Genomic DNA, 459748 nt, shown 5'->3' on the forward strand with positions numbered 1-459748 from the left:
TTCCTGAGCGCGACGGTGACCCCGCAGCTGTTCCTGAAGTCGCTCGGTGATCATCTCGCGGCGCTGGTGGGCCAGGACAGCACGGTGAAGCTGCTGATCGACGCCTACACCGGTGGGCGCACCGCCTACGACAACGAGTTCTGGCAGGATCGCCGGTTCGAGACGGGGCTGCGCAATCTGGTCGACAACGGCATCGCCATGTATCAGGTCGACGGGTGGTGGGATCTGTATCAGGAAGGCGCGGTGCGCAATTACGCGCAATTGCAGAACCTGGCCGCCGGGCGCGACCAGTTCGGGCCGATGGCCGCCGATCAGAAAGCCGACGGCCGCTACCAATTGCTCATGGGCCCTTGGTATCACGTCGGCCTGGGGGTGGGGCCGGGGTCGCGGATGGACACCGATCAGATCACCCTGGCCTGGTTCGACCGGTGGCTCAAGGACATCGACAACGGCGTGGACCGGACCGACAAGCCGCTGCACGTCATCGATGCCGGCAATCATGCCGCCGATACCGCCCGCTACCCGTTCGAGCAGGCCGCCGTACAGCAGCGCTGGTTCGACGGCGACCGCCTGACCGCGGCCCCGCCCGCCGCCGCGGACGCCTCGGATCACTTGGCGTACACCGGAATCGACAATATCTGCAATCGTGAGACGCTCGGCCAGTACACGGCGGGCCTGCTGGACTTCGTGTTCCGGGTCTTCACCGTCTCCAACCCGTGCACCGAATGGGTGCAGGGGCCGACCGCCGGGCTGAAGTACACCATGGATCCGGTGACCGAGCCGACCATGCTGGCCGGGCCGTCGAGCGTCTCGCTCTACACCTCCTCCACCGGCACCGATGCCGCCTTCCAGGTGTGGCTCGACGATGTGGCTCCCGACGGGACGGCCGTGAACATCACCGGCGGTGCGCAATTGGCGAGCCAGCGCACGCTGAACGAGCAGAAGACCTGGCGCAGCGCCGACGGCGCCATCTACGCGCCCGAGCACACGGTGCTGAAGGAGAACGAGCAGCTGCTCGTTCCCGGTGACGTGGTGAAGCTGGACATCAAGCTGCGGCCCACCTTCTACCGTCTCGAGCCGGGCCACGCGCTGCGGCTGCGCATCACCAGCGGCACGTTCCCCTCGACCATTCCCAATCCCGCGGATCTGGGCCGCCTGCTGGGCACTTCGCAGCAGATCCAGCGGAATGCGGTGTACCCGTCCAGTCTGGTGGTCCCCCTCGCACCGGCGGGCGAGTTCACCCACTGACCCCCGGGGAACCGGGAACCGGTGGCACGGCCGGTCGCCGCGGCCGTGCCACCACCCCCGGGAAATTGTCTCAGACAATTCATTGACACCCGGGCGCGCGACGGCACAAGCTGGACTCGACCCGATGGTCCGAGACAGGGAGTGCCGCAGTGTCGCCGCAGATTTCCGAACCCATCCAGCGCACCGTCCGCAATGGCGAGGTCGAGCTCGCCGTCTACGAATACGGGGTGTTCGACGGCCCGACGCTGGTGCTGGTGCACGGCTGGCCCGATACGCACCGGCTGTGGGACAACCTGCTCCCCCGCCTCACCGATCGCTTCCATGTGGTCGGCTACGACGTGCGCGGGCACGGCGGCAGCACCGATCCGGGCGATCACCGCGGGTTCCGGATTCCGGAGCTGGCCAAGGATTTCCGCGCGGTCATCGATGCGGTGAGCCCGGATGAGCCGGTGCACGTGCTGGCCCACGACTGGGGTTCGGTGACGGTGTGGGATGCGGTGTGCGAACCGGACGCGGAACTGCGGGTGGCCTCGTTCACCTCGGTGTCCGGACCGAATCTCGATCACGCGGGCCTCTGGGCGCGGCGGCGGTTCGCGCGGCCGACGCCGGGCAATCTGGCCGGACCGCTGTCGCAATTGGCTTCGGTCGCTTATCAATTCGCGTTCATGACGCCGGTGGTGCCGGGTGCGGTCATGCGGCTCGGTGGCGAGCGGATGTTCCGGCTCGGGTTGCGGCTGGCGCAGGGCACGCCCATGGACCGGGTGACGCTGGCCGAGACCTTCCCCGACGATGCCGCCAACGGTTTGCAGATCTATCGCGCCAATCTGGTGGTGGGCAAGGTGCTTTCGGCGCGGGAACGGCGCACGAAAGTGCCGGTGCAGTTGATCGTGCCCGCATACGATCCGGCGGTGCGGCCCGCGGTGTTCGACGACGAAGCCGAATGGACCGAGCGGCTGTGGCGGCGGGATCTCAAAGCCGGTCACTGGGTGCCGTATTCGCATCCCGAGGCCCTCGCCGGCGCGGCGATCCAGCTCATCGACGCGGTGTCCGGCCAGGAACCCGCGCGTGAGCTGCGGCGCGCCGAAGTGGGCCGTCCACGAGGCCGGGCATTCGAAGATCACCTGGTGGTGGTGACCGGAGCCGGATCGGGCATCGGCCGCGAAACCGCCCTCGCCTTCGCCCGCCTCGGCGCGGAGGTCGTGGTCTCCGATATCGATCCCGCCGCCGCACGCGAAACCGCCTCGCTCATCGCCGAATTCGACGGTCTCGCCTACCCGTACGCGCTCGACGTGGCGAACGAAGCCGCGGTCGAAGCCCACGCCGAGGAGATCGCGGCCGTGCACGGCGTGCCCGATGTGGTGGTGAACAATGCCGGTGTCGCGCAGGCGGCCCCGTTCCTGCGGACGCCCAGCGCCAGTTTCAAACGCGTCATCGACATCAACTTCTTCGGTGTCGTCCACGGCTCGCGCGCCTTCGGCAAGTTGATGGCCGAGCGTGGATGGGGCGGGCACATCGTGAACGTGTCCAGCATGGCCGCCTACACCCCACAGCAGGGCTTCAGCGCGTATTCGACCAGTAAGTCGGCGGTCTTCACCTTCTCCGATTGCCTGCGCGCGGAATTGGCGGCCGACGGCATCGGCGTGACCACCGTGTGCCCGGGGATCGTGCACACCAATATCGTGCGCACCACCGAGTTCTCCGGGGTGTCGGCCGAACAGCAGGACCGGCGGCAGCGGATCTTCGACCGGCTCTACCGGATGCGCAGCTATCCGCCGTCGAAGGTCGCCGGAGCGATAGTCGCCGCGGTGCAACACAATCGAGCGGTGGTACCGGTCACGCCGGAAGCCTGGGCCGCGTACTACGGCACCCGGCTGACCCCGCCCAGCCTGCTGCGGTTCGGCATCGCCCGAGCCCGCCTGGCCTGAGCTGAGTGAACGCCGCGCAGGCCCCCTGCACCCACGCGGCGTCCCATCACACCGGATCGGTCAAAGATCCGGAGGTATCGGATGATTCACATCCAGCACCAGGCGCTCGCCGCGCGCCGCCCGCGAGACGCAGAGCAGCATGTCGCCCTGCGCGCGCTGGGCGGCATTGAGCACCGTGTCGCGATGCTCGACGGTGCCCGACAGCACACGCACCTTGCAGGTGGTGCAGAAGCCTTGGCGGCAGGAGTAGGACACCGCCGGTTGCTCCTCCGCCACCACCGACAGGGCCGTGCGATCGGCAGGGACGTCGAGAACTCTTCCGCCCCTGCCCAATTGGACGGTGAACGGCGCACCGTCGACGATCGGCGGCGGCGCGAAGCGCTCGCAGTGCAACTCCACACCCGGTGCGCCGGCGACGCGGGCCGCCACCACCTCGAGCAGAGCCGGTGGGCCGCACACGTATACGGCCGTCGGCCCATCGATATCCGGCACCAGCTCGGTACCCGTGGGCAGGCCCGCGCGGTCGTCGGTACGCACGGTGACCCGCGACCCGTAGCCGCTGATCTCATCCAGGAACGGCAGCGAACTCCGGTGCCGCCCGGTATAGATCAGCGACCAGTCCAGCCCGGCCCGCTCCGCCGCGCGCATCATCCCGAGGATCGGCGTGATCCCGATACCTCCGGCGATAAACCGCAACCGGCTTCGCGCCCCACCCGGCCGCGCCCCACCCGGCCGCGCCTCACCCGACTGCGCCACGCCCGACCGCGCCACGCCCGACCGCGCCTCACCCGACCGCGCCACGCCCGACCGCGCCTCACCCGACCGCGCCACGCCCGACCGCACCCCACGTCGCAGCGCCCCGCCCGACCGAACCCCACCGGCCGGCGTCCGGTCCGGGCGTGCTGCGCCCGATCGATTCGCGCGCGGGCACGCATCGCCGGGCTCGGCCGGTGCCGAGTTCGGCGCAGACGCCTCAGCCGCCGGTTGCGGCGGCCGGATCACGCTGAACGGGAAGGCGTTTCGCGGGCCGCGCACCCCCACTCGGGTGCCGACCGCCAGCGCGTCGTGCAGTTCCACCGATCCGCTCCCGCCCGGGATCCGCCGAACGGCGATGCGATAGTGGAACGGGTCGTCGAGGTCCCCGCACAGCGAGTACTGCCGGACCAGTCCCGACGGCAGCACCAGATCCACGTGGGCGCCCGGCCGCCAGGGGCGCAGGGCCGCTCCGCGCGGGTGCGCGAAGACGAGGCTGACGACCTCTTCGTCCGCGGCCACGATCTCCCGGTCCACGAGCACGAGTTCGCGGATTCCGGTTCCGCCCGGTGCGAGTGGCGGCCGCCCGCGCGGCGACAGCCACGCCAGCACCCGCGCTCCGGGCGCGATGAGTTTGTCCGCGACCATGAGCACCGGATCGCGGCGCAGCGGCGCCCAGAACGCGGGCGGCACACCGCGCCTGCGCATTTCGGCGATCCGGCCCTCGATGGTCTGCGGCTGCGGCGCCCGGGTCATGAAGCGTGCGCGATCTTGGCCGCGGGCGATTGCGCCAGATACGCGACGGCCTGCGCGGTATCGCCGGTGTCCTGCGGGTCGTAATCGGCCCGAACGAACGACGCGAAACCCCGCCCGATCAACCGCCAGCGTGGCAGCACACCCCGCCGCATACCACTGTTGACCTCCCGGACCACCCGCACCGGACCCATATTCGGCAGCGTCGGATCCTGCCGTACCAGCCACCAGGCGATAGCGAGCAGCCCGACCGGCAACCCCACACTGACCCCGAGATAGATGGTCACCAAACGCGGTCGCCGCGCCCCGAAATACCGCGCCACATTCCACGCCACACTGCGATGCTCGACCTCCTCCGCCCCGTGCCAGCGGAACAGATCGGTCAGCGCCGGGTCCGCGCCGAGCGCTTCGAAGTCCTGATTGAGCAACCAGTCCCCGCCGATCGCGGTGAAATGCTCGATCCCGGCGATGGCCGCCAGCATCTGCACCACCACCCGGTGCCGCAGCGGTTCCGGCAGCGTATCGAGGCGGATGATGGCCCGGTCGAAGAGGTATTCGACCTCGGTCAGGATGGGTTCCGGGTCGATCCCGTGCCGCCGCAGGAATTCCCAGATCGCCTGATTGTGCGATTCGGCGTGCACGGCTTCCTGCCCCATGAAGCCGATCATCTGCTCGCGCAGTTCGTCATCGGCGACATACGGCAGCGCCCGCCGGAACATCTCCACGAATCCCCGCTCCCCCAGCGGCAGGATCAGGTTCAGCCCGGAAATGGCATGGGAGGCAACGGGTTCGCCCGGGATCCAGTGCAGCGGCGCCCGCCGGAAGTCGAATCGCACCGCGCGCGGGCGCAGCGCCACCGCGCCTGCCTTGTCGTTCATGGTCCTCACCCCTTCGCCGCGGCCGCCGGACGGCCCCGTTGCCGCCCGCGTCCGCCACGGCGGATCGAGTCCCCTCCAGAGTATTACTGTCCCAGACAATTTCGCTACCATGGTCATCCACGGCATGACACACTGGGACGGTCGATCTTCCGGAGGTCACGAATGCCCGAACCGCGCCAGGGTGGATTGCGACGATTGCGCCGTCGCAGCGCGTCCGAGAACACCGGACAACCGCCGACTTCGCCGATCCTGCGAAACGCCAAGATGGCCACCCTGCCGGTGGCATACGCCGCGCGCAAAGCCGGGGGTCTGGGCCGGCGCGCGACCGGAACCTCCAAAGCCCAGGTGGATCTGGACATCCAGGCGCGCACCGCCCAGCACATGTTCGAGGTGCTCGGCGAGCTCAAGGGTTGCGCGGCCAAGTTCGGGCAGTTGCTGGCGCTCTACGAACTCGCGCTGCCGCCCGAGCTGGGCGCGCCCTACCGGGAAGCGCTGAGCCAGCTGCAGGATTCGGCCCCGGCCATGCTGCCCGCCGCCGTCGATCAAGCCATGGCCGCCCAGCTCGGCCCGGACTGGCGGGAGCTGTTCGCCGACTTCGATTTCCGGGCCACCGCCGCCGCCTCGGTCGGGCAGGTGCATCGCGCGACCTGGCACGACGGGCGCACGGTGGCGGTCAAGCTGATGTACCCGGGAGCGCGGGAATCGGTGCGCTCGGATCTGGCGCAAATCCGGCGCATGGCGCCGCTGGCGACCATCTTCATGCCGGGCGCGGACGTTAACTCGGTGGCCGAAGCCTTCGTCGCCTGCATCGACGACGAACTCGACTACACCCGGGAAGCCGAAACCCAGCGCGTCTTCGCCGACGCCTTCGCCGACGATCCGGACTTCGTGGTGCCGCGCGTGGTGCATCAGCAGGGCGATGTGGTGATCAGCGAATGGCTGGACGGGATTCCGCTGAGCCGGGTGATCGCCACCGGCGCGCAGGCCGAACGCGATCGGGTCGGCATGCTGGTGCTGCGGTTCGTCATGAGCTCGTTCACCCGCACCGGGCTCATCTACACCGACACCCATCCCGGGAATTTCCGGATCATGCGGGACGGGCGGCTGGGCATCGTGGACTACGGGGCATGCTCACCCTTCCCCGAACACTTCCCGCACCTGTTCGCCGAGCTGGCCGATTGCCTGTTCAACGGCACGCACGCCGAACTGGACGCGGCGCTGCGGCGGCACGGCTTCCTGGAGGCGGACCGGGAATTCGATATCGAGGCGTTCGTCGCGCTGCTGGAACCGATCAGCGCGCTCATGTTCCCGCGCACCGTGCACCTGACCACGCCGTGGTTGCGCGAGCAAGTCAAGCGCGCCACCTCGCTGCGACTGTCCAATGTGGCGCGGCAGCTCACCACGCCCGCCGAATTCACCGCGCTCGGGCGCACGCTGCTCACCACCATCGGGGTGCTGTGCCAGCTGAACGCCGAGGGGGCGTTCCGGGACGAATTGTTCGTCTACTGCCCCGAATTGGCGGGGGTGTACGAGCGTTTCCTGCTGCGTGAGGGCGCCGCTACAGGTGCATCCACTTCGGCCACAGCTGCTCCCACGCTTGTTTCCGTCCCGTGCACTTCCAGATGGTGACGTCCTGGGTATTGCCGGGGAATCCGATGCGGGTGTTCACCTTGCCGACCGGATCCACGTGCTCGAACTGGGTGCGCAGCACGGCTTCGTAGCCGCCGACGGCGAGCACGGCGGTGGCGTCGTCGGGCGGGGTGCCGAAGTAGCCGAAGCCGCGGCTGGGACTGTAGATGGGCGGGAGCTCGTCGCGGCCCATCTGGTCGAGAGCGGCTGCCTGCCAATAGGTGTCGGTGAGGATGATCGCGTGATCCTTCTCCGCGGGCGGTAGCGCGTCGTACACGCGGACGACCTCGTCGGTGAGGTCGTGCCAGCCGAAAGAGCCGTAGACGCCGATATTGATGGCGGCCTCGGCGTCGTCCTTGTAGGGCTGGATCGAATCGGCCGAGCGCCAAGGCGTGGCGTAGAGCACGAAACCCGTTGCGCCGAGGGCCAATACGGCGGTGGCGGCGATCAGTGTGCGGCGCCAGATCGGTTGCAGGCGTTCGGCGGTGGTGACCAGGCCGACCGCGCCGGCGGCGATCATGACCGCGTACATGCCGGCCGCATAGTAGATGCGGCCGCCGGTGACCAGGAACGCCACGTACAGCAGGATCAGGGTCGCGCCCAGGAATCGGTACGGGCGCAACGAATCCCACAACAGCAGCACCCACAGGCCCCACAGCAGCAGGAGGGCGCCGAGGTAACCGGCGAGGCTGACCGACATGGGCACGAACAGCAGGCGACCGCCCAGGATGTCCTGTTCGGCGCCGATCACCTTGCCCATCTCCAGCTGTGGCCAGTCATTGTGCGCTTGCCACAGCAGTTCCGGGATGGTCGCCAGCAACACCACGACCCCGCCCGCCCACAGCAGCGGGCGGCGCACCAGCTCCCGGGGACCGAATATCAGGCTGCTCACCGCGACCGCGATCCAGAAGAACGGGATCAGCCATTTCACCTGCATGTCCACCGCGGTGACCAGGGCGGCCAGCAACAACAGGCGGTCGTCACGGGTGCGCACCCAGCGCACCACCAGCCAGGTGATGATCACCCACAGGGCGGTGTCGACGGCATTGGTGGTGAGCATGGTGCCCTGCAGCAGCAGGAACGGGGAACTGGCGTAGCCGAGCGCGGCCAGGGTCTGCGCCCAGCGGCCGCCGCCGAATTCGCGGGCGAGCATGGCGCACAGCACGATCGCGAGGACGGTCAGCAGGACCGAGGGCAGGCGCAGTACGAAGAACGAGCCCGGGGCGATGAGGTCCATGAACCGCGACAGCAGGGGCAGCACCGGTCCCTGATCGGCGTAGCCCCACGACGGCCGCCGGCCCGCTGCCAGGAAGTACAGCTCGTCGCCGAAGTATCCGTATCGGGTCGCGGACAGCAGCAACACCACAGCAGCCGGTATCGCGACCGCGGCCACCGCACGCCACGACATGGGCGGGCGATCCTCGGGGGCGGCGTGACGCCCGGATGATCGGGGCTGGGGCGGGCGATCGACCACGTCGGTCAACGATTCTGCTCCTCGACTGCGGGTACTGATCCGGTTACCAGCGAATCTACAGCGCGCGACCGTACCTCCAGGTCCGCGAAACGCCTCCGGGCGCGCGCCCGCCGCCGGGCCGTACCAACCGGCCTATACTCGATGCCGTATCAGCCTGCCGTGCAACGCATTTCCGCGAAGGAGACCGGCATGTCCGAGCAAACCCCCGAAACCAACCCGTACGGCACGCCCACCACCAGCGGTCCCGAGCCCATCCGCTCCTATCAGGGCACCGTCAACAAGATCGTCCGCACGCTGTTGCGCGTGCCCATACTGGGCCGCCAGGTCGGCAAACGCCTGGTCGTTCTGTACGTGACCGGCCGCAAGTCCGGCAAGGTCTACGACGTGCCCGTCGCCTACACCCGGCACGAGGGCGCCCTGCTGGTCGGCACCGCCAAGCATCCGTGGGTGCGCAATATCCGCAAGGATGTGCCGATCCAGATCTCGATGGGCGGCCCGAAGATCACCGCCGACGCCGAGGTGTTCGAGGACGCCGAATCGGTGGTGCGGCTGTCGACGGTGATCGCCCTGGACAACAAGCAGTGGGCCAAATTCAACGGCATCGGCTTCGATGCGGCCGGTCAGCCCAATAAGGCCGACGCCTACCAGAGCTGGCAGCAGGGCGCGGTCGTCATCAGCATCACCCCGCGCTGATCACGCGGACTTGCGCGCCTGCACGTAGTACTCGACCTTCAACGCGACCAGGAACTGCCGCACCAGCGGCGGCGCCCAGGACACCGAGGCATCCTGCCCGACGACGGGGTCGGTCAGGGTGACCGTCTTGCCGCGGGTCTCGAATTCGAACTTGCCCGCGGCCCGAATGTTCTTCACCCAGTCCACATCCCGCCCGTAGGTGAGCGCGATCCGGTATCCCCCGTCCCGCGCGAACACCGCCACCGGCACCCGATACACCTTCCCCGACTTGCGCCCCGTATGGATCACGATCCCGAATCCCGGCAGTACCCGCGCCGCCACCCCCAGCACCGGATTCGTCACCCGCTTGTTGATCCTGGCCAGCGCCTGCGGAAATGGCATGAGCTCGTCCTCTCCGACGAAAACTGTTGCGCCCCAGACGCTACGCCCCCGCACCCCGATCCGCCCGCTATCGCGCCGCGCCTCCCGCATAAGGTTCATCACAACGGGAAGGAGCCGTGAAGATGCCGGAATTGATCGCCGTCTACAACGCCGCGGGCAAAGAAATAGGCGCCGCGGACCGTGCCGACGTCTACGCCCAGGGCCTCTGGCACGCCAGCGCCGGCGTCCTGGTCCGCTCCACCGACGGCAAACGCGTCTACGTCCACCGCCGCACCGACACCAAATCCGTCTTCGCCGGCATGCACGACTGCCTCGCCGGCGGCGTCCTGTCCCCCCACGAAGACCCCGCCGAAGCCGCGATCCGAGAACTCTCCGAAGAACTCGGCATCCACCTCCCACCGCACGCCGACCGCCCCCTCCCGGTCGCCGGCGCCTCCTGGGACGGCGAATGGCAAGGCCGCCCCATGCGCTGCCACCTCTTCGCCTACGAACTCCGCCACGACGGCCCCTTCACCCACCAGCCCGAAGAAATAGCCGACGGCTGGTGGTGGACCGACGAAGAACTCCGCTCCCACCTCGAAAACCCCACCTGGCCCTTCGTCCCCGACACCCGAACCCTCATCCCCGACCTGCTGCGCTGACCGGCGGCCGAGACGGTGGGCAATTGGGTAGCCAGGTAATCGCCTGATCCCACTCAATTACATTGGCTTACAAACGATCCCGTGCTCGAACAGTTGAAACAGCGATACACCATCGAACGATTCGGTTAGTACATCGCTGTTGTGTCGATGCAAAAAAGAGGGGGATCAACGTGATCGAGGTACCGGCAATCGTCGCCTATCTTGCGGGCGCGGCGGGACTTGCAGGGGGACGCTGGATAGACCGCAATTTCGATCGGGCGCTCGAGGCGCTCACCGATGCGGTCATCCGAAAGATCGGCGGGCAGCCCGTCTCGCAACTGCGAGACAACCCGGACAGCGTCCGGGCCCGCAACCAAGTCGCCGACGCGATCACCCGCGAGGCAGCAACCGACGAGAAGTTCGCCCAGGAACTGGCCGAAATCCAGCGAAAACTCGACAACCTCGACGGACGAGCCTGGATCGCCCGATTCGACAACTCCACCCACATCGTGACCCAGTCCGTAGGAACCGGCCTCGCGGTCGGCAACGACTACACCCACAACGTCAACACCACCGTCGACGTCCCCGGCTCAGACGACCTCTCCAGAGCCCCAGCCTGGACCCGAACCCTCCTCTGGATCGGTTACGCCATCGCCTTCTTCGGCTTCTTCGTCATGATCGCCGCAATGAACCACGGCCCCTCCGACACCAGCGCCCAAACCGGTTTCGCCATCTTCGCCACCGGCGGCGTCCTCATCGCCTTCGCCCAACTCGGCGCCCAAACCTCCAAACCACGCCGCAGAGACCGAATATAACCACGCCGAAAACCCAATTGACACAGAGATATTCCACTGTGAGCATCGCGTGGTGGAGACGCTGCGAATTATCAAGGGGGATGCGACGTGTCCTCAGGCCAAGGGGCCGAAGGTCATTGCGCATGTTTGTAATGATCTAGGTGGATGGGGGAAGGGGTTCGTGCTGGCGGTGTCGAAGCGATGGGCGGAGCCGGAGCGGGCTTATCGCGAGTGGCATCGTGGGCGGGCGGGGAACGATTTCGGGCTCGGTGCCACGCAACTGGTGCAGGTTCGCGAGGACATCTGGGTGGCCAATATGGTTGCGCAGCGCGGGATTCGAAGGGGTAGTGGCGGGGTGCCCATTCGGTATGACGCTGTCGCGCAATGCCTTTCCGCAGTCGCCGAGCATGCGGTGCGCCTCGGGGCGAGTGTGCACATGCCGCGCATCGGCTGTGGGTTGGCGGGCGGCAAGTGGGAGCGGATCGAACCGATCATCGCCGATACACTGTCGGCTCGGCAGGTCGCGGTCACGGTGTACGACTTCGACTGACCGCTCGCGCGATTCTGCACTGCATCCGCTTCGGAGTACTTGCGGATCAATCTGCCTACCGTCGATTCGCGCCGCTACGAGGCCGCGCGCGTCAGCTGTTCGACAATGATGCGGGCGAAGTTCGTTTCGCCCAGGCCGGTCGGGTGCAAGGGGACCACGCCGTCTTGTGGCCGACGGGCGACGATGCCGTTGACCCAGTTCTCGGTCGGATCACAGCTGTCGTGTCCGGCGGCGGGGCCGATCAGGTCGACGAATTCGGCGTGGTTTTCGGTCGCTGCTTTGCGGGTGAGGTCGGCCAGGCGGTCGACTAAGTCCTGGAGGTAGGTGGCGTCTCGGGGCCAGACCGGTTGCGAGGCGCAGCCGCCGTCTCGGGTGTAGAGGCCGTAGCTGGTGATCAGGATGCGCGCTTTGGGTGCCTTGGCGTGAATGGCGTTCAGTACGGCCACGATCGACGGTCCGACGGCGTCTACCGCTTGTGCGCCGCGGTCGATGCCGTCGGCGGTGAGGGTGTCGTGGCAGGAGGTGCCGCCGGGTTCGGGCTGGTGGTTGACGCATTGGTTGGCGATGGTGAGCAGGCCGGTGTCGTTGCCGCCGATGGTGAGGGTGACGAGCGTTGTGTCCGCAGACAGGGCGTCGAGTTGGATCGGGACGGTCGATTCGGCTGTTCTGCCGGTTTGCGGGGTGGTGAGGATGTTCTCGGTGCGGGCGCCGGTGCAGGTCACGTCGCGGAAGACCTTGACGCCCAGCTGGTTTGCCACCAGTTGCGGGTAGTTGACGGCGCTGCGGTAGCAGGGCTCGCCCTTGGCCGATGGGGAGATCCCGGGGCCGGCGGCGAAGGAATCGCCGAGTGCCACGTATTCGGCCAGGAGTGCGCTGTCCGCCTTGTGCTCGTCACCGGAGGGCGACTCGGCGGAACACCCGCTCACGACCGCCACGCCGATGGTCAGCGCCGCGACTGCGGCACGTACCGGGGTGCGCGGGGAACTCGGCAACCACATACCGACCACCATAGGTGCCCGGGCCGGGGCTTCGAACTGCCCGAGGGCCGGGAAACGCAGTGAGCCCACCGGATCCCGCGCGATCCGGTGGGCTCGGGTACTACGGTGCTTACTTGCCCGCAGTTCCGGTGAACAGACCCTGGATGGTCTTGATCAGAACTTCGGACAGGAAATCCGCTGCGGATCCGGACACGTGGTACTCCTCATCTATCTACTGACATGTCAGACGTGTGAAGCATGCATGATTCACATTCTCCGGGGTGGCGTTTTCGCGAAGAAAGTCAGGAAGACTGCCGCCGGTCCGCACGAGGATTCCAGATAGAACATGTTTCAGCTGGAGTTATGTTCGGTGAGTGGGACTATGGGGTGGGTCACAGGGTTAACCGCTGGAGGCGGCGGAGCCGGCCCAGGCGGCGAAAGCGCCCGGGTTACGGGTTTGCAGCAGGACGCGGCCGGGGCCGACGAAGTCGAAGACGAAGCCTTCGCCGGATTTCAGGGACTGCAGGGAGCGGCCGGAGACGGCGCGGCGGATGGTGAAGTTCATGGCGAGGTCGTAGGCGACGACATGGCCGGTGTCGATGGTGACCGGTTCGCCGGGGGCCAGGTCGATGACGTCGATGGCCCCGAAGACGCCGAGAACCACCTCGCCTTGGCCGTGCGCGCGCAGGCCGAAGCCGCCTTCGCCGCCGAAGAGGTTGGACAGGCCGCCCCATTTGGCTTCGACCGCGACGCCGTGCGAGTTGGCGATCCAGCCGCCGCGGCTGATGAAGAAGGGGCGGTCGGGGGTGATGGCGAGGGCGAGCATATCGCCGGGCAGCGCGGGGGCCACGTCCACCCAGCCGCCCTGGGGTGGTGCGGTGAACGTGGAGACGAAGAACGATTCGCCCGCCAGGACCGAACGCTTGAGGCCGGCGAGGATGCCGCCTTCGGCCTTGGCGGCCAAGGTGACTCCGGCCGAATGCGCGACCATGGCCCCGCTCTCGACCCGCATGGGTTCGCCGCCGGCAAGGAAGCAGCGGGCAATGGTCGAGGAGGGATTGTGCCGCAGTTCTACCTTCATGACCGCGACACTAACAGCGTGGACCGACTACCGTGCAGGGTCGAACAACCTGCTCGCGGTACCTATTTGCCGCCCTCGGCGAGCGTCACCGGCTGCGGTGCGTAGCTCGCGCCGTTCACGTCCACGCCTTGGGTTTTCAGCAGATCCAGGGCTTTGGTGACGTACTCGGTGGAGTAGGCGGCCGCGTCGGGATCCTTGGTCAGCACCGTCGCGCCTTCCTGGTTGCGGGCGGTCTTGGCGATGGACACGGTGCGATCCCAGGCCGCTTTGTCGATCATGCCGATTCCGTTGGGAGACGGCCAGATCAGCTTGTTCACCTCGGTGATCTGCCATTGCTGATGGCTCGCGCCCAGCGTCGACCCGGCCGCCACCGTGATATCGCGGCACTTCTCCACATTGTCCCGGCAGAAGGCCCAGCCCTTCAGCGACGCCGCGATGAACTTCACCGTCCGATCGGCGTAGTCCTTGTCCTGCAGCTTCTCGGTATTGGCCCAGATGGCGTCCTGCAACATGGCCACGCCCTGATCGTTCCAGTCCAGCGCCGTGAAATCGGCTGCGGTGTACAGCTTTCCGGTGGCCGGGTTCTTGGTCTCGAGCAACTGCGCGTACTCGTTGTAGGACATGGCCTGCGCGGCGTCGATGTCGCGGGCCAGGAAGGCGTTCATATCGAACTGCTGCTGCACGAGCTTCACATCCGTGGACGGATTCAGCCCGGCCTTGGTCATGCCCGCGAAGAGCTCGAATTCATTGCCGTAGCCCCAGTTTCCGACCTTCTTGCCGCGCAGATCGGCCGCGCCGTTGATGTTCGCGGACTTGAACGAGACCTGCTTGGTGCCCGAGCGCTGGAAGATCTGCGCCACATCGGTGATCCCGGCCCCGGCCTCCCGGGAGGCGAGCGCCTTGGGCACCCAGGCGATGGCGTAATCGGCCTGCCCCTGCGCGAGCACGGTCTGCGGCACGATATCGGTTCCACCGTCGAGGATTTCGACGTCCAGGCCCTGTTCTTTGTAGAACCCCTGGTCCACGGCGGCCAGATACCCCGCGAACTGCCCCTGCTTGAACCACTGCAATTGCAGCTTGATCTTGGTCAAGCCGTCGGCGGTGGTCCCGCTGTCGGAGGCGCTGCATCCGGTCAGGGCGGCAAGGCCCAGTGCGGCGGCGGCCAGGACGGCTCGAAACCGGTATTGCTTTACGGTACTTCTCATTTGGATCTCCCAGGGATGGTGCGGGGTCTGCGGGTGAGCTGCTCGAGCAGCAGCACGGCAGCCAGGAACACCAGGCCGAGCGCCATGGCGGCGACGACGTAGGCCCAGGCGCGCGGGTAGGCGGTATTGGCGGCGGCCGAGGTGATGCGGCTGCCGAGCCCGTGCTGCAGCCCGCCGAAGTATTCGGCGATGATGGCGGCGATCACCGCGCCCGGGGCGGCGATGCGCAGCCCGGTGAACAGGTGAGGCAGCGCGGCGGGCAGCCGGACGGTGCGGGTGATCTGCCAGCCGGTGGCGGCATAGGCGGTCATGAGGTCGGCGTGCACGCGCGGGACTTGACGCAATCCCTTTGCGGCGCTGACGAACACGGGAAAGAACACCACGATGGTGGCGACCAGGCGGCGCGGGGTGTCGGTGGTGGTGGAGTACATGGAGTTCAGCAGCGGCGCGAGCGCGACGATGGGCACCGCCGCCGCGCCGGCCGCGAGCGCGCCCAGAATGCCGTCGGCGACGGTGAACCGCACCGCCAGCACCGCGGCCGCGATCCCGAGCACCGCGCCGACGATCAGCCCGATCAGCGCATTGGATCCGGTGGCGACGGCCGCTTTGAGGATCGCGTCGAAGTTGTCCCCGAAGGCTTCCGCGATCGCTGACGGTGCGGGCAGCAGGAACGACGGCACCCCGGCGGCGACGGTGAGCACCTGCCACAGCAGCAGGATCCCCACCCCGAACACCACCGGCGGCAGCCAGGTCGAGAGCACTCGTGTCATCGAATATCCCGTCCCGCAACGCTTTCGGCATCCGCGTGCCCATCCCGCAACGCCGCGCGCACGGCCGCCACGGCGGTGAAGAACTCGTCGCTCGAGCGCACGTCCCCGTCGCTGTCGCGCCCCCACCCGCCGGTGTCCAGCACCGCGGTGATCCGCCCCGGCCGCGGCGACATGACGACCACCCGGTCCGACAGGAACACCGCTTCGGGAATCGAGTGCGTCACGAAAACCACTGCGGCCCCGGTCTCTTCGGCAATCCGCAGGAGTTCGCCCTGCATCCGTTCCCGGGTCATCTCGTCCAGGGCCCCGAACGGTTCGTCCATCAGCAACAGCGGCGGTTTCCGGGCCAGCGCCCGCGCGATGGCGACGCGCTGCTGCATCCCGCCCGACAGTTCGGCCGGATAGCGCGCCGCGAAGTCGGACAGCCCGGTGATCTCGAGCAATTCCGCACTGCGCGCGCGTCTTTCGCGCTTCCCCACCCCGTGCAATTGCAGCGGCAGTTCCACGTTCTCGGCGACGGTGCGCCAATCCAGCAGTCCGGCCTGCTGGAACGCGATCCCGTACTCCTGATCGAGCCGGGCCTGCCGCGCGGTCTTGCCGTGCACCACCACGGTTCCCGTACTGGGCTGCTCCAGGTCCGCGATGATCCGCAACAGCGTGGACTTCCCGCACCCGGACGGCCCGATGAGCGAGACGAACTCCCCCGCCGCCACGGTCAAGCTGATATCGCTGAGCGCGGTGACCTGCCCCGCCGCGAAGATCTTCCCCACCGCGCCCAATTCGACGGCGGGCGTCGAATCCGGTCTGGACGTATCGCTTTCGGCGAGGGGTGTGCCGACGGTCAACGCGAACCTCCTGAAGAATCACCGGACCCGGCGGGCCGGTTGTACCGGCGCAGTGCGAGTTCGATGAGCGAAACGATCCCGGTCAGCACCACGCCGAGCAGGGCGGCGGCGATGACCGCCGCGTACAGCCGGGCGGCATTGCCGGTGGACTGCTGGGAGAAGACGATGATCTGCCGCCCGATCCCGCCCGCGGTGCCGGTGGAGATCTCCGCGACCACCGCGCCGATCACCGCCGCGGCCGCGCCCAGCCGCAGCGCGGGCAGCAGATGCGGGACGGCGGCGGGTAACCGCAGGTGCAGCAGCGTGGCCCACCAGCCTGCGGCACAGCTGTGCAGCAGCTCCACCGCGGCCTTGGACGGCGATTGCAGCCCGCGCAGCATGCCGATGGCGACCGGGAAGAACACCAGGTAGGCGGCGATGACCACGATGCTCATCCACGGCTTCCAGGGCTGCCCGGCGAGATGGATCTTGCCGCCCCACCCGGCGACCAGCGGCGCGAGGGCGATGAGCGGAACGGTCTGGGAGACGATCACATACGGCAGCAGGCCGCGCTCGACCCACCCGAACCGCTGCATGAGCACGGCCAGCGCGATCCCCACCACGGTGCCGAGCACCAGCGCCAGCAGGGCCAGTTCGAGGGTGAATCCGGCGGTGCGCAACAGGGTGCCGCCGACGGTGGACTTACCGTCCTTCTCCCCCAGGACGGTCACCACCGCCCACACGTGCGGCAGCGCGCCGTCGGTGGTGCGCGGCAGGATCCGCTGTTCGCCGATGCTGACCCCATTGGCCGGCACCAGGTATTTGATCAGCTCCCACACCGCGATCAGCAACCCGAACGCGGCGATCGGATAGAGCAGCCCGCGTACCCCGGGCCGGACGCCGCGCCGCCTGGGCAGCACCGCAACCGGGTCCGGGGCAAGCGTTTCCGATAGGTCGGACAGTGCGGTCACGAGATGTTCTCCGTCGCCGTCACCGGATGCGCCAGCCGCGGCAGCACCGATTCGCCGTACGCCTCCAGCGTCGAGGTCTTGGCATCGTGCTGGAGGTAGACGGCGAACTGGTCGACGCCGAGCGCCTCCAGCTCCCGCAACCGCGCGAGATGATCATCAGGCGTGCCGAGCAGGCAGAACCGGTCCACGATGGCATCGGGCACGAAGGCGGCGTGGGTGTTGCCCGCGCGCCCGTGCTCGTTGTAGTCGTAGCCCTGCCGTCCGGCGATGTAGTCGGTGAGCGCCTGCGGCACGTCACTGTCGGTGCCGTATTTGGTGACGATATCGGCCACGTGATTGCCGACCATGCCGCCGAACCAACGGCATTGCTCCCGAGCGTGTTTCAGGCTCGCGGCGGTGCCGTCGGTGATGTACGCCGGCGCCGCCACGCAGATGGTGACCGCGTCCGGATCGCGTCCGGCGCGTTCGGCGGCGGCCCGTACCCGGGCGATGGTCCATGCGGTGATGTCCGGGTCGGCGAGCTGGAGAATGAACCCGTCGGCCACCTCTCCGGTCAGATCCAGGACGCGCGGCCCGTATCCGGCCACCCACACCGGCAGCGCCGACGCCGCCGCCCACGGGAACCGCACTTCGACCTCGCCGATCCGCGCGGCCCGCCCATTGCCCAATTCCCTGATCACGCCGATGGATTCGCGCAGCTCGGCCACCGTCGCCGGTTTCCCGCCGAGGGTGCGCACCGCCGAATCCCCGCGACCGATCCCGCACACGGTGCGATTGCCGAACATTTCGTTCAAGGTCGCGAAGGTGGAGGCGGTGACCGTCCAGTCCCGGGTGGACGGATTAGTCACCATCGGCCCGACCACGACTTTCCGTGTGGCGGCGAGGATCTGGCTGTAGATGACGTACGGCTCCTGCCACAGCAGATGCGAGTCGAACGTCCAGACATGCGAGAAGCCGTGCGTTTCGGCGATTCTGGCCAGTTCCACGACGCGTGAGGCGGGCGGCGTGCATTGCAGCACCACTCCGATATCCATGCGGCACCCTCCTTTTCGTGCGCTGGGGTCGGTCAGATCAAGTTCTGCGAGAGTCCGCGTTTGACGAACCGCCCGTGCCCGGTACTGCCCAGGTACGCTCCGTCGTCGATGATCACGCGCCCGCGCGAGAGCACCGTGTCCACGTGCCCGTCGATCTCCACGCCCTCGTAGGCGGAGTGATCCATGTTCATGTGATGGGTCTTGCCGAGCCCGATGCTGGTGTGCCCGTTCGGGTCGTAGATCACCACGTCGGCGTCCGCGCCCGGGCTGATCACGCCCTTGCGCGGGTACATGCCGAACATGCGCGCGGGCGCGGTGCAGCAGACCTCGACCCATTTCTCCAGCGAGATGCGACCGTCCTTGACGCCCTGGAACATCAGGTCCATCCGGTGTTCGACGCCGCCGATGCCATTGGGGATCTTGCTGAAATCGCCCAGCCCCAGCTCTTTCTGGCCTTTCATGCAGAACGGGCAGTGATCGGTGGCGACGCTGGTGACGTCCCCGGTGCGGATGTAGCGCCACAGCTCGTCCTGATGCCCTTCGGCGCGCGCACGCAGCGGCGTCGAGCACACCCATTTCGCGCCCTCGAAACCCGGTGCGCCCAGCTGTTCTTCGAGCGAGAGGTACAGGTACTGCGGACAGGTCTCGCCGAAGACGTTCTGTCCCCGGCCGCGCGCCTGCGCGATCTGCTCGAGCGCCTGCTTGGCCGAGACGTGCACGACATACAGCGGCGCGCCGGTCACCTTGGCCAGCATGATGGCGCGGTGGGTGGCCTCCTCCTCGAGCTCCCACGGGCGTGAGGTGCCGTGGAAATACGGTGCGGTATCGCCCCGCCCGAGCGCCTGCTCGATGAGCACGTCGATGGCGATGCCGTTCTCGGCGTGCATCATCAGCAGCGCCCCCAGCTCCGCGCTGGTCTGCATCGCCCGCAGGATCTGCCCGTCATCGGAGTAGAAGACGCCCGGATAGGCCATGAACAGCTTGAAGCTGGTCACCCCTTCGGATACCAATTCCGCCATGCCCTTGAGGGATTCGGCGTTGACGTCCCCGACGATCTGATGGAATCCGTAGTCGACCGCGCACTGCCCCTCGGCCTTGCGATGCCACAGCGCCAGGGTGTCCTGCACCCGCTCCCCCGGCTTCTGCACGGCGAAGTCCACGATGGTGGTGGTGCCGCCCCAGGCCGCGGCCCGGGTGCCGGTTTCGAAGGTGTCGGAGGCTTCGGTCCCGCCGAACGGCAACTGCATGTGGGTGTGCGCGTCCACGCCGCCCGGGATGACGTATTTCCCGGTGGCGTCGATGACGGTGTCGGCGGTGGCGGCCAAGTCATGGCCGAGCGCGGTGGATCCCGGCTGGATCACCGCCGCGATGGTCTCGCCGTCGATCAGTACGTCCAGGGGCTGGGATCCCGTGGCCGACACCACGATTCCGCCGTGGATGAAGACCTTGCTCACGGCTCCACCAGCTTCCCGTAGGCATCCGGGCGCCGGTCGCGATAGAACGCCCACCGATCCCGAACCACCTTGATCAGATCCATATCGAGGTCCCGCACGACCAGCTCCGGGCTGGTGTCGGAGGCGACCTCGCCGACGAACTTGCCCTCGGGATCGACGAAGTAGCTGGTCCCGTAGAAGTCGTCGTCGCCGAGGTCCTCGATGCCCACCCGGTTGATGGCCCCGATGTAGTACTCGTTGGCCACCGCCGAGGCCGGCTGCTCGAGCTTCCACAGGTAGCTCGACAGCCCGCGCGAGGTGGCCGAGGGATTGAAGACGATCTGCGCCCCGGCCAGCCCGAGGGCGCGCCAGCCTTCCGGGAAGTGCCGGTCGTAGCAGATGTAGACGCCGACCTTGCCGACCGCGGTGTCGAACACCGGCCAGCCCAGATTCCCGGGCCGGAAGTAGAACTTCTCCCAGAACCCGTACACCTGCGGAATATGGTGCTTGCGGTATTTGCCGAGGTAGCTGCCGTCGGCGTCGACGACCGCCGCGGTGTTGTAGAGGAACCCGTCCTGTTCCTTCTCGTACACCGGCAGCACCATCACCATGCCGAGTTCCCGGGCCAGCGCCTGGAAGCGCTCCACCGTCGGCCCCGGCACCGATTCCGCGTAGTCGTAGAACTTCGCGTCCTGCACCTGGCAGAAGTACGGCCCGTAGAACAACTCCTGGAAGCAGATCACCTTGGCCCCCGCCGCCGCGGCCTGCCGCGCGTACTCCTCGTGGGCCTTGATCATGGACTCTTTGTCACCGGTCCAGTTCGTCTGGACCAGCGCCGCTCGAACGATTGCCATGCTTTGTGATACTGCACCTGAAACGGATTTGCTTGTGTTACAAGATGAAGGAAACAGTTTCGTGACCGTAAATTGTGTGGGCCGGTGCTCGGCCCCCTCCGTCTCCGCACGCAGAATCACACTGTGACAACCGAACTCGACCCCCAGCAGCTGGATCCGGCGACCGCCCGGCAATCCGGCGCTGCGGGCGGTCGGCGTGTCGCTGCCGGCGGCGCCGCGTTCGATGCCGCCGAATTGCGGGCCGACGTGCACGACCGCACGGCCGCGGGCATCGCCGGGGCGGTCGGGCGGCGGATCCGCTCGGGCGCGCTCGCCCCCGGCACGAGGCTGCCCACCGTGCGCGAGGTGGCGCGCGAGCTCAAGGTCTCCCCCGCCACCGTCACCCAGGCCTGGCGCGCGCTCGCCGCCGCGGGGGTGATCGTGGCGCGCGGGCGGGCGGGCACCTTCGTGAACGCGGACCCGCATCCCGCCGGGCCGCCCGCCGCCGGGGGCCGCTACCGGCGGCTGCACCCGCACTCCGACAGCACTTTTCGCATCGACCTCTCGCGCGGGGTCCCCGATCCGGCACTGCTGCCCGATCTCACCGCCGCGCTGCGGGCGCTCGGCGGGGACGACAGCATCGACGATCTGTCGGCCACCTATCTCGGCGACGCGGTGCTGCCGGAGCTCGAGCGCCTGGTGCGCGCCGACTGGCCGGGCCGGGCCGAACGCCTGACCGTGCTGGACGGCGCGCTCGATGCCGTCGACCGGCTGCTGTCCGCGCATGTCCGGCTGGGCGATACCGTCGTGGTCGAGAATCCGTGCTTTCCGCCGTTTCTGGATCTGCTCGGCCGCCTCGGCGCGCGCCCGGTGCCCGTCGCCATGGACGGCTGCGGCCTGCTGCCGCACGAGCTGGCGATCGCGCTCGCCACCGCCACCCCGGCCGCCGTACTCCTGCAGCCGCGCGCCCAGAACCCCACCGGCGCTTCACTTTCCGCGCAACGCGTGCGCGAACTGGCCGATGTGCTGGCCGATGCGGCCGTCACCGCCGGGTCCAGTCCGCCGATCATCGAGGACGACCACAGCTCCGGCATCGCCCACGCCCCGCTGCGGTCGCTGGCGGCCCGCCTGCCCGGGCGCACCGTGCACATCCGGTCCTATTCCAAATCCCACGGCGCGGATCTGCGCCTGGCGGTCGTCGGCGGTCCGGCCGCGCTGCTCGATCCCGTCGTCGAACGCCGCATGCTCGGCCCGGGCTGGTCCAGCCGCCTGCTGCAACGCGTCCTGGTGCACATGCTCACCGACAGCGCGGCGCGCGATACCGTCGCCGGCGCGCGCACCGCCTACCGCGCCCGGTCCGAAGCCTTGCGCAAAGCCCTGTCCCAGCACGGCATTCCGGTCGCTCGCGCGGACGGCATCAATCTCTGGGTTCCCGTCGCCGACGAGAACGCGGCGATGATCTCGCTCGCGGCCGCGGGCATCAAGGCCGCCCCGGGTGGCCCTTTCGAGGTCACCGAGCATCCCGAGACCGATCATCTGCGCCTGACCGTCGCCGCACTGCACCGCGCGGACGTGGACGAACTCGCGGCGCATTTGGCCACGGCCGCCGCGGCCCTGCCCACCTACCGGCGGGCCCGCCGCGCCTGAGCGGATTCGAATTCACACCCCGCCGGGTTCGAACCCGCACCGAATGGTTATCACGCACTGTGAGATGGATCATCGAAACCCGTCGGTTCGTCAGAGCGATGAGCTCTACGATGCCGATCAGCTATCGACCAGCAGCATGACGGAGGGAAACGCAATGATCGCACGTACCACCGGCCGGGCGGCCGCACTCGCAGCGACCGCCGGAATCGCGCTCGCACTGGGCACCGGCGCGGCGCACGCCGACGAATGGCCCGAACAGCAGCCCAACAGCCCGATCTCGGTCTTCGAGACCAAGAACTTCCTCACCCCCGACAACCCCGCCTACTGGAACCCCTTCGATTTCGGCAACCGCCTCACCTCCCCCTACGGCACCAGCACCCGCATCGTGTGCAACAGCTTCCACGGCGTGACCATGTCCTGCTGGCAGGCCGACCAGGACGGCAACCCCCACCAGCTCCAGAAGCTGCCCTTCAACTTCCCCGCCCTCCCGGGCTACGGGCGGCTCGACGGCGGCAGCAATTTCGTCTACCCGGGCTACATCCCCGGCGTCAGCTGAGCGGCAAGCGGTTCGGCCCGGACGCACGAAAGCGGCGCATCTCCGAAAGAGGAGATGCGCCGCTTCGTATTCCGGCTTACAGGTACTGGCCGGTGTTCGACTCGGTGTCGATGGCGCGGGAAGCACTCGCGTTCTTGCCCGTGACCAGGGTGCGGATGTAGACGATCCGCTCGCCCTTCTTGCCCGAGATGCGCGCCCAGTCATCGGGATTCGTGGTGTTGGGCAGGTCCTCGTTCTCGGAGAACTCGTCCACGATCGAATCGTAGAGATGCTGGATGCTCAGGCCCGGATTGCCGGTTTCCAGGACGGACTTGATGGCGTACTTCTTGGCCCGGTCCACGATGTTCTGGATCATGGCGCCGGAGTTGAAGTCCTTGAAGTACAGGACTTCCTTGTCACCGTTGGCGTAGGTGACCTCCAGGAAGCGGTTGTCCTCGCTCTCGGCGTACATGCGATCCACCACGCGTTCGATGGTGGCCTGTACGCACTTGCCGCGATCGCCGTCGAATTCCTGCAGGTCGTCGGCGCGCAGCGGCAGGGTCTCGGTCAGGTACTTGGAGAAGATGTCCTGGGCCGCTTCGGCATCCGGACGCTCGATCTTGATCTTCACATCGAGACGGCCGGGACGCAGGATGGCCGGGTCGATCATGTCCTCGCGGTTGGAGGCGCCGATCACGATGACGTTCTCCAAGCCCTCGACGCCGTCGATCTCCGAGAGCAGCTGCGGCACAACGGTGGTCTCGACATCGGACGAGACGCCCGAACCGCGGGTGCGGAAGATGGAATCCATCTCGTCGAAGAACACGATGACCGGGGTGCCCTCGGACGCCTTCTCACGCGCCCGCTGGAAGATGATCCGGATATGCCGCTCGGTCTCGCCGACGAACTTGTTCAAGAGCTCGGGGCCCTTGATGTTCAAGAAGAACGACTTGGCTTCCTTGGCATCCTCACCGCGCGCCTCGGCGATCTTCTTGGCGAGCGAGTTGGCGACGGCCTTGGCGATCAGCGTCTTACCGCAGCCGGGCGGGCCGTAGAGCAGCACGCCCTTGGGCGGCCGCAGCGCGTACTCGCGGAACAGATCCTTGTGCAGGAACGGCAGTTCCACCGCATCGCGAATCTGCTCGATCTGGCGCGAGAGGCCACCGATGTCGTGGTAGTCGACATCCGGCACCTCCTCCAGGACCAGATCCTCGACCTCGGCCTTGGGGATGCGCTCGAAGGCGAAGCCGGCCTTGGTGTCGACCAGCAGCGAATCGCCCGGGCGCAGTTTGCGAATCGGGCGATCCGGATCTTCCAGATCGTCTACGTCCACCAGCGCGCTCAGCGGCCCGGACAGCCAGACCACGCGCTCCTCGTCGGCATGCCCGACGACCAGGGCGCGACGCCCGTCGTCGAGAATCTCACGCAGCGTGCCGATTTCACCGATCTGATCGAACAGCCCCGCTTCCACCACGGTCAGCGCCTCGTTGAGACGCACGGTCTGACCGTAAGTGAGAGTGGAGGTATCGATATTCGGCGAACACGTCAGCCGCATCTTGCGCCCGGAGGTGAAAACGTCGACCGTCTGATCGTCGTACGTACCAAGCAGGACACCGTAGCCGGACGGTGGCTGACCGAGCCGGTCGACTTCCTCACGGAGAGCGACCAGTTGCTGGCGCGCTTCCTTGAGGGTGTCCATCAGTTTGGTGTTGCGAATCGTCAGCGAATCGACGCGCGCTTCCAATTCCCGTGTGCGATCCGGCGAGTCGGCGAGTTGCCTCCGGAGTGCAGCCGCCTCGGCACGCACGGCCTCGAGTTCCCTCCAGGCGGCCGAATCGGAATGTTCCATGGGGCTCATGATGCTGCTCCTCCCAGTCCCGGTCTATCAACGCTACCGGGCGATAACCGTTCCCGCTTTCCGACATGGTTTCGTCGTGATCACATCTAGGCTGCGGCGGACCTTTGCGGCAGGCATGTTAGCCTGCCCTAACCTGTTTCCGGCGAGTTAATCGCCGGCCGAGCCGAAAGGGTGCCCGTCGATGCTCCTTCCCGAGAGTCGTACCCGTATATCGGGCAACGTCACGCGGACGCTTCGTGTTTCCGTGGCTACCGTCGCGGCGGCGCTAGCCGTTACCGCAACTTTGGCTGGCTGCGGCTCCGACGACAAGGGTTCCGCGCAAAGCGGCACGAGCGTGTCGGCCTCGGCGTCCGTCGCGTCCGCCGCGCCGGCCCCCACCGCGGCCGAGTTGCAGGGCGTGCTGACGGCCTTCGCCGATCCCGCGAAACCGGCCGCTGACAAGGCAAAACTCGTCGTGGACGGGGACAAGCGGGTGGCCCTGATCGAGACCATGAACAAGGGCTTGGCCAACTATCAGGTGAGTTTCACGGTCGGCGAAATCAAGACCGAGGGAAACAAGGCCGACGCCAAGGTGGCGGTGGTTTCCCCGCACGGCACCATGCCGGACGTGCCGATGGCCTTCACCTACGCCGACGGCGCGTGGAAGCTGTCCGACGCCGGGGCGTGCACCATCCTGGGCATGGCGCGCGCCGCCTGCCAGCCGTAATTCGTTCCGCTTCAGTCGAAAGGCACGTTCGCACATGCTCGCTCGCACCGCCCGCCTCTCGTTCGCCGCGTTCGGTATCGCCGCCGCGCTGACCTCGGCCACCGGCCTGGCCGGGGCCGCCGACGCGCCCGCCGCGGCGGAATTGCAGTCCCAGCTGGAACGCTTCACCGACCCGTCGGTACCGACCGCGGACAAGGCGAATCTCATGGTCGGCGGGGCGAACCGGACCGCCAATATCGAGAAGATGAGCCAGGGACTGGCCAACTACGGCACGATCGGCTGGGGCGTGTCGGGCGTGCAGGCGAACGGCGACACCGCCAACGCGACCGTCGCGATCTCCTCGCCGCACGGCACCATGCCCGGCGTGCCCATGACCTGGACGCACACCGAGGCCGGCTGGCAGCTCTCGGAGAGCACCGCGTGCACCATCCTCGCCATGGGCAAGGCACCCTGCTGACTCGGGCCGCACCCGCGTAGGAACGACAGGAATCCCCCGCCACCGGAAGGTGGCGGGGGATTCGTCTCAGAGTGGGTGACAACTGATTTCGCGACCCGAGGGTAACTCGCCGGGCACGCCCGAAATCGGAGTCGCACCTGACCGCAGGCACGCGTGCGGGTCCGGCGACGGCTCTAAGCCGTGCGCTGAAGTCCCGGAGAGGCGGACTAGCCCTTGGAGGGGCGGCGCTGCGGCTTGGGGGCGACGACGCCGTCGGCGAGGCGGCGGGCCTTCACCAGGAACGCGGTGTGGCCCTGCATGCGGTGTTCGGGGCGTACCGCGAGACCGACCACGTGCCAGGGACGCACCATGGATTCCCAGGCGAGCGGCTCGGTCCAGCACTGCTGGCGGCGCAGGTGCTCGACGACCTCGGACAGCTGCGTGGTGGTCGCCACGTAGACCAGCAGGACGCCGCCGGGGATGAGCGCCTTGGCGACCGCGTCCAGCGTGTCCCAGGGCTTGAGCATGTCCAGGATCACGCGGTCGACCTGCTCGCCGGAGTATTCGGCGACATCGCCCAGGGTGACATCCCAGTTCGCGGGACGTTCGCCGAAGAAGCGCTCGACATTCTTGACGGCGTGCTCGAGGTGATCGTCGCGGATCTCGTAGGAGATGACCTTGCCCTCGGGGCCGACCGCGCGCAGCAGCGAGCAGGTCAGTGCGCCCGAACCGGCGCCGGCTTCCAGCACGCGCGCGCCGGGGAACATATCGCCCTCGTGCACGATCTGGGCGGCGTCCTTGGGGTAGATGACCGCCGCGCCGCGCGGCATGGACAGCACGTAGTCGGTGAGCAGCGGGCGCAGCGCCAGGTACTGGGTGTTCTTGGCCGAGGTCACCACGCAGCCCTCGTCCGCGCCGATCAGATCGTCGTGCTCGATGTGCCCGGCGTGGGTGTGGAACTGCTTGCCCGCCTCCAGGATCACCGTGAACTTGCGCCCCTTGGCGTCGGTCAGCTGTACCCGGTCACCGATCTGGAAAGGGCCGGTTCGTCTGGCCGTCATGAAACTCCGTTCGCTGTTGGTCTGGGCGGGGTCGCCGCGATTTCGCTGCTCGATGAGCACCGCACCTTGTCGGTGCCTGCGTCTAGCCTGCCAGGTATGTCGGTACCCGCTATCACTACCCCGGAGACGGCGGGTTTCGCCCCGCGTGGTCCGGCGCTGTCCCCTTCGCGGGCAATCGATTTCAAGCAGTGCCCGTTGAAGTACCGGCTGCGCGCCATCGATCAGATTCCGGAGCCGCCCTCGCGCGCGGCGGTGCGCGGAACGCTCGTGCATTCGGTGCTGGAAGCCCTGTTCGACCTGCCCGCCGGGGATCGGGATCTGCCGGGCGCGACGACGCTCATCGAACCCGCGTGGAACGCGATGCTCGAGGCCCGGCCCGAGGTGGCCGAGCTGATCGCCGAGGACGACCGGGCGGTCTTCCTCGCGGAAGTGCGCGGGCTGGTGGACGTGTACTTCCGGCTGGAGGATCCGTCCGGCTTCGAACCGGAGTCCCGCGAGACCTTCATCGAAACCGAACTGGCCGACGGCACCCCGCTGCGCGGCATCGTGGACCGGATCGACCGCACGCCCGCCGGTGCGCTGAAGGTCGTCGACTACAAGACCGGCCGGGCTCCGGGGATCGATTACGAGACCAGGGCGCTGTTCCAGCTGAAGTTCTACGCCCTGGTGCTCATGCGCATGTTCGGGACGGCTCCCGGGCAGCTCGAGCTGATGTACCTGGCCGACGGCCAGACCCTCACCTACGAGCCGGATGCCGAGGAGCTGTCGCGGTTCGAGAAGATCCTGTCGGCGCTGTGGTCGGCGATCGTCACCGCCGCCGAAACCGGGGACTTCCCGCCCAATCGCAGCTGGATGTGCCAGTTCTGCGATTTCAAAGCCCTGTGCCCCGAATTCGGCGGCACCACACCGCCTTTCCCCTCCGGCTCCTGACCCGCGCGCCCCGCCCGCCGTGCGTCGGCACGGCGGGCGGGCCCGCTCTCAGAACGCCCGGCAGGACCGGATGTCCGTGGCCAGGATCGCCTTGGCGCCGAGTTCGGCGAGCTGATCCATCAGCTCGTTGCCGTTCTTGCGCGGCACCAGCGCACGCACCGCGACCCAGTTCGGATCGGTGAGCGGCGACACGGTCGGCGATTCCAGACCGGGCGTGATCTGCACGGCCGCGTCGAGGAGTTCCTTCGGGCAGTCGTAATCCAGCATCAGATACTGCTGGGCGAACACCACGCCCTGGATGCGGGCGACGAGCTGATTGCGCGCCTTGTCCTGCTGGTCCGCGCCCTTGGCCTCGATCAGCACGCTCTCGGAATCGCACAGCGACTCACCGAAGGCGACCAGGTTGTGCTGGCGCAGGGTGCGGCCCGAGCCCACCACGTCGGCGATGGCATCGGCCACGCCGAGCTGGATGGAGATCTCGACCGCGCCGTCGAGGCGAATCACCTCGGCCTCGATCCCGCGCCGCGCCAGGTCGGCGAGCACCAGGTTCGGGTAGGAGGTGGCGATGCGCTTGTCGTAGAGGTCCTCGACCTTCCATTCCCGGCCCGCGGGCGCGGCGTAGCGGAAGGTGGAGCGGCCGAAGCCCATGGCGAGGCGTTCCTGCACGGGCGCACCGGAATCCAGCGCCAGATCGCGGCCGGTGATGCCGAGATCCAGTTCGCCGGAGCCGACGTAGATGGCAATGTCCTTGGGCCGCAGGAAGAAGAACTCGACCTGGTTGGCCGGATCGAGCACGCTCAGATCGCGGGCGTCGGAACGCTTGCGGTAGCCGGCCTCGGCGAGGATGGCGACGGCGGATTCGGAGAGCGCGCCCTTGTTGGGTACGGCGACGCGAAGCATGGGGTGTCCTTTCGGGACGGTGGATGGGAGGAGACGACTACGGACCAGCGAGCGCCGCGCCCGTGAGCGCGGCGATATCAGCCGTCACAGATGTCGGTAGACGTCTTCCAGCCGCAGGCCGCGGCCCACCATCAGCACCTGCACCCAATACAGCAGCTGCGAGATCTCCTCGGAGAGCGATTCGTCGCTCTCGTGCTCCGCGGCCAGCCACACTTCACCGGCCTCTTCCAGTACCTTCTTGCCCTGCGCATGCACGCCGGCGTCCAGGGCGGCGACGGTCCCGGACCCCTCGGGGCGGTTGACGGCACGATCCTGCAGCTCGGCGAACAGGGCCTCGAAAGTTTTCACGGTCGAACATTCTTTCAGATCGCCGCACACTCCCTGCAACGCACTCCCGCCTCCCGATCTCCGCCGTCAGGACGGCGTCGCCGCGGCGGCCCGCTGCCGCGCCCGATACACCGAAGGGGCGACACCGAATTGCGCGGCGAAGGCTTGGCGCAGCGTCTCGGCGGAGGCGAATCCGCATTGCGCGGCAATATCGTCGAGCCGCAATCCGGTGCCCGCCAGCAATCGCGCGGCGGCGTCCACGCGCATGCGCCGCACATAGCGGGCCGGGGTCTCCCCCAGTTCGGCCACGAACAAGCGCGTCAGCTGCCGTTCGCTGAGTCCGGCCGTCGCACCGAGCGCCTCGACGCCGAGGTTCCCGTCCAGGTGTCCCGCGATGTGCTCCACCAGCCGGTGCACCAGCCGATGCGCCGGTTCCGGATTGCCCACGAACACGCTGACCTGCGCTTGATCGCCCGGCCGCCGCAAATAGGTGACCAGGCCCATGGAGACCCGCCGGGCCAGCTCCGCGCCGTGGTCCTCTTCGATGAACGCCAGGGTCAGATCCAGCGCGGAGGTCACCCCGCCGGAGGTGGCGATAGCGCCGTGCCGCACGAAGATCGGCTCGGGATCCACCTCCACCTCGGGATAGGCGGCGGCCAGCTGCGCGGCGTAGAACCAGTGGGTGGTGGCGCGGCGGCCGTCGAGCAGTCCGGTGGCCGCCAGCACGCTGGCTCCGGTGCACACCGACGCGACCCGGCGCGCCTGCCGGGCCAGCCGCCGGATGTGCCCGACGAACCGGTGGTCGGCGGCGGCGTCCAGATGGCCGAGCCCGCCGGAGACGACGAGGGTGTCGATGGCGGCGTTGAACTGTTCGACGGCGCCGTGGGCGCTGAGCGTCAGTCCCGAATCGCATTCCACCGCAAGCCCGCCCGGGGTCACGATCGCCATCCGGTAGGGCGGCGTGGCCCCCATGCGATTGGCCATGTCCAGGGTGGAGGTCACCGATGCGATGTCGAGCAGCTCCACCCCCGGGTAGCCGACCACGACGACCAGCCGTTCCGCCATACCGCCGATCCTAGTGAATCCGCCACGAATCCCAGCGATTCGGTCATTCGCGGCAGCCCGTCTGGTCCGGCCCCGGGCTGCGGCGCGACGGTGATTGTCATGCACGACACACCGATTCGGCCCCGCGCCGTCACCGTCTGGCCCGCCGTGGCCGCCCTGCTGCTGGCCACGGCCACCGCTTTCGATCTGAGCACCGGCGTGGATCTGGCGCAGATCGTCGCCGCCTCCGCCATCGTCTATCTGGGCAGCGCCGCGCTGGCCGACCCGCGCGCCGCCTGGCCGGTCTTCCTCGTCACCTTCGTCGTCATCGGCGCGGCGAAAGCGACCGGTTTCGACGGCACCTGGGTGCTGCTGGCGCTCGCGGTTCCGCTCGCCGGATACGGCCTGCTGCGCCGCCGGGACATCACGCTGCAAGCCGTGGCCATGCTCGCCTTCGGCGCGGTGGCCGTGGCGGCACTGCTCATCGACGAGCGGGCCGGCGCCTACCTGGTGGCCGCCGGCCTGCTCGCCCACACCGCGTGGGACATCCACCATTTCCGCACCGACCGCGTGGTGGTCCGGTCCATGTCCGAGTTCTGCATGGTGCTGGACACGCTGCTGGCGCTCGCCATCATCGCGCTCGAAATCGCTTGAGCGCGTGCGGCTATGCCATGGCGAAGCGCAGCAGGGCCTGCATATCACCCTGCTTGATCTTGCCCTTGCGGTCCAGGACCTCCAGCTGCCAGTTCGGGCCGTTGCGGAAGGCCCGGGCGATGGCATTGGCATTGTCGGTGCCCAGCAGGGACGGCCAGATATCGGCCACCTGCTGGGTGGACCCGCCGGAGGCGTCGTAGATCTTGAAGGAGATGTTGTTGGCCTTCTCGAAGCTCGAGCCCTTCTTGAAGGCCGAGGCCACGAAGATGATCGAGTCGATGGCCGTCGGGACATTGGCGAAGGTGACGTGCACCGTCTCGTCGTCGCCGGAGGCCGCGCCGGTCTGCTCGTCACCGGTGTGCTGGACCGAGCCGTTGCCCAGCGGGTCCAGCGAGTCCAGCCCGGCGAACCGCACCGGCTCCGCGCCCTGCATGAGAATCGCGACCAGATCCAGGTCGACGCCCTTCTTGCGTTTGGCGATGCCGAGCAGTCCACCGCTGACGCCGCCCGAGGGATCCCAGCTCACCCCGACGCTCATCTTCGTGATCCCCGCGAGATCCGCTGCACCATCTTCTTTTCGAAGCGTAATCACAGCACACACCCTACCGACGAAATCGGACATGGGTGTGGCGCAGCGGAATCCCCGGGGTGACGAACATCAGACTTCCAGCAACTCCGCGAGTTCGGCTACTGCGGTGCGCAATTCATCGGCGAAGCCGAACATTTGCTGGGAGACCGATTTCGGGGTGGCGAGGTAGAGGTTCCAGCGGTCGGGCAGCAGCACGTACGCGATCCCGATGCAGGTGGGACTGGTGGAACCGAACCCGAAGTACCGGATGTTCACCGAGGGTGCGGAACTGGTGCTGAGGTAGTCGTCGCGGGTGATGCGCCAGCCGGGGCTGTCGTAGAACGCCATGGGCGCGGTGGCGCCCAGCTGCTCCCCGCGCCGGCGCTGGATCATCTGGAGTTCCCACAGGTGCTGTTCGGGCGCTTCGCCGCGCTGGCATTCCTGCGCCCGCCGCACGTGTGCCTGCGCGGCGGCGCGCGCGGCGGACCGCTTGCCGTCGGCATCCACCTCCGGATCGAGCATGGCCGCGACGAATTCGAGGATCTCGGGTGTCACCACGCGCATGGCCTCGGTGCGGCCGTTGCGGAACTGGCGGGTCGCGATGGACTCGTAGGTGGCTCCCGTCAGCCCCTTGCTGCGCCGGTGTGCCAGCTGATAGCTGAGCTGTGCGAAGGCATCCGGGGAGATGCCGAGGCTCTTGGCCTTCGCGGTGCCGAAGTCGAAGGACACGGTGGTGGTGGCGGTGTCGGCGGCGTATTGCGCGAAGGCCGCGGCCGCGGTGGCCACCGTCGTCTTCTGCTCGGCGTCGAGGACGAATTCGATCGGCTCGACCGCGGGCAGGCCCTGCGGTTGCGCTCCCGCCGCCGTGGCGTGTTCGGTCACCGCCGTTTCCAGCAGGGTGTCCACGAAGGACAGGATGGTGGTGCCGTCCAGTCCGCAGTGCTCGACATTGATGCCGGCCTGCCCGTCGGAGAAGACGATGAACGACACCGCCTTGTCGAACCAGCGGTTGCCGCTGTCGCCGTGCAGCAGTTGATCGCAGGCGTGCAGTTCGTCGCGCGGGGCGAAATCTTCCAGGCACACGCAGAACAGCGCGGTCTCGATGGTCTCGAACGCGGCGGAATTGGCGGGCTGCAAGGCATTTCGCACCGGCGCCCACTCCACCCGGGCCATGGTGGTCAGATGCCCGGCCGAGGCGCTGATCGGCGGGCGGCGGGTGCCGGCCTTCATGACCGCGCGCAGCCCGTCGGCCAGGTCCTCGGGCGTGTACGGCGCGCCCGCCGGCCCGAGCACGTCCATCCGGAACATATTGCCGCGGTAGAACACCACGATGTGCCGGGCCTGCGACGGCCCCGGCCATTCCTCGGTGTAGGGCACCCGCACGGTGTCCTGCGGATCGTCCGGAATGCGCGTCTCGGAGAACAGGAATTTGTTCTGCGCCATGTTCAAACGCGTACCGCGCTGGGTGACCGGCGGGATCTCCTCCTTGTCCAAGCGCAGCTTGTAGTCGACCGCGGCGGTCACCAGGGCCGCCGCCCGCTCGGCCTGATCGGCGGTGGTGGAGGTCGCCAGCACCGTGTCGTCGCGGAACAGGAAGAAGAAGTTGGCGTTCAGGGCGATGCGGTCGCGCCGCCCGAGGTAGCGGTTGGGCCAGAATTCGTCCAGCCAGCTGCCCACGCCCGGGGTCGCGTCGAACCGTTGCAGGTCGGCGTGCAGGGTGCGGGCGGGGCTGTCGGGCCGCAGCAGATCTTCGACGGCGGCCGCGGTGGCGGCGTATTCGTCGTCGCCGAGCAGCGGCGCGGACCAGTGCAGGAACCGGGTGCAGCTCTCCTCCAGGGTGGGGAGCGGCACGCGGGGCAGCTGATCGTCGTGGGCGAAGGTCCGTTCGCTCAAGAGAGTTCCTCGGGGTCGATGGATAGGTTCACGGACGGTCTGGACAGGTAGAGCTGGGCGTACAGCCAGCCGTCGGATTCGAGACCGGCGGCGTCGATCCCGTTGTCCTCCAGCGTATTCAACACTCCGGCCTGTTCGTCTGCCGAGGCGAATCTGCGCTGCCGGAACGCTCCGGGCATGCGCTGGGTGCGGTACCCGAGCGCGCCCAGCCGGGCGGCGATGGGATCGAAGGCGAACATGCGTAGCACGAAATGCGCCATCCAGGGGAGCTTTCCGCCATGTGCGGTGGCCACCCGCACCAGGGTGCGGTCGGTGATGTAGCCGACGCAGCCGGTGGAGATGACCAGGTCGGCGGTGGCCAGGATCTGCCGCTGCGGTTCGGTGGGGTCGCCGGCCTCCAGGTCCGCGTGCACGGTGTCGTCGAGGAAACCGGCCTCGTGCGCGTATTTCAGGGCGGGGCCGGAGGCGTCCATGCCGATGAAGCGCACCCCGGGCAGCCGGTCGCCGGTGCCGAGCAGTTCCCGGTCGGCCGCGATCAGGTCGTCGCCGTCGTGTTCGGAATAGTGCCCGGCCAGTTCGCTCATGCCCAGATCCAGGCGCAGCAGGGCCGCGTTCACCCCGTACGAGCAGCCCAGGTCCAGCACGGTGGGCGAGCCGATGCCGGTGGCGGCGCGATGGTCGGCGATGAACTGCCGGAAGTGCGGCGCCGCCAATTCCGGTATGCGGTAATCCAATTCGGCCATGCGGGCGTAGTAGGCGCGGGGATCGGGCCGCTCGTAGATGTCGTCGAACGAGGCTTTTCCGGTGTTGTGCAACGAAACCGGCATGCGGTCCCCTCTCAGTCGAGCAGTCCGTCGCCACGGACGGTGGCGGCGGCGAGATGATCAGGCAGCACCCGGCCGAAGAGCTGGCGGGTGCGTTCCACGGTGCCGATGACGCCGGGGCTGTCGCTGTAGGCGAAGATCGCCGAATGTCGTTGCACCGTACCGCCTACCGGCGCGACGCGGTGTAGCGAGAACCGGCCTTGGAACAGCTGCAGATCGCCGGGGCGCAATTCCAGCCGCCGGATCAGATGCTCGCCCCGGTCGGTGAGGACGTCATTGACGTCGCCGAGGTTCTCGGCCGTACGCGAGCGAATGTTCGGGCAATATTCGAACACCCCACCGCATTCCGGCTCCTGGGTGAGCATGCTGACGGTGAACTCGTTGGTGTCGAAGTGCCACGGGTGCGACATGCCCGGCGCGACCACGTTCAAGCAGAGCCCGGCCAGCGGATCGGTGTATTCGTGCAGCTCATCGAGGCCGAAACAGTCCGCGACGAAACGCTGGAAGGTGCGGCTGGTGTAGAGGCGGTGGATCAGCGCGTCGGCGGGGATCAAATCCCTTGCCACGAAGGCGTTTCCGCGCCGCAGCACGATCCGCCCCGGATGGTCGGCCGGCAGGTCGGCATCGAGCGGAATGTTGTAGGCATTGACCTGCTCGACGGTGTAATACGCCTGCGGCGCCATGGCCACGCCCTCGGAGCGCAGCGTCCGGATCCGCTCCGGGGTGATGAACCCGCGCAGCACGCAACACCCGTCCGCCGCCAGCTCCGCCCGCGCGGCGCGCACCACGGCTGCCCAGCGTTCACTGCCCGGTGCGTCCAACGGATAACGAACGAAATCCACGCCGGGTACATCGCACGCGTCTACCCAGCCCCCGGTCCCAACCATGACGACCATTCTGGACGCAGCAACCGCCGACACGCCCGGAATGTCCATCGATTGTGGATTGCCACTTTTTCTGTGTGCCAATAATTTTCATGCGATCGTGACGTGACACAAATCCCGTCGCTTCGCCGCGCCGGGTGGCCGGCCGTGTCCGCTGAACGACCCCCGAGATGCCGAATGCTCGCAGATAGCCGAGGATGCCTGATATGTCCTTTGTCAATGGTTCGGTGTCGTATTGGTTCCGCGAGCTCGGGGAGGTGCGGGCGGGGGCGCCGCTGTCCGGGCACGTGCAGGCGGATGTGTGCATCGTCGGGGCCGGGTACACCGGGCTGTGGACCGCCTACTACTTGAAGAAGGCGCAGCCGGATCTGCGGATCGTGGTGCTGGAGAAGGAGTTCGCGGGGTTCGGGGCGTCGGGGCGCAACGGCGGGTGGGTGGTCGGGGAGATCGCCGGATCGGCGGAAGTGTACGCGCGGCGGCACGGGCGCGATGCGGCGGTGCGGTTGCAGCGGGCCATGTTCGAGACGGTCGAGGAGATCGTGACGGTCGCGGCGGGCGAGGGTATCGACGCCGATATCGTCAAGAGCGGGCAGACCACGGTGGCACGGAACGCGGCGCAGCAGCGGCGGCTGAGCGAGACGCTCGCGCATGCGCGGGACTGGGGTTGGGGTGCGGACGATCTCATGATCGTCGAGCCCGAGCAGCGGATCCGGGTCGCGCAGGCGACGGGAGCGTTGTGGACGCCGCATTGCGCCCGGGTGCAGCCGGCCAAGCTGGCGCGCGGGCTGGCCGAGGTGGTGCGGGGGCTCGGCGTGGTGATCCACGAAGGCACCGAGGTCGAATCGGTCCGGGCCCGAACGGGTTCCGCGCCGGCGGCGGCCGTCACGGCGCGCGGGACGGTGACCGCGGACTACGTCATCCGGGCCACCGAGGGCTTCTCCGCGGCGTTCGGGGCGAGCCATCGCGATTGGCTGCCGATGAACAGTTCCATGATCGTCACCGAGCCGTTGCCGGCGGCGGTGTGGGACGAGATCGGCTGGGCGGGAGCCGAATTGCTGGGCGATATGGCGCACTACTACATGTACGCCCAGCGCACCGCGGACGGGCGGATCGCGTTCGGCGGGCGGGGCAAGCCGTACCGTTACGGCAGCCGGATCGACGACGCGGGCCGCACCCAGGAGTGGACGGTCGAGGTGCTGCACGGCATGCTCGCCGACTTCTTTCCCGCCGCCGCCGACGTCCCCTTGGAGCATGCGTGGTCGGGGGTGCTGGCCGTGCCGCGCGATTGGTGTTCGACCGTGGCGCTCGATCACGCCACCGGCCTGGCCTATGCGGGCGGATACACCGGCCACGGCGTCGCCGCCACCAATCTCGCCGCGCGCACCCTGCGGGACCTGCTGCTGCGCCGCGATACCGAATTGACGAGTTTGCCGTGGGTGAACTGGCCGGTGCGGCGGTGGGAGCCGGAACCGCTGCGCTGGATCGGCGTGCAGCTCATGTACTCGCTGTACCGGGCCGCCGACCATCGCGAATCGCGACTGGGCCGGACCTCGCGCATCGCCAAGGCGGCCGATCTCCTCTCCGGGCGTTGACCCCACACCGGTGCGCGCACCCGCGCGCACCGGTGCAAGCGCACCCGTACGCACCGCATTTCCGCTGCGTAACAATGCTTTTGGTGCCGTTTGACAGTTCTCCGGATCCGGGTACACCGGAAGGGAGAGGACTTTCGCCATGGGTATCGACGGCTCCTGGAACACCATCACTCACGCATTGAACGAGGTCAGCGGCCCCGGGCGGCGCGGCACGGAATGGACCACCTACCTGTGCCCGGTCCACGAGGCCGACGGCCGCCGCCATCATCCTTCGCTCGGCGTCGTCTACAACCATCAGCGGCAGCGCACGGTGGTCCGCTGCTTCGCGGGGTGCTCCGATACGGACGTGCTCGAGCGGCTCGGCCTGCACGTGCGCGATCTGTTCGATCGCCCGCCCGATCCACTGGTCCCCCGCCGCACCGGACCGCCCCCGGCGCTCGCCGTCGCGGACCGCGCGATCCTGGCCGCGGGCCTGCCGTTGTCGGTGCACAAGCCGAACCCGGGCCCGCGCCTGCGCCGCCCGATCCGGGTCGCCGCCTACATCTATCGCCGCCCGGACGGCAGCGCCGCCGGCCGGGTCATCCGCTTGCGCACCCTGCACGCGCGCGGCTTCGCCAAGTCCTTCTATCAGGAGCGGCGCACCGAATCAGGGTGGGAGCCGGGCGGTTTCCCGCGTTTTCCGTTCCAGCTCCCGCAGCTGCTGGCCGCCGTGCGCACCGGCCGCGATATCTACGTCTGCGAAGGTGAAGCCGATGTGCTGACCGCCACGCACGCCGGGCGCACCGCGACCTGCAATGCGGGCGGCGCGAACGCCTGGCATCCGGAGCACGCGGCCTGGTTCCGCGGCGCGCACCGGGTCTGGATCGTCGCCGATCGCGATGCGCCCGGCTACCGGCACGCGGCGCGGGTGGCCGAATCCCTGCGCGACCTGGTGGGCGAGCTGCGGGTGGTGCAGGCCCGCGACGGCAAGGACCTCACCGATCACTGCGATGCCGGGCACCAGATCAGCGAGCTGGATCCGGTGCCGATCCTGGATCAGCACTATCGCGCGCTGTGACCGGTGCCGAATCCAGCTGGGCCACCAGTGTTTTCGGCGCGACCATCCGGTAGGCGTCCTCGACGATCTCGGCGATCTCAGCCCAGTCCACCGCGACGTCCAACCCGACGCCCAGCCACCCGCGATGCCCCACATAGGGCGGCCGGAAGAACCGTTCCGGCACGCTGCCCACCAGTTCCTCCTGCACGCCCGGCGGTGCGGCGCACCAGAATCCGAGCCGGCCGCCGTGATGTTCGTTCGAGAACATGACGAACGTCTTCTTGCCGCGTACGAACCAGGTCGGTTCACCGTGGCTGAGCCGTTCGGTCACCTCGGGCAGCGCCAGGCACAGCGCGCGCAGCGGCTCCAGGACATCGGTCATGGTCGAAGGCTAGGCGGTCGCGGCGGGCCGGCGCTTGGAGAAATGGGAACCGCGATGGTCTCAGGCGTGGCGGGCCCGCACCAGATCGTGCAGATGGTCGGCGGTCAGCCCGATGAGCGAATCACGAAAGATACGACCGGGCGCGTCGGGGACGGCGATCTCGCACGGAATCACGATCACCGTGCAGCCCGCGGTCTCCGCCGACACCGCACCGGTCGGCGAATCCTCGATGGCGATGGCCCGCTGCGGCGCCACACCCAGCAGTTCGGCCGCCCGCAGATACAGATCCGGCGCCGGTTTGCCCTGCGCGACCTCGTCCGCGCAGACGGTAGCGACGAAGTTCTCCCGGCCGAGCGTATCGAGCCCGTACTCGGTGAGCGAGCGTTTGGTATTGGTCACCAGGGCCATCGGCACACCCGCCTCCCGGAACGCGGCGAGCGCGTCCTGCGCGCCCGGCCGCCACGGAATCGGATCATGGAACAGCTCGACGACCCGCCGCTCCAGCCACTCCCCGGCCTCCCGCACCGCATCCGGCGTGGGATCCAGGCCCAGGCTGTTGAACAGGATCCGCAACGCGTTCGGCCCGGAAGCGCCGATCAGGGCATGCCGGATCTCCTCGGTCATCTCGCGCCCGAGCTCCACCGACAGCTCGCGCACCGCGATATCCCACAGCTTTTCCGAATCCAGCAGCGTGCCGTCCATATCCCACAGCACCGCGTCCGCCCGCGTCACCGAACCACCCGTCCCTTCCACTGCCCTGACCCGCACACCACCTGACAACGGCCCGCACGCGGCGGGCCGTTGTCCAGCCTAACCAGGGACGACCGTCGCCGCTTACCCGCGCTGTGAGTCGGCGATCACCAGACGGCCGCCGTCACCGGTCACCCGGAACCAGCGGCGTTCGGATTCGGAGTAGCCGTTCTTGTGGGTGTAGGTGACGGTGCCGACGACGGTATCGCCCTGCTGGGTGAGCCCGGACACGCTCACCGCGCTGAACTGGCCGAAGAACGCGGAGTAGGAATTGAATCCGCCCGCCGCGGCCTGATATCCGGGCGAGAGCATGGCCCACGCACCGTTCACGTTGCCGGGGAGCTGACCGTAGTAGCTCTGTACGAACGCGGTCTGCGCGGCCGCGTTCGGCGGGCCGAACGGCGTGGTGGTCGGCGGGGGTGTGGTCGTGGTGGTCGGTTTGCCCGAGCTGGACGGCGGCGGGGTCGAGGACGGGGGCACCGTGCTGGACTGCTGCGGAACCTGCCCGGCGGCGCTGGTGCGCGGGGGCTGTTGTCCCGCACCGCCGTCCGACGCGCCGCTGCCCGCCGAACCGCCGGTGCCGCCGCCCGTGCCGGAGTCGCCGCCGGTGTTCGGGTCGGCCTGCGCCGACACCGACGCGCCGCCGGTGGCGATCGGCGGATTGTCGCCGCCGCCACCGCGATTGAGCGAGGTCGCGATCACCACGGCGATGAGCACCGCGGCCGCGACGCCCAGGGCGATCAGGGCCAGGCGACGCCGATTCCCGTCGGCCGCACCGGAATTCGAGGTGAACGGCACCGGCGGCACCGGAACGCCGGGCGCGGTGCCCCGGCCTGCGCCTTGGCTCGTGCCGATGAACTCGGTCGCGTCGCCGGAGTTCGCGGTGGAACCCCCCGTACGGGAACCGGGCAGGACGGTGGTGGCGTCCGAACCCGCCCCCGCCGCAACGGCTCCGGCTCGTCCCGCGTCTCCCCCGGTGCGACCTGTTTCACCGGGACGCCCCGGATCGGTGCCGGTGCGACCGGAGCCCGTACGGCTGGCCGCGGCGGCCATGCCCGCGGCTCCGGCGGCGATCCCGCCCCCGGTGCCGCCATTGCGGCCCTTGCCGCCGGTGCGCCCGCCACGACCGCCGGTCCCGGTGGGACGCGGCCCGAAACCGCCTGTCCCCGGACCGGATTCGTTCTCCCCGGCCACCGGCAGCACCTTGGTGGCGTGCAGCGGCGCCACGGCCCGCCCATCGGCGACGGCCTGTAGTCGCTCGGCCGCCTGCTCCATGGTCGGCCGGTCGTCGGCCTCGGCGGCCAGCAGATCGATCAGCACCGGCCACAGCGCGGCGGCGTGCGCGGCCACCGGAACCTGCGCCCGCGCCACCGAATGCAGCACGGCGAGGGGGTTGTCGCCCTCACCGAACGGCGGCGCACCCTCCACCGCCGCGTAAAGCGTTGAGCCCAAAGCGAATACGTCGGACGCCGGTTCCGGATTCTCCCCGCGCGCCACCTCCGGCGACAGGTACGCCGGTGTCCCGGCGAGGAATCCGGTGGAGGTGACGGTGACGTCGCCGGTGGCGCGGGAGATCCCGAAGTCGGTGATCTTCACCGTGCCGTCGTCCGCGACGAGAATGTTCGCGGGTTTCACATCGCGATGCACGATCCCGGCCTTGTGCGCCGCGGCCAGCGCCGCGGCCACTTTCGCCCCGATCCGCGCCACCTCGGCGGGTTCCAGGCGCCCCTTCTCCCGCATCAGCGCGGCCAGGCTGACCGCGTTCACGTATTCCATGACCAGCCAGGGCTGGCCGTCCTCCTCGGCGACGTCGAACACGGTCACCGCATTGGGATGATGCAGCCGCGCCGCGATCCGCCCCTCGCGCATGGCCCGCATCTTGGCCTCGATGGCCGCCGACCGGGTCAGGCCCGGTCCGAGCAACAGCTGTTTGACGGCGACCGTTCTCCGCAATCGCACGTCGGTCGCACGCCACACGACCCCCATCGCACCGGTGCCGATCGGATCCGTTAGTCGGTACCGCCCCGCAATCAACCGGTCAGAACTCATGTGGTTGGACCCCTCCTGCTGGCTATCGCGCCGAGCAACCCCTGCAACTCTGCGCGATAGCCCGGAAACCTCTTGAAAATCTTAGGCGTTGAAGTACTTCGCTTCCGGGTGCAACAGGACGAAAGCATCCGTCGACTGCTCCGGATGCAGCTGCAACTCCTCCGACAGCATCACTCCGATCCGTCCCGCGTCGAGCAGGTCGACGAGCTTGGCGCGATCCTCCAGGTCGGGGCAGGCGCCGTAACCGAACGAGTACCGCGCGCCACGGTATCCGAGTTTGAAGTAATCCAGCACATCGGACGGATCCTCATCGGCGACGGAATGTCCCTCCAGGGTCAGTTCTTCCCGGATCCGCCGGTGCCAAAACTCGGCGAGGGCTTCGGTGAGCTGAACGCCGATGCCGTGCACCTCGAGGTAGTCGCGATAGTTGTTGTCCGCGAACAGCTCATTGGCGAAGTCGGCGATGGGCTGACCCATGGTGACCAGCTGGAACGGCAGGACGTCCACCTGGCCGGTCCGCTCCGCGTCTTCCCGCGAGCGAATGAAATCCGCGATGCAGAGGAACCGGTCGCGTTGCTGACGCGGGAAAGTGAAGCGATACCGTTCCGGCGCATCGGGTTTCGGCTCGGTGAGAACGATCACATCACCGCCCTCGGAGACCGCCGGGAAGTAGCCGTAGACGAGCGCGGCATGCTGCAGCACGCCCGAGGAGGTGAGCCGGTCCAGCCAATACCGCAGCCGCGGACGGCCTTCGGTCTCCACCAGTTCCTCATAGGACGGCCCGTCGCCGCCGCGCTGGCCGCGCAGGCCCCATTGACCCAGGAACAGGGCGCGCTCGTCGAGCAGACCGGAGTACTCGTTCACCGAGAGCCCCTTGACGATGCGGGTGCCCCAGAACGGCGGCACCGGCACCGGCAGGCCGGCGGCCACGTCCGAGCGCGCCGGCACCTGCACCGGCACCTCGGCGGCCTTGCGCTGCTCCGCGATTCGCTTGGAGCGCTCATGCCGGGCTTTACGTTCGGCGGCCTTCTCGCGTTCGGCGATGGCCTCCGGCGAATTGCGGTCGATGCCCCCGCCGCGCTTGACGGTCATGATCTCGTCCATCAGCCGCAGGCCCTCGAACGCGTCGCGCGCGTAGTGCACATCGCCCTCGAACACCTCGGTCAGATCCTGCTCCACATAGGCGCGGGTGAGCGCCGCACCGCCCAGCAGCACCGGGAACTGTTCGGAGACACCGCGGGAGTTCATCTCCTCGAGGTTCTCCTTCATGATCACCGTGGACTTCACCAGCAGCCCGGACATGCCGATGACGTCGGCCTTCTTGTCCACCGCGGCATCGAGGATCGCCGAGATCGGCTGCTTGATACCGAGATTCACGACCTCGTAGCCGTTGTTGGACAGGATGATGTCGACCAGGTTCTTGCCGATGTCGTGCACGTCGCCCTTGACGGTGGCGAGCACGATGCGGCCCTTGCCCGAGTCGTCGGTGGCCTCCATATGCGGTTCCAGATGCGCCACCGCGGTTTTCATCACCTCGGCGGACTGCAGCACGAACGGCAGCTGCATCTGACCCGAGCCGAACAGCTCACCGACCGTCTTCATACCGGACAGCAGCGTTTCGTTGATGATCTGGAGCGGCGGAACCTCTTTCATGGCCTCGTCGAGGTCGGCCTCGAGGCCGCCTCGCTCGCCGTCCACGATGCGCCGGGCCAGCCGGTCGAACAGCGGCAGCGCCGCCAGCTCCTCGGCGCGCGAGGCCTTGGAGGAAGCCGTGGACACGCCCTCGAACAGCGCCATCAGCTTCTGCAGCGGGTCGTAGTCCTCGGTGCGCCGGTCGTAGACCAGGTCCAGGGCGGTCTGGCGCTGCTCCTCGGGAATCCGCGCCATGGGCAGGATCTTGGAGGCGTGCACGATGGCCGAATCCAGTCCGGCCTCCACGCACTCGTGCATGAACACCGAGTTGAGCACCTGCCGGGCCGCGGGGTTCAGGCCGAAGGAGATATTCGAAAGACCCAGCGTGGTCTGCACATTCGGGTGCCGCCGCTTGAGTTCCCGGATGGCCTCGATGGTTTCGATGCCGTCCCGCCGCGACTCCTCCTGGCCGGTGCCCAGGGTGAAGGTCAGCGTGTCGATGATGATGTCGGACTCGTCCAGACCCCAGTTGCCGGTGATATCGGCGATCAGCCGCTCGGCGATGGCCACCTTGTGCTCGGCGGTGCGCGCCTGGCCCTCTTCGTCGATGGTCAGCGCCACCACGGCCGCACCGTGTTCGGCGACCAGCGCCATGGTCTGCTGATACCGCGACTCCGGTCCGTCACCGTCCTCGAAGTTGACCGAGTTGACCGCGCAGCGCCCGCCCAGATGCTCCAGACCGGCCTTCAGCACCGGGGTTTCGGTGGAGTCCAGCATGATCGGCAGCGTGGACGCGGTGGCCAGCCGGGAAGCCAGCTCGGTCATGTCCTTGGTGCCGTCGCGGCCCACGTAGTCGACGCACAGGTCGAGCATGTGCGCGCCGTCGCGGGTCTGGTCCTTGGCGATGTCCAGGCACTTCTGCCAGTCCTCGGCCAGCATGGCCTCGCGGAATGCCTTGGAGCCGTTGGCATTCGTGCGCTCGCCGATCATCAGGATGCTGGCGTCCTGCTCGAACGGCACCTGGGTGTACATCGAGGACACGCTGGGCTCGTGCACCGGCTTGCGCACCGCCGGCGTCACCTCGCGCACCGCCTCGGCCACCTGCCGGATGTGCTCGGGGGTGGTGCCGCAGCAGCCGCCGACCATGGCCAGCCCGAACTCGGACACGAACTGGGTCATGGCGACCGCGAGTTCCTCGGCGGTGAGCGGATATTCGGCCCCGTTCGCGCCCAGGATCGGCAGGCCGGCGTTCGGCATCACCGACACCGGCAGCTGGGCGTGCTTGGACAGATGCCGCAGGTGCTCGCTCATCTCGTCCGGGCCGGTGGCGCAGTTCAGCCCGATCATGTCGATGCCGAGCTTCTCGAGCGCGGTGAGCGCCGCGCCGATCTCCGAACCGACCAGCATGGTGCCGGTGGTCTCCACGGTCACGTGGGTGATGATCGGAATCCGGCGCCCGGCCTGCAGCATGGCGTTGTGGCTGCCGGTGACGGCGGCCTTGACCTGCAACAGGTCCTGGCAGGTCTCGATCAGGATGGCGTCCGCGCCGCCGTCGAGCATGCCGAGCGCGGCCTCGGTGTAGGCGTCGCGGAGCGTGACGTAGGGCGCGTGACCCAGGGTCGGCAGCTTGGTGCCCGGGCCCATCGAGCCGAGCACATAGCGCGGGGTGCCGTAGCTGGTGGGGCCCATCTCGTCGGCGACCTCACGGGCGAGGCGGGTGCCGCGCTCGGACAGATCGCGGATCCGGTCCGCGATGTCGTAGTCGGCGAGGTTGGGGAGATTGCATCCGAAGGTATTGGTCTCGACGGCGTCGGCACCGGCCTCGAAGTACGCGCGGTGAATGTGTCGCAGCACGTCGGGGCGGGTTTCGTTGAGAATCTCGTTGCAGCCCTCGAGGCCACGGAAATCATCGAGCGTGAGATCCGCGGCCTGCAGCATGGTGCCCATCGCACCGTCCCCGATCACAACACGTTGTTTCAACGTGTCCAGTAGGGTGGTGTCGAATTCGGCGCGGCTGCGTACAGACATGTACTCAAGAGTAGTGGGCACCCCGGCTGTGTTCTATTTGCCCTCCGCTGCGCTCCGGGCGGGTCCGCGGCCCTTTATGTCGCGTTCTTCCCTCCCTCCGCTCCTCCGCTTCGCTCCCCCGCTCCACTCGGTCCAGAACGCGACGGGCCGCGAACCTCGGTGCGCACCTTCGACGGTGGTCAGGGGTTCTGCGATTGCGCGTCGCTGATACGTGCGAGGACCGTACGCACTAGGCTGACCGGGTGAACGCCAGTGAATCCCCGGTGCCAGCCGAATCGGACCTGCCTACGCTGCGGGATCCGGTCCTCGTCGCTGCTTTCGAAGGGTGGAACGACGCCGCCGATGCCGCCAGTGGGGCGGTCGAACATCTGGAGCTGATCTGGGACGCGCAACCCCTGGCGGAACTCGACTCCGAGGATTACTACGACTATCAGGTGAACCGGCCGACGGTACGCCAGGTGGACGGTGTGACGCGGGCCATCCAGTGGCCGTCGGCCATGCTCTCGGTGTGCTCGCCGCCCGGTAGTGATCGCGATGTGGTTCTGCTGCGCGGGGTGGAACCGAATATGCGGTGGCGCTCCTTCTGTAATGACATTCTCGAATTCGTGGAGCAGCTGGGCGTCTCCACCGTGGTGATCCTCGGCGCGCTGCTGGCCGATACCCCGCACACCCGGCCGGTGCCGGTCACCGGCACCGCGTACAGCAAGGAAGCGGCCGAGCGGTTCAACCTGGAACAGACCCGCTACGAGGGCCCGACCGGTATCACCGGGGTGCTGCAGGACGCCTGCGTGCGCGCGGGCGTACCCGCCATTTCGTTCTGGGCCGCCGTACCGCACTACGTCTCGCAGCCGCCGAACCCGAAGGCGGTCATCGCACTGCTGCACCGGGTCGAGGACGTGCTGGATGTGGAGGTCCCGCTGGGCGGACTGCCCGAGCAGGCCGAGGAGTGGGAGGCCGCGGTCAATGAAATGACCACCGGCGATGAGGAAATCGCGGAGTACGTGCGCTCGCTCGAGGAACGCGGCGACGCCGACGTGGATCTGAACGAGGCCATGGCCAAGATCGACGGGGACGCCATCGCCGCCGAGTTCGAGAAATACCTGCGGCGACGTGGCCGCGGCGGCTTCGGTCTCTAGCGGAATTCATTCGCGCGTCACTTGGGTGTGGTTGCCCTAACCTAAAAAGGTTGTCGCTACACTCCTCGCAATGACCTCGCCTCGGATCGTCGCGCACCTGAACGCATTCGGCGACCGGTCGGCAGTAGTCGGTGACGGGGTCGGCGAGCTGACATATGCGCAGCTCGCGGCCCTGGTCGCCGAGTTCGCGGACCGGCTGGGCGGCGAACGTCGGCTGGTCGCGCTATCGGCCCGCAACGACATCGGTTCACTGGTGGCGTATCTCGGCGCGCTGCACGCCGGATGCGCGGTGTTGCTGACCGGTTCGATCACCGATGAGCTGCTGCGCGTCTACGATCCGGATGTCGTGGTCGAATCCGGTGATACGGACGGGATTCCGCAGGCGCGGGCGCGCCGGACCGGCTCGGCGCACGTCCTGCATCCGGATCTGGCGCTGCTGCTGAGCACTTCGGGGTCGACGGGGTCGCCCAAGCTGGTGCGGCTGTCCTATGCCAACCTGCTGTCCAATGCCGCGGCCATTGTCGAGTACCTGGATATCGGGGAAACCGACCGCGCGGCAACCACACTGCCCTTCTATTACTGCTACGGGCTCTCGGTCGTGCATTCGTATCTACTGCGCGGCGCGAGCCTGCTGATGACCAACCGGTCGGTCCTGGAGCCGGAGTTCTGGGACGCGTTCCGATGTCACCGCGCGACCTCCTTCGCCGCCGTCCCCTACACCTTCGACCTCCTCGAACGCGTCGGCTTCGAGCGAATGACGCTGCCGCACCTGCGCTATGTGACGCAGGCGGGCGGCAAACTGGCCGCCGATCGGGTGCGGCACTACGCCGGCCTGGGCGAGTCCCGAGGCTGGCGTTTCTTCGTCATGTACGGGCAGACCGAGGCCACCGCGCGCATGGCGTACCTGCCGCCGGAGCTGGCCGCCGCGCATCCGGACTGCATCGGAATCCCGGTCCCGGGCGGGTCTTTCACGCTCGAGCCCCTGGCGGAGGGCGGCGACGAGCTGGTCTATCACGGCCCCAACATCATGATGGGCTACGCCGAATCGACCGCCGAACTGGCGCTCGGACCGGCGCTGACCGGCTTGCGCACCGGCGATCTGGCCTGCCGCACCCCCGAGGGCCTGTACCGGGTGATCGGGCGCCGGTCGCGGTTCGCCAAGATCTTCGGACTCCGGATCGACCTGCAACGCATCGAATCCGGGCTGAGCGCAGCCGGATACACCGCCCTGTGCACCGATGACGCCGAAACCCTGGTGGTGGCGGTCGCGGGCCGCAATGCCGCCGCGGCCACCCAACTCGCGGCGCAATTGTCTGGATTACCGGTTTCGGCGGTACGGGTGTGCCTGGTCGAGACCATCCCCCGCCTGCCCAATGGCAAACCGGATTATCAAGCCATAAGGGAACTTCCGGGCATTGCGCCTATTCCGCGCGCCGATGTGCGCACCCTGTTCGCCGATGCGCTGGGCCTGGACACCGCCCAGGTCACGGCCGAATCCACCTTCGCCGATCTGGGCGGCGACTCGCTCACCTACGTCGCGCTCTCGGTGAAACTCGATCACGCCCTGGGCCAGCTGCCGGTCAACTGGCAGACCATGACGGTCGCCGAATTGGAAGCGCTCCCCCACCGCCGTCGTCGCTTCGGCCGCTCCCTCGACACCTCTACGCTACTGCGCGCGCTGGGCATCATCGCCGTAGTCGGTTCGCACATCAAGGTTTTCGAGCTCTGGGGTGGCGCGCACGTGCTGCTCGCGGTCGCCGGGTTCAATTTCGCGCGCTTCGCGGTGACCGCCGCGCCCGCCCCGGCCCGGTTGCGTCGTTCCCTGCGCACCGTAGCGCTCATCGCCGCGCCGACCGCGGCCTGGGTGGCAGGCACGATGGTCTTCAGTGATTACTACGGCTGGCAGAACATGCTGCTGCTCAACAAGATCCTGGGCCCGCACGACAGCCCGACCGCCGGTCACCTGTGGTTCGTCGAGGTGGCGGTGTATTTCATGCTGGCCGCCGCGCTCCTGGTGCGGATCCCGTTCGCCGATCAGCTCGAGCGCCGCGCGCCGTTCTGGTTCGCCTTGGGACTGTTGGGCATCGCGCTCGTGGTGCGTTACGAACCGATGCGTTTCTATACGCCGCACGATATTCCGTTCTCGCCGCTCACCTTCTGGTTCTTCGTGCTCGGCTGGGCCGCCGCCAAGGCAACCACGGCGCCGCAGCGGGTGCTGCTCAGCGGCGTGGCCTTGCTCACGGTGCCGGGCTATTTCGGTGAGCCGGAACGGGAACGGCTGATCCTGGCCGGTCTGCTCCTGCTGGCGTGGCTGCCGTCGGTGCGAGTGCCCGCACTGGTCGCCGGGGTGGCGGCGGTGCTGGCGGACGCGTCACTGTTCGCGTATCTGCTGCACTGGCAGGTGTATCCGCTGTTCGGCGAACGGCATTGGCTCGCGCTGGCCGCCGGGGTGGCGGCCGCGCGACTCATGGCCTGGGCGCGGAGCGTGGCGGCCGCGCACCGGCCGAGCGGGTCAGTGTTCCGACGGCCCAGACCTGGGCCGCCGCCTCATGAGCCAGTTTCGCGATCAGGATGTCTCGCGGAATCGTCTGGCCGGCAAGGTGATCGAGTGACGGCACCACCACGTGGTGGGCATCTGCGCGCTTGAGTTCGGCGGTCAGTTCCGCGAACGCGGTGCCGTCGCCAGGGGTCGATTCATGGAAGGTGGCGGCGAAGCACATTCCGGCCGACTGAGCGAGGCCGCACATGGCGTCCTCCAGCTCATCGGTCCGGCCGTCGGCCAGATCGTCACGCACGTACCCATAGATCAACGCTTCCACCCGAACCTCCGTTGGATTGGGGATCGCTGTTCTGAAGTGTGCCCGTCTCAAGCTTGGCGTACTCGAAAATGCAATTGCAGATGTCAACCCACTGACATCCAGATGCCCTATCCGGGTCCATCCGGCGTTAACTGGTGAGATACTACAGAGCGTGTCCGCAGGTGACGATCGACCCGTCTGGGCTGTCCGAATGCGTGCCGAACGCGATGCTCGGGGGTGGTCACAGGCCGACGCGGTACGCGCCATGAGAGGTAAGTCGACCCACAATCTGCCAACCGACAGCACACTCTTGCGCAACTGGCGGCGGTGGGAGTCCGGGGAGTCCCGGCCCGACGATTTCTACGCCCCCATCATCGCCGCCGCCTTCGATACCGTGACGGCGGCGTTCTTCCCCAAGGCGCGGCCGAACCGCGACGACGAGCTGCTCTCGGCCACCGGAATGGACACCCTGGAGTTCATCGGCCGGCTGCGCATGTCCGATGTCTCTTCCGCGACACTGGATGCCATTCGCATTACCGCCGACCGGCTGTGCTCGGAGTACCCGTGCTGCGACCCGCACGAACTGCACGCCGAGGGTACAGCCTGGCTGCGGCGCATCACGTCGCTACTGGACGGTCGTCTCACTCTGGCCCAGCACCGCGAGGTGCTCGTACTGGCCGGTTGGGTTGCCCTACTGGTCGGTTGTGTCGACTACGACCTGGGCTGGCGCACCGCCGCCGAGGCCACCCGCCGGGCAGCGCTCTCCCTGGGCCAGGAGGCCGAGCACGCCGAAATCATCGGCTGGGGTGCGGAAATGGCCGCTTGGTTCGCACTCACCCAGGGCAACTACCGCGGGGCCATCGAAACCGCCGAGGCCGCGCACGGGGCCACCGAACGGCTCGGGGTGGGCGTGCAGCTGGCCGCCCAGCGCGCCAAGGCCTGGGCCCGGCTCGGCGACCGCAAAGAGGTGGAAATCGCGCTGGGACAGGGCCGTTCGATCTTGGACCGGCTCGACAATCCCGCCAATCTGGAGAATCACTTCGTCGTCGACCCGCTCAAGTTCGACTTCTACGCCATGGACTGCTGCCGGGTAGCCGGTGACAATCGCCTGGCCGAAAGCTATGCCCGCCAGGTCATCTCGAACTCCACCCGGCCCGACGGCAGCATTCGCAAACCCATGCGGGTATCGGAGGCGCATCTGACCCTGGCGGTGGTGGCGGTGCGCGAACGCAATCTGGAGCTCGCCCTGGACGAGGGCATCCGGGCCTTCGCGGGCAAGCGGCGCTCGCTGCCCTCGCTCATGTGGATCGCGGGCGAGGCGGCGCGGGAGATGATCGAGTACTTCCCCGGGGATCCGCGCACCCGCTCCTACCTCGAGCAGTTGCGCGCGCTGGCCGCGAGTTAGGCGGGCAGGCCCAGGCCCTTGGCCAGCACCGGCCAGGAGGCGAAGAACTCTTCCCGGAACAGGCCCCAGGCGTGCATGCCGACCGGGGCGAGGTGCACGGTGACCGGAATGTCCAGGCTCGCCAGGCGGTCGGCGAAACTGCGTGTGCAGTAGGAGGTTCCGGCTTCGGTGGGGCCGTCGACCACGAAATGCTCCGCCAGATCGGACAATTCGGAGTATTCGCCGCCGATGTCGTAGGGGCCGGGCAGACCGGTGCCGCTGGCGATGAACAGCTCCATGCCGCGCAGCTGTTCGGCGTGCACATAGGGATCATTGGCGACCCAAGCCGGGTCACCGACCGGTCCGTACATATTGTCGGCATTGCCGCCGTACACGCCGACCACCAGGCGCACGAAGGCATTGCCGACCGGATCGCTGATCTGACTGCACCCGCTGTAGGCCGCCGCCGCGCGAAACCGGCCCGGCGCGGCGATGGGCAGCGCGAAAACGGCGGTGGCGGAACCGGACACGCCCGCGACGGCGTTCACGCCATTGGTGCCGAGCAGGCTGTCGATCAGCGGCGGCAGCTCCCACAGCAGGAAGGTCTGCCATTTGTTCACGCCCAGCTTCGGGTCCGGCGCACGCCAATCGGCGTAGTAGGCCGCCCGGCCGCCCACCGGCTGCACCAGATTCACGTCCCGCGCGGCCAGGAAGTCCAGCACCTCGGGCGCGCGGGCCCGCCAGCTCTTGTCGGTGAGCCCGGCGTCGGCGCCGTTGAACAGATACAGCGTGGGCCGCGGCCGGGAATCGTCGGCCGGGCGCTGCACGTCGACGCGGATGTCCTTGTCCATGGCCGCGGAGTACACCCACAGCGTCCAGTGCTTGGCATCGGACCGCTCGAGCTTCGAGATCCGGGAGCCGTCGGCGGCCACGACGGTCTCGCCGGCGGGTTGCGCGTGCGCCGCGACCGGCCACAAGGCGCTCGCGATCACGAACCATCCGGCTGCCCAAGCTGTTCCGATCCGGCGCATGCTGTCCCCTGCCCGCTCGTCCCGCGCGGTGATCTTATCTCCGATTAGGCTGCTGTTCATGGACTTCAGTCTGTGGACCTGCGCCTTCCGAGGGCATGAGACCTACGCCCCCACCGAGCCCGACCTGGCGGTCCGCCTGCATGTCACCACCCCGGCCGGGGAGGCCTGGCGTTGTCTGCGCTGCGGCGATTTCGTTCCCGGCGAGCCGCGCCGGACGGGCCCGGCCGACGACGCGCCGGAGGTGCCGCGCGGGCGGCTGCTGCGCGATCGCATCATCATGCGGCTGCTGGCGGCCGAGCGGGTGGGGCGGGCGCTGGTGCTGATCCTGCTCGGGGTCGGCGTGCTGAAGCTGCGCAGCTCCCAGGAATCCTGGAAGGCGGCCTGGGACAAGGAACTTCCGCTGCTGCGCCAGCTGGCCGATCAGGTCGGCTGGGATCCGGACCATTCCAAGCTCGTGCACTGGATCGACGAGGCGTTCAGCTTCTCCCCCACCACGCTGGCCTGGGTGGCGGTGGGCATCTTCGCCTACGCGGGCATCCAGATCCTCGAAGGCGTCGGGCTCTGGCTGGTCAAGCGCTGGGGCGAGTACTTCGCGGTGATCGCGACCTCGATCTTCCTGCCGCTGGAGATCTACGAGCTCACCGAGAAGATCACCTTCCTGCGGGTGGCGGCATTACTGGTCAATCTGGCCGCCATCATCTGGCTGCTGTGGTCCAAACGACTCTTCGGGCTCAATGGCGGCGCGACGAAGTACTACGCCGAACATCACACCGAAAGCCTGCTGACGGTGGAACGTTCGGCCGCGGCCGCCCAATAGCGGCCTATCGCAAAGGGACCCGGTACATTGCGCGTGTACCGGGTCCCTGCGCGTCGGCGGCTCAGCCCAGCGGCTGGGAGAAGCGCAGGTGGTTGCCCCACGGATCGGCGAAACCGCAGTCGCGCACGCCGTACGGCTGGTCGACGAGCGGCTGCTCGACCGGCACCCCGGCCTCCGACAGGCGGGCGAAGGTGGCGTCGACATCCTCGGTGCTGAAGATGAGGGTGCCCATGGCGCGGCTGGCCAGGCGGGCCAGGGTGGCTTCCTTGGCGGCCTCGTTCGGCACCATGTCGGGGCATTCGAGCAGCAGCTCGAGGCCGGGCTGGGCGGCGGGGCCGACGGTCAGCCAGCGCACATTGCCGAAGAACGGCATGTCCTGGCGGACCTCGAAGCCGACGACGTCGCGGTAGAACTCGAGCGCCTGGTCCTGGTCACCGACCAGCACGGCGACGTGGGTGAGGTTGAGGTCTTTGCCGATGGTCATTGCTGTCCTTCTCTCTTGCGGGGTGGTGCGGAACCGTGTCGTGGATGCAGACGGAGCCGCATGGCAAAACTAATCGCCCGCACCGACGAATCGGGGTAGCCGAACCGAACGAATCGGGCGGTGGGCGCGCCGACACCCACGGCAATTCGGGACCGGTCGGTGCGCGGTATTAACCTTCTCCGGTGACCGAGTCCGCTGACGGATTGCTGCCCGACCCGAGAGGGGTCGGTGCCGTGGAGTTCGCGCATGCCGACCGGCTCCGGTTGTTCTCCTTCGCCACGGCCGAGAAGCGGGGGGACTACCTGTGGGTTTTGCGTGCTTTCGATACCGCGCGGGCCGCCTACATCGTGTTGCTGCACGCCTCCGACGTGGTCGAGACGCTCAATCGTTGCCCGGGCGCACCGGGATTCACCGCCACCGAGGTGGGGCCGCTGCTCGAGCAGTTGCACCAATGGGGCGTCCTGGAACGCAGCTACGACGGGACGCGCGCGGCCACGCTGGCCGAGTACCGGAACCGGCATTTCGTGTACCAGTTCTCCCAGGCCGGATATCAGGCATATCGGGCGGTGTCGGATGTGCTGGAGGCGCGACTGGACGAAGCGTCGCTCTCGCGGCTGGTGCTGCCGGAACTGCTGACCGATCTGCACACGCTCGCCGAAGCCAACCGGACCGGTGACGCACCGCGCGTGTACCGCCTGCTCAATCGGCTGGACCGGGCGCTGACCGATCTCGCCGAACGCGCGGCCCACTTCTATCTCACCCTCGGTGATCTGGTGCGCACCACCGAGGCGACCCCGGAGGCGTTCCTCGCCCACAAGGACGCCCTGCTCGCCCACATGCGCGAATTCTCGATGGACCTGGCCCGTTTCGCGCCGCGCTTGGCGGGCGCGATCCTCGAGGTCGAGGCGACCGGCGTGGACGAACTCATCGAACGCGCCGCCCGCATCGACGAACGGGTGCTGCTGAATTTCGAAGAGCGCGAAGCGGATTGGCGCGCCCGCTGGTCCGGCCTGCGCGGCTGGTTCCTCGCCGACGGCGAAGGCGGCGTCACCGAATGCGAACGCCTGCGCGAGGCCACCATGAGCGCCATCGCCGCCGTGCTGTCGCTGCTGCGCCGGGTCACCGAAACCCGCAAGGGCGGCGTGAGCCGCGAATCGGCCCTGCGCCATCTAGCCGGCTGGTTCACCGCCGCCCCCTCCGCCGAAGCCGCCCACGCCCTGTTCGACGTCGTCTTCGGCCTCGGCAGACCCCGCCACCTCGCCATGCAGCATCCCGACGCGGACGTCATCCCCGCCATCCGATCCTGGTGGGACGCACCACCTTTGGAGATCGCCCGCACCCTCGCCGAAACCGGCCGGCCCCCGACGCCCGGCGCCCCGGCGCGCCTGCAACGCAATGACGCGAGCATCCGCCGCCTCCGCGAAGCGCAGTTGGACGCACAACGCGCCCGCGCCGCCGCGGCACGCTCCCTCGCCGCTTCCGACGTCTACGAACGCGAACTCGACGAGGGCGAGACCGAGGTGCTGCTCAAGCTGCTCGATGCCGCCTCCACCGCATGGGTCCCGGTCAGCGGCAAGGTCGGCACCACCGGCTCCGACAATGGCGTCACCCTCACCGTGTCCCCGCACGAAGGCTCCACCGCGATCCGCACCTCTCGCGGCCTGCTGCACCTCAACGGCCGCAAGCTCGAGGTCCGCGAAACCGCCGCACTGCGCAAAGCCAAGGCGGCTCGAGGAGTCTCCGGCCGCGGCCGCACCGGTCGCGACAGCGGCCCTGCGACGAGCGAAGGCGGGGCGATGCCGGAGGTCGTGAGCGGCTCGGCGGCAACGCCCGATACCGCCGCCGCGGCTGCCGAGCGAGAGGACGTGGGCTGATGCATGCGCGGTCCATCGATTCGCTGGCGCTGGACAGCTATCAGCGGGCGGCGCGGGTGGTGCTGGCCAATCATCTGATCACGCGGTCGTATCCGGATCGGATTGCGCTGCCGTTGATTCGGCGGTGGGCGACCGAGTTGCGGGAGGATCTGGCCGAGCTGTTCGGGTATCGGCTGGAGGTCACCGAGACGACGGCGCGGCTGTTTCCGGTGCTGGATCAGCTGGAGTCGGGGCGGCCGGCGCGCACGCCTGCCGAGCGGGTGTTCGATCGGCGGCGGTACGCGTATCTGGCGCTGGCCCTCGCCGCGCTGGGGCGGGCGGGCGATCAGATCACCTTGTCGGAGTTGGCCGATCAGGTGGCCGCGTATACCGAACGGGTCGAGGGGCTCGAGCTGGCGCCGGACCGGGCGGCCGATCGGGACGCGTTCGTGGACGCGGTGGGATGGTTGTCCGCGCGCGGTGCGGTCACCCTCGCCGATGGCGACGCGGGCGGCTGGGCGAGCGATCCCGAAGCGGGAGAGGCGCTCTACGACATCGACCGGGCCGTGGTGTTCGCGCTGTTCCGGCCGCCGCGCGCGGTGCAGCATCTCAACAGCGTGACCGGGCTGCTCGGTGAGGAGGCCGGGGGCGGCGATACCCGCGCTCCCGCACAGGCTCTCGCGGCGCGCAAGGTGCGACGGGCGCTGGTGGAGCAGCCGGTGGTGTACGCCGACGAACTCGATCCGCCGGGCCGGGAGCTGCTGGCCCAGGAAAAGCTGGTCCGCGAGGTCGAGCTGGTCACCGGGTTGCGGGCGGAACAGCGGGCCGAGGGGGTGGCCTTGATCGACAGTTCGGGGCGGCTGTCGGATGTGCGGTTCCCGAGCACCGGCACGCTCGCGCAGGTGGCGCTGCTGCTGGCCGGTGAGATCGCGGACCTGGTGCTGGATCTGGACGATCCGGTGGCGCGGCGGCCGCGGCCGGAGACGCCGTTCACCGATCTGGCCGAGCAGCTCGACGGGGCGATTCCGTTCACCACCGTGTTCGCGCCGCTCGCCGATCCGGTGGAAATGTTCGTGCCGGAAGAGGATTCCGGCGACGAGGAACAGGAACCGGAGATTCCGGACTACCCGTTCGTCGAAGCGTCGTGGATTCGCGACACCGTGCAGATGCTCACCGGCCGCTACGGCAATACCTTCTCCGCGCAATGGCAGGCCGACGTGCCGGGGCTGACCGCCGAGGCGGTCGGGCTGCTGGAGCGGCTGCGGCTGGTCGAACCGGTGGACGGCGGGCTGCTGATCCTGCCGGCACTGGCCCGGTATCGCGGCGCCATCGTCACCATCCGCACGCGCGCGGAAACCGAATTGTTCATCTCGCCGACGCAAGTCGGCACCGAGGACGACACCGCCTCGATCGAGAAGGGATCCCGGAACTGATGTCCGACCTCATTCACGGTGGCGTCCGCTTCGTCCCCACTCGCGCGGGCATCGTCAACCTGTGGGACTACCGCGATCAGGAGTTCTGCTTCGCCGACGGGCGCCTGGTGCTGCGCGGGCCGAACGGGTCCGGCAAGACCAAGGCCCTGGAAGTGCTGTTCCCGTTCGTGTTCGACGGGCGCATCGAACCCCGGCGGTTGAATCCGTTCGCCGGTGAAGAGCGCACCATGAAGTCGAACCTGTTGTACCGCAAGCAGGAATCGGCGTACTCGTACGTGTGGATGGAGTTCGCGCGCGGCGACTGGGCCGAGCCGGAGGTCGTGACCATCGGCATCGGCATGCGGGCCACCCGCTCGCAGGACAAGGTGACGCGCTGGTATTTCGTCGCCGACGGCCGGGTGGGCGTGGACTTCTCGCTGCTCGGGCCGGACGATCGGCCGCTTACGCGGAAGCAGCTGGCCGAGCAGATCGGCTCCGACGCCATCGTGGACCGCCCGGTCGAATACCGCGCCGCCATCGACGCCCGCATGTTCGGTCTCGGCCAGCAGCGCTACGACCAGCTCATCAATCTCATTCTCACCCTGCGCCGCCCGCAGCTGGCCAAGAACCTGGACCCGCGCGGCCTGTCGCAGGCGCTGACCGACGGCCTGCGTCCGCTCGACGAGCAACTCATCCTCGATGCCGCCCGCTCCTTCAGCGATATGGAAGAGGTCGGCCGCACCCTCGAGGGCCTGGTCCAGGCCGACAGCGCCACCCGCGCCTTCGTCGGCGTCTACCGCAAATACCTTGCCGTCCAAGCGAAAACCGATATCGACCAGGTCCGCACCCGCCTCGACGCGGTCACCCACGCCGGCACCGCCCTGCACGCCGCCGCGGCCCTGCGCCAGCGCCGCGACGCCGACCGGGCCGCCGCCGAAACCCGCGCCGAGGACGCCGACCGCGCCTACGAACAGGCTCTTTCCGACCGCGAAACCTTGCAGCGCTCCAGCGCTTACGAAGGCAAACAGCAACTCGACGACCTCGCCGACGCCGTCCGCCGCCTGGAAACCTCTTCCGCGGTCCACCGCGACAAGGCGTTGAAGGCGGGCCAGACCGTCGATCAGCGCGCCGAGGAATCCGAACGCGCCCGCGCCGCCGTCACCCACGCCGCCTCCGCCCTCGCCCGCGGTGAGGACGAACTGCGTTCCGCCGCCGAGGAAGCCGGCATCAACTGGACCGCCCTCCCCGAACAGGCCCGAGCCGACCACCTCACCACCACCGTCCGCTCCCACGCCGAAGAACGCGACGCCGACGTCCGCGCCGTCCGCCGCGCCCTCACCCTCGTCGACCAGGCCGCCAACGAACGCACCCGAGCCGAACGCGCCGTCCAGCGCGCCGCCGAGCTGAAGGACTCCGCCGCCGCCGAACTCGCCGAAGCCGAAGCCTCGGTAGCCCTGGCCCGCTCCAATACCGCCCTCGCCCTCCGCGATTGGTGGGACACCCACCGCGACGTCTACTCCCCCATCCGCACCGGACTGTACGAGGCGATCAGCGACGCCCTCGCCCAGACCGGAACCGAACCCGCCACCGGCGACCTGCCCGCGACGCCCGCCGAGGTGCTGGCCGAGCGCACCGAGCCGCTCACCGAGGAGATTCGTACCCGGCGGCAGGAGGCGCGCGGCCGGGCGGCCCAGGCCACCGAACTCGCCGGGCGGTTGCGCACGGAACGCGAGCAGGTCGCGGCCGAACGCGATGACGCCCCACCGGCTTTCGCGGGGCGCACCGATGCGCGTACCGAGAGGTCCGGCGCGCCGCTGTGGCGGCTGGTGCGTTTCGCCGATCATGTCGAGGCTGGTGACGCCGCCGGTATCGAAGCGGCTTTGCAGGCGGCGAACCTGCTCGATGCCTGGGTGTGCGCGCAGGACGAGTTGCCCGCGCATGCTTCCGAGCAGTTCCTGGTTCCGCTTCCGGCCGCCGAACGACCGGCCGGTCCGACGCTGGCGGACGTGCTGGTCGTGGAGGACGACAGCGAGACGTTGACCGTCCCGCGTGACATCGTGGCGGGCGTGCTCGCTTCGATTGCGTTGCACCGCGTCGCGGCGAACGGGACGAAGGACACGAAACCGGCAGCCGCGCCCCGGAGTTCGGCATCGGTCGCGGCGCTCGAGAACGACGGCGCAGCCTCCGGGACCAGCACGACCGGCGACGGTGCGGCGAGTTCCGGAAGTTCTCGTGCGAAGGCGGAGCCCGCTGCGGCCTCGTCCACCGGAGGCGCTGCCGAATCCGGTAGCGGCCCGCACACGGTGTCGGGGGTCGAGGCGCAGCCGGTGAGTCTCGGTGGCGGGGCGGTTGTCTCGGCGGATGGGCGGTATCGGTTCGGGGTGCTGGTGGGGCGGCATTTCAAGGGGGATGCGGAGTTCATCGGGACTACCGCGCGGGCGCGGCGGCGGGAATTACGGTTGGTGGAGTTGGCCGCGGCCATCTCGACGGCCGAGCAGGACGCGCTGGATGCCGCGAGCGAGGAGCGCACGGCCACCGAGGACCTCGGGCGGATTTCGGCTGCGGCCAAGGCATTGCCGCGGACCACCGCCATCACCGCGGCGCTGCGGATGGTGTCCGAGGCGGCGGGTGTGCTGCGCACCCGGGCCGAGGGGACGGCGCAGGCGGAGCGGGAGCTGGATCAGGCTGTGGCCGAATACGCTGCCGCGGACAAGAAGGTGCGCGGGATCGCGGCCGATCACAAGGTGCCCCGGGATCCGGCGGAACTGGACGCATTGGCCGCCGCCGTCCGGCATTTCGAGAACGCGGGCACCGCGCTGCTGCGATTGCGCGGGGACCATCAGCGCGAGCACGAGCGGTCCCGGGAAGCCGGGGACCGGCTCGAGGAGGCCAAGGATCTCGCGGAGGCGTTCGCGGAGGAGGCCGAGGCGGCGCGGTCGGGATACGAAGAGCAGCAACGGAAACTGGAGACGCTGCGGGAGGCGCTCGGAGCCGGGGCCGCCGATATCGATCGGGAACTGGAGCTGGCGCGGGAGAAGATCGACGCGGCGCGGGCGGAGCAGAAGGCGGCCCGTAAGGCGGCGCACGAGGCCATCGAGGGGGTCGGTGCCGCCGAGGGGGCGCATCGGGCCGCACACGCGGCGCTGGGGACCGCTTTGACCGAATTGCTGGCGGACGTACGGCATCTCGCGCCGTACGCGCGCCCGGATCTGCTGAGCCTGCTCGGCGCGCCCGCGGACAGCCGGTGGCCGAGCAGCGACGCGGCGTGGTCGACGCCGGAACAGTTGCTGTACCGGATCGAGAACAGTGATCCGGAACAGGAGCCGAAGGTGCTCCCCGACGAGGTGGCGGCGCTGTTCGAGAACCTGGCTACCGCAACGGCTTCGGTGCGGGCCGGGGACGCGGCGCGCAAATCGACGCGCAGTGCCGTCACCACCGCTTTGCAGGAATTCGACGCGGCGCTCACCGCGGCCCGCCAGGATTACCGCCTGAATTGGGATGCGGCGGACGGGCTCACCGTGGTGCAGGTGCACGACGATCACGGTTTGTCGTCATTGGCGGATTTCGCCGAACGCATCAATGCCGCGCGCCGCGATCAGGAACTGCTGCTCACCGACGCCGAACGCCGGATCCTGGAGGACGCCCTGCTCACGGGGCTCGCCCAGCAGATTCACGAACGCACTTCCGACGCACGCGATCTCATCTCCCGAATGGGCGCGGAGATGAAACAGCGGCGCATGTCCTCGGGCAATACCATCGGCGTGCACTGGGTGCTGGCCGACAATCTCCCCGAAGCCGCGCGCGCGGTGTGCAAGCTCCTGGATCGCGACTCCGCCGACCTCACCCCGGACGATTTGTCGGCTATTCGCGCACATTTCGCCGCCGAGATCCGTTCGGCCCGCGCGGCGCATCCGGAACGCTCGTATCCGGAGATTCTGGCTACCACCCTGGATTACCGTACGTGGCGGGTGTTCTCGTTCACCATTGTCACCGCGGACGGCTCCGAGGACCGGCTCACCGTCGCCCGGCACTCCACGCTGTCCGGCGGCGAACAGTCGGTGTCGCTGCACCTGCCGCTCTTCGCCGCCGCGCACGTGATGCTGGATTCGGCCGATCCGCAGGCCCCGCGCCTGCTCGCCCTCGACGAGGCGTTCGCCGGCGTCGATGACAACGGACGAAGCGAACTTCTCGGTCTCTCCGTGCAATTCGACCTGGATCTGTTCATGACCGGCTACGACCTGTGGATCACCTACCCGCACGTACCGGCCTGCGCGCACTACGATCTGGCGCACTCGGCGGCCGAGAACACCGTCAGCGCAACACTGCTGGTGTGGGATTCCGACGATTTGCTGGCCGAGCACGACGGGTCCGATTTGACGGCTGCTCTGGGTTCGCCGAACCGTCGCCGCCTGCCGCACGGCCTGGAGGGTGCAATGCCCCTGGACACCGAGCTGGTACCCACGTCGTAAACGGGTCGCGCGACGGCACATTCAGCGTGTCGGAGCGCGGCGCGCCGTAAGGATTGGACCATTGGCAAATCAACAGTTTCGCCAATGGCGGTTCATCGACTAAAAATATCTCCCGTGCCACTCCCTACCGGAATCACCTGTCAGCCATCGACGCTCCGCGTGCAGGAGGCCCGATGACGATCGAACAGCCGCGCGAGGACGAGGTCACCCAGCTGGCTCGACGGGTAGAGAAAGCCCGTGGGCGGCTGGCCTACCAATACGATCCCGCTCTCACCGACGCGCTGTCGGAGAACGAGCTCGTCGCGGAGCGCGAGCTAGCCGAGCGCATGCGCGAGCAGGAACGTGCTCAACGCTGGAAGCAGGCCGAGGCGGCGGCCGGTGCTGCCGACCGGGCTCGGCAGACCACCGAAGAAATCGAGAAGGCCGACATTCGCGATTTGCTGCTCGCCCGCAAGGCGATCGCCGCCCAGCGGCGTGAATCCAGCCCGCACGCCAAACTGGCGTCGCTGTACAAACACCGGGCCTGGAGCCAGCGCGCGCTCGCCGGTGTGGTCGCGGCCGGCATGCTCTGGTCCGCGGTCAACGTGCAGCACAATATCGCTCCCGGCGGTCCGAGCGATCCCCTCTACTGGTTCAGCTATCTGCTCGAAGGCATGATCTCGGTCTGCCTCGTGATCATCATGATCGGCACCAACAAGGTCGCCGAATGGGGTGTGATCGACAGCCGCCGCCAGGTCGTGGTCGCCGAGATGGCGCTGCTGAGCCTGACCGTCATCCTCAACACGTATCCGTATCTGCGCGACGGCAGCTGGTACGACGTGGCCGTGCACGCCATCGCCCCGGTGATGATCGGCGTCGCGCTGCTCATCCACAATGCCGCGGCCTCGCGCTACGGTCTCGCCATCGTGCGCGCGACCGACCAGATCCGGGACTTACCGGATCCGGGTGAGCAGATCCGGCGCTCAGTGAACACCATGGTGTCCTGGCCCAGCCGCCCCACGCCGCCCCAGGCACCAGTCCCTACGCCGGCCCTGACGGCGGGCACCGGTGACTCCGAAAAGGCCGTCAAGGACGAACCCGCGGTAGTGGACGCCGACGAACCCATCGTCAAGACCACCCCCAAGGAAACCGTCAAACCCGCCGAAAAAGACACTCGCACTTCGGCGACCGGCAAGTCTCGTCCGTCCGCGGACGACGAGAAGTCACCCCTGGCGGATCTGACCGATCCGGGCCCGCCGCTGAATGTCTACGACACCGGCCAGTTCCGGATCGCGGAAACCCTCGAACAGGAACTCGCCGAACTCCAGGCGGCCCGCCGCCGCGCCCGCGCCGCCTCGCGCTCGCGCAACGGTTCCGGCATCCTCGACGACTGATTCCGGCGAATCCGGCAGGGCGGCAGTAGCACCCGCGCCGCGGTCTCGGTGCCCCGACAGCACCGAGGCCGCGGCGATCCCCTCCGCCACCGCGGCCTCGTGATCGAAACGTTAGGCCCGGTGCCGGTCTCCCGGTCCGTCAGGCGGCGCCGCGGCGGACATCGGTCGTGGTCACGGGCTCGAGCGGGTTTTCCGGACCGGAACCGGAACCCTCATTCCGGGGATTCGGAACGCGGATCGGCAAGCGAGTCCAGAAGGGTCGCGGCCGAATCGGTTTCGGCCATCTCCAGGCGGCGATAGCGCTCGACCGCGCCGCGCAGCGCCGTCACGGCGCCCGCGCGGTCACCCGACGCCGCCCGGCAACGTCCGATGCCGTCCAGCGCGGCGGCATCCCAGAGCACGTTGCCGATCACCCGCGCGAGTTCCAGGGCTTCCTCGTGCAGCGCCAGACCGGCTTCCGGATCGCCCGCCAGGCGCCGCACGGCCCCCAGACGATTCAAGGTCTCGGTGACGCCGGAAAAGTGCCTGAGTTCGCGATAGGAGGCGAGTGCGGCCCGCAGCAGTTCCTCGGCGGCCGCCGCGTCCGCCGGCTGCCGCACCCAGCCCAGGTTCGCGAGCGAATCGGCCACGCCCACCCGGTTTCCGGTGATCCGGTAGGTCTCGAGGGCCTCGGTGATCGCGGCGACGGCGCACTCCGCTTCGCCGGCGCGCGCCCGGACCCGGCCCACGATATTGAGAGCCGACGCCACCCCATCCGAATTGTCCAGCTCCCGGTAGATGGCTTGCGCGCGTTCGGCTTCCGTGAGCGCGCCCTCGTGCCGCCCGCGCACATATTCGCAGTAGGCGAGATTGGCGGAGGTGAACGCCTCCCCGGACCGATTCCCGGCCGCGCGGAACAGGCTCCGGGCTTCCCGCAGCAGTTCGATCCCCGCGAGGTAGTCGCCGTCCAGGTGCTGCGCCCAGGCCAGGGCGCTCACATTGACCGCCGCCGCGCCCGGCTGCCCGAGCGCGCGATTGAGCCGCGCGGCCTCCCGCAGCATGTCGTGGGCGGACCCGCGATCACCGGTCAGCAGCCGGATCCAGGACAAACCGTTGAGCACCACGGCGATTCCCTCCTGATCACCGATCTCGCGCTGCAATGCCAGCGCTTGTTCCAGCGCCTCGGCCGCGCCCGCGTAGTCGCCCTGCAGATGCCGCGCCCAGCCGAGATCGCTCAGCGCCCGGCCTTCTCGATGGCGGTCGCCCAGCGCCCGGTACCGCGCCAGGACGTCGGTGAGCAGCCGTTCCCCCGTGGCGAATTCGCCGTCCAGCAGCCACAGCGCCGCGCGCAGCTGTTCGGCCGCCGCGGTGACTTCGGGTTCGGCCGTGTGGACGGCGAGCGCGTCTCCGAGTAGTTCGGCGACCACCCCGTAGTCGTCGGCCAGGTACGCCACGGCCCCCAGGTCTTTCAGGGCGAACGCCTCCGATCCGCGCGGGTCGATGCTGTCGGCGGCGACCGCCATCCGGCGCTGCACCGCCATCGCGTGCGACCGCCAGTTGCCGTGCAGATACAGTTCGGCGACAAGCGCTTTCGCCATCGCCATCGCCTGGGACAGCGGCCCGGCCGCCGCGGCGTGGCGCAGGCAGGCGAGCATGTTCGCCCGCTCCACGCGCAGCCACGACGACGCCGAGCGGAAGCTGGCGAAGTGCGGCTGCGCGGGGGCCGCGTCCGTCCGCGCCGGCGGGCGCGCGGCTGCCGAGCGCGTCCGGGCGCCCGCACCGGTGTCGGGATGGCTCGCGGTCCCGGTGTGCCGGGTTTGCGTGGCCGCGTGCGCGGTGTGCAGGTAGTAGGCGAGGACCCGGGCGCCCGCGTCGGCCCGCTCGGCCGGATCCGTGAGAAGGCCCTGCGCGTATTCGCGCAGCAGATCGTGCAGCCGGTAGCGGCCGGGTGCGGTCTCGTCGATCAGATGCTCGACGTACAGCTCCTCCAAGGCTTTTCGCGCCTCGTCCACCGTGGTGTCGTCCAGCGCCGCGACGGCGTACCGGTCGAAGTCCGGGCCGGGGTGCGCGCCCAGACGCCGGAACAGGCGGCGGCGGTCGGCGCTCAGCAGTCCGTAGGAGGTGGTGAAGGCGGCGCGCACGGCGCGCGGTCCGGCTTCGAGTTCGGCCAGCCGGTCGTGTGCGCGCCGGAATTCGGCGGCCAGGTCCGCGACGCTCCAGCGCGGGCGATGGGCCAGCCGGCCGGCCAGCAGCACGATCGCCAGCGGGAGATAGCCGCACAGGTGCACGATCTCGGCGGCGCCGGAAGTGTTCTCGGAGGTCGCGGGCCGATCGGCCAAGCGGCAGAACAGCTCCACGGCGGCATCGCGCTCGAGGGGGTCCAGGGTGATCGGGGCGGCGCCGTCGAGGGCGAGCAGCCGGCGGCGGCTGGTGATCAGCGTCAGGCAGCCCTCGGCCGCGGGCAGCAGTTCCTCGATCTGCGCGTGATCGCGCGCGTCGTCCAGGACCAGCAGGATCCGTTTGCCGTTGACCCGGTCGCGCCACAGATCACGGCGCGCGGCAATCGTTTCCGGCAGATTGCGCGGATCCACGCCCACATCGGTGAGCAGCGTGCCGAGCACGTCCGCCGGGTCGGCCGGATCCCGCCCCGGGGTGTGGGCGTTCAGCTCCACGAAATACCGTCCGTCCGGGAACCGGCTCGCCAGCAGATGCGCGGCCCGCGTCACCAGCGCTGTCTTCCCGACCCCCGCCATCCCGTCCACGGTGTGAATGTTCACCACCCGCCGCGCCCCGGCCGCGTCCACGATCCGCCGCAGTTCCGCCTCGCGCCCGACGATGGTCCCCACATCCCGGCGCAGCGCATTGACCACGACCGGCGTGCGCCGCAGCGTCGGTTCCCGCTGCGCCGCACTCCACACCCGCTCCCATTCGACCAGGTCCACCAGCTCCGCCCCCGCGCCGTCGGCCCGCATCCGAGTCAGCTCGAACAACGTCAACAGCACCGGAACCAGCGTGTCGAAGCGCGAGGGCACATTCCGCCCACTGCGCCAATCGCTCACCCGCTGAACGGTTCCCGACCCCCGCTCCCCCATCGGCCGCGCCGCCCGCATCCGCTCCTCGGCGGCCCGCGCCACCCGCTGCAACGTCGGATTCCCCGCCGCCTGGAACAATTCGGTCAACCGTGCCGCGAACACCAACCGAGCCGGAGCCCCCGACTCGGCCTCTACCTCGAACCTCACCCCAAGATCTTCTCCCGAGCGCGCAACCCTGCCCACCCGACCCCGCTGCGACCTCAGTGACCGCCGGGGTGCGCCGCTTCGGCGGGGACGACGACGGCGGGGCGGGGCTGGTCCGGGCTGCCGAAGTGCTGGGCGTAGCCGAGCCAGCCGGTGCCGACGAAGACGGCGAGGAGGACGGCGGTGGGGAGTTCGAGGAGCATCCAGGCGATCGAGTAGGACGGGTCCTGGGGGGTGGGGCGGGTGATGCGAACGGGCGGGCGTTGGTGGCCCATATGGCTGAACCTCGATCGTTGCTGCCTGCCTTGCCTGCCCACCCATGCCTCCATAGCTAGAAATGTGCCACGATCAAGGATGCCGAACCGGCAACACGCGCACAGCGGCGAATGAGCGGACATTGAGATGTCCGGTGCCATCCGGATTTTCGGGTGGTGCGATGTGCGTGGCGGCCGGAGCGTCCGGCGGTGCGGCTACGGCCGGACCGGGTACAAAGTATGCACAAAGTGCGGGGCTACGGGGGCACAATCATCGGACATTCCGGTGGACACGCCCGAAATGTCAGCAACCGGTCAGGCCGGAGAAGTCGCGCGGTACAACGTGATTGCGGTCGGCGCAGCTGCCGAGGGCGTGGTCGGGGTGCAGGCCGAGGTATTGGCTGCGGGTGCGGGTGCTCCAGCGGCGGGCGGCGGCGGAGCGGGTCTTGTAGAAGTTGATCATGTAGCCGCCCTCGTAGACGCGCAGCAGGGTGTAGCCGCCGGGGTATTCCTTGACCGCGGCGACCTCGAGGAATTCCACGTTCACCTGGGAATCGGCGCGGGTCACCCGGTTTCGATGGGTGTGGCCGCTGTGGTGCAGGAACACGCCGGGCGATGCGCGGTAGATCTCGTGCAGCGCGGCGGCATTGGGGCGGTCCAGTACGAATCCGGGTCCGCCCGGATTACTCACGGCCGCATGCCTGGTCACCGGATGATGTCCGAAAACCAATGTCGGACGGTCCGGGTCGGCGGCCAGCAGCTCGCGTAACCGGTCCAGTTGCGCGGCGTCCAGGGTTCCGCCCGAACCCCGCGGGCGGGTGGTGTCCAGGCCGATGAGTCGCATTCCGCCGACGAAGTATTCGACCAGCTGCCGATGCGGGTGGAACACCGCACCGAAGTGGTCGGCCTCGCCCTTGGGCGGCATATCGTGATTTCCCCGGCAGACGAAGTAGTCCCGGCCGTGTACGCCCCACGTATCGAGCTGCGCTCGCACCGCACAGGTCTGCTCCCGCGTCCCGGAATCGGTCAAATCACCTGCCACCACAAGGTGATCCGCGCCCCGGTCCGCTCCGCGTAGCTCGTCCAGCACGGCCTGGAACATGAATTCCGGATAGTGAGCGGTGGCATGCCGCAAGCCCTCCGCCAGCCCCGAAACCAGCAGCCCACTGCTGTCCTCACCGAAGTGCAGGTCATTGGCCAGCGCAAAAGTGCGCAGCAAGCGCCCCGGCGGCGGCGTCAAGGTGCGGAAAACACCCGTGGATTCCGGGGTTCCGGCGCGCCGGGTCACCAGGGTGCGCGCCGACCGCGCCCGGTTCCCATCCGAGTACGCCTCGAACCGGTACTGCCGCCCCGGCTCCAGCCCATCGATCTCGACCCAGTGGAACGGTGTGCGCCGCGCATCGAAATGCCTCACGCGCAGCACCCCGTCGACCGGACCCACCCGCACCTCGGTATCGGCCCCCACCGGCCGCAATCGCCCCGCCCGATTGCGTGTCCGGGTGGTCCAGGTCAAAATCACCGACCGGTCGGTAATCGTCACGACCTCCAGATCGGACGCCACCACCGCATCCCGCCGCACCCGCCCCGGCTCCCCCATCAGCACCGGTCCCGGCACCCGGACCGCCACCGCCGCGGCCCCCGACGCCGCATTGGCCAGCCACATCGTTCGAAGAATCGGGTCCATGGTGGCTCTCCCTCCGCCGTCCGGCCGCCCTCAGAACGCTACGGACCCCAGTTGAACGCCCGCCCGCACCGACATGACCGGTCAGCTTCCGGCACCGGACATTTCACCCCCGGGTGCGACGGCGCCCGATGAACGCGGAGCGGGTTTCCGAGTGCCCCCGGCGCATCCGGAAACCCGCTCGCGAACGCTGGACGATCCCCTCGCACCGCCCAGAGTCGTGTGCTCACACCGCGACGCGGTGCAGCGGTTCTCGCGACACGATGTTTCCCGACAGCGCCGCCACCACGGTGAGGACGCGGGCGCGCATATCGGGGCGGACGCCGGCGGCGTCCAGGGCATCGCCGAGATGTGTTGCGGTGCGCTCGAAGTGGTCGCGGGTGATGCCGCGCGTGTGGTGCACGCGGTGCAGCGGCAAACCCGTGTAGGCGATCGGGCCGCCCAGCACGGCGGCGAAGAACTCGACTTGCAGACGCTTCATCCGCGGCAGGTCGGTGCGGGCGAAATAGGCGGCCAGGTCGGGTTCGGCCAGTACCCGGCGGTAGAAATCGTCGACCACGGCCGTGAGTGCGGGGTGGCCGCCGATCTGGTCGTAGATACTCGTCATCGTCTCCCTCTCGTGCGGGGTACCGGGTGAGACGATCGAAAGGGTGTGTGTCTCAGCCCGATACGGTGACCACGCTAGGGAGAGCGGAGTTCCGGAGGCAGCAGGATGCCCGGTCCGGACGGCATAACACCAGGTCAGCGGGTTGTGCCGGTTTTCCGGACCGGAAGCGGAGCAAGCGGGGGCGTCCGGACCGGACGCCGGAAGGTCAGCGCGCGCTGGCGTCGGGCAGGCGCGCGGGGCAGGGCACGCCCGGGACGGTGGCGAGCTCGAAATGCCACCACTCGTTGTCGAACGTGCGGCACAGCCCCCAGCGGCTGCCGTTGTCCTCGAGCCATTGCGCGCCTTCGCGCGGGCCGACGTCGATGGCCTGGCCGGAGACGTGGGTGGACTCCTCCGGCGGCAGCACCCAGCGGCGGGCGGCATCGGGGCTGCCGTAGGTGCGAATCCCGTCCTCCCACAACCACTGTTGCTGACCGGGCGTCCGGTATCCGGAGGTGATGGAGAGCGTGACGCCCTGCGCCGCGGCCTCGGCGGCGGCGCGATCGTAGGCGGTGGCCAGCAGCGGGTCCAGGCCCTCGGTATCGCCGGAAACGGCGGTGGCCGAGGGCAATTCGCCCGCGCGGGCGGCCGGTGCGGCGTGCGCCGAGGGCAGTACACCGCCGACCAGACCCGCTCCGGCCAGTACGGCTCCCGCAACTACCCGGCGGTGCACCCGCATTCGTCGCCTCCTACGGCTCAGACTCGTTCCTTGGACCGGGTGCGCACGCGCAACGCGATCGGCTTCTGGGTTTCGGCGAAGAAGTCGTTGCCCTTGTCGTCGACGACGATGAACGCCGGGAAGTCCTCGACCTCGATCTTCCACACCGCTTCCATGCCGAGCTCAGGGTATTCCAGAACCTCGACGGATTTGATGCAGTCCAGCGCCAGTCGCGCGGCGGGGCCGCCGATGGAACCGAGATAGAAGCCGCCGTGCTCCTGGCACGCCTTGGTGACCTGGGCGGAACGATTGCCCTTGGCCAGCATGACGTAGGAACCGCCCGCGGCCTGGAACTCGTTCACGTAGGAGTCCATGCGGCCGGCGGTGGTGGGGCCGAAGGAACCGGAGGCGTAACCGTCGGGGGTCTTGGCCGGGCCGGCGTAGTAGACGGCCATATCGCGCATGTACTCGGGCATGGGCTCGCCCGCGTCGAGGCGTTCCTTGATCTTGGCGTGTGCGATGTCGCGGGCCACCACCAGCGGGCCGCTCAGCGAAAGCCGGGTCTTCACCGGGTATTTCGACAGTTCGGCGCGGATCTCGGACATGGGGCGGTTCAGGTCGATGCGGACCACGTCGCCGCCGAGGATCTCGTCGGTCTGTTCCGGCAGGTACTGGGCGGGCTCGCGTTCGAGCTGCTCCAGGAACACGCCCTCGGCGGTGATCTTGGCGCGCGCCTGGCGGTCCGCCGAGCAGGACACGGCGATGGCCACCGGCAGCGAGGCGCCGTGCCGCGGCAGGCGGATCACGCGCACGTCGTGGCAGAAGTACTTGCCGCCGAACTGCGCGCCGATGCCGAACTCCTGGGTCAGCTTGAACACCTGCTCCTCGAGCTCCAGATCGCGGAACCCGTGGGCGGCCATCGAACCCTCGGTGGGCATATTGTCCAGGTAGTGCGCGGAGGCGTACTTCGCCGTCTTCAAAGCGAATTCGGCGCTGGTGCCGCCGATCACGACCGCCAGGTGGTACGGCGGGCAGGCCGCGGTGCCGAGCGAGCGGATCTTCTCGTCCAGGAACTCCAGCAGCCGATCCGGGTTCAGGATCGCCTTGGTCTCCTGGTAGAGGAAGGACTTGTTGGCCGAGCCGCCGCCCTTGGCCATGAACAGGAACTTGTACGCCGGATGGGTGGGATCGCCCGCGTCCGAATACAACTCGACCTGCGCCGGCAGATTGCTCCCGGTGTTCTTCTCGTCCCACATGGTGATGGGCGCCAGCTGCGAGTACCGCAGGTTCAGCTTGGTGTAGGCGTCGAACACGCCGCGCGAAATCCACTCCGCGTCATCGGCTCCGGTGAGCACGCCCTCGGACTTCTTGCCCATCACGATGGCGGTGCCGGTGTCCTGGCACATGGGCAGGATTCCGCCCGCGCTGATGTTGACGTTCTTCAGCAGATCCAGCGCCACGAACCGGTCGTTGCCGCTCGACTCCGGATCGTCGATGATCTTCCGCAGCTGCGCCAGATGCGCCGGCCGCAGGTAATGGCTGATGTCGTGCATCGCCTCCGCGGTCAGCATCCGCAGCACCTCGGGCTCGACCTGCAGGAAGCTCCGCCCACCCGCCTCGAACGTGCTCACACCCTCGGTGGTGAGCAACCGATACGGGGTGTCGTCGACACCGATCGGCAACAGATCCGAGTACAGGAAATCAGGCGCGCTCACGCGAATCGCACTCCTCGAGCAGGGCTGGGGGCTGTCAGCCAACGGTTCAAGCAGAGTGACTCTATCCACCGCCCCCGCCCACCCCGCCCTCACCCCCGCACCGCGTGCCCCCGATCACACCCGTCCTCCCCCACCCCGCAACCACCGCCGCGCCCCCACCCACCCCAACCCCGTATGCAATTGCATTTGCACACACAAAGTTTGCTGAGAACCACACCGAGGTAGCCGAAAAGCGTGTCAAACTCGGCGTGTGGCAGTAGTTCACAACGCCCGGCCCAGCCGCCCGAACCTGACCCGCAGATCCCAGAACATCACCAAGACAAGACCATTGCAGGCGATCCTCGGCGCCACCTTCAGCCGCCTGCGCGTCGCCCGGCACATCACCCAGCAACGCGCCGCCCAGGCCCTGCACTACGACCCGTCCCGCATCAGCAAACTCGAATCCGGCGAATGCCTCTGGAACGAGGACATCGCCGGCGGCCTGCTGAACCTGTACCAGGTAGACCCGGCCGAATCCTCGAAGTACCTCGCCTGGGCCCGCCAGGTCCGCGACCCCTGGTGGCCGGACGCCTGCGACGACGGCGACACCGGCCTGGACGACCTCCTCGACCAAGAACCCATGCGGCGCATCCGCGGTTACGGCCTCACCACCGTCCCGGAGCTGCTGCAGACCGCGGACTACGCCCGCGCGGCACTCGAACTCACCCTCCCGAACGCGCCCGCCGACCAGATCGAGCAGCTGGTCGCCGCCCGGCTGCGCCGCCAAACCGTACTCCGGCGCGCCGAGCCGCCGATCGTCTGGCTGGTCGTGGAGGAGACCGCGCTAAGGCGGCGCATCGGCGGAGAAGCGGTGTGGCACAGGCAGATCGAGCATCTCATCGCATTGCTGGACGAATTGCCATGGTTGCGAGTGCAAATCATCGACGAGGCCGAACAGGGCCCGCTGCTGGCGCACCACGAGTATTCGCTGCTGCGCTTCGTCGACGCCGCCCTGCCGGACCTGGTCTGCGTGCGGGAGCTGACCGGCACCATGTGCTTCGACCTACCCGGCGACACCAAGCGCTATCTGGAGACCTCCGATGCGCCGGCGGCGCGGGCCGCGCCGCCGCGGGAGACGGTCGATCGGCTCAGTGCGCTGCGATGATTCGCTGGTTGCGAACAGGTACAGGTTGCACCTTCAACCGGGGCGGTGTTACCTGTCAGGATGCGTTTGTCTGCGGCGGGGAGGCTTTAGCATGGCATCAGAGACCGGGAGTGGAATCGTGACCGAGACCCGTTGGCTCGATGATGTCGAGATGCGCGCGTGGCTGGGGTATGTGTTCACGCGGGATCTGATCGCGGCGGCGGTGGGGCGGGACTCTCTGCGGGAGTCCAATTTGACGTATGTGGAGTACACGGTGCTGGCGCGACTGGCGGACGCACCGGATCATCGGCGGAGTTTCGCGGAATTGGCGGGGGTGCTGGAGTGGTCGCAGAGCCGGCTTTCGCATCAGATCACCCGGATGGAGAAACGCGGACTGGTTGCCAGGGAGTCGATTCCCGATGACGCGCGGCGGACCGCGGCGGTGCTGACGGCCAAGGGGGCGCAGGTGCTCGACGGGGCGGCGCCGTCGCATGTGGACAGTGTGCGGCGTCACATGGTGGACGTACTCGACCGAGGTCAGCTGGCCGCTCTGGCCGATATCTACGACACGCTGCTGGCCCATCATCGAAGACCGGCGACCGGGAACGATCATTCTTCCTAGCGAGATACTCGCTGTTTGGTTTGGCACACACCGGGTACTGGGTAAGACTAGGCTCGGCACCGGCTTCCGACGGCGGTCGGCACCGAGCGCACGGCCGGCAACCCGGCCACCGTTGTGAGCATCCGACCTGGCCTTAGCGAAAGGGGCAGGAATTTCCATGTCCGACGTGTCCATCGGCCTCTCGCCGGATTCACTGCCGGCGAGTTCCGTCGAGAATCTGCTTCCGCAGCTGGTCGAGCACCTGCGGCAGAACCGCACCGAACTGCGTGAAGAGTGGGCGCGTCGCATTACCGATGCCCAGCTGTTGACCGCCATGACCCCGGAGGAAATCTTCTCCGAAGCCACCTCGGTCTACGACAACTACGTCGAGGTACTCGAGACCGGTAGCGTCGAAGCCCTGCAGGCCTACGCGCGCGACCTGTCCGAGCGCATCATTCCGCGAGGCGTCGAGACGGACGAAGTCGTCGGCATCGTGCTGCTGCTGCGAGATGTGCTGGCGCGCAGCTTGTTCGAGAAGTACCAATCGGACTTCGAATTGCTCAAGCGAGTGCTGGACGCCTACGAGCCGGCCGCCAACCGCATCGCCAATACCGTGGCCGTGTCCTTCGTGCAGGAACGCGAACGCGTCATCCGCCAGCAGCAGGAAGCCATTCGCGAACTCTCCACCCCCGTGCTCCAGGTCCGCGAACAGCTGCTCATCCTCCCCATCATCGGCGTGCTGGACTCGCAACGCGCCCGCCAGCTCACCGAACAGCTGCTACGCGCCATCCGCGCCAACCGCGCCAAGGTCGTCGTCATCGACATCACCGGTGTGCCCGCCATCGACTCCACGGTGGCCAACCACCTGGTGCAGACCGTGGACGCTTCCGGCCTGATGGGCGCCAACGTCATCATCACCGGCCTGTCCTCGGAGATCGCCCTCACCCTGGTCACCATCGGTCTCGACCTGTCCAAGATGAACGCGGTCGGCGACCTGCAGGGTGGTATCGAAGAAGCGGAGCGGCTGCTCGGTTACGAGGTTTCTCGTGTGACCGATCGCGACGGACGGTAACCGGGGCTCCCCCATGCCGGTACCCATTCTGAAACAGGGCACCTATCTCATCGCGTCGGTGCAGAGCGCACTCACCGACGCCGATACCGAACGCTTGCAGGACGACTTGATGAAGTACGTCAGCAAGTATCGAGCACAGGGCATCATCGTCGATGTCACCGCAATCGACGTAATGGACTCCTTCGCAGCCAGATCGCTGCGTACCATCGCCCACATGACCAAGCTGCGCGGCGCGGAAACGGTCATTGTCGGGCTGCAGCCCGAAGTCGCTTTCGCCATGGTGCAATTGGGCTTGACCTTCGAGGGCATGCACACCGCGCTCGACCTCGAGGAAGGGCTCGCCTGGCTGAACACCAAGGTGGCCAGCCGAACTCAGCCGGTGAGCGCGCGGGCGCAACAGCAGGCCAACCGCTCGCAGCAGCAGATGAGCAACCGCTCGCAACAAGACGGTCGTGATCGTGGCCGCTGAAAACGTGGTGATCGCGGTAAAGGTGTCCAATGACATCGTCACCGCTCGGCAAGCGGGACTGGAGCTGGCAAGCAGGCTCGGGTTCTCGCTCTCCGATCGCACCATGATCGCCACCGCTATCTCGGAGGTGGCGCGCAACATCACCAGTTACGCCGGTACCGGGGAGATCCGGCTCACCGTGCAGGATCGCGAAGGCCGCCGGTCCATGGTGGTCCAGGCCTCCGATCAGGGCCCGGGCATTCTCGATATCGACCGCGCCATGGAGGACGGCTATTCCACCGGACGCGGTCTGGGCCTGGGTCTTCCGGGCGCGCGCCGCCTGATGGACGGCATGCTCATCACCTCCGATCCGGGCCAGGGCACCCTCGTCGAAATGTGGAAGTGGGTGCCCAGCGGTGCGTGAGGACGGGTTCATCGGCGCGATCGAATGGGCTGTCGCGGGACGCGCACTACCCGGGCAGCGGGTGTCCGGGGACCGATCCGTGGTACTCGATGCCGGTGGCGGCTCGGTGCTTTTCGCGGTGCTGGACGGGCTCGGGCACGGAGCGGCCGCCGCCGATGCCTCCGATCGCGCCGCGCAGGTGCTGGCGGAGAACCGCGCCGAACCCCTGGACGTATTGATGCTGCTGTGCCATCGCGCCATGTCCGACACCCGCGGCGCGGCGGTCTCCCTCGCCGTGTTCGACACCAGTGACAAAGTGACCTGGCTGGGTGTCGGCAATGTCGAATCCCGCATCGTGGCAGCGGCTCCCGGCAAACCCGCCGTGCGCGCCACCGCTCTGCTGACCGGCGGCATCGTCGGCTATCTGCTGCCGCCGAATCTGCAACCGCAGACGGTGGCGGTGCGGCCGGGCGATCTGCTGCTCATGTCCACCGACGGGATCACCACCGATTACGCGGACGGAATCGATTTGGGGAAGCCGACTTCCGAACTGACCGCCGGGATTCTGGCGCGCCACGCCAAGGACACCGATGACGCGCTGGTGCTGGCCGCGCGGCATCGCGGACACACCGGGCCGAAGAGCCGCACATGAGTACGGTGCTGGCGGCATTCCGCGAGGCGTACACGAGTGCGCTGCGTTTGCACCTGCGGGCGCCGAATCAGAACACCCTGGCCGAGGGGTACGAACTCGGGCGACGGGCGCTGGTCGAGGGGGTGAGCATTCTCGACCTGACCGAGCATCACTTCCGGATTCTGGAGCAGGAGGGGCTGCTGCCCGGACCGGACACGACCGACCGGTCGGAAGCCGCGCTGGAGTTCCTGCTGCAGACCATGGCCGCGCTCGACGTCGCCACCCGCGGCTTCCTCGACGGCACCCGGCGCTACGAGCAGGAGCGTTCGCGCGCAGACGATCTCGCCGGGCGCGATGCCTTCCGCACGGCGCTGGTGGAGTCGTTGCAGGACGGGTTCTTCGTGGTGGACGCGCAGGGCACGCTGATCGAGGTGAACTCGGCGTTCGGCGCGCTCACCGGATACGGCCCCGACGATGCGCCGTATCCACTCCCCCATCCCTGGACCATTCCCGAATCGCCGCGCTATCCCGATCTCGGCACCGATGCCGCGCGGTTCGTCATGCCCATCCGCCATCGCGACGGCCGGCAGCTGTGGCTGGCGGTCAGCACCAGTTCGCTGGTGAAACCCGAGAACGGCGAACGGATCTTCGTCGGCACGCTGCGGGACGTCACCGCCGAGCACGATGCCCAGGCGCGCGACCAAGCGGTCTCTCGCCTCGCCACCGCGGTGGGCGCGGCCACCAGCGTGGTCGAGGTGCTCACGGTCGGGCTGGAGGAATTGCGCCGGGCGGTCGGGGCGGAATCGGCCGTGGTCTCGGTGTGGCCCAACCGGCACACCGGGCCGGAACTGTATGTGTCCGAGGATGTTCCGCCGGTCGCCGAGTACGGGCCGCGCAATGCGGCGTGGGCGGGCGGCACCCGTGAGGACGAATCCGGCCATGCCAACGGCACCCGGCCGAGTGTGAACCCGCCCGACGGCCGGGAATCGCGGCAGGTCCTCGACGCGCGAGCGCGCGCACTGCTGGACCGCGCCCGATTGCGGCCGGGCCGAACCCTGTTCGCGATTCCGGAGGGCTCGTCCAGCTCGGAGGGCATCGTCGCGCCGCTGGGCGAAATGGCGGATTCGGCGCTGTGGCTGCGGTTCCCGGCGCCCCGGGTGATCACGCCCGGCGATTGGGCGCTGTTCTCGTTGCTGATCGGGCACCTGAGCCTGGCCGTGCAGCGCGCCCGTAACTTCGATCAGGCCCGCTCCACCTCGCTCACCCTGCAACGCGCCATGCTCGGCCCCATCGAACTGCCGCCGCGCTTCTCGGTGCATTACGAACCGGCCTTGCCGCCCTTGGAGATCGGCGGCGACTGGTACGACGTGGTGCGGCTCGAGGACGGCACCATCGGCGTGGTGGTCGGCGATTGCGTCGGCCGTGGCCTGTCCGCGGCCGTCGTCATGGGCCAATTGCGCACCGCCGCACGGGCTCTGCTGCTGCGCGGCGCGGGCCCGGCCCAGCTGCTCGCCGAACTCGACACGGTCGCGGGCCGCATTCCGGGCGCCATGTGCACGACGGTGTGCGCGGCCATCCTGGACCCGGTGCGCGGGCTCGTGCGCTATTCCAGCGCCGGTCACATGCCGCCCGTGCTGGCCGAACCCGGTACGCGCGGAAGGCTTCTGGAAGGCGGCCGCGCCGTCCCGCTCGCCACTTTCGATCCGGCGCGGCGGCCGGAGGCGACCACCGCCATGGCCCCCGGCTCCACGCTGGTGCTGTTCACCGACGGCCTGGTCGAGCAGCGCGGGGTCGATATCGACGACCGCTTCACCGAGCTGGCGCACGAATTGACCGATGCCGCCGGGTTGTTGCCGCGCGAGGTCGCCGACGCCGTGCTCTCGCGACTGCGCCCCACCGGCGGCTACGACGACGACGTGGCCATGGTGGTGTACCGGCAGCCGCCCAAACCGCTGCACCTGGATCTGCCCGCCGCCGCACACGAATTGTCCGGTATCCGTAGGGCGCTCAAGTCCTGGCTGGCCGCGGCGGCCATTCCCGCCGATGTCGCCACGGATCTCATCGCGGCCGCCAACGAAGCGGTCAGCAACAGCATCGAACACGCCTACCGGGACGGCGAACCCGGCCGGGTGGAGCTGATCGCCGAATCGGGCATCGACACCGTCACCCTGGTGGTCACCGATACCGGCAATTGGCGTCCGCTGCCCGCCGATCCGGGACACCGGGGGCGCGGGATCGCCATGATGCGCGCGCTCACCGACCAATTGGATATCGATCACACCGGACCGGGCACGCGGGTCCGCATGCTCTTGAAACTCCCGGCGGTCGCTTTCTCCGCCGGGCGTGTCTGACGACACGAAGGCACAAAAGAGACATCGCCGACGTGTCCGTTACGGAAACTACGCGGTAACCGGGCTTTTCGCGCAACCGCCCAGTTTCTCGTCGACCGTAAAGTGGTAGAGGATGCAGCACGAACGGACGGATCATGGCAGATTGTTCTAACGTGACGAACGCAACCGGAGACGGATACCCCATGGGCGACACAATGACCACTGCGGTCTCCGACGCCGGCGACGAAGGCGTCCAGGTGCTCACCGTGACCGGTGAGGTCGATCTGGCCACCGCGCCGGCGCTCGAGAACGCGATCGATTCGATTCTGGGCGGCAAGCCGCGCGGCCTCGTCATCGACCTGTCCGATGTCGGCTTCCTCGCCTCGGCGGGGATGGCGGTGCTGGTGGCGGCGCATCAGCGGGCCGGGTCCACCCGGATCGCGGTGGTCGCCGACGGCCCGGCCACCAGCCGGCAACTCAAGATGACCAGCCTCGATCAGGTGTTCGCGCTGCACACCACCCTGGGTGACGCGCTGACCTCCCTGCGCGGGCAGCAGAACTGAGGCGACGCCGGGCGTGCGCGCCCGGGCAGCCGAAACGAAACGGTCCCGGCCCCAACGTAATTCGTGGGGCCGGGACCGTTCGCGTAGGCCGGGTCGCGCCGGCGGCCGGGACGACGCGGCGGATCAGACGAGGTCGCGCAGCTGCTCGATGAGCTTCACGCGCTCGGCGGGGGTGCCCGCCAGCGGGACCACGTTCAGCACGGTGACCCCGGCCTCGGCGAAGGCGGCGACGCGTTCCTTCACGAAACCGGCCGAACCGATCAGGCAGGTGTCGCGCACCAGATCGTCCGGCACCGCCTTGGCGGCCTCGTCCTTCTTGCCGGCCAGGTACAGCTCCTGGATGCGATCGGCTTCCGCGCCGTAGCCGTACTTGGTGGCCAGCGCGTGGTAGAAGTTCTTGCCCTTGGCGCCCATGCCGCCGATGTACAGCGCCAGATGCGGTTTCACGAATTCGCGCAGCGGTTCCACATTGTCGCCGATGGCCAGCGCCGGGCCGGCGTAGATCTCGAGCTTGCCGCGCGCCGGATCACGCTTGGCCAGACCGGCTTTCACCGATTCGCCCCACACCAGATCGGCCTTCTCCGGCAGGTAGAAGATCGGCTGCCAGCCCTCGGCGAGTTCGGCGGCCAGTTCCACGTTCTTCGGGCCGAGCGCGGCCAGCAGCACCGGAATGTCCTCGCGGACAGGGTGATTGATGAGCTTGAGCGGCTTGCCGAGCCCGGTGCCCTGGCCCTCGGGCAGCGGCACGGTGTAGTACTTGCCCTGGTATTCCAGACGCTCGCGCTTCCACACCTTGCGGCAGATCTCCAGGACCTCGCGGGTGCGGCCGATCGGCGCGTCGTAGGGCACGCCGTGGAAGCCCTCGATCACCTGCGGGCCGGAGGCGCCCAGGCCCAGGATGAAACGCCCGTCGGAGACGTAGTCCAGACCGGCCGCGGTCATGGCGGTCAGCGTGGGCGTGCGGGTGTAGAGCTGCATGATGCCCGAGGCCAGCTGCACCCGCTCGGTCTTGGCCGCCAGGTAGCCGATCGCGCTCGGGGCGTCGAAGGAGTACGCCTCCGGCACGAAGACGATATCGAGACCGGCCCGTTCCAGGTCGGCGACCTCGGCGGCCACCTCTTTGAAGCCGTCGGTGTAGTTGATCGACAATCCGATACGCATGACCGGGACCTTACCCACTATTGGCGGCCCGACAGCGTCCGGGGCACGGCCGGACGGGTACCGGCGCCCGCGGCCGCAGGGGGTGAGCGCGGTACGGTGGGAGCGGAACAGCTGGGCGGTAACCGGGCAGCGCGCGATGACCAGCTGAGCGGTGACGGGCGCAGCGCGGCAGCGCACAGCCGGGCGGTTGCCGGGGCAGCGCGGGAACCGCGGGCGCCGACCGGTAGCGTGGTCGGCGAAATCGCTCGAATCGCACGCTATCCCAAGGGAGGCCACCCCTCATGACTCAGGACACCGCGCAGGAAATCACCACGTTCGGTGACGCGACACTGCAGGGGTACCTGGATGAGCTGGCCGCGAAGGTGCCCGCGCCCGGCGGCGGCGCGGTGGCCGCCCTGCACGCGGCCCAGGGCGCGGCGCTGGTCGCCATGGTCGCGCGCTACACCACCCGCGCCAAGGATGCCGACAATCGCGAGGTCGTCGACCGCATCATCGCCGCGGCCGATATCGCCCGCGAGCGCGCCCTGGCGCTGGCCGACGCCGACGCCACCGCCTTCACCGCGGTCGGCAACGCCTACAAGCTCCCCAAGGACACCGAGGAGCAGCAGGCCGCCCGCACCGAGGCCATCACCGCCGCCCTGCTCGGCGCGGCCCGAGTCCCCGCCGCCGTGGTCGCCGAGGCCGACGAAATCGTCTCCCTCGCAACCGAACTCCTCCCCATCGGCAACCCGAACGTGGTCACCGACATCGGCGCCGCGGCCGACTGCGCCCGCGCCGCCGCCGCCAGCTCCCAGCTGAACATCGCCATCAACGTCGCTTCCCTCGGCACCGGCTCCGAACCCGAGTTCGCCCCCGTCCTGACCCAGATTGACGAGGTCATCGCCCGCGCCGACGCCCTTCACGCCGACGTGGTAGCCGCCATCACCCGCTGATCAGCGCCCGCACCCCGCCCCGCGCCCGGTTCCGATTGGAGCCGGGCGCGTCGCGTCGACATGGCCGGCCCGCCGTCCGGCAGGTCCACTCGAGCCGGTGGGATCGGCCGCTACTCGCCCTTCAGCGCTTCTGGCCTGCGGAGCTCGGGCGATCAGGCCGCCGACCGCACCGTCCGCTACTCGGCCCGGGGTGTGGCCAACGCGGGGGCTCGGCTGGGCGTGGCTGCTCCCCCAATCGGGGTTCGGGCAGGTAATCCCCGAGAAATTTTCCCCCTTCCGACCGGGAGGTTCTTTACCCGACACGCGGCGAACGGCATAAGCCCCACGCCGTTGGGTAGGTCACGAAGCGAGAACATTTCCGGTTGGTACGGATCATCCGGTCATAGGCTGAGGATCCAGAACCACACCCTGGCGGAGGGATGGACCATGCGGAACGCGATTCGCATTCTGATCGTGGGGACCGTGCTCGCGGCGGTGACCGCGTTCGGATCGGGAGCCGCGGGTGCGGTTCTAGTGACATCGGATCTCCCGGCGGTGCAGGCGATTTCGCCGGGGCCGGGGCAGACGGTCGGAATCGCCGCACCGGTGAGCGTGCGATTCTCCGAGCCGGTGACGGACAGGGCTCGTGCCGAGCGCTCCGTGACCGTGAGCTCCGAAACCAGTCTGGCCGGGCACTTCTCCTGGGTAGACGACCGGAATCTGAGGTGGAGTCCGGCCGGCTTCCTGCCCGCCTCCTCACCCATCACGGTGTCGGCGGGTCGCCTGCACACTCAATTCCAAACCAATGGCGGGGTTTCCGCCGACGGTGACATGTCCAATCACACGTTCACCGTGTACATCGGCGGTGCTCCGGTGCGCACCATGCCCGCGTCCTACGGCAAGTCCGGCTGGGAGTCGCCGAGCGGGACTTTCCCGGTGCTGGAACGCTTCCGGTCGGTGACCTTCGATTCGCGCACCATCGGCATCCCGCTCAGTTCGCCCGAGGGTTATCTGATTCAGGGCGAGTTCGCCGAACGGCTCACGTGGGGCGGCGTTTTCGTGCACTCCGCGCCGTGGTCGGTCGACTCCCAGGGCAATTCGAACGTCAGCCACGGCTGCGTGAATCTCGCTCCCGCCGACGCGGAATGGTTCTACGACAATGTGGGAATCGGCGATCCGGTGACACTGCACTGGTGAGTAGAAGATCCCGGGAGCCGGGCTCCCGGGACCTTTCCGTGCGGTAGGTCGCGGCGGATCAGCGCTGGGTCTCGGCGGCCTGCACCACGTGACGCATGAGCAGCGCGGTGGTGACGGGGCCGACGCCACCGGGCACCGGGCTCAGCGCGGACGCCTTGCCGGTCACGGACGCGGCATTCACATCACCGGTGATACTGCCGTTCTCGTCCTCGTTGGTGCCCACGTCGATGACCACCGCACCTTCGCGCACATGCTCACCGGTGATCAGCCCGGCCCGCCCCACCGCGGCCACGACCACATCGGCGGCCGAGGTCACCGACGGCAGGTCGGTGGTGCGCGAATGGCACACCGTCACGGTCGCGTTCTCGGCCAGCAGCAGCTGGGCCAGGGGCTTGCCGACGATATTGGAGCGCCCCACCACCGCCACGTGCCGCCCTTCGAGCGGAACCTGATGGAACTTGGCCAGTTCCACCACGGCCTCGGCGGTCGCGGGCGGGAAGCCGGGCAGTCCGGAGGACAGCAGGCCCAGCGACAGCGGGCTCACCCCGTCCACGTCCTTGGCGGCCGCGATGGCCGGGCTGACGTCGTCCAGGCCGATGCCCTTGGGCAGCGGGGTCTGCAGCATGATGGCGTCCACCGACGCGTCGGCCGACAGTTCGGTCAGCTTGGCGCGGATCTCCTCGGCGGTGGCGTCCACGCCGAGATCCACGTTCTCGCAAGCGATTCCATTGCGTTCGGCGGCGCGATTGAGCGACTTCACGTACCAGGCGCTGGCCGGATCGTCATTGGCGATCACCAGCGCCAGCCGCGGGGCGGACCCGGCCTCGGTGAGCGCGGCGGCGCGCGCCTTGGTGTCGGCGTTGATGGCGGCGGCGAGATCCTTGCCGATGAGCGAAGTCGTATCCACGGGGTCACAGCCTATCGGGCCGTCTGCAGCGGCCCGCATTCGACGCGGGGCGGCACGCCTGCGACACGCCTCCGCGCGCGTCCCCGGCCGAGATCGCGCCCAAACCTTCGAAAATCACGTCGGCAAATACCCGACAACCGCGCTGGGCAGTCGTATCGTGTCCCCATTCGGTACCGAGCCAATTGCCAGCAAAGCGAGCAGATAGCCAGCAACAAGCGTGCGTGACCCCTCCGAAAGGTCGACAGCAGTGCAGATCGCCAGGCGTTTACCCACTTTCCTCGTGGCCACCGCGGCCGCCCTGACCCTGTTCGCGCCGGGCGCCGCCCACGCCGATCCGGGACCGCTCTACAACTCGGCACAGGAGAACTTCACCGAAGGCGACGAGGCCGCGGGGCTCGCGGACCTGCGCCAGCTGCTCGCCGAATCGCCCGATGACACGCACGCGCTGTCGTTGCAGGCGATCTGGTCGGATTTCACCGGCGATTTCATCACCCGCGAGATCGCGCTCAACCGGTTGCAGGGCCTGGATCCGAAGCTGGCCGACGGCACCCGCACCGTGTTCCGGGCCGTGGGCGCCGGCGTCGGCACCCTGCCCAATCCGATTCCGGCCATTGCCGGTCCGCAAACCGGTATCGCCGTGTGCGGGTACGGGCTGCTGCCCGACGGTTCCATGCGCCCCGAACTGGTGAACCGCCTGCAGGCGGCCTGGTTGCAGGCCATCGCCTCGCCCATGTCCCCCATCCTGGTGTCCGGCGGCAATCCGCAGAACGGGATCACCGAGGCCGCGGCCATGCAGGGCTGGCTGATCGGGCACGGCATCCCGGCGAGCCGCATCGTCGCCGATCACCGCGCCGGGTCCACGGTCCAGAACGCCCTGTTCGGCACGGCCCTCCTGCGTGAGGCGGGCGCGACCAGCGCGATCGTGGTGACCTCCCCCAATCACATCCGCCGCGCGGTCTCGGACTTCATCGTCGCGGGTATGCCGGTCGTCGGCGCGACCACCTCGCTCGAACAGCTCGTCTCCCAGCTGCCGCCGCCCGCGCGCCAGCACCAGCGCGGCATCTACCTCGATGCCACCCGCACGCTCCGCCTCCCCACCGAACGCTGATCTCCGCAGCGAAGCCCGGCCCGCCACCCCGTGTGGCGGGCCGGTCTTTTCGTGTGGATGCCCCGGCCTGCGCCGCACCGGCACCGGCCGTGCACAATGGCTCGGTGAACCCGCCCGAGATCGACACCCGTGACACCGACGCGTTGGTGGCCAGGCTGCGCGCGGCGGGCTGCGTGTTCGCCGAGGACGAGGCGGCGCTGCTGCGCTCGGCGACGACCGATCCGGTGCGGCTCGAAGAGCTTGTCGCACAGCGCATCGCGGGCTTCCCGCTGGAACATCTGCTGGGCTGGGCCGAGTTCCGCGGCCGCCGATATGCGGTGGCGCGCGACGTGTTCGTCCCGCGCCAGCGCACCGGATTCCTCGTCGAGCAGGCGATAACGCTCGGCCGCACCAGGTTTCGGCCGGCGGCCTCCGAGGATGTCGCGGGAGTTCGGCCCGCCGACCCCCGCTTGGTCGTGCTCGATATGTGTTGCGGTTGCGGGGCGCTGGGTGCGGCGCTGGCGAGCGAGCTGGGCGCCGAGGGGATCGGGGTCGAGTTGACCGCGGCGGATATCGAACCCGCCGCTGTGGCGTGCGCCCGGCGCAATGTCGAGGCGGTCGGCGGCCGGGTGGTCGAGGGTGATCTTTTCGCTCCGGTACCGGCTGAGCTGGCGGGGCGGGTGGATGTGCTGCTCGCGAACACGCCGTATGTGCCGTCGGCCGAGATCGCTTGGATGCCACCGGAAGCGCGTGATCACGAGCCGCGGCGGGCTTTGGACGGCGGGGCGGACGGGCTCGATGTGCTGCGCCGGATCGCCGCGGTGGCGACGCAGTGGCTCGCGCCGGGTGGGCATCTGCTGGTCGAGGAGAGCGAGGAGCAGGCTCCGCACGCGGCGGCGGTGATGCGCGAATACGGGCTCGTGGCGACCGTCGCGGAGGATGACGGGCTGGGTGCGACCGTGGTGATCGGTACGCGGGCATGACGATTCGCGGGATTCTGTTCGATATCGACGACACGCTCATCGACTATTCGGCCACCGCCCGGATCGGGATCCTGCGGCATCTGGCCGCGGAGGGGTTGCTCGAGCGGTTCGACTCCCCCGATGCCGCCGTCGCGCTGTGGCGGGAGCTGGAAGAGGAAGAGTATCCGCGCTACCTGGCCGGGGAGCTGACCTTCACGGGGCAGCAGCTGGTGCGCACGGAGCGGTTTCTGGCGTATCTCGGTGTGGCCGTGCCGGATCCGGTCGAATGGTTCGCGCGCTACGCCGCGTGCCGGGACACCGCGTGGAGCGCGTTCCCCGATGTCGCGCCCGCCTTGCTCGAGCTGGCGGAGACCAGTGCGCTGGGGATCGTGTCGAATTCCTCGCTCGACTATCAGCTGGGGAAGCTACGGGCCGTCGGCATCGACGCACACTTCGGTGCGGCAGTGCTGTGCTCCTCGGAATTCGGTGCGGCCAAACCGGATCCGAGCATCTTCCACGCGGGCTGTGAGCTGCTGGGGCTGCCACCCGAGCACGTCGCCTATGTCGGCGATCGTTTCGACGTGGACGGTATCGGCGCGAGAGACGCGGGCCTGCAAGCGTTCTGGCTGAACCGGGCCGCCGATCACGTCGATGTGCTCGACGGCGTGACCGTCATTCCTTCACTGGCTCAGCTGCGTTCCGCTTACGCTGCCGGTTCCCGGCCAGCGTGACGGTCACGATGGCCGCCACCACCGGCGCCACCACCACGATCAACAGTCCGATCATCGCTCACACCCTTCTCCGTTGTCGTGATACCTATCGCGAGCAACGAAACGGGCGTTAATGCACGACGGGCCCGCACGGAGCGTTCTCCGCACGGGCCCGCGCCGCGAATCCCTATTTGCGACCGGTGAATTCGTCCATCGAGTGGTAGACGCCGACCGTGTTCAGGTAGAAGTCGCGCACCTTCAACGGCAGCAATCCGGAGATGGCCCGGTTGAGCTTGGAGGTCCACGGCAGCACCACCAGCGCCGAGCCCTTCTTCATCTCGTTCCAGGAGGTGTCGACGACCTCTTCCTGCTCCAGGATCGGGGTGAACCAGAATCCCTTGGCGCCGTCGAACATTCCGGTATTGATGTAGGTCGGGCACACGGTGGTGAACTTGACGTGCTCGTTGCCGGACTGCTCCAGCTCCAGGCGCACCGAATCCGACCAGCCCAGCGCCGCCCACTTGGAGGCCGCGTACACGCTCATGCGCGGGTTGGCGACCAGGCCGGCCGAGGAGGCGATATTCAGCACCCGGCCCTCGACGCCCTTGTTGGCCACCATCCCGGGCAGGAACTCCAGGGCGATGTACATCGGCGCCAGGGAATTGATGGCCATGGTCTTGTCGATGTCGGCCTTGTTGCTGGTCTCCCAGAAGTAGCCGTTGCCGCGCACGATGCCGGCATTGTTGACCAGCACGTCGATGCCGCCGACCGCGTCGCGCACGGTCGCGCCCGCCTCGGCGATGGCCTCGCGATCGGACACGTCGACCACGTAGTGGTGGATCCGGCTGCCGCCGAGCGCGGCCAGCTCGGCCGCGGTCTCCTTGAGCGCCTCCTCATTGATGTCCCACAGCACCACATCGCTCGCGCGCTCACGCACCGCCCGCAGCGCGAAGGACTTGCCCAGTCCCATGGCGGCACCGGTGACCAGGACCTTCTTGCCCTCGACCGTCTTCATACCCTGGAGTACCCCTGTCTCGTGTTCAGCAGATCACTTCTGCCGCAACGTCTTCATCACGCCCAGGTAGAGCGTCATCGTCTTGGCCCACAACTGCTCGGACATCCCGGGGAGCGGCGCGATGGGCAGTACCCGCTGCACCGCGATGGTCTGGGTGTCGATGTATTTCAGCAGGCCCTCGGGACCGTGCCGGCGGCCGGTGCCGGAAATCCCGAGTCCGCCCGACGGTGCGGCGACCGAACCCCAGGCGGCGATGAAGCCTTCGTTCACGTTCACCGAGCCGGCGTTGACGCGCGCGGCGATCTCGCGGCCGTGGTCGGTGTCGCGGCTCCACACGCTGGCATTGAGGCCGTAGGCGGTGTCGTTGGCCTGTTCGACGGCCTCGTCGTCGGTGCGCACCCGGTAGACCGAGACGACCGGTCCGAAGGTTTCCTCGCGGTACACGGTCATGCCCTCGCGCACGCCCTCGAGGATGGTGGGCTCGTAGAAGTACGGGCCCAGGTCCGGGCGCGCCTTGCCGCCCGCGAGCACCGTCGCACCCTTGGCCACGGCATCGTCGACGTGCTTGCTGACGGTGTCGAGCTGGCGCGGGAAAGTGAGCGAGCCGATCTCGTAACCGAAGTCGAGGGTCTTGCCCAGGCCGAGATTCTCGGTGTGCTGGACGAACTCGGTGACGAACTGGTCATAGACCTTGTCGTGCACATAGATTCGCTCGATCGATTCGCACAGCTGCCCCGCGGAGGCGAAGCAGGCCCGCACCGCGATCTTGGCGGCCGCGGACACGTCGGCGTCGGCCAGCACCAGCAGCGGGTTCTTGCCGCCCAGTTCCAGGGAGTAGCCGATCAGCCGCTCGCCCGCCTGCTGGGCGATGGTGCGGCCGGTGGCGCTGGACCCGGTGTAGTCGACGTAGTCGGCGCGCTTGATGGCCTCGGTGCCGACCACCGCACCGCGCCCCAGCACCGCCTGCCACAGCCCCTTGGGCAGGCCCGCGCGCTCGGCGATATCGATGGCCCACAGCAGCGTCAGCGCGGTCTGATTGTCCGGCCGCCCGATCACCGCGTTTCCGGCGAGGAGAGCGGGCAGCGCGTCCGAAGCGCCCAGTGCCAGCGGGTAATTCCACGGCGAGATGACCGCGACCACGCCCTTGGGCCGGTTGCGCACCTCCACCTGGGTGAGCACCGGCATCACGCCGCGCGGTTTACGGTGCGCCAGAATGCGTTTGCCCTCGGCCGCGTAGTAGCGGGTATTGACCGCCACGTCCGACACCTCGTCGAAGGCGTGCACCCGCGACTTGCCGGTCTCGAGCTGGATGATGTCGAGGATCGTGTCCTGCTCGGCCAGCACCAGATCGTGAATGCGGCGCAGCAGCGCGGCGCGCTCGGCGACCGGGACCTGCGCCCACTGCCGCTGGGCGGCCCGCGCGGTGGCGAACGCGGTCTCGACATCGGCGACCGAGGACTGCGGCAGGTCGACGATCTTGGCTCCGGTGGCGGGCGCGAACACCTCCACGGCGGGCGCGCCGCCCGCGACGGCATGGCCGAGCAGGCGCTGCACCAGGTCGAAAGGCAGCGCATCGGCAGCTGCGAGCTGCGGGGCAGTCGTCATTGGTCGCCCTCTCGAGGGTTCGGAAACCATTTACTGAACATCGGTGTTACATGAACACCAGTGTTAGATTAATGGGCGTGACGCACCCCATGTCAACCCTCCCGGTGATCCCTGTGAGGGTTCCCAACCCGGCACCCACCGGCCGCCGATGACCAGCGCACCCGTCACCCCGGCCCGGCGCGGCCGACCCCCGCAGACCGAGGCGCAGGCCGATCAGGTCCGCGCCCGCATCGTCCTGGCCACCTCGGAGGTGTTCGCCGAGCACGGCTCGCGCGGCCTGTCGGTGGCCCGCATCATCGAGAAGGCCGGCCTGGCGCGCCCGACCTTCTACCGCTATTTCGCCAATGCCACCGAGCCCCTGCACGCCCTGCTCGCGCTCTCCAACGAGGACCTGGTCGGCGGCATCGGCAATGCGGTGGCCGACAGCGAGGAGCCGGTGCAGCTCGGCATCAACATGATCGAGGCCTATCTGTATTGGGCCAACGGTCACGGGCGCATGCTCGGCCCCCTCTTCGCCGAACTGCACGACCCGGGCTCCCCCGTTTCGGCCTACCGCGAGCAGGCGTTCGAAGACCTGCGCGCCCTCATCCGCACCAAATTCGACGCCTTGGGCCGCCCCGCCCCGGTCGATCTGAACCTCGAAACCGCCTTGCAGATCTGCGAATTCGCGGTCTTCCGGATTTCGGCCGCGGCGCCGCACGGGGAGCCCGATCCGGCCACCGTGGCGGCCGCGCGGGTCACCATGATCCGGGGCGTGCTGGCCATGCTCGGCACGCGTGAGGACGTGGAGTACGCCCTCACGGTGCCGGGACTGTTCAGTCCGGAAGGGCAGTCCGGCTAGCCAGGATCACCCCCAGCGCGGCGGTTGCGAGAGCGGCGCTGCACCAGAACGCCGCGGCGGGACTGCCGGTGTGGTCGACGACCGGTCCGGCGGTGAGCGGGCCGACTACCGCGCCGATATTGAACGCGGTGGTGGCCAGGGCCCCGGCGAGGCGCGGCGCGACGGGGGCGGCGGTCTGCACGATCGTCGCGATCAGCGTGGAACCGATGCCGAACGCCGCCGCCCCGGACAGAATCGACATGACCAGGACCCCGGTCAGCGAGTGCGCGACGAGCGCGGCCAGCAGCCAAACCCCCACGAGCGCAAGCGTTCCGGCGATGGTGATCGATCTGCGGTGACTGTCGCTGAAGCGGCCGGTGAGGGTGACGCCGGCGAACGATCCGATGCCGAACAAGGCCAGTGCGAGCGGCACCCATCGATGGTCGCCTCCGGACGCCTCGGCGGTGACGGTGCCGAGGTAGGTGAATCCGGCGAAGGTGGCGGCATTGACGAGAACGCCCGCCGCGACGGCGATCCGCACCGGCCGCAGGCACACCGCCGACCATTCGTGCCGGATCGAGAAAGCCGCACCGTCCCCGTCGCGATCGTCACTGCCGAGCATCAGCCACACCGGAACCAGCACTGCCGCGCTGAGCACCGCCACGGCCCAGAACGCGGCCCGCCACCCCCACAGCTGCCCGAGCAGGGTGCCCGCGGGCACACCGGCGATGCAGGCCACCGTCACCCCGGACACCACCACCGAGGTCGCCCGGCCGAGCAGCGCCGGGCCGGCCAGCCCGGGCAATGCGGCCAGCGCGACGGCCAGGAACCCGGCATTGGCCACCGCCGCGACCACGCGGGTGGCGAGCAAGAGCCCGAACCCCTCGGCGAGCGCGCCCACAAGGTGTGCGGCACAGAACAATCCGAGGAACGCCGTCGCCGAATACCTGATCGGCAGGCGGCTCACGGTCATCGCCATCACCGGCGCGCCGAGCACCATGCCGGCCGCGTACAACGAGGTCAGCAGTCCGGCCGCGCCGAGCGACACCCCGACATCGCCGGGAATCTGCTCCAGCAGCCCCGACACCATGAATTCCGATGTGCCCTGCGCGAATACCGCGACAGCCAGCACGAACACCACAATGGGCATGAGTGAACTCCCCTGAGCAAGGACGGCACTCCGTACCAGTGGCCGCCCGAGATGAATTGCGGCACAGGACGAATCAGGCCCGGGCCGCAAGAATCGGCATCATCCGGCATTGCGCGATGACCGCACGCCACCGGCCGCTCGGCGACCCGTGGGAATCATGCTCGCAACGCCGCCCGGCACGTCAGGCCGAGCGGCTACCTTCTGGATGCCTCCGGAGAATTCACGCCGCCACCTTAACAACCCACCCGTCTCGCTTCGATCGGCCGCCCGCTCCGGACCCGCGTCCGCAGCCCCCGATCCCCTCCGTGCGACCATTGGGCAATGCCGACGGCGTGCGAGGTCGCAGCCCAGCCGCTCACCGCGAATTGCGCTCGGATCTTCGCGGCTCGCGATCACCTCTTGCTGGGGATCAGCCCGTTCAACAGCTATTTCAGCCGCGAGCGCATTGCCGAGGCGACCGGGTGGGCGGCCCGCGAGTTCGCCGGGCGCCTGCAATTCCATCTGCCGGATACGCCGAGCGAGTTCACTTTGCGGGCGCTCGGCATGCCCGAGGAAAAGGCCCGCAAACGCGCGCACGAGAACGGCTTGAAGATGCGGAACCGGATCCGGGACGGGCTCGGCGCGGCCGGTCTGGGCGGTATCGATGATCGGGTGATCGGCTGGGATCGACTCGAATCCAGCCCGGCGTTCCAGGCCCTGCACGGCCGGGTGTGCGCACTCTTCGACTCCCACCACGGTTTCCGCGAACTGTGCCTGGAGACTTCGCGGAATGTGCTGCGGCACCGCCTGCCCGGTGACTCCGAGCCCTCGCTCGCGCAATGTCTTGTGGCCACACGGTATTTCCTGGCCGAGATTCCCCTGCTGCTCGACACTCCCGCCATCGTGAACTGTGCGAGTTCCCTGTACGCCTACCATCGTCGAATCCCGTTCGTGGACGCGCTCTTCCACGGCGAACTGCCGCTGCGGCCGAGTCCGGCGCAGGGCTATCTGCTCCTCACCCTGAACTAGAACGCGTTCCTGATATGGTCGGGCGGAGGGCCGCTGCGATATCCGCGACGCACCCGAAAGCCACTGGGAGGGAACACCTATGCCGTTCGTCACCACCGATGACGGGGCCGAGATCCACTACCTCGACACCGGCGGCGACGGTCCCGCAGTGCTCTTGATCCACGGCTATTTCCTCGATGCCACCCAATGGCAGCCCCAATTGGCCTCGCTCAGCCCTGATTTCCGCGTCATCGCCATCGATACCCGAGGGCACGGCGAGACCCGCGATCCCGGAACCGAATTCGATTACGCGCGCCTGGCGGCCGACGCCTGGGCCGTGGCGGACGCGCTCGGCGTCGATCAGGTGGTCCTGGGCGGCCTCTTCCACGGCGGCATCGTCGCCCTGTGGGCCGCGCTGCGATCCCCCGAGCGGGTCCGCGGCCTGATCCTGATCGGCACCCGCGCCGACGCCTACAACCCCGCCGAATACGCCGGCTACAAATCGATCATCCTCAAACAGTGGGTGCGCGGCGACCGCCCCCTCGAGGAGGTCTCGCTGCCGATCGCCGCGCAGATGATCGGCGGCGACCCCGAAATCCACCGTGCCCCTTGGCTAGAGAAGTGGCATGCCGCCGATCGGCGACGGCTGGAACACGCCACCAACGCCCTGCTGGAGCGGAAAGGCATCGAGGACCGCATCCACGAAATCACCGCCCCGGCACTGCTGATGCACGGCTCACACGACGCGGTCTACAGCGAGTCCGCGATGCGCCGGCTGGCCGGGCAGCTCGGCGGTCCCACCCGGCTGGAGACCATCGATGCCGAGAACGCCACCCACGCGGTCACCTGGACGCACCCGCACCTGACGGACCCGCTCATCCGCGACTTCCTTGATTCGCTCCGTCCACCGGACGTCCTCGAGCAGGCACACTGAACCGATGGGGCTGGACTACACCTTCCAGGTTTTCGTGCACCGCGACCGCGCGGTTCCGCTACTGCGCACGATCGCCGAGAACATGGCCGCCCGCAACCGGCCCGACCGGACCGTGGTCGAGATAGCGGGAGAGCGGATCACCATGCCCTGCACCACGAATTTCCGCTCCGGCACCACGGTCCGGCTGGACCCGGACGCCGGCCGGAACTACCTCGAGCTGTCGCTGGAATTCGAACCCGACGACGAGCTGCGCACCTACCACCGAACCAGCGGCGGCGGCCCGTGCGTGATCGGCGTCATCTACCTCCTGGTTCAGGACGCGTCGTGGCTCGCACCGGACCATCTGGAATTCGGTTTCACCGCCGCCACCACCGGGATGAGCATCCTGTTCCAGATGTCCGGCTCGGTGCGGAACTGGTTCGCCGACCTGACCATCGACAACGGCGGGCCCCTGTGCCTGATGGACCAGGAACAAGGCCCGGAACTGGGATATTCACCCGGTTACTTCGACGTCGTCTCGGCGGGCACACGCCGGGTGCACAAACACGTCAACGGCTCTCGCCGCGAGATCGCCATGCACTTCGGCCTGCTGCCGGATTGACGGATACTCCTACACCGGCGGCGCGCTGTGACGGGTCACCAGGCGGTGGATGAGGCGGGCAGCGGTGCGGGCCGTGCGGTTATCGATATCGTATTCGGGGTTGAGTTCGGCGATGTCGACGGCCGCGAGTTTGCCACTGGCGGTGACCTTGTCGCAGACGCGCTGGATGATTTCGAGGGGGACGCCGTAGGCCGCGGGGGCGCTGACGCCCGGGGCCACGGCGGCGGGGAGGACATCCAGGTCGATGGTGAGGTAGAGGATGTCCACGCGGTCGAGGAGGGCATCGACGAAGACGTCCACGGTGTCGGAATCCGTAGTGCCACAGTGATCGTCGAGGAGGTACCGGACGTCGTAGCGGCGCGCGGTGTCGAAGAGCGCGGCGGTGTTGGCGGGCTGGCTGATGCCGAGGACGCGATAGACGCAGTCGGCGCCGGCAGCATGTTCGGCCTCGAGGATCTGGCGGAAGGGTGTGCCGGAGCTCGGGATCGGGTCGGCGCGCAGGTCGAAATGGGCGTCGAGATTGAGGATTCCGAGGCGGGGACGGTCGCGGCGCAGGGCCGAGGCGGCGACGCCCGAGTAGGTGCCGAACGCCACTTCGTGTCCGCCGCCGAGCACAATGGGCAGATCACCGCGGTCCAGGACGGCGCTGACGGCGGCGGCCAGGCGTTGCTGACCGCCTTCCAGATCGCCGTCGGTGACCGCGATATCGCCCGCGTCGAACAGCGAAAGTGGTTGCGCCAGAGCCATGGAGGACAGCGCGGTGCGCAGTGCGGCCGGTCCACCGGCAGCACCGAGGCGGCCACGGTTGCGGCGAACGCCCTCGTCGCTGGCGAAACCGATGAGAGCCGAACCGGTTTCGGCCCCCTCGGGGCGATAGGGCTGGATCGCGCGATGCCAGCGCAGATGCTCGGCACCTGGGCCGTCGTCGCGGCCGGTCCAAGGTGCGGGCGGGATATCGACCCGCACAATCGGATCCGCATGGTTGCTTGCGGGATCAGCCATGTCGTCCCTCCTGGCGATTCTCGGTGGGCTTGCGCTGTGCGGGTACTGCTTCGGAGTTCAGCGCTCCGCCGGTCACGCGGCGACTCCCGGCACGGCGAACACGGTTTTCATCGATTGCCTCCCGCGACCAGGTCGCCGTCTTTCCACACCTCGCGAATGAGGGGAACGCCGGGGCGGTAGGCGAGGTGAATGTAGGACGGTGCGTCCAGGGCGAACGCGTCGGCGCGGGCGCCGATGCTCAAGCGCCCGATGTCGGTGCGGCGCAGCGCCGCCGCGCCGCCCGCGGTCGCCGCCCACACCGCTTCGGCGGGAGTCATGCGCATGTCGCGAACGGCCAGCGCGATACAGAACGGCAGGCTGGTCGTGTACGACGTGCCGGGGTTGCAGTCCGCGCCGAGCGCCACGATGACACCGGCATCCAAGAGCGCCCGGGCATTCGGGTAGGGGTGGCGGGTGCTGAATTCGGCGCCGGGGAGCAGGGTCGCCACGGTGGAACTGTTCGCGAGCGCGTCGATATCGGCGGCGCTGGTGTAGGTGACATGGTCGACCGACGCCGCCCCGAGCTCGACGGCCAGCCGCACACCGGGCCCTTCACCGAGCTGATTTCCGTGCACGCGCGGGACGAGCCCCTGTGCCATACCGGCTTTCAGCACCGTGCGGGACTGATCCTCGTCGAAGGCCCCGCGTTCACAGAACACGTCGATCCATTTGGCGTGTGGCGCACAGGCCGGGATCATGTCCGCGACCACCATCGACACGTAATCGTCGGCGCGCCCGGCATATTCGGGCGGCGGCACATGCGCGGCCAGTAGCGTGACCTCCTCGCTGACCTCGCCCGCGATACGCACCCCGCGTAGCTCATCATGGGCGGTCTGGCCGTAGCCGGTCTTGCATTCCATGGTGGTGCTGCCGGACCGCAGCGCCTCCTCGACCAGCCGCCGCGCATTGGCGGCCAGCTGATCGTCGGCAGCCGCGCGGGTCGCGGCGATCGTGGTCCGAATTCCCCCGGCGGAGTAGGGAATTCCTTCCATCCGGGCCGCGAATTCCTCGGCCCGCTCCCCGGCGAACACCGGATGCGAATGACTTTCCACGAACCCGGGCAGCAACGCCCTCCCGCCCAGCGCCACCGCACGATCCGCGGCGGGCGCGCCGGCGCTGTCGCCGACCCACACCACCTTCCCGTCGGCGAAGGCGATGGCCGCGTCCCGGCGCAGGCCGAGCGGCCCCTCCCCCAGTTCGGGGTCATTGGTGACCAGGGTTCCGATATCGGTGACCAGGGTGACGGGGCCGCCCACGGTGTATTCCTCTCAGACTCGCGCCATGTCGGCGTCCGGCGGATAGATCATGGCGGCGGGCGGATTGGCGGTGCGCCGCGCCAGCGGGTAGTACAAAGCGGCCGTGACCACGATGCCCACGATCCAGGAGATGTCCGCGCCGCCGAGCTTGTCGGTGAGCGGCCCGGTGTAGAACTTGGTCGCCAGGAACGGGATCTGCACCGCCACGCCCACCACGTAGCAGGCCAGCGCGGGCACGTTCCACGCCCCGTACCGGCCCTTCGGGTCGTACAGCGCGGGAATGTCGATGCGCTCCTTGGAGATCAGGTAGTAGTCGATCAGGTTGATCGCACTCCACGGCGTGAACACCATGAGCAACGCCAGCACGAAGTTCTTGAAGTTGGCCAGGAAGTCGGCGCTGGCGGCGACGGCGATCAGGGTCGCGGTGGCGGTGAATCCGACGATGTAGAGCGTGCGGGCCAGGCTCGAAATCTTGCTGCGCCCTTCGAAAGCCGTCACCGTGGTCAGGATCGACATGAACCCGCCGTAAGCATTGAGCACATTGACTGTCAGCTTGCCGACGACGATCACCAGGTAGATGAGCACGGCCACCGCCGCCGGCCCGGCCAGATCGCCGATGAAGCCGACCTGATCCTTCATGAAGCTCTTGCCCGCCACCGCGGCGATCAGCGCACCGAAGGTCATCGACCACTGCGAGCCGATCACGGTGCCCAGGAAGGTGGACCAGAAGGTGGTGCGGTCACTCGTCGAGCGCGGCAGATACCGGGAGTAGTCCGCCACGTACGGGCCGAAGGTGAGCTGCCAGCTGGCGCCCAGCGAAATCGCCAGCAGGAAGGTCGAGACCGCGAACGGCTTGGTGCCGAGGTGATCGGCCACGTCGTATTCGGACACCAATCGGATTGCCAGATAGGTGAATCCGACGATGCCGACCACGGTGGCGATACGCCCGACCACATGGATCAGGTTGTAGCCGGTGACCGCGATGATCGCGGTCAGCGTCCCGAAGATCACCATGCCCAGCACGGGACTGTCGATGTGCAGCACCTTGGCCACCGCCTGCCCCGCCAGCACGGTGCCGGTGGCGGCGAAGCCCAGATACATCAGGATGGCCAGCAGCAGCGGCACCACCGCGCCCCGCACCCCGAACTGGGCGCGGCTGGAAATCATCTGCGGCAGACCGAGTTTCGGGCCCTGCGCGGAATGCAAGGCCATCACCGCGCCACCGGCAACGTTGCCGATCAGCAGGCCGATGATCGCCCACAGCGCGTCGGCGCCGAAGATGACCGCCAGCGCGCCATCGACAATGGCGGTGATCTGCATGTTCGCCCCGAACCACAGCGTGAACTGGCTGCGCGGACTGCCGTGGCGTTCGGCGTCGGGAATGACGTCGATGGTGTGCCGTTCCGGGGTGAGAACGACCTCGGCGGGACCGTCTTGCGTCATGGTCTCTGCCTTCTTTCTGACTGCGACCGCGGTGGATCTAGTGCTGCTCGGACATCGGAATGCGGACGCCGCGCTCGGCGGCGGTCGCGATGGCGTGGTCGTAGCCGGCGTCGGCGTGCCGGATGACGCCCATGCCGGGGTCATTGGTGAGAACGGCCTCGATCTTGCGGGCCGCCAGTTCGGTGCCATCGGCGATGCACACCTGGCCGGCGTGGATCGACCGTCCCATACCGACGCCGCCGCCATGGTGAATGGACACCCACGACGCGCCGGAAGCGGTGTTGACCAGGGCGTTCAGCAGCGGCCAGTCGGCGATGGCGTCGGAGCCGTCCTTCATGGATTCGGTTTCGCGGTAGGGGGAGGCGACCGAACCGGAGTCCAGGTGGTCGCGGCCGATGGCGACGGGGGCGGACAGTTCGCCGCTGGCGACCATCTCGTTGAACTTCAGGCCCGCGAGATGGCGTTCGCCGTAGCCGAGCCAGCAGATGCGCGCGGGCAGGCCCTCGAACGCGACCTTCTCCCCCGCCATGGTGATCCAGCGGCGCAGGTGCTCGTTCTCGGGGAACAGTTCGAGAATGGCCTTGTCGGTGGCGGCGATATCGGCGGGGTCGCCGGACAGCGCGGCCCAGCGGAACGGGCCCAGGCCCTCCTCGAAGAGCGGGCGAATGTAGGCGGGCACGAAACCGGGGAAGTCGAAGGCGCGATCGAAGCCGCCCTTGCGGGCTTCGTCGCGAATGCTGTTGCCGTAGTCGAAGACTTCCGCGCCCTTGTCCTGGAAGCCGACCATGGCGGCCACATGCTTGGCCATGGAGTCCTGGGCCTGTTCGGTGAACCAGACGGGGTCCTTCTCCGACATGGTCTTCATGTCCGAGAAGTCCACGCCGATCGGCAGATACGCCAGGGGGTCGTGCGCCGAGGTCTGGTCGGTGACGATGTCGATCGGGGCGTCGGCGGCCAGCAGCGCCGGAAACACCTCGGCCGCATTGCCTTCCACGCCGATGGACAGCGGGCGGCGCTCGTCGCGGGCCGCTACCGCCAGTTCCAGGGCGTGCTCGATATTGTCGGCTTTCACGTCCAGGTACTTGTGCGCGATGCGGCGGTCGATGCGCGTGACATCGCAATCCACGCAGATGGCCACGCCCTCGTTCATGGTGACCGCGAGCGGCTGCGCGCCGCCCATGCCGCCCAATCCTGCGGTGAGCGTGATGGTTCCGGCCAGCGTGCCGCCGAAGCGCTTGCGGGCCACCGCGCCGAAGGTTTCGTAGGTGCCCTGCAGGATGCCCTGGGTGCCGATGTAGATCCACGAACCGGCGGTCATCTGCCCGTACATGGTGAGACCGAGTTCCTCCAGCCGCCGGAACTCCTCCCAATTCGCCCAGTCGCCAACCAGATTCGAGTTGGCCAGCAGTACGCGCGGGGCCCATTCGTTCGTGCGGAAGACGCCGACCGGCTTACCGGACTGCACCAGCATGGTCTCGTCGTTCTTCAACGTCTTCAGCGTCGCGACCATGGCGTCGAACGCCGCCCAGCTGCGCGCCGCCCGCCCGGTCCCGCCGTAGACCACCAGGTGATCGGGATGCTCGGCGACCTCCGGATCGAGATTGTTCATGAGCATGCGCAGCGCGCCCTCCTGCTGCCAGCCCAGGGTGGTGAGCTCGCTGCCGCGGGGCGCGCGCACGGTCCTGGCCTCGTGGCCGGGCGAACTGATGTCCATGGTGGTGTCCTCGAATCTCGACTGGTTGCCGCGGCGGTCCCCTGTGACGCCTCCCGCGCCGGGCCCGTGCTGTGTGCTGGGTCGCACCCTGCACCAAGTTGTATAGTCCTGTCTATACAACTGTCAAGCCGGGGGTTTCCGGGCCGGTAGGCTGCGGGATCGAAGCGGATCGTGGGCGAGGAGCGGGTGCGGGCATGACGACGGGCGACGGCGAACGGGAACTCGCCGCACTGTTCGCGGAATCGGGCGGCGGCACCATGCCCGCCTACGAGCGGGTCAAGCAGCTGGTGACGGCGCAGATCCGGGCCGATCGCTGGGTGGAGGGCGATCTGCTGCCGTCGGAGCATCAGTTCGTTGCGGCGCTGGGGCTTTCGCGGATGACGATCAACCGGGCCTTGCGGGAGTTGACCGCGGACGGTTTGATCGTCCGGCAGGCCGGGGTGGGGACGTTCGTGGCCGCCACGAAGAAGCCGTCACCGCTGTTCGAGGTGCGCAATATCGCCGATGAGATCACCCGCCGTGGCCATCGACATCGCACCGAGGTGGTGCTGATGCGCGCCGAAACCATCGACCCGACCCACACCTTCCTCCGGGAGTCACTGGGCCCGAAAGCATTTCATTCGGTCATCGTGCATTTCGAAGACGACGACCCCATCCAGGTCGAGGACCGCTACGTCAGCCCCGCCCAAGCCCCCGGCTACCTCGACCAGGACTTCGCCACCACCACCCCCAACGACTACCTCAGCCGCGTAGCCCCCCTCACCCGCGGCGAACACGTAGTAGAAGCAGTCCTCGGCAGCGCCGAAGAATGCCGCCTACTACGCATCGACCGCACCGAACCCTGCCTCCTCATCCGCCGCCGCACCTGGTCCGAACAGGGCCCGGTAAGCGTCGCCCGCCTGGTCCACCCAGGCTCACGCAACCGCCTCGAAGGGGTCTTCGAACGCTGACCCGGCCTCGCCCCGCCCGAACCGCCGCCACGGCAACAGAACCGCACTACCCAGCAGCACCACCGCCGCGACACCGAGCGCAACCCGCGTGCTCGCCGCACCGGCGAGGAACTCACGAGGAAGCCGCTCGACGCCCACCACACCTATTCTTCGGCCCGAGATGCCGTCGAAGTGTTTGCGGCGTGCGACGATGCTCGCCGTGGATTTACCGATACTCGTTGAACATGGGGAGCCCTGGGTTGTCGTGACCGGTGTCACCGACTCCTGGTTCGTCAGTGAACTCGCCGTGCTGCGTGCGCGGGGCGGGGTCGAGATTCGCTTGGACGCACGGGATTTGATGGAGCCTGCCACGCTGTTTCGGACATTTGCCAGGGTGTTCGATTTCCCCGGTTACTTCGGCCATAACTGGGATGCGTTGGCCGACTGTCTCACGGATCTCCATGGGATCCGGCATGGTGAACACAGCATCGCGGTCCTGATCGAGAATGCCGAATTCCTGCTGTCGGCCGAGCATCTGGGTTTGTTCCTCGACGTGCTCTGCCAGGCAGCGTGGCAGGTGAATCTGCGCCTGGACGCGGACGGCATGCCGCAGGACGAACCGCCTTCGGCCCTGCATTTCGTGCTGCTGACCGACAAGATTCCCGCCGACACGTTCATCACCCCACTCGGTGACCGGCCCGGCCTGGCGATCACGCGCGCCGGTGAGCGGGTCCTGATCACCTTGCCCGACGACTTCTGGCTTCCGACCGCGTACTGACCCGCGGCGAACCGTGCCTGCCGATCCGCCGCCGCACCTGGTCGAAGCCGGGGCCGGTGAGCGGAGCCCGGCTGACGCGTCCGGGCCCCGCAATCGCCTCGACGGTCCTCGGACACTGACTCCGACGACCCGTCCTGTCCGCGTCAGATCAGGGATACAACGGCTTTGACGCCTGCCGCTGCTGCCTCGGCCACCAGGTCTTCGATGGCCTTCTGCAGGAGGTCCGATACCTGTTTGGCGAGTAGGTCCTGGGCCACGATGTGCCACTTCAGCTGGGCACGTGAGACTTCGGGCCAGTTGTCGCGGATCGACGGGTTGTTGCCCGAGGTGGTCCAGTCGCTGTCGCGGTTGGGGCCGAACGGGTTCGCACTCGTGCCCTGGGTGTGTCCCTGCTGCGACAGGGTGTAGGCGATGCCGGATGGCGTCATGATCGCGACGGCCAGGGTGTAGTCGTAGCTGTCGAATCCGCTGTCGTGCAGGTGGCCGGTGAATGTCCAGTCGCCGTGATCGTTCATGACCACGCTGATCGAGCCGCCCAGCGCGGTGCCGTCATCGAAGGTCACGTTGATCGGGTGTGGCGCTCTACCCCAGGTCTTGGTGTGCGGCAGCAGCACGAACGACGCGTCGTCGTCGCCCACCGGGAACCAGCCGTTCCAATTCGGTGACCCCGCGGCCGGCCAGAAGTTCGACCACACCTTGCCGTCGAGGCCGGCGACGTACAGGCTGACCGAACCTTCGTCCGAGCGCGGATGGATCGCGGTGACCGGCGTACCCGGTGTGAATACGTTGTCCCCGAGCGGGAACCAGTTCGACCACTGCGGTTGGCCGGGCCGTTCGGGCCAGAATGCCGACCACACTTTCCCGTCTTCGGCGACGCCGTACAAACTCACCGCGCCCTCGTCCGAGCGCGGATGAACCACGCTCACCGTCGCCGACTGCGGGAATCCAACCGGATTCCCCAGCGGGAACCACCCATTCCAGTTCCCCCCAGCCGCCGGCCAGAAATTCGACCACACCTTGCCATCCAGCCCGACCACATACAGACTCACCGCCCCTTCGTCCGACCGGGGGTGAATCGCCGCGACCGGGGACCCCGGCGTAAAAGTATTGTCGCCCAGTGTGAACCAATCCGACCATTGGGGTTGGCCTCCGCCGCCCTGCGCGGGCCAGAAAGCGGACCACACTTTCCCGTCTTCGGCGACGCCGTACAAACTCACCGCACCCTCGTCCGAGCGCGGATGAACCACCCTCACCGTCGCCGACTGCGGGAACCGAACCGGATTCCCCAGCGGGAACCACCCATTCCAGTTCCCCCCAGCCGCCGGCCAGAAATTCGACCACACCTTGCCATCCAGCCCGACCACATACAGACTCACCGCCCCTTCATCCGACCGCGGATGAACCGCCGCGACCGGAGACCCCGGCGTAAAGATGTTCTCGCCCAAGGCAAACCAATCCGACCAGCGACCAGAACCGTTGACTGCAGGCCAGAACGCCGACCACACCCTCCCGTCGTTCGCGACACCGTACAAACTCACAGCCCCCTCGTCCGACCGCGGATGAACCACACTGATCGCACTGCCTTCCGGGAATCCAACCGGATTCCCGCCAATACCGAACCACCCGTTCCAATTCGGCGCCGACGGTGTAGGCCAGAAATTCGACCACACCTGCCCATCCCGCCCAGCCACATACAAACTGACGGCCCCCTCATCCTTACGCGGATGAATCCCCGCCACACTGAACCCAGCCATTACGTTCCTCCCCCGGACTGCGCTGGCGAATCTCACCACCGCACTTGATGATTGCCACCCCATCGAATCCCACCCGGCCTCCCCCGTCCCGCGTACCCCACTACCCGAATCCCGCGATCTCATTACGCTGGTCCGAGCCCGCCGGACCGACGAAACTCTGGGCCACGATGGTGTGTCGGGCCGGGTTCAGGTGCGTTCGAAGCGCATGGCGGGGTCGGTTAGGCGGCCGTAGCGGAGGGCGGGGAGGTCGCGGAGGTAGTTCATGTGGAGTTTCCAGGGGGCGCGGTCGCCTTGTTTGGGGAGGGTGGCGAGGGCGCGGAGGACGTAGCCGGGTTCGAAGTCGAGGAAGGGGGCGGTGGGGACCGAAGGGTCGCGGATGGGGGTGGCTTTGATGTAGCCGTGGGTGTCCATGTGGCGGAGGAGGCGGGTTACGTATTCGCAGACCAGGTCGGCTTTGAGGGTCCAGGAGGCGTTGGTGTAGCCGATGATGAAGGCGTAGTTGGGGACGTCGGAGAGCATCATCGCCTTTGTAGGCCATGGCTTCCGGGAGGGCTACTTTGCGGCCGTCGACGATCAGGTCTATGCCGCCGAAGGGGATGAGGTTCAGGCCCGTTGCGGTGATGACGATGTCGGCTTGCAGGTCGCGGCCGGAGGTCAGGTGCAGGCCGGTTTCGGTGAAGGTGTCGATGTGGTCGGTGACCATTTCGAGTTCGCCGTGGCGGATGGCGCGGAACAGGTCGCCGTTGGGGACCAGGCACAGGCGCTGGTCCCAGGGGTTGTAGCGCGGGTTGAAGTGGGTGTCGATGTCGTAGCCGGGTGGGAGCCAGCGGGTTTGCAGGCGGTGGATCCAGGAGCGCATGCGCTTCGGATAGCGTTGCGAGACTTGATACATCAGGGTGCTCAGGCCGACATTCTTGGCGCGGGCCAGGGTGTAGGCGAGCTTGGCGGGCAGGAAGCGGCGGGCCCGGTCGGCGAAGGCGTCGCGGGCGGGCATGGAGATGATGTAGGACGGGGAACGCTGCAGCATGGTGATGTGGGCGCCCTGTGCGGCCAGCGCGGGGCCGAGGGTGACCGCGGTGGCGCCGGAACCGACGATGACGACGCGCTTGCCGGCGACATCGAGGTCCGACGGCCAGTGCTGGGGGTGCACGATCGGGCCGCGGAAGCGTTCCGTGCCCGCGAAATCCGGGGTGTAGCCCTGGTCGTAGCGGTAGTAGCCGGAGCAGGAGAACAGGAAGTTCGCGGTGATGGCGACCTCTTCGCCGTCGTGTTCGGCGATCACCGTCCAGCGATTGTCCGCCGAGGACCATTCGGCGCGGATCACCTTGTGCCGGTAGCGGATAGCCATGTCGATGCCGTTGTCGGCGGCGGTGTCGCGCACGTATTGCAGGATCGAATCACCGTCGGCGATGGCCTTGTCGCCCAGCCACGGCCGGAACCGGTAGCCGAGGGTGAACATATCGGAATCGGAGCGAATCCCGGGGTAGCGGAACAGATCCCAGGTGCCGCCGCTGGCGTCGCGCATCTCCAGAATGACGTAGGTCCGCCACGGGAACGCGCGCTGCAGGTGGTAGGCGGCGTCGATCCCGGACAGTCCGGCGCCGACGATGAGCACATCGACGTGCTCGGGCGAGCTGGTCATGCACTCAGAGTATCGACTCAGACAGTGCCGGTGGGCTGGAGCGGACTACGAACGGGAGAAGAAATCGGCGATGGTGGCGGCCACCCGCTCGGGTGCGACCTTGTCGATGCCGAAGTGGTCCAGGCCCGGGAACGTGTGGCGTTCACAGCGCGGAATGGTTTGCGCAAGCAGAGAATGATCGGGATCGGTGCGAGGATGCCGGTCCTTATCGCCGTCGAGCAGCAGTACAGCAGCAATGATCTCGGCGTAGTTCGGGTAGGTGTCGTCCAAGCGGACGATCTCGCGATGCTCGCGCAGGTTCTCCGCGAGCAGTCCGATGACCATGTCCTTCTCGGGGGCTTTCATGAACATGGGCATCATGCGGCGGAACATGAAGCGCGGAATCTTGCGGATCTGTTCCGGACCGAGCGCACGCACGAATTCGATGAACGCGTCGAAAGGCTTGTTCTGCGAGAGGTATTTCTCGTAGGCGGGCATCCAGTCCGCAGGCAGGTCACCTTCGACCGAAATACCGGGTTCATAGAGCGCGAGCTTGGTGATCCCCGGATTCCCGCGCGCGGCTTCGAGGGCGACCAGTCCGCCATAGCTGTGACCCACCACCAAGCTAGCGCCCGTTTTGTCCTGTAGCGCGCGCAGATCCGCACAATCGTCGGCGACGCTGTAGCCCGGCCCTTGCGGCCCACTGGCCCCGCGCCCGCGTCTTTCCATGGTGTGCACGGTGAACCGCTCCCCCAGCGCCTGCGCGAACCGGCCGTACACGAACGCCCGCGTCAAGGTGCCCGGCAGCACGATCACGGCCGGACCCGACCCGATGCTCAGGTACGCGATCCGCGTCCCGTCCGCCGACACCACGAAATCCTCGGCCTGCTCGACCTCAGGTTCCAGCTCGGACATGCGCGCCCTCCAGCGTTCCGCGCCGGCGCACCCGAATGCCCCGCACACCAACGCCTTTCCCCGCCCGAGCCTACGCCGCCGCACCCGGGCACGGCGCGCCTATTGCGCGCGCAGGCCGCTGGCACGCAGGACACGCCGGGCGATCCCGGCCCGGATCGCCTCCTCGGTCCCCAGCACCCGCACGTGCTTGCGGGCCCGAGTGATGGCCGTGTACAGCAGCTCCCGCGTCAGCAGCGTCGATTCGGGCCCGGGCAGTACGACCGACACATTGTCGTACTGGCTGCCCTGACTGCGGTGAATGGTCATGGCATACACGGTCGTAACGCCGGGGAACTGCGTCGGATGCACCAGGTACGGCTCGGTGCCGCGTTGCAGTGCCGCGCGCAGACTGCCGTCGGGGCCGCGGACGATGACGCCGGTGTCGCCGTTGTAGATGCGCGCCTCGTGATCGTTGGCGGTGACCAGCAGCGGCTGCCCGGGATACCAGTGCCCCGCACCGGGATCGGAGCTGATGCCGGCGGCGGTGACCCACCCGGCGGCCAGCCGGTCCCAGCGATCCACGCCATACACGCCCTGCCGGTGCGCGCACAGCAGGCGGTGCGATTCGAGCGCGGTCAGGGCGGCGATGGCGTCGCCCGCGAGCGCGGCCTCGGTGGCGGCCTGCGAGGCGCGCAGGACATTGGCGCGCACCTCGGTGATGTCGTCGGGATGGTGCAGGGCCAGTTCGTCCCCGCCCGCCGCCAGCAGTTCCAGCGCCGTGTCGGCGTCACCGGCGCGGACCGCGACGGCGAGATCGGCGATGCGTCCGCCGAAGCGCCGCCCACGCGTGAGCCGGACGATGCCGCCGCGCAACCGTTCCCGCTCACGCGGTGACAAGGCGTCGGCCACCGGGCCACCGGCGGAACCCGAGACCGTGCGCGCGTCACCCGACCCGGTGGTGGCGTGCTGGATTCCCGGGTCCGGCCCCGTGACCTCCGGTCCGCCACCCGCGAGGATCTCGTCGAGCACCGGATTGTCCTGTCCGGGAACGGGTCCCGCGACGAGGTCGGCGAGCACCGCGCCCGCATCGACGGAGGCCAGCTGATCCGGGTCACCGACCAGCACCAGGCGCGCGTCCGGGCGTACGGCCGGGAGCAATCGGCTCATCATGGTCAGCGACACCATGGAGGTCTCGTCCACCACGATGACGTCGTAGGGCAGCCGGTTGAACTCGTTGTGCTTGAAACGCCCCGCCCCGCCCCGCTGCCAGCCCAGCAACCGGTGCAGCGTCGCGGCGGTCAACTCGGGCAAGCCGATGTCACCGGCCTGTTCACGGACCGATTCCTGAAGGCGCGCAGCGGCTTTGCCGGTCGGCGCGGCCAAGGCGATGCGCAGGGCGGGTGCGTTCGGCAGGGCCTGCTGATGGGCGACGAGCAACGCCAGCACGCGGGCGATGGTGTGCGTCTTGCCGGTACCCGGTCCGCCCGCGATCACGGTGGTCCAGCGCGTGGTGGCCAAGGCGGCAGCCAGCCGCTGCCGGTCGAACTCCCCGGAACCGGGCTGCGGCGGGAACAGCCGATCCAGTTCGCGGCGAATCAGTCCCGCGTCCACCATCGGTCGCGAGGCCGCGCGCTCGATCAAGGCGGCCCGGATCGTCTCCTCCTGCCGGAAGTATCGATCCAGGTACAGCAGCGGGCTCGCCTCCGACCCGGCGGCGGGTTCGACCAGCCGCAACGGCCGCAGCGGACCCGCCGGGCTCCCGCAGACCAGAGGACTCACCCGCAGCGCCGCGATCACCGCGTCCACATCCGGCCACGGCAAGGTCGAGGGATCGATGGTCGATTCCTCGGTACCTTCGGCATCCACACCGATCTCGTGCATGCGCCGCACTTCCAGGCACACCGAACCGGAGCGCACCGCGCGCACCGCCAGCGCCGTCGCGAACAGCACCAGTTCCGACTGTTCCCGGCCGAGCCGTCCCAATCGCAGGGCAACGTGCAGGTCGGCGGCGGACAGCACTCCGGCGGCATTGAACACCTGCAATGGCCCGGTTCCGCGCTGCGCCAACTGAATCGAGGTCATGCGGTCACCTCACCGGCGAGCAGCAGAGAGAGTTCGACCACCATCTGCGGCGGCGGCATCCAGTCGAAAACGCCCGCGCCGTCCGGGGTGCGGGGACCGACCATGCCGCGGACGAAGAGATACCGAATGCCGCCCAGATGGACGGCCGGGTCGTAGGTGGGCAGCCGCCAGCGCAGGAAGCGGTGCAGGGCAACCGAATACAGGATCGCCTGCAGCGGGTAGTGCGAGCGCATCATCTCCGCGGCCATGCGTTCGCGGGTGTAGTGGGCGACGGTGAGATCACCGGTACCGAGCCGGTTCGTCTTGTAGTCGACCACGACGAAAGACGGTTCCCCGGACGCGGATCGGACACGCAGGACGGCGTCGATACTGCCGGTGAGGTAGCCCCGCAGCGGGGTGGCGTCCAGGTGCGCCAGTTGGTCGGCGTACGGGGCGAAGATGTCGTCGGCGGGCAGATGACGGCGCAGCAGATCACCGATGTCGGGCACGGTGACCCGCGTGGTCACGGCATCGTCGCCGCCGGTGAGCGGCAGCTCGAAGTCGAGTTCGCTCAAACGATCCCGGGTCGGAATGCCCGCGAGCGTGCCGATATTGCGGTCCGGTCCGGCGCCGAAATCGATGGGCGTGTGCATGACGGCCAGCAGCGCGGCGGACAGCACGTCGGGATCGGCATCGAACATCTGCTCGGTGACGGCGTGCTCGGTGCGGGCGCGGATTTCGGCGGCCAGGTCGGCGGCGTCCGTATCCACGTATTCGAGCACCTCGTGCACGAGCGTGCCGAACTCCGCGCCGTAGGGCAGCGTGTTCATCAACGACGGTGCGGCGCCGGCGAATTCGTCGACGGCCTCGGCGAGCACCGTGGGCGTCGCGGGTTCGTCGGCGATACCGCGCCCGTCCGGGACGTCACCGGCGGGCATGGCATCGTGGGCGCCGGCGGTGAGCGCCGAGTAGGAGGTGCGCCGCCAGTCCTGATCCAGGGTGCGGTCGAAAGTGGCGACCGCGAGGTTTTCGGTGGCGGTGGCGGTGTGATCGCGGCGCAGGCGGGCCGGGACGGCCTGGCTCACCGGTTCGACGGCGATCACGCCCGGCTCCGCCCCCGCCGCCCATTCCGAGAAACGGGACAGCACCACCGAATCGGCGGGCACCGGGGCTTTGTCGGCCACGGCGGGGCTGCCGGGTTCACGCCCCAGCAGCATGCGATGCAGCGGCGAGGTCTGGGTATCGAACGCCGGAGCCCACCAGGCGACCACCTGCGCGCCCGCACGGGTCAGCGCCACATACAGCAGGCGCAGTTCCTCGGCGGCTTCCTCGGCTTCGGCGTACAGGCGGCGATTGTTGTATCCGGCGGCGTCGGGGCCGCCGACATCGAGTACCCGGCGGCCCTGCTCGTCGTGGAAGAGCAGGGTGGGCGGGTTGCGCATCTTGGCGGCGTCCCAGGCGAAAGGCAGGTAGACGATCGGGAATTCGAGGCCTTTGCTCGCGTGCACGGTGGCGATCTGCACGGAGGCGGCGTCCCGGTCCAGGCGGCGGCTGCGCCCGGCGACGCTGCCCGATGCCGGATCGCGGACGCGGTCGGCGAGCCAGCGGGTCAGCGCGGTCAGGCCGAGGCCCTCGTGCATGGCGGCTTCATCGAGCAATTGCGCGAGATGCCGCAGGTCGGTGAGCTGCCGTTCACCGCCGTCGAGCGCGAGCAGGCGAGGAGCCAATCGGGTTTCGGCACTGAGCTTTTCGAAGACGGCCGCGAAACCGATACGGGTGAACAGGCGTGCCGATTCGCGCAGCTGGGCGCTGAGCCGGCCGACCAGATCGGCTCCGCCGGCATCGATTTCGGTGGCGGACAAGCCGAGCAATGCGGTGCCCGCCGCGAGACGCACCCGGTCGCCGCGGTGCGGCTGCTCCAACGCGTGCAACACCCACAGCCATTCGACGGCGGCGGGCGTACCGAACACGCTCGCGCCACCGGCCAGCACCGAGGGCACCCCGGCCCGTTCGAGTTCCTTGCGCACCAGATCCGAGTGATTGTGATTGCGCACCAGCACCGCGATATCGCCCGGCCCGATCGGCCTTTCAGCGGCGGTGCCGGCGTCGATGCGCATTCCGGATTCGAGCAGCCGCACGATATCGGCCGCCACATCCACCGCGATGCGTTCGCGCTGCCGCCCGACCGTCGGATACCCGGATCGGTTCAACGCACCCGCGCCGGTGCGCGGAAAACACCGCAGCCGCAATGGCACAACCTGCTCCGGCGCGCCCGCCAGCCGCGAGAACGGCCGGGTGGCGGCCACCTTGTGCACGGTGATTTCCTTGTGCCCCAGCGCCGCTCCGCCTTGCAGGTGGTGCAGCGCCGCCAGCAGCCCGGCGTCACTGCGCCGGTTGGTGGTCAGTTCGAGGCGATTGTCCGCGTGCGCCACCGCATCCAGGTAGCTCAGCACTTCCGCGCCCCGGAAGGCGTAGATTGCCTGCTTCGGATCCCCCACCAGTACCAGGGTCGAATGCCCGTGGAAGGCCCGCCGCAAGATATCCCACTGCAGCGGATCGGTGTCCTGGAATTCGTCGACCAGCGCCACCCGGAAACGCTCCCGGATCCGCCCGCACGCCCGCGGCCCGTGTTCGGGATCGGCCAGCACATCGTGCAGCAGCACCAGCAGATCGTCGTAGTCGCGTAATCCCGAAAGCCGTTTGCGCCGAGCCGTTTCCGCGCGCGCCGCCGCCGCGAACGCCACCCGCTCCCCCGCCGGATCGTCCTCGAGTTCCCCTTCCGGCACCAGGATCGCGTGCCCGTCGCCCACGGCCGCACGGGCCAGCCGCTGCGCGTCGGCGGGGCCGAACGGCGCTTGCCCGCGCGCGTACCGGCTCAGGTAGAGGTCATCCGCGACCGTGGAAACCACGTCCTCGATGCTCTCCACCAGCCGCACCCCGGGGTCGTGCTCGCCCGCCAGCCCCAGCTCGTCCAGCATCCGCTGACAGAAGCTGTGCGTGGTCGCGATGGTCCCGGAATCGAAATCCGACAGCGCCGCCAGCAATCGCTCCCGCCGCGCCGCCACCTCCGACGGCGTGGCCTGCGCCAGGTGCCGCACCAGCTCATCGCCTTCGGCCCGGGCCCGCTCCGGCTCGGCCAGCGCCGCGGCGACACCGACGAACCGATCCCGCGTCCGTTCCCGAAGCTCCTGCGTGGCAGCGCGACTGAACGTCACCAGCAGCAGCTCGGAGATATCCACCCCCAGCTCGGCGACGAACCGCACCGCCAACCCCACGATGGCGTACGTCTTCCCCGTCCCGGCACTGGCCTCCAGCACGGTCGTACCCACCGGCAACGCACCGGTCAGCACGAACCGCCCTTCGGCCTCCGCGGCCGGATCCACGTCCCGCACTACCTCCGCCACACCGCCGAGCGCGCCACCGAACAAATCCGTCTCCCCCTCCGAGCCCTCGCCACCGTCCGGCAACGGTTCAGCCGCAGCGGACGCATCACCCCGTCCATCATCGTCTCCGGCGACGGCGGCATCCGAAGCGGCGGCGATCTGCTCCGATTCGACCGGAATGCCCGCCGGCTCGTCGGCCGGGGCGGGATCGGCGGCGAACAGGTCGGCGTACTCCGGTTCCGGACGACGGTGGCGGCCTTCGCCCCCGGCGCTGTCACCCCGCCGGCGCGCGCGGGCGGCGGCCGGGCGGTCGATGTCCAGGTCGGTGCGGGAGAAGAGGTCGTCGGTCATCCGCGGCTTTCGGAGTGTGGGTTCACGGTTGGCCTTGATTCTCGTTGGTGAGCAAGGGATTCCAGAGGCGGCGCGCCAGTTCGCCGAAGCGGGTGGTCTCGGCGTCGGAGTGCAGCAGCGTGGTTTCGGGGTCGCCGGTGAGGTGATGGAAGCGCGGGGCGGGACCGTGGATGTAGCGCAGGTAGCGGTCGGTGTGTTCGCCGAAACGGCCGGGACCGTCCTTGCCGCCGTCGAATTCCTGTTCCGCGGCTTGCAGGGCTTCTTCGTAGGTGGCGCCGGCGAGGCGGCGTTCGGCGTAGACCGAGGAGGCCGCGGGGGCGATGGGCAGGGGTTCGGTGAGGCCGAGGTCGCGCAGGTCCACCAGATCGCGCAGCAGGGTGCGGGCGGTGGCGGCGTTGGGGGCGGTGAGGGTGGATTGCCAGGCGGGGCGCGACATCTTGCCTCGGCCGATGGTGATGGCGCGCCAGCTCTGGTGCGAGCCCGCGGCGGCGAGGGCGAGCAGCCGCACCCAGGCGGCCATGCGGTGCTTGGGCGCCAGGCGCGAATAGGTGGTGCGGAGCAGGGCGTCGTCGTGGACGTCGGGGACGGTGCCGGTGAGGCGGCGGCCGTCGCCGAGATCGACCGCGATATCGATGGTGCGGGCCGGGATTTCGTGCAGCGGCTGCGCGACCCGGACCAGGCGGTCGACGGTGGATTCGACTTCATCGAGCACCGCGCCGCCGAGCGCGAACGGCGGCAGCGTGCCGCGCCGCCATTCGGCCGCGCGCAGGATGTTCGGGTCGACGCCGGTGAGGCGGGCGGACAGCATGCGTTCGCCCATGCTCCATTTGGTGAGGCCGTCGAGTTCGATGGGCAGGCGGTCGCCGATCTCCTCTTCTTCCTCCGGGACGCGAATCCCCAAGCGCTGCCACAGGAATGCGCGCACCGGATGTTCGGCGAAGGCCACCAGGTCGGCCAGTTCCACATCGCCGGGTTCGGGGACCACCAGGGGCGCGGCCAGGAAGGCGGGGCGGTTGACCGGCGGGCGGCCCGCGGCGCGAGCGCCCGCCAGGGCGACGGTGTCGAAGCTGAAGGGGGCGTCGGCGCGGAAGTTGCGGCGATCGAAGGGCTGCAAGGGATGTCGCGTGACGACCTGATCCATGGCGGGCGCGCCGACGTGGGCGCGCACGGTGTCGAGCACCTCGGCCAGGGGGATGGCGGGCGGGCGGTGCGCGCCGGTGACCGGGTCGGATCCGGTGTGCAGCAACACGAGTCGCTCCCCCGCCGCCATGATGGCGTCCAGCAGCAGCTGCCGGTCCTCGCTGCGCGGATCCCGGTCGCCGGGGCAGCGATGGCGGGCCAGCACATCGTCGCCGTCGACGCCGCCCGAGCGCGGGAACACCTCGTCGTCGAGTCCGAGCAGCACCACCACACGATGCGGCACCGACCGCATCGGCACCATGGTGCACACGGTCAGCTCGCCGGTGCGGAAGTTGGCGCGCGAGGCCCGGCCGGAGAGCCGGGCGCGCAGCAGGGCGCTGATATCGCTGAGCCGCAAGGGGGTTCGCCCCGCGAATTCCAGGGCGGCGGCCAATTCTCGCCGGGCCTGCACGCCCATCCAGGTCTGCGTGTACGACACATCGGTCAGCAGATCGAGGGCCCGCCCCAGTACGGCGGCCCAGTCCTCCGCCGGGCGCGCGGTGCCCGCCGGTTCCTCCAGGGTCGGGCCGCGCAGATCCCGCAGGCATACCGCGAGCCGGTCCACGAACTCCGCGAACCGGCCGGCCAGATCGATGTCATTGGAATCCACATCGTCCAGCGGCAGCACCAGATCCAGCCAGTCCTCGGTGGACTCCCCGGCCGCGACGCCCAGCAGGATCCGGTCCACGGCCGCGTTCAGGGTGTTCTGCGCGAAGTCCCCGAGCCCGAACGCCTGCCGCTGCCGCTGCCCGATCCCCCAGCGCGCCCCGGTCTCGGCGGCCCAGTCGCGCAATCGCTCGATATCGTCGTCGTCGAAGCCGCAGCGCAGCCGGACCGGTTCCGCCGCGGCCAGATCCAGCACCTCGGTGACGGTGACCCGGCCGTCGGCCAGTTCCAGCAGCGTGCCGATCACCCCGAGCACCGGGTTCACCGCGCGTTGCGCGCGATCGGCCAGCCGCACCCGCAGCCCGTGCGCCGGATGCCCGGGTTCCGCGCCCTCGAGGGACCACTGCCCGAAGGCGGCGCGCACCAGCGGCGCGTAGCTTTCCACATCCGGGCACATGACGATCACGTCGCGCGGTTGCAGCGTGTGGTCGGCGGCGAAAATGCCGAGCAGGCTATCGCGCAGCACCTCCACCTGCCGGGCCGCGCCGTGACAGGAGTGCACGGTCACGCTGCCGTCGGCGAGCGCGGGTTCGGGCATGAGCGACCAGCGGTCCTGCCGGATGGCGGCCTGCAATTCGCTCAGCAGCGTGCGCGGCGCGACGGTCTCCGGCCGCGGGTGATAGGTGTCGATGTGGTCGTATCCGGCGAGCCGCTCCTGCAACTCGCGCACGTCCCGCCCCAGCGCCGCCAGCAGCGGATGCCGCACCCGCACACCGGAATTCGGCGTGATCTCGGCATCGGCCAGCTTGGTCCACAGCGCGGGCGAGGGATGCACCAGCCACAGATGCACCTGCCGTCCCACCGACAATGCCGACAACACTTCCAACTGGTCCGTAGTCAACCGCGTCACGCCGAACAGCGAAATCCGCTCCGGCAGTGACACACTCGACGGCTCCGCCCGCAACCGCGCACACGCCGCCGCCAGCCGCTCGGCCGGACCCGGCACGCCCACCGCCGCCCGCAGCCGCCGCCACAATTCAGGCTGCCAGCGCAGGTCTGCGGGCAACAGACCGCCCGCACCCGCACCATCGCTGTCGATACCGGCCGCCCAGTCCAGGATCATGGCGGGGCGTTGCGCCGCGTAGGTATCGAACAGGCCCGCGATCCGCGCTGCGGTGGCGTAGCGCCGGCCCACCCGGTAACCGTTCGCGTCACCGTGTCCGAGGTGACGGGCGAGCACGCCCGCCCAGGGTTCGTTCAGCACTTCGTCGAGGACCGGGAGCAGTGCCCATACCAACCGGTCGGGCGCCCATGGGTCCTGGTCCGGGTCGATGCCGGTGGCCTCGGCCAGGACCGCGCCGACCAATCCCGCCGGGTCCGCGAAGTCGATATTCGCCGAAATCCCGTCGGCGAACGACCCGCTACCGAGAACCGTGGCCAGCCGCTGATTCAGCCAGCGCTCGATCCCCTTGGCCGGCACCGCGACCACTTCGGGGGTGAAGGGGTCGCCGAGCGGATCGGCGAGCAGCTCGGCCAGCGCGTCGGCGAGCGTGTCCGCACGCTCGGCCCGATGAATGTGCACGAGCTGTGTTTATACAGTCGGCGAACGACATGCAAACACCCGGCATCGCGGCTCGCCGGGTGACACCCGCCACACGCCTCGCATTTGCTAGGGCGCGTCACTCTGAAATTCGACTGTGGTATGCGACAGTGCCTTTCGGGTGGAGGCCGGAAAGTGGTAGTGAAAGGCTGGTTCGCGTCGATGTCTGCGTCGGTGATTCCCCTGGTTCCCAGAACCGGATTCACGGTCCGCCGAGTCGGTGATCGCTGGGAGCTCGTCAACTCGCGTCACTACGGGCGCGGCGTCGTACTGGCGGCATGGCCGCGCGATCATCACACCGAGGCATTCGAGCACTGCTATCGGCTCAACGGCCGCAGCATCGAAGAACTACGCGCGGCGTTCCGCTAGTTCACCGAAAGCCCGTGCGCGAGCGTCGATTCGATAACACACGGGGCGACTGAGCTCAAGACGTGCAAAGCGCCCTTTGTGATGGCTATTGTGTCTCTTCGTGCGTTCTCCGATGGCCCGGCGCGTGGCCACCTCGACCTGTGTCCTCGCCGCAGCGGTATTGATTCCGGCTGCCCCGGTATTCGCCCCGAACGCGGAAGCCCTTCCGGTGGCCACTCAGGGCTGCCTGCCGGGCTTCGATTGCGATATGTCCAATCGCATCAGCGCCGCCGACGCCTATCTGAGCTCGCGGCCCGGCGTCACCGGATATGTACTGCGCGATCGGGTCAGCGGCGGCATTTACCGGAATGGCAACGCGGACACCATGTTCTGGACCGCGTCCACCATCAAACTGGCGATCGCGGAGGATCTGCTGAATCGCGCCCGGATCGGGGCCATCAATCTCGACGGCGGGGACCGGGCGCTGCTCGAGTCCATGCTGGCAACCTCCAACGACCACGCCGCCGACGTGCTGTGGAACAAGTACGCGGGCGTGGATCGCATGTCGTTCAACAACGCCTTCCGCGCCAACGGCATGTCCGGACTGGTCCCGCTGCCGCCCACCACCACCATCGAGCAGACGAAGCTGTTCCCCGACTGGGGTTTCCAGCAGTGCAGCCCGGCCGACCTGGATCGGCTGATGGACAACGTGCTCACCCGCATGCACCCCGACGACCGCGCCTACCTGGTCGATCGCATGCGCCGGGTGGACACCAACCAGCACTGGGGCGTGTGGGGCGCGGGCGCGTCGATGAACCCCGGCCTGAAGAACGGCTGGTCCAACGAGGTCGGCGGCTGGGTGGTCAATTCGGTCGGCTTCGCGGGCCCGAACGAGCGCTACACCCTGGCCGTCATGACCGAGCAGGGCAACGAGGGCGGCTACATCGAAGGTTCCGAAACCACCACGCAGCTCGCGAAACTCCTGCTCGCGGGACGCTGAACAGGTCTCGTTCCAGACACGACCGGACGCGGCGGTCACGACAATCCCCCTGAGCTACCGCTCGTATTGTATTTTCGGGGTGAGTGTCGTGATCGTCCGTTTCCCGATTGGTCCTGATTGGTCCTCGTGCCTCACGCCGTACTACCGTTGAGCGTGAAGTGTCGTAGTTTCACCGTCTGGCTAGGAGCAGGGACTAGATGAACGCCGATAATTCCGTCGCACAGCGCCATCGGGTGGTGGTGATCGGGTCCGGGTTCGGTGGCCTCTTCGCCTGTAAGCACCTGCGCAAGGCCGACGTGGACATCACCCTCATCTCCAAGACCTCCACGCACCTGTTCCAGCCGCTGCTTTACCAGGTCGCGACCGGCATCCTGTCCGTCGGCGAGATCGCCCCCGCCACCCGCATCGTGCTGCGCAAGCAGGAGAACGTGCGGGTCATCATGGGCGAGGTCGACGATATCGATCTCGAGGGCGGCACCGTCACCTCGCGACTGCTCAACTCCGACACCGTCACCCCCTTCGACTCGCTCATCGTCGCCACCGGCGCGCAGCAGTCCTACTTCGGCAACGACCACTTCGCCACCTACGCGCCCGGCATGAAGACCATCGACGACGCGCTCGAACTACGCGCGCGCATCCTGGGCTCCTTCGAAGAGGCCGAACTGGCCACCGACCAGGAGACGCGCGACCGCTTCATGACCTTCGTGGTCGTGGGCGCGGGCCCCACCGGCGTCGAATTGGCCGGGCAGATCGCCGAACTCGCCGACCGCACCCTGGACGGCACCTTCCGCAATATCGACACCCGCGACGCGCGCGTCATCCTGGTCGAGGGCGCGGGCGCGGTGCTCGCGCCGATGGGCCCCAAGCTCGGCGGCAAGGCGGCCAAGCGGCTGGAGAAGATGGGCGTGGAGATCCAGCTCAACGCCATGGTCACCAATGTGGACGCGCGCGGGGTGACCATCAAGGAGAAGGACGGCTCCGAGCGGCGCATCGAATCCGCCTGCAAGGTGTGGTCGGCCGGCGTGCAGGCCAGCGAACTGGGCAAGATCCTGGCCGAGAAGTCCAAGGGCACCGAGATCGACCGGGCCGGGCGGGTCGTGGTCGAACCGGACCTGACCATCAAGGGCTATCCGAACGTCTTCGTGGTCGGCGACCTGATGTCGGTGCCGGGCGTGCCCGGGCAGGCGCAGGGCGCGATCCAGGGCGGCACCTACGCGGCCAAGAACATCAAGGCCGAGGTGCGCGGGGATCAGAAGCCCGAGGAGCGCAAGCCTTTCAAGTACTTCGACAAGGGTTCGATGGCCACCGTGTCGCGTTTCAACGCGGTGTGCCAGGTCGGCAAGCTCGAGTTCAGCGGATTCTTCGCCTGGCTGGCGTGGCTGGGCCTGCACCTGTGGTACCTGGTCGGCTTCCGCAGCCGGTTCGTCACCGTGCTCGAATGGTTCGTCTCGTTCCTGGGCCGCCACCGCGGGCAGATGGCCGCCACCGAGCAGTGGGTGTTCGCACGCCTGGCCCTGGAGGCGCTCGACGATCCGGACGAGGCGCGGGAGCTGCACAAGCAGATCGGCGGCGAATCCGCCACGGGCAACGGCAAATCCGTAGCGAACAGTCCGACCGGTCAGCCCGCGGAGAAATCCGCGAGCTGACACGCCGACCTCACCGGGCGGAGAGTCCCGACCAATCCGGCGCACCGACCGGATCCGAATGTCGAACATCCATCGACATTCGTGAGAAAGGTCATCCATGGGCAAACGCCAACCGGTTGATCAGATTTCGCCGCGCAAGCGGCGTATAGGTTCCCTCGCCATCGCGGGCGCGCTGCCGCTGGTCGCGGCCTTCGGCAATACCGGAAACGCTGCGGCGGAAACGGTTTCGCCGGACGAGAGCCAGCCCGCCATGGTGGAGAACCAGGTTCCGCAGGCCGGCGCGCAGCCGGGTGTCACCCTCGACACCCCGTTCGGGCAGGTCACCGTGCCGGTGCCGCAGGCACTCGCCGACGGTGCGCAGAACTATCTCGAGAACACCACCCCCACCGCGCTCGGCGTGGAGGGCAAGGCCCGCGAGGCCATGGCCGCCGAACCCGGCATCATGGCCGATCCGGCCGCCGCGCCGGTGCTGCGGGTGGGCCGCAATTCCTCCACCGGCGTGCGGGACATCCCCAACGCGCCGCTGGCGCCGGTCGATACGCAGAACCTGCGCTCGCCCGACCCGCTGCGGGCCGCCGAGGTGGCGCCCATCGCGGCGCCGGAGGGCAAGCTGCGCTTCGGTGACACCCAGGTCGACATCCCGACCTGGCTCACGGCCGAACAGGCCGCACAGGTCAATGCCGTGGCCGCGGCCGCGGAAGCCGAACTGGCCCAGACCCTGGACTCGGCGGGCTTCGAGCCCAGCCGCTCGGACCGCATCGCGGCCCAGACCGTCGGCACCGCCGCCGTCGGCGCGGCCGTGGGCGTGGGCGTGGCCGCACCGGTCGAGGTCGCCGGGATGGTCATGGGCGGCTTCGTGGGCGCCATGGTCGGCACGCCGTTCGCGCCCGCCGGCTGGGTCTTCGGCCCGGCCATCGGGGCCACCGCGGGCGCGTCGCTGATCGCGATCCCGGCCGCCACCGTGGGCGCGACCATCGGCGCCGCCGTGGGCGCGGCCAACGGCTTCATGGCTCCCGCTACCGAGGGCGCTCCGGTCACGGAGGCCGCTCCGGCCGCAGACGAGACCGTCGCTTCCTGACAGCTGTCGTTCCGGCATGCGTCCAGCCGGAATCCACGACGGTCACCGTGTGGATCCCGACCGAAAACGTGCCGGGATGACGAGGCCGAGTTACCCAGGGCCGGAACCCCTTACCAGGGGTTCCGGCCCTTTGCCACTGAAAGCCCATACCTTTGGCTACTTTTCGGCAAAAACAAACCTTTCGGGTCTTCCGGGCAGGCACCAATCCAGGTGACCGACGGGTCCGAATGTCGGGCGTCGATGTTCCCCGGAAGAAAGGTCGTGCATGGCCGCAGGTAAGCACCGAGCCCTCAACCCGCATCGCAACAAGGTCGGCAATGTGGTGGCGGCGGGAGCGGTTCCGCTAGTCATGGCGATCGTCGGAACCGGAGCCGCCAACGCCGCACCCGCTGCGCCGCAAGCGGTCACGGCTCACGACGACGCACCCCAGCAGTGGCCGGCGGCCGACGCGCCGAATGTCATGCCGTACGAGGGCCTGCAGATCCCCAACGACACCAAGAGCTCCATCCAGTGGTCGCGTGCGATCCCGGACAAGAGCTACCTGGCGCCCGTCGGAGTACTGCATCCGCCGGTCCCGGTGGCGCCCGTGCCACCCATCGCCCCGCCCCCGGGCAAGTTCCGCTTCGGCGACGTGCAGGTCGACGCGCCGAATTGGATCGACTCCGAGCAGGCGATCCAGATCAACGACAATGCCGCCCAGGCGGAGGCGAATCTCGCCACCTTCCTGGACTCGATCGGCATGGAGCGCAGCCGTTCCGACCGCATCGCCGGACAGACCGTCGGCACCGCGGCCATGGGTGCGCTGGCCGGAGCGAGTTCGGCGGTGCCGTTCGCGCTCACCTCCGCCACCGTCGGCGCGGCCGTCGGCCTGGTGGTCGGTCTGCCGTTGTTCCCCGTGGGCCTGGTCGCCGGTCCGGCGCTCGGCGCCGCGGCGGGCGCGGCGATGATCGCGGTGCCCGCGGCCGTCGCCGGTGCGGCGGTCGGCGGTGTGGTCGGTGCGGTGAACGCGTTCAACGCGCCACCGCGAGTCGTCGGCAACTGAATTCGGTCCGACGACCGTCGTTCATTGCAGCGGATAGACGCGCGGCGGGAACCGGGGGTGAGGTCCGGTTCCCGCCGCGTGGCGGTTTTCGGCTGTCGCCGCCGTGAACGTCAGACGCGCAACAGGCGCGCGGTGCGGGTGTAGAGCGAACCACCCGCCGCGAGGGGCAGCAGGGCGGCGTCCAGGCCCGCGGTTTCGGCCGGGCGATCGTCCGGATAGGTGAGCACGCTCTCGAGCGCACGCGGGGCCGACAACGCGTCATCGGTCGCGGCATCCGCACCCAGATCCAGGCGATGCCGCAGCATCGGAACAGCACCGAGATCGGCTTCGAGAGCGCCGCACCAGTAGCCGTGATCCTCACCGGTGCGGCCGATCTGGACCCGCTCGCGCAACCTCAAGCGCGCGCCCTCGGCCAGCCGGACCGAGGTCAGGGTCTCGTGTTCGGCCCCGCCCGCGACCACCGTGGGCTCCGGATCGAAATCCAGGACGCCGCCCGCCGCCACCTCGAAATGCCAGCGCGCCAGGGACTTGCGGGTCTCCCGGCCCGGCAGCGCGATGGTCGCGGCCACCGAACGCACCCGCAAGGTCGCGCCCGGACCGACGGTCACGGAGATATCAAGCACATCGCCGCCCAGCGGGGTCGCGGCCGTGCCGATGAAATGCACGGTGTCCACGCCGGTGCGCCGCGCCGACAGGCCGCCCACCGCTTCGATATGCGGCAGGGCTCCGGCCGACGCGGCGATCCGCAGCTCAGTGCGCACCGCATGCCTCGATGCAGTCGATGCAAAGACGCACCGGATGCTCAGTGCGAATGCGCAACGCCCGCATCCTGTTCGGCGGCCAGCCGCAGCTGCTCGCGCACCCACTCCAGCACCGGCGTGGCGGCCGGGTCCTCGGTCAGCGAGGTGAACACGAACGGGCGGCCCTCGCGGACCTTCGTCGAATCGCGGTCCATCACACCCAGATCCGCGCCCACCATCGGGGCCAGATCGGTCTTGTTGATGACCAGCAGGTCCGACCAGGTGACGCCCGGGCCGCCCTTGCGCGGCACCTTGTCGCCGCCGGCCACGTCGACCACGAAGATCTGGGCGTCGATCAGGCCCGAGGAGAAGGTGGCGGTCAGATTGTCGCCGCCGGACTCCACCAGGATCAGATCCAGCGGCGGGTTGGCCTCGATCAGATCGTCGATGGCGTCCAGGTTCGCGGTGATGTCGTCGCGGATCGCGGTGTGCGGGCAGCCGCCGGTCTGCACCGCGGTGATGCGCTCGTCCGGGAGCACCGCATTGCGGCGCAGGAAGTCCGCGTCCTCGGTGGTGTAGATGTCATTGGTCAGCACCGCCAGCGAAAGCTCGTCCCGCAATTGCCGGCACAGAGCCGCCACCAGCGCCGTCTTCCCGGAGCCGACCGGCCCGCCGACCCCGATCCGCACCGGCTCCCCGGCCGTGCGCTCCCGCTTCGGGCGGTCGTGGTGATGGTCGTGCGGTTCTCCGTCGATGAAATGAGGTGGCATGGCACCCATCCTGGCGGACGCACGTAAACCGCGTGTTACCCACCCCGCCGACCAGCGCCGACCCATCGCACGGGGTGTGTGCGACACCGCAGACCAGGCATCATGGCAGCCCCTCGGGGACATCGCTAACGTAGAAAACGGGACGATTCACACCGCTCACCCATAGCTCGATCCGGGCCGGGCCGCTCCCCTCGTCACCCACGGCTGCGTGACGCACGTTCGAAAGGCAATGCACGACAAAGCGTTTGGAGCTCGATTGCTTATGACAACCTCACACCCCGCCCCCACCGCCGTCTTCCACCCGCAGCCCACCGCCCCCGCCGGAGCCCCCGCCACCCCCAGCAACTGGCATCAGGGCTCGCTGTGGTGGGACGCCAAATCGGTGCTGGTGACCCGCCCCATCGCCGAGAACTCCCTGGCCACCACCCCGCACCTGGTGGTCCCCGCCGAGTACGGCCGCCTCGCCTTCGTGCTGTCCTCGCACGGCGCCGAAGCCCAGCAGCTCGCCTACAACGGCCGGGTCCTGATCCAGGCCGGCGATTGGCGCGGCCGCCCCGCCCTCGGCTCCCGCCAGCACTACGGCACCGCCCGCATCGTCAACAACCCCTACCTGTCTGCCCAGATCCGCGACGGCCTGCGCATCAAATACGGCGCCCGCACCGCCTTCGCCCGCATGGCCCATCGCCTCGCGCACGGCGCGGTCCCCTACGGTGATCTGGTGGCGCTGGTGGAACTGCACCCGCACCGCCCGCTCATGATCGCGCCCTGATTCGGGTCATTCCCGCGCGAGCTCGGCGACGATCGCCGCCAGCGCGGCGGGTTCGAGCGGACCGGAAATCGTGATCTCCCGCCGATGGTCGACCATGTGCCCGGATATCAGGTCATAGGTTCGAACGACATCCGCCCGATTGATCGTCGGCCACCGTACGAAATCGCTCGCGGTGGCACGATCATCGGCGACGGCTTTGCTGCGAGCCGCCAGTACCCGCATCGCCAGCACCTTGCCCGATAGTCCGGAGCTATACGTCTCGGTACACGCGGTGATGCCGGTCGGCACATGGGTGAGGTAGACGTAATTGTTCGGTCCGCCCCAGCAGTTGTAGCGGCGGCACCAGGTGTCGACCCGGATTTCGGACTCGGGCAGCAATATTCGGTTCACGCGCGCGGGTTCGGGGTAAGCCAGGACCTCCGCGACCGCCTCCACCGGCCGGCCGCATGCCTCGTCGAGCGGAAACCGCCGCACACGGTGCAGACCGGTCTCGAACGCGAACGCCGGCCAGGTCCCACCCCGCCCGGTGATCAGCAAGGTCGCCGGGCGATCGGCGCTGCACATTTCCGACGGTGCGGTGGCGACCACCTCGACTCGCCAACCCCGCTCCCGCGCGTAGTCGCGGTACGTGCGAGCCAGTTCGCCGGCGAACGCCTCGGAGACCGGATCATTGCGCACCGCCCGAATGTCGAGCAGCGTGTTGTCGCGTGCACACGGATCGCGCGGCTGCAGCAGTTCGGCCAGCTCTCCCGCCAGTTCACCGACCCGCTCCCGCAAGGCCGGAACTTCGACCTCGAACGACCGCTCCTCCGCAGCCAATTCCAGACCCGCCGCCAGATCTTCCTCCGCCCGCCGCAGTCAGGTGTAAACGCCCATGGCCGGCCCCAACTCCCCCAGCCGCTCACACACCCGCCGCAACTCCCCCGGGTCCGCCCTCAGCGCGGGATCGGCCAGCCGAGCCTCCAATGCCCGATACTCCGCAAGGAACTCCCCGACAACCGCTTCGTTCGTATACATGAGCCCCCCCTCCCTCCACCCCGAACCTCCCACGCCCCAACCACATCCGTCAATCACAAAAGGCCCCCCATGATCGAACTCCAACTCCTCACCCCCGACGACTGGCCCCTCTGGCGCACCCTCCGCCACCAAGCCCTCACCGAATCCGCCGCCGCCTTCAGCTCCACCCTCGCCGACTGGTCCGGCCCCGGCGACACCGAACCCCGCTGGCGCGCCCGCCTCGCCCAGGTCCCCGTCAATATCGTGCTCCGCCTGGATGATTCGCCGGCCGGCATGGTGAGCGGAAACCTCACCGACGGTGGCGTGGCCGAACTCCTGTCGCTGTGGGTCGCCCCGTTCGCCCGCGGGCGCGGCGTAGGCGATGCTGCCGTGCACGCCGTCCTCGACTGGGCCGGACCACGCCCCGTCGAACTCTCGGTCAAGTCCGAGAACACGGCGGCCATCGCCCTGTACGTGCGCCACGGTTTCACCGACGCGGGCGTCTCCCCCGACGACCTCGGCGAACGCCTGATGCGCCGCCGGTAGGTTGCCCACCACCGGCGGACACGCCCTGAACATCGATGACCCCCTGGTGATTCGACGCACGGGCGCGAACTCGGGGGAGGCGAGCCCGGCACCACCCAGACCGGATCTTGGCCGGGCGGCCGGCACATCGGTGCGGTCAGGACGCGAACAAAGGCATGTCGCGGGTGAGGTGGCGTTCGGCGAGGACGTCTTGGAGTGGGTCGGAGAGGGCGGCGAGGGATTTCGTGGCTTCGCGGGCGGTGGCGTCGCAGAGGTCGGAGAGGCGGATGGTGCAGGTGGCGACGGCGGCGGGGTCTAGGGCGAGGAGGCGTTGGGCGGCGGTCGCGGCGCCGGTCATGGTGGTGTAGACGACTACGGCGGCGATTTCTTCGGGGGCGGAGCCGGAGACGGCGCCTACTACGCCGAAGACGGTGGAGAGGTGGGGGCGGGGGGCCAGGTCGCGCCAGTCGGATTGGGGCCAGACCTGTTTGGCGAGGCGGAGCAGGCCGCGGCCTTGGGCTCGGGAGGCGGTGCGGGCCGATGGGGAGGGGGTGCGGGCGTCGGCTTCCAGGTCGGCTCGGGTGGGGTCGAGGGTGCCGGCGGTGATGGCGGCGGCCAGGGAGGCGGCGACGAGGCCGGAGGTGCGGATGCGGCGGCGCAGGTAGAGCTCGACCGAGGCGACGTCACGCAATACGCCGGAGGTTATCGCTTCTTCCACGCCGCCGGAGTGGACGTGGCCGCCGATGGGGAGGCGGGAGTCGGCGAGGGTGAGCAGGGTTGCCAGGCTCATGGGCGCGCATCCGGGTAGAGCATCGGTCGATCGTAATACCGGGTGGCGGGCGTGGTCCGGGCGGTTGTGTGGTCATTCGCGGCACGGCGGGTGGTTGCGCCGTAGGTCAGCGGCGGAAGCTGCGCTCCATGAAGCGTTGCGCCGCGCCGCGGCGGAGTTCGGACCAGGCTTGGATCGGCCCGGCCCACCAGGGGGAGATTTCGAGGGGGCGGGAGACGACGGCGTGGCAGAGCAGGTCGGCGGCTTCGTCGGCGGTGAGGCCGGGGACGCCGGAGAAGTCGCTGGGGGCGCTCATGCGGGTGTGGACGAGGGGCAGATAGACCGAGGTGGTGGTGATACCGTCGGCGGCTATCTCGGTGGCCACGGTGCGAAGCCAGACGTCGAAGGCGGATTTGGACGCGCCGTAGGCGGCCCAGCGGGGAGCCGGGGGCATGCGCAGACCCCAGGTGGACACGTTGACGATGTGGCCTTCGCGGCGGTCGCACATGCTGGGTAGCAGGGTCAGGAGCAGGCGGACGGGGCCGAGGTAGTTGACGTCGATGGTGCGGGTGAAATCGTGGAAGCGGTCGTAGGATTCGCGCAGGGGGCGGCGAATCGACTTGCCCGCGTTATTGATCACGACGTCGATGTGGTCGTGTTCGGCGAGCAGGGTGCGGCCGAGTTCCTCGACGGCGGTCATATCGCTGATGTCGGCCTGATAGACGTGGGCGATGCCGTCGGCGGCGCGGATATCGGCGGCCACCTGTTCCAGATCGTCACGGGTGCGGGCCACCAGCAGCACGGTCGCGCCGGCCGCGCCGAGCTTCTTGGCCGTGGCCTTGCCGATGCCGTGCGAGGCCCCGGTGATCAGGATGACGCGCCCGGAAACGGCCTCGCGCAAGGATTTCTCGCGCGGCCGGGAGGTCGGATAGAACAGCCTGGTCGCCACCCGCTCGGCCAGTGGTCTGCCATTGGATTCCGGATTCGGGCCGCCATGGGCCGAATTCTCAGTCACGCTGACGACTGTATCGCCCGAGTCGTTCCCCGTTCACGAACTGAGTGGAAATACGCTGGGTGCGAAGCCCTTTCTCGATCAGGATGGATCCCGGTGCACGGGGAAGGGATACGAACATGGTGACACCGAATCCGGATCAGGCTACGCCGGAGCGGGTTTCGATAGCGGGCTGGATCGGCCGGGCGATCGCGATGGTGATCTTCGTGCCGCCGCGCCTGGTGTGGGAGGGGTTGAAGCTGCTAGGCCGCATGGTGCGGGCGGCGCTGCGGTACTTCGTCGAGGAGTTGCTGGCTCCGGCGGCGAAACTGTCCTGGTACTGGGTGATTCGGCCGGTCTGGACGTTCGTGAAGAACTATTTGTGGGGCTTGCTCATTCAGCAATTGCTGTGGGGCGCGGTGCTCACGCCACTGGGTGCGTTCCTGCTCGATTTCCTGCTGCGGCCGTTGAAGAAAGCCGTCGAGGAATGGGTGTGGCGGCGGCTGCTGCTCCCCGCGCTGCGCGGACTGGCCTGGGTATTCGTGCAGATCGCGAAAGGCCTGGCATTCCTGGGCTATTGGCTGATCGTGGTGCCGATGGTGTGGTTGTGGCGCAAGGTGCTGCGGCCCGCCCTCGAGGCCTTGGCCGTCGCCTTCGAATTCCTGGGCCGCTGGGTCATCGCCTGGCCGCTGCGCATGCTGTGGCGCTGGGTGCTGCGCCCGCTCCTGCTGGCCCTGATCGCCATCGTGGTCTTCGGCTGGCAGGTGGCCACCACCGTGGTGAACTTCCTGGTGGTGACCCCGTGCCGCTGGCTCTACCGCACCGTCGCGCACCCGTTGCTACGCCTGCTGGCCGTGGTCTGGGCGGCCTGCGTGACGCGGCCGATCCGCTGGGTGCACCAGCGGATCGTCACGCCCTTGAACAAATGGGCCGCCGAGATCATGGCCTCGGTATTCGGCAACTGACCTTCAGTGCACCAGCTGGGCGGGCGCTTCGGCGGGCTCGGTCCTGCCGGTCCGCGCGACCGCCGCGACGATCGCCATGGCCGCCAGCAGCACCGCGCCCGCGGTGGTCGCCACGTGCATGCCGTCGACGAACGAGGCCCGCGCCGCATCGATCAGCGCGGTGTCGCCGCCGGCGTGCGCGATGGTCTCCCCGAGCGTGGACCCGAAATCCCCGCCGTTGCGGAACACCAGCGCCGCGAGCGAACCCAGCAGCGCCAGCCCCAGACCGTTGCCGAGCTCGAAACTGGTCTCGGAGATCCCGACCGCCGACCCGGCCCGCTCGGCCGGCACCGACGACACCGCGACCTCGGACACCAGCGTGAACGCCGTGCCGAGCCCCGCGCCCGCGACCACGGAACCGGCGATGTACCAGCCGATTCCACCGTCCACGCCGACACCGAGCAGCAGCAGGTTACCGACCGCGGCCATACCCAGCGCCAGCACGAACGCGCCCCGGGTGCCCAGCAGCCGGCCGATCCGCGCCCCGCTCATGGAGGTCACGAACACCACCACCGCCATCGGAATGCCCAGCAGCGCCGCCTGCAAGGCGTCACGCCCGGTCACCGATTGCAGATAGGTACTGGTCAGGAAGCTCATCCCGGCCAATGCCAGCATGCCCACGGTGCTGGAACCGATTGCCACCGAGAACAATCCGCGCTTGAACAAGCTCAGATCCAGCAGCGGTTCGTCCAGCACCCGCTGCCGCCGTACGAACAGCACCAGCAGCAGCACGCCGATCAGCCCGATCCCGATCACCGGCAGATCGAATCCCTCCGCCGCGAAATGCTTGACCGCGTACACGATCGGCAGGATGCCGCCGATGGACAGCACCACGCTCAGCAGATCCAGCGGCCCGCGCCCCGCCGCCTTGTGCTCGGGCAGCAGGATCGGCCCGAAGACCAGCAGCACCAGCAGCACCGGCGTATTGATCAGGAACACCGAACCCCACCAGAAGTGGTGCAGCAGTACGCCGCCGATGATCGGCCCGACCGCCGAGCCGCCCGCGAAGAACGCCGTCCAGATGCCGATGGCGGTCGCTCGCGCCCGCGCCTCGGGGAACATGGTGGAGATCAAGGCCAGGCTGGAGGGCAGCAGCGTCGCGCCGCCCACGCCCATCAGCGCCCGCGCCGCGATCAGCACCGCCGCGTTGGGCGCGAAGGCCGCGAGGATCGAGGCCAGCCCGAACACCGTCGCACCGGCGAGCAGAATATTGCGCCGCCCGATCCGGTCACCCACATTGCCCATGGTGATGAGCAGCCCGGCGATCATGAACCCGTAGATGTCGAGGATCCACAACTGCTCGGTGGCGGACGGATCCAGGCTCCCGGTGAGCGTCGGCATGGCCAGATACAGCACCGACATGTCCATCGACACCAGCAGCACGGGCAGCAGCAGGACCGCCAGACCGAGCCAGGCGCGACGCGAGGTGGTGGTGTCTGGGCGTACGAGGGTGCTCGGCATCACTTATCCTTCCGGGCGAGCTTCGAAATGTGGAGGCCGCCCGATCCGAGCGACGCGTACGACGTACGCAACAGCGGGGTACAGTGTACGCATTCCCGGTACCGGAAGGAAACGAGTTATCCGATGAGCGAGGCCAAGCTCACCCGGGCCGCCATTGTCGACACCGCCATCTCGCTGGCCGACGAAGCCGGTCTCGACGCGCTGTCCATGCGCCGGATCGCCGATCGCCTCGGCGTCGGAGCCATGTCGCTGTATCGGCACGTGCCCAACAAGGACTCCCTGCTGGCCGCCATGACCGACGAGGTGTCGCGGCGCAATCCGTACCCGCCCGCCGAGGGGCAGGACTGGACCTGGCGGGACCGGGTGCGCATCGCCGCTGAGGTGGATTGGCGTCTCTATCAGGAACATCCGTGGGTGCTGTTCACCTTCGCGGTGCCGCGCTACAACTTCGGTGAACACAGTCTGATCGTGCTGGCCTGGCTGGTGGAGGGCTTCCATGAACTCGGCGTCGACACCCGCGAGGGCACCCGGATGGCGCTGTCGGTGTGGAGTTACATTGCGGGCGTGGCACTTCAGCAGGTGAGCGCGCTGCTGCTACCCAAACGCGACACCGATGCCGACGAGGAACGTTCCGGGCTGACCGCGCTGCTGGACGGCGTGCCGCGCTGGCCCACGCCGCCGGCGCTGACGGCATTGCACGGCACCGGCGGCTCGGATCTGCTGGATCCGGAGAGCCTGCTGGATTCCGGGCTGCGCGCGATGTGCGACGGATTCGAGTCGGCGGCGCGCGGTTAGTCGGTGATATCGCCGTCCAGGTACACCCACGCGCCTTGATCGCGGCGGAAGCGGCTGTTCTCGTGCAGGTCCCCGGGTGCGCCGTGGGCGCGGTAGTGGGCGCGGAATTCGACGGTGCCCTCGGTGTGGAACGGCCCGCCGCCGGTGGAGCCGAGGATCTCGAGGCGGTCCCAGCGCAGTCCGGGATCGAAATCGACGTCGGCGGGCCGGGTTTCGGGATCCCAGCTGCGCAGTAGATACGCCTCGTCGTGGACGGCGAAGGCGCTGAAGCGCGACCGCATCAACTGTTCGGCGGTGCTCGCCTTCACCTCACCGCGATGCAGCCGACCGCAGCAGTCCGCATAGGCGGCGGGCAGTCCGCACGGGCAATTCGCGGGCTCCGGGCGGGCATTGCGACGCTTCGACATGCCGCCTATTCAACCGTGTCAGGAGGATGCCGCGGGCACGGCGGTGGCCGTGGCGCTGACGATCGGCGGCACCTGGACTTCGCCGATGCGTGCCGAGGCCGGATGGTCGGCCTGCCACATGATGGCCACCAGCACGCCGACCACGACCGCCAAGGTGGCGACCGGGGCGGCCATCATCGCGAATCCGCCCAGCCCCTGGCGTTCCCCGGAATCGGGTCCGGGCTCCTGCGGCGCCATGAATGCGGGCGGAGGGAAGGTCGGCCCATACGGATCGCTCATGGCTAGAACCGTATTGACAAGCCCTTCAGCAAACAACCTGCAAACATTTGATGGTGCTCACATTCGGTGATCGGAGCCGGAAACGCCCAGGTCACCGAATGCGGGTGAGCTGCACCACCGTTCAGTCCTCGTCGAGCACCACGGCATAGGCGAACCCGTCCCAGCCCTTGCTGCCCACGGTCTGCAACACGGTCGCGTCCAATCGCGGTTCGGCGGCGAACAATTCGATCACCTCGCGGCTCGCCCGGACGGCGGCGTCCGTGGAGCCGGCATCGGCGATCCCGCCCTGCCGCACCACATTGTCGACGATGATCACCGACCCCGGCCGGGTGAGCTTCAGCGCCCAGCGCACATAGTTGGAGTTGTTGACCTTGTCGGCATCGATGAACACCAGGTCGAACGGCTCCGGCCGCTCCGCCTCGAGCACGGGCAGGCTGTCCAGGGCGGCCCCGACGCGGATCTCCACCCGCTCCCCCACGCCGGCCCGATCCAGGTTCTCGCGCGCGACCCGCGCGTGCTTGTCCTCGAACTCGAGCGTGACGACCTGCCCGGACTTCCCGGCGGCGCGCGCCAGCCAGGTGGTGCTGTAGCCGCCCAGCGTGCCGATCTCCAGAACCCGCTGCGCGCGAATCGATTTGGCGAGCAGATACAGGAACTTGCCCTGCGGCGGCGACACGTCGATGGCGGGCAATCCGGCCTCGGCGTTCGCCCGCAGGGTCGGCTCGTCCGCCTCCCCCACGAGGGTGTCCACGAGGTAGCGATCGACTGCGGCCCAATCGGATGACGTCATGACCGCAGTCTGCCCCGCCGCCCGGCGCGGTTCCAGCATTAAGCGCACCGGGAGAGAATTCGCACAGCGTCAGAAGAGGAAATACCGCTGCGCCATGGGCAATTCGCGTGCCGGTTCCTCCGCCCACACCTCGCCGTCGATGCGCACCGTGAAGGTGTCGGGATCGACCTCGATGCGGGGCATGGCCTCGTTCCGGGGCAGATCGGCCTTGCCGCGCTTGCGGACGTTCGCGACCGGCACCAGCTTGCGGTGCACGCGCAGGCGCGAGGCCAGACCGTCCTCGATGGCGGCCTCGGACACGAAATGCAGGGAGGTCCCGGCCGCCACCACCGGGGACGCGCCGAACATGGGGCGCGGCAGCACCGGCTGCGGGGTCGGGATGGAGGCGTTGGCATCGCCCATGGCGGCCCAGGCGATGGCGCCGCCCTTGATCACCGCGTGCGGGCGGACACCGAAGAAGGCGGGCTCCCACAGCACCAGGTCGGCCAGCTTGCCGACCTCGATCGAGCCGATCTCGGCGTCGAGACCGTGCGTAACCGCCGGGCAGATGGTGTATTTCGCGACATAGCGCTGCACGCGATTGTTGTCGGCCGCGCCGTCGCCGGGCAGGGCGCCACGGCGGCGCTTCATGACGTGCGCGGTCTGCCAGGTGCGCATCACCACCTCGCCGATACGGCCCATGGCCTGGGCGTCACTGCCGATCATGGAGATGGCGCCGAGATCGTGCAGCAGGTCCTCGGCGGCGATGGTCGAGGGCCGGATGCGGCTCTCGGCGAAGGCCAGATCCTCCGGGATCGACGGGCTCAGGTGATGGCACACCATGAGCATGTCCAGGTGCTCGTCGAGGGTGTTGACCGTGTGCGGCCGGGTCGGATTGGTGGAACTGGGCATCACGTTCGCGTACGAGGCGACGGTGATGATGTCGGGCGCGTGCCCGCCGCCGGCGCCTTCGGTGTGATACGAGTGGATGGCCCGCCCGCGAATCGCCGCGAGGGTATCCTCCACGAACCCGGCCTCGTTCAAAGTGTCCGAGTGCAGGGCCACCTGCACGCCGGAGGCGTCGGCCACGGTGAGGCAGGCGTCGATGGCCGCCGGGGTGGTGCCCCAGTCCTCGTGCAGTTTGAAACCGCCCGCGCCGCCGCGCAATTGCTCCCACATGGCCTCGGCGCGCACCGTATTGCCCTTGCCGAGCAGCAGGATGTTCACCGGCCAGGAGTCGGTGGCCTCGAGCATGCGGCCCAGATGCCACGCGCCGGGCGTGACGGTGGTGGCCTTGGAACCCTCCGCGGGCCCGGTGCCGCCGCCGACCAGGGTGGTGATGCCGCCCGCCATGGCCTCGTCCAGGATCTGCGGGCAGATGAAATGCACATGGCAGTCGATGGCGCCCGCGGTGACGATGCGGCCGTTGCCCGCGATGATCTCGGTCGAGGGGCCCACCACCAGATCCGGGTGCACCCCGGTCATGGTGTCGGGGTTACCGGCCTTGCCGATGGCGCAGATGCGGCCGTCGCGAATGCCGATGTCGGCCTTGATGATTCCCCAGTAGTCGACGATCACCACCCCGGTGATGACGGTGTCGGGGGTGCCCTCGGCCCGGGTGGCGCGCGCCTGGCCCATGGATTCGCGCAGCACCTTGCCGCCGCCGAACACCGCCTCGTCTCCGGCGAGTCCCGGTCCGCCGCTGCGGTCCTCGGTGATCTCGATGAGCAGATCGGTGTCGGCCAGCCGGATCCGGTCGCCGGTGGTGGGCCCGAAGAGCTCGGCGTATCGGGCGCGGGAGAGTTCCATCAGGCATCCAGCTTTCCGGGTGGCGTGAGGCTGATTCCGTGCACTTCGCGGGTGCCGCCCAGCGGGACCAGGGAAACCCGCTGTCCCAGACCGGGTTCGAACCGCACCGCGGTACCGGCGGGGATGTCGAGGCGGCGGCCGTGCGCGGCCTCGCGATCGAAGCGCAGCGCCGAATTGGCCTGCGGGAAGTGCACGTGCGAACCGACCTGGACCGGCCGGTCACCGGTATTGACCACATCCAGTTCGATGCGGTCCGCGCCCGGATTGAGCTCGATAGTGCCTTCGGCGCACAGATATTCGCCAGGCACGAGCGGAGCCTGCTTTGGATTCAGCATGTCGTCATCCGATCGGGTGGTGCACGGTGACGAGCTTGGTGCCGTCCGGGAAGGTGGCCTCCACCTGCACGTCGTGGATCATCTCGGGCACGCCGTCCATGACGTCCTCGCGCCGCAGCACGGTGCGACCGCTGGCCATCAACTCCGCGACGGTGCGCCCGTCCCGCGCGCCCTCCAGCACATGATCGGTGATCATCGCGATCGCCTCGGGGTGGTTCAGTTTCAACCCCCGGGCCTGCCGCCGCCGGGCCAGCTCGGCCGCATAACTCAGCAGCAGGCGTTCCTGCTCGTGCGGCGTCAGACGCATTCGGGCTCCTCACCGAGGTCGCGGGGCGGGTCGTCGGTCATTCTGGCACGCCCCGCGTTACCTCCATGTTTCGTCGCGACCCGCGCGCCGAAATCAGCTCTGAGCAGCCAGATTCTGCAACCGGACCTGCCCGCGCGCCACCGTGCGGCCCTGCTCGTCGGTGATCACCACGACCCACAGCTGCTGCGAGCGACCGCGATGAATCGGCGTCGCCTCCCCGCGCAGCACGCCCTCGCGCACCGCCCGCAGGAAGTCGGTGTTGTTGTTGACGCCCACCACGGTCCCGCGATTGCCGAACCAGCAGCTGCCCGCCACGCTCGCCAGGGTCTCGATGACGGTGCAGTACACCCCGCCGTTCACGATGCCCGCCGGCTGGAACAACTGCGGCGTGACGACCCATTCACCGGCCACCTTGTCCGGCCCCATCTCGGTGAACTTCAACCCGATGAGATCGGTGAAAGTGCCCTCGCTGAACTGGTTCATCAGCTCGGGTGTCACGTCGGCCATCGACTTGATCGACGAGAAATCTTGATCTGCCATGAGATCCACACTGGCACGCGCCCGCCACGCAAACGCGCCGGACCCCCGCAACACGCGAGCGCCGCCCCCGATCCGGCCCGCGCTATTGCAAGTTAGGTAAGCCTGACCTATACTAAATTCGGCGCTTGGATCGAGCGAGGCCCGGAGGGCTGCCGCGGCCTCGATCTCCTGCCGGGCGGTGGGTTCCCTGACTCAGTGGAACCCACCGCCTTTCACTATTCGCGCTCGGCGCGCGCCGGGCACAATCGATGAGACAATCACGGCGTGAACCCGATTCGCCGACTCAGCCGGGTTCTCGTGGCGTTCCTGCTCGTGATGGCGGCCGGCACCGAGGGTTATCGCCTGCTCGGGTTCGGCTATCTGGACGCGCTCTATCAGACCGTCACCACGATCACCACGGTCGGATTCCGCGAAGTACACCCACTGAGCGCGACCGGGCAAGTGTTCACCATGGCGCTCATCCTGTTCGGCGCCGGGACCGTCTTCTACATGTTCGGCGTCCTGCTCGAGGCGCTGATCGACGGCCACGTCCATCAACATTGGGAGCGACGCCGGATGAACAACCGGATACAGCGCATGCGCGGGCACGTCATCGTGTGCGGCTGGGGGCGGGTCGGCCGTTCGACCGCGCAGTACCTGGCCGGGCTCGGCAAAGAGATCGTGGTCGTCGATCGCGACCCGCAACGGCTGGCCGAGCTCGAATTCCCCGGAGTGCTGGGCGATGTCACCGATGACAGCGTGCTGGAGGCCGCCGGGATCCAGCACGCCGACGCGCTGATCGCCGCGCTCGACGGCGATGCCGACAATGTCTATGTGACCCTGTCGAGCCGCGCCATCCGCGCCGATCTGGTGATCATCGCCAGGGCACGGACCGAAGGCTCGAAATCGAAATTGCTTCGGGCGGGTGCGAATCGGGCGGTCAATCCGCAATTGATCGGCGGCCGGCGGATGGCGGCCTTCGCGCTGCAACCCAATGTCGCGGAATTCCTCGATGTCGTCATGCACGACGAGACACTGGAATTCCGTATCGAGGAGATCGGCATCGGGCCCGGTTCGGCGGCGCCGGACCGCACCGTCGCCGATGCGGAGCTGCGGCGGACCACCGGTGCGCTGGTACTGGCCCTGCGCACCGTCGACGCGCTTCATCGCGAATCCCAACGGGGGCATCCGATTGCAGGCCGGCATGGTCCTGATCGCGCTCGGCACGCCGCCGCAGCTCGAGGCCCTGCGCGCCGCCGTGGCCGTCACACCTCGAAGCTCTCCTCGGCATCCTTGAGGCGGTGCCGGGCCAAGGCGAGATTGCCCCGGGACCGGTCCAGCGCGAGATACAGGAACAGGCCCCGGGCGCCGCGCCCGCGCAGCGGCCGCACCAGATGGTATTGGGTCCCGAGGGTGATCAGCACGTCGTCGATGGTCTCGCCGAGGCCGAGCTGTTCGATGGTGCGCATCTTGGCGCGCACCACCTCGGTATTGCCCGCGGCGGCGATATCCAGATCCAGGGATCGCGAACCGCCGAGCGTGCCGAGCGCCATGCCGCTGTCGTAGTCCACGACGGCGGCGCCCAGCGCTCCGTCGAGGAGCATCAGTTCCTTCAGTACGACATCCATATTCGCCATGGGGGTTGTCCTCTCACTTGCCGTTCGGCTCGATGCCGCGAGGACGCTACCGAGCGGCCATACCCGGCTTTCATGGATTGCTGAAGAATTCTGGAAGGTATGCAATTTTCAATTTCTGCAATCAGTGAATAGCGTTGAACGCTTCGGCTGTCACCAGCGGCAACGGCGTGGCGAGCCGTACCCGGTGCTGTCAACCCCGATGAACGAAAGTGCAACGCGCAGAGCGAAATCGAACTGACCGGTAACAGCCGAACTAGGCGGTGTGCTCGAGCGCCTCGGCCTGGCCCGCCACCACGCCGGTGAGAATCGCCCGGGCCGCGGCCAGCAGCGACGCGACATCGGGGGTGGTGAGTTCGTAGACGACCGAAAGTCCCTCGCGCCGTGAGGTAACGAGCCCCGCCCGGCGCAGAATCGACAGCTGTTGCGAAAGATTCGCCGGTTCCACCCCGACCTCGGCGAGCATCTCCGAGACGGCATGCTCGCGCTGGCTGAGCAATTCGAGAATCCGAATCCGCACCGGATGCCCCAGCGTCTTGAAGAAATCCGCCTTCATTTGATAGAGCGGCCGTTGCGTTCCCGGCATGCGTGCCACTCCCTTCCGCGGACAGCCATCTCAGGCAATAGACGCTACCCCACCGGTCGCCACCGCCTCGGTGAACGAGCGAACAGACCAGCGGGTAGCGCCCGGGCCGGCCGCGCGTTCGGGAACCCGGCGGTTTCGCTCGCGCCCGGGGCATCGTTGGTAACGTGACCGATACCGGCTGAATCTCTTGTGTGACAGCGGTTTCCATCCGGCAGGCCGATCCCGGCCTGCCCCGCGAAAGGCCCGCCGATGCCGACGGAACAGACCCACCCGCCCGCCGTCTGCCCGATACCGACCGGTACGGCTGAGCGGTTGGAGATCGAACCCGAACTCGTCCGGCTGCGCGACGGCGACGGGCTGGCGCGAGTGTCCATGCTGTTCGGCGGCGATGCCTGGCTGGCGGCGCGGCACGCGGATGTGAAGGTGTCGCTGGCGGACCCCCGCTTCAGCCGGGCGGCCGCGCTCGGCGCCGATATCCCGCGCTCGATTCCCTTGCCGCCGAACGACACCAGCCTGGTGCTGATGGACGGCGCCGAGCACGCGCGGCTGCGGCGGCTGGCAGCCGGGGCGTTCACCAACCGGCGGATGGAGCAGCTGCGGCCCCGGGTACAGGAGGTGGTCGACGGGCTGCTGGATCGGATGATCGAGCGCGGACCCGACGGCGATCTGGTGCGTGATCTCGCGGTGCCGCTGCCGATCACGATGATCTGCGAGCTGCTGGGTGTGCCGTACGAGGATCGAGAGCGCTTCGGGGCGTGGACCGATGCGGCGCTCGCGCTGTCGGCCTACCCGCCGGAGGAGATCGTGCACGCGCGGGAGGCGCTCAAGGCTTACCTGGAGGGGTTGGTGGCGAAATGCCGGGAGCAGCCCACCGACGATGTGCTGGGTGCGCTGGTGCAGGCACGCGACGAACAGGACGCGCTCAGCGAGGACGAGCTGGTGCAGTTCGGGGTGACGTTGCTGATGGCGGGGTTCGAGACCACCGTCAATCAGATCGGCAATTTCGTCTACACCCTGCTGACCCACCCGCGGCAACTCGAGCTGCTCCGCGCGGACCCGGCGCTGCTCCCCCGCGCCATCGAGGAACTGCTGCGCTTCACCCCGGCCGCGATCAGCCCGCTGTTGAGCCGAATCGTGGTCGAGGACATCGAATTGGGCGGCACCTCGCTGCGTGCCGGTGATGCGGTGGTCGCACACAATCCCGCCGCGAACCGGGACCCGGCGGTATTCGACAATCCCGACCAACTCGACCTGACCCGCCTCGAAAACCCGCACCTGGCTTTCGGATACGGCCCGCACCATTGCCTCGGCGCTCATCTGGCCCGCATCGAACTCCAGGTCGCCATCGGCACGCTCTTCCAGCGCCTCCCTACCTTGGCGTTCGCCGTCCCCGTCGAGGAGATCCCGTTCCGGCAGGGGCGGATGTTCCGAGGCTTGGAGCGACTGCCGGTCACCTGGTAGCGCACCCGATATGCGGACCGGGACAAGACGACCCGGCCCGCACAACGGTCCATCCGGTTCGGGATCGCCTACCTGAGGCAGGCCCGGCGCACCGGCAGGCCACGATCGGCCAGCGCGGCCAGCATGTCCTGACCGCGCTTGGCGCCCTGCGCCGAGGAGGTATTGGCCAGGGCCGGAACATAAGTCGCGGCGCCGACCACCGACTCCGCGACCAGCGACCAGAACCGGCGCGCGCCCAGGCCCGCGCAGCGGCCCAGCGCTTCCTGGATCAGCACCAGGGCGGGTTCGCAGCGAGCGGCGAGCCAGACGTAGAGCGCGGCCTCGCACGGCAGCGCGACCACACCGGGTTCGCCGGTGAGCAGGTCGCCGTCGATCACGCGAATCGTGGTGTCCGCCAGACCGGCCCAATCGATGCCGCCGTCGTTGTCGGTGTGCAGCCAGAGGTTCTCCAGGCCCGGATCCCAGGCGCGGCCCTCGGAGACGACCATGGCCAGCACCCGGCCGACGACGGCGTGGATGAGCGCGGTGGCGACCACTTCGGCGGCGATATCGGCATTGCTCATCTCGGCGGCGTGCCGCCGGTACATCAACTCGATGCGTCCCTCACGTACGCCGTCGGCCAGCCGCCACCAACGGCGCTTGCCCTGTTCGGACATGGCCGCGACGGCATACACGCGGGGGTGCTCGGGTTGCAGTGCGCGCAGCCGGGTGCAGGCGCGGGCGAACGAGATCCGGGAATCGCGCGGCGGGCAAACGGTCACGGGTTCGGGCACACGAACCTCCTCAATCTGTGGCTATCCGGCCGAATCGGTAGATAAGGTTAGGCTTACTTATCTTTCTGGGCAATGTGCGAAGAACAACCTGGAGTGATTCGGTGCCGTACCGGCCGGGGGCTCAGTGTGAAGATTTCCGGGCTTCCGGAAGCTAGGTTAGGCTTACCAGACCTATTGGTTCAGGTCAGGAGTAGTTCGTCGCCGTGCCAGCCGCCCTCACCCCCAGACGGCGACGTCTGATCGGACTCCTCGTCTTGCTCGTGCTCCTGCTGGCAGCGGTCGCCGCCAGCATCGCGCTGGGGTCCCGGGCCATCCCGCTGCGCGGCGTGTACGACGCATTGACCTGCCCCGACGGGTGGCCGCTGACCTGTGCGGCGGACGGATCCACCGCGCAGATCGTGCGTGAATTGCGGCTGCCGCGAACCGGACTGGCGTTGGTGTGCGGGCTCGCGCTCGGCATGGCCGGGGCGCTCATCCAGGGGTATACCCGAAACCCGTTGGCGGATGCGGGCTTGCTGGGCATCAATGCCGGGGCGGCATTCCTGGCGGCGCTGAGCATCCATCTGCTCGCGCTCACCACGCCCGCGCAATACATCTGGTTCGCGTTCGCGGGCGCGCTACTGGCGGGCGTCGCAGTCTTCGGCGTCTCGTCCGTCGGCGGCGGGAAGGCGAGCCCGCTCAGCCTGGTCCTCGCGGGCGCGGCGATCACCGCGTTCCTGCAGGCCATGACCAATGTCGTGGTGCTGCTGGACGGTACCGCGCTCAATACCTACCGCTACTGGGTGGTCGGCGACGTGGCCGGACACGACCCCTCGGTCTTCCAGCAGGTCCTGCCCTTCCTGATCATCGGCCTGCTGCTGGCCCTGGCCGCCGGGCCCGGCCTGAACCTGCTGGGCCTCGGCGACGACGTGGCGCGCGGACTCGGCGTGAACATCGCCCGCAATCGCGCCCTGGGCCTGGCCGCCATCGTGCTACTGGCCGGCGCCGCCACCGCCGCCGTCGGCCCGATCGCCTTCCTGGGCTTGATAGTTCCCCACCTGGCCCGCGCCTGGACCGGTCCGGATTATCGCTGGCTGCTCCCCTATTCGGGCTTGGTCGGCGCGATCACTCTGCTGATCGCCGACACGCTCGGCCGCCTGATCGCCCGCCCCGGAGAACTCCAAGCCGGCGTCACCCTCGCCGCGATCGGCGCCCCCTTCTTCATCCTGCTGGTCCGCCGCCGGAAGCTGGTGAGCCTGTGAGCGATTCGAACACCCGCACCGAGACCCAGCCCGGCCCGCTCGGGCACGATCCGCAGGAAAAACGCACGGCGGCCAATGAATCGGACCGCGGTATTCCCGACGCGACAGGCGAATACGAGACCTCCGCCGGGCCACGCTCCCGGACTCCTGGCGGGCCGGATGGAAACACCGACTCCGGCGCAGCGGACTTGAAATCCGCCACGCTGACCAACGGCAAAGGCGGGCACAACGCTTCGCTGACCAATCGACGGGCAGTACGAATCGGCGGGCTTTCCGCCGTGCTGCGGGTGCGGGTGCTGGTGATCTCGCTCGTCCTCGCGGGGCTGCTGCTGGGGTTGTTCGCGCTCGATATCGCGGTGGGCGACTTCAATATTCCGATTGCGAAGGTGCTGGATGTGCTGGGCGGCGGGGGAACTCGGGCGCAGCGGTTCGTGATCATGGATTCGCGGTTGCCGCGGGCGATGACGGCGATTGTGGCGGGGGCGGCGCTCGGGCTGGCGGGGGCGGTGGCGCAGTCGATTCTGCACAATCCGCTGGCCAGTCCGGACATGCTCGGCATCACGTCCGGAGCCAGCTGCGGGGCGGTGGCGGTGATCGTCGGCGCGGGCGGGGCGGTGACGGGAACGGTTGCGTCGGTGGGTGTTCCGCTGGCGGCGCTGACCGGCGGGCTGGCGACCGCGGTGCTCATCTATGTGCTCACGTGGCGTCGGTCGGTGAGCGGCGATAGTGGAGTGATGGGATTCCGGTTGGTGCTCATCGGCATCGGCGTCAATGCGGCGCTGCTGTCGGTGGTGAGCTGGCTGCTCACCCGGGCGACGCTCACCGACGCGGCGCACGCGCAGCAGTGGCTGACCGGTTCGCTCAACAATGCCGACTGGTCCACTCTGGTGCCCGCCGCCGTCGGCCTCGCGGTCGCGCTCCTGGTGATCGCCGGGTCCGCTCGCGCCTTGGCGGCCATGCGATTCGGCGCCGACACCACCCGCGTGCTCGGCGTACGCATCCAGACCCAGCAGGCGATCCTGCTCGGCGCCGCCGTCACCTGCACCGCCCTCGCCACCGCCGCCGTCGGCCCGCTCGGCTTCGTCGGCCTGGCCGCCCCGCAGATCGCACGCCGCCTGCTGCGCACCCCCGGCGAACCGATCCTCGCCTCCGCCCTCACCGGCGCGATCGCCGTGGTGGGCGCGGATCTGGCTGCCCGCACCGTCTTTCCCGTCGACCTGCCCGTGGGCGTGGTGACCGCCGCGCTCGGCGGGCCGTTCCTGCTCTATCTGCTCGTTCGCGCCAATCGGAAGGCCACGCTATGACGATCTCCGCGGAGCACCCGGCCGACATTCACCGCCTCGCCGCCGAGAACGTCACGCTCGGCTACGGCGACCGCGTCATCGTCGACGGCCTGTCGATCGACATCGAACCCGGCTTGATCACCACCGTCATCGGCCCCAACGGCTGCGGCAAATCCACCCTGCTGCGCTCCCTCGGCCGCCTGCTGCGCCCCCGCGACGGCCGAATAGTCCTGGACGGCAAGGCGATCAGCACCCTCAAGACCCGCGACATCGCCCGCATCGTCGGAATGCTGCCCCAAACCCCCGTCGCCCCCGAAGGTCTCACCGTCGCCGACCTGGTCGCCCGCGGCCGCCACCCCCACCAATCCTGGCTCCGCCAATGGTCTTCCGACGACGAATCCGAAGTCCTGCGCGCCCTGGAACACACCGGCATCACCGACCTGGCCGACCGCACCCTCGACGAACTCTCCGGCGGCCAGCGCCAACGCGCCTGGATCTCCATGGCCCTGGCCCAAGGCACCGACATCCTCCTCCTGGACGAGCCCACCACCTACCTCGACCTCGCCCACTCCCTCGAAGTCCTCGACCTGGTCGACCGCCTGCACGACGACTTCGGCCGCACCGTGGTCATGGTCCTGCACGACCTCAACCTGGCCATCCGCTACAGCGACCGCCTCATCGTCATGAACTCCGGCCGCATCGTCGCCCAAGGCACCCCCGCCGACATCATCGACGCCGACCTCCTCCAAGAAGTCTTCAACCTCAAAGCCGAAGTCCAGGATTGCCCCGTCTCCGGCCGCCCCATGATCGTCCCCATCGGCACCCGCCACGTTCTCCCCTGACCACTCGAACCCCGAGAGTTCGAGCGCGGCCCCCGAGGTCCCGCGTTTTCACAGCGCAGACGCGCGATGCCCAAAGCTCACCCGCGCGAACGCTCGAAGCCCTGAAGCTCACCCGCGCGAAGCCTCAAATTTCGCGGACGCAAACTCGCGGAACCCTGTAGTTCGCCCACGGCGTACTCCCGAAGTCTCGAGAGTTCGTCGGCCACAGATCGCCCGGCAGACGAGGGGGTTCGGGGGCGAAGCCCCTGAGAGTCACGAGAGTTGTAACCAATCACACAGTAGCTAACCCCCGGTTACGACGACCTGTAGTACGCATTTCTGTCGGAGTCTCCGTAAGCTTATGGAATGGCAGGTCTTGGTGAACTCGAGAAAGCGGTCATGGACCAGTTGTGGTCGGCCGACGAACCTCAAACCGTCCGGCAGGTCCATGAAGCCCTCGCTGAGCGTCGCGAACTCGCGTACACCACGGTGATGACCGTTCTGCAGCGACTGGCGAAGAAGAACCTGGTGGTCCAGCAGCGCGACGACCGCGCACACCGCTACGCACCCGTGCACACCCGCGACGAACTCGTCGCCTCCCTCATGGTGGACGCGCTCCAGCAAGCCGACGAAGTCGGCAGCCGCCGCGCCGCGCTCGTGCACTTCGTCGAACAGGTGGGAGCCGATGAGGCTGCCGCATTGCGGGACGCACTCGCTAAGCTCGAAGCCACCGAGGCAGCGCGCAAGAAGTCCGGAGACTCCAAGCAGCCGTAGCCTCGCCCTGGCCGACACAACGCAGTGAGCTGAGGTATGGACGCAACAGCGCTGGTATTCGCCGGTCTCGCCTTGCTTTTGGCGGGACCGGTCCCGGCGCTGCTCAGCCGAGCCAAGTGGCCGTACCGCAGTCCGCGGGCGGCGCTGGTGCTGTGGCAGGCGGTGGCGCTGGCAGCGGTGCTGTCGGCGTTCGGTTCCGGGCTGGCCATCGCGAGCCGGCTGCTGGTGCCCGGCGAGGACGGGCGGCCCACCACCTCCCCCACCCGTGAGATCGATGCGCTCGGCCTGCCGTTGTGGCTGGCCTATGTCACCGTTTTCGCGCTCACCCTGCTCATCGGCGGGCGGTTGATCTGGTCGGTCGTGCGCGTGGGCATCCACACCCGCCGTCGCCGCGCCCGCCACCGCATGCTGGTCGACCTGCTCGATCAATCCGGTGTGCACCGCCAGGCCGCCGATATCCGGGTGCTCGCCGCCACCGAACCCATCGCCTACTGCCTGCCCGGCTTGCGACAGCGCGTGGTGCTGAGCCAGGGCACCGTCACCAGCCTGTCCGATGCGGAGCTCACCGCCATCGTCAGCCACGAACGCTCGCATCTGCGCGCGCGGCACGATCTCGTGCTGGAGGCGTTCACCGCCGCCCACGAGGCGTTCCCGCGGGTGGTGCGGTCGAAGTCGGCGCTGGATTCGGTGAAGCTGCTGATCGAACTGCTCGCCGACGATTCCGCGGTCAAGGTGACGGGGCCGACGCCGCTCGCTCGCGCCCTGGTGGCCTGCTCCAATTCGCCTGCCCCGCAAGGAGCCATGGCCGTCGGCGGACCGACCACGCTGATTCGTATTCAGCGGCTGGCGGGCCCGATCGGCGATTACAAGATCGCCACGGTCGCCTATCTCGCCTCCGCCGCGATCCTCATCGTGCCCACCATGGCCGTCGCCATTCCCTGGCTGCAAGAACTGAGCCGATTGCTCAGCCGTGCCTGATCCCTGCGGCCCTGCCCGCGAATCCGCCCCCGGCGGATCGGAATCCGCCATGCCCGCCGTCGGCATGCCCACCCCCAGCGAGGAATCCACCATCTCCGCATCTCCGCAGTCCGCCGGCCGTTCGACCGTCACCCGCGAGGGCGACCTCCGCTTCGCCGACCTCGGCCTGCCGCCGGTGCTGGTGCACGCGCTGCGCCGCGACGGCATCGACCGGCCGTTCCCCATCCAGGCCGCCGCAATCCCGGACATTATCGCGGGCCGGGATGTGCTGGGCCGCGCGGCAACCGGATCGGGCAAGACCCTGGCATTCGGATTGCCCCTGCTGGTGCGGCTTTTCGGCGCGCCCAGCACGCCGCGCCACCCGCGCGGGCTGATCCTCGCTCCCACCCGCGAACTCGCGATCCAGATCGAGACCGCCCTCGACGAGCCCGCGCTCTCCCTGGGCCTGCGCCTGGCCACGGCGGTCGGCGGCCTGCCGATCAAGAAGCAGGAAGAACGCCTGGCCCGCGGCGTGGACATCGTGATCGCCACCCCCGGCCGCCTCACCGACCTACTCGGCCGGAAAGCCGTGCGGCTCTCCGCGATTCAGGTCGTCACCGTCGACGAAGCCGACCACATGGCCGAACTCGGCTTCATGCCGCAGCTCACCGCCCTGCTGAACAAGGTGCCCGCAGCATCGCAGAAGCTGCTGTTCTCGGCGACCTTGGACGAGACCATCGACGGATTGGTGCAGAAGTACCTGCGCGATCCCGTCGAACACGCGGTGAGCGCGCCGGCTGGTCGAGACGCGGCCGAGGGGCGCTCAGACTCGACCTCTCGCGACACAGCGAACCTGGCCACGGTCGATGTGGCCAACTCCGGTGCGGGCGCAGCAACTGGCGCGAACTCGGCCACTAGCGGCACAGCGCACTCGGCCACCGGCGACACCGCGAACTCGACTGCCACTACCACTACCACTGCATCCGCAGGCGCGGCTGGCGCGAATTCGGACGCGACTACCACCAAATCCGCGGGCGCGGCCGGCGCAACCACCGCGAATTCGGACGCGACTACCACCACATCCACGGACTCGGCCGGCACGAGCACCGCGAATTCGGACGCGACTATCACCGCGTCTGCGGACGCGGCCGGCGAAAGCGGCGCGAATTCGGCTGCGGATCGGCCGGTTTCGGGCGCGACCCCCGCAGCCGTGCCCGATATCTCCCACTACGCCCTGCACATCCGCCGCACCGACAAGCGCGCGGTGGTCACCGAAATCGCTGCGCGCCAAGGCCGCACGCTGCTGTTCGTCCGCACCCAGCACGGTGCCGACAAACTGGCCCGCCGCCTACGCGAGGCCGGCATCGGCGCGGTCGCCCTGCACGGCGGCAAGCTCCAGAACCAGCGCTCGCGCACCCTCGCGGCCTTCGCCGACGGCACCGCCCCGGTCCTGGTCGCGACCGACGTCGCCGCCCGCGGCCTGCACATCGACGACGTCTCACTGGTCGTGCACGTGGACCCGCCCGAAGACCCCAAGGACTACCTGCACCGCACCGGCCGCACCGCCCGCGCCGGCGCATCCGGCACCGTGGTCACCATCGTCACCCCCGACGATCGCGACGCCGCCGAGCAACTGGCGCGCCGAGCGGGCGTCACGGTCACCGTCGTCGAAGTTCGCTCCGGCGACCGCCAGCTGGCCGAACTCACCGGCGCCCGCCGCCCCTCAGGACGCGCGGTCGCAGATCCTGCCGCCGGACCGGCCGCCCAGGCGAAGGAGATCGCTAGGGATCCACGCTGGGCCCCCAAGCGCGCTAAGGGCGAGAGCCGCCCGCACAACAAGAAGCGCAAGCCCGGCGCGGCCAAACGCTCGGCGCGCTGAGCCCAGCCGAATAAAGCGACGTCGGCAGACCCGTCGCACGTCGCCCCGCCGCTACGCCAGGGTCCGACCTGGCGGCCGTGGCAGCCCGCCGGCCGTAGCGACCCGGCACCCGTAGCGACCCGGCACCCGTAGCGACCCGGCGCCTGTCGCGACCCGGCGCCCGTAGCGGCCCGGCGGTAGCGACCCGGCGCCCGTAGTGGGCCTACGGCCGTAGCGGGCCGACGGTCGTGCGGTGCGCCGTTGGGGGTCGTCCTCGTCATCGACCGACTTGCCTACCGTCGGTTGCACAGTGCCACAGCCGGTTTCACACAAGGCGGGCTGGTATCACCGGGCCAACTCAGGGACGCGCGCGGGATTCGGCCGACACGCCGACCGGATCCACGCGCGAATCCGTGGTTGCAATTCTGTGGCTAACTCAGGTGAGGTCGGCGTTGCCGTCGATCAGTTTGAGTTGGTACTCGAAACGGTCGATGCGCCAACCCTTCTCGGTGCGCTGGAAGCCGAGGGCGTAGCTGCCGACGAACCAGCGGGTCTTGCCTTGGGTGGCGTCGTTCTTCAGGTGCACGGCGATGGCATCCGCGTGTGCCTGGGCGGTGTCGCCGGTGATCTCGATCAGGTGGTTTCCGGCCTGGTGGTGCACGGCGTCCAGGGCGCCGAGCCCTTCGGCCCAGTCGTTGGTGATATCGATGCCGGGGCGGGTGCCGACCGGTCCGCCGAAACCGTTGTCGAAGTAAACCTGCTCGGCGAGCACGCTTTCCGAGAGATCACCCCAGCGCGCCTGATCGCAGTAGACGAAGAGCTTGGTGATGAGATCACCGATTTCGAGCCGGTCGGCGAGTGCCGCAATGTCAGTCACGACGGCGAACCTAGGGCACACCGGCACCGCCGACAACCGCAAATACGGCCCGCTACCGACCGGCATCCGCACCGCATCCGGGCCGATGGCTATACTGGACAGCTGCATGTGTGACATCAGGTGTCGATGGGCTCGTCCCATCCGCCTGCCTCCGTAGCATGGCCACCACGAAAACCCCACGTCAATCCCATGAGGCGGCTAACCAACGTGCAGTTCCTTCCCGGGCAGCATCCCCCGTACGACCTGACCTACGACGATGTCTTCCTCGTCCCCAACCGGACGGATGTGGCGTCGCGTTTCGATGTCGACCTGTCCACCTCGGACGGCACCGGCACCACCATCCCGCTCGTCGTCGCGAACATGACCGCTGTCGCCGGTCGCCGCATGGCCGAGACCGTGGCGCGCCGCGGTGGCCTGGTGGTTCTCCCGCAGGACCTTCCGTTGAAGGCCGCGGCGGAGACCATCGCCTTCGTCAAGAGCCGGTCGCTGACCGCCGATACCCCGGTCACTCTCGATCCCGACCAGTCGGTGTCTGACGCGCTGGCGCTCATCCACAAGCGCGCGCACGGCGCGGTCGTCGTGGTCGAGAACGGCAAGCCGGTCGGCGTGGTCACCGAATCGTCCTGCGCGGACGTGGACCGCTTCGCGCGGCTGAGCACGGTCGCCGACACCGATTTCGTCACCGCCCCGGCCGACACCTCGCCGCGTGACATCTTCGATCTGCTCGAGGCCAAGCACCACAACATCGCGGTGCTGGTGAACGCCGACGGCACCCTCGCGGGCGTGATGACCCGCACCGGCGCCATCCGCGCGGGCATCTACCAGCCCGCCGTCGACGCGCGCGGCCAGCTGCGCATCGCCACCGCGGTCGGCATCAACGGCGACGTCCCGGCCAAGGCCAAGGCGCTCGTCGACGCCGGCGCCGACGTGCTGGTCATGGACACCGCGCACGGCCATCAGCAGAAGATGCTGGAAGCTCTGGCCTCCGTCGCCGCCCTGGATCTGGGCGTGCCGCTGGTCGCGGGCAATGTGGTCTCGGCCGCGGGCACCCGCGATCTGATCGAGGCCGGCGCGGACATCATCAAGGTCGGCGTGGGCCCCGGCGCCATGTGCACCACCCGCATGATGACCGGCGTGGGTCGCCCGCAGTTCTCCGCGGTCGCCGAATGCTCCGCCGCCGCAGCCGAATTCGGCAAGCACGTGTGGGCCGACGGTGGCGTGCGCCATCCGCGCGACGTGGCGCTGGCGCTGGCCGCCGGCGCCGCCAATGTGATGATCGGTTCCTGGTTCGCGGGCACCTACGAGTCGCCCGGCGACCTGCGCGCCGACCGCGACGGCAATCGCTACAAGGAATCCTTCGGCATGGCGTCCAAGCGCGCCGTGGCCGCCCGCACCGCCCAGGACTCCACCTTCGACCGCGCCCGCAAGGCGCTGTTCGAGGAGGGCATCTCGTCCTCGCGCATGCGCCTGGATCCCGAGCGCCCGGGCGTCGAGGACCTGATCGACCACATCACCTCCGGTGTGCGCAGCTCCTGCACCTACGCCGGCGCCCGCACCATCGCCGAGTTCCACGAGCGCGCCGTGCTGGGCGTGCAGTCGGCCGCCGGCTTCGCCGAAGGCCGCCCGCTGCCGTCCGGCTGGTGAGCCGCTAGCTCAGCAAACCCGGCGGGTCCCGCAGCGACCCGCCGGGTTTTTCCACTCCGCCATCCACTTACACCGGCAACGACGGCGTGTCGCCCGAGACCCGGCGGCGATCGTGTCGCGTGACGCGCGTCGCGAAATCGGGCGGACCCGTCGTGCGCGGCCGCACGGGTCTTGCCGGTACCATGGGCGCATGCCGGACCGCGACACCGCGTGTCGCCAGGTCCGGCCGGTGCTTATATATCGCGTCGTTGTCACCCTGCGAAAGGAACCAGTTGTCACCCGCGTCCAAGGGCGCTTCCCAGGAGGGCTCCTCTACCGAGCCGGGTGACAAACCCGGCGTCCCCATCTCCTTCCCAGCCGCAGCGACAGCCGGGTGGTGCTGACCGTGTCGGCCCTGCTCACCATTGCTTCGCTGCTCGGATTCATCGCATTGACCGCCGGTACCGCGTTGTTCGTGGCCGCGGAATTCTCGCTCACCGCCTTGGAACGCTCCACCGTGGAGGCGCACGCCCGTGAGGGCGACCGCCGCGCGCGGCAGGTGCGGCAGGCGCATCGCACACTCTCGTTCCAGCTTTCCGGCGCGCAGCTGGGAATCACCATCACCACGCTGATCACCGGCTATATCGCCGAGCCGGTGCTGGCCCGGCTGCTGGAGCCGATCTTCGACGCGTTCGGGGTGAGTTCCGGTACCTCCCACGGCATTTCGCTGGCGCTGGCGCTGATCCTGGCCACCTCGCTGTCGATGATCTACGGCGAGCTGGTGCCCAAGAACATCGCCATCGCGGCGCCGCTGTCCACCGCGCGCCTCACCGCCGGGCCGATGATCTGGTTCTCCACCATGTTCCGGTGGATGATCAATTTCCTGAACGGGACCGCCAACTGGGCGGTGCGGCGGCTGGGCGTGGAGCCCGCCGAGGAGCTGCGTTCGGCGCGTTCCCCGCAGGAACTCGGTTCGCTGGTGCGGACTTCCGCGCTGCACGGCGTGCTGGATCAGCGCACCGCGCAGGTGGTGGATCGGTCGCTGCAGTTCGGTGAGCGCAGCGCGGAGGAGCTCATGACCCCGCGCGTGAAGATCACGTCCCTGGACCGCGATTGCACCATCGCCGATCTCATCGACGCGGCCCGCGATACCGGGTATTCCCGGTTCCCGGTGATCGACGGCGATCTGGACAACACGCTCGGCGTCGTGCACATCAAGCAGGCGTTCCTGCATCCGGTGAAGGCGCGGCGCACGGTGAAGCTGGAGTCCATCGCGCAGCCGGTGCCGATCGTGCCCGCCAGTCTGGACGGTGACGAGGTCCTGGAGCGGGTGCGCGCCGACGGTATGCAGGTGGCGCTGGTCGTGGACGAATACGGCGGCACCGCGGGCATCGTCACCATGGAGGATCTGATCGAGGAGATCCTCGGTGACGTCCGCGACGAGCACGACGAGGAAGAGGCCGATGTCCGCCGGACCCCGGTGGGCTGGAACTGTTCCGGGCTCATGCGCGTCGACGAGGTTTCGCGCACCACCGGTTACGACGCGCCCGAAGGCGAATACGAGACGCTGGGCGGGCTGGTGCTGGAGCGGCTCGGCCGCATTCCGGTGACGGGTGATGAAGTGCTGCTGCCGCATCCGGGCAATGGGCACCATGCCGAACCGCATACCCGCGGCGGGTGGATCGCCAAGGTGGAGCGAATGGACGGCCGACGCATCGACCGGGTGCTGCTGCGCCCGGTGGACGCCGACGCCCTGGCGATCTGGGAGCACAGCCATGGGTGATTGGGGCGCCGTCCTACTGACATTGTTCCTGCTCTTGGGCAACGCGTTCTTCGTGGGCGCGGAGTTCGCGCTCATTTCCGCGCGTCGCGACCGGCTGGAAGCTCTTGCCGCACAAGGTAAACGGTCCGCCAATACGGTGATCGAAGCGGCCCAGAACCTGTCGATGATGCTGGCGGCCGCGCAGTTGGGCATCACCATCTGCTCGATTCTGCTGGGCCGCGTCGGCGAACCGGCCGTCGCGCATCTGATCGAGGCGCCGCTGGAGCTGATCGGCATTCCGGATCAGCTGCTGCATCCGATCGCGTTCGCGCTGGCTTTGACCATCGTGGTGATCCTGCACATTCTGCTCGGCGAGATGATCCCCAAGAACATCGCGCTGGCCGGGCCGGAACGTTCGGCGCTGCTGCTGGTTCCGGCGCATCTGATGTGGCTGCGGCTGGCTCGTCCGCTCATCTACGTCTACAACCTGGCGGCCAACCTCACGCTGCGCATGCTGCGGATCGAACCGAAAGACGAACTGGATTCCACGGTGTCGTCGGTGGAGCTCGCCGAGATGTTCGGCGAGTCCCGGTCCGAGGGTCTGCTCGACGAGGAGGAGCACCGCCGCCTCACCCAGGCGCTCGGCTCCAGCGATCTCATCGTCGCCGACGTCATGGTGCCCCTGGCGAAAACGCGTTCGGTCCCGTTGCGCGGCGACGGCACCACTCTCGGCGATATCGAAACCGCCGTCGCCGAAACCGGTTTCTCCCGCTACCCCGTCCGCGCCACCGACGGCTCCCTGGTCGGCTACCTGCACGTCAAGGACGTCCTCGACCTGGTGGCCGACGACGAAGCGGGCCCCGGCACCCCCATCCCGCGCACCGATATCCGCCCGCTGCCGACGGTCAGCATGGGCACCACCCTCTTCGAGGCTCTGGCCCGCCTGCGCCGCACCAACTCCCATCTCGGCCGCGTGGTCGACAGCCGCGGCAATACCGTCGGCATCGTCGCCCTCGAGGATCTGGTCGAGGAGTTCGTCGGCACCGTCCGCGACGCCACCCACCGCATCGCGGAGTAATCGTGAACGTGGTCGATCTCCAAGTGCTGTCCGGGTCCGAATGGCGGGCCCGGGCGAGCGCGCACCGCGACCGCGTCGACGCCCTCGTCGGCCCGTACCTGCGGGCCCGGGCCGACGGCACCAAACACCCGGTGATCGACTTCCTGTTCACCTACTACGGCCACAAACCCGCCCAGCTCAAACGCTGGCACCCCGGCTTCGGCGTCGCTCTAGCCGAAGCCGGGGACTACGCGGGATTCCGCGGCTACCACGAGGTTTCCGGCGTCCACACCGCCGACCCCGCCTTCCTGGCCAAACGCCGCGACACCATCGAATTCGTCGCCGGCCTGCTGGCCGCCACCGCCGCCCGCCCCGCCCAACTGTCCTGTTTCGGCCTGCACGAGTGGGCCATGGTGTACCGCACCGACGACGTCCGCCACCAGCAGGTCCCCCTCCGCCTCGGCAGCGCCGGCACCGACGCCGTCGTCGAATCCATGCAACTCCGCTGCACCCACTTCGACGCTTTCCGCTTCTTCACCCCCGCCGCCGTCCCCCTCAACATCGAACCCCTCACCCGCGAAAACCAGGTCCACCGCGAACAACCCGGCTGCCTCCACGCCAACATGGACCTCTACAAATGGGGCTTCAAACTCACCCCCCTCATCGACTCCGACCTCCTCTTCGCCTGCTTCGAACTCGCCTGCGCCGCCCGCGAACTCGACATGAAGGCCAGCCCCTACGACCTCCTGCACCTGGGCTACGAGCCGATCCGCATCGAAACCCCCTCCGGCCGAGCCGAATATGTCCGCGCGCAAGCCGATATAGCCACCCGCGCCGAAGCCCTCCGCACGCGACTACTGGCCGCCTGCCGAACCCTCCTCGACAACCGCTGAACCCGCACGGTATTCGATGGACCGAATACCTGGATGATTCGTAGGATGCGTGCGGAAGATGTTCTGGCGCAATGGGTAAGGAGACGCGTTGATGCGTGGGGTGGGGATCGCGGCGATGGCCGGGACGGTCGCGGCGGCCGCGATGGTCGGGGTGGCGGGGAATTCGGTTGCCAAGGGGGCGGATGGGGCGGCGGCGGATGGGTGTGTCGCCGAGCGGAGTGCGGTGGTGAGTTCGGGGACCGAACCGGGTGGTACTAGCAGTGGGCCGGATGCGATCTTTGCGTTCGAGTACGCCTATTACGTGTTGCGGTCGGGGGTGGCCGCGCGGGCGGTGGTGGCGGCGGATTCGGTGAATGTCGCTCCGGCCGAATGGATTCAGGATGGGATCGATCAGCATCCGAGTGGGAGTCGGTACTGTGTGCGGATCGCGCCCATCCGGAGTGGTGGCGGGTCCGAGGTGTGGGATGTGATGGTGACGCAGCAGTATCCGGATGGGCGTGTTACCGAGTACGCGCAGGAGATCACCACGCGGCGTGGGGAGACGGGGCATCTGATCACCCGGGTCGACAGCAAGTAACAGGGGCGAGTTGCTACTTTCGCCAGAGGAAGTGGTGTACGACTCCGCTCGGGCTGGGGATCTGTTCCAGGTGGTAGCGGTCGGTGACCTCTTCGGGGCCGGTCCACAGGCGTTCGCCGTGGCCGAATTCGACTGGGGCGACGGCGAAGTGCATGGTGTCGATGAGGTCGGCTTCGAGGAAGGCGCGGACGGTGGCCACGCCGCCGCCGATGCGCACGTCCTTGCCGTCGGCGGCTGACAGGGCCTGCTCGAGCGCCTCCTTGGGTGTGGCGTTCAGGAAGTGGAATGTGGTGGCGCCCCGGGTGATCGAGGGGCGGACGTGGTGGGTGAGTACGAACACCGGGGTGCCGAAGGGGGGTTCGTCGCCCCACCAGCCTTCCCATTCGTAGTTCTCCCACGGCCCGCGCTGCGGCCCGAACTTGTTGCGCCCCATGATCTCCGCGCCGATATTGCGATGCCATTCCCGGGTGCAGTAGTCGTCGAGTCCGTAACTGCCGCCGGGTTCGGTGCGGGTGGGCGCGTGCGCGGTAGCACCGGACCAGGAGAACAGCGCGGTGGCGTCGAGATCCCCGAATGGCCGCTCGAAACTCTGATTCGCACCGGCTCCGTAGCCGTCGCTGGACAGATTGAAGTTGTGAACCCGAACCAGTTGCGTCATCGACTACCCCTTCTGGTTGCACTTTGCAATCACTTTCGACCGTACTGAGACTGCCCCGGAAGCGCAACCCGCTGTTGTCCGAAAGTCCCGAATCCGCTAGCCGATCGATAGCGGTCCCCTGGGTAATGTTCTGGATGACAACAGGTCTCACAGGAAGGGGTTCGGCTCGGTGAGCAGGACTTGGTTCATTACGGGCGGGAATCGCGGGATGGGGCGGGCATTCGTGCTGGCCGCGCTGGAGACCGGGGATCGGGTGGTGGCGACGGCGCGGCAGCCGGAGACCATGGCGGACTTGGCCGATGAGCGGTTGCTGGTGTTGCCGCTGGATGTTCGCGATCGGGAGGCCGCGATCGCCGCGGTGGACAAGGCGTTCGCGGCGATGGGGACGATCGATGTGATCGTCAACAATGCCGGGTACGGCCTGGTCGGCGCGATCGAGGAGCTGACCGAGGCGCAGATCCGGGATCAGATGGATACGAACTTCTATGGCGCGCTGTGGGTTTCACAGGCCGCCGTACCGCATCTGCGGGCGCAGGGGTCGGGACACATCGTGCAGATCTCCACGGTCGGGGCCGTCGGGAGTTTGCCGTTGTTCGGGATGTACAACGCGAGCAAGTGGGCCCTGGAAGGCTTCAGCGCCTCCCTGGCGGATGAGCTGCGGCCGTTCGGCATTCACGTGACCATGGCGCAACTGGGCGGGTTCGACACCGATTGGGCCAAGTCGAGCATGAAGTTCGCGACCGGGCTGCCCGCCTATGCCGAACAGCGGTCGGCGATTCTGGGCATGCCGGAGTATCCGACGCCGGCCGATATCGAAGCCGTGTCGGCCGCCGCCGAGGCGACACCCGAGGGCGAGAACGAGTGGGCCGAACCGGCCCCGGAGGTGGGGGCGGCGGAGTTGCTGGCGCTGGTGAACCTGCCGAACCCGCCGGTGCGCAAGGTGATCGGTCCGGGCGCGGCCCAGATGGTGACCATGGCCCTCGACCAGCGTCGCCAGGACTATCTCACCGATCCGGAATTCACCTGGCCGTCCTGACCACTGCGCCGCCCGGCACCCGGTTCAGCAGAACTCCGGACCAACCCGCACGGGCACCGGCCCACAGCACGGTCCGCCAACCTTTCCAGACTCCCTACCGGTCGGTCAGTTCTTGAGTTAGCGTTCCCGAGATGTAACCGCGGCCACGGTCGGTGCCCGCATGTGGGCGCTGTCACGGCCTGACAGCTCGAACGGAACGGGGGTACCGCGGTGCGGCGGTTCTCTGGCATACGGCGGTCCAAACCCGCGGCGGCGGTGACCGCGGCCCTGCTGGCGGCGGCGATGCTGCCGATCGGCGGGGCCTCGGCGGATCTGCAATCCGATCTCACCGACGCGGTGCAGGAATTCTTCGAGGTGGGACGGACTTCCGTGCCCCGGGCCGAATGCGCGGGCGACGCGCTGCCGGAAAGCGGTATGCAGGGCGATGTTCCGGCCGACGATCGCAACAGCGGGCGCAGCACCCTCGGATACCGGTGCAATATCTCGTATGTCGGCGGCTACGTCGGACGCGGAGCCGGCATCACCTCGACCACCTTCGAGCACTGCTCGTACACCGGCACACTGTTCCCGGGCAGCGTGCTGGGACCGTCGCAGGGCGTGACGGTCCTCGATGTCTCGGATCCGGCGAACCCGGTACCCACCGCCACCCTCACCGAACCCGCCATGCTGGCCGGCACCTGGGAATCGCTGAAGGTCAATACCGCGCGAAAACTGCTGGTGGGCACCGGTGTCCCGGTCGGCGAGGGCGCGGGCTACCTGTCGGTCTACGACATCTCCGATTGCGCGCACCCGCGGCTGCTGAACACCGGCGCGGGCACCAACCTGCTGATGCCGCTGCCCATCACCACGCACGAGGGCGGGTTCTCCCCCGACGGCCGCACCTATTGGGCCTCGGGCATCGCGCCCGGTTTCGTGAGCGCGGTCGATCTCACCGATCCCGCCAACCCGCACGTCATCTGGCAGGGCCTGACCGGTATCGAAGCGCACGGCTTCGGCATCAGCCCGGACGGCAATCGCATGTACCTGTCGGCGCTGGGCGGTTTCACCGTCCTGGACATCAGCGCGGTGCAGCGCCGCGACCCGAATCCGCAAGTGCCGCATCTGGGCCGGACCTTCTGGATCGACGGCTTCGCCACCCAGCACAGCATCCCGGTCACCTATGCCGGCAAGCCGTACCTGTTCACCGCGGACGAGGGCGGCGCGGGCGGGGTGAAGCTGATCGATATCGCCGACGAGACCCGGCCCAAGGTGGTCAACAAGATCAAGCTGGAGATCAACCTGCTGGAGAACCAGGATTCGGCGCTGGCCTCGTCCATGGGCGGTTCGGTGTTCTCCTACGACGCCCACTACTGCGCCGCCGACCGCCCGAACGATCCGACCGCGCTGGCCTGCGGCTGGGAGGAATCGGGGATCCGGGTGTTCGACGTGCGGGATCCGTTCGACGTCAAGGAGATCGCCTACTTCAATCCCCCGGCACTCAAGGGCCGCAATCTGGAACTGTGGAACTCCCCGCACGCGCTGGCCTCGCTGATCGGCATCCCGGGCCTGGAGTTCACGTCGGTGGCGCGGGCGATCCTGGAGGGCAAATTCGATCCTTCGCAGGCGCTTTCCTCGCGCAGCGGCATGGTGGCGCTGGGCGATCTGTCCAGCGACTGGTGCTTCGCGCCGCCGGAATGGCACGGCAACCAGCTCTGGACCACCTGCAACGACAACGGATTCATGGTCCTGGAGCTGTCCGGCGAGGTCTACACCCCGCCGGCCGATCAACGCTCCGTGGTGGGTTCGTGACCCGGGCGCGCTGGGCCCGGGCGGCGGGCCTGACGACGCTCGCCGCGCTGCTGGTGCTCGCCGGATTCGTGCTGCGCCCGGCGCTGGTGCCCGAGAGTCACAGCGCGCCTTCGGTTCTCACACCGACCGAGATCGGCTTCGCGGAGGATATGACGGCGCACCACGAACAGGCGCTGCTCATGACGCAGCGCCTGGACGCCGGTGTGGATCCGGCGATCCGGCGGCTGGCCCAGCAGATCGCCGACACCCAGCGCTTGGAGATCGGCACCATGCTGGGCTGGCTGCGGCTGGCCAATGCCTCCCCCACCAACCCGCATCCGATGAACTGGATGCATACCGCGAGCACCACCCACGACCACGCGTCGATGACCACGGCCGCCGCCGAATCCACCCTCATGCCCGGCATGGCCACCCTCGCCGAACTCGACGCGCTGTCGGCGGCGCGGGGCGCGGACGCGGAAACCCAGTTCCTGCAGCTCATGCAACGCCATCATCGCGGCGGCGTCGCCATGGCGCAGGCGGTGGACAAGCTGGTCGAATCGGGCGCGGTGAAGGAAGCGGCGCGCGGCATGATCAGCGGGCAATCCCAGGAAGCGGGCATCATGACCTTGCTGCTGGCCCAGCGCGGTGTGCAGCCGCTGTCCTGAAGTGGGATATCCCACCGGCCCGGATCCGCGCCCGCTGGGTATCGTCGATTGATCGGACCGTGTGGGGAGAGGTTGACGCACAGCATGATCGCGACGGAATCGCTGACCATTCCGGATCACATCCACGGCTACCCGCAGGTGGCCTTCGGTGGTTATGTGGCCGGGGTGCTCGCCGCCCGCACCGGCGCCGAGGCGGTGCGTGTCGATTTCCGGCGCGCGGTCCCGGTCGAAACCCCGTTGCTGCTGTCCGGTTCCACGATCACCGCCGAAGACGGCACGCTCCTCACCGAGGCGGCCCCCGCGGTCCTCGATATCACCGCTCCGCCGCTGCCGTCCTGGTCGGATGCCAAGCGCGCCACCGAAACCGCGCTCTCCTCCCCCGACCGCCGGGTCACCGACTGCTACGGCTGCGGCGTGCGATGCGCACCCGGCCGCGGCCTGCGCCTGTTCCCGTGGCGGGTCCCGCACAGCGATCTCATGGCCGCCGCCTGGACCCCCGACGCGGGCCTGGCCGACGAGAACGGCGAACTCCCGCCCGGCGTGGTGTGGTCGGCGCTGGACTGCCCCGGCGGCATCGCGGCCTGGGCCTTCCAGGGCATGGGCCTCGGCGCGTTCACCGCCGCGCTGACGGCATCGCAATACCGCCCGGTCCTGGCCGGGGCCGAGCACATCGCACACGCCTGGCCGATTCGCCACGAGGGCCGCAAATACACCGTGGGCGTGGCGCTTTCGACCGCCGACGGCGAACTGTGCGCCCTCGCCGAAGCGCTGTGGATCGAACCACGCACCGCCTGAGCACAGCGCGGCGTTCAACGACGTCCTAGAACACCCACCCCGTCATCACTGATCGCGCGGTTGCAATCCCTGCGTCAGCCGGGTGACCGTCTCGTCGAGTAGTTCGTCGATCCCCTCGGGCGGGATCAGTCCCGCCGTGGCGAAGCTGGCGAGGCCCTGGAGTGCGACCGCGACGGTCCAGCCGATGCGCATCGGATCGCCCGCGACGATTTCGCCGCGCTCCTGGGCTTCGGCAGTGAGCCGCACCGGGACCGCGAAGGCTTCCGCCACCGCTGTCGCCATGGCCTCGCCGCCGGTGGGACTGTGCTTGCGCGCGAACATCAGGGTCAGCAGGGCCGAATTGTCCACGGCGAAGCGGAGATACACGCGCGCCAGCTCGCGGAAGCGATCTTCGAACGGCTGCTCGCCGGCGACCGCGCCCCGGAACGCTTCGCCGATCCGCTGGAAACCGTTCAGCGCCAACGCGTCCAGCAGCGCCTGTTTGTCCGGGAAATGGCGACTGGGCGCATTGTGGGTGACCCCGACCTCGCGCGCGAGTTTCCGCAGCGAGAGTTGCTCGACGCCCTGTTCGCGCAATGCCTGTTCGGCGCGTTCGAGGAGTTGTCCACGCAGGTCGCCGTGGTGGTAGGGGCGGTCGGCACACATAGTGCGATCAGCCTAGCAGCATGTGGGCATTGACCACTTTGTGGGCAGTGTCTACATTGGGGAGCATGACGAATTCCCGATGGACAGCACGAGATCTTCCCCGCATGGACGGCCAGACCGTCATCGTGACCGGCGCGAACAGCGGCCTCGGCCTGGTCACCACGCGTGAATTGGCTCGCGTCGGCGCGCACGTGGTGCTCGCGGTGCGGGATGTCCGGCGCGGCGAGGCGGCCGCGCGCGAGGTCGAGGGCAGTACCGAGGTGCGTGAGCTCGATCTGGCGGATCTGGCCTCGATCCGCGCCTTCGCCGAGGGCTGGACCGAGCCGGTCGCCGCGCTGGTCAACAACGCGGGCATCATGATGGTTCCGCACGGGCACACCGCCGATGGTTTCGAGCGCCAGTTCGGCACCAACCATCTCGGGCATTTCGCCCTGACCAATCTGCTGCTGCCGCGGATCACCGATCGGGTGGTCACGGTGTCGTCGCAGGCGCATCGGCGCGGGAGCATCGACCTGAACGACCTGAACTGGAAAGCGCGGCCGTACAACACGGTTGCCGCCTACGGTCAGTCCAAGCTGGCGAATCTGCTGTTCACCCTCGAACTGAGCCGCCGTCTCGAGGCCGCTGGTTCCAAGGTGCGCGCCACGGCCGCCCATCCCGGCTGGTCGGCCACGAATCTGCAGAGCCACACCGAGAATCGCGTGGCGGACCTGGCCATGCGGATCGGCAACCTGGTCCTCGCGCAGCGGCCCGAGGCGGGCGCGCGGCCGACGCTGTACGCGCTCAGCCGGGACATCCCGTCCGACAGCTATGTCGGACCGGACGGGTTCTACGAATACCGTGGACATCCCAAGCTGGTGGGCCGTTCCGCCGCCGCATCCGACGCCGCGACCGCCCGGAAACTGTGGGAGGCTTCCGAAGAACTGACCGGCATCCGGTTCCCGCTGCCCGCGAACTGATTTCGCCAGGCCGGGCCTAGGCGGCGCGCAGTTCCGCCGCCCCGAACGACACATTGAATCGATCGCACCAGATCGAAAGACTGTGCAGCGCTGTCAGATCGGTATCGACGGGAATATCGTAGTTCTGATTCCCCTTGTTGCCCTTGAGCTTCCCCAGATCCAGGTGCTGCCCGTCGTCGAAGACGCCCCACCCGTCCTTGCCCGCGAGCACCGCGGCATCGCTCAGAAACACGTGCAACGCCGGACCGTCCGAGGTGTCGAGGTTCTCGAGCCGCAGCACCCGGGTGCGGTCGGCGAGTTCCAGCACCGACACCGTTCCGGTCGTCTCGTGCTCATGCGAGATCAGGGTTCCCGTGTAGAGCGTCCGCGGGTAGCTGACCGCCGGCGCACCCGCGGGCGCGGCCGTCGTCGTGACCGCGACCGTCGGCAGCGCTTCATCGACCGTGGTGCTGGTGAACAACCGCCACGGCTGGAACAGCGCCAGCCCGATGACCACGGCGACCACCGCCAGCCCGGTCAGCGTCCACACGACCGGCTTGGGTGCGATCCTTCGGAGGGGAGCCATGCTCGAATATTCGCAGCTCCGAACCCCTCCGGCCAGGGGATCGCACCCATGGTCAGGCTTTCGTCAGAGGTTGCCGACGGTGTGTTCGAGCCGCTCGGCCACCAGTTCGCGCGCCTTCTCCCGCAGGAAGGGACGGAATCCGCTGGGGTACACCGGGTCGCCGGGCGCGTAGGTCTTGAGCACCTCCTTGGCGAGGGTGATCTTGTGGACCTCGGTGGGCCCATCCGCGATGGCCATGACCTGCGCGTAGTTCATCATGTCCACGAACGGCAGATCGGTACTGACGCCGATGGCGCCGTGCAGGTGCATGGCGCGCTGGGCGATATCGTGCATGACCTTCGGCATGGCCACCTTGATGGCGGCGATATCGTGGCGCACCTTGCGGTAGTCCTGTTCCTTGTCGATGCGCCAGGCGGTGCGCAGCACCAGCAGCCGGAACTGCTCCATCTCGATCCAGGCTTCGGCGATCTTCTCCTGGGTCATCTGCAGCCCGCCGAGCACGCCCTTGCGCATGGGCCGGGAGACGGCGCGCTCGCACATCATGTCGAAGGCCTTGCGCACCATGGCGACCGTGCGCATGGCGTGGTGCACGCGACCGCCGCCGAGGCGGGTCTGGGCGACGATGAACCCGAGACCCTCCGCGCCCAGCAGGGCATCGGCGGGTACGCGGACATCGGTGAAGCGCAGGTGCCCTTCGTTCTCGCTGAAGCCCGGAACGGTGAAGTTCCGGACGATCTCGAGACCGGGCGCGTCGGCGGGCACGATGAACATCGACAGCCGCTTGTGCGGTTCGGCGTCCGGGTCGGTGACCACCATGACGATGTGGAAGCTGGCGAACTCGGCCGCCGAGTTGAACCACTTCTCCCCGTTGATGACCCAGTCGTCGCCGTCGCGCACGGCCCGGGTCTTGAACGCGGTCGGATCGGAACCGCCGGTCGGCTCGGTCATGACGTAGCAGGAGCCGATCTCACCGTCGAGCAAGGGCTGCAGGTATTTCGCCTTCTGCTCCGGGGTGCCGAAGTGGGCGAGGATCTCGGCATTGCCGGAATCCGGCGCCTGACAGCCGAAGACGAGCGGCGCCCACTTGGAGGTGCCGATGACCTCGTTCAGCAGCGCCAGCTTGACCTGCCCGTATCCGGGACCTCCCAGTTCGGGGCCGAGGTGGCAGGCCCACAGCCCCTGCTCTTTCACCTTCTCCTGCAACGGCTTCATCAGCGCCCGGATCTCCGGGTTCTTGCGGTCGTAGGGTTCCGGGTAGAGCAGGTCCAGGGGTTCCACCTCGGTGCGGACGAACTCCGCGACCCAGTCCAGCTTCCGCTGGTATTCCGGATCGGTTTCGAAATCCCAAGCCATGGTCAGCCTTTCACTTGTTCGGGGTCGTGGCGACGCCGTCGAGGATGGTGGTGATGAGAATGCCGGCGATCTGTTCGGGGGTGTGCTCGCCGTCGGGGCGATACCAGCGGCTGACCATGTTCAGCATGGCCACGATGCTGTTGGTGACGACGTGATCGCCGGTGCGCAGCACGCCGGCGGCGACGCCCTCGTCGAAGACGCGCTGCCAGGTCCGCTGAATGCCGTCGCGCAGCACCTGCAGATCGGCTTCGCGTTCGGCGGTGAGCGCCCCGGCGTCGCGCAGCGCGATGGTGACCTCGTGCTGATGCTCGAGAATCAGCCGGACGTGATCGCGAATCAGGGTGCGCAGCTTGGCCATCGGCTCGGCGTCGCTGTCGGCGACCGCGGCGGCGGCATCGAACATGATCTGCGTGTAGTTGCGCCGGATCTGGAAGAGCAGTTCTTCCTTGGAGCCGATGTGGTAGTACAGCGCGCCGCGCTGGATGCCCGCCCGGTCGCCGATGTCCGCGACGCTGGTGGCGTGAAATCCCTTCTCCGCGAACAGTTCCATGGCCGCGCGCACGATGCGTTCGCGGGTCTCCCCGGGATTCACCTCCGAGGCGGGCGGACGGCCGCGCCGCCGCACGGGTTGCGCGGTCACCGCCAGCCGCCGTCGAGGGCGAGGGTGGAGCCGGTGCAGAACGCGGAGGCGTCGGAGGCGAAGAACAGTGCGGCCCCGACGATGTCGGCGGGCTGGCCGATGCGCCGCAGCGCATTGCCGTTCGCGAGGAACTGCCGCATCTCCTCCGGCCAGGCCTTGGCGATATCGGTGTCGAAGGCCCCGCAGCGAATGGTGTTGACCCGCACCGCCGGCCCGTAGGTCTGCGCGAGCCCGCCGCTCAGCGTTTCCAGCGCCGCCTTGGCCGCCGCGTAGGGCACGGCGAGGGGTTCGGGCCGCACGGCTTCGATGGAGGAGATATTGATGATCGATCCGCCGCCGGCCGCCGCCATCCGGGCTCCGATGAGCGCCGAGAGCCGGAACGGTCCCTTCAGGTTGGTGGCGACGATCTTGTCGAACATGGACTCGGTGACCTGATCCAGGCTCGGGTACAGCAGCGACATCCCGGCATTGTTGACCAGCACGTCGACCCGCCCGAATTCCGTGTAAGCGGCCTCGGCCAGCTGATCGCACTGCTCCCAGACCCCGACATTGCAGGCCACCGGCAGCGCGCGCCGCCCGAACTTCTCCCGCACTTCCGCGGCCAGTTCCGCGCAGCTGTCCAGCTTGCGGCTGGCGATGACCACGTCCGCGCCGGAGGCCGCGAAGGCCAGGACCATCTCGCGCCCGAGCCCGCGACTGCCGCCGGTGACCACAACGACCTTGCCGGACAACACATCTGCCATGACTGGCTCCTCGCCACCGCTCCGCACGCTTAATGTTCCACGCAGTACATTAAATGTACCGCACGGAACATTCAAGGGTCCGAGCCCGAATGGCGTGGGTCACTCGAGCCGGGTGCCGTGACAGCCCACCTGGTACCCGCGAGTAACATGACAGGCGTACTTTTTCCACCCGGCTTCTCGAAATGAGGCATGTAGATGACAGAGCGGATCCAGGTCGGCGGGCTTCAGGTTGCCAAGGTGCTTCACGATTTCGTGGAGAACGAGGCCCTTCCCGGCACCGGCGTAGATTCCGCCGCGTTCTGGTCGGGTGCCGAGGCTGTTATCAACGACCTCGCCCCCCGCAACCGCGCACTGCTGGCGGAACGCGACGACATCCAGGCCAAGATCGACGAGTGGCACCGTGCCAACCCCGGCACCGGCTACGACAAGGCTGCCTACAAGCAGTTCCTGTCCGAGATCGGCTACCTGCGCCCCGAACCGGCCGACTTCCAGATCGGTACCGAGAACGTGGACGCCGAAATCGCCACCCAGGCCGGCCCGCAGCTGGTCGTGCCGGTCATGAACGCCCGCTTCGCGATCAATGCCGCGAACGCCCGCTGGGGTTCGCTGTACGACGCGCTGTACGGCACCGACGCCATCTCCGAGGCGGGCGGCGCCGAGAAGGGCAAGGGCTACAACAAGGTCCGCGGTGACAAGGTCATCGAATGGGCGCGCAACTTCCTCGACGACGCGGTGCCGCTGATCACCGGCTCGCACGTCGGCTCCACCAAGTACTCGATCGAGGACGGCGAGCTCGTGGTCGGGCTCGAGGACGGCACCGAGATCGGCCTGGCCGACAATGACGCGCTCGTCGGCTACCTGGGCGATCCGGCGAACCCGACCTCGATCCTGCTCAAGCACAACGGTCTTCACATCGAGATCCAGATCGATCCGTCCTCCCCCATCGGCTCCACCGACACCGCCGGCGTCAAGGACCTGGTGCTCGAGTCCGCGGTCACCACCATCATGGACTTCGAGGACTCGGTCGCGGCCGTGGACGCCGAGGACAAGGTGCTCTGCTACCACAACTGGCTGGGCCTGATGAAGGGCGATCTGGCCGAAGAGGTCGCCAAGGGCGGCAAGACCTTCACCCGCACCATGAACCCGGACCGCGTCTACACCGCGCTCGACGGTTCCGACCTGGTGCTGCACGGCCGTTCGCTGCTGTTCGTGCGCAATGTGGGTCACCTGATGACCTCCGACGCCATCATCGACGCCGAGGGCAACGAGGTGCCCGAGGGCATCATGGACGGCCTGATCACCGTCCTGATCGCCAAGCACGCGCTCAACGGCGACACCAAGCTCAAGAACACCCGCACCGGCTCCATCTACATCGTGAAGCCGAAGATGCACGGCCCCGACGAAGTCGCCTTCACCAACGAGCTGTTCGGCCGCATCGAGCAGGCGCTCGACCTGCCGGTCAACACGCTCAAGGTCGGCATCATGGACGAGGAGCGCCGCACCACCGTCAACCTGAAGGCGTCCATCCACGCCGCCAAGGACCGCGTGGTGTTCATCAACACCGGCTTCCTCGACCGCACCGGCGACGAGATCCACACCTCCATGGAGGCCGGGCCCATGGTCCGCAAGGCCGAGATGAAGTCGCAGCAGTGGATCAAGTCCTACGAGGACTTCAATGTCGACACCGGCATCGCCACCGGCCTGCCCGGCAAGGCGCAGATCGGCAAGGGCATGTGGGCCATGCCCGACCTGATGGCCGAGATGCTGGTCCAGAAGATCGGCCACCCCAAGGCCGGCGCCAACACCGCCTGGGTGCCCTCGCCCACCGCCGCCACCCTGCACGCCACCCACTACCACCTGGTGGACGTGTTCAAGCGGCAGGCCGAGATCGCCAAGGCCGGTCCCCGCGCCACCGTCGACGAGATCCTCGAGATCCCGCTGGCCCAGGACACAAACTGGACCGCCGAGGAGAAGCAGCAGGAGCTGGACAACAACTCCCAGGGCATCCTCGGCTACGTGGTGCGCTGGATCGACCAGGGCGTCGGCTGCTCCAAGGTGCCCGACATCAAGGACATCGGCCTGATGGAAGACCGTGCCACCCTGCGCATCTCGTCGCAGCTGGTCGCCAACTGGCTGCGCCACGGCGTCGTCACCGAGGACGAGGTCATCGCCTCGCTGCAGCGCATGGCCCCCGTGGTGGACCGCCAGAACGCCGGAGACGCGAGCTACTTCGCGATGGCTCCGAACTTCGACGCCTCCATCGCCTTCCAGGCCGCCAAGGAGCTGGTGCTCGAGGGCACCAAGCAGCCCAACGGTTACACCGAGCCGATCCTGCACCGCCGCCGCCGCGAGGCCAAGGCGCTCAAGTGCCTGTGAGGCACGCCGGATAGGTTGCGCTACACGGGAATCCCCGGTCGATATGAATTCGACCGGGGATTCCCCTTTCGGGGAGGATGACACACGTGAGTTACTACCCAGCGCCCGGCACACAGCCGGTCCGGCGGATTCCCAAGACCTGGCTGACGTTCATGATCGCGACCACCGGGCTGTTCGGGCTGTGCTGTCTCGGCGTGCTGTGGGGATTCGCGGCCAAGGGCGGCAACGACGTTCTGGTGCTCGTGTACAGCGGCGGCGGCATCGTGGTGCTCGGCATCGCCTGGCTGGCGCTGGCGATCACCGGGATCGCCGCCTATCGCCGTTTCGTGCTCGCGACCATCGTGCCCGCGATGCTGGTCATGGTGGGCGCGCTGGTGCTGCTGGGCATTCCCGGCAAGGTCGGCTGGGCGCTCACCAAACCGGCGTTGGAACGCGCGGCGGCGAGCTGCGCCAAGACCGACCACGCCGGGCGAATCGGGTTGTACACCTTCAACTATGTGCGACCCGAGGGCGACGGCGGCTGCTCGTTCACCCTCGACGGCGCACTGCTGGGCCCCGACGGTTACGCCCTGTTCCCCGGCACGCCGCCACAGAGTGCCAAAGCCGGCGCCGGGTCGGGCACCGACTACACCCGGTACGACGGCAACTGGTTCACCTTCGACAACTTCGTCGAATCCTGGGTGTGAAACGAACCTGCTCCGCTACTCTGCCGGGCGATAGCCACCCCGCAAGTGAGGATTTCCCATGGGTTCTACCGCCCTCGATGTCGTCAACCTGATCGTCGCCCGCGTCAACGCCGCCTGGTCCTGGGCGTCCACCGGATCGTCCGGGTCGATACCGCTCTGATCGGCACGCCGGACAGGTTGCCGGACAAGGGGATCCCCGGTCGAATAAGCACTCGACCGGGGATTCCCGTATCGGCAGGATGGCGGGGGTGAGCTATCGTCCGCCGCCTTATGCCGCCCCGGCTCGACGCCCGGCGCCACCGGGCTGGATTGCGGCGATGGCCGTCACCAGCGGGTTCATCGTGTTGTGCTGCCTGTGGTTGTTGTGGGCGTTCAGTTCGAACGACAATCGGGCGGGCGCGTTCTTCCTGGGTGGGTTCGGGGCGGTTGTATTGGGCGTGGGCTGGGTGGTGCTGGCCGCGATCGGCATCGACAGATACCGCGCGTTCATGCTCGCGGCAATCGTGCCCGGGGTGGTGGTGACGACGCTGATCCTGTTGCTCTCGGGTCTCGCGGGCAAGATCGGATGGGCGTTCAGCAAGCCGGCGATGGACCGGGCTGCCGTGCACTGCAGCGTCACCGCCGACGCCGGGCGGATCGGGCTGTTCGATATCGGTGCCGTGCACCCGGTCGGTGACGGCGGCTGCTCCTTTGCATTGAGGAATCAGGGATTCGGCCATGACGGCTACGCGTATTTCCCGCGGGCGGCTCCGGCGAATCCCGGTCGTGGCGAACCGGGTACCCGATACAAGCGCTACGACGGCAACTGGTTCACCTACGACGACACCTTCGAAAGCTGGGTGTGAAACCAGGTTCCGAATTGTCAGGAGACCGCGATGGCGATCTTGCCCTGCGGCCGGCCGGTGACCAGATAGTCGATGGCGGCGGCCGCGTCGGCCAGAGGGTAGGTGCGGTCGATGACCGGTAGCACCGCGCCCGCCTCCGCGACTTCAGCAAGCAGGGCGAGGATTTCGGGATCTGCCAGGGACAGCAGGGCGCGTAGATGCTGGCGGACAAAAGGATTCAGGAGTACCGCGCGTAGGGAGCGGTCGGTGCCGCCCATCCAGCGGCCGCCGTCCTCGCCGCCGCCCAGCACCAAGGTGCCGGTGGGGGTCAGCAGGGCGCGGACCTCGGACAGGGGGCGGTTGCCTGCCATATCGAGGACGAGATCGTAAGTGCCGGTGAGGGGTTCACGGGTGTAGTCGATGACGGTGTCCGCGCCTAGCTTCCGTACGAACTCCACTTTGCCGGTGCTGCAGACGCCGGTGACGTGCGCGCCGTAGTACTTGGCCAGTTGCACGGCGAGGTGGCCGACGCCGCCGCCCGCGCCGATGATCAGCACGCGCTGGCCGGCCTGGATTCGCCCGCTGTCGCGTAGCCCCGCCACCGCGGTCATGCCGGAGGTCGGTAAGGTCGCTGCCTGTTCGAAGCTCACGTTCTCCGGTTTCGCGTGCAGGTTCTTCTCTGCCGCACAGGCGAATTCGGCGAAAGAGCCGGGGACCGTGCCGAATACGGCATCGCCCGGCTGGAATCGGGTCACGCCCTCCCCTACCGCCTCGACGATGCCCGCCGCATCCCAGCCCCGAATTTTCAAGCGCGGCTTGCGAATACCGAGTGCCAGCCGTCCGACCAGCGGCAGACCGGTCATGAGATGCCAGACGCTGGGGTCCATCCCGGCGACTCGCACCCGCACCAGTACTTCGCCCTTGCCCGGCGCCGGAGTCGGCACCTCGGCATAGGACAGTGCGGCGGTAGTTCCGTACGCGGACTGCACGATAGCCTTCATCACTCTTCTACTTCCGGATACTCGAATACGTCATCCAGCGGCACACGGAACACCCGCGCGATCTGGAACGCCATCTCCAGCGACGGCGAATACTTGCCCTGTTCGATGGCGTTCACGGTCTGCCGGGTGACTCCGAGCCGATCGGCCAGCTCGGCCTGCGTCATCTCGCCGTGCGAGAACCGCAGCGCCCGAATGTTATTGGTGACATTCGTCGGTTTCACCACGGCCAGAACCCGCGCTGATATGCGGCGATCTTGGTCATCGCGGCGAACACGGCGGAGAGCGTGAAGCCCAGGTACAGCACGTTCGCGATCCAGAAACTGCCCCGATCGGCCAGGGCGAGCGCGAGCGCGCCCAGCGCCCCGATCACCACGAACGCGTTCCCGACCCGCTCGCCTTCCTTGTCGATCTGCCGATCCCGCTGATCCCGGCGATCGCCGTCCCGCGACGCGATCGACACCACGATGGCGCCCACGATCGACACCGCGATGGAGACCCCCACCGCCCACAACATCGGTGCCACATAGGCAACCTCGGTCAGCGCCGAATCTCGCGCCCGCACAAGCACTATCGCGATGTAGACGGCGTAGGACACCATCGCCACGATCCCGAGAATCCAGGTTCGCTTCTCCTCGTAGGACATGCCATCAGAGTAAAGAAAACAAGACATGAAGTAAATAATCTTTTACATCCAGCGGGTCCCCGATCCACTGATCCGCGGACAACGGGGACCGCGCACCCTTCCGGCTTCTACCTCCCCTGCAGCGGGGAGTTGATGGTGGTGAAGTACTGTGCCGCAGCCAGAATCGCTACCGGTGCGGTGATGAACAGCTGACCCGCGAGGGTGCCCAGGAACCCGATGACGCTGAGCCCGGCGATGCATCCGGCGATCGCGCCCGGCAGCGCGCCGAACATCGCGGAGAGCGCACCCGTCAGCACCGCCCCGGTCGCCCCGCCGAGCAGACAGCCGACGCCCGCACCGGTGATCCCGCCGACCAGGGTGCCGATGGTCGCACCGGTACTGATGGTGGTGGCCATGCGATTCCAGGCGGCCTGCTCACGCTCGTACTCGGACTTCCAGGGCGCTTGGTTCTCGTACGGCAGGGCGATGGGCCGGTACGTGGCGTGCGCCGGCTCGAACCGCGGGGTCAGGGTGGCGGTCCGGCCGGAGATATCGGCGGCGATCGGAAAGACGAAATCGTCCACCCGGAAAGACAATTCGGCGCCCGCGAGCACCGTCCCGTCGGCCGCCTCGATCCGGAACACACCGTCCCGCACCCGCAGGGCCCCGGCGTCGGTGTGGATGATCATCGAGCTCTCGGTATCGGTCGCGGTGTAGTGCACCGCTTCCGCGGCGGCCCCGGCCGGACCGGCGGTCGCCACGGCGCCGCCGAGCGCGGCGGCGAGCAGTACGGACGTCGCTGCAAGGTTCCTCATCGCGCTTCTCTCTCGTCGTGGCTCCGCGGTGGAGCCCCGGGAATCGACGCAGCAACCCTGGCCCGCCGGCCGCGCGCCGACGGCGAGCAGTGAAGAGTCGATTCGACCGATCGACACGGACTATCGCCCTGTGGCGTGCGTCAACCCGGGAACAATCCGGCGTGGTGGCTCGTTGTCACCTAGTCCCCGAAAAAAATGACCCGACAACGGCATGTCCGTTGTGTCACCATGAGTTTCGACGATGATCAACCGACCGTATCGGTCGTGACCAGCAGGAAGGAGGAGACGGCAGTGAATCCGGTGAACCCAGTACAGCATCCGATGTCGATGGGACGGCGCGCACTTCTCGCCAGCGGTATCGAGCGCGGCGAACGCGACTGCGACCGGTTCGACGACCGTCTCCAGGCGCTCGCGTAAGCCGCGCACCTTCTGTTCCTTTCTGCTTCTCTTCTCACGAAACATGGTGAATCCCATGCAGTTCCGTCATGCCGAAGACCCGGAGATACACAACGACAACTGGATGAACCTCGGGGTGCTGGTGCTCAACGCCTCCTACGAGGCGCTGACCGAGATCCGGGCCGAACGCGCGGTGGTGCTGCTGCTCAGCGGCGGGGCCGAGCCGGTCACCGATCGGCAGCCGTACTTCCCGATCCGTTCCAAGCGGCTCGAGCTGGCGCTGCCGGAAACCATTCGGCTCACCCGCTACGTATACCTCGAGCACCGGATCCTGACGCACGACGACAACAGTCGCGCCACCCTCGCCGCGGTGCTGCGGCGTGATCGATACCGCTGTGGGTATTGCAGCGGCTGGGCGCGCACCGTGGACCACATTCGGCCGCGTTCGCGGGGTGGGCCGAATACCTGGGCCAACCTGATCGCGGCCTGCGGGCCGTGCAATACCACCAAGGCGGACCGGACTCCCGAGGAGGCCGGGATGCGCCTGCTGTGGGAGCCCAAGGCGCCCAATGACAGAGAGAAGAAGCAGCGGCAGATCTGGAAGGAACTCGCCGCGTCCTGACACCCCTCCCATCACCTGCGTGATCGGACACGAAAGGAGTTAGATCCGATGACGAACATTGCACTGCGGGAGCCGACCCTGGCGGATCTGCTCCCCATCTCCGACTCGAAGGATTACTGGCAGCACGCCGCGTGCAAGGGCGATCCGAACCACGAGGCGTGGTTCCCGTACCCCTCGCAGGATTTCGACTACGCGCGAAACATCTGCGCCGGCTGCCCGATTCGCCGCGAATGCGGTGAATTCGCGACTCGGACCAGCCAGTCCGGCGTGTGGGGCGGGCACGAATACGACCGCGGCAAGCTGATCCGCGACTGAACAGAGCCGGCCGGTGGTGTCCGAGAGTTCGGACATCCCGGTCGGCTTTCGCGTTACTCCCTGGTACAGGTGGGTCGCACCGCCTCCCCATAAACTGGTCGATCGTGGGTACTCATCGCGCCGCGGGCGGGTCACGAGGTGTCAGCAAAGGACCGGTTATCGCGATTGTCGCGGTCATCGTCCTAGCGCTCGCCGTCGTCGGCTGGGCCTGGCTGCAAGAACGTTCGAAGGATCGTGACAACGCGGCCGCCGCGGCCTGCGTAGAAGGCACCGCCACCCTGAATGTCACCGTCGATCCCGATATCGCCGGCCCGGTGAAGTCAGCCGCCGACCGCTTCAACGACACCAAGCCGCACGTGCGCGATCATTGCGCCCAGGTCGTGGTGAACGCCCAGCCAACCGCCGCCATGATCACCACCTTCACCGCGAACAAGTGGGATCCGGCCCTGGGCGCCCAGCCCGGCCTCTGGATTCCGGAATCCTCGCGCTCGATCGAGCTCATGCGGGTGCCCGGTCTCATCGCCGGCACCCCGGCCCCGATCGCCTCCAGCCCGATCGCCCTGGCCGTCCCCGACGATCTGCGCCGCGCCCTCGAGGCCGCCCAGGTGCACTGGGCCGATCTGCCGAAATTCCAGCAGGGCTCGCTCGCCGACATCGGCCTGGCCCCCTGGGGCAAACTCCGCCTGGCCCTGCCCGCCGGCGATGCCACTCTCGCGGTGACGAGCGCGGTCGGCTCGGGCGTCTCGGGCACCGACCCCCTGGACGAGAACGCCGCCAAATCCGGCCAGGTCATCTCCGCGATCTCGAATCTCGCGGCGGGCGCGCCCGCGGTCAAGGACGCCGCCACCGCCCTGACCGATCTGGCCACCGCCGCCGACCAGGCCACCGCCCCGGTGCACGCGGTCCCCGACACCGAGCAGCAGATCCGTTCCCGCAACGGCCTGACCGCCTTCCGCCCGGCCGGCAACGGCCCGGTCGCCGATTTCCCGGCCGCCCAGCTCACCGGCTCCTGGGTCGACGCCACCCAGAACCTGGTCGCGGGCCTGTTCGCCGACTTCCTGCGCGCCCCGGAACAGTCGAAGTTGTTCACCGACAGCGGTTTCGGTGCCGCTCCCCCGGCCGCCGCCACCGTCCCCGGCAAGGCCGCGCTCACCCAGGTGCAGCAGGTGCTGAGCAATCCGGTGCTGGGCGTGAATTCCACGGTGCTGCTGGATATCTCGTCGTCGATGGGCACCCAGGACGGCATCATGACCCGCCTCGCCAATTCCCTCGCGGCCCTGCAATCCACCATGACGGTGATGCCGGCCGACTTCGGCATGGGCGTGTGGACGTATGCCAAGAACGTGGACGGCGCCAACCCCTACCGTGTGCTCGCCCCGACCGCGCCGCTCACCACCGACCAGCGCAATACTCTCGGCCAGGCGCTGTCCACGGTCACCCCGTCGCCGTCCAAGACCGACCGCACCTATCCGACGCTGGAGGCCGCCTACCAGGCAGCGGTCGCCGGTTACGCCTCGGCGCGCACCAATTCGGTGCTGCTCATCACCGACGGACCGGATGACGATTCCACCATCACCGGCGATCAGCTGCTCGCCGATATCGCCGCCGCGGGCGACCCGGCGCGCCCGGTGAAGGTGAACGTCATCGTGATCGGCGGCGGCGGCACCCAAACCCTGCAAACCCTGGCCCAGCGCACCGGCGGCACCTTCACCAAGGTCTCCACCACGGACGATCTGGCCTACGGCACCGCGGTCAACAAGGCGTTGACCACACCCTGACAACGGCTCGGCGACACGAGCATTACGGTGTCACCGCGAGTCAGCAAACTCGTGGCATATTCGGCGAATGGCACATTCAGGACCCGAATCCTCCGTCAAGCAAGGGTTCGCCGCCGGTACGTCGATCGCGGCGGCGATCATCCTGACCGTGATCGGCGTGCTGTCGATCCTGCAGGGCATCTCGGCCGTCGCCGCGGATGACCTGCTGGTCGTCGGATACGACTACATCTACAAGTTCAACACCACCACCTGGGGCTGGATCCACATCATCCTCGGCGTGATCGAACTGATCGTGGCCTTCGGCCTGTTCACCGGCTCCACCTGGGGCCGCACCGCGGCGATGGTGCTCGCCGCCATCTCCATCATCGAGAACTTCCTATCGATTCCCTACTACCCGGCCTGGTCCCTGCTCATCATCGCGCTGGACATCGTGGTGATCTGGGCCATCGCCACCTGGAAGCCCAGCAACGCCTGACCAGGCCTGCGGCACAACGGAAAGCGCCCCACCGGTTGCGAGAACCGGTGGGGCGCTTTCGGTATCGGATCAGTCCTGGTAGCTGTCCATGGGCGGGCAGGAGCAGACCAGGTTGCGGTCGCCGTAGGCGCCGTCGATGCGGCGCACGGACGGCCACACCTTGGCCCGGCCGCTCGCCAGACCCTGCGGGTAGACGGCGGTTTCGCGGCTGTAGGGGTGGTTCCAGTCGCCGACCAGGCACTGGGCGGTGTGCGGGGCGCCGCGCAGCGGATTGTCCTCCACCGGCCATACGCCCGCCTCGACCTGATCGATCTCACCCTTGATGGCGATCATGGCGTCGATGAAAGCGTCCAGCTCTTCCAGGTTCTCGCTCTCGGTGGGCTCCACCATGAGGGTGCCGGCGACCGGGAAGCTCATGGTCGGGGCGTGGAACCCGTAGTCCGCCAGGCGCTTGGCCACATCGTCGACGGTGACGCCGGTGCGCTTGGTGATCTCGCGCAGGTCCAGGATGCACTCGTGGGCGACCATGCCGTTGTCGCCGGTGTAGAGCACCGGGAAGTGCGGATCGAGCTTGCGCGCAATGTAATTGGCGGACGCGATGGCGGTCAGGGTGGCGCGGCGCAGGCCGTCGGCGCCCATCATGCGAATGTAGGACCAGGTGATCGGCAGGATCGACGCGGAGCCGTACTTGGCCGCCGACACCGCGTGCGAACCGGCTTCCAGGGGATCGCCCGGCAGGTACTTCGCCAGGTGCTCGCGCACCGCGACGGGACCCACGCCCGGACCGCCGCCGCCGTGCGGGATGCAGAAGGTCTTGTGCAGGTTCAGGTGGCTGACGTCACCGCCGAACTTGCCCGGACGGGCCAGTCCGACAAGGGCGTTCAGGTTCGCGCCGTCCACGTACACCTGGCCGCCGGCATCGTGCACCAGCCCGCACAGCTCGGCCACCTCGTGCTCGTACACGCCATGCGTGGACGGGTAGGTGATCATGATGCAGGCCAGCCGCTCGGCGTGGTCGGCGATCTTGGCGCGCAGGTCGTCCAGGTCGATGTCGCCGTTGGGGCGGGTCTTCACGACCTCCACCCGCATGCCCACCATGGCGGCCGAGGCGGCATTGGTGCCGTGCGCCGAGGACGGGATCAGGCAGGTGTCGCGGTGCGAGTCACCGCGATCCAGGTGGTACCGGCGAATCGCCAGCAAGCCCGCGTACTCGCCCTGCGATCCGGCATTGGGCTGCAAGGAGACCCGGTCGTAGCCGGTCACCGCGGACAGCCAGCCCTCGAGGTCCTGGACCAGCTGGATCAGGCCCGGCGCGTCGGCCTCGGGGGCGTACGGGTGCACCCGGTTGAAGCCCGGCCAGGTGATGGATTCCATCTCGGCCGCGGCATTGAGCTTCATGGTGCAGGAACCGAGCGGAATCATGCTGCGGTCCAAGGCGATGTCCTTGTCCGACAGCCCGCGCAGGTACCGCAGCATGGCGGTCTCGGTGCGGTAGCGGGTGAACGCCGGATGGGTCAGGAACTCCGAGGCGCGGACCTCGATGTGCGGGCGCGGCTTGCCGTGGAAGAGCGCGCCTTCCGGCCCGACCGGCACCTCCGCTCCGAAGCAGTCGAGGACCGCCACCACGTGCGCGTCGGTGGTGGCCTCGTCGCAGGCGATGCCCACATGGTCGGCGTCGACGAGCCGCAGGTTGATCCCCGCGCCCTTCGCCTTGGCCACAATGGCTTCCGCGCCGCCGGGCACGTTCACCAGCACGGTGTCGAAGAAGCTCTGGTGCACCACCGCGTCGCCGAGCCCGGCCGCCAGCCACTGCGCGTGCCCGTGCACTCGCCGCGCGATCGACTTGAGGCCGTCGGCACCGTGGTACGAGGCGTACATGGCGGCCACGATGGCCAGCAGCACCTGCGCGGTGCAGATGTTCGAGGTCGCCTTCTCGCGGCGAATGTGCTGCTCACGGGTCTGCAGCGCGAGCCGGTAGGCGGTATTGCCGTCCGCGTCCACGGACACGCCGACCAATCGGCCCGGCAGCTGCCGCGCATGCGGGGTGCGCACGGCCAGGTAACCGGCGTGCGGGCCGCCGAAGCCCAGCGGTACGCCGAAGCGCTGCGTGGTGCCGAAACAGCAGTCCGCGCCCTGTTCCCCAGGCGGCGTAATCAGTGTCATGGCAAGCAGATCCGCGCCGACGGCGACGAGCGCCTTACGCTCGTGCGCGGCCGCGATGACCGGCGTCCAGTCCACGATCTTGCCGGAGGCGCCCGGCTGCTGCACCAGCACGCCGAAGAAGTCGCCCTCGGGCAGTTCGCCGCCGGACAGATCCGCCTCGACGATCTCGATCCCGAGCGGCTCGGCGCGGGTGAACAGCACCGTGCGGGTCTGCGGGAACAGATCGGAGTCGATGAGCAGCCGGTTGGACTTGGATCCGCGATTGGCCCGCTGCAGCAAGGTCATCGCCTCGGCCGCGGCGGTCGCCTCGTCGAGCATGGAAGCGTTCGCCACGTCCATGCCGGTCAGATCGCTGACCATGGTCTGGAAGTTGAGCAGCGCCTCGAGACGCCCCTGGGAGATCTCCGGCTGGTACGGGGTGTACGCGGTGTACCAGGCCGGGTTCTCGATCAGATTGCGCACCAGCACCGGCGGGGTGAGGGTGTCGTAGTAGCCGAGCCCGATCATGGAGGTGGCGACGGTGTTCGAATTCGCCAGCGCCGCAAGCTCGGTCAGCACCTCGTGCTCGTTCACCGCGGCGGGCAGCACGCCCAGGCCATTGGTGTCGGGGGTGTCCAGAATGCTGGCGGGCACCGCACGCGCGGCCAGCTCGTCCAGCGATTCGACGCCCACGACGGCCAGGATGCGTTCGAGTTCGCCGCTGTCGGGTCCGATATGACGATCGGCGAAGGATCGAGTCCAAATCACGGAAGCTCTCCAAAGGGTGGGCGGGGGTCGATCGGGCGATCGACGGGTCGTGCCCTCCCCCTCTGTCCTTTGCGCCTGAGAGATTCGGACTCAGCCGGTGGCCGTGGTCCTTTCACCATGGGCGGATGGCTCGGGGGCCATCGCTTTCCAGAGGCGTCGAAACTCCGCACGGTCCCTTGTGCCTGAGAGATTGACGGGGAGGTGCTGCTCCTTCGGCGTCCGAGGATTTCCCGGAACTCTCCCGCACGGCTGCGACGCAACCCCAAGTCTAAAGGGGCCCAAGTTACGGCAATGTTGCCTGGGTTCCGTTTCACACCGGCAGGTCGGGAAATTCATGATCGGCTTCGGGCGCGCCCACCGGGAAAAGCCGAGAGCGCGCTGCCGGGGCAGCGCGCTCTCGCTCAGCTCTGGACCGGACTAACCGGTCTTGCTCATCCGGGCCTTGCGACGGAAGGCCAGTTCGTCCTCCGGGCGATCCGAGGCGGTCGCGACTTCGGCCCGCTCGGCCGGGAAGTTGGCGATGGCCCCGGTCAGCTCGCGCATGGCGCCGCTGACGGCGATGCCGAACACGCCCTGTCCGCCCTGCAGTAAATCGACCACCTCTTCCGGCGAGGAGCATTCGTAGACCGAAGTCCCGTCGGAGAAGAGCGTGATCCCGGCCAGATCCTCGACGCCCCGGCTGCGCAGATGATCCACGGCGATGCGGATGTTCTGCAACGAGATGCCGGCGTCGAGCAGCCGCTTGACGATCTTGAGAACCAGGATGTCCTTGAAGGAGTACAGACGCTGGCTGCCCGATCCGGACGCGGAGCGAATGGACGGGACGACAAGTCCGGTGCGTGCCCAGTAGTCCAGCTGACGGTAGGTGATGCCGGCCACCTGACAGGCGGAGGGCACCCGGTAACCGACTAGTTCGTCCGGCACCGTGTCATCGGGGAACAGCCCTGGCTGCACCACATCCTGCGGTTGCGGTTGATCTCCCACTGACTACTCCCTACTGCTGGCCTATCAAGGGCGGGGCTCGTGTCATCGACCTGGAGCGTGGCCTAACAATCGAGGCTACTCCCCTGATTGTCTCGGGAGTAAGGGCACCTACCAAGCCTGACGGACCGCGTGTTTCTCGACCTAAACCTCAGGTCGAGACACGATTCCGCATCGACGGCGGCGATCAGCTGTCGGTGGCCTTGAAGTCGTCGGGCGAGACCGACTCCAGGAATTCCTTGAACTTCTCGACTTCGTCTTCCTTCTCGTCCGGCATGACGAGTCCGGCTTCCTCGAGCACCGGTTCCTCGGCATAGATCGGACAGCCCACCCGCAGGGCGATGGCGACGGAATCCGACGGGCGCGCCGAAACGCGGAGATCGTTCTCGAAGACCAGATCGGCGTAGAAGGTGCCCTCCTGCAAATCCACGATGCGCACCTCTTTCAAGGTGTGACCGAGGTCCTTGATGAGGATCTTGATCAGATCGTGGGTCAGCGGCCGGATGGGCGTGACGCCCTCTTGCTCGAGCACGATCGCGGTGGCCTCGGCCTGCCCGATCCAAATGGGTAGATACCGGTCGCCCGACACCTCGCGGAGCAACAGCACGGGCTGATTCTGTGGCTGTTCGACACGGATGCCGATCACACGCATTTCGCTCATCGCCGTGCCTCGCTAGCGCTCGCCACGACGATGCGCGAACGCGCGCTGTGCTTGCTGATTCGCTCGCTTCGCTCACTCATGGCACTGCCTCCCGAATACTCGCCGGCCGCCCCGCGCGGGAACAGCGGGGCCGACCGTATTACCGAGTCTAGGCGAAGATTTCAGCCCCCGAGGGAAGCGCGCACAGAGGTCTTCACCAGGCATGTGTGCAGGGTCAGCGACAACGCCGCCAACTCGCGCACGGTCTCTTCGGCACGCGCGCGGGCATCCGCGTCACGGCTTTTCGCGATGGGTGCGGCGATCTGCGCGACCATCGCCGCCTCCCGGTCCGCGGCCAGTTTGAAGGCGCGCAAATGCCTTGCCTCCAAACCGAATTCACTCAACGCCTTGGCGGTGCGCGCCAGCGTGACGGCGTCGGCGTCGAAGTACCCGGCGGCGCCGGGGGTGATCAGGTTGGCCCGGATCAGTTCGGTCAGGAACTTCTCGTCGATGCCGGCCTTGTCGAGCAGATCCGCCCGGGTGATTCGGATTTCGTGATCGAACCGAAGCTCCTCGGGCGACACCTCACCGGGCACGACGCCCAGCCGGCGCAGCCGGCCGCCCCCGTTGGTCTCCATGGCTTCCGCTCCCACGGCTCCCACGGCCGAAGCCCGGCGCGCGCGAGCCTCGCGCACACCGAGCGTCGCCGCCCCGCTGTCGATCGCTTCGAGCTGTTCCTTGATGACCTTCAAGGGGAGGTACTGATCCCGCTGCGCCGTGAGCACGAACCGCAGGCGCTCCACATCGGCGATGTGGAACCTGCGGTACCCCGACGGGGTGCGCTCCGGCATGATCAGCCCCTCGGATTCGAGGAACCGGATCTTGGAGATGGTGATGTCCGGAAAATCCGGACGCAGCAAATCCAGCACGGAGCCGATCGACATGCCTCCGCGTGCCCACTGCGCTGCGCCTGTCATTCCGGTTCGCCCTATAGTGCGCCCGCCGCCGATTCACTCGACGCGGGGCGCGGACCGGTCAGGAATACCAGGCGGAACTTGCCGATCTGAACCTCGTCACCGTTCTGCAGTTCGGAGGAATCCACCGGCTCGCGGTTGACGTAGGTGCCGTTCAGGCTGCCCACATCGACCACCTGGAAGGTGTCGTCGTCCTGGCGGAATTCCGCGTGACGACGGCTGACGGTGACATCGTCCAGGAAGATGTCGCTGTCGGGATGGCGTCCCGCGGAGGTGGTGGGCTGGTCGAGCAGGAATCGCGACCCGGCATTCGGGCCACGCTTGACCACCAGCAGGGCCGCGCCCGCGGGCAGGCCCTCCACTCCCTGCACCGGCTGCTCGCCGGTCTGCTCGGTGCGCGACGTGTCGACCTCGTTCAGGAAATCAGCGCGGAACACCGAAGTGGTCTCTGCTGCCGTCTCCTGGTAACCCGGGTCCTTGTTCTCGCTCACCCTTGCTCTCCTCCTCGAACCGAATAATCCATGCAAGCAGTTGATGCCCTCAGCGTCGCGGCCGCCGGCCACTTCCCCACTGTCGGGTAGGTCCGAGAACCCGGGCACCGGCTGCCGCACAACTGTTGGCATTGACCGTACCCTGCCGGGGCTTCCCCGTGCAGGTAGAACTGTGAAGGCTGCTTCAGCCTCCGATAACTCCTTGATAACCTGCGGCGTCCAGCAGCTTTTCGAGCTCGGCGTCGAGGGCGGCGGCATCGGCCACCTCCAGCTCGAACAACCAGCCGTCACCGTAGGGATCGGAGTTGAGGGTTTCCGGCTCCGAGTCCAGAAGCTCGTTCACCGCAACGACTTTCGCGGCCAGCGGAGCGTAGATGTCGGAAACGCTCTTGGTGGACTCGACTTCGGCGATGCTCTCGCCCGCGGCGGCATCGGAATCGACGCCCGGCAACTGCACGAACACGACGTCACCGAGCTGTGACTGCGCGTAGTCGGTGATGCCCACCCGTACCCGGGTCGGCCCCAGCTTGCGCACCCATTCGTGTTCCTCGGTGTAGCGCAGGTCCTCGGGTAGTGCGGTCACAGGTGTCCTTTCACTGGGCGTCCTCTCGCGGCAAAGCACATCAAAGCAGCCGGGGCTGACATTCGATGCGTCGGGCACACCCTATCGGTTAGGGATTACGGTGCGGCGCGGCCGGTATGGCGCGTGCCACCGCGATGGCCTTACCGAGGTAGAGAATGCCGGTCCACACGTAGACCGCCGTGCCCCAGACCAAGAATGCCCCACCGAAGGCCCGGCTGAAACCCGCAGCGGCCCAGTCCATCTGCCCGGCGAGCCACCAGGGCAGCGCCGACATGAGTGCGAAGGTGGCGGCTTTGCCCAGGTAGATCACGTCGGGCGGGGGTAGTTCGCGGCGTTTGTAGATGCCCAGGGTGAGGGTCAGGATGGCGTCGCGGCCGACCAGGATGAGCACCAGCCACCAGGGCAGGATGCCGCGAATCAGGAAGCCGCCCAGGGTCGCGATCAGGTAGAGGCGGTCCACCAGCGGGTCCAGGATGGCCCCGAGCCTGGACGACTGATCAAGCAGGCGTGCGAGTTTGCCGTCCAGGAAGTCGGTGAAACCGCTGACCACCAGCAGGGCGAAGGCCCAGCCGTCGGCTTCCCGCACCAGCAGCAGCCACAGGAAGACCGGGACGCCGATCAGCCGGATCACGCTGAGCGCGTTGGGCACGGTGAGGATGCGGTCGCTGTACACCGGTTCGGCGTTCCGCTCGGTAGTCACAGACCGGTCTTACCGCAATCGCTCCCGAGTCACCATCCGGCCACGCCGCTTCGCCCCGGCCGCGACTAACCGATATGGTCTCCGCCATAGCCGATGGATGACAGAATGATATGACATCTTTCTCATCCATTGAGGCAAGTGGTCCGGGTGCACGGCGAGAGGAAACACCATGCCCGACTTCGACTACGACGTCGTTGTGATCGGCTCCGGGTTCGGGGGGAGCGTGAGCGCGCTGCGCCTGACCGAGAAGGGCTACCGGGTGGCCGTGCTGGAATCCGGCCGCCGCTGGAATGCCGAGGACATTCCCAAGACGAACTGGAATGTGCGCAAGGCGATCTGGGCTCCGCGCCTGGGCCTGACCGGCACGCAGCGGATCAGCGTGCTGGGCAAGTGCGCGGTGTTCTCCGCCTCCGGGGTGGGCGGCGGTTCGCTGATCTACGGGAACACGCTGTACGAGCCGCTGCCGGCCTTCTACACCGATAAGCAGTGGGCGCACATCACCGACTGGCGCAGCGAGCTCGCGCCCTACTACGACCAGGCCCAGCGCATGCTCGGGGTGGCGCAGAATCCGCGAATGACGCCCGCCGACGAGGTGATTCGCGCGGTCGCCGAGGACCTGGGCGTGGCCGACACCTTCCACGCCACCAATGTGGGCGTGTTCTTCAACGAGGCCGATCCGGGCACCGAGGTCGACGACCCGTACTTCGGCGGGGCGGGCCCGCGGCGCAGCGGCTGCATCCACTGCGCGCGCTGTTTCACCGGCTGCCCGCACAATGCCAAGAACACCACCCCGAAGAACTACCTGTACCTGGCCGAACAGGCCGGGGCGCAGGTGTTCGAGCTGACCACCGCGACCGAGGTGCGGCCGATCCTGGGCGGCGGGTACGCCATCGAGACGGTGCGCTCGGATCGCTGGGTTCGCAAGCAGCGCAAGGTCTTCACCGCCGAACAGGTGGTGTTCGCGGCGGCGGCATTGGGCACCCAGAAGCTGCTGCACAAGATGCGCGACGAGGGCGTGCTGCCGGAGCTGTCGCCGCGCCTCGGCGAGCTGACCCGGTCCAATTCCGAGGCCATCCTGAACGTGGTGAGCAAGGCGCGCGACGATTTCGCCGAGGGCATCGCCATCACCTCCTCGATCCATCCCGAACCCGATACGCACGTCGAGGTCTGCCACTACGGCAAGGGACAGAACGGCCTGTTCCCGCTCTCGGTGCCGCTGGTGGACGGCGGCGCGTTCCGGTTCCTGCGCTTCCTGCTGGCGATCCTGCTGCATCCGGTGGTGTTCGCGCGCAGCCTCAATGCCCACCGCGCCTCCGAGAAATCGGTGATCCTGCTGGTCATGCAGTCGCTGGACAATTCGCTGACCTCGTTCCGGCGCTGGGGGCAGCTCAAGACGAAACAGGGCACGGGCAAGCCGAATCCGACCTGGATTCCGCTCGCCCACGAGGTCGGGCGCAAGTTCGCGGGACATGTGGACGGCGATGTGCAGATGCTGGCCATGGATGTGTTCAATATCCCGGCGACCGCGCACTACATCGGCGGCTGCGTGATCGGCGAGGGGCCGGAATCCGGTGTGGTGGACCCATATCAGCGCGTCTACGGATACCCGGGACTGCACGTGGCGGACGGGTCGGCGGTGACCGCGAACCTGGGCGTGAACCCGTCGCTGACCATCACCGCGCAGGCCGAGCGGGCGATGGCGTTCTGGCCCAACCGGCACGAGGCCGATCCACGGCCCGAGCTGGGCGCGGCCTACCGGCGCATTCAGCCGGTCGCGCCCAAGGCGCCGACGGTGCCCGACTTCGCGCCCGGCGCACTGCGACTGCCGCTGTTCCCGGCGCACTGACCAGCGTCTTCCCGGTCCGTCCGGCGGGCCCGCGGGCTCGCTGAGCGGACCGGTGAGCGCGCCGGTAAGTTGGAATGTTGTGTGCTCCAATGTGATCGACTTCCGTACCCCCGTCTCGGCCGAGGAGGTACGGGCCCGGGGACGGGCGCTGCGGGAGAAGACCCCCGTGCAATCCCGGGATCGGGCGGCGCTGGGAGCATCCCGGCCCGAGGTGCTCGAATTCATCGAGGCCAGCAATCGCGGGCGGCTGGAGCGGCTGATCCCACTGCGGATCGGGCGGATGGCGGCCTCGCCGTACTCGTTCTTCCGGGGCGCGGCCGGTTTGATGGCGGCCGATCTGGCGCAGGGCCCGGTGAGCGGGCTGCGCGCCCAGCTGTGCGGTGACGCGCACGCCGCCAATTTCGGTCTCTACGGCTCGCCGCGCGGCGAAATCGTCATGGACATCAATGATTTCGACGAGACCGTGCGCGGGCCGTGGGAATGGGATGTGGAGCGGCTGGCGGCCAGCCTGGTGCTGGCGGGCCGTGAAGGCGGGGCTTCGGAGGAGGAGTGCCGGGCCGCGGCGCGTGATGCGGCGCGCTCCTACCGGCTCACCGTGGCCGGTCTGGCCGAGGAACCGTTCCTGTCGTCGTGGACCGCGCTGTCGGCCGAATCGATGATCGACAAGGTGAGTGCCGAACCTTTGCTGGACGCCTTCAAGAAGGCCGCGAAGAAGGCGCGCAAGAACACCAGCGCCAAGGTCGCCCGCAAGTGGACCGAGCATCTCGAAGATCACCAGACCGGTGTCGCCAAGCGGAAATTCGTCGCCGATCCGCCGATCTTGACACCGGTGGACGGCGGCGTCGCCGAGGCCGTCATCGACGGGCTCACCGAATACGTGGGGACGCTGCGCGAATCGCGCCGGCGGCTGATCACCCGATTCACGGTGTCGGATGTGGCATTCCGGATCGTCGGCACCGGCAGCGTGGGCCTGCACTCGTATATCGCGCTGCTGCACGGCAATGGTGACGAGCCGCTGGTGCTGCAGATCAAACAGGCCGCGCCGTCCGCGCTCACCCCCTACGTGACCGCCCAGCCGTCCCGGCACGAGGGCGAGCGAATCGTGCAGGGCGCGCGGGCGGTTCAGTCCGAGACCGACATCCTGCTGGGCTGGACCACGCTGCGCCTGGACGGGGCCGAACTGCCGTTCATCGTGCGGCAGTTCCGCAATCTCAAGGGCGGCATCGAAGTGGCGGAACTGGATTCCGCGCATCTCGACGACTACGGGCGGCTGGCGGGCGCGCTGCTGGGCCGGGCGCACACCCGGTCGGTGGATCCGCGGCTGGTCGCCGGATATCTCGAGGACGGCGAGGTCTTCGACGATGCCGTGGCCGCCTTCGCCGTCCGCTACGCCGACCGCACCGAAGGCGATCACGCCGAGCTGGTCGCCGCCGTCAAGGACGGGCGGCTGGCAGCGGAAACCGACTGATCGGCACCGACACACGACCGAGCCGTAAATCTGTGCCGTGACGACCACCCGTCCGTACCATTTCACCTATCTATCGACGAGAAAGGTGTGAGCGCCGATGCTCGTTCGAGTACAGAACCCCGCGGGCACGCATGCCGAGAGGGTCCTCATCGACTGGCTGCGCACCTGGAAGGGCAGCGGAGACCCGCACGGCGTCGCCACCGTCAATTGCAGTCTGTTCCACGGTGATCGGCTGTATCCCTTCGACGCGGTGGTGTGGACGCCGACCAGCTGCGTGGTGATCGAGGCCGAGGCGCTGTCCGAGCGGATGGACGGCGAACTGGAAGTGCCGATCAACGGGCCGTGGCGGGTGGCGGACCGCATCATCAACTTCGACGGCGGGGACAAGCGCACGCCGCTGGACAAATCCCGCGATCACACCTTCGCGCTGCAGACCTGGCTGGCCGAGCGCGGACTCGGGCAGCGCGTGGTGCACGGGGTGGTGCTGGTGGTGCCGCCCCCGGGTTCGCAACTGCAGGTGCAGCAGTTGTGGAGCGATCCGAGTTTCCAGGTGCTGCTGGGCGAGGACCCGAACCGGCTGCGCGAGTACTTCGCGCAACTGTCGTCGCGCGGGCGGCCGCAGTGGTCGGCCAATGACGTGGCGTGGGCCTTCCGCGGGCTGGGCATCCTGCCGTATCTGCCCGGGCCGCAGGATCTGATCAACGAGGGTTTCCTGGGGCCGGTGGACATCACGCTCTGGCACGGCGGGCCGCAGCAGGCCCAGGCCGAGGCCTATGCCGAGGAACAGGCGCAACTCGAGGCCGATGCGGCGCGGGCGGGCGGGCGGTTCGCGGTGCACGCGCCGTGGTTCGCGCCGAGCCGGTTGTATCCGCGCGAATCCAACGATATCGATCTCGGGCGCGGGGTCATGCGGGTGCTGCTGACCATCGGCATGGTGGTGGCGCTGCTGTGGGTGGTGTGGATCGTCATCGCGGGAGTGGTCGCGTACGGGTGATCCGGGGGCGGATCGGGAGGTAGAGCGCGGTCACCACGGCGATGGCGGCGGCCGCGCCGCCGATCACGTCGGTGGGGTGGTGGTAGCCCTTGCCGACCATCCCCACCAGTACGGCGGGCAGGACGACGGCCATGATCACCACGATGGTGACGCGGACGCGGGCCGATTCGCTGACCAGTGCGACCGCGGTGACGACGGCCACCAGGTGCACGGTGTGGCCGCTCGGATAGGCCAGGTAGTGGTGCAGGGGGCGGTCCCAAAGTGGTTTGAGCACCAGTGAATTCAGGGCGATGGTGAACTCCGGAGCCAGTAGCACGAACCAGGCCTGCCACCACAGGCGCTGATACGCGAACCAGCCGGCGGCGGCCAGCAGCAGCGGGATCACCACGTAGGCGTTGCTCGGGAAGACCAGTGCCGCATAGAGGCCGGGATGGCCGCCCAGCGAGGAATGGATGTGCTCGCCCAGGTTGCGGTCGAAGCCGGTGGGGCCGCCGTCGGCCGGAAAGGTCAGCGGTACAACGACGGTCACCAGCAGCGCCGCCACCACGACGGCGGGCAGTGCGGCCCGCCGCGCCCAGGTCTCGGCCGGCGTCCGCACCGGCGTACTGGTTGAACTCACGTCCACAACATAGCCGCGCCCAAGCCCGCGCCAAGCCCCCGGCAAGTGCCCGCAGGTGTGCTGAGCGCATGAACGCCCCCGATCTGCCGGCCTTCACGGTCGCGCACCGCGCCATGCGCACCGATATCCGCCGCCTCGCCGCCCTGGGGCCCGGACCGTTCCCGCCGTCGCGTGAAACCGCATTCCGCTATTACCTCGGCCGGGTGCTGACCGAGATCCACCATCACCACATGCTGCAGGAAGCCCTGCTGTGGCCGGTCATCGCCCGCTCCGCCGGGGCCGTCATCGACCTCGCGCCCCTCACCGACGACCATGCCGCCCTCGACGCCCTGCTGCTCGCCGTCCGCCTGCGCACCGGCAGCGCCCGCACCCGGCTCCTGACCCAGCTGGCCGACCTGCTGGAGGAGCATCTCCTCGAAGAGGAGAGCCTCGTCTTCCCGATCCTCGCCGACTATGTCCCCCGCGCCGATATCGAAGCGGCCGAACGCAAATTCCGCGGCGCACCCACCTGGTCCCGTCTCGGCTTCACCGCCCCCTGGCTCCTGTCCCACGCCGAGCCCGCCGAACGCGAATACCTCCTCGGCCACGCGGGCCTCACGACCCGCGTGATCGTCCACCTCGGCACGCCAGGTTTCATTCGCCTGTCCGACAAGGTATTCGCGTGAATGCGCGCGGACGCGGCACATCCTCGCGTCGTCCCGGGGTGTCCCTTCGCGATTCCCGGTGCGGCCGTCCTCTCCGTTGCACCAGCGCGACCGTCCTTGCGGCACTACGGCGCGACCTCCCTCGCGTCATTACGGCGCGGCCGGAGGGCGGGTGCCCGCGCGGACGACTATCGGTGCGGGGCGTCGGCGTGGGCAGGGAGTTGGCGGATGCGGCGCCGGGCCGTGGTTTCCCAGTGGGGTGCGCCTGCTCGGCGGGCGACGGTGGCGGCGTGGCGGTAGTGGGCGGCCGGGTCGTCGCGGCGCAAGAGGGCGGCGAGGTCGCCGAGTACGAGCGATACCGGGCACAGGGCGAGGGCGGCGGTCATGGTGCCGGCGAATCTGTCGGCGTACGGGAGGAGTTCGTCGTAGACCGGGCTCGCGAGGACGGGGTCGGCGAGGCCGGCGGCGACCAGGCCGCGCAGGGACAGGTGCAGGTCGCGGTGGAAGTCGGCGCGGACGCGGCCGGGGCCGTCGGGGCCGGTGACTTCGCGCATGGCGGCCGCGGCGTCGGCGGGGCGGCCGGCCTCCAGGAGGGCGAGGGCGTACATGTCGGCGGTGCCGGACAGGCGGCCCAGGGTTTCGTGCAGGCGCAGGGTGTCGTCGACCATTTCACCGAGGCGGCCCTGGGCGTAGCGGATGGTGTAGAGGCCGACCCAGGCGGTGGCGACCTCGCCGCCGAAGCTGCTGCCCTTGCGGATCTTGGCGGCGGTGTCGAGGTATTTGGCTTCGGCGGCTTCGAAACGGCCGGAGAGGGTGTGGCGCATGCACTCTCCCCAATCGCCGATCTTGCCGAGCAACGGGAGATCCATCTCAAGGGCCAGGCGCGTACCCGTGGACCAGTGGTCGGCGGCGGCGGGCAGGTCCAGCTGGGCCGAGGTGATCTGTTGCAGCAGCAGGTGTCCCAGGACTTGATAGAGACCGAGGCCGTGCACGGTGGCCAGGGCGAGGATCTCGTTGGCCACCCGCTGCTGAGCGGGCAGCAGGTCGGCGCTGTGATACAGGTTCAGGTATTGACCGTTGAGGGCGTGCACCAGCAGTTCGGGGCGACCCAAGGTGCGAGCCAAAGCCACTGCCTCCGCGGCGGTTTCGCGCCCGCGCGGGCCCGGCTCGCTGTCGAGTTGCATGGCCAGGCTGGTGAGCAGGCGGACCCGCAGTTCGGGGTCGGTGACGGCGGGCAGGGCGGCTTCGGCGGCATCGATGACGGCGCTCTCTCGGGTGCCGTACATGCGGTTCACCCACAGCGTCGGCACATCGAAGCCGGTGATGACGCGAGCGGACAGGATCGGGTCGCCGATGCGCAGGGCGGCGGACAGGGCACGGTCACGCAAGACCCTGGCCTTGATGATGTCCCCGGACAGGGCGCGGCTGCGAATGTGCGCTATTTCCAGCTCGATTCGCTGCCGAGCTTGGTCGGCGCGCCGTTCTGCCACACCGGTCTCGCTCTTGTCGAATGCGGCCAGTGCCTGCTCCCACAGTCCGGCGGCGGTGCGATGCGCGAACCGGGACTCGGCGAGTTCGGCTGCCCGGCAGGAGTATTCGACGACATCGGTGAGCCGCTCCACCTCCCCGGAAGCGACACAATGCTGCGCCAGCCGAGCCGGATCCGAGGCGGGTCGACGACCCAGCACATCGGCCACCCGGCCGTGGATGCGGGCGCGCCGCAACCGGGAAACACTGTCGTACAGAGTGTCCCGGATCAGCACATGCGTGAACCGAACACCCCACACCTGCCCGATCTCATCGGTGTCCTCGACCAGCAGCCCGGTCAGCACACCCGCCTCCAGGGCGTCCAGCACCGTGTCCTCGGACTCCCCGGTGATCGCGGCCACCAGATCCACATCCACGTCCCGCCCGGCCACCGCCGCATACTTCAACACGGTCTGCGCCACGGCGGGCAGCCGGGAGATCCTGCGCCGCAGCACATCCGCCACCCCACTCGGCACCGCTTGCAGCGCCGCTTCCGGTCCCGCGGCGGCGAGCAGCCGCGCCGTCTCCCGCACGAAGAACGGATTCCCGCCCGTCCGTTCACAAATCGCGGCCACGACGCTCTCCCCCACCTCGCCCGCGCAGCACGCACGCACCAGCTCCCCCACCGCCGTATCCGGCAGCCCGCCCAGTTCGACCCGCACCGGCTCCAAGGCCGCCAATTCCCCCAGCATCACCCCGAATGCCTCCGGCAGCTCCCCCGGCCGATACGTCCCCACCATCGCCACCCCCGGAACCCGTTGCGGCAGTGCCTTCAGCAACGCGATCGTCTCCTCATCGGCCCGATGCAGATCCTCCAGCACCAGTAACAGCGGCCCCTTCGCCGCCGCCCCCGCCAGATACCCCGCCAGCGCCCGATGCGTCCGGAATCGCGCCGAAGCCGGATCCCCACCGACCGCCTGCCCGCCCTCGCCCGCCAGCATGGCCCGCAACAACGGATCCGCCACCGGCCACCGACCATCCAGCTGCCGCAATATCTCCACCCACGCCCACCCTGCGGGCGCGGCCTCCGTCTCCGGCGTCAGCCCCCACACCCGCACCCACTCCGGCAGCTCCGCCGCCACCCGTTCGACCAGCGCGGTCTTCCCCATCCCCGGCTCCCCGGCGATCAACGCCACCCGGCCGCCCCGCCGGATCGCCCCGGCCACCGCCGCGACTTCGCTTTCCCGCCCGAAGAATTCGCCATCCCCGAACTTCGGCGAGGGCCACCGCACACCCGCACCACCCGAGTTCCCCCACCCGGCAGGCTTCCCACCGGATCCATTCCCCCGCCCACCCGAGGTCCCTGCCGCACCACTCACCGGCCTACCGGACGTACCTTCCGCACCGCTATTGCCACCGGCCGAGTCGTCTGCCGGTGCAGCACCACCACCGGCCAAGTCGCCTACCGCCCCAACACCGCCACGGGCCAAGTCGCCTACCGCTTCACCACCGGCCGAATCGCTTTCCGCACCCCCACCGTGCCCCGCCGAGATCGCTTTCACGCCACTTCCGCGCACCGGCGCGGGCTCAGAGCGGACGGCCTCAGCAGCCGGGAACACCGGTGGCGCACCGTCCGCCACGGCCGGCTCCGTATCCGTACGGGATACGCGGTGCTGCGGTCCGGACCCGATAACCGGGTCGTGATCCCCGAAGCTGGGCGCGGGACCGCCGGAGGCGGGCGGGCCGGCGGCCGGTGGTGCGTCCAAATGTGGTGCGTGCGCGAGGATGTCGGCTTCCAGGGCGCGCAGGGGCGGGCCGGGGTCGACGCCGAGTTCTTCGGCGAGGAGGTCGCGGATGCGGCGCAGGGCGGACAGGGCATCGGCTTGGCGGCCGGTGCGGTAGAGGGCCAACGCCAGGAGGCGCCAGGACTCCTCGCGTAACGGGTGGGCGGCTAGGTGGGCTTCGAGTTCGGCGACGATCGGTGTGGGCGTGCCGGTTTCGAGGCGGGCGGCGGCGCGGCGTTCGACGGCGGTCAGGCGCAGCTCGGTCAGGCGGGCGGCTTCCGTGGCGGCCCAGCGGAGTTCGCCGAATTCGGCGTAGGCGGGGCCGCGCCACAGGGACAGGGCGGTGTCGAGGAGGGCGGTGCGGTCGGTGGGTGCGGTGGTGCGGGCGGCACGGTCGAGGAGGTCTTCGAAGCGCCAGGCGTCGACGGCGTCGGCGGGCAGGCGCAGGGCGTATCCCGGTGCGGCGGTGACCAGGACGCGGGCGGGGGTGCGCGGGGCGCGGCCGGGTTCGACGGCGCGGCGAAGGTGGGAGATGAAGACCTGAACGCCGGCCAGGGCGCGCGGCGGGGGTTCGTCGGCCCACAGGTCGTCGATGAGCCGGTCCACCGGGACCATTTCGCCGCGCGCCGCCACCAGCCGCGCCAGCACGGCCCGCTGCCGGGTGCCCCCGAGATCCGCGGGAGTTCCCGCGACCGTCAGGCCGAACGCGCCCAGCACATTGATTTCCACCACGGCGCTGTTATCGCGCAGATCACCATGAAACGCAACCGTTGTATCCGCACGGCGAAACCGCCTGCACCGCAACCGGCCACGGACGCTGCTCGGACCCGTCGGCCGCACCGAGGCGGGTAGCGCCGCTCCCGCTGGCGCGAAAAGGGTTCTCGCGCACGGGAGCACGACCGTGGGCGGAGCTTGCCGACGCACCCCTGCTCGCGGCGGTCAGTTCGCCAGCTCACGCCCGTGCGCCGCGCCGGATAATTCGCCACCGCACGCCCCTTGCGCCGCGTCAGGCGAATCATTCGCGCACGGAGACCTTCTCCAGCAGCGGGCGGGTCCGGGCCGGAACCCACCAGTTGGCAGTGCCCATGGCGCGCATGAAGGCGGGCACCAGGATCATGCGGACCAGGGTGGCATCGACCAGCACGGCGACGGCACAACCCAAACCGAGCATCCGGTTCATGGTGACGGCGCTGACGCAGATACCGGCGAAGACCACGGCCATGAGCAGGGCCGCGGCGGTGACTATGGGGCCGGAGCGGGCGATGCCCAGGGCCACCGCATTGTCGTTGTCGGCGCGGGTCTTGCCGGAACTCTCCCATTCCTCGGTGAAACGGGCGAGCAGGAACACCTCGTAATCCATGGAGAGGCCGAAGGATACGCAGAACAGCAGCACCGGCAGCGTGGCGATGGTGTAGCCGGTGGCGAAGGTACCGAGGCCCGACAGGTGACCGTCCTGGAAGATCCACACCATCGCGCCGAAGGTGGCCGACAGGGACAAAACGTTGAGCACCAAGGCCTTCAACGGCAGCACCGCACTCCCGGTGAGCAGAAGCAGCAGCACGAAGGTGATGATCGCGATCCAGGCGGCCGCGTACGGGAAGCCCTGGGCGATACCGGAAGCCGAATCCGCCGTCTGCTGGGCGAGCCCGCCGAACAGCACCGGCGAGCCCGGTCCTGCCACGGCGCGCAGGGCTTCCAGCTGACGCTGACCGTCCTGCGAGTACGGATCCAGATGACTCACGATGGTCAGGTGCGCGCTCCCGGCGCGCTGCCCGTCCGGGTCCGCCACCCCGAGCGGCTGCCCCTTCGACCAGGTCCCCGCCGGTCCGGTGACCGCCTGCACCTCGGCCACATTCGACAGCGCCTGCTCATAACCGCTCAGATCGCCGACCGTATCGCTCCCCGCGCCGGGCAGCACGATCACGTGCACCTGCCCGGTGGCATTGTTGTCGAAGCGATCCCGCAGCAGATCCCCCACCTGCCGCGAATCCAGACTCGTCGGCAGCACCCGGTCATCGGGCAGCCCCATCTTCAACCCGAACACCGGTGCGCCCAGCACCAGCAGCAACGCCACCACCGGCAGCGCGCACAACGCCGGCCGCCGCTGCACGGTCCGCGCCACCCGGTACAGCAGGCTGTGCTGCACCGGTTTGGCTTCCCGCAACGGTTTCCGGTTGATCCGCTCCCCGAGCAGGGCCAGCAGCGCGGGCACCAGCGTCAGCGCCAGCACCACCGACAGCGCCACCACCGCGAGCCCGGCGAAGGCCAGCGAACGCAGGAAGGCCATCGGGAAGAACGACATTCCGATGAGCGCGATACCGACCGTGATGCCGGAGAACGCCACCGCCCGCCCGCCGCGCTTCATGGCCAGGGTGAGCGCGTCGGTGCGGTCGCGTCCGGCCGCGATCTCCTCCCGGTACCGCCCGATGATGAGCAGCGAGTAATCCACCGCCAGCGCCAGCCCGATCGCGGTGGTGATATTGAGCGCGAAGATCGACAGCTCCACCACGAAGGTGAGCAGATACAGCACCGCCGTCGTCCCGACAATGGCCACCACCCCGGTCACGAACGGAATCGCCGCCGCCACCAGGCTTCTCAGGAACCACACCAGCAGAATGAACGTCAACGGCAGCGCCACCGCCTCGGCCAGCCCGAGGTCCCGCTGCGTCTGCTGCGCCGTCTCGTTCCAGATGATGGCCTGCCCGCCCGCCAGCACCCGCACCCCGTCGCGTTCCCCGGCGTATTCGTCGGCGAGCTCGCGCGCCACCCCGGGCGCACTGTCCTCGTCGCCGCGCACGGTCGCGACCACCAGCCCGATCCCCCGATCCCGGCTGGTGAGCACCGAGCTCAATTGCGGATCGGTCCACGGCGAAACCGCCCGCGACACTCGCGAATCCGATTTCAGCGCCTGCGCGATCTCTTGCCCGCGCGCCTTGATCTCCCCGCCCCGCGATTCCACGGTCAGCACGAGCTGCATGCCCGACATCCCGTAGTCCCGCTCCAGGATCTCCCCGACCCGCGCGGATTCCGAACTGGTGGACACGAATCCGCCATTGGACAGCTTGCTCGCGACCTGCGACCCCATCGCCCCGCACAGCAGGAACGCGATGCCCACCACCACGAGCACCAATTTCGGTGCGCGCACGGCGATTCCGGCCAGTCGTGCGATCACGGCCTCCCCCTTACCGATCTGTTCTCCCCCGCCCTCCGGGGCGGTCGGAAGTCATCCTGAACTTCCGCCCGCCCCGGTGGTCCGGTGTGTGGTCAACCTCTCACGAACGCGTCCCTTCGGGCTCCTGCGCCAGCATCGCGGCGTGCAGTGATTTCTCGGGTACGCCGAGGCCCGCTATCAGCGTAAGGGCTTGCGGGCGTAGCCGGTCCACCAGTTCGTTGACTCCGCGCCGGACGGCCTTGGCGCGTTCCACCGACATGAACCGGTGCATGATGAACCAGGCCTGGTTCTCCTCGATGATCGTGTACACGAACAGGTCGCACACGGTGTCGGCGAGGGCGCGCGCCTCGGGGTCCTCGATATCGGCGATGGCGTCGATGAAGGCCTCCAGGGTGAGGCGTTCGATATGCGCGGTGCCGGCGGCGAGAATGTGGTCCTGGGCGTTGTTGAACGCTTCGAAGGGGCCGGTTTCCTTTGCGCGAGCGCGCAATCGGTGCGCGGCGGTGCGGGTGAGATAGTCCTCGCGGTCGGCGAAGAGCTGCAGTTGCACCGAGCGGCGGGACAGGTCGCCTTCGTCGACGGTTTCGTCGGAGCGGTCGCGCAGGCGCTGGATCATCTGGCGCACGCCGGAGCGTTCGCGGACCACATCGCGGGCCATGGTGGAGGCGAAGCGGACCCAGCCCAGGGCGTCGAGATCGCGGACCTCGTCGGAGTAGGCGGTCAGGAGTTCCTTGGCGACCAGCTGGGTGAGCACGACATTGTCGCCTTCGAAGGTGGTGAAGACGTCGGTGTCGGCTTTCAGGGTGACCAGGCGGTTCTCGGTGAGATAGCCCGCGCCGCCGCACGCTTCCCGGCATTCCTGGATGGCGCGGGTGGCGTGCCGGGACTGGGCGACCTTGAGGCCGGCGGCCCGCTTCTCCAGGGCGCGTTGCGCATTCGGGTCCAGGTCCTGGCCGGTCTGCACCAGGTGCATGCGGCGCACCAGGTCGTTCTGGGCGAAGGCCAGCGCGTAGGAGCGGGCGATCAAGGGCAGCAGCCGGCGTTGATGGCTGCGGTAGTCCATGAGGACGGTTTCCTCGCCGGTGTCGGGATCGGCGAACTGGCGGCGCTGTTCGGCGTATCGGACGGCGATGCTCAACGCCACCCGGGCCGCCGCGGCCGCCGCTCCGCCGACGCTGACCCGCCCGCGCACCAGGGTGCCGAGGGTGGTGAAGAAGCGCCGGCTCGGGTTCTCGATCTCGGAGCTGTAGGTGCCGTCCTCGGCCACGTCGGCGTACCGGTTGAGCAGGTTCTCGCGCGGAATTCGCACCTGGTCGAACATGATTCGGCCGTTGTCGACGCCGGGCAGGCCGCCCTTGAGCCCGCAGTCGGAGGTGGTGACGCCGGGCAGGTCGTTACCTTCCTCGTCGCGGATCGGCACCAGGAAGCAGTGCACGCCCTGCGACTGCCCGCCGGTGATCAACTGCGCGAAAACCGCTGCCATGCGGGCATGTTCGGCCGCGCCGCCGATGTAGTCCTTGCGCGCGGACGGAGTCGGGCTGTGCACCACGAACTCCCGGGTGCCCGGGTCGTAGGTCGCGGTGGTCTCGAGGTTCGCCACGTCACTGCCGTGACCGGTTTCGGTCATGGCGAAACAGCCCAGCAGGTCCAGGGAGATGAGCCGGGTGACGTATTCGCGATGCCGTTCGGTGCCCAGGTTCTCCACCGCGCCGCCGAAAAGTCCCCACTGCACACCGCTTTTCACCCACAGCGACAGGTCGGTGTAGGCCAGCATCTCGAGTGCCGTGACCGCGCCGCCGGGGTCACCCATACCCCCGTTCTCGTGCCGGAAACCTCTTTCCACCCAGCCGAATGAGGACACCAGTCGCATTTGTTCCAGCACGCGGGTGCGCGCCGCCTTGAAGTCGAGGTAGGGATCGCCGAAAAGGCGATCGTCGTCGAGGTGTTGCCGGGCTTGTTCGCGCACGTCACGCCAAGATCCGTCCAGTGCCGCGCGTAGGGTTTCCGCTATCGATTCGCCACCGCTTGCCATACTCCAAAACACTACTGCCCTCGGCACGCTCACCCCGGTGATCTATGGCACCCGTGTACGTTTCTCTTGTGAGCAATGAGCTGGCAACCGAGCAGTCAATCGGTGCGGCGAGCGCTCCCGGCCGGTGGCAGCGCTGGCTGAGCCGGGCCGTCGACCGGGTGCTGGGCGAGCGCCGCGCCACCGCGGACGCCGTGGTCGAGGCGCCCGCGCCGCTGCAGCCGATCGATCTGACCGACGATGCCGAAGTGACCCGCGTGCTGGATCTGGCCGAACGGGTCGGGGAGGTGGTGCTGGCCTCGGGCACCGCGGTCACCGACACCACCACCCAGATCGAATTCATCGCCGCCACCTACGGCTTGGCGCAGGTCGATATCGACGTCACCTACAACTCGATCCGCATCTCCGCCGATCGCGGTCCGCGACTACCGCCCGCCTCGACCATGCGGGTGGTGCATTATCGGTCCCTCGACTTCACCCGGCTGGCCGCCGTGGACCGGCTGACCCGCCGCATCCGCCGGGAATTGCCGCCGCCGGAAGAGGCTCTCGAAGCGCTCGACGAGACACCACGGCGCCGCACCCGTATCACCGCTGGGTGGCGACCTTCGGGTGGGCGCTGATGGCCGCGGCGGTGGCGCTGCTGCTGAACGGCGGCTGGTTGATCGCCCTGCTCAGTTTCGCGACCACCACCGCCATCGACCGCACCAATCGCCGCCTGAACCGGCGCGGCCTGCCGTTCTTCTTCCAGCACATGGCCGGTGGCGTCATCGCCGCCATTCCCGCGGTGCTGGTCAGTTCCTATGTCAGCACCCTGCACCTGGATCCGGCTTTGATCATCGCCGCCGGCATCGCGGTTCTGCTGGCCGGTCTGCAATTGGTCGGTGCGGTCGAGGACGCCATCACCGGCGCCCCCATCACCGCCGCCGCCCGCATGCTAGAGGTGATCATGATGACCGGCGGCATCATCGCCGGCATCGTCCTCACCCTCCGCGTAGCCGAACTCCTCAATCTCTCGGTCCCGTCGGTCGACATGGCCCCCGCCCGCGACCTCACCAACCTCCCCCTCAAACTTCTCGCCGGCGGCCTGACCTCCATGGCCTTCGCCCTGGCCTGCTACGCCGAACGCCGCGCCCTCGCCGTCGCCGCCTTCAGCGGCGCGGCCGCCATCATCGTGTACCTGCTGGCCGAACAACTCGGCTTCGGCCCCATCGTCTCCTCCGGCGTAGCCGCCGTAATCGTCGGCCTATCCGGCGGCCTCCTGGCCCGCCGAGCCCTCACTCCCCCGCTGGTCGTAGCCATCGCAGGCATCACCCCCCTGCTCCCCGGCCTCCGCGTCTACCGCGGCCTCTACGCCCTCCTCAACGACGAACAACTCATCGGCCTCAACCAACTCCTGAGCGCCTTCGCCGTCGGCCTGGCCCTCGCCGCCGGCGTAACCCTCGGCGAGTGGATAGCCCGAGACCTCCGCCGCCCCCGCATCCTCCAACGCTTCGGCACCCTCCGCCGCCCCCGCTTCACCGCCCGCTGACCGGCAGCCTCTCGGCCACCACCATCCGCTCCGGATCGAACGTCGTGGACAGCGGAGCGCGCCCCTCCCGCTCGGTAATGGCGATCGTGTTGCCCTCGGCGAATGCCACGCCCGCAGGACAATTCGCCTCGATCCGCTTCCACACCAGGGCCCGCCTGGCGAACAGCCCATCGCGCTCCCGCAGCCAGACCCGGCACGACGGATCGATCATATTGGTGAAGTACTCGGTCACCAGCTCATGCCGCCCATCCGCACTGACCCGCACGGCAACCACCTCGCTGTCATCCGAAATCAGCGCCGACGCGATCAGCATCAACACCCACAGCGAAACGGTCACCACCGCCAGCGGAACCGCCCCCACCACCCACACCCACGTCCGCCGCACGAGCTTCCCCGCGAACGCCCCATAAACCACCAGCCCCGCAGCCCAACACACCGGCCACAACCAAATCGAAACCACATCGAACCGGTAATACAGCTCCGACAACCCCTCCGCATACATCACCCCGAGCCCCGCCCCATACAGCCCAAGCACCCCGGCCACCCACCCGATCCGCCGCCACCGCAACGCCGTCCCGGCCACGGAACCGCGCTCCCACTCCTGTCCGGCCAATGCCCCGCCCTCCAACACAATTCGCTTCCGCCTCCGCCCATCCTGCACCCCTCCGGCGCCATCCGCAGGCTTCATCCACCCTTCGGTTGAGCGTCGAACGGGTGCTGAGGCGGCGTCAGCCGACCGGGCCGAGGCCGATGCTGCGGCCGATGTCGGCGAGGGTGGAGTCGAAGAGGGCGTCGGGGTTGGTGATGGGGATGGGGTAGTTGCCGAAGACTTCGAGGGTTACGTGGCCGTAGAGGCGGGCCCAGAATTGGATCATGACGTAGCTGACGCCGAGGTCGAGTTTTTCGGCGGGGAACTTCTGGCCGGATTCGGCCAGGACGCGCAGGAGGTCCGATTGGAAGCGGATCAGGTCGTCGCGGAGTTCGGGGGGGATGAGTTCGGTTGGGGGAGTTACGACGTCGTAGTCGGTGAGGAGGCGGCCGGCGGCGCCGAGGAAGAGGCGGCCGACCGGTTCACCGAATTGCTGCATGGCGCTGTTGATTCCGGAGGTCGTCGGGGAGGCGAAGACCAGGGTGAATTCGCGGGAGTGGGTCAGGGCCCACTGGCGGAAGCCGCGGCAGACGGCGAAGAAGTGCACGGCCGCGTCGTCGGGGAGATCGGCGAGGGCGGCGGCGAGATCGATGGCCAGGTCGGCGCAGACGTCCATGCGGACGGCGGTGACCAGATCGTCGCGGGATTCGTAATAGCGGTAGAGCGCGGGGGCGGTGATGCCGAGTTCGCGGGCGATGGCGCGCAGGGTGACCGCTTCGGGGCCCTGCGCCACCAAGAGCGACCTAGCGACGCGACGAATGTCGGCATCGCTTACCGCAGGCATCCGCCCGCGTCGCTTGGTCGTCTCTGTCATTCGTACTTGACCTGCCAGCTCTTGATGCCGTTCAGCCAGCCCGAGCGCAGCCGGACCGGGTCGGAAACCTGGCTCAGGTTCGGCATCACATCGGCGATGGCGTTGAACATGAGGTCGATCTCCAGGCGAGCGAGGTTGGCGCCCACGCAGAAGTGGGTGCCCGTGCCGCCGAAGCCTACATGGGGATTCGGGTTCCGGAGGACGTTGAACTCGAAAGGCTTGTCGAAGACTTCCTCGTCGAAGTTGGCGGCGGAGTAGAACATTCCGACCCGCTGCCCGGTCTTGAGCTCCTGGCCGCCGAGCACGGTGTCCTGCAGCACGGTGCGCTGGAAGGCGATGACCGGGGTGGCCCAGCGGACGATCTCGTCCGGAGCGGTGCGCGGACGCTGCTCGCGGTAGATCTCCCACTGCTCCGGATTGTCGACGAACGCCTTCATGCCGTGGGTGATGGCATTACGGGTGGTCTCGTTGCCGGCGACCGCCAAAAGGATGACGAACCAGGCGAATTCCTCGGAGTTCAGCGCTTCGCCGTCGACGTCGGCGTTCAGCAGCGTGGACATGATGTCCTCGGCCTGGCCGTGATCGACGGGGCAGCCGCGCTTCTGCTCGGCCAGATTCCACGAGTAGCCCATGACCTCGGCGGTGGCGACCTTGTGGTCGCCCTCGAAGTCGGGATCGTCGTAGGAGATCATCTGATTGGTCCAGTCGAAGATCTTGCCGCGATCTTCCTGCGGGACGCCGATCAGCTCGGCGATGGCCTGCAGCGGCAGCTCGCACGCGACGTCCTTGACGAAGTCGCCGGAGCCGTTCTTCTTGGCCTCGTGCACGATTCGCTCGGCGCGGTCGCGCAGCGCGTTGCGCAGCGACTCGACCGCGCGGGGGGTGAAGCCCTTGGAGACGATGCGGCGCAGCTTGGTGTGGCGCGGCGGATCCTGGTTCAGCAGCAGGAACCGCTGGACCTCGATCTCCTCGCGCATGATGTCGTCGTAGAAGCGGATGACCGCGGTGTTCTCCTCGGAGGAGTACACCTCCGGAGTCTTCGAGATCTCCTTGATGTCATCCATCTTGGTGACGGCCCAGTAGCCGTCGTCCTTGAACCCGCTGCCGGCCTGGGGAACCCAGGCGACGGGGGTGGTGCGGCGGAGCGCGGCGAATTCCTCGACGGGAAGACGCTGGGCGAGCAGGTCCGGATCGGTGAAATCGAACGGGGTGGGAATGGACGGCGCGGACACGGGTACCTCCTTTGGAACACGTTCGCCGACGAGTGAACCACACCACACCCCACTTTGTGAACACCTATTAGTAAATCCTGTTCACTTGATGCGTCAGCACCGCGGCAGGGCCCGCCGCGACACTGCGGCGGGCCCTGTTCTCCGAGGCGCAAAGCAGTCTCAGTAAGCCCCTTCACCCCTGGTCACGGCCCCGATCGTCTTGGCGATCAAGAGCAGATCGAGCACCATGGACCAGTTCTCGACATAGGACAGGTCCAGCCGCATCGCATCCTCCGGCGTCAGATCCGAACGGCCACTCACCTGCCACAGCCCCGTCACGCCCGGCTTCACCAGCAGCCGCCGCCGCATCACGCCGTCGTAGGAATCGACCTCCCGCTGCACCTGCGGGCGCGGCCCGACGATGCTCATCTCCCCGCGCAGCACATTGAAGAACTGCGGCAGTTCGTCGAGCGAGTACTTGCGGATCACCCGCCCCACCGGCGTCACCCGCGGATCGTCGCGCATCTTGAAGAACAGCGGGTTCCCGCCGTTGCTGTCGATGAGCGCGTTGATGTGCGCGTCGGCGTCGGCGAACATGCTGCGGAACTTGATCATCCGGAACGGCTGCCCGTCCCGTCCGATTCGTTCCGATCGATAGAACACCGGCCCCCGGCTGCTCACCTTCACCGCGAGGGCGATGGCGCACAGCACGGGCGCGATGGCCGCCACTGCGAAGAATGCGAAGCAGAAGTCGAAGAGCGCCTTCCGAATCGACTTGGCGCGGTCGTATTGCGGCTTTTCCACGTGCAGCATGGGCATATCGGCCAGCAGCCGGTGGGTCAGCCGGGTGCCGGCGATGTCCACCAGCCCGGGGGCGACGATGAGCTCCACCCCCAGCGGATCCAATTCCCAAGCCATGCGCCGGAAGTCGGCCGGCCCGAGATTGTCGGTGGCGGTGACCGCGACCGTATCGGCCCCGCTGCGCTGCACGGCCTCGATGACGCCGCGGTCGCTGCCCACGATGGGAATCACCTTCTCCCCCACCGCGAGACCGCGCTCGGCCAGCTCGCCCTCCTCACGGGTGCACACCCCGATGACCTGGTACCCGCCTTCGGGATCGCGGGAGAACGCGCCGACCATGGCGCGGGCCGCGTCCGGACTGCCGACCACCAGCACGGCCGTGCGGTATTCGCCGCGGGCGCGACGCTGCGCCACCCAGCCCCGCCACACGCGCCGTTCCAGCATCAGCCCCAGCATGCCCAGCGGCAGCGCGAAGGCCAGATAGCCGCGGGCGATGTCCACCCGCAGCAGCAGCGAGACGATGGCGATGCCGCCGAACAGCTTCAGCGACGCCGCCACGATCCGCCGGTATTCCTCTGTGCCACTGCCGATTACGCGAACGGAGCGGGTGCCGGCGAGCGCCAGGGCGAGCGCCCAGGCCACCGCCAGCACGGCCGACACCACGGTGTAGCGCACTTCCAGCGGCAGGGTGGAGGCCAATGGCGGATCGGCGGGTCCGCCGAAGCGGATCCATTGCGCCGAGCCGACCACCAGCACCACCACGAATAGGTCGCTGAAAAATAGCCTGCGCGCGTAATCCGCTTGCCAGCGCTCCCGATCCGACCGTGGTTCCGGTCGCGGCAGCCGATTCACGCGCACGGCGCGACCGGCTGAAACCTCGTAACTCATGAAACGAACGCACCTCCCCCACGGGAGAACTCGGTTCCGATCCCCACTGATCAGTTCCACAGAACTTGCAGATCGCCGGTCCCCAAGGGCTTTCCGGACCATGACAAAACCGATTGGGGCTGCCGACTTCTTCGGCGGCCCGCTGCCGAGTGTTACACACCCGGGGTGACGCGACGTGCCAATCTTGCGATGGGCCAGTGTATCCCGGAAATAGCGGGTTCCGTCACGACCGGTTTCGTTTTTGTTTCCCCCTATTTCCCCTATTCGCAAGTTCGCAGGTGCCGACCCCCTGGACAACCGGTCTGACCTGGGCGTAAGCCTTGGGTTGCAAGCCTCGGAGGTTAGCCGATCAAACGCCCAGTTCTGCGGGTCGCAGAAATCCGCTTCCCGAACCCGGGCCGGCCTCCGCCGGAGCACGGCGAGGCACGCCAATCCTGTTGTAACGTAAGGCCCGACCGAGCCGACCTGAAGTTCAGCCGGGCGTAATAGCCGGCGCCGGGTTCGGTGAAAGGTGGGGAATCTGCGTGCAATGCCGTCTATGTGACTCCAAGCAATTGATCAGCGTGCTCGATCTCGGGGCGACCCCGCCGTGCGAGAAATTCCTCACGGCCGCCGAACTCGATCTGCCCGAGCCGACCTACCCGCTCCACCTGCGCCTGTGCGAAAACTGTCTGCTGCTACAGATTCCGGCCTTGATCACCCCGGCGGACACCTTTTCGGAATACGCGTATTTCTCTTCATATTCCGACAGCTGGGTCCGGCACGCGAAACTCTTCGTGCACGATGCCATTGCCCGTTTCGGCCTGGATTCGGACTCCCTCGTCGTCGAAGTCGCCAGCAATGACGGCTATCTGCTGCAGCACGCGGTGGCCGCGGGCATCCCGTGCGTGGGCATCGAACCCTCGGTGAACGTCGGCGCGGCGGCCCGCGAGCAGGGCGTGCCGACCGTGACGGCGTTCCTCGACGAGGAGCTCGCGGCCCGGGTGCGCGCGGAACACGGACCGGCGAATCTGTTGGTGGCCAACAATGTCTACGCCCACATCCCGGATCTGCGCGGCTTCACCCGCGCCCTGCGCGGCCTGCTCGCCGACGACGGCTGGCTGTCCATCGAGGTGCATCACGCGCTGAACCTGGTCACCCTCGGCCAGTTCGACACCATCTATCACGAGCACTTCCAGTACTACACGGCGCTCTCCGCACAGCGTGCCCTCGCCACCGCGGGCCTCACCCTGGTGGACGTGGAACTGCTTGGCACACATGGTGGTTCACTGCGGCTGTGGGCGCAACCGGAGGCCGTGGCCGCACCGACCGAGCGGGTCGCCGAAGTGTTGCGGATGGAGGCCGAGGCGGGCCTGCACGAGGTCGGCGGCTACCTGCGACTGCGCCCGCGCACCGAACGCGTGCGCCAGGAACTGCTGCGATTCCTGTTGGACGCCAAGGCCGCCGGCAAACGCGTGGTCGGCTACGGGGCCCCCGGCAAGGGCAACACGCTGCTCAACTACTGCGGCATCCGCGCCGACCTGCTCGAGTACACCGTCGACCGGAACCCTTACAAGCACGGCCGTTTCACCCCGGGCGCCCGGATTCCAATCCATGCCCCGGACCGCATCGACGCGGACAAACCCGACGTGGTCGTGGTGCTGCCCTGGAATCTCGAAGCCGAGATCACCGCGCAGCTCGCGCCCGTCCTGGACCGGGGCGGCGAGATCGTCTATCCCCTACCCGCACTTCATCACGCGGAAAGGCAACCGAAGTGAAGGTCGTACTCTTCTGCGGCGGCTACGGCATGCGCATGCGCAACGGCACCGAGGACATGATCCCCAAGCCCATGCAGATGGTGGGCCCGCGCCCGCTCATCTGGCACGTCATGCGCTACTACGCCCATTTCGGCCACAAGGACTTCATCCTGTGCCTGGGCTACGGCGCGGCGCACATCAAGAACTTCTTCCTCACCTATCAGGAGTCGGTGTCCAACGACTTCGTGATCCGCGACGGCAAGGTCGAACTGCTGCAATCCGATATCAGCGACTGGACCATCACCTTCGTCGACACCGGCGTGGAATCCCCGATCGGGGAACGCCTGCGCCGGGTGCGCGGGCACCTCGAGGGCGAACGGTACTTCCTGGCCAATTACGCCGATGTGCTCACCGACGCCCCGCTCGACGAGATGATCTCGCGGTTCCGCGATTCCGGGGCCGCGGCCTCGATGATGATCGTGCCGCCGCAGTCCTCCTTCCACTGTGTGGACGTGAACTCCGCCGGTGAGGTCAAGAACATCACCCCGGTCTCGCAACTGCCCATCTGGGAGAACGGCGGCTATTTCGTGCTCACCCCGGAGGTGTTCGAGCATCTGCCGGCGGGCGGCGATCTGGTGGAGGACGCCTGCGGGGCGCTCGCGGCGCAGGGCCGGCTGTACGGCTATCAGCACCACGGATTCTGGAAGCCGGCCGACACCTTCAAGGAGCGCGCCGAACTCGACACCGGCTATCAGCAGGGCGATCGCCCGTGGATGGTGTGGGAGACAGCCGACGCATGATCCGACTCGATACCGGCGGGGTCCGCGAGCTCGCGCTGCTGGGCGCGCACTGCGACGACCTCGCCATCGGCCTGGGCGGCACGCTGCTGACATTGTCGAATGCCGTTCCGGGACTGCGTATCCGGGCGCTGGTGCTGTCCGGCGCGGGCACCGAGCGCGCGTTCGAGGAGCAGGCCGCGCTGGAGGCCTTCTGCCCCGGAGCCGATCTCGATCTGCGCATCCTGGACGTGCCGGACGGGTACGCGCCCGCGCATTGGGAACGGGTCAAGGACGCGGTCGGCGCATTGCGGCGCGGATCGCACGCCCAGGTGGTGTTCGCGCCGCAACGCCGTGACGCGCATCAGGACCATCGGCTGCTGGCCGAGCTGACGCCGACCGAGTTCCGCGATCACCTGGTGCTGGGCTACGAGATCCTCAAGTGGGAGAACGACACCCCGCAGCCCACCGTGTTCCATCCGCTGCCCGCCGCGCTGGCCGAGGCGAAGGCCGCGCTGCTGCTGAAACACTATCCCTCGCAACGCAATCGGGACTGGTTCGACGAGCAGTCCTTCCTGGCCCTGTCCCGGCTGCGCGGAGTGCAGTGCCGCGCCCCGCACGCCGAGGCCTTCCTGCTGGACAAGGCCACCATCACTTTCGGAGGTGCGTGATCATGCATGTGCTCGTCACCGGACATCAGGGTTATCTGGGCACCGTCATGGTGCCGGTGCTGGAGGCGGCCGGTCACCGGGTGACCGGTTTGGACAGCGGCTTCTTCGCCGAATGCGTACTGGGCGAGGCGCCGCCCGCCCCGCCGGCGCTGAGCGTGGATCTGCGCGAGGTGACGGCCGAACAGCTGGCCGGCTTCGACGCGGTGGTGCATCTGGCGGCGCTGTCGAACGATCCGCTCGGCGCGCTGGCCCCGCGCATCACCTACGACATCAATCATCACGCCTCGGTGCGGCTGGCCCGCCTCGCCAAGGAGGCGGGGGTGCGCCGATTCCTCTACGCCTCCACCTGTTCGGTGTACGGCGCGGCCGGGGACGGCCTGGTCACCGAGGACGCCCCGCTGCGGCCGCTCACCCCGTACGCGGAATCCAAGGTGCGGGTCGAGGACGATGTGGCCGCGCTCGCCGACTCCGGGTTCGTCCCGGTATTCCTGCGCAATGCCACCGCTTTCGGCTTCTCGCCGCGCCTGCGCGCCGATATCGTGCTCAACAATCTGGTCGGGTACGCGGTGCTCACCGGCGAGGTGAAGGTGCTCTCCGACGGCACCCCGTGGCGGCCGCTGGTGCACGCGCAGGACATCGCGCGCGCTTTCGCGGTCTGCCTGGACGCGCCCGCCGAGCTGATCTCCTGCCGGGCCTACAACGTCGGCACCGAGACCAACAACCTCACCGTGGCCGAGATCGCGCGCGCGGTGGTCAACGCCGTGCCGGATTCGACGCTGGTGATCACCGGGGAGAGCGGGGCCGACCCGCGTTCCTACCGGGTCGATTTCGCCCGCGCCCGAACGGAATTGGGGTTCGAGGCCGCTTGGACCATCCCCGCCGGCGCGGCCGAGCTGCATCGCGAGTACACCGCGCGCGGCCTCACCGCCGACGGCTTCTTCCAGCGCTTCACCCGGCTGGCCCACCTGAGGTCGCTGCAGGAATCCGGGGTGCTCGACGACGAGCTGCGCCGGATCAGGATCGAGGCTTGAGGTGCCCCAGCGCGGCCAGCAGCTGCCGCCACGAACCCGCCCCCGCATCGCGATCGGAGACCACGGTCACCGGCTGCGGCCAGGCGATGGCCAGGTCCGGATCGTCGTAGGCGACGCCCAGGTCCTCGGCCGCGTCGTGCGGGCGGTCGATGCGGTAGCAGACATCGGCGACCGGGCTCAGCGCCTGGAAGCCGTGCAGGAACCCGGGCGGCACGTACAGGTGCCGGAAGTCGTTGTCGTCCAGCAGGAATGCCCGCTGCTGCCCGAAGGTGGGCGAGGCGGGGCGGATATCGACGAGCACGTCGTGTACCGCGCCGTGCGCGCAGCGCACCAGCTTGGCCTCGCCGCGCCCGGAGCGGCCGTGCATGCCGCGCACCACGCCCCGATAGGAGCGGGACTGCGAATCCTGCACGAACGCCGCCGACAGTCCGGGTTTGCCGAAGTGGTCGTCGAATTCGGTGGCGTCGAAGGTGCGGGTGAACAGGCCCCGGCCGTCGCGGAACGGTTCCGGGGTCAGCACCAGTACGTCGGCCAGCTCGGTGGTTTCGATGCGCACGAGGTCATGGTGCCATGAGTATCGGACCGGCGCGGGGATGTCGAGGATGTGGTTCCGGATCGCTGATCCGGGTGCTGGATCTCGGGAAAATGCCTGCTGCAGACGACTTTCCGGAAGCGGGACCGGTCCGCCCGGGCGGGGACGCGGCCCATCCGCTCGCCATGGACCTATGCCGGGCCTGCGGGCTCGCGCAGCTGGCCGAGGACGATACCGTCACGGCCGAACCGCGCGGGGTGGAACCGCAGGCGCTGCGCGATCAGGCGGCGGACGCGCTCGCGCGGGTGGCCGCGGACGGCTGGCTGTCCGGGCGCACGGTGCGGGAATTCGGTTCGCCGCACGGCGGCAGCTGGCTACCCCTGCTGGCCGCACGCGGTTTCACCGAAGCCACCGAACCCGCCGACGTGGTCATCGACTGCTTCGGCATCATGCACGAACCCGATCAACGCGCCGCTTTCGCGGCCCGGGCCGCGGCCACCGCGCCCGGCGGCGTGCTGCTGCTGCAGTTCCATTCCCTGCACGCCATCCTCGCCCAGGGCCAATGGAATGCGCTGCGGCACGGGCATTTCGCCTACTACTCCCTCACCGCCCTGATCCGGCTCGTCACGGCCGCCGGGATGAGCGTGGCCACCGCCTGGGAATTCGACCTCTACGGCGGCACCGTCCTGATCGCCGCCGTCCATCCGCCGATGGCCGCCGACGCCGCGATCCAGCGCATACTCGCCGCGGAATCGGCTGCGACGGAACCGGATTCGGTGCGCGGCCTGCAACAGGAGGCCGACCGCCAGGCGCACGCGCTGCGCACCTGGCTGGAAGCGGAGGCCGCGGCCGGACGCCGGGTGTACGCCTACGGCGCGGCCTCGCGCGCGGTCGCGCTGTTCCATCTCGCCGGCGCGCACCGCGGCCTGCTGACGGCGGTGGCCGACGCCTCCCCCGCCAAGCACGGCCGTCGCATGCCCGGCACCGACATACCCATCATCGATCCGGCGGAACTGCTTGCCGCGCAACCGGATCGGGTGCTGCTGACCCTGCCGGACCTCCTTCCGGAGGTCGAACGCAGTCTGCCGGAGCTGCAGGGGAAGTGGGTGATCGACACAGTCGTGTGAAGTACGGGATGCCGAACATCCCGGTGATAGTGGGCAAATTCTCTACCCGCGTACTCATTACGCGCCGCAGCACCTGATGAGGGAATGGGGAAATCATGAACAGTTCGACCTCGCGCGCCACCGTGCGCACCGCGGCCGTCGCCGCCGCGCTGACCTTGGGCCTGGCCCTGAGCACCAGCATGTCGGCGGCCGCGATCGACAGCAGCAATTCGATCGTGGACCGGCAGAATCGCACGGTCGAGGCCATCCAATCCGATACCAAGATAAGTTTCGTCGCGCCGCTGGACGGCAATCCGCTGACCCGGGAGTGGTTCCACGACGGCCGGGCCTCCTTCAAGATCTCCGGCGCCAAGGCCGAGGACTGGTCCGGGAAGATCACCATGGGCTACCAGGTCGGCTACCCGGCCACCCTGGACGGCAAGATCCGCTTCCAGTGGTGGAGTCCGAGCATCGGCGTGGAAGTCGGCGAAGATCCGAAAATCACCCTCGGCAGCCTGATTCCGCAGCTCGGGCTGGAGATCGCGGTGGGATTCGGACCCGGCATCCAGACCATCGAGGCGGCCGGCGCGTCGATCTCGGGGGTGGACGGCTACATCCAGATGTCGGGGTTCCACGGCACGGTCACCGGTGTACTCGGGCAGGTCACCATCCGGCCGTGGGTCAGCATCGTCACCGGCAACGGCGACACCGTCGTCACCTACGGTCCGCTCTGGACCAATTGACCCCGGGCGAAAAGCACGGCGGTCCGGCCATTTCCGGCCGGGCCGCCGTTTCACTATCCGGCTCCGATGCTCAGTGCAACAGTTCGGGACGGCGCAACGCGGTGGCCGTGGCGCGCACCCGCACCCGGTCCGCGGCCGCCCGCGCCAGCCGCATATCCCCCGCCAGCACCGCGCTCTTGCCGACCAGTTGCGGATACTCCGAACCCAGCCGGTGATGAAAGCGCAGCATCTCGGTCAGCTTGCTGACGGTCGAGGTGTTGCTGCACAGGTTGAAACTCGAATTGCGCCAGGCGGCAAGGATATCGGGGAGGCCGTAGAACAATCCGAAGGCGCTGACCCGGGCGAACAGATCCACGTCCATGGGGAACACCAGGTCCCCGCGGAACCCGCCGACGCGGTCGAAATCGGCGCGGCGGAAGACGGCGGCGGCGGTGGGCCCGAAGTCGGCGGGACCGCGCCGCACGATGACGCGCATGAGGGTGCGGGCATCGCGCGGGCCGAGCAGGTCCGGCAGGCCGAGATCGGTTTCCTCGACCGCGCCGGTCTCGTCGATGACCTGGAATTTCGACGAGCAGATGGCGACGCCGTTGTCGCCCATCACCTCCAGCTGTTTGGCCAGGGCGCCCGGCAGCAGGATGTCGTCGGCGCACACCACCTTCACCAGGCGGCCGGTGGCGTGCCAGACCACCTTGTTCCAGTTCTCGCCGATCGGCAGCGTCTCCTCGTTGCGGAAGACCTTGACCCGGGGATCACCGAAGGATCTGGCGATGGCGCCGGTGTCGTCGACGCTGGCATTGTCCAGCACCACGACCTCGCAGTCGGTGTCCTGGTCCAGGATCGAGCGCATGGTGGTAGCCAGGGTGCGCCCGGAGTTGTAGGCCGGGACGCATACCGACAGTACTGTCATCATTCCCCCTGAGCTGGTACGACGGTGTCGGCGGGCCGGTCTCCTTCCCGTCCGCCCACGAGCCGGAATACCCGATCCAGGCCCGCACGACCGGCATCGATCTGCTCAACCGCCTTCTGCTGCAGCGTATCCCGCAGTTCCGGCGCCGACTCCCACAATTCCCGAACGGCACGTGTCAGTTCGGTGTCGAGGTCGCCGGTCGCCAGCGGCACCACCCGCAATCCGGCGCCGAACATATCGGCCAATCCATTGAATTTGTCGTCGTAGTACCGGGAGGCCGTTACAGCGACGGCCGGAATGCCCTGGGAGAGCGCGAAAACCGCCAGGTGGTAGGCGCTGGTGACGAGAATGCGGCAGCGCGAGACCTGCCGGGCGCAGTCCTGCGCGGAACCGGCCCGGCTCAGCACCGGCCGCACCTTGGGCGCGTGCGCCAGCAGCGGCAGCGTGAAACGCCGGTCCTCGTCGTCGTATTCGGAGATGATGAGCGGGGCCAGATGGGTGTCGAGCGCGACGGCCTGCGCGCGCATCACCTCGCCCAGGGTGTCGCGGGCGGTGTCGCTGACTTTCGAATAGTCCGAGATGCGCAGGCACAGGCCGAGATCGGTGCCGATCTCCGGGCGGCGCAGGCGATAGGAGAATTCGACCGCGTCGTCACCGGTGACCAGGACACGGTCGGCGGCGACGCCGAGGTCGGCCAGCAGCTTGGGGCCCTGCAGTCCCTCGCGCAGGCCGATGTAGTCCACGCCCGGCAGCACTTCGGCGCAGCGGCGCAGCAGTTCCGGATCGGTCATGGGTCCCAGGCCCTGGCCCAGCATGACGTTCGGAATGCCTTGGCGCTGAGCAGCTTCCAGCAGATTGAGGGTGCGGTGCGCCTGGTACAGGTCGACGTCGGTCATGTACCCGCCGCCCTGGGCGATGACCAGGTCCGCCTCCGGCAGCGCGGCCGGCACCGGCGGCAGCTCCGGAATGCCGCCGCTCGCCGGGGGTTCCGGCGGGGTGGCGCCACGCAGCGTGCGTACCTGGTCGCGCAGCTGGTTGCGCACCCCGCGCAGGTGATGCTTGGGCACTTCGGTGGCCGCGCGCCAGTGCAGGGCGGCGGGTCCGGTCACCCGGGCGCCGGTCTGCTGGTCCACCCAGCCCGCCAAACCGCTTCTGCCCCAATGCCCGCCGGCGGTGGCGAACAGCGGTTCGGCGTCCGGCAGCAGCGCCCGCATGACGAGCGGCTGATCGGTGAGCATGCCGACGCGCGCGCGGGGCCAGTGTTCGCGTATTCGGTTCACGGTTATGACCATCATGGCCAGATCACCGCGATTTCGTAACCAGTACTCGCCGTTGTCGACCAGTACTCGGAATTCCCCGGCACTTTCCCCCGCGCCAGACTTCCCCACCAGTGTTGTCCTTCCGGAGCCCGGCCCTGTTGTCCGCAGCGAATCTTACGCACAGAGCGCGGCATCCACCACCGCGTCCAGGTCGATATTCCGTGAGCGCGCGGCCAGGATGTCGGGAATCTGGTTCATGCTCACCGTGACCGAGCGGGTGGTGGTGGCGCCGCCGTAGACGAAGGTGCCGTGCATGGTGCCGCCGTGGCCCCAGGCGTCCAGGCCGCAGGAGGTGACCCAGTGGAAAAGGCCCAGGCCGAAGTCCTCCGAGCGGCGGAAATCGCCGCTCGGCACGGTGCGCCGCATCTCGGCGAGCTGGGCCGGAGCGACCACGCGACCGGCGAGCAGGGCGGCGAAGTACCGGTCCAGGTCCGCGCCGGTGGACACCATGGCGCCGTCGGGCAGGCCCCAGCCGGGGTCGATATCGGTGACATCGATTCGCTCGCCGCCGAATTCGTGGTATGCACGTGGATGAGGCTGGCGTATCACATTTTCTACGGGATACAACGGCCAGTAGGTGCCGCTGAGTCCCAGCGGTACGAGAATCCTTGTGGTGACTTCAATACCGACCGGCATCCCTGTTACTTGGCGGACGAGTTCGCCCGCGATCAGATAATTCGTATTGGAATATGTCGATTTCTCGCCGGGCGTGAATTCCGAGTTCTTGGCCATGCCCAAGCCGATCAGGTCGCCGATCGGGCGGGAGGACTGCAAGCCCGCCACCGAGTTCAGATCCAGCTCGGTGAGGTAGTCGGGGATCCCGCTGGTGTGCTGCAGCAGATTTCGCACGGTGATCAGATTGCCGTCGCCGCCGGGGGCGTGCACCACCCCGGGCAGGTAGCGCTCGATGGGGGCATCGAGTTCGATGCGGCCCTCCCCCACCAGTTGCAGCACCACGGCGGCCACGAACGACTTGGTATTGCTGGCGATCCGGACCTGAGCGCGATCGGGGAAGACCGCGCCGTTGCCGAGATCGCTTACGCCGCTATTGATCTGGATCTCGGTATCGCCGTCCAGGAGGATCAGCTGCGCGCCGGGCACATCGCTGCCGGCGACGGTGTCGTCCAGGCCGATCTGCAGACGCTGGGCCAGCGCTGAAGGCTGGGCGGTGGTGGCGGGAATGGAACCGGTCAGCACCGCGGCGGTGGCGGTGGCGAGGATCCCCAGGGTGAGGGCACGTCGACGCACCTGGGGCCATACGCGGCGTACCCGGTTCCGGTTCGACGGCTCCGGAATGGTTCAGGTCGGGAACAGCGGGCTGGACCACTTGCCGCACAGCCATTTACCGTCCACGTAGTCCATCGACATGGTGATGTTCTGCTGCTCGGTGGTGTCGGCCTTGCCCTTGGTCGAGTTGACCACGGTGATGTCGGCGGTCAGTTCGTAGTGGGTGGTGTTCCCCGAGGTGATGACGCATTTCGCGTCGGTGCCGCGGCTGTGCTCGGAATCGGCTTCCAGCAGTAGCCGGATGGCGGGCAGCAGCTGCTGCGATTGGGTCTTCCAGGTGCCGGTGGCGCCGGCCACGACCTTGGTCTGCCAGCCGTCGCCGTCGTTGTAGTCGTAGGTGGTCATGAGCAGGCCGTAATCGCAAGCCGCCTTGATGGCGGCGTCGCGGGACGGGTCGGTGGCGGTCAGGCCGGGCGCGCCGCCGGTGAAGGTGAAACGCAGTGCGCCGGAGCCGAATCCGACGCCGATGCCGCCCGCCAGCACGGCGGCGACGATCAGCCCGGCCAGGATGAGGCGTTTGCGGCCGCGTCGGGCCGGCGGCGTCTCGGGCTGGGTGGGGTGACCGAGCTGGGTCGCGATACCGGCCTGGGTGGTCGGTCCGGGTTGCGGCAGGTGGCCCGGCCCGGTGGTGGCCACCGGGGCGCGCCGCGGTCCGGTGGTCACCGGGGCCGGTGCGTCCTGCGGACGGGTGGTGACACCGGAGCCGTACACCGGCAGCGGGGCGAACGCCGGGCGCGGACCGAGGTCCTGCCACGGCGATCCGGTATGGGCCGGCGTGCCCAGCGCCTGTTCCGCGGCCGCCGCGAGTTCACCGCAGCTGCCGTACCGGTCGCCCGGTTGCTTGGCGAGCGCCCGCGCGATCACCTGGTCGAAAGCCGTTGGCACACCGGGCCGCCGCACGCTGGGGTGCGGAATCTCACCGTGCAGATGCCCGGCGACCAGCTGCGCGGTGGTCTGGCCGGGGAAGGGCAGTTCGCCGGTGAGCATGTGGAAGAGCGTGCAGCCCAGCGCGTACACGTCGGCGCGCTGATCGAGGTCCGCGCGCAGTTCGAACTGTTCGGGCGAGGCGTACTGGAAGCTCGCGTACATCTCCCCGGTGCGGGTGAGCGCGCCGGTCTGATCGAGAGCCTTGGCGATGCCGAAGTCCGCCAGGAACACGCGCTGCTCCGGACCCCAGGCCAGCAGGATATTGGCGGGCTTCACATCCCGGTGCAGGACGCCCGCGCGATGCGCGTGATCCAGGGCCCTGGCGGTCTCGCCGAGGATCCGCACCGCGTGCTCCGGCCGCAGCGGTCCCTGCGCCAGCACCTCGGCCACATCGGTGCCCTCGATGTACTGCATGGCCATCCACAGGCGGTGGTCGTCGTTGCCGCGCGCGTACACCGCGACGATATTCGGATGCGACAGCCGGGCCGCGGTATCGGCCTCGCGCAGGAACCGCGCGCGCACCTCCGGATCGTCGGATTTGCCCGGGGCCAGCAGTTTCAGGGCGACCGGGCGCGGCAGATCGCGGTCGCGGGCCAGGTACACCTCGCCCATGCCGCCGACCCCGAGCAGCCGTTCCACGAGATAGCCCGCGAATACCTGCCCGCGCTCGAGTGTCCGCCCCAAGACCGCTCTTCCTCCGATGACGTCCCGTTCCCGCTCACCGTAACCCACTCTTCGGCAAAGCCGTACGGCCGGTTGTTAGCCCGGCGATAGCCCGCCCAGCTGCACGGATTGGCATACACTTGCGCTGCAAGGGCGTTCGGGTGTGCGATCGCGGCTCGAGCGTGGCTGACCGACCCGGGGGTGAGGGTGTTGGCACGACCGGTGCGGGTGTATATGACCGGGTCAGAGTGGTTCGGAGCGGCTCCCGGGGGGCTGAACAGATACTTTACGGACCTGTCCGCCGCGCTGGCGGCGAGCGGGGAAATCGACGTCACGGCAAAGGCTTTCGGGGATGCGCCGGCGGGCGGCGGCAGCTGGGGGCCGACGGGCGGTTCCACGCTGACGCGGGCACGCGCGGCATTCCTGGATCGCGAGGCGCTGCGGCCGGGGACGGTGCTGGACCGGCATTTCTGCCTGTACGGTCCCGCGCCGTTGGGACGACATCCCTTGGTGGTGCATTTTCACGGGCCGTGGGCGGCCGAGAGCCGGATGGCGGGCGAGAGCGCCTGGCCGGTGCGCGCGAAGTACCTGGTGGAGCGGCTGCGGTATCTGCGGGCGGATCGATTCATCGTGCTGTCCCAGCATTTTCGGCGATTGCTCGTGGAGGACTACCGGGTGCCGGAGCCGAAGGTGCGGGTGATCGCGCCGGGCGTGGACCTGGAGCGTTTCCCCTCCCCCGAACCCGCCACCGAGAACGGCGTGGTGCTGTGCGTGCGGCGGCTGGAGAAGCGGATGGGCATCGATGTGCTCATTCGCGCGTGGACGGGGGTGCGGGCCGAGCATCCGCATGCGCGGCTGGTCATCGTCGGAACCGGTACGGCCGAACCGGAATTGCGGGCGCTGGCGCGGCGGGACGACTCCGTTCTCTTCACCGGCGCGGTCAGTGACGAGCAGCTCACCGAACTCTATGTGCGGTCGGAACTGACCGTGGTGCCGTCGCTGGCTCTGGAAGGATTCGGGCTCATCGCGCTGGAATCGCTGGCGGCCGGGCGGGCGCCGATCGTCTCCGACTGCGGTGGATTGCCCGATTCGGTGCGGGAATTGGACGCCTCACTCATCGTGCCGCCCGGTAGTGCCGAGGCCCTCGCGGCGCGCATCAATGCCGGGCTGGTCGGAGTGCGGCCCGACGCGAAACAGTGCCGCGCGCACGCGGAAACGTTCTCCTGGGCGGTCGCGGCCCGGCGGCATCACGAGGTGTACGCCGAGCTGGCCGGAGGGCGCGCATGAAAGCGATCTTCCTGGCGCACACGGCGGCTCCGTCCGGGGCGGAACTGGCCACGCTGCGCCTGGTCTCGGCCATGCCCGCCGCCAGCACGGCGGTGGTGTACACCGAGGACGGGCCGATGCTGCGGCGCATGGCCGAGCGCGGCATCGAAACCCGCACGGTCACCGGCGATTTCGACACCCGCGCGCTGACCATCGACAAGGCGGGGGTACGCACCCTGCTCACCGGATGCGCGCAGCTCCTCCGGCTCGGCTGGCGGCTCGGCGAGACCGTGCGGGAACTAGACGGAACCGTGGTGGTGGCGGGCAGCTCGAAAGCACTCCTCATGGGCGCGGTCGCGGCACGCCGGGCCCGCGTCCCACTGATCTGGCATGTGCACGACCGGATTTCGGCCGACTACTTCGGCCGCTGGCTAGCCCTCGCACTGCGCTTGCTGGGCTGGATCGTGGCCCACGGATACATCGCGAACAGCCGCGGCACCCTGGCATCGCTGAGCACACGGGGACGACGGACGCTGGTGGCCTACCCGGGCGTCGAGTTCGACAACCAGCCGCAGTATCGGTGCGGCAACGCCATCCCGGGACTGGTGGACGACGACGAAACGGCAAGCGACGACGAAACCGAGCGCAACGCAACCGATCACGACACGTTCTCGCTGATCAGCGATCCGCAGCGACCCGCGGCGAAGACCATCGTCGTGGTGGTCGGGCGGCTCGCACCGTGGAAGGGCCAGGATCTGTTCCTGCGCGCACTGGCCGATGTCGAGATCCAGCCCGCGAGCGTCTATCTGGTCGGCGGCACCTTCTTCGACGAGGAGCCCTACCGCGCCGAGCTCGAAATGCACGCCACCGCATTGAATCTGCCCGTGGTGTTCACCGGGCACGTGGACGACCCGGAGTCGTATCTGCACTACGCCGACATTCAAGTGCACTGCTCCGTGCTGCCCGAACCGTTCGGCCAGGTGGTGGTGGAAGGCATGGCCGCCGGATGCGCGGTGATCGCGACCCGGCCCGGCGGTCCGGAGGAGATCGTCGAACCCGGCGTGAACGGCCTCCTGGTGGACGCCGGCGATCGCGCCCAGCTGACGCGCGCCCTCGACCGGTTGATCGCCGACCAGGAACTGCGCGCCAAACTCGCCGACGCCGCCCGAATCCGGGCCCGCGACTTCGACGTCGCGGTATCCGCCCGCGCCGTCACCACCTTCCTGACCGGTCTGCCCGGAAGACGCTGACGCCGTGGACGATCCGACCGAGCGTCTACCGCGCTACGACCCACCCACCACACCCCTGCGCACCCTCGACCGCCTGCGCCGCCGCCGCACCATGCGCCACGGCCTCGCCGACCCCGACCCCCACCCCAACGCCTTCGACGGCCACAACGCCGCCTACTTCGCCGCACCGAATACCAGTCCCATGGGCTTCCCCGTCGCCAACACCCTCCCGCGCCCCGCAGCACCCGCCCCGCTGCGCGACGCCACCGGCGCATACGCACCTTCGGACGAAAGTCCCGACCCGCGACGCGGTCAGCACGGCGGGTACCGCCCCGCCCCGCAAGGCCGGACCACCGCAGCCGATCCCGACGACGGTTATGCGCTGCCCACCGAAACTCCCAGCGCCGCATACGAGCCGACCCGCGCGGACCCGGGAGTCACGGAAAACCCTGGCTCGGAACACAATCCGCGCGGCCGGTACGCGCCGCCCGGATATTCCGAATCCGCGCGACATCCACAGGGCGGGTACCCGGCCCCGTCCGGAAGCCCCGAGTCCACACAAAAACCGCACGGCACGTACGCAGTTCCTCCCGGTGGCACGGGATATGCACCCGGTACGGCCGGCGACAGCGGTGGCGACCACGCGTTCGTTCCGGAAACTCTTGATCCGTACGGCGCGTGGGCACCGGTGGCGGGACTTTCCGGCGGGCAGCGGGATTCGGTGGGTGCGCGCGATGGGGCAGCGGAGGATGCCGGGCAGCAGCCGGGTGTGGCGGAGGTCGGTAGTGGGGAGGCGGAGCGGGTTTCGCCGGGGCGGGGGCGGCATCGGAAGCAGGCCGGGCATGGGATGGGTGGGGTCGGGGGGATTCTGCGGGATATCGCGTTGGTGACGTTCGGGAAGTATGGGCAGTACGTCATTACGTTGGTGACGGTGCCGTTGCTGGCTCGGACGTTGGGGCCGCACGGGACGGGGTTGCTGGCGATCGGGATGTCGTCGTATTTCATCGGGTCGTTGCTGGTGGACTTGGGGATCACACAGTTTCTGGCGGCTCGGGTGCACGAGTCGGAACTCGGGCGGGCGGAGATCAATCGGCTGCGCGGGAGTTATCTGGCTATTCGGCTGGGGACGCTCGCGGTGATCGGGGCGACGCTGCTGGGGAGTTTGGCGGCGGGGGCGGCGCCGCCGTTGCATATGGTGCTGCTCGGGTTGTTCGCGGGCGGGTTCTGGTCGGTGTCGGAGGATTGGCTGCTGATCGGGCAGGGGCGGTTCGGGTCGTCGACCGGGTATCAGGGGGTCGGGCGGATCGTTTATCTGGTGCTGCTCATAGTGCTGCTGCCGCACTATCCGACGGCCACGACGGCCGTACTGTGCCTGCTGATTTCGTCGGCCCCGACGGTCGGGCTGACCTGGTGGGATTCGGTGCGCAATTACGGCCCGCCCGCCAAGCCGTACGGGGTGCGGGCCATGGTGCGGATGGCGGCACCGGTTTTCACCTCGCGCATGCTGGTCACCGGATACGGGCAGGGGTCGGCCGCCGTATACAGCGCGGTGCTGGACGCGGCGTCGCTGGGCTTGTACTCGGCGGGCGATCGGCTGGTGCGCGCCATCCAATCGAGTTTGGACCCCATCGGTTTCGCACTGCTGCCGCGCATGGCCAGGCGCAGCACCCATGATCGCTTCTGGCGCAATTCGATTCAGGCACTCGTCGCGGTGGTCACGGTGGCGACCGTCGCCACGGTGAGCGTCTGGGTGCTCGCGCCGACGCTCATCCACCTCATCTACAGCCACGACTTCGACGGCGCGATCGGCCTGCTGCGCCTGGAAGTGCTCATCCTCCCTGCCACCACCATCACCTCGTATGTGACCACCGCGATCCTGCCGGTCAAGAGCGACACCATGGGCGTGCTCATCGGCGCCATCATCGGCACCTGTATCGCGGGGATCGCGCTGGCCTACGCGGTGCGCACGCAATCGGTCTGGACGCTCGTCTACGGCTCCGTTTCCGCGGAAATCGGTGTCGCGCTGTGGTACATCATCCGGGTGCGGTGGCTCATCGTGCGGGAACGATCGGTACGCAGTGGGGCGTCCGGATCCGATCCCGCCACCGTACTCATGGGCAAGGGAGACCCCGCATGAGAATCCTGTTCGTCGGCGACGACTGGGTGGGCAGTAACGCGCGCTCGCTCGCCGACGGCTTCCGGCAGGCGGGCCACGAGGTGGTGGTGGTCGACACCACCGCGGTCACGCTGCCGGCGCGACTGTCGCCGCCGTGGGTGTACTCGAAGTTCGCGCACCGGCGCGCGCCCTGGGATGTGACCGCCCTGCACGACGAGATCGAAAGCGCCGCCGCGGCTTTCACCCCGGATGTGCTGTTCGCCTTCAAATCCGTGCATCTGGACCAGCGGCGGCTGCTGACCACACCGGCCGGTCTGCGCGTGCACTACAGCCCGGACGACGTGTCGAATCCGTACAACACCTCCCCGGACTACCTCGCGCACGAAGCGGCGTGGGACCTCATCGTCACCACCAAATGGCACAACGTCCCCGAACTGACCGCCCGCGGCGCACAACACGTGAAATTCGTTCGCAGCGCATACGATCCGGCCTGGCACCACCGCACCGCCCGGCGCGGCGTCCGGCGTTTCCTGCTCGGTTTCATCGGCGCGGTCCGCCCCGACCGCCGCGACCTGCTCATCGCCCTGGCCCGGGAATACCGGGGCGACATGCTCTTACGCGGCCCCGGCTGGCGGCGGGTACGCCCGCTCTGGCAGACCGGCGCCGAGATCGGCGGCGCGGTCTACGGCGAGCACTTCTCCGCCGCGATCGCCGCCACCACCGCCAACCTGGTCCTGCTGAACTCCGACAATCGCGACACCCATACCTGCCGCACCTTCGAAGTGCCCGCCGCCGGCGGCCTTTTCGTGGGCGAACGCACCGACGAGCACGCCGAGCTGCTGCAGGACGGATCCGAATGCTTCCTGTTCTCCGGCCCCGCCGAACTGCGCGAGATCATCGACCGCTGCCGCCGCTACCCGGATCAGGTGGCCAAGGTCGCCGAGGCCGGATACCACCGCATCACCGGCGGCGGCCACGCCTATGTGGACCGGGCCCGCGAGATCGTCGACGCCCTGGAATGACCGGCGACACTCGCGGTGCGCGACGCGGCCGCCGATCGGGTAACGACCGGGCGGCGCGCGCGGACATAGGGGTGAGGGAGGACGCGTGATGGCCCCTGCGCAAACCGAAGTGGTGCTCGTCGCCGCCGCGCTGGCGACGATCGTGGTCTCGGCGATGTATCTGCCCGGCGTGGCCCGGGTGTTCCTGATCGCGCAGACCGCGCACTGGTCGCTGTCCTATGTGGCCCGGCCGGTGGCGCTGCTGTGGGTGAAACCCGAACCGCACTACGGGGACAATGTGCCGGATCCACGGCTGTACCAGTACGGGTACGACGAGGGCATCGCCATGGTCCTGAAGCCGGTGGTGTTCGGGCTGTGGGTGTACGCGGGCCTGGTGCTGGCGTACACGGTGTGGACCCGCGCCCGTGCGGTGCGACCGGCAGGTACCGAAAACCCGCCGCGCGTACCGTATTTCGCGACCGACCCGACCTTCATCACCACCCTGATCGCGCTCTACGGCCTCGGCACCCTGGGGCGCCTGGCCGCCGTCGCGACTGGCAGCGTCGGCAAGGCCGGTGAACTCGAGAGCCCCAATCCGGTGATCAACCTGATCACCATTCTGGCCACCCTCGGCGCGGTCGGCCTGATCGTGTTCTACCGCAACGACAACGGGCGCACCACCGCCCTGGTGCTGGGTGCGCTCACCTGCGGCGAACTGCTGTGGACGGCCACCGTGCAATCCAAGACCCCGGTGATGGGCGCGGCGCTGGCCATCGCGGTGCGCTTCGCCATGATCGGCTGGACCCGGACCAAGGTGGTCGGGGTGTTCGCCATCACCGGCCTGGCCATCGGCGGCTTCGGCTGGCTGCAATCGCTCAAGACCGACGCCGACGCCAAAGCCGAAGCCGCACAGGTGGATGCGCAGTACCCGACCGTGGTGCAGCCGTTCCTGAGCCTGCTGCGCCGCTTCGATCTGCTGGAAGCCGCCACCGACGCCTGGTTCGCCGGACCGAACTCCTGGCTGACGCCGGGCGAGGTGGCGACGCACGCCGTGCAGAGTCTCGTCCCGACCCAGCTGCTCGGGGCCGAGAAGTTCCGCTCCGGCGCGGCCTGGGCCGAACAGGTGCGCGGCGGTTCGGTCGACATGTCCACGGTGTCGGTGTCGCTGGCCGAGGGCAATATCAACGAAGGCTATGTGCTGGGCGGCTATTTCGGGGTGGCGCTCGGGGTGAGCATCACCTTCGCGCTGCTGCTGGTGTGGATCCACTCGCTCTACGCGCGGTCGTTCCCGCTGCCGGTGTTCGGCCTGGCCCTGATCGAAGTGCCGGTGCTGTTCGAGCGCGGCGTGCTGGGCACCGTCGAAACGCTCGGCAAATACCTCCAGGCCGCCGTGCTGGCCTGGTTGACCTATCTCATTGTCGGGGAATACCGCAGACGGGTGGACCAGCTGGCGCGGGCGCCGATCCGCCCCGGCGTCGCATCGGGTCCATCCGGGAAAAAGAGGACAGCGCAATGGGTTTGATCGACTACTGGCGGCTGCTGCGGCGGCGCTGGCTGATCCTGGTGGCCACGGTGGCGGTGTGCGCCGCGGCGGCGGCCGGATACGCGAGCACGCTGCCGACCACCTATACGGCATCGAGTTCGGTGTACGTCTCCATGGCCACCGGCACCTCGGTCAACGACTCCTATCAGGGCGGGCTGGCCGCCCAGCAGCGGGTGCGGTCGTATGTGGACCTGGTCACCAGCGTCACGGTCGCCACCTATGTGAAAAACCAGTTGGCGCTGAACGTCTCGGTGGACGATCTGCGCAGCCGGATCACCGCGGTGTCGCCACCGGCCACCACCATAATCGTGGTGTCGGTGACCGATGCCACCCCGGCGGGCGCGCGCACCCTCACCGACGAAGTGGTGTCGCAGTTCCGGGCGCTGGTGTCGCGGCTCGAGGTCATCCAATCCGATGCCGCGCCCGCCGCCCGCGCCGAGGTGATCGACAAAGCGCAGACCCCGACCTCGCCGACCTCGCCGCAGAAGAAGCGGTACTACCTGCTGGGCGTGCTGGCCGGGCTGGTGCTGGGGCTCGGGGCGGCGCTGGTGCGGGACAGGCTGGACAAGCGGCTGCGCACCTCGATGGATGTGGAAGCCATTGTGCCGGTGCCGATCCTGGGCATCGTCGACGAGGGCCGGCCCGGGGCGGCGGGGGAACTGCGCCGGCTGCGCACCCGGCTCACCGAGGATCCGGATCGCACCGTCGTACTGTTCACCTCGCTCGGCGCCCGGTCCGAACCGGATGTGGCGATCGGGCTGGCGCGCACCTTCGCCGATACCGGCGCGCGCGTGCTGCTGGTGGACGCCGACACCAGCGGGCAGGGCTCCAGCAGCGCCGTCCCGGCCCGCACCGGGCTGGCGGAACTGCTGCGCACCAATGCTTCCCCGTTCGACGCGGTGGCGAGCTGGCCGGAGGCGGGCATCAGCGTCATGCCGCTGGGCGGGCAGGATTTCCGCACACCGGACATGCTCGGTTCGGAGCGCTTCACCGAGATCATGGCCAAGCTGCGCGGTGAATTCGATTACCTGATCGTGGAAGCCGCGCCGGTGACCGCGGCGGCGGACGCCATCACCCTGGCGCGGTCCTGCGACGCCACCGTCGGGGTGATCGAACTCGGCAGCACCTCCGATCAGCTGCGCGGGGCGCTGGCCACCTTCGGGCTGGACAACGAGCGGCTGATCGGCGCGGTGGTGTTCTCGCGACCACCGGGCGGCCTGCGCGAACTCGTGCACAAGCCACTCGATCTGGTGAAGCGGTGAGTGGAGCGTCCGGGGGGAACGACGCGGAACGCCTGCGACGGCGGCGGCTGCTCGCGACCGGATTGGGGGCGGCCGCGGTGCTGCCGCTCGCGGCGTGCGGGTCCGGGGATTCCGCGGGTACCGAGTTCCGGTCGCCGCATGTGAGCGATCAGCCGTCGGCGCGGAATGTGAAGGACTTCGGGGCCGTCGGCGACGGGCACACCGATGACACGGCCGCTTTCGCCGCCGCCGTGGCGGTGGGCGACAAGCCGCTGGTGCTGTACATCCCGGCCGGGCAGTATCTGCTGAAATCCTTTCCGGCGCTGCCGGATTACGCGTCCGTGCTCGGCGACGGCGGGGATGTCACGACCCTGTACTACGAGGGCGACGGGACGCTCGTCGAGTTGAAGCGCAAACAGCGGGTCCGGTTCTCGCGCCTGGGCTTCTATCTCACCGGGTCCAAGGCCACGGCGGTACGGCTGTCGGAGTGCTTCCGCTGCACCTTCGACTCGGTGGTGCTGCGCGGCAATCACATCAGCGAGAACTCGCCCAAGTTCGCCGGGCAGCGGGGGCTGGTGCTGGATCAGAACACCGGCGGCACCGCCGTGATCAACTGCGATATCAACAACTTCGGGTACGGGATCGTCACCTCGTGCATCCAGAACTATGTGACGTCCTCGAAGCTGACCAACAATCTGGTCGGGGTGCTGGGCACCGGCGGCGACCACAATGCCGGATTGGCGTTCACCAACGTCGAATTCGTCTCCGACTCCGATCCGCGCACCACCGAGAAACACATCATGATCGACGGGGCGGCTAATGACTGGTGGCTGACCAATGTGTGGTTCGAAGGGGCCGACACCGCGCTGTCCATCGGTTCGCCCAGCGGCGGGCCCGCGCAGTTCGGCATGGTCAACTGCAAGGTGGCGGCGCGCAAGGTGTGCCTGGACCTGATCTATTGCCGGCAGCCGTATCTGGCCAATGTGCAATTCGATCCGGATCTGAACGCGCCGCCGATCGAGGTGCGCATCGACGAGAAGGGCGCTCCGGAGGGCACGGCCGTCAATCTCATCTCCGGCAACTACGACGATGTGGATCCGCGGGCGTTCCCGGAGGGCTGGCATGTGATCGGGCGCGGGCGGGTGCACGGGGCCCGCTTCTCCGGCACCATGGTGGCGCAGGCGGGGCGGATCGACAGCGACATCGTGCAGGCGCAGGACCGCGACGGCGGCGTGCTGTCGGCCGTATTGTCCAGCGGCGCTTTTCTATCCGATCGCAGCGAGGGGGGCATCGTGCTACGGGATCAGGCCGGAACGTATTGGCGGCTGTCGGTGGGCACCGACGGCGCGGTGAAGACCTCGTCGCTGGGCAAGCAGCGGCCCACCGCGTGAGCGCCGGGCTCACGGGCGTGCGGCTGGGCCCGGTGCGGTTGCCCGCCGGCACCCTGGTGCTGCGCGCACCGCGGTTCGCCGATTACGCGCAATGGCGGCGGCTGCGGTTGCGCGACCGGGCGCTCATCGAACCGTTCTGGCACAGTTCGCCCCTGGACTGGCAGCGGCGGCACTCGGAAAGACGCTGGGTGCGCGAATGCCTGGAGGCCGCGACCTATGCCCGGACCGGGCGGCGGCTGACCACGGTGATCGAGATCGACGAACGATTCGCCGGACAGGTGGAGATCGGGAATATCGATCCGGTAGCGCGGCAGGGGGAAATGGGCATCTGGATCGATGCCGAACTGGCGCGGCACGGGTTCGGAGGGCTGGCGGCGGCCCTGATCCTGGACTTCGGGTTCGAGGTGCTCGGGCTGGAGCGGGTGATCGCGCCGATCTCGCCGGAGAACACGGCGGCGGCGCACGGGGCGGCGCAGGTCGGGTATCTGCGGGAGGCCCGGATGGCCCTGCATTTCGATGTCGGCGGAAAGCGCTCCGATCATGATCTGTGGGCGCTGACGCGGGCCGACAAACCGCCGAAAGGGTTCACCGACACCTGGATCGAGCGGGTGCTGGCGCGGCGCAGCGGGACCGTGCCGGTGGTGTTGCCGGCCGCGGACCGGGTGCCGGGGGTGCTGACGGTGGCGGTGGTTTCGACGCGGTACCGGCTGGCACAGGCGTGGCGGGTGGCCGAACGGCTGCTGCCCGCCCGGCCGCTGACGCTGGCGCTGCCCGGCCGTCCGGTGGTGGTGCTGCGCAGCCCGCGCCTGGGCGATGCCGTGCGCGGCGGGCGGACGCGACGTAGTCTCGAGAGCGGTTGCCGATGGCGTGAATTCGTCAGCGGGACAACGGGTATGCGCAACCCGCGGGGGCTGCTGCTGATCGTCGAGGTGGACGGGCGGCCCGCCGGGCGGGCCCGGCTGTTCGATATCGATATGTTCGACCGCAATGCCCGGATCCATATCCGTCTCGATCCCGCTCACGCCGACGACGAGGTCCGCCTGGCGGCAACCCGTGCACTGCTGGACCACGCGTTCGGCGCTGCCGGACTGTACCGGGTGACCACGGAGATCGAATCCGGGGACACCGCAACGGCCGCGGTCGCCGCGCGAGCGGGACTGCGCAAGGAGGGTGTCATGCGCGGTTTCATCGGACCGGACGGACGGCGCGCCGACCACGAACTGTGGGCCGTCACGGCGGGCGGAGCCGGTGATGCGTGAATTCGGGCGCAGCAATGCGATTCAGGAGCGGCTGCACCAGCTCGTACCGGGCGGGGCGCACACCTATGCGCGCGGCGCCGACCAATATCCCGACGGAATGGCGCCGGTCCTGGTGCGCGGGGCAGGCGCGCGGGTCTGGGATGCCGACGGGAACTCCTACGTCGAATACGGCATGGGATTGCGCTCGGTCACGCTCGGGCACGGGTACGCGCCGGTGGTCGCGGCCGTGGCGGCGACCATCGCCGACGGGGTGAACTTCTCACGGCCCACCGAACTGGAAATGCTTGCCGCCGAGGACTTCCTGAGCGTGGTGCCGGGCGCGGACATGGTGAAGTTCGCCAAGAACGGGTCCGATACCACCACCGCGGCGGTGCGGCTGGCGCGGGCGGTGACCGGGCGGGAGACCGTGGCGGTGTGCGATCAGCCGTTCTTCTCCACCGACGACTGGTTCATCGGGACCACCGAGATGGATGCGGGGATACCGGCGGTCGGGACGGTGAGGTTCCGGTACAACTCCCTGGAATCGGTTGCCGCGGTGTTGGAGTCGGGCGCCGTCGCGTGCGTGATCCTCGAACAGGCGACCGCGGTGGCCGAACCCGCGCCCGGATTCCTCGAAGGCGTTCGGGCACTGTGCGATCGGCACGGCACGCTGCTCGTGTTCGACGAGATGATCACCGGCTTCCGGTGGGCGCTGGGCGGGGCGCAATCGATCTACGGCGTGATCCCGGACCTGTCCTGCTGGGGCAAGGCCATGGGCAATGGTTTTCCCATCTCCGCGTTGGCGGGCAAACGCGAGTTCATGGAACGCGGCGGTCTGCGCACCGACGCCGACCGGGTGTTCCTGCTCTCCACCACCCACGGCCCGGAAACCGGTGCGCTGGCGGCCTTCCGGGCCGTCGTCGAGGCCTACCGCACCACCGACCCCGTCGCCCGGATGGAAGCCGCCGGCGCCCGGCTGGCCGACGGCGTCGCCGCCCTCACCGCCGAGCTCGGCCTCGGCGAGCACCTCCAGGTGATCGGCCGCCCCTCCTGCCTCGTCTACGCCACCCGTGACGCCGCGGGCCGACCGTCCCAGCCCTTCCGCACGCTCTTCCTCCAGGAACTCCTCGAACGCGGTGTCCTCGGCCAATCCTTCGTCACCTCCGCCGCCCACACCGGCGCCGATATCGACCACACCCTCGACGCCGTCCGCGACGCCGCCGCCGTGTATCGCAAAGCCCTGGACCAGGGTTCGGTCGACGGCCTGCTCAACGGCCGCCCCGTCGCCCCCGCCCTGCGCCGCCACGCCGCCCCGCGGCGGGCCTGACCACCCGAACGACAGGACGGCCATGACGGCACCGCGCATCGCGATCGTGCACGAACGACTCACCGAATACGGCGGCTCCGAAGCCGTGGTGGCCGAGTTCATGAAGACCTGGCCGGACGCCCCGGTCTTCGCGCCGATCGCCGAACCACAATGCACGCGAACACTTCTCGCGGCAGCGGGGCGACACACGGACGCCACCGCCGACCCAGGCGCCGGAGAGCCCCGTCCGATGCCGGTCCGACCCGGTGCGGCCGGTATTTCGAGTCCGATTTCCGCCTTCGGTCCGGGCGCGTTCCCCGGCCCGGCGCAGCCGCGCGAGCCGATCGCGAACCACGATCGGGCGGCGATCGCCGGCCTCGACGGGATGCGGGACCGTGCGGCCGAATCCAGTTCCGGCGATGCCCGATTCCCGGCGGTGGGGCGCGTGCACGACACCTGGCTCTCGCGCGTACACGTCGGGGCCGCGCGCCGGGCGCATGCGCCGCTGTTGCCGTTCGTGCCGCGGGTGCTGCGCGGATTGCCGCTGCACGACGGATACGACGCGGTGGTGATCAGCCATCACGCGTTCGCGACGCAGGCGGCGCTGGCCACCTCCGCACCCGTCATCGCGTATGTGCACAGTCCGGCGCGGTGGGCGTGGGACAAGGGGTTTCGGCGGCAGGAAGGCGGTGGACGGGCGGGGCAGGCGGCGCTCATGGCGCTGGGTGCGCTGGCGCGGCGGAGTGAGCTGCGGGCGGCGCCGCGATTGGCCCACGTGGTCGCCAACTCGCAGGCAGTGGCGGCGCGGGTGCGGGATTGGTGGGGATTGCCGGCTTCGGTGGTGAATCCGCCGGTGCGGGTGGAGCGGTTCGCGCCCGATCCCGCGGTGGTGCGCGAGGATTTCTTTCTCGTCGCGGGGCGGCTGGTGCCGTACAAGCGGCCCGATCTGGCCATCCGGGCGGCGCGGCGGGCCGGGGCGCGGCTGATCGTCTTGGGCGACGGGCGGTTTCGGCGGCAGCTCGAGGCGATCGCGGGGCCGGAGACGACGTTTCTCGGGTCGGCTTCCGACGAGGTGCTCCTGGATATGTATCGCCGGTGCCGGGCCCTGCTCATGCCGGGCGTGGAGGACTTCGGCATCGTGCCCGTGGAGGCCATGGCGTGCGGAACGCCGGTGCTGGCGGTGGGGGCGGGCGGGGCCCTGGATTCGGTGCTGCCGGGGGTGTCGGGGGCACACGTCGAGTACGGCTCCGACGAGCACGTGATCGCCGGATTCGCGGAGGCGCTGCGCGATTTCGATCCGGGCCGGTACGACGCGGCGGCGATCCGCGCGCACGCATCGACGTTCGCGCCGGAGGCTTTCCGCAAACGGATTGCGGACATTGTGTCGCAAAACATCCGCTGACCGACTATTCATGGAATCCGAAGGGATTCATGGACGGCGGAACGGATGGGGCAGTGGGTGGATCCGGCAACGTCTCCGGCGCACTGGTGACCGGCGGCGGGGGTGATATCGGGCGCGCGGTGGCGCGGCGGCTGGTGGCCGCGGGGCGGACGGTCACGCTCGCGGATATCGATCTGGCCGCCGCCGAACAGGCCGCGGACCAGCTCGGGGCGCACGCCACCGCGGTGCGTTTGGATCTGACCGACCCGAACAGCATTGCGGCCGTGGCCGATACGGTGCGGGACTCGGTCTCCGCCGTGGTGCAGTGCGCGAGGACCGCCATTGTCGAACCGTTCGTGGACAGCAGTCCCGGGCACTGGGATCTCATGCACCAGGTGAACCTGCGCGGACCCATGCTGCTCACCCAGCGGCTGCTGCCCGCCCTGCAGCAAAGCGACTGCGCGCGGCTGGTTTTCGTGTCCTCGGACGGGGCGCGCGCCGGCGCCGCCGGTGAAGCCGCCTACGCCGCCTCCAAATCCGGTCTCTTCGGCTTCGCCAAATCCCTGGCCCGTGAGGTCGCCCGGCACGAACTGACGGTCAATGTGGTCTGCCCGGGACCCATCGCCGGGCAACTGGTCGACCGCACCATGCGCGACCATCCGGGCGCCCTGGCCGCCCTCGAAAAGGCCATCCCGCTCAAACGTCTGGGCCAGCCGGACGAAGTCGCCGCCCTCATCGCATGGCTGGCGAGCCCGGAAGCCAGCTACGTCACCGGCCAGCTGATCAGTGTCAGCGGCGGCATCACCATGCACTGAGGAGACGCCACAATGCCCACCCATCCCATCGTCGACGCCCACATACACCTGTGGGATACCGGCGCGCACCCCTGGTATCCCCGCCTGCCCGAATTCGCCGCCGCCCTGGGCGAACCCGGGCTGGCGGGGAACTTCCTGCCCGCGGACTACGACAAGGCGACGGCCGGGGTGACCGTCAACGGGCTGGTGCACGTCTCGGCGACCACCGCCCGGCACGCCTACCTCGCCGAGACCGCGTGGGTGGACGGCCTCGCCCCGAGCTTGGACCGACCGGTCGCCATCATAGGCACGGTAGACCCCACGCTCCCGGTCCCCGAGCTCCTCGCCCACCTCGAAACCCAATCCGCCGCAACGCGTTTCCGCGGCATCCGCGTCTTCCAGGGCCTCTCCCCCAACTCCCCCGCCGCCGATGCGATAGCGAGCTGGCTCCAGGACCGTGACGCCGTCTTCGACCTCGTAGCCCACCCCGGCAATATGCTCGACTGGATCGACTTCCTGGCCGGCTACCCCGACCTGCGCGTGGTGCTCGAACACCTCGGCCTGCCCGAGAGCACCGCCCCCGACCATCGCACCGCCTGGTCCAACGCCCTGTCGCTGGCCGCCAAGGAAACCCCCTGGCTCTGCAAACTCTCCGGCCTCGGCATGATCTGCCCCGACCTCACCTGGCCCACCCTCGAATACTGGCTCGAGACCAGCGTCCAACTCTGGGGCTGGCACCGCCTGGTTTTCGCCTCCAACATGCCCGTCGACTCCGCCGCCGGCACCTACACCGACCTGCTCACCACCATCGACCGCGCCGTCACCGCCGACGCCACCGACCACGAAGCCGAACTCTTCTACACCGCAACGGCATCCACCACCTACGCCCTGAGCCCCCTCGCCTAGCGCCCGGCCGCGCCCCGCTACCCTGCCCCTATAGAAACCGACCGGTTCTATTCGGTTGAGCAGTGGGGAATCCGAGCGCCATGACCGCATGTCGAGTCCTGATCATCGCAGCACTGGCCGCGATCGCGACGGCCGCCACGACCGGCTGCGCCCATGACGACCCCGCCAAATCCCCTGCCACGGGCAGACTTTCGATGAGCGACCTGCTGCTGACCTCCGAGGAAATCCCCGGAATCGTCTTCACTCTGCCCTGGGGTGCCGACGCCGCCAGGCAAAGCGCCATCTCCGTACGTTTCGCCGGCGAAACCCCGCAGTGCCGGACCAGAGATTCCGCCACCACCCTGGTAACCGACGACACGTCCGCGGGCACGATTCAGCAGCTCGAATCGGCGGACGGCGTACCGCGACACGATGTCCGGCTGGCGGTCCTCGACCACACCGTGGACCCCGCCGCCATGTCGGCGACCATCCGAGCCTGTCCGGCCTGGTCCAGGATATCCACGTACCCGTTCGACGGCACCCCACCGGTCTCCTTCGGCGGCGAATCACCCAGCACCGCCGACATTCCCGGCATCGGCCCCGTCATCGAACTGGCTGTCGTACGCGACGGCGCGTCCACGCCCGCGAACGGTTTCTTCCCCACCGCCACCCTGGTCCGATTCGTCACCGTCGGCGATCGGACGGTCGTGGAGTACCTGGACGCGGACCGCTCGACGCTCCGAATCCCGGTCGAAACCCGAGCTTTCGGCGATCGTCTCCTGCGCGCACAGGTCGATAAGGTACGGTCCGCCCAGCCCTGATGATCTCGGCGAGCTCGTATTACGACCCCGAAGCCACGGACCAGGGTGTGCGGCGCGGGATCCAGGCGGGGACGTTGCGGCGGTAGGTCTCGTATTCGGCGCCGAATTGTTTCAGGAGGGTGGGTTCTTCGTAGAGGTGGACGAAGGCGGCTTGGGTGAGGGCGATTATGGCGGCGTACCAGAGGAGGGGGGATTGGCTCAGGAGGAGGGCTTGGCCGAGGATGAGGGAGACTACGGCGAGGTACATGGGGTTGCGGACGTAGCGGTTGGGGCCGCCTACTACGAGGTGTGCGGTGGGGGCGATGGGGGCGGGGGTGCCGCGGCCCTCGGTGGCGAAACGGCGGATGGCGGCCAGCAGGATGGGGAGACCGGCGAAGAAGAGGAACAGGCCCAGGAAACGCAGGGGCGTGGCGGGGGTCAGGTCGGAGCGGCGGTGCCAGCCGGTGAGCAGGATGGGGATGAGGATGGCGACGGTGCCTGGGACCAGGATCGTGAAGATGAGGCTGCCCCAGACCGCTTTTCGGGTCACAGGTCGAGGGTACGGTTTCGGGGATCGGGGGAAGCCGGATATGGGGCGGTCGGTATTTCTGGTTCCGGTGGGCAGTCGGGGGCGGCGTGCTCAGTCCGGGAGCGGGGGTAGTTCGAGATTGTCGCGGAAGGTCGCGCCGCGGTAGTCGTCGCCGACTATGCGGCGGCGGCGGAGTTCGGGGAGCAGGCCGTTGAGCAGGAAGTCGCGGGTGCGCGGGTCGGTCAGGCCGCCGAGGGAGATGACGTCCAGAACCCCGGCTTCGTAGCGTTCGGCGATGGCGTCGGCGAGTTGTTCGGGGGTGCCCGCGGCGGCCCAGTGACCGGTGTCCTTGGCGGCGATGATGAGTTCGCGCAGCGTTTTGCCGGAGCGGGCGAAGGCGTTGAAGATTTCGACGCGGCCGCGACGGCGGTGAACCGAGTGCACGTCGGGGAGCAGCGATTCGGGGATGGGGCGATCCAGCGGGAGATCGGAGAGGTCGATGCCGCCGCCGAGCATATCGGCGAGGGCGAGGCGGCCGGCGTGGAAATCGGTGGCCTCGTCGCGTTCGCGGACCAGGCGGCGCACCTCGGCCTCGGTGGCGCCGTAGGTGGCGTGGAAGGAGCTCATGATGAGTGGGAGCTGCTCGGCGCGGCCCAATTCCGTTGCACGAGTGCGGATTCGCTTGGTGTAGGTGACCGCGTCCTCGAGGGTGGGGAGCGAGGTGAAGACGACCTCGGCGAAGCGCGCCCCGAGTTCGATGCCCGCATCGGATTGACCGGCCTGGAACTGGACCGGGCGGCGTTGCGGCAGCGGCGGGATATTGAGCGGCCCGCGCACGGTGAAATGCTTGCCCGCGTGCTCGATCGGGCGGACCAGGCTCGGATCCAGCACCGCGCCGCCGCGACCGTCCGGGGTCAGCGCGCCCGGACCCCAGCTGTCGAACAGGGCGTTCACGATCTCGAGCGATTCGGCCGCACGCTCGTACCGCTCCTCCGGCGACGGCAGATCACCGTCGCCGTAGTTCTCCTCACCGACCGAGGAGGTGACCGCGTTCCACGCGGCCCGCCCATTGCTCACATGATCGAGCGTGCCGAACAGCCGAGCCAGGTTATAGGGGTGATGGAAGGTCGTGGTCACGGTCGCGATCAATCCGACATGGCTGGTCACGGCACTGAGCGCGGCCAGCACGATGAGCGGCTCCTGCGCCCCGATCGCCCCCTGCGCCCCGAAACTCAGCAGGTCCGCCGCGAAGAGCGCGTCGAACTTGTGCGCCTCGGCGAGCTTCGCGATCTCCAGGGCCTCGGTCAGCGTGGACCGCCCCGGATCCACTGCGGCGGCGTACACATCCGCCGAACCACTCACTCCCGTAACGGTTTTCAACAGTCGCCGCGTATCGCCCATCCCGCCGACACTAGAAGCCCGCCCCGGCCGCGACGATGGTTAGCTTCGCCGTGAACGAAACCCGCTCAGCCCGGCCGCAGTTCCGACACCAGCCGCGAACCGGTGAGTTTGTATTCCGCGCCCTGCAACTCGTACATGGACACGAACCCGTCCAGATCCTCGGCGGCGGTATCGCCCCGGATGATCCAGCAGTGCGGAATCCGCAGCTGGGCGTACACGCGCAATTTCTCGATGGCGTCGCGCACCTGTCCCTCCGACGCCACGGCTTCGATGACCGCGAACAGCGCGGCGGGCGCGTGCACGGTGGTGTGCTTGGCGGGCAGATGGCCGGGCTGGAACACCACCGCGTCGGCCACGAAATTGTGGTGCCCGATGCCGCCGCGCGCGAACCCGGAGTCCGCCACGTACTGATCGGCGGCGATCTCGTACCCGTGGTTGCGCCAGAACTCGAGGACGCCGAACAGGATCCGGGAGTACCAGAACGTCACGGGCATGAGGCTGAGCTCCAATCGGCCGGCGCGCAGTTCCCAGGCCCAGCCGCGCGGGACGGACGGCAGGGCTTCGAATTCGGCGCGGGTGCGGATTCCGGTCAGGGGTAGGTCGAGCTGGTGGGGCACGGACTCCCTCCGGTGGTGAATGCGCCGACAAGACTGGAACACCTTAACGTCAGATTGCTCCGGCCAGGGCGTTCACCAGCAGGTTTGCCGCTCGGCGTGGCGATTCGGGCAAATCGGATATCCAAGATCGCCGGGAACTAGCGGAGCGCGAACCGGTAAGCCCGCGCTTAGGACACTTGACCAGTAGCTGACAAATTGCCAGCTGCGTCCGAGAGTTACACGAAAACGCTTGTTACACACAACAACTCGAATAGCCCCGAGGTGACCATTCACACATGCCCCGAAGGCCCGTTTAGGTTGATACGACTTTTTCTGGGCCGTAAAGTTACTCACCAGTTAGGCACGAAGGTGTTCCTACCTCGGCCCGACATTCGGTAAGGGGGCCGATTCAATCCACGTCCGCATCCACCGACGCATGTCGGACGAACACTGTTGGCTACCAACTGGTTCGTAATTTAAGGAGGGGGCGATGGTTTCCTACATCGTCACAGGCGGGACCGGATTCCTCGGACGGCGCGTGGTCGCCGGACTGCTGCAGCGTGATCCGCAGGCCGTGGTGCACGCGCTGGTGCGCGAGGCGTCGATCGCCAAACTGCGCGAGATGGCCGCGGGCTGGGGCGCGGAAGATCGAGTGTTCCCGCTGGTCGGGGACCTGACCGCAGCGGGCCTCGGGCTCACCGACGAGGCGCCGCACGCCGACCACGTGGTGCACCTGGGCGCGGTCTACGACATGACCGCCGACGCCGACGTCACCTACGCCGCGAACGTGCGCGGCACGCAGTCGGTCATCGCGCTGGCTCGCGAGCTGGACGCAGTACTGCACCATGTGTCCTCGGTCGCGGTGGCCGGCGATCACAAGGGCAAGTTCTTCGAAGACGACTTCGATCTCGGGCAGAACCTGAATTCGCCTTATCACCGCACCAAATTCGAGGCCGAGAAGCAGGTCCGCGAGGCCGAGGGGCTGCGCTGGCGGGTGTATCGCCCGGCCATTGTGGTCGGCGATTCCCGCACCGGCGAAATGGACAAGATCGACGGCCCGTATTACTTCTTCCCGGCCATCGCCGGATTGGCCGCACTGCCCGCCGATCTCCCGATGCCATTGCCGGATCTGGGCGCGACCAATATCGTCCCGGTCGATTTCGTGGCCGCCGCCATGGTGGAACTGATCGGCAAGCCCGGACTGGTCGGCCGTACCTTCCATCTCACCAATCCGGAACCGCAGCCGTTCGGCGATATCTATGCCGCGCTGGCCCGGGCCGCGGGTGCGCCCACCGGTATCGGCCCGCTGCCCGGCAGCCATACCGCGCTCCATGCGCTCGGCGTCATTCCCGGCGTGCCGGCGGTGCGCGATTTCCTGCTGGAGCGCTTCGGCATTCCCGCCGAGGTCGCCCCGCACACCGCCTTCGAATCGGAATTCGTCTCCGAATCGACGCAGGCCATCCTGCGCGCGGCGGGTATCGAGGTCCCGGCGTTCGAGGACTACGCGGACACGCTGTGGAACTACTGGGCCGATCATCTGGACCCGGATCGCGCCCGCCGCGGCGACGGTGACGGACTGGCCGGTCGCATCGTCCTGGTCACCGGTGCGTCGTCGGGTATCGGCCTGGCCACCGCGCACGCCGTCGCCAAGCGCGGCGCGACCGTGCTCATGGTGGCGCGCACCCCCGAGGACATCGAGGCGGCCGCCGCCCAGGTGCGCGCCGAAAGCGGTGCGGCCCAGGCCTACACCTGCGACATCACCGACGAGAAGTCGGTGGAGCTGCTGGTCAAGCAGATGCTGGCCGACCACGGGCACGTGGACTACGTGGTCAACAATGCCGGCCGCTCCATCCGCCGCTCGGTGCTCAACTCCACCGACCGCATGCACGATTTCGAGCGCACCATGGCCGTCAACTACTTCGGCGCGGTGCGGTTGATCCTGGCGCTGCTGCCCTCCATGCGCGAACGGCGCTTCGGGCATTTCGTCAATATCTCCTCGATCGCGGTGCAGACCAAACTGCCCCGGTTCGCGGCGTACGTGGCGAGCAAGTCGGCGCTGGACAATTTCAGCGAGATCGCCGCGGTCGAGAACGCCGATGCCGGAATCACCTTCACCTCGGTGCGCATGCCGCTGGTCCGCACCCCGATGATCGCCCCGACCGACCTCTACAAGTCGATCCCGGTGCACACCCCGGAGCAGGCCGCGGGCATCGTGGTGCGCGCCCTGGAACACCGCCCGAACCGCATCGACACCCCGATCGGCACCTTCGCCCAGCTGGTGGACACCGTCATGCCGTCCGTCAAGCGAGCCATCCTCGCCCAGGGCTTCCGCATGTTCGGCGAATCCAAGGCCGCCCACGGCAAACCCGCCGACCCGGCCCCCGAGAAGTCCGAATCCCGCAGTCCCCTACTGGTTTTGGCCCCGATCGTCCAACCCCTGATGGGCATGCCCTCCCCCGCCGCCCGCATCGCCAACAAGATCCCGGGCCTGCACTGGTAACCCGCGGATCGGCCCGATGGGCCGGGTGGTGCCCATCGGGCCGCGCCCCGGGATTGCGGCGAGTGCCCCTGTGAAAATCTCGCCGCGCCTCGGGATTCGGGTGGTTTACCGGGTTCAGAGGCGGTAGGCCGCGAAGTTGGCCGCGGCCACCAGGCTGTCGCCGTAGGAGACGTGGGCGTAGGCGTTCGAGCCCGCGCCGCAGATGGGATCCCCACTGGTGCACCAGGTTCCGGTGCGAGCCAGGTACGGGTCGGGGACGCTCCAGCCCATGGCCTCCATCGGGTCGCCGAAGAGCAGGATGGCGGACACGTGGTCGGCGAGGTAGGGCGGGAGTTGCGCGCGGTTGGGGTACCAGGACACCGCACCGGTGCCGAGGGCCGCGTGGACGACCGCCGCACCCTGTGAGTAGCCGACGAGCACGAAGGACTGGGCGGGGCAGGCGGCGACCTGAGAGGTCAAGTGCGACACCAGGTCCGAGGATCCCCAGCCGAGATTGAAGCTGTAGTCGGCGGGATAGGCGACCGAGTACGCGGTGGTGGTGCGGGGCAGGCGATCCTGCAGATAGCCGTAGAGCTGATTGCCGACCACGTCGCCGAGCCAGCCGGGTTCGCCGGTGCCGCGCGCCACCACCACATCCACGTCGGCACACCAGTTCGCGTGTGCCGTCCCGGGTTGGAGCGGGATCAACGCGGCCACGATCAGCAGCAGGATCGCGAAACCCCAAGCGCTACGCCATGTACCAGGCAGCAAAACCTTCCGGTCGCCCATGTTCCTCACCTCACGCCGTTGTGAGAAGCCGGGCGACTCTTGTCAGTGACAAGTGACACTCGCCCGGCTATGTGACCCAAGGTACGAATGGGGCGCGCTGGCGGAAACGAATTCTATTGGAGAGATACCCAATCGCGGCCCAACCGTATCGGTATGAAACTTGTTATCTACAAGCTACTTCGAGGCAACGGAACGGGCTCCAACCGGTCAACCCGGGTGCAGCGATCGGTGCGCAAAATGGAACTGGTTCCCATATCGTCTTGTTATGGAACGACTTACCGGGCTGGACGCCAGCTTCCTCTATCTCGAAACAGACACTCAACTGCTGCACGTGTGCGCATTGCTCATAGTCGACCCGGCCGCCGACGGCGTCGAGTTCGACTTCGAGACCTTCAAGGCCGAACTCGGCCGGCGCCTGCACCTGATCCCGGCCATGACCAGCCGCCTGCATCCGGTGCCGTTCAACCTCGATCATCCGCTGTGGGAACGGGATCCGGATTTCGATCTCGGCTACCACGTCCGCCGCGCCGCGCTCCCCGCCCCGGGCGGCCGGCGCGAATTGGCCGACATCACCGCCGATATCGCCGGCCGGCCGCTGGATCGCCGCCGCCCGCTGTGGGAGATGTGGGTGGTGGAAGGGCTGCCGCACGGCAAGGTCGCGGTGGTGTCGAAGTACCATCACGCCATCGTGGACGGCATCACCGGCACGAACATGATGATGCACCTGTGCGATCTGGAACCGGGCGTGAGCTACACCCCGCCCGCCGAAATCCCGGCCGCCGAACCGAAACCCGACGATCTGCGCCTGGCCGGTGAAGCGCTGCTGAAACTTCCGGGCCGGCTCGGACTGGTCGGCCTGGTGCCCAAGACCGTCGGCATTCTGGGCGGTCTGGTGCAACGGCGGCGCGGCGCCGGCAGTCGCGGTATGCCGCTGCCGTTCACCGCGCCGCGCACCCCGTTCAATCGAGCGATCACCCAGCATCGCGCCGTCTCCTTCATCCAGTCGGACCTGGCCGATATCAAGGAGATAAAGACCGCGTTCGGCGTGAAGGTCAACGATGTGGTGCTCGCCGTCTGCGGCGGCGTGCTGCGCGCGTACCTGGAGAACCGGGACGAACTGCCCGAAACCTCGCTCATCGCTTCGGTTCCGGTGTCGGTGCACGACACCACCAGTCACGAGGGCGGCGCGAATCAGGTCTCCACCATCTTCGCCCGGCTCTACACCGATATCGCCGATCCGGTGGCGCGCGTGCTGGCCATCGCCGAGGACAATCGCGGAGCCAAGGAAGAGCACAATCTGATCGGCGCCGACTTCCTGCAGGATTGGGCACAGTACGCCCCGCCCAACACCTTCCAGCTGGCGGCGCGCGCCTACTCCTCGTTCAAGCTGGCCGAGCATCACCCGGTGGTGCACAACCTGGTCATCTCGAATGTGCCCGGACCCAACTTCCCCATGTACTTCCTGGGCGTGCGGGTGGCGTCGATGTATCCGTTCGGACCGGTCTTCCACGGCGCGGGCCTGACCGTCACGGTCATCTCCACCAACGGCAATCTCGACTTCGGATTCATCGCCGACCGCGAACTCGTGCCCGATGTCGACCAGCTCGCCGACGCTGTGCCCGAAGTCATCACCGAACTGCTGAAAGCCGCCCGCGAAAAGCATTAGCCCCCGGCGCTATTGCCTTTCCACCACCGAAGCGACGGCCTCGAGGAACACCGGGACAAAGACGTCCGCCTCGAGTGCGCAGGCCGCATGACCGGCCTTCGCGAGGAAAATCTCCGCTCCCGGAATCATTTTCGCCATTTCCAGCTGACGGCCCACCGGCAAGGCCCGGTCCCGTGTGGTGATCACCACCGCCGTCGGCGTTTTCAGGCTCGGCAGCCATTCCGAGGAATCGAACCGCCCCAGCGCCACCAGTGATTGCGCCAGCGCCCAGCCGCTCGTACTGCGCATCTCCGACATGGCCCAGCGATCCATCCGGCCCACCGGCCACGAGTACTCCGGCAATTCGGCGAGTTTGTCGCGGCGCAGCTCGGCGCGGCGGAACGACCATTCGCTGAACGAGGTGACGATGGCCGCCCAGCTGCGATGGAAGGCGCGCTCGCGAAACTTCTCCTGGAATTTGTAGGTGGTGGCCGCGAGCACGATGCCGCCCACCCGGTCTGGATGCCGGTGCGCCGCCAGCTGCGCGACCAGGCCGCCCATCGAATAGCCCGCGAGCACCGGACGATCCACCCCGAGCGCGTCGGCGACCGCGATCACGTCGTCGGCCAGATCATCGAGATCGAAACGCTCGGAACGGATTCCGCGGCCGTGCCAGCGCTGATCGAACAGGATCACCCGGTAGTGCTCGCCGAGTTCCTTCAGGCACGGGAACCAGTTCAGCATGGCGGTGGTGGACGCGCCGTGCAGCAGGATCACCGCCGGGGAGTCCGCGGCCGGGCCGGGCAGGTCCACCACGTAGGTGCGGCCGCGGCCGGGCAGCTCGACCATGGCGCCCTGGGGCACCTCGGTCAATCGTGAGATCCGGGGGGACAGGCGGCGGCCGCGGCGGGGTTCTCCGGTGGATCCGTTCGCGGCCTGCGCCAAGCTGGGGTTCGTCATCGAAATGCCTCCCGACGTGCTGCTTCAATAGGCGAAAATGAAACACGTTTCACCTGATGATGCCATAGGTCGGCGGAATGCTCGCGGTTGCTTCGATCACGGTTTACACGTGTGCGGGCCGCTCACCACGGTGGTGACCACCACCGGGGCCGGCGGGGGCGGGGTTTCGGTGACCGGGATCGCGCCGGGCATGTCGTAGAGCCGAATCCCGGTGTAGCGCAACTGCCCCGGATCGACGGCGACGCCGGGAATCAGCACCTCGTGGTCGTATTCGTCGATCACCAGGGCGGTGAACGGGCCGGGGCCCAGGCCCGAGAGCGACCAGGTGTTGTCGTAGCCGCGGCGCAGCGAGACCCAGTCGCCGCCGGACTCCGGGCGCAAGGCCACCTGACGCAGGGGGTTTCCGCTGCCGCCGAAGAGCAGGCCCAGCCAGTCGGCATTGGAGCCCGGCTGGACCCGGTAGTAGATCTCGGGGGCGGGACTGGGGTCGCGGACCTTGGTGATGCGGATCTGCGCGACGCCGTCCTTGGTATTGGCGATGGCCTCGAAAGCCGTTCTGCTCAAATCGTATTGGCCGGCCGCGCAGCCGGGGCAGCGGTCCACGATCTGGGCGCGCACGCTGCCGAGCGGGCCGTCGATGTCGACGTAGGAGCCGCACGGCGCGGAGCCCCCGTACTCGGCGGTCGGGATACCCACGTAATAGCCGTCCAGCGGCAGGTCCGGCAGCGAGCAGGCCACGCCCTGACTGAAGGCGTAGTACCGCGCTTCGCCCCGCACCGGCGCGGGCGGCGGCTGGGTCGTCGGAAGCTGCTGTGCGGCAACCGGTGTCGGCGTGGTGGTGGCGGGCAGGGTGATCACGGTGGTGGTCGGCGCGGCGGTGGTGCAGGACGCCGGTACCGGCCGCATCATCCAGCTCACCGTGGCCACCACGGCTACGCCGGTCAGTGCCGTCCACAGCCAGGGCCTGCCATTTCGGACCTCTTCGTGTCCCGTGCGGTGCATGGCCGCTCCCCAACCTCCGAATTGATGTTTGCTGCAACGATGCTGACTGCTATCAGGAAACCAGCCGGACGGGTCGTGCCGGACTCGAATCGGAAACTCGAAAGGCAGGAATCGGCGTGTCACCGGCGTGTCCTGGATCGAACGCAATCGCCCCGAACTGCGTATAACCGGGTACCTGCCCCCTCAGGAAAGCCCCCGACATGACTCAGCTCGCGCCGTTCTATCGACAAGTCCAATCCCACTACGACCTGTGCGACGAGTTCTACGCGCTGTTCCTCGACCCCTCGATGACCTACAGCTGCGCCTACTTCAGCAGCGACGAGCTGACCTTGGAACAGGCCCAGCTCGCCAAGATCGACCTGGCGCTCGGCAAACTGCGCCTGCAACCCGGCATGACGCTGCTGGACATCGGCTGCGGCTGGGGCGCGACCATGCTGCGCGCCGCCCAGCGGTACGACATCCAGGTCATCGGCCTGACCCTGAGCCGTAACCAGTACGAGCACACCCGCGCCCGCATCGCCGCCCTCGGCCTCACCAATGCCGAAGTACGCCTACAGGGTTGGGAGGAATTCGACGGCACCGCCGACCGCATCGTCAGCATCGGCGCCTTCGAGCACTTCCGCAAGGAGCGCTACACCGAATTCGTCACCCGCTGCCACCGCATGATGCCCGCCGACGGCCGCCTGCTGCTGCACACCATCGTCGGCCGCAGCCTCGCCGAACTCCGTGCCGCGAACATCCCGGTGACCCGCGAGGACGCCCTCTTCCACATCTTCATCAAGCGTGAGATCTTCCCCGGCGGCCAACTCCCCCAAGCCCCCGAAGTCCCCCGCCTGGCCGCCACCGCCGGCTTCCACCTCCAGCGCATCCACTCCCTGCAACCCCACTACGCCCGCACCCTCGACCACTGGGCCGCCGCCCTGGAACAGAACCGGGACCGCGCCATCGCCCTCACCTCCGAAGAGGTCTACAACCGCTACCGCCGCTACCTCACCGGCTGCGCCGACTACTTCCGCACCGGCCACCTCGACGTAGTCCAATTCACCCTCGTCAAGTAGCCCGCGAATGCCAGGAATTCGCGGGCTCCGCGACACACGGGTATCCGGGCTACCCACGCCTCGGTCGATGAACGATCCGCGCTGGAATACCGTGTTGACGGCACAGGGCGAGCAACCCGCTGCCGTCGATCAGGTCAAGTCGCTTACCGTTGGCGAAGTTATAGCTGTCGGGGCCGTACCCCGAAGTGGTGATCATGATCCCCTTCGTTGCACCCTCATGGTTCACGGTCCCCCACAGATCGCGCACATGGGTAGGCCTGACCGTCTTGGTGAAGAGCTTCGCCTGCACGATGTACTTCCCACCTACCATCGGACGGGTGTCGTACGCAACACAATCGACGCCACCGCCCGCACTGGGACCGAAGAGTTTGGTTTCGAACCCTATCTTGGCAAAGAGATTATGGACGAACTCCTCGAACTCGGTAGGGGTGTAATCCAAAAGATTGGGCCGCTTGTCGATCTCGGACAGGATATCGACGGGATCGACTATACGCGGGTCCGCCATGTCGAAAGTCATGACAGGGTCCACGGCCATCAATTCGTCAGGATGCGGGGAAACGTTGGCGTAGAAGTGCTTACGCACACAATCGACCGGATTGAACTTTGGCTCGTCCAGAACCAACGGCGTGAACTGCTCGCGAGTCGCGCGCATGCTGATGAGATAAGGTGCGATCTGCTGGCCAGTGACTGGATCGACCCCACGAACCCTGCCCATGAACGCCACCGTGCTGATGAGCTCGGGGGAAGACGCCGCGAAAGCCTCATGAACCGAACGCAGAGCTATCTGCGCGATCAGCCGCTGATAAATGTCCCGAATCTCCTTGAGCGGCCGAGCAACCGGTTCGATCGCCTTCCGTGTCTTGATATGGCGGAAAGATTTGAAGGCTGGAACAACCTCCACGGAGGGCAGGAAACACTCGATGGCGAGGAGCGAAGATTCCGGAACGTAGCCGGCATGATGCGCGACCGGAACATCGTAATAGGGAGATTCTTCGAGCACCATTTCGATGTACTCGCTGACCGCGTAGCGATCAGCCTCTGCCAGCCCACGAATCAGACCGTCGAGTCGTTGATTTTCCTTGTTTGCAGTCCGCTCGGCTTCCTCGGCCCGGCGTAGATGTTCCTGGCGAGCCTGAGCGACGTGCTGCTGCCGTGCAAGCTCTCGCCGCTGATACTCCGCGAGGGCGAACGCGTACCGTTGCTCCTCCAGCAGAAGTTCTTCCTCGTAACGTTTGCTGCCACCGAGAAGTCGCCGTAGCGGTCGCGGCTCGGCCGGGGTAAATCGTTCCGGCACAGGGTAAGGCCGCTCAAGGGTACCTAGGTTGAAAGGCGGGACATCGGCGCTGCGACGCCGTCCGACCAGATCGATTGCCGGATTTCTCGCTAACGACGAGCGCAGCAGGCTCTCCAGCTCCGACGTTCTTCTGCCGACATCTTCGGTCTTCGCTGCTGCCTGCCGATCCCTCGCATCGGCCGCCGCCTGAGCTCGCTCACGCTCCAACTGTCGTGCGGTAGGCCGATCCGGTTGCGAGTATGGACCATAGGAACCGTAGGTCATGGGCACCCCTCTGGCCAGCCGTCAACGTCCCGTATCTGACGGTAGCTCTCGTCATCAATCCACGACAAGCGTTGACTCACAGTCAGATTGGACACGCAGTGTCGGGTCGACCTGCTATCCTCGGTTCGCGGCATACCGTTTCGCAACGGATGGGGACCGAGTCATGACACGTCGAGGCATACGCGTTCTTGTCGAGAGCGGTCACGATCAAGAGCAGAAGCTAATCTCCTTACGCCACTGGCTAGCAGCCGAAGACGAGTTCCGTGGCCATGTCGAATTCGAAGAGACGGATATCGATGTCGGCGAGATGGGCTCCTTCGCAGAAGCGCTCATCGTGGCGGTTGGCAGTGGTGGCGCATTGACCGTCTTGTCGAACTCCATCCAAACTTGGCTCCAACAGCAGCGCTCGGCGGTGGCCATCAAGATGTCCAATTCGAACGGTGACTGCGTGGAGATCACCGCAGAAGGACCTGCAGCCGACGTCGTGATCGCGCATCTCGAAGAATGAGGCTCGCCGATCCGAACCGATCACGAGCAGTTCTGGTCGGAGTAGGCGAATATCGACATATGCCGAAGCTGCCGGCAACGATGAACAATATCGACGACCTCGCAGTGTGCCTTCGCGATGAAAAGCTCTGGGGGCTACCCCAGTCACATTGCGCCCTTGTCCGAAATCCGGGTTCACGAGAAACTGTGATGTACAATCTGCACGACGCAGCCGACCAGGCTGAGGACGCACTCATCGTGTACTTCACCGGCCACGGGCTGCGCGACCCTGACACAGGGGAACTCCTGCTAGGCATCACCGACTCGGTTCCCGGTCGCACATATACAGCCTTACCCTATGACTACATACGACGGTTGTTACGTGATGCACAGGCTCCTCGTCGGGTAGTTGTGCTCGATTGTTGCTACAGCGGCCAGGCGATCGCGGGGATGTCCAACCCTGTTACGACCGTAGTCGACGAGATGAGCACCGAAGGAACCTTCGTGCTCGCTTCTGCACCGGAGAACAAACAGGCACTCTCACCAGTAGGAGAGCGACACACAGCCTTCACGGGTGAACTAATTCGACTGCTGCGCGAAGGAATTCCCGGCGGGCCGGAGTTCATCTCGCTCCAGCAAGTGTTTACCCATACGCTTGGCGAGCTGATCGCGAAGTCCCGACCACGCCCGCAGATGCGAACCCGGAACACTATCGGAGACTTGGCAATTGTCCGCAATCCACAATGGAGCCGAGACGGACCGGACGACCATCCCGATCGCGAATCTCCGCCGCGCATTATCCTGCCGAAGACAACGAAGGCACCAGACGCAACCACTCCCAATAGGACCGGGCCCGACGAGGACCATAAACTGGTCCAACGCATTGAGCAATTGGTTGTGTACATGGAGGGGAAAACGCCCGTCACCAAAGCCGGAAATACTAGTGAAATACTCGTTGCGCTCGGCATAGACCGCGAGCCGGCCGCTCGTTTGGCTGAGGCTGTCGACACATCCGTACTTGACATGCTCATCGACGCGATCCGCGTACTGCTCGAACATCAGCACGCGTCCGATATCCGCAAGGCCTTGCTGCTGGGCGACATACAGGACGCTGCCACCTGCCTGGCATTGATTCCCGCGCGTCGGCGAACCGGCCGAGCCGACCCCGGATCCATCTACGATGAGATCGTTGAGGACAATCGCAATATCATCTTCGGACTGGTCACCGAAAATGCCCGATGGATCAATGAGTTTTACGATCCCGTCCAGGCCTGGTACGAGATCACGCGTAGACACTTCCCGCTCGGTGGAATCCAGCAGACCCGCTAAGACGGGGCACCGAGGGCGGTGCGGAGGAAGTCGACGAGTTGGGCTCGGACGCGGTCCTGGGTGAGGCCGTCGGATCCGGCTCGTAAAGCCGACATGAGCGCGGAGACCAATACGGAAAGCAGTACCTCGCCGGCGATATGGGCGTCCAGCGTCGGATCCAGGAAGCCTTCGCGAATGCCGTGATCCACCTTGGCCATCGCTTGATCGCCGTACAGACGAGCATTGTGGATACAGCGGTCGATGACACGGTCGTCTATCGAAGAGGCTTCCAGGAGAAGGAAGTTCACCAGGCCGGGTTCGCCGGCGACCAGGTCGTAGCAGCGGTCTATGACGCGGGCGTAGCGGTCGCAGAAGTCCTCGAGGGAGTCGGCGGTGGATTCGCCTTCGGGACCGAGGAGGCGGTCCTTGATGAGTTCGAAGGCGTGGTCGATGACCGCGTCGAGAATGCTGCGCTTGTTCTCGAAATAGTTGTAGAAGGTGCCGTGGCTGACGCCCGCCGCCACCGCGATGTCGTCCACGCCGACGACGCGGAAACCGCGCGTGGTGATGAGTTCGTAGGCGGCGCGGACCAGGGCGACGCGGCGAGCTTCGGCGCGGGCGGCCCGGCGGGTGGCGGGTTCGGTATCGGTCATCAGGCGACGCCTCGGACGCGCAAGGACTTCTCCAGCAGGACGAGCACGGTGGCGGTGCTGTGGGACCGGATCGCGGGATCGCGAGTGCCGTGCAGCTCGCGCATCATCCACGGGACCACCAGCACGATGATGGTGTGGGCGAGCGCGTCGGCGTCGATGTCGGCGCGGATCCAGCCGGCCGCCATGCCGCGCGCCAGCTCGGCGGCGACCAAACTGGCGGCCATGGCCTCCAGCCCGAACAGCCGCTGCGACAGTTCCGCGTCGATCGCTCCCGCTTCCACCAGCAGCAGCCGCATGAATTGCGGATCGCGGTCGATCAGGTCGTAGACGCGTTCCAGCCCGGCGCGCACGCCGTCGAGGAGCTCGGGAACGCTTTCCGCGGTGCCGACCAGCAGGTCGACCCGCAGTGAGTCCAGGAACTTCTCGACGCCGAAATCGATGACGTGGTCCAGGATTTCGCGTTTGCTGCCGAAGTAGCGGTAGATGGTGCCCTGCCCGACCCCGGCGCGCGCCGCCACCGCGGAAATGGCGGTGGCCCCGTAACCCTGGGCGGTGAACACCTCGTAGGCGGCTTCGATGATCTGCCGGCGCCGCCGCAGCGGAAGCTGTTGCTGCGGCGGCCGGCCGGTGCGCGGGCTTATTTCGCGGCCCCGCCCTTCGTGTCACCGGCGTCCTTCGGGCCGTAGTCCACGACCAGCCACTCGCCGCCGTTCTTGGCGACCGTCACGGTGAGCAGGTTGGGCTTGGTCGCGGCCTCGGCCTGCTGGATGTTCTGGGTGCGCTGGGTGGCGAAGACGGTGACCGCGTACTGGTCGTTGCCCTTGGCTTCCACCGAGGTGCCGAGAACATTGCCGGTGGCGACCACCTGGGCCTCGGTCATGATCTTGGTGAGGGTGTCGTGGACTTCGGTGTAGCGCTTGGTCAGTGCGTCGGAGGTGCCGCGCTGCACATTGTCGAAGAAGGCGGGCAGATTCTTGTAGTCGTAGGTCAGCGACCGCAGCGCGTAGTCCTTGGCGACCTCGGCGGCCCGATCGCGATCGGCCTGGGCGGTGCGGGTGGTGTCGAGATCGCCGGCGGTGCGGAACCAGCCGATGCCGAGCACGATCGCCAGGACCGCGAAGGCGGCGGCGGTCGCCACCAGCACGGGGTAGACGCGATCCCGGAATCCCTTGGTGGGCAGGGATTCCCGCGTCGGCAGAGCGGAGGCCACCGGCACGGTCGCGCTCCCGGCTTCCGGCACGGGGGGCACCGTCACGGCACCGACCTCCGGCACGGCGGACACGGTCCCGGCCTCGACCTGCGGCACGACGGGTTCCGCCTCGGCCTTGTCCAGCACCACGGCGGTGGCGACGGTTTCAGTGACGTCCGGAGTCTGCTCGGTCTCACTCATGATGTGGTCTTCTCTCTATCGAGGAACGTTGATGCCGATATGCGCCGCGCCGTCACCGGGGAACACCGTGGCCAGCAGATCCACGATCGATCCGGCGTCCACGCGCAGCGGTTTGATCGCGACGGTCGACGGCTGCAGGGCGGTGGCGATGAACCCCAGATCGGGCCCCGTCAATTGCAGGTACGAGTCGATCCGGGTGACCAGCGGCCCCAGCGGATCGTCGAAGATGTTCTCGCCGATGTAGGAGTAGTTCTGGAACGCGCCGATGATGTGCAGCAGTTCCGGCAACGCGGTATCGATATCCCCGGCCGCCGCGCTGATGGTCGGCGCGCGCCCGTCGAACCGGTCACCGAGCGTCTGCACGTTCGAGTACAGCCGCGCGATCGCGGCGCGCTTGTCCCGCAACAGATTCGCGGTCGAGGTGAGCGCCTTGGTCAGGTTCGCCACATCCGCGTCGCGCCCCTCGAACCCGGCCGCCACGGTGGTGGCCAGATGCTGGATGCGGCTCGGATCCAGTTGCGCGGTCAGCGCGTCCAGCTTGGCGAGCGCGTCCCCGACGGTGGTGGCGATCTTCACCTGCCGCTGCGGCACGATACTGCCGTCGTGCAGGAACGGCCCCGCCGTCCCGGTCGGCCGGAAGTCGAGGAACTGCTCGCCCGCCGCCGACAGATTGGCGATCTGCACGGTGCTGTCCACCGGAATCCGGTACTTGGCGTCGTATTCCACCCGCACCGCCAAACCCTTTGCGGTGGCGCCGATTTCCCGCACCTTGCCGATCGGCAGCCCGCGCAGCGTCACCTCGGAGGTCTTCATCAGCCCGCCCGAGGAATCGATCAGCACGGTGACCGTGTTCAGGTCGCGGCGCGGGTCCAGATTCAGCACGCCGACGGCCATATAGCTGCCGCACACCAGCGTCAGCACCATGAGCAGGATCAGCGAGACCGGCCCGGAGAGTGAGAGTTTCATGGCACCATCCCGATGGAGCGCAGTGTGGTGACGAGCTGGTCGGCCTGTACGTCGGCGGCGACGCCGCGCACCCGCACATCCGGCGCGTTCAGGAACGGAATCAGCTTCTCGCGCAACAGCGTGTAGAACGCGTCGGTGTTCTCGCGCAGCGTGATGTCCGAGTAGGCGATGGTCAGCGCGGTCGGCGCGAGCACCCGCACGATGGAGTGGAAGTCGCCCACGTGCGGCAGCAGCAGCTCCCCGGCATTGCCGGCCAGCCCGCCGCCGCTGATGATCAGCTTGACCACGTTCAGCAGCACATCCGACAGACCCGCCGCGCGCGCCGGGCCGTAGGTGAGGATGGTGTCCACCGAGCCCCGCCCGGCTTCCAGTTTGGCCGAGATCTGTTGTGCCGAAGCGAGAATGCTGTCCAGCTCGGCGGTGTGCCCGGCCATATCGGCCAGCGCCGCCCGCCCCGCCCGGTTGATCCGGTCCAGTTCGGCCGGATCGGCGGGGAAGGCCGCGTTCACATCGCTGATCAGCTGCTGCATATCGCCCCAGCGCCCGCCGGTGATGATGTTGGACAGCGCCCGCAGGATGTCCTCCACATTGGTGGCGGCCACCGTCTGCGACACCGGAATCACATCGCCGTTGCGCAGGAATCCGGTGTCGGCGTTCTTCGGCGCCTCCAGCGCGATGTGGATATCGCCCAGAATGGTGCTCTGCCGCAGTTCCGCCATGGTGGTCTTGGGCAGTTTGGCATCGCTCTTGATCTGCACGGTGGCGACGGCGGTGCTGCCGATCAGGTCGATGTGGTCGAGCATGCCGACCTCGACGCCGTCGGCGATCACCTTGGCGCGGTCGGGCAGGTTCAGCACCGACCCGAATTCGATACGCACGCTGAATGTTTCACCGCTGGGATAGGTGCCCGGGATCGGAATGTCGGTGGCCTTCACCCCGCACCCGCTGACCAGCAGCGTCACCGCGGTGAGCGCGGGCAGCAGGCGCAGGGCCAGTCGTGTGTGCTTCATCTATCCCCCCGCCTTCGGCAGCTGTGCGGCCAGCGGCGGCAGCACCGCCAGCAGCGCGGCGATATCGCCCTGATGTTCCTGGACGAAGCTGTGCGCCTGCGGCAGCCACAGGTCCAGGAACGCGTACACCTGGGTGTCGTATTTGGCGACATTGCGGGCGATCACCGGCAGGAATTCGACCGCGATATCGACCGCGCCGGCGAATTCGGTGGAGAAGTCGCCGATCAATTGCAGTCCGGCGCGCAGATTGTCGAGCACCTGCGCCATATCCGGCCAGTTGGTCACGAACATGGTGGTGAGGGTGTCGAGGTTCTCCACCAGCCGCCGGAACACCACATCCTTCTGCTCCGGGTCGCCGACGATCGCCGAAAGTCGTTGCAGCAGTTGGTTGAACTGCTGCCCGGTGCCGTCGATGGCCTGGTCGGCGGCGGTCAGGGTCTGGTTCAGCAGCGCGTCGGCGGGCTGTCCCTGCCCGGTGGCGCCGCCGGTCAGGTCAGCGGCGATCTTGCCCATGGCATCGAGCGCCTGGCTGATGCCGATCGGAGTCTTGGTGCGCTCCAGGGGAATACATTTACCGGTATCGAAGCGGTCGCCGCCGGTGTACGGCTTGGTCAGCTCCACGTGCCGGTCGGTCACGATGGAACTCGACATGGTGACCGCCTGGATGTCGGCGGGCAGTTTCACCTTCTTGCCGACGCTCATGGTGACCTTCATGCGGTCGCCCTGCGCCTCGATCTTGGATACGGTGCCGACCTCGACACCGAGCATGGTGACGCTGTTGCCCTCGTACAGCCCGACGGTGTCGGTGAATTCGGCGCAGACGCTCTGTTTCGCGTCGCCCGAGGACTTCGCCCACGTCACCCCGCCGGCGACGGTCGCCGCCACGACGACCGCGGCCCCGGCGGCGAGTGCTGTTCTACCCCAGCTCATGTCAGCACGCCTTGCCTTGGTAGGGAATGCACACCTGCACGCCGGCGGCCGGTTGCGCGACCGAAACCTTGGTGCCCAGTACGCCATTGAGTTTGGTGATCACCTCGCGCAGCCCGTTGATCACGATGTCGAGCCGGTTCGGGTCCTCGAACACCTTGGAGAACAGCTGCTCGAACTGGGTGACGGTGGGCTCGATGCTGTCCCCGTAGGCCATGATCGGCCGGTCCAGCACGATGAGCAGCCGTTTGACCAGGTTGAACAGGCCGACGATATCGTCCTTGCGATTGCCGAGCTTGTCGGCGACCTCCCCGAGCTGTTTCACGAAATCGGCCAGCACCGCCTTGTCGTCGGCGATGGCGGCGATGTACTCGTCCGACACCTGCAACGCCCCGTCGAGCTGGCGGGTGCGGTCGGCCAGCAGTCCGGTCAGCTCATTGGCATTGGTCAGCACGCTGCGCAGGGCATCCGGCTGATCGGTGAGCGCCTGATTCAGCTCGCCGATGGTGGCGCGCATGGTGGTGGCGTCGACCTGGCTGAAGACCGGGGTGCCCTTGTCGAGGATGTCGCTGAGCTCGAACGGGGTGGCGGTGCGTTCGGGCGGAATATGCTTTCCGCCCAGCGCCTTCTCCCCCGCCGGGGCCAGCGCCAGATAATGCCCGCCGATCGGCGTCAGCATCTTCACCTCGACCGCGGACAACTCCCCCACCCGCACATCGGTGCTCACGGTGAAACTGACCTCGACATGGTCATCGACCAGTTCGACGGCCCGGATCTTGCCGACATTGATCCCGGCCACCCGGACCTCGTCCCCGGCCCGGGCCCCGCCGGAGATCTTGAAGTCGGCGATGTAGGTGCTCTGCCCGAACGGGATCACATACAGCGCCCCCGCCGCCAGCAAGAGCACCCCGCACACCGCGACACCCGCGATGCCCCAGCGCAATTGCCGCGGCTGGTCACCGCGCCCGGCCAGCAGTTCGCGAATCAGTTCCCCGAAGTATGTGATCAAGCCCTTCACTTGCACACCACCAGATCTTGGGTCGAGAGCACCGCGCCCACCACGGCCGGCAGCGCGGCTTCGCCATTGGTGCAGGTGATGCGCGGCTGTACGCCATTGCCGGGGACCGCGTTGTTGAGCCCGGTCACCACCTGCGGGGCGATGGCCAGCAGGTCGGTGAGCTGGTTGGTCTGCGGCACCAGGCGGCGGATGAAGCTGTCCATCGGGCCGTAGGCGTAGTCGTAGGCGTCGCGGGCTTCCTCCAGCACCGGAATCAGTGGCCCCAGTACGGCATTCGCCCGGTCGACGGCATCGAGCATGGTCTGTTCCTTGCTGGTGAACTGGCGCAGGATGCCGGCCAGTTGTTGCACCAGATCGCCCACGGCCTGGGACTTGCCGCCGAGGGAATCGGCCACCAGCCCCAGGTTGCGGATGAGCAGGACGATGACGGCTTCGCTGTTGCGGGCCTGTTTGGTGAGCTTGTCCAGGTCCGCGAGCACCGGGCCGATACCGGAGCCGTCACCCTGGATGACGCGCAGCAGGTTGGTGCCGAACTGGTTGAGCTGCCCGGGATCCAGCGTCTCGAACAGCGGTTTGAAACCGTTGAACAGCTTGGACACATCGAAGCTGGCGATGGTGCGCTCCAGCGGAATCGTCGCTCCCACTTTCAGTTTCGTACCGGGCTTGCCTTCGGTGAGCAGCTCGACGTAGCGCTGTCCGATCAGATTCTGGTAGCGCACAGCGGCTTTGGTGTTCTCGTAGACGGGCCGCGATTCGTCCACGGTGAAGTGCACGCGGGCGCGGGTGCCGTCCAGTTCGACGGTTTCCACCTTGCCCACCGCGACGCCGGACATGCGCACCGAATCCCCGGCGAACAGGCCCGAGACATCGGTGAACACCGCGTCGTAGGTGACCTTCTCGCCCGGGATGGGCGTGCGCAGGGCGGTCACGATGAACACCGAGCAGGCGGCCACGATGAGCAGGAACACCGTCAGTTTGACGGCGGATTTGCCGACTTCGTTCATTTCCCCCCTCCCAGCGAATCGGCCAGGTACGGCATGTTCGTCGCGATGAGTTCCACCTGGAGCTGGACGTGACCGTCCACGGTGGGGAACGCCTCGTTCATGGCGCGCAGCAGATTCGGCACCCGGTTGTAGGCCGGGGCCACGGTCCCGATGGAGATCGCGATGGGCACCGCCAGATCCAGCACGCCCGACAGCACCGGTTTCAGGTTCGGGTTGTTGGTGGCCAGCAGCTTCGAGATGCCTTGCAGCACCGCCTCGTCCACGCCTTCGGTGGCTTTGTTGGTGCGCGCCCGGTTCTCGGCCTCGCCGAAGTAGGCGCTCTGTTCCAGCACCGCGAGAATGGCGTGCCCGGCCGACGGCGTCAGGTCCCGGAACGCTCCGGTCATATCCGCGCCGATCTCCAGATAGTGCGACAGCGGGGCCTGCTGACCGTCGGCCAGCATGCGCGCGGTCTCGAAGAACGATTGCAGCACCGGGCCGATGGCGGTGGCGTTGTCGAGCATGAGATCGACCAGCCGCCGCACCGTATCGGAGTCGAGCACCTGGGTGAGCTTGGCCGCACGCCGGAAAACACCCGCCACGGTGGCATTGGTGGCGTTCTCGCCGATGCTGAGGATGCTGTGCTCCTTCAGCTGCGCGCCACCGCTACCGGCCACCAATTCGATGGCGCTGGAACCGAATACGTTCGAAGAGGTGAACCGCGCGGTCACGTCGTCGGTGAGCGCCGACGCCTGATTCCGCTCGATCTCCACCTTGATCCGCTGATGCCCGTAGCCGATGGTCTCCACTTCGCGCACGCTGCCGATGGCATAGCCGCGGAACTTCACCTCCGCGCCCGGCGCGAGACCCTCACCGAGCGTGGCCGCGTCGATGGTCAGCTGGAACCGGTCCGCGAAAGCGCCCTTCGCATAGGAACTCACCACCAGCGTCACCGTCACGATGACCACGGCGATGACGAATCCGCGCGCCCGCAGCGCCCACGGTCCGGCCGCCCGGCCGGAATGATCCTTGAATACCGCCATGACTACCCCGAGATCCGGATGCCGACGTCCAGGCCCCAGATCACGATCGTCAGGATCATGTCCAGGATGACCACCAGCACCAGGCTGGCGCGAATGGCGCGACCGGAGGCCCGGCCCACGCCCTCCGGGCCGCCGCTGGCGTAGAAGCCCTGGTAGCCGTGGATGAGAATGATGGTGACCACGAAGATCGTCGCCTTGATCAGCGAGGCGATCACGTCGCCGGGTTGCAGGAAGGCGTCGAAATAGTGGTAGTAGGTGCCGGAGGACTGCCCGTGCAGCACGTTCACCACGGTCGCGCAGGACAGGTACGACAGGATGAGCGTGAGCAGGTGCAGCGGCACGATGGTGATCACGCCGGCGATGACGCGGGTGGTCACCACGAACGGCATGGGCCGCAGGCCGATCGCCTCCAGGGCGTCGATCTCCTCGGAGATGCGCATGGCCCCGATCTCGGCGGTCATGCGGCAACCCGCCTGCGCGGCGAAGCCGATGGCGGCCACCATGGGGGCCATCTCCCGGGTGTTGGCGTAGGCCGAGACGAAGCCGGTGAGCGGGCCCATGCCGACCATGTTCAGCGCGGTGAAACCCTCCACGCCGATGGAGCCGCCGACCGCGATGCCGAGGAACGCCAGCACCGCCACGGTGCCGCCGCCCACGATGATCGCCCCGGAGCCCCAGGTGATGTCGGACAGGATGAGCATGGTCTGGCGGCGGTACACCCGCAGTGTGTGCGGGACGGCGGCCAGCACCTCGTAGACGAAAGTGGCTTGGTGGCCGAGGGATTCGAAGACGCCCATCGGCGCCTGCACGCTCTTGCCGGCCAGCCGGCCGACCTCGCCGAGCGGTTGATAGCGCGCGGGTACTTGAGTCATCAGCCCACCTGCGTCGGGATGAACATCGAAACCAGCTGGGTGATCACCAGATTCACGCCGAAGGCGGCGATCACGCCGATTACCACGGCCGCGTTCACGGCATTGGCGACGCCCTTCGGACCGGAGGTGGCCTCGAGTCCGCGCTGGCACGAGACGATCAGCACGATCACCCCGAAGATGATGGATTTCACGATGGCCACAGCCAGATCGCTCATTTTCGCGAACGCCGCGAAGGCGCTCAGATAGCTGCCGGGCGTGACGCCCTGGAAGCCGACCGCGATCACGTAGCCGGTGAACACGCCCATGAAGATGATCAGCATGCAGAGCAGCGGCGTGAGCGCGATCATGGCGGCCAGCCGCGGCGCGACGAGCCGCCGGATCGGGTCGATTCCCATGGTGCGCAAGGCATCCACTTCATCGCGGATGGTGCGTGCGCCCAGATCCGAGGCGATGGCCGAACCGGCCGCGCCGCCCAGCAGCAGCGCGGTCACCATGGGCGCGCCCTGCCGGATCACGCCGAGCCCGCCGGCCGCGCCTGAGACAGAGCTCGCGCCGACCTGCTGGGTCAGGCTGCCGACCTGGACGGCGACGATGACGCCGAACGGAACCGCCACCAGCACAGCGGGTATCGCGGTAACGCTGACGATGAACCAGCCCTGTTGTAGCGTCTCACGCCACGGATGCCGCAGTTTCACGATGTCGAGCACCAGGTAGCGGAAGGCCGCCACCGCCAGCTGCAGCGTTCGCCCGAATGTCCGCAGCCCCGAGAGCACGAACTCGACGGCCGGCCGCACATACGGCTCGGGCCCCCGAATGACCTTGTCGACCAATGTCTACCACCCCACGTCCCCACTGTGGTCGAGGTCGTACCGGCGCTCCTGTCCGCCGGTATCGACTGGCCGAGACAGTAATACACATTTCGGACTGACGTGTCAGTCTTCACGAATATTGTTGCTCTGCTTGACCTTGTGAGCGTTTCTGGTGCAAAATGCCCAGCTCAGAGAAATGCGGGTGGCGAAATGCGATGTTTCAGCAAGTGATCGGCAAATGAGAATGCCGCCGAACCGACTGTCTGGTTCGACGGCATTTCAGTTATTGCGAGGGGTTAGCTCGTCAGCTGTCCCAGAGGGATATCGGCAGCGTCCGGCGCGCGCCCGGCGGTGATCGATTCCCGGGCGGCGCGGAAGTCCGCCGGGCAGCCCACGGCGACCGCGCCGACCACCCGATCCGATCGGGCGGCCAGCACCATGAACTTGCCCTCGGCGACCGAACCACGAAGCAGCAGTTCGTCTTCCGGGGCGATGCGGCCCGCGAACTGGAGGTTGACCCCGTACTGCATGGACCAGCCCCACGGCACCTCCAGGGGGCCGGGAGCCAGGCCGAGCATCGACCGCGCGACGGCGGCGCCCTGGGCCTGCGCGCTGTTCCAATGCTCCTCGCGCCGATGGCCGCCCAGCTCCGGGTCGAACCGGGCGGCGACATCGCCCGCGGCGAAGACGCCGGGAGCCGAGGTCCGGAAACGCTCGTCCACGCGGATTCCGTCCGAGACATCCAGACCGGCGGCGACCGCCAGGTCCGTATCCGGGACCGAACCGATGGCGACCAGCGCCGCGTCGGCGGTCCAGGTCCGGCCGTCGACGGCGGTCGCGAGCACGCCCGCGGGGGTGCGCCGGAACGCGTCCACGGGGGCCAGATCGGCGAGCAGGACTTCCGAGTGCAGCTCGACGCCGTTGCGCGCGTGCATGTCTCGATAGAACTCGCCGACCACGGCGGGGGCGACGCGATCCAGCGGACGCCGGGCGGCGTCCAGCATCGTCACCCGGGCGCCGAGGGCGCGGGCGGTGGCGGCGACCTCACAGCCGATAAGCCCGGCGCCGACGATGAGCAGCGACTTGTCCGCCACCGGGGCGTCCGGCGGCGCGTCGCCATGCCCGGCGGAGACATAGCGGCCGGACGTCCGCCCGGTGATCGCGAACCGCAAGGCGTCGGTGTCCGCGCTGCCGCGCAATGTGTGCAGTACGGACCGGCCGTCCGCCACCACGCCGTCCGACTGCCGGGGCAAGGCTCGCGGACGCGCGCCGGTGGCCAGCAACAGGCTGTCGTACCCGAGCTCGGAGCCGTCCGTCAGCCGCACCCGCGCGCCCGCCGCGTCCACGCTCGCCACCGCCGTCGCGGTGCGGATATCGACGGCGTGCGCATGCCAGAAGTCGGCCGTCTGCAACAGCATCCGGCTCTCGGTGGCGGTGCCGGCGAGCAGTTCCTTGGACACCATCGGGCGGCGATACGGCAGCCCGGATTCCGCGCCTAGCAGCACGATCTCGCCGGTGTATCCCTCGGTGCGCAGGGTGCGGGCGGCGGTCGCACCCGCCACGCCCGCCCCCACGATGACGATGCGCTCACTCACGCTGTGTCCTTTCGCGCATGAGCGGAGCGCTCCGTGGTTACGCTTCGCTGCCGCCGCCGCGCCTGACCGCTCATGCGCGGCTGACCTCGACCATCTCGAAATCGACCTTGGCCGCGCCGCAATCGGGGCAGGACCAGTCCTCGGGGATGTCGGCCCAGCGGGTGCCGGGGGCGATGCCGTCCTCGGGCCAGCCGAGTTCCTCGTCGTATTCGAAGCCGCACTGCAGGCAGCGGAAGAGTTTGTAGTCAGTCATGGGGGTGTCCTGTGTCGGCGGAAACGGATTCGAAGTCGAGCTTTTCCCGCACGCCGCAGTCCGGGCAGCACCAGTCGTCCGGAATCGAGGACCAGGGGGTGCCGGGCGGGAAGCCTTCGCGGGGTGCGCCTTTCGCCTCGTCGTAGACGTAATCGCAGACGGGGCAGCGGTATTCGGACATCAGTGGGCTCCGTACCGCGCCAGCACGCGCTCGCGCTTGCCGGGCTGGATGTTCACGCGGGTGATATCGCCGCTGTAATGCTCGAGCACACGGTGATCCATCACCTTGCGCCAGAGTGGCGGGAGGTATGCCAGACCGATCATGGAGGCGTAGCCGCTGGGCAGATTGGGCGCGCCGTCCATACTCCGCAGCGTTTGATACCGACGCGTCGGATTCGCGTGATGATCGCTGTGCCGCTGCAGGTGGTACAGGAAGATATTGGTGACGATGTGGTCGGAGTTCCAGCTGTGCTCGGGCGTGCAGCGCTCGTAGCGGCCGCTCGCCGTCTTCTGCCGCAGCAGGCCGTAGTGCTCGAGGTAGTTCACGGTCTCCAGTAGTGAGAAGCCATAAACCGCTTGCAGCACCAGGAACGGCAGCACCGCCGGCCCGAAGACGGCCGCGAGCACGCCCCACAGCGCCACCGACATGAGCCAGGCGTTCAGCACGTCGTTGTGAATCGTCCACGGGCGCTTGCCCAATCGCTCCAGGCGCTTGGCCTCGAGCTCCCACGAACTGCGCAGGCTGCCCCAGACGCTGCGCGGCAGGAAGCTCCAGAAGGTCTCGGCGAAGCGGGCGCTGGCGGGATCCTCGGGGGTGGCCACCCGCACGTGATGGCCGCGATTGTGCTCGATGTAGAAGTGCCCGTAGAAGGTCTGCGCGAGGGTGATCTTCGACAGCCAGCGCTCGAGTTCGTCCTTCTTGTGGCCGAGTTCGTGCGCGGTATTGATGCCGACGCCGCCCATCACGCCGATGCTGAACGCGAGCCCGATCTTGGAGAGCAGGCTCAGCCCGCCGTCGATGCCGAGCCAGGACAGGTCGCCCGCGGTCCACAGATAGCTCGCGAACACCAGGCTGAGCAGCTGGAACGGAATGTAGACGTAGGTGCAGTACCGGTAGTACTTGTCGTTCTCCAGGTACTCCATCACCTCGTCCGGCGGATTCTGCCCGTCCGGCCCGAAGAAGCGGTCCAGCAGCGGCAGCAGCACGTAGACCAGCAGCGGGCCGATCCACCACCACACCGACGCCAGCGGCGCGCTCCAGCTGAACTGGTTGAACGCCCACACCAGGGCGGCGGCGAGAAATATCGCGGTCGGCGGCACCAGGCCGAACAGCCAGAGGTAGCGCTTGCGGTCACGCCACTGCGGCAGGGCGCGCGACTCTTCGATTCGAGACGTCGTCATTGTCGATCTCCTGAGCGTTTACACTTCTTGTCGAAGTGTATCCAGTAGATACACTTGTCCTCGGAATGTCAACGGACGAGACGAAAGGGCAGCTCATGTACGCTCTTCAGGTGGCCGACACGCCGAACTTCCAAACCGAGATGCGTCAATTGCTGCGCGAGCGAATCATCGAGACCGCCCGCCGCGTGGTCGTCACCGAAGGCTGGGGCGCGGTGAACATGTCCCGCCTCGCCAAGGAAGTCGGCGTCAGCCGCCCGGTCATGTACAAGGAATTCGCCAACAAACACGACCTGGCCGAAGTGGTGATCCGGCAGGAACTCGACGTCTTCCTGATCGGCATCGCGCAATGCCTGGCCGCCCATCCCGCCGATTCGACCGCCGGCATGATCGCGGCGGTCGACTTCACGCTGCGCACCGGCGCCGACAACACCCTCCTCAAAGCCGTCCTCAGCGGCCGCACCGGCGCCGACACCAGCCTGCTCCCCGTCCTGATGACCGAACCCGAACCGGTCCTGGGCCGTGCCATCGAAGCGGTGGCGGCGGCCCTGCGCCTCCAATACGAATTCGTCACCGTCTCCGACACCGACCTCGCGGCAGCCTCGGAAACCCTTGTCCGCCTGGCCCTGAGCCACCTGTTCCAGCCCATCGGCCCCATCGAGCGCGCGGTCGATCAAATCGCCGCCGTCATCAAGGCCGTACTGGCCCCCGCCCTCGGTACTCCACCGGCAGCAGCCTGACCCCTCGCCACTCCAGGTCGAGTAACTCGTCCGGTCTCGTGCACAATGACCTGTGCTCGAATCACAACTGCTCGACGGCGAACCGGGATTGTTCTACGTCTGCGGCCCGGCGGGTAGCGGTAAGACCAGGCTGCTGGAGGAACTGGCGGCACGCACCGCGGATGCGATTCTGGTGGACGCCGCTGGGCGAGACGCGGATTCGGTTGTCGCGGAATTGGTCGAGCGGTATCCGTCGCGGCGCGGCGGGGTCGATCTGATGGATCTGATCAGCGCGGCGCGCAATGACCGGACGAGCCGGACCGTCCTCATCGCGAATGTGCATCGGGCGGGCACGCTGTTGTCGGGCGGCTCACCGGGGTTGCTACGGGGGGTGGTGCGCTGGTTGCGAATCGCCACGCGCGAGGGACGGCTGCGCCTGGTCGTGGAGTCCGAGGTGGCGCCGGATCTCACCGATCCGGTGGAGGCTCGGCGAACCACGGTGGTAGAGCTGCCCCCGGGTATCGAGGCGTCAGCCCGGTCAGTCGATGCCATTGCGGCGGAGGATGTTCCGGCGCTGCGAGCGCTGGCGCACGCACAATTGGCGCGCCTTCCCATCGACGGCTGGGCGCTGCTGTGCCGAGCCGCTGGATTGCCGGTGACCGCCGAACAACTCGCGAAGCGACTGCCAGGCTTCGGGCATCTGGAGCAGGACGGCGACGGGATCGGATTCCGTTCCTTCGCCATGGCGCGCGAGCTGCGCGAGGGCTACGGCAACGGTACCGCCCTGCATGCGCGGATGACGGAAGCGCTGATGGCCGGTGCACTGACCAGCGACTGGGAACGCCGATCGCTGCCCGGGCACGCCGCGGCCGCGGGACTGTTCGACCAGCTCCTCGCCGACGCCCGCGTGCTCGCGCACATCCCTTACGACGCGCTCGTCGAGGGCTTCCGCGCCTGTTATCCCGACGGCATCGAACAGGGCAGTCATGCTGCGGCACTGCACTATCTGACCGGCTACGGGCTGGCCGGAGCCACCCAAGGCGAATGGGTCGCGCACCTGGCGCACGACGCCGTCGCGCGCGGGGACCGGGAACGAGCCCGGGCACTGGCCGAATTCAGTCCGGAGCCACTGCTTTTCCACACGGTCTGGTCACGATTGCGGCTTCCGGGCGATCGAACCGTGCCCGGACCTTGGCATGAGAACGATCTCGAAAACGTTGGCGCCCTGGAATATCGGGGCCGAGCGGCGGTGGCGTCCGAGGACGAGGACGAGGTGGGATTCGTGCTGGCCGCCGACACCGGCGAGCTGCTGGCGGGTCCGGTGCCGGACGCCCTCGAGCATCCCGAACTGAGTGCCGCGTTCGACAAGCACGACCCGGAAGCCGGGCAGCTCGCGATATCCGCGGATTGGCGGCGCACCAGCTTCCGCCGCGACGGCGAACTGCTCGGTATCCTCCACCACCCCGCGGCCGATTACGCGGCGATGACCGCCGACACGGTGGTGCTGATCGGGAAGCAGGGCGCATACGCCGTGCGCGTGGACACCGCCCGGCTGCGCCCCGGCCCCGACAAGGCGCTCCGGCCGATGATCGGCGCGCACGGCCGCATCCTCCCGAAACCCTTCGACCCCGCCCTGTTCGCCGATCCCCGCCGCCTGCTCGAGCAAGTCTTCGGCCCCGAGCACATCCACCGCCGCGACGATCCGCCCGCGACCATCACCCACACCCCCACCCGCCAGACGATGACCGGCACCGGCCTCCCCCACATCGAATGGCTGCTCGGCATCACCCTCGACCCGACCGGCGAATTGCCGACGCGCCCTTGGCAATCGATCCCGGAAGCCGCGCAACCCACGGACAGCGGCCCCTTCCACCTACTGGGCGACTGGCTCGGCGTCCCCCTCCTCCTCGACGGCAGCTCCGGCCGGGTACTACGCATGCTCCGCGCGGACTCCCCCGCCTACTTGTTCCCCCGCGACCACCTACTCGGCACCAGCCTCGAACAGTTCGTCCTCATGCTGGCCCTCCTCCAGCACTACCTGCGCATCTACCGAGCGGCGGGCTCGGAACGCGAACAGGTCCTCACCGAATTGCGGGCTCTGCTCCCCGCAGTCGATCCCCTCGCCAACTCCGACTCCTGGCAGCACGTACTGCATTTCGACGAATGGCATTGAGCCGGATCGTTCAGCCCAGCAGAGCCTGGGTGCAGGTGTAACCGAGCAGCGCCGCCCCCAGACCGGCGAACAGGCTGGCGGCGACATTGAGTACGGCGTACAGGTAGGCGCGCTGCTCGGCGAGCCGGACGGTCTCGTAGCTGAAGGTGCTGTAGGTCGTCAGCGCGCCGCAGAACCCGGTGCCCAGCAGGGTGATCCACGGTGTGGAGAGAGCGGCGCCCGTCAGCGCACCGAGGGTCAGGCAACCACAGAGATTGACGATGAACGTGCCCCACGGGAATACGCTGTCGTGCCGGGTTTGGACGGCGCGGTCGGTGAGGTAGCGCAGCGGCGCGCCGACCATGGCGCCGAGGATTACGAGCAGAGCGTTCATCGCACGACTTCCTCTCGGCGCCAAACCTTTCGAGCGACCGCCCGAGTGAGCGCGACGGCGGCGCTGGTCGCGAGCAGCGCGCACAGCAGCGTCGCGGTGAAGTACGCGAACGCCGTCGACGCCGAATCCGGTTGCAGCAGTGCGCGAGTGTCGTTGGCGTAGGTGGAGAACGTGGTGAACCCGCCGAGAATGCCCACCCCGAGGAAAGGCCGCACCAGCGGATGCGCGGCCCCGATCTCGGTGACCACGACCATCAGCACCCCGATCAGAAAACACCCGATCACATTGGTGACGAACGTGGCCCACGGAAACCCGCCCACCGGCGTCGGCCACAACAGCGCGAGCCCGTACCGCCCCAGCGCACCGACCGCACCACCGGCGGAGATAACCGCCAGCACCGCGCCATGCGTCCGCGACAATTCCGCCCGCTGCCCGGGTTCGTGAACATCGATATCGGGGTCGATCGCCCCACCCGCCGGGTTCACCTCACCACTCACAGTCGTCTCCTGATTTCGGATTCGCGGGTCCGGGCGCGCGGCGGGTGCTCGCGGATATCAGTCGGCGGGGAGTTCCTCGCCGGATTCGGCCAGCTTCGTGGCGACTTCGGCGGGGAAGACGTTGCGGAAGAGGAACAGGTCGCGGCCGAGTTTCCAGCCGGGGGCCAGGGCTACGGCGTAGCGCTCGAAGTAGCCGAGTTGCTTGCCCATGAGGATGAGCTGCTGGGGGCCGGAAGCGCCGCGGCGCTTGCCGAATTCGAGGAGGCGGGCGGAGACCACGCCGAGGTCGAGTTTGTCGAGGCTGCCGGACAGGACGGGGCCGAGGGCCACGGCGAGCTGACGGCCGATGGTGGCGTCGTCGCCGCTGTCGTCGGAGACCAGGTCGAGTTTGCGCAGCGCCCGGGCCACGGGGCGGAAGTCGTTGTCGATGGCGCTGGCGTAGAAGAGCGCGCGGACGAACTCGCGCCATTCGGTTTCCATCTTGCCGACGATGCCGAAGTCGAGCATGGCCACGCGGCCGTCGTCGAGCAGCCAGAGATTGCCGGCGTGCACGTCGCCGTGGAAGAGACCGTGCACCGCAACCGATTCCATCCACGCCTTGACCAGGCGGCGGATCAGCAGCTCGGAATCGGGGTGGGCGGCGCGGATGTCGTCGAAGCGGTCCAGGGGCATGCCGCGCATGCGTTCCATGCACAGCACCCGGGGGGCCGTGTAGTCCCAATACACCTCGGGGATGGCCACATTGGTGTTGTCGCCGAACGCCGAGAGGTTCTCGCGGGCGCGCGCCTGATTGTCGGCTTCGATGAGGAAGTTCAGTTCGGCGACCGTGGCCTCGTACAGATCGCGCACCACCGCCTGGGTATTGGCGACCCGGGCGTTCTCCGACCGCTTCTCCAGGGTGCGGGCCAGGCGCATGGCGGCGCGCAGGTCCACGATCATGCGGCGGCCGATCTCCGGGCGCTGCACCTTCACCACCGCGGGCCGCCCGTCGCGCAGCACGCAGGCGTGCACCTGGGCGATGGATGCCGCCGACAGCGGTTCGTCGTCGAACTCCAGGAACAGCTCGGAGATCGGCTTGCCCAGATCCGCCTCGATGATGGCGCGCGCATCGGCCGACGGGAACGGCTGCACATCGTCCAGGCAGCGCAGGCAGGCATCGGCCAGATCGCGCGGGAACGCCCCGGGCGAGGACGCGATGAGCTGACCGAGCTTGACGAACATGGGCCCGAGGGTTTCGAAACCGTTCACCACCCCGTCGGCCGCCGCGCGCTTACGCTTGGACGGGCGCAGCCCGCGGCGCAGCACATTGCCGGTGACGGATCCGCCCAGGACCAGGCCCACTATGGCGGTGCGCTTCCACTCGGAGAAGCCGAACGTGTCCAGGTCAGGCCGGATCACCTCGGGCGTCGACGCCCGCGCTGCGGTCGGTGAGCTCACGGGGCGCAGTGTAGCGCTGCGTGCGCCCGGGAGCCGACTGTGGTGGGCGACACTCGAATCCGCCCAGGTGCCCGGGGCCTTGTTACCCAGGAGTTCAGTGGTTGATCGTGAGCCGCACCAGGTACCGTGCATGGTCGGGCCGCGATCCGGCTCGACAGGGCCGCGCTCGGCTCTCCTGATGAAGGCGGAAAGGCAAGACCTAAGTAATGACGGGTACAGCGGAAAAGCTGGCGGAACTGCGCAAGCTCCTGGAGATCGCCGAAGAGCCCACCGGTGAAAAAGGCATCCAGAAGCGGCTAGCCAAAGGCATCCCCAGCGCCCGAGAACGGGTGCACATGCTGCTGGACCCGGGCAGCTTCGTCGAGATGGGCGCGCTCATGCGCCAGCCCGGCAATTCCAACGCCTACTACGGCGACGGCGTGGTCACCGGCCGCGGCACCATCGACGGCCGCCCGGTCGTGGTCATCTCCCACGATCCGACCGTCTACGGCGGCTCGGTCAGCGAGATCTTCGGCCGCCGCGTGCGCCTGGTCATGGACTTCGCCTACAACAACGCCTGCCCGGTGGTCTGCATCAACGACTCCGGCGGCGCCCGCATTCAGGACGGGGTCACCTCGCTCGCCTGGTACGCCATCATGTGCCGGCTGCAGGAGGACCTGTCCGGTTACGTGCCCATGATCGCGGTCATGCTCGGCAAGTGCGCGGCCGGTTCGGTGTACGGGCCCATCAATATGGACGTCCTGGTCGCCACCGAGGACTCCTACATGTTCGTGACCGGCCCGGAGGTCATCAAGGCGGTCACCGGTTCCGTGGTCACCGCCGACGAGCTGGGCGGCGCGCGGGCGCTCGAGCGCAACGGCACCGTGCATCACGTCGCCAAGACCGAGCAGGCCGCCTTCGACTGGGTCCGCGACTACCTGAGCTTCCTGCCCTCGAGCTGCCTGGAGCAGCCGCCGGTGATCAACCCCGGCCTGGAGCCCGAACTCACCGATTCCGATCGCGAGCTCGACAAGCTCATGCCCGATGCCGACAAGACCGGCTACGACATGCACGAGGTGCTGCTGCGCATCTTCGACGACGGCACCTTCCACGAGGTGAGCGAGAAGTCCTCGGCCAACCTGATCACCGGTTTCGCGCGGGTGGACGGCCTGCCGGTCGGCGTCGTCGCCAACCAGCCGCTGGTACTGGGCGGCGCGCTGGACGCGGCCTGCTCGGACAAGGCCGCGCATTTCATCCGGATCTGCGACGCGTTCAATATCCCGCTGGTCTACGTGGTCGACACCCCGGGCGTGTTGCCGGGTGTGGACGAGGAGCGCAATCACGTGATCAAGCGCGGCGGGCGCATGTTCCGCGCGCTGATCGAGGCCACCGTGCCGATCGTGACCATCGTGACCCGCAAGGCGTACGGCGGCGGTTACGCGGTGATGGGCTGCAAGCAGCTGGGCGCGGACATCAACCTGGCGTGGCCGACCGCCCGGCTCGCGGTCATGGGCGCGGAGTCCATGATCCCGATCGTCGGCAAGCGGCAGCTGGAGGCGACCCCGCCGGAACAGCGAGAGGCGGTGCGGCAGAACATGATCGACTTCTATAACCTCACCGTCGCCACGCCGTGGACGGCCGCCGAGCGCGGGTACATCGACGCGGTCATCGAGCCGTCGGCCACCCGCCTGGAGATCCGCAAGGCGCTGCGGCTGCTGCGCGACAAGGGCGCGGTGCGCAAGCCCAATCCGCGCAAGCACAACCTGTACCCGATGTGATCGGAAACCTGTAGAGCGAGAACGAATCCCGCCCCCGGCCGTGCGGCCGGGGGCGGGGTCGTCGGGTGGGGATGATGACGCCGGCGAGGCAGGCGTTCGGGCGGCGGTTCAGCACTCGTTGGGCGCGGGCACGCCTTGCAGGCGCTGATCGAGCCAGTTCAGGGATTCCGGATATCCGGTGACGGCTCCGATGATGTGCTCGCCGAAGACGCTGCGGTAGACCGCCGTCGCACCCAGCGCGCACTGCTCGGCGTAGAGCTTCTTCGCTCCTTCCGCGGGCACCCACCACTCCTGTTCACCGTTGTAGATGTACAGCGGCACAGCCGATTTGCGCCCCTCGATCCGGCTCAGCCGGTAGATCTCCTCGGCCAGCTCACTGCGCAGCGGGTCCGGGTAGTTCGCGGCGATATCGATGGGCAGTTGCAGCAGGCCCGGCCACGAATACGACGACATGCACAGATCCTTCAAGGCCGAGACCGCGGCCCACTGCGCCAAATGGTTCATGCGGGAGAGGATTTCGGGTCGCTCCCGGCCGATGGCGAAGGTCGCCGCCATGAACACCCCCGAGGCGAGATTGGCGTTCATGCTCCGGGACAGGATCTCGAAGTCGGCCGGGACGCCGCCCAGCGCCGCGCCCACCACCACCTCGGCCAGTTCCGGCGCGTAGTCGTTCATCAGCTTGACCGCGCCGTGGGTGGCGATCGCCCCGCCGGAGTAGCCGACCATCGCGAATCGGCTGTCCCCCAGCTGGATCGGCATATGGTTGCGCACCGCCCGGATGCCGTCCAGAATCGCGTGCCCCGCCACGTACGGTTCGGCGTAGGCCATCCGCGGCCCCTCGTGGTCCACGATCAGCACCGCGTATCCGCGCAGGATCGCCAGCTGGGTGGTCGGCAGCAGATACTCCGCCAGATTCGTCTTGCTGTTGAATCCGCGCGAGAGCGTGTAGCTCGGATTGCAGTCCCGCCCCAGGGCATTGATCGGCAGATTGTTCACCAGCACCGGCCGCCGCCCCGCCCCGGTCCACTCGCCGAACGGAAGCACCAGTGTCGCAACCGCATACGAGGGCAGGTCATGGGAATCGGTGGTGCGGTACTTCAATTGCAGCACCTGCTGCACCGGCGTGATCAGGGTGGGCCCGCCCGTCGCGGTCACATCCCGCCAGGCCACCACGTCACCGGGGGCGAGTTCGTCGAGCCCCGCGGGCCAGTCGTCGACGAACCAGTCACCGATGGCCGCGGGCATGGTGGCGGCGCGGAAAGCCGCCAGGTCCGGGGCGATGCCGCCGGCCGCGACCAGCGGCGCTTGCGAGGCGGGCAGCAGCGGCGGCGCGGGCACCAGCAGGTCGATCCACTGTTGCAGGCCGGGCAGGTCGAGCGCCGGCGGATTCGGCGGCTCCGGCGATTGCCCGCCCGTATCGACCGGCTGCGCCTGCGCCTGTGCCGCGAAACACCCGATCATCAAGGCGGCGAAAAGAATTCGCAGACAGCGAAGCACAGCACCCCCAACAGATCGACGGTTGGACGTCCCCTCATCCTGAACGCGCACGAGCCTAATCGGGCAGCGCGGTGCGACACTCCGTAGTCGTCGGTTCGAGGCCACATCGAGACCGGTCCGTGCCGATAATGCGACTGCCAGGTATTTGCCGACCGCCGGACCGGATGCGGCTTCGGGAATCAGCGAACGCTCGGGCCGCCGGTCCGGCGCGGCGGCCCGGCCCCGGAGCCTGGGCGAGCCGTCGAATACCGCCGTTTTCGCCCGAACGACCAGTCCGAATGTCCGATTCATTGCGGTGAGCCGGTGAAAAACTCCGTGCCCGAACAACTTTTGCAGGATTGCCCGGAAAAAGCGGGGGTATCCGACCAATGTGACCAGGACAAGTCTCCGGGAACTGATCGATCGGCGCGGTCCGTTCGTCTCGGTGTACTTCGACAGTTCGCAGGCTGTCGGAGACACCGCACGGCAGACCGAACTCCGATACCGGTCCGTTCGCGAAAAGCTCAGCGCCGCAGGCGCGTCCGAGCAACAGCTCGGGGCGCTGGGGATCGCGGTGGCGGCGGGTCCGCCGGCACCCGGACGGTCGGGGCGAGCGCTCATCGCCGATCAGCGCACCGTGCTGGTCGACGAGCAGCTGCCCGTCCCGCCGCCCAGCGATATCGTGCGGGTCTCTCCCCTACCGCACCTGCTACCGCTGCTGGAACAGCGCGCACCCGTGATTCCGCACGTGGCGGCCCGGGTCGAACGCGCCGGGGCCCGCCTGTACGCCGTGGACCGGCACGGCGACACGGTGGCGCATATGACCGGTTCGCTCGGTCAGCCGCCATTGCCGGCCCGCGGCGTGCGCGGGCAGCGCGCCATGCGCCGGCGCGGGCCGGACGCCGTCGGCCGCACCCTCGATATCGTGGCCGCGCGCATGCTGGAACTGGCGAACCGGGTGGACGCCATGCTGATCCTGGTGGCCGGCGAGCCCACCGTCCGGGCCGGATTGCGCACCGCGGTGGAGATCCGCCTGGGCGCCGGCACCACCGTGGACGGCGATCCGCCCGACGCGCGCCACCGCCGCCTGGTGGAGATCGACGCGGAGACCGAGACCATTCCCGAGCAGGTCCGCAAGAACGTCACCGAGGCCGCCGAAACCCATTGCGACGCGGTCCTGGAGCGCTATCGCACCCAGCGCGCCCGTTTCGGCGGCCCCACCACCGGCGGCCTCGCCGAGACCGCCGCCGCGCTGCGCGAGGTCCGCGTCTCCTGTCTGCTCATCGACGGCGGCGGCCTGGACGAGCGCCGGGTGCTGGTGGGCGCGAGCCACACCGACGTGGCGACCAGTGCCCACGATCTCGACGGTCCGGCCGAGGTGCGCCGGGCGGACGAAGCGCTACCCGTGGCCGCCTTGGCGGGCGGGAGCGAAATCCTGCCGCTCACCGGGCGGCTCACCCTGCCGGACGGCGTCGGCGCGCTCCTGCGCGAGCACTGACCGCCGCATCGACCGAGGAGGAAAACCATGCGAAACCGCCTTACCGCCACGGAACCCGTTACCCCGCAGCCGGATCCGGCTCCCCAGCCGACGCCGACGCCGCAGCCGAATCCGGGCCCCCAGCCGACGCCGGACCCGCAACCCCATCCGCAACCGGTTCCGACCCCGCAGCCGGGCCCCTTGCCGCATCCGCCGCCGAACCCGATTCCGCCGACGCCGCCGCAGCCGCCGCTCCCGCAGCCCGAGCCGATTCCCGGTCAGCCGCAACCGGAGCCGATTCCCCCGCAGCCGCGCCCGGAACCCGTCCCGCCGATTCCGAGCCCTTCGCCGCCACCGCCGAATCCGGTGTGAGTCAGGAGTTTTCGCGCCGGTCAATCACGCAGTGCCTGCTCGCGCAACCAGCCCAGGGTCTTGGCCAGGATGCGCGAGACATGCATCTGCGAGATGCCGAGTTCGTCGGCGATCTGCGTCTGGGTCTTGGCATCGAAGAATCGCATGATCAGGATGTGCTGTTCGCGCTCGGGCAGTTCGGCCAGGAGCGGTTTGACCGCCATGAACTCGTCCACCCGGTCGTAGCGCGGCTCGACCTCGCCGAGCACCTCCATCAGCGACAGCGGGGTGTTCTCGCTGTCGTCACCGGCGACGGCGTCGAGCGAAGCCAGCTGATAGGCATTGCCCGCGATCAGCGCCTGCGTCACCTCCACCAGGTCCACCTCGAGTTCCGCGGCGATCTCGCGGGCCTTGGGCAGCCGGCCCAGCCGCTGCGCCAGCGTATCGATGGCCCCGCCGATGGAAAGCTGAATCTCCTTGGTACGGCGCGGCACTCGCACCGCCCAGGTATTGTCGCGGAAATGCCGGCGCACCTCGCCCATCACGGTCGGCACCGCGAAGGACAGGAACGACGACCCGCGGGTGACGTCGAAACGATCCACCGCCTGCACCAGCCCGACCCGGGCCACCTGCAGCAGATCGTCGAAGGATTCCCCGCGCCCGGAGAACTTGCGCGCGATATGGTCGGCCAGCGGCATGCAGCGCCCGATCAGCTTCTCCCGCACGCGTTCGTACTGCGGGTCGGCCGGGTCGATGGCGGCCAGCTCCTCGAACATCGGCTCGATATTGTCGTAGCTGTCGCCGCGGCTGCGGGAGCGCGCGGGCGGGCGGGGCTGGGCCTTATCCACCATCGGCGACGCCTCGTAACCGGCTGAATTCGACCAGCACCGGGTACCCGCCGGCGGCCGGATCGAAGGGATGACGATGCGCGGTGAGGTTCTCGGTGATGGTGTCGAGCACGTGCCAGCCGAAACCGTTCTCGTCCAAGGCATCCGCGTCGACCGTGGTGCCGCCCACCCGCACCAGCATGCGCTGCTCGTCGAAGTCGAAATCGCAGGCGATATGGCTGCCCGGCACCGCCGCCACGATGAGCGCGGTCGCGACCTCGTCCAGCGCGACCCGGATATCGGTGACCTCGTCGAGGGCGAAATCGGCGATGAGCGCCACGGTCTCGGCCAGCGCCCGCAGCATGGTCAGTTGCTCGAGTTCGGCAGGTACCCGCAGGCCGACGGTGCTGGTATCGGTGGCCGGCCGGGAAATCCACTCTGTCATGCGCATCTCCGCTAGTCCATTGCCGAGCGACCGTGACGAGATACGCCGCGCCCGGCCGTTGTTGTATCCGTTCGTCCCTCGCATTATCGCCGCGATACCCGCCGCGACGGCTCGGAAACCCCGCAGCCGTCGTGGATTGCCCCGGGCCGGTTACGACTCGAGCCGCTGATGGACCGTCAGCAGCACATGATCGAAACGCGTGCGCAGTTCGACCGCGGTGCCGCCCATGGCGGTCACCTCGGCTACCAGCTGCTGGGCCAGGGTGCGCAGTTTGGTGTTGGTCTCCTGCGAGCGCCAGGTCAGCACCCGGAAGGCCTGTTCGGCATTGATGCCGTAGACGAGCATGAGCGCACCCTTGGCCTGTTCGATCACCGCGCGCGCCCGGTACAGCTCGGGCAGGGTGTCGTCCAAGGTCTCCTGCCGATGTTCGGCGAGAGTGTCGGTCACATCGATGTAGTAGCCGGTCGTGCCGACCACATTGTCTTTTTCGTCAACCATATGGTCACCCACCACGATCACGTGGTGCACGTCGCCATGGGTGTCGATGATCCGGTGCCGGCTGGAGAAGGGATCCCCGTGCTCCACTGCCCGGGCCAGGAAGGTGGCCACCTGCTCTCGATCCTCGGGATGCTTGTGCTCGAGCAGCAGTTCGGTGGTGGGGTGCACGGTGCCGGGCGGGTAACCGTGGATCGCGGCCACTTCGTCGGACCATTCCCAGCGCTGGTCGGCGAACCAGAAACGAAAACTGCCGACGTGCTGTGCGTGCCCGCTGCCGATCACCTGGTCGAAAGCCTGAGCCTCATCCGCCGAGAGCTCACCACCTGTTGTCACCTCACGAGTATCCGCTCCGGAAAGGCGCTCCGGCAGTGGATCGGTGGGACCGGACCCGGTCCGATCCCACCCGACCTCCATCGACAACTATGCCTCCAGCGCGGCCTGAACCGAAGAGTGATAGCGGAACAACGGCCGCACACCGGTCACCTCGAGCACGCGCTCGATTTCCCGGCGGCAGGCCACCACTCGCAGTTCCACGCCGACCGCCTCGGCGGACTCCTTCGCCCCGGCCAGCGCCGAGGCGCCGCCGATGCTCAGGAAACTGGTCTGACGGAAGTCGACGACCACGGCCGCCGAACCGGACGTCATCGCCCGTTCCAGCGCCTCGGTGAATTCGGGCAGAACCGCGGCATCGAGTTCACCCTCCACCCGCACGACGGCGCACGAGTGCGCCGGATCGGTTCGCGGCGGCGAATGCTGTTCTGGGCGATCGCGTTCGGCACCGGAGGCGATGGCGTCGGCTTCGACGCCACGCTGGAGTACGGCAATTGCGGACATGACTACCTCCTGGGGAGGGGATGTCCGGTTCCTGCGCACTGGGGAACCACACCGACGGTGTCGGAAAAATGAGGCGCGACGGCGATACGCCGGAAGGCGATACCACTACCACGCTCGCCGATGCGAGCGATCCCCGGCAAGAACCGGGCGGCTGTAGTCTCAACCTGAAGACATTCTGTCACGGTCCGGTGGATCTGTCACAGACTCCCCGGAACCGGTCTAGATACGCGCCGACACCGCGATATCCAACTGCGCGTTGCTGATCTGCCGGCCGGCATTGGACACCGAGGTCACCATGGCGCTGCCGAAGGATCCGCACCGGTCGAACAGGGTCGCGGTGCCGACCGCCATCCCGCGTTCACTGAAGTGGCTGTCGGCCTCCACCCCGATCTCGTAGCCCTCCGGCATGCGCACCAGGGCCAGCGTCATATCGGTATTGATGAACCCGATCCCGGCATCGCCCCAGTTGGTCATCATGCTGGTGGCCTCGCCGACGATGGCGGCCCGCACGAACGGCGACAGCTCCTCGCCGGTGACGGTGCGAATCGGGTTCTGCCAGGTCCGTTTCCGGCTGTCGTTCTCGTGCTCGGTCGGCAGCGGCGACCACTCGCCCGCGCTGCCGAACAGCGGCACCTTGGGCAGCGCCGACGGGGGCGCGACGGCGAGCGAGGGCGGCTCCGGTTCGCGGTCCCGCCGCCACAGCGCGCCGGGCGGCTGTTCGGAGGGCTGCAGCAGGACCGCCGAGGCCCGCGCGGCGACCTTCCCGCCCTGCACCACGCTCACGTCGGCGACCCGGATCCGCTTGCCGTCGCGCACCCGCACCGTCGGCAGGGTGGTGTGCTCGAAACGGGCCGCGCTGAACATGTCGACGGTCAGCCGCACCGGTACGAAGCCGTCGGTGGCGTGCGCCCGTTCGAGTTCCCGGGCCATCAGCCCGCACAGCGCCGGGCCCACCACCTGCGCCGCGGACCATTGACTGGCCGCGAAGCGAGTCGGCTGGAAACCGCCGTCCACCTCGTCGAAATACGCGGGCACATCCATCACGGTGTACGGCTCCTGTCCGGTGCAGTCGATCGAAACCACTGCTCCCAGAGCTAACACACCGTTGAAACCGGTTACAACATCGAGTCCCGTCCGGGCCGGGTGGCATTTCCCACAACCGGCCCGGAGCCCGCGCGATTCAGCTCTGCTCGCTCTGCCGCCGCCAATCGCGCACGGCGTCACGCACCCGGTCGAAGACGGCCAGCGGCGGGCCGAAGGCCACATTGGACAGCGCGGACTCGCCGCCGACGGTGTGTGGCCGGGTCGGGGCGACGGCCTCGGCGACCCGGACCGCGGTGGCCAGGCTGGCCCGCTGCGCGGCCGAGGAGTGCTGCAGGAGCGGCCCGAACTCCTCCTTCTCCTCCATCTCGGCGTGCTCGACGACCCGCTCGGCGAAAGCCCGGAAGCGCTGATCGAACTCTCGGTGCTCGGGACCCATCTCGAAGAGTTCGGCCAGTTCCCGCTTGGCCTGCTGCTCCTCCTGCAGGCGGGCGTCGACGATCTGATCGTTGACGGCCACCCGGCGCGCGGTCGGATGGATGACCTCCTCCTCGGCGCTCTCGTGCACGGCCAGCAGCCGCACCAATTCCTCGAAGGGTTCGCGTTTGCTCGGCCCGGGCGCGGCCTGCACCTGCTCGAGCAATTGTTTGATCTGATTGTGCTGGGACATCAGGAGTTCGACGACATCCTGATCGTGTGCGCTGCTCATGAAAAGCTGCTCCTGAACGGGCGGAATGCCCGGCGGACCGACCGCCGGGCATTTCCTTGCTATGGATTATCGATTGCCTTCTTGGTAGGCGCGCTGCCGCTTTTCCTCGGCTTCGGCCTTGGCGCGTTCCTTTTCGGCCTGGGCCTCGTGCTTGGCGGCATCGAGCTGGTCCTCCGCGCGCGACTGCTGGACACGGCCCTCGTCACGCAGGTTCTCATTGCCGAAGACGGTGCCGGCGGCTTCCTTGGCCTTACCCTTCGCGCCTTCCACGGTGCCTTCGAAGCCCTCACGGAATCCGCTCTTCTCGTGCTCGGACAAGAGATTCACCTCCACGGTGTCGGTGTTCGACTGACAATGCGGCGATACCCGGCGATTCGGACCCGAAACATGCTGCGGTACTTGGACATCCGAGTTTCCGGGGCGCCAGCGCGGGCTACCGGCACGCCGCCGCCAGGGCAGTACCACCCAGCACAGGGCGAACAGGAAACCCAGCGCGCCGCCCGCGCTCGCGGCCGCGAGCGGACCGGCCACCACATCGAAGATCAGCACCGCCACCATCACCAGCGCCGCCGCCAGCAGCACCAGTCCGGTCATGGCGTAGCGGTGCGCGGAAAGCACCACGGTGTCGATTCGATGGCGGCGGAAAAGAATTCGATGCGCCGATACCGGAGCGACCAGGAAAATGGTGGCGCAGATCGAGGCCAGTACGGTCGCGAGATACAGCCCGCGCTGCCAATCCGACAGCGTCTGAAAACGCGCCTGGAAAGGTACGGTGAGCAGAAATCCGGTGAGCAATTGCACGCCGGTTTGCACCACCCGGGTTTCCTGGATCAGGGTGTTCCAATTCCGGTCGAGCCGTTCGATCTCCGTTTCGTGGCGCGCCGCCATATCCCATTCCCGATCCGCACCCGCCGGCATATCGACCTTCCCTTCCTGGGCACGCCCTACCCGCTCCGCGGCCGATCAATCACGCCCGATTAGCCGGCGTCGGCACGGGTATGCCCCGGGTATGGTCCAGACGATCGACCGCCTCCTCGACACGCTCACCCGCGTGGTGAACACGCTGCTGGACAAGGAGATTCCATTCGCGGTCGGCGGCGGTTGCGCGGTCTACGCCCGCGGCGGGCCGGCCTCGGATCACGATGTGGACATCTTCGTCAAGCCGCGGGACGCGCAGCGGGCCCGGGCCGCGCTGACGGCGTGCGGGCTGCGGCCGGTGGATCCGGCGGAGGACTGGCTGACCAAGGTCTACGACGGGGACACCCTGGTGGACTTGATCTTCCGGCCCAACTACCGGACCGTCACCGACGAACTGCTGGGCCGGGCGGGCTGGTTGCGCATCGGGCCGACCGCCGCGCCGGTGATCAGCGGCACCGATCTGCTGGTGGACAAACTCATGGTGCTCGACCCGCACCGGCTGGACTTCACCCGGCTGCTGCACATCGCGCGGGATCTGCGCGAGCAGGTGGACTGGGCGCGGGTGCGCACCGAAACCGAGATGTCGCCGTACGCGCGGGCCTTCCTGGGCCTGCTCGACGATCTCGGCATCAGCGAGCAACGAGAGGCTGGGGACATGACCGATCCGACCGAGCGGCGGACCGAGGCGATCCTGCCGCAATATCTGGTGGCCAATCTGCGCCGCGCCTTCGCCGAGGATCCGCGCACCGCCGAGCTGGGCGTGCAGGTCACGCTGCGCGGGGATGTGGTGGTGCTCAGCGGCGAGGTGATGGGCACCGCCCGCCGCCGCGAACTGGAGGCGGTGGTGCACGAGCTGGCGCCGAAACTGCGGGTGCACAACGACGTTCGGGTGATCCACGCGAACGCGCCCACCGAGCACGAGGAGCTGAACTGAACGGGGCGGGCGCGGACGGGGCCGGCGCACACCGCGACGGCCCGGGGTCGCCGACGGCCATCGAACCGACCGACCGGGTTCGAATCGCGGCGGTCGGCGATGTGCATCTGGGCGAGGATTCCGGCGGCTCGCTGCGGCCCGCGCTCGAGGAACTGCCCGACTGCGCGGACGTGCTGCTGCTCGCCGGCGATCTGACCCGGCACGGCACCCTGGACGAAGCGCGGGTGGTGGCCCGGGAATTCGCGGAGCTGGCGGTGCCGGTGATCGCGGTGCTGGGCAATCACGACCATCACGGCGACGTGCCGGAGGAGATCACCGCGCTGCTCACCGACCACGGCATCACGGTGCTGGAGGGCTCGGCGGTGACCGTGCCGGTGGCCGGGATCCGGCTCGGCGTGGCCGGGACCAAGGGCTTCGGCGGCGGCTTCGCGGGCAAATGCGCGAGCGTGTTCGGCGAACGGCAGATGCGCGAGTTCGCCGGGCACACCGTCGATCTCGCCGCCGCCCTGCACACCGCGCTGGCCGGTCTGGACACCGAGGTGACGGTCGCGCTCACCCACTACTCCCCCATCGGCGACACGCTGCACGGGGAACCCCTCGAGATCTACCCGTTCCTGGGTTCCTATCTGCTCGGTGAGGCCATCGACGCCTGCCGGCCGCAACTCGCCGTGCACGGGCACGCCCATCACGGCTGCGAGCGCGGCACCACGCCCGGCGGCACCCGGGTGCGCAATGTCGCCCAGCCGGTGATCCGGGCGGCCTTCGCCGTCTACGAACTGCATCCGGCGGTCCTGGCCGGCTGATCCGCCCGTGATTGGGGTGTGCCGGTCCGGGTATGCGCCTGTTATCAGGCTCCGCAGAGAGAGGACAGCGATGATGCCTGCCGCGCACGATGATTCACGCCCCGGAGCACTCCGCTATTCCGCGAACAGCACCGGCGACTACCGCCCCGACGAGCACCGCACCACCCGGCCGCACGCCGGCGAAGCCCTGGAGGACACCCGCAATTGGCCGGGACTGATTCTGTCCGCCCTCGGCATCGTGGCCGTGGCATTGACCTTGACGGCCGCCGGCTACGGATTCGGGGGCTGGGCGGTCATCGGCACGGTGGCCAGCGTGGTGTTGCTGAGCCTGGGAATCACGCAGATGGTGCTCGAACACCGCCGGGTCGAACGCCGGGAAAAGGAGGAGTCATGAGAATTCGAGGCATGGTCGCCGGAGCGCTGCTCGCGGCCGGGCTGCTCACCGGAGCGGCCGCGTGTTCCAACAGCACCGAATCCGGCTCGCCCGGAACCACCACCGGGGAAAACCGCGGACCCGTCTTCACTTCCGAAGGCGCGCCGTCCATTTCGACCGAGGCGGCCCAGCAACTGTGCGAGATGATGAAACCGGAAGTCTCCAAGTGGCGCGATCAGGGTCCGACCATCGGGCGGGTCGCATTCAACGGCACGGTGCACAACTGGGCAATGCGCAATAACGGCATCAATGCCGCCGTTATGCGCGATCGGGCGGTGGTCGACCAGGTGACCACGAGTCAATGCCCGGACGTACGCCAGGACGCCATTGCGGCCCTGGAAATCGACAGCCTGGCCGCCGGCCTGGCCGGGTTCTAGGAGCGGGACGTCATGCGCACTCTTCCCCGGCCCGCGGCGGGGCTCGCGCTCGCCGCCGGACTCGCCGTCGCCGTACTGTCCGGCTGCTCCGAGGCCGAGCAACTCGTGAACAAGGGCGGCGACACACCCTGTAGCGAATTCGTCCAGCAGGACACCGAAAAGCAGCGGGTGACCACCCGCAAATTCCTGGAACAAGAGCAGAGCCGGACCCCCGAACCGGACTCCGACACCGTCGATACGGCCATCGCCACCATAAAACTCATGTGTGAGGCGCAGGCCAACCCGGATACGCCGATCAAGAAGGCGGATCTCACCGGAGTATTCGTTCCGAAATAGCGCTCGCCGCCCCGTCCGTGCAAACTTTTAGCATCCCCAAAACACCCCTCTGCCTGCGTATTCGAGGTTGCAGATGCACTTGCATTTGCGCATAGCACGGTCATAGACTCGTTCCTGCAAGTGCAAGGCATCAATAGGGGACAACCAGAGCGCCGAGCGGTGAATCACCGGCGATTCCTCGCCATCGCTTAGCCGTCGGCCTGGCGTCAGGGGCGTTCGCATGAACCAGCCAATCAACCTCAGCCGACTTGGGTTTGCCGAAAGAAGCACGCCGGCACAATCCTATTCTCGGGAGACGGCAACCGCTTTCGTCATCAGGCAGGTCGAATCCACCGGAGCGGCCACTCGGTACGATTTCGATATCGACCGAATCGTCACGACCGCTCATGCCATGGTGAACGATTGGGATCTGCACATGATGCAGCCCGAGGCATTCTGGCGGATAGCGTCGAGTTTCATTCGGCAATGAGGTCGTAACCACCAGCAGGGGCCCCACCCGGGGCCCCGTTATGCCGTGTTCACCGCCGGCAATGCCAGCCTCCCCCTTGCCAATTCACTTGCATTCACGCAGTCGTATCGCATGGCGCGCGCTTTCGCCCGAAAATTCCGCGCACACGACTGTGCCGCGTCTATCGCCACTCGGGCTCAGACGCGGCTGTTTCCCCCTGCTGCGACCGGTTATTCGGCTGCTGCGGCGGCTTCGGCGGCCAGCTTCTCCATGAGCTGACGCGAACGCTCCGGCGGTTCGGCCTGCACGCTGAGCTGATCCATGACCTGTCGGTAGAGCTCGAGGTCCTGACGGCGATCCAGGTACAGCGAACTCGTCAATTGCTCCAAATACACAATATCGGGCAATTCGGGCTCCGCGAACCGCAGCATGGTGAACGAACTCCCCGCTGCCGCATGGCCACCCGCCGAGAACGGCAGGATCTGAATGGTGACATTGGGCAAGTTCGACACCTTGATCAGCTGATTGATCTGATCGCGCAGCACGCTGTGCCCGCCGATCGGCCGATGCAGGACCGCCTCGTCCAGTACCGCCCAGAAGCTCGGCGCGCCAGGACGTGTCAACAGCTCTTGGCGCCGACGGCGTAGCGATACGCGTCGCTCACCGTCGGCGTCATGGCCGAGCGCCACCATCGAACGGGCGTAGTCCTCGGTCTGCAGCAGGCCGGGGACCAGTTGGCCCTCGTAGGTTCGGATGGACTTGGCCGCATGCTCGAGACCCAGATAGGTCTCGAACCATTGCGGCAGGAGGTCACTGTAGCGATGCCACCAGCCCGGCTCGTTGGCCTTGCGAACCAGATCCATGATCTGGGCGCGCTCGCCGGGATCGTTGACCTCGTAGAGGCTCAACAGATCCCGGATGTCACGCTCCTTGAATCCGGTCCGGCCGAGTTCGAGTCGGCTGATCTTGGCATGGGATCCGCGAATGTGGTCACCCGCGGCTTCCCGGGTGATGTTCTTGGATTCCCGCAACTTCCGCAATTGACTGCCGACCGCGATCCGTACTGCGGTCGGACCGCGTTCGGCGACAGCGGAATCCGCCAGTCCGTGGGCTACGGGTTCTGCGACCATGAGTTTCCACTCCGTTGCTCGGGTTTGCCGGCAGTGGACTCACAACCGCAACGTCGGAACCACCGCGCCGATTGCCAATGCTACCGCTCAGCGTGCCAAGTAGTCGAACTCTCCGCTCTTGGCGCCTTGCAAAAACGCATCGATCTCCGGGCGGGTGTAGACCAGCACCGATCCCAGCGGGTCACGCGAGTTGCGCATGGCCACTTGACCATCGGTGAGTTCCGCCAGTTCCACGCAGTTACCACTGGGATTACTGAAAGTGCTCTTGCGCCACGAGAGTGTCGCCGGATCGATCCGGGTTGCCGATGAATCGGTCATTTCAGACTCCTTGCCAGTACCGCCCGCAGACGGTGGTCCAGTACTTGCAAACGTTCGGTCAAATGTACTTACAGTTGCAACCGCAACAAGAACGATAGCACGCAGATTGCCCGGCAACGATCCCTTGTTTGCCGCACATCCTTTGCAACACAACAGCTTTGATCTTGGAAAACCCCAGGTCCATGCGAAGTTGCGAAGCGAAAACGGCATATCCGACTGGTCGGTTTGATAAATTCCACGGTTCGCCAACCAAGCGCCCGCTGCCCGGCGAACGAATCTTGTACTGTCACTTGACAGACCGGACCTAACACGCGCGCAAGCAGTCGTCGAGGAGTTCCCCTATGCCTGAAACCCATCACCCCGCGATTCGGACCGATGTCCCGCACTCGGCGCGCGTCTGGAACTACTGGATGGGCGGTAAGGACAACTACGAGATCGACCGGATGGTCGGCGATGCCAGTCTCGCCATAGATCCGGACATAACAACCATGGCGGTGGAATCCCGGCGCTTCCTGACCCGCGCGGTCCGCATACTCGCCGGCGAACTCGGCATCACCCAGTTCCTCGATATAGGAACAGGACTGCCCAGTACGGACAACACCCACGAGGTGGCCCAGTCGCTGGCGCCCGCGGCCCGGGTGCTCTATGTCGACAACGATCCGCTCGTGCTGGCGCACGTGCGCGCCCAGACCAGCGGCGCCCAGGGCGTCACCGCCTGCCTGGAGGCCGACTTCCACTCCCCCGGCCGGATTCTCACCGAAGCGCACGCCGTCCTGGATCTCACCCGGCCCGTCGCCGCCATGTTCATGGGCGTGCTCGGGCACGCGGACAGCACCGCCGATTTGCTGCGCATCGTCCGCGAGACCATGGCCGCATTGCCGCCGGGCAGCTATCTGGTCTTCTGGGACGGCACCGTGGACAGCGACGCCTACGTCAAGCTCTGCCTGGAGTACGCCAAGTCCGGCGGCCTCCCCTACCGGCCGCGCCCCGAGGAAGAATTGCGCGCGGTCTTCGACGGCCTGGAATTACTGGAGCCCGGGTTCGTCCCGCTGCCGCGCTGGCGGCCGGTAGTGTCGTCCACATCGGAGTCCACCGCGCCCGTATCGGACATTTCGGCCTATGGCGGCGTGGCGCGTAAACCCTGATGTCACAACAACACCGAATGGGACCCGAAGTCTCCCGACGCGGCTGACCGATCGTGCAGATGTACTTGCATTTGCACGATGCGGACTCCTAAACTCGGATCACTATCCCATCGGCCAGAGGCATCAAATGACCCAGATGCTCGCCCCTTGTACTGATATCTCCGGTGACGATTGCGAAATCGAACCGCGTGGTCTTACTTATCGCTCGGCGCGCGCCATTCTGCGCAAACATGATCAGCATTTCGCCTGCCGGCAGTATCTAGCCGCCATCGCGTACCTGTCCGCGGACAACGACGTCGACTGATCGTCCGAATCCGCTTGCGCAAGTGGGTGAATGGCGGGTACCCCGGATAGGGAACTGCCGTCACACGGAAGAGCGCCGAGATGCTTCTCACCGCTGCCACCACCGCGCACGACCTGTTGGCCCAGGTCTTCGATCCGACCCCCGAGACGCCGCCGGCCGCGGACAAACTGCTGCGGCTGGTCCGTTATTTCACCTGGTTCGTGCTCTTATCCGGCACGCTCGCGATTATTTATGCGGGCGGTCGGTTTGCTTGGGAGAAATGGCAGGGCGGTGCGCTGCAATCACCGAAACAGGTGGCCGGAGCGCTCATCGGGGGAATCGTCGCCACCAGTGCGGGCACCATTATGAATGCCGCCATCGGCGTCTCCTGAGCGCCCACACCCGGGCGCGTGGCGTCTGAGACGAAACCGATCCGTCGGTTATCCCCGGCGGATCATCGAAAACCTCAGGCGGACACCACGTGCGGGAGCACTTCGGCGCCGGCCACGTCCACGCCGACCAGCTCCTCGAAGCGGGCCACCACCTTCTGGTGGTACATGCCGAACAGGTCCTCGAACAGGGCCAGCTGCGCTTCGCTCGGCCCGCCGTCGGATTCCCAAACGGCGACCAGCGCCCGCCACACCAGCACGTGCAGGTCCGGCGATACCGCGAAATAGGCCTGCACCGCCTCGGGCACCTCCAGGACCATTTCACCGATCGAGTTGAGCACCGCCCGCTGCACCGAGAGCCCGAGCGCGGTCAGCAAGCGCCGCAGCAGGCCGAGTTCCAGGCGCAGCATGCGCTCGGGATCCGGATCCGCGCCGCGCGCAAGGGTTTCCAGCTCGTCGATATCGGACTTGAATTCGGCCGGGTCGATCTCGCGGTCACTGCCGGTGTAGGCCAGCAGCGCCTCCAGCGCGATACCGCGTTCCTCGTCCACGATGTGGCCGAACATCTCCGCGGCCGTCTCCGGATCCGGCATGGAGAGCCGGAACAATCGCCGGTACACGTCCACGCCGCCCTCGGCGCGCACATCGCGAATCACGAAACCCTTGCCGCGGTGCGCGTCCACGAAACCGTAGGACTCCAGGCGCCCCAGGATCAGCTGTGCCGTAGCGCGATTCAATTCGAACTCGTCGGCCACCTGACGAACGGACGGCATCAATCCGCCGGGACTGTACTGCCCGGATGCCACGCGACGCGCCAGCTCGTCGGCGACGTCGGCGACTACCGTCCGCTCTCCCATCGTGCACCTCTCCAAACCTTGTTTACGTCCCAGACAGTGTATGTGCTAATTAGGTCAACTGCACAGTTCTTGGCATTCGCCGGACATCGGCTATATCCCCGGCAGCTTCGAAACCGTGACGAAGCGGTACCCGCGCGCGGTCAGTTCGGCCACGATGCGGGGAATGGCGGCGAGCGACGCGGCGCCGGTGTCGTACATGGCGTGCAACAGGATGATGGAACCCGGGCGGACCCGGTCCAGGGTCTCGGCCACGATCTCGTCGGTGCTCGGGCGCTTGCCCGAATCCGGTTCCACATCCCACATGACGGTGATGCGATCGTGCTCGGCCAGATAGCGCGGCAGGGCGATGAGCTTCTTGCCATTGGGCGGGCGGAAGGTGATCGGGCCCTGATAGCCAGTTTTCGCGATCTCGGCGTCGGTGCGCTCGATCTCCTCGCGCACCGTCCCCGGGGTCACGAAGACCATGCGCCGGTGGTGGTAGCTGTGATTGCCGATCTCGTGCCCGGCCGCGGCGATGGCCCGGCCCTGCTCGGGATGGTCGGCCAGTTCGCTGCCGATCAGATAGAAGGTGGCGGGAATCCCGGCGTCCGCCAGGGCTTTCAGAATCTCCGGGGTGTGCCCGGTCGGCCCGTCGTCGAGGGTCAGCGCGACCACTTTGTCCGCGGTGTCCGCCCGCGAGATCAGCCGCCCCGCCACCTGATAGGTGCGCGAGTTCATCAGCATGTACAGGCCGGAGGCGACGACCAGCAGCGCCGCCAGGACGACGGCGGTCCAGGCGAGCGGCCGCCGCAGCCGTCCACGTTTCACAGGCGCTCCCGGGCCCACTGCCACACCGGTTCCAGGGCCGTCGCGAGTTCCCTTCCGGCCGTGGTCAATTCGTACGCCTTGTCCTCGCGTTTGACCAGCACGCCGGCTTCCTGGAGCCGCTGCAACCGCACCGACAGCATGCTCGACGAGCAGTTGTCCATGCGCCGGCGCAGGCCCAGGAATCCCTGCGGTCCCGGCTCCAGCTCCCAGACGATGCGCAGCATCCACCGCTGACCGAGCAGGTCCATGGCCGCGAGCGGCGGCTGAGTTGCGCTTCTCATTTCGAACCACCATATTGGTTCTGAATTAGAAGCGGTCGGGTGGGTAGGAGGAACGGTATGAACGACAGCGGCGCACCGAGGGCGGACCTACGCCGAATCGTGCTGATCACCGGGGCATCTCGCGGGATCGGCGCGGAAACCGCCCGGGTGCTGGCGGCCCGCGGCGACCACGTGATCATCAACTACCGGGAGAAGCGCAAACGCGCCGAAACCCTGGCGGCCGAGATCATCGCGGCGGGCGGGAGCGCGTCGGTGGCGGGCGCGGACATCACCGACCCCGAGGGCGCCCGCGCGCTCGTCGACACCGTGGTCGCCGAATTCGGCCGCCTGGATGTGCTGGTGCTCAACGCCTCCGGCGGCCTCGAGCGCGACGCGGCCCCCGATTACGCCATGTCGATCAACCGCGATGCCCAGGCCCGGCTGGTCGAACTGGCGCTCCCCCATCTCCCTGCCGGCGGGCGGATCGTCTTCGTCACCAGCCACCAGGCCCACTTCTCGGCCACCCGCCCGGTCCCCACCGGCTACGAGCCCATCGCCGCGAGCAAACGCGCGGGCGAGGACGTACTTCGCGGCATGATCCCCGAATTCACCCGGCGTGGAATCGGTTTCGCCGTCGTCTCCGGCGACATGATCGACGGCACCATCATCGTGCGTCTCTTGGAGCGCCGCGACCCGGACGCCGTCACCGCACGCCGTGACGAGGGCGCGCTGCCCACCGTCGAGGAGTTCGCCACCGCGGTAGCCGACGCCACTCGCGACGACCTCGAACCCGGGCACACCGTTTACGTCGGCGGCACGGACTTCCTCACCGCAGGCCGCGCCTGACGCCGATTCAGCGGAAAACCGGTGGTCGGGGCGGCGACGACCATGGCAGCATCGGTGAATGCCGCACTGGGTCCACGTTCTGCCCGCCTTCATGCTCGCGTGTTTGATTCTGGCCGCCATTCCCGGGCCCGCCACCGCCCTGTTTCTGCAGCGCTCGCTGCGGGACGGCCGAACCGCCGGGCTGGCGGCGGTGGCCGGGAACGAGATCGGCGTGTTCGCGTGGACGCTCGCCGGGGGCGCGGGATTGTCGGCGCTGCTGGTGGCGAACCGGATCATGAACCAGGCGGTGCACCTCGTCGGTGCGCTAGTGCTGATCTGGCTGGGGATTCAAGCTTGGCGCGGATCGCGGCGGGATGATGCTTTCGGCGCGGCGCTGACCTCGGCATTGCCCGGTGGTCGCACGCCCGGCGCGGCGTTCCGGGCTTCGCTGATCTCGATCGCCGCGAACCCGAAGGCGGCCGTGTTCGGGCTGACCATCCTGCCGCAATTCCTGCCCGAGTCGGGGCCGGTGCTGGGCACGGTGATCGCACTGGCCGTAGTGCAGCTGGTGATCGACACGGCCTGGTGCGTGGGTGTGGTGCTGGCCGCCGACCGGGCCGGGGAATGGTTGCGGCGCACCGGGATCCGGCAGCGGATCGAGCGGGCGCTGGCGGCGGTGCTGGTGGCGCTGGGATTGGGCCTGGCGGCCGACGCGCGCTGAAACCTGCCTGCCGGTTCGGAACGCGCTGAGCGGGTACTTTCTCGGCGAGGAGGTGTGGCGGGTGTCCAACGACGTGGGCAAGAGCTGGAACGATCCACCGGCGTTCCGCCGGGCGGCGCGCTATGTGCTGAGCATTCTGGCCCTGGCGGCGCTGGTCGCGGTCATCACCCTGGTGTGGGCTTCGGCGCGCTCGCAATGCCTGGACGACACCATGCTGTGCGACACCGCCTCGCGACTGGTCGTGGGTCTCGGACCGGGGCTGGTGCTGCTGTTCGGCGGGATCGGGGCCTTCGTGATGACCTTCCGGGAGTGGCGGGCCGGGCGGACCTGGCCGATCTGGCAGGGCGCGGGCTGGTTCCTGTTCACGCTCATGGTCGTGTACCTGAGCATCGAAGGCGGGTCCGGCGCGTAGGGCCAACGCCGGACCGGGCAGGGCGTGATCAGACCGGGCAGCGCGGCACGCTGTCGGCGGAGACGTCGTGGTGGTCGTAAGGCGTGCCGCGGATGCCGACCCGCCTGGCCAGGAAGCGAGCGACACGGGTGTTGCGCTCCCAGAACGGGTCGATGCGCTCGGCACGACGAGCGCGGCGGCCCCGCGCACCGGGCAGACGATCGTCGATGACCCGCAGGCGCACCGCGGTATCGGCGGCCAATCCGGTGAGCGCGGACCACGGCTGCACCGGAACCGAATGCAAAGGCGTGTCCGCGAGCAATGTTCGAACCAATCCGGGACTGCTGTAGTACGCGAACATGCCGAACAGCGGTGCGGTAGCGGCGATCCGGAGCCGGCCCGCCGCCGTGGCGGCGGTGAAGCGCGCGGTGGCCGCGCCGGTCATGTTCGCCGTCCATTCCGGTGCGACGCCCGCGGTGGCGACCATGTAGTCGGCCATCTCCATCCCCTCGGCCGCCGAATGCGGGATCAGCTCCTCGGCGACGCCGAAGATATAGGCGATGTAGGCCCAGTAGTGCATGACCGCATCCAATTGCGCCGTGGTGGAACGCCTGCCGTGCACATGGTCGAAGCAGATGGGATTGAGCCCGAAGGTGACCGCCGCACCCATGGTGGTGGCGTTCGAGATGGGACTGCCGTGCTGCGCGAAATGCTCGTCACCCCAGCGGCGGCGCAGCATGGCGCGCACCTGCGCGTGCATGAGCCGCACGCGAATAGTGTCGGCGAGAACCGGCGACCACCGCTCCATGGCGCCGGGTGCGGTGACATTGCGGAACCAGACCGCCGATTCGAGGCCGCGGCGGTAGGGATCGCGGACGAACCGGCCCGTCGCCCCGACCGCCGAGGCGACTTCCGCACCCACGAAGGTGCCCATGAAATCCTGCACGCCCATGGCCATCTTCCCGGCGGTGGACACATTGATCCAGCGCCGCCGGCCGTACTCCCACAGCTCCGGGTCGTACCAGTCCGGCGGATTGTCCAGCCGTTCGAACAGCTCCACCAGTTCCGGCGTCGGCGCCGCCACACTGTCGATGCCGTGCGCGAGCGCCTGATTCAGCATGCGCCGCCCGCCCGCCGCACCGAGCTGCCGGAACGAGGCCACCACCCGGTCCATCGGTTCGTCGCCCTGCCACAGATGGTCGGCCATCAACCGGGTGCGCGGCGTCTCGACGGGTTCGCGGCGCACGTCGATCCACGGCGACAACATCGCCCGGCGCGGTTCGAGCCAGAGATCGGAGGCCACGGCCCGGGGCGGCGGCGGCCGCAATGCCATTCCGGGGCGGTAGTAATAGTCGTACTCGTGCATTGTCAGAACCCCGTCAATTGCCGGAATGTGGTGACGGCATCACGGCCGCCGCTCGCGTGCACCGGGCAGTAGTGCTTGGGGTCGTCGCGGTGTTCCGGTGCGGGCCACAGCGATTCGGGCGCTTCCGGCGGCGGCATCCACGCCGGTCGTTTCCCGGTCACCCGCCGGCGCGCCGCCCGCACTCGCGGCAGCGCATAGCGCACCTCGTCGGGCGTCACCCGGTTGAGCGCGGTCAAGGCCCGGCAGATCCGGTCGAACGCCCGCTGATCCCGGGCGGTCCAGGTGAATCCCATGGTGCGCCGGATCGCCGGATCGCACATGCCCACCGTCACGAACTGATAGAACCGCGCCCCCGACGGCCGGATCACCCAGCGCCACAGGGGTTGCGGTAGATGCCGCAGCACCGGGAACGGCGGCACCGGCGCGTTCTCCGCCAGCCGGTACACCTCCCATGCGGCCTTGGTCGGTTCGAGCGTATTGCGGCACATATCGTTCCAGTAGCACTGGAACTCCGCCCAGCTCGCCGGCACCACCCGCATGCTCATGCCGTACAGCTCGTACCACTGGCAGTGCTCCCGCCAGAGCTGTTCGCGCTCTCGGTCATCCAGCCCGCCCATGAACAATTCCGCGGCCCGCACGGTCTGCATGAAGAACACCGCGTGCGCCCAGTAGAACGTCCCCGGGTCCAGCGCGTGATACCTGCGCCCCTGCCCGTCGACCCCCTTGATGGCGCGGTGATATCCCACGATCTCGCGCGCGGTCTGCCGCGCCCGCGGCCCGTCGTACACCACCCCCGCGATGGGATACAGCGACCGCGTCACCCGCTGATAGAACTCGTCCTGGATCTCGGAATGAAACTCGACGCCCGCCCCCAGCCCCGGATGCATGTTCTGCACCATGCCGATGAACAGCCCGGTCGGCGCGTAGAACACCGAACCGAAGATCCGCCACGTCAGCGAGTCCGGGCCGAGCGGCTCCGGATCCGGTCGTGGGTCGCGCGCCATTGCGCTGTATGCCACCATGTTTCCACGCTGACACGAATGATCGCTCGCATTCAATTCGCATTCCGAACCGCCGCTGGACCGCAATGACGCCGCAACGCCGCACCCCGAAATCGCCTGCCACCAGCCGGAAGTCACCGGCTCCGCCGCGCAAGACGCCGCAGCAGGAGCGCTCGCGCGCCATGGTGGCGCGGATCATCGACGCCGGGCAGACGGTGCTCATCGCGCACGGCTACGACGGCGCGTCCACCAACCGCATCGCGGCGGCCGCCGGCATCAGCCCGGGTTCGCTGTACCAGTACTTCCCGGACAAGGATTCGATCATCTCGGCGGTGATCGAACGCTATACCGCCGGGGTCGCCGACCGGGTCCGCGCCCAGGTGCTTGCGAATCTCACCCGACGGCCCGAAGTAGCTGTGCCCGAGACGATCTCCGAACTGCTCGATGCCCTCGGCGACGACCGGGAACTCTTGCGCGCGGTGGTCGAGCAGACCCCGCGGCTGTCCACCGGCGCGACCGTGCTGGCCTTCGAACAGCAGATCGGCGAACTGTCCCTCGCGGCCCTGCGCATGCGCGCCCGCGACGTGCCCGCCGAGGTCGACTTCGATGCCGCCGCCTGGATGTTGGTGCGCGCGGTCGAGCATCTGACCATCCGCTACCTGCTCGACGCCCCGCCGATTCCGCGCGCACGATTCCTGGCGGACATCACGCGCCTGGTGCTCAATTACTTCCGCTGAACGCCCGGTGCGGCCCGCCTCGGCAACTGAATGCCGCGCACGCCCGTCAGCTGTCGTGCGAGCCGAATGCGAGTGCCGGGGCGGGCAATTTCAGGAGCAGGTCGACGGCGCGGGCGGCGCTCTGGGCGGCGCTTTCCATGGTGGCCGACCAGTCGGTGCGGGTCCAGTCGCCCGCCAGCACCAGCGTCGGTACCGAGGTGCGTTGCGGCGGGCGCAGGCCGTCGGTGCCGACGACCTGGGAGAAGGTGGCGCGGGGCATCGGAACCACTTGGGCGTGCAGTACTTTCGCGTCCACGGCTTCGGGGTAATAGCGCCGCAGCAAGGCCATCTGCTCCGCGACCACCACGTCGTGGGGTTTGTGGATCTGCTCGTAGGCGCCGCTGGTGGTCAGGCAGTACAGCCAGCCATTGAGGGTGCCGCGGCCGTGCATGCGCTGGCGGTCGAAGACCTCGTCGATGACGCCCGCGCCGCCGATCAGCGCTTCCATCGCACCCTCGGTGCCGAGCGGACGATCCAGGTACAAGTTGGTGCTGACGATCGGGGTGTAGCCCAATTTGTCGGCGGCCGCATAGATCTCGTCGTGTTCGGGCAGCTGGTCGAGCAGGCCGCCGAGATAGGAATTGGGGACCGCGCACACCACGGCGTCAGCGGGCACCACATCGCCTTCGACCAGGCGAACCCCGGTCACCGTGCCGTTCTCGATCAGAATGCGCCGCGCCACCGCGCGATACTGCACCTCGACGCCGTAGCGTTCGAACACCCGGAGCGCGCCATCTACGAAAAGCGTGTCCAGATCGGTGGTCGGATAGCCGATGCTCACCGGCTGCCGATGCTTGACCCCCAACCGGATTCCGGTGGCCAGCACATCCGCGAACACCTTCGCCGATTCCTGCCGCACCGGTTCGGCGGCGATCCCCAGCGCCAGCCAATCCCACAGCGCCTCACGCGCGGTGGCGGGCATGCCGACACGCTGGAACCACTGCTCGGTGCTGATCTCCGCGAGATCCGCGGGCTGGCGCAGGCATTCGTAACCGAGCCGCGCGGTGGCGGCCGCGGCGCGCAGTTTGTCGCCGAGGCTCGCGTCCGGATGCGCCCCGAACAGGCTGCGCAATGCCCGAATCCCCTTGGTCCCCATGGTCGTGGTACGTCCACCCGGCCAGCGCAGCACGCCCCGATGCGGGAAGGTCACGTACTGCCGCGTGCCGACACTGGTCAGGTACCGGAACAGATGGTCGTACCCGCTGGCGATCACATGCTGGCCGTTGTCCGGAATATCGCGCAGCGACGGCACTTGGAGCGCATGCGTGCGCCCGCCCAGCCGCCCCCGCCGTTCCAGCAGCGTGACCCGCTTCCCCGCCTCGGCCAGCCACACCGCGGACGCCAGGCCCGCGAGCCCGCCCCCGATCACCACATACCGTCGTGGATCGTTCATGCGCGCTCCTGCATCGCTTCCGCGGAGGGCCCGCGCAGCCGAACCCTCTGCAAAGCAAAGTACGCCCGCCGCAATGGCGGGCGTACTCTTTCGCGCGAATCGCGCTGGGCGGCAGGCGGTTACGCCTTCGCGTGCTTACGCGAGAGCAGCGGGTAGCCGATGCACACCAGCACCGCCCACACCACGCCGACCACGATGGCGGTGCGACCGGACTCGTTGAAGAACAGCAGCACCACGACCAGCGCCAGGAACGCCAGCGCCAGCGCGGTGGTGAACGGCGCGCCGGGCAGGCGGTAATCGCTGGCGGGCAGCAGGCCCTTGGCCACACGGGCCCGGTACATGAGGTGGCAGACCAGGATCATGCCCCACACGAAGATGATGCCCATGGTGGACACCGAGGTGACATAGCCGAACGCCTTCTCGGGCGAGAAGTAGTTGACGCCCACGCCGATCACCATGACCGCCGCCGACACCGCGATGCCGGTGGCGGGCACCGACCGCTTGCTCATGGTCGCCAGCCCGGCCGGGGCCTCCTCGCGCTGGGCGAGGCTGCGCAGCATGCGGCCGGTGGAGTAGATGCCGGAGTTGCAGGACGACAGCGCCGCGGTGAGCAGCACGAAATTGATGATGCCGGCCGCGCCCGGAATGCCGATCTGCTCGAACACCTCCACGAACGGGCTGCGCCCGGCATGGAAATTGCGCCAGCTCGACACCGACATGATGACGATCAGCGCGCCGATGTAGAACAGGCCGATGCGGAAAGGCAGCGTATTGATCGCCTTGCGCAGCGTCTGCTTCGGATCGCGCGCCTCTCCGGCCGTGACGCCCACCAATTCGACGCCCACATAGGCGAATACCACGATTTGCAAGGCCAGCAGCGCCTGCCCGAATCCATTGGGGAACACGCCGCCGTCGGCCCACAGGTTGGTGACGGTCGGATTGGCCGCGTGCCCGAAATGGAAGAGCAGCACGCCGATTCCGATCAGGATCATGGCGACAATGGCGGTCACCTTGATGGCGGAGAACCAGAATTCGCCCTCGCCGAACAGCTTCACCGACACCAGGTTGGCGATGAACATGATGCCCAGCACCACCAGCGCGGTCACCCACTGCGGAATGTCGAACCAGTACTGCACGTATTTGCCGGCCACGGTGATCTCGGCCATGCAGGTGCTCACCCACACCGCCCAATAGGTCCAGCCGGTGGCGAAGCCCGCGAAGCGGCCCAGGAATTCGTTCGCGTATTCGGCGAAGCTGCCGGTGACGGGCCGGTAGGTGAGCAGCTCACCGAGTGCCCGCATGATGACGAAGATGGCCAGGCCGGCGGCCAGATAGGCCAGGATGAGTGCGGGGCCGGCCTGCTCGATGGCCCCGCCCGCCCCGTAGAACAGGCCGGTGCCGATGGCCCCGCCGATGGCGATCATCTGAATGGTGCGCGGCGACAGACCCCGGGAGTACCCCTCGTCCTCGGGCGTCGCCGGACCTAGGTCCGGTGCCGTTTGCTGCCTGTCAAAGGCTGTCATGCTGTTCCCTCTCGCGTGCGTACGGCCGCACAGCGTCCGGGCCGTCGTGGGCCGGATACCGGGGCCGCGCCGAGCTTGCCGGCGGATTGCCGAGCTCGGCCCAAGGCGTGTCACGCTACCGGAAGGTATCGGGCGTCACAGTCAGCCCCCGGCGGGTGTCAGCCGCGCACCACCGCCGGTTCAGCTCCAGTCGTCGACCAGTTCCAGCCCGGTCACCACTTCGGTCTCGATCCGGATGACATGGTCGGTCGGGAGTTTGATCCACGGATCCAGCAGCGACTCGTACCGCCGCACCTGGTCCGGATCGTCCACCACGCGCGCCACCCCGGTGACGATCACGCTCCACCCGCGCCGGGTCTTCTCGTCGAATGAATCGACCTCATAAGCCACCACCTGCCCGTCGCCTCGCAATATGCCTGCGCCCAGATGCGCCCGCACCACCACCGCGTCTTCCTCCACAATGTGGTTGACCGGCCGGATTATCGGAGTTCCGCGCCGCGCGTACACAATTCGTCCGTAGTTCGCACTCGCGAGCCGGCGTAGCGAATCGGCAGCCGAGAGCGCGCGCAGCTTTCGAGCCCCATCGCCACCCATTCCTCCGATTGTGGTCGAAACCGTCCGAATTAGCCAATTGTGTTGCCGCAACCCGTGGTTGGCTTGGCCAGCCAATCGTGTTCCAGCCGCCCGAGTTCGGTACGCGGCGCATCGCCGTAGAGCCATTCGCGGGCAATGCGATGCCAGTTCCCGGTGGCGCGCAGCTTTCCGAGCAACGCCAGCGTGCCGTATTCGACGCGGCGGGCGAAGGCGTGTTCGGCCGGGGCGTATTCCTGGCGCAGGCTGTCGAAGTAGCCGCGGCGCGGATCCACGAAGGCGAGCAGCGCGTTGGCGGCGGCGTCCTCGGCGATGCGGATGTCGGCATCGGTGAGCAGCCAGCCCGACACCTCGTGGAACAGGCGCAGGCAGGCGTCGGCGGATGCGGGCGAATCCGGTTCCAGCACACCGTAATCGACCAGCAGGGCGCGCAGGTCCGCGCCGCGGTACTCGGCGGCGGCGCGGGCGCAGCCGGATTCGAAGTCGACCGCGGCCGCGGCCATGTGCTTGAACAGGCCGAAGTCCAGGAACGCCACCTGCCCGCCGGGCGTGAGCAGGATATTGCCCGGGTGCGGGTCGCCGGTGAAGCGGCGCTCCCGCAGTATCGAGCCGACGTAGAAGCGCAACAGGATCTCCCCTGCCCGATTGCGTTCGGCCGCGGGCAGTTCGGTGATCTCCTCGAAGCGCCGGCCCTCGATCAGCTCGGTGACCAGCACCCGCGCGGTGCACCATTCGCTCACCACTTCGGGGATGCGGATGAACGGGTGGCCGCGATAGATGTCGGCGACGATCCGGTGATGCTCGGCCTCGGCGCGATAGTCGGCCTCGTCCGCGAAATGCGTGGTGAGTTCCCGGAACATGGCGTGATCGGCGACGGCCGGGGCGATGGTGCGGGCCATCCGCATGAGCAGCGACAGGTTCTTGAGGTCGGCCCGGATGGCCACGTCGATGCCCGGGTACTGCACCTTGACCGCCACCGCCCGCCCGTCGTGCAGCCGCGCCCGGTAGACCTGGCCGATGGAGGCCGCGCCGATCGGCTCGGCGTCGAATTCGGCGAACACCGCCGCCAGCGGCTGCCCGTGATCGCGTTCGACGACCGCGCGCATCCCGGCGAAGGACACCCGCGGCGCCTGGTCGTAGAGTTCGGCGAGCTTGCGCTGGAAGCGATCCCGCTGCGGCGGCGGCAGCGAGTCGCCGCCGGCCACGGTGAGCGGATCGAACATGGACAGCAGCTGCCCGGCCTTCATGGCCAGGCCCTTCATGCTGCCCAGCACGCTCACGATGTCCTCGGCGGCGTCGGCGAGCGCGCGTTCGGTGCGCGCGAGATGTTCCTCGTCGGTGTCGCGCAGCCCGGACAGCGTCACCCCCGCCCCGCGAACCGCCTGCTGGGCAACGAGTTTGCCCAGCTTCGCCCCGCGGCGCACCCGCGAGGTGGGTATCTGCTCGGCCATCCGGCGACCTCTCCCGCGACGATCGCCCCGAGATTAGCAGACACCGACGTCAGCTATTCCGGATCCGATCCCGGCTGCCACATGCCCGGCCCGAGCACCGCGAGCACCGTCTCGGTGTAGCCGCGCCGCCGAATCGCGTCCTCGCCCTGCAGGGTTCGCATCACCGGCGGGATGGTGAGCGCGAGCAGCATCCAGGCCAGTTCGGTGGTGTCCACATCCGCGCGCAGCACCCCGGCGTCGGCCGCGCGGGCCAGGAAGCGGCCCACCGTGGCCGCGAAAACCCCGCCCAGCCCGATGATCCGGGCATTGAGCTCCTCGTCGATGCCGGGCAGCTCGAACAGCAGCGAATGCATGAGCGCCGGATCCGATTCCGCGATATGGCACATGCGCTCGACCGCGGTGACCCAGGTGGCGACCAGTTGCGCGGCGCTCAGCTCGCGCTGCTCGAGCAGCACGGGTTCGAAGACGTCCCCGGCGATCTCACCGAGCAGCCGGTCCAGCCCGTAGTCGACCACCTCGTCGAGAATGGCGCGCTTGCTGTCGAAGTAGCGGTAGAAGGTGCCGTAGCCGACGCCCACCTCGGCGGCGATATCGGCGGCCGAGGCGGCGGCATAGCCCTTGGTGGTGAACACCCGGTAGGCCGCCGCGATGAGTTCGCGCCGGCGTCGCTCGGTGCGCTGTTCGTCGCGCGGCCGCCCGGGTCCGCGGGCACGCTTGGCTGCTTCGGTCATCCAGCACATCGTAGGCGGGCCGCGCCGCCGGTCCGGACGCGCGGGCGAGCCCGGGCCCACCCTTGCGCTTCTGTCCCAGACACCTTATTTTATGACATACGCGTCACCTAATTGATGGCCGGTCATACCGGTATTCGGCGCGTTCGGCATCGACCGACAAGGGAGTCGTTCCATGGTCCAGTCACCGTTCCCGCCGCACCCTTCCCACTCCACCGGGAAGTGAGCCCGGGATGACCATCCACGCTGAAGCGCCGGTGCGGACCGCCGCACCGGGCAAAGTGCACGTCGAATTGCGCGGGCGCGCGAGCATCCGGCTGCGGCTGGCGCACGCCCTGTTGCGGGTGACCGTCCGGCCGGCGCTCGAGGGGCTGACCGTGGTGGCCGGGCACGGTCCGTGGCGCGGCGCTCCGGCTTTCCGGATCGCCAATCAGGCCGACCGGCTGGCGTTTCCGCTGCTGCCCGCGCGCGGCACCCGGCGCGAAGCCGTGCGTTTCGACGGCTTTCGCGCCGAATGGCTCTGGCACCGGGACGATCCCGGGCCCGACGACACCGGAAACGGGGCGATCCTGTACTTCCACGGCGGGGCGTTCCTGGCCGGCGGGCTGAACAGCCATCGACGGCTGGCCGCGCGGATCGGTCGGGCGGCGGGTGTCGCGCTGCTCAATGTGGACTATCGCCAGCTGCCCGCCGGGCACCTCACCGATACCGTCGCCGATGCGGTCACCGCCTACCGGTATCTCCTGGAGCGCGGATTCGCGCCCGGGCGGGTGGTGTTCGCCGGGGATTCGGCCGGCGGCGGGCTGGCCTTCGCGGCGGCGCTGGCCGCACGCGCGCAAGGGATTCCGGTGCCGGGCGCCATTGCCGCGATCGCGCCGTTCGCCGATTTCGATCCCGCGGTCCGGCGCGATCACCCCAACCAGCCCCGCGATGCGATGCTCCCGGCTCGCGCGCTGGAGCTGCCCGCCCGGCTCGGTTTCGCCCGCGACGGCGTCCTCGACCCCGCCTGGTCGCCGGTCAACCACGACTTCACCGGTATGCCGCCGGTTCTCATTCAGGTCAGCAATACCGAAGTGCTGCTTCCCGATTCGGAGAGCCTGGCGGCGCGCTGCGCCGAGGCGGGCGTGCCGCACACCTTGCAGGTGTGGGACAACGCGATCCACGTCTTCCAGGCCGGCGCGGACCTGCTGCCCGACGCCCGCGCGGCGATCCGCGAAATCGGTTCCTTCATCCGGCGCCATCATCATCGATCCACCACCACGAGGCGGTCATCATGAGCATCACATCGTTCCTGCACACCCAGCACGACGCCGTTCAGCCGGTCGACGACACGGTATTCGACACCGCCGCACTGGTTTTCACCATCGAACGCGCCTTCGACGCGCCCCGGGACGCGGTGTGGACCGCGCTGGACGACGATCATGCCTGGACGTGGTTGCCGTTCCCGCTGCTCGGCGTGCGCTATCCCTCCCCCGCGCGCGGCGTCGGTGTAATCCGCGAGATGGGTTCGGTGTTCGACCCGCTGCGGTTCCTGTGGGTGGAGCGCGAACGGTTCTGGCGGTACGAGCCCGGCCGGCGCATCACCTTCGGCGTGGTGAGCGGGACGCTGGTGCAGTATCTCGCGGTGCGGCAGTACGCGGAGGACATGAAGTTCTCCGATCTCGGGCCGGATCGCAGCAAGCTGGTGTGGACGGTGGCCGTGACTCCGCGACTGCCGCTGCGGTTCTCGACGTGGTTCCCGCCCGCGTGGAAGCTGGCGTATCGGGTCGGGGGTATGGGGCCGCTGCTGACGCGGCGGGTGAACCAGATCGCGCGCACGACCGCGCCGGCTCCGCTCGCGACCGTGACCGCGGAACCGGCGCGGCGGAATGCGGCGGTCCGGGACGGCGCCCGATGAGCCGCGGGACCGCGGGCGCGGCGGGCGGACCGGACCACGAGGTCGTCGTGATCGGCGCGGGCATCGGCGGCATCTGCGCCGGGGTGAAGCTGCGCGAGATCGGCATCGAGGACTTCCTCATCGTCGATCGCGTCGGCGGGCTCGGCGGCACCTGGTACAGCCATCACTATCCGGACGCGGGCTGCGATATCCCCAGCACCACCTACCAGTTCTCGTTCGCCCGCAAACCGGACTGGGACCGGCTCTTCGCCAAACGCGATCAGATCCTGGAATACCTCGAACAGGTGGCCGCCGACCACGATCTGCCGCGCCGAATGCGGTTCCACACCGGCATCGTTCGCGAGGAATGGGACGACGACCGGCAGCTCTGGCGATTGCAGGTCGATTCCGGCGAGGTGATTACCGCGCGGTTCGTGATCAGCGCGATCGGCGCGTACATCAATCCCAAGACCGCGCCGGACATTCCGGGGCTGGCGAGCTACGCCGGGGTGTCGATGTATCCGGCGGACTGGAATCACGACTACGACTTCACCGGCAAGCGGGTCGCCGTCATCGGGGTCGGGGCCAGCACCATGCAGATCGCGCCGAAACTGGCCGAGCGGGCGGCGCGGCTCGACGTGTATCAGCGCACGCCGCAGGTGTATCTGCCGAAACCCGATTTCGTGCTGCGACCGTGGATGCAACGGCTGCTGGCGCTGCCCGGCGGGTCGGCCGCGGCGAACGGGATCGCGCAGGTCGTCGTCGATTCGGCACTGCGGGTCGCGATCTACACGCCCGCCCCGCTGTGGAAGGTCGGGGCGCGGGCGGTCGATGCCGTGGGCGGGCGCGCCTATGCGGGCTGGTTGCGGATCAAGGTGAAGGACAAGGAGACCCGGCGGCGGTTGCGGCCCGGGTTCGGCATCGTCTGCCTGCGCGGCGGCGCGGGCGGCGGCTATCTGCCCATGCTGAATCGCGAGAACGTGGAGCTGATCACCACCGGCATCGCCGAGATCACCCCGGGCGGTATCCGCGACGCCGACGGCGTGCACCGCGAGATCGACGCGCTGGTGCTGGCCACCGGCTACGAGGTGTTCTCCGATCCGGAGAGCTACAAGCCCGGAACGGTGCTGGGCCGCAACGGTTTCGATCTCGGGGTGTTCTACAACACCGAGGAGCTCGAGGCATACTACAGCACTTCGGTCGCCGGAATCCCGAATCGGTTCATCATGATCGGGCCGTACTCCTGGACGGGCACGGCCTTCCACTATTTCGTCGAGAACGCCATGCGGCACATCGCCGCCGTCATCGACGAGACCCGCCGCCGCGGGGCGACCGTGGTGGAGGTCCGCCCGCAAGCTCAGGAACGATTCCACCGCGAGATGCTGCGCAGCGGCCGGAACCTGGCGTACTACCTGGAAACCCGCTGCGAGGGCTCGAACAGCTATTTCGTCAATTCGCAGGGCAAGTCGCCTTACATCCGCCCCTGGTCGCTGCTGAAGACCTATCGCAAGGCGGTCCGCTTCGATCGCGAGGACTACGCCTACCGCTATCCCGTCGAGATCCGCGCCGATTCAGACGAGTCCGTGTTCGAGCAGACTGCGGCCGCAGTCGGTGATCGTGCGGCGGGCGGGGCGCGCCTGCCAGTCCAGTAGTTCGTGGGCTTTGGCGGTGCTGTGCCGGTTCTTCCGGCCCAGCGCCGGGGCCAGTTCGCGCAGGGCGGGAATGCGGCGGGCGGCGAGGCGGATCAGGAAGTCCGGGGCGGGGCGGGTGGAGACGCGGTCGGCGGCCGGGCCGAGTTCGGCGCGCAGGGTCTGGGCGATATCGCGCATCCAGAGGAATTCGCCGGTGCCCAGGAAGCGCTCCCCGGCCGCCGCCGGGGATTCCAGGGCGCGAATGTGCAGGTCGGCCAGGTCGCGGACGTCCACGACCTCCAGGCCGATGCGCGGCACCCAGGGCATGGTGCCGTCGAGCATGCGGGCGATGATCGAAACCGAGCCGACGGCGTCGCCGGAGAGCACCGGGCCGAAGACCGCGCCGGGCAGCACGGTGGTGAGTTCCGGTGCGCCGGGGGTGGTTTCGGCGAATCGCCAGGCGGCTCGTTCGGCGAGGGTTTTGGCGCGGCGGTACGGAATCAGGTCCGGATCGTCCGGATCGGTCCACAGGGTCTCGTCGCTGACGTCCTCGACGGTGTAGGAGGAATGGCTGGCGGCATTGGCGGCGGAGGTCATCACCACGCGGCGGACGCCGGCGCGGGTCGCGGCGGACAGCACCCGGCCGGAGCCGTCGCGGGCGACCTCGAGCAGGCGTCGCGGGTCCTGGTCGTCGGCCAGACTCATCTGCGCCGCGACATGCACCACCAGGTCGACGCCGGCCATGGCCGGATCCCAGCCGTCGTCGGAAAGCAGGTCGGCACGGGCGAATTCGAGGCGGTCGGTATCTCCGGCGATGGGCTGGACGGCGGCGCGCACCCGGTCCGCCTTCGCCGGGTCGCGGACCACGGCGCGGACCTGGTAACCGCGGGCCAGCAGCTGAGCCACGCACCAGCCGCCGACGAACCCGGTGGCGCCGGTGACGAGTACCCGGTCGGGCATGAGCGCGTCCTTTCCGTGCGGCCGAGTTCGCCTGCTAGTCGGGTTCTTTCACCTGGTCGGGGGTCTTGTCGGTGCGCAGGCCCTTCCAGCTCGGCATGCGCAGCCGGGCGCCGGAGTATTCGCGGTACTCGACATCGCCGACCAGGATGGGCTCCACCCAGTGCCAGCCGCCCGCCCGCGCTTCGGGCGGGGGCTGCGCGAAAGGGCAGGCGGGGATGGCGATCTCGTCGAGGGCGGCGCGGATCACGCGCCGGGCGGCGTGGGTGAAACCGGTGCCCGCCAAACCGATGAAGACGAACCGGCCGCTCGCGTCGTGGGCGCCGAGGACCAGCGAGCCGAAGGTGGTGGCGAAGCCGCCCGCGCCCGGGGTCCAGCCCGCCACCACCACTTCGGTGCGATGGCGCAGCGGGGTTTTCACCCACCAGCCCGAGCGGCGGCCGGGCAGGTACACCGAATCCAATCGCTTGGAGACGATCCCTTCCAGACGATGCTCCCCCGCCACTTTCAGCAACTCTCCGGCGTCCACTCCGACCCAGTGCGGCGGGGCGGACAGCGGGGTTTGGAAGGGCAGTTCGGCCAGTGCCGCACGGCGCTCGGCATACGGTTCGCCCGCCAGCTCCCGCGTCCCGATCGCGAGCACGTCGAAGGCGAACATCCGCACCGGCACCTCGGCGATCAACTGCTCGCCCGGCCGCGCCACGTGCATCCGCCGCTGCAACCGCCCGAAGGACGGCGCGCCATCCGGATCCTGCGCGACGATCTCGCCATCCAGTATCAGGGTTTCCTTGCCCGCCAAGGCTTTCAGGCCGGCGACTAGCTCGGGATAGTTGGCGCTGACGTCATTGGCGTTGCGGCTGTAGAGCGAGCACTCCCCGTCCTCGCACGCCGCGATCACCCGCACCCCGTCCCATTTCATCTCCACCGCCCACTCCGGTCCGCCCGGCGGCGCACCGCCGACGGCCAGCATGGGCGCGGGCACCGGGCGGCGCGACGCTGCCACGGTGAGCTACTTCCCCCGCCGACATCCGGGCAATAGGGACATGCCCGAGAGTTTGCCAGCTGGTAGCCATTAATCCGTTCGCGCCACGCCGCCCGGCGGCTATCGCGTCTACTTGGCCGAAATACCCTGCTGTCGAATCGCGTCCAGGACCTCGCCGTAGGTCAGCGAGGAATTGACCGTGATGGTCTCGGAAGCGTTGTCGCGGTTGACATTGGTCACCGAGTCCATCCCGTACAGCGCCCGCTCGGCCAGGTCGGCCTCGCTCGCGTAGTTCGGGAGTTCGTAGGTGTAGGTGCCCATGACGGGTGCCTCCTCGTCTAGAGATGCCGATACCTTTCCGCCATAGACCGGAAGCGGCGAGCCCAAACCCGACGCGCCGTCCCGGGGTTTGACGTCACGAGCAGCGGGAATCGCCTCGATATGTTCATCATCATCGGGCTCATCGCCCTCATCGGCGCCGTAGCCGTGGGGGTGGCCGGCATTCAGGCCAATGCCGGTGACAGCCATACGCTCACCAATGGGTTCACGGTCTTCGACCACACCTATTCCGGTTCGGCGGGACTGTTGTTCGCCTACGGGATCCTGGTCGGCGCGGTGGGGACCTGCGGGCTCATCATGCTGCTCGCCGGCACCTGGACCTCGTCCCGGCGCGGCGTCGCGGCCCGGCGCGAACTGCGGCAATCCAAGAAGGAGATGGCCGCGGCGCGTAAGGAACTCGCCAAACCGCTCCCCGATCCGCCGGCCGCGGGGAAGCAAGCGCCGAAACCCGCTGCGCCGGCCCAGAAACCGACCTGGTCGTTCAACAGATTCATGCATCGACCGGGCGGGTCGGCACCCAAGGCCGAAACCGTCGCCAAGTAGCCGAACAGCTCCACACGCAAGGAATTCGAAATGATCATTCTTGGTCTGATCCTGATAGTCGCCGGGTGGCTGCTCGGCATCCCGCTGCTGACCACCCTCGGCATCATCGCACTGGTGGTCGGTCTGATCCTCATGCTGCTCGGGCAGGTAGGCCGTCCGGTCGGCGGCCGGCGCTGGTATTACTAGCGCCCCCGGCGGCATGACGCGCACGACCGCCGCGGAGCCCATCCGCTAGCGTCGAAGCCATGACGGTGACGGTGCTGGTTCCGGACGACCACGGTTACGCGGCGGTCGAGCGCCTCGAAGGCGCGCGAGCGGTGCGTTTCAAACTGGGAGACCCGCTGCCCGCAGGGGCCGACGAGGCCGAGGTACTCGTACCCGGTTTCCTCGTCGGCCCCGAAGCTGTCCGCATGACCTGGGAGCTGCCGAAACTGCGCCTGGTACAGCTGCTGACCGCCGGCGCCGAGGCATGGGTGGGCAAGCTGCCCGCAGGGGTGCAGCTGGCGATCGCGCGCGGGGCGCACGGGGCCAGCACGGCCGAATGGGCGATCACCGGACTGCTGTCGATGTACCGGGAATTCCCCGGCTTCGCGGACGCGCAGCGCGAGCACCGCTGGACCCAGCATCAGACGGATACCTTGCACGGCAAGCGGATTCTGATCGTGGGGGCGGGCAATCTGGCCGATGAACTGCGCCGCATGCTCGCCCCGTTCGACACCACGGTGACCCTGGTCGGCAGCCGTGCTCGCGCGGGCGTGCACGGGGTGGACGAATTACCGCGATTGCTACCGGATTTCGATGCCGTGGTGCTCATGGTGCCGGTGACTTCCAAGACGATCGGCATGGTGGACGCCGAGTTCCTGTCCCGGATGGCCGATGGCGCGATCCTGGTCAATGCCGCGCGCGGGCCCGTGGTCCGCACCGATGATCTGCTGGCGGAACTGCGAAACCGGCGCCTGCGCGCCGTTCTCGACGTCACCGACCCCGAACCGCTCCCCGCCGGGCATCCGCTCTGGGATGCTCCTGGACTGCTGCTGACGCCCCATGTGGGCGGTAGCAGTCGCGGCAGTATGCAACGCGGCTGGGCCATCGCCGTCGAAGGCATCGAGGATTATCTGGCCGGCAAACCGCCCCGCAATCTCGTCCACGACGAGTACTGACCGCCGCTACAGCGTGTCCTTGCCGATCGGCCGGTTGAGCAACTTCCATTCCCGCTCCCACCGCGCATTGCGCCGCGCATCGAGCACCGTAGCGGTCAGCCACACCGAAGCCGCTGCGGCACACCAGCTCTCGACAAGTATGGCCAGTCCCGTCCCGACTCCCTCGGCCGCCGCCGACCCGGGCCGCGACGGTGCGGCGGCGGGCTTCCCGTCCCGTCCGATCCACAGCGACACCGTGCTCCCCACCGCCTGCGGCCCCGGTACGTCGACGGTGCCCGACCCGCTCTTACCCGCCGAATCCCATTGCACCGCAGCGGTATAGCGCTCTTGATGCGCCCCGTACCGATCCGATTCGTGCAGCCGCTGCGCATCTGCGGTCAGCGTCGCCGCCACCCAGGTCTTCCCCGCGTCCTCCGCCGCGATCCGATCCGCGGCCCCCGTATAACTCACCGTCCCGATCGCCCCCGCCATCGGCACCGCGGCAACCACCACGAGCACGGCGAACGCCCGAACCAGAATCTCGAGCCGATCCGACAATCGCATCAGCGGATTGGTATTCCAAGGCCGCACCTGCCACAGGCGCGACGGCAATGAAGGTGGCATCGACACCTGGACCACCTCTCTCCGCGGCGTCCGCCTTACCGATTACATCGGTAGCAGTACCCAGCTTGATACGCCTTGAACCCGCCGAACGTCAAGGTCAGAGCACGGTCAGTCCGGATCGCAGGTGCTTTCGGCGGGTGGCAGGGTTCCGTCGGCGAGGTAGGCGTTGACCCAGGTGTCGATGCACCGGTTTGCGATGTTGCCGAACAGTCCGTGTACGACCGTGCCGCGGAGGGTGAGTAGCCGGGATGCGGTGAGCGCCTGGTGCATGCCCACGGCGCCGGCATAGGTCGTGCGCGTATCGCCGTCGGCCTGGATGATCAACGCGGGCACCGCATTGGCCACCGCGGTGGCGGGCTCGAGGGGGGAAGGCCAGAAGGCACAGGGATTGATATTGCCGAACAACGGCCCGAATATCGGTTGGGCAGCCCGGCTTTGCTCGATGCCGCGCCAGTATTCGGCCGGATCGCGCGGAGCCGGAGCGTCGCCGCAGGTGATGGCCGTCAGAGCGGAGAGGTCGTGCGGCTGAGCGGTGAGGATGAGTGCCAGTTGCTGTCTCACCCGCGGGTCCGGTTCCACCGATGCCCCGTTCGCGCCGTCGACGAGTTGACGGACCTGCGTGGCGAGGTCCGGATAGCGGCGATAGTCGCCGAGGGCCATGAACAGTACGACGGGCAGGGTGTGGTCGTCGATCAGGAACGGGCCGAAGGGAATCGGTGTCCGCGCGGCGCGGTGGAGCAGCCCCTCGACGAGAGCTCGAACCGCCTCGCCGGTGGTCCCGAGTCCGTATTCGGCGTCGTGGGCGGCGGCCCAGTCGGCCCAGCGGTCGAACGCCGCCTCATTCGGTTCGCCGCGGTCGGCTTGCAGCGCGATCGCGCCGTATGCCCGGGGGTCGAGCGCGCTGTCGAGGACCATCCGGTCGATGTGGCCGGGGAAGAGTTGGGCGTATACCGCGCCGAGATAGGTGCCGTAGGACAGGCCGAGATAGCTGATGTCGGGCTCGCCCAGCGCCGCGCGCACGATATCCATATCGCGTGCGGTATTCCGGGTCGAGATATGCGGCAGCAGATCTCGGTGCCGCGTCCAGCAGCGGGCGGCGAGTTCGGCCTGCCGCGCAACAGATCTCGCGTAGCTGGACACGTCGGCACCGGCCGCCTCCACGCCGAACCCCACGGGCCATCCGCAGTCGATTCCCGAGGATCGGCCGACGCCGCGTGGATCCATGCCGATCAGGTCGTAACCGGCACGCACCGGTGCGGTCATGGCGCCACGCAGCGCCAGGGGAAACTCGAGTCCGGGTTCGCCGGGCCCACCGGGATTCGTCAGCAGCACGCCCCGCCGCCGCTCCGGCGAGGTGGCGGGCACTCGCGAGATCGCTACCGTGATGGTGCGACCATCGGGATCGCCGTAGTCGAGCGGCACCGTGACATCGGCACACTCGGCGAGATCTGTTGCGCCGCAATCCTTCCAGTCCAGCCGCTGACTGTAGAACCGTTCGAGTCCGACCGGTGGGTCGGCGAGAGCCGGGGTCGAGGTGATGGTCACCCCCGCGAGCAGCGCTGTGACGGCGACCAGTACGGCTCCGCGGGCCTGCCGCCGTCCCATGGGAATACTCCTCCGCCTGTCGTTCTCCGGTGCAGCCGACCGTATTCCGACCGTTCATCCCGGGGCATCCAGGACGTCCCCGAAATCCGCGAACCGGGCTCGATCGTGAGGATGACGCCCCATCCGGGTTCGCCCCCAGCCATCAGTGACATCGGACCGGCGGCAATGATTCGGCAAGCACCGGCCGGACCTAGCGGCGATCGCCCGCGCGAGCGGCGATGGCCTGGTGCACGGTGACGAAGAACAGCACGAAACCGATGGTCAGCAGAATGTGACCGCCCCCGGCCAGGTGCGAGAGCAGCTTGTACTCGCCGTATCCCAGGACGGTCCGGGCGCCGATGACGGTCATGCAGGCGACGACCCAGAGCACGCCGATGTTGTAGACGGAAAAGAACCAGCGGTAGGCGCGGGTGTTCGACAGCGCGAGTTGATGTTCGAGCGTCAGGACGATCAGGAAGAACAGTGTCCCCAACGCCAGCAGGTGAGTGTGGACCACGGCGAGTTCGGTCTTACCGGTGAACTGGTGCGCCTTGGTGAGCTCGCGGTAGAGCAGGCCCGAAGGCAGGCCCAGTGCGGTGTAGCCGACAGCGGCCCAGTAGAGCTGTTTCATCGAGTCCTCGTTCTGAAATATATTGCGGACGTGTAGATATCAGGCGAGTTGCGCGGCGGGCGCCGTCGCCGCGGACGCCGAACTGCCGGTCTCGCGGAGAATGAGCAGACCCGTGACCGCGATCAGCGCGGAGGTCAGGCCGTGCACGCCGAACGCGATAGCCGCGGAGCCGTGGTGAGCCAGGACGTTGATCATGTCGCCGAGCGGGGCGACGGCCGTCATCAGCAGAACCCAGCCCAGGGCGCGGCGCTGACCCGTCACCAGCAGAATGCCCGAGCCCAGGCCCATCGCGAGTTCCCGGCAGCCCTTCACGACGAGGAAGCCGCCGCCGTCGCCGGCCGGCCAGGCCGGCAGGCCGAAGCCCGGAGCGGCTGACGCGGGGGCCAGGATGAAGGACGCCGCGAGGTAGAAGGTGAACAGGACGGTGGCGGCGGCCAGGACCGTGTTGAGCTTGCGGTGCGACATGATCGATCTCTCGTGAGGGTCGGACGGTGAACTGTGGTCCGGCAAGGCATCCGGCCCTGCCGCGGGGTGCTGCCCGGCCGGCCGCGCTCTGACGCGAGCCGGCCGGGCAGTGAATCTTGTTGTCAGCGATCGGTATTCACTGCGACAGCGTGTCGCCGGGTCCCAATTCCAAGGTGGGATGGAAGATCATCGGTCGCGCGGTGAGGTCGAGTTCCTCCTGCATTCGCCCGGCCAGCTCCCGCCATTCCGGAGTGCCGAGGGCGGCGCCCAGGGCGGCGCCGCTGTCCCAGTCCCCGACGTTGACGAAAACCGCCTCGGCCGATTGCCCGGCCGCCTGGAACATCCGGGTGCGGCGAAATCCGGGTGCGGCCGCCATGTATTCGGCGCTGTCGCGCCAGCGCCGCAGGAACGCGTCGCGTTGCGCGGCGGGTACCGACATCGTGTTGATCACCGTGACCGGAGCGTCGGAGTCGGGGACGACCGGGTTGCTGGAAGCTGTCATATTGTCACGTTAAGTGACAGTATTGTTCTGTGTCAATCACTTTATGTGACAGTATTCTTCGATTGCTAAAGTGGGGTCATGGTGAACCGTCCGCTGAACTCACGTGGGGTATTCCTGTTGTCGCAGTTGGGCCATCACGTGGCATACCGCTTCACAGAGCGGCTGGCGCGGCTGGATTTGGAGCCGTCGCATTTCGCGGTCCTGAGCCACCTGGCCGACACCGACGGCCGCAGTCAGCAGGAGCTCGCGGATCTGCTGCGAGTCCACCGCAACGCGATGGTCGGCCTGGTCGACGAGCTCGAGCAGCGCGCACTGGTGACTCGGCGCCCGCATCCCGTCGACCGGCGCGCGCACGCGGTCCACCTCACCGATCACGCGCGTGCGGCGCTCGCGACGATCCAATCCGAGGCCGACGCACTGGAATCGGAGATCCTCAGGCCGCTCGACGAGTCCGAGCGTTCGGCGCTCATCCCGCTCCTGCACCGCATCGCCGCGCACGCCGACCTTCCCGCCGGAATCCATCCCGGCCTGCAACGCCGGCGCCGCGCACGCCGAGAACCGCAGTGAGCCAGGCTTGCCGAAGGGCTCTCGGCCTGCGCTGCGCGTAACCCCTCGCACGCCAGGGCGGCCCGGACGCGCGGGATGCGTCCGGGCCGCGGTCGGCTCGCGGCAGGAGAACGCGGGGCGGGTGCGACGCCGGCGGGTCGTGCCGATCGCGACCGGAGGGTGTGGCTCGGGTCGGGCGATCGTGGGGGTGCAGGAACTCCCGCCGGCGTGCCCCGGAGCGCACCGCGTGGTGGCCGGGCCGATACCGGCATCTGCGGGTATGCCGGTATCGGGAGTTTGCCGGGCCGGTCCGGGGCGCGTCCAGCGGCTGCGCGGGTACGGCATGGGTTGTCCAGGTCCCGGCACAACTTGTCGGTCGGTCCGGCGTGGAAGTGCGTCGATCGCCGCCGGTGCGCGGCGATAATCGGCGGATGGGCGCACCGGCTGACACACCACAGGAATTCCCGTCCGCGGCGGCGAACAACGAACCGGCGCCGCGGACGGGTAGCTTCCGGTTCTGGTTCGCCACCCGCCGCTGGGAGTGGTCGCCGGAGGTGTACCGCATGCACGGTTACGCCCCCGGCGAGATCGAACCGACCACCGAACTGCTGCTCGCGCACAAACATCCGGACGATCGTGAGCAGGTCGCCGAGGCGATCGCCCGCTCGGTCGAGCACGGGCAGCCGTTCTCGAGCCGGCACCGGTTCATCGATGTCACCGGCGGCGAGCATCAGGTGATGGTGGTCGCCGACGCCATCGTCGACGACGACGGCCGCACGGTCGGCACCTCGGGGTTCTATATCGACCTCTCCGCCACCCTCGCTGCCGCCGAACAGGACACGCTCAACGAACTGCTGCCCGGCATGATCGAAGCGCGCGCGGTGATCGAACAGGCCAAAGGCGTGCTGATGCGCATGTACCGCATCAACGACGAGCAAGCCTTCCGGGTGCTGCGGTGGCGTTCGCAGGAAACCAACGTCAAACTCCGTGCCCTGGCCGAACAACTCGTCGCCGAGCTACCGATGGTGCCCCCGCCGCCGCCGGAGATCGTGGCCAACTTCGACCACATCCTGCTGACCCTGCACGAACGCGTCCCGGGTGATCAGGGTTCGAGCACGTAGCGGCCGCGCGTCCCGCCCTTGGCCATGGCCCGGTGCGCATCGGCGGCCTCGCTCAGCGGCAGCACCGCGTGCACGCGGGTGGGCAGCCGTCCGGCTGCGGCCTGGGCCAGCAGCTGTCCCAGGCGCGGACCGTCGGACTGGACCATCAGGATGTTCACGGTGATGCCGCGCTCGGGCTCGGGCGTCAGGTTCGGCCGGACGCCGACGAAGGAGCCGCCGTCACGGACCGGCGACAGGCTCCACGTCTGCTGAGAAGTGGTGTCCACGACCGCATCCCAGCCCGGTTCGGCCACGGTGCGGAAGTCGGCGCCGAGCGAGCGGACGAACTGTTCGTCCTCGGCGCGGGCCAGTCCGGTCACCTGCCAGCCGCGGCCGGGGGCGAGCGCGATCACGTTCGCGCCGATCGCGCCGGCCGCGCCCGTCACCAGCAATCGATTGCCCTCGGCGGGCGCGTCGCCGAGCAGGTCGAGGATCTGCGCGGCACTCAATCCGCTGAGCGGCACCGTCGATGCCGCGGCGAAGCCGAGTTCATCGGGCACCACGGCCAGTTCGGCGGCGGGCACCACGAGTTGTTCCGCATAGGTGCCGAAGTCGCGATCGAAACCGAGGACGACACCGGCGACCCGGGTTCCGATGGCCAAGTCCACGCCCGGCCCGGTGGCGGCGACGGTGCCGGCGAAATCCCAGCCCAGCCCGGTGTGGGAGGGCTGGTTGATCATGCCCATCTGGTGGAAGAAGCCGCTCGCGACGCCGAGGTCGGTGGGGTTGACCGGTGCGGCCGCGACCGCGACCCGGACCTGACCGGGTCCGGGCTCGACCACCGGCACCTCGATGATCTCGATGGAATCGGGTCCGCTCGCGTTCCGGACGACCGCGGCCCGGAAAGTGCTGGGGTTGTTCATGTTTCATGCCTCCATCAGTTCGTTTCCGATGGGTTGAACACTGCGCCTCAGGCTTTGGAAGGAACTTGGAGCGAACTTGGAGCAGCGGCGGCACGGGCTCGGGCGTCGGTGGACCAGGCCGGTGCGTTCCATATCCCGGCGATGGCGGCGGCCCGGGCGAAATGCCCGGCGGCCGCGTCGGTGCGGCCCAGGAAGAGCGCGAGTTCACCGAGCGTGTGGGCGACCGGGCGCAGGGCCAGCGACACGCTCTCCGCACCCGCCGGTGGACCGTCCCGGTGCGGAAGCAGCTCCGAATAGCACTGCTCGGCGGCGCCGCGGTCGTTCGAGGCGAGCGCCGCCAGCGCACGCAGGGTGGTCAGGAAGGTGAAGAAGAAGTCGCGACGGATGGGAGCCGGCGCGGTACCGCTCCGGTCCGCCTCCGCGCCGCGGCCCGCCGCATGCAGGGCGAGGGTGAGCAGATCCTCGGCCATCGGGCCGAGTGCCGCGTGCAGTGCCCGCACCTCGTCCAGGTGCTCCCCCAGCGTGCCGTCATTGATCCAGATCGCCGCCAGCGCGAGCCGCAGGAAGCCCGCGGCGTGCACCGATCCGGCGCGTTCCATGCGCTCGGTGGCATCGGCGTACCGGCGCTCGGCCTCGGCGAACCGGCCCGCGATGAGTTGCAGTGTGGCCAGCGAGATCTCGGTGGCGCCGAGCGCTTCGGGCATCCGGTAGGCGCGGGCGAGTTCGTGCGCCTCCTCGGTGACGCGGCGCATGGTCGCCGGATCGTTGGCGGCCGCCGCGTGCGCGGCCTGTTCGAGCAACCCGGTCACGCGGTAGACGGGCAGGTCGTGCTCGACGCCGATCCGCACCAGTTCACGCGAGTACTCCGCCTGCCCGGACTCGCGCGCCAGGACCAGCAGCGCCGCGGCCCGCAGCCATGGCGACGCGGCAAGATCCAGGGCTTCCCGCGCCGCCGCCATCACCGTCGGATCGTGCTCGCCCACCAGTTCGTGGGCGTAGGCGATGAGCAGATGGCAGCGCGTATCGGCAGCGAGATCGGCTCGCCCGAGCAGACTTCGGAGCCGGTCGACGATGGGCCGGTCGACCGTGCCGTACGCGCGGGCCTGCCAGGGCGTGGGTTCGGTCCAGGCGGCGAACGCGGCGATCATCAGATCCGTGCGCCCGATCGACTCGGCGTATTCCACGGCCTGTTCGCGGGTGCGTCTGGCCGCGGCGAACGCCCCGGCTCTGACCTGGGCGCGCAGCAGCCGGCCGAGCAGGCTCACCCGCTCGTCCGGATCGCTGGAGTTGGCGACGGCGTCGCCGAGCAGCGCGGCCGCCACATCGTGGGCGTAGCGCGCCTCGGCCAGTTCGGCGGCCCGCGCGCAATATCCCACGGCCAGTGGCGATCCCGCGCGCGCATAGTGGTGGGCCAGCGCCGCGATATCCCCGGAGCCCTCCAGCGCGGCGGCGATCCGGGCGTGCATCCTGGTGATCCGCATCCGGCTCACACCGGTCATGAGCGTGTCGCGGACCAGCGCGTGCACGAATCGGACCCGCCCCGGCCCGGGCTCCTCCAGCAATCCGGCGATGACACCCGCGTCCAGCGCGTCCAGTACGCCGTCCTCGTCGGTGTCGGCGGCCCGCACGAGCACATCGACCGAGCTTTCCCGGCCCGCGACGGCCGCCAGCCGCAGCACCGACACCCCGCTCTCGGGCAGCCGGGCGAACCTGCGCCGCAATACATCCCGGACGCCCTCGGGCACTTCGGACAGCGCGATCAGCGCGCCCTCGCCGTGTAGCAGCCGGGCGGTCTCGCGCACATAGAACGGATTGCCGCCGGTCCGTTCGGCGATGCCGGCCACCGTCGCGTCGTCGGCCTCGCATTCGGAGCGGACCAGCTCCGCGATGGCGTCGCGATCGAGTCCGGGCAGGTCCAGCCGTAGCGGCGCGATGCGGGCGAGGGACGCGAGTGTCGTTGCCAGGCGCTCGCTTTCGTCCGCGCGGTAGGCGGCGACGATCAGGATCGGGTCCCGGGTGTCGACGCCGGCCAGCAGTTCCAGCGTGGCGGCGTCGGCCCGGTGCAGGTCGTCCAGCAGCACCGCGACCGGACGGTCGGCCGCGATCGCGGACAGCCAGGCCCACACGGCTTGCCGCAGCCGGAAACGGCCGGCCGCCGCGTCGCCGTTCGCGGTCGCCGAGTCCGACAGCAGGGGCGCCAGGCCGTCGGCGAAATCGCCGGGCGGCACACTCGCGGTGAGGTTCCGCAGTACTTCGACCCAGGCCCAGGCGGGCGGGGCGCTGTCCACGTCGGGGCAGCGGCCGGCGGCGACCAGCCACCCGTCGCGTTCGAGTTGCAGGCCGAGGCGCTCGAGCAATTTCGATTTGCCGAGCCCGGCCTCGCCGGTGACGAGCGCGACGCGCACGTTCGCGTGCGCGGTTTCCCGCGCGGTCGCGAGCAGGGCGGCCAGCTCGTTCTCGCGGCCCACGAACGGTACGGTGCAAAGGTTTTCGATGGGCGGCGGCGGGGTCGCCACGAAGCGGGGGGTGTCGGTTGCGGGCGCGGGCACGGCCGCGCGCAGGATATCCGTGCGCTGGGTGAGGATCGCCTCCTCCAGAGCCACCAGGTCCGGGCCCGGGTCCAGGCCCAGTTCGTCGGCGAGGGTGGCGCGGGCGCGGCGGAGCGCGGCGAGGGAGTCGGCTTGGCGGCCGCTGCTCCACAGCGCGAGCGCATGCAGGCGCCAGCCTTCTTCACGCAGGGGATGATCGCGAGTGAAGGTCTCGGTATCGGGCACCACCGCCGCCGGGTCGCCGAGCCGCAGTCCGGCCGCGATGTGCAGTTCGCGTGCGACCAGGCGCAATTCGTCGAGTCGCGCGGTCTCGGCGGCGACCCACGGCTCGTCGGCGACCTCCGCGAACGCGGGCCCGCGCCACAGTGCCAGCGCCTCGCTCAGCCGGGCATGCGCCGCGCGTGGGTCGGCGAGCGTGCGCGCCTCGTCGAGCAGTTCCTCGAAACGCCAGGCGTCCACCGCTTCTCGCGGCAACCGCAACGCGTAGCCGGGCGCGGCGCTCACCAGCACACGAGCCGGAGCCCGGGGCGGGCGGCCGGGTTCGAGCAGGCGGCGCAAGTTGGACACATACGCCTGCAATGACGCCAGGGCCCGCGACGGCGGTTCGCCGCGCCACAGGTCCTCGATCATCCGGTCGACCGGAACCACCTGCCCGCGCGCGGCCACCAGCAGGGCCAATACGCCGCGCTGCCGGGGCCCGCCGAGCGGCAGGGATTCGCTGTCGACCTCGGCCGCGAACGAACCCAGCACACGCACAAAAACCATGACGCGTCACATCGTACGCGAGTCCCGGGTTCGAGGGCTCCAAGCCGGTTCCCAGTCGCTTCCAAATCCCGGACCGCAGGCTCGAGGGCATCGAAACGACCTGAAGGACACCAACAATGAGCGTCGATACCCAGGATATGAAGATCGTCCACCGCGCCTTCCGCCGCGAGTCCCGGCTGCTGATCGAACTCGTCGCGGCGGTCACCCCGGGCGACACCGCGCGCGCCGCGATTCTCGCCGGCCATTACCGGGATTACCGGCTCGGGCTGCGGAACCATCACGAGGGCGAGGACGAATTGCTGTGGCCGCCACTGCTTTCCCGGGTCGATCCGGGCACGGACGTCATCCTGCGCATGCAGGCCCAGCACGAGCGCGTCGAAGCCAACCTGAACAGGCTGGACGGCGCGGTCCCGGCCTGGGAGGCCACGGCCGGCGGCGACGAACGCGACAACCTGGTGGGGCTGCTCGTCGATCACCGGGCGGTCCTGCTCGAGCACCTCGACGACGAGGAGACGGCGCTGCTTCCCCTGGCGGCCGAGTACATCAGCGAGCGGGAATGGGCCGCCCTGGGCGAGCACATGGTGGCCAGTACCCCCAAGCTGACCCTGCTCACGCTGCTCGGGCTCGTCCTGGAGGACGCCGACGGCGGCGAACGCGCCCGGCTCCTAGGCGCTCTCCCCGCACCGGTCCGCGCCGTCTGGCACCTGTTCGGCCGCCCCCGCTACTCCCGCCGTATCCGCCGGGTGCGCGCCGCCTGACCGGAAACACCTGTCCAGCAAAGGAATCCATCATGCAATCGATCATCGGCTATGCCCTCGCCGCGCTCATCGCCCTCGCGGTCTTCGTCATGGGCAGCAGCTTCTTCTGGGCGCCGCAGGGCGCGGCGGGCTTCGGCATCCCCGGCTCCCCCATCCAGGACCCCGCGTTCCGCGCCTGGCTGCGCGTCAAAGGCGTCCGCGATATGGCCTGCGCGGTCGGCATCCTCGTCCCGCTCGCCGCCGGCGCCACCACACTGCTCGGCGGGCTCCTGCTCGCGCTCGCCCTCATTCCCCTCGGCGACGCCGCGATCGTGCTCCGCAGCAAAGGACCCAAGTCGGCCGCCTATGGCGTACATGCCGGTTCGGCGGCCGTGATGCTGGTCGCGGCGGCGCTGCTGCTGACGATCGGGTCCTGAGGAATAACCGGCAACGTTTCGGCGATTCCGGGTATGACCGCCCATGAGGAGATGACTCGATGACCGCACCCGCCGACCAGCTGCAGGTGATCCGTGCCGCGGATCGCGTCCACTGGCGCAACGAATGGCTCTGGTCCAAACAGTCCTTCAACGCCACCGGCAATTTCGACCTCGCCGCCAGCGCCCACGGCATCCTCATGGTCCACAACGAAGACTTCGTCGACCCCGGCGCCGGCTTCGACACCCACCAGCATCAGGACACCGAGATCGTCACCTGGGTGCTGGAAGGCAGTGTGGTGCACCAGGATTCGGCCGGTCACTCCGGAATCGTCCACCCCGGCCTGGCACAGCGCATGAGCGCCGGCACCGGCATCCTGCACTCGGAACGCAACGGGGCCGCCTGGAACGAGAAGCCCGCCCTGCATGTCGTCCAGATGTGGATCCCGTCCGATGAAACCGGCCTCGCACCCTCCTACCAGGAGATGGACGTCGCCGACGCGCTCACCGACGACGCCCTGGTCGCGGTCGCCTCCGGTATGCGCCGCCATCGCGACGAAACGGCCATCACTCTGAACAATCGCTATGCCGCGCTGCACGTCGCCCGTTTGCGCACCGGCGCGGCGGTGCGGATCCCGGACGCACCGTACGGCCATCTGTTCGTCGCTCGGGGCGCCGTCGACCTCGAATCCGCCGGACGCTTGGAGCAGGGCGACGCGGTTCGCCTGACCGCGACGGGCGGACACACCGTCACCGCGCTCGAACCGAGCGAACTGCTGGTCTGGGAAATGCACGCCGGCTTCGCCTGATCCGCGCCGGAGTGTGCCGGTGGAGACTGGCGAGACGACCGTCTGCGGGATCTCGCCAGCCGTGCAACCGTTTTCGCGATGCCCGCTCAGGGGTTGGGGAGCGGGCCCGCAGCGGCCGCCAAGGGCGGGGCGGCCGGAGACGTCGGATGCGGTTCGGTAGCGGTTGCGGGGCTTCCGGTTTGCTCACATCCTTCGTCCACCACCGAATCTAGTCGCGGGCGGGACAGATTCAGGTGTCAAGCCACAGTTTTGGCACAATAGGTGAGTTCCTGGCACGCCACGTCACGTGTTTTCCACAGAATTGCCACACGATCGCTGACACTCGTGCAGAATGCGGAGCGAATGGTCATGTGGCCCCAGGGGATCCGGTCTTCACCTCCCCGGGGGTGTTAGGAGGCACTGATGTTCGTCCACTCCCCAGCGAAGGCGCTCGCCGAAGAAATCCTGGCCCGCTACGGCAGTCTGGACGCGTTCTGCGCCCGCCTGCACACCGCGGTCGAGCCGGTCACCGAAGAACTGCCGATCTGGCAACCACCCGCCGACCCCGCAGGCCGGCATCGATGGCGCGCCGCCTGATCCACCGCGCCGAATCCGCACCGCCGCCGAGCCAGAACGCCTCGGTGGCGGTTCGCTATTCACGAGCATCGGAATATGTCATGCTTGCGCCGTGATTTTCGGTGGGGGCACACGTCGCGATGCTGTGCGGGTTGGTTCGGATTATCTTGGCGCAGAGGGGGATCCACGGTTTCCCTCACCGCGCCGGTTACGCAGCGTGGTGGCGACTATCGCGGATATCGTGCTGATTTTCGCCATCGACGTCGCTGTCATGTGGTGTCTGATGTTCACGCCCGGTCTCAACCACGGCGCGCCGGTGCTGGGCGGATACCTTCTCCTGCTGCTACTGGCGTTCGCCCAGTACTTCCTGCTGCCCAGCCTTATCGGAGCCAGTCTCGGCCAACTGGCCTGCGGGCTCACGCTCATCCGCTGCGCCGACGGTTCCCGCCCGAACATTCGCGATATCGCTCGCGCCGTGCTGCGGCAGCGGGGCGTCCGCTTCCGCGGCATTCACACGCTCGCACCACATCTCGTCGTGGTGCGCCGTCGAGATCTCATGGCGTTCCGCGCCGCCGGTGCCTCGCATCCCGCCGTAGCGCCGCGACCGGAGCCGCCGGAATACCATGGCGCCGAGGGCGATCCGCGGTATCCCTCCCCGCGCGATCTCCGCAAGGCCACGTCCACCGTCATCGACATCCTGCTGATCGTGATCGTCTCCCCCGCCCTCGGCGCGGTAGCCGCCCTGCTCACGCACACCAGTCCCGAACTGGCGATGACCGTCTGCTTCTGGACTCTCGCCCCACTCCAACTGGTGGCGCTCCCGGCCTGGACCGGCGCCACCCTCGGCCAATCACTCTGCGGCCTGACCCAGATCCGCGGCAGCGACGGCCGACCCCCGGCATTCCGCGACGCCCTCGGCATCGGCAAGACCCTCCCGGCCGATATCCGCGCCCGCCGCGACCTCTATGTCACCTTCGCCGGCCTGGTGGTGGTGCGCCGCCGCGATGTGCCGGGCCCGGGACCCGGCGGTCATCCCCTGTCGGAGCGGGACGACCGCCTCGGCCCGGCGCACGGCCTCAGTTCCGGAAAGCGTCTTTGACCTTTTCTCCGGCGTCCTTCAGGTTCGACTTGATCTGGTCGGCTTTGCCCTCGGCCTCGCGGTCCTCGTCGCCGGTCGCCTGACCGAACTTCTCCTTGGCCTTGCCGGCCAGTTCCTCGGCCTTGTTGTTCGCCTTGTCGGTCGCGCTCATATCGATTCCTCCTGTGTAGTCGGTATCGGGGGTCGGTCGACCCAGAGTTCGTCTACCCGGATGAACGGGGGCAAAACAGCGCGGTGGCCGGAATGATCTTCGGTGCATGAACGCGGTAGCGGGCGGGTATGGCCGAGGCAGGTAATCGATCATCAGGTCGAAGGTCGAAGGTCGAAGGACATGGGCAGCGACAACCGCCGGCACGAAACGGAAACCGAACGGCTCGACCGCAACTGGTCCAGCCTGGCGCAGGAGCTGCGTGTGGTGCAGACCGGCGTGCAGTTGCTGACCGGGTTCTTGCTGACCTTGCCGTTCCAGAACCGTTTCGAAATGCTGTCGTACTCGATGCGGCAGTTGTATCTGCTGGTCGTCGCGACGTCGATCGGCGCCACCGTCTGCCTGGTCGCCCCGGTCGCGGCGCATCGGGTGATGTTCCGGCAGCACCGGATCGCGAGCGTGGTCGTCACCGCGCACCGGTACGCGATCGCCGGTCTCGCGCTGCTGGGCATTTCGCTGACCGGCGTCGCGGTGCTGATCTTCGACACGGTGGACGGGGCGACCGCGGCGATCATCGCGGGATGCTTCTTCGGTTCGTTCTTCGCCGCGGTCTGGGTGCTGCACCCGTGGCACCAGCACCGAGGCGATCGACGGTAGTGGTCATGGCGAAAGGATTGAGCATGTCTGGTCACAAATGGACTCGCGGAACCACCTGGGCCGCTTCGGCATTGATCGCGGCGGCACTGGTGCTGACCGGCTGCGACAAGGCCGAGGAGGTCGTCAACAAGGGCGGCGATACGCCCTGCAATGAGTTCATCGCGCAGGATCACGACAAACAGCAGGTCACCGTGCGTAAATACCTGCAGAACGATACGCAGCTGGAGACACCGTCCCCGGAGACGGTCGACGGCGCCATCACCACGATCGACCTGATGTGCCGGGCGCAATCCAATGCGCAGACACCGATCCGCAATGCCGATCTGACGGGGATCCTGGTCCCCAAGAAGTAGCGGCGCCCGCCGCGGGGAGTTGGTTCCGGGCTGGCGCGATCGGCGGCCGCGTGGCGCAATCGTCGCTGTCGCCGAGCGCCCGGGGTTCACCAGGATGGTCAGCGAAGCCGCGGCGGCGATTGCGGACGAGGTACCCGCCGCGCGGGAGGAAGCAATGGTGGAGCGCGGCAACGGAGAAGAGATACACGTCAGCGACGAGCAAGCGGAGGCTCTGACCATACTGTCGGAGCTCCAGACCCTGCTCGAACGGCTGCCCGAGCAGGACCCGGCCTATCGCGACCTGCTCGACCGCCGGTTGGTCGCGGCGGCGGAGGCGTTGAACCTCGGGCTGGAGGCCCGAACCATCCAGGCCATAGGGCAATTCACCGAGATCGGCATGAAGCAGGTGCGCGCGGTCGCCGAGGAGTTCCGGGCCGACGACGCCGACCTCTGAAGCCGCGGCCGTGCCACCGGGCACCTTTCACTCCTTGCACTCGCCTGTGCTGAGTGCTAGAAAATATCTATGCCGGATGACAGAGGTTATCTGTCGAGCCTCATACAAAACCTCATCCGCCGAAGCACGAGTGAAGGGTGAGCCCGTTCAGCACGGGGCTTGCGGGCTCACCCGCCCCTTTCGATCCCAGCCCCGATGGTGAGAGAGAAACCGTGATGACCACCGATCCGCACACCGACGTGGTGCACTGGCCCGAACCCAGCCCGCTACGACCGTGGTGGGAAGCCGTCATGGCCCCGGCCAGAACCGCCGCCCCGGCGATCCCGCGCTCACCGGTTCCCCGCAATCGCCACGCCCGCAACCCTTTCCGCCACTCGGAACCGCCTACCCGCATCGCCTGCTGAGCTACACGCCGGGGTCGGCCGGGCGGGCGGCCTCGGCGACCATCGCGAGAAACGGTGCGAGCAGCGGGTTCTTGCGGTTCGCCGGCCACATCAGGCCGTAGTCGATCGGCGGTGCGTCGCGGAACGGCACGAAGACCAAGCCCGGGCGGGAATGGAAGCGTTCGGCGCGGGCCGAGACGGTGCTGACGCCTACGCCTTGGCTCACGTGGACCAGTACTTCGGGCCAGAAATTGGTGGCGGGGCCCTGCGGGATCGGGCGGCCGGAGGGGGTGCGGCGCGGGAAGTAGTAGTCCATCCAGTAGCGCGGTATCCGGTCGTCGGCGATGGTGATCAGGGTGGCGTCGGCCAGGTCTTCCAGGGAGACCGAATCGAGGGCGGCGAAGCGGTGTCCTTCGGGCACCATCAGCGATCGCGGTTCGGAGAACAGGATGGGGCCGGTGGTGATGTCGGGTTCGGCGATCGGGAACTCGGTGAGTTGCAGATCGACTGCGCCCGAACGCATTCGGCCCAGCGGGTCGGCCAGCTGGATCTCCTCCACGTGTACGACGCTGCCCGGGTGGCGAATCCGGAACAGGTCGGCGGCCCGCACCATCAGGTTCCCGCACCACGGCGCCGAAAACCCCACCGTGATGGTGGGTTTCACCGTGTTGCCGAGGCTCGCCGCGGTCAGTCCCGCGGTGATCTGGTCGTAGGCCGGTTGCAGGTCCTCGCGCAACTGCTTGCCGATCGCGGTCAGGGTCACCGACCGGCTGTTGCGTTCGAAAAGCGGTGCGCCGATGCGTCGTTCGATCTTGCGAATGATCTGGCTGACCCGGCTGGTCGTCAACCGCAGCCGCTGCGCGGTCCGCCCGAAGTGCAATTCCTCCGCGAGCGTGAGAAATGCCTCCAGCTCGAGTCGTTCCAACATCGATCCTCGTTTCGTGAAATTCCGCTACACGCTGTGGACCGGATTCCGGTCTTGGTCCGCCCGCGCCGCTCACGAAGACTCGCCCCATGAGCAAAGTTGTTGTGGTGATGTACATGTCGATGGACGGCGTGGTCGAGAATCCGGCCTGGACCGGACCGTTCTGGAACGACGAGCACGCCAAGTACCAGCACGGGCAGCTCGCGGAGAGCCGGGCGCTGCTGCTGGGCCGCCGCACCTACGAGGAATTCGCCGCCTCCTGGCCGCACCGCGACGAATCCGACGCCTTCACCGCCCGGATGAACCGCATCCCCAAATACGTCGTGTCTCGCACTCTCGAAGCCCCCGCCTGGAATTCCATCGTCGTCGACGATGCGTTCGCCGAACGGATCGCCGAGCTCAAAGCCGAACCCGGCCGCGATCTCCTCGTCTACGGCAGCATCGACCTGGTCGGGTATCTGCTCGAGCAGGCCCTGGTGGACGAGCTGAAACTGTTCATCCACCCCCTCGTCCTGGGTTCGGGACGCCGCCTGTTCGACGACGGCGCCGTACCGTCCGCCTGGACGCTGGCCGGCACTCAGTCCTTCAGCTCCGGGGCAGCGGTCCTGGACTTCCGCCCGGCCACGGTCTGATCGGCGGTATCCCTTCGGCGGCAATACAAGCCGGTGCGCTGCGATTCATGCCGATCACCCTCGCCGCCGGCGCTGATACGGACCTGACGCCGGCCTGACATCGCGCTGACGCCCGCGCAGGCGACGCCGGATCGCGGATGTCGGGTCACGCATCCCGCACCCCTCGCGCCCGAGGACTAGCGTTAGCGGTCATGACGACCTGGGACATTGTGGTGACGGTCGGCGAGGAAGACCGACTCGTCTTGATGGAAGCGGCCGACGCGGCGGGCATGGGCCTGGAAGCGTATCTGTCCTGGTGCGTCCGAATCCTCGCCATGCAGGCCCGTCCCGGCTCCGGCAAGCAGCACAATCTCCCCGGCCAGGCCCGGCCGGGACGTCCCGCGCCCGAGGACGACGAATCCGAGGCCGCCGCCTGGGCGGAAACCTTCAGCCAGCGGCTGTCGCACCGGGCCGACCGCAAGCCCGAGATCTGATCCGGATCGCCGGGCGGCTGCCGTCGTTCCGCGCGGGATTCCTCGGCGCGTCGTCGACGACTTGCCTTGCCGGGAACAAGATTTCGCGCGCGGTTATTGACCGGGCGGGTGCGTCGCCGGACGATCGAAGCTCATCACAATCGGCACGGACGAAGCGAGAAGCCGATGAGCACCACCAGCTTGAACAGTGGAAATCTGCTGCCGCCCGGCGGCGCGAACAAGGGGTCCGCGCTGGCGGCGGGGAACTATCTCAGGGTAGGTGACTACTTCTTCAAACAGGGGCCGCGGTCGGGGTTCTACGCCGTATTGCAGGGCAATGGGGATCTGCGGTTCTACTTCGCGAAGCCGGGGGCCACCGGGGGCGCTTACGCCGATATCGATCCGAGCCAGCCGTATTACTCGGTGGTGGGTGATGCCGGGTCGGCGCATATCGACAAGAGCTGGAAATTCAATCCGGCGCAGACCAACGGGCAGTACTTCGCGATCATCCAGGCCGACGGCAACTTCGTCATCTATCGCGGAACCGGTCCGGCCGACAATCACGGGCCCTGCTGGGCTACGAATACCTGGCAGCAGGGGCCCGGGCCGAACTATTGGGCGGTGTTCGCGCCGGACGGGAACCTGCAGATCGGTTCGGCTCCGGCGGGAGTGGTGCCGGACAACGGGTTCGATCCGGCGTATATCACCTGGAATTCCAGCCAGAGCTATGCGGCGAATCGGGTCACCGGCGGGAGCAGTCTGCAGGCGGGGCAGTGGATCGCGCGGAACACCGTATTGCCTTCCGCCAATGGCAGATACGGGATCAGCCTGGGCGATACCGGGGCGCTCACCCTGGTGTGCGGGACTCCGCCGGGCAGTGGCATTCAGGCCGGGCGGCAGGCGTATTGGAGCAATCGCATCGCCAAACCAGCGTTCGCGTGCTTCGCGATCATGCAGAGCGATGGCAATCTCTGCGTCTACAAGGGCACCGACCCGGGGCACAATCAGGGCTTGTACTGGGCTATCTCGACCAAGGCCCGGCCGCAGGGCAGCTATGTCGCCACGATCACCGACGAGGGCACCCTCGCCGTGTTCGCCGGGACCGATCCGAATACGGGTGCGGTCTCGCTGTGGAACAACGCCGCGCCCGCGAACCCGACCGCCAATGTGCTCACCATCGTCGCCGGCAACAATCAGACGGTGCACGGCGGCGGTATCGGGATGGACTGGGTTTCGGCCGCGCCGCTGTCGGTGAAATACGGCAAGGGCAATGGTGTTCCCTTCGCCGGCGTGCCGATCTACTTCTCCCCCTACGCCCCCGGCGGCGAGGCGATGCGGATCTCGTTCGACGGTAATTCCGAGCAGGCGTACGCCTCCTACACCACCGACAACAGCGGCATCGCCACCACACCGAAGGTCTGGGTGTTCATCCTCAGCACCGCCGGCACCACCTTCGATATACGGGCGGCGATCGGCGGGTACAACGGGAATCCGTTCACGGACTTCATCATTCACGGTCTCGATCCGTAGATTCCAGCCCTGGATCGCCGTCACCGCCGCCGACAAATCCGAGCGATCGTTTCGAAACCGTCACAGGAACTAGATCACCCTGTTACCTTCCCTCACGAAAGCTATTGAGGGACAGGTGATTCAGTTTGTCACTGCATATTCGGCGTTTCGCCGCACTACTATTCGCGACGATCGCGACGGCCACGCTGGCCGGAACCGGAACTCCCGCCACCGCCGAGCCCGGTGTCGGCGAGGTGGAAATCCAGGATGAGCAGGTGGCGGAACCGTCGGCGGCCTGCTCCACCGCCGACACCGCCGGCAAGCGCATCACCATGCAGACCGACGACGGCCGTCCCTATCTGGTGTACGTGCCCAAGGGATTGACCGGGGCCGCACCGCTGATCGTGGCGGTGCACGGCGGCATGAGCTCACCCGACAAGTTCGCCGGTGAGACCGGATTCGACGGATATGCCGAGAGCAAGAAGTTCATCGTCGCCTACCCGCGCGGTCCCAAGGCGGAAAGCGGCGGCTACGGCGGCTGGGACTGGGCCAAAGGCTCGGCCGATGTGACCTTCCTGCGCAAGGTGATCACCGGTGTGGCGGGCAAGTACTGCGTGAATCCGCGCCGCGTGCACATGGCCGGCCACTCCAACGGCGGCCAGATGACCTCGCGCATGGCCTGCGATTCCGCGGGCACCATCGCCTCCGCGGCCACCTTCGCCTCCTACTTCCCCGGCGGATTCGACTGCTCCCCCAGCCGCGACATCTCCTTCGGCGTCATGCTCGCCGCCAACGACGCCCTGACCTGGCAAGCCGGCGCCGAATCCAATCGCGACATGTGGCGCATGCACAACAGCTGCGGCGCCAAGACCACCGAATCCGGCTATCAGGTCAAGAACGGCGAAAGCTACGCCTGTGCAACCGGTTCCGAAGTCGTCTACCGCCTCTACCAGGACCAGCCGACCCCGGAACAGGCACACAACTGGCCGACCCCGACCGGAAACCAGAACTGGAACGCCGACATCTTCAACCGCATGTGGAAGCTGTTCGTAGACAACCAGCTTTGATCCGTCACCGAAAGTGACGTGTACGCAGCAGGATTCGGGCAGGGCCTGGCGCGCGAGTGTCAGGCCTGTCCTGCGTCAGGCACCCGAGGCGGTATCGATGCGAATGAGCTTGGTGCGCAGGGATGCCGCCCTGATGTCATCGGGATCGGGAAGCCCGTCGGCGCCTCGGCGAACACCGTAATAGCGCGAATCTCCGGGCACCGCATGGAGAAACGCCGACAGGCTTTCGGCGACGGCCGCCGGCTCCGCGACGACGATCGCGCTGCCCACGACCTTCCGACCGGCGACGAGCAGTTCCACGGCGGCGTTGTCGCGCAAGTTGATCCACCATTTGCTGTCGGTGTAGCAGCTGAGCTGATCGCCCTGCCGGACGTATCGGACCACGGCGGTGTACCGATTGCCGGTCTTACGGCCGGTGAACATCAGCAGCATGGTGTTCTTGCTCATCAGCCGATGCGCGCGCGACCGCAGAATCCGCTCGGCCATCCAGTTCACGTAGCCGGGCACGGTGGGCGGAGTAGTGGATGTGCTCATGGTGTGTCCCCCAAGCTATTTCGCACATGTACAACAAGCGAGGCTACCGGCTGTTGTACACGTGTCAAGTAAGTTGGTGTGATGGCCGCACGACGAATGAGCCCCGAGCACAGGCGCAACCAGCTACTCGACGTCGGCGCCGAGCTCTTCGCCGAAAAACCGTACGAGGACGTGCTGATGGAGGACGTCGCCGATCGCGCCGGCGTCACCCGCGGCCTGATGTACCACTATTTCCCGAACAAGCGCGACTTCTACACGGCCATCTTCCAGCGCGCCAGCGACCGCCTGCTCGCCACCGCCGACGTCGACGACGACCGCCCCTTCACCGAACTCCTGGAAGCCGCCGTCGACACCCACATCCAGTACTTCCTCGACAACGCACGCACCGCCGCAACCGTCAATCGTGGCGCACTCTCCGGCGATCCGGCGATCCAAGCCATCATCGCCCGCGAACTCGACACCGTAGGCCAACGCCTCCTCGACAAACTCCAACTAACCGGCCACGCACGCCACCTAGGCGCCCTCGCCATCCAAGGCTGGCTGGTCTTCGGCCGCACCGTATGCGTCGAATGGACACAGTCACAATCGATTTCCCGATCCGAACTAACCCAACTCTGCCTCGCCGCCTTCACCGGAGCAATCGAACCCGCCCTCACCCTCCGCGACCGCAGCGACCATTCTCGAGCTCTTCCGGATATACCGGCGTGATGTGCTGGGGCGGTTCGAGGCGAACGAGTGGCGTTGGCAGGTCGAAGAATTCGAAGGGGTTGCGAAGGTACCAAACGCGGGACGCGGAAACTCCCGGCCGCCGGCGGAATAGCGGGAGCGCACGCCTCGGGTAAGCCGGTATGCGAGACTGGCGCCGTGCAGGCCAAACGTAGGGTTCACTTCGTGGGCAGCTTGCCCGCACAGTTGGACAGTCCTGAGCAGGCTATGGGGTTCGCCGTCGATACGGCCGGTGAGTTCCTCGACGGCATGGTTCCGGGTTGTGAAGCCGACCCGTATCGCGCCCAGTGGTACATCAGACCGATCATCGACCGGCTCGGCGAGATTCCGGCGCTGGCGCCTGTACGCAGTGGTGACTGGTCTTCGCTGCGCTCCCGCGACACCTTTCGGCTGCGGCCGGGCCGATCGCTGGCCGAAGCCGATGTCGATAGCGCGCTCGGCTATGCGAAGGAGACCCGCCGGGCCTTGGACGCGCTGGCCGAACAGCGGCGGACCGATCCCGGACTTCGCTTGCAGGTGGGGATCCCGACACCGTTCGTCGTCGGTTTCATCGCGTTCGAGGCGCGCATGCTCCGGTGGCGCGGCGGCTTCCCCTACTACCGCCCGATCCTCGACGCCACCGTCAGGGAGATCGTCCGCATCCAGGAAGCGTTGCAGGACAATGTCGTATTCCAACTCGAATTGGCCGCCGAGACCCTGCTCTGCGCGGCCGCGCCCCCGGGGCTGCGGCACGGCGCGGCCACGGCGGCCGGCCGGGCGATCGCACGCCTGGTCGCACGCGCCCCGCACGATTCCCGATTCGGCGTGCACCTGTGCTTCGGCAGCCTCGACGACAAACCCGCCATCCGGCCGAGGTCGACCGCCCCGGTTGTCGCACTGGCCAACGCGATAGCGCACCACTGGCCCGCGGGCAGGCACCTCGATTTCATCCACATGCCCATCGGCGACGGCAAACAGGCGCCGGTCCGCCCGCGGTACTACGCACCGCTGGCGCGCCTGGAAGTACCGGCCGGCACGCGCGTGGTCGCCGGGCTCGCCCACCCGGAACAACCGCTCGCGCAGGCCCGCCAGGCGCTGGCGATGGCGGAGTCGGCCTACGGCGGCCCCGTGGATGTCGCGGCCCCGTGCGGCCTGGGCCGATACGCGACCGTCGACCGCGCGCGGTCCGCGGTGGCACACGCGGTCGCGTTGGCTGAGACAGTTCCGAGCCCGACCCACGGCAGCGGTGGAGAATAGGTATCCGTCGGCCTGCCGGGGCGCGTCGAATCACGTTGCGCCGGAACGCGGTACACCCGCGACCCGACCGGGGCGGCAATTCGCGCACACCCGGCGTGGCGGTCGGCTACGGTTAGTCTGTGGCCGAAGGTGCAGATGGACCTGCCGCGTCGGAGCTTAGACGGAAACCGGACTCGCTCAATCCCGAAGAGGTGAGCGCCGCCCGGGTGTACGACTACTTGCTGGGCGGGAAGGACAATTACGAGACCGACCGGGAGATGGCCGGCCGGATGCTCTCGCAGGTGCCCGAAATCAAGACTTTGGTCTGGTTCACCCGGGGTTTCCTACTGAAAGCGGTCGAGATGGCCGCCGATGCCGGTATCCGTCAGTTCCTCGATCTCGGTTCCGGGATCCCGGTCTCGCCCAGCGTGCACGAGGCGGCTCGGGAGATCCAGCCGTCGGCACAGGTGGTGTACGTCGACTACGACCCGGTCGTGGTCACCCATTGCGACGCGCTGCTAGCCGGGCCGCCCGGAGTCACCGCACTGCTGGGCGATATTCGTTGTCCCGGTGAAATTCTCGAGCAACTGCGCGAACGCGAGCTGATCGATTTCAACGAGCCGGTCGCCGTCATACTCTCCGGTGTGCTGCATTACGTGATGGACGACGAACGCCCCGCCGACATCGTCGCCACCTTCCGTGATCAGCTGGCACCGGGCAGCTACCTGGCGATGAGTCATGGCTCCTCCGACTCCGACCCCGAGATACTGCGGGTCCTGACCGGCACCAACAACACTCCGTCCCAGGTCAAATTCCGGTCCACACCGGAGACACAGGCATTCATGGACGGATTCGACCTGTTCGAACCCGGCGTAGTGCCGGTACAGCAGTGGCTCCGCCCCGGCTTGCCGACCACCCGGATGATCATGCTCGGCGCTATCGGGCGCAAACCCTGAGGAAGCGGCCACGAGCACGAGTATCCTTTGATGCGCCAATTTCGTTGATGGCTCCCTTCACATTCGAGCGTGCATCATGCGCTGTCCCAGTTGATCAGAGGATGAAGAGATGAAGTCCTTCAATATCGTCGCTGGTGTCGTGTCGTCGATCATGACGGTCGCCGTGGCCTCGACCGGCGCCTCGATTGTCAATGCCCCAGCCGCCTCCGCCGCCCCCGGCGGGTTCCTCATCACCAAAGACGTTCCCACCGTGGACGATCTCCACGACCAGGTCGTGTTCCTGATCGAAACGCCCGGCGTCTCCGACGAAGCCAAAGCGGCCAATATGGAAGGCGGTATGGGCGCGGTCGCGGTCGCGAACGCCCTCTACAACACCGGCCTGTTCCGCGCACCGTACGGTTCGAACGAGATCTCCGGTCCGGAAACCCACGACGGCAACGTGCACACCGCTATGCTGCGCACCAAGTCGGTCGGACGACCGGATATCACCGCGCGCGTGGTCTGGAAACGGATCGACGGCGTCTGGAAACTCTCCAACAGCTCTGTGTGCGAGGGCATTCAGGCCGTAGGACTGTCGATGTCCTGCGACTTCTGACCGGCTCCGGGCACCGTGATCGATATTCGTGACCTCACCCTGAGCTACCCGGGCGTGACCGTCCTCGAAGTCCCGGAACTCACCGTGGCGGACGGGACGGTCACCTACCTGATCGGTCTCAACGGCACCGGCAAGACCTCGCTGCTGCGGTGCATCTGCGGCCTCGTCACGCCTGCCACCGGGACCGTCCGGGTCGACGACACCCTGGTGCGAGCCCATCACACCGCCCCCGCCACACTCGGAATGCACCTGGACTACCGGGCTTTCGACCCACGCCACACCGCGCGCCGGCATCTGCGCTGGATCGCTCGTGCCCGTGGCCTGTCGACCGGCCGGGTCGGCGAGGTGCTCGAGCTCGTCGACCTGGTCCGGGTCGCCGATCGCAGGCTGGGGCACTATTCGCTGGGCATGCTCCAGCGCGTCGGCATCGCCGCCGCACTGCTCGGCGAGCCGCGGACCTTGCTGCTGGACGAACCGCTCAACGGCCTCGACGTCGCGGGCATCCGCTGGATCCGTGAACTGCTGCGCGATCTGGCCGCGGCCGGGACCTGCGTCCTGGTCGCCACGCATCTGCTCGACGAGGTCGAACGCAATGCCGACCACATCGTCATCCTCGGCAACGGGGGCGTGCTGACCGACCAGCCCTTCACCCAGCTGATGAGCACGCTGGAGCCCGGCGAGACCAGCCTGGAAGACGCCTACGTGCGCATCGCCGGCCTGCCCACCCGTGTCGTGTCCGGCGCGGCCTCATGAACGGTCCCGGTCCGGCCACCCTCATCGGCCGCGGCGTCACCGCCGAATGGACCCGCACCACCGGACGCAGTTTCCTGTGGACGGTCGCCGTCCCGCTCACCTTCGCCCTGCCGCTCGCCGTCACCTTCGGAATCGCCGCTGTGGCAGAACGACTCGCCACCCTCCCGGGACAGCGTTTCGTGTCCCCGGTGTCCACCGTGAACTCCGTGTACTGGGTGATGACCTTTTCCGTGTCGATCATGATGGTCACCGCCGCCTACGCCCACGGCACCCAACGACGCGGCCCGACAAACGATCTCAACACCTTCCTGTTCCCCCGGCTGTGGACGGCCGCGCTGGCCCGCTGGATCTACTACGGCGCCATCGCGGCCGTATCGACGCTGGTGCTGCTCGTCGTCGTCATGGTCACGCTCCCCCACCAGTTCCCGGAACTGTATGGGGCCGTTGACATCACCGATTCGGCCGGTGTCCGGTTCCTCTGGACCGTCCCGGTGTACGCGTTCGCCGCGTGCGGAGTGGGCATCGCGGTCGGGTCGCTGATCCGCGCGCCGTCCGCCGCCGTCGCCGTCCTCCTGTTCTGGGTGTATGTGGCCGAGGCCGCCATGAACCTGCTTCCGCACGGCTTCACCCTGCAGGCCTACGCCCCGTTCCTCAATGCCGTCGCCGCGACCGGTCAGCAGGTCGCGTTCGTACCCCGCTTCGGGCGCACCGGGTCGTTGCTCTACTTCATCCTGGTCGCCGTCGCCCTGTTCGCCGCCGCGGCCGTGCTGCCCGTCCTCCTGCGCCGGATGTCCGGATATCGCAGGGCGACGCTCACCAAATCACGCAAGACCTAGCCGAGGTTCACCGGCTCGGTGGTCGCGATCGCTCTTGCCACGGCGGGGCGGACCTCCAGCGGAAGCGATCGCATGCCGGGGATCGGACCGAAGGCCCGCCCGTGCTTCTTGGTCACGACCGGGTGGAACTCCCACTTCGACAGCAGGCTGTGGAGCGTGGCCTGCAGTACCACCCAGGCGAGGTTGCGACCGACGCACATTTGATTGCCGATGCTGAACGGGACGAAGCCCCGGACCTTCGATCCGGAGTCCGACCACCGATACGGGTCGAAGGTGTTGGGCTCGGCGAAGATTCGCGGGTCGCGGTGGACCGCCGCGATGCTGTATCCGATATCGGTTCCGGCGGGGAAGGTGAATCCGCCGAGTTCGACGGTGGTGACGCTGCGCCTGGTCTGCAGGATCGGCGAATGGAATCGCGTGACCTCGTTCAGGAAACAGTTCAGGTAGTCGAGCTGATCGAGTTTCCGGGGGTCGAGCCCTTGCGTATCGGCGATCTCCTGCCGCAGTTTCGCAGCCACCTCCGGACGCTGCGACAGCTCATACAGCGACCAGGTCAGGGTGGCGGTCAAGGCGTCCATCCCACCGAACAGGATCGTCACGGCCTGCTCCGACAAGAACTTGTCGCTACGGTGTTCGGCGCCAGGGGAATTCAGCAGGACGTCGATCAGATCGCTCCGGCGCTCACCGCTGCGCCGGCGCGCCACGAGCAGGTCCTGGCAGAAGTCCCGCAGTCGCGTACCGGCCGACAGGAAATCGCGGTTCACCGGCAGGGGCAGGCTCGCCACGCGCTTCGGCAGCACACTGCCGACGATGGCGCCCGCGCTGATGCTGTCGATCAGTCCCGAGATGAGTTGCAGTTCACCGGCTTCGGGCGCGTGCGAGAACATGGACTCGAGCAGAACGGTGATCACCAAGTCCAACAGCACGGAACGGGCCTCGATGAGCTGGCCCGGCTGCCAGGAGTCCGCCAGCGCATCGGCGTAGCGTTTCGAGATCGGCGCGTAGCCTTCCAGTTCCGTGCGATGGAACGCCGGTTGCACCAGGCGGCGAATCTCCTTGTGCTGCTGGCCATCCGCGACGATCAGCGATTCCTCGAATATGAGGCGGATGCGCTCGAAGAGGAGGCCGCGCTCGTAGGAGTCGGCGTTATCAACCAAGACCTGGTGGAGCAGTCCGAAATCGGTGATGACGTAGACGACGCGGGTGCCGATATCGACACGCACTATTTTCCCGATGCCGGCCAGATCCACCATGAACTGGACCGGATCGCGCCGCAGCCGCCAGCCGTGGCCGACAACCGGCATCCGCCCGGGTCCGCGGGGGACGTCACGAAGGTTCACTGCGGGCTGCCCTTCTTCCGGGAGGCTCGATGCCGAAAAGCGTGTTCTTCACTGCCCGAGTCACCACCGTCGCCGCGCGACCACCGACCGGTCGGGTCGTTCATGGCCAACTCCTGGATCAGCGTGTCGGAAACGAGCTCCTGGCAACTCTCGCCAGACCTGCCTGACAGCCGAGCGGGGGCACCGAGGCCTGTCATCCATCAACGCATCACGTTAGTCCGGATCATGGACCGGCCACCACCTTTTGCCGAAACACTTACGACCCGAGTGCCATTCACCGCGTTGTCCGATACCCGCTGGATCGCGCGAGAGGCTGTGCGGACGTCACCCGGGGCAGACAGGTCGCGAGCAGGTGGTTACCCCGTGTTAGACGCCCAGGTTTGGGTAGGCGGTTGACAGAGGCGTTCGGGGCTATCCGGACGTGACCATCGAGCGACAGCGAATCCGGAGGTGATCGCCGTGTCGAGTGTGCAACCGCAGCACATCGGAGCCGGGCCGGCTACCCACAACCCTGACCAGGAGACGGTGGGTGAGCTGGTGCAGCGGGCTTCACAGCAGCTGACCGAGCTGGTGCGCGGGGAGTTGAGGCTGGCACAGGCCGAGATGAAGGAGAAGGGGAAGCGGTACGGGGTCAGCGGCGGGCTGTTCGGCGGTGCGGGCGTGGTCGGGTTCCTGACCTTGCAGGCCTTGGTTTTCACCGCGATCGCGGCGCTGGCCGTGGAATTGCCGGTGTGGGCGTCGGCGCTGATCGTCACCGCGGTGCTCGCCGTGATCACCGCGGTGCTGGCGCTGGTCGGTCGCAAACAGGTCGGTCAGGCCACACCGCCGGCGCCCGAGCAAACGATCGAAACCGTCAAAGCCGATATCGCGCAGATCAAGGAGAGCGCACAGCGATGAACAAGCCGGACCCGGAACAGCAGACCGCGGCAACCGTCGACGAACTGCGTGAGCAGGTCGAGAACACCCGCGAAGAACTCGCGCAGACCGTCGAAGCGCTTTCGGCCAAGACCGATGTGAAAGCCCGCGCGCACGACAAGGCCGAGGCGGCCAAGCAGCAGGCCGCCGCCAAGGTCAATCAGTTGAAGGACAAGACCGCCGACGCCGCCGAACAGGCTCGTGCCCGGACCGCGCAGGTCGGTCGTACCGTGCGGGACAAGACGCCGGAACCGGTGCGGCACAGGACATCCCAGCCCGCCGACCAGGCCCGTGATCACCGCGGCCTGGTGCTCGCGGGCGCCGGTGCGGCGGGCCTGGTGACGACGGTGTGGGTGGTGCGCCGCCGCCGGAACGGATGAACCCATGAAAGCCACCAAAATCGCCTACAAACCGGTCGGCCTGATGCTGGGCATGATCAGCGGCCTGCTCGCCGGCGCGGCATTCAAGCAGGCCTGGAAGCTGCTCGGCCACGACGAAACCGCACCCGAGGCCACCGACGAGGAGCGCAGCTGGCAAGAAGTCCTCCTCGCCGCCGTCATCCAGGGCGCGATCTTCGCCGGCGTCAAAGCCGCCGTCGACCGCGCCGGCGCCACCGCCACCCGCCGCCTCACCGGCACCTGGCCCAACTGAATCGCACTGATGGGTATCAGCCCGGCGTCCAACTGACCGGCGGCGCCGCAACCGGCTAGGCTGCGGGGAAAGTCGGCCTAGGGGAACCACAGTGACGAATTTGATCCTGGTGCTGGCGGTCCTGGATATCGTGGCGATGACGGTACTGGTGATCGTCCATCGCATCCCGCCCTTGTACCGACGACTGCAGACAGCGCTTGTCGCACAAGGGTATTGGCGATCGACGTGGCCCTCGACCCGGACGATGATCCCGCCGCTGCTGCTCGCCCTGGTGGGCGTACTGTGGGGACTCGTACTCCTGTTGTGACGAAGATGGAGGATCGCTTGTACCGTCAAATGCTGAATGTCATTGCCGGCGGCGCGTTTACCGTCACGCTCGCCCTGCAACCCGGAATCGCCGCTGCGGCAACCGACGAACTGCCGGCCGCACCCTCGACCACTACCGCGACTCCGATCACCGCACCGTTCGACCCGATCTGCCCACTGTGCTTCATCCGCGAATTCCTCGAAAGCGGTTCCGGGCGCTGACAATCCGCGCGGCGGGACCGGCGCGAGCCCGCGACCTATTCGCGGATGCGCCAGAGGGTCGTCGTCCGTCTGCCGGTTTCCCACAGGACGGCCGCGAACAGGTCCGAGGACAGGGGCGCCACGCTCTCGACGAATCCTTCCGGTCCCGCCCAGCTCTCGAGGTCCACCAGGTCGAGGATCTGCGCGTCGGTGAGGGCGCCGCTGGTCAGCACGGGAGCTTGCTCGGTGCCCAAGAGCAGCACGCGATCATCGCGCAGATAGCCGCCGTAAGTGTCGAATCCCATCGTGAGACCGATGGATTCGGCATCGAGGGCCCCGAGTATCTCCAGGCTCGGCCAATTCGTCACCACCACATGGGACGGATCAGTGGGGTAGGCGCCGAGCAGCAGCCGCTCACCGGTCGAGTCGAACGCAAGGCTGAGGTAATCGTCGCCGCGAAAGATCTCCCGAACCACGAGCTCGTCTCCGTCCGCGCGGATGACGGTCAGCACGTTGCCGTTTTGGCCCATCGTGAAATCGCCGACCACCGCGGGCTCAGTGGGGTGGCGGAGCAGGCGCGGTGCGGCGTCGTCGACTTCGACGAGCGTCTCGGCGAGAATTTCACCGGCGAGGTCGGTCAGCAGTACCCGGTGAGATTCGGTGAATCGCCGTCCCGTTCGCGGGGCGCTGGGCGCGGTCACGAGTAGTCGATCCGGGGCGATGAAGGCCGCACTGTCGGCGGGAACGGGCACCCGGAGCGGCTCCGCGCCCGCAAAAGCCTGAATCCACAAACAGTCCGGGGTGGCCGCGGCGATCACATTCGACCCCGCGTCGACATCCAGCAGTCGAGCCGCACCCGGCAGCGATGTCGGCCGGCACTCGATCGGCGTCAGCGTCGCGCCCCAGAGGGTCAGCACGCCATCGGTGAGTGTCGTTGCGAGCCGGGAGATGGAGCGCGTGAACGGCAACCTTCCGTCGAGTTCTTCGATGATTTCAACCAGTTCGGCTCTCCATGGCACACCGCGACGGTAATCGGGTTGTGGTGCCCTGATCGAATCGACCGTGATTACTCACTTTGCGCGTGGTCAGGGCGTGCGCCGAGAATACTGTGCTGAGCCGCTTGTGGGCTGGAATCGGCGGCAGCGGTGCGTGCGGCCGCGATGGCGGCGGTGAATGCGGAGCGGAGTTCGTGGGCCGGTTCGCCGAGGACGATGCCACTGAGGATCAGTTCGATCATGACGCGGTCGTAGTCGTCGGTCATGCGCCGGTGGTGTTCGGGATCGGTCTCGACGGTTGCCGAGGTTATTTTTCGGCTGTCGACGTCGATCGGGGAGAAGTGCACCTGGTATATCCCGTAACCGGTCCAACTGCGGTGCATGAAGACCGTGTCGCCTTCGGTGAAGACGTCCCACTTCTCGTCCATGCTCGGCGCCTTATAGCCCATTCGGATGCGGTCCCAGTCGCTCGCAGTCCAGACACGGGCAGGCAGTTGTGCAAGCTGCAGCGGGGCGACGATCGGATGTAGCTTGCGGAAGGAACTTCTCGTCAGTGGCGCGTCACGATCCATCGCCCGATCGTAGGTCCACCGCGGGACGAGGTCGGGCGCTGCGGGGGCTGGGAGGGCGGTTGTGGGTGGCATAGGCTCGAGGGGTGGACAAGCCGCCGTTGTATCGGAAGGACAACACCACCGCGCGGGGGTCGCGACCGCGCGGGGGTGAGTACCGGCATCGGCGCAATACGAAGCGGGTGGCGAATTCCGATGTGACGCAGGAGGGTATGGGGCGGGTGGAGCGGCGGGGGCGTGATTACACGCCGCTCTTTCGGTTTTTGTTGTCGAAGGTGGGCTCGGATTGGGAGGGCACGTATGCCGAAGCTCAGTCCCGGCTCGATCGGATTGAACCTATTTTCTGGCTGGTGGCGATGCGGGAAGCTGACCGCCGGGACTATGTGCGGGTCAGTGAGTCGACCTATTACAGCGGGCTCTACGTCGCCGATGACGGAACACTGCAGGTTGTGAACCCCGGTATCGATGCATCGAGCCTGGAGCCTCGGTGTGGGTGCTGCACCCACACGTTCAACGGCGTGCGGTTCACCAGGCCGGCTCCGTCGGGTTCGTCACCGAGCTAGCAACAAGCCCGGGGTATCGGATCCCGCGTTGGGGCGCTTGTGTTTTCAGACGGCGATGATGGCGGGCGCGTCCTCCCCGCGCCGGTATTGGCCGGGCGCGAGACCGTATTCGCGTTTGAACGCCTTCGCGAAGGCGAATTCGCTCTGGTAGCCGACTTTGCGGGCGACGCCGGACAGTGGGGTGTCGGTGTCGCGGAGCAGGCGCGCGGCGGTGAGCATGCGCCAGCGGGTGAGGTAGGACAGGGGTGGTTCGCCGACCGTGGCGGTGAAACGGCGGGTCAGGGTGGCTCGGCTCACGCCGGCGACGGCGCTGAGGTCGGGTACCGTCCAGGCCCGTTCGGGGGCGTCGTGGATGGCGCGCAGTACGGCCAGGACGTCCGGATCGGTGAAGGCTGCGGCCCAGCCGGTCGGGGTGGCTTGGTTTTCGAACCAGGTGCGCAGGGCGAACAGCAGCAGGGTTTCCAGCAGCGCGGGGATGGCGGCATCGGTGCCGGCGCGTGGTTGCGTGAGTTCGGCGGCCAGGATGTCCAGGAGGCCGCGCAGGCGCGGATCGGTGCCGGAGCGGATGTGCACGAATTCGGGCAGCTCGTCGAGTAGCGGGTGACTGCGCTGACGGCCGAGTGCGTAAGCGCCACACATCAATTCGCTGCGCGGGCCGGGGCCGGTGAGCTCGCGGGGTTCGCCGATGTGAGCCTGTTCGGTCACGGGGCTGTCGAGGCTGTCGACGAGTACGTGGTCGGAACCGCGCGGCATGAGGATCACGTCCCCGGCGCCCAGCGCGATCGGTGCGCCGGTGGGCGGCACCAGCCAGCACGAACCGGCGAGCACGACATGGAATCCGGTGCCCGGCACCACGGGGTAGCCACGGCCCCACGGGGCATGGCGAATGAACATTCCGCAGGTAGGAGCACCTGTACAAATGGCGGTGATGGTTTCACTGAGCACGTCCACGCCGCCAATCTAGTGACCGGCCGGCCGGTGAGTCATTCGGGCATCGAGCTGAGCCGTTGAGCCATTCAATCGCGGCGAGCCGCGCCATAACTTCGTTCTCATGACGAACACCGCGAAGCATTCGAACCCGCAGCACCCCACCGTCGCCGTCTACGGAGCCACCGGTCACACCGGCGGTTACGCCCTGCACGAGCTCCGCCGCCGTGGCATCACGCCGGTTCTGGTGGGCCGCAACGACACCCGGCTGCGCGCCGCCGCGACCGCCGCGGGCATGCCGGACGCCGAGATCCGGATCGCCGATCTGGACGACCCGGCCGCCCTGACCGCCGCGTTCGCCGACGCCGACGTGGTGATCAGCACGCTGCCCGCCTACGTCACCTTCGGCGAACCGGTGCTGGCCGCCGCCATCGCGGCCGGCGCGCACTACACCGACACCTCCGGCGAGCAGTTGTTCCTGAAGAAGGCGTTCTACGAGTACGGCCCGCGAGCCGCGGCCGCGGGGGTGACCATCCTGGCGGGCATCACCAACAGCAACCTGCCCGGCGACCTGCTCGCCCATTCGGCCGCTCGGCAGGTGCCCGGACCGGCCGAGATCGTGATGAGCCTGGTGACCCGCGGCACCGGGTCGGGGTCGCGGGGCAGCGCGGAAACCGTGCTGGCCGGGCTGGACTGGTTCCGGGCGGGCGGTTGGCACTACGAGAGCGGCGAGCTGCGCACCGGTCCGATCGATCGGCATACGCTGATGACCTTCCCGGGCGACGCGGAGCCGACCGCGGTCGCCAAATTCCAGCAGCCGCCGGTGCTCACCATCCCGCGCCACACCGACGTGTCCTTCGTGGCGGGCGTCGTCGAAGCCGAAATGCTCACGCAGCTGGCCGGTTTCACGCCCGAGCTGCTCGAATCGCTGCCCGAGCCGAGCACCGATCTGCGGTACGAGCTGGTGCTCGACGCCATCGGATCCGACGGCACCGCGGTCCGCGGCGTGCTCACCGGGCCGGACGCGTACCGGGACACCGCGATCATGGCGGTGGAGGCGGCGGTTCGCCTGGCGGGCGGCGGGACCGAACCCGGCGCCCTCGCGCCCGCCGAGGCCTTCGAGCCTGCCGAGTTCCTGAATTCCCTTGCACTGCTGGGCATCACCTGGACGATCGAGCGTGTGCGGTGATCAGTCCTTGCGAACCCAGGCGGGCACGACCTGCACCTCGCTGAGCCGCCAGCCCGATGCCGTCCGGGTCGCCGTGCAGACCTGCCGGAGACCGGCGGTCTGGTGCGGCGGCTGACCGTCCCGGTAGTAGAACACCAGCGAGTTGCCTTGGGCGGCAGCGTGATCGCCGTCGACGGTTACCAGCAGGTCGGTGGTCGTGTGCTGGCTGCGTTCCCCATCTACTTCGCCCTGGCGCATGAAGGCGACGACCTTGTCGATGCCCTGGACTTGCACCCGGGGCGAGTTGACCCGCACGTCTGCGGCGAAGACGGTGTGGGCGTCGTCCCAGCGCCGCTCGTCCAGGAGGAGCGCGAAGCGGGCGAACAGGTCGCTGATCTCGATGCGGTCGGCGGTCAAGGTGGACATGGCTTCCTCTTTCGTTGGCGTGGTGGGTGTTCCGGCTTCAGGCGCGGGCCAGTTCCTCGGACATGCGGGCGGTGATGGTGGTCAGGACGCGCGCCGCGACGGCCAGGTCCTCGGGGTCGATCGCACCGTAGGCAGCCTGCACGATCGCGCCGGACGCGGCGCGGACCTGGGCGGTCAGGGCGGCGCCCGCGGCGGTCACCTCCAGCCGCTCTCCGGATGCGACATCCAGCAGTCCTGCCGCCAGCAGCGCCGTCACGGCATGGTCGACGTCCGCCGGATTCCATTGCGTCATACCGGCGATGCGAGTGACGTGCACGGTCCGTTCGATCGGCCCATCCGCGGCGACCGCCTGGTTGAGGGTGATCCACTGCTTCTCATCGAGCGTGGTGCCGGCCAGGGCGCGGGCCAGGACCGCGGTGTGATGCTTCTCGGCCTGGCCGATGATCGACGGGTTCAGGGTGGTCGAGGCGGTGGCACTCATGGCGATCTCCTGCATCAGGGGTGTTCGTTGACGACTCCAATTCTGACACTCAGTTCCACTCGTGCGCAAGTCCCAATTAAAACTTGGTTTCTTTAGATTCCAAGGTTCACGAGGCGCTAGGATCACGGCATGGCCACCACCGACGCCCTGCCGCTACGCGAACGCAAACGAATCCGCACCCGCCGCGCACTCGCCGACACGGCACTGCGGTTGTTCACCGAAAAGGGTTTCGCCGCAACGACAGTGCAGGAGGTGGTGGACGCCGCCGAGGTCTCGCGCAGCACCTTCTTCCGCGCCTTCCCCACCAAGGAGGATGTGGCGATCGAGTCCGAAACCGAGCTCTGGACAAGCTTTCTCGACGCCCTCACCGCACGAAAACTCGACGGCCCGGTCCTGGCCGCGCTGCACGACGTACTCGCCGATTCGGTCCACACACTCCCGGAAGACTGGGACAGGCGCTACATCGCCACCCGGCGACTGATCCTCACCGCCCCCAGCCTGCTCGGCCACGTCGGCTACACCCGAACCGGCGTACAGAAACAAATCGCGGACCAGCTCACCGCAACCCTCACCCTCCCCGCCGGGGATCTACGCCCCCGCATTCTCGCCGAAACGACCACCACCGCCTGGAGCATCGCCGGCCGAGACTGGGTCGCCACCGACGGAACCGGCGGCCGGACCGCCCTGCTCGACCGATTGCGCGCAACATTCGACGCCGTCCCCACCGCCCTGAACCTGTCGGCCTAGGGCACGCCTGACGCCGAGGCGGTGCGGGATGGGGCCGATCGGTTCTATGGCGAATTGCGGTGGCCGAGAAGGTCGCGGCGCTTGCGCCTGACGACGGCGATTAGTTTCGGGGGGTTGGGTCGTCATCCAGATATCGGGATCGTTCGAGTCGGAGGTGGCGTATGACGGGGCGGCTGTTGGAGTCGGCGGTGCTGGTGGAGGGGTTGGCGCTGGGTGAGTCGCCGCGGTGGCACGGGGGGCGGTTGTGGTTGTCGGATTGGATGGCGGGGGAAGTGCTCAGCGTGGATTCGGCGGGGCGGGTTGCGGTGGAGTTTCGGATGAAGGGGTTGCCCTTCTGTTTCGATTGGCTGCCCGATGGGCGAATGGTGATCGTGGACAACAGTGCCGGGCGGAAGGTGTTGTGCCGGGAGGGCGGGGATGGGCTGGTGACGTATGCGGATCTGGCGGGGGTCGACGAACATCCGTGGAACGAGATCGTGGTCGATGGGCAAGGGAACGCCTACGTCAACGGGATCGGGTTCGACATGATGGCCGGGGAGGAACCGTCGACGGGGGTCATCGCGCTGGTGACGCCGGAGGGGACGGTTCGGCAGGTGGCCGATGAACTGTATTTCCCCAACGGGATGGTGATCACCGCGGACGGCTCGACCTTGATCGTGTCCGAGTCGCACGCGAAACGATTGACCGCCTTCGATATCCGGCCGGACGGCAGCCTGGGCCGGCGCCGGGTCTGGGCCGAGGTCGATGGCCATCCGGACGGAATCTGCCTGGATGCGGCCGGGTCGGTGTGGTGCGCGGCGATGACCGGGTGCCTGCTGATCGCGGAGGGCGGGGCGGTGCTCGCGGAGGTTCCGCTCGATCGCAGCCCGTTCGCCTGCGCGCTCGGTGGGCCCGACGGCTCGACGCTGTACATCGTCGCGGCTCGGTGGGAAGGAACCGAGGGCATGGACGTGCGGCGGCGGACCGGGCAGGTGCTCACCGCGCGGGCGCCGGCGCCGCGACCCTGACGGCGCCGCCGCGGGATTACACCAGTTCGGGGACCCGCAGGTGCGCGAGTGCCAGTTCGAATTCGCAGACTTCGACCACGCTGACACCGGTCTGGCGGGTGGTCTGGTCGCGGAGGGCGGTGGCCTGGGCGCGGTTCTGTTTCAAGGCGTCGGCGGAATCGTAGGTGGCGCACGAGACGGCATAACCGGATTCGCGGTCGACCAGCAGGCTTGCGCTGCAGAATCCTTCGAGCGCTTCCATGCCCGGCAGCGACATGACTTTGTAGCCTTCGATGGCGGCGTCGAGGCGATCCGGTTCGGTCTTGACCCAGACCGCGCGGACGCAGGCGCCGGACGGGGTGTGATGGTTGCGGTGCAGGACCGCGATCTCCCATTCCTCGACCTGGGGACTGCCGCCGAACATGGTGGCGGCCTGGTCACGCATGGAACGGACGCGGGCCGCACTGGCGCGCATCAGTTCCTCTGACTCCCATGCGGTCGTCACGATGCAGCGGCCGGTCTGCTGCCGATCGATCAGCAGGGACAGCCCCACGAAACCTTCGAAGGATTCCAGGGCGGGCAGGATTTCGTCGCGGACATGCGCGGTACCGGCGTCGATCGCGGACAGCCGCGCGTGAATGGTGGTAGAGCGTGCGAACACGACCCACCTCCTCGGTGCTCAGGGCAGCACCCCGGCGGCGCCACCGGTGCACCTCACACTGCTCCTTCGCGATGCCGGTGACAAGGGACTCAGAGCGCCGAATAATTCCGGAGCGCGTCGAGGACGAGCAGTGCGCCGCAGAGCAGGAAGACGATGCGAACCGACAGCGGACCGTACCGGTTCAGGCCCCGCACGAGAGCGCGGTAGCCGCGCTGGGCCCGGGGTGAGCGACTGGTCGCGGTGATCAGCACCAGCAGCGGCGGCAGCAGTGCGATCAGGCAGTAGGCGACGACGATCAGCGGCCACAGCGCGGGCCGCGGCTCACGGACGGTGAGCATGGCCAGCGCCGCGAGGTAGGGCACCGCGGTCGGCGCCTGCCCGAGCCCGATGCCCGCGCCGAGCAGGCCGAGCCACAGCGGACGGCGGCGCGCTTCGATCGCCCAAGACGGCATCGACCCCATCGCCCCGCCCGACAAACGGACCCCGCCGAGCAGCAGCAGGATCGCGCCGACCACCAGTTCCGCCCAGTATCGGACGGTGGGCGTGATGTCGAACTGGATCAGGTCCGTCAGGAAGCTCAGACCCAGCACCGTGACGATGCCGAATGTGGTTGTGACCGCGAATATCCCGGTGATGAAACTCAAGGCCCCGGGCACGGGCGAGCGCCGGCCCAGGCGCGAGTCGACCACTACCGCGGCGGTGATCCCGATGTTCAGGACGTGCAGTGAGTCCAGGAGGGCGAACCCCGCGAGCGCTAGTAAGAAGGTCAACATGGCCCTACCGACCATACGGTAGGGAACGCGGTCAGCCGCCCTGCAGGCGGACCTCGGAGTCGAGCAGGGCCGCGTATTCGACGAGCGCGGATTCCTCCGGGTCCGGTCCGAGCCGGGCCTCCACCTGGGCGCGGTCGATCAGGATCATGCCGGGCGCGTCGCCGGCGGGGACGACTTGCGTGCGGCCTTCGGCCAGCACCAGACAGGCATCAGGGTTCGCTGCGGCCAACAGTCTCCGCAGATCCGAGGCGGTGACGGTATCCATGGTCATATTCTGCGCGCCGCCGGACCGCGCCGCGGCGGCGCCCCGCCGAACGTCAATGTCGGGACCGCGGGGCGGCATCGTTTGCATAACGCTTCGCACTCCGGCCGTTTCGTGCTTCAGCAAACTCGGGCGAACGTCCTGTTCAGCGTGATCGATCGGCGTTCGCGCGCGCGGCCGAGGTCATCGAGCGCCGCGAAGTGGACCTCGGACCGACTTCGAGTGATCTCTGAAGTCGTTATGCCGCAGGGCAGTTCGGCACATTTGGTCAGGAGATACCCACCGGTTGCTCGCCATCGACCGGTATCTCCGGATATGATCGACAGTAGGGCAGCTGTCACCTCCGGGTTCGCGAACTCCTCGCAACCCATTGAGTCCCAAGGGATTCGGCGAATTCGGAGCAACGGTATCCGCGAGAGATCCGCCCCTGGTCGTTACGCCTTCGATAGCCCGTTACCGCCCCTGACGAACGTAGCTGGGAAACAATGGATTTCTCGGCGGACGATCAGGGACGGACGGTCCGGCGACTCAGGACCGCGCGGCGCCGGCTGCTTCTTCTGATAGCTGCCACGCATGCGGAGGAAGTCTGATGAAATCACAGCGCCAGATGAAGGAAATCATGGCGGCGGTCGAGCGCCTGCCCCATGAGGAAGTATTCCCGAGCCCCCACGTCGATCATGTCCGGAAACAAGTGCTGCGCTGGGCCCGGCGGCACGGCCTCGACGGCGGCGGGCATTTCGAGCGAACCTGTTGCTGGAGTTGCGCCGCGTACGCACTCCCGGACGCGCCGGTCCAGGTGATCGAGCTGGCGGCCAAGCTGATCGGCTGGATGTTCCTGTTCGACGACGTCTACGGGGAAGGCACGGATCCGACCGCGGCCATCGAGGTCTTCGATGCCTGCGAGCGGGTGCTGCGCGGCGAGCAGCCGCGATCCGACAATCGATACCTGGTGGCGCTCAGCGATTTCCGCGAGCAGTGCGCCCGTTTCGCCGGGGAGGCGTGGCTGGATCAGTTCGCCACCGATATGCGGATGTTCTTCCACGGTTGCCTGTTCGAGATGCCGTACCGGCAGATGGATCTGATGCCGTCACCCGGCGCGTACCGATACCTACGTACTTTCAGTATCGGCCTGTTCCCGCCCTTCGACCTGATCGAGCTGGCCTACGGCGAGATCGCCCCCGCGCACCTGCGCCTGTTCCGCGATGTCCGCCAGACCAGCGCCGTGCTGTGCGCCATCGTCAACGACCTGTACTCCACCGTCAAGGAAGACGATTCGCTCAACTACGTGACCGTGCTGCGCGCCGATACGAATCTGACTGTCGCGCTGGACGACATCGTCGAGCTCTACACCGAACTGCTCGACGAGCAGGCCGCCCAGATCGCCGCCCTGACGGCGCTGCCGGAATTGAGTCCGGCGGAACGAAGAGTCGCGCGCAGCCTGCGGGCCTGGGTGCACGGCAATTACGCGTGGACCAAACTCTGCAGCCGCTATCACCCGCCGGCGATCGCCGTTTGAATCACCCGATTGCTTCTCGGCCGCGCTCATCGACTCGAGCGCGGCCGAAAAAGTGTTCCGGGCACTAGGTTTCGATCCGTGTCGCGGGCGTAGCCGCGGCCGTGTAGCGGCGGGCCAGGCGGGCGCACGCGGACGTGAGTTCCGGCGGGGCGAGCACGTCGAACTCGGCGTCGAACCTGCCGATCATGGTGGCCAGGCTGATCCACGACCAGGAGCCGAGAAGCAGGCGGGTGCGATCCGGGGCGAGTTCCTCGGCGACTTCGTCGCGCAGGTAGGGCGTGATCTCGGCGATGGGCAGGTGCAGGATCACTTCACCGCGGCAGGGCCAGCCGGCGCCCGCCTCCGCGCCTCGGAAGCGGCCGGTGAGGAAATTGTTCAGGTCGCCGCCGGGGAGCTCGCGGGGGACGAAGCGCGGACCGGCGGGGGTGCGCGGGGTGATGCGGTCGGCGCGGAAGACGCGCCAATCGGCGCGCTCGAGATCCCAGGCCACCAGATACCAGCGCGCGGCGCGGACGACGAGATGGTGCGGCTCCACGCGGCGCGGCGGACCCGGTGCACGGTCTGCCGTACCGGGCGGGGAGGCGTAGTCGAACCGCAGCACCTCGCACGCGTGCACGGCGGCGCCGATCGCCTCGAGGACTTTGCCGCTCACCGGTGAATCCCGCTGCGTCGTAGGTCTTTCGACGGTGGAGATCGTGAGGCGGTCGACACGGTTGCGCAGGCGCGCGGGCATGACCTGGCGCACGGTGGCCAGCGCCCGCGCCGCATCCTCGGCGATGCCCGCGCCGGAACCGCCCGCCGTCCGCAACGCCACGGCGAGCGCGACCGCCTGTTCGTCGTCGAAAAGCAATGGCGGCAGGCGGGTTCCGGCCTCGAGCCGGTAGCCGCCGTCTGGGCCTTTGAAAGCCGCTATGGGATACCCGAGTTCGCGCAACCGGTCCACATCGCGGCGCACGGTGCGCGGGCTCACCGCCAGGCGTTCGGCCAGCAGCACGCCCGGCCAGTCGCGGCGCGCCTGCAACAGCGACAGCAACGCCAGCAATCTCGCGGAGGTCTTGGGCACGAGCTCGAGTCTGCCAGCAGTAGCGGACACATCCTGTCCGCTACCGCTGCGAGGGTCGTCTCGTACCCGGAGAACGGGACGATCCGGCGGCGACGAGCCGCGCATCCGAAAGGTGAACCGCATGTCGATCCAGACCACCACCCACCTGAACTTCCGGGGCGATGCGCGTGAGGCGCTGGAGTTCTACCGGAAGGTCTTCGGCGGCGACCTGGTCGCCGTCACCTACGCCGATACCGGGAACGTCCCGGACGCGACCACGCCCGAGCACGTGATGTGGGGACAGGTGCTCGCGCCCAACGGTTTCCATGTGATGGCCTACGACGTGCCGAGGCCGCTCCCCCATCGGCCGGGCGAGAATTCCTTCTTCGTCTCCGTGCGCGGGGAAACCGCGGAGGAGATCGCGGGCTACTGGGACGCCCTGTCCGAGGGCGCGGCCGTCCGCGTCCCGCTGGGTCCGTCGGGCTGGACGCCGGCCTACGGGATGCTGCGGGACCGTTTCGGCGTGATCTGGGTATTGGACGTCGCCGTCCGGTAGTCGCGTCCGTCGATCCCGCCGGAATCGCCGGAATCGAGGCAAGATCGATAACGGCGGCCGGCGGCTCGCCCGGGCCGCAACCCGAAGCCTTCGAAGGAGATCGTGATGACGGAAGCGTATGTGCTCGGCGGGGTCCGGACCCCGTTCGCCCGCTACGGTGGCTCGCTGTCGCATATTCGGACCGACGATCTGCTGGGCATGACCATGAAGGGCGCGTGCGAGCGGGTCGGGGTGGGCCTGGATCAGATCGAGGACATCGTCGCGGGGTGTGTGAATCCGGCGCACGAGGGCATGGGCGATGTGGCGCGGTGGGGCGCGCTGGCGGCGGGGTTCCCGGACAGCGTGGCCGGAGTGACGATCAACCGGTTCTGCGGATCGTCGCTGAGCGCCGCCATCAATGTCGCGCATGCCATCAAGGCCGGGGATCTGGGCGTCGGGATCGCCTGCGGCGTCGAGTCCATGTCGCGGTCGGGGTGGGCGTACATGAAGGGCGATTCCCCGTTCGGACCGCGCGGTCCGGTCATCCTGCTCGACACCATGTGGGCGGGTGCGGGCGGTCCGGCCAATCCGGCGCTGCTGGCCCGCAACGCGTACATCGGCATGATCGAGACGGCGCAGAACGTGGCCGACCGGTATGGGCTGACCCGGGAGGAGATCGACGCGTTCGCGCTGCGCACCCAGCGGAATGCCAAGGCGGCCAGGGATTCCGGGCGGCTGGCCAAGGAGATCATGCCGGTCGAGATCGCCGGGAACCGCAAGACGCCCGCGCGGCTGTTCGAGCACGACGAGTTCATCCGGGACGACACCACGGCCGAACGGCTGGCGGCGCTGCCCCCGCAGCCGGGGACCACGCAGATGACCGCCGGCAACTCGACGCCGCTGACCGACGGGGCCGCCGCGCTGGTGCTGGCCTCGGGTGAGCGGGCCGCCGAACTCGGGGTCGAACCTCTCGCGCGGGTGGTGTCGTCGGCGGTGTACGGCATCGATCCGCTCTTCATGGGCCTGGCTCCGGCGTGGGCGCTCCCCCTCGCCATCCAGCGCGCCGGGCTCACGCCCGAGCAGATCGACGTGTGGGAGGTGCACGAGGCCTTCAGCGCCCAGGCGCTCGGCGTGCTGCGCGAATTGCCCAATCAGCTGGGCGGATTCACCATCCCCGACGAGAAGCTGACCCCGAACGGCGGCGCGGTGGCGATCGGCCATCCCTTCGGCGCCACCGGGGCCCGCTACGTCCTCACCCTGGCCACCGAACTGCGCGAACGCAATGCCCGCTACGGCGCGATCGGCGTGTGCATCGGCTCCGGCCAGGGCGTGGCCATCGTCCTGGAGAATCCTGCCGCAGCCTGAACGCGGTATTGACTGTCCCGTTGCTGGAGGGTTCAGAATCGCTCCCATGGACACGCTGAACCTCCGGACCGAGTACCGGCAGCTCTACGCCCCACGACCGGAGCCCCTCCTGCTCACGGTCCCCGAGCTGCCGTTCCTCATGATCGACGGTAAGGGTGACCCCGACGGCCCGGAATACGCCGCGGCCGTCAGCGCCCTGTACGCGGTCGCCTACGGCATCCGCGCCCTGCTGAAATCAGCTGGCACAGTGCTCTATTCGGTCCCCCCGCTACAAGGCCAATGGGACGGCGGCCCCAGCGCCGACCGCAGCGACTGGACCTGGACCATGATGATTCAGCAACCGCCGCAAGCGGATCCGGACACGGTAACCGAAGCCTTCGCGATAACCCGCAAGAAGAAACCGAACCTACCCGTGGACCAGGTCCGCTGGGAACTGTTCGACGAGGGCGAGTGCGCCCAGATCCTCCACATCGGACCGTATGCCACCGAACCCCCGACCCGAGCCCACCTGATGGCTTTCCTCACCGACGAAGGCCGCACCCTCCGAGGCCGCCACCACGAGATCTATCTGTCCGCCCCGGGCCGGGTCGCACCGGAGTCGATGAAGACCCTCATCCGCTACCCGGTCATGCCCCGACCCAACTGACCTACCCCGTTCGCCCGCACCACGATTCCCGGTATCGTCGGCGCGGGATCGAATGGGGAGGGACCGTTGAGCGGACAGCTCCGGCCGGGTGTCGTCTTCGCGGACTACCGGATCGTGCGACTGCTGGGCTCCGGCGGGATGGGCGAGGTGTATTCGGCCCACGACCACAATCTCCCCCGGCTCGTCGCCTTGAAGGTGCTCAATCGCCGAGCCGCCGCCGACGAGGTGATGCGGCGGCGTTTCCAGCGGGAGGCGAACACCATTGCGCGCCTGTCCCATCCGCATATCGTGCCGATCTTCGCGCGCGGTGAGGAAGACGGGCAGTTGTGGATCGCGATGGCCCACATCGACGGATCGGACCTCGCCGGACAGATCGCCCGGGGGCCGATGGATCCCCGGCGCGCGCTGACCATCATCGCCGATGTCGCCGCGGCGCTGGACCATGCCCACGACCGCGGCGTGCTGCACCGGGATGTGAAGCCCGCCAATATCCTGCTGACCGCGAAACCGCGGGAATGGGCGCTGCTCACCGATTTCGGCATCGCCACGTCGATGCACGATCGGCGCGGGCTCACCGAGACCGGGCAGTTCCTCGCCAGCTTCCGCTATTCCGCGCCGGAGCGGTTCCGCCGCGAGTCAGAACTCGACCGGCGGACCGATGTGTATTCGTTCGGTTGCACGGTGTTCGAAATGCTCACCGGCAGACCGCCGTTCCACGGCGAGGATCCGCTGCAACTGATCTACAGCCATCTCGAGGAGCCGCCGCCCGCGCCCAGTGCGCTGCGGCCGGACCTGCCACCCGCGCTGGATCCGGTGCTCGCCCGCGCGATGGCCAAGCAACCTGCGGACCGGTTCGCGACCTGCGCCGAATTCTCGGATGCGGTTGCGGCGGCCCTCGGTGCGCAGCGCGCCACGAAAGCGGGCCGCCGCACACCGATCGCCCGGCTGGGCCGTGGTGTTCGTACCGGCACGCGGTGGCGTGGGCCGGCGGTCCTCGCGGTGGCCGGGCTGCTGATCACAGCCGGTGTGACGGTGGCGCTGGTGGGGATGCCGTTCGCGGAGGACAACGCCCGACCGCCGGCGACCACCGGCCCCTCGATGCTCTATTGCCCCCAGCATCGCGGTCCCGAGGTGTTGTCGGGGACCGGTCCCGGCAGCACAGCCAGCGGGCCGGATGTGGTCCTGGCGTTCCAGTACGCCTACTACACACTGCGTTCCGGTGCGGCGGCGCGCGAGGTGGTCGCCGAGGACGCAACGAACATCTCGCCGGCCGAGAAGATCCAGAGCGCGATCGACGTCATGCCCGAGGGAACCCAGTATTGCGTCCAGATCACTCCGGTCAGCGGGAGCACCGACAGATGGACGGCTCGTGTCACCGAGCAGCGCCCTGATTCCCTGCCGGAGACCTACTGGCAGACCGTCACCACCCGGACGGTCGGTGATCGCACGCTCATCACCCGCATCGACGCCAACTAGCGACCCGCGATGCGGTGGTCGTTCACAGCGTCGGCCGCTAATCTGCGGCGGTGAACACCGCAGAGTTCGTGGAACGGGGCAGTTCGATCTGGGAGCGGGTGACGGGGACGCAGACTCCGCCGCCGTGGCAGTTGGTGGTGGGGACGGGGGTGGTGGCGCTGGTGCTGGTGGCGTTCCGGCCCACCTGGCGGCTATTGCGGAATATCGTGACCATCGCGCACGAAGGTGGGCATGCGTTCACGGCGTTGCTGACGGGGCGGCGGTTGAACAGTATTCGGCTGCATTCGGATACCAGCGGGCTGACGGTGTCGAGCGGGAAACCCTATGGGCCGGGGATGATTCTGACCACGGCGGCGGGGTATCCGGCGCCGGCGTTGGTGGGGCTGGGGTACGCGGCGCTGCTGGGGGCGCATCGGATCACGTTGATGCTGTGGCTGACGATCGTGCTGCTGCTGATCATTCTGCTCAAGGTGCGCAATGTGTACGGGGCGCTGTCGGTGCTGATCACGGGTGGGATCGTGTTCGCGGTGTCATGGTTCGGGACCGATACGGCGCAGGCGGCGCTGGCGTATCTGGCGGCCTGGTTCCTGCTGCTGGCGGCGGCGCGGCCGGTGGTGGAGCTGCAGCGCAACCGGGCGCACGAACCGAATTCCGATGCCTTCCAGCTGGCCCGGCTGACCCGCATCCCGGGCATCCTGTGGGTGCTGGTGTTCGGAGCGATCGCGGTGGGTTCGCTGCTGTTGGGCGGACGGCTGCTGCTGGCCGATGTTCGGGACCTCCCCTGGAACGAGAACGGTATCGCTGCAAGCGTTCTGGAGAACGGCGGCTAACATCTGGACTGCACCGTCCGGATGATCGGGAACGCGGGATCGGCCGGATCGATTGCGGGCCCGCCTCCCGAGACAGTCGGCCGGGTTCGATTCGTTGTCGCAGGAGGGTTTCGGATGGAAAGACCGGCGTGGGCCCCGGAGGGCGTGGACATGACTCAGGCGAGTCCGGCGCGGATGTACGACGCGCTATTGGGGGGCTCGCACAATTTCGAGGTCGATCGCCAGGCCGCGGAAATGGCCAAGAAACTGGTGCCGGATCTGCCGCGGGTGGCGCTGAGCAATCGCGCGTTCCTGCGCCGGGCGGTGCGGTTCCTGGTGGATTCGGGGGTGCGGCAGTTCCTGGACATCGGCTCCGGGATTCCCACCGCGGGCAATGTACACGAGATCGCGCAGGAGCTGGATCCGCAGTGCCGGGTGCTCTACGCCGATATCGATCCGGTGGCGGTGGCGCACGCGCGCACCATTCTGAGCGGCAACGACCGCGCCGACGCCTTCGAAGCCGATCTGCGCAAGCCGGCCGATCTGCTCGAACGTGCCAAGGCCACCGGCCTCATCGACGTAGACCAACCGGTCGGCGTCCTGCTGGTGGCGGTCCTGCACCTGGTCGCCGACGAGGAACGCCCCGGCGAACTCGTCTCGGCCCTGCACGACGCCGTCCCGCCCGGCAGCTTCGTCGCCATCTCCCACCTCACCTCCGCCACCCGCCCGGAGGACGCGGCGAAACTGGGCAACAATGCCGCCCAGCAGAACAAGATCGGTATTCACTTCCGTTCCCGCCCCGACATCACCGCCTTCTTCGATGCCTGGACCCTGGTCGAGCCCGGCGTGGTGGAATTGCCGCAATGGCGTCCCGAATCCGACCGGGACCAGCACGAGACACCGGGCCGCTCGCTCGGTTTGGCGGGCGTCGGCCGGAAAGACTGAGCAGGCGAATCGAGTTCGCGGCAAAGGGGGTGAGACCGGTGGGAGCACACGAGCTGGCGGTGCGCTGGGCCGACATGCTGGACGGCGCGGTCGCGCCGACCTTGACCCGGGACCAGGTCGAGGAGCTGCTCACCGGTTTCGCCCCGCGCCTGCTGGCGGCGGTGCGCGGCGCCGAGGGCATGTCCGCCGCCCGTGAAGCCGCCGCCGCCCTGGTGGCCGCCAACTATCGCGATCCGCTCGCCGTGCACCGCTCGGTGCTGGTGCTGTGCAAGGACCTGGTCACCGCCGCCTGCCCGGACCAGGACTGCGCCGACTACTGGCCGGTGCGCGAGCGGGCCATCGAACTGGCCGCCGAATTCGCCGCCGAGTTCAGCGCGGGCCTGCGCAGCGCGGCGCTGGCCGAGCACGAGACCACTCTGACCGCCGCGCTCACCGCGGTCCGCGAGGCCGAGGCGCGAAGGCAGTTGTCCGAGGCCCGATTCCAGGCCATCTTCGAGGGCGCGTCGGTCGGCATCGGCACCATCGACGTCACCACCGGGCTGGTGGTGGACGTCAATCAGGCGATGGCGGACGCGCTGGGCCGGCCCGCCGCCGATATGCCGGGCCGCTCGGTCGCCGACATTCTCGGCCCGCAGAACCTCACCGCCGCCTTCGAGCAATTCCAGCGCCTGCTGGCCGGTTCCATCGACCGCTTCCGGATCGAGACCGAGCACGCCCGCCCCGACGGCGCCAAGACCGTGGTGGACCTGTCCATGACCGTGGTCCGTGACAGCGCCGGCGCACCCCGCTTCCTGATCGGCGTCACCGTCGATGTCACCGAGCGCAAACAGCTGGCCGATCAGCTCTGGCACGACGCCCACCACGATTCGCTGACCGGCCTGCCCAACCGCCTGCTCTTCTTCGATCGCCTGCACGCCGCCAGCGGTCAGGTCGGCGTCTGCTACCTGGATCTGGACGGCTTCAAGGAGATCAACGATCAGCGCGGCCACACCGCGGGCGATCAGGTGCTCTGCGATGTGGCGGCCCGGCTGCGCGCCACCCTCCCGGACAAGGCGGTGGTGGCCCGCCTCGGCGGCGACGAGTTCATCGTGCTGATCGAGAACTGCTCCGGCCCAGCCGAACTGGACGATGTGGTGGAGCGGCTGTTGAGCGCGCTGCGGCACCCGTTCGATGTGGCCGGGCTGGCGGTGACGGTCGGCGCGAGCATCGGCACCGCCCTGGTCGATACCGATGCCACCGCCATCGACGAGCTCATGCACGCCGTGGACAGCGCCATGTACCGGGACAAGGCGCTGCGGCACGGTCGTTAGATCACGAACGGCACCAGGGCTTTTCGATCGGCCGGGTAGTCGGGGAACTTCTCCTGGTACCACTTGTGCGTGGCGAAGGCGCGCGGCACCAGATTGCCGAAGGTGATCAGGAAGATGATCACGCCCGGCAGTGCCCAGGTCAGCAGCGCGAACCCGGCCCAGGCCAGCAGCTCGCCGAGATAGGTGGGGCTGGTGACGAACTTGTACCCGAGCCCGAACGGGATCTTGTATTCCGCTGCGCCCGGGTTGTTCTTGTCACGCAGGTTCCGCACGATCGCCTCGGAACTGGTCAGCAGGGCGAATCCACCGAGGTAGACGACCAGGCCGACCAGGAATCGCGGATCGGTCAGCCACTCGGTTCCATACTGTCCGAAGTAGTCGTGGCTGAAGAGCGCACCGTTCAGATACCCGTGCAGCGAGGTGACGAGCATGCCCATGCCGAGTACGGATACATTGAAACTGCTTCGTTTTCCGGGTACTTGGCGAATGGAGAGGGGGAAGAACCATCCGCGATTGGCGTAGTGCAGAATCCAGATGGCCGCCAGCACCAGCGATGTCGGCTCGAATCGGTTGGGCCCGGTCAGGTACGCGACGGCGAACACCACGGTGGCCGGAATCTCCATGAGCCACCAGCCGAGCTTCGGATTGAGGTTCAAACCGAGCTTGGCGGTGGCGAAGCGGCCGTACGGGCTTTGCGCGAACAGTCCGCCCACCAGCACGAACGCGGTGAACGCGAGCGCGATCGTGAGCACGGTGTCGTAGACGGTATTGCCGGTGTACCAGTGCATTCGTGGTCCTTCGTCGTAAAAACTAGAACAGGTTCTACCATGGCGGCGGCCTCGTCCGATACCCGTGGCCGGGCATGGGCCAGAACCGACGGGTAGGTTGGCTAGAACCCGGAGGGAGGCGTTAGTGGGTGCAGAGGGTTGGGAACTGCTGCTGAAGTCGATGCCGAATTTCCTGGAGGAGGACGTCGAGACCGGTGAGCCCGGCCTCGAATGGAACCCCCGTTTCATCCAGGTCCGCGACGAACACAGCGGACGGCACGTGCATTTCGCGCAGCAGGGCAATGACATCGACGTCATCATCGCGGTGCCCGACGACGCCGCGGACGCCGAGCAGCTGCTGGCGATCCTGCAATCGGAACCGGACGGGGTGTGGGATCCGGTACCGCTGCCGTTGGAATCCGATTCCACCGCACCGGATCCGCAATGGCGGGCCGTGCAACGGGTCCGGCAGCAGCCGCGACTGGCGCGCGAATGGGGCACCGGATGGCGGCGCGGCGCGCCCCTGGAGCACCGGCGGCGGATCGCCGATTCGGTGGTGACGGTGCTGCGCGAGGGCATGAGCGTAGGCGCGGACTCGCTGCGGCTGTGCGCCTGGAATCTGGACGCCCCCGAACCCGGCGGGCACGGCCTGGCCTCGGACCGGCCGAGCGAACGCGGCGCGCCCGTATCCTGCACGGACTGGGCCGATTTCGAGGCCCGGCTGAGCTGGGCGCTGACCACGCTGCCCTGGGACGGCGTGATCAATCTGAGCACCCCGCATCCCGGACCGGACCCGTGTTTCATCCAATTCCTGCACGGGCGGCAGCTGTTCAACGAGGCCAGCGGCTGGGATGTGGCCGGGTTGGGCGCGGGCGAATTCGACCGGCGCATGCGGGATCTGGGCTGGAGCTTCGCCCCGCACAGCGTGCCGGGCGGCGCGGCGCTGATCTGGGAGGGGCCGCTCGCCCAGGCCGGTTACAACCCGCAGTTGCGCGGCGCGCCCCGGCGCACGGTCACCACCTTCCGGGAGGTGTTCGCGGTGGGCCATCCGCAGGATCTGGTGTTCCGGGCCTTCCGCAACGGCCGCCGCCGCGATCCCGAGCTGCGCTATCTGGATGTGGAGCTGGGCATTCCGCGCGATGTGCGGTGATCAGATCCGTTCCAGCCGGACGGGCAGGCCGTCACCGGGTTTCGGCCCGGTGCCGGCCACCAGCGGCACCCGGTACCCGTCGGGAACGCTCCAGCGGTAACCCAGCAGCATGCGGTGCAGCACCGCCTTGACGGTCATGCCGCCGAAGTAGCGCCCGATGCACTTGTGCGCGCCGCCGCCGAACGCCGGCCAGGCGAAGCGATGCGATTTGTCCTCGGCGCGAGCGGGTTCGAAGCGGCCCGGGTCGAAAACGTCCGGGTCGTGCCAATACTCGGCGGAGCGCATCAGGGTGTGCGGCCCGGCCATGAGCAGCGTGCCCTTCGGAATGTAGTGTCCCTGGATCTCGGTGTCCGCGATGGCCTGCCGCACCAGCTGTCCCACCGGTGCGTGCATGCGCAGAATCTCCCGGAAGGCCAGGTCCAGTCCGGGCAGCCGGTCCAGGTCGGCATAGTCGAGCGCGGGTTTCCCGAGGGCGCGCGACTCCGCGCGCAGGCGGTCCTGCCATTCCGGCGCGCGGGCGAGTTCGTAGCCGAGCATCGAGATGGCGATGGTGCTGGTGTCGTGCGCGGCCATCATCACGAAGATCATGTGATCGATGATGTCCGCGTCGCCGAACGAGTCCCCGTCGTCGGTCTCGGCACGGCAGAGCACGCTGAACAGGTCGTCGCCGTCCCCGGCGCGCTTGGTGCCGATCTCGCGCCGGAAGTACTCCTCGAGCACCCGCCGCCCGCGCAGCCCCCGATGCCACACTCCCCCGGGCAGATTGGTGCGCACGATGGCCTGCCCGCCGTGCACCGCGGCTTCGAAGGCCGCGGAGAGCCGGGTGCCTTCCGGCCCCAGTTCCGCTCCCGCGAACACCACGGTGGCCTGTTCCAGCAGCAATTCCTTGACCCGGTCGTAGAGCAGGAATCCGGAACCCGGCTCCCAGGCGTCGATCCCGCGCACGATGCGCGGCGTGGTCAGATCGAGATAGCCGATGAGCCGGGTGCGGGTGAACGCCTGCTGCAGGATCCGGCGGTGGTAGGCGTGTTCGTCGAAGTCCCGCAACAGGATTCCGCCCTTGAAGAACGGGCCGATCAGGAATTCCCAGCCCTGCTGCGCGGAGAACACGTGGTTGCGATCCAGCAGCAGGTCCTCGACGGCGGCGGGGCTGAGCAGGCCGACGATGGGGCGGCCGAATCCGCCCATCCATTGCACCGGGCCGTAACGCGCGGTGCGTTCGCGCGCGAAACCGATCGGGTCGGCGAGATTACCGAGAATGTGGCCGATGCCGGGCGGTCCGAAATCGCCCATGACGGGCCGTAATCCACTGCCCGGCGGCGGGTCGGCGAGCGCGCGCGGCGGCGACGGATAGCGTTCGAGCAGCCGGTGCGCGCGTTTCTGGATCCGATGGTTCAACCGCGCACGCGCGTGCGGGTCACGCAACGGCGCGGGCAACCGGAAATCCGAGGGCACAAGGAGATTCATCGTCGGTCTCCCTTCGGGACACCATTCCACGGTATCGGAAACAAGTGTTTCCGTAAACGGTTGTTTCCGGACTTCTGTGTCAAGCTGGGTGGGTGACGCGCGCTTTTCAGGGGACCTATCGCGGCACCTCCACCGACGAACGCCGGGAGCAACGCCGCCGGCGGCTGCTGGACGCGGCCCTGGAGATCGTCGGCACGCAGGGGCTGGCCGCGCTGACCGTGCGCGGGGTGTGCGAGCAGGCGCGGGTGGGGCCGCGGTTCTTCTACGAATCCTTCCCGGATCTGGACACTCTGGCGGGCACTTTGCTCGACGAAGTACAGGAGGCGGCCCTGGAACAGGCGCGCTCCACCATGGCGGCCACGCCCGGCGATCCGGCGACCAAGATCCGCGCGGGGGTGGCGGCGCTCATCGTCGCGGTCACCGACGATCCGCGGCGGGCCAATATCGCCTTCGCGCAGGCCTACGGCAGCGCCGAGCTGATGCGCCGCCGGTTCGAGGGCATGCGCAAGGTCGCGCAGGTCATCATCGAGCAGACCCGGCTGCTGCTGGACATTCCCGAGGGCGACGACACCGCCATCACCGCCCTGGCGCAACTCATCACGGGCGGCGCGGCGGAATTGATCCTGGTGTGGCTGGACGGTGGGCTGAAGGTGGAGCGGCCGGTGCTGATCGAGATCGTGGCGGACTACGTGGTGGCCATGGTGGAACGGCTTCCCGGCATGGCCGAGAAGCTGTCCTAGCCATCGCGATTCAGGAACCCGCCACCGCGATTCCGGGTCCGCCGGCGCGGCGATGGATCTCCTCCGCCACCAGCCGCGCCGTTTCGGCGCAGGCGCTGGTGCCGCCGTCGGTGTATTCCTTCACCGCGTCGCCGACATTCCACAGGTTCGGGATCGGCGTCTCGCGCGGCAGGTCGTAGCCGGGGACGGCGCGCTGGGGCGGCCAGTCGTCCCGGGTGACATTGATCGACAGGATGCGCGCGGCATCGAATCCGGGTAGTTGTTCGCGCAGATCCTGTAGCACCAGCGCGGTTTCGGCGTCGGCGTCGAAGTCGCCCACCGACGGTTTGGGCACCCCGCTGCCCACGTAGAGGTGCCAGCCGTCGGGCGCCATCTCCGGGCAGGTGGCGGTGAAATTCGCGACGTAGCAGAGCCTGCGGGTGCGCGCGAAGCCGAGCAGGCCCGGCGCGGTCACCAGGGGTTCGCGGCTGGCGAAGTTCACCGAGATCATGGCGCTGGGCAGGTCCCGTTGCAGCACCGTGCCGACGTAGTCCGCCGGGAAGTGCTCGAGCCCGACCAGGTCCAGGGTGGCCGACGGCCCGATATCGCTGACCGCGAAACGGCAGGCGATGTCACTGATCTCGGTGCCCTTCCGGATCCTTGCCCCGACGATCCGGCCGTCCTCGACCAGTAACCGCTGCACTTCGCTGTCCAGCCACACCGCGCCGCCGTCCCGCTCCACCGCCTCGGCCAGCGCCCGCCACACCCCGATGGTGCCCTGCGGGCAGAAGCCGAACTTCTCCAGCGCCGGTTTGTGCGTGAAGTAGTTCAGGAACACCCTCGCGGGCAGTTCCTCGGAGCCGACGGCGAAGACCGAACCGCACATATTGCGGAAGATCCCCAGCACCGCTTCGTTCCTGGTGTACCGCCGCACCCATTCGGCGGTGGAGAGTTCCCGGCCCGGCTCGTCGCCGGCGTGCGCGGCGTCGAGCTCGTCGAGCAGTTGCGCGCCCTGCCGGGCCAATTGCGCCAGCAGCAGGCCCCAGCCGCCACTGGTGACATCCACATCGCGGCCGCCGATCCGGTACAGGATCGGCGGGTCCGCCGGTCGCACTTCGAATTTCGCGCCCACCTCCGCGAAGGTTTGCTCGGTCACGCCGCCGAGCTCGATGACGATAGCGCCGTTGTTGACTGTGAAACCGTCGATCAGGTCGGTGGAGGCGCGTCCCCCGACCCGGTCCAGACGTTCGGCCACCAGGGTGCGGTAGCCCAGGTGCGCGAGCCTGGCGGCGGCGCACAAACCGCCCGCCCCGGCTCCGACAACAACTGCGTCCCAACTGTTCTCGCTCATGGCGAGGCTCCTCGAGATTGCTCAGCCCACGGGGTTCGCCCCGGGCTGTGCGTCGGACATATCGGTGATGCGACTCCAATTCTCCCGCACCTCTTCCACCGTGGGCACCTCCGGAAACAACACCGGTTTGCCCGCGAACAACTGCACCCGCTGCACGGTGCCGCCGCCCACGATGAGCACCAGCCCGGTGTCCTCGCACTCCTCGCTGACCAGGTATCCGACCACCGGGGCGACGTGGGCGGGCGGGAGCTTGCGCAGCAGATCGGCGGGGGCGATATCGGCGGTCATGCGGGTGGCGGCCATGGGGGCCACGGCATTGACCGTGATGTCGTATTTGCGGCCCTCGATGGCGAGGGTGTTCATCAGCCCGACCAGTCCGAGTTTGGCGGCGCCGTAGTTGGCCTGGCCGAAATTGCCGAACAGGCCGGAGGTGGAGGTGGCCATCACGACCCGGCCGAAGCCCTGCTCGCGGAAGTACCCCCAGGCGGCCTGGGTGACGTGATAGGCCCCGTACAGGTGCACGCGCAGCACGTCGTCCCACTGCTCCGGGCTCATCTTCGCGAAACTGGTGTCGCGCAGGATGCCGGCGTTGTTGACGATGCCGTGCACCGCACCGAATTCGCGCACCGCGGCGTCCACCAGTGCGCGCGCACCGTCGACGGTGGCCACGCTGTCGTAATTCGCCACGGCCGTACCGTCTTCGGCGCGGATCTCGTCCACCACCGTGTCGGCCATATCGGTGCCGAACCCGGTGCCGTCGCGTTCGCCGCCGAGATCGTTGACCACCACCTGCGCGCCCTCGCGCGCCAGCAGACGCGCGTAGGCGCGGCCCAGGCCGCCGCCCGCTCCGGTGACGATGACGACTCGATCGGTCACGCCAGGCATGATTCTCCCTGCGATAGAGTGGGTTTCGGGAGGGCCGAACGACACGCCGGGACAAGGGATTTCGGGCGATGCGGGTATGCGGGACCGGTTCCGCGGTGCTGACACGCGGTAACCGTGGTTTCGTCGCTGCCGACCACCAGTCCGTGCACGGCGGTCACCTTCCTTCGATTCCACGGTACGCGTTCCGGAATGGCGACTCGCCGGTTATGCGTGGCGAATTGCCTTGTACCGCCGGACACTCCGGGACGGGAGCGCGGTAACCAGCGCGAGGTGCGGCGAGAGGGCGGGTCAGCAGCGCACGCCGGTGAGCGCGAAGCGTTCCACCTCCTGTAGATGGCCGCCGGTGGACACGGCGATGGTCAGTGCGCCCGGGCAGGTCGCCGCGAACGGCACCGTCGCCGTCCACGGGCTGTCCTGGCCGCCCGCCGGAATGCCACCGGCCTCGCCGGCCGGCCGGGTTGCGTTCAGTTGCAGCACCTGGACGCGCAGGCTCTCGTCGACGCCGGTGATGCGACCGGCAACCGCCACGGGCGCGGTGATCTGGGCACCGTACTTCGGGGCGGTCAGGGTGAGCGTGCGATCCTCGGTACCGACGACCTCCCACGGCGCGTCGTCACCGGCGCCCAGCTTGGCCAGGTGCAGCACGGCCGCCGGGACGGGTACGGCGTTGGGATTGTCGAAACCGACTGTTACCCAGGCCTCGTCACCGCGCACGGTGGTTTGCAGGACCTTGTCGACATCGGTGTAGCCGAGGTAGCCGGTCGTGAAACTCTGTGCCGTGGCCGCGGCATCCAGGTGCCAGGGCTGATGCCCGCCGTCCCGGTAGGACCGCTGCCATTCGGCCGCCGCCGCGACATCGGCGAAAGGCCAGAGCGGTTGGTAGGCGAAGGTTTTCGGGCCGGACGTGGGTGCGGTGCTCGCTCCCGGATTCGTCGCCGACGTGGCGGGACCGGCGGTGCCCGGCGCTGACGTACCGGCGCCGGACGCGAAAGTTCCGGGCGCGGGTCCGGTGCCCGAGGTGGTGACGGTGCGGTCGGCCTGGCCGGTGGTGGCCGTGCCGGTCGACTCGTCGCCGCTGTCGCGGATCACCGCGAAATACAGCGTGACCGCGAGGGCCAGTACCACCGCCGTCGCGGCGATCACCAGCCCCGATATCGCCGGCGGCCGGCGGCCGGGCGGCGGGGAATTCGTGCTCATGATCCAGCATGCCCCCGTTCCGTCCCGGACGCTCGTCACGGAACTGGACAGTCGATATGTTGAAGTGGTGACGCCGTATCTACATCAGCTCCACCCAGCGCTCGCGGACACCCTCCCGCATCTCGCGCTGAATGCCGAACCCACCCCGGTGCGGCGGCTGACCTCGCTCGATCCCGCCGGATCCGAACTCTGGATCAAGGACGACAGCGCCTTCGGCGACGGCGGCTGGGGCGGCAACAAGGTGCGAAAACTGGAGTGGCTGCTGCCGGATGCCCGGCGGCGCGGGCGGCGGACCATCGTCACGGTGGGCGGGCTGGGCACCAATTGGGGCCTGGCGTGCGCGCTCTACGGCCGCGAACAGGGCTTGAAAACCGTACTGGCGCTGGTCGATCAACCGGTGGACGACCATGTCCGCCATCAGCTGGAGCGGCTGCGGGCCTCCGGCGCGAAGCTGTGTTTCACCCACTCCAAACTGCGGACCGTACTGGCCGCGCCCTACATCTTGGCGCGTGGTTTCTCCGGCCGCACCCCGCCCTATCTGCTGCCCGCGGGCGGCTCCTCCCCCGTCGGCGCGCTCGGATACGTCGAGGGCGCTTTGGAACTCGCGGCGCAGATCCGGGCGGGCGAGCTGCCCGAGCCATCGCATATCGTCACCGCGGTGGGTTCCGGCGGCACGGTGGCGGGGCTGTCGCTGGGGTTGCGGCTGGCCGGGCTGTCCACGCGCGTGGTCGGCGTGGTCGTCAACGACACGCTGCGGCTGGACGCGCCGACGTTGACCAAGCTGGCGAATCGCACCGCGGATCTGCTGCGGGCGCGCGGTGCGGCGATTCCCGAAAGCGTCACCGCCGCAGACAATCTCGAGATCGTCACCGACTGGCTGGGTCCCGGCTACGGGCAGCCGACGCCCGAAGCCGCTACCGCCCAGACGCTTTCCGCCGATCTGGAGCATCTCACCCTGGAGCCGGTGTACACCGCGAAGGCCATGGCGGCACTGCTCGATCTCGATGCCCATCGGCGGCTGACGCCCGGGCCCGTCGTCTACCTCAATACCAACGGGCCCCGCTGAGCGGCGATCAGACGGTGACGGCGAGCTTGCCGGCCAGGAACTCTTCCCAAGTGCGCACGCCGACAGCGCGATCCAGGTTGAGGTTGCCGCCCTCCTTGTAGGCGCGCGCGGCCTTACCCGGCGTCTTGACGGTGACGATCGGCTTGCGCTTGCCCAGTGCGTCCAGGTAGCCGCGCAGCAGTTCCTTCATGGTGTACACCTTCGGGCCCGCGATATCCGGGACCAGTCCGGCGGGCTCGCCGAGCGTCAGCTCGACCAGACGCGCTGCCACCTCACCGGTTTCGATGGGCTGGAAGCGGAAGTCGAAGGCGGGCACCACGGGCAGCTTGCCGAGTGCCTGCGCCATGGTGAACAGCAGATCGTGGAACTGGGTGGCGCGCAGGATGGTCCACGGCAGGCCGGACTGCTCGACCACGAGTTCGGCGTCCCGCTTGGAGGACATGTAGCCGAGCATGGCCTTGTCCAAGGCGCTTTCGACGGGAACCCGCTCCGCGCCGACCACCGAGATGTAGATCAGGTGCGGGGCCGCGCCGGTGGCCCGGATGGCCTCGACCAGGGTGCGGGCCTTGTCGCCGTCGCCCTTCTGGGTGCCGGCCAGGTGCAGGACGGTGTCCACCCCGGCCACCGCGGCCGCGACGCCCGCACCGGTCTCGAGATCGCCCGACACGTATTCGATGCCGTCGGCGGTGCGCGCGGTGCGGCTCAGCACGCGCACCGTCACGCCCGCGTCCAGCAGCAGCGGGGTCACGTGCTTGCCCAGTGTGCCCGTGCCGCCGGTGACCAGAACCGTCTTCGCCATGATGATCAACTCCCTTGTCGCCGAGTCCGCGACGCCGTGTTCCGGCGTCCTGTCTGGTTGACGACGTGGGGGCCGGGAGTGTGACACGGTGTGACGGGCCACACAGTGGGCCCGGTTTCGTACCCTGTTGTCATGCCGGTCGCCGTTCTCTCCTCCGATCTTCACCGCGCGCGGGAGTTGCTCGCGGGCCGTCGTATCGCGGTGCTCACCGGGGCGGGCATTTCCACCGACAGCGGTATTCCGGATTACCGCAGCCCGGGGACGAAACCGCGCACGCCGATGACGTATCAGCAGTTCGCGGGGGATCCGGTGTTCCGGCAACGGTATTGGGCGCGCAACCATGTGGGCTGGCGGTACATGGACGCGGCCCGGCCGAACCTCGGGCATCGAGCGCTGGCGAGGCTGGAGCGGGCGGGCGGGCTCACGGGTTTGATCACCCAGAACGTGGATTTGCTGCACACCAAGGCGGGACATCGCGCGGTCATCGATCTGCACGGCGTCTACCTCCGCATTCGCTGCCTGTCCTGTCATGATCTGACCTCGCGAATGGCGTTGGCCGACCGGCTCGAGGCCGCGAATCCGGGCTTCGCCGCAGCCCACCCCATCGACGGCCTCGAAGTCGCGCCGGACGCCGACGCGGTGGTCGCCGACACCTCGGCCTTCCGCATGGTCGATTGCCTCCGGTGCGGCGGACTGCTCAAACCGGACATCGTCTACTTCGGCGAGCCCGTGCCGAAGCCGCGCGTCGAAGCGGCGTACGCGATGGTCGACGCCGCCGACGCGCTGCTGGTGGCCGGTTCCTCACTGACGGTCATGTCGGGCCTGCGCTTCGCCCGCCACGCCGCCAAAACCGGCCGCCCCGTGGTGATAATCAATCGCGGCCCCACCCGGGCCGATGAATTGGCGGCGCTCACCATCGACGCCGGGTGCGCCCCGACTCTCGACGCCCTCGCCGACGCCCTCACCCCCATTACCGCTGCGGCGCCCGAATATTCCAAGTAGTCCCCCGGCCCCGCTCCAACCGCGAGTCCGGTAATCATCTTCGAGCCCCGCATCTGGGACGCCTTCAACGCCTCGGTGCGAAACGGGTTGTTCGATCGGCCCTGATCGCTACGCGCCCGCCTCGGTGCCGAGGTACACGACGAGATCGCGGGGCAGGCCGTGGGTGTCGTGGAGATACCGATAGTCGTTGTCGCTCAACGGTCCCCGGAAGCGCGGGCGGGTGAGGACCTGCCGTCCGCGGCGCAGTAGCTGCTCGAATCTGCGTTCCTCGTCGAGCAGCACCGTGCGTATCTCCTGCGGGTCGCGCGGTTGCCGGAAGTGCTCGAGGGTGTGTTCGATCAGTTCCGGCGGCAGATCGGACAACGATCGGGTCGGATCGTCGCGCCACAGGGTGGTCAGCGCCCGGCGGATCAATCGGCGCAGGACATAGCCGCGGCCGGTATTGGAAGGCGTTGTGCCATCGCCGATTACGACGATGCCGGATCGCAGGTGATCGGTCAGCACGCGCCCGGAGTGCTCGTCCAGCTGCCCCCACAGTCGCGGCAGTGTCGTCATCCACGGCCGGAAGACGTCGATTCCGAACACGGACTGCTCGTTCTGCAATATCCGCACCAGGCGTTCCAGCCCCAGGCCGGTATCGATGCCCGGCCGCTCGAGCGGTTGCAGACTGCCGTCCGCATGCCGGACGTACCGCATCATGACGTGATTCCACACCTCCACCCATCGGTCATCGGTGGTCGGCGTGCCGCGCGGCGTCCCCTCCCCGGTCCACACGAAGATCTCCGAATCCGGGCCGCAGAGCCCGACCGGTCCGTTGTCCCACCAGTTCTCGCCCACGGTCGGCTCGACCGGCACCCCGAGCTCGCCCCAGGTCTCCCAGGACTCGACATCGGGCCCGACGTGTTCGTCCCCACCGAACACGGTGACGTGCATCCTGCCGACCTCGATGCCGAACCCGTCCCGCAACAGCTCGAATCCCCATCGCAAACTCTGTGATCCGCCATAGTCTCCGAGCGACCAGGACCCGAGCATCTCGAATACGGTCAGATGCGTGTCATCGCCCACCTCGTCCAGGTCGGTGGTGCGCAGGCAGCGCTGCACATTGGTCAGCCGCCGCCCCAGCGGATGCGGCTGCCCTCTCAGGTAGGGCGTCAGCGGGTGCATTCCGGAGGTGGTGAACAGCACCGGATCGCCCGGGGGCGGTATCAGCGTCTCCCCCGGCACCGGCTGGTGCCCGCGTTCGCGGAAGAACTCCACGAACGTACTCACGGTCTGATCTGTGGTGATCATGTCGACTCCATCGATTGAATCGACCGAAGACGACCGCGAATGCCAAGTCCCGCAAGCGAACCCGCACCGGCGCACCGTCTCCGGTCGCCGGCAAGGAAGCAGAGGTCAAGCGGCAGCGACCGGCGAGCACAGAGCTCGCGCGGCCGCGGCGGCAATACGGGAAGAGACCTCCATACCCCGACCGTAGCAATCACGCCCCACCGCCCACGACCGAATTTCCCGCCCCTGGCAGAGTGAACCGGGCCCGCCCCACCGCAAGGAGGAACCGACCATGACCGGACGCACCCCCAGCCAGTGGGAAGAACTCACCGCCGCCGACCCCGCGCACTCCACCTGGTACGTGGAACGTTTCCGCACCCTGGCCGCCGAAGGCACCGATATCGTCGGCGAGGCCCGCCTGATCGACGCCATGCTCCCGCGCGGCAGCCGCATCCTCGACGCCGGCTGCGGCCCGGGCCGGATCGGCGGCTACCTGCACCGCGCCGGGCACACCGTGATCGGCGTCGATGTCGATCCGGTCCTCATCGCCGCAGCCGAACACGACTATCCCGGCCCCACCTGGCTCGTCGGCGACCTGGCCGAACTCGATCTGCCCGCTCGCGGACTCCCCGCCGGCTTCGACGTCATCGTCTGCGCCGGAAACGTCATGACCTTCCTGGCCCCCACCACCCGAATCCCGGTCCTACAGGCCTTCACCCGCCACCTCTCCCCCACCGGCCGCCTGGTCACCGGTTTCGGCGCCGACCGCGGCTACGACTTCCCCCGATTCCTCGCCGACGCCGAATCCACCGGCCTCACAATCGATCTGAAGCTCTCCACCTGGGACCTGCGCCCCTTCACCCCCGGCTCCGACTACCTGGTCACCGTCTTCTCCCACCCCGCCCCCTGAACGCGCCCTCGACCTTTCTGCGTTCGGAGCACCTCTCGCACCATTGGCAAACGCTGCACACTGCCGGTCTGAACATTGTGCGCGCGCATAAACAAGCAGTTCATGGCCTACACTTCGGCGATGGACGCCACATTTCCGGCTACAAATACAGACGTCCGGCGAATAATCGGCGAACTCATCGACTCGGTCGATGCGCTCGCCGAGACCCTCACCGATCGCGTCGTGGCCGTGGAGTTGCCCTATCTCGCCGACACTCCCGAGAGCCGCCGGTATCTCTACGACTCGAGTCGCGCCAATCTGATCGCGATCCTCCAGCATCTCGACGGCAGCCGCCCATTGCGCCTCGAATCCGCCCGCGCCACCGGCAGTTCCCGTGCCGAGCAGGGCATTCCGCTGGCGACCGTACTGCGCTGCTATCGATTCGCGGTCCAGGTGATCTGGGAGGAGCTGGCCGCCCGCTCGGTGCCGCGCGCCGAACTGGTCGCCTTCACCACCGAGAGCTGGGCGGTCGTGGATCTGATGTCGGATGCCATCGCCACCGCCTACCGCGACACCGAACACCGGCTGGTGCACGCCGACGCCGAGGCTCACGCCCGCCTGGCCCGCGATCTGTTCGACGCGCGCGCCGAGAGCCCGGGGCGCACCCTGGAAACCTTTCGCGCACTGCGCCTTCCGGAGCGGGGCAGCTTCGCCGTCCTGGTCGCCGAGACCGCGGACCCGACCTCCGATCCGGCGGACGAGGCCGCACGACTGCTCCGCCGGCTCGGCCTCACCTCGGCGTGGGACCTGCGCGACGGGAGCCATCTGGGGCTGATCTGCGCACCGCCGCAAGCGGATCTGGATGCCGCTCTGGCCGGCGCGGCACAGCTGTTCGCCCGTCGCGTCGGCGTCAGCCGCACCTTCGCCGCGCCGACCGCCTTGCCCGACGCCCTGACCGAGGCCCGCCTCGCGTTGCGGTGCAGTCCGCCGGGCGAACCCGCCCTGACACGCTTCGGGTCCGCCCCCATCCCACTACTGCTGGTGCATCTGCCCGATGCCGCCGGGCGCGCCGCCGCCCAGATCTTCGGGCCACTGCTGGAACTGCCCGATGCGGCCCGCGCGGAACTGCTTGCCACCCTGCACATGTGGTTCGACTGCGACGGATCCACGACCAAGACCGCGAGCCGGATGCACTGCCATCGCAATACGATTCTCTACCGCCTGCACAAGATCCGGGACCTCACCGGGCGCGATTGCGACAACCCCGCACAGGCAGCCGAACTCTACGTGGCGATGGAGGCGAACCGACTGCTCGGCTCTAGTAGCTGAAATAGCCTTTGAGCAGCGCTTTTATGCCACCGCCCAAGAACGCCGGGGCGCTCGGGATCAGCAGGTGCTGGGGGCGGGCCGGTCGGCGAGGCGGTCATCGAGCCAAGGGAGGGCGTTCTCGAGTTGGAAGGCTACGGAATCGAGGCCGTGGCCGAGGATCGTGCCCGGCAGTAGCGTCGGGATGTGGTCGAGGGTGAGTAGCTGCACGGGAGTTCCCTGAGCGCACCATCGTTCGGCCAGTGCCCGGACACCGGAGGCGGGAACGATGTCGTCGGCGGGCCCGGTGAGCAGCAGGACCGGTGCGGTGGGCCGGCGGTTGCCGAGGCGTTGGTCGTCGAGGGCGCGCAAGGTGCGGGGGTCGGATGCGATGACGTCGGGGAACAGGGGGCGACCGTCGGCGGTCCAGCTCGATGTGTGCTGGAACGCGTAGCGCAGCACTGTTTCCCCGGCGCATTGGCCGGCAGTGTCGGCCAGTACCGCTCTGCCGTGACCGTTGAGGGCGGCGTCGAGGACGGGGATCGTATCGGGGTAGACGGTGCGCATCGAATTGAGCAGGTAGCCGAACGCGCCGGACAAAGCGGTGCCATCGGCATAGGACCCGAATTCCATGAGATCGCCCGGCACTGCACCGACGTAGCTGGCACGGAGGTCGAGTTCGGGTGCGTAGGTGCCGACACGTTCGGCCGCCGCTCCGGCGGCATGCCCGCCTTGCGAGAAGCCCCAGAACAGGACCGGTCCGGCGGCGGGAATGCCGGTGCCGGGCAGGCGCTGGGCCGCACGGGCGGCGTCGATGACCGCATGGGCTTCGGCTTCGGCGTTGAGGAAGGTATGGGTGCCCGGTGTTCCCAGACCCTGATAGTCGGTGACCACGACCGCGGCGCCGCGGGCGAGGAGTTCGCCGACGGCGGTGATCTCGTATTCAGCCATCAGATCCAGCGGCGGGGTGTAGTGCACCAGTTGCCCGAACAAGCGCGAGGGCGCGCATTGATCGCCCTGCCCCTGGGTGCCGGCCGAGAAACTGACCAGCGGACGTTCCCCGGGGCCCGACCATGCCGCGACAGGATCGAACACGATCCCGCTCACCGCGACCGCCGCGCCGGCCGGGTCGATGCTGCGGTAGAGGACACGGGTGGCGCGCGCGGGGAACGGAACCGCCACTTCGGCGGGCTCGGCGCGGATCACATCGCCCGGATTTCCGGTCGGGAGCGGGCTTGGCGGGTTGTAGAAATCGGTGGCGGCGACGGGTTCCGCGTGCGCGGGCGCGAGGGTGGTCAGGGCGGCACAGCACAGCGCGAGGATCGAGAGCGAGCGAGTGAGCATGCGCGGAGCCTACAGTTCAGATTCCGGTAGTTTCTGGAAACTGGCAGTTTTTCGATGGAATCCGCGGTGTCGGCGCAACCCTGCGGCGGTTGGACTTCGCGGCGGAATCGCGGATCCGGTTACGGAGTCTTTCGGTCGCCGAGCAGAGCGACCAAGCCGATGAGGCTGTCCGCGGGGATGCTGGGGTCGATCGCGCGGAACACTCCGAGCCCGACGCCGAGCGCGAGCAGCGCGGTCGCGGTTTCGCGGGCGGGCAGCGGGGATTCGGGGCCGCCGAGTTCGCTTGCGGCGGCGGCGATGGTGTTCAGCAGGGTGTCCAGGCGGGCGGCGAGCTCGGCGCGCTGCGTGGGGTCGCGGCGGGCATGAACAGCGAATTCGGCTTCCAGCGTGGTCCAGCCGGGGTCACCGACAATAGTTTCGGCCCACTCGCGGAACCGGGCGGTCCGAGCGGGGCCGTCGCCGGCACCGAGTGCCGCGATGGCTTCGCCGAGGCGTTCGGCTCGCACGTCGTCGAGGACCGCGACGCAGAGTTCGTCCTTGTTGCGGAAATTCGAATACACCGCACCTTTGGAGTAGCCCGCAGCTTCGGCGACTTTTTCCAGCGAGGTCGGGTGATAGCCGTCTTCGAAGAACAGCCGCCGGGCGGTGATCAGCAGTTGCGCCCGGGTCTGCGCGTGGCTTTCCGTCCGGCTGAGTCGAGACATGCGCTCAGGCTATCGCATTGACATACCCATAGATCTCAAATACCGACAGATTTCGAATACCGACGGCATCCAACGAGGAGGTTGGCCATGGTCAAGAGGTATCCGGAGCTCACGCTGGAAGGCGCAGTCGTGGCGATCACCGGCGGGTCGCGCGGGATCGGCCGGGCCACCGCCGATCTGTTCGCCGCGCGCGGGGCCACGGTGATTCTGGGAGATCTCGACGGCGCGCCCGAGGCAGCGGCCGAGATCGGCGGCGCCGCCCGCGGCTTCGCCCTCGACGTCACCGATCCGGCGTCGTTCACTGCCTTCGTGGCCGCGGCGCTGGAAACCGCGGGCCGCATCGACGTGCTGGTGAACAATGCGGGCGTGATGCCGCTGGGTGACTTCCTGGCCGAGGACGAGAGCATCGGCCGTACCACCATGGATGTGAACGCGTGGGGTCCCATCCACGGCATGCGAGCGGTGTTGCCGCACATGATCTCTCGGGGCAGCGGACACATCGTCAATGTGGCCTCGATGGCCGGCAAGCTCCCGATTCCCGGTATGGCGATCTACAACGCCAGCAAGTTCGCGGCGGTCGGCGTGAGCGCGGCGGTGCGGGAGGAGTACGCCCACACCGGGGTGAGTGCGCACGCGGCGCGCGGAAACCACCGTTCCCGGCTACCTCGCCGCCATGGGCGTGGTCCAAGGTGTAGTGCCGGAGCCGCTCATGCGTGCGGCGCGCTCGCTGGCGGGCGGTCGGCGGGCACTCACCTCGGTGAACCACGAGGTGCGCGGGGACTACGAGCGCGCTATCGAGCAGCAGGCCCGGACCCGTCGGGACGACACGGCGGCATCCACGACGCCGATTTCGTGATCACCGCGACCAGTGTCCCGGCACCAGCTCAGGCGCAGAGGGATCGGGTGGCGGGGACCACCTCGTTGATCCAGCGGCGGAGCTGGGTTTCGTCCTGTGATTCGGGCCAGTAGACGAAGGATTCGAAACCGGTTTCCAGGGCCAGGCCGGCGAGGACGCGGGCCCAGCCGGCGGCGTCGGTGCGGATGGGTTCCTCGCCGCGCAGGGTGACATTGCCGGGGGTGTCGGTGATGGTGCCGACCAGCTGCGCCATCCGGGTGATGTCGGTGGGTTTACGGCCCGCGTCGATGGCGGCGGCGGAGATGATGTCCTGCGTCGCTTGCCATTTCTCGTACGGCAGGTAGTGCGGGATCGGGGCGGCCCAGCCGTCGGCGATGCGACCGGTGAGGGCATTGGCCTTGGGGCCCACGCTGCCGAACCAGATGCCGACGGGATGCGCGGGCGCGGGGCCGGACTGCACGCCGTGCACGGTGTAGTGGGTGCCGTGGACCTTGGCTTTGGTGCCGGGCAGCCACATGGCGCGAATGATGGCGGTGGCTTCCTCGAGGGCTTGCAGCGCTTCGGGATTCGAGCGCACCGGCCCGCCCATGGCCCCGATGGCGGGCCAGAACGCGCCCGCGCCGAGCGCTAGTTCGAAGCGGCCGCCACTGAGCAGGTCGAGGGTGGCGGCCTGCTTGCCGAGCATGGCGGGGCCGCGCAGCGGGAGGCTGGCGACATCCGGGAAGACCCGCAGGCGTTCGGTTTCCGCGAGCACGGTGGCGATCACCGCGAAGGTATCGGCCAGGCCGCCGGAGTACGGGTGATCCTGGATGCCGAGCAGGTCCAGGCCCTCCCGGTCGGCGACCTTGGCCATGGCGCGCAGCTGCGGCAGCTCGGATGCCGTCGGCGCCAACTGAATACCGAATTGTAGGTTCACATTGTGATCATGCCAGCCGGGTCGTGCGTCCCACCGCGTCGAGGTGCGTGAGGGCTTGCACGTACGAGTCCAGCAGCGTGGTTTCGGCGTACGGGACGCCGATTTCCGCGCAATAGCGCTGGACGATGGGCTGGGCGTCGCGCAGCGCCGGGCGGGGCATCGAGGGGAAGAGGTGGTGTTCGATCTGATAGTTGAGGCCGCCCAGGGCGGTGTCGATCAGGAAGCTGCCGCGCACATTTCGTGAAGTGAGCACCTGGCGGCGCAGGAAGTCGGTGTTGTCGCCCTCCGACAGCACGGTCATGCCCTTGTGATTGGGCGCGAAGGTGCAGCCCATGTAGAAGCCGAACAGGCCCTGCTGGACCGCGATGAACACCAGCGCCTTGACCGGCGAGAGCACCAGGAAGACCGCCGCCAGATAGCCGATGGCGTGCGCGGCCAGGAACGCCCCCTCGCGCGCCCGATGCGGGATCGGCCAGGTCAGCACCGCGCGCACACTGGAGTAGTGCAGGCTGCCCGCTTCCAGCAGCAGCATGGGGAAGAACAACCAGGCCTGGTACCGGAAGACGAACCGCCGCCAGCCTTTTCCGGTCAGGGCGCGCTCACCCGAATGCGCCAGAATGCCCGACACGTCCGGATCCGCGCCCTCGGTGTTCGGGTGCGCGTGATGCCGGTTGTGATTGCTGGTCCACCACCCGATGCTCACGCCGGTCGCGAGATTCCCGACCAGCAACCCGTACAGGTGATTGGCCGGCCGCGTAGCGAAGATCTGCCGATGCCCCGCATCGTGCCCGAGAAAGGCCAGCTGCGCGAACACCCCCGCCAGCAGCACCGCGGGCGCCAGCGCCCACCACGAATCCCCGATCACCCATAATCCGGCCCAGCCGGCCCCGAAAAGCGCTGCCGTGACAGCGGTTTTCCATCCGTAATACCGCAACCTCCGGTCGAGCAGTCCGGCCTGTCGCACCCGCCGCATCAGGGTCGCGTAGTCACTGCCCCGCATCGGCACGGCCGTGGCCGTCCCCGCCGCGGGCAGCGGCTTCGTCCTGACCGTCGACTGCCGTGGCGCCGTCTCAATTACCAAGGGGTCTGCACATCCTGCGCTAGAGGGTTGGGGGTCGCCGTCACCATAGTGTCCCCGCGCCCCGACCGGCAGGTGAACGGCCGCCGGGCGATGGCCGTCGAATCGCAACCAGCGGGATGAACAGCCGTCGAATCATAACGAGGCGTTCCAGGTTCATGCCGAATCGGTCTTTCTTTCCGAGACGACCGGCGACTGGCATTCGGTTGTGACCGAACAAGGTCCGAAGATCGCACCCACGCGGTCGACATTCACCGTGGCTACTCGACCGCAGGCACCGGGCAGGTCGACACCACTTCGGCATTGGTGTGGCATTTCGATGCCGACGGCAAAGTCGACCGGGTGGTGAACCTGTCGGCCGATCAGCATCAGATGGACAACTGCATCTGGCAGAACTACACCCTCGCTCCCCTGCCGGATCGGCTGAGCGACAAGGTCGGCGGCTGGGGTTCGCCGGCGGTGCCGCCCGCTCGCCGGGCACGTGGGTGTGGTGTTTCAGGCTCGCGAACCGGCGGCGATTCTCGATGAGCTGGTCTGACGCGCCCGGCTACTCCGACAGGCGGGCGAGCAGGTCAGCGACCGGGCCCAAGCTCACCAGGCCGGTGCCCGCGCCCGCGAGTTCGCCTGCGGCGGATTGCAATCGGTCGCGGGTACGGCGGATCACCTCGCTGTCGTCGAGTGTGAGCGCGGCATGCGCGATCAGTGCGAGCCGGAGTTCCAGGAGCAGGTCGGGAGGGGGTTCCGGGAGGGCGCGCAGTGCTGCCGACGCCTCGGCTTCGCGCTGCTCCTCGAGGAGGAGCAGTGGGCGAACCCAGGGTTCGTGTGGGCCCCAATCGGTTTCGGCGTCGAACGCGAGGGGGCGGCCCTGGCGGAGGCGGATGCAGAGGAGGGCGAGGGGAAGCAGGCCCCGCTCCAGGCCCGGCATGGCGCCGGGGAGAGCGGCGGCGGCCGAGCGGTAGGCGGCTTCGGTGTGCGCCTGGTCTTGCGGGTTCGGCGAAAAAGATTGGCGCAGGGCGCGATACCAGCGGGTGAACACGGCGACCAGCGGGAGGTCGTAGCGGTCGGCCAGGGCGTCGGCAGCGATGGCGTGGCGGTCGGCGGCTTCGAAATTCGCGGTGGCGCTGTAAGACTGGATCGCGATGAGGTGGCCGGTCACCTCGAAGGTGACGAGTTGGTGTGCCTGGGACAGGGCGATGATCTCCGCACCTATTTCGCCCCGCTCGCGGGCTAGTCCGGGCCGGTAGCAGGTGTGGATGTAGCGGGCGTTCAAGGCGAAGGCCAGCAGGGCCGGATCGTCCGAGGCCCGCGCGAGGGACTCGGCCTCCGCGGCGGCGCTCCGGCCCCTGCCGGTGTCCGTGGCGCGCAGTTCTAGGGCGATGGTGGCGAGCAGCCGGGTGCGGAGTTCGATTTCCGTGTCCGGGAGCGCGTTCAGGGTGCGTTCGGCCGCGGCCGCGATGGCGGCGGCCAGTTCGGGGTCGTCCGATTCGGTCCAGACGGTCGGAATATCGAAGGCGGCGATCACCCGGGCGGTCAGGTGCGGGTCACCTGATCGCTCAGCGGCGGTGATGCTCTCGGCACGGTGTGCCCGCGCCTCCGGCAGACGTCCGATGACCGCGAGAGCCCGCATCAGACCTATGACCGCCTCCAGCCGTTCGATAGCGGTCCGTTCGGACGGCGCGGGCGAGCGCCCCTTCACCGCAGCCGCTTCGGACGTGTCGTGCGCATGCGCGGCCGAGTATTCTTCAGCCACAGCTTCTTCGGACGAGCGGTGCGCATGCGCATCCGAGCATCCTTTAGCCGCAGAGGCTTCGGACGAACGGCCCGCATCCACGGCCGAGTTTCCCTTAGTCGCAGACGCTTCGGATGCGTGGTGCGCGTGCGTGGCCGAGTGTGCTCTAGCCGCAGGCGCTTCCTGCGCGCGGTGCGCAGGCACCGCGGTGGCCGGCTGATCGGGTCCCATGGGCGGTCCGGCTGCGAGGCCGGGCCTGCCGGGCGTCGGGTGCGGGTCCGCGGCGCTGGCGGGTAGCAAGCGATCGTAGGCGGTCAGAGTGGCGGCCCAGAAGCGGGCGGATTCGTGGGGGGCGAATTCTCTCTCGGCGTCCAGGGCTGCGAGCCGGGCGTAGGCGGCTGCGCGCGGAGCGGTGGCGCGGGTGGCGGCGCGGCCGAAATGGTGGGCGAGGGTTGCGGGTTCGGCGTGGCCGGAGTTCTCGAGCAGGTCACCGATGGTGGCGTGCCAGGCGGCGCGGCGGGCGGCGGGGATGTCGTGGTAGACGACTTCGCGCACCAGGGCGTGCGTGAATGCGGTTCCGGTGGGCCCGGATTCGTCGAGGAAGCCCGCGCGGGTGGCGGCGTCGAGGGCATCGAGGACCGGCTCCAGTTCCCCGGCGAGCGCCACCAGCAGATCGGGGTCGATCTCCAGGCCTGTCACGGCGGCCTGGCGCAGCACGGTTCGCTCGCGCTCCGCCAGCCGAGTCAGCCGGTGCCGCACCACATCCCGCACTCCTGCCGGTATCTCCGCCAACGCGGATTCGCCTTCGTCGCGTAGCAGCCGGGCCAATTCGCTCGCATAGAACGGATTTCCCGCACTGCGCTGCCGGATCTGCCGGACCACTCGCGAACCGGCGCCGTCGCCCGCGATCCCTCGCACCAATTCCGCGATATCCGGCTCAGCGAGCCCACCGAGCTGCACCCGAACCGGATTCACCCGGGCGATACGCGCCAGCGCCGCCGTCAATTCGGGCCGCATGTCGGTCATCCGATACGCGGCCAGCAGCAGCACCGGCCCCGCCTCCCCGGCGGTCGCCAGCGCGGTCAGCAGTTCGAGCGTCTCCGCTCCGGCCCAATGAATGTCGTCGAACACGAGCAGCAACGGCCCCTCCGCCGCCGCACCCCGCAGGTATTCGATCGCCGCCCGCTGCGCCAGAAACCGGGCGACCGCCGCATCCTCGGCATCGCCGTCCGCCACCGCCTCCGGCACCCCGCGTCCCGCCGCCGCCAACCCGGCGACCATCCGCCGCCACGGCCAATTGGGCGGCGCCCCACCATCCTCCGGACTCCCGCCCCAAGCCACCACCCACCCTCGCCCGGCCAACTCAGCGGCCAGCACCTCGGCCACAGCGGTTTTCCCAGCGCCCTCCACCCCGGAAACCAACGCCGTACCCACCATCGCGCGCTCGGCACACTCCGCCGCCACCCGCCGCAGCCGCTCCAACTCCCCCGCCCGTCCCACGAACCCGGCACCGTGCCGAGCTTCCGGCGGTGCCGCGATATCGGCTACCCGGTCGGCGACTTCGCTCGGACTGTCCGATTCGGCATTTCGAGCGGCAGGAGACAGCTCCTCGGCGGCAGACTCACCGGCCGCCGAAACCAGCTTGCCCGCAATCGGACTCCGGCTCGGTCCTCCGGACCGCAACCCCGGCCTACCCGACCAAGTGGACGCCCCGCCCGCGCGAGACGACCGGGCAGGCCCCGCGGCCGCGGGATCACGCGGATCCGAATCAGGGTCGAGGCCCAGCTCACCCCCACTCGAGCCACGCGAGTCGTCCGGAGGCCGAGCAGGTCCCGCGACCGCCCGAACACTCGGATCCGAGCCAGGGTCGAGGCCCGGCTCGCCCCGAACCGGGTCACGCTGCTCGATAGGCGGTCGTGCAGAAGTCGATGACGCTGAGCCGGGCGAGAGCGAGCCCGGCGAGGTTCGCTCCGCCAGCAGAGACGGAGCGTGGGCGAGCACCGCGGTTTCGAGGTCTCGCAGGGCGGGGCCGGGGTCGATGCCCAGTTCGTCGCGCAGGTGCTCGCGGACGGTGCGCAGGGCGGCCAGGGCGTCGGCTTGGCGGCCGGTGCGGTAGAGGGCCAAAGCGTAGGTGTGCCAGGGGTTCTCACGGAGGGGATGGTCTCGGAGGTGGGTTTCGAGGGCTGCGGCGGCTTCGGCGGGGCGGTCGGCGGTGAGGAGGGCTCGGGCGCGTAGTTCTATTGCGGCGGAGTGGAGTTCGTCCAGCCGGGTGATTTCGGCTTGCACCCAGGGCTCGTCCGCGAATTCGGCGTAGGCGGGACCGTGCCAGAGCGCCAGCGCAGCATCCAGATCGGCGAGGGCGGGTTCGATTCCGCTTGCGGCAGTACCGATCTCGATTGCGCCGGACCCGGCAGGCAAGGTGCCCGGCGCACCCGCATCGCGCTCGCCGAGGCGACTGCGCGCGGCACGCACCAGTTCCTCGAAACGATCGGCGTCGAGCTGCCCGGGCTGGAGCCGCAGCGCGTAGCCGGGAGCCGCCGTGACGAGGACGCGGGCGGGGCTGCGGGGCGGCCGGTCGGGTTCGAGGGCGCGGCGGAGGTCGGCGATGAAGGTGTGCAGCGTGCCGACGGGGTTGCGGGGCGGGTCGTCCCAGAGGTCGTCGATGAGGCGAGCGACGGGCACGACGCCACCATGGGCGATGAGCAGCCGAGCCAGGACCGCGTGATGGCGGGGACCTTTGAGGGCGATCGGGCCGTGGTCGGTGGCGGCCCACAGCGGGCCGAGGACGCCGATGCGCAGGCTCACCTCGTCACCAGTCCGCTCACGGGTATCGATGCTAGCGCTGAGTCGATGCTGATCGGTTGCTCAGTGGGTGGGCGCAGGCTCGTGGCGTCGGTTGACAGTTCGAAAGGGAGATCATGGTTTCGGGTATTTCCGGATTCGATTATCAGCGGGTGACCGTCGCGGACGGCGTGGCGCTGAATGTTGCGGTGGCCGGGGCGGGCAGCCCGATCGTGCTGCTGCACGGGCTGCCGCAGACGCATCTGATGTGGCGGCACGTGGCCGCGGAGCTGGCGGCCGATCACACCGTCATCTGCCCGGATCTGCGCGGGTACGGGGCGAGCGACAAGCCCGTCGACACCGATGGGGAGACGTATGCCAAGCGCACCATGGGCAACGATATCGTCGCGCTGGCAAAGGCTTTCGGGCACGAGCGGTTCGCCCTGGCGGGCCATGACCGGGGCGCGCTGGTGGCGATCCGCACCGCGCTCGACCACCCCGAGCGGGTGACACACCTGGCCTCGCTCGACGTGCTGCCGACGCTGGACAGCTGGGAGGTGATGCGCGGCGTCACGGCCGCGGTCGGTTTCCACCTGTTCCTGATGGCCCAGCCGCCGGGCCTGCCCGAGCAGATGATCGGGGCGAGCGCGGACGCGTTCTTCGGCTATCTGCTCGATCAGTGGACCCGGGACCCGGAGGCGATCCCGGCGGACGTGCGCGCGGCCTACCTGGCGGCGTCCCGCGATGCGGTGCCCTCGATCGTGGCCGACTGCCGGGCCTCGGCGCACATCGACCTCGTCCATGATCAGGTCGATCGCGCCGCCGGCAACACCCTGCACATGCCGGTGACGGTGCTGCAACAGGATTGGGGCGCCGCGCTCGGCTTCGACGCGCAAGCGCTCTGGCGCGCCTGGGCTCCGGACCTGAAGCACGAGACGGTCGGCTGCGGCCACTTCATGGCCGAGGAGGCCCCCGCCGAAGTGGTCCGCGCCCTGCGGGAACTGCTGACCCGCTAGGCCCGCACCTCCAGCCGCCGCACCAGCGCGACCAGCGCCGCCCGCAGGGCTTCGGGTGCCTCGGTGTCCGCACCGAGGATCATCCGGACCACCTGCGGCGCGGCGAACCACCAGGCCGCGAGCGCCGCGACCGCGTACAGCAGATACCCGGGCGCGACGTCATCGGCCAGTTTCCCGGCCCGCTGGGCGGCGGCCAGCGCCGCCACCTTGTCCGCGTAATGCGAGGCCCGCGCGGATTCCGCGGGCAGTTCACCGCCGCCGTGCTGGAGCCCTTCCCAGTACATGAGCCGCAGGAATTGCGGATGCGTCTGATGGAAGTCGAACACGTGCCCGGCGTACTCGGCGAGATCGCCGGCGCTGTCGGCGGTGAGCGGGCTGGCCGCCGCGAGCTGTTCGAGCTGATCGGTGAGCACGGCTTCGAACAGCCCGTTCTTGTCCCCGAAGTACTGGTAGATGCGTTCCTTGTTGATTCCCGCCCGGGTGGCGATGGCCGCGACCCGCGCACCGTCGGGCCCGCGTTCGGCGAATTCGTGCACCGCCGCTTCCAGCAGTCGCCGTTTGGTGCCCTCGGTATCCCACGCCATGGCCCCCATCCAACCATCTCCAACCGCACGGTTGCGGATTGCCCCGCCGATATGCCAGACTCCAACCGTGCGGTTGCAACTGCACGGTTGGAGTTTCGAGTTCGAGGAGGTGGCATCGTGCCCGCATTGCGTTCCCGCACGGTCACGCACGGTCGGAATATGGCGGGGGCTCGCGCGCTCATGCGTGCCAGCGGCGTTCCGTCGGCGGATATCGGGCGCAAGCCGGTCATCGCCATCGCCAACAGCTTCACCGAGTTCGTGCCCGGTCACACCCATCTGCAACCCGTCGGCCGGATCGTCTCCGAGGCGGTGCGGGAGGCCGGCGGTATCGCCCGCGAGTTCAACACCATCGCCGTGGACGACGGAATCGCCATGGGGCACAGCGGAATGCTCTATTCGCTGCCGTCACGCGATCTGATCGCCGATTCCATCGAGTACATGGTGAACGCGCACTGCGCCGACGCGCTGGTGTGTATCTCCAACTGCGACAAGATCACCCCGGGCATGCTGATGGCGGCGATGCGCTTGAACATCCCCACGGTGTTCGTCTCCGGCGGGCCGATGGAGGGCGGCAAGGCGGTGCTGGTCGACGGCACCGTGCGCAGCCGCTTGGATCTCATCGTCACCATGGCCGCGGCCGTCTCGCCCGAGGTCTCCGATGCCGATATGGCGCTCATCGAGGAGAACGCCTGCCCCACCTGCGGCTCCTGCTCGGGCATGTTCACCGCCAATTCCATGAACTGTCTCACCGAGGCGCTGGGCCTGGCGCTGCCCGGCAATGGCAGCACCCTGGCCACCCACACCGCGCGCAAGGCGCTCTACGAGTCGGCCGGGCACACCGTCATGGAGCTGACCCGCCGCTACTACGAGCAGGACGACGACCGGGTGCTGCCGCGCAATATCGCCACCCGCGAGGCCTTCGACAATGCGATGGCCCTGGACCTGGCCATGGGCGGCTCCACCAATACCGTGCTGCACCTGCTGGCCGCCGCGCAGGAGGCGGGCCTGGACTACACGCTCACCGATATCGAGAAGATGTCCCCGCAGATCCCCTGCCTGTGCAAGGTGGCGCCGAACGGCGACTATCTGATGGAGGACGTGCATCGCGCGGGCGGCATGCCCGCCATCCTGGGCGAACTGCATCGCGCGGGCCTGCTGCATCGCAATGTGCATGCGGTGCACTCGGATTCGCTCGACGACTGGCTGGCCGAATGGGATGTGCGCGCCGAAAACCCCTCCGCCACGGCGACCGAACTGTTCCATGCCGCTCCGGGCGGTAAGCGTTCGGCCACCGCGTTCTCGCAGTCCGAACGCTGGCACACCTTGGATCTGGATGCCGCCGAAGGCTGTATCCGCGATCTCGCGCACGCGCATTCCCGCGATGGCGGCCTGGCGGTGCTGCGCGGCAACCTGGCCCCCGACGGCGCGGTCGTGAAGTCGGCCGGCGTGGCCGAGCACATGCACACCTTCACCGGCCCGGCCGTGGTGGTCGATTCCCAGGAGGAGGCGGTGGACGCGGTGCTCTCCGGTCGCGTCACGCCCGGCGATGTGCTGGTCATCCGCTACGAGGGTCCGCGCGGCGGCCCGGGCATGCAGGAAATGCTGTATCCCACTTCGTATCTGAAGGGCCGCGGCCTGGCCGGTCAGTGCGCGGTGATCACCGACGGCCGGTTCTCCGGCGGCTCCTCGGGCCTGTCCATCGGGCACGTCTCCCCCGAGGCCGCGGCCGGTGGGCCGATCGCACTGGTCCGCGACGGCGACATGGTCAGCATCGACATCCCTTCGCGCGGCATGACCTTGGACGTCGACGACGCGGAACTGGCGGCGCGCCGCACCGAACTGGAGGCCGCGGGCGGCTACCGGCCGCGCCAGCGCAACCGCCCACTGTCCGTGGCATTGCGCACCTACGCCATGCTCGCCACCTCCGCCGATCGCGGAGCGGTCCGCGATGCCTCCAAACTGCCCGACTGACAGCCTATTTCGCGCCGAGGTACACGGGCAGCCGCCGGTGACCGTTGGAGATGAAGCTGGGCACGGTGCCCAGCTCATCCGGTTCGACCGCCAGGGATAGTTCCGGGAATCGCCGGAACAGCGCGGGCAGGGCCACGCCCGCTTCCAGCCGGGCCAGGGGCGCGCCGAGGCAGTGGTGCGCCCCGTACCCGAAGGCGAGGTGTTCCTTGTTCTCCCGGCTTGGATCGAACTCGTTCGCACTGGCGCCGTGCAGCTTCGGGTCCCGGTTGGCGGCGGCGTAGGAGGCGAGTATCGCCTCACCCTTGGCGATGTGGACGCCGTCGATATCGAGATCCTCCACCGCATACCGCAACGGCAGTTGCGCGACCGGCGCTTCGTAGCGCAGCGATTCCTCGACCACGCTTTCCCAGTCGGCTGCTTCCGCAGCGAGTTTCGCCAGTTCTCCGGGATGGGTGAGCAGTGTGAACACCGCCTGGTCGAGCAGGTTGACGGTGGTTTCGTGCCCGGCGCTGATGACCAGCATCAGGGTGTCCATGAGTTCGGAGTCGGTGAGGGTGGACCCGTCGTCCTCGTCGCGGGCGGCGATCAGCACGCTGATCATGTCGTCCCCGGGCTGCCGCTGCCGGCGCGCGACGAGTTCGGCCATCAGCCCGTACATCTCGCCGTACTTGGTGATGGACTCCCCCGGCGTGAGGGTGGTGTCGAAGAAGGCGTCCACACACGACCGCAGCGCCGGATTCAGTTCCTCGGGTACGCCCAGCAGTTCGGAGATGACCTGAATCGGCAGCGGATAGGCGAAACTCTCACGCAGATCCACCGATTCACCGTCCGGCGTCTTCGCCAGCCCATCCAGCAGGTCGGTGGTGATGCGTTCGATGCGCGGCTGCATGGCTGCGGTGCGCCGGTGGGTGAACGCGGGCGCGACCAGCTTCCGCAGCCTCCGATGGTCGACGCCGTACGCGGTGAACATGCTCGACACCGCCACCCACGGGTACAGCGCCCAGTCCTGCGGCACTTCACCATTGATGAACGCGGGCCAATGCTGTCTGGCCGACTTGGACACGCGCGGATCGGTGAGCAGGTTCTTGAGCAGCGCCGCGTCCGGGACCGACCAGGCGCGAATACCGCCGGGCAGCTCCACCAGGGTGACCGGACCGCGTGCCCGCAGGCGCGCGGCTTCGGCTTGAATATCGACACCGGTGGGATCGAGGATGAGAGGTTCGTTGTCCGACAAGGGATCTCCTGACGTAGGCCTCAGTCGGCGGCCACCATGAAACTCGCGACGGTGGTCACGCTGCCGCCGATGTTCACCGTAGCGACCCGGCGCGCATCCGGGATCTGAATCTCGCCGGCCTGGCCGGTGACTTGCCGGTGTGCGTCCAGGAGCATGCGCACCCCGGTGGCTCCGACCGGATGGCCGATACCGATCAGGCCGCCGCCCGGATTGACGGGAAGCCTTCCAGCCCTGCCGATTTCGCCGGATTCGATGGCCTTCCAGCTTTCGCCGGGGGCGGTGATGCCGAGGTGATCGAGGGCCACGTATTCCGACATGGAGAAGCAGTCGTGGACTTCGACCGCGTCGACGGCGTCGATGGCGGGAAGCTGGGCGCGGTCGAGGGCGTCGCGGACCGCACGGCGCAGGTGCGGGAAGACGTACGGGTCCTCGGCGGAATGGCGCAGCTTGGCCTCGAGGGAGAGCGCGGCGGTGCGGTGGCCCCATCCGGCGATCGTCGAACGGGTATCTGGCCGAATGGTGTTGCGCCGCTCCAGGAACCGGTCGGAGACCAGCACGACCGCCGCCGCGCCGTCGGTCATCTGACTGCAATCCTGGCGGCGCAGGACGCCGGCCACGGGCGGATTCGATGCGTCGTCGGCGCCGAAACTGTCCGGGGAGTATTTCCAGTCCCGGGTTTGGGCGAGCGGATTCGACCGTGCGTTGGCGATGTTCAGTTCGCTGACGGCGCGCAGGTGGGCGGCGTCGAGTCCGTAGCGGCGGTCGTATTCGTCGGCGATGGCGGCGAACATGCTCGGCCACACCAGATCCGTGTCCCGCGCCTCGTGCCCGGCCCAGGCGGCGGCGCCCATGAAGCGGGCCGCCTGTCCGCCGGGGACGGTCTTCTCCAGTTCCGCGCCGATCACCAGCGCGCAGTCGTAGCGTCCCGACTCCAGGTCGGCCATGGCGGCGAGCACGGCCATACTGCCGGAAGCGCAGGCCGCTTCGTGCCGGGTGGCGGGTACGCCCCAGAATTCGGGGCGCACCGTGGCGGGCATGCCGCCCAATTGTCCTTGCCCGGTGAACAACTGCCCGAAGGCATTGCCGACGTGGATAACGCCGATATCGGCCGCGTTCACCCGGGCGGCTTGCAGGGCGCCGTCGATCACCTCGCCGAGCAAGGCATCGAATTCGAGTCCGGCGCGCTGCCAGTTGACGGCGAAATCGGTTTGGCTGCCGCCCAGAATATGCACGGACACAACAACTCCTGGAATTCTCGGATCAGAGACGCGCGCGCAATTCGCGGCGCAATAGTTTTCCGACCGGATTGCGCGGCAGGCTCGCCGCGGTCTCCAGCCGTTCCGGCAGTTTGAACGATGCCACTTCGCGGGACCGCAGATGCGCGACCAGATCCTCGAGGGTGACGGTGGCGTCCGGCGCGGGAACCACGAAGGCACAGCACTTCTCGCCGAGCACGGCGTCCGGGTAGCCGACGATGGCCACCTCCGCGATCCCCGGATGGTCGGCCAGGAGTCCTTCGATCTCGGCGGGGGCGATATTCATGCCGCCCCGGATGATGATCTCCTTGACCCGGTCCACGAACCGCAGATACCTGCCGCCGTCGCCGCACAGCTCGAAAACGTCACCGCTGCACAGGTATCCGTCCGCGTCGAACGGTGACGCGGCAGCGGTTCCTTCCAGGTATCCGCCGAACACCGCCGGTCCTCGCATGCGCAGCTCGCCGCGACCGCCGATCTCGCTCACCTGGTCCCCGGTGACCACGTCGACCAGTTTCACCGCGGTGCTCGCGGCCAATCGCGTCGCCCAGCCAACCCCCTTCGCTCCGTAGTGCGGCAGGTGCTGGGCGCGCACGGTCGGATCCGGGATATCGCCGGGTGCACCCAGCAGGCTCACGCCCTCGTTCGACCCGAAGAAGTTCACGACCGCGATGCCCAGCTCCTCCTGCCACCGCCGCACCACGGGCGGCGGTAGGGGCGCGCCGCCGGAGCCGACCGTGTCGAGGGAGCTCAAATCCACTCGTGCGCGCAGGGATTCGTTCTGCAACAGCATGGTCAGCAGGGCGGGAGGCATACAGGTGTAGGTCACGCGATGCCGCGCGATCTGCCCGAGGAACACCGGCAGATCCAGCGGATGATGCTGCACCAGGTGGCCGCCGGTGAGCAGCCAGGGCAGCAGTGTGCCCGCGAACCCGGCCATGTTGACCATGGGAAAAGGGTTCAGCACCACCGATTCCGAGGTCAGCGTCAGCCCGTCCTGTACGCCGCGCGCGACCGCCAGCCAGTCGCCGTGACAGCGCGGGACACCCTTGGGCGCGGCTTCGGTGCCGCTGGTCCAGCACACCGTGATGCGGTCGTTCACCGAGACCGTGAGTCCGGATTCATAGTCGCGCACGAGTTTTCGGGCTTCGCCGCTCGCAGGCCCGCCGATTTCGACGGCTTGCTCCGGCACCTGGGGACCGAAGGCGAACACCGTGCGCCGCCCGTCCGCGACGCTCGCGGCCTCCAGCGCGAGTTCCCGATCCCCGAGCACGCCCGTCGTGATCAGCGCACCGGCATCGGTGGCCGCCACAATGCCCGAGATCTCGTACCGCCGATACGACACCGGCATGGGCGTCGCCACCGCACCGAGCCGCCACAGGGCCAGATAGGTCGCGGTCAAGGCGATCGAGTTCGGCAGCAGTACCGCCACCGTCGAGCCCTGCCGAATACCGTTGGCCCACAGCACCGCCGCGATGTCAGCGACCTGGTCGTCGAGTTCCTGCCAGGTGAGCGTGCGCGGCTCGGCGCCGGTCAGCGCGGCCAGGTTCGCCGGATCACTGACGGCGGGCGCGTTCGGTGCTTCCGTCACGCGCCGCCGGAAGATGTCCGGGATGGTGTCGGCCTCCCACCACCCGCGATCGAGATACTCGCGCACCCGGCCCTCCGGGTGGCAGGTGCGCACTCCCGGTCGATCAGCGGAAGCCGCCGGGGCGAAGGTTGATTCGGCCATGAAAACTCCTGAGGCTAGTCGTGCTCGAAATGCGAGGTGGTTGGGCCGCTCCGGCAGGCAACGCATGGACGACCCGGCCCACAGGCGGCGTCCACTGCGCGGTTCACCGGAGCCGTCGTAGTACCACCGCCGATCCGAGCCCCAGCGCGGCGGGAATCGCGACGAGCGCATGCTCGCCGTCCGTCCGCTCGAGCGCGTCCAGGGCCTGCGCGATGAGAATGCCGCCGGTCGCGCCCAGCGGATGCCCGACCGCGAGCGCGCCGCCGTCCGGATTCACCCGTTCCGGATCCAGCCCCAGTTCCCGCGTGACCAATAGTGGTGTGACAGCGAAGGATTCGTTGACGACCGCCACGTCCAGCGCGTCCGCTCCGATACCGGCGCACCGCAGCGCCCGCCGCGCGGCCGATACCGGCGCGGTCAGCAATGGCGACCGCTCCGCCGTCTGCGCGGTCCCCGCGATCACAGCACGCGGCGCACGCCCCAGTGACCGTTCCGCTCGCGCACTCCCCAGCAGTACCGCCGAGGCGCCATCCGCGAGCTGCGGCGCGGTGGCCAGGGTGTGCAACCCTGCGGCGGGCCGTGGCGCTTCCGGCAGGCGACGAGCGACCCGCTCCCACGCGGGGTCCTCCCCGAAAAGGGCGGGCAGCGCCGCGAACTTCTCGGGACTCGCATCGCCCCGCGCCCCTTCATCCGCGCCGAGCAGCAGGGTGCCGCCCTTCCGTACTGGCACCATCGACTCCGAAACCGCTGCCCTGGAAGCATTCCGATGCGACCGCACCGCGTAGGCGTCCAGCTCGGTCCGCCCGATCCCGTGCACGGCCGCCGTCAGATCCGCCGACACGCCGATGGTCACGAACCCGGCCCGCTCCCCCAGATCCGGGTCGGTGGCGATCCCGGGCCGATCCGACAGCATCGGCACTCGTGACATGGATTCGACCCCGCCCGCGACGACCACGTCCGCGTACCCCGCCGCCACCCGGGCCGCAGCGCCCTCCACCGCGTCGAGTCCGGAACAACACAGCCGCGACACCACCCCACCCGGCACCGAATCCGGCCATCCCGCCCACAATCCTGCCGCCCGCCCCAGATCCCCACCCTGCTCCCCCGCCACGGTGCTGATCCCGAGGATCACATCGTCCACCACCTCCGGCGGACAAGACCGCTGCTCCAACGCCGTCAGCAACTGCCCGAACAACTCATACGGCGGCACCTCCGCAAGCGTCCCGCCACCTTTCCGAACCCGTCCGCGCGGCAGCCGGACCGCGTCGTACACATACGCCTCAGCCACAATTCGCTCCGTTCGGAACCACAGAAGGAGGAGTCGCCGCCCGCCCCTCGCCGCCGAAGCAGCTCACCACGCCGGCAAATGATCGCGGTCGTGCCGCCGACCGCGCCCGCGCGTTGAAGCTCTCGGCCACAACGACCGATTCACCCGACAAAGCCGTTCGAGGCCAACCGCCTCCGCGAATCGTGAAGCCACCGGACCCAACCGTGCCGAACAGCTCGGAATCAGCCACGATCGACCTCCATCAGCGTCTCGAGGGTGTATGCCCCACCGGGATCCTCGGCGCTGGTCACCGGCACCACGACGACTTCGTCGGCGCCGGCTTCGCGGTAGGCGGCCAGGCGCGCCGCCAGTTCGGTTCGGTCGCCGAACATGCCGACGACGGCTGCCAATTCGTCCGGGATGGCGGCCAGTACCGCTCGGGGGCGGGCTCCACTGTGCGCCAGTCCCACGATCTCGCCGAAGCCGGCTTCGGTGAACATGGCGTCGTAGCCGGGCGCGCGGAGGTATCCCACGACGCCGCGGCGCAGGGTGGCCAGCATGTCGGGTGAGGGGTCGGCGGCGGCGGTCACCCAGACCGAGATCGGCGGGGTTTCGCGGCCCGCGCGTTCGGCGAATTCCTCGACCAGGGCGGCACATCGGGCCACCTGGACGGGGGTGACCAGGTTCAGGACGACCCGGTCTGCCACCCGTGCCGCCGCCGCGAGCGCGCCCGTGCCGAAGGCCGCCAGCACCAGTTCGGGTCGATGCGGGTCCGGGCCGTCGTCGGCGAGGGCGGTCTCGTCCGCGCGCGGGCCGCGGTGCGCGTGCGAGTCCCCGCCGAGGGGCGTCGGAAGCCGGAGGCGGAAACCGTTGACCTGTTCGGTGACGCCTTCGTACTCCACGCGCTCGCCCGAGAGCAGCGCGCGCACGATGCGGGCTGTTTCCTCCAGATGTCTTGCGGTCCTGCGGCGTTCGCGCCCGTGCCAGTCGCGTACGACCACGGTGCTGGAGGTGCCGAGGGCCACGTCCACGTCACGGGAGGTGAGCGCGGCGACGCTGGCGGCGCCCATGGCGATGCCCGCCGGGGTGCGGACGTTCACGGCCAGGGGGCCGATGCACAGGGACAGGCGGCCCGGGGTCGCGCCGATCGCGGTGGCGAGGGCGAAGGCGTCGAAGGTCGCCATTTCGCCGATCCAGAGGCGGTCGTAGCCGAGCTTCTCGGCGGTTTCGGCGACGGCGAGGGCGTCCAGGGGGTCGCGGTCCTGCCAGTACGGCAGGCTGACGCTGAGAGCTGGGTGGGGCACGGGCACAACCTTTTTCAGGCGATGGGGGTGGCGGCGGCGCGCATACGGTCGCCGCTGACCCAGGTGGCGTGGAAGCCGAGGGGGACGCGGACGGGCAGGGCGAGCCGGCAGATGGGTCCGTCGGTGAGGGTGGCGGCGTCGTAGATCCACACTTCGGACAGGCCGGTGTGGTTGTTGTGAGCGAACATGGTCAGGTACGCGTCGTCCTCGGATTTCGCACCGGGACGCGGGACGACGGTGAGTTCACTGCCGTAGATACCGTCGCCGAAGGGCGCGGTTTCCTTTGCGCCGGTGCGGATGTCGTATTTGAGGATGGCGTCGAAGATCATGGTGCGGTCGACCGAGAGGCGCATCTGATACGAGTAGCGGCCCGGGCGCCCCGTGAGTCCCTGGTCTATGGCGGGGAATTCGGTATTGACGTCGTCCAGCGGTTCCTCGATGGTGACGCCGGTGCGCAGGTTGAACCGATAGCGGTGCAGTTTGGCTTCGGGGCGCAGGTAGGCCAGCAACTGGGCGAGCGGGTGGGCGCGGTCGGAGACGGGGCTGGGTTCGGTGACGCGGCAGACCACCAGGATCAGCTCGTCGCCTTCTTCCCACGAATTGACGGTGTGGTAGATGTAGCCGGGTTCGGCTTCGAACCATTTCGCTTGCGCCCCATCGCCGTAACGCGGCAGCACGGCGAACCGGCTGGGCAGCGTGCGATCGAAGAAGATCTTGAACCGGCCGGCCGCGGCGGCGCGCGGATCGTTGTAGAGCGGCAGGTCCATGAGCACCGAATGGTTCTCCGTGATGGCCATATCGTGCGGCAGGCGCGGGCCGGGCAGTTCCAGTCCGGTGTAGTGGGTGACGGTCCCGTCCGCATCGGCCACGCCGTAGCGCAGGTACGGCGCGTTGATGCCGTAGTCGAAGAAGAGCAGTTCCTCGGTCCGCTCGTCCACCTTGGCGTGCGCCGAAACCTCGCCCCGCAGTGTGCCGTTGAAGTCGTCCACGCCGCGCGTCTCGAGGCTGATCGGGTCCAGCGCGTACGGCTTGCCCGCCCGGTACCAGAGGGCGAGGAGGTTCCCGTGATGGAACACCACATCGGTATTGGCGGAATTGCGTTCCCGCCGATCCCCCGCCGGATTCCCGTCCCACGGCTCGATCACCCCGCGCCACAGCGCCGTTCCCGCCGCCCGCTCGGCCTCGAACTCGCCGGTGCGCACGAACCGATTCCGGTACGTGGCCTTGCCGTTCTCGAAGTGCACCGCGTGCAGCATCCCGTCCCCGTCGAACCAGTGGTACCGGCCCAGCGGCGCGAACTGCGGATTCGGCCCGTTGCGCACGTACACCCCGTCCAGATCGGCGGGCAATTCCCCGTGCAGCACGGTCAGATTCGTGGCGGTGACCTCGTCCGCGGTCGCCGTGTACGGCCCTTCCAGATACGGATTGGTCAGCGCGGCAGCGGCCGGCGCGATGAGTTCTTCATTGAGCGGCATGAGAAGCCTCCAGCGTCCGGACCGCCAGGCCCGGCAGATTTCACTACAGTTAATGAAGTGATACGCGTCTCAGGCCGCGGCTGTCAAGGTCGTTCGAAGCGGACATCGGTGCGGCCCAGCTCGGCCTCGCAGCCCCGGCAGCGCAGCGCGGGCCGCAGCGCCGCGCCGCAGTCCCGGTGCCGGATCAGCAATCCCGGCTCCGGCGCGCCCGGATACGCCCGCTCCGACCAGGCCAGCAGGAACGCGAAGACCCCGAACAGCGCCCGCCCGCGCGGCGTCAACCGGTATTCACGCCCACCCGTCTCCGGCCGCAGCAGGATCCCGGCGTCGACGAGCCGGTTCAAGCGTTCGGTCAAGGTGGTCGGCGAAAGGTTCAGTGCCGCCCGGAATTCCGAGAATCGCCGCACTCCGGCCAGCGCCAGCCCGGTGACCGAGGCGCTCCAGCGGTCCCCGATCGCCTCCATGATCTCGTCGAAGCGCGCGTCCCCCCGCGCCGGCCCGGCCGCCCCGCGCCCGGAGCGGCGCCGCCCGGAGGTGATGTGCCACAGCGCTTCCCGATCCAGTTCCACATCGGTCTCGTGCGCGGTCACCGTCCGCCCGCAGCCCCGGCACGACAGCACCGGCGGCCCCCGATGCCCGCACGCGGTGTGCACCAGCTCCGGCAGCAACGCCCACTCGTCCGTCCATTCCCGCTGCCACGACCACACGCACACCAGGATTTCCCAAGTCCCCAGACCCAATTCGGTGAGCCGGTACTCCCCCCGGTCCCCCGCCCCGGCCTGCCGGGTCAGCACCCCGGCCTCGACCAGCGCATTGAGCCGCGCCGTCAGCACCGCCGGCGGCGCGCCCGTGCATTCGATCCACTGATTGAACCGCCGCGCCCGGGATACGAAGGCGTGCCGCAGGATCGTCAGCGTCAGCCGGTCGCCCAGCAGATCGAAGGTCGCGGCGACACTGTTGACAGCCGGGGCGGCAGGGGTAGATTGCACTTCAATAACTGTAGTAGATGACTGGGCCCGGCGGCGCATCGACGCCACCGAGCCCAGCCCCCGACCTCACTTGGTCATATCCGCCAGTTCCCGATCGACGGCCTGGTCGTGCTCGGCCGCGGCTTCCTCGGCCTTCTTCGGGCTCCAGTATCCGGACATGATGAACACGAACGGAATGAAGGCGATCTGCGCGATCAGGCAGATCCACCACCACCGCTTCCACTGCGCCGGCCCGTCGATGGCAGCCTGCTGCGCGTCCTTGCCGTGCGCGGCCAGGTAGTCGCGATCCTCGGCCGGAATCTTGGCCACCGCCAGCAGCTGCGTGCTCGCGGTCGCGATGGACGGCCCGGCCGCCGACACCACGACGAGATCGTTCACCGGAATCGCCTTGGCGGCCTGGATGCGCGCGGCCGCCGCTTCGGGCGTGATGCTGAACTTCTTCGCGACCTGCCCGACCGCCGTGGCCGCCGCCTCGGTGTCATTGGGATTGGTCATCAGTTTGGTCAGCACCCCGGAATCGATGGCCTGCAAGGTGGCCAGCTCCTCCGGATACTTGGCGTTCACGCTCAAGGTCGTCTGCACATCCGCCGCCGACTGCCCCGACAGCGTGGTCAGCGCCTTCACCTGCGCGGCCGCGTCCCCGGGATTCTTGCTCAGGGCGGTCAGCGTATCCGCGCCCACCTTGTTGATGGTCTCGATCTCGCTGTGGTACTTGGCTTGGATCTCTTGCAGTTTGGGCCCGTAGTTGACCAGCGTCCCCGCCGCGGTCACCACGATCAGCAACCCGAACAGCACCCCGGTCACCACGGTGCGCAGCATGCCGCCCCACACCGCCAGCCCGACCGCGGTGGCCGCCGGATTCCGCTTCTCCACGGTCTCGGTGAAGCTGGCCATCCAGGTCGAGTACGAAATCCCGGTCCCGATGGCGATGAAGCTCAGCACCATCGCGAAGGTGTAGTAGTCGGTGCCGGGTTTATCGGTGTAGCCGAGGAAGACGTAGATGCCGATGATCGAGATGATCGCCCCGAAGATCATGAACGGCTTGCGCACCTTCAGGTAGTCCGACACGATCCCGGTCAGCACCAGCGACAGCGCGCTCGCGATCCAGTACCAGTTGCCCAGCGCATTGGCCTGTGCCGCGCTGAACCCGAAGTTGGTCGCCATGTACACCGGCAGGAACGAGACGATGGTGTAGAAGAAGGCAAGGAAGATGGAGATGCCCAGCGCCGACCCGACGATGTCCAGGCGCATCATCTGCTTCCACTGATCCCGTTCCAGCGCACCGACATCCAGCCCGCGCGCCCGCGCCTCGATCAGCGCCCGGTCCCGCAGCGACACCATGATCTGATCGCGCAGCGCCGGGCTCAGCTCCCGCAGCCCGACCACGCCGAGAATCGAGATGATCAGGCAGATGATGCCGCACAGCCGGTAGTGGAACTGCCAGTCCGGATGCGCGTCCAGGGTCTGGGTGGAGATCTCGGTGGTCACCAGCGCGCCCAGCACCGGCCCCAGCGTCCAGAACCCCATGGCCGAGGCCCGCCCGAGCTGCGGCGAGAAGTCGCGCACCAGCGCCGGGGTCGCCACCAGCACCGCGCCTTCCACAATGCTGATCAGGCAGTACACGATCAGGTACGCCTCTTTGGTGGTGGTCTGCGGCACCGCGAACAGGGTCAGCGCCGAGCAGATGACCGTGCCGTAGGCGACGATGTTCGCCCGCCCCCACCGATCGATGATGCCGGTGATCACCGAGGCCACCGCGCCGAAGGCCGCGCCCGCGATGAAGATGCCGACGAAGTACCGGAAGGTGAGGTGGAAGTAGGCGATCAGCTCGTTGCCCACCGCGCCGGCCACGAACAGCTGGTAGTACAGCGCGATCGAGACCACCACGACCAGGAACAGATACCAGGACCTGGCGGGCGTATCCGGATAGTGCGGTAGCTTCCGCTGCCAGAGGCCGGTGACCAGAGTGGGCGGACGGAGATCGGGGGCGGCGGGAGGGACGGCCGTCGGAGTCGTGCTCATGATCGAGTTGCCTTTCTGCCCACGGCAACTCGTTACCCTTCGTAATGCAGCGCGAGCGCCGGGTGAGAACAGGGTAGCGGGCAGGAGTGATCTACATCACGGCAATTCGAAATGAATACTGGACAGTGCTGCTGAACGGGGCTGGGACTATTCGGCGGCGTCGCGGAAGTAGAGAATGTTCGATCCGTGCGCGGCGAGCGGTCCGGCTTCGGCGGCTTGGCGAATACCGCTGCCCGGAAGTTTCGTGAGCTTGGTGAACATAGTCGTGTTCCCGAATGCCGCGCGCACCTGGGTTTCGGAGGCGTAATCCGCGCCGTAATCGGCGAGCGCCTTGAAATCCAAGGGGGCGAGCGGTTTTTCGAGCGGTATCTGCCCGGCGGGCAGGCCGAGCGCGGCGTACTGGGTGGCGGTGCCGCCTTCGTACAGGCACAGCTCGTAGGAGATCTGCTCGGTGGTGGTGACGCTGACCACCGGCCATTCCTGGGAAAGGCGCAGGGCCAGTGGATGTCTGCCGACGGGTGCCACTTCCCAGTTGAGGGATTTGACCGACACCCAGTGTTCGGAGATCTTCTCGATGATGACGACGTCCTCGCCGAGGCGTTCGGCCGCGTTCACCTCGGGTTCGGGTGTGCTCCAGTGCTTTTCCTCGACCCCGAGGTAGGCCGAGCTGGGCACCGGCTCCGCGCCGTCCGCGACATAGGCGGCCAGCAGGGCGGCGCGCACCAGGGTGACGGCATTGCGGGAGGAGCAGCGCACGCTGAGCGCGCCGAAGGAGGTGCTGATCTCGACCGGTTTGGACGGCGGATCCGGGAGCGCGCCGGCGGCGAGGGGTTTGAGGCCGACCAGCGCGAGCTGCCAGTTGACCTCTTCGATGGTGGCCAGGTCGCCGGAGGTCTGGTACAGGATCTGCTGCTGGGTGAGATACCCGGCGCGTTCGAGGGTGGCGCATTCCAGTTTGGCCAGCGCGGTGACGGTCTTGGAGGTGAATCCGAGTTCGTCGATGCGGATTTCGCGCAAGCCCTGGGTCATGGCCGGGGAGGTGACGGCGGCATAGCGTTCGCGGTACATGGACAGCGCCTGTTTGCGCTGCCGGCCGACCATGAGCGTGCGGAGCAGGGTATTGAGCGTGGCCAGGTAGCGGTTGGCCTGGTCGGGGTCGGCGGCGTACATGGCGGCGCGAATGCGGACCGCATCCTCGCTGGCGGCGACGGCCGCGTTCGGGTCCAGGCGGCACAGCCAGACGCCGCATTTGGACAGCGCGTCCGCGCACACGCCCGAGGCCTGCGGGTAGGTCTGCGCGACATGGCGATACGCGTTGCACGCGTTGCGGATGGTGGAGGTGGCCAGTTCCCGATGCCCGATGGTGCGCGCCGCCTGCTCGAACAGTCGCAGCGCCTCCTGCACCTCATTGGCGAAGACGGCGGTCACGTGTCCGGCGGTGAGCCAGCGCAGGCGGATGAGCACCGCTTCCTGCGCGGGCTCGAGGGCGGCGGGCGAGCGATCGCGTTGCGACGGATCGGTCTTGGTGGCGATGAGTCCGCGGGCGAATTCGCACAGGGTGGTCGCCAGCGCCAGCTCGGCTGCCGCGGACCGGTCCCGCGCAGCCCCTCGATCCGTTGCCACCTGGCGCTCGATGGCGCTGAGATCCATTGCGACCTTCAAACTCCCGCATCACCCGTGCGCGAGCCGGGCTGGGATCGCAGGAGGGCAACCCTCCACCTTCACCGGTTCACGCGTTTGCGCCGAGTCTGCCACAAATTCCCGGCGCGGGTGCGCCATCGGCCGCGATGCCCGGTTTGCCCGGCAGCCACTGGGCGCGGCGGAGATCAGCCGCGCCCGATGTACCGCACTTGTCCCGGTTTCGCGGCGTCGTAGGCGGCACGGCCCGAGAGGTGTTGCGGCACACCTACTTCCCACCAGGCCCCGGCCTCGGTCCAGTCGGCCGGGCGGGTGCGGACCACGACCACCGCCGGGCGCTGTTCGGCCAGTGCGGCGGTGCGTGCCCGGGAGTAGCCGTCGCGGAATTCCATCGGATCGCTGGCGGTGAACACGGCGCAGCCGAGCGCGCGGGCGTGGGCGGCGAAATCGACCCGCGGCGGTTCCGCGTGCCGAGTCCGGCAGTCGGCGAGGAAGTTGTTGTACGGCTCGCCGCCCTGACCTTCCTGCAACCGCGCGATGACCGCGAAACCGTCGTTGTCGCAGACCACCGCGACCATGGGATGCCCGGCGAAGGCGGCGGAGAACAGTTCCGAGTTCAGCATGAGATACGAGCCGTCGCCGAGCAACGTGGTGACCAGCCCGTCCGCGTCGGTCTCGCGCTTCAGCAGCGCGGCGCCCCAGGCTCCGGCGAGTTCGTATCCCATGCACGAGAACCCGTATTCGACATCCATGGTGGGCGCACCGCCGGCGGCTCGCCACCCGCCGATGACCTCGCCCGGCAAGCCGCCCGACGCCGTCATCACATAGTCGGCGGGACCGCTGAGTTCGTTCACCACGCCCACGATCTGCGCGTAACTCGGCGTGCCCGCACCGGCAGCGCGCAGCTTGTCGATATGCGCATCCCACTCGGCGCGCTCGGCAACAGCGCGAGCAGACCAGGCCGGTTCGGCGCGCCAGCCCTGATCGGCGGGCCGTGCGGTCGTGGCGACCAGCGGCGCAAGCTCTTCCAGCGCGGCGGCGGCATCGGCTACGACCGCGAGGCCGCCGTGCTTCACGGCATCGAATCGGGCGGCGTTGATGTGGACCAGCCGGACGTCCGGGGCGAAAACCGTCCACGAGGCGGTGGTGAAATCCTGCAGCCGGGTGCCGACGGCGAGCACCAGATCCGCTTCGGCGGCAAGGGCATTCGCGGAGGCCGCGCCGGTGACGCCGAGTGGACCGGCGTAGAGCGGGTGGTCGTGGGGGACGAGGGTGCGGCCCGCGGTGGTCTCCGTCACCGGAATGCCGTGCCGTTCAGCGAATTCCAGCGCCTGGTCGGCGGCTCCCGAGTAGCGCACGCCGCCACCGAGGACGAGCAGCGGGCGTCGCGATGAACGGAGCGCTTCGGCGGCGGCGCGCAGGTCACGGAGGTCGGGGCGGGGGCGCGGGATGCGGTGTGCGACGGGCTCGAACAGCGAGTCCGGGTAGTCGTAGGTCTCGGCCTGCACGTCCTGCGGCAGTGCGAGGGTGACCGGCCCGGTGTCGGCGGGGTCGGTGAGCACGCGGGCTACCTGGGGCAGGGTGGCGAGGAGTTGTTCGGGCCGGGTGATGCGATCGAAGAAGCGGCTCACCGGACGGAAGGCATCGTTGACGGTGATGGTCGGGTCACCGTAGTGCTCGACCTGTTGCAGGACCGGATCGGGCGCGCGGCTGACGAAGGTATCGCCCGGCAGCAGGAGCAGCGGCAGCCGATTGGCGTGCGCCACACCGGCGGCGGTCACCATGTTCAGTGCGCCGGGGCCGATCGACGAGGTGGCGACACCCACTTGGCGGCGGTGCGCCGCCTTGGCCAGCCCGACGGCCGCGAGGGCCATTCCTTCTTCGGTCTGCCCGCGCCAGAGCGGGATCTCCTCGCGCCGTTCCTGCAAGGCGGTCCCGAGTCCCAGCACGTTCCCATGCCCGAAGATCCCGAATACCGCTGGAAACAAGGGCACTTCGACCCCGTCGAGGTTTTCCGACCATTGCGCGATCAGCCACGCCACCAGGGCTTGCGCGGTGGTGAGTTTCATCCGACTCGTCCTTCACTGGAGGTGATCGGGCAGCGCGGGTCCAGCCGCGCACCGGCCCAGCTGTCCCGCACCCAGGCGTGCGCCGGGTCGTCGCAGAAGGCCATGGAACGCTCGGTGGCCGGCCCGGCCAGCACATTCAGGTAATACATGGGATAGCCCGGCGCGGCTATGCACGGCCCGTGGTACCCATGCGGGATCAGGAACACGTCCCCGTCCCGCACCGCCACGTTCTCGTCCAGCGCGCCGTCGGCCGTATAGGTGCGATGCATCCCGAATCCCCTGTCCGACGGCATGATCGACCCCGTCTCCCCGATCCGGAAGTAATAGATCTCCTCGTTCACGACCTCGCAGTCGCTCACGGCGTCATGCTTGTGCGGCGGATACGAGGACCAGTTCCCGTCCGGCGTCAGCAGCTCGCACGCGTTCAACTTGTCCGCGTGGTCCCACACCCCGGGCACCCCGAAGTTGGTGACCTGCCGCGTCGCCGATCCCGCGCCCCGCACTTCGACCGGAACCCGCTCCGCCGGACCGTATTTCGGTTCCAGCCGCCGGGCGCAGCGCGCCATGGGCAGCGCCACCTCGAGCGGCCCGTCCGCCACCAGTTCGACCTCGGCGTCCCGCGGCACGTACGCGAAATCCGTCACCCGATCGAACACCGAACGCCGACCGGCGATTTCGAACTCCAGCCCGTCCACTCGCACCGAACAACCGCCCGACAGCGGCAAGACGAACGCCTCGAACTCACCCGTCAGCACCCGCCGGGATTCTCCCGCGCCCAGTTTCAGCACCCGCAGCCCGCTGTAACTCCACCCAGCGTCCGCGGGCAGCAGCCGGACCGGATCGACACCGTGGCGCAATGTTCCGTGCGCGTGATGCAGTTTGCTCATCCCTGTCCCCGGCTCCCGCGGCTCGCCACCGGCCGGATCAGCGCCGTCCCGCCCTGTTCACCGGCGGGACCGAGCCGCATGTACCGGCGCAGCCGCCCGCCGGATCGATGCCGCCGGAAATTGCGCTGCGCGAGGCAATGCCGGACCGTGTCCGCCGCGCTCATCACGCCGCCGCCAGTACTCGGGCGGCGGCGTCGACCGCGCCCGCTACGTCGCCGTCCGGCGGGTAGAGCAGGCTGCGGCCGACGACGAGGCCGCGGGCCACTTCGTGGCGGAGCGCAGCACCCCAGGATTGCAGGTCGGCTTCAGGGTCGCCCGACGGAGCGCCGCCGAGTACCACTACCGGCAGAGTGGTGGCGTCGAGGACCGAGATGTCTTCGGGGGCCGGGATTTTCAGCCAGGTGTAGGCGGAGGTGCAGCCGAGGCCGGAGGCGACGGTGACGGCGCGTTGCAGGGAGGCGGCGTCTTTGTGCATGACCAGGGAGCCGTCGGGTTCGCGGGCGTAGGGCAGGGGTTCGACCATGGCCATCAGGCCGTGTTCGGCGAGTTCGGAGACGGCGCGGGCGCAGGCTTCCAAGGTCGGGATGGTGCCGGGGTCGGAATCGACCAGGCGGAGCAGCATTTTGCCGCCGTCCAGGCGGTATTTCACCAGGGATTCGGCGTCGTAGCCGGTGAAGCGGTCGTCGATTTCCCAGTCGGCGCCGGCCAGGCCGCCGCGGTTCATGGAGCCGATGACGATCTTCTCGTGGACCGCGTCCAGCAGGAGCAGCTCCTCCACGATGTCGGGGGAACCGAGTACACCGTCCACGGCCGGATTGGCCAGGGCAATGAGGAGGCGTTCCAGCAGGGTGCGGCGATCGGCCATGGCGGTGCGATCCGCTCCCACGCCCAGCGCTCCGCGGGCGGGATGGTCGGCGGCCACCAGGAACAGGGTTCCGGTGTCGGACAACAAGTTCGGCCGCCGGCGGCGGTCGGCGTAGGCACGCTGGATCGCCTCGGGTTCGGTGGCGCGCAGGCGCAGCAGCTCCTGCCAGCGGGCGTCGGTCAGGTGCACAGCATCTCCTCGATCTCGGCATCGGTCGGCATGGCGTCGGCGCAGGCCAGGCGGGAAGCCACCAGCGCGCCCGCCGCATTGGCGTAGGAGGCGATGCGGTGCGGGTTCCAGCCGGCCAGCAGGCCGTGGGCGAGGGCGCCGCCGAAGCCGTCGCCGGCGCCGAGGCCGCACACCACCTCCACGGGGCAGGGTGGCACGGTCCAGCGTTCGGTCTCGGTGGCGATGAGCACGCCTTCCGCGCCGCGTTTGATCACCGCCAGCCGGACGCCGCGCTCCAGCAGCCGGTCGGCTGCCGCGTCCGGGTCGGCGGTGCCGACCGCCACTTCCGCTTCGGCGCGGTTGCCCACCACCACGTTCACGTGATCGAGCATCCAGCCGATCTCGGCGCGCGCGGTCTCGACGTCCGGCCAGAACATGGGCCGGTAGTCGAGGTCCAGGACGGTGTGCCCGCGGCGGGCGCGCCGTTCCAGGATCGCCCGCTGGGTGGTGCGGCCCGGTTCGGCGCTCACGCCGGTGCCGGTCACCCACAGCAGCGGGACGGAATCGACTACATCCCAGGGGATTTCGTCGGGAGAGAGGGTGAGGTCCGGCGCGATGGGCAGGCGATAGAACAGCAGCGGCGGATCCGCGGGCGGGTTCAGTTCGCAGAACACCACCGGCGTCAGCAGGTCCGGCGCGGTGCCGACGTACCGCGCCGATACGCCGAAGTCCTCCAGGGCCTTCCGCACGAACGGCCCGAAGCCGTCCGCGCCGACCTTGGTGAGCACCGCGGAGCGGCGGCCCAGCCGGGCCGCCGCCACCGCCACATTGGTGGCCGTGCCGCCGAGGAACTTGGCGAAGGTGGTGACCTCCGCCAGCGGAACCCCGCTCTGCTCCGGGTACAGGTCCACCCCGACCCGGCCGATGGTCAGCACGTCGAGGTCGGTCACGACACCACCCGCTCCAATTCGTGCTGCAGCGCTTCGAGTTCGGCGCCGCCGGCCATCTGCCGGGTGAGCTCGGACAGGTCGATCTCGGACTTCTCGTAGCTGCCCAGCTGGGTGCCGCGTTTGAGCAGCAGGAACCGGTCGCCGACGGGGTAGGCGTGGTGCGGGTTGTGGGTGATGAGCACGACGCCCAGCCCGCGATCACGCGCCTGCACCACGTACCGCAGCACCACACCGGCCTGCTTCACGCCCAGTGCGGCGGTGGGTTCGTCGAGGATCAGCACCTTCGCCCCGTAGTGCACGGCGCGGGCGATGGCGATGCACTGCCGCTGCCCGCCGGACAGCGTGCCCACCGGCTGTTCCAGGTCGGGGATGTCGATTCCCATGTCCACCAGCGCTTTTCGCGTGATGTCCTTGGCCTCGGTGCGGTCGAGCAACTTCAGCGGACCGTAGCTCTTGACCGGTTCGGAGCCGAGCACGAAATTGCGCCACACGCTCATCAGCGGCACCACCGCCAGATCCTGGTACACGGTCGCGATGCCGCGATCCAGCGCCGCGCGCGGAGAAGCCAATCGGGTGGTCTCGCCCTCGATCCGCAGTTCCCCGCTGTCGTGCTGATGCACCCCGGCCAGGATCTTGATCAAGGTCGATTTGCCCGCGCCGTTGTCGCCGAGCACGCAGGTGACCTCACCCGCGTTCACCACCGTGGAGACGTCCCGCAGCGCGACCACGCCGCCGTAACTCTTTCCGATGCCGATGGTTTCGATGAGTGGGGTCATCGCCGTACCCTTTCCGCCCGCTTCTTGAACGCGTTGTTGACCAGCACCGCCGACAGCAGCAGCACGCCCAGGAACAACATGAACCAGTCGTCGTTCCACCCGGCGAGCACGATGCCCTGCCGCGCCATGCCGAAGATGAGCGCGCCCAGCGCCGCCCCGATCACCGAACCGAAACCGCCGGTGAGCAGACAGCCGCCGACCACGGCCGCGATGATGTACTGGAACTCCAGCCCGATGCCCTGATTGGCCTGAACACTGGTGAAGCGCAACAGGTTACAGGCCCCGACCACCCAGCCCGCGAAGGCCGTGGTCATGAACAGCAGGATCTTGGTGCGCGCCGCCGGGACGCCCACGGCCCGCGCGCTGGGCAGCGAGCCGCCCACCGCGAACACCCAGTTGCCGAAGCGGGTGCGCAGCAGGATGAGCGCCCCGACCGCGGCGAACACGATCCACCACACCACCGACGCCTGGATGCGGGCATCGCCGATATCGGTGGTGGAGGCGAACACCCAGCCCGCCGACTCGTAACCGTCCGCGCGGCGAATGCCGGTCACCTGGACATTGTCGGTGACCGCGCGGGTGACACCGAGATTCAAGCCCTGCAAGGCCAGGAAGGTGCCCAGGGTGACGATGAAGCTCGGCAGCCCCGTGCGCATCACCACCCAGCCGTTGAGGAAGCCGACCGCGAGCGCGAACACCAGCGAAACCGCCAGCGCCAGCCACACATTCCAGCCCGCGTGCACCGCGAGCAGCGCGGTGACCAGCGCCGTGGAGGCGGTCATCACACCGGCCGAGAGATCGAACTCGCCGCCGATCATGAGCAGCGCCACCGCGACCGCCATGATGCCGAGCGTGGAGGCGTCGTCCAGCCAGTTCGAAATGCCCTGCGGGCTCAGGAACTTGCTGGTGACGACGGAGAAGAACACGAACACGACGATCGCGCCGAGCAGCGCCCCGATCTCCGGTCGCTGGATCAGCCGGTTCACCAGCGGCGGATTCTCGGTCTGCGATACCGCGGTATCGGTTGTGGTTGTGGCAGTAGTCATTTCGCTCACTCCCGGCTCACCGCGTGCCCTGGGCGACCAGCGCCGCCACGGCATCGACATTGGACTTGTCCACGAACGCGGGGCCCGTCTGCACCGGGCGGCCGCCGCCGACGGTGTCGAGATTGGACTTGTACAGCTTCAGCAGCACGATGGGCAGATACCCCTGCTCGTACTGCTGCTGATCCACCGCGAACAGCAGCGTCCCGGCCTGGATGGCGGTCACCACATCGCTGTTCAGATCGAAGGTGGCCACGGTGGCCTTGGACTTGGATTCCTTGACCGCGTCCACCGCGCGGGCGGCGATCTGCGAGTTCAGGGTGAGCACCGCGTCGATGGCCGGATCCGCTTCCAGCGCGCCGCGAATCCGCGATTGCGCGTCGGTCGGATTGTTGATGTCGACCTGGAGGGTGACCGCGCCGCCGAAGCCCTGGGTGGCGCCGGCGCAGCGCTCGGCAGCACCCACATTGCCCGCTTCGTGGATCACGCAGAGCAGCTTGCGTTTTCCGGCGTCCTTCAACCGCTTCCCGGCCGATTCACCGGCCAGCCGCTCGCTCTGCCCGACATGCCCGATGGCCCCGTAGCCGGCGCTCTCGGCCTCACCGGAATTGATGGTGACCACCGGAATGCCCGCCGCCACCGCCTTTTCCACCGAGGTGCGCAGCGCGTCCGGATTGGCCATGGAGACCACCAGGCCGTCCACGCCCTTGGCCACCGCATTGTCGATGAGCTTGGCCTGCTGCCCGGGATCGCCGGCCGAGTTGTAGTCGACGCGCACGCCCAGCTGGTCACCGGCGGCTTCCGCGCCGTTCTTGACCACGTTCCAGAAGGAGTCGCCGGGCGAGCCGTGGGTGACCACCGCGACCGATTTCAGTTCGCCGACCGCCACCGGGGCCTGGGCGGTGTCCCCGGCGGTGTCGCCGCCGGGTCCGCTACAGGCCGCCAGGACCGCCGCCGCGGCCAGCCACGGGGTCAATCGCCGCCACCGCCGTAGCCGGGAGGGAGTTGATATGGACATCATCGTCTTCACCTCCCTACTAAATCCGCGCCGAGGCCAGTGCGGAGCCGATTTCGGTCAGGTGTCGCAGACTTTGTCGCGCATCCCGCGTCGAGTGTTCGGCGGTATCACCCGGGGCGAGGGCGGTGTCCTGTTCGATGACGTACCAGCCGTCATAGCCCGCGCCGTGCACCGCGCGCACCAGCGCCTCGATATCCACATCGCCCGCACCGAGCGGGGTGTAGAGGCCGTGCCGGACCGCGTCGCTGTATTCCCTGCGCCCGGAACGCACTTCGTCCGCCATGGCGAGCCGGACGTCCTTGAGATGGATGTGCCCGATGCGATCGGCGTACCGCTGAGCCAGCCGGACCGGGTCGGTGCCGCCGATGGCCAGATGCCCGGTGTCGAGGCACAGGTCCAGTTCCGAGTCGGCGAGGAAGCGTTCCACCTCGGCCTCGGTCTCCACGTGGGTGCCGACGTGCGGGTGCACCGTGACCCGCAGCCCGTGTTCGGCGGCGATATCGGCGACGGTGGCGGCGGTGTCCAGGAGGGTCCGCCATTCGTAATCACTGAGCGCGGAACGCGAGTCGTAGCCGTCCTGCCCGGTGGCGGCGGCCAGGATCAGCATCTCGGCGCCGGTGGCGGCGAACAGCGCGGCGGTCTCGCGGGCGGCGGTGAGCGCCCTGCCCGGTTCCTTGTGCAGGGCGAGGGCGAGGAAGCCGCCGAGCGCGGTCAGCCCGTATTCGCCGAGCGTCGTGCGTAGCGCGAGGGGGTCTGCCGGTAGATAGCCGGGCGGGCCGAATTCGGTGGCGGTCAGTCCGAGCGCCGCCATTTCGGCGAGGACCGTGGCGGGTTCGAGAACGTGCCCCCAGCCGGGCACTTCGCAGACTCCCCAGGAGATCGGCGCGGCCGCGATACGCAGCGGCGCGGGGGAGATTCGCGGTGGATGGAGCGGTTCGGTCATCGGCATATCCAGACCTGTCGGTAAGCCATCGAAGGGAGGCTCGCTATTGGAGCGCTCCAACAATGTAACCTGGATCACTCAGGTGTCAAGGGTCCGACATCAGCCGAAATCCGCTCTGCCACCTGAAGAAACGCACGATTCCTGGGCAAACGACCATTCACCGGGCCGCCCGAATTTTCCCGTTAGAGCGCTCTATTGCCGAGAACGGGGCCAGCGGGTAGCGTGCGTCACACACCGATCCGCGAGCACGGAGGCAGTTTTGACGCGACCGACCATGGAAGATGTCGCCGCCCGCGCCGGCGTCTCCCGCGCACTGGTCTCGCTCGTCATGCGCAACTCCCCCAAGGTGAGTGAGCACCGCCGCCGCGCGGTGCTCACCGCCGCCGCGGAACTCGGTTACCAGCCGCATGCCATGGCCCGTTCGCTGGCCAGCCGGACCTCCAATATCGTCGGGGTGATGGTGTCGGATCTGCGCAACGCGTTCTTCGCCGACGTCATCGAAGGCATGGACGAGGCCGCGCAGGAAGCCGGGCTGGAGCTCATCCTGAACACCGGGCGGCGCAGCGCTTCCCGGGAACAGACGGCCCTGGACGGGCTGCTCGCCTTCCGGCCCGGCGGGGTCATCCTGCTGTCGCCGGTGCTGCCCGCGAGCGCCATTCGCGATGCGGCCGGGCGCACCCCGGTGGTGCTGGTGTCGCGCACCTCCACCATCGCCGGGGTGGACACCGTCAACGACGACGGCGAGCTGGGCGCCGCGCTGGCGGTGGATCATCTTGCGGCACTGGGGCATCGGCGCATCGTGCACCTCGACGGCGGCGCCGCGTTCGCCGCCGCGCCGCGCCGCAAGGGCTACACCGCCGCGATGGAACGGCACGGGCTGGAGCCCATGGTGGTGGCCAGCGAGCACACCGACGACGCGGGCGCGCGGGCGGTGCGCAAACTGCTGAACCTCTTCTCGCCCGAGAATTTCCCCACCGCGCTGGTCTGCGGCAACGACTTCAATGCGGTCGGCGCCATGTCGGCGCTCGAGGAAGCCGGGCTGCGCGTCCCCGGCGACGTGTCGGTGGTCGGCTACGACAATTCCTCGCTCGCCGCGCTGCGGCACGTCTCGCTCACCACCATCGATCAGCCGCGCGCCGGTATCGGGCGGCTGGCGGTGGAAGCGCTCACCGAACGCCTGCACGAGCAGCGCACCGAACCGGTGCGCAAACGCCTGGAACCGTCGCTGGTCGTCCGCGCCACGACGGCCGCGCCCCGAACCTGACCGGGCCGCAACCCCTTTCACCGCAACTCACCTCCGAGGAGCAGCTATGACTTCCCTCCGTGTGGGCCTGGCCGGCACCGGCCGCATCGGCACCTCGCACGCCGAGACCCTGAAAACCCTGCCCGGCGTGGAGTCGGTGATCGTCACCGATGCCGACGCCGCCCGCGCCCGCACCGCCGCCGACAAACTCGACGTGGAGTACGCGGCGGATCTGGAGGCGCTGTTCGCCGCCGGGATCGGCGCGCTCGTCGTCACCACCGCCACCGACTCGCATCCCGAGCTGATCACCGCGGCGGTCGAGCGCGGGGTGCCGGTGTTCTGCGAGAAGCCGATCGCCGCCGATATCGCGGGCACCCTGGAAGTGGTGCGCCGGGTCGCGGATTCGACGACGCCGGTGCAGATCGGGTTCCAGCGCCGCTTCGACGCCGGGTACCGGGCGGCTCGCAGCGCGGTGGCCTCCGGCGAACTGGGCTGGGTGCACACGCTGCGCGCCACCACCCTCGATCCGGCGCCGCCGCCCGCGGAGTACATTCCGCGCTCGGGCGGCATCTTCCGCGATTGCGGGGTACACGATTTCGACATCATCCGGTGGGTGACCGGGCGCGAGGTGACCGAGGTGTACGCCACCGGCGGCAATCGCGGGGAGAAGTTCTTCGCCGACGCCGGCGATGTGGACACCGCGGCGGTGGTGCTGCGGCTGGACGACGGTGCGCTGGCGACGGTTTCACTGAGCCGGTACAACGGGGCGGGGTACGACGTGCGCCTGGAAGTGCTCGGGTCACAGGGCAATGCCATTGTGGGACTTGATGATCGGGCCCCACTGCATTCGGTGGAGCCCGATTATCCGCCGTCCCCGCTGCCCGCCTATCCGGGATTCATGGACCGGTTCCGGGGCGCGTACACCGAGGAGCTGGCCACCTTCGTGGGCGTGGCCACCGGTCAGCTGATCAATCCGTGCCCGCCCGCGGATGCCCTCGAGGCGTTCTATATCGCCGAGGCGTGCGAACTCTCGCGCCGCGAGGGCCGTCCGGTGCCGGTGTCGGCGGTGCGCTAGCTGACCAGCAGGCCGATCGCCAGGCCCGTCATGACGAGGGCGATGCCGGAATCCAGGACCCGCCAGGCCATCGGCTTGGCGAAGACCGGGGCCAGCAGCCGGGCGCCGAAACCCAATCCGGTGAACCAGATGACGCTGCCCAGCATGGCGCCCGCCGCCAGGAACCAGCGATCCGGTGTCGCGTAGGTGCTGGCGAAGGAACCCAGCAGCACCATGGTGTCGAGATAGGCGTGCGGGTTGAGCCAGGTGACGGCCAGGCAGGTGGCGATGGCCGCGCCCAGTGCGATCGGCGCGCCGCCGCCCGCGGTCAGCGCCGACGCCGAGAACGCCCGCTTGGCGGCGAGGAAGGCGTAGCCGAGCAGGAAGGCCACGCCCGCGTACTTGGCCGCGGTCAGCAGTGCGGGCGCGGTCTCGGTGACGAAACCGAAGCCCGCCACACCGAGGGTCATGAGCACCACATCCGACAGCGCGCACACCGCCACCACCGGCAGGACGTGCTCGCCGCGGATGCCCTGGCGCAGGATGAAGGCGTTCTGCGCGCCGATCGCCACGATGAGGGAGAGTCCGAAGCCGAGTCCTGAGATGGCCGCCAGGGCCGCCGATGATGCGTTCACCATTCGAAAGTAGGGCGGGCGTCCAGGACCAGTCCAGCTAAAGATTTTTACGTACCATTAGCATCTCTTATATGGATCTGCAGCTGGACCAGCTTCGCGCACTGGACGCGGTGATCAGCGAGGGCACCTTCGAGGCGGCCGCGCGGCGGCTCAGCGTCACCGCTTCGGCTATCAGCCAGCGCATCAAAGCCCTGGAGGACTCGGCGGGGCGGATCCTGGTGCAGCGGACCAAACCGGTGCAGCCCACCGAATCGGGGCTGGCGGTGCTGCGGCTGGCCCGGCAGATCGAACTGCTCACCGGTGACACCGCGCTGGAACTGGGCGATGAGCAGCAACCCGCGCACCGGCCGGTGCGGATACCGATCGCGGTGAACGCCGACTCGTTGCAGACCTGGGTGATGCCGGCGCTCGGACTGGCCGCGGCGGGGGTGAACTACGAGGTCTATCGCGAGGACGAGGAGCACACCACGCGCTATCTGCGTGACGGCACCGTCATGGCGGCCATCACCTCGACCGCCGCGCCCGTACAGGGTTGCACCGTGCGGAGATTGGGAGCCATGCGCTATCGGGCCATGGCGGTGCCGGAGTTCGTGCGCGCCTGGTTCCCGGACGGGCCGACCGCCAAAGCCTTCGACGCGGCGCCGGTGATCCTGTTCGACCGCAAGGACGATCTGCAATTCCGGCTGGTGCGGCACTACACCCGCAAGCCCGTGGATCCGCCGCGGCACTACATTCCGTCCTCAGCCGGATTCGTGGAGGCCATCCGGCTGGGACTGGGCTGGGGCATGGTGCCGGATCTGCAACGGCGGCCGGGCGACAAGCTGATTCCCTTGGACGACAAGATGTTCATCGATGTGCCGCTGTACTGGCAGCAGTGGAAACTCGACTCGCCGGCGCTCGGGCGGCTGGCCGCCACCATCGCCGATGCGGCGGCGGAGGCGCTGCTCTGAGCCGGAATCCGGTTGGGAGGGATCGCCGATCCCTCGCTACTTGCCGGGCCGGGATGCCATAGTCGAAAAGGGTTGTGCCGAACAGGAAGGAACCAATGTCCCAGATCGTGCGGGGCGTCATTGCGCGCTCGAAGAATGCTCCGGTCGAAGTCACCGAGATCGTGATCCCCGATCCCGGTCCCGGCGAGGCCGTGGTGAAGGTGCAGGCGTGCGGGGTGTGCCACACCGATCTGCACTACCGCGAGGGCGGCATCAACGACGAATTCCCGTTCCTGCTGGGGCACGAGGCCGCGGGCATCGTGGAAGCGGTCGGCGAGGGCGTCACCGATGTGGAGCCGGGCGATTTCGTCATTCTGAACTGGCGGGCCGTGTGCGGTTCCTGTCGCGCCTGCCGCAAGGGCAAGCCGTGGTACTGCTTCTCGACCTTCAATGCGGCCCAGCCCATGACGCTGACCGACGGCACCCCGCTCACCCCCGCGCTGGGTATCGGCGCGTTCGCCGAGAAGACCCTGGTGCACGCCGGGCAGTGCACCAAGGTGGATCCGAGCGTGTCCCCCGCCGCTGCGGGCCTGCTGGGCTGCGGCGTGATGGCCGGGCTGGGCGCGGCCATCAATACCGGTGCGGTGAGCCGCGGTGACAGCGTGGCCGTGATCGGTTGCGGCGGGGTCGGGAACGCGGCCGTCGCCGGGGCGCGGCTGGCCGGGGCAACCACCATCATCGCGGTCGATATCGACGAGCGGAAGCTGGAGTGGGCCACCGGATTCGGCGCCACCCACACCGTGAACGCCGCCAAAGAGGATGCGGTGGAACGGATTCAGGAGCTCACCGATTCCTTCGGCGCGGACGTGGTCATCGACGCGGTGGGGCGGCCGGAGACCTGGAAGCAGGCGTTCTACGCCCGCGATCTGGCGGGCACCGTGGTGCTGGTCGGCGTGCCCACCCCCGATATGAAGCTGGAGATGCCGCTCATCGACTTCTTCTCCCGCGGCGGCTCGCTCAAGTCCTCCTGGTACGGCGACTGCCTGCCCTCCCGGGACTTCCCGTACCTGATCGAGCTGTACAAGCAGGGCCGCTTCGACCTGGACGCCTTTGTCACCGAGACGATTTCGCTCGACGACATCGAGGCCGCGTTCACCAAGATGCATCACGGCGAGGTACTGCGCTCGGTGGTGACCCTGTAGTGGCGCACATCGATCACGCGGTCACCTCCGGCACGTTCAGCCTGGACGGCGAGACCTTCGACGTCGACAACAATGTCTGGCTGGTAGGCGACGACGCCGAATGCGTCATCATCGACGCCCCCCACAATGTGCAAGCCATCCTCGACCTGGTCGACGGCCGCACCGTGAAGGCCATCCTGGCCACCCACGCCCACGACGACCACATCCGCGTCGCCCCCGAATTGGCCGCCGCCACAGGCGCTCCCATCCTCCTGCACCCCGACGACCTGGTGCTGTGGCAACTCACCCACCCGGACATCGCCCCCGACGGCGAGCTGTCCGACAAACAGCTCATCGAAGTAGGCGGCACCACCCTGCACGTCCTGCACACCCCCGGCCACGCCCCCGGCGCCTGCTGCTTCCACTCCCCCGACCTGGGCGCCGTCTTCACCGGCGACACCCTCTTCCACGGCGGCCCCGGCGCCACCGGCCGCTCCTACTCCGACTACCCCACCATCGTCACCTCCATCGCCGACCGCCTGCTGTCCCTGCCCCCGGAAACCCTGGTCCACACCGGCCACGGCGAATCCACCACCATCGGCGCGGAAGCCGAACACCTGGAGGAATGGCGCGCCCGCGCCAACTGATCACCCGAATTCCATAGCGCGGCCCCGGTCGCGGTCCCCGTGACCGCCCGGGGCCGTACTCGTCCCCGAGCCGTGTTTGAATACTGCGGTTCTACAGTTCGCACCGGGGGGATGGCCCAGCTTTGTCCACAACAGAATCGATGTCCGGCTCCGTGCCCGTTTCGGAGCCGAATGGCGTGTATTGCCAATATTGCGGGGGCACGCCGGCGCTCGATGTCACCTTTCGGGCACATCGCGGATTGGTGCTGGTCATGCAGTTCCGGAAGTTGCCGGGGCCCTATTGCAAGACTTGCGGATTGGCCTCGTTCCGGCAGATGACCGCGGAGAGTTTGGTCGAGGGGTGGTGGGGGCCGATCTCGTTCGTGCTCTGCAATCCGGTCACCATTCTGGTCAATCTGGTGAATCGGGCGTGGTTGAACGGGCTCGGGGAGCCGATTCCGGGGCAGCCGAGGTTGCCGTTGAATCCGGGTAAGCCGTTGACTCGGCGGTGGCAGGTTGCCGGGTTCTTGATTCCGTTACTGCTCGTCGTGGCGTTCGCGGTGGCGGCGGGTAGTGATTCATCGGGCAAGTCGTCCGCGTTCGCGGGGTTCTCCTCCGGCTCCGCCGCGCGGGATGCGAAGGTCGGGGACTGCGTGCGGGACAAGCACAAGGGGCAGGGCGGCGATCCCGAACTGGTAATCGTGCCGTGCTCGGACACTCGCGCGGAGGCGACGGTGGTGGGTGTGGTGACCGAGGCCGGACTGGCCGATATTCAGTGCGGGAGAAAGTATCCGGAGTCGGATCAGGTGTACAGCGAGTCGACGAAGGGCAGTGGGAAGTACGGGGTTTCGGAGTTCGCGCTGTGCTTGAAGAAGAAGTAGGGGTCAGCGGCAGGCGTGGAGGGTGGCTTCGGCGAGTTCGGTTACTACGTCGGTGATTTCGCCGCGGAGGCGGAAGGCGGTGAGTTGGCGGCGGGCGCCGTTGCCGCGCGCCAGGAGTGAGCGGACGGTGGAGGTTACGAAGTCCAGGTCGCCCAGATCGTCCAGGGCGGTGTGGAGGCGGCCGATGAGGTCGTCGAGGAGTTCTTCGACGGGGAGGGTGCGGCCGTCGAGGGGGTTGATGGCTGGGCCGTCTATGCCTTCGTGGGCTGCTTTCCAGTAGGCGGCGTGGAGCGTTTCTTCGGAGACTATGGGGACCCGGGTGGCGTGGCGGGCGGTCATGACGGCGGCACGCACCAAGGTGGCGAGCAGGGCGCTTTCCTCGGCGGTGGCGGGGACGTCGCTGACGCGGACTTCTACGGTGGGGAACGTAATCGACGGGCGCACATCCCAATAGACCATTTTGCGGTCCAGGATTACGCCTAAGGAGAGCATGGATTCGACCCGGGTGTCGTAGTCGTCCAGGGAGTCGAAGTGCGGGGGTGGGCCGGCGCTGGGCCAGCGGCGCCAAAGGATGTTTCGCCAACTGGCGTAACCGGTTTCGCCGCCGCGGTAGATGGCGGAGTTGGCGGTGAGGGCCAGCAGGAGGGGGAGCCAGGGGCGGAGGAAATTGCTGACCTGAAGGGCCACTTCGCGATTCGGGACGGCGACGTGGACGTGGGCGCCGCACAGGCCCTGGTCGTAGGCCAGGCGGCCGAAGTTCTCGGCGATGCGGTGATAGCGGGGGGTGCTGGTGATGGACAGGTCGTCGGGGCCGCTCGGGGGGACGGCGGCGGCCAGCAGGAGGGCGTCGTTCTTCTCGGCGCAGGCGGCGGCTCCACGCCGCAGTTCGCGCAGTTCACGCAAGAGATCCCCGGTGCTGGTGTGGACCCTGGTGCTGGTCTCCACCTGGCAGCGGGTGATCTCCAATTGCAGTTCGATGCCGAGATCGGCGGCGGTGCGGGCGACGTCGGCGTTCCGGCCGACGGGCGCACCGGTGCGCGGATCCACGAGGAGAAACTCCTCTTCGACACCTACCGTCGGCGGTGCTTCCACCTCACCTGTGTACCTCATCCCGCACCGCCTGACACCTGCCGGAACGGTCTCTTTTGCCCGGATATCCCGGCCCGCCCGCCGGAAATTGTCGGTGGCCGGGGTCACAATGCGGAGATGGCATATGACGAGCAGCTGGCCGAGCGGATCCGCGATGCCCTGGGACCCGCGCGCGGCCTGACGGTGGAGAAGAAAATGTTCGGCGGGCTGGCCTTCCTGATCGGCGGCAATATGGCGGTGGCCGCGAGCGGGCAGGGCGGGCTGCTGGTGCGCACCGATCCGGACACCTCGGTCGAGCTGGCGCGACGCGACGCGGTGGAACTCATGGTCATGCGCGGGCGCGAGATGAAGGGCTGGCTGCGCGTCACCGCCGCCGCGGTCGACGATGACGACGCCCTCGACGAGTGGGTGGGCCGCGGCGTCGCCTACGCCCGCTCGCTACCACCGAAATAGGCGCGACCACCGCCACCGGACGGCGTGGCGCGTACGCAAACGGTGTGTTACCCGGCACACTCGGCGAATTGCTGTGCGGCACACCACCTATCCGGCCGGTAGCACCGCGATTTGTCACTCCTTCTTTACAGCCGGGCACAGCGGTGAAATCTCGTTCACCGAATCTGGTGAACATGAGGCAAACCGAAGTGCATGCGCTGGCCTGCGAAGTGTGCGGTCGCCTGCCCCATCCGCGACGTACCCGCTTGGCGCTGGCCAAACTGGCCGCTGTCTTCCCCGTCGAACTCGCCCTGCACGCCCTCGTCATCCACTACGAACTGCCCTACCTGCTGACCGTCACGCTGCTCGCGGTCACCACCACCATCCTGGTCATCTGGGTGGTCGAACCCGGAGCCATGCGCTATTTCGCGCGCTGGCTGCACGGCCCGGAACTGCGCCATCGCCGCAATCTGGACAGCGCCGAACGACTCTGGCGAATCCGGGTGCGGGTGGACAACAAGCCCGGCCGGCTGGAGGCGCTGGCCAAACACCTGGCCGACCGCCGCGCCAATATTCTCGCCGTGCACGTCCACCATCTCGAGGACGGCGTCCTGGACGAACTCGTGGTCTCCACCCCGGCCGATCTCACCCCGCAGCGCCTGGCCAACGCGGTCACCCGCTCGGGCGGCGCACCGGTCGGCATCTGGCCCGCATCGGCGCTCACCCTGGTCGACGGCCAGACCAAGGCGCTGGGCCTGGCCGCCCGCGTCGCACTGGATCCGGGCGAGCTGCCGCTGGTCATCGCCGAACTGCTGGGCGCGCAATATGTTTCGGCCGCGGAGCCGTCGCCCGCACCCGGCACGGTCCTCGAGATCGCGGTCGCCGAGCTCGAACCCATGACCTTCATCCGCTCCGGCGAACCGTTCACCCCCGCCGAGATCGCCCGCGCGCACCGCCTGACCGACCTCGCGAAACTGTCTGCCCGCCAGGCATGATCATCCGGGCGGAACGCCGAGATCCCCGCCCGATCCCACCATCCGGGAAAACGTACCGCCGGTACGCGATTTGGTACCGCACAGTCTCATAACCTGGCAGACTGGTCCCCGCGCAGTGGCCGAGCGCGCTCGAGGGGATGATCGATGAGTTTTCGACGGACCGGCACCGCACGGGGGACGCGGGACGCGGGCGGTAATCCGCCCGCCCGCAAGGTCGTTCGCTCCGCCAAACTCGCCGCCCTGCCGGTCGCCTTCGCGGGCCGCCGGATGGCCGGCGCGAGCAAGAAGGCGCTGGGCCGTCCCGCCCGCGAAGTGGATCACGATATCCGGCTGCGCACCGCCGAGCACATGTTCGAGGTACTCGGCGAACTCAAGGGCTGCGCCGCCAAACTCGGCCAATTGCTCGCCGTCTACGAGCTGGCGCTGCCACCGGATCTCGCCGAACCCTATCGGAATGCCTTGAGCCGCTTGCAGGATGCCGCGCCGCCCATGCTGCCCGCTACCGTGCACGCCGTGCTCGCCGCCTCGCTCGGACCGGACTGGCGAACGAACTTCCGCGAGTTCGACGACCGGCGCGCGGCCTCGGCCACCATCGGGCAGGTGCATCGCGCGGTCTGGCAGGACGGCCGCCGGGTCGCGGTGAAGATCATGTACCCGGGCGCGCGGGATGCCGTGCTCAGCGATCTGGATCAGCTGCGCGGCCTGTCCTGGCTGGCCCCGGTCTTCCTGCCGAACACCGATGTGCCCGCGGCGCTCGCGGCCCTGTCCGATTGTGTGCGAGCCGAACTGGACTACGCGGCCGAGGCGGCGAACCAGCGCGCCTTCGCCGCCGCCTATGCTGACGATCCCGATTTCCACGTGCCGGCGGTCATCGCCCAGCGCGGCGATGTGATCGTCGGCGAATGGCTCGACGGCGTCCCCCTGACCCGCCTGGTCACCGCCGGCGCGCAGACCGAACGCGATCGGGTCGGCATGCTGGCCATCCGTTTCGTGCTGTCCTCGGCCGATCGCTGCGGACTGCTCTACGGCGACCCCCATCCGGGCAATTTCCGGGTGCTGCCCGACGGCCGCCTGGGCGTGGTGGACTTCGGCGCCTGTTCGCCCTGGCCCCCACCGCAATTCCAGCCGATGGTGCACGATCTCTTCGACGCCCTGGTCAACGGCACCCCCGCCGATCTCGATGCGGCCGCCCGCACCCACGGCCTGGCCAGCGGCCCGCTCGATGCCCGTGCCCTGGCCACCGAGCTGATGCCCTTCACGGAGCTGCTGCGCCACCCCACTTTTCGCCTGGACACCGGCTGGCTGCGCGAGCGGGTGCTGGCCGCCGCGAATCCCAGCCTCACCAATGTCTACCGCCAGCTCGGCGCGCCCGCCTACATCACCCCGTTCCAGCGCGCCCTGCTGGGCCTGGTCGGGCTGGCCTGCCAGCTGGGCACCACCGGCCCCATCCGGGACGAAATCCTGCGCTGGTCACCGGAACTCACCACCGTCATGACCCGCTATGCCGAACGCGCCGACCGCCCGGCCGATCTGACCCTGCACCGGTTGCGCCGCGGCGGCGACCGTACTCGCGGCGCCGCGGCGGGCTAGCTATCCGGCCAGGAATCCGGTGAGAGCGGTACGCACCGTCTCCGGATCCTCGAGCTGCGGCCAGTGCCCGACCGCGGGCGCGTCGTCGAGCACCCGGATCTCCGCCCCGGGCAGGCGTTCCCGGAACCGTTCGATCTGCCCGCCGCTGATCGGATCGGCCGGACCCCAGAGGAACAGCGTCGGCCCGGCATAGGTCTCCAGCGCCCGCTGCCACCGGTTGGCATTGGCGTGCCGTTCGTCGTGATAGCGATTGAGCTGCCATTGAATCCGGGTGCCGCCGTCGCGCGCGGTCGCCAGCCACATCTCGTGCAGCACGTCCTCGGCCAGCGGCCGCCCGGCCGTCCGCTTGACGGAGGCCCGGTAGCTGGTCTCGGACATCAACGGCCCCAGCAGCTTCCCCACCGGCGAGATCATCAGTTTCTGAATCGCCATGGGCCGGTACAGATCTATGTACAACCCGCCGTTCAGCCATGCCATCCGCGTGATCCGCCCCGGATCCCGGGCCAGCAACTCCTGTGCGACGCTGACCCCGTAATCGTGTGCCACCAGCGCGGTTTCACCGATTCCGAGGTGCTTCCACAGCTCCTCGACAAGATCGGCCTGCTCGACCATCCGATAGTCGTGCGCCCGCGGCTTGGCACTGGCCCCGAATCCCAGGAAATCCAAAGTAGTCACCCGGCAGCCCGATTCGGCCAGCGCCGGCACGATCCCGCTCCAATCGTGCGAGGAGGTCGGATACCCGTGCAGCAGCGTCACCGCCCGGCCGTCCGCCGGCCCGTCCTGCCGGTAGAACACCCGATGCCCGCCCACCTCCAGCCACGACCCCGCGGCGATCCATTCCTCCAGCGACGGTTGCATGGGTTTCCCTTCCAGGCTCGGCCCTTCCCAGACTCTAACCCCGTGTCAGTACCCGTTGCAGGACTCCCGCGACCGATGCAACCAGCGCGCCGATTTGACGCTTGATCACTGTCCCAGACAGATCTACTCTGGTGGGACACGAGTAGCCCGCAGCGAAAGGCCGAGGCACGTGGGCACAGTAATGAAGCGCAATGGCGCACTTCGAGATTCGGCCGGTCGGCAAGGAATCTCCAGCCCATGATCGAACTACCGAAATCGGTCCGGATCGCGCTGGGCGCGGCGAGTTACGGCATCAGCGAGCGGCGGCTCGCGCCCGCGGTCACCGGGAAGGTGATCCTGGTGACCGGGGCGTCCTCGGGCGTCGGTCGCGCTACCGCGCACCGGCTGGCACGCAATGGCGCGAGCGTCATCGCCGTTGCCCGCCGCGCGCGGCTGCTCGAGGAATTGCGTGACGAATCGGCGGGCGCGCCCGGCTCGATTCATCCGTACCCGACCGATCTCACCGATATGGACGCGTGCGCGGAGCTGGTCGAGCGTGTGCTTGCCGAGCACGGCCACGTCGATGTGTTCGTCAACAATGCGGGCAAGTCCATTCGGCGCTGGCTCTCCGATTCCCTGGATCGCTGGGACAATTTCGACGACACCAATCGCATCAACTATCTCGGCCCGATTCGCCTGGTACTGAGCCTGTTACCGGGCATGCGAGCGCGCCGAGCGGGCCATATCGTGAATATCAGCACCGCGGGCGTACATATGCCCGCCGTCGGCTGGACCGCGTATATCGCCAGCAAAGCGGCGTTCAATTCCTGGATGCGCGGCGCTGGACCGGAATTGCGCGCCGACGGCATCACCTGCACGGCGGTGCATCTGCAATTGGTGCGCTCGGAAATGCTCGGCCCCTATCGCATCTACCGCTACACCCCGAGCATGTCCACCGACGAGGCCGCGAGCCTGGTGTGCCGCGCGATCGTGGACCGGCCCTTGGCGATTCGGCCCTGGTGGGAGCGGGCCGCCGCGCCCATGTCCTATGCGCTGGATTCCTCGCCGCTGGCCCAGCGGCTGATGACCCGCTATGTGCAGGCCGGGAACTGGAACAACCGCCCGGTCGATCTGGCCGGACCGCTGGGCCGGATGGAAGCCGCGGCGAACCTCCTCGACGACGCCGTCACCCTGGCGGGGCGCATTCCGGCCGCCGGGGCGCTGAACCTGCTGCCGCCCAGCCGGATTCCGCACACGGCGGCGGCGTTGCGCGGCGGCGTCAGCCTGGCCACCACCCTGGCATTGTTCGCGGCGCGGTTCCCCGACCGCCCCGCCATGATCGACGACTACGGCCCGATCTCTGCCGCGGACCTGCACGAACAGGTCGAACGACTGGCCGCGGCGATGCGGGAGCGCTGGAATATCCGGCGCGGCAGCAAGGTCGGCGTACTGTGCCGCAATCATCGCGGGTTCGTGGTGGCCGCCTATGCCGCCGCCCGGCTCTCGGCCGATCTGGTGCCGCTGAACTACGGTTTCGCGGGCCCGCAGATCGGTGAGGTGCTGCACCGCGAGGGCATCGACCTGCTCTGCTACGACGGCGAATTCCACGGCGAGATCACGCGATCCGGCTATACCGGTCGCCGCCTGGTGGTGCGCGGCGTGGCGGGCGGGCTGCCGACGGTGGCCGAATTGGTCGCCGCGGGCGGTGCGCCGGTGCGCGAACCCGCGCGGGGCGGGTCGATCATCCTGCTCACCGGCGGCACCACCGGGGTGCCCAAGGGCGTGGCCCGGGGCGGCAGCAGCCGGGACGTGCTGCCCATGCTGGCCGCCCTGCACCCGCGCATGCTGACCGCGATCACCGATTTCGCCCGCTTCGAACCGATTCCGCGCCTGGGGCACCCGATGATCGTCGCCCCGCCGCTGCATCACACCTTCGGTTTCGTCGCGCTGCCGGCCGCGTTCCTGCTGGGTTCGACCGCTATCGTGCACGAACGCTTCGACGCGGAAACGGTATTGGCCGATATCGAACGCCACGACGTGCGCATCGCCTGTCTGGTGCCGACCATGCTGGGCCGGATCATGGCGCTGCCGGAGGCCGATCGGCGCGACTACCGCACCGACGGCCTGCAGATGGTGCTGTGCGGCGCGGCCCCGCTCTCGCCCTGGCTGGCAGCGGCTTTCATGGACGAGTTCGGTGACGTGCTGTTCAACGGGTACGCCTCGACCGAGACCGGCGCGGGGGCCGTCGCCACGCCCGCGGATCTGCGGGCCGCGCCGGGCACCGTGGGCAAACCGCCGAGCGGCCTGGTCGATATCCGCATCGTGGACGAGCGGGGCCGCGAGGTGCCGACCGGTTATACCGGCCGCATCGTCAATCGCAATCCGGCCATGTCCCGCGGCTACACCGACGGCCGCGCCAAGACCATGGTCGGCCGGCACATGGACTCCGGCGATCTCGGCCATTTCGACGCGCAGGGCCGCCTGTTCATCGACGGCCGCTCCGACGACATGATCGTCTCCGGCGGCGAGAACGTCTTCCCGCAGGAGGTCGAGGCCGCCCTGGCCGCCCATCCGGCCGTCGCCGACGCGGGCGCGATCGGCTTGCCGGACACCGAATTCGGGCAGCGCCTGGCCGCGGTCGTGGTCCTGGAACCGGGCGCGCAGGTCACCGCCGACGCGCTGCGCGCACACATCAAATCCACCCTCGCCAATTACAAGGTGCCGCGCGACATCGTGTTCGCGGCGGAACTCCCCCGCACCACCGCGGGCAAGCTGCGGCGGCAGCAGCTGCCGGAAGTCATCGCCGCGGCGTACGCAACCACCCTCACCGAGAACACGAGGTCTCAACGATGAGCACCACCAACGGCTCCCCCATCACCCCCGAATACGAGGTCGTCGTCATCGGCGCGGGCCTCGGCGGGATCGGCGCGGGCGTGGCCCTGCGCAAGGCCGGGATCGAGAATTTCGTCATCATCGACAAATGGTCCAAGGTCGGCGGCACCTGGCTGGCCAATACCTATCCCGGTGTGGCCGTGGACATTCCGTCGCCGGTCTACAATTTCTCGTTCCAGCCGCGCTCGCGCTGGTCGCGGTTCTTCGCGCCGGGCGAGGAATTGCAGCGCTACGCCGAGGAAGTGGTGGATCGGCAGGGGTTGCGATCGAAGCTGCGGCTGGGTTCGGGTGCGGTGCGCGGGTCCTTCGACGAGCACAATGATCTGTGGCGGATCGGCCTGGAGAACGGCGCCGAGATCACCGCCCGCTACACCATCGGGGCGGTGGGCGGGCTGGAGCAGCCGCACACCCCCGAGATCGCGGGCATCGACGAATACACCGGCAAGATCATGCACAGTTCGCGCTGGGATCACTCCTACGATTTCAGTGGCAAACGAGTCGCGGTGATCGGCACCGGCGCGACCGCGCTGCAGGTGATTCCCGAACTGGCCAAGACGGTTTCGCAATTGACGGTGTATCAGCGCCGGGCCATCTGGATCGGGCCCAAGGTCGATTTCACGATGGGTCCGGTGCTCAATGCGCTGCTCGGGTTGGCGCCGGTGCAGAAGACGGTGCGTTTCGTCGGCAATGTGGGCGTCAATGCCGGATTGGGCGCGGGCCTGGCCATCTCGAACTATCCGCGCGTCACCTCGGCCGGCATCATGCTCGGCGAGGCCGCCATGAAGGGCTACCTGTACAGCCAGGTGCGCGATCCGGAACTGCGCCGCAAGCTCACCCCCGACTACCGGTTGGGCTGCAAGCGGCCGTCCATCTCCAACAACTATTTCCAGACCTTCACGCGACCGCACGTGGATCTGGTCACCGACGCGATCGAGCATTTCACCCCGACCGGCATCGTCAGCGCGGACGGGTGGGAACGCGAATTCGATATGGTGCTGTGCGCCACCGGATTCAAGGTGATGGAGAAGGGCTACACCCCGCCCTATCCGATCTACGGCTGCGGTGGGCTGGAGCTCGGCGAATTCTGGGACCGCAATCGCTTCCAGGCGTATCAGGGCGTCTCGGTGCCCCGTTTCCCCAATGCGTTCCTGATCGTCGGGCCCTACGCGTACGCGCCCGGCTCGTACATTCCGCTCATCGAATCCACCTCCGCGCACGCCGCCCGGGTCATCAAGGAGGCCCGCCGCCGCCGGGCCACCCGGGTGGAGGTCCGGCAGGAGCCGCACGACCGCTACTTCGAGCGCATGGACCGGCGCGCCAAGCGCACGCACCTGTTCACCCAGGGCTGCGTCACCTCGAACACCTACTACATCAACTATCAGGGTGACGGAGCGGCGTTCCGGCCGTCCACACAGCTGGAAATGTATTGGGAGAACCGGCATTTCCCGATGGACGACTATCGCTTCACGGTGACCCGTCCGGTGACCGTGACCGCGAACGGACGGCGCGCGGTGTCGGTGAACTGACCGCCCGCACCCCCGCGCCGGTGGCGGTGATTCTGGGGGCAGGGACGATCGGGGCACCAACTTTGCCGGATACGCCCGCCGCACCGCTTGCCATAACGTTCACGCCCGCAAGGAGTTCGCTGCGTGGATCGGTGAGGGGTAATCAGTGGTGGCAACGGTCGCGGCCGAAGAGGAACGCCGGGAGGCAGCAGCACCGACGGCCGAACCATGGCATCCGCTGGTGCGCATAGCCTTCCGGTTCGGCTTCGTGTTCGTCGGCATCGGGATGGCGGCCCCGTGGGTGGCCCGATCGCTGCTGCGTTCGTTCGGGTTGCCGACGGATATGGTGCTCGGTTTCGCGAAATGGTCGGCGCTGCATCCGCTCACCGACTGGGTGGGCGAGCAGCTGTTCGATACCCGCGCCGACTACTCGGCTTCCGGCAGCAGTGATACTGCCACGCAATGGATCTGGCTGTTCACGCTGCTGATGGTCAGCGCCTTGGCGACCGTCGTCTGGTCGGTGCTCGATCGCAAGCGCCCGGAGTACGTGCGGCTCTACGGCTGGTTCCGGCTGCTGCTGCGCGCGGTGCTGGTGGCCGCGCTGCTGCTGTACGGCATGGTGAAGGTGCTGCCGTCGCAGATGACCTTCAGCCTGGAGCGGCTGATCGAGCCGTTCGGTGACATGAGTCCGATGTCGATCCTGTGGGCCTCGACCGCGATGTCCGAACCCTACGAAATGGCGTTGGGCGCAGCGGAAATCACCGCCGCACTGCTGCTGGTGCTACCGCGCACCGCCGGGCTGGGCGCGGTGCTGGCGTTCGTGGTGTCACTCCAGGTCGCTCTGCTCAATCTCACCTTCGACGTACCGGTGAAACTGTTCGCGCTGCAACTGGTCGTGTACTCGGCCATCCTGGCGGCACCGGATATCGCGCGGATCGTGAAGGCGCTCACCGGACATGCCGTCCCCGCCCCGGACGCGCCTCCGCTGGTCGCCGGCCGGCGCGGGCAGCGGATCCTGCTGGCCACACAGGTGGTCTTCGGTGTGTGGCTGCTGATCACCGCGATCATCGAGGGCCACGACGCGTGGAGCTCCTACGGCAACGGCCGGGCCAAATCCCCGCTGTACGGCATCTGGAACGTCACCGAATACACCGTCGCCGGGCAAACCCTGCCGCCCCTGATCGACTACAGCGGCAAACAGCACAATTCCCAAATGCTCAGCGCGAACGAGCGCTTCCGCCGCATCATCTTCGACAGCACGATCGGCGTCACCGCGCAGCGCATGGACGATTCCATGGTGTCCTTCCCCGGCGAGGTCGACACCGAGACCCACACGGTCGTCCTCGCGAAGGACCTCGCGCACCAGTGGAAGATCGCGACATTCACCTACGAGCAGCCCGAGCCGGACGAGCTGATCCTGGAAGGCCAGCTCGGCGGCAAGCCCGTGCGCATGCGACTGCAGCGCATCGACCTGGACCGGTTCGAATCCGTCTCACGCGGCTTCCGCTGGGTGCAGCCCGCACCCTACTTCCGCTGAGCGCGGCGGCTCACCCGGCGGCTTCCCGGGTTCCGGCGAAACCCGGGATCCACTGTTCGGCCAAGCTCAGGAACGGTCCCCGGGCATCGAGTTGCGCGCAGATACCCACCACGCCGCCCAGCACCCGCCCGAACATGGCGTATTCGGGCCGGTCGGCGGGAGCTTTCATGGCGCGGGCATTGACCAGGGAGATGTTCTCCGGATCCAGCGCCCGGGCCACGTCCTCCTGCAACATGGCGCGGCTGAAATGGAAATCCTGTCCGTCGATCTGCGCGACGATCGGTTCGATCCGCCGGCGGATGGGAGCCATTTCTATTGCGGCTCCGGGCTTCACGAAGCCCTCCTCGCGCAGCACTCGCTCCAGCGCGTCGTAGTCCCCCGCCAGCGCGCAGCTCGCCATGCGCCCGGCGGCCTCGGGCAGACCGCGCGGGGTCTCCGCACACGCCCCGAAATCGATGACGCCCAGCCGCCCGTCCGGCCGCAATTGGAAATTGCCGGGATGCGGATCGCTGTGCAGGAGGCCGACCCGGCTCGGCGAGCACAGCGCGAATTCGGCGAGCAGCAGCCCGGCGCGGTCACGGTCGGCCCGGGAGCCATCGGCGATGATGCGAGACAACGGGGTGCCGTTCATCCATTCGCTGACCAGCACCTTGGGCGCGGCCGCCACCACCCGCGGCACGAAGAAGCGCGCGTCCCCGGCGAAGGCCTTGGCGAAGCGGCGCTGATAGGCCGCCTCGATGCGGTAGTCCAGTTCGTCCTCGGTGCGGGCCAGGAACTCCTCGATGAGCTGCCGGGCATTGGTGCCGGCCATGAACGTGTTGAACGCACCCGAAACCATTTGCAGCATCATCAGATCCGAGCGCAGCGATTCCTCGGCCTCGGGATACTGCACCTTCACCGCGACCGGGCGGCCGTCGTGCCAGACCGCCTTGTGCACCTGCCCGATGCTCGCGGCCGCGATCGGCTGATCCTCGAAGTGCGCGAACCGTTTCCGCCACGCCGTGCCCAATTGCACATCAAGCATGCGATGGGTGTCCGCGACCGGCATGGGCGGGGCTTCCTGCTGCAAGCGGGTCAGCGCTTCACGGAAGTGCTCGGCGAAGCGCGGCGGCACCGCGGCCTCGGCGACGCTGAGCGCCTGCCCGAGCTTCATGGCGCCGCCCTTGAGTTCGCCGAGCACCGCGAAGACCTGGTCGGCGGCATTGTCGAGCATTTCGTCGGTGATGCTGCCGCGTTCGGCGCCCGCCATGAGCCCCCGCCCGGTGGCGGCGACCCGCTGGGCCAGCAGGGTGGCGGGAATGCTCGCCACCTTCGCCATGCGGGTGATGCCTTTTCTCCTGAGTCCGGCCACGTTGCCGTTCCTTTCCTCGCCACGAGCACCTGCCGACGCTCCTGTCTCAGACAGTGTAGGCCGGATTTGAGACAGGGTCGATCACGCGGCGGACTCGGCCACGGCGATCAACTCGGCCGCAGGCGGTCGACTCAGTCGAAGGCGATGGTGGCGCGCACGGCGCGGTGGTCGGGGCCCGGCGTGTGCAGGACCGCGGCGGAGCCGATGACGCCGCCGCGCACCAGCACATGATCGAGGCGGACCAGCGGGAAGGCCGACGGCCAGGTGAATCCGGGACCGGAAGCATTGGCGGACAACGCATCTCGATAGCCGGGAGCGAATCCGGTCCAGCGCCGGTCGGTAGTCGCGGTGTTGAAATCGCCCGCCACCACCACTCGTTCGGCCCGATCGGCGGCGAGCTGGCGGGAGAGCACCGTCAGGCCGCGATCACGCACCGCGGTCTCCCCGGGGCGGATCGAGGGCAGGTGCACGACGTAGACGACGAGCGCCCCGCCGGGCGCGGCGATCCGGGTGCGCAGGCCGCGCGTCCAGCCGATGCCGACATCGGCGATCTCGGTATCGGAGGTCGGGAACCGGCTCCACAGCGCGACCGTGCCGAGCTCCTCGCGGTAGGGGTAGGCGGTGTCGAGAATACGTTGCACCGGTGCGCGATTCGAGCCCGCGAACTCCTGGACCGCGATCAGGTCGGCATCGGCGGCAAGCAGCGCCCGGGCGGTCGCCACCGGAGAACCGTTGGCCGCGAACAGATTCTGCGACACGATGGTCAGCCCGCCGCCCGGGGTGGCGGCCCCGGGATGCGGGGCCCACCACGAACCGAAGGCGTACGCCCAGGCCAGCAACGGGACGAGCATGGTGACCGCGCCCGCCGGACTGCGCAGCAGGATCGCGAGCACCGCGAGCAGCGGGACGAGCAGGCCGAGCCACGGGGCGGCCGCGTCCAGGAGCATGCCGGACCCGGCGATATCCGGAATCCATTCGTGGCCGATCAACAGCACGGTGAGAACCGCTGCGGCACTGCCGAATACGAGCGCCTTGTGCGCCGAGCGCACGCCGGTCACCGCGCCGGGCACAGTCGCCGCGGCGTTTCGTCGCCCGCGAGCTGTGCGTCCACGCAACCGCCGGGGAGCCCGTCGCGGTCCTGGGTGCCGAAGTTCGCGGTCACGGTGAGCTTGCCATCGCCGAAGACGCTGCGCTGTACCAGACGGTCGTCGGTGAGCCACCGGAAGTCGGTCATAGCCAGGGTGCCCGCCGCTTCGTGCAGGGGCGCGAAGAACTGTTGCAGCCGTGCGATTTCCGCACCGTGCGCGCCGATGGTCGCCCGGTCCAGCGCGAAGTTCAGCGGGGTGTTGTTCAGGATTGCCGTGAGCGCCCGCATCGTCCGCTGTTGCGGCAGTTTGTAATACGACAGCTCCCACCGGTCGGCATTGACCAGGGAATCGTGGAGCACGGTTTCGTACAGCGGCACCCGGTACACCGGATCGAACATGGCCTTCACCAGGTCGGCGGGCAGGTCCACGGGCTGGAAGAACGCCTTGGGCGCCTGCGCCGGGTAGTAGGCGCCCCAGGTCTGCTTGTCGCGCTGGAGTTTCCAGAGCCGATCCGAGATCGGGTTCTGGGCGCCGTGATCGAAGGCCAGCACCGGCGCGGACCAGGCCCCGGCGGATTCCGAGCCGAGCACGGTCTTGCGGTCGGAGGCCAGCCAGCGCATGCGTTCCAGGCGGTTCGCCCGGTCCCGGGTCTGGGTCATGGGGTGCCCGGCGCTGTAGTCGTCGAAGAATTCTCCGGCGGCGTCCACGTCGAGGAAGTAGCTGTCCGCGCCGTTGGCGGTCATGGCGGCGTAGCGGTCCCGGTAGAGCTGCGGGTCCTGTTGCAGCACCTCGGTGCTCAGATAGCAACCGCGCCCGCCGAATCCGGTCTCCGGTGTGCCGTCGGCATCGTGCACGCAGCCTTCGGGCCACAGCCGGCCGGGCCAGCGCGACGAGGGATTGTCGGCGGTGGCGGGGTCCTGGGCATTGTCGAACGAGTCGTACGGGCCCACCAGGTATCCGGCCTGTCCGGCTTCCCGGACCGCGTCCGCCGACATCGGATCCCCGTCGGCGTCGTAGCCCAGCCACATGCGATCGATGCCCAGCTTGCGCAGCTGCGCAACGGCTTCCGGACCGCGGCCGTCGCCCCACAGGTAGGCGTGGAACGCGCCGAGCAGTTTGCCGACCGCCGGATTCTCCGCGATCTTGTCCGTCAGCGAGCGGAACTCACCGTGCCGCAGCAGCCAGTCCCGGTAGTCCCGCGCCGCCGCGACCGGGGAGGCGTCGGTGAGCGCGAAATCGACGCGGTACGCACCGGTGCCGCGCCCGGGGGCGAAGTCGTGTTCACCCCGCGCCAGCAGCCGGCCGTCCTCGGATCGCACGGTCACGCTGCTGCCGATATCGGTGGGCACCACGTAGCTGACCCCGCGCTCACCGATCCGGTAACCCCAGAACGGCATGGTCAATCCCGCAGTGAGGGACAGGCTTTCACCGACGAGACCGGTGTCCGGACCGTTCCAGAAGGTGTCGCGCACCGGCAGCGAGAGTCCCTCACCGCGCGGCAGTTGCAGCGATCGCGCGTCCCGGTCGCCGCCGGTGACCGGCCACACCAGTTTCCCGTCCCGCTCGCCGCTCACCTCGATACGCAGCCGCCCGTCGGCCGCATCGGCCCGCACCGCGAGCCCGCGCTCGGGATAGCTCCAGGTCGCCGCCGCCCCTTCGACCCGCACCGGTCCGGGCGCGCCGAGTCCGCCGTCCGCCGGGCCGGACAATTCCATCCGCTGCCCCGAAGCGGTCGCCCCCACGGCCAGCGAGGTGGTGTCCACCTCGGCCATACCGCCGTCGATCGGGATAACCACCTGGTTGCCCTCGAGGCGTGGCGCGGCCGAAACCGGTTCGTTCCCACACGCGGCGAGACCGGTCGCGGCGACCCCCGCAATGGCGATGACCGCCCCGGCCCGGCGCAGTTTCCGATGTTCCATACCGGTCACCCTGGACAGCCGACATGAGAGCCGGATGAGAATGCCCAGGTGCCGTCGATCCGTATATTCGTGGGGTGCGCGTATTGGTGGTGGACGACGAGCCCGCGGTGCGGGACGCGCTGGTGCGCGCCCTCGGCAGCGAAGGCTACGAAACCCGGGCCGCCGGCGACGGCGCCACCGCGCTCACCGAGGTTGCCAGATGGCAGCCGGAAGTGGTGGTGCTGGATGTGCTCATGCCCTTCATGGATGGTTTGACCACCTGCCGCACGCTGCGCGGGCGCGGCGACCGCACCCCGATCCTCATGCTCACCGCCCGCGACGCGGTGGCCGATCGCATCGCGGGCCTGGACGCCGGTGCGGACGACTATCTGGTGAAGCCGTTCGATCTGGACGAACTGCTGGCGCGGGTGCGCGCATTGGTGCGCCGCACCTATCCGGAGGACGGCGCGGTGCTGTCCGCGGGCAATCTGGTGATGGACACCGCCGCGCACACCGTGCGCCGCGCCGGGACCGAAATCGAGCTGAGCCGAACCGAATTCGCGCTGCTGGAGGTGCTGCTGCGCAATGCCGGGCAGGCGCTGCCGCGCGAAACCCTGATCGATCGGGTGTGGGGGCACCGGACGTCGAATTCGCTGGAGGTCTATATCCGCTATCTGCGCCGCAAACTCGACGCCGGGGACCGCCCGCCGCTCATCCACACCGTGCGCGGCGTCGGCTACCGGCTGGGACCGGCATGACCCGGCTCGGATTGCGCGGCCGGATCGCCGTATTCTTCGTGCTCGCAATGGCTTTGGCGCTGGCGGGTATGGCGGCCGCCGCGTACGTGGTGGTGGGGCACGAGTTCAACAGCACCCTGGATCTGAATCTGCGCCGCCAGGCCACCCGCATCGAACGGCAGTTCCCGGCCGAACCGTCCCTGGCCACCATTTCCGGGCCGTGCCGGTATCTGGCCGCGCCCAGCTGCGTGCAGGTGGTGGCCGCCGACGGCGGCATCGAATCCGAGCACGATCCGGAGCAGAGCCTGCCGGTGGACGCCGGAACCCGCGCGGTGGCAGCGGGATCGGCCGGCGCGCACTTCAGTGACGTCACCGTGGACGGCTATCCCCTGCGGATGTACACCGCACCGCTGCGACCCGGCAGCGCGGTGCAGATCGCGCAACGCTCGGACACCATCGACACCGGATTGCGGAGAGTCGGTTCGGCGCTGCTGGTGGCGGCGCTGGCCGGCACGCTGCTGGCGGCCGGGATCGGCATCCTGCTGGCCCGCCGCGCGCTCGCACCGGTGGCCACCCTCACCGCCGCCGCCGAACGGGTGGCCCGCACCCGGGATCCGGGCGAGCACATCGCGGTGACCGGCTCCGACGAACTCGCCCGCTTGGCCGCCAGCATCAACACCATGCTGGCCGAACTCGATGCCGCGCTGTCCGCCGAACGCGATTCCCGTGCGGCACAACAACGCCTGATCGCCGACGCCTCGCACGAACTGCGCACCCCGCTCACCGCCCTGCGCACCGATATCGACCTGCTGCGCCGCGCCGACCGGCTGAGCCCCGGGCAATTGACCGAGACCGCCGCCGCGCTGCGCAATCGCGCCGAGGAATTGTCCGGCCTGGTCACCGATCTCATCGATCTGGCGCGTGCCGACGATCCCGACGCCGTCCCGGAACGCTTCGAAGACCTGCGCCTGGACACCCTCGTGGCCGACCGTCTCGAGATCGCCCGCAGGCATTGGCCCGCAATCACTTTCACGACCGACCTGGAACCCACCACCGTCACCGGCAGCGCCGCCCGCCTGGGCCGGGCCCTCACCAACCTCCTGGACAATGCCGCCAAATTCAGCCCGTCCGGCGCGAAAGTCCAAGTGGCACTGCATGACCGGACCCTGACCGTCCGCGATACCGGTCCCGGCATCGCCGCCGCCGACCTGCCGCACGTCTTCGATCGCTTCTACCGCTCCCCCACCGCCCGCGCCACCCCCGGCCACGGTCTCGGCCTGGCGATCGTGGCCCAGGTGGCCGACACCCATGCCGCCACGGTCTCGGTCGAGTCCGAACCGGGTCGCGGCGCCGAGTTCCGTATGCGATTTCCCGCCCAGTGACAGCCGAACGATCAGGAGGATCAATGCGTTTGCCCGTCGCCCTCGCCACCGCGCTCCTACTCACCGCCGCGGTGACCGGCTGCGGTTCCGGCGACGACTCGACCGCCACGTCGTCCGCGTCCACCCCGGCCGCGCTCCCGCAGATGAAGAACTGCGTCTCCGAACCCGAGATCCGGCCCTCGCAGATCACCATCACCTGTGCCGACGGCAATCTGTCGGTCTCCGGACTGACCTGGACGGACTGGACCGCGGACGCCGCACACGGCCGCGGCATCGAGAACAGCAACACTTGCGAACCCAGTTGCGCCGACGGCCGCCGCGACACCACGCCCGCCGCGGTGACCCTGTCCAAGCCCGTCGACGGATACTTCACCCAGCTCACGGTCATGGCCGAGGGCATGCCGCAGCAGGCGTACCCGCTACCCAAGTGACCGGCTCGGCCGAGAACCGGTAGGTATGCTGCGAATTCATCGCAAATCGTCACGTAACAGCGATCCTGCGTGTCCCCGATGGCCCGGCATGAGCACCCAAGCAGTTCTGTTCGTGCCGGTCTTCGCCGTATCGTTCGGTGTCGGAGTGTGGCTCGGGGTGCGTTCAGCGGCTAGCGTTCCTGACCATGAGCAGCAATTCGACCCGCACCGTGGTGGTCACCGGCGCTTCGTCCGGCATCGGCAGAGCGACCGCGGCGGCTTTCGCGGCCGCTGGCCACAAGGTGATCGGCACCAGCCGCAATCCTGATTCGATCGCCGCTGCCGACCGGCTGCCCGGGGTGGACTACCGGGCGCTGGATCTCACCGACGCCGGCTCGATCGACCGTTTCGTGGCGGCGCTGGGCGCGGTGGACGTGCTGGTCAACAATGCGGGCGAGAGCCAGGCCGGGCCGCTGGCCGAACTGCCCGCGGCGGCGGTCGAGCGACTGTTCCAGCTCAATGTGCTGGGTCCGGTCACCCTCACCCAGCGGCTGCTGCCGGGTATGCGCGAGCGCGGGTACGGGCGGATCGTCATGGTGGGCTCCATGATCGGCAGTTTCCCGATGCCGTACCGGTCCTCCTACGCCGCGACCAAGGCGGCCGTGCGCGCCTTCGCGACGGCGGCCCGGTTCGAGGAGTCGCCGTTCGGGGTGTGGCTGACCACCGTCGAACCCGGGCAGATCGATACCGGCCTGAGCGAGCGGCGCACCAAGTACCTCGACGAAGGTTCGCCGCACACGACCGATTTCACCAAGTTCATGGCGACCCTGGACGAGAAGATGTCCAAAGGCATTGCGCCGGAACAGGTCGCGAAGACCATCGTGGCCGCCGCCGCGGCCGATCGGCCGAAACCGCTGTACGCCGTGGGCAGTAACGCGCCGCTCATGTTCGCGGTGCGCCGGCTGGTGCCGCGCACGGTCATGGAGCGCCTCATCGCCGCCGGCCATGGCTTGAAGCGCTGACCGCTAGCGTTCGGTCAGTTTCAGGTCGCGGCCGATGATCTCGCGCATGATCTCCGACGTCCCGCCGTACACCCGCGTCACCCGGGCGTCGGCGGCGGCGCGGGCGATCGGGTATTCGCGCATGTAGCCGTAGCCGCCGAACAGCTGCTGACAGCGGTCCAGGCAGCGGAATTCGGTTTCCGAGGCCCACAGTTTGGCCTTGGCCGCGTCGGCGGGCGTGAGACGGCCGGCGTTCAATTCCAGGACGCATTTGTCGATGAACGCCTCGGTCACCGCGACCTCGGTGGCCACGTCGGCCAGGGTGAACTTGGTGTGCTGGAAGCCGCCGATGGGCTGCCCGAAAGCCGTTCGGCCGCCGACGTATTCGATGGTCCAGCGCAGTCCGGCGCGCGCCCGCGCCAGGCAGGCGACGGCGATCTGCATGCGTTCCTGGGGCAGGTTGCGCATCAGGTATTCGAAACCGCGGCCGGGTTCGCCGAGCACATTGGCCTTGGGCACCCGCACGTCGGTGAAACTCAGCTCGGCCGTGTCCTGCGAGTGCAGGCCCAGCTTGTCGAGATTGCGGCCGCGCGCGAAACCGTCCATGCCGCTTTCGATCACCAGCAGGGTGAGCCCGCGATGCCGTTCCGGTGAGGTCCGCACCGCGGTGATGACCAGGTCGGCGTTGATGCCATTGGTGATGAAGGTCTTCGCACCGTTGACCAGGTAGTGGTCGCCACAATCCGCAGCGGCCGTGCGAATGCCGGCGACGTCGGAGCCCGCGCCCGGTTCGGTCATGCCGATGGCGGCGATGCGGGTGCCCGCGACGAAGCCCGGCAGCCAGCGTTCGCGTTGTTCTTCGGTGGTGAACTGCAGCAGGTACGGGGTGCAGATGTCGTTGTGCAGGGCGAAGTTCAGGCCCACGCCCGCACAGTCGGCCTCCATGAACTCCTCGATGAGGATCTGGTTGAACCGGAAGTCGGCCACACCCAGCCCGCCGCAACTCCGCGGCACCGCGAAACCGAGCAGCCCGAGTTCACCCGCCCGCGCGAACACCGCACGCGGCACGATCCCGGCGTCCTCGTACTCCGCATAGCGCGGCGCGACCTCTTTGCGCGCGAACCCGCGCGCCAGTTCCGCGAATGCCAGGTGGTCGTCGCCGTAATGTCCGCGTTCCATGGCACCCATGGTCCGCGATGCCCGCGCCGCCGGGGCAGAGAATTCCGGCCGGAGTCAGTGCCGCGGCGGGTTCTTCAGCAGGTACGCGGCGACGACTTTGCCGAGCGTGTAGGCGTTCTCGCAGGCGAGTTCGAAGCCGCCGGTCGAACTGTCCAGGTGCTGCACCACGGTCTGGCCCGGATACGGCTGATCGAAATTGCTCATGGTGCGCAGCGACAGGTAGCGGTTCAGGTAGCCGTGCACCCGCAACGCGGTGGCGGTGGCATTGTCTTCCATCTGCGTGGTGCAGTAGACGCCCTGGCCCTTGGTGCGCAGGTCCATGATGTAGCGGGCGGTGTCGGAAAGCGGTTTGCCGGAGTAGAAGTCGTCGCCGGTCATGGTGTCGCACTTCATGACCGCGGGCTTGCGGCCCTCCTGGCCCGGGTATTGCGCACGGGCGGCGGCTACTTCGGGGGTGTCGGCGAGCTGCACGCCTTGTGACAGCTCGAATGCCTTGTCCACCAACGCTTCATCGAGGCGGTAGGCGGCGGTGTTGTAGTCCTCGACCGGGCGGTATCCGTAGGGGACCTCGGGAGCCTCGGCCGGATCGAGGTGATTGCCCAGATCGAAATCCACCACCCAGCGGGCCCACGCGGCCGCACCGAGCGTGCCCTGATCCGGCGGGGTGCCCGCGATTCCGGCGGTGAGGAAGTAGGCGCCGGAGAAGTCGAACCTGTCGCTGCCGAGAATCGCCATCATGGTGGTGGCGGCATTGGCCTTGCCCTGACCGGTTTCGGCCACGCACAGTTTGTCCGCATTGCAGCGCACCGGTTTGTACGCGCCGGGCACCTCGACCGTGGTGGGCAATTGCTCCCTGTCGAGCCACACCTTGTTCTCGGGATCGAACATGGTGATGACCAGCACCCCGACATCGATCTTGTCCGAGCTCTCGGACTTCGACCCGCTCGAGCATCCGGCGAGCGCGACGGCGGCCACGCCCACGGCGGCGGCGAACTTCTGGCAATGGGTGGTCATTGCGCCAGACTAGGAGACACGCCGAGTGAAACACCGATTTGAGCGACCGTATCGGTGTGTCGGGGGAATGGTCCCGGTCCCGAGCACACAGCTCGGAACCGGGACCTGCGGCCGGGGTCAGCCGTCGACGGCGAGCACCGTCCCGGCCGCCACCGTCAGGTTGCCCTCACGGACGGCGAAGCCCAGGCCGGGCTCGAGCGGGACCGCACGATCCAGGGTCACCGTCATCTCGACGGTCTCCCCCGGCACCGCGCGCCCCTGCGGCAGCACCACCTGCCCCGACACATCGCCGGTGCGCAGGAAGAACTGCGGGCGGTACCCCGAGGCGATCGGGGTGCGCCGGCCGCCCTGCGCGGCGCTGAGCAGCCGCACCCGGGCGGTGAAGCCGCGGTGCACGGCAATGCTGCCGATGGCCGCGACCACCTGCCCGCGCTGCACCTGCCCGCGCTGGACCCCGCGCAGCAGCAGCGCGACATTGTCGCCCGCCTCCGCCGATTCCATGGTGCGCCCGAAGGTTTCGACGCCGGTCACCACCGATTCGATGGTCTCGCCGAAGCCGAGAACGGTGACCCGGTCGCCCATCCGGACCTGCCCGCGCTCCACCGCGCCGGTGACCACCGTGCCGCGCCCGGTGATGGTGAGCACGTTCTCCACCGGCATCAGGAACGGCGCGTCGGTGTAGCGCACCGGCAGCGGGATGTACTCGTCGATGACGTCCAGCAGCCGCAGCAGCTCCCGCGACCAGTGCTCGTCGCCTTCGAGCGCCTTCAGCCCCGATACCGGCACCACCGGCAGCTCGTCGCCGTCGTATCCGTTGGCGGACAGCAGTTCCCGCACCTCGAGCTCGACCAGCTCGAGCAGGTCGGCGTCCGCGCCGTCGGCCTTGTTGACCGCGACCACGATGTGCTCGACCCCGACCTGCCGGGCCAGCACCACGTGCTCGGCGGTCTGCGGCATGATGCCGTCCAGCGCCGACACCACCAGGATCGCGCCGTCCAGCTGCGCCGCCCCCGTGATCATGTTCTTCACGAAGTCGGCGTGGCCGGGCATGTCCACGTGGGCGTAATGCCGGGTGGCCGTCTCGTATTCGACGTGCGCGATATTGATGGTGATGCCGCGCTCGATCTCCTCCGGGGCCCGGTCGATGCGATCGAACGGCACGAACTTCCCGCCGTCGCGCTCCGCGAGCACCTTGGTGATGGCGGCCGTCAGCGTGGTCTTGCCGTGGTCGACGTGACCCATGGTGCCGATGTTCAGGTGCGGCTTGTTACGAATGTAGGCCTGCTTGGCCATGACGAATCTCCGTCCGGGAGTCCAGGTTTCGAGGGGACCTCAAGCAACGAGCCGACCTTCCCCGTCTGAGGTCCCGGGACGTCCCGGAGAAGGTCAGCTTCGTGCGCCGTCGAATGCGGACTGTGCCCGGACAGCAGCCATCGCACCCGCGACTGCGGGGTATGCGGCGATGGACTGCGAGAACATGGGGACGATCATGACGCGTGGACGGGGCTGCGCGCCAGCGATTTTCAGGACAGGGGGTAGAGGATGAAGTTCGAGCGGATGAGACGGCCCGGCGTATCGCCGACTTCGGCTATGGCGGAACGGATTTCACGCAGCACCGCCGGGGTCATCTCCAGCGGCGGCTCGTCGGGCTGATAGGTGGTGCGCACCGGATAGTCCACGCCGGGTGTCGTGGTCATCTCGATGTGACAGCCCAGCACGTAGGTGACCGGTCGCTCGCCGGCGAATTCGATCAACCGGTCGATGCTGCGCGAGAACGCCGCCCAATCCTTGATGTAGAGCCGGCCCGGATAGACCGTGTCGCCCGTGAACAGGAAGCCGGTGCGCGGGTCGTAATAGGTGACCGCCGCCTCGTGATGCCCCGGCGTCGCCAGCACCTCCAGCACCCGGTCACCCAGGTCGACCGTCGCCACCGCATCGGGCTTCTCGTCGAATCCGAAGTACCGCCAGGCGGTTCGGAGATCACCGGAGATCACGGTGGTGTCCGGGCGATCGGCGAACTGCGCGTCACCGGCGACATGATCACCGTGCGGGTGCGTGTGCAGCACCAGCAGCTCGTAGCCCGGCCGGGGATTGCGCGCCCGCCACCCCTCGACCAGCTCGTCGACCACCCGGCGCAGCGGGAAGAACTCCGCCGCGGCGGTCGCCCCGGTATCGATCAGCACCGCACGCTCGGAGCCGAACAGCAGGAACAGGAACGGCGCTTCGTAATCGATCGCCATGTTCTGCCGCAGGATCACGGTGTGCTCGTCGTAGGCGTACACCTGGATATCCGGATCGGTATTGTGCTTGGCCGATGGCGACCCGTGAATCCACCGCACGTCCAGCCCAGCACCCATACCGCCTCCTCGAGTCAGCGCCGCTGCCAGCTTACGGATTGCGCTCCAGCAGCAGGTTCAGGACGCTCGGGTACCGGTCGGGGAAATCCATCGGCACGATGCCGAAGTGGCCGGGCTGTTCACGATGTTCGGCCAGGTAGTTCTCGACCTTCGGCAGAATGGCGGCGGCATTGTCCTTGGGCCAGGCGCGGTCGGCATAGCTGGTGAAGTTGATGTACAGGAGCGTATTGGCGGAATCGGCGGCGGCTTTGTCGAAGCAGGCGCGGACATAGTCGAACTTGTCGCCGCCGGAGGAGCCGGTTCCGGACGAGCCCGCCGAGGTGCCGGAGTCCAGGCCCATCAGACCTCGGCCCTGGTATCGATCCTGCACGTAGAAGGTCGAATTGGAGACATTGCCATTGTCGCCGCCGGGCCAGCGCAGCGCCGGCAGCTGGTTGGCGAACTGGGTGATCAGCACGACCTTGCCGCGCGCCTCGCCCAGCGCGGGGATGCGCTCGCCGATCCAGAACAGCGAACGGTAGCCCTTCACGTCCAGGTAGCCGTCGAAGATCCGGGCGAAGTCGGTGCCGACGTCATTGCCGGTGCCGTCCTCCTTCTTCACCCGCATGATCAGGACCTCACCGGGGTTGCGGGACAAGAAATCCCGGCACTGGTTCAGGACCTGGTCGAAGGTGATCCCTTGATACGCTGGCCCGTGGTAGATGCCGAACGAATCCTTGACGTGATCCTGCAAGCCATTGCAGCGGATATCGAGGAAGCGGATGCCGTGCGCGAATTGCTCCGGCAGCGACCAGTTCTGGGTGTGCGCCCATTCGGTGCCGTTCGCGGGGTCGGTGCAGCAGGAATCGTGAGTGCCCGGAATCGTGAGTCGCAGTAGCGAAGTGCTGTCGGCCAGACCCGTCATCCAGGTCTGTGGCGTCTCGGCCGCCCGGCGCACCGGGGCCGCCCACGCCGGGCTCGTCCCGGCTCCGGCGACCAGCGCCGCGCCCACCGCCGCCCGCAGCAGCTCTCTACGACTCGTCCTCATCCACGCCTCAACTCTTGCCGAATCCTCGCAATGCGATCTTGCGCATTCGCGCCGCGAGCCTAGCTGGACATTGGACCAACCGTCCGGGTTTTGCCGTGGCCGGATCGAAACCCGTTGTTCACCAAGGAATTCGGACATATCGGATCACAGCTACCTGCCAGGAATCGGCCCACGCCGCCGTGCAAAACTCCTTCGCGATGCTCACTTACTTCGAAGCGACTGTCATCGGCTCGGTGCAGGGATTCACCGAACTCTTCCCCGTCTCCAGCCTGGGTCATTCCGTCCTGGTCGCGGCCTGGCTCGGCGGCGATTGGGCACGGCTCACCGAAGACGAATCGAGCGGGGGCACACCGTATCTGGCGTTCGTGGTAGCGCTGCACGTGGCGACGGCGGTGGCGCTGCTGGCGCACTATCGCCACGATTGGCTGGCCATCGGCGGCGGATTCCTGGGCACGCTGCGCACCCGGCGGATCGATACCGTCCCGCAGCGGCTGGCCTGGCTGCTGGTGCTGGGCACGCTGCCGGTCGCGATACTCGGTCCGCTGCTGGAACATTCACTGCACGCGCTGTTCTCCGCGCCGATCTACGCGGCCGTGTTCCTCACCCTCAACGGCGTGGTGCTGATCATCGGGGAGGGTCTGCGCCGCCGCAACGAACCCACCCTCGCGCAGTACGGCCGGCGCTTCGCCCTGCATCGCACCCGGACCGCCGATACCCGCGCGCTGCGCCAGACCGATCGGCCCCTGGCCGCCCTCAGCGCCACCGACGCGGTCGGCATCGGCTGCGCGCAGGCGGGTGCGCTGATCACCGGATTCAGCCGGGCCGGATTGAGCATGGTCGGCGGGCTGTGGCGGGGCCTGGAACACGAGCACGCCGCCAAATTCGCCTTCCTGCTCGCCACCCCCGCGATTCTGGGCGCGGGGGTGCTGGAACTGCCCGAACTCGTCGGCCCGGACACCGCCGGGTTTCGCGGGCCGATCCTGCTCGGCGCGCTGGTGTCCGGACTGTCGTCGTGGGTCGCCGTGCGGTTCCTGGAGCGGTTCTTCCAGACCCGCACGCTGCTCCTGTTCGCGCTCTACTGCCTGATCGCCGGCCCGGTGTCGGTACTGCACTTCTGGTGAATCAGCCGGCGAGCACCTCTTTCATGCCCGGCTTCAGCACGCCGCTCAGTGCCGACCAGTCGATGGTCACGTCGACCACACCGGCCACGGGCGGCGCGGCCTGGCCCTGATCGAAATACAGGTGCATGCCCTCGGGAGTGGCCGTCCAGTACTGGAAGTGATCACGAGTCGGGGTCAGGCCGTCGGTGTCGATGACGCTCGCGTACTTGCCCTTCTTCAGCTTCTCGGTGGCCAGCGTGGACAGTTTGGCCAGCCCGTCCCCTTCGGTGCCGAACAGATCCGCGATCCGGATCTGCTTGGCGGTGTCCAGGTTCGTCACATGGGTGGCCAGCACCGCGATCGGATGCGCGCCGCCGAAATCGAGGGTGAGCCACATGATGCCGGACGCGACCTTCGTGCCGAGATGCTCGACCTTGTTCTCATCGGTGACCCCGGTCAGCTTCACCGCATCGGACCGCGCGGCAATGATGCTCTGCAAGGTGGTCCGCATACCGTCGTTGAATTCCTTGACGGCGGCGTCCCTGCCGGTGCCCTCCAGCTGCGGCACCTCGACGTCGTAGGTGAGCGTCCCCTGTTTGCCGTTGACCCGCACGGTCGTCGCGGTGATTACCGAGGCGTCGCTGGGCGGTGACGATTCCACGGTCTGCACGACGGTGGGGCGGCCGGTGCTGGGCACCGTGGACGTTCCGTCGGTGGCACAACCCGTTACCGCCACGGCCAGCGTGGCGGCGGTGATCAGGCCGACTGTGGTGATGCGCACGATCCCTCCCGATATTCCGGCACCGCCTCTGCCCGGTGCTCACCATAAGGATCGGCCGGTTCGCTCCGGATGTACCAATGGATGACCAATGGCCCGGTGATTCGCTCCCGACGCGCCGCCGAGCGGGGGTTTGCCGGGTTCGCCAGTGGGCACTGCCTGGTCGGAAAGGAATCCGAACATGCTGATTCGACGAATCGCCCGTCCACTGCTGGCGTCCGCGTTCATCGCCGACGGGCTCACCACCCTCGCCAACCCCGAGCCCCGCACCAAGATGGCCGCCACGCTCGTCCAGCACGGAGAGCGGCGGCTGCCCGAGCAGTACGCCGCCAAACTCCCCTCCGATCCCGGCCAGGTGGTCCGGGTCAATGCCATGGTCCAGGTCGGCGCCGCCGCCCTGCTCGCCTTCGGCCGCGTGCCCCGCATCGCGTCCACGGTGCTGGCCGCCACCCTCGTCCCCGCCACCGCCATCGAACACAATTTCTGGGACGAACCGGACCCCGAGCGCCGGGCCGTCAAACGGCTGGGGTTCATCAAGGACGTCAGCCTGCTCGGCGGCCTCATGATCGCGGCCTCCGACACCGCGGGCAAACCGTCCCTCGCCTGGCGCGGAAAACGCGCCGCCGCAAAGGTTTCCGCGAGCCTGCCGCTCACCCACGCCTCCGACGACAGCTACGCCGCCGTGCGCAAGGGCCTGGAGGAAGCCCTCGCCCACACCCGGGTGGCGGCCGGGCACACCAAGGAACGCATCGCCGAACTGGCCGACACCGTCCAGTCCGAAGCCCCGCACTGGGCCGAGACCGCCAAGGAACAGGGCGCGGACCTGGCCGAAACGGTCGGCGACCGCAGCCGCGAATTCGCCGATATCGCCAAACGCCGCGGCGGGCATCTGGTCGAGGTAGCCAAAGTCCGCGGGGCGGACCTCGCCGAAACCGCACGCGAACGCGGCGCGGACCTGGCCGAGACCGCCCGTGAGCGCGGCGCGGACTTCGCCGGAACCGCACGCGAACGCGGCGCGGACTTCGCCGATACCGCCCGCGGGCGGGGTGTGGAGCTGGCCGAAGCCGCCCGGGAACGCGGGGCCGATCTGGCCGATACCGCGCGGGATCGGGGCGCACAGGTCGCCGAGACCGCGCGTGAGCGGCGGCAGCGGGCTGCGGACGCCGCGCACGATCGGGGTGTGCGGGCCGCGCGGACCGCGCGCGGGCGGCGGCGTCAGGCTGCCAGGCTCGCGCGTGATCGCAGTGCGAGCGTTGCCGAGACGGCACGGGATCGTGGCGCGCGGCTCGCCGGGGACGCCCTGGATCGTGGCGCGGTACTGGCCGAGAACGTGCTCGATCGCGGGGCGCGGGCGGCGGAATCGGCGCGCGATCGAATCGAGGAGCGGCGCGGCTGATTCCGGTCAGGGGACGGTGACGGGGGCGGTGGTCCGGGCGGGCCGCAGGGTCAGGCACAGCGGCGCCGCGGCCAGCAGGACCACGGCCTCCACCCGGTAGAGCTCGTGCACGGCATCGAGCAGATGAATGCCGTGCGCGGAGACCAGCGCGGCCAGAATCGCGATCCCGAAACCGCCCCCGACCTGCCGGACCGTGAAATTCATGCCGAGCCCGGCCGCGAACTCGTCCTCCGGGATGGCGGCCGACGCGGCGATTCCCAAGGCGGCGAACGACAATCCGATACCGAGGCCGATGACCGCGGCGGCCGGGGCCCAGACCGTCCACAGGCGTTCGGCGGCGGTGAGCGCGTGCGTGCCGAGCAGGGTCGCGCCCGCCGCGAACAGCAGTGCGCCCAGGGCTGCCAGGCGGCCCGCATTGTGCGGGGTGCCGATCCTGCCCACCACGATCGAGGTGAGCATGGCGCCGACGGCCGCGATGGTGAGCACGAACGAGGCTTTGACCACGGAGTAGTGCCAGATCTCGGCCAGGAAGATCGGGCCGATGAGCATGTGCGCGAACAGCGCCAGGCCGATCACCGCCGACGCCAGGCTGGTGCGGGCGAACAAGCCGTTGCGCCACAGTCCGAGATCGACGGCGGGGCTGCGGTGGGTGCGGGCGCGAAGCAAAGCCAGCAGCAGCAGAACCAGACCGCCCAGCAGCAGGGACACGGTGAGCGGCGCGGTCCAGCCCCAATCCTGGCCGCGGGTGATCGCGGCGACGATGGACCCGGTGCCGGTCGCGAAGAGCAACGCGCCCAGGGCATCCGGCAGCGGGGCGCGGGCCCGGGGGCGATCCATCGGCACGAAGCGCAGACCGATGACCACCAGCACCAGCCCGATCGGGATATTGATGGCGAAGATCCCCCGCCACCCGAACTGATCCACCAGCAATCCGCCCAGCACCGGCCCGAGCACCGCACCCAATCCATTGGTGGCCGTCCAGGTTCCGATGGCCCCCGGCCGCCGCTCCGGCGCGACCACCCCCAGCAGCAATCCCACCGACGCGGGCACCACCACCGCCGCCGTCACCCCTTGCAGCAGCCGCGCCGCGATGAGCGCTGCCGCCGACGGCGCGAGCGCGCAGGCGAGGGAGGTGAGCACGAATCCGGCCAGCCCGAGCAGGAACAACCGACCCCGCCCGATCACATCGGCCAGCCGCCCGGCGGGCGCGAGCCCGGCCGCGAAGGTCACGCTGTACCCGCTCACCACCCAGGTGAGCACGGATTGCCCTGTCCCGCTGAAGGATCGGGCGATGCTCGGAAACGCGATATTCACCACCGACACGTCCAGAAACGTCAGGAACGACGCCGCGCACACCACCGCCGATACCGCTCGCGCCCCGATGCCTCCGGCCTCCCCGGATACCCGATGAGCCATCTTCCCTCCCCCGGTTTGTCACCGAACCCGTCGAGCGGGCCGATATTCCACGATGGGGGGCCGTGATCGGTGTTGAATAGTCGCCGGATCAACGAGCCAGGCGACCATTACACTGCCCGAACGGGGAGGTCGGTTTGTTGAAGTTCGCGGTATTGGGCGAGGTCCGGGCTTGGCGTGGAGACACGCCCTTGGACCTGGGCCCGCCACAACGGCGCGCCGTGCTGGTGGCACTGCTGCTGCGCGAGGGCAAGGCGGTGACGGCCGCCGAACTCGTCGAAGGCATCTGGGGCGACGACCCGGTGCTGCGCGCGGTCCCGGCGCTGCGCACCCACGTGGCCAAGCTCCGCCGCGAACTCGAACCCGAGCGCACCATGCGCGGGCCGTCGAGCCTGCTGGTCTCGGTCGGCGACGGCTACGCCCTGCGCGTTCCGGCCGGCTGCACCGATATCGACACCGTCGTCGACCGGGTCACCGCCGCCGGGCAATTGCGCGACGACGACCCGGTCAAAGCTCGCGACACCCTCGAGGCGGCGCTGGCGCAATGGCAGGGCGCGCCCCTGAGCGGACTGCCCGGACCGTACGCCGAACGCCAGCGGGCGCGGCTCGAACAATGGCGGCTGGCCATTCTCGAGGACCGGCTCAGCCTGGACATCGAAACCGGCCGCAGCGCCGACGCGGTCACCGAACTGGGCCCGCTCATCGACGAGCATCCGCTGCGGGAACGATTCCGGGCGCTGCTGATGACCGCGCTCTATCACTGCGGCCGGCAGGCGGACGCGCTCGAGGAGTACGGGCGCGCGCGGCGGGCGCTGGTGGAGGGCATCGGCGTGGAGCCCGGACCGGAGCTGAGCGCCGTGCACACCCGCATCCTGCGCGCCGATCTGCCGCCGGTGCTGCGCGCCCCGCGTCCGGCGCCCGCCCCGGCCCAATTGCCGCCCGACATAGCCGATTTCACCGGGCGCTCCCGGGTCACCGAGGAGATCGCGGCCGAACTCACCGGCGACGGCAGCACCGTGGTGATCTCGGCGGTCGGCGGTATGGGCGGGGTCGGCAAGACCGCGCTCGCCCTGCACGTCGCCCACCGGGTGCGCGATCGGTTCCCGGACGGGCAGCTGTATGTGAACCTGCGCGGGGTCGATCCCGAACCGGTCTCGCCCGGGGAAGCCCTGGGCGGGTTCCTGCGCGGGCTCGGCGTCGCGGAAGGCGATATCCCCTCCACCGTCGACGACCGCGCCGCGCAATTGCGAACCCTGTTGTGCGACAAGCGCGTTCTGGTGGTGCTCGACAATGCCCGCGACAGCGCCCAGGTGGCTCCGCTGCTGCCCGGCACGCCCGGCACCGCCGTGCTGGTCACCAGCCGCTCGGTGCTCACCGAACTGCCCGCGCTGCGCCGCACCCGCCTCGACGTGCTGGAGACCGCGGAGGCGATGACGCTGCTGACCCGCATTCTCGGCGCGGAACGCGTTGCGGCCGAACGGGATGCGGCGCATACAGTGATCGCGCTGTGCGCGCGGCTGCCGCTCGCGGTCCGGATCGTCGGGGCCCGGCTGGCGGTGCGCCCGCAGTGGACCCTCGCCGCCCTGGCCGATCGCCTGGCCGACGCGAACCAGCGCCTGGACGTGCTGCAAACCGGCGAACTGGCCGTCGAGGCCGCGTTCCAGCTCGGCTACGGGCAGTTGAACGACCAGCAGGCCAGGGCATTTCGCATGCTGGCCCGCAATGACGTCCCGGACTTCCCCGCCGACGGAGCCGCCGCGGTGCTCGGGGTGCCGGTGGCGCGAGCCGAGCAGCTGTGCGAATCCCTGGTGGATCTGAACCTGCTGGAGACCACCGCGCCCGGCCGCTACCGCTTCCACGATCTGCTGCGCCTGTTCGCGGCCCGCCTGGCCGCCGCGCACGACCCGGACGGGACCTGCGGGGAGGACGAGTCCGCGATTCTGGTGCGGCTGCTCGACTACTACCTGGCCAGCGCCAAGAATCTGCTCAGCGCCATCGATTACAGCAATACCACCCGGCTGCTGGTGCCGACCAAAGTGCCCGGCCGCACTTTCGCCAATGGGGCGGAAGGTCAGTGCTGGAACGATATCGAACGTCCCGTCGTGATCGCCCTGCACCGGCAGGCCGCGCGTATCGGCGGTCCGGCAGTCGCGGTGGCCGCCGATCTGGCCTGGGTGATGGCCGAACTCATGGACGCGGGTACTCGCGCCCGCGAACTCGCCGACGCGTTGAAAGCCCTGTTGCACACCGCGATCCGGGAAGATCACGCCACCCCCGCCCGGCGTCTGCGGGTGGCCATCGGCGCGCTGCTGCAGGTCGGCCTGGGCGAGATCGAGGCGAGTATGGAGTTCCTGCAACCGATTTCGCCGCCGTCGGATGCCGCGGACCGTCGCTTGCAGATCCTGACCGAGGTCCTGCTGGGTGTGGCCGACCGCCGCATGGGCAATACCAAGGATTCGCACCGCCACTACGCCAATGCCCTGGCCCTGACCCGCGCCGAAGGCGATCGCTCCATGGAGGCCTGGATTCTCGCCCTGGCCACCCGAACCCTGTGCGAATCCGGGCAATACGACGAGGCCGTGGCGGTGGCCGACCGCGCCATCACCCTGGCCCGGGAAGCCTCCAACCCCGTCGCGCTCGGCTGGGCCACCCACGAACTGGCCGCCACCCGCTCCATGCTCGGCGAGCACGAGCGCGCCCGCGAACTCGGCGACGAGGCGGTGGCCATCGCCCGCCGCAATGGCGTCCGCCTCTGGGAAGGCTGGGCCCGCACCCGCCTGGCCCAGATCCACCTGCGCGCCGGCCGTGTCCCCGCCGCCGAATCCGAAGCCACCCACGCCCTGGACCTCTTCGCCGAAGCCGCCGACCCCCTCGACCGCGCCCGCGCCATGGCCCTGCGCGCCGCCGCCCGCGCCGCCCGCGGCGACACCGCCGCCGCCGAATCCGAACTCCACGACGCCGCCGAGATCTTCCGCCGCGCGGGCCTCCCCGCCCCCACCCCCGCAGCCCTGTTCGGCCCGCCGCCACAACCCTGAACCGCCCCTGCCACCCGGCTGCCCGGCGCCTCCGCCGGGCAGCCGGCCTTCCGCCCCACCCAATAGAGAACGTTTATTCGCTTTTTATCCGGGCCTGGCAGGGTTTCCCTCACGCCACCACCGATGAAAAGGGAGGTCACGGTGACGGCGAACGCGACGGCCATGGCCGCGTGGGCACGAGGGGTGCGCATGCGGTGGACACATGCCCGGATCACCACGGCACGCCTGGGCGGCAGCACCGCCGAGGCCTGGACCGCGGCGGGCGACCGCCTGGTCCTGGGCCGCGCCCGCATCACCTGGTGGGCCGGCCTGCTCGCCGACCGCGTGATCGCGCCTCAGGCGTCCGCGGGCTCGGCGGCCAAGAGCATGCCGAGCCCGCGCAGCTGGGAAACCGCGGAACCGGACTCGAATTCCGCGCGCTTGGCGGCCAGGAAATAACGCTGCATCGGATAGTCCCGGTAGATCCCGGTACTGGCGTGCACGTGCACGGCCGTATGCGCCACCCGGTGCCCGGCTTCGGCCGCCCAGAACTTGGCCACGGCGATTTCGGAATCGGCGGGCAGGCCCCGGGATTCACGCCACGCCGCCTGCCACAGCGTGAGCCGGACGGCTTCGACATCGATGAAGGCATCGGCGAGGCGCTGCCGAACGGCTTGAAAAGCGCCGATCGGCTTGTCGAATTGCTTTCTGGTGCGGGCGTACTCGCAGGTCAGTTCGAGGGCGCGGGTCAGCACGCCGAGCTGATATGCGCAGGTGGCGATGGTCGCCCGGCGACGCGCCCAGGCGGCGGCTCCCGGAGCGCTGAGCGCGTGCGCCGGGCCGACGACGACATCACGCAATTCCAGCAGTGCCGCGTCACGACCGTCGACGACATGTTGCGCGGTGACGCTCACCCCGTCGGTGTCGCGATCCACCAGCAGCAGCAGCGAATCCGCGCCCGCTCGCGCCTCGACCAGGAACGCTCCGGCGAACGCGCCCGCGGCGACCACCTGCTGCGCGCCCTCGATACGCCAGAGTTCGCCCTGCCGTTCGGCTTCGAACGCGACCACGCCGCGCGCCAGTGCCGGTGCGATGGTCGCCTCCCCGCTGAGCACCGGCCCCACCCAGCGCCGTACCTGCCCCTCGTTCCCGAAGCGCGCGATGGTCGCCGCCGCCACCGCGATACCGGTCGTGTACGGCGCGGGTGCGAGCGCGCGGCCGAGTTCGATCAGGATCGCGCACTGCTCCAGCACGTCGAACCCGGCGCCCCCGGCGGATTCGGGCAGCGCGGCATCGAGCAGACCGGCGGCGGCCAGGGCGCGCCAGAGTTCCGGGTCGAATCCGGTGGCGTTCCAGGCCCGTTCGGCGCACAGGTCGCGGGCCAGCCCGGACAGGTCCCGCTGCGCTTCGGTGTATTCGAAATCCATTACCGTACTCCTTCTTTCAGCGGGTGACCGGCAGCGCGAGGGCGGTCTTGGCGATGATGTCGCGCTGCACCTCGTTGACCCCGCCGCCGAAGGTGAGAATCAGCGAGGACCGGTGGAAGCGTTCGATGCGCCCGCGCAGCAGCGCCCCGGGCGCGTCCTCCCGCAGCATCGATTCCGCACCCAGCACCTCCATGAGCAATCGGTAACCCTCCGTGGCGAATTCGGTGCCGAACACCTTGGTCGCCGACGCCTCCGCGGGCCCGGGCTCCCCCGCATCGGCAGCCGCCGCCGTCCGCCAGTTACGCAACTTCAAGTATTCGGCGTGCGCGTGCACCCGGGCCAGATGCAGGCGCACCCATTCGGCGTCGATGACCCGCCCGCCGTCCGGGGCTACGGTCCGCTGCGCCCACGCCCGCACCTGCCGCAACGATTCCCGCAGTGGCGCAGCCGAACTCAACGCCACCCGTTCGTGATTGAGCTGATTGGTGATCAACGCCCAGCCCCGATTCACGCCCCCGACCACATTCTCCACCGGCACCCGCACCCCCGAGTAGTAGGTCGCGCTCGTCCCGACCCCGGCCATCGTGTGCACCTTCGTCCACGAAAACCCTTGCGCCCCGGTGGGAACCACCAGAATCGACAGCCCCGAGCTGCCGCACCACCTCCCGGTAGACCGCGCCGTCGCCGTGCTCCCCGCCCGGCCCGCGCCGCAACCCCGCCCGGCGTTCGGGTGTCATCAGCTCCGCGAAGTACTCGCGCAATTGTTTCCGCAGCTGCCGCTGCTCGTTGGTGAAATCGATGTGCATGCACCGACGCTAGGAACCGGCGCGCCCCGGGCGCGGGCCGTGGCAGGAAGCTGCCACCACCGTTGACAGCGGCGAACCGCGGGCCGTAATGATGAGGTGAACCGAGAGGCACGAGCATGACGCGGGACGCGAGGCCGGCGCGCGGCGGGATCGTCCGCTTCAGCCAGGACGGGCATTGGGACGACGATGTCCAGCGCCTGCTGTCACGCGCCGAACGCGAAGCGGTGGTGGCGGTCTCGAATCCCACCCGTTCGCCCACGCATTACCGGCTCGGCCAGGTGGTGGTCGGTGACCTGCTGGCCGCCGGGAAACTGGTGCGGCTGCTGTACTCCCCCGACTATCTCGATGCCCGCGACCGCCAACCGCTGCTGCGGCATTCGTCGCTGGGCGCGCAGATCCGGATCACCGGCAACGACTTCCACAACGCGCTCATCATCGACCGGCGGCTGGCGGTGCTGTGGAGCGGTGCGGGCGCGGCGCACCCGTACGCCTATCTGATCCGGGAACCGGCGCTGCTGCGCGCCCTGGACCAATTCGCCCGCCTGGCCTGGGAATCGGCGGCGGGCCTGGCCACTGCGCTGGACCCGGTCCGCCCCGAGATCGACGAAGTCCTGCGCGCCGTGCTGCACGCCCTCGCGCTGGGCCTCAAGGACGAGACCGCCGCTCGCCGCCTGGGCGTGTCGCTGCGCACCTATCGCCGGCATGTCGCCGATCTGATGGCGCGTCTCGGTGTCGCCACGCGGTTCCAGATCGGTGTCCGCGCGGCCGAACTGGGTCTGTTGCGCACCCCCGGTTAGTATTGCCCGCAGTTTCGCCGAGTGTTTGCTGTGCACCGAACTTTTTGTCCGTGATCGGCAATGAAGGCGGGTTCGTGGGCGTACTGCGTGAGCACAAGACCTTGATCTCCAATCTCAGCCTGGTGGGCATCCTGCTGGTCGGCGCCGGATATCTGGCGGTGGACGTGGCGCGGGTGCGGCTGCCGGGCGGAACCTATGCCGTCACAGTGCATCTCGATCGCTCGGGCGGGCTACAGGCCGGCAATGACGTGACGTGGCGGGGGTATCGCGTCGGGCAAGTGCGGGCGGTCGACATCATCGACGGCGGGGCGGGTATCGCCGCGACCGCGGACATCGACGACAAGTACAAGATTCCGGCCGATACCGCCATCGCGGTGGGGGCGTTGTCGGGCGCCGGCGAGCAGTACCTGGACTTCCGGCCGCACACCGATGCCGCGCCGTACCTGCACGACGGGGACGTGATCCGCTTCGACCCCGAGCAGATCAGCACGCCGACGCCGGTCTGGGCGGCGCTCGCCAGCACGAACGACCTGATCTCCCAGATCGATCCGGACAAATACGCCGTCATCCTGGACGAGCTCGACACCGCGCTCAGCGGCGGCAAGGAACAGCTGCGGGCGCTGATCGACGGCGTCAGCCTGGCCACCCACGGCCTGGACAATCTGCTGCCGCAGACCGTCAACCTGATCGCGAGCCTGCGCACCATCGCCTCGACCACCTCGCAGGCGCAACCGGATCTGGGCACCCTGACCCGTAATTCGCGCACGCTGATCGATCAGGCCGACGCCGCCAACGCCGAATTGCGCACGCTGCTCGACCGCGCGCCCGGGCAGCTGGCCGTGGCGGTGGAAACCCTGGACCGCAATGACGATCCGATCCAGCGGCTGGTGGTCACCATGACCGCCATCGTCCGGGCGGCGCAGCTGCGCATTCCCGCGCTGCGCGCGCTGTTCCCCGCGCTGGTGCCCGGGACGCAGGCCATGGGAGTTCCGGCGCACGACAACGAGTTCTACACCATCGTGGATATCTGGATGCGGCCGTGGTGCCAGTATTCGACCAAGCCCAGCCCGCACTACGTGGTGCAGGACGGCACCCTCGGCCGCTGGAACTATTGCGACAATCCGCCGCCCGATCAGCAGATCCGCGGCTCGGTCAACGCGCCCCGCCCGAATGTCCCCGACAATGGCGCGCACAGGCCCGCCGGCGCCGACCCGAACGAACGCACCCTGCCGCCGATCCGCTGATCACCGGCGCGTCCACCCCCGCAGGCTCGCGTGTCGGCGCGTCCGTGGCGGTTTGTCCCACGAATCCCGCTCGGCACGGTTAAGAATGATCAGCGGTACCTCCCACGGTCCCATGCTTGTCCCAACGTGATGTCCCTTCGCCCTCGCAGGCGGAACCAGCAAGGGTGGCGGGCAAGGCTAGAGAGGTCTGAATCTCGATGATGAGCAAGCGTTCTCTCGGCGCGATGGCGCGCTCCGCGGTACTGGTCGGTGTCGCCACCGCCGGTCTCGCGACCGCGCCCGCCCACGCCGACCCGTTATGGCCGGGCGGACCGGATGTCCCGGGTGTTCCATCGATCATCCCGGACACCGCTCCCGCACCGGTCGTAGCTCCGTGCAGCGGCGCCGCGCGCGCCTGCCTGCGCCTCAGCACCAACGAGGCCTGGTTGATGGACAACGGCAAGGTCGTCTTCGGCCCCACCCCCATCTCGCACGGTATGCCCGGCTACGAAACCCCGCCGGGCGTCTTCAAGGTCTTCCTCAAGAAGCCCTTCCACTGGAGCACCATGCACAACGCCCCGATGGAATACGCCATGTTCTTCAACGGCGACATCGCGTTCCACATCGGACCGGTGGAAAAACAGTCCCACGGCTGCATCCGCATGACCCCCGACGGGGCCCGCGAGTTCTTCAACTACATGAACGTCGGCGACGTCGTAGAGGTCGTCACGTAACCGGCACCACCGCAAGTATTCCCAAGGCTCCCTCCTGTAAACCAGGAGGGAGCCTTGCTCTTCCCCCGCCGATCCGGTTCCATCAGCCGGTGCTGCGTATTCGATTCGACCTCACCCCGATCGACCGGGTGAGTCCGTGGGGACGGGATCGAACCTTCCATTGGTTCGGGCTCACCGATGGCCGGTACTGTCTCGAAGCGGACGGGATCGAACTCCTGCGGTATGCCGCGCAGACGATCGAGCGCTCGGATACCGAAGGCCGCCGGGAAGGCGAGCCCTGGGTGGACTATTACGTGGTCCGGCTCTGGGAAGACCTGCTCGTGGCACTCCCGAGCATCCTCGAACCGGTGCCCGCGGACATTGCGGGAGTGCTGCCGGGCGGGCTGAGCGGCTGGACCGATCTGGGCGATTCCGAGATCGCCGACAGTCCGATGGTCGACGCGGCTCACAGCGCGTTCTACGACCGTTGCGTGGACACGCATTACCTTCGGTTCGGACCTGCCTTCCTCTTCGTCCGCACCGTGGAGCCCACCGATTCGATAACTCTCAGCTGGCGTTTCCACCGGGATCCTGACGGTGAGATCCTGTTCACCGCACCGGCGACCGGCACCGCGACCTTCTCCACCGACGAGTTCCTCGCTGAGATAACCGGTTTCCACGATCGGCTGATCGCGGCGATGCAGGCGCGGGTCGATCACCTGACCGCGTCCGGTGCGCCGCCGTCGGTGGAACTCGATCTGCCCGGGCTCGTTCGTGAACACGCCGACCGCGGCACGTGGCTGGCCCGGGCATTGCAGCGGTCGGTCGACACCGATTGGAAGGCGGTGCGTGCCGTACTGCCGTTGCTGCTGGGTTCAGCCGATCGCCGCGAGGATCACGCCGCCGAACAGGGCTAGGCCGAAGGCCGCGGAGACGGCGAGGGCCAGTGAGCGGAGCAGGCCCGGGCCGAATCGGCGGGCGATGAAATAGCCTGCGGTGCCGCCCAGTCCGGCCAGGATGACGCCTTCGCCCCAGATCAGGTAGAAGACCGAGGCCATGATCGCGTTCAGGATGTCCTCGAGGCCGCGGGCGGGCTCGCCGAAGGGGATGGGAAAGCGGAAGAGCACCCCGACCAGGCCGGCGGCGAACGGCGCGGTCAGCACGGCGGCGATCGCGCCCCAGGCGGCGACCGCCCACAGGACGAGGCGGCTCGTGCGGTCTTCCTCGATCGGCATACACACCCCTTCCGTGCCGATGAGCCTTTTGCTCCACTTTTACAGGGTTTCGGGTGGTTTCCTCGTATCCGGTGGGAAAAGTGGAGCAAAAGGCTCTGGGATAACGGGTCGAGCGGGACGGGGCCGGTCTGGTAGATCAGGGCTATGGAGCGGTTTCTGGTTACCGGGAGTGCGGGGCATCTCGGGGAGGCGCTGGTTCGGGTGTTGCGGGAGCGTGGGGAGGAGGTGATCGGGCTCGATGTGCTCGGGTCGGAATTCACGACCGTCATCGGGTCCGTTGCCGATCGGGATGTGGTGCGGCGGGCGCTCGATGGGGTGACGCGGGTGCTGCACACCGCCACCCTGCACAAACCGCATGTGGGCTCGCACCGCCGGCAGGACTTCGTCGACACCAATGTGACCGGCACCCTCACCCTGCTCGAGGCGGCCGCGGCGGCCGGGGTGCGAAGTTTCGTGTTCACCAGCAGCACCAGTGCATTCGGCCGCGCCTTGACCCCTGCTCCGGGTGCGCCCGCCGCATGGATCACCGAGGACGTGCACCCGGTGGTGCGCAATATCTACGGCGCAACCAAGATCGCGGCCGAGGATCTCTGCGAACTGGCCGCCCGCGACTCCGGCCTGCCCGTCCTGATCCTGCGCACCGCACGCTTCTTCCCCGAAGCGGACGACCGCGACGACGTCCGCGCCCGCTACGACGACGCCAACCTCAAGACCAACGAATTCCTGTACCGCCGGATCGATATAGCCGACGTGGTAGACGCCCACCTCCTGGCCGCCGAGCAGGCGCCCACCCTCGGCTTCGGCCGCTACATCCTCAGCGCCACAACCCCGTTCACCCCGGCCGACCTCCCCGAACTAGCCGTGAACGCACCCGCGGTAGTGGCCCGCCTCTACCCCGAGATCGCCGCCGACTACCGAACCCGGGGCTGGCACATGTTCCCCACCCTGGACCGCGTCTACGTCAACGCCCGCGCCCGCCGAGACCTGCACTGGACCCCGCGCTACGACTTCCCCACCATCGCCGGCCTGGTCCGCGCGGGCCGAAAGCCGTGCAGCCCACTCGCACTCACCATCGGCGCCAAGGGCTACCACGCCACCCCCACCGGCGTATACACCCAACGCTGACGCCCCGTCACTCCGCCCGCGCGGGCTTCCGACGCAGATGCCCGCTCAAATCACCGGTCATCCGAATATCCACCTCCCGCTCCAGAAACCGCCACTCCCCCGCCACCCGCCCGAACCGATCCCGGTAACGCCCGGTCACAATCGCCTGCAACGGCAGATCCGGAAGCGCCTGAAACACCGTGAAATACGACCGAGCCGCAGCCTCGTCCCCCTCGAACTCCACCGCGATATTCGTCGTCACATGATGCGTCCGTGGCGTCCCGTCCTCATACACGATCACCATCACCCGCAACATCCGCTCCACATCCTCCCCACCGACCACCCCACCCCCTCCTTTGAACACCCCACCGGCAAACAACGCCCCCACACCCCCGAAGTCCCCGTCATCGACCAACTCCGCATACTTCGCGATCAGGTTCGTGATCGCGGTCGTGTCACCGGCAGCACTCATACCATCCGAGGCTAGGTCAACAGCCGCCGCAACGACGCATAACCGGGCGGCCCCCAAGTGGCTTTGCCTCCCGGCCGCCCCTGGATCCCGGCCTCCCCGATCAGAATCCCACTGAGCGCCTTCAGCACCGCACACCCGCGCGCCCGGCGCAGCATCGCATCATCCACCGCATGCCGGTAGCCGGCGTGAAACACATCAGCCACCCCGTCCGGCAGCAAGATCCACGCGGCGGCGAGATCGTACGCGGGATCGCCCACACAAAGATCACCGAAATCTATTACGCCACAGATAGTTCCGTCGGATGTCAGCACATTGGCCGGGTGCAGGTCGGCATGCAGCCAGACCGCGCGCCCCTGCCACTCCGGCGCGGCGACGGCATCCTCCCACGCCTCGCGCACGGCATCGGGATCCGGTATCGCGCCGAATTCGACGGCCGCGGCGAGCATTTGCGCGAACCCCTCGGCATGGGCCGCCAACGGACCACCCCGATTCCGGCCTCTCGGAGCATCCTCCGGTGCAGGTTGATGAAGATCGGTGAGGAACTCCGCCAGCGCGATCGCGCCTTCGCGGCCGCGCGTGACCGGTGCGATATCAGCGGGCGAACCGGGTACCCAAGTGGTCACGATCCACGGTCGCGGGAACCGCTCCGAGGGTTCGCCGAACCGCTGCGGCACCGGCACCGGTAACGGCAGCCGCGGAGCGAGCCCGGGCAGCCACGCGAACTCCTTGCGCAACAGCGCATCCGCGGAATCCGTCGCCCACGGCAGACGCACCGCCAGGTCGTCGCCGATCCGCCAGAGCTGGTTGTCCCATCCCCGGGCGCCGAGCCGAATCGGATACTCCGCCAGATCCGGGTGCTGATCGCGCAGTAGATCCCGCACCAGCTCCGCGGTGACCTCGATGTCGGTGTGCGTCACGGGAATCAACGGTAGCCGGAGCCGGGCAAGGTTCAGGATTCCGTGAGCGGGGTCAGGATGACGACCGGGATCTCGCGTTCGGTCCAGGCCTGGTAGGTGGCGAAATCGGCGTAGGTGTCGAGGAGCAGGGGCCAGAGGCGGGCGCGTTGGGCGGGGTCGGCGACAGTGGCGCGGACCGGGTAGCGGCGGGGGCCGACCTGGATGCGGGTGTCGGGGTGGGCGCGCAGGTTGTGGTACCACTGCGGGTGTTTGGGGAGGCCGCCCTGGGAGGCGACGATGACGGTGTCGGCGCCGTCGGCCAGGTAGAGCAGGGGGGTGGTGTAGGTAATTCCGGATTTGCGGCCGCGGTGTTCGAGCAGCAGGGTCGGGACGGGTTTGCGGAATCCGGCGCCGATCCGCCATTTGCCGCCGATCCGGCCATTGGTGCGCCGGTAGAGCCAAACCTGGGCTTTGCCAACGTATTTGAAGATCTTCGGCAGCATCGGTGAATCGAGTTGGGCGGGGCGGGGCGGGTGGGTCGTCATGCGCTCTCCAGGTTCGACGTCAGGACATGACCATACACATCTACAGACATGTATGGTCAAGAGGTGACGGGCAAACGCCGCTCTCGGTAGGGTCACCGCGAACCACCCGACACCCGAGGAGCACCCCATGCGCACGCACGGCTGGTCGGGCACCGCCCCGGCCGACGACACCGAGGCCGTCGAGCGCATCCTGACGGCCGCGCGCACCGCGATCCAGCGCGCGGGCGCGGACTTCACCATGGCCGAGATCGCCCGGGAGCTGGGCGTCACCCGCCAGACGGTGTACCGCTACTTTCCCAATGCCGATGCCCTGCTGGCCGCAACGGCTTTGGCCGAAGCGGGCGCTTTCCTCGACGTCCTGGCCGCGCACCTGTCCGCCTTTCGCGATCCCGCCGGAGCCGTGGTCGAAGGCATCGCCTACGCCCTGGAGCGCATCCCGGAAGACCCGTACATCAGTCTCCTGCTCACCCCCGGCCGCGCCGGCACCTTCTCCGCCGGCGTCACCTCCGACGGCGCTCTCGCCTTCAGCCGAGCCATGCTCGAACGCTTCGCCGTCGACTGGAACGCAGCCGGCGTCGACAGCGCCCATCTGGACGAACTCGCCGAGCACATGCTCCGCACCGTCCAATCCTTCGTCCTCGACCCGGGCCGCCCACCCCGCCGGGGCGCTGACCTCCGCGCCTACCTCACCACCTGGATCGCACCGGCCCTGCGCGCCCTGCGCCCCGAATCAGCCTCCGGCACAGCGCCTTCGAGGTGAACCGCTACCAGCTGCCGGCGAACAGGGCCGCGAGGGCCGGGGGCGAGTCGGCGGCGCTGGTGACGTTCGCGTACACCACGACCAGCGCGGTGAGCGAAAGCAGTGCCGAGAGGATGGCGGAGACGGCCAGCAGCCGTCGGGGTCGGCGATCTGCGGAATCGGTTGCCGCGTAACGCTTCCAGAGCAGAACGCTCACTGCGATGAAGGCGATGGCCACCGTGGCGGCGATGATGGCCATGGCCACGTGATACCGAGCGAAATCGCTGATCATCACATCCAGGGCGGGCGGGGTGCCGTTGGCGGGGTAATCGGTGAGGTATTGCGTGATTTGCGCTCGGACCGTGGCGGTTTCGGGATCGGAGGGCCCGCTGGTGAGCATGGGGAGCAGGGAGGCGAAGGGCGCGATCATGCCCTGGATATTGGCCATCAGCAGGACCGTGGAGAACAGGGACAGCAGCGTGGTGACGGTCGCCCCGGCGGCGAGCGCCGTGGTGCCGCCGGTGCCGGGGGACGCGGCGAGGAACGAGCGCCACAGCAGCAGCGCGAGTCTGGCCAATACGGCCAGCAGGATCGCGGCGACTACCGCTTTGACCAGGTGGTAGCGAAACCAATAGTCGACGATCTGCTGGAGCGCGGGGGTGTAGTCCCGTTTCCCGGAGCGCCAGTAGTCGGCGAACGCGGCGCGAAAAGCGGTGCGCAGGTCGCTTTCATCGGCGAAGTCGCCGGTGGATCCGCGCGCCGCCAACCTGGCCGGGGCCAGCACGAAGGCCACGGCGAGGCCGACCGCGAGGCCGGCCAGCAGGCGAGCGGCATTGTCCGCGGATCTCGGGCGAGTGGTGGCACCGGTCACGGGGGCTCCTTCGGCTCGAACGAGCGGCACCCGGGCCGCAGGTTCGTTCGCGAGCGTACAGAGTTCGTGATCAGTGCAGGTAGGAGGCGCCGTTCACGTCCAGGACCGCACCGGAGCTCCATTGCGCTTCCGGGGAGGCGAGATAGCGGACGGCGGCGGCGATTTCGGCGGGTGCGGCGACGCGGCCGAAGGGGCTTTGCGCGCGAACCTGGTCGGTGACCCGGTCGGCCACGCGTTCGGTGGCGACGAAACCGGGTGCGACCGAGGCGACCGCGATGCCGTGTGGTGCGAGGCCGGCCGCGAGGGACTGGCCCAGGGCGTGTACCGCCGCCTTGGTCGCACCGTAGGCGGGATGGTCGGGTTCGCCACGGAATGCGCCGCGGGAGCCGATATTGACGATCCGTCCCGGAATGCCGCGCTCGATCATGTGTTTGGCGACCCGGAAACTGACATTGGCGGTGCCGAGCAGGTTGACGTCGACGGTCTGCCGCCAAACCCGTTGCCATTCTTCGTAATCCGTCGACGCCACTGGACTGGGCAGGTTGACCGCCGCATTGTTCACCAGCACGTGCACGGTCCCGAGCGACGCGACGGCGGTATCGACCACCGCCGCCGCCCCCGCCGGATCGGCGATATCGCCGCCGATGAGCACATGCCCCTCCCCCGGCAGCCCGTGCAGCGTCTCCTCGGCCGCTTCCCGCCGCGACGAGTAGTGCACGGCGACCTGATCACCGAGTTCGGCGAACATGGTCGCGATGGCTCGCCCGATCCCCCGTGACGCGCCCGTCACCAGCACGCCCCGGCTCATTTCAAGATCACCATGCACTCAGCTTGCCACGTACCGCTGTTCAACCGTCCAGCAACCCGTTCGCATAGGCGAAAGCCGCCGCCTCGGTCCGTGTCGCGACCCCCAGCTTGCCCAGAATCCTCGACACGTGCACGCCCGCGGTATTGGCGCTGATGAACAGCTCCCCCGCCACGGCGCGATTACTCATCCCCCGCGCGACCAGCCGCAGCACCTCCAGCTCGCGTGCGGTGAGACGGAGATGATCGGGCGTGGACGCGGTCGCTTTCGGAGCAGCCGGATCCACGACCAGCCGGGCGCGCCGGGCCAGTCGATCGACAGCATCGAGCAATGGTTGCGCACCCAGCCGTCCCGCCAGCTCGATCACCTGCCGTGCGGCGGCCGTCGCGAATTCTCGATCACCCTGCGCGACCGCACATTCCGCCGCGGCATGCAAGCTGATCGCTTCCTCGTACGGCTGCCCCAGGTCCTGCCATGCCCGTGCGGCGGCGGCCCAATGCTCGCTCGTGGCCGCGGAGTATGCCTCGTACGTAGCCCGCTGCGCCGCATCCACCGGTGAACTCACCGGCAGCGTCGAGGCGGCCGCTGTAAGCGCCGCGGGCGGCTGTTCTACCCGTGCCGATAGCACCGCCAGCGCCCAAGCCTCGTGCGGATGTGCCGACAGCGTCGCGGCTCTCACGTTCTCGCCGTCACTCAGGATTCGGCTCGCTCGCATCGAGTCACCCGTTTCCAGCGCGAGGCGGCTTTCCAGTGCCAGATACCGAAGGCGATACGGAGCAGCCCAAGCCCCGTCGCCGAGCAGGTGACCGATCATCACCGCCTGCGCGCGAGCCGAGGTGTAATCGCCTCTCGCCAAGCCTATTTCGCCATAGCAGAGCAGCAGTGCCGCACGAGTCAACGGTGGCAGCCGATCGAACTCGGCCGGATCCACGGCAGCACACGCTTCATCCCAACGCCCCAGCGCCACCAGTGATTGCGTCCACCGGATAAGCAGAATGGGAGCCGAACGGAACGAGGCGTGCGCCGCACGCAGACCGCGATGAACGGCAGCGACAGCGTCGGCATAGCGCCCGTGCGCCTGCAGTACCGCGGCTTCCCACGTCGCGATCTCGAGCACGACGGCAGGATCGCCGCCGACAGGCCCCACTCCTGCCACAGGTTTCGGCCCGACAGCGGGCTTCGCGACACCGGCGGACCGCGCACCCGCACCCACTTCCGCAGCGGCTGCAGACGTAACCGAGCGCGCGGCCGCCGTACCGTCCGCGAGCGCAACATCGTGCGCGGTCCTCGCACCGGTCGCGCCGTTCGAAGCCGCGGCCGCAGCGGCATACGCGGAGGCGAAATGCTCCAGGGCGGTGTCGATTCGGTCTGCGTAGGCCAGGGCGAGGTAGGCGTGGTTTCGCGCGACGAGGTCGGTCGCGCCGAACTGTTCGGCGATTTCGAGGGCCGCGGTGGCGTCCTCGGCTACGCCGGCCGCGTCGCCGTTGAAGGCGCGGGTGGCTGCGGAGAGCGATAGTACTTCGGCGCGTTCGAGGCCGAAGGGTTGCCGCGCCGAGAGCTCCAAGGCTCGAGACAGATCCGAGCCCGGGCCGAGCGCCGTGTAGCCGCGCAGGGTTGCGCGCCGACGATACAATGCCCCGAGCCGGTGCGGATGGAGATCGGGCACGGGGCCGTGTTCGGCCAGTTGGAGAGCCGCGTCGGCGGCGGCGAGGCCCTGCGCGGTTGCACCCGAGGCAATCGCGTCTTCCAGAATGTCTTCCAGGAGTCGCGATTTCGTGATGCCGGTCAGCGCTTCCGCTGCGGGGACCGCATCCCAGAGTTCTCGTACTTGTTCGAGGAGGTGCAGGCGTTCCGGGTGGGCGGTGACGGCTCGGGCCGCTGCCCAGTAGGCGGTGAGGGCTTGCTCGGTGCCGCCGGCGGCGGCCGCGTGGCGAGCGAGTTCCGTTCGGCCGGTGGCTGATTCGTCGTCGGCCAGGCAGTCGGCCAGGCGGGCGTGGATCTGGGTGCGTTCAGCGGGCAGCAGGTCCTCGTAGATTGCCCGGCGGATCAGCGCGTGCCGGAATTCGTAACCGGTTTCGGTGGTGAGGAGCAGTTGGCGGTCGACGGTTCGACGGATAGCGGCATTGAGCTGGATAGCAGGGAGTTCCGTTGCGACGGTGAGCAGTTCGTGGCGGATCGGGGATCCGATGACGGCGGCTGTGCGCAGTACGGTCCGGGCGTCTTCGGAGACGCCGGACAGGAATCCGAGGAGGAGATCGCTGATGTCGACCGGCATTCGGTCCGGATCGGCTCCCAAGGCTTCGACGAAGAGCGGGTTGCCGCCACTGCGTTCGAAAACCGTTGTGATGAGCGATGGTTCGGGCTCACGCTCGAACAGCGCCGCGAGCTGACGTCCCACTTCGTGCCGCGTCAGGGTCACCAGTTCGACGACGCGGACACCGGGGTTGCGGCGCATCTCGCCCACCAGTCCGCGAAACGGCCCGGCCGCTTCCGGCCGATACGTCCCGACCAGCACCCCGTCCTCGCCGGAGAGATTGGCCACCAGGAAGGTCAGCAGATCGCGGGTGGCGTCGTCGGCCCAGTGCAGGTCCTCCAGCACCAGGACCGCGGGCCGGGTCGCGGCGAGGTGTTCCAGCACGGTCAGGATTTCACCGAACAGGCGCACGCGATCGAACGCTCCGGTCCCGCCGGTTCGCAGCGCCAACCGCGGCAACCAGTTCGCCAGTGCGGGGCGCGGCGGCAGCAGCGCGGCCAGGCCATCGACCCCGAGTTCCCGCAGCAGGGCGCGCATGAGGGCGAGGAAGGGCGCGAAGGGCACGCCCGCCGAGCCGAATTCGGGGCAGCGCCCGGTCAGGACCAGCGGCCGCGCACCGAGCCGCGCGGTGAACTCGGCGACCAGCCGCGATTTCCCGATTCCGGCCTCCCCGGCCACCAGCACGGCCGACACGCCGGGATCGCCGACGGCGTCGAGCAGCACCGCCACTTCCGGGGCTCGGCCGATCAGAACGCTACTGCCGGGACGCTTCACCACCTTGCGATCATGCCCGACCGCGGCTTCGCCCGTGCGCAAGCCGCGTCCGGCCCGCACCCGGCGTACGGTTTGAGAATGAACGCTGACCAGTCCGTTTCTGGCGCGGACACACCTCCCGGCCGCGCCTACACCGCTCCCGCCGTCACCGTCTATTACGACGCCACCCGCTGCGTGCATTTCGCGGAATGCGTGCGCGGCCTGCCCGAGGTGTTCGATACCGCCAAGCGGCCGTGGATCCAGCCGGAGCAGGCCACCGCGGACCAGGTGGCCGAGGTGATCCGGCGCTGCCCCAGCGGGGCGCTGCACTACGTCCAGGAATCCGGCCCGGCAGAGCAGCCCGATACGGTGACGACCGTGGTGCCGTGGCCGGGCGGCCCTCTGCTGCTACGCGGTGACCTGCGGCTTTCCCTGTCCGACAAGGATTCCGAGGGTGCGCCCCGTTTCGTCCGCGAGACTCGGATGGCGGCCTGCCGCTGCGGGCGAACCGCCAATACCCCCTTCTGTGACGGGAGCTGCGACCTGCACAAGTGATCTTTTCGGTTGATTGCCACCCGGATTCGCCCCCACTACAGTTACGCTCCAGTAGGAACGCAGTCGTTCCCTGAAATTGTGTAGTGGAGTCGATATGAGCGCACCTATGTATTCCGGATCAGCCCAGCTCACCAGCGAGCCCGCGGTTCAGGCCATTTCGACTCCCCTGCACGATGTCCGGGGCTTGTCGCGGCAACTGGTGGACCATTTCGCCGCCCATGTCGCCCCCTGCGGCACCCTGCCCGGCGATGCCCTGCGCGGCGAGGTGACGGTGGTGACCCGGACCTGCCTCGAACTGGCCACGGGTGTGCTGGAGGGCCGGGACGTCACCGCCAAGATCGAGCGTTTGCAGCGCGCCGGCGCGGACTGGGCGCGCGAGGGCATCCCGATCGGCACCATTCACCGCGCGGTGCACGACGGTTTCGCGCGCGGCTTCGACCTGATCCTGGGCACCGCCACCCCGGACGACTATGCGCGCGTGGCGGTTACGGCCCGGCGGCTGCTCGAAGTGCTCGCCACCATCGATTCGGCGTTCGCCGTCGCCTATGTCCGCGAGCACCGCGCGGTGGCGGCCGAACACCACAGCGCCGTGCACACGGTGACCTCGGCGCTGCTGGCCGGGCATTCCACCTCGACCATGGCGCGGGCGGGCGGCGTGCAGATCGACGGCGCGTATCACGTACTGGCCCTGAGCATTCCGGCACATCCCGGCGAGAGCGACGCCAGCGTGGACGGCAGCGTGGTAGCCCGGCGCAAGCTGCGGCGGATCCAATCGGAACTGGCCCGGCGCAGCGCGGGTCGCGCCCTGTCGCTATTGGGCTCGGACGGCGGCACCGTGCTACTACCCGATTCGGACCCGGCCGCCACCGACCTGGAAGCCTTCCTCGACGGATTGTCCACCGCCGCACAGGTTTCCATCACCGCCACCGTCATGCACACCGAGACCGCCGGCATCCCCGACGGCGCGGAGCGGGCGCACGAACTGCTGGACATGGTGCACCGCCTGGAGTGCACGCCGGGCCTGTACCGGTTCGACGATCTCGCCATGGAATACCAGCTCACCCGTCCCGGCCCCGGCCGCGAATACCTGGGCTCACTGCTGGACCCGCTGGACGAGTACCCGGAACTGCTGGAGACCCTGCGCCGCCACATCGGCCACGATCTCAACCGCCGCCGCACGGCACGCGCCCTGAGCGTGCACATCAATACGGTCGACTACCGGCTGAAACGGATCGGCCAGCTCACCGGCTTCGATCCGTCCCAGCCCTCGGGCCTGTGGTATCTACGTTCGGCGCTGGTGGCCCGCACGTACCGGAACGCGCTGCCCGGCAAGCACTTCGAGCCGCTGTTCACCTGAAATGCCAGCCGGGCGCGGGCCGTTCGCGAATCGGACGCCCCGCGAGCATCCGGCCGAACAGCCCCAGCAGCGGCGCCCGCCCCGATCGATCCAAGGCCACCGACCACACCGTGCGCGTCCCCGCGGGCGTGGGCGGCCGGTCGTCGAAGCGGTCGGCCAGCCAGCCCGCCATCGCCGGAATCCCGATGAACTGCAAGGGCAGATGCATGCTGAGCCGGTCCCGCACATAGGTGACGTGCACGCCCTGGGACAGGTACCGGCCCACGTGCGCGTCGATATCGCCGACCGCGATCACCTCGTCGTACACGCCCTGCAACACCAGCATCGGCATGGCCGGCGCGCGATGCCCGGGCCGGATCTGGTCCAGCACCGTCACCACATCGGGGTGGGTGAGGAAGTCGGTCAGCCCACCGCGCAGATGCCGGTCCGCGTCCCGCCCCACGAATCGCGCCAGCAGGGGGAATGTCGCCGTGTTCTCGGCCCGCGCGAGCAATTTCAGATAGTCGGCGGACAGCTGGCACCGCAGCACCTTGTCCAGTCGCGGATAGGCGCGCCGCAGCCCGGCGGTGAACACCATGGCGAACCCCGCGAACGGGGAACCGTTGAGCCGCACGAACGCCGCCGCCGGATCCCCCACCGGCGACCCCGTGACCGCGCCGACGATATCGAGTTCGGGCGCGTATTCCGCCGCCAGTTCGGCCGCCCACGCGGTGGCCAGTCCCCCGCCCGAATATCCCCACAAGCCCACGCGCGTACGGGGATTCAGCCCGAGCGGCGCGAATCGCAACGCCGCCCGCACCCCGTCCAGTGCGCGATACCCGGGTTCCAGGGCCGCGCCGAACCGCCCGCCGAGCCCGCCGTGATCCGGGATGGACACCGCCCAGCCCCGGGCCAGCGCCGCCGCGACCAGGGGCCATTCCAGTTGCGGGATCGCCCCCAACGCACGAGCCCGATACCGTAAAGCGTAGGACGGCAAGCACATCGGCGCGACCGCGTCGATGGCGCACTGGAACGACACCAGCGGCCGCGACTGCCCCGGATCCGCACCCCACGGCAGCACCACCGTGGTCACCGCCACCTCGGGCGCACCGTGCAGATCGGCGGTGCGGTACAGCAACTGCCAGGCCTCGACGCGCTGCGGCACGATCCCGAACAGCCCCAGCCGGACGCGGCGCGAGCGCAGTACCGTCCCGGGCGGCACCCGCCCCGGGTCCAGCGGCGACACGTAGAACGGATCGTCCGGCGGCAGCAGCGGCCGCCCGTCGGGTGCGTCGAATTCGTCTCCGGGACTGGGCAGTTCGACCGCGTCGCCGAGGGTCATGGTGGTCCTTTCCGGGGCCGGACGGCTACAGCTTGCCGCCGCCGCCGATCATCCAGGGGTTGAAGGTGCAGACCAGCTCCGGCTGCGTCGCGGGGTCGAGCGCCCGCAGCGCGATGGACACCGCGCGCGGGGAGTACATGAGGGTGAGATGGTCGGACAGGTCCTGTTCACAGCCCTGTTGCAGCGTGATGTTGTCCACCGTGGCGTCGGGCCCGGCGGTCAGGAAGGTCCACTCGTACGGGTTGGAGATCTCGTCGTGCGTGGTGCCGATGGCGGTGTAGCTGACGCCCGGCACGGTGTCCCCGTCCCGGTTCAAGGTGGCGTAGAACTGCGATCCGACCGCCTGCTGGACATTGGCCTGCCCGATGAACGGTTCGTAGAACCCGAGAATATCGATGCCCAGATTGGTGATGATGCGCCCGAGCGTCGCCATCCCGAGCAGCGAGGTGCCGTGATTGGTCGCGCCGAAGGTGACGACCTTGCCGACCTTCCCCTGCCCGCCTTCGAACTTCAGGTACCGGCTGGCCACCGGCCCGCCCTGGGAGTGCCCGATGATGTCGACCATGGGCGCGCCGGTCGCGGTCCGCACCCGCTCCACGAAGGCGGCGAGCTGGCGCGCGGAATCCTCCATCGGCCCGACCCCGTAGCGCCCGGGCAGGATCGGCCCGAGCCCGCCGCCTTCCAGCACGCCTTCGCGCCCGAAATTGAAGGCGAATACACAGAATCCGGCGCGTGCGATGCGCGGTGACAGGTAGGCGAAACTGTCGTAGGTATTGAGCCAGGTCCCGTGTACCAGCACGACCGGCCGCGGATGTTCGGCGCTGGGTGTGCAATTCCAGTTATTGGATCCCGGCGGCGCGGCATCGGGATGGGTGAGCCCGTATCCGAAGGCGGCCAGGAATGCCGTCATCTCCGGCCCTTCGCCGATCGCGTCGGAAGCGGTGCTGGCGGCGGCCGATCCGGAACTGCTGCCCGTTCCCGCAATGGCTTTCGGCTGCCGTCCGTCGGCGGCGCGATTCAATCCCTGACTGATGTAATCCGCCAATCCCTGTGTGGTGGCGGGGATTTCCGGTTGGGCCTGCGATGCCCCGCTCGACAATGCCACCGCCATGGCGGTGGCGCTCGCGAATACGGCGCTGCCCAGCACCCGGAATCCTGGTCTCATGAAAATCTCCTACCGCATGGAACCGAACTCGATGTGATTCGAATTCGATTGCGACGGTAGGGCGCGGCTGTGGCCCGTGTCACGATCGCTGTGCCGAGTGACAAACCCCGGCCGGAGCGCGCTTGTGGTGCGCGACAGCGTGCCGATTCAGAAGTGCGGCGCGCTGGCCAGTGCGATGGCGGTGTGGGTGAACAGCGGCGCGAGTTCCGGCAGTGCCGCGGCGCCGCGTTCGTGCAGGCAGGCGCGCACCCGGTCGTCGATGCCGCCGAGCAGCATGTCGATCATGCGCGGGTCCGGGTCGGCGGGCAGATCGCCTTCGCGCACCCCGATCCGCGCCACCGCCAGAATGTATTCCGCGAAGCGCTCGTGCACGCGCAGCCGATGCGTCACCAGCGCGGGCCCGGCGGCCAGGGTTTCCACATACAGCGCCCGCGCCGCCCCGGGTTGCGCGGCCAGTACATTCAGGAAGATCTCGAACGAGATCCGGGCGCGGTCGGCGAAAGTCACGCCCTGCATTCCGGTGACGGTTTCCTGCAATTGATCCAGGGCCGCGAATACCGCGAGATCGTAGGCGGCGGCGAAGCATTCGTCCTTGCCGCCGAATACCGAATAGAAGGTGCGGCGCGCCACCTGCGCGCGGCTCACGATATCGGCGACCGTGGTGGCCGCGTACCCCAGCTCCCCGACCGCTTCCAGTACCGCGGTGCACAGCCGGCGATATTGCGAGTCCACCACTTCCTCGCGGCTCAGCCCGTGCCGTCCCTTCGGCAACGGTCCCTGCGACCCCACAGCTTCCACACTCACCCTCACAGCTTATTGCGCCCGGCGATTTCGCGATGCCCGGCCGGTGTCCGGGCGTTGCGCGCCGATAGCTCAGGCCGGCGGGGTCCGCGGCCGCGCCCGCTTCCATTCGAGATATCGTTCGCGCAGGCAGACCGCGCAGGGCCGGTATCCGGCGGCGATGGCGGTCTGTTCATCGGCGAAGAACACGCGCTGGGCGGCGTAGGTGTGGCCGCGGGCGAGGGCGCGCAGGGCGGCGGGACAGTCCAGGCGTCCGTAGATGCGCAGGCGGCGATGACCGCCCAGCGCACCCGGGGCCGGGCTCGGGTACGGCATCCGGGTGCTGTCGAGCAAGGTGTACGGCATCGGTCAGGCCTCGTGGAATACCAGGCCCAGGGTGTGGCGGCGGCCGGAGCGAACCAGGCTGACGCCGTGCCGGAGCGGGGCCGCCGACCAGCCCCGGGCGGAGCGGACCGGGCGGTCGCGGGTGGTGAAGATGAGGCCGTGACCTTGGGGCAGGGCTACTGCGGTGCCGCGGGATTGAGCGCGGGCTCGTTGTTCGACCATGAGGAATTCGCCGCCGGTGTAGTCCAGCTGCGGCCGATCCAGGCCGATGACGACCTGCAACGGGAAGATGAGGTCGCCGAACAGGTCCCGGTGCAGGGCGTTCCAGTCACCGGGGCCGTAGCGCAGCAGGATCTGCGACGATTTGCCCTGACCGGCGTTGTGGCACTGGCGGATCCACTCCTCCAGATCGGCCGGCCAGGTGCCGGGGCGGGACAGGCGGGCAGCCCAGTCGCGTGCGATGGGCAGCAGGCGCGGGTAGAACGCCGCCCGCAATTCCCGCACCGGGTCGGGCAGGTCGTGGGTGAAGTACCGGTATTCGCCGGAGCCGAACCGGTGCCGCGCCATGTCGATGGTGGACCGGAAGTGCTCCTTCTTCTCGTAAAGCGCTGCGAGCGAGCGGCATTCGGCGGCGGTGAGCAGCGGGCCGGTCAGCGCGTGGCCGTGCTCGTCGAGAGCATCGGCCAGCGCCGCCCAGTCCTGCTCCCGCACCCGCGCCGCCGGATCGGCGAGGGTCCGGGCGGGCGCGCTCATGCCGCGAGCAGTACGTGTTCGAGGGTCAGCAGCTGCTGCTTGCGCGGCAGCCCGCCGGCGTACCCGGTCAGCGAACCGTTCGCGCCGATCACCCGATGGCAGGGGCGCACGATGAGCAGCGGGTTCGCGCCGATGGCCGCGCCGACCGCGCGAATCGCCGCGCGCGGGGCGCCGATCCGGGCCGCGATCTCACCGTAGGTGACGGTGGTGCCGTAGGGGATCTCGTCCAGCGCCCGCCACACCTGATCCTGGAATTCGCTGCCGCTGCTCGACATTTCGAGGTCGAACCCGGTGCGCTCACCGGCGAAGTAGGCCTCCAGCTGCTCTATCACGGTGGTGAACGCGGCCCGGTCCGCGATCCAGTCCGGCCGGATCACCGCGGCTTTGGCTCCGTTCATCGACACCGTGGTGAGCACCACGCCGCCGCCCGACGGCGTACCCGCCAGCAGCAGTTCGCCGAGTGGGCTGTCGATGGTCGCGTACACGGTCATTACTGGTCCTTCCGTCGCGGTCGTCGTCTTCCACTGACCAATCTGCCGAATCCCGGAGGTGAGTACCGGCGGGAATCAGACACGGCATCCGGCTGTCCGCGCAGCGGCCCCGCTCCTCGAATGTAGACAGGCAAACTTGCAAGTTTTACTGCCGTGATGCATGGTGGAGATCATGAGCGCACATTCCGGCCGCCGAGCGAGCACCGGGCGGACACCGGACGAACTGACGGCCGCGGCAGCCGAATTGCGGGTCCTGACCAGCCGATTGCTGCGGCAGCTACGCACCGCCCGCGCCGGCCTGGAGATCACGCCGTCCCAGGCGGTGGCCATGAGCCGGCTCGGCACGGACGGGCCGAGCACCGTCGCCGAACTGGCGCGTGCCGAGCAGGTGCGCCCGCAATCCATGCGCCTCACCCTCGGCGTCCTCGAGGAGCGCGGCTTGATCACCCGTGCACCGCACCCGACCGATCAGCGTCAGAACCTGCTGTCGCTGACCCCGGCGGGCGCGCGGCTCCTGGAATCGGCGCACGCCGCCAAGGAGGATTGGCTGGCCACGGCCATCGCCACCAAACTCGCACCCGCCGAACAGGATTCGCTGCTGGCCGCGATCCCGCTGCTGGCCCGCCTGGTGGAATCCTGAACCGCCGCCCCGGATCGGACCCGAATCCCCCGCCACCGCAAGGAGTCTCGTTGACAACCGACCTACTCGACCCGCGCACCGCCCTGGTGATCATCGACCTGCAACGCGGCATCGTCGCCGCGCCGACCGTCCCGCACAGCACCGACGATGTGATCGGCCGCTCGGCCGAACTCGCTCGCGTCTTCCGCGCCCGCGACCTCCCGGTCTTCCCGGTGCGCGTCTCCTTCGCCCCCGATCACGCCGATGCCGCGCCCGGCCGCACCGAACGCCCGCTCACCGGCACTCCCCCGCAAGGCTGGGACGAACTCGTGGCCGAACTGGACGTGCAGCCCACCGATATCCGCATCACGAAACGTCATTGGGGCGCGTTCCACGGCACCGACCTGGACCTGCAACTCCGCCGCCGGGGTATCACCGCGATCGTCCTGACCGGCATCGCCACCAGCATCGGCGTGGAATCCACCGCCCGCGCGGCCCACGAACACGGCTACACCGTCATCGTCGCCACCGACGCGATCGCCGACCGCGACACCGCCTCCCACGATCACTCGATCACCAAGATCTTCCCCCGCCTCGGTCTCACCGCCACCACCAAGCAACTCCTGGACGAACTCGCCGCACCACCGGCCTGAGTCTTCCCGCGGACCTCAGGATTCGCCGCGGGGCGACCGGGTGTTGCCGCGCTCCGCTCAGCGACTGCGTGTGCCCGCCGCGGCCCGCGACCAAAGTCCTTGCCAGCCGCCGGTATTCAGCCAGGCTGCCGGAACCAGCAGGCCGGTGTCGGCGATCCGGTCCCAGAACCGTTCCTTCTCCGCGCCGAGGGTGACGGCCTCCGGCCACGCGAGTTGCCATGGTCCGGCGGGGTCCGAAAGCGAGGACGCGGGGAAGCCCGGGACGGTCGCCGCGCGCGGTTCGGACACCGCGACGGTGCGCTCCGGGTAGTCGTAGGCGCAGGTGATCGCCTGGGCCAGTGCGCACACGGTGGCGGTGTCGGGGTGGGCGACCAGCGCACGGGTGAGGGCGGGGTGGGCATCGCCGCACAACCGGGCGAGTACGGCGCGCAGGCGGTGGGCGAGGATTTCCTGGGAGCGGGCGGTCGCCATCCCGGGTTCTTTGACGAAGGCGCGCAGCGTTTTCGACGGCAGTGGCGCGTCTTCGGACAGGCTCAGCAGCCGGGGGTAGCGGGCCGGTACCGCCGGGTCGAGGCTCGCCACCGCCGCGGTGAGGGGGTGGGTTCCGGTCGCCGCGAACAGCTGCGGGAGGGTGACGCGGCCGGTGTCCAGGGCGTCGACGGTGTGGCGGGTGAGCCTGTCGATACTCGAACGGCGCAGGCCGGTCAGGGTTTTCGGGTCCCCGCCGGGATCGCCCGCCACGGCGGCGAGCACGCGCAGCGCCGGTTGCGCGGCGGCGAGGGCGATCCGGGTGGCCGCGTACAGGTCGGGGGCGATCTCGCGCACGGGGTTCGGACGGGACCGGCGCACCCGGCCGGCCTCCTCCGAAACCACCGGTTCCGGCTCCGATTCCGGCTCGGCGGCACGCAGCGTCAGCGCCCAGCGCTGGACGGCCTTCTTCAGTTCCGGATCGGGTTCGGCGTTGAACCGGCCTTTGATCTCATCCACGAACCAGCCGTGACCGGTGCGGCGCAGTTCGGCATTGACCACGATCACGTTCTCGGCGTCGCGCAGGGCGACCAGCACACTGCGCCCCCGCGCCGCTTCGTCCTGATACCACTGGCCCGCAATGCAATTGCCCATGTACGCCGACCATTCGGCCAGGTGACCGCCATTGCGCGCGAGCTCGATGCGGACAGCGCTGTCCGGCAGTCCGGCCCCGTCCCAGGCGATCACCGCTTCGGGCACCTGGAATTCGCTGGTTAGCGCCGCCGCGATGGTCCCGCTCGTCAGCAGCCCCGCGCACAGGCTCGCCCAGTCGCGGCAGCGCGGCGGGGCGCTCGCGCCCAGCGACAGCAGCTGCGCGGCTCCGGCCACCGCCAGCGGCACCGAATCGGCGCGCGGGACGAGCGGATCGGGCCGCGGCGGTTCCGGATTCGGTTCGAAATGCGGAAAGCCGTACTCGAACCGGATCTCGGCGCGCTCGAATCCGCGCATCCGCAGCATGGCGTCGGCGAGCTCGGCGTACCACAACATATCGCTCGGCTGGTCCACGGCGGCGGGATCGGCCGCTCGCCGCCGGGCCAGGCAGTCGTCGTCGGTGGCGCCACGCAGTACGGGCACCTGCCGCCAATGGTCCGGCGGCCGAATCTCGGTGTAGCCCACCTTGTCCCGCCAGGCGGTCAGAGCCGCGGAGGTCCAGCGCTCGGGCAGGTCGTCGCGCGGCATCTGATTGCACAGCGCCTCATGACAGGCCGTGTCGATGATCGCGGCATAGACGGATGCATAGTGCAGCCGGGCGCGCAGGAACGGTTCGAACGCCGCGTTCATCGGCTGCCGCCGCAGCCAGGATTCGATCTCCCGCACGTAACAGCCGGGCCGCGCGGGCAATTCGATATCGCCCGGCTCCTGGCGGCGCGCCCGCTTCAGATCGGAATTGCTCATCAACGCCGAGGCCGCCGCGAACTGCTCGCGCATACGGGAAACCCCCTCGGCCACACCGTACTCGTGCACGGCGAACGCGGTCCGCAACAGCACGGTGACGGCGATGGCGTCCTCGATCAGCCATTCCGCCCGGTGCTTCCACATGTTCTCCCAGGTGGGCACGAAGCAGAGCGCGTCGAACATCGACAGCGGGTACTTGTCGTTGCGCTGCGCCAGCCGCACCAGGCGTTCCTCGGCGTGCTTGCGGTAGCGCGCGGACAGCCGCGACTCCACCTCGAAATCCTGCCCCGCCAGCAGTTCCCGCCGCCGGCGCGCCTCGGACTGCCGATCGCACACCCGCTGCCACAGATCCGCCAGCAGCGCCGAGCGCCGGGTGCGGGAGTACTGCCCGAGCAGGGTCCGCAGATTCACCGCCAGCGCCGAGACCGCCGCACCGGGAATCGGATCGATTCCCGCCGGCACGTCGAACCCCAGCACCTGTTCGAGTTGTTCGGGCCCGAGCACATCCGCCGCGGCGGAAGCCAAAGCCAGCGCGGCCCAGCGTTCTTCGGCAATGGCGCGTTCGGCCGCCGCCCCGACGGGTTTGGTCGCGGTCACGCCGAACAATGCGACGAGGGTGGCCGCGCGTTCACCCAATCGTGGCGCCCCGGCCATACCCAGTACCCGCAATGCCGCCAATACCGCATCGCGCCGATCACCGCCCGCACCGGCCAGTCGCGCGGAGATAAACCCATTGCCCAAATCAATTCCGGCTCCGGCGATCACCACCCCGCCCGCGGCCACGAGCCGATTCAGTTCCGCGCGCGCGGCATCGATATGCGGGAATTCGCTGTCCCGCGGCCCCAGTACCACCGCCGCGCCTTCGGAAAGATCCTGTGCGCGTGGATCGATCGGTTCCCCGCTTTCGGCCACCCAGGCCTTCCGATCCCGCTCCGCTACTACACCCCAGGCCAGCCGTACCGCCAAACTCCGTACTCCCGTTTACCGCGTAACTCGATTCGGCCCGGCCGAACCCCTCCTCGGGCCGACCTTACGAGTGCGGGGCGCATCGTGCCAACGGATTTTCGTCCCGAGTGCAATACTTCGAATTGCGTGATACACCAATTCAATCCAACTGGTTGGAACGCGATCGACACAACCGGACACCTCCCGTACCATCGCCGTACGGGGAGCAGGCCGGTCGAACGGGGGAACGGTGCGAAGTCGTCTACCGGCGGCCACTCGCGATGCAGCGGAGTGGGTGCGCCGTTTCGCGCGGACCGCGCCGGGCGTGCTCGGAGCGGTCACCGCGATCCTGGTGATCGCCTGCCTGATATCGGGTCTGGTGTGCGCGAATCAGCTCAATGCCAAGATCGATCGGCGCGATACCGTGCTCGGGCACACCGAGCCATTGGCCGACGCGGCACAGCGTTTGTACGTGGCCCTGTCCGCGGCGGACGCGGCGGCCTCCAGCGCTTTCCTTTCCGGCGGTATCGAGTCCCCGGAGGTGCGCACCCGCTACCGGCAGGCGCTGACCGATGCGGCGGTGGCGCTGTCCGAGGCCACCACCGGCGCTTCCGATGCGAAGACCCGCGAGATCGTGGCCCGCATCTCCTCCGAACTGCCCACCTACACCGGCCTGGTCGAGGCGGCGCGCGCCAACAATCGCCAGCAGTTGCCGGTCGGCGCGGCCTATCTGCGGCAGGCGTCCGCGCTCATGCAGACCTCGGTGCTGAAGAACGCCGAAGAGCTGGAACAGAATCGGCTGGCGCGGCTGCGCGCCGACCAGGACGACATCACCGCGCTGCCCGGCACCGGCCTGCTGACCCTGCTGATCGTGGCCGCGCTGTGCGGGTATCTGTCATGGGTGCTGTTGCGCCGCACCAACCGCCGGGTGAATGCCGGGGTGCTCACCGCGCTCGGCCTGACCGTGCTGGCGCTGCTGTGGATCTGCGTGGCCGCCGTCGCCGCCACCCAGTCGATCGACGCCGGCGCGCACGGGGCCACCACGCGTTTCGAAACCCTGGCCAGGGCACGGATTCTCGCCCAGCAGGCGCGCACCGAGGAAACCCTGCAATTGGTCACCCGCGGCGATCTGACCGAGAGCGAGAAGCGTTTCGAGGCCCGCACCGGTGACCTGAAGTCCGCGGTCACCGCCGCCGCGGGCGCGGATTCGCCGGCGATGCTGGCGCTGACCAGCTGGCAGGACGGGCACAAGCTGGAAGTCGCCGCCTATCAGGGCAATGATTACAAGGGTGCGGTCGCCCAGTCCATCGGCACCGGGGCCGGCACCTCCGCCACCAAGTTCGGCGTCCTCGACGACACCCTGCGCGGTGAATTGGAGGCGGCGCGCACCGATGTCCGCGACGGCGTGGACGCCGCGGGCGATGCGCTGACGCTCAGCCCGTGGGGTGTGCTGGCGCTGCTGCTGGCGGCGGCGGCCGCCCTGGTGATCGGCGTGTGGCCGCGGTTGAAGGAGTTCCTGTGAGCGTGCGCGGTCGAATCACGGTGCTGGCCTTGGCCGCCGTGCTGCTGGGCGGTTGTGGGACCGCCGGGCCGGGCGATCCGTCGCTGAAATTGCCCGCCGGTGATCCGCTGCCGTCGGGTGCCGTCGAGGTGACTGAGGCGCCGAATCAGCGCGGCGATATGAGCTGCGATCCCACCGCCAGCCTGCGGCCGGGCAATCAACCGCGCGCGGGGGCGATGCCCGCGGGTTCGAGCATGGCGGCCATCGTGCAGCGCGGTAAGTTGCGGGTCGGGGTGGATCAGAACCAATACCTGTTCGGGTTCCGCAATCCGGTGACCGGTCAGCTCGAGGGTTTCGATATCGATATCGCCCGCGAGGTGGCGCAGGATCTGTTCGGCGATCCGGAGAAGATCGAGCTGCATCCCATCGATGCCGCGCACCGGGTGCCCGCGCTCACCGGCGACGAAGTCGATATCGTGGTGCAGAATTTCACCGCCACCTGTGTGCGGCGGCAGGATATCCAGTTCTCCACCACCTATTTCGTGACCGATCAGCGCATCCTGACCACCAAGGGTTCCAGTATCCGGAACTCCGGCGATCTGGCCGGGAAACGGGTGTGCGCGGTATTCCGCACCACCACCATGGACGCCATCTTCGCGCTGAACCCGCGGCCGACGGTGATCGGCATGTCGAATTGGCTGGACTGCCTGACCGCAATGCAGCAGGGTCAGGTGGATGCGGTCAGCACCGATCTGCCGATTCTGTACGGGCTCGAGGAACAGGATCCTAATCTCGAAATCGTCGGCGAGGCCATGGCATTCGACTCCTACGCGATCGGGGTGCAGAAGAAGTCCACGGATATGGTGCGTTTCGTGAACGGCGTGCTGGAACGCATTCGCGGCGACGGCACCTGGACGCGGCTCTACAATGCCCGCCTCACCGTGCTCGGTCCCGCGCCCGGCCCGCCCGCCGCCAAGTATTCCGAGTGACCGTCATGCAGGGGAATTCCGGATACATTCTCACCGTCGCCGAGATCAATCGCGAAATCGCCGAGCGGGAACGCGAAATCGAGGCGGTAGCCGCCACTCTGGTGGAATTGGACAAACATCCGGGCCTGCTCCTGCTGCGCCGTTTCCCGCCGACCGGCAAGACCGCCGTGCACTGGGCCCCGGCCCAGCGGAACCTGGACCTGCTCTGGGAGGACTTCGGCCGCCTGCGCACCATCCTGGATCAGGTCCGCACCGCCCGCGCCCGCCGCCGCCTGGACGCCCTGGACCGCGAGGAACTCACCGCCCTGCTGCGCGGCCGGCCCCTGGAAGTCTCCCGCGACGCCATCCCCCTGTCCCGCCGCTCCCTGACCGGCCCCAGCCACCAGATCACCCGCGTCGGCTTCGCCGACACCCTCGACCGCATGCGCGCCCTCTTCCCCACCCTCATCGAAATCCTCGACGCGGTGGACACCGTCAATACCCGCGTCCTGGCCGAAATCACCCCGCTGCAAACCCAACTCGCCAAGATCGGCGCTACCCGCACCGCCCGGCCACCCGCCAGGAGCGCCGGACTCGCGGAGGGCGCGGGCACCTCCGATGGGAGACGGTCGGCCGACCGGATGTGGGAGGCGGCCGGCCATCCCGCTTCGGCCGACCCGCCACGAAACACGAGCGTCGGCCCGGATGCGGCCGGTCCACCGGACAACGCGGGCGGCGGTGCGAGCGCGCGTTTCGACGCGGCCGGCTTCCCCGAATTGCGCGAGCTGGCCCACGATCTCGCCGAGCTGGCCACCCGTGCCGCCACCGACCCGTTGTCGCTGCCGCCCGCTGAGATCGATCGCCGTCTCGCGGACCTGCGGGGCCGGATGCACAGCGCCGCAACCCTGATCGCCGAGCTCGATGCCATTGCCGCGCAATGGGATGACGCGGTGGAACGGATGCGCGGGCGGATCGAGGCGCTGCACCGCACCTATGAACGGGCCGATCAGGCGCGAGGTGCGGCCGAACGCACGATCGCGACGGCCGCGCTGCCGGTGCGCGGCGACGACAGTGCGATGTTCGGTGCGGAACTGACCGCGCTGGAGGCGGGTTCGCCCGATCCGGCCGCGCTGTGGGAGCTGGGTCGCCGCCTCGCCGAGGCGCAGGCCGCGGCCACGCGCAATGAGGAACTCGCGCAGGGTTTGCTCGATCGCCGGCAGGAGCTGAGCGGGCGGCTGGCCGCCTATCGGGCGAAAGCCGCGCGGCTGGGCGTCAGCGAGGATCGGGAAGTCCTCGCCGCCAGTAGCAATGCCGCCGGGCTGCTGTCGCGCCGGCCGTGCGATCTGGGCGCGGTCACCCGCGCCGTATCGGACTATCGCCAATTGATCGCGATGAAATCGGGGAGGGGATTGTGAACTGCACCGAGCCCGGGTGCACCGGAGTCGTAGAGGACGGTTACTGCAACGTGTGCGGTGCCGCCCCGCCGCCGCCCGGCACCATGAGCGCGGCCACAGGAGCCGGTGGTGCACCGGGGTCTGCGTCCGCCGGTCACTCCGCTGGAGCCGCTGGGGCGCAGGGGAATCCGGCCGCCCGCTACTCCGCCGCCGGAGCCGGTGGGTCGCCCGGGAATTCGCCGACCGCCGCCGATATCTGTGCCGAACCGGGGTGTGGCGGGAAGATCAGCGACGGTTACTGCGAGGTGTGCGGTACCGCGCCCGGGCCGGTCGGGACTGCCGCTTTTGCTCCGTCGGCGACCACCCAGACCGGTGGTTCGAGCGCGAGCACCGGCAGCCGCTCGGGGCGCGCGAGCGGCCGGTCGGTCCGCACCGGCCGGGGGTCCTCGGGTGCGACCCGCGGCCGGCTGGGCGCGGGCATGGTGAATGTCCCACGCGTGCCGCGGATTCAGCCGGTGTCGGCGGTGCTCGAGAACGCGCAGGTGCCGGAGCATCAGCGCTATTGCGGGAAGTGCGACCGGCCGGTCGGGCGCGGACGCGAAGGGCAGCCGGGGCGCGCGGAGGGTTTCTGCGGCCATTGCGGCACGCGGTTCTCCTTCACTCCCAAGCTGTCCCGCGGCCAGGCGGTCGGTCAGTACGAGGTGCTGGGCCCGCTCGCGCACGGCGGGCTCGGCTGGATCTATCTGGCCGTCGACCACAAGGTGAACGATCGCCCGGTGGTGCTCAAGGGCCTGCTCAATACCGGCGACGCCGACGCCATGCGCGCCGCGGTGGCCGAGCGCCGCTTCCTGGCGCAGGTCGATCACCCGAACATCGTGCGCATCTACAACTTCGCGGAGGAGACCGGACCGGATGGGGAACCGGTCGGCTACATCGTGATGGAGTACGTCGGCGGCACCTCGCTCAAGCAGCTGCTGCGCCGGCATCGCGAGACCGAGGGCACGCATCTGCCGCCCGCCCGCGCCATCGCCTACGTGCTCGAAATGCTGCCCGCCCTGGGCTATCTGCATTCCTACGGCTGGGCCTACTGCGATTTCAAGCCCGACAACGTGATGCAGACCGAGGAACAGCTCAAGCTCATCGACCTGGGCGCGGTCATCGCCATGAACGACGAGCACAGCGCCATCTACGGCACCGCCGGCTATCAGGCCCCGGAGATCGCCGAGACCGGCCCGACCATCGCCACCGAGGTGTACACGGTCGGCCGCACCCTGGCGGTGCTGCTGATGAGCCTGCCGACCGAGAACGGCCGCCTGGGCCCGCTGCCCACCCCCGACACCGAACCGGTGCTGGCCCGCCACGAATCGCTGTACCGATTCCTGTTGCGCGCCACCGATCCCGACCCGGAGGCCCGGTTCAGCTCCATGGAGGAGATGGCCGACCAGCTGACCGGCGTGCTGCGCGAGGTGCTCGCCACCGACGACGGCCTGCCCCGGCCCGGCCTGTCCGCCCGCTTCGGCCCCTCGCGCGGCGTCTTCGGCGTGGGCGACGAGCTGCCGGACGATCCGGCGAAACTCGTTGCCGCCCTGCCGGTCCCGCTGGTTGACCCGAACGACACCGGTGCGGCGCTGCTGGCCTCGACCAGCGCGGTCGAGCCGGAGATCCTGGAACGCGAACTCGCCGCCGGCCTGCGCTCGGTGGTGACCGGCCAGGCCGAATCGGTGGAAATCCCGCTCCGATTGGTCCGCGCCGCACTGGAATTCGGCGCCGTCGACGACGCGCTGCGCCGCCTGGACGAACTGGAGGATCCCCTGACCGGCGATTGGCGCCTCACCTGGTATCGCGGCCTGGCCCGGCTGCTGCAACGCGACTGGACTTCCGCCGCTGCCGAATTCGACGCGCTGTACACCGCGCTGCCCGGCGAGGCCGCGCCGAAACTGGCGCTGGCGGTCACCGCGGAGAACCTGGGCAATCACGGCAACGGCACCGATCCGGAGCCCGCCCGCCGTCGCGCCATCACCTATTACGAGGCGGTGTGGCGCACCGATCGCGGTTACACCAGTGCGGCTTTCGGCCTGGCCCGCCTGCGCCGCCTGGCCCAGGACCGCACCGGCGCCATCACCGTGCTGGATCAGGTCGATCGCGCCTCGGCCGTGCACACCGAGGCCGGTATCGCCGCGGTCGACATCCTCCTCGATGTCGACCGTGACGGCCAGCTCACCGAGACTCTGCTGCGCGACGCGGGCGGCCGCGTCGAAGGACTCCGCCTGGATTCCAAACGCGTTGCCGCCCAAGCTCGTCTGCGCGTCCTGGACGCCGCCCTGCACTGGCTCACGCTGGGCCGCGTCCCCACCGGGCAGGCCCCGCTGCTGGGCAGCCCGCTCGATCAGCCGGGCGTGCGCACCGGCCTGGAACGCTGCTACCGCGATCTGGCCCGCGAAGCCGACGATATGTGGGAGCGCATCGCCCTGGTCGAACAGGCCAATTCGGTGCGCCCCAGGACCACGCTGTGACCGCCCGCTGCCCGGCCTGCGGCGCGCTCGCGGCCGATACCGACCATTTCTGCGAGGCCTGCGGCCACCGGCTGAGCACCCGCCGCGTCGCACTGCCGCCGCAACCCGCCGATCTCGCACAGTCCACGGAGGATCAGACCTTGCCCGAACTCACCGCAGCCCCGGCCCTGGCGACCGCGCTCAGCGGCGCCATCCCGCCGTTCACCGGCACCACCATGTCCTACGACTCGGGTGTCACCGCGTGTGAAGCCTGCGGCGGCAAGCATTTCGACACCGACGGCTATTGCGTGGACTGCGGTCAGCTCAGCGTGCGCCGGGACCGCTTCGAAGCCGATCTGGCCGCCACCGTGCTCATCACCGATCGCGGGATCCTGCACGAGCACAATGAGGATTCGGTCGCGGCGGCGGTGCTGGAGAACGCCGGCACCGTGGTGATCTCGGTCTGCGACGGCGTCTCGACCTCCGAGGATCCGCAGGCCGCGTCGGGTGCGGCGGCGCGCGCGGGCGTGGACGCCTGCCTGGCCGCGCTGACCATGGGCCGCCCGCCCGAGGAGGCGGTGCTGGCCGGATTGGACGCGGCCGCGCAGGCGGTGCGCGAGATCGGCACTCCGGAGGGCAAATCCCCGTCCTGCACCTATGTGTCGGCCGTCGCCCAGTTCGCCCCGGACGGCAGCGCCCAGCTCACCGTGGTCAATATCGGTGACTCCCGGGCCTATTGGCTGCGCCCAGACTTCGCCGAGTCCACCCGCCTCACCCGCGACGATTCCCTGGCCCAGGCACTGGTGGACACCGGCGTGATGGACGAGGACGCCGCCATGGACGCTCCGCACGCGCATGTGCTGACCCGCTGGCTGGGCGCGGACAGCGAACGCAAACCCTGGCCCGCCGATTGCGTGCGCAGCGTGCGCGTCACCGATCCCGGCGTGCTGCTGCTGTGCACGGACGGCCTGTGGAACTACCTTCCCGAGGCCGCCGCGCTGGCCCGCATCGCCACCGCGTATCCGGCGCTGCCCGCCGCCCGGGCGCTGGTCGATCACGCGTTGCACGCGGGCGGCAAGGACAACATCAGTGTGGCGCTGGTTCCGGTGCCCAACCCGGTACAGGCAGGAGATGCCCGATGAGTTCCGTTACCGCAGCAGGCATTTCAGTCGCCGTCGATCAGAACGAATATCTGGCCGAGGGCGCCCGCACGGTGGACGCCATCGTCACCGTGGAGACCACCGACGAGCTGACGGTGGCCGCCCCGCCGCAGCAGCGGGTGGAGATCCTGATCATCGACTGTTCCGGTTCGATGGGCGGCCACGACAAGTTCGGCGGCGCCCGCCGCGCCACCCTGGCCGCGCTGGACGTGCTCGCCGACGGCACCCGGTTCGCCATCGTGGCCGGTACCGACAAGGCCGAGGTGGTGTTCCCGAAGGACGGGGCGTCCGCGGTGGCCGACCGGCACACCCGCGCCGCCGCGCGGCACGCGCTGGACAAGCTGCGGCCCTCCGGCGGCACCGCCATCGGCACCTGGCTGGGGTTGTCGCGCATCATCGCCCAGCATCATCCGGGGGCGATGGCGCACGCCATCCTGCTCACCGACGGCCAGAACGAGCACGAGACGCCCGAGCAGCTGGCCCGTGAGATCCAGGCGTCGGAGGGCGTGTTCACCTGCGATTGCCGCGGCGTCGGAACCGATTGGCGGGTGGACGAATTGCGATCCATCGCCTCCGCGCTGCACGGCACCGTGGACCTGATCAAGACCCCGGATCTGCTCGCCGCCGACTTCGCCGCCATGATGCAGAGCTCGATGGCCAAGTCGATTCCCGAACTGACGCTGCGGCTCTGGACGCCGGTGGGGGCGCAGATCCGGTTCGTGAAGCAGGTCGCGCCGACCATCGAGGTGCTCACCGATCGCCGCAATCAGGTGGGGCCGCAGGTGGGTGAGTATCCGCTGGGTTCGTGGGGCGCGGAGGAACGCGACTATCACGTG

433 protein-coding genes, 6 pseudogenes and 1 riboswitch (2 of these 440 running past the window's edge) are annotated in these 459748 nt (G+C 68.4%); of the genes and pseudogenes, 213 read left to right on the forward strand and 226 right to left on the reverse strand.

Going from position 1 to position 459748, the window contains the following annotated elements:
* Together LTV02_RS13545 and LTV02_RS13550 are read left to right on the forward strand one after the other, a co-directional pair.
* Window positions 1–1248, forward strand: the 3' portion of a protein-coding gene (locus LTV02_RS13545) for a CocE/NonD family hydrolase (RefSeq protein WP_233040350.1). The gene continues 747 nt to the left of window position 1, outside the view; the window shows 1248 of its 1995 coding nt (coding positions 748–1995); its start codon lies beyond the left edge, outside the window; its stop codon occupies window positions 1246–1248.
* A gap of 149 nt (window positions 1249–1397) precedes the next feature.
* Entirely contained in the window at window positions 1398–3173 is a 1776-nt protein-coding gene (locus tag LTV02_RS13550; protein WP_233040351.1) for an SDR family oxidoreductase, read from the forward strand.
* Window positions 3174–3233: 60 nt separating this feature from the next.
* Here the strand turns inward: LTV02_RS13550 and LTV02_RS13555 are convergent, their stop codons facing one another.
* The gene (locus tag LTV02_RS13555) at window positions 3234–4682 is read right to left on the reverse strand and encodes a PDR/VanB family oxidoreductase (RefSeq protein WP_233040352.1); all 1449 of its coding nucleotides are present in this window, start codon (window positions 4680–4682) and stop codon (window positions 3234–3236) included.
* Window positions 4679–5557 (reverse strand): metal-dependent hydrolase, encoded by an 879-nt coding sequence (locus LTV02_RS13560; protein ID WP_233040353.1) that lies wholly within the window; start codon window positions 5555–5557, stop codon window positions 4679–4681. Before LTV02_RS13560 ends, LTV02_RS13555 begins: the two co-directional genes overlap by 4 nt.
* Before the next feature lie 162 nt (window positions 5558–5719).
* Here LTV02_RS13560 and LTV02_RS13565 point away from each other — a divergent pair, with 162 nt between their 5' ends.
* Complete coding sequence (locus LTV02_RS13565; RefSeq protein ID WP_233040354.1) at window positions 5720–7186, forward strand: ABC1 kinase family protein; 1467 nt, start codon at window positions 5720–5722, stop codon at window positions 7184–7186.
* On the opposite strand, the gene LTV02_RS13570 is transcribed toward LTV02_RS13565, so the two are convergent.
* Entirely contained in the window at window positions 7116–8660 is a 1545-nt protein-coding gene (locus LTV02_RS13570; RefSeq protein ID WP_233041567.1) for a glycosyltransferase family 39 protein, read from the reverse strand. The genes LTV02_RS13565 and LTV02_RS13570 overlap by 71 nt on opposite strands.
* Window positions 8661–8849: 189 nt before the next feature.
* Here LTV02_RS13570 and LTV02_RS13575 point away from each other — a divergent pair, with 189 nt between their 5' ends.
* Window positions 8850–9353 (forward strand): nitroreductase/quinone reductase family protein, encoded by a 504-nt coding sequence (locus LTV02_RS13575; RefSeq protein ID WP_233040355.1) that lies wholly within the window; start codon window positions 8850–8852, stop codon window positions 9351–9353.
* On the opposite strand, the gene LTV02_RS13580 is transcribed toward LTV02_RS13575, so the two are convergent.
* Window positions 9354–9734: a nitroreductase family deazaflavin-dependent oxidoreductase gene (locus LTV02_RS13580; protein WP_233040356.1), complete on the reverse strand. Its 381-nt coding sequence runs from the start codon at window positions 9732–9734 to the stop codon at window positions 9354–9356.
* A 122-nt stretch (window positions 9735–9856) separates the two neighbouring features.
* Here LTV02_RS13580 and LTV02_RS13585 point away from each other — a divergent pair, with 122 nt between their 5' ends.
* From LTV02_RS13585 to LTV02_RS13595, 3 genes are all read left to right on the forward strand, one after another.
* On the forward strand, window positions 9857–10375 hold the full coding sequence (locus tag LTV02_RS13585; protein WP_233040357.1) for an NUDIX hydrolase: 519 nt from the start codon (window positions 9857–9859) through the stop codon (window positions 10373–10375).
* Between the two features lie 170 nt (window positions 10376–10545).
* Window positions 10546–11169, forward strand: a complete 624-nt coding sequence (locus tag LTV02_RS13590) for an MRP8 family protein (protein ID WP_233040358.1) — start codon at window positions 10546–10548, stop codon at window positions 11167–11169.
* A gap of 49 nt (window positions 11170–11218) precedes the next feature.
* Complete coding sequence (locus LTV02_RS13595) at window positions 11219–11698, forward strand: macro domain-containing protein (RefSeq protein ID WP_233040359.1); 480 nt, start codon at window positions 11219–11221, stop codon at window positions 11696–11698.
* A 74-nt stretch (window positions 11699–11772) separates the two neighbouring features.
* On the opposite strand, the gene LTV02_RS13600 is transcribed toward LTV02_RS13595, so the two are convergent.
* The 9 genes from LTV02_RS13600 to LTV02_RS13640 all read right to left on the reverse strand — a co-directional run bounded on the left by LTV02_RS13600 (window position 11773) and on the right by LTV02_RS13640 (window position 20847).
* The gene (locus LTV02_RS13600; protein WP_233040360.1) at window positions 11773–12696 is read right to left on the reverse strand and encodes an SGNH/GDSL hydrolase family protein; all 924 of its coding nucleotides are present in this window, start codon (window positions 12694–12696) and stop codon (window positions 11773–11775) included.
* Window positions 12697–13075: 379 nt separating this feature from the next.
* On the reverse strand, window positions 13076–13756 hold the full coding sequence (locus tag LTV02_RS13605) for a TIGR00266 family protein (RefSeq protein WP_067709561.1): 681 nt from the start codon (window positions 13754–13756) through the stop codon (window positions 13076–13078).
* Between the two features lie 62 nt (window positions 13757–13818).
* Window positions 13819–14961 (reverse strand): ABC transporter substrate-binding protein, encoded by a 1143-nt coding sequence (locus LTV02_RS13610; RefSeq protein WP_233040361.1) that lies wholly within the window; start codon window positions 14959–14961, stop codon window positions 13819–13821.
* Window positions 14958–15731 carry an ABC transporter permease gene (locus LTV02_RS13615; protein ID WP_233040362.1) on the reverse strand — a complete coding sequence of 258 codons (774 nt, stop codon included), beginning with the start codon at window positions 15729–15731 and terminating at the stop codon, window positions 14958–14960. The genes LTV02_RS13610 and LTV02_RS13615 overlap by 4 nt, the downstream gene beginning before the upstream one ends.
* A complete protein-coding gene (locus LTV02_RS13620; RefSeq protein ID WP_233040363.1) occupies window positions 15728–16576 on the reverse strand; it encodes an ABC transporter ATP-binding protein in 849 nt (282 codons plus the stop codon). The genes LTV02_RS13615 and LTV02_RS13620 overlap by 4 nt, the downstream gene beginning before the upstream one ends.
* Window positions 16573–17526 (reverse strand): ABC transporter permease, encoded by a 954-nt coding sequence (locus LTV02_RS13625; RefSeq protein WP_233040364.1) that lies wholly within the window; start codon window positions 17524–17526, stop codon window positions 16573–16575. Before LTV02_RS13625 ends, LTV02_RS13620 begins: the two co-directional genes overlap by 4 nt.
* The gene (locus LTV02_RS13630) at window positions 17523–18560 is read right to left on the reverse strand and encodes a TIGR03842 family LLM class F420-dependent oxidoreductase (RefSeq protein ID WP_233040365.1); all 1038 of its coding nucleotides are present in this window, start codon (window positions 18558–18560) and stop codon (window positions 17523–17525) included. The genes LTV02_RS13625 and LTV02_RS13630 overlap by 4 nt, the downstream gene beginning before the upstream one ends.
* A 32-nt stretch (window positions 18561–18592) precedes the next feature.
* Window positions 18593–20014, reverse strand: a complete 1422-nt coding sequence (hydA, locus tag LTV02_RS13635) for a dihydropyrimidinase (protein WP_233040366.1) — start codon at window positions 20012–20014, stop codon at window positions 18593–18595.
* Window positions 20011–20847: a nitrilase-related carbon-nitrogen hydrolase gene (locus tag LTV02_RS13640; protein WP_067709572.1), complete on the reverse strand. Its 837-nt coding sequence runs from the start codon at window positions 20845–20847 to the stop codon at window positions 20011–20013. Before LTV02_RS13640 ends, hydA begins: the two co-directional genes overlap by 4 nt.
* A 123-nt stretch (window positions 20848–20970) precedes the next feature.
* On the opposite strand from LTV02_RS13640, the gene LTV02_RS13645 reads away from it, so the two are divergent.
* Window positions 20971–22473, forward strand: a complete 1503-nt coding sequence (locus tag LTV02_RS13645) for an aminotransferase-like domain-containing protein (RefSeq protein WP_233040367.1) — start codon at window positions 20971–20973, stop codon at window positions 22471–22473.
* Window positions 22474–22627: 154 nt separating this feature from the next.
* Entirely contained in the window at window positions 22628–23029 is a 402-nt protein-coding gene (locus LTV02_RS13650) for a hypothetical protein (protein ID WP_233040368.1), read from the forward strand.
* A 76-nt stretch (window positions 23030–23105) separates the two neighbouring features.
* Here the strand turns inward: LTV02_RS13650 and arc are convergent, their stop codons facing one another.
* On the reverse strand, window positions 23106–24866 hold the full coding sequence (arc, locus tag LTV02_RS13655) for a proteasome ATPase (protein WP_067709574.1): 1761 nt from the start codon (window positions 24864–24866) through the stop codon (window positions 23106–23108).
* Between the two features lie 334 nt (window positions 24867–25200).
* Between arc and LTV02_RS13660 the strand changes: the two genes are divergently transcribed.
* Together LTV02_RS13660 and LTV02_RS13665 are read left to right on the forward strand one after the other, a co-directional pair.
* Complete coding sequence (locus tag LTV02_RS13660) at window positions 25201–25572, forward strand: hypothetical protein (protein ID WP_233040369.1); 372 nt, start codon at window positions 25201–25203, stop codon at window positions 25570–25572.
* A 34-nt stretch (window positions 25573–25606) separates the two neighbouring features.
* Window positions 25607–26029: a hypothetical protein gene (locus LTV02_RS13665; protein WP_233040370.1), complete on the forward strand. Its 423-nt coding sequence runs from the start codon at window positions 25607–25609 to the stop codon at window positions 26027–26029.
* 206 nt (window positions 26030–26235) lie between these two features.
* On the opposite strand, the gene LTV02_RS13670 is transcribed toward LTV02_RS13665, so the two are convergent.
* Window positions 26236–27069, reverse strand: coding sequence for a tRNA (adenine-N1)-methyltransferase (locus tag LTV02_RS13670; RefSeq protein ID WP_233040371.1), 834 nt, complete (start codon window positions 27067–27069; stop codon window positions 26236–26238).
* A 96-nt stretch (window positions 27070–27165) separates the two neighbouring features.
* Here LTV02_RS13670 and LTV02_RS13675 point away from each other — a divergent pair, with 96 nt between their 5' ends.
* Entirely contained in the window at window positions 27166–27999 is an 834-nt protein-coding gene (locus tag LTV02_RS13675; RefSeq protein ID WP_233040372.1) for a RecB family exonuclease, read from the forward strand.
* Window positions 28000–28047: 48 nt separating this feature from the next.
* Here LTV02_RS13675 and hisG read toward each other — a convergent pair whose 3' ends face one another.
* The 3 genes from hisG to LTV02_RS13690 all read right to left on the reverse strand — a co-directional run bounded on the left by hisG (window position 28048) and on the right by LTV02_RS13690 (window position 30291).
* Window positions 28048–28899, reverse strand: coding sequence for an ATP phosphoribosyltransferase (gene hisG, locus LTV02_RS13680; protein ID WP_233040373.1), 852 nt, complete (start codon window positions 28897–28899; stop codon window positions 28048–28050).
* A gap of 84 nt (window positions 28900–28983) precedes the next feature.
* A complete protein-coding gene (locus LTV02_RS13685; RefSeq protein WP_067710097.1) occupies window positions 28984–29247 on the reverse strand; it encodes a phosphoribosyl-ATP diphosphatase in 264 nt (87 codons plus the stop codon).
* 66 nt (window positions 29248–29313) lie between these two features.
* A complete protein-coding gene (locus tag LTV02_RS13690) occupies window positions 29314–30291 on the reverse strand; it encodes a GlxA family transcriptional regulator (RefSeq protein ID WP_233040374.1) in 978 nt (325 codons plus the stop codon).
* A gap of 99 nt (window positions 30292–30390) precedes the next feature.
* On the opposite strand from LTV02_RS13690, the gene LTV02_RS13695 reads away from it, so the two are divergent.
* Entirely contained in the window at window positions 30391–30924 is a 534-nt protein-coding gene (locus tag LTV02_RS13695) for a hypothetical protein (RefSeq protein ID WP_233040375.1), read from the forward strand.
* Between the two features lie 10 nt (window positions 30925–30934).
* Here LTV02_RS13695 and LTV02_RS13700 read toward each other — a convergent pair whose 3' ends face one another.
* From LTV02_RS13700 to LTV02_RS13715, 4 genes are all read right to left on the reverse strand, one after another.
* Window positions 30935–31462 (reverse strand): TerD family protein, encoded by a 528-nt coding sequence (locus LTV02_RS13700; protein WP_233040376.1) that lies wholly within the window; start codon window positions 31460–31462, stop codon window positions 30935–30937.
* A 120-nt stretch (window positions 31463–31582) separates the two neighbouring features.
* On the reverse strand, window positions 31583–33385 hold the full coding sequence (locus LTV02_RS13705; protein ID WP_233040377.1) for a choline/carnitine O-acyltransferase: 1803 nt from the start codon (window positions 33383–33385) through the stop codon (window positions 31583–31585).
* Window positions 33382–34212, reverse strand: coding sequence for a class I SAM-dependent methyltransferase (locus LTV02_RS13710; RefSeq protein ID WP_233040378.1), 831 nt, complete (start codon window positions 34210–34212; stop codon window positions 33382–33384). The genes LTV02_RS13705 and LTV02_RS13710 overlap by 4 nt, the downstream gene beginning before the upstream one ends.
* Before the next feature lie 11 nt (window positions 34213–34223).
* Window positions 34224–35096, reverse strand: coding sequence for a HalD/BesD family halogenase (locus LTV02_RS13715; protein WP_233040379.1), 873 nt, complete (start codon window positions 35094–35096; stop codon window positions 34224–34226).
* Window positions 35097–35299: 203 nt separating this feature from the next.
* Here LTV02_RS13715 and LTV02_RS13720 point away from each other — a divergent pair, with 203 nt between their 5' ends.
* Window positions 35300–36685: an NAD(P)/FAD-dependent oxidoreductase gene (locus tag LTV02_RS13720; protein WP_233040380.1), complete on the forward strand. Its 1386-nt coding sequence runs from the start codon at window positions 35300–35302 to the stop codon at window positions 36683–36685.
* A 139-nt stretch (window positions 36686–36824) separates the two neighbouring features.
* Window positions 36825–37742, forward strand: coding sequence for a toprim domain-containing protein (locus LTV02_RS13725; RefSeq protein WP_233040381.1), 918 nt, complete (start codon window positions 36825–36827; stop codon window positions 37740–37742).
* On the opposite strand, the gene LTV02_RS13730 is transcribed toward LTV02_RS13725, so the two are convergent.
* The 4 genes from LTV02_RS13730 to metH all read right to left on the reverse strand — a co-directional run bounded on the left by LTV02_RS13730 (window position 37690) and on the right by metH (window position 44562).
* Complete coding sequence (locus LTV02_RS13730) at window positions 37690–38103, reverse strand: MmcQ/YjbR family DNA-binding protein (RefSeq protein ID WP_233040382.1); 414 nt, start codon at window positions 38101–38103, stop codon at window positions 37690–37692. The two genes, LTV02_RS13725 and LTV02_RS13730, sit on opposite strands and share 53 nt — an antisense overlap.
* Before the next feature lie 60 nt (window positions 38104–38163).
* Window positions 38164–38805 (reverse strand): HAD family hydrolase, encoded by a 642-nt coding sequence (locus tag LTV02_RS13735; RefSeq protein ID WP_233041568.1) that lies wholly within the window; start codon window positions 38803–38805, stop codon window positions 38164–38166.
* 132 nt (window positions 38806–38937) lie between these two features.
* Window positions 38938–40839, reverse strand: a complete 1902-nt coding sequence (locus tag LTV02_RS39240) for a serine/threonine-protein kinase (RefSeq protein WP_269821646.1) — start codon at window positions 40837–40839, stop codon at window positions 38938–38940.
* A 144-nt stretch (window positions 40840–40983) separates the two neighbouring features.
* Complete coding sequence (gene metH, locus LTV02_RS13745) at window positions 40984–44562, reverse strand: methionine synthase (RefSeq protein ID WP_233040383.1); 3579 nt, start codon at window positions 44560–44562, stop codon at window positions 40984–40986.
* Between the two features lie 242 nt (window positions 44563–44804).
* Between metH and LTV02_RS13750 the strand changes: the two genes are divergently transcribed.
* From LTV02_RS13750 to LTV02_RS13760, 3 genes are all read left to right on the forward strand, one after another.
* Window positions 44805–45698 (forward strand): PAC2 family protein, encoded by an 894-nt coding sequence (locus LTV02_RS13750; protein WP_067709602.1) that lies wholly within the window; start codon window positions 44805–44807, stop codon window positions 45696–45698.
* A 70-nt stretch (window positions 45699–45768) separates the two neighbouring features.
* Window positions 45769–48345, forward strand: a complete 2577-nt coding sequence (locus LTV02_RS13755; protein WP_233040384.1) for an AMP-binding protein — start codon at window positions 45769–45771, stop codon at window positions 48343–48345.
* Between the two features lie 416 nt (window positions 48346–48761).
* Window positions 48762–49901 (forward strand): hypothetical protein, encoded by a 1140-nt coding sequence (locus LTV02_RS13760; RefSeq protein ID WP_067709606.1) that lies wholly within the window; start codon window positions 48762–48764, stop codon window positions 49899–49901.
* Here the strand turns inward: LTV02_RS13760 and LTV02_RS13765 are convergent.
* A complete protein-coding gene (locus LTV02_RS13765) occupies window positions 49898–50872 on the reverse strand; it encodes an alpha/beta hydrolase (protein ID WP_233040385.1) in 975 nt (324 codons plus the stop codon). The two genes, LTV02_RS13760 and LTV02_RS13765, sit on opposite strands and share 4 nt — an antisense overlap.
* Before the next feature lie 97 nt (window positions 50873–50969).
* On the opposite strand from LTV02_RS13765, the gene LTV02_RS13770 reads away from it, so the two are divergent.
* Window positions 50970–51728: a DUF2127 domain-containing protein gene (locus LTV02_RS13770; RefSeq protein ID WP_233040386.1), complete on the forward strand. Its 759-nt coding sequence runs from the start codon at window positions 50970–50972 to the stop codon at window positions 51726–51728.
* Window positions 51729–51789: 61 nt separating this feature from the next.
* On the opposite strand, the gene LTV02_RS13775 is transcribed toward LTV02_RS13770, so the two are convergent.
* Complete coding sequence (locus LTV02_RS13775; protein ID WP_233040387.1) at window positions 51790–52212, reverse strand: VOC family protein; 423 nt, start codon at window positions 52210–52212, stop codon at window positions 51790–51792.
* 233 nt (window positions 52213–52445) lie between these two features.
* On the opposite strand from LTV02_RS13775, the gene LTV02_RS13780 reads away from it, so the two are divergent.
* From LTV02_RS13780 to LTV02_RS13795, 4 genes are all read left to right on the forward strand, one after another.
* Window positions 52446–54086, forward strand: coding sequence for a TIGR02677 family protein (locus LTV02_RS13780; protein ID WP_332909598.1), 1641 nt, complete (start codon window positions 52446–52448; stop codon window positions 54084–54086).
* Complete coding sequence (locus LTV02_RS13785; RefSeq protein WP_233040388.1) at window positions 54086–55498, forward strand: TIGR02678 family protein; 1413 nt, start codon at window positions 54086–54088, stop codon at window positions 55496–55498. Before LTV02_RS13780 ends, LTV02_RS13785 begins: the two co-directional genes overlap by 1 nt.
* Complete coding sequence (locus tag LTV02_RS13790; protein ID WP_233040389.1) at window positions 55498–59946, forward strand: SbcC/MukB-like Walker B domain-containing protein; 4449 nt, start codon at window positions 55498–55500, stop codon at window positions 59944–59946. The genes LTV02_RS13785 and LTV02_RS13790 overlap by 1 nt, the downstream gene beginning before the upstream one ends.
* A gap of 173 nt (window positions 59947–60119) precedes the next feature.
* Window positions 60120–61319, forward strand: coding sequence for a hypothetical protein (locus tag LTV02_RS13795; protein WP_233040390.1), 1200 nt, complete (start codon window positions 60120–60122; stop codon window positions 61317–61319).
* A gap of 212 nt (window positions 61320–61531) precedes the next feature.
* On the opposite strand, the gene LTV02_RS13800 is transcribed toward LTV02_RS13795, so the two are convergent.
* The 6 genes from LTV02_RS13800 to LTV02_RS13825 all read right to left on the reverse strand — a co-directional run bounded on the left by LTV02_RS13800 (window position 61532) and on the right by LTV02_RS13825 (window position 69488).
* The gene (locus LTV02_RS13800) at window positions 61532–64537 is read right to left on the reverse strand and encodes a tetratricopeptide repeat protein (protein WP_233040391.1); all 3006 of its coding nucleotides are present in this window, start codon (window positions 64535–64537) and stop codon (window positions 61532–61534) included.
* 53 nt (window positions 64538–64590) lie between these two features.
* Entirely contained in the window at window positions 64591–64809 is a 219-nt protein-coding gene (locus LTV02_RS13805) for a hypothetical protein (RefSeq protein WP_233040392.1), read from the reverse strand.
* 283 nt (window positions 64810–65092) lie between these two features.
* Window positions 65093–66472, reverse strand: coding sequence for a metallophosphoesterase (locus tag LTV02_RS13810; RefSeq protein ID WP_233040393.1), 1380 nt, complete (start codon window positions 66470–66472; stop codon window positions 65093–65095).
* A 223-nt stretch (window positions 66473–66695) separates the two neighbouring features.
* Window positions 66696–67076 (reverse strand): group I truncated hemoglobin, encoded by a 381-nt coding sequence (locus tag LTV02_RS13815; protein WP_233040394.1) that lies wholly within the window; start codon window positions 67074–67076, stop codon window positions 66696–66698.
* A gap of 205 nt (window positions 67077–67281) precedes the next feature.
* Window positions 67282–67794: a M15 family metallopeptidase gene (locus LTV02_RS13820; RefSeq protein WP_233040395.1), complete on the reverse strand. Its 513-nt coding sequence runs from the start codon at window positions 67792–67794 to the stop codon at window positions 67282–67284.
* A 17-nt stretch (window positions 67795–67811) separates the two neighbouring features.
* Window positions 67812–69488 carry a fumarate hydratase gene (locus LTV02_RS13825; protein ID WP_233040396.1) on the reverse strand — a complete coding sequence of 559 codons (1677 nt, stop codon included), beginning with the start codon at window positions 69486–69488 and terminating at the stop codon, window positions 67812–67814.
* Window positions 69489–69738: 250 nt separating this feature from the next.
* Between LTV02_RS13825 and LTV02_RS13830 the strand changes: the two genes are divergently transcribed.
* The 8 genes and pseudogenes from LTV02_RS13830 (at window position 69739) to LTV02_RS13865 (ending at window position 76659) form a co-directional block, all read left to right on the forward strand.
* Window positions 69739–70632, forward strand: coding sequence for a helix-turn-helix domain-containing protein (locus LTV02_RS13830; protein WP_233040397.1), 894 nt, complete (start codon window positions 69739–69741; stop codon window positions 70630–70632).
* A 118-nt stretch (window positions 70633–70750) separates the two neighbouring features.
* The gene (locus LTV02_RS13835) at window positions 70751–71233 is read left to right on the forward strand and encodes a MarR family winged helix-turn-helix transcriptional regulator (protein WP_084534725.1); all 483 of its coding nucleotides are present in this window, start codon (window positions 70751–70753) and stop codon (window positions 71231–71233) included.
* A gap of 157 nt (window positions 71234–71390) precedes the next feature.
* Window positions 71391–72284 (forward strand): STAS domain-containing protein, encoded by an 894-nt coding sequence (locus tag LTV02_RS13840; RefSeq protein WP_067709627.1) that lies wholly within the window; start codon window positions 71391–71393, stop codon window positions 72282–72284.
* A 13-nt stretch (window positions 72285–72297) separates the two neighbouring features.
* Window positions 72298–72654 (forward strand): annotated as a pseudogene (locus LTV02_RS13845) (STAS domain-containing protein); the annotation flags it as partial.
* Between the two features lie 88 nt (window positions 72655–72742).
* Complete coding sequence (locus LTV02_RS13850; protein WP_233040398.1) at window positions 72743–73156, forward strand: ATP-binding protein; 414 nt, start codon at window positions 72743–72745, stop codon at window positions 73154–73156.
* Window positions 73149–73787 carry a SpoIIE family protein phosphatase gene (locus LTV02_RS13855; RefSeq protein WP_067709629.1) on the forward strand — a complete coding sequence of 213 codons (639 nt, stop codon included), beginning with the start codon at window positions 73149–73151 and terminating at the stop codon, window positions 73785–73787. The genes LTV02_RS13850 and LTV02_RS13855 overlap by 8 nt, the downstream gene beginning before the upstream one ends.
* Window positions 73784–76117 (forward strand): SpoIIE family protein phosphatase, encoded by a 2334-nt coding sequence (locus tag LTV02_RS13860; RefSeq protein ID WP_233040399.1) that lies wholly within the window; start codon window positions 73784–73786, stop codon window positions 76115–76117. Before LTV02_RS13855 ends, LTV02_RS13860 begins: the two co-directional genes overlap by 4 nt.
* 194 nt (window positions 76118–76311) lie before the next feature.
* The gene (locus LTV02_RS13865; protein WP_067710110.1) at window positions 76312–76659 is read left to right on the forward strand and encodes an STAS domain-containing protein; all 348 of its coding nucleotides are present in this window, start codon (window positions 76312–76314) and stop codon (window positions 76657–76659) included.
* 123 nt (window positions 76660–76782) lie between these two features.
* On the opposite strand, the gene LTV02_RS13870 is transcribed toward LTV02_RS13865, so the two are convergent.
* Window positions 76783–77820 carry an LLM class F420-dependent oxidoreductase gene (locus LTV02_RS13870; RefSeq protein ID WP_233040400.1) on the reverse strand — a complete coding sequence of 346 codons (1038 nt, stop codon included), beginning with the start codon at window positions 77818–77820 and terminating at the stop codon, window positions 76783–76785.
* 281 nt (window positions 77821–78101) lie between these two features.
* Between LTV02_RS13870 and LTV02_RS13875 the strand changes: the two genes are divergently transcribed.
* Together LTV02_RS13875 and LTV02_RS13880 are read left to right on the forward strand one after the other, a co-directional pair.
* On the forward strand, window positions 78102–78752 hold the full coding sequence (locus LTV02_RS13875; RefSeq protein ID WP_233040401.1) for a cyclodeaminase/cyclohydrolase family protein: 651 nt from the start codon (window positions 78102–78104) through the stop codon (window positions 78750–78752).
* Window positions 78753–79178: 426 nt separating this feature from the next.
* Window positions 79179–79928, forward strand: coding sequence for a L,D-transpeptidase (locus tag LTV02_RS13880; RefSeq protein ID WP_067709636.1), 750 nt, complete (start codon window positions 79179–79181; stop codon window positions 79926–79928).
* Window positions 79929–79986: 58 nt separating this feature from the next.
* On the opposite strand, the gene LTV02_RS13885 is transcribed toward LTV02_RS13880, so the two are convergent.
* Window positions 79987–80874: a bifunctional 5,10-methylenetetrahydrofolate dehydrogenase/5,10-methenyltetrahydrofolate cyclohydrolase gene (locus LTV02_RS13885; protein WP_408639360.1), complete on the reverse strand. Its 888-nt coding sequence runs from the start codon at window positions 80872–80874 to the stop codon at window positions 79987–79989.
* Between the two features lie 241 nt (window positions 80875–81115).
* Between LTV02_RS13885 and LTV02_RS13890 the strand changes: the two genes are divergently transcribed.
* The 3 genes from LTV02_RS13890 (at window position 81116) to LTV02_RS13900 (ending at window position 83615) form a co-directional block, all read left to right on the forward strand.
* Window positions 81116–81943, forward strand: coding sequence for a YdcF family protein (locus tag LTV02_RS13890; RefSeq protein WP_233040403.1), 828 nt, complete (start codon window positions 81116–81118; stop codon window positions 81941–81943).
* A gap of 104 nt (window positions 81944–82047) precedes the next feature.
* On the forward strand, window positions 82048–82905 hold the full coding sequence (locus tag LTV02_RS13895) for a putative protein N(5)-glutamine methyltransferase (RefSeq protein WP_233040404.1): 858 nt from the start codon (window positions 82048–82050) through the stop codon (window positions 82903–82905).
* Entirely contained in the window at window positions 82902–83615 is a 714-nt protein-coding gene (locus tag LTV02_RS13900) for an HAD family hydrolase (RefSeq protein WP_233040405.1), read from the forward strand. Before LTV02_RS13895 ends, LTV02_RS13900 begins: the two co-directional genes overlap by 4 nt.
* 166 nt (window positions 83616–83781) lie before the next feature.
* Here the strand turns inward: LTV02_RS13900 and LTV02_RS13905 are convergent, their stop codons facing one another.
* The gene (locus tag LTV02_RS13905) at window positions 83782–84609 is read right to left on the reverse strand and encodes an SDR family NAD(P)-dependent oxidoreductase (protein WP_233040406.1); all 828 of its coding nucleotides are present in this window, start codon (window positions 84607–84609) and stop codon (window positions 83782–83784) included.
* Window positions 84610–84642: 33 nt separating this feature from the next.
* On the reverse strand, window positions 84643–86214 hold the full coding sequence (locus LTV02_RS13910; protein WP_233040407.1) for a succinic semialdehyde dehydrogenase: 1572 nt from the start codon (window positions 86212–86214) through the stop codon (window positions 84643–84645).
* A gap of 148 nt (window positions 86215–86362) precedes the next feature.
* Between LTV02_RS13910 and LTV02_RS13915 the strand changes: the two genes are divergently transcribed.
* Window positions 86363–87055 (forward strand): TetR/AcrR family transcriptional regulator, encoded by a 693-nt coding sequence (locus LTV02_RS13915; protein WP_233040408.1) that lies wholly within the window; start codon window positions 86363–86365, stop codon window positions 87053–87055.
* Here LTV02_RS13915 and LTV02_RS13920 read toward each other — a convergent pair.
* Window positions 87030–88184, reverse strand: coding sequence for a Cmx/CmrA family chloramphenicol efflux MFS transporter (locus LTV02_RS13920; RefSeq protein WP_233040409.1), 1155 nt, complete (start codon window positions 88182–88184; stop codon window positions 87030–87032). The two genes, LTV02_RS13915 and LTV02_RS13920, sit on opposite strands and share 26 nt — an antisense overlap.
* Before the next feature lie 321 nt (window positions 88185–88505).
* On the opposite strand from LTV02_RS13920, the gene LTV02_RS13925 reads away from it, so the two are divergent.
* From LTV02_RS13925 to LTV02_RS13935, 3 genes are all read left to right on the forward strand, one after another.
* Window positions 88506–89192, forward strand: coding sequence for a tRNA-dependent cyclodipeptide synthase (locus LTV02_RS13925; RefSeq protein WP_233040410.1), 687 nt, complete (start codon window positions 88506–88508; stop codon window positions 89190–89192).
* Between the two features lie 79 nt (window positions 89193–89271).
* Window positions 89272–90105: an alpha/beta fold hydrolase gene (locus LTV02_RS13930; protein ID WP_233040411.1), complete on the forward strand. Its 834-nt coding sequence runs from the start codon at window positions 89272–89274 to the stop codon at window positions 90103–90105.
* A gap of 4 nt (window positions 90106–90109) precedes the next feature.
* Window positions 90110–90706 (forward strand): hypothetical protein, encoded by a 597-nt coding sequence (locus tag LTV02_RS13935; RefSeq protein ID WP_233040412.1) that lies wholly within the window; start codon window positions 90110–90112, stop codon window positions 90704–90706.
* A 9-nt stretch (window positions 90707–90715) separates the two neighbouring features.
* Here LTV02_RS13935 and hutG read toward each other — a convergent pair whose 3' ends face one another.
* The 4 genes from hutG to hutU form a co-directional block, all read right to left on the reverse strand.
* Window positions 90716–91708 (reverse strand): formimidoylglutamase, encoded by a 993-nt coding sequence (hutG, locus tag LTV02_RS13940; protein WP_233040413.1) that lies wholly within the window; start codon window positions 91706–91708, stop codon window positions 90716–90718.
* Between the two features lie 107 nt (window positions 91709–91815).
* Window positions 91816–93003 carry an imidazolonepropionase gene (gene hutI / locus LTV02_RS13945; RefSeq protein ID WP_233040414.1) on the reverse strand — a complete coding sequence of 396 codons (1188 nt, stop codon included), beginning with the start codon at window positions 93001–93003 and terminating at the stop codon, window positions 91816–91818.
* Between the two features lie 12 nt (window positions 93004–93015).
* On the reverse strand, window positions 93016–94446 hold the full coding sequence (locus LTV02_RS13950) for a purine-cytosine permease family protein (RefSeq protein ID WP_233040415.1): 1431 nt from the start codon (window positions 94444–94446) through the stop codon (window positions 93016–93018).
* A gap of 37 nt (window positions 94447–94483) precedes the next feature.
* Window positions 94484–96160 carry a urocanate hydratase gene (gene hutU / locus LTV02_RS13955; protein ID WP_233040416.1) on the reverse strand — a complete coding sequence of 559 codons (1677 nt, stop codon included), beginning with the start codon at window positions 96158–96160 and terminating at the stop codon, window positions 94484–94486.
* 194 nt (window positions 96161–96354) lie between these two features.
* On the opposite strand from hutU, the gene hutC reads away from it, so the two are divergent.
* Both hutC and LTV02_RS13965 read left to right on the forward strand, forming a co-directional pair.
* Complete coding sequence (gene hutC / locus LTV02_RS13960; protein WP_233040417.1) at window positions 96355–97110, forward strand: histidine utilization repressor; 756 nt, start codon at window positions 96355–96357, stop codon at window positions 97108–97110.
* A gap of 244 nt (window positions 97111–97354) precedes the next feature.
* On the forward strand, window positions 97355–97867 hold the full coding sequence (locus tag LTV02_RS13965; protein WP_408639361.1) for a barstar family protein: 513 nt from the start codon (window positions 97355–97357) through the stop codon (window positions 97865–97867).
* Window positions 97868–98010: 143 nt separating this feature from the next.
* Here the strand turns inward: LTV02_RS13965 and LTV02_RS13970 are convergent, their stop codons facing one another.
* The 6 genes and pseudogenes from LTV02_RS13970 to recC form a co-directional block, all read right to left on the reverse strand.
* Complete coding sequence (locus tag LTV02_RS13970) at window positions 98011–99405, reverse strand: hypothetical protein (RefSeq protein ID WP_233040418.1); 1395 nt, start codon at window positions 99403–99405, stop codon at window positions 98011–98013.
* Between the two features lie 402 nt (window positions 99406–99807).
* Window positions 99808–101263, reverse strand: a pseudogene (locus LTV02_RS13975) (flavin-containing monooxygenase).
* Window positions 101264–101308: 45 nt separating this feature from the next.
* Window positions 101309–102157 carry an alpha/beta fold hydrolase gene (locus LTV02_RS13980; protein ID WP_233040419.1) on the reverse strand — a complete coding sequence of 283 codons (849 nt, stop codon included), beginning with the start codon at window positions 102155–102157 and terminating at the stop codon, window positions 101309–101311.
* A gap of 99 nt (window positions 102158–102256) precedes the next feature.
* Entirely contained in the window at window positions 102257–104218 is a 1962-nt protein-coding gene (gene recD / locus LTV02_RS13985) for an exodeoxyribonuclease V subunit alpha (protein WP_233040420.1), read from the reverse strand.
* Window positions 104215–107931: a UvrD-helicase domain-containing protein gene (locus LTV02_RS13990; protein WP_233040421.1), complete on the reverse strand. Its 3717-nt coding sequence runs from the start codon at window positions 107929–107931 to the stop codon at window positions 104215–104217. Before LTV02_RS13990 ends, recD begins: the two co-directional genes overlap by 4 nt.
* Before the next feature lie 22 nt (window positions 107932–107953).
* The gene (recC, locus tag LTV02_RS13995; protein ID WP_233040422.1) at window positions 107954–111298 is read right to left on the reverse strand and encodes an exodeoxyribonuclease V subunit gamma; all 3345 of its coding nucleotides are present in this window, start codon (window positions 111296–111298) and stop codon (window positions 107954–107956) included.
* Window positions 111299–111478: 180 nt separating this feature from the next.
* Between recC and LTV02_RS14000 the strand changes: the two genes are divergently transcribed.
* The 5 genes from LTV02_RS14000 to LTV02_RS14020 all read left to right on the forward strand — a co-directional run bounded on the left by LTV02_RS14000 (window position 111479) and on the right by LTV02_RS14020 (window position 116430).
* Window positions 111479–111685 (forward strand): hypothetical protein, encoded by a 207-nt coding sequence (locus LTV02_RS14000; RefSeq protein WP_067710118.1) that lies wholly within the window; start codon window positions 111479–111481, stop codon window positions 111683–111685.
* A 100-nt stretch (window positions 111686–111785) separates the two neighbouring features.
* A complete protein-coding gene (locus LTV02_RS14005; RefSeq protein ID WP_408639362.1) occupies window positions 111786–112664 on the forward strand; it encodes a serine hydrolase in 879 nt (292 codons plus the stop codon).
* Window positions 112665–112861: 197 nt separating this feature from the next.
* A complete protein-coding gene (locus LTV02_RS14010) occupies window positions 112862–114310 on the forward strand; it encodes an NAD(P)/FAD-dependent oxidoreductase (RefSeq protein ID WP_067709676.1) in 1449 nt (482 codons plus the stop codon).
* Between the two features lie 97 nt (window positions 114311–114407).
* On the forward strand, window positions 114408–115388 hold the full coding sequence (locus tag LTV02_RS14015) for a hypothetical protein (RefSeq protein ID WP_233040423.1): 981 nt from the start codon (window positions 114408–114410) through the stop codon (window positions 115386–115388).
* A gap of 265 nt (window positions 115389–115653) precedes the next feature.
* Entirely contained in the window at window positions 115654–116430 is a 777-nt protein-coding gene (locus LTV02_RS14020; protein ID WP_233040424.1) for a hypothetical protein, read from the forward strand.
* Window positions 116431–116540: 110 nt separating this feature from the next.
* Here LTV02_RS14020 and LTV02_RS14025 read toward each other — a convergent pair whose 3' ends face one another.
* Both LTV02_RS14025 and ureG read right to left on the reverse strand, forming a co-directional pair.
* A complete protein-coding gene (locus LTV02_RS14025; protein ID WP_233040425.1) occupies window positions 116541–117191 on the reverse strand; it encodes an urease accessory protein UreD in 651 nt (216 codons plus the stop codon).
* 41 nt (window positions 117192–117232) lie between these two features.
* Window positions 117233–117940, reverse strand: coding sequence for an urease accessory protein UreG (gene ureG, locus LTV02_RS14030; protein ID WP_067709684.1), 708 nt, complete (start codon window positions 117938–117940; stop codon window positions 117233–117235).
* A 262-nt stretch (window positions 117941–118202) separates the two neighbouring features.
* On the opposite strand from ureG, the gene LTV02_RS14035 reads away from it, so the two are divergent.
* Window positions 118203–118709, forward strand: a complete 507-nt coding sequence (locus LTV02_RS14035) for a hypothetical protein (protein WP_233040426.1) — start codon at window positions 118203–118205, stop codon at window positions 118707–118709.
* Between the two features lie 6 nt (window positions 118710–118715).
* Here LTV02_RS14035 and LTV02_RS14040 read toward each other — a convergent pair whose 3' ends face one another.
* Complete coding sequence (locus tag LTV02_RS14040; RefSeq protein ID WP_233040427.1) at window positions 118716–119528, reverse strand: PCRF domain-containing protein; 813 nt, start codon at window positions 119526–119528, stop codon at window positions 118716–118718.
* 39 nt (window positions 119529–119567) lie between these two features.
* Window positions 119568–119726 (reverse strand): hypothetical protein, encoded by a 159-nt coding sequence (locus LTV02_RS14045; RefSeq protein WP_233040428.1) that lies wholly within the window; start codon window positions 119724–119726, stop codon window positions 119568–119570.
* 69 nt (window positions 119727–119795) lie between these two features.
* Between LTV02_RS14045 and LTV02_RS14050 the strand changes: the two genes are divergently transcribed.
* Window positions 119796–120251, forward strand: a complete 456-nt coding sequence (locus tag LTV02_RS14050) for a GNAT family N-acetyltransferase (protein WP_233040429.1) — start codon at window positions 119796–119798, stop codon at window positions 120249–120251.
* 136 nt (window positions 120252–120387) lie between these two features.
* On the opposite strand, the gene LTV02_RS14055 is transcribed toward LTV02_RS14050, so the two are convergent.
* Together LTV02_RS14055 and LTV02_RS14060 are read right to left on the reverse strand one after the other, a co-directional pair.
* Entirely contained in the window at window positions 120388–121020 is a 633-nt protein-coding gene (locus tag LTV02_RS14055; RefSeq protein WP_233040430.1) for an urease accessory protein UreF, read from the reverse strand.
* 106 nt (window positions 121021–121126) lie between these two features.
* Window positions 121127–122014, reverse strand: a complete 888-nt coding sequence (locus LTV02_RS14060; RefSeq protein ID WP_233040431.1) for an SDR family NAD(P)-dependent oxidoreductase — start codon at window positions 122012–122014, stop codon at window positions 121127–121129.
* 116 nt (window positions 122015–122130) lie between these two features.
* On the opposite strand from LTV02_RS14060, the gene LTV02_RS14065 reads away from it, so the two are divergent.
* Window positions 122131–122955, forward strand: coding sequence for a hypothetical protein (locus LTV02_RS14065; protein WP_233040432.1), 825 nt, complete (start codon window positions 122131–122133; stop codon window positions 122953–122955).
* A gap of 3 nt (window positions 122956–122958) precedes the next feature.
* On the opposite strand, the gene LTV02_RS14070 is transcribed toward LTV02_RS14065, so the two are convergent.
* On the reverse strand, window positions 122959–124455 hold the full coding sequence (locus LTV02_RS14070; protein ID WP_233040433.1) for an MFS transporter: 1497 nt from the start codon (window positions 124453–124455) through the stop codon (window positions 122959–122961).
* A gap of 123 nt (window positions 124456–124578) precedes the next feature.
* Here LTV02_RS14070 and LTV02_RS14075 point away from each other — a divergent pair, with 123 nt between their 5' ends.
* Window positions 124579–125250: a TetR/AcrR family transcriptional regulator gene (locus tag LTV02_RS14075; protein ID WP_067709699.1), complete on the forward strand. Its 672-nt coding sequence runs from the start codon at window positions 124579–124581 to the stop codon at window positions 125248–125250.
* Here LTV02_RS14075 and LTV02_RS14080 read toward each other — a convergent pair.
* From LTV02_RS14080 to LTV02_RS14110, 7 genes are all read right to left on the reverse strand, one after another.
* Window positions 125247–125657 carry a YchJ family protein gene (locus tag LTV02_RS14080; RefSeq protein WP_233040434.1) on the reverse strand — a complete coding sequence of 137 codons (411 nt, stop codon included), beginning with the start codon at window positions 125655–125657 and terminating at the stop codon, window positions 125247–125249. The genes LTV02_RS14075 and LTV02_RS14080 overlap by 4 nt on opposite strands.
* A gap of 18 nt (window positions 125658–125675) precedes the next feature.
* On the reverse strand, window positions 125676–125936 hold the full coding sequence (locus LTV02_RS14085) for a hypothetical protein (RefSeq protein ID WP_233040435.1): 261 nt from the start codon (window positions 125934–125936) through the stop codon (window positions 125676–125678).
* A 121-nt stretch (window positions 125937–126057) separates the two neighbouring features.
* On the reverse strand, window positions 126058–126726 hold the full coding sequence (locus LTV02_RS14090) for an O-methyltransferase (RefSeq protein ID WP_233040436.1): 669 nt from the start codon (window positions 126724–126726) through the stop codon (window positions 126058–126060).
* A 69-nt stretch (window positions 126727–126795) separates the two neighbouring features.
* Window positions 126796–128517 (reverse strand): urease subunit alpha, encoded by a 1722-nt coding sequence (locus LTV02_RS14095; RefSeq protein WP_233041572.1) that lies wholly within the window; start codon window positions 128515–128517, stop codon window positions 126796–126798.
* Window positions 128514–128849: an urease subunit beta gene (locus LTV02_RS14100; protein WP_233040437.1), complete on the reverse strand. Its 336-nt coding sequence runs from the start codon at window positions 128847–128849 to the stop codon at window positions 128514–128516. Before LTV02_RS14100 ends, LTV02_RS14095 begins: the two co-directional genes overlap by 4 nt.
* 4 nt (window positions 128850–128853) lie before the next feature.
* Complete coding sequence (locus LTV02_RS14105; RefSeq protein ID WP_067709705.1) at window positions 128854–129156, reverse strand: urease subunit gamma; 303 nt, start codon at window positions 129154–129156, stop codon at window positions 128854–128856.
* Between the two features lie 93 nt (window positions 129157–129249).
* Window positions 129250–129696, reverse strand: coding sequence for a PaaI family thioesterase (locus tag LTV02_RS14110; RefSeq protein WP_233040438.1), 447 nt, complete (start codon window positions 129694–129696; stop codon window positions 129250–129252).
* Between the two features lie 315 nt (window positions 129697–130011).
* On the opposite strand from LTV02_RS14110, the pseudogene LTV02_RS39490 reads away from it, so the two are divergent.
* Window positions 130012–130563: pseudogene (locus tag LTV02_RS39490) on the forward strand (potassium channel family protein); the annotation flags it as partial.
* A gap of 377 nt (window positions 130564–130940) precedes the next feature.
* Here LTV02_RS39490 and LTV02_RS14120 read toward each other — a convergent pair.
* Both LTV02_RS14120 and LTV02_RS14125 read right to left on the reverse strand, forming a co-directional pair.
* Window positions 130941–131312 (reverse strand): hypothetical protein, encoded by a 372-nt coding sequence (locus LTV02_RS14120; RefSeq protein WP_233040439.1) that lies wholly within the window; start codon window positions 131310–131312, stop codon window positions 130941–130943.
* A gap of 253 nt (window positions 131313–131565) precedes the next feature.
* Entirely contained in the window at window positions 131566–131895 is a 330-nt protein-coding gene (locus LTV02_RS14125; protein WP_067709711.1) for an ArsR/SmtB family transcription factor, read from the reverse strand.
* A gap of 249 nt (window positions 131896–132144) precedes the next feature.
* Between LTV02_RS14125 and LTV02_RS14130 the strand changes: the two genes are divergently transcribed.
* Window positions 132145–133356 carry a cytochrome P450 gene (locus LTV02_RS14130; protein WP_233040440.1) on the forward strand — a complete coding sequence of 404 codons (1212 nt, stop codon included), beginning with the start codon at window positions 132145–132147 and terminating at the stop codon, window positions 133354–133356.
* A gap of 68 nt (window positions 133357–133424) precedes the next feature.
* Here the strand turns inward: LTV02_RS14130 and LTV02_RS14135 are convergent, their stop codons facing one another.
* Window positions 133425–134129: a hypothetical protein gene (locus tag LTV02_RS14135; protein WP_067709714.1), complete on the reverse strand. Its 705-nt coding sequence runs from the start codon at window positions 134127–134129 to the stop codon at window positions 133425–133427.
* A 260-nt stretch (window positions 134130–134389) separates the two neighbouring features.
* On the opposite strand from LTV02_RS14135, the gene LTV02_RS14140 reads away from it, so the two are divergent.
* The 6 genes from LTV02_RS14140 (at window position 134390) to LTV02_RS14165 (ending at window position 141084) form a co-directional block, all read left to right on the forward strand.
* A complete protein-coding gene (locus tag LTV02_RS14140) occupies window positions 134390–135370 on the forward strand; it encodes a FecCD family ABC transporter permease (RefSeq protein WP_233040441.1) in 981 nt (326 codons plus the stop codon).
* Between the two features lie 203 nt (window positions 135371–135573).
* Window positions 135574–136674 carry a FecCD family ABC transporter permease gene (locus tag LTV02_RS14145; RefSeq protein WP_408639400.1) on the forward strand — a complete coding sequence of 367 codons (1101 nt, stop codon included), beginning with the start codon at window positions 135574–135576 and terminating at the stop codon, window positions 136672–136674.
* A complete protein-coding gene (locus tag LTV02_RS14150; protein ID WP_269821627.1) occupies window positions 136671–137495 on the forward strand; it encodes an ABC transporter ATP-binding protein in 825 nt (274 codons plus the stop codon). The genes LTV02_RS14145 and LTV02_RS14150 overlap by 4 nt, the downstream gene beginning before the upstream one ends.
* A 345-nt stretch (window positions 137496–137840) precedes the next feature.
* Window positions 137841–138248, forward strand: coding sequence for a BlaI/MecI/CopY family transcriptional regulator (locus LTV02_RS14155; RefSeq protein ID WP_067709720.1), 408 nt, complete (start codon window positions 137841–137843; stop codon window positions 138246–138248).
* Window positions 138249–138284: 36 nt separating this feature from the next.
* Complete coding sequence (locus LTV02_RS14160) at window positions 138285–139226, forward strand: M56 family metallopeptidase (protein ID WP_067709722.1); 942 nt, start codon at window positions 138285–138287, stop codon at window positions 139224–139226.
* Window positions 139227–139275: 49 nt separating this feature from the next.
* Window positions 139276–141084: a DEAD/DEAH box helicase gene (locus LTV02_RS14165; protein WP_233040442.1), complete on the forward strand. Its 1809-nt coding sequence runs from the start codon at window positions 139276–139278 to the stop codon at window positions 141082–141084.
* Between the two features lie 415 nt (window positions 141085–141499).
* Here LTV02_RS14165 and LTV02_RS14170 read toward each other — a convergent pair whose 3' ends face one another.
* The gene (locus LTV02_RS14170) at window positions 141500–141940 is read right to left on the reverse strand and encodes a nuclear transport factor 2 family protein (protein WP_233040443.1); all 441 of its coding nucleotides are present in this window, start codon (window positions 141938–141940) and stop codon (window positions 141500–141502) included.
* A gap of 207 nt (window positions 141941–142147) precedes the next feature.
* Here LTV02_RS14170 and LTV02_RS14175 point away from each other — a divergent pair, with 207 nt between their 5' ends.
* The 5 genes from LTV02_RS14175 to LTV02_RS14195 all read left to right on the forward strand — a co-directional run bounded on the left by LTV02_RS14175 (window position 142148) and on the right by LTV02_RS14195 (window position 147852).
* Entirely contained in the window at window positions 142148–143584 is a 1437-nt protein-coding gene (locus LTV02_RS14175) for a GuaB1 family IMP dehydrogenase-related protein (protein ID WP_233040444.1), read from the forward strand.
* Between the two features lie 385 nt (window positions 143585–143969).
* The gene (locus tag LTV02_RS14180; protein WP_233041575.1) at window positions 143970–145346 is read left to right on the forward strand and encodes a hemolysin family protein; all 1377 of its coding nucleotides are present in this window, start codon (window positions 143970–143972) and stop codon (window positions 145344–145346) included.
* On the forward strand, window positions 145339–146403 hold the full coding sequence (locus LTV02_RS14185; protein ID WP_067709725.1) for a hemolysin family protein: 1065 nt from the start codon (window positions 145339–145341) through the stop codon (window positions 146401–146403). Before LTV02_RS14180 ends, LTV02_RS14185 begins: the two co-directional genes overlap by 8 nt.
* Entirely contained in the window at window positions 146403–147275 is an 873-nt protein-coding gene (locus tag LTV02_RS14190; protein WP_456299826.1) for a 3-methyladenine DNA glycosylase, read from the forward strand. Before LTV02_RS14185 ends, LTV02_RS14190 begins: the two co-directional genes overlap by 1 nt.
* A 91-nt stretch (window positions 147276–147366) precedes the next feature.
* Entirely contained in the window at window positions 147367–147852 is a 486-nt protein-coding gene (locus tag LTV02_RS14195) for a hypothetical protein (RefSeq protein WP_233040446.1), read from the forward strand.
* A gap of 13 nt (window positions 147853–147865) precedes the next feature.
* Here the strand turns inward: LTV02_RS14195 and LTV02_RS14200 are convergent, their stop codons facing one another.
* A complete protein-coding gene (locus LTV02_RS14200; protein WP_233040447.1) occupies window positions 147866–148510 on the reverse strand; it encodes a dihydrofolate reductase family protein in 645 nt (214 codons plus the stop codon).
* A 169-nt stretch (window positions 148511–148679) separates the two neighbouring features.
* Between LTV02_RS14200 and LTV02_RS14205 the strand changes: the two genes are divergently transcribed.
* From LTV02_RS14205 to LTV02_RS14220, 4 genes are all read left to right on the forward strand, one after another.
* The gene (locus LTV02_RS14205; RefSeq protein WP_233040448.1) at window positions 148680–149546 is read left to right on the forward strand and encodes an SDR family NAD(P)-dependent oxidoreductase; all 867 of its coding nucleotides are present in this window, start codon (window positions 148680–148682) and stop codon (window positions 149544–149546) included.
* A 210-nt stretch (window positions 149547–149756) separates the two neighbouring features.
* Complete coding sequence (locus LTV02_RS14210; protein WP_233040449.1) at window positions 149757–151334, forward strand: LVIVD repeat-containing protein; 1578 nt, start codon at window positions 149757–149759, stop codon at window positions 151332–151334.
* Window positions 151331–151981 (forward strand): DUF305 domain-containing protein, encoded by a 651-nt coding sequence (locus tag LTV02_RS14215; RefSeq protein ID WP_233040450.1) that lies wholly within the window; start codon window positions 151331–151333, stop codon window positions 151979–151981. The genes LTV02_RS14210 and LTV02_RS14215 overlap by 4 nt, the downstream gene beginning before the upstream one ends.
* Window positions 151982–152065: 84 nt before the next feature.
* Window positions 152066–152776 carry a PaaI family thioesterase gene (locus LTV02_RS14220; RefSeq protein ID WP_233040451.1) on the forward strand — a complete coding sequence of 237 codons (711 nt, stop codon included), beginning with the start codon at window positions 152066–152068 and terminating at the stop codon, window positions 152774–152776.
* Between the two features lie 45 nt (window positions 152777–152821).
* Here the strand turns inward: LTV02_RS14220 and LTV02_RS14225 are convergent, their stop codons facing one another.
* Window positions 152822–153421, reverse strand: a complete 600-nt coding sequence (locus LTV02_RS14225; protein ID WP_233040452.1) for a TetR/AcrR family transcriptional regulator — start codon at window positions 153419–153421, stop codon at window positions 152822–152824.
* A 65-nt stretch (window positions 153422–153486) separates the two neighbouring features.
* Between LTV02_RS14225 and LTV02_RS14230 the strand changes: the two genes are divergently transcribed.
* Window positions 153487–154380: an oxidoreductase gene (locus tag LTV02_RS14230; RefSeq protein ID WP_233040453.1), complete on the forward strand. Its 894-nt coding sequence runs from the start codon at window positions 153487–153489 to the stop codon at window positions 154378–154380.
* Window positions 154381–154396: 16 nt separating this feature from the next.
* Here the strand turns inward: LTV02_RS14230 and LTV02_RS14235 are convergent, their stop codons facing one another.
* From LTV02_RS14235 to LTV02_RS14250, 4 genes are all read right to left on the reverse strand, one after another.
* On the reverse strand, window positions 154397–154945 hold the full coding sequence (locus LTV02_RS14235) for a DM13 domain-containing protein (RefSeq protein ID WP_233040454.1): 549 nt from the start codon (window positions 154943–154945) through the stop codon (window positions 154397–154399).
* Between the two features lie 63 nt (window positions 154946–155008).
* Window positions 155009–156298: an acyl-CoA dehydrogenase family protein gene (locus LTV02_RS14240; RefSeq protein WP_233040455.1), complete on the reverse strand. Its 1290-nt coding sequence runs from the start codon at window positions 156296–156298 to the stop codon at window positions 155009–155011.
* A gap of 10 nt (window positions 156299–156308) precedes the next feature.
* Window positions 156309–156938 carry a TetR/AcrR family transcriptional regulator gene (locus tag LTV02_RS14245; RefSeq protein WP_233040456.1) on the reverse strand — a complete coding sequence of 210 codons (630 nt, stop codon included), beginning with the start codon at window positions 156936–156938 and terminating at the stop codon, window positions 156309–156311.
* Complete coding sequence (locus LTV02_RS14250; protein ID WP_233041576.1) at window positions 156935–157672, reverse strand: SDR family NAD(P)-dependent oxidoreductase; 738 nt, start codon at window positions 157670–157672, stop codon at window positions 156935–156937. The genes LTV02_RS14245 and LTV02_RS14250 overlap by 4 nt, the downstream gene beginning before the upstream one ends.
* 204 nt (window positions 157673–157876) lie before the next feature.
* On the opposite strand from LTV02_RS14250, the gene LTV02_RS14255 reads away from it, so the two are divergent.
* From LTV02_RS14255 to LTV02_RS14265, 3 genes are all read left to right on the forward strand, one after another.
* A complete protein-coding gene (locus tag LTV02_RS14255; protein WP_233040457.1) occupies window positions 157877–160057 on the forward strand; it encodes a malate synthase G in 2181 nt (726 codons plus the stop codon).
* A gap of 86 nt (window positions 160058–160143) precedes the next feature.
* A complete protein-coding gene (locus tag LTV02_RS14260) occupies window positions 160144–160743 on the forward strand; it encodes a hypothetical protein (protein WP_233040458.1) in 600 nt (199 codons plus the stop codon).
* A gap of 317 nt (window positions 160744–161060) precedes the next feature.
* The gene (locus LTV02_RS14265; protein WP_233040459.1) at window positions 161061–161588 is read left to right on the forward strand and encodes a hypothetical protein; all 528 of its coding nucleotides are present in this window, start codon (window positions 161061–161063) and stop codon (window positions 161586–161588) included.
* A 17-nt stretch (window positions 161589–161605) separates the two neighbouring features.
* On the opposite strand, the gene LTV02_RS14270 is transcribed toward LTV02_RS14265, so the two are convergent.
* The 4 genes from LTV02_RS14270 to LTV02_RS14285 form a co-directional block, all read right to left on the reverse strand.
* Window positions 161606–162568, reverse strand: coding sequence for an NAD(P)-dependent alcohol dehydrogenase (locus LTV02_RS14270; RefSeq protein ID WP_233040460.1), 963 nt, complete (start codon window positions 162566–162568; stop codon window positions 161606–161608).
* Complete coding sequence (locus tag LTV02_RS14275; protein ID WP_233040461.1) at window positions 162568–162792, reverse strand: helix-turn-helix transcriptional regulator; 225 nt, start codon at window positions 162790–162792, stop codon at window positions 162568–162570. Before LTV02_RS14275 ends, LTV02_RS14270 begins: the two co-directional genes overlap by 1 nt.
* Window positions 162786–163211, reverse strand: coding sequence for a hypothetical protein (locus tag LTV02_RS14280; protein WP_233040462.1), 426 nt, complete (start codon window positions 163209–163211; stop codon window positions 162786–162788). Before LTV02_RS14280 ends, LTV02_RS14275 begins: the two co-directional genes overlap by 7 nt.
* 107 nt (window positions 163212–163318) lie before the next feature.
* Window positions 163319–164005 (reverse strand): hypothetical protein, encoded by a 687-nt coding sequence (locus tag LTV02_RS14285; protein WP_233040463.1) that lies wholly within the window; start codon window positions 164003–164005, stop codon window positions 163319–163321.
* Window positions 164006–164233: 228 nt separating this feature from the next.
* On the opposite strand from LTV02_RS14285, the gene LTV02_RS14290 reads away from it, so the two are divergent.
* From LTV02_RS14290 to LTV02_RS14310, 5 genes are all read left to right on the forward strand, one after another.
* Window positions 164234–164422, forward strand: a complete 189-nt coding sequence (locus LTV02_RS14290; RefSeq protein ID WP_157762099.1) for a hypothetical protein — start codon at window positions 164234–164236, stop codon at window positions 164420–164422.
* Window positions 164423–164477: 55 nt separating this feature from the next.
* The gene (locus LTV02_RS14295; protein WP_067710139.1) at window positions 164478–165023 is read left to right on the forward strand and encodes an HNH endonuclease; all 546 of its coding nucleotides are present in this window, start codon (window positions 164478–164480) and stop codon (window positions 165021–165023) included.
* Window positions 165024–165071: 48 nt separating this feature from the next.
* Entirely contained in the window at window positions 165072–165338 is a 267-nt protein-coding gene (locus tag LTV02_RS14300) for a WhiB family transcriptional regulator (RefSeq protein WP_233040464.1), read from the forward strand.
* A gap of 104 nt (window positions 165339–165442) precedes the next feature.
* Window positions 165443–167116, forward strand: a complete 1674-nt coding sequence (locus LTV02_RS14305; protein ID WP_233040465.1) for a VWA domain-containing protein — start codon at window positions 165443–165445, stop codon at window positions 167114–167116.
* Window positions 167117–167183: 67 nt separating this feature from the next.
* The gene (locus tag LTV02_RS14310; protein ID WP_233040466.1) at window positions 167184–167591 is read left to right on the forward strand and encodes a DUF7144 family membrane protein; all 408 of its coding nucleotides are present in this window, start codon (window positions 167184–167186) and stop codon (window positions 167589–167591) included.
* Window positions 167592–167660: 69 nt separating this feature from the next.
* On the opposite strand, the gene gcvP is transcribed toward LTV02_RS14310, so the two are convergent.
* From gcvP to LTV02_RS14345, 7 genes are all read right to left on the reverse strand, one after another.
* Entirely contained in the window at window positions 167661–170501 is a 2841-nt protein-coding gene (gcvP, locus tag LTV02_RS14315) for an aminomethyl-transferring glycine dehydrogenase (protein WP_233040467.1), read from the reverse strand.
* A 159-nt stretch (window positions 170502–170660) separates the two neighbouring features.
* A riboswitch (glycine riboswitch) is annotated at window positions 170661–170755 on the reverse strand.
* A gap of 163 nt (window positions 170756–170918) precedes the next feature.
* Complete coding sequence (locus tag LTV02_RS14320; protein ID WP_067709772.1) at window positions 170919–171485, reverse strand: MerR family transcriptional regulator; 567 nt, start codon at window positions 171483–171485, stop codon at window positions 170919–170921.
* A 184-nt stretch (window positions 171486–171669) separates the two neighbouring features.
* Window positions 171670–172143 carry a bifunctional nuclease family protein gene (locus tag LTV02_RS14325; RefSeq protein ID WP_067709773.1) on the reverse strand — a complete coding sequence of 158 codons (474 nt, stop codon included), beginning with the start codon at window positions 172141–172143 and terminating at the stop codon, window positions 171670–171672.
* A 161-nt stretch (window positions 172144–172304) separates the two neighbouring features.
* Window positions 172305–173066, reverse strand: coding sequence for a transcriptional regulator FtsR (ftsR, locus tag LTV02_RS14330; RefSeq protein ID WP_233040468.1), 762 nt, complete (start codon window positions 173064–173066; stop codon window positions 172305–172307).
* A gap of 44 nt (window positions 173067–173110) precedes the next feature.
* The gene (garA, locus tag LTV02_RS14335) at window positions 173111–173587 is read right to left on the reverse strand and encodes a glycogen accumulation regulator GarA (protein WP_067709776.1); all 477 of its coding nucleotides are present in this window, start codon (window positions 173585–173587) and stop codon (window positions 173111–173113) included.
* Window positions 173588–173771: 184 nt separating this feature from the next.
* A complete protein-coding gene (gene gcvH / locus LTV02_RS14340; protein ID WP_067709778.1) occupies window positions 173772–174170 on the reverse strand; it encodes a glycine cleavage system protein GcvH in 399 nt (132 codons plus the stop codon).
* A gap of 88 nt (window positions 174171–174258) precedes the next feature.
* Entirely contained in the window at window positions 174259–174870 is a 612-nt protein-coding gene (locus tag LTV02_RS14345) for a CDP-alcohol phosphatidyltransferase family protein (protein ID WP_233040469.1), read from the reverse strand.
* A 169-nt stretch (window positions 174871–175039) separates the two neighbouring features.
* Between LTV02_RS14345 and LTV02_RS14350 the strand changes: the two genes are divergently transcribed.
* The 3 genes from LTV02_RS14350 (at window position 175040) to LTV02_RS14360 (ending at window position 179178) form a co-directional block, all read left to right on the forward strand.
* Entirely contained in the window at window positions 175040–176716 is a 1677-nt protein-coding gene (locus LTV02_RS14350) for a GMC oxidoreductase (protein ID WP_233040470.1), read from the forward strand.
* A gap of 94 nt (window positions 176717–176810) precedes the next feature.
* Window positions 176811–178184, forward strand: a complete 1374-nt coding sequence (locus LTV02_RS14355; RefSeq protein WP_233041578.1) for a DUF2252 domain-containing protein — start codon at window positions 176811–176813, stop codon at window positions 178182–178184.
* A 97-nt stretch (window positions 178185–178281) separates the two neighbouring features.
* A complete protein-coding gene (locus tag LTV02_RS14360; RefSeq protein ID WP_233040471.1) occupies window positions 178282–179178 on the forward strand; it encodes an NERD domain-containing protein in 897 nt (298 codons plus the stop codon).
* Here LTV02_RS14360 and LTV02_RS14365 read toward each other — a convergent pair.
* Window positions 179150–179797 carry a phosphatase PAP2 family protein gene (locus LTV02_RS14365; protein ID WP_233040472.1) on the reverse strand — a complete coding sequence of 216 codons (648 nt, stop codon included), beginning with the start codon at window positions 179795–179797 and terminating at the stop codon, window positions 179150–179152. The genes LTV02_RS14360 and LTV02_RS14365 overlap by 29 nt on opposite strands.
* A gap of 68 nt (window positions 179798–179865) precedes the next feature.
* Here LTV02_RS14365 and LTV02_RS14370 point away from each other — a divergent pair, with 68 nt between their 5' ends.
* Window positions 179866–180462 carry a hemerythrin domain-containing protein gene (locus LTV02_RS14370; RefSeq protein WP_233040473.1) on the forward strand — a complete coding sequence of 199 codons (597 nt, stop codon included), beginning with the start codon at window positions 179866–179868 and terminating at the stop codon, window positions 180460–180462.
* A gap of 167 nt (window positions 180463–180629) precedes the next feature.
* On the opposite strand, the gene LTV02_RS14375 is transcribed toward LTV02_RS14370, so the two are convergent.
* The 3 genes from LTV02_RS14375 to LTV02_RS14385 form a co-directional block, all read right to left on the reverse strand.
* Window positions 180630–184424, reverse strand: coding sequence for a BTAD domain-containing putative transcriptional regulator (locus tag LTV02_RS14375; RefSeq protein ID WP_233040474.1), 3795 nt, complete (start codon window positions 184422–184424; stop codon window positions 180630–180632).
* 283 nt (window positions 184425–184707) lie between these two features.
* Window positions 184708–186864, reverse strand: a complete 2157-nt coding sequence (locus tag LTV02_RS14380; protein WP_233040475.1) for an MMPL family transporter — start codon at window positions 186862–186864, stop codon at window positions 184708–184710.
* Window positions 186865–186964: 100 nt separating this feature from the next.
* Complete coding sequence (locus LTV02_RS14385; protein WP_233040476.1) at window positions 186965–188896, reverse strand: acyl-CoA dehydrogenase family protein; 1932 nt, start codon at window positions 188894–188896, stop codon at window positions 186965–186967.
* 98 nt (window positions 188897–188994) lie between these two features.
* Here LTV02_RS14385 and LTV02_RS14390 point away from each other — a divergent pair.
* Window positions 188995–190421 (forward strand): annotated as a pseudogene (locus tag LTV02_RS14390) (threonine/serine ThrE exporter family protein).
* On the opposite strand, the gene LTV02_RS14395 reads toward LTV02_RS14390, so the two are convergent.
* From LTV02_RS14395 to LTV02_RS14410, 4 genes are all read right to left on the reverse strand, one after another.
* The gene (locus LTV02_RS14395; protein WP_233040477.1) at window positions 190408–191034 is read right to left on the reverse strand and encodes a hypothetical protein; all 627 of its coding nucleotides are present in this window, start codon (window positions 191032–191034) and stop codon (window positions 190408–190410) included. The pseudogene LTV02_RS14390 and the gene LTV02_RS14395 sit on opposite strands and share 14 nt — an antisense overlap.
* A 115-nt stretch (window positions 191035–191149) precedes the next feature.
* The gene (locus LTV02_RS14400) at window positions 191150–191803 is read right to left on the reverse strand and encodes a TetR/AcrR family transcriptional regulator (protein WP_332909578.1); all 654 of its coding nucleotides are present in this window, start codon (window positions 191801–191803) and stop codon (window positions 191150–191152) included.
* A gap of 77 nt (window positions 191804–191880) precedes the next feature.
* Window positions 191881–193116: a cytochrome P450 gene (locus LTV02_RS14405; RefSeq protein WP_067709793.1), complete on the reverse strand. Its 1236-nt coding sequence runs from the start codon at window positions 193114–193116 to the stop codon at window positions 191881–191883.
* A 159-nt stretch (window positions 193117–193275) separates the two neighbouring features.
* Window positions 193276–194784 (reverse strand): sugar transferase, encoded by a 1509-nt coding sequence (locus LTV02_RS14410; protein ID WP_233040478.1) that lies wholly within the window; start codon window positions 194782–194784, stop codon window positions 193276–193278.
* Between the two features lie 524 nt (window positions 194785–195308).
* Between LTV02_RS14410 and LTV02_RS14415 the strand changes: the two genes are divergently transcribed.
* From LTV02_RS14415 to LTV02_RS14430, 4 genes are read left to right on the forward strand one after another with little or no spacing between them, the layout of a single operon-like run.
* Entirely contained in the window at window positions 195309–196541 is a 1233-nt protein-coding gene (locus LTV02_RS14415) for a class I SAM-dependent methyltransferase (protein ID WP_233040479.1), read from the forward strand.
* A complete protein-coding gene (locus LTV02_RS14420) occupies window positions 196538–197320 on the forward strand; it encodes a sugar phosphate nucleotidyltransferase (RefSeq protein ID WP_067709798.1) in 783 nt (260 codons plus the stop codon). The genes LTV02_RS14415 and LTV02_RS14420 overlap by 4 nt, the downstream gene beginning before the upstream one ends.
* Window positions 197317–197967, forward strand: coding sequence for a PIG-L deacetylase family protein (locus LTV02_RS14425; RefSeq protein WP_233040480.1), 651 nt, complete (start codon window positions 197317–197319; stop codon window positions 197965–197967). The genes LTV02_RS14420 and LTV02_RS14425 overlap by 4 nt, the downstream gene beginning before the upstream one ends.
* Before the next feature lie 2 nt (window positions 197968–197969).
* Window positions 197970–198998: an NAD-dependent epimerase/dehydratase family protein gene (locus tag LTV02_RS14430; RefSeq protein WP_233040481.1), complete on the forward strand. Its 1029-nt coding sequence runs from the start codon at window positions 197970–197972 to the stop codon at window positions 198996–198998.
* Here LTV02_RS14430 and rfbC read toward each other — a convergent pair.
* The gene (gene rfbC / locus LTV02_RS14435) at window positions 198982–199554 is read right to left on the reverse strand and encodes a dTDP-4-dehydrorhamnose 3,5-epimerase (RefSeq protein WP_233040482.1); all 573 of its coding nucleotides are present in this window, start codon (window positions 199552–199554) and stop codon (window positions 198982–198984) included. The genes LTV02_RS14430 and rfbC overlap by 17 nt on opposite strands.
* Before the next feature lie 14 nt (window positions 199555–199568).
* Between rfbC and LTV02_RS14440 the strand changes: the two genes are divergently transcribed.
* Window positions 199569–200657: a class I SAM-dependent methyltransferase gene (locus LTV02_RS14440; protein WP_408639363.1), complete on the forward strand. Its 1089-nt coding sequence runs from the start codon at window positions 199569–199571 to the stop codon at window positions 200655–200657.
* 95 nt (window positions 200658–200752) lie between these two features.
* Window positions 200753–201379: an MspA family porin gene (locus tag LTV02_RS14445; RefSeq protein WP_157762102.1), complete on the forward strand. Its 627-nt coding sequence runs from the start codon at window positions 200753–200755 to the stop codon at window positions 201377–201379.
* 70 nt (window positions 201380–201449) lie between these two features.
* On the opposite strand, the gene LTV02_RS14450 is transcribed toward LTV02_RS14445, so the two are convergent.
* Genes LTV02_RS14450 through LTV02_RS14465 form a run of 4 tightly spaced genes read right to left on the reverse strand, consistent with a single transcriptional unit; the run spans window position 201450 to window position 206503 of the window.
* A complete protein-coding gene (locus LTV02_RS14450) occupies window positions 201450–202289 on the reverse strand; it encodes a glycosyltransferase family 2 protein (RefSeq protein ID WP_067709805.1) in 840 nt (279 codons plus the stop codon).
* Window positions 202286–203674 (reverse strand): polysaccharide pyruvyl transferase family protein, encoded by a 1389-nt coding sequence (locus LTV02_RS14455; RefSeq protein WP_233040484.1) that lies wholly within the window; start codon window positions 203672–203674, stop codon window positions 202286–202288. The genes LTV02_RS14450 and LTV02_RS14455 overlap by 4 nt, the downstream gene beginning before the upstream one ends.
* Before the next feature lie 45 nt (window positions 203675–203719).
* The gene (locus LTV02_RS14460) at window positions 203720–204853 is read right to left on the reverse strand and encodes a serine hydrolase domain-containing protein (RefSeq protein WP_233040485.1); all 1134 of its coding nucleotides are present in this window, start codon (window positions 204851–204853) and stop codon (window positions 203720–203722) included.
* Between the two features lie 51 nt (window positions 204854–204904).
* On the reverse strand, window positions 204905–206503 hold the full coding sequence (locus LTV02_RS14465) for a serine/threonine-protein kinase (RefSeq protein ID WP_233040486.1): 1599 nt from the start codon (window positions 206501–206503) through the stop codon (window positions 204905–204907).
* Between the two features lie 213 nt (window positions 206504–206716).
* On the opposite strand from LTV02_RS14465, the gene LTV02_RS14470 reads away from it, so the two are divergent.
* The 13 genes from LTV02_RS14470 to LTV02_RS14530 all read left to right on the forward strand — a co-directional run bounded on the left by LTV02_RS14470 (window position 206717) and on the right by LTV02_RS14530 (window position 222694).
* Window positions 206717–207769, forward strand: coding sequence for a glycosyltransferase family 4 protein (locus tag LTV02_RS14470; protein WP_233040487.1), 1053 nt, complete (start codon window positions 206717–206719; stop codon window positions 207767–207769).
* Window positions 207766–208998, forward strand: coding sequence for a glycosyltransferase family 4 protein (locus LTV02_RS14475; RefSeq protein ID WP_233040488.1), 1233 nt, complete (start codon window positions 207766–207768; stop codon window positions 208996–208998). Before LTV02_RS14470 ends, LTV02_RS14475 begins: the two co-directional genes overlap by 4 nt.
* A gap of 826 nt (window positions 208999–209824) precedes the next feature.
* Entirely contained in the window at window positions 209825–211114 is a 1290-nt protein-coding gene (locus tag LTV02_RS14480) for a lipopolysaccharide biosynthesis protein (RefSeq protein WP_233041579.1), read from the forward strand.
* Complete coding sequence (locus tag LTV02_RS14485; RefSeq protein ID WP_233040489.1) at window positions 211111–212115, forward strand: CgeB family protein; 1005 nt, start codon at window positions 211111–211113, stop codon at window positions 212113–212115. Before LTV02_RS14480 ends, LTV02_RS14485 begins: the two co-directional genes overlap by 4 nt.
* Before the next feature lie 88 nt (window positions 212116–212203).
* Window positions 212204–213616, forward strand: coding sequence for a hypothetical protein (locus tag LTV02_RS14490; RefSeq protein WP_233040490.1), 1413 nt, complete (start codon window positions 212204–212206; stop codon window positions 213614–213616).
* On the forward strand, window positions 213607–214899 hold the full coding sequence (locus LTV02_RS14495) for a Wzz/FepE/Etk N-terminal domain-containing protein (protein WP_233040491.1): 1293 nt from the start codon (window positions 213607–213609) through the stop codon (window positions 214897–214899). Before LTV02_RS14490 ends, LTV02_RS14495 begins: the two co-directional genes overlap by 10 nt.
* Window positions 214896–216269 carry a glycoside hydrolase family 55 protein gene (locus tag LTV02_RS14500; protein WP_233040492.1) on the forward strand — a complete coding sequence of 458 codons (1374 nt, stop codon included), beginning with the start codon at window positions 214896–214898 and terminating at the stop codon, window positions 216267–216269. The genes LTV02_RS14495 and LTV02_RS14500 overlap by 4 nt, the downstream gene beginning before the upstream one ends.
* Window positions 216266–217528 (forward strand): GNAT family N-acetyltransferase, encoded by a 1263-nt coding sequence (locus tag LTV02_RS39245; RefSeq protein WP_269821628.1) that lies wholly within the window; start codon window positions 216266–216268, stop codon window positions 217526–217528. The genes LTV02_RS14500 and LTV02_RS39245 overlap by 4 nt, the downstream gene beginning before the upstream one ends.
* Window positions 217521–218834, forward strand: a complete 1314-nt coding sequence (locus LTV02_RS14510; RefSeq protein ID WP_233040493.1) for a glutamate-1-semialdehyde 2,1-aminomutase — start codon at window positions 217521–217523, stop codon at window positions 218832–218834. Before LTV02_RS39245 ends, LTV02_RS14510 begins: the two co-directional genes overlap by 8 nt.
* Before the next feature lie 22 nt (window positions 218835–218856).
* A complete protein-coding gene (locus LTV02_RS14515; RefSeq protein WP_233040494.1) occupies window positions 218857–220215 on the forward strand; it encodes a glycosyltransferase in 1359 nt (452 codons plus the stop codon).
* Window positions 220216–220268: 53 nt separating this feature from the next.
* Window positions 220269–221009 carry an SDR family NAD(P)-dependent oxidoreductase gene (locus LTV02_RS14520; protein ID WP_233040495.1) on the forward strand — a complete coding sequence of 247 codons (741 nt, stop codon included), beginning with the start codon at window positions 220269–220271 and terminating at the stop codon, window positions 221007–221009.
* Between the two features lie 12 nt (window positions 221010–221021).
* On the forward strand, window positions 221022–221894 hold the full coding sequence (locus LTV02_RS14525) for an amidohydrolase family protein (protein ID WP_233040496.1): 873 nt from the start codon (window positions 221022–221024) through the stop codon (window positions 221892–221894).
* Between the two features lie 80 nt (window positions 221895–221974).
* Entirely contained in the window at window positions 221975–222694 is a 720-nt protein-coding gene (locus tag LTV02_RS14530; protein ID WP_233040497.1) for a hypothetical protein, read from the forward strand.
* 19 nt (window positions 222695–222713) lie between these two features.
* On the opposite strand, the gene LTV02_RS14535 is transcribed toward LTV02_RS14530, so the two are convergent.
* The 3 genes from LTV02_RS14535 to LTV02_RS14545 form a co-directional block, all read right to left on the reverse strand.
* Window positions 222714–223223: a methyltransferase family protein gene (locus LTV02_RS14535; protein WP_233040498.1), complete on the reverse strand. Its 510-nt coding sequence runs from the start codon at window positions 223221–223223 to the stop codon at window positions 222714–222716.
* 90 nt (window positions 223224–223313) lie between these two features.
* Entirely contained in the window at window positions 223314–224603 is a 1290-nt protein-coding gene (locus tag LTV02_RS14540) for an NtaA/DmoA family FMN-dependent monooxygenase (RefSeq protein ID WP_233040499.1), read from the reverse strand.
* 65 nt (window positions 224604–224668) lie between these two features.
* Window positions 224669–225220 carry a Uma2 family endonuclease gene (locus LTV02_RS14545; protein ID WP_233040500.1) on the reverse strand — a complete coding sequence of 184 codons (552 nt, stop codon included), beginning with the start codon at window positions 225218–225220 and terminating at the stop codon, window positions 224669–224671.
* Window positions 225221–225689: 469 nt separating this feature from the next.
* Here LTV02_RS14545 and LTV02_RS14550 point away from each other — a divergent pair, with 469 nt between their 5' ends.
* Window positions 225690–227699: an SDR family oxidoreductase gene (locus LTV02_RS14550; protein WP_233040501.1), complete on the forward strand. Its 2010-nt coding sequence runs from the start codon at window positions 225690–225692 to the stop codon at window positions 227697–227699.
* Window positions 227700–227813: 114 nt separating this feature from the next.
* Here LTV02_RS14550 and LTV02_RS14555 read toward each other — a convergent pair whose 3' ends face one another.
* The gene (locus tag LTV02_RS14555; protein ID WP_233040502.1) at window positions 227814–228467 is read right to left on the reverse strand and encodes a cutinase family protein; all 654 of its coding nucleotides are present in this window, start codon (window positions 228465–228467) and stop codon (window positions 227814–227816) included.
* A gap of 265 nt (window positions 228468–228732) precedes the next feature.
* Between LTV02_RS14555 and LTV02_RS14560 the strand changes: the two genes are divergently transcribed.
* Window positions 228733–230133, forward strand: coding sequence for a WS/DGAT/MGAT family O-acyltransferase (locus LTV02_RS14560; protein ID WP_233040503.1), 1401 nt, complete (start codon window positions 228733–228735; stop codon window positions 230131–230133).
* 9 nt (window positions 230134–230142) lie between these two features.
* On the opposite strand, the gene LTV02_RS14565 is transcribed toward LTV02_RS14560, so the two are convergent.
* Both LTV02_RS14565 and LTV02_RS14570 read right to left on the reverse strand, forming a co-directional pair.
* A complete protein-coding gene (locus tag LTV02_RS14565; protein WP_233040504.1) occupies window positions 230143–231072 on the reverse strand; it encodes an alpha/beta fold hydrolase in 930 nt (309 codons plus the stop codon).
* A 96-nt stretch (window positions 231073–231168) separates the two neighbouring features.
* Complete coding sequence (locus LTV02_RS14570; protein ID WP_233040505.1) at window positions 231169–232074, reverse strand: expansin EXLX1 family cellulose-binding protein; 906 nt, start codon at window positions 232072–232074, stop codon at window positions 231169–231171.
* A 200-nt stretch (window positions 232075–232274) separates the two neighbouring features.
* Between LTV02_RS14570 and LTV02_RS14575 the strand changes: the two genes are divergently transcribed.
* The gene (locus LTV02_RS14575) at window positions 232275–233132 is read left to right on the forward strand and encodes a cyclopropane mycolic acid synthase family methyltransferase (protein ID WP_233040506.1); all 858 of its coding nucleotides are present in this window, start codon (window positions 232275–232277) and stop codon (window positions 233130–233132) included.
* A gap of 49 nt (window positions 233133–233181) precedes the next feature.
* Here the strand turns inward: LTV02_RS14575 and LTV02_RS14580 are convergent, their stop codons facing one another.
* Window positions 233182–234690, reverse strand: coding sequence for a restriction endonuclease (locus tag LTV02_RS14580; protein WP_233040507.1), 1509 nt, complete (start codon window positions 234688–234690; stop codon window positions 233182–233184).
* A gap of 163 nt (window positions 234691–234853) precedes the next feature.
* On the opposite strand from LTV02_RS14580, the gene LTV02_RS14585 reads away from it, so the two are divergent.
* Together LTV02_RS14585 and LTV02_RS14590 are read left to right on the forward strand one after the other, a co-directional pair.
* Window positions 234854–235198, forward strand: a complete 345-nt coding sequence (locus LTV02_RS14585; RefSeq protein ID WP_233040508.1) for an effector-associated constant component EACC1 — start codon at window positions 234854–234856, stop codon at window positions 235196–235198.
* A 59-nt stretch (window positions 235199–235257) separates the two neighbouring features.
* Complete coding sequence (locus LTV02_RS14590) at window positions 235258–236505, forward strand: caspase family protein (RefSeq protein ID WP_233040509.1); 1248 nt, start codon at window positions 235258–235260, stop codon at window positions 236503–236505.
* Here the strand turns inward: LTV02_RS14590 and LTV02_RS14595 are convergent.
* From LTV02_RS14595 to LTV02_RS14665, 15 genes are all read right to left on the reverse strand, one after another.
* The gene (locus tag LTV02_RS14595; protein ID WP_233040510.1) at window positions 236502–237137 is read right to left on the reverse strand and encodes a TetR/AcrR family transcriptional regulator; all 636 of its coding nucleotides are present in this window, start codon (window positions 237135–237137) and stop codon (window positions 236502–236504) included. The genes LTV02_RS14590 and LTV02_RS14595 overlap by 4 nt on opposite strands.
* The gene (locus tag LTV02_RS14600) at window positions 237137–237697 is read right to left on the reverse strand and encodes a TetR/AcrR family transcriptional regulator (protein WP_233040511.1); all 561 of its coding nucleotides are present in this window, start codon (window positions 237695–237697) and stop codon (window positions 237137–237139) included. The genes LTV02_RS14595 and LTV02_RS14600 overlap by 1 nt, the downstream gene beginning before the upstream one ends.
* A gap of 77 nt (window positions 237698–237774) precedes the next feature.
* Window positions 237775–238527 carry a hypothetical protein gene (locus tag LTV02_RS14605; protein WP_233040512.1) on the reverse strand — a complete coding sequence of 251 codons (753 nt, stop codon included), beginning with the start codon at window positions 238525–238527 and terminating at the stop codon, window positions 237775–237777.
* Window positions 238528–238542: 15 nt separating this feature from the next.
* On the reverse strand, window positions 238543–239493 hold the full coding sequence (locus LTV02_RS14610) for an MlaD family protein (RefSeq protein WP_067709850.1): 951 nt from the start codon (window positions 239491–239493) through the stop codon (window positions 238543–238545).
* Window positions 239490–240503 (reverse strand): MlaD family protein, encoded by a 1014-nt coding sequence (locus LTV02_RS14615; protein ID WP_233040513.1) that lies wholly within the window; start codon window positions 240501–240503, stop codon window positions 239490–239492. The genes LTV02_RS14610 and LTV02_RS14615 overlap by 4 nt, the downstream gene beginning before the upstream one ends.
* Complete coding sequence (locus LTV02_RS14620; protein ID WP_233040514.1) at window positions 240504–241433, reverse strand: MCE family protein; 930 nt, start codon at window positions 241431–241433, stop codon at window positions 240504–240506.
* Window position 241434: 1 nt separating this feature from the next.
* A complete protein-coding gene (locus LTV02_RS14625) occupies window positions 241435–242448 on the reverse strand; it encodes an MCE family protein (RefSeq protein ID WP_233040515.1) in 1014 nt (337 codons plus the stop codon).
* Window positions 242445–243452, reverse strand: coding sequence for an MCE family protein (locus tag LTV02_RS14630; RefSeq protein WP_233040516.1), 1008 nt, complete (start codon window positions 243450–243452; stop codon window positions 242445–242447). Before LTV02_RS14630 ends, LTV02_RS14625 begins: the two co-directional genes overlap by 4 nt.
* Window positions 243449–244474, reverse strand: a complete 1026-nt coding sequence (locus LTV02_RS14635; protein WP_233040517.1) for an MlaD family protein — start codon at window positions 244472–244474, stop codon at window positions 243449–243451. Before LTV02_RS14635 ends, LTV02_RS14630 begins: the two co-directional genes overlap by 4 nt.
* Window positions 244475–244476: 2 nt before the next feature.
* Window positions 244477–245346: an MlaE family ABC transporter permease gene (locus LTV02_RS14640; RefSeq protein WP_067709858.1), complete on the reverse strand. Its 870-nt coding sequence runs from the start codon at window positions 245344–245346 to the stop codon at window positions 244477–244479.
* Complete coding sequence (locus tag LTV02_RS14645) at window positions 245346–246176, reverse strand: MlaE family ABC transporter permease (protein ID WP_084534745.1); 831 nt, start codon at window positions 246174–246176, stop codon at window positions 245346–245348. The genes LTV02_RS14640 and LTV02_RS14645 overlap by 1 nt, the downstream gene beginning before the upstream one ends.
* Before the next feature lie 275 nt (window positions 246177–246451).
* Window positions 246452–247750 carry an NAD(P)/FAD-dependent oxidoreductase gene (locus LTV02_RS14650; RefSeq protein ID WP_233040518.1) on the reverse strand — a complete coding sequence of 433 codons (1299 nt, stop codon included), beginning with the start codon at window positions 247748–247750 and terminating at the stop codon, window positions 246452–246454.
* A 70-nt stretch (window positions 247751–247820) separates the two neighbouring features.
* On the reverse strand, window positions 247821–248003 hold the full coding sequence (locus LTV02_RS14655; protein WP_067709868.1) for a rubredoxin: 183 nt from the start codon (window positions 248001–248003) through the stop codon (window positions 247821–247823).
* A complete protein-coding gene (locus LTV02_RS14660; protein ID WP_067709870.1) occupies window positions 247996–248184 on the reverse strand; it encodes a rubredoxin in 189 nt (62 codons plus the stop codon). The genes LTV02_RS14655 and LTV02_RS14660 overlap by 8 nt, the downstream gene beginning before the upstream one ends.
* Complete coding sequence (locus LTV02_RS14665) at window positions 248184–249404, reverse strand: alkane 1-monooxygenase (protein ID WP_233040519.1); 1221 nt, start codon at window positions 249402–249404, stop codon at window positions 248184–248186. The genes LTV02_RS14660 and LTV02_RS14665 overlap by 1 nt, the downstream gene beginning before the upstream one ends.
* A 65-nt stretch (window positions 249405–249469) precedes the next feature.
* Here LTV02_RS14665 and LTV02_RS14670 point away from each other — a divergent pair, with 65 nt between their 5' ends.
* Window positions 249470–250141, forward strand: coding sequence for a TetR/AcrR family transcriptional regulator (locus LTV02_RS14670; protein WP_233040520.1), 672 nt, complete (start codon window positions 249470–249472; stop codon window positions 250139–250141).
* Window positions 250142–250193: 52 nt separating this feature from the next.
* Window positions 250194–252293: an SUKH-4 family immunity protein gene (locus LTV02_RS14675; protein ID WP_233040521.1), complete on the forward strand. Its 2100-nt coding sequence runs from the start codon at window positions 250194–250196 to the stop codon at window positions 252291–252293.
* 10 nt (window positions 252294–252303) lie between these two features.
* On the opposite strand, the gene crcB is transcribed toward LTV02_RS14675, so the two are convergent.
* The 3 genes from crcB to LTV02_RS14690 are packed head-to-tail and all read right to left on the reverse strand — an operon-like array spanning window position 252304 to window position 254600.
* Window positions 252304–252666: a fluoride efflux transporter CrcB gene (gene crcB, locus LTV02_RS14680; protein WP_233040522.1), complete on the reverse strand. Its 363-nt coding sequence runs from the start codon at window positions 252664–252666 to the stop codon at window positions 252304–252306.
* Complete coding sequence (locus LTV02_RS14685; RefSeq protein ID WP_233040523.1) at window positions 252663–253163, reverse strand: fluoride efflux transporter FluC; 501 nt, start codon at window positions 253161–253163, stop codon at window positions 252663–252665. Before LTV02_RS14685 ends, crcB begins: the two co-directional genes overlap by 4 nt.
* A 57-nt stretch (window positions 253164–253220) precedes the next feature.
* Window positions 253221–254600 (reverse strand): ABC1 kinase family protein, encoded by a 1380-nt coding sequence (locus tag LTV02_RS14690; RefSeq protein WP_233040524.1) that lies wholly within the window; start codon window positions 254598–254600, stop codon window positions 253221–253223.
* A gap of 206 nt (window positions 254601–254806) precedes the next feature.
* On the opposite strand from LTV02_RS14690, the gene LTV02_RS14695 reads away from it, so the two are divergent.
* A complete protein-coding gene (locus LTV02_RS14695; RefSeq protein WP_067709879.1) occupies window positions 254807–256357 on the forward strand; it encodes an acyl-CoA carboxylase subunit beta in 1551 nt (516 codons plus the stop codon).
* A 108-nt stretch (window positions 256358–256465) separates the two neighbouring features.
* Here the strand turns inward: LTV02_RS14695 and LTV02_RS14700 are convergent, their stop codons facing one another.
* The gene (locus LTV02_RS14700) at window positions 256466–257818 is read right to left on the reverse strand and encodes a lipase family protein (protein ID WP_233040525.1); all 1353 of its coding nucleotides are present in this window, start codon (window positions 257816–257818) and stop codon (window positions 256466–256468) included.
* Window positions 257819–258224: 406 nt separating this feature from the next.
* Between LTV02_RS14700 and LTV02_RS14705 the strand changes: the two genes are divergently transcribed.
* Both LTV02_RS14705 and LTV02_RS14710 read left to right on the forward strand, forming a co-directional pair.
* Entirely contained in the window at window positions 258225–259331 is a 1107-nt protein-coding gene (locus LTV02_RS14705) for a baeRF2 domain-containing protein (protein ID WP_233040526.1), read from the forward strand.
* A gap of 27 nt (window positions 259332–259358) precedes the next feature.
* On the forward strand, window positions 259359–259682 hold the full coding sequence (locus LTV02_RS14710) for a hypothetical protein (protein WP_233041939.1): 324 nt from the start codon (window positions 259359–259361) through the stop codon (window positions 259680–259682).
* A gap of 20 nt (window positions 259683–259702) precedes the next feature.
* Here the strand turns inward: LTV02_RS14710 and LTV02_RS14715 are convergent, their stop codons facing one another.
* The 7 genes from LTV02_RS14715 to mbp1 all read right to left on the reverse strand — a co-directional run bounded on the left by LTV02_RS14715 (window position 259703) and on the right by mbp1 (window position 264933).
* Window positions 259703–260512 (reverse strand): SigB/SigF/SigG family RNA polymerase sigma factor, encoded by an 810-nt coding sequence (locus LTV02_RS14715; RefSeq protein WP_233040527.1) that lies wholly within the window; start codon window positions 260510–260512, stop codon window positions 259703–259705.
* Window positions 260502–260933: an ATP-binding protein gene (locus LTV02_RS14720; RefSeq protein WP_233040528.1), complete on the reverse strand. Its 432-nt coding sequence runs from the start codon at window positions 260931–260933 to the stop codon at window positions 260502–260504. The genes LTV02_RS14715 and LTV02_RS14720 overlap by 11 nt, the downstream gene beginning before the upstream one ends.
* Before the next feature lie 150 nt (window positions 260934–261083).
* Window positions 261084–261764 carry a PAS and ANTAR domain-containing protein gene (locus LTV02_RS14725; protein ID WP_408639364.1) on the reverse strand — a complete coding sequence of 227 codons (681 nt, stop codon included), beginning with the start codon at window positions 261762–261764 and terminating at the stop codon, window positions 261084–261086.
* An 87-nt stretch (window positions 261765–261851) separates the two neighbouring features.
* On the reverse strand, window positions 261852–262265 hold the full coding sequence (locus LTV02_RS14730) for an STAS domain-containing protein (RefSeq protein WP_233040529.1): 414 nt from the start codon (window positions 262263–262265) through the stop codon (window positions 261852–261854).
* A gap of 219 nt (window positions 262266–262484) precedes the next feature.
* Window positions 262485–263348: an acyl-CoA thioesterase domain-containing protein gene (locus LTV02_RS14735; protein ID WP_233040530.1), complete on the reverse strand. Its 864-nt coding sequence runs from the start codon at window positions 263346–263348 to the stop codon at window positions 262485–262487.
* A gap of 97 nt (window positions 263349–263445) precedes the next feature.
* Complete coding sequence (locus LTV02_RS14740) at window positions 263446–264015, reverse strand: hemerythrin domain-containing protein (RefSeq protein WP_233040531.1); 570 nt, start codon at window positions 264013–264015, stop codon at window positions 263446–263448.
* A gap of 66 nt (window positions 264016–264081) precedes the next feature.
* Entirely contained in the window at window positions 264082–264933 is an 852-nt protein-coding gene (mbp1, locus tag LTV02_RS39495) for a microaggregate-binding protein 1 (protein WP_332909579.1), read from the reverse strand.
* Between the two features lie 91 nt (window positions 264934–265024).
* On the opposite strand from mbp1, the gene LTV02_RS14750 reads away from it, so the two are divergent.
* The 6 genes from LTV02_RS14750 to LTV02_RS14775 all read left to right on the forward strand — a co-directional run bounded on the left by LTV02_RS14750 (window position 265025) and on the right by LTV02_RS14775 (window position 268285).
* On the forward strand, window positions 265025–265867 hold the full coding sequence (locus LTV02_RS14750; RefSeq protein WP_233040532.1) for a hypothetical protein: 843 nt from the start codon (window positions 265025–265027) through the stop codon (window positions 265865–265867).
* Window positions 265868–265926: 59 nt separating this feature from the next.
* Entirely contained in the window at window positions 265927–266670 is a 744-nt protein-coding gene (locus tag LTV02_RS14755) for a metallophosphoesterase family protein (RefSeq protein ID WP_233041582.1), read from the forward strand.
* A 73-nt stretch (window positions 266671–266743) separates the two neighbouring features.
* Window positions 266744–267064: a hypothetical protein gene (locus LTV02_RS14760; protein WP_233040533.1), complete on the forward strand. Its 321-nt coding sequence runs from the start codon at window positions 266744–266746 to the stop codon at window positions 267062–267064.
* Window positions 267061–267480: a hypothetical protein gene (locus LTV02_RS14765; RefSeq protein WP_233040534.1), complete on the forward strand. Its 420-nt coding sequence runs from the start codon at window positions 267061–267063 to the stop codon at window positions 267478–267480. The genes LTV02_RS14760 and LTV02_RS14765 overlap by 4 nt, the downstream gene beginning before the upstream one ends.
* Before the next feature lie 12 nt (window positions 267481–267492).
* Complete coding sequence (locus LTV02_RS14770) at window positions 267493–267816, forward strand: hypothetical protein (RefSeq protein ID WP_233040535.1); 324 nt, start codon at window positions 267493–267495, stop codon at window positions 267814–267816.
* Window positions 267817–268036: 220 nt separating this feature from the next.
* The gene (locus LTV02_RS14775; protein ID WP_067709910.1) at window positions 268037–268285 is read left to right on the forward strand and encodes a hypothetical protein; all 249 of its coding nucleotides are present in this window, start codon (window positions 268037–268039) and stop codon (window positions 268283–268285) included.
* Window positions 268286–268494: 209 nt separating this feature from the next.
* Here the strand turns inward: LTV02_RS14775 and LTV02_RS14780 are convergent, their stop codons facing one another.
* Both LTV02_RS14780 and LTV02_RS14785 read right to left on the reverse strand, forming a co-directional pair.
* Window positions 268495–269394: a helix-turn-helix domain-containing protein gene (locus LTV02_RS14780; protein ID WP_233040536.1), complete on the reverse strand. Its 900-nt coding sequence runs from the start codon at window positions 269392–269394 to the stop codon at window positions 268495–268497.
* An 87-nt stretch (window positions 269395–269481) separates the two neighbouring features.
* The gene (locus LTV02_RS14785) at window positions 269482–269712 is read right to left on the reverse strand and encodes a DUF397 domain-containing protein (RefSeq protein WP_067709911.1); all 231 of its coding nucleotides are present in this window, start codon (window positions 269710–269712) and stop codon (window positions 269482–269484) included.
* Between the two features lie 341 nt (window positions 269713–270053).
* On the opposite strand from LTV02_RS14785, the gene LTV02_RS14790 reads away from it, so the two are divergent.
* From LTV02_RS14790 to LTV02_RS14800, 3 genes are all read left to right on the forward strand, one after another.
* Window positions 270054–270857: an SAM-dependent methyltransferase gene (locus tag LTV02_RS14790; RefSeq protein WP_233040537.1), complete on the forward strand. Its 804-nt coding sequence runs from the start codon at window positions 270054–270056 to the stop codon at window positions 270855–270857.
* Between the two features lie 127 nt (window positions 270858–270984).
* Window positions 270985–271161, forward strand: coding sequence for a hypothetical protein (locus LTV02_RS14795; RefSeq protein WP_157762104.1), 177 nt, complete (start codon window positions 270985–270987; stop codon window positions 271159–271161).
* Window positions 271162–271241: 80 nt separating this feature from the next.
* Window positions 271242–271532, forward strand: a complete 291-nt coding sequence (locus LTV02_RS14800; protein WP_067709918.1) for a hypothetical protein — start codon at window positions 271242–271244, stop codon at window positions 271530–271532.
* Between the two features lie 74 nt (window positions 271533–271606).
* On the opposite strand, the gene LTV02_RS39250 is transcribed toward LTV02_RS14800, so the two are convergent.
* The 3 genes from LTV02_RS39250 to LTV02_RS14815 form a co-directional block, all read right to left on the reverse strand.
* A complete protein-coding gene (locus LTV02_RS39250) occupies window positions 271607–272386 on the reverse strand; it encodes a winged helix-turn-helix domain-containing protein (RefSeq protein ID WP_067709919.1) in 780 nt (259 codons plus the stop codon).
* 90 nt (window positions 272387–272476) lie between these two features.
* Window positions 272477–273193 carry a polysaccharide deacetylase family protein gene (locus LTV02_RS14810; protein WP_408639365.1) on the reverse strand — a complete coding sequence of 239 codons (717 nt, stop codon included), beginning with the start codon at window positions 273191–273193 and terminating at the stop codon, window positions 272477–272479.
* Window positions 273190–273474, reverse strand: coding sequence for a winged helix-turn-helix transcriptional regulator (locus tag LTV02_RS14815; RefSeq protein WP_067709920.1), 285 nt, complete (start codon window positions 273472–273474; stop codon window positions 273190–273192). The genes LTV02_RS14810 and LTV02_RS14815 overlap by 4 nt, the downstream gene beginning before the upstream one ends.
* A gap of 57 nt (window positions 273475–273531) precedes the next feature.
* Here LTV02_RS14815 and LTV02_RS14820 point away from each other — a divergent pair, with 57 nt between their 5' ends.
* From LTV02_RS14820 to LTV02_RS14830, 3 genes are all read left to right on the forward strand, one after another.
* On the forward strand, window positions 273532–274299 hold the full coding sequence (locus tag LTV02_RS14820; protein ID WP_233040538.1) for an SDR family oxidoreductase: 768 nt from the start codon (window positions 273532–273534) through the stop codon (window positions 274297–274299).
* A gap of 58 nt (window positions 274300–274357) precedes the next feature.
* Window positions 274358–274999, forward strand: a complete 642-nt coding sequence (locus LTV02_RS14825; RefSeq protein ID WP_233040539.1) for a LysE family translocator — start codon at window positions 274358–274360, stop codon at window positions 274997–274999.
* A gap of 61 nt (window positions 275000–275060) precedes the next feature.
* On the forward strand, window positions 275061–275411 hold the full coding sequence (locus LTV02_RS14830) for a hypothetical protein (RefSeq protein ID WP_233040540.1): 351 nt from the start codon (window positions 275061–275063) through the stop codon (window positions 275409–275411).
* A gap of 28 nt (window positions 275412–275439) precedes the next feature.
* Here LTV02_RS14830 and LTV02_RS14835 read toward each other — a convergent pair whose 3' ends face one another.
* Complete coding sequence (locus LTV02_RS14835; protein ID WP_233040541.1) at window positions 275440–276756, reverse strand: oxygenase MpaB family protein; 1317 nt, start codon at window positions 276754–276756, stop codon at window positions 275440–275442.
* 2 nt (window positions 276757–276758) lie between these two features.
* Window positions 276759–277778, reverse strand: a complete 1020-nt coding sequence (locus LTV02_RS14840) for an oxygenase MpaB family protein (protein WP_233040542.1) — start codon at window positions 277776–277778, stop codon at window positions 276759–276761.
* Window positions 277779–277843: 65 nt separating this feature from the next.
* Between LTV02_RS14840 and LTV02_RS14845 the strand changes: the two genes are divergently transcribed.
* Window positions 277844–278494, forward strand: a complete 651-nt coding sequence (locus LTV02_RS14845) for a TetR/AcrR family transcriptional regulator (protein ID WP_233040543.1) — start codon at window positions 277844–277846, stop codon at window positions 278492–278494.
* A 46-nt stretch (window positions 278495–278540) separates the two neighbouring features.
* Here LTV02_RS14845 and LTV02_RS14850 read toward each other — a convergent pair whose 3' ends face one another.
* The 5 genes from LTV02_RS14850 to LTV02_RS14870 all read right to left on the reverse strand — a co-directional run bounded on the left by LTV02_RS14850 (window position 278541) and on the right by LTV02_RS14870 (window position 284222).
* Window positions 278541–279926, reverse strand: coding sequence for a hydroxysqualene dehydroxylase (locus LTV02_RS14850; RefSeq protein ID WP_233040544.1), 1386 nt, complete (start codon window positions 279924–279926; stop codon window positions 278541–278543).
* Between the two features lie 119 nt (window positions 279927–280045).
* Window positions 280046–281449 (reverse strand): amino acid permease, encoded by a 1404-nt coding sequence (locus LTV02_RS14855; protein WP_233040545.1) that lies wholly within the window; start codon window positions 281447–281449, stop codon window positions 280046–280048.
* A gap of 180 nt (window positions 281450–281629) precedes the next feature.
* On the reverse strand, window positions 281630–282043 hold the full coding sequence (locus LTV02_RS14860) for a pyridoxamine 5'-phosphate oxidase family protein (protein ID WP_067709939.1): 414 nt from the start codon (window positions 282041–282043) through the stop codon (window positions 281630–281632).
* Between the two features lie 29 nt (window positions 282044–282072).
* The gene (locus LTV02_RS14865) at window positions 282073–283491 is read right to left on the reverse strand and encodes an ABC1 kinase family protein (protein WP_233040546.1); all 1419 of its coding nucleotides are present in this window, start codon (window positions 283489–283491) and stop codon (window positions 282073–282075) included.
* A gap of 53 nt (window positions 283492–283544) precedes the next feature.
* Window positions 283545–284222, reverse strand: coding sequence for a TetR/AcrR family transcriptional regulator (locus tag LTV02_RS14870; RefSeq protein ID WP_233040547.1), 678 nt, complete (start codon window positions 284220–284222; stop codon window positions 283545–283547).
* Window positions 284223–284452: 230 nt separating this feature from the next.
* On the opposite strand from LTV02_RS14870, the gene LTV02_RS14875 reads away from it, so the two are divergent.
* The 3 genes from LTV02_RS14875 to LTV02_RS14885 are packed head-to-tail and all read left to right on the forward strand — an operon-like array spanning window position 284453 to window position 287747.
* Window positions 284453–285496 carry an alpha/beta hydrolase gene (locus tag LTV02_RS14875; protein WP_233040548.1) on the forward strand — a complete coding sequence of 348 codons (1044 nt, stop codon included), beginning with the start codon at window positions 284453–284455 and terminating at the stop codon, window positions 285494–285496.
* A complete protein-coding gene (locus tag LTV02_RS14880; protein WP_233040549.1) occupies window positions 285493–286116 on the forward strand; it encodes an SRPBCC family protein in 624 nt (207 codons plus the stop codon). The genes LTV02_RS14875 and LTV02_RS14880 overlap by 4 nt, the downstream gene beginning before the upstream one ends.
* On the forward strand, window positions 286113–287747 hold the full coding sequence (locus tag LTV02_RS14885; protein ID WP_233040550.1) for a flavin-containing monooxygenase: 1635 nt from the start codon (window positions 286113–286115) through the stop codon (window positions 287745–287747). Before LTV02_RS14880 ends, LTV02_RS14885 begins: the two co-directional genes overlap by 4 nt.
* Here LTV02_RS14885 and LTV02_RS14890 read toward each other — a convergent pair.
* From LTV02_RS14890 to LTV02_RS14900, 3 genes are all read right to left on the reverse strand, one after another.
* The gene (locus LTV02_RS14890) at window positions 287667–288686 is read right to left on the reverse strand and encodes an NAD-dependent epimerase/dehydratase family protein (RefSeq protein ID WP_233040551.1); all 1020 of its coding nucleotides are present in this window, start codon (window positions 288684–288686) and stop codon (window positions 287667–287669) included. The two genes, LTV02_RS14885 and LTV02_RS14890, sit on opposite strands and share 81 nt — an antisense overlap.
* A gap of 34 nt (window positions 288687–288720) precedes the next feature.
* A complete protein-coding gene (gene ligD, locus LTV02_RS14895) occupies window positions 288721–289686 on the reverse strand; it encodes a non-homologous end-joining DNA ligase (protein WP_233040552.1) in 966 nt (321 codons plus the stop codon).
* Window positions 289687–289794: 108 nt separating this feature from the next.
* Window positions 289795–289986, reverse strand: a complete 192-nt coding sequence (locus LTV02_RS14900) for a hypothetical protein (protein ID WP_067709954.1) — start codon at window positions 289984–289986, stop codon at window positions 289795–289797.
* A gap of 120 nt (window positions 289987–290106) precedes the next feature.
* Between LTV02_RS14900 and LTV02_RS14905 the strand changes: the two genes are divergently transcribed.
* Genes LTV02_RS14905 through LTV02_RS14915 form a run of 3 tightly spaced genes read left to right on the forward strand, consistent with a single transcriptional unit; the run spans window position 290107 to window position 291707 of the window.
* Window positions 290107–290547 carry a LapA family protein gene (locus tag LTV02_RS14905; protein ID WP_233040553.1) on the forward strand — a complete coding sequence of 147 codons (441 nt, stop codon included), beginning with the start codon at window positions 290107–290109 and terminating at the stop codon, window positions 290545–290547.
* A 30-nt stretch (window positions 290548–290577) separates the two neighbouring features.
* Window positions 290578–290733: a DUF6131 family protein gene (locus LTV02_RS14910; RefSeq protein ID WP_169815316.1), complete on the forward strand. Its 156-nt coding sequence runs from the start codon at window positions 290578–290580 to the stop codon at window positions 290731–290733.
* 59 nt (window positions 290734–290792) lie between these two features.
* Complete coding sequence (locus LTV02_RS14915; protein WP_233040554.1) at window positions 290793–291707, forward strand: 2-hydroxyacid dehydrogenase; 915 nt, start codon at window positions 290793–290795, stop codon at window positions 291705–291707.
* A 6-nt stretch (window positions 291708–291713) separates the two neighbouring features.
* On the opposite strand, the gene LTV02_RS14920 is transcribed toward LTV02_RS14915, so the two are convergent.
* The 5 genes from LTV02_RS14920 to LTV02_RS14940 form a co-directional block, all read right to left on the reverse strand.
* Window positions 291714–292310, reverse strand: a complete 597-nt coding sequence (locus LTV02_RS14920) for an Rv1733c family protein (RefSeq protein ID WP_456299827.1) — start codon at window positions 292308–292310, stop codon at window positions 291714–291716.
* Window positions 292311–292418: 108 nt separating this feature from the next.
* A complete protein-coding gene (locus LTV02_RS14925) occupies window positions 292419–293915 on the reverse strand; it encodes an alpha/beta fold hydrolase (protein WP_233040556.1) in 1497 nt (498 codons plus the stop codon).
* 190 nt (window positions 293916–294105) lie between these two features.
* Window positions 294106–294525, reverse strand: a complete 420-nt coding sequence (locus LTV02_RS14930) for a DUF2871 domain-containing protein (RefSeq protein ID WP_233040557.1) — start codon at window positions 294523–294525, stop codon at window positions 294106–294108.
* A gap of 39 nt (window positions 294526–294564) precedes the next feature.
* Window positions 294565–294990: a DUF4267 domain-containing protein gene (locus LTV02_RS14935; RefSeq protein WP_233040558.1), complete on the reverse strand. Its 426-nt coding sequence runs from the start codon at window positions 294988–294990 to the stop codon at window positions 294565–294567.
* Between the two features lie 136 nt (window positions 294991–295126).
* Window positions 295127–295492 carry an antibiotic biosynthesis monooxygenase family protein gene (locus LTV02_RS14940; protein ID WP_233040559.1) on the reverse strand — a complete coding sequence of 122 codons (366 nt, stop codon included), beginning with the start codon at window positions 295490–295492 and terminating at the stop codon, window positions 295127–295129.
* A gap of 78 nt (window positions 295493–295570) precedes the next feature.
* Between LTV02_RS14940 and LTV02_RS14945 the strand changes: the two genes are divergently transcribed.
* Both LTV02_RS14945 and LTV02_RS14950 read left to right on the forward strand, forming a co-directional pair.
* On the forward strand, window positions 295571–296059 hold the full coding sequence (locus LTV02_RS14945; protein ID WP_233040560.1) for a MarR family winged helix-turn-helix transcriptional regulator: 489 nt from the start codon (window positions 295571–295573) through the stop codon (window positions 296057–296059).
* 410 nt (window positions 296060–296469) lie between these two features.
* On the forward strand, window positions 296470–297159 hold the full coding sequence (locus tag LTV02_RS14950) for a PAS and ANTAR domain-containing protein (protein ID WP_233040561.1): 690 nt from the start codon (window positions 296470–296472) through the stop codon (window positions 297157–297159).
* Here the strand turns inward: LTV02_RS14950 and LTV02_RS14955 are convergent.
* Window positions 297141–298061 (reverse strand): NADP-dependent oxidoreductase, encoded by a 921-nt coding sequence (locus LTV02_RS14955; RefSeq protein WP_233040562.1) that lies wholly within the window; start codon window positions 298059–298061, stop codon window positions 297141–297143. The two genes, LTV02_RS14950 and LTV02_RS14955, sit on opposite strands and share 19 nt — an antisense overlap.
* 47 nt (window positions 298062–298108) lie before the next feature.
* Window positions 298109–301375, reverse strand: coding sequence for an AfsR/SARP family transcriptional regulator (locus LTV02_RS14960; RefSeq protein WP_233040563.1), 3267 nt, complete (start codon window positions 301373–301375; stop codon window positions 298109–298111).
* Between the two features lie 116 nt (window positions 301376–301491).
* Between LTV02_RS14960 and LTV02_RS14965 the strand changes: the two genes are divergently transcribed.
* From LTV02_RS14965 to LTV02_RS14985, 5 genes are all read left to right on the forward strand, one after another.
* Window positions 301492–302133: a hemerythrin domain-containing protein gene (locus LTV02_RS14965; protein WP_233040564.1), complete on the forward strand. Its 642-nt coding sequence runs from the start codon at window positions 301492–301494 to the stop codon at window positions 302131–302133.
* Between the two features lie 32 nt (window positions 302134–302165).
* The gene (locus LTV02_RS14970; protein ID WP_233040565.1) at window positions 302166–302549 is read left to right on the forward strand and encodes a DUF4267 domain-containing protein; all 384 of its coding nucleotides are present in this window, start codon (window positions 302166–302168) and stop codon (window positions 302547–302549) included.
* A 59-nt stretch (window positions 302550–302608) separates the two neighbouring features.
* Window positions 302609–303355, forward strand: a complete 747-nt coding sequence (locus LTV02_RS14975; RefSeq protein WP_233040566.1) for a pirin family protein — start codon at window positions 302609–302611, stop codon at window positions 303353–303355.
* A gap of 402 nt (window positions 303356–303757) precedes the next feature.
* On the forward strand, window positions 303758–303931 hold the full coding sequence (locus tag LTV02_RS14980; protein ID WP_233040567.1) for a hypothetical protein: 174 nt from the start codon (window positions 303758–303760) through the stop codon (window positions 303929–303931).
* A 196-nt stretch (window positions 303932–304127) separates the two neighbouring features.
* Window positions 304128–305009 (forward strand): RDD family protein, encoded by an 882-nt coding sequence (locus LTV02_RS14985; protein WP_233040568.1) that lies wholly within the window; start codon window positions 304128–304130, stop codon window positions 305007–305009.
* Here the strand turns inward: LTV02_RS14985 and LTV02_RS14990 are convergent.
* On the reverse strand, window positions 304987–305160 hold the full coding sequence (locus LTV02_RS14990; RefSeq protein ID WP_067709983.1) for a CsbD family protein: 174 nt from the start codon (window positions 305158–305160) through the stop codon (window positions 304987–304989). The genes LTV02_RS14985 and LTV02_RS14990 overlap by 23 nt on opposite strands.
* Before the next feature lie 180 nt (window positions 305161–305340).
* Between LTV02_RS14990 and LTV02_RS14995 the strand changes: the two genes are divergently transcribed.
* The 4 genes from LTV02_RS14995 (at window position 305341) to LTV02_RS15010 (ending at window position 307004) form a co-directional block, all read left to right on the forward strand.
* Window positions 305341–305814 carry a DUF6328 family protein gene (locus tag LTV02_RS14995; protein ID WP_233040569.1) on the forward strand — a complete coding sequence of 158 codons (474 nt, stop codon included), beginning with the start codon at window positions 305341–305343 and terminating at the stop codon, window positions 305812–305814.
* A 23-nt stretch (window positions 305815–305837) separates the two neighbouring features.
* Window positions 305838–306167, forward strand: coding sequence for a hypothetical protein (locus LTV02_RS15000; protein ID WP_233040570.1), 330 nt, complete (start codon window positions 305838–305840; stop codon window positions 306165–306167).
* Window positions 306168–306261: 94 nt separating this feature from the next.
* Window positions 306262–306600, forward strand: coding sequence for a hypothetical protein (locus LTV02_RS15005; RefSeq protein ID WP_233040571.1), 339 nt, complete (start codon window positions 306262–306264; stop codon window positions 306598–306600).
* 215 nt (window positions 306601–306815) lie between these two features.
* Window positions 306816–307004, forward strand: a complete 189-nt coding sequence (locus LTV02_RS15010; RefSeq protein WP_233040572.1) for a hypothetical protein — start codon at window positions 306816–306818, stop codon at window positions 307002–307004.
* Between the two features lies 1 nt (window position 307005).
* Here the strand turns inward: LTV02_RS15010 and LTV02_RS15015 are convergent, their stop codons facing one another.
* Complete coding sequence (locus LTV02_RS15015; protein WP_233040573.1) at window positions 307006–307911, reverse strand: LysR family transcriptional regulator; 906 nt, start codon at window positions 307909–307911, stop codon at window positions 307006–307008.
* Between the two features lie 86 nt (window positions 307912–307997).
* Between LTV02_RS15015 and LTV02_RS15020 the strand changes: the two genes are divergently transcribed.
* The 4 genes from LTV02_RS15020 (at window position 307998) to LTV02_RS15035 (ending at window position 311568) form a co-directional block, all read left to right on the forward strand.
* On the forward strand, window positions 307998–308540 hold the full coding sequence (locus LTV02_RS15020) for a dihydrofolate reductase family protein (protein ID WP_233040574.1): 543 nt from the start codon (window positions 307998–308000) through the stop codon (window positions 308538–308540).
* Between the two features lie 191 nt (window positions 308541–308731).
* Window positions 308732–309013, forward strand: a complete 282-nt coding sequence (locus LTV02_RS15025) for a hypothetical protein (protein ID WP_067709994.1) — start codon at window positions 308732–308734, stop codon at window positions 309011–309013.
* A gap of 165 nt (window positions 309014–309178) precedes the next feature.
* Window positions 309179–310522, forward strand: a complete 1344-nt coding sequence (locus tag LTV02_RS15030; protein ID WP_233040575.1) for a hypothetical protein — start codon at window positions 309179–309181, stop codon at window positions 310520–310522.
* Window positions 310523–310647: 125 nt separating this feature from the next.
* Complete coding sequence (locus tag LTV02_RS15035; RefSeq protein ID WP_233040576.1) at window positions 310648–311568, forward strand: alpha/beta hydrolase family esterase; 921 nt, start codon at window positions 310648–310650, stop codon at window positions 311566–311568.
* A 75-nt stretch (window positions 311569–311643) separates the two neighbouring features.
* Here LTV02_RS15035 and LTV02_RS15040 read toward each other — a convergent pair whose 3' ends face one another.
* A complete protein-coding gene (locus LTV02_RS15040) occupies window positions 311644–312102 on the reverse strand; it encodes a nitroreductase/quinone reductase family protein (protein WP_233040577.1) in 459 nt (152 codons plus the stop codon).
* Between the two features lie 81 nt (window positions 312103–312183).
* Here LTV02_RS15040 and LTV02_RS15045 point away from each other — a divergent pair, with 81 nt between their 5' ends.
* The 6 genes from LTV02_RS15045 (at window position 312184) to LTV02_RS15070 (ending at window position 317183) form a co-directional block, all read left to right on the forward strand.
* Window positions 312184–312810, forward strand: coding sequence for a TetR/AcrR family transcriptional regulator (locus LTV02_RS15045; protein WP_233040578.1), 627 nt, complete (start codon window positions 312184–312186; stop codon window positions 312808–312810).
* Window positions 312811–312993: 183 nt separating this feature from the next.
* Window positions 312994–314064, forward strand: a complete 1071-nt coding sequence (locus LTV02_RS15050) for a hypothetical protein (protein ID WP_233040579.1) — start codon at window positions 312994–312996, stop codon at window positions 314062–314064.
* A 119-nt stretch (window positions 314065–314183) separates the two neighbouring features.
* Entirely contained in the window at window positions 314184–314999 is an 816-nt protein-coding gene (locus LTV02_RS15055) for an SAM-dependent methyltransferase (protein ID WP_233040580.1), read from the forward strand.
* A gap of 109 nt (window positions 315000–315108) precedes the next feature.
* Entirely contained in the window at window positions 315109–315594 is a 486-nt protein-coding gene (locus LTV02_RS15060) for a hypothetical protein (protein WP_067710008.1), read from the forward strand.
* Window positions 315595–315609: 15 nt separating this feature from the next.
* Complete coding sequence (locus LTV02_RS15065) at window positions 315610–316347, forward strand: ABC transporter ATP-binding protein (protein ID WP_233040581.1); 738 nt, start codon at window positions 315610–315612, stop codon at window positions 316345–316347.
* Window positions 316344–317183 carry an ABC transporter permease gene (locus LTV02_RS15070; RefSeq protein ID WP_233040582.1) on the forward strand — a complete coding sequence of 280 codons (840 nt, stop codon included), beginning with the start codon at window positions 316344–316346 and terminating at the stop codon, window positions 317181–317183. Before LTV02_RS15065 ends, LTV02_RS15070 begins: the two co-directional genes overlap by 4 nt.
* Here the strand turns inward: LTV02_RS15070 and LTV02_RS15075 are convergent.
* Window positions 317180–318523 (reverse strand): cytochrome P450, encoded by a 1344-nt coding sequence (locus LTV02_RS15075; RefSeq protein ID WP_233040583.1) that lies wholly within the window; start codon window positions 318521–318523, stop codon window positions 317180–317182. The two genes, LTV02_RS15070 and LTV02_RS15075, sit on opposite strands and share 4 nt — an antisense overlap.
* Before the next feature lie 459 nt (window positions 318524–318982).
* On the opposite strand from LTV02_RS15075, the gene LTV02_RS15080 reads away from it, so the two are divergent.
* From LTV02_RS15080 to LTV02_RS15100, 5 genes are all read left to right on the forward strand, one after another.
* The gene (locus LTV02_RS15080) at window positions 318983–319420 is read left to right on the forward strand and encodes a phage holin family protein (RefSeq protein ID WP_233040584.1); all 438 of its coding nucleotides are present in this window, start codon (window positions 318983–318985) and stop codon (window positions 319418–319420) included.
* Window positions 319417–319818 carry a DUF3618 domain-containing protein gene (locus LTV02_RS15085; protein ID WP_233040585.1) on the forward strand — a complete coding sequence of 134 codons (402 nt, stop codon included), beginning with the start codon at window positions 319417–319419 and terminating at the stop codon, window positions 319816–319818. The genes LTV02_RS15080 and LTV02_RS15085 overlap by 4 nt, the downstream gene beginning before the upstream one ends.
* Before the next feature lie 4 nt (window positions 319819–319822).
* Window positions 319823–320089 (forward strand): DUF4235 domain-containing protein, encoded by a 267-nt coding sequence (locus LTV02_RS15090; protein ID WP_233040586.1) that lies wholly within the window; start codon window positions 319823–319825, stop codon window positions 320087–320089.
* Window positions 320090–320180: 91 nt separating this feature from the next.
* Window positions 320181–320396: a hypothetical protein gene (locus LTV02_RS15095; protein WP_233040587.1), complete on the forward strand. Its 216-nt coding sequence runs from the start codon at window positions 320181–320183 to the stop codon at window positions 320394–320396.
* The gene (locus LTV02_RS15100; RefSeq protein ID WP_233040588.1) at window positions 320393–320617 is read left to right on the forward strand and encodes a hypothetical protein; all 225 of its coding nucleotides are present in this window, start codon (window positions 320393–320395) and stop codon (window positions 320615–320617) included. The genes LTV02_RS15095 and LTV02_RS15100 overlap by 4 nt, the downstream gene beginning before the upstream one ends.
* Before the next feature lie 35 nt (window positions 320618–320652).
* Here the strand turns inward: LTV02_RS15100 and LTV02_RS15105 are convergent, their stop codons facing one another.
* Together LTV02_RS15105 and LTV02_RS15110 are read right to left on the reverse strand one after the other, a co-directional pair.
* On the reverse strand, window positions 320653–321615 hold the full coding sequence (locus tag LTV02_RS15105; RefSeq protein WP_233040589.1) for a hypothetical protein: 963 nt from the start codon (window positions 321613–321615) through the stop codon (window positions 320653–320655).
* 47 nt (window positions 321616–321662) lie between these two features.
* On the reverse strand, window positions 321663–322163 hold the full coding sequence (locus LTV02_RS15110) for a hypothetical protein (protein ID WP_233040590.1): 501 nt from the start codon (window positions 322161–322163) through the stop codon (window positions 321663–321665).
* A gap of 83 nt (window positions 322164–322246) precedes the next feature.
* On the opposite strand from LTV02_RS15110, the gene LTV02_RS15115 reads away from it, so the two are divergent.
* Window positions 322247–322723, forward strand: a complete 477-nt coding sequence (locus LTV02_RS15115) for a hypothetical protein (protein WP_233040591.1) — start codon at window positions 322247–322249, stop codon at window positions 322721–322723.
* A gap of 45 nt (window positions 322724–322768) precedes the next feature.
* Here LTV02_RS15115 and LTV02_RS15120 read toward each other — a convergent pair whose 3' ends face one another.
* The gene (locus LTV02_RS15120) at window positions 322769–323674 is read right to left on the reverse strand and encodes an AraC family transcriptional regulator (protein WP_456299814.1); all 906 of its coding nucleotides are present in this window, start codon (window positions 323672–323674) and stop codon (window positions 322769–322771) included.
* Between the two features lie 100 nt (window positions 323675–323774).
* Between LTV02_RS15120 and LTV02_RS15125 the strand changes: the two genes are divergently transcribed.
* A complete protein-coding gene (locus LTV02_RS15125; protein WP_233040593.1) occupies window positions 323775–324839 on the forward strand; it encodes a saccharopine dehydrogenase NADP-binding domain-containing protein in 1065 nt (354 codons plus the stop codon).
* Here LTV02_RS15125 and LTV02_RS15130 read toward each other — a convergent pair whose 3' ends face one another.
* Complete coding sequence (locus LTV02_RS15130) at window positions 324840–325244, reverse strand: nuclear transport factor 2 family protein (RefSeq protein WP_233040594.1); 405 nt, start codon at window positions 325242–325244, stop codon at window positions 324840–324842.
* 37 nt (window positions 325245–325281) lie between these two features.
* Window positions 325282–325725: a hypothetical protein gene (locus LTV02_RS15135; protein ID WP_233040595.1), complete on the reverse strand. Its 444-nt coding sequence runs from the start codon at window positions 325723–325725 to the stop codon at window positions 325282–325284.
* A gap of 129 nt (window positions 325726–325854) precedes the next feature.
* Here LTV02_RS15135 and LTV02_RS15140 point away from each other — a divergent pair, with 129 nt between their 5' ends.
* The gene (locus LTV02_RS15140; protein ID WP_233040596.1) at window positions 325855–326472 is read left to right on the forward strand and encodes a TetR/AcrR family transcriptional regulator; all 618 of its coding nucleotides are present in this window, start codon (window positions 325855–325857) and stop codon (window positions 326470–326472) included.
* A gap of 161 nt (window positions 326473–326633) precedes the next feature.
* Entirely contained in the window at window positions 326634–327479 is an 846-nt protein-coding gene (locus LTV02_RS15145) for an SMP-30/gluconolactonase/LRE family protein (protein ID WP_233040597.1), read from the forward strand.
* 16 nt (window positions 327480–327495) lie between these two features.
* Here LTV02_RS15145 and LTV02_RS15150 read toward each other — a convergent pair whose 3' ends face one another.
* From LTV02_RS15150 to LTV02_RS15160, 3 genes are all read right to left on the reverse strand, one after another.
* Window positions 327496–328119 carry an antibiotic biosynthesis monooxygenase family protein gene (locus LTV02_RS15150; protein ID WP_233040598.1) on the reverse strand — a complete coding sequence of 208 codons (624 nt, stop codon included), beginning with the start codon at window positions 328117–328119 and terminating at the stop codon, window positions 327496–327498.
* Window positions 328120–328208: 89 nt separating this feature from the next.
* Window positions 328209–328892, reverse strand: coding sequence for a GAP family protein (locus LTV02_RS15155; protein ID WP_233040599.1), 684 nt, complete (start codon window positions 328890–328892; stop codon window positions 328209–328211).
* A 31-nt stretch (window positions 328893–328923) separates the two neighbouring features.
* Complete coding sequence (locus LTV02_RS15160) at window positions 328924–329157, reverse strand: hypothetical protein (RefSeq protein ID WP_157762110.1); 234 nt, start codon at window positions 329155–329157, stop codon at window positions 328924–328926.
* A gap of 586 nt (window positions 329158–329743) precedes the next feature.
* On the opposite strand from LTV02_RS15160, the gene LTV02_RS15165 reads away from it, so the two are divergent.
* Window positions 329744–330670, forward strand: a complete 927-nt coding sequence (locus LTV02_RS15165; protein WP_233040600.1) for a terpene synthase family protein — start codon at window positions 329744–329746, stop codon at window positions 330668–330670.
* 64 nt (window positions 330671–330734) lie between these two features.
* On the opposite strand, the gene LTV02_RS15170 is transcribed toward LTV02_RS15165, so the two are convergent.
* Window positions 330735–331733: a helix-turn-helix transcriptional regulator gene (locus tag LTV02_RS15170; RefSeq protein ID WP_233040601.1), complete on the reverse strand. Its 999-nt coding sequence runs from the start codon at window positions 331731–331733 to the stop codon at window positions 330735–330737.
* 121 nt (window positions 331734–331854) lie between these two features.
* On the opposite strand from LTV02_RS15170, the gene LTV02_RS15175 reads away from it, so the two are divergent.
* The 7 genes from LTV02_RS15175 to LTV02_RS15205 all read left to right on the forward strand — a co-directional run bounded on the left by LTV02_RS15175 (window position 331855) and on the right by LTV02_RS15205 (window position 338798).
* Window positions 331855–332268 carry a VOC family protein gene (locus LTV02_RS15175; protein ID WP_233040602.1) on the forward strand — a complete coding sequence of 138 codons (414 nt, stop codon included), beginning with the start codon at window positions 331855–331857 and terminating at the stop codon, window positions 332266–332268.
* Between the two features lie 105 nt (window positions 332269–332373).
* Complete coding sequence (locus tag LTV02_RS15180; RefSeq protein ID WP_233040603.1) at window positions 332374–333612, forward strand: thiolase family protein; 1239 nt, start codon at window positions 332374–332376, stop codon at window positions 333610–333612.
* 46 nt (window positions 333613–333658) lie between these two features.
* Window positions 333659–334258 carry a GyrI-like domain-containing protein gene (locus tag LTV02_RS15185; protein ID WP_233040604.1) on the forward strand — a complete coding sequence of 200 codons (600 nt, stop codon included), beginning with the start codon at window positions 333659–333661 and terminating at the stop codon, window positions 334256–334258.
* 66 nt (window positions 334259–334324) lie between these two features.
* The gene (locus LTV02_RS15190; protein ID WP_233040605.1) at window positions 334325–335734 is read left to right on the forward strand and encodes a serine/threonine-protein kinase; all 1410 of its coding nucleotides are present in this window, start codon (window positions 334325–334327) and stop codon (window positions 335732–335734) included.
* A gap of 50 nt (window positions 335735–335784) precedes the next feature.
* Complete coding sequence (locus LTV02_RS15195) at window positions 335785–336564, forward strand: M50 family metallopeptidase (RefSeq protein WP_233040606.1); 780 nt, start codon at window positions 335785–335787, stop codon at window positions 336562–336564.
* 114 nt (window positions 336565–336678) lie between these two features.
* Window positions 336679–337488: an SAM-dependent methyltransferase gene (locus LTV02_RS15200; RefSeq protein WP_233040607.1), complete on the forward strand. Its 810-nt coding sequence runs from the start codon at window positions 336679–336681 to the stop codon at window positions 337486–337488.
* A gap of 38 nt (window positions 337489–337526) precedes the next feature.
* A complete protein-coding gene (locus tag LTV02_RS15205; protein ID WP_233040608.1) occupies window positions 337527–338798 on the forward strand; it encodes a sensor domain-containing diguanylate cyclase in 1272 nt (423 codons plus the stop codon).
* Here LTV02_RS15205 and LTV02_RS15210 read toward each other — a convergent pair.
* Entirely contained in the window at window positions 338795–339586 is a 792-nt protein-coding gene (locus LTV02_RS15210; protein WP_233040609.1) for a phosphatidylethanolamine N-methyltransferase family domain-containing protein, read from the reverse strand. The two genes, LTV02_RS15205 and LTV02_RS15210, sit on opposite strands and share 4 nt — an antisense overlap.
* 124 nt (window positions 339587–339710) lie before the next feature.
* Here LTV02_RS15210 and LTV02_RS15215 point away from each other — a divergent pair, with 124 nt between their 5' ends.
* Entirely contained in the window at window positions 339711–340715 is a 1005-nt protein-coding gene (locus LTV02_RS15215) for a TY-Chap domain-containing protein (RefSeq protein ID WP_233040610.1), read from the forward strand.
* Here the strand turns inward: LTV02_RS15215 and LTV02_RS15220 are convergent, their stop codons facing one another.
* A complete protein-coding gene (locus tag LTV02_RS15220; RefSeq protein WP_233040611.1) occupies window positions 340716–342182 on the reverse strand; it encodes a cytochrome P450 in 1467 nt (488 codons plus the stop codon).
* Window positions 342183–342274: 92 nt separating this feature from the next.
* Between LTV02_RS15220 and LTV02_RS15225 the strand changes: the two genes are divergently transcribed.
* On the forward strand, window positions 342275–342922 hold the full coding sequence (locus LTV02_RS15225) for a TetR/AcrR family transcriptional regulator (RefSeq protein WP_233040612.1): 648 nt from the start codon (window positions 342275–342277) through the stop codon (window positions 342920–342922).
* A gap of 10 nt (window positions 342923–342932) precedes the next feature.
* Here the strand turns inward: LTV02_RS15225 and LTV02_RS15230 are convergent, their stop codons facing one another.
* The 3 genes from LTV02_RS15230 to LTV02_RS15240 all read right to left on the reverse strand — a co-directional run bounded on the left by LTV02_RS15230 (window position 342933) and on the right by LTV02_RS15240 (window position 346334).
* Window positions 342933–344252 (reverse strand): phytoene desaturase family protein, encoded by a 1320-nt coding sequence (locus LTV02_RS15230; protein WP_233040613.1) that lies wholly within the window; start codon window positions 344250–344252, stop codon window positions 342933–342935.
* Window positions 344253–344273: 21 nt separating this feature from the next.
* On the reverse strand, window positions 344274–345137 hold the full coding sequence (locus tag LTV02_RS15235; protein ID WP_233040614.1) for an SDR family oxidoreductase: 864 nt from the start codon (window positions 345135–345137) through the stop codon (window positions 344274–344276).
* A gap of 288 nt (window positions 345138–345425) precedes the next feature.
* A complete protein-coding gene (locus tag LTV02_RS15240) occupies window positions 345426–346334 on the reverse strand; it encodes a Gmad2 immunoglobulin-like domain-containing protein (RefSeq protein WP_233040615.1) in 909 nt (302 codons plus the stop codon).
* A 67-nt stretch (window positions 346335–346401) separates the two neighbouring features.
* Between LTV02_RS15240 and LTV02_RS15245 the strand changes: the two genes are divergently transcribed.
* A complete protein-coding gene (locus tag LTV02_RS15245; RefSeq protein WP_233040616.1) occupies window positions 346402–347400 on the forward strand; it encodes a 1-aminocyclopropane-1-carboxylate deaminase/D-cysteine desulfhydrase in 999 nt (332 codons plus the stop codon).
* Window positions 347401–347407: 7 nt separating this feature from the next.
* On the opposite strand, the gene LTV02_RS15250 is transcribed toward LTV02_RS15245, so the two are convergent.
* Window positions 347408–348199 (reverse strand): SDR family oxidoreductase, encoded by a 792-nt coding sequence (locus LTV02_RS15250; protein ID WP_233040617.1) that lies wholly within the window; start codon window positions 348197–348199, stop codon window positions 347408–347410.
* A 132-nt stretch (window positions 348200–348331) separates the two neighbouring features.
* On the opposite strand from LTV02_RS15250, the gene LTV02_RS15255 reads away from it, so the two are divergent.
* Entirely contained in the window at window positions 348332–349201 is an 870-nt protein-coding gene (locus LTV02_RS15255; RefSeq protein WP_233040618.1) for an NAD-dependent protein deacetylase, read from the forward strand.
* Between the two features lie 108 nt (window positions 349202–349309).
* Here LTV02_RS15255 and LTV02_RS15260 read toward each other — a convergent pair whose 3' ends face one another.
* Window positions 349310–350491, reverse strand: coding sequence for an alanine--tRNA ligase-related protein (locus LTV02_RS15260; protein WP_233040619.1), 1182 nt, complete (start codon window positions 350489–350491; stop codon window positions 349310–349312).
* 271 nt (window positions 350492–350762) lie between these two features.
* Between LTV02_RS15260 and LTV02_RS15265 the strand changes: the two genes are divergently transcribed.
* Together LTV02_RS15265 and LTV02_RS15270 are read left to right on the forward strand one after the other, a co-directional pair.
* A complete protein-coding gene (locus LTV02_RS15265; RefSeq protein WP_233040620.1) occupies window positions 350763–351380 on the forward strand; it encodes a class I SAM-dependent methyltransferase in 618 nt (205 codons plus the stop codon).
* 120 nt (window positions 351381–351500) lie between these two features.
* Window positions 351501–352688 carry a PucR family transcriptional regulator gene (locus LTV02_RS15270; RefSeq protein ID WP_233040621.1) on the forward strand — a complete coding sequence of 396 codons (1188 nt, stop codon included), beginning with the start codon at window positions 351501–351503 and terminating at the stop codon, window positions 352686–352688.
* A 57-nt stretch (window positions 352689–352745) separates the two neighbouring features.
* Here the strand turns inward: LTV02_RS15270 and LTV02_RS15275 are convergent, their stop codons facing one another.
* Both LTV02_RS15275 and LTV02_RS15280 read right to left on the reverse strand, forming a co-directional pair.
* Window positions 352746–354008, reverse strand: coding sequence for a lipase family protein (locus LTV02_RS15275; RefSeq protein WP_233040622.1), 1263 nt, complete (start codon window positions 354006–354008; stop codon window positions 352746–352748).
* A gap of 119 nt (window positions 354009–354127) precedes the next feature.
* The gene (locus LTV02_RS15280; protein ID WP_233040623.1) at window positions 354128–354712 is read right to left on the reverse strand and encodes a TetR/AcrR family transcriptional regulator; all 585 of its coding nucleotides are present in this window, start codon (window positions 354710–354712) and stop codon (window positions 354128–354130) included.
* Window positions 354713–354799: 87 nt separating this feature from the next.
* Between LTV02_RS15280 and LTV02_RS15285 the strand changes: the two are divergent.
* Window positions 354800–355568: pseudogene (locus LTV02_RS15285) on the forward strand (SDR family NAD(P)-dependent oxidoreductase).
* Window positions 355569–355596: 28 nt separating this feature from the next.
* Here LTV02_RS15285 and LTV02_RS15290 read toward each other — a convergent pair.
* Window positions 355597–356484 (reverse strand): LLM class flavin-dependent oxidoreductase, encoded by an 888-nt coding sequence (locus LTV02_RS15290; protein ID WP_233040624.1) that lies wholly within the window; start codon window positions 356482–356484, stop codon window positions 355597–355599.
* A gap of 7 nt (window positions 356485–356491) precedes the next feature.
* Window positions 356492–357484, reverse strand: coding sequence for a fatty acid desaturase family protein (locus LTV02_RS15295; RefSeq protein ID WP_233040625.1), 993 nt, complete (start codon window positions 357482–357484; stop codon window positions 356492–356494).
* A 381-nt stretch (window positions 357485–357865) separates the two neighbouring features.
* Between LTV02_RS15295 and LTV02_RS15300 the strand changes: the two genes are divergently transcribed.
* Window positions 357866–358090, forward strand: coding sequence for a hypothetical protein (locus tag LTV02_RS15300; RefSeq protein WP_233040626.1), 225 nt, complete (start codon window positions 357866–357868; stop codon window positions 358088–358090).
* A 19-nt stretch (window positions 358091–358109) separates the two neighbouring features.
* Here LTV02_RS15300 and LTV02_RS15305 read toward each other — a convergent pair whose 3' ends face one another.
* On the reverse strand, window positions 358110–362096 hold the full coding sequence (locus LTV02_RS15305; protein WP_233040627.1) for a BTAD domain-containing putative transcriptional regulator: 3987 nt from the start codon (window positions 362094–362096) through the stop codon (window positions 358110–358112).
* 113 nt (window positions 362097–362209) lie between these two features.
* On the opposite strand from LTV02_RS15305, the gene LTV02_RS15310 reads away from it, so the two are divergent.
* Window positions 362210–363088: an alpha/beta fold hydrolase gene (locus LTV02_RS15310; protein WP_233040628.1), complete on the forward strand. Its 879-nt coding sequence runs from the start codon at window positions 362210–362212 to the stop codon at window positions 363086–363088.
* On the opposite strand, the gene LTV02_RS15315 is transcribed toward LTV02_RS15310, so the two are convergent.
* The gene (locus tag LTV02_RS15315) at window positions 363085–363672 is read right to left on the reverse strand and encodes a TetR family transcriptional regulator (protein ID WP_233040629.1); all 588 of its coding nucleotides are present in this window, start codon (window positions 363670–363672) and stop codon (window positions 363085–363087) included. The genes LTV02_RS15310 and LTV02_RS15315 overlap by 4 nt on opposite strands.
* Before the next feature lie 117 nt (window positions 363673–363789).
* Between LTV02_RS15315 and ilvD the strand changes: the two genes are divergently transcribed.
* Window positions 363790–365643, forward strand: a complete 1854-nt coding sequence (gene ilvD / locus LTV02_RS15320) for a dihydroxy-acid dehydratase (RefSeq protein WP_233040630.1) — start codon at window positions 363790–363792, stop codon at window positions 365641–365643.
* Between the two features lie 4 nt (window positions 365644–365647).
* On the opposite strand, the gene LTV02_RS15325 is transcribed toward ilvD, so the two are convergent.
* The 18 genes from LTV02_RS15325 to LTV02_RS15410 all read right to left on the reverse strand — a co-directional run bounded on the left by LTV02_RS15325 (window position 365648) and on the right by LTV02_RS15410 (window position 387279).
* A complete protein-coding gene (locus LTV02_RS15325) occupies window positions 365648–366877 on the reverse strand; it encodes a cytochrome P450 family protein (RefSeq protein ID WP_233040631.1) in 1230 nt (409 codons plus the stop codon).
* Window positions 366878–366897: 20 nt separating this feature from the next.
* The gene (locus LTV02_RS15330) at window positions 366898–368109 is read right to left on the reverse strand and encodes an acetyl-CoA acetyltransferase (RefSeq protein WP_233041584.1); all 1212 of its coding nucleotides are present in this window, start codon (window positions 368107–368109) and stop codon (window positions 366898–366900) included.
* A 28-nt stretch (window positions 368110–368137) separates the two neighbouring features.
* Window positions 368138–369865: a class I adenylate-forming enzyme family protein gene (locus LTV02_RS15335; protein WP_233040632.1), complete on the reverse strand. Its 1728-nt coding sequence runs from the start codon at window positions 369863–369865 to the stop codon at window positions 368138–368140.
* Between the two features lie 103 nt (window positions 369866–369968).
* Window positions 369969–371153: an acetyl-CoA C-acyltransferase gene (locus LTV02_RS15340; RefSeq protein WP_233040633.1), complete on the reverse strand. Its 1185-nt coding sequence runs from the start codon at window positions 371151–371153 to the stop codon at window positions 369969–369971.
* Between the two features lie 221 nt (window positions 371154–371374).
* Complete coding sequence (locus tag LTV02_RS15345; protein WP_233040634.1) at window positions 371375–372436, reverse strand: LLM class flavin-dependent oxidoreductase; 1062 nt, start codon at window positions 372434–372436, stop codon at window positions 371375–371377.
* 14 nt (window positions 372437–372450) lie between these two features.
* On the reverse strand, window positions 372451–373911 hold the full coding sequence (locus tag LTV02_RS15350) for a carotenoid oxygenase family protein (protein WP_233040635.1): 1461 nt from the start codon (window positions 373909–373911) through the stop codon (window positions 372451–372453).
* 83 nt (window positions 373912–373994) lie between these two features.
* On the reverse strand, window positions 373995–374900 hold the full coding sequence (locus LTV02_RS15355; protein WP_233040636.1) for a winged helix-turn-helix transcriptional regulator: 906 nt from the start codon (window positions 374898–374900) through the stop codon (window positions 373995–373997).
* Between the two features lie 66 nt (window positions 374901–374966).
* Window positions 374967–376922, reverse strand: coding sequence for an MFS transporter (locus LTV02_RS15360; protein WP_233040637.1), 1956 nt, complete (start codon window positions 376920–376922; stop codon window positions 374967–374969).
* Window positions 376923–377069: 147 nt separating this feature from the next.
* Window positions 377070–378572 (reverse strand): hypothetical protein, encoded by a 1503-nt coding sequence (locus LTV02_RS15365; RefSeq protein WP_233040638.1) that lies wholly within the window; start codon window positions 378570–378572, stop codon window positions 377070–377072.
* A gap of 176 nt (window positions 378573–378748) precedes the next feature.
* The gene (gene iolD, locus LTV02_RS15370; RefSeq protein WP_233040639.1) at window positions 378749–380629 is read right to left on the reverse strand and encodes a 3D-(3,5/4)-trihydroxycyclohexane-1,2-dione acylhydrolase (decyclizing); all 1881 of its coding nucleotides are present in this window, start codon (window positions 380627–380629) and stop codon (window positions 378749–378751) included.
* Window positions 380626–381516 carry a 5-deoxy-glucuronate isomerase gene (iolB, locus tag LTV02_RS15375; RefSeq protein WP_233040640.1) on the reverse strand — a complete coding sequence of 297 codons (891 nt, stop codon included), beginning with the start codon at window positions 381514–381516 and terminating at the stop codon, window positions 380626–380628. The genes iolD and iolB overlap by 4 nt, the downstream gene beginning before the upstream one ends.
* Entirely contained in the window at window positions 381513–381680 is a 168-nt protein-coding gene (locus tag LTV02_RS15380; RefSeq protein WP_233040641.1) for a hypothetical protein, read from the reverse strand. Before LTV02_RS15380 ends, iolB begins: the two co-directional genes overlap by 4 nt.
* Window positions 381680–382570, reverse strand: coding sequence for a Cgl0159 family (beta/alpha)8-fold protein (locus tag LTV02_RS15385; RefSeq protein WP_233040642.1), 891 nt, complete (start codon window positions 382568–382570; stop codon window positions 381680–381682). The genes LTV02_RS15380 and LTV02_RS15385 overlap by 1 nt, the downstream gene beginning before the upstream one ends.
* Window positions 382561–383499 (reverse strand): 5-dehydro-2-deoxygluconokinase, encoded by a 939-nt coding sequence (iolC, locus tag LTV02_RS15390; RefSeq protein WP_233040643.1) that lies wholly within the window; start codon window positions 383497–383499, stop codon window positions 382561–382563. Before iolC ends, LTV02_RS15385 begins: the two co-directional genes overlap by 10 nt.
* Complete coding sequence (locus LTV02_RS15395; protein WP_233040644.1) at window positions 383496–384275, reverse strand: ATP-binding cassette domain-containing protein; 780 nt, start codon at window positions 384273–384275, stop codon at window positions 383496–383498. The genes iolC and LTV02_RS15395 overlap by 4 nt, the downstream gene beginning before the upstream one ends.
* Window positions 384272–385321, reverse strand: coding sequence for an ABC transporter permease (locus tag LTV02_RS15400; protein WP_233040645.1), 1050 nt, complete (start codon window positions 385319–385321; stop codon window positions 384272–384274). The genes LTV02_RS15395 and LTV02_RS15400 overlap by 4 nt, the downstream gene beginning before the upstream one ends.
* 16 nt (window positions 385322–385337) lie before the next feature.
* Entirely contained in the window at window positions 385338–386336 is a 999-nt protein-coding gene (locus LTV02_RS15405) for a sugar ABC transporter substrate-binding protein (RefSeq protein WP_233040646.1), read from the reverse strand.
* A 19-nt stretch (window positions 386337–386355) separates the two neighbouring features.
* A complete protein-coding gene (locus LTV02_RS15410; RefSeq protein WP_067723433.1) occupies window positions 386356–387279 on the reverse strand; it encodes a TIM barrel protein in 924 nt (307 codons plus the stop codon).
* Between the two features lie 259 nt (window positions 387280–387538).
* Between LTV02_RS15410 and LTV02_RS15415 the strand changes: the two genes are divergently transcribed.
* Both LTV02_RS15415 and LTV02_RS15420 read left to right on the forward strand, forming a co-directional pair.
* Window positions 387539–388543: a LacI family DNA-binding transcriptional regulator gene (locus tag LTV02_RS15415; protein WP_233040647.1), complete on the forward strand. Its 1005-nt coding sequence runs from the start codon at window positions 387539–387541 to the stop codon at window positions 388541–388543.
* Window positions 388544–388589: 46 nt separating this feature from the next.
* Window positions 388590–389597: a Gfo/Idh/MocA family protein gene (locus LTV02_RS15420; protein WP_233040648.1), complete on the forward strand. Its 1008-nt coding sequence runs from the start codon at window positions 388590–388592 to the stop codon at window positions 389595–389597.
* Here the strand turns inward: LTV02_RS15420 and LTV02_RS15425 are convergent.
* Entirely contained in the window at window positions 389594–390211 is a 618-nt protein-coding gene (locus LTV02_RS15425) for a LysE/ArgO family amino acid transporter (RefSeq protein ID WP_233040649.1), read from the reverse strand. The two genes, LTV02_RS15420 and LTV02_RS15425, sit on opposite strands and share 4 nt — an antisense overlap.
* 71 nt (window positions 390212–390282) lie before the next feature.
* Here LTV02_RS15425 and LTV02_RS15430 point away from each other — a divergent pair, with 71 nt between their 5' ends.
* From LTV02_RS15430 to LTV02_RS15445, 4 genes are all read left to right on the forward strand, one after another.
* Entirely contained in the window at window positions 390283–391161 is an 879-nt protein-coding gene (locus tag LTV02_RS15430) for a LysR family transcriptional regulator ArgP (protein ID WP_067723408.1), read from the forward strand.
* A gap of 95 nt (window positions 391162–391256) precedes the next feature.
* The gene (locus LTV02_RS15435) at window positions 391257–392342 is read left to right on the forward strand and encodes an S-(hydroxymethyl)mycothiol dehydrogenase (RefSeq protein ID WP_067723406.1); all 1086 of its coding nucleotides are present in this window, start codon (window positions 391257–391259) and stop codon (window positions 392340–392342) included.
* The gene (locus LTV02_RS15440) at window positions 392342–392968 is read left to right on the forward strand and encodes an MBL fold metallo-hydrolase (RefSeq protein WP_332909580.1); all 627 of its coding nucleotides are present in this window, start codon (window positions 392342–392344) and stop codon (window positions 392966–392968) included. Before LTV02_RS15435 ends, LTV02_RS15440 begins: the two co-directional genes overlap by 1 nt.
* A 251-nt stretch (window positions 392969–393219) precedes the next feature.
* On the forward strand, window positions 393220–393828 hold the full coding sequence (locus tag LTV02_RS15445) for an LppU/SCO3897 family protein (protein WP_233040650.1): 609 nt from the start codon (window positions 393220–393222) through the stop codon (window positions 393826–393828).
* A gap of 3 nt (window positions 393829–393831) precedes the next feature.
* Here LTV02_RS15445 and LTV02_RS15450 read toward each other — a convergent pair whose 3' ends face one another.
* Complete coding sequence (locus tag LTV02_RS15450) at window positions 393832–394920, reverse strand: glutamate--cysteine ligase (protein ID WP_233041586.1); 1089 nt, start codon at window positions 394918–394920, stop codon at window positions 393832–393834.
* A 114-nt stretch (window positions 394921–395034) separates the two neighbouring features.
* On the opposite strand from LTV02_RS15450, the gene LTV02_RS15455 reads away from it, so the two are divergent.
* From LTV02_RS15455 to LTV02_RS15465, 3 genes are all read left to right on the forward strand, one after another.
* A complete protein-coding gene (locus LTV02_RS15455; protein WP_067723401.1) occupies window positions 395035–395370 on the forward strand; it encodes a TfoX/Sxy family protein in 336 nt (111 codons plus the stop codon).
* A gap of 173 nt (window positions 395371–395543) precedes the next feature.
* A complete protein-coding gene (locus LTV02_RS15460; RefSeq protein WP_157762838.1) occupies window positions 395544–396344 on the forward strand; it encodes an ACT domain-containing protein in 801 nt (266 codons plus the stop codon).
* 144 nt (window positions 396345–396488) lie between these two features.
* Entirely contained in the window at window positions 396489–397934 is a 1446-nt protein-coding gene (locus tag LTV02_RS15465; protein WP_233040651.1) for an ABC1 kinase family protein, read from the forward strand.
* On the opposite strand, the gene LTV02_RS15470 is transcribed toward LTV02_RS15465, so the two are convergent.
* Complete coding sequence (locus tag LTV02_RS15470) at window positions 397935–398792, reverse strand: alpha/beta fold hydrolase (protein WP_233040652.1); 858 nt, start codon at window positions 398790–398792, stop codon at window positions 397935–397937. It abuts the gene before it with no gap.
* 237 nt (window positions 398793–399029) lie between these two features.
* Between LTV02_RS15470 and LTV02_RS15475 the strand changes: the two genes are divergently transcribed.
* From LTV02_RS15475 to LTV02_RS15485, 3 genes are all read left to right on the forward strand, one after another.
* Entirely contained in the window at window positions 399030–401624 is a 2595-nt protein-coding gene (locus LTV02_RS15475) for an SDR family NAD(P)-dependent oxidoreductase (RefSeq protein ID WP_233040653.1), read from the forward strand.
* Complete coding sequence (locus tag LTV02_RS15480; RefSeq protein WP_233040654.1) at window positions 401621–403189, forward strand: flavin-containing monooxygenase; 1569 nt, start codon at window positions 401621–401623, stop codon at window positions 403187–403189. The genes LTV02_RS15475 and LTV02_RS15480 overlap by 4 nt, the downstream gene beginning before the upstream one ends.
* A gap of 145 nt (window positions 403190–403334) precedes the next feature.
* On the forward strand, window positions 403335–404705 hold the full coding sequence (locus tag LTV02_RS15485; RefSeq protein ID WP_233040655.1) for a DoxX family protein: 1371 nt from the start codon (window positions 403335–403337) through the stop codon (window positions 404703–404705).
* A gap of 10 nt (window positions 404706–404715) precedes the next feature.
* On the opposite strand, the gene LTV02_RS15490 is transcribed toward LTV02_RS15485, so the two are convergent.
* The 3 genes from LTV02_RS15490 to LTV02_RS15500 all read right to left on the reverse strand — a co-directional run bounded on the left by LTV02_RS15490 (window position 404716) and on the right by LTV02_RS15500 (window position 409063).
* Window positions 404716–406056, reverse strand: coding sequence for an ABC1 kinase family protein (locus LTV02_RS15490; RefSeq protein ID WP_233040656.1), 1341 nt, complete (start codon window positions 406054–406056; stop codon window positions 404716–404718).
* Between the two features lie 131 nt (window positions 406057–406187).
* Window positions 406188–407114: an endonuclease/exonuclease/phosphatase family protein gene (locus tag LTV02_RS15495; protein ID WP_233040657.1), complete on the reverse strand. Its 927-nt coding sequence runs from the start codon at window positions 407112–407114 to the stop codon at window positions 406188–406190.
* Entirely contained in the window at window positions 407111–409063 is a 1953-nt protein-coding gene (locus LTV02_RS15500) for a glycoside hydrolase (protein ID WP_233040658.1), read from the reverse strand. The genes LTV02_RS15495 and LTV02_RS15500 overlap by 4 nt, the downstream gene beginning before the upstream one ends.
* 74 nt (window positions 409064–409137) lie before the next feature.
* Here LTV02_RS15500 and LTV02_RS15505 point away from each other — a divergent pair, with 74 nt between their 5' ends.
* The 4 genes from LTV02_RS15505 to LTV02_RS15520 all read left to right on the forward strand — a co-directional run bounded on the left by LTV02_RS15505 (window position 409138) and on the right by LTV02_RS15520 (window position 412593).
* Window positions 409138–409800 carry a response regulator transcription factor gene (locus LTV02_RS15505; RefSeq protein ID WP_233040659.1) on the forward strand — a complete coding sequence of 221 codons (663 nt, stop codon included), beginning with the start codon at window positions 409138–409140 and terminating at the stop codon, window positions 409798–409800.
* The gene (locus tag LTV02_RS15510) at window positions 409797–411161 is read left to right on the forward strand and encodes a HAMP domain-containing sensor histidine kinase (protein WP_233040660.1); all 1365 of its coding nucleotides are present in this window, start codon (window positions 409797–409799) and stop codon (window positions 411159–411161) included. Before LTV02_RS15505 ends, LTV02_RS15510 begins: the two co-directional genes overlap by 4 nt.
* 23 nt (window positions 411162–411184) lie before the next feature.
* On the forward strand, window positions 411185–411592 hold the full coding sequence (locus LTV02_RS15515; protein WP_233040661.1) for a hypothetical protein: 408 nt from the start codon (window positions 411185–411187) through the stop codon (window positions 411590–411592).
* Between the two features lie 185 nt (window positions 411593–411777).
* Window positions 411778–412593 (forward strand): SDR family NAD(P)-dependent oxidoreductase, encoded by an 816-nt coding sequence (locus tag LTV02_RS15520; protein ID WP_233040662.1) that lies wholly within the window; start codon window positions 411778–411780, stop codon window positions 412591–412593.
* 3 nt (window positions 412594–412596) lie between these two features.
* Here the strand turns inward: LTV02_RS15520 and LTV02_RS15525 are convergent, their stop codons facing one another.
* From LTV02_RS15525 to LTV02_RS15545, 5 genes are all read right to left on the reverse strand, one after another.
* Window positions 412597–413751, reverse strand: a complete 1155-nt coding sequence (locus LTV02_RS15525; protein ID WP_233040663.1) for an acyl-CoA dehydrogenase family protein — start codon at window positions 413749–413751, stop codon at window positions 412597–412599.
* Between the two features lie 54 nt (window positions 413752–413805).
* Window positions 413806–414765: a purine-nucleoside phosphorylase gene (locus LTV02_RS15530; protein ID WP_233040664.1), complete on the reverse strand. Its 960-nt coding sequence runs from the start codon at window positions 414763–414765 to the stop codon at window positions 413806–413808.
* A gap of 117 nt (window positions 414766–414882) precedes the next feature.
* Complete coding sequence (gene tuf / locus LTV02_RS15535; RefSeq protein ID WP_233040665.1) at window positions 414883–416058, reverse strand: elongation factor Tu; 1176 nt, start codon at window positions 416056–416058, stop codon at window positions 414883–414885.
* 230 nt (window positions 416059–416288) lie between these two features.
* Entirely contained in the window at window positions 416289–417122 is an 834-nt protein-coding gene (locus LTV02_RS15540; RefSeq protein ID WP_233040666.1) for an MBL fold metallo-hydrolase, read from the reverse strand.
* A gap of 31 nt (window positions 417123–417153) precedes the next feature.
* Window positions 417154–418149: a phosphatidylinositol-specific phospholipase C gene (locus LTV02_RS15545; protein WP_233040667.1), complete on the reverse strand. Its 996-nt coding sequence runs from the start codon at window positions 418147–418149 to the stop codon at window positions 417154–417156.
* 197 nt (window positions 418150–418346) lie between these two features.
* Here LTV02_RS15545 and LTV02_RS15550 point away from each other — a divergent pair, with 197 nt between their 5' ends.
* Window positions 418347–419270, forward strand: coding sequence for an undecaprenyl-diphosphate phosphatase (locus LTV02_RS15550; RefSeq protein ID WP_233040668.1), 924 nt, complete (start codon window positions 418347–418349; stop codon window positions 419268–419270).
* Window position 419271: 1 nt separating this feature from the next.
* Here the strand turns inward: LTV02_RS15550 and LTV02_RS15555 are convergent, their stop codons facing one another.
* Window positions 419272–420030 carry an RsiV family protein gene (locus LTV02_RS15555; protein ID WP_233040669.1) on the reverse strand — a complete coding sequence of 253 codons (759 nt, stop codon included), beginning with the start codon at window positions 420028–420030 and terminating at the stop codon, window positions 419272–419274.
* A 178-nt stretch (window positions 420031–420208) separates the two neighbouring features.
* Here LTV02_RS15555 and LTV02_RS15560 point away from each other — a divergent pair, with 178 nt between their 5' ends.
* Window positions 420209–421423, forward strand: coding sequence for a DoxX family membrane protein (locus tag LTV02_RS15560; protein ID WP_233040670.1), 1215 nt, complete (start codon window positions 420209–420211; stop codon window positions 421421–421423).
* Between the two features lie 6 nt (window positions 421424–421429).
* Here the strand turns inward: LTV02_RS15560 and LTV02_RS15565 are convergent, their stop codons facing one another.
* Complete coding sequence (locus LTV02_RS15565; RefSeq protein WP_233040671.1) at window positions 421430–422839, reverse strand: DHA2 family efflux MFS transporter permease subunit; 1410 nt, start codon at window positions 422837–422839, stop codon at window positions 421430–421432.
* A 134-nt stretch (window positions 422840–422973) separates the two neighbouring features.
* On the opposite strand from LTV02_RS15565, the gene LTV02_RS15570 reads away from it, so the two are divergent.
* Window positions 422974–425871, forward strand: coding sequence for an AfsR/SARP family transcriptional regulator (locus LTV02_RS15570; protein WP_269821629.1), 2898 nt, complete (start codon window positions 422974–422976; stop codon window positions 425869–425871).
* Window positions 425872–426206: 335 nt separating this feature from the next.
* On the opposite strand, the gene LTV02_RS15580 is transcribed toward LTV02_RS15570, so the two are convergent.
* Window positions 426207–427277 (reverse strand): acyl-CoA dehydrogenase family protein, encoded by a 1071-nt coding sequence (locus LTV02_RS15580; protein WP_233040672.1) that lies wholly within the window; start codon window positions 427275–427277, stop codon window positions 426207–426209.
* Between the two features lie 16 nt (window positions 427278–427293).
* A pseudogene (locus LTV02_RS15585) lies at window positions 427294–427923 on the reverse strand (acyl-CoA dehydrogenase family protein); the annotation flags it as partial.
* 276 nt (window positions 427924–428199) lie between these two features.
* Here LTV02_RS15585 and LTV02_RS15590 point away from each other — a divergent pair.
* The 4 genes from LTV02_RS15590 to LTV02_RS15605 all read left to right on the forward strand — a co-directional run bounded on the left by LTV02_RS15590 (window position 428200) and on the right by LTV02_RS15605 (window position 431733).
* Window positions 428200–428880, forward strand: a complete 681-nt coding sequence (locus tag LTV02_RS15590; protein WP_233040673.1) for a helix-turn-helix transcriptional regulator — start codon at window positions 428200–428202, stop codon at window positions 428878–428880.
* Between the two features lie 50 nt (window positions 428881–428930).
* Entirely contained in the window at window positions 428931–430124 is a 1194-nt protein-coding gene (locus LTV02_RS15595) for an MlaD family protein (RefSeq protein WP_233040674.1), read from the forward strand.
* Window positions 430125–430324: 200 nt separating this feature from the next.
* A complete protein-coding gene (locus LTV02_RS15600) occupies window positions 430325–430837 on the forward strand; it encodes a L,D-transpeptidase (protein WP_233040675.1) in 513 nt (170 codons plus the stop codon).
* Window positions 430838–430926: 89 nt separating this feature from the next.
* Window positions 430927–431733: a DUF5984 family protein gene (locus tag LTV02_RS15605; protein ID WP_233040676.1), complete on the forward strand. Its 807-nt coding sequence runs from the start codon at window positions 430927–430929 to the stop codon at window positions 431731–431733.
* Here LTV02_RS15605 and LTV02_RS15610 read toward each other — a convergent pair.
* On the reverse strand, window positions 431692–432051 hold the full coding sequence (locus LTV02_RS15610; RefSeq protein ID WP_233040677.1) for a hypothetical protein: 360 nt from the start codon (window positions 432049–432051) through the stop codon (window positions 431692–431694). The two genes, LTV02_RS15605 and LTV02_RS15610, sit on opposite strands and share 42 nt — an antisense overlap.
* A 144-nt stretch (window positions 432052–432195) precedes the next feature.
* Between LTV02_RS15610 and LTV02_RS15615 the strand changes: the two genes are divergently transcribed.
* Window positions 432196–433176 (forward strand): NAD-dependent epimerase/dehydratase family protein, encoded by a 981-nt coding sequence (locus LTV02_RS15615; RefSeq protein ID WP_233040678.1) that lies wholly within the window; start codon window positions 432196–432198, stop codon window positions 433174–433176.
* A gap of 7 nt (window positions 433177–433183) precedes the next feature.
* On the opposite strand, the gene LTV02_RS15620 is transcribed toward LTV02_RS15615, so the two are convergent.
* The 3 genes from LTV02_RS15620 to LTV02_RS15630 are packed head-to-tail and all read right to left on the reverse strand — an operon-like array spanning window position 433184 to window position 435068.
* Window positions 433184–433627 carry a nuclear transport factor 2 family protein gene (locus tag LTV02_RS15620; RefSeq protein WP_233040679.1) on the reverse strand — a complete coding sequence of 148 codons (444 nt, stop codon included), beginning with the start codon at window positions 433625–433627 and terminating at the stop codon, window positions 433184–433186.
* 11 nt (window positions 433628–433638) lie between these two features.
* Window positions 433639–434544, reverse strand: coding sequence for an aminoglycoside phosphotransferase family protein (locus LTV02_RS15625; RefSeq protein WP_233040680.1), 906 nt, complete (start codon window positions 434542–434544; stop codon window positions 433639–433641).
* Window positions 434545–434576: 32 nt separating this feature from the next.
* On the reverse strand, window positions 434577–435068 hold the full coding sequence (locus LTV02_RS15630) for a nitroreductase family deazaflavin-dependent oxidoreductase (RefSeq protein ID WP_233040681.1): 492 nt from the start codon (window positions 435066–435068) through the stop codon (window positions 434577–434579).
* Between the two features lie 127 nt (window positions 435069–435195).
* On the opposite strand from LTV02_RS15630, the gene LTV02_RS15635 reads away from it, so the two are divergent.
* Window positions 435196–435828 (forward strand): TetR/AcrR family transcriptional regulator, encoded by a 633-nt coding sequence (locus tag LTV02_RS15635; protein ID WP_233040682.1) that lies wholly within the window; start codon window positions 435196–435198, stop codon window positions 435826–435828.
* 4 nt (window positions 435829–435832) lie between these two features.
* On the opposite strand, the gene LTV02_RS15640 is transcribed toward LTV02_RS15635, so the two are convergent.
* From LTV02_RS15640 to LTV02_RS15650, 3 genes are all read right to left on the reverse strand, one after another.
* Complete coding sequence (locus LTV02_RS15640) at window positions 435833–436678, reverse strand: hypothetical protein (protein ID WP_233040683.1); 846 nt, start codon at window positions 436676–436678, stop codon at window positions 435833–435835.
* 70 nt (window positions 436679–436748) lie between these two features.
* On the reverse strand, window positions 436749–437486 hold the full coding sequence (locus LTV02_RS15645; RefSeq protein WP_233040684.1) for an SDR family NAD(P)-dependent oxidoreductase: 738 nt from the start codon (window positions 437484–437486) through the stop codon (window positions 436749–436751).
* 40 nt (window positions 437487–437526) lie between these two features.
* Window positions 437527–440571 (reverse strand): helix-turn-helix transcriptional regulator, encoded by a 3045-nt coding sequence (locus LTV02_RS15650; RefSeq protein ID WP_233040685.1) that lies wholly within the window; start codon window positions 440569–440571, stop codon window positions 437527–437529.
* 18 nt (window positions 440572–440589) lie between these two features.
* Here LTV02_RS15650 and LTV02_RS15655 point away from each other — a divergent pair, with 18 nt between their 5' ends.
* Window positions 440590–441045, forward strand: coding sequence for a (4Fe-4S)-binding protein (locus LTV02_RS15655; RefSeq protein ID WP_233040686.1), 456 nt, complete (start codon window positions 440590–440592; stop codon window positions 441043–441045).
* 94 nt (window positions 441046–441139) lie between these two features.
* Window positions 441140–442402, forward strand: a complete 1263-nt coding sequence (locus LTV02_RS15660) for a PucR family transcriptional regulator (protein WP_233040687.1) — start codon at window positions 441140–441142, stop codon at window positions 442400–442402.
* Here LTV02_RS15660 and LTV02_RS15665 read toward each other — a convergent pair.
* From LTV02_RS15665 to LTV02_RS15690, 6 genes are all read right to left on the reverse strand, one after another.
* Window positions 442395–443723: a lipase family protein gene (locus LTV02_RS15665; RefSeq protein WP_233040688.1), complete on the reverse strand. Its 1329-nt coding sequence runs from the start codon at window positions 443721–443723 to the stop codon at window positions 442395–442397. The genes LTV02_RS15660 and LTV02_RS15665 overlap by 8 nt on opposite strands.
* Window positions 443724–443748: 25 nt before the next feature.
* The gene (locus tag LTV02_RS15670; RefSeq protein WP_233040689.1) at window positions 443749–444888 is read right to left on the reverse strand and encodes an esterase/lipase family protein; all 1140 of its coding nucleotides are present in this window, start codon (window positions 444886–444888) and stop codon (window positions 443749–443751) included.
* 147 nt (window positions 444889–445035) lie between these two features.
* Complete coding sequence (locus LTV02_RS15675) at window positions 445036–445692, reverse strand: TetR/AcrR family transcriptional regulator (RefSeq protein WP_233040690.1); 657 nt, start codon at window positions 445690–445692, stop codon at window positions 445036–445038.
* A 69-nt stretch (window positions 445693–445761) separates the two neighbouring features.
* Window positions 445762–446034 (reverse strand): Ada metal-binding domain-containing protein, encoded by a 273-nt coding sequence (locus LTV02_RS15680; protein WP_233040691.1) that lies wholly within the window; start codon window positions 446032–446034, stop codon window positions 445762–445764.
* 3 nt (window positions 446035–446037) lie between these two features.
* Complete coding sequence (locus LTV02_RS15685; RefSeq protein ID WP_233040692.1) at window positions 446038–446766, reverse strand: 2OG-Fe(II) oxygenase; 729 nt, start codon at window positions 446764–446766, stop codon at window positions 446038–446040.
* Entirely contained in the window at window positions 446763–447257 is a 495-nt protein-coding gene (locus LTV02_RS15690) for a methylated-DNA--[protein]-cysteine S-methyltransferase (protein WP_233040693.1), read from the reverse strand. The genes LTV02_RS15685 and LTV02_RS15690 overlap by 4 nt, the downstream gene beginning before the upstream one ends.
* Before the next feature lie 172 nt (window positions 447258–447429).
* On the opposite strand from LTV02_RS15690, the gene LTV02_RS15695 reads away from it, so the two are divergent.
* The gene (locus tag LTV02_RS15695; protein WP_233040694.1) at window positions 447430–447897 is read left to right on the forward strand and encodes a MarR family winged helix-turn-helix transcriptional regulator; all 468 of its coding nucleotides are present in this window, start codon (window positions 447430–447432) and stop codon (window positions 447895–447897) included.
* 50 nt (window positions 447898–447947) lie between these two features.
* The gene (locus tag LTV02_RS15700) at window positions 447948–448529 is read left to right on the forward strand and encodes a hydrolase (RefSeq protein WP_233040695.1); all 582 of its coding nucleotides are present in this window, start codon (window positions 447948–447950) and stop codon (window positions 448527–448529) included.
* Between the two features lie 57 nt (window positions 448530–448586).
* On the opposite strand, the gene LTV02_RS15705 is transcribed toward LTV02_RS15700, so the two are convergent.
* Window positions 448587–451364 carry a hypothetical protein gene (locus LTV02_RS15705; RefSeq protein WP_233040696.1) on the reverse strand — a complete coding sequence of 926 codons (2778 nt, stop codon included), beginning with the start codon at window positions 451362–451364 and terminating at the stop codon, window positions 448587–448589.
* Window positions 451365–451647: 283 nt separating this feature from the next.
* Between LTV02_RS15705 and LTV02_RS15710 the strand changes: the two genes are divergently transcribed.
* Genes LTV02_RS15710 through LTV02_RS15720 form a run of 3 tightly spaced genes read left to right on the forward strand, consistent with a single transcriptional unit; the run spans window position 451648 to window position 455281 of the window.
* Window positions 451648–452919, forward strand: coding sequence for a hypothetical protein (locus LTV02_RS15710; protein ID WP_233040697.1), 1272 nt, complete (start codon window positions 451648–451650; stop codon window positions 452917–452919).
* Entirely contained in the window at window positions 452916–453887 is a 972-nt protein-coding gene (locus LTV02_RS15715) for a glutamate ABC transporter substrate-binding protein (protein WP_233040698.1), read from the forward strand. The genes LTV02_RS15710 and LTV02_RS15715 overlap by 4 nt, the downstream gene beginning before the upstream one ends.
* 5 nt (window positions 453888–453892) lie before the next feature.
* Window positions 453893–455281 carry a hypothetical protein gene (locus LTV02_RS15720; protein ID WP_408639402.1) on the forward strand — a complete coding sequence of 463 codons (1389 nt, stop codon included), beginning with the start codon at window positions 453893–453895 and terminating at the stop codon, window positions 455279–455281.
* Between the two features lie 274 nt (window positions 455282–455555).
* Here the strand turns inward: LTV02_RS15720 and LTV02_RS39745 are convergent, their stop codons facing one another.
* Window positions 455556–455741, reverse strand: a complete 186-nt coding sequence (locus tag LTV02_RS39745) for a hypothetical protein (protein ID WP_456299815.1) — start codon at window positions 455739–455741, stop codon at window positions 455556–455558.
* A 16-nt stretch (window positions 455742–455757) separates the two neighbouring features.
* Between LTV02_RS39745 and LTV02_RS15725 the strand changes: the two genes are divergently transcribed.
* The 3 genes in view from LTV02_RS15725 to LTV02_RS15735 are tightly spaced (each overlapping or abutting the next) and all read left to right on the forward strand, a layout consistent with a single transcriptional unit that may run on beyond the window.
* Window positions 455758–457773 carry a tetratricopeptide repeat protein gene (locus LTV02_RS15725; RefSeq protein ID WP_456299816.1) on the forward strand — a complete coding sequence of 672 codons (2016 nt, stop codon included), beginning with the start codon at window positions 455758–455760 and terminating at the stop codon, window positions 457771–457773.
* The gene (locus LTV02_RS15730) at window positions 457770–458894 is read left to right on the forward strand and encodes a PP2C family serine/threonine-protein phosphatase (RefSeq protein ID WP_233040700.1); all 1125 of its coding nucleotides are present in this window, start codon (window positions 457770–457772) and stop codon (window positions 458892–458894) included. The genes LTV02_RS15725 and LTV02_RS15730 overlap by 4 nt, the downstream gene beginning before the upstream one ends.
* Window positions 458891–459748 carry the 5' portion of a vWA domain-containing protein gene (locus LTV02_RS15735; protein ID WP_233040701.1) on the forward strand. The gene runs 429 nt beyond the window's last position, so the window shows 858 of its 1287 coding nt (coding positions 1–858); its start codon is at window positions 458891–458893; its stop codon lies beyond the right edge, outside the window. Before LTV02_RS15730 ends, LTV02_RS15735 begins: the two co-directional genes overlap by 4 nt.

The organism is Nocardia yamanashiensis (assembly GCF_021183565.1).
GTDB classification, from domain to species: domain Bacteria; phylum Actinomycetota; class Actinomycetes; order Mycobacteriales; family Mycobacteriaceae; genus Nocardia; species Nocardia yamanashiensis.

Coding starts and splice junctions, on each gene's coding strand:
- LTV02_RS13555 (WP_233040352.1), bottom strand. CDS start 4,682: ATGACCCGGGCGCCGCAGCCGCAGACCATCGAGGGCCGGATCGCCGAA.
- LTV02_RS13560 (WP_233040353.1), bottom strand. CDS start 5,557: ATGAACGACAAGGCAGGCGCGGTGGCGCTGCGCCCGCGCGCGGTGCGA.
- LTV02_RS13565 (WP_233040354.1), top strand. CDS start 5,720: ATGCCCGAACCGCGCCAGGGTGGATTGCGACGATTGCGCCGTCGCAGC.
- LTV02_RS13575 (WP_233040355.1), top strand. CDS start 8,850: ATGTCCGAGCAAACCCCCGAAACCAACCCGTACGGCACGCCCACCACC.
- LTV02_RS13580 (WP_233040356.1), bottom strand. CDS start 9,734: ATGCCATTTCCGCAGGCGCTGGCCAGGATCAACAAGCGGGTGACGAAT.
- LTV02_RS13585 (WP_233040357.1), top strand. CDS start 9,857: ATGCCGGAATTGATCGCCGTCTACAACGCCGCGGGCAAAGAAATAGGC.
- LTV02_RS13600 (WP_233040360.1), bottom strand. CDS start 12,696: ATGTGGTTGCCGAGTTCCCCGCGCACCCCGGTACGTGCCGCAGTCGCG.
- LTV02_RS13605 (WP_067709561.1), bottom strand. CDS start 13,756: ATGAAGGTAGAACTGCGGCACAATCCCTCCTCGACCATTGCCCGCTGC.
- LTV02_RS13610 (WP_233040361.1), bottom strand. CDS start 14,961: ATGAGAAGTACCGTAAAGCAATACCGGTTTCGAGCCGTCCTGGCCGCC.
- LTV02_RS13615 (WP_233040362.1), bottom strand. CDS start 15,731: ATGACACGAGTGCTCTCGACCTGGCTGCCGCCGGTGGTGTTCGGGGTG.
- LTV02_RS13630 (WP_233040365.1), bottom strand. CDS start 18,560: ATGGATATCGGAGTGGTGCTGCAATGCACGCCGCCCGCCTCACGCGTC.
- LTV02_RS13640 (WP_067709572.1), bottom strand. CDS start 20,847: ATGGCAATCGTTCGAGCGGCGCTGGTCCAGACGAACTGGACCGGTGAC.
- LTV02_RS13650 (WP_233040368.1), top strand. CDS start 22,628: ATGATCGCACGTACCACCGGCCGGGCGGCCGCACTCGCAGCGACCGCC.
- arc (WP_067709574.1), bottom strand. CDS start 24,866: ATGAGCCCCATGGAACATTCCGATTCGGCCGCCTGGAGGGAACTCGAG.
- LTV02_RS13665 (WP_233040370.1), top strand. CDS start 25,607: ATGCTCGCTCGCACCGCCCGCCTCTCGTTCGCCGCGTTCGGTATCGCC.
- LTV02_RS13670 (WP_233040371.1), bottom strand. CDS start 27,069: ATGACGGCCAGACGAACCGGCCCTTTCCAGATCGGTGACCGGGTACAG.
- LTV02_RS13675 (WP_233040372.1), top strand. CDS start 27,166: ATGTCGGTACCCGCTATCACTACCCCGGAGACGGCGGGTTTCGCCCCG.
- hisG (WP_233040373.1), bottom strand. CDS start 28,899: ATGCTTCGCGTCGCCGTACCCAACAAGGGCGCGCTCTCCGAATCCGCC.
- LTV02_RS13690 (WP_233040374.1), bottom strand. CDS start 30,291: ATGGCGGAACGGCTGGTCGTCGTGGTCGGCTACCCGGGGGTGGAGCTG.
- LTV02_RS13695 (WP_233040375.1), top strand. CDS start 30,391: ATGCACGACACACCGATTCGGCCCCGCGCCGTCACCGTCTGGCCCGCC.
- LTV02_RS13700 (WP_233040376.1), bottom strand. CDS start 31,462: ATGAGCGTCGGGGTGAGCTGGGATCCCTCGGGCGGCGTCAGCGGTGGA.
- LTV02_RS13710 (WP_233040378.1), bottom strand. CDS start 34,212: ATGCCGGTTTCGTTGCACAACACCGGAAAAGCCTCGTTCGACGACATC.
- LTV02_RS13715 (WP_233040379.1), bottom strand. CDS start 35,096: ATGGTTGGGACCGGGGGCTGGGTAGACGCGTGCGATGTACCCGGCGTG.
- LTV02_RS13720 (WP_233040380.1), top strand. CDS start 35,300: ATGTCCTTTGTCAATGGTTCGGTGTCGTATTGGTTCCGCGAGCTCGGG.
- LTV02_RS13725 (WP_233040381.1), top strand. CDS start 36,825: ATGGGTATCGACGGCTCCTGGAACACCATCACTCACGCATTGAACGAG.
- LTV02_RS13730 (WP_233040382.1), bottom strand. CDS start 38,103: ATGACCGATGTCCTGGAGCCGCTGCGCGCGCTGTGCCTGGCGCTGCCC.
- LTV02_RS13735 (WP_233041568.1), bottom strand. CDS start 38,805: ATGGACGGCACGCTGCTGGATTCGGAAAAGCTGTGGGATATCGCGGTG.
- LTV02_RS39240 (WP_269821646.1), bottom strand. CDS start 40,839: ATGGGGGTCGTGTGGCGTGCGACCGACGTGCGATTGCGGAGAACGGTC.
- metH (WP_233040383.1), bottom strand. CDS start 44,562: ATGTCTGTACGCAGCCGCGCCGAATTCGACACCACCCTACTGGACACG.
- LTV02_RS13755 (WP_233040384.1), top strand. CDS start 45,769: ATGACCTCGCCTCGGATCGTCGCGCACCTGAACGCATTCGGCGACCGG.
- LTV02_RS13760 (WP_067709606.1), top strand. CDS start 48,762: ATGAGAGGTAAGTCGACCCACAATCTGCCAACCGACAGCACACTCTTG.
- LTV02_RS13770 (WP_233040386.1), top strand. CDS start 50,970: ATGGACTTCAGTCTGTGGACCTGCGCCTTCCGAGGGCATGAGACCTAC.
- LTV02_RS13775 (WP_233040387.1), bottom strand. CDS start 52,212: ATGACCATCGGCAAAGACCTCAACCTCACCCACGTCGCCGTGCTGGTC.
- LTV02_RS13785 (WP_233040388.1), top strand. CDS start 54,086: ATGCATGCGCGGTCCATCGATTCGCTGGCGCTGGACAGCTATCAGCGG.
- LTV02_RS13790 (WP_233040389.1), top strand. CDS start 55,498: ATGTCCGACCTCATTCACGGTGGCGTCCGCTTCGTCCCCACTCGCGCG.
- LTV02_RS13795 (WP_233040390.1), top strand. CDS start 60,120: ATGACGATCGAACAGCCGCGCGAGGACGAGGTCACCCAGCTGGCTCGA.
- LTV02_RS13805 (WP_233040392.1), bottom strand. CDS start 64,809: ATGGGCCACCAACGCCCGCCCGTTCGCATCACCCGCCCCACCCCCCAG.
- LTV02_RS13810 (WP_233040393.1), bottom strand. CDS start 66,472: ATGGACCCGATTCTTCGAACGATGTGGCTGGCCAATGCGGCGTCGGGG.
- LTV02_RS13815 (WP_233040394.1), bottom strand. CDS start 67,076: ATGACGAGTATCTACGACCAGATCGGCGGCCACCCCGCACTCACGGCC.
- LTV02_RS13820 (WP_233040395.1), bottom strand. CDS start 67,794: ATGCGGGTGCACCGCCGGGTAGTTGCGGGAGCCGTACTGGCCGGAGCG.
- LTV02_RS13840 (WP_067709627.1), top strand. CDS start 71,391: ATGTCCGACGTGTCCATCGGCCTCTCGCCGGATTCACTGCCGGCGAGT.
- LTV02_RS13860 (WP_233040399.1), top strand. CDS start 73,784: ATGAGTACGGTGCTGGCGGCATTCCGCGAGGCGTACACGAGTGCGCTG.
- LTV02_RS13865 (WP_067710110.1), top strand. CDS start 76,312: ATGACCACTGCGGTCTCCGACGCCGGCGACGAAGGCGTCCAGGTGCTC.
- LTV02_RS13870 (WP_233040400.1), bottom strand. CDS start 77,820: ATGCGTATCGGATTGTCGATCAACTACACCGACGGCTTCAAAGAGGTG.
- LTV02_RS13875 (WP_233040401.1), top strand. CDS start 78,102: ATGACTCAGGACACCGCGCAGGAAATCACCACGTTCGGTGACGCGACA.
- LTV02_RS13880 (WP_067709636.1), top strand. CDS start 79,179: ATGCGGAACGCGATTCGCATTCTGATCGTGGGGACCGTGCTCGCGGCG.
- LTV02_RS13885 (WP_408639360.1), bottom strand. CDS start 80,874: ATGCGGGCCGCTGCAGACGGCCCGATAGGCTGTGACCCCGTGGATACG.
- LTV02_RS13900 (WP_233040405.1), top strand. CDS start 82,902: ATGACGATTCGCGGGATTCTGTTCGATATCGACGACACGCTCATCGAC.
- LTV02_RS13905 (WP_233040406.1), bottom strand. CDS start 84,609: ATGAAGACGGTCGAGGGCAAGAAGGTCCTGGTCACCGGTGCCGCCATG.
- LTV02_RS13910 (WP_233040407.1), bottom strand. CDS start 86,214: ATGACGACTGCCCCGCAGCTCGCAGCTGCCGATGCGCTGCCTTTCGAC.
- LTV02_RS13915 (WP_233040408.1), top strand. CDS start 86,363: ATGACCAGCGCACCCGTCACCCCGGCCCGGCGCGGCCGACCCCCGCAG.
- LTV02_RS13920 (WP_233040409.1), bottom strand. CDS start 88,184: ATGCCCATTGTGGTGTTCGTGCTGGCTGTCGCGGTATTCGCGCAGGGC.
- LTV02_RS13925 (WP_233040410.1), top strand. CDS start 88,506: ATGCCGACGGCGTGCGAGGTCGCAGCCCAGCCGCTCACCGCGAATTGC.
- LTV02_RS13930 (WP_233040411.1), top strand. CDS start 89,272: ATGCCGTTCGTCACCACCGATGACGGGGCCGAGATCCACTACCTCGAC.
- LTV02_RS13935 (WP_233040412.1), top strand. CDS start 90,110: ATGGGGCTGGACTACACCTTCCAGGTTTTCGTGCACCGCGACCGCGCG.
- hutG (WP_233040413.1), bottom strand. CDS start 91,708: ATGGCTGATCCCGCAAGCAACCATGCGGATCCGATTGTGCGGGTCGAT.
- LTV02_RS13950 (WP_233040415.1), bottom strand. CDS start 94,446: ATGACGCAAGACGGTCCCGCCGAGGTCGTTCTCACCCCGGAACGGCAC.
- hutU (WP_233040416.1), bottom strand. CDS start 96,160: ATGGACATCAGTTCGCCCGGCCACGAGGCCAGGACCGTGCGCGCGCCC.
- hutC (WP_233040417.1), top strand. CDS start 96,355: ATGACGACGGGCGACGGCGAACGGGAACTCGCCGCACTGTTCGCGGAA.
- LTV02_RS13980 (WP_233040419.1), bottom strand. CDS start 102,157: ATGTCCGAGCTGGAACCTGAGGTCGAGCAGGCCGAGGATTTCGTGGTG.
- recD (WP_233040420.1), bottom strand. CDS start 104,218: ATGACCTCGATTCAGTTGGCGCAGCGCGGAACCGGGCCATTGCAGGTG.
- LTV02_RS13990 (WP_233040421.1), bottom strand. CDS start 107,931: ATGACCGACGACCTCTTCTCCCGCACCGACCTGGACATCGACCGCCCG.
- LTV02_RS14000 (WP_067710118.1), top strand. CDS start 111,479: ATGTCTGCGTCGGTGATTCCCCTGGTTCCCAGAACCGGATTCACGGTC.
- LTV02_RS14010 (WP_067709676.1), top strand. CDS start 112,862: ATGAACGCCGATAATTCCGTCGCACAGCGCCATCGGGTGGTGGTGATC.
- LTV02_RS14015 (WP_233040423.1), top strand. CDS start 114,408: ATGGGCAAACGCCAACCGGTTGATCAGATTTCGCCGCGCAAGCGGCGT.
- LTV02_RS14020 (WP_233040424.1), top strand. CDS start 115,654: ATGGCCGCAGGTAAGCACCGAGCCCTCAACCCGCATCGCAACAAGGTC.
- ureG (WP_067709684.1), bottom strand. CDS start 117,940: ATGCCACCTCATTTCATCGACGGAGAACCGCACGACCATCACCACGAC.
- LTV02_RS14035 (WP_233040426.1), top strand. CDS start 118,203: ATGACAACCTCACACCCCGCCCCCACCGCCGTCTTCCACCCGCAGCCC.
- LTV02_RS14045 (WP_233040428.1), bottom strand. CDS start 119,726: ATGTATACGAACGAAGCGGTTGTCGGGGAGTTCCTTGCGGAGTATCGG.
- LTV02_RS14050 (WP_233040429.1), top strand. CDS start 119,796: ATGATCGAACTCCAACTCCTCACCCCCGACGACTGGCCCCTCTGGCGC.
- LTV02_RS14055 (WP_233040430.1), bottom strand. CDS start 121,020: ATGAGCCTGGCAACCCTGCTCACCCTCGCCGACTCCCGCCTCCCCATC.
- LTV02_RS14065 (WP_233040432.1), top strand. CDS start 122,131: ATGGTGACACCGAATCCGGATCAGGCTACGCCGGAGCGGGTTTCGATA.
- LTV02_RS14070 (WP_233040433.1), bottom strand. CDS start 124,455: ATGCCGAGCACCCTCGTACGCCCAGACACCACCACCTCGCGTCGCGCC.
- LTV02_RS14075 (WP_067709699.1), top strand. CDS start 124,579: ATGAGCGAGGCCAAGCTCACCCGGGCCGCCATTGTCGACACCGCCATC.
- LTV02_RS14080 (WP_233040434.1), bottom strand. CDS start 125,657: ATGTCGAAGCGTCGCAATGCCCGCCCGGAGCCCGCGAATTGCCCGTGC.
- LTV02_RS14085 (WP_233040435.1), bottom strand. CDS start 125,936: ATGAGCGATCCGTATGGGCCGACCTTCCCTCCGCCCGCATTCATGGCG.
- LTV02_RS14090 (WP_233040436.1), bottom strand. CDS start 126,726: ATGACGTCATCCGATTGGGCCGCAGTCGATCGCTACCTCGTGGACACC.
- LTV02_RS14100 (WP_233040437.1), bottom strand. CDS start 128,849: ATGCTGAATCCAAAGCAGGCTCCGCTCGTGCCTGGCGAATATCTGTGC.
- LTV02_RS14105 (WP_067709705.1), bottom strand. CDS start 129,156: ATGCGTCTGACGCCGCACGAGCAGGAACGCCTGCTGCTGAGTTATGCG.
- LTV02_RS14110 (WP_233040438.1), bottom strand. CDS start 129,696: ATGGCAGATCAAGATTTCTCGTCGATCAAGTCGATGGCCGACGTGACA.
- LTV02_RS14120 (WP_233040439.1), bottom strand. CDS start 131,312: ATGGCGAATATGGATGTCGTACTGAAGGAACTGATGCTCCTCGACGGA.
- LTV02_RS14125 (WP_067709711.1), bottom strand. CDS start 131,895: ATGCCGGGAACGCAACGGCCGCTCTATCAAATGAAGGCGGATTTCTTC.
- LTV02_RS14130 (WP_233040440.1), top strand. CDS start 132,145: ATGCCGACGGAACAGACCCACCCGCCCGCCGTCTGCCCGATACCGACC.
- LTV02_RS14150 (WP_269821627.1), top strand. CDS start 136,671: ATGACGATCTCCGCGGAGCACCCGGCCGACATTCACCGCCTCGCCGCC.
- LTV02_RS14155 (WP_067709720.1), top strand. CDS start 137,841: ATGGCAGGTCTTGGTGAACTCGAGAAAGCGGTCATGGACCAGTTGTGG.
- LTV02_RS14160 (WP_067709722.1), top strand. CDS start 138,285: ATGGACGCAACAGCGCTGGTATTCGCCGGTCTCGCCTTGCTTTTGGCG.
- LTV02_RS14165 (WP_233040442.1), top strand. CDS start 139,276: ATGCCCGCCGTCGGCATGCCCACCCCCAGCGAGGAATCCACCATCTCC.
- LTV02_RS14185 (WP_067709725.1), top strand. CDS start 145,339: ATGGGTGATTGGGGCGCCGTCCTACTGACATTGTTCCTGCTCTTGGGC.
- LTV02_RS14195 (WP_233040446.1), top strand. CDS start 147,367: ATGCGTGGGGTGGGGATCGCGGCGATGGCCGGGACGGTCGCGGCGGCC.
- LTV02_RS14200 (WP_233040447.1), bottom strand. CDS start 148,510: ATGACGCAACTGGTTCGGGTTCACAACTTCAATCTGTCCAGCGACGGC.
- LTV02_RS14220 (WP_233040451.1), top strand. CDS start 152,066: ATGATCGCGACGGAATCGCTGACCATTCCGGATCACATCCACGGCTAC.
- LTV02_RS14225 (WP_233040452.1), bottom strand. CDS start 153,421: ATGTGTGCCGACCGCCCCTACCACCACGGCGACCTGCGTGGACAACTC.
- LTV02_RS14230 (WP_233040453.1), top strand. CDS start 153,487: ATGACGAATTCCCGATGGACAGCACGAGATCTTCCCCGCATGGACGGC.
- LTV02_RS14235 (WP_233040454.1), bottom strand. CDS start 154,945: ATGGCTCCCCTCCGAAGGATCGCACCCAAGCCGGTCGTGTGGACGCTG.
- LTV02_RS14240 (WP_233040455.1), bottom strand. CDS start 156,298: ATGGCTTGGGATTTCGAAACCGATCCGGAATACCAGCGGAAGCTGGAC.
- LTV02_RS14255 (WP_233040457.1), top strand. CDS start 157,877: ATGACAGAGCGGATCCAGGTCGGCGGGCTTCAGGTTGCCAAGGTGCTT.
- LTV02_RS14265 (WP_233040459.1), top strand. CDS start 161,061: ATGGCCGTCACCAGCGGGTTCATCGTGTTGTGCTGCCTGTGGTTGTTG.
- LTV02_RS14270 (WP_233040460.1), bottom strand. CDS start 162,568: ATGAAGGCTATCGTGCAGTCCGCGTACGGAACTACCGCCGCACTGTCC.
- LTV02_RS14280 (WP_233040462.1), bottom strand. CDS start 163,211: ATGTCCTACGAGGAGAAGCGAACCTGGATTCTCGGGATCGTGGCGATG.
- LTV02_RS14285 (WP_233040463.1), bottom strand. CDS start 164,005: ATGAGGAACCTTGCAGCGACGTCCGTACTGCTCGCCGCCGCGCTCGGC.
- LTV02_RS14290 (WP_157762099.1), top strand. CDS start 164,234: ATGAGTTTCGACGATGATCAACCGACCGTATCGGTCGTGACCAGCAGG.
- LTV02_RS14295 (WP_067710139.1), top strand. CDS start 164,478: ATGCAGTTCCGTCATGCCGAAGACCCGGAGATACACAACGACAACTGG.
- LTV02_RS14300 (WP_233040464.1), top strand. CDS start 165,072: ATGACGAACATTGCACTGCGGGAGCCGACCCTGGCGGATCTGCTCCCC.
- LTV02_RS14310 (WP_233040466.1), top strand. CDS start 167,184: ATGGCACATTCAGGACCCGAATCCTCCGTCAAGCAAGGGTTCGCCGCC.
- LTV02_RS14325 (WP_067709773.1), bottom strand. CDS start 172,143: ATGAGCGAAATGCGTGTGATCGGCATCCGTGTCGAACAGCCACAGAAT.
- ftsR (WP_233040468.1), bottom strand. CDS start 173,066: ATGTCGATCGGCTCCGTGCTGGATTTGCTGCGTCCGGATTTTCCGGAC.
- LTV02_RS14350 (WP_233040470.1), top strand. CDS start 175,040: ATGCCCGACTTCGACTACGACGTCGTTGTGATCGGCTCCGGGTTCGGG.
- LTV02_RS14360 (WP_233040471.1), top strand. CDS start 178,282: ATGCTCGTTCGAGTACAGAACCCCGCGGGCACGCATGCCGAGAGGGTC.
- LTV02_RS14370 (WP_233040473.1), top strand. CDS start 179,866: ATGAACGCCCCCGATCTGCCGGCCTTCACGGTCGCGCACCGCGCCATG.
- LTV02_RS14385 (WP_233040476.1), bottom strand. CDS start 188,896: ATGGCAAGCGGTGGCGAATCGATAGCGGAAACCCTACGCGCGGCACTG.
- LTV02_RS14410 (WP_233040478.1), bottom strand. CDS start 194,784: ATGAGTTACGAGGTTTCAGCCGGTCGCGCCGTGCGCGTGAATCGGCTG.
- LTV02_RS14425 (WP_233040480.1), top strand. CDS start 197,317: ATGATCCGACTCGATACCGGCGGGGTCCGCGAGCTCGCGCTGCTGGGC.
- LTV02_RS14430 (WP_233040481.1), top strand. CDS start 197,970: ATGCATGTGCTCGTCACCGGACATCAGGGTTATCTGGGCACCGTCATG.
- LTV02_RS14440 (WP_408639363.1), top strand. CDS start 199,569: ATGAGTATCGGACCGGCGCGGGGATGTCGAGGATGTGGTTCCGGATCG.
- LTV02_RS14445 (WP_157762102.1), top strand. CDS start 200,753: ATGAACAGTTCGACCTCGCGCGCCACCGTGCGCACCGCGGCCGTCGCC.
- LTV02_RS14450 (WP_067709805.1), bottom strand. CDS start 202,289: ATGATGACAGTACTGTCGGTATGCGTCCCGGCCTACAACTCCGGGCGC.
- LTV02_RS14470 (WP_233040487.1), top strand. CDS start 206,717: ATGACCGGGTCAGAGTGGTTCGGAGCGGCTCCCGGGGGGCTGAACAGA.
- LTV02_RS14475 (WP_233040488.1), top strand. CDS start 207,766: ATGAAAGCGATCTTCCTGGCGCACACGGCGGCTCCGTCCGGGGCGGAA.
- LTV02_RS14480 (WP_233041579.1), top strand. CDS start 209,825: ATGGGTGGGGTCGGGGGGATTCTGCGGGATATCGCGTTGGTGACGTTC.
- LTV02_RS14485 (WP_233040489.1), top strand. CDS start 211,111: ATGAGAATCCTGTTCGTCGGCGACGACTGGGTGGGCAGTAACGCGCGC.
- LTV02_RS14490 (WP_233040490.1), top strand. CDS start 212,204: ATGGCCCCTGCGCAAACCGAAGTGGTGCTCGTCGCCGCCGCGCTGGCG.
- LTV02_RS14495 (WP_233040491.1), top strand. CDS start 213,607: ATGGGTTTGATCGACTACTGGCGGCTGCTGCGGCGGCGCTGGCTGATC.
- LTV02_RS14510 (WP_233040493.1), top strand. CDS start 217,521: ATGCGTGAATTCGGGCGCAGCAATGCGATTCAGGAGCGGCTGCACCAG.
- LTV02_RS14515 (WP_233040494.1), top strand. CDS start 218,857: ATGACGGCACCGCGCATCGCGATCGTGCACGAACGACTCACCGAATAC.
- LTV02_RS14525 (WP_233040496.1), top strand. CDS start 221,022: ATGCCCACCCATCCCATCGTCGACGCCCACATACACCTGTGGGATACC.
- LTV02_RS14530 (WP_233040497.1), top strand. CDS start 221,975: ATGACCGCATGTCGAGTCCTGATCATCGCAGCACTGGCCGCGATCGCG.
- LTV02_RS14540 (WP_233040499.1), bottom strand. CDS start 224,603: ATGGGCGATACGCGGCGACTGTTGAAAACCGTTACGGGAGTGAGTGGT.
- LTV02_RS14550 (WP_233040501.1), top strand. CDS start 225,690: ATGGTTTCCTACATCGTCACAGGCGGGACCGGATTCCTCGGACGGCGC.
- LTV02_RS14555 (WP_233040502.1), bottom strand. CDS start 228,467: ATGGGCGACCGGAAGGTTTTGCTGCCTGGTACATGGCGTAGCGCTTGG.
- LTV02_RS14560 (WP_233040503.1), top strand. CDS start 228,733: ATGGAACGACTTACCGGGCTGGACGCCAGCTTCCTCTATCTCGAAACA.
- LTV02_RS14565 (WP_233040504.1), bottom strand. CDS start 231,072: ATGACGAACCCCAGCTTGGCGCAGGCCGCGAACGGATCCACCGGAGAA.
- LTV02_RS14570 (WP_233040505.1), bottom strand. CDS start 232,074: ATGCACCGCACGGGACACGAAGAGGTCCGAAATGGCAGGCCCTGGCTG.
- LTV02_RS14575 (WP_233040506.1), top strand. CDS start 232,275: ATGACTCAGCTCGCGCCGTTCTATCGACAAGTCCAATCCCACTACGAC.
- LTV02_RS14580 (WP_233040507.1), bottom strand. CDS start 234,690: ATGACCTACGGTTCCTATGGTCCATACTCGCAACCGGATCGGCCTACC.
- LTV02_RS14585 (WP_233040508.1), top strand. CDS start 234,854: ATGACACGTCGAGGCATACGCGTTCTTGTCGAGAGCGGTCACGATCAA.
- LTV02_RS14590 (WP_233040509.1), top strand. CDS start 235,258: ATGCCGAAGCTGCCGGCAACGATGAACAATATCGACGACCTCGCAGTG.
- LTV02_RS14595 (WP_233040510.1), bottom strand. CDS start 237,137: ATGACCGATACCGAACCCGCCACCCGCCGGGCCGCCCGCGCCGAAGCT.
- LTV02_RS14605 (WP_233040512.1), bottom strand. CDS start 238,527: ATGAGTGAGACCGAGCAGACTCCGGACGTCACTGAAACCGTCGCCACC.
- LTV02_RS14610 (WP_067709850.1), bottom strand. CDS start 239,493: ATGAAACTCTCACTCTCCGGGCCGGTCTCGCTGATCCTGCTCATGGTG.
- LTV02_RS14615 (WP_233040513.1), bottom strand. CDS start 240,503: ATGAAGCACACACGACTGGCCCTGCGCCTGCTGCCCGCGCTCACCGCG.
- LTV02_RS14620 (WP_233040514.1), bottom strand. CDS start 241,433: ATGAGCTGGGGTAGAACAGCACTCGCCGCCGGGGCCGCGGTCGTCGTG.
- LTV02_RS14630 (WP_233040516.1), bottom strand. CDS start 243,452: ATGAACGAAGTCGGCAAATCCGCCGTCAAACTGACGGTGTTCCTGCTC.
- LTV02_RS14635 (WP_233040517.1), bottom strand. CDS start 244,474: ATGGCGGTATTCAAGGATCATTCCGGCCGGGCGGCCGGACCGTGGGCG.
- LTV02_RS14640 (WP_067709858.1), bottom strand. CDS start 245,346: ATGACTCAAGTACCCGCGCGCTATCAACCGCTCGGCGAGGTCGGCCGG.
- LTV02_RS14655 (WP_067709868.1), bottom strand. CDS start 248,003: ATGACTGACTACAAACTCTTCCGCTGCCTGCAGTGCGGCTTCGAATAC.
- LTV02_RS14660 (WP_067709870.1), bottom strand. CDS start 248,184: ATGTCCGAATACCGCTGCCCCGTCTGCGATTACGTCTACGACGAGGCG.
- LTV02_RS14665 (WP_233040519.1), bottom strand. CDS start 249,404: ATGACGACGTCTCGAATCGAAGAGTCGCGCGCCCTGCCGCAGTGGCGT.
- LTV02_RS14670 (WP_233040520.1), top strand. CDS start 249,470: ATGTCAACGGACGAGACGAAAGGGCAGCTCATGTACGCTCTTCAGGTG.
- crcB (WP_233040522.1), bottom strand. CDS start 252,666: ATGAACGCTCTGCTCGTAATCCTCGGCGCCATGGTCGGCGCGCCGCTG.
- LTV02_RS14695 (WP_067709879.1), top strand. CDS start 254,807: ATGACGGGTACAGCGGAAAAGCTGGCGGAACTGCGCAAGCTCCTGGAG.
- LTV02_RS14700 (WP_233040525.1), bottom strand. CDS start 257,818: ATGATCGGGTGTTTCGCGGCACAGGCGCAGGCGCAGCCGGTCGATACG.
- LTV02_RS14710 (WP_233041939.1), top strand. CDS start 259,359: ATGCGAAACCGCCTTACCGCCACGGAACCCGTTACCCCGCAGCCGGAT.
- LTV02_RS14715 (WP_233040527.1), bottom strand. CDS start 260,512: ATGGTGGATAAGGCCCAGCCCCGCCCGCCCGCGCGCTCCCGCAGCCGC.
- LTV02_RS14720 (WP_233040528.1), bottom strand. CDS start 260,933: ATGACAGAGTGGATTTCCCGGCCGGCCACCGATACCAGCACCGTCGGC.
- LTV02_RS14730 (WP_233040529.1), bottom strand. CDS start 262,265: ATGTCCGCAATTGCCGTACTCCAGCGTGGCGTCGAAGCCGACGCCATC.
- LTV02_RS14740 (WP_233040531.1), bottom strand. CDS start 264,015: ATGAGCAGCGCACACGATCAGGATGTCGTCGAACTCCTGATGTCCCAG.
- mbp1 (WP_332909579.1), bottom strand. CDS start 264,933: ATGCCGGCGGGTGCGGATCGGGAATGGGATATGGCGGCGCGCCACGAA.
- LTV02_RS14750 (WP_233040532.1), top strand. CDS start 265,025: ATGGTCCAGACGATCGACCGCCTCCTCGACACGCTCACCCGCGTGGTG.
- LTV02_RS14760 (WP_233040533.1), top strand. CDS start 266,744: ATGCCTGCCGCGCACGATGATTCACGCCCCGGAGCACTCCGCTATTCC.
- LTV02_RS14765 (WP_233040534.1), top strand. CDS start 267,061: ATGAGAATTCGAGGCATGGTCGCCGGAGCGCTGCTCGCGGCCGGGCTG.
- LTV02_RS14770 (WP_233040535.1), top strand. CDS start 267,493: ATGCGCACTCTTCCCCGGCCCGCGGCGGGGCTCGCGCTCGCCGCCGGA.
- LTV02_RS14775 (WP_067709910.1), top strand. CDS start 268,037: ATGAACCAGCCAATCAACCTCAGCCGACTTGGGTTTGCCGAAAGAAGC.
- LTV02_RS14780 (WP_233040536.1), bottom strand. CDS start 269,394: ATGGTCGCAGAACCCGTAGCCCACGGACTGGCGGATTCCGCTGTCGCC.
- LTV02_RS14785 (WP_067709911.1), bottom strand. CDS start 269,712: ATGACCGATTCATCGGCAACCCGGATCGATCCGGCGACACTCTCGTGG.
- LTV02_RS14790 (WP_233040537.1), top strand. CDS start 270,054: ATGCCTGAAACCCATCACCCCGCGATTCGGACCGATGTCCCGCACTCG.
- LTV02_RS14795 (WP_157762104.1), top strand. CDS start 270,985: ATGACCCAGATGCTCGCCCCTTGTACTGATATCTCCGGTGACGATTGC.
- LTV02_RS14800 (WP_067709918.1), top strand. CDS start 271,242: ATGCTTCTCACCGCTGCCACCACCGCGCACGACCTGTTGGCCCAGGTC.
- LTV02_RS39250 (WP_067709919.1), bottom strand. CDS start 272,386: ATGGGAGAGCGGACGGTAGTCGCCGACGTCGCCGACGAGCTGGCGCGT.
- LTV02_RS14815 (WP_067709920.1), bottom strand. CDS start 273,474: ATGAGAAGCGCAACTCAGCCGCCGCTCGCGGCCATGGACCTGCTCGGT.
- LTV02_RS14820 (WP_233040538.1), top strand. CDS start 273,532: ATGAACGACAGCGGCGCACCGAGGGCGGACCTACGCCGAATCGTGCTG.
- LTV02_RS14825 (WP_233040539.1), top strand. CDS start 274,358: ATGCCGCACTGGGTCCACGTTCTGCCCGCCTTCATGCTCGCGTGTTTG.
- LTV02_RS14835 (WP_233040541.1), bottom strand. CDS start 276,756: ATGCACGAGTACGACTATTACTACCGCCCCGGAATGGCATTGCGGCCG.
- LTV02_RS14840 (WP_233040542.1), bottom strand. CDS start 277,778: ATGGTGGCATACAGCGCAATGGCGCGCGACCCACGACCGGATCCGGAG.
- LTV02_RS14845 (WP_233040543.1), top strand. CDS start 277,844: ATGACGCCGCAACGCCGCACCCCGAAATCGCCTGCCACCAGCCGGAAG.
- LTV02_RS14850 (WP_233040544.1), bottom strand. CDS start 279,926: ATGAACGATCCACGACGGTATGTGGTGATCGGGGGCGGGCTCGCGGGC.
- LTV02_RS14855 (WP_233040545.1), bottom strand. CDS start 281,449: ATGACAGCCTTTGACAGGCAGCAAACGGCACCGGACCTAGGTCCGGCG.
- LTV02_RS14860 (WP_067709939.1), bottom strand. CDS start 282,043: ATGGGTGGCGATGGGGCTCGAAAGCTGCGCGCGCTCTCGGCTGCCGAT.
- LTV02_RS14865 (WP_233040546.1), bottom strand. CDS start 283,491: ATGGCCGAGCAGATACCCACCTCGCGGGTGCGCCGCGGGGCGAAGCTG.
- LTV02_RS14870 (WP_233040547.1), bottom strand. CDS start 284,222: ATGACCGAAGCAGCCAAGCGTGCCCGCGGACCCGGGCGGCCGCGCGAC.
- LTV02_RS14875 (WP_233040548.1), top strand. CDS start 284,453: ATGACCATCCACGCTGAAGCGCCGGTGCGGACCGCCGCACCGGGCAAA.
- LTV02_RS14880 (WP_233040549.1), top strand. CDS start 285,493: ATGAGCATCACATCGTTCCTGCACACCCAGCACGACGCCGTTCAGCCG.
- LTV02_RS14885 (WP_233040550.1), top strand. CDS start 286,113: ATGAGCCGCGGGACCGCGGGCGCGGCGGGCGGACCGGACCACGAGGTC.
- LTV02_RS14890 (WP_233040551.1), bottom strand. CDS start 288,686: ATGCCCGACCGGGTACTCGTCACCGGCGCCACCGGGTTCGTCGGCGGC.
- LTV02_RS14900 (WP_067709954.1), bottom strand. CDS start 289,986: ATGGGCACCTACACCTACGAACTCCCGAACTACGCGAGCGAGGCCGAC.
- LTV02_RS14905 (WP_233040553.1), top strand. CDS start 290,107: ATGTTCATCATCATCGGGCTCATCGCCCTCATCGGCGCCGTAGCCGTG.
- LTV02_RS14910 (WP_169815316.1), top strand. CDS start 290,578: ATGATCATTCTTGGTCTGATCCTGATAGTCGCCGGGTGGCTGCTCGGC.
- LTV02_RS14915 (WP_233040554.1), top strand. CDS start 290,793: ATGACGGTGACGGTGCTGGTTCCGGACGACCACGGTTACGCGGCGGTC.
- LTV02_RS14920 (WP_456299827.1), bottom strand. CDS start 292,310: ATGCCACCTTCATTGCCGTCGCGCCTGTGGCAGGTGCGGCCTTGGAAT.
- LTV02_RS14925 (WP_233040556.1), bottom strand. CDS start 293,915: ATGGGACGGCGGCAGGCCCGCGGAGCCGTACTGGTCGCCGTCACAGCG.
- LTV02_RS14930 (WP_233040557.1), bottom strand. CDS start 294,525: ATGAAACAGCTCTACTGGGCCGCTGTCGGCTACACCGCACTGGGCCTG.
- LTV02_RS14935 (WP_233040558.1), bottom strand. CDS start 294,990: ATGTCGCACCGCAAGCTCAACACGGTCCTGGCCGCCGCCACCGTCCTG.
- LTV02_RS14940 (WP_233040559.1), bottom strand. CDS start 295,492: ATGACAGCTTCCAGCAACCCGGTCGTCCCCGACTCCGACGCTCCGGTC.
- LTV02_RS14945 (WP_233040560.1), top strand. CDS start 295,571: ATGGTGAACCGTCCGCTGAACTCACGTGGGGTATTCCTGTTGTCGCAG.
- LTV02_RS14950 (WP_233040561.1), top strand. CDS start 296,470: ATGGGCGCACCGGCTGACACACCACAGGAATTCCCGTCCGCGGCGGCG.
- LTV02_RS14955 (WP_233040562.1), bottom strand. CDS start 298,061: ATGAACAACCCCAGCACTTTCCGGGCCGCGGTCGTCCGGAACGCGAGC.
- LTV02_RS14960 (WP_233040563.1), bottom strand. CDS start 301,375: ATGGTTTTTGTGCGTGTGCTGGGTTCGTTCGCGGCCGAGGTCGACAGC.
- LTV02_RS14965 (WP_233040564.1), top strand. CDS start 301,492: ATGAGCGTCGATACCCAGGATATGAAGATCGTCCACCGCGCCTTCCGC.
- LTV02_RS14970 (WP_233040565.1), top strand. CDS start 302,166: ATGCAATCGATCATCGGCTATGCCCTCGCCGCGCTCATCGCCCTCGCG.
- LTV02_RS14975 (WP_233040566.1), top strand. CDS start 302,609: ATGACCGCACCCGCCGACCAGCTGCAGGTGATCCGTGCCGCGGATCGC.
- LTV02_RS14980 (WP_233040567.1), top strand. CDS start 303,758: ATGTTCGTCCACTCCCCAGCGAAGGCGCTCGCCGAAGAAATCCTGGCC.
- LTV02_RS14990 (WP_067709983.1), bottom strand. CDS start 305,160: ATGAGCGCGACCGACAAGGCGAACAACAAGGCCGAGGAACTGGCCGGC.
- LTV02_RS14995 (WP_233040569.1), top strand. CDS start 305,341: ATGGGCAGCGACAACCGCCGGCACGAAACGGAAACCGAACGGCTCGAC.
- LTV02_RS15000 (WP_233040570.1), top strand. CDS start 305,838: ATGTCTGGTCACAAATGGACTCGCGGAACCACCTGGGCCGCTTCGGCA.
- LTV02_RS15005 (WP_233040571.1), top strand. CDS start 306,262: ATGGTCAGCGAAGCCGCGGCGGCGATTGCGGACGAGGTACCCGCCGCG.
- LTV02_RS15010 (WP_233040572.1), top strand. CDS start 306,816: ATGACCACCGATCCGCACACCGACGTGGTGCACTGGCCCGAACCCAGC.
- LTV02_RS15015 (WP_233040573.1), bottom strand. CDS start 307,911: ATGTTGGAACGACTCGAGCTGGAGGCATTTCTCACGCTCGCGGAGGAA.
- LTV02_RS15020 (WP_233040574.1), top strand. CDS start 307,998: ATGAGCAAAGTTGTTGTGGTGATGTACATGTCGATGGACGGCGTGGTC.
- LTV02_RS15025 (WP_067709994.1), top strand. CDS start 308,732: ATGACGACCTGGGACATTGTGGTGACGGTCGGCGAGGAAGACCGACTC.
- LTV02_RS15030 (WP_233040575.1), top strand. CDS start 309,179: ATGAGCACCACCAGCTTGAACAGTGGAAATCTGCTGCCGCCCGGCGGC.
- LTV02_RS15040 (WP_233040577.1), bottom strand. CDS start 312,102: ATGAGCACATCCACTACTCCGCCCACCGTGCCCGGCTACGTGAACTGG.
- LTV02_RS15045 (WP_233040578.1), top strand. CDS start 312,184: ATGGCCGCACGACGAATGAGCCCCGAGCACAGGCGCAACCAGCTACTC.
- LTV02_RS15060 (WP_067710008.1), top strand. CDS start 315,109: ATGAAGTCCTTCAATATCGTCGCTGGTGTCGTGTCGTCGATCATGACG.
- LTV02_RS15070 (WP_233040582.1), top strand. CDS start 316,344: ATGAACGGTCCCGGTCCGGCCACCCTCATCGGCCGCGGCGTCACCGCC.
- LTV02_RS15085 (WP_233040585.1), top strand. CDS start 319,417: ATGAACAAGCCGGACCCGGAACAGCAGACCGCGGCAACCGTCGACGAA.
- LTV02_RS15090 (WP_233040586.1), top strand. CDS start 319,823: ATGAAAGCCACCAAAATCGCCTACAAACCGGTCGGCCTGATGCTGGGC.
- LTV02_RS15110 (WP_233040590.1), bottom strand. CDS start 322,163: ATGGATCGTGACGCGCCACTGACGAGAAGTTCCTTCCGCAAGCTACAT.
- LTV02_RS15125 (WP_233040593.1), top strand. CDS start 323,775: ATGACGAACACCGCGAAGCATTCGAACCCGCAGCACCCCACCGTCGCC.
- LTV02_RS15130 (WP_233040594.1), bottom strand. CDS start 325,244: ATGTCCACCTTGACCGCCGACCGCATCGAGATCAGCGACCTGTTCGCC.
- LTV02_RS15135 (WP_233040595.1), bottom strand. CDS start 325,725: ATGAGTGCCACCGCCTCGACCACCCTGAACCCGTCGATCATCGGCCAG.
- LTV02_RS15140 (WP_233040596.1), top strand. CDS start 325,855: ATGGCCACCACCGACGCCCTGCCGCTACGCGAACGCAAACGAATCCGC.
- LTV02_RS15145 (WP_233040597.1), top strand. CDS start 326,634: ATGACGGGGCGGCTGTTGGAGTCGGCGGTGCTGGTGGAGGGGTTGGCG.
- LTV02_RS15155 (WP_233040599.1), bottom strand. CDS start 328,892: ATGTTGACCTTCTTACTAGCGCTCGCGGGGTTCGCCCTCCTGGACTCA.
- LTV02_RS15160 (WP_157762110.1), bottom strand. CDS start 329,157: ATGGATACCGTCACCGCCTCGGATCTGCGGAGACTGTTGGCCGCAGCG.
- LTV02_RS15165 (WP_233040600.1), top strand. CDS start 329,744: ATGAAATCACAGCGCCAGATGAAGGAAATCATGGCGGCGGTCGAGCGC.
- LTV02_RS15175 (WP_233040602.1), top strand. CDS start 331,855: ATGTCGATCCAGACCACCACCCACCTGAACTTCCGGGGCGATGCGCGT.
- LTV02_RS15180 (WP_233040603.1), top strand. CDS start 332,374: ATGACGGAAGCGTATGTGCTCGGCGGGGTCCGGACCCCGTTCGCCCGC.
- LTV02_RS15185 (WP_233040604.1), top strand. CDS start 333,659: ATGGACACGCTGAACCTCCGGACCGAGTACCGGCAGCTCTACGCCCCA.
- LTV02_RS15200 (WP_233040607.1), top strand. CDS start 336,679: ATGGAAAGACCGGCGTGGGCCCCGGAGGGCGTGGACATGACTCAGGCG.
- LTV02_RS15210 (WP_233040609.1), bottom strand. CDS start 339,586: ATGCACTGGTACACCGGCAATACCGTCTACGACACCGTGCTCACGATC.
- LTV02_RS15220 (WP_233040611.1), bottom strand. CDS start 342,182: ATGAATCTCCTTGTGCCCTCGGATTTCCGGTTGCCCGCGCCGTTGCGT.
- LTV02_RS15230 (WP_233040613.1), bottom strand. CDS start 344,252: ATGAGCGAGAACAGTTGGGACGCAGTTGTTGTCGGAGCCGGGGCGGGC.
- LTV02_RS15235 (WP_233040614.1), bottom strand. CDS start 345,137: ATGCCTGGCGTGACCGATCGAGTCGTCATCGTCACCGGAGCGGGCGGC.
- LTV02_RS15240 (WP_233040615.1), bottom strand. CDS start 346,334: ATGAGCACGAATTCCCCGCCGCCCGGCCGCCGGCCGCCGGCGATATCG.
- LTV02_RS15250 (WP_233040617.1), bottom strand. CDS start 348,199: ATGGCGAAGACGGTTCTGGTCACCGGCGGCACGGGCACACTGGGCAAG.
- LTV02_RS15255 (WP_233040618.1), top strand. CDS start 348,332: ATGCCGGTCGCCGTTCTCTCCTCCGATCTTCACCGCGCGCGGGAGTTG.
- LTV02_RS15260 (WP_233040619.1), bottom strand. CDS start 350,491: ATGATCACCACAGATCAGACCGTGAGTACGTTCGTGGAGTTCTTCCGC.
- LTV02_RS15265 (WP_233040620.1), top strand. CDS start 350,763: ATGACCGGACGCACCCCCAGCCAGTGGGAAGAACTCACCGCCGCCGAC.
- LTV02_RS15270 (WP_233040621.1), top strand. CDS start 351,501: ATGGACGCCACATTTCCGGCTACAAATACAGACGTCCGGCGAATAATC.
- LTV02_RS15275 (WP_233040622.1), bottom strand. CDS start 354,008: ATGCTCACTCGCTCGCTCTCGATCCTCGCGCTGTGCTGTGCCGCCCTG.
- LTV02_RS15280 (WP_233040623.1), bottom strand. CDS start 354,712: ATGTCTCGACTCAGCCGGACGGAAAGCCACGCGCAGACCCGGGCGCAA.
- LTV02_RS15295 (WP_233040625.1), bottom strand. CDS start 357,484: ATGCGGGGCAGTGACTACGCGACCCTGATGCGGCGGGTGCGACAGGCC.
- LTV02_RS15310 (WP_233040628.1), top strand. CDS start 362,210: ATGGTTTCGGGTATTTCCGGATTCGATTATCAGCGGGTGACCGTCGCG.
- LTV02_RS15315 (WP_233040629.1), bottom strand. CDS start 363,672: ATGGCGTGGGATACCGAGGGCACCAAACGGCGACTGCTGGAAGCGGCG.
- LTV02_RS15335 (WP_233040632.1), bottom strand. CDS start 369,865: ATGGCCGAATCAACCTTCGCCCCGGCGGCTTCCGCTGATCGACCGGGA.
- LTV02_RS15350 (WP_233040635.1), bottom strand. CDS start 373,911: ATGCCGCTCAATGAAGAACTCATCGCGCCGGCCGCTGCCGCGCTGACC.
- LTV02_RS15360 (WP_233040637.1), bottom strand. CDS start 376,922: ATGAGCACGACTCCGACGGCCGTCCCTCCCGCCGCCCCCGATCTCCGT.
- LTV02_RS15365 (WP_233040638.1), bottom strand. CDS start 378,572: ATGGATCTCAGCGCCATCGAGCGCCAGGTGGCAACGGATCGAGGGGCT.
- iolD (WP_233040639.1), bottom strand. CDS start 380,629: ATGAAACTCACCACCGCGCAAGCCCTGGTGGCGTGGCTGATCGCGCAA.
- iolB (WP_233040640.1), bottom strand. CDS start 381,516: ATGAGCAAACTGCATCACGCGCACGGAACATTGCGCCACGGTGTCGAT.
- LTV02_RS15380 (WP_233040641.1), bottom strand. CDS start 381,680: ATGAGCGCGGCGGACACGGTCCGGCATTGCCTCGCGCAGCGCAATTTC.
- LTV02_RS15395 (WP_233040644.1), bottom strand. CDS start 384,275: ATGACCCCACTCATCGAAACCATCGGCATCGGAAAGAGTTACGGCGGC.
- LTV02_RS15400 (WP_233040645.1), bottom strand. CDS start 385,321: ATGACTACTGCCACAACCACAACCGATACCGCGGTATCGCAGACCGAG.
- LTV02_RS15405 (WP_233040646.1), bottom strand. CDS start 386,336: ATGTCCATATCAACTCCCTCCCGGCTACGGCGGTGGCGGCGATTGACC.
- LTV02_RS15410 (WP_067723433.1), bottom strand. CDS start 387,279: ATGACCGAACCGCTCCATCCACCGCGAATCTCCCCCGCGCCGCTGCGT.
- LTV02_RS15420 (WP_233040648.1), top strand. CDS start 388,590: ATGACTTCCCTCCGTGTGGGCCTGGCCGGCACCGGCCGCATCGGCACC.
- LTV02_RS15430 (WP_067723408.1), top strand. CDS start 390,283: ATGGATCTGCAGCTGGACCAGCTTCGCGCACTGGACGCGGTGATCAGC.
- LTV02_RS15435 (WP_067723406.1), top strand. CDS start 391,257: ATGTCCCAGATCGTGCGGGGCGTCATTGCGCGCTCGAAGAATGCTCCG.
- LTV02_RS15445 (WP_233040650.1), top strand. CDS start 393,220: ATGCAGTTCCGGAAGTTGCCGGGGCCCTATTGCAAGACTTGCGGATTG.
- LTV02_RS15455 (WP_067723401.1), top strand. CDS start 395,035: ATGGCATATGACGAGCAGCTGGCCGAGCGGATCCGCGATGCCCTGGGA.
- LTV02_RS15460 (WP_157762838.1), top strand. CDS start 395,544: ATGAGGCAAACCGAAGTGCATGCGCTGGCCTGCGAAGTGTGCGGTCGC.
- LTV02_RS15465 (WP_233040651.1), top strand. CDS start 396,489: ATGAGTTTTCGACGGACCGGCACCGCACGGGGGACGCGGGACGCGGGC.
- LTV02_RS15470 (WP_233040652.1), bottom strand. CDS start 398,792: ATGCAACCGTCGCTGGAGGAATGGATCGCCGCGGGGTCGTGGCTGGAG.
- LTV02_RS15475 (WP_233040653.1), top strand. CDS start 399,030: ATGATCGAACTACCGAAATCGGTCCGGATCGCGCTGGGCGCGGCGAGT.
- LTV02_RS15480 (WP_233040654.1), top strand. CDS start 401,621: ATGAGCACCACCAACGGCTCCCCCATCACCCCCGAATACGAGGTCGTC.
- LTV02_RS15500 (WP_233040658.1), bottom strand. CDS start 409,063: ATGGAACATCGGAAACTGCGCCGGGCCGGGGCGGTCATCGCCATTGCG.
- LTV02_RS15510 (WP_233040660.1), top strand. CDS start 409,797: ATGACCCGGCTCGGATTGCGCGGCCGGATCGCCGTATTCTTCGTGCTC.
- LTV02_RS15515 (WP_233040661.1), top strand. CDS start 411,185: ATGCGTTTGCCCGTCGCCCTCGCCACCGCGCTCCTACTCACCGCCGCG.
- LTV02_RS15520 (WP_233040662.1), top strand. CDS start 411,778: ATGAGCAGCAATTCGACCCGCACCGTGGTGGTCACCGGCGCTTCGTCC.
- LTV02_RS15525 (WP_233040663.1), bottom strand. CDS start 413,751: ATGGAACGCGGACATTACGGCGACGACCACCTGGCATTCGCGGAACTG.
- LTV02_RS15530 (WP_233040664.1), bottom strand. CDS start 414,765: ATGACCACCCATTGCCAGAAGTTCGCCGCCGCCGTGGGCGTGGCCGCC.
- tuf (WP_233040665.1), bottom strand. CDS start 416,058: ATGGCCAAGCAGGCCTACATTCGTAACAAGCCGCACCTGAACATCGGC.
- LTV02_RS15540 (WP_233040666.1), bottom strand. CDS start 417,122: ATGGGTGCTGGGCTGGACGTGCGGTGGATTCACGGGTCGCCATCGGCC.
- LTV02_RS15545 (WP_233040667.1), bottom strand. CDS start 418,149: ATGAGGACGAGTCGTAGAGAGCTGCTGCGGGCGGCGGTGGGCGCGGCG.
- LTV02_RS15550 (WP_233040668.1), top strand. CDS start 418,347: ATGCTCACTTACTTCGAAGCGACTGTCATCGGCTCGGTGCAGGGATTC.
- LTV02_RS15560 (WP_233040670.1), top strand. CDS start 420,209: ATGCTGATTCGACGAATCGCCCGTCCACTGCTGGCGTCCGCGTTCATC.
- LTV02_RS15565 (WP_233040671.1), bottom strand. CDS start 422,839: ATGGCTCATCGGGTATCCGGGGAGGCCGGAGGCATCGGGGCGCGAGCG.
- LTV02_RS15580 (WP_233040672.1), bottom strand. CDS start 427,277: ATGGATTTCGAATACACCGAAGCGCAGCGGGACCTGTCCGGGCTGGCC.
- LTV02_RS15590 (WP_233040673.1), top strand. CDS start 428,200: ATGACGCGGGACGCGAGGCCGGCGCGCGGCGGGATCGTCCGCTTCAGC.
- LTV02_RS15600 (WP_233040675.1), top strand. CDS start 430,325: ATGAGCAAGCGTTCTCTCGGCGCGATGGCGCGCTCCGCGGTACTGGTC.
- LTV02_RS15610 (WP_233040677.1), bottom strand. CDS start 432,051: ATGCCGATCGAGGAAGACCGCACGAGCCGCCTCGTCCTGTGGGCGGTC.
- LTV02_RS15615 (WP_233040678.1), top strand. CDS start 432,196: ATGGAGCGGTTTCTGGTTACCGGGAGTGCGGGGCATCTCGGGGAGGCG.
- LTV02_RS15620 (WP_233040679.1), bottom strand. CDS start 433,627: ATGAGTGCTGCCGGTGACACGACCGCGATCACGAACCTGATCGCGAAG.
- LTV02_RS15630 (WP_233040681.1), bottom strand. CDS start 435,068: ATGACGACCCACCCGCCCCGCCCCGCCCAACTCGATTCACCGATGCTG.
- LTV02_RS15635 (WP_233040682.1), top strand. CDS start 435,196: ATGCGCACGCACGGCTGGTCGGGCACCGCCCCGGCCGACGACACCGAG.
- LTV02_RS15645 (WP_233040684.1), bottom strand. CDS start 437,486: ATGAGCCGGGGCGTGCTGGTGACGGGCGCGTCACGGGGGATCGGGCGA.
- LTV02_RS15655 (WP_233040686.1), top strand. CDS start 440,590: ATGAACGCTGACCAGTCCGTTTCTGGCGCGGACACACCTCCCGGCCGC.
- LTV02_RS15660 (WP_233040687.1), top strand. CDS start 441,140: ATGAGCGCACCTATGTATTCCGGATCAGCCCAGCTCACCAGCGAGCCC.
- LTV02_RS15665 (WP_233040688.1), bottom strand. CDS start 443,723: ATGACCCTCGGCGACGCGGTCGAACTGCCCAGTCCCGGAGACGAATTC.
- LTV02_RS15670 (WP_233040689.1), bottom strand. CDS start 444,888: ATGAGACCAGGATTCCGGGTGCTGGGCAGCGCCGTATTCGCGAGCGCC.
- LTV02_RS15680 (WP_233040691.1), bottom strand. CDS start 446,034: ATGCCGTACACCTTGCTCGACAGCACCCGGATGCCGTACCCGAGCCCG.
- LTV02_RS15685 (WP_233040692.1), bottom strand. CDS start 446,766: ATGAGCGCGCCCGCCCGGACCCTCGCCGATCCGGCGGCGCGGGTGCGG.
- LTV02_RS15690 (WP_233040693.1), bottom strand. CDS start 447,257: ATGACCGTGTACGCGACCATCGACAGCCCACTCGGCGAACTGCTGCTG.
- LTV02_RS15695 (WP_233040694.1), top strand. CDS start 447,430: ATGAGCGCACATTCCGGCCGCCGAGCGAGCACCGGGCGGACACCGGAC.
- LTV02_RS15720 (WP_408639402.1), top strand. CDS start 453,893: ATGCAGGGGAATTCCGGATACATTCTCACCGTCGCCGAGATCAATCGC.
- LTV02_RS39745 (WP_456299815.1), bottom strand. CDS start 455,741: ATGCCCGCGCCCAGCCGGCCGCGGGTCGCACCCGAGGACCCCCGGCCG.